This is a genomic window from Mesorhizobium sp. M1403 (assembly GCF_040317695.1).
Taxonomy (GTDB): domain Bacteria; phylum Pseudomonadota; class Alphaproteobacteria; order Rhizobiales; family Rhizobiaceae; genus Mesorhizobium.
This window is the reverse complement of record NZ_JAMYKY010000001.1, coordinates 223,478-673,933: the sequence shown is the minus strand read 5'-3', so window position 1 is coordinate 673,933 and position 450,456 is coordinate 223,478. Positions and strand designations below refer to the sequence as shown.

At 62.4% G+C, this 450,456-nt stretch carries 441 protein-coding genes, 5 tRNA genes, 6 pseudogenes and 1 riboswitch (1 of these 453 running past the window's edge); of the genes and pseudogenes, 219 read left to right on the top strand and 233 right to left on the bottom strand.

Annotated features, from left to right (window positions below; genetic code table 11):
* Positions 1 to 1,156: the 3' portion of an NCS1 family nucleobase:cation symporter-1 gene (locus NKH01_RS03385; RefSeq protein WP_352494608.1), read on the top strand. It extends 302 nt beyond the left edge of the window; the window shows 1,156 of its 1,458 coding nt (coding positions 303–1,458); its start codon lies off the left edge, out of view; it ends in the stop codon at positions 1,154 to 1,156.
* Between the two features lie 30 nt (positions 1,157 to 1,186).
* Here NKH01_RS03385 and NKH01_RS03380 read toward each other — a convergent pair whose 3' ends face one another.
* The 5 genes from NKH01_RS03380 to tpiA form a co-directional block, all read right to left on the bottom strand.
* Entirely contained in the window at positions 1,187 to 1,726 is a 540-nt protein-coding gene (locus tag NKH01_RS03380; RefSeq protein ID WP_023717705.1) for a DUF1697 domain-containing protein, read from the bottom strand.
* Between the two features lie 11 nt (positions 1,727 to 1,737).
* On the bottom strand, positions 1,738 to 3,366 hold the full coding sequence (gene pyrG, locus NKH01_RS03375; RefSeq protein WP_353018921.1) for a CTP synthase: 1,629 nt from the start codon (positions 3,364 to 3,366) through the stop codon (positions 1,738 to 1,740).
* A gap of 146 nt (positions 3,367 to 3,512) precedes the next feature.
* Entirely contained in the window at positions 3,513 to 4,634 is a 1,122-nt protein-coding gene (locus tag NKH01_RS03370) for a L,D-transpeptidase (RefSeq protein WP_352858353.1), read from the bottom strand.
* A 199-nt stretch (positions 4,635 to 4,833) separates the two neighbouring features.
* Positions 4,834 to 5,280 (bottom strand): preprotein translocase subunit SecG, encoded by a 447-nt coding sequence (secG, locus tag NKH01_RS03365; RefSeq protein WP_352494606.1) that lies wholly within the window; start codon positions 5,278 to 5,280, stop codon positions 4,834 to 4,836.
* 163 nt (positions 5,281 to 5,443) lie between these two features.
* The gene (gene tpiA, locus NKH01_RS03360; RefSeq protein WP_023717708.1) at positions 5,444 to 6,211 is read right to left on the bottom strand and encodes a triose-phosphate isomerase; all 768 of its coding nucleotides are present in this window, start codon (positions 6,209 to 6,211) and stop codon (positions 5,444 to 5,446) included.
* A 142-nt stretch (positions 6,212 to 6,353) separates the two neighbouring features.
* Between tpiA and NKH01_RS03355 the strand changes: the two genes are divergently transcribed.
* From NKH01_RS03355 to NKH01_RS03335, 5 genes are read left to right on the top strand one after another with little or no spacing between them, the layout of a single operon-like run.
* Positions 6,354 to 8,246, top strand: a complete 1,893-nt coding sequence (locus NKH01_RS03355; protein WP_353018918.1) for a SurA N-terminal domain-containing protein — start codon at positions 6,354 to 6,356, stop codon at positions 8,244 to 8,246.
* Complete coding sequence (trpD, locus tag NKH01_RS03350) at positions 8,243 to 9,253, top strand: anthranilate phosphoribosyltransferase (RefSeq protein WP_353018916.1); 1,011 nt, start codon at positions 8,243 to 8,245, stop codon at positions 9,251 to 9,253. The genes NKH01_RS03355 and trpD overlap by 4 nt, the downstream gene beginning before the upstream one ends.
* 4 nt (positions 9,254 to 9,257) lie before the next feature.
* Positions 9,258 to 10,070, top strand: a complete 813-nt coding sequence (gene trpC / locus NKH01_RS03345; RefSeq protein ID WP_352482658.1) for an indole-3-glycerol phosphate synthase TrpC — start codon at positions 9,258 to 9,260, stop codon at positions 10,068 to 10,070.
* 2 nt (positions 10,071 to 10,072) lie between these two features.
* Positions 10,073 to 10,579, top strand: coding sequence for a cyclic pyranopterin monophosphate synthase MoaC (gene moaC / locus NKH01_RS03340; RefSeq protein WP_023717712.1), 507 nt, complete (start codon positions 10,073 to 10,075; stop codon positions 10,577 to 10,579).
* Positions 10,579 to 11,784: a molybdopterin molybdotransferase MoeA gene (locus NKH01_RS03335; protein ID WP_352587164.1), complete on the top strand. Its 1,206-nt coding sequence runs from the start codon at positions 10,579 to 10,581 to the stop codon at positions 11,782 to 11,784. Before moaC ends, NKH01_RS03335 begins: the two co-directional genes overlap by 1 nt.
* 7 nt (positions 11,785 to 11,791) lie before the next feature.
* Here NKH01_RS03335 and NKH01_RS03330 read toward each other — a convergent pair whose 3' ends face one another.
* Both NKH01_RS03330 and kynU read right to left on the bottom strand, forming a co-directional pair.
* On the bottom strand, positions 11,792 to 12,622 hold the full coding sequence (locus NKH01_RS03330; protein WP_353018914.1) for a hormone-sensitive lipase: 831 nt from the start codon (positions 12,620 to 12,622) through the stop codon (positions 11,792 to 11,794).
* A gap of 98 nt (positions 12,623 to 12,720) precedes the next feature.
* A complete protein-coding gene (gene kynU, locus NKH01_RS03325; protein ID WP_353018912.1) occupies positions 12,721 to 13,968 on the bottom strand; it encodes a kynureninase in 1,248 nt (415 codons plus the stop codon).
* 471 nt (positions 13,969 to 14,439) lie between these two features.
* Between kynU and lexA the strand changes: the two genes are divergently transcribed.
* Complete coding sequence (lexA, locus tag NKH01_RS03320; RefSeq protein ID WP_084642503.1) at positions 14,440 to 15,171, top strand: transcriptional repressor LexA; 732 nt, start codon at positions 14,440 to 14,442, stop codon at positions 15,169 to 15,171.
* Here the strand turns inward: lexA and NKH01_RS03315 are convergent.
* Positions 15,165 to 17,630: a ComEC/Rec2 family competence protein gene (locus NKH01_RS03315; RefSeq protein ID WP_353018910.1), complete on the bottom strand. Its 2,466-nt coding sequence runs from the start codon at positions 17,628 to 17,630 to the stop codon at positions 15,165 to 15,167. The two genes, lexA and NKH01_RS03315, sit on opposite strands and share 7 nt — an antisense overlap.
* 95 nt (positions 17,631 to 17,725) lie before the next feature.
* Here NKH01_RS03315 and gltX (NKH01_RS03310) point away from each other — a divergent pair, with 95 nt between their 5' ends.
* Both gltX (NKH01_RS03310) and gltA read left to right on the top strand, forming a co-directional pair.
* Positions 17,726 to 19,147, top strand: coding sequence for a glutamate--tRNA ligase (gene gltX / locus NKH01_RS03310; protein ID WP_353018908.1), 1,422 nt, complete (start codon positions 17,726 to 17,728; stop codon positions 19,145 to 19,147).
* Between the two features lie 178 nt (positions 19,148 to 19,325).
* A complete protein-coding gene (gene gltA / locus NKH01_RS03305; RefSeq protein ID WP_023717718.1) occupies positions 19,326 to 20,654 on the top strand; it encodes a citrate synthase in 1,329 nt (442 codons plus the stop codon).
* A gap of 116 nt (positions 20,655 to 20,770) precedes the next feature.
* Here gltA and lpxB read toward each other — a convergent pair whose 3' ends face one another.
* From lpxB to NKH01_RS03240, 13 genes are all read right to left on the bottom strand, one after another.
* Complete coding sequence (gene lpxB / locus NKH01_RS03300; protein ID WP_352777657.1) at positions 20,771 to 21,940, bottom strand: lipid-A-disaccharide synthase; 1,170 nt, start codon at positions 21,938 to 21,940, stop codon at positions 20,771 to 20,773.
* A complete protein-coding gene (locus NKH01_RS03295; protein ID WP_352523583.1) occupies positions 21,930 to 22,832 on the bottom strand; it encodes an LpxI family protein in 903 nt (300 codons plus the stop codon). The genes lpxB and NKH01_RS03295 overlap by 11 nt, the downstream gene beginning before the upstream one ends.
* Before the next feature lie 6 nt (positions 22,833 to 22,838).
* Positions 22,839 to 23,672, bottom strand: coding sequence for an acyl-ACP--UDP-N-acetylglucosamine O-acyltransferase (gene lpxA, locus NKH01_RS03290; RefSeq protein WP_352523581.1), 834 nt, complete (start codon positions 23,670 to 23,672; stop codon positions 22,839 to 22,841).
* Between the two features lie 13 nt (positions 23,673 to 23,685).
* Positions 23,686 to 24,150 (bottom strand): 3-hydroxyacyl-ACP dehydratase FabZ, encoded by a 465-nt coding sequence (gene fabZ / locus NKH01_RS03285; RefSeq protein ID WP_023674942.1) that lies wholly within the window; start codon positions 24,148 to 24,150, stop codon positions 23,686 to 23,688.
* Positions 24,143 to 25,201, bottom strand: coding sequence for a UDP-3-O-(3-hydroxymyristoyl)glucosamine N-acyltransferase (gene lpxD / locus NKH01_RS03280; protein WP_352523580.1), 1,059 nt, complete (start codon positions 25,199 to 25,201; stop codon positions 24,143 to 24,145). The genes fabZ and lpxD overlap by 8 nt, the downstream gene beginning before the upstream one ends.
* Positions 25,202 to 25,381: 180 nt before the next feature.
* On the bottom strand, positions 25,382 to 27,745 hold the full coding sequence (gene bamA, locus NKH01_RS03275; protein WP_352523577.1) for an outer membrane protein assembly factor BamA: 2,364 nt from the start codon (positions 27,743 to 27,745) through the stop codon (positions 25,382 to 25,384).
* Positions 27,746 to 27,962: 217 nt separating this feature from the next.
* Positions 27,963 to 29,105: an RIP metalloprotease RseP gene (gene rseP, locus NKH01_RS03270; protein ID WP_352482672.1), complete on the bottom strand. Its 1,143-nt coding sequence runs from the start codon at positions 29,103 to 29,105 to the stop codon at positions 27,963 to 27,965.
* A 104-nt stretch (positions 29,106 to 29,209) separates the two neighbouring features.
* Positions 29,210 to 30,043, bottom strand: a complete 834-nt coding sequence (locus tag NKH01_RS03265) for a phosphatidate cytidylyltransferase (RefSeq protein ID WP_353018907.1) — start codon at positions 30,041 to 30,043, stop codon at positions 29,210 to 29,212.
* 3 nt (positions 30,044 to 30,046) lie between these two features.
* Positions 30,047 to 30,769, bottom strand: coding sequence for an isoprenyl transferase (locus NKH01_RS03260; protein ID WP_023717727.1), 723 nt, complete (start codon positions 30,767 to 30,769; stop codon positions 30,047 to 30,049).
* Between the two features lie 32 nt (positions 30,770 to 30,801).
* Entirely contained in the window at positions 30,802 to 31,356 is a 555-nt protein-coding gene (gene frr / locus NKH01_RS03255; RefSeq protein WP_084642476.1) for a ribosome recycling factor, read from the bottom strand.
* 105 nt (positions 31,357 to 31,461) lie between these two features.
* Positions 31,462 to 32,184, bottom strand: coding sequence for a UMP kinase (pyrH, locus tag NKH01_RS03250; RefSeq protein ID WP_023717729.1), 723 nt, complete (start codon positions 32,182 to 32,184; stop codon positions 31,462 to 31,464).
* Positions 32,185 to 32,317: 133 nt separating this feature from the next.
* The gene (locus NKH01_RS03245) at positions 32,318 to 33,424 is read right to left on the bottom strand and encodes an aldo/keto reductase (protein WP_353018905.1); all 1,107 of its coding nucleotides are present in this window, start codon (positions 33,422 to 33,424) and stop codon (positions 32,318 to 32,320) included.
* 55 nt (positions 33,425 to 33,479) lie between these two features.
* Positions 33,480 to 33,908 (bottom strand): nuclear transport factor 2 family protein, encoded by a 429-nt coding sequence (locus NKH01_RS03240; RefSeq protein ID WP_352482295.1) that lies wholly within the window; start codon positions 33,906 to 33,908, stop codon positions 33,480 to 33,482.
* 114 nt (positions 33,909 to 34,022) lie between these two features.
* Here NKH01_RS03240 and NKH01_RS03235 point away from each other — a divergent pair, with 114 nt between their 5' ends.
* A complete protein-coding gene (locus NKH01_RS03235; RefSeq protein WP_023717732.1) occupies positions 34,023 to 34,961 on the top strand; it encodes a LysR family transcriptional regulator in 939 nt (312 codons plus the stop codon).
* 1 nt (position 34,962) lies between these two features.
* Here the strand turns inward: NKH01_RS03235 and tsf are convergent, their stop codons facing one another.
* The 6 genes from tsf to NKH01_RS03205 form a co-directional block, all read right to left on the bottom strand.
* The gene (gene tsf, locus NKH01_RS03230) at positions 34,963 to 35,886 is read right to left on the bottom strand and encodes a translation elongation factor Ts (RefSeq protein ID WP_023717733.1); all 924 of its coding nucleotides are present in this window, start codon (positions 35,884 to 35,886) and stop codon (positions 34,963 to 34,965) included.
* A 119-nt stretch (positions 35,887 to 36,005) separates the two neighbouring features.
* Positions 36,006 to 36,803 (bottom strand): 30S ribosomal protein S2, encoded by a 798-nt coding sequence (rpsB, locus tag NKH01_RS03225; RefSeq protein ID WP_023717734.1) that lies wholly within the window; start codon positions 36,801 to 36,803, stop codon positions 36,006 to 36,008.
* 177 nt (positions 36,804 to 36,980) lie between these two features.
* Positions 36,981 to 37,592, bottom strand: a complete 612-nt coding sequence (locus tag NKH01_RS03220) for a LysE family translocator (RefSeq protein ID WP_352587146.1) — start codon at positions 37,590 to 37,592, stop codon at positions 36,981 to 36,983.
* Positions 37,589 to 37,867: a DUF4031 domain-containing protein gene (locus NKH01_RS03215; RefSeq protein WP_023717736.1), complete on the bottom strand. Its 279-nt coding sequence runs from the start codon at positions 37,865 to 37,867 to the stop codon at positions 37,589 to 37,591. Before NKH01_RS03215 ends, NKH01_RS03220 begins: the two co-directional genes overlap by 4 nt.
* Positions 37,868 to 37,910: 43 nt before the next feature.
* Complete coding sequence (locus NKH01_RS03210; RefSeq protein WP_353018903.1) at positions 37,911 to 39,209, bottom strand: lysophospholipid acyltransferase family protein; 1,299 nt, start codon at positions 39,207 to 39,209, stop codon at positions 37,911 to 37,913.
* Between the two features lie 138 nt (positions 39,210 to 39,347).
* Complete coding sequence (locus NKH01_RS03205; protein ID WP_023717738.1) at positions 39,348 to 40,175, bottom strand: cell envelope integrity EipB family protein; 828 nt, start codon at positions 40,173 to 40,175, stop codon at positions 39,348 to 39,350.
* Positions 40,176 to 40,313: 138 nt separating this feature from the next.
* Between NKH01_RS03205 and NKH01_RS03200 the strand changes: the two genes are divergently transcribed.
* From NKH01_RS03200 to NKH01_RS03185, 4 genes are all read left to right on the top strand, one after another.
* Positions 40,314 to 40,778: a RidA family protein gene (locus NKH01_RS03200; protein WP_352908365.1), complete on the top strand. Its 465-nt coding sequence runs from the start codon at positions 40,314 to 40,316 to the stop codon at positions 40,776 to 40,778.
* A gap of 14 nt (positions 40,779 to 40,792) precedes the next feature.
* Positions 40,793 to 41,521 carry a glycerophosphodiester phosphodiesterase gene (locus tag NKH01_RS03195; protein ID WP_352587137.1) on the top strand — a complete coding sequence of 243 codons (729 nt, stop codon included), beginning with the start codon at positions 40,793 to 40,795 and terminating at the stop codon, positions 41,519 to 41,521.
* A 40-nt stretch (positions 41,522 to 41,561) separates the two neighbouring features.
* Entirely contained in the window at positions 41,562 to 42,776 is a 1,215-nt protein-coding gene (locus NKH01_RS03190; RefSeq protein WP_352587134.1) for a GNAT family N-acetyltransferase, read from the top strand.
* Positions 42,777 to 42,897: 121 nt separating this feature from the next.
* The gene (locus tag NKH01_RS03185) at positions 42,898 to 43,329 is read left to right on the top strand and encodes an HIT family protein (protein ID WP_352482287.1); all 432 of its coding nucleotides are present in this window, start codon (positions 42,898 to 42,900) and stop codon (positions 43,327 to 43,329) included.
* An 86-nt stretch (positions 43,330 to 43,415) separates the two neighbouring features.
* Here NKH01_RS03185 and clpA read toward each other — a convergent pair whose 3' ends face one another.
* The 3 genes from clpA to NKH01_RS03170 all read right to left on the bottom strand — a co-directional run bounded on the left by clpA (position 43,416) and on the right by NKH01_RS03170 (position 46,822).
* The gene (gene clpA, locus NKH01_RS03180; protein WP_023717743.1) at positions 43,416 to 45,884 is read right to left on the bottom strand and encodes an ATP-dependent Clp protease ATP-binding subunit ClpA; all 2,469 of its coding nucleotides are present in this window, start codon (positions 45,882 to 45,884) and stop codon (positions 43,416 to 43,418) included.
* Between the two features lie 6 nt (positions 45,885 to 45,890).
* Positions 45,891 to 46,217 carry an ATP-dependent Clp protease adapter ClpS gene (gene clpS, locus NKH01_RS03175; RefSeq protein WP_023717744.1) on the bottom strand — a complete coding sequence of 109 codons (327 nt, stop codon included), beginning with the start codon at positions 46,215 to 46,217 and terminating at the stop codon, positions 45,891 to 45,893.
* A gap of 275 nt (positions 46,218 to 46,492) precedes the next feature.
* Positions 46,493 to 46,822 carry a phasin family protein gene (locus NKH01_RS03170; protein WP_023717745.1) on the bottom strand — a complete coding sequence of 110 codons (330 nt, stop codon included), beginning with the start codon at positions 46,820 to 46,822 and terminating at the stop codon, positions 46,493 to 46,495.
* Between the two features lie 300 nt (positions 46,823 to 47,122).
* Between NKH01_RS03170 and NKH01_RS03165 the strand changes: the two genes are divergently transcribed.
* Complete coding sequence (locus tag NKH01_RS03165) at positions 47,123 to 48,511, top strand: SPOR domain-containing protein (RefSeq protein ID WP_352494596.1); 1,389 nt, start codon at positions 47,123 to 47,125, stop codon at positions 48,509 to 48,511.
* 45 nt (positions 48,512 to 48,556) lie between these two features.
* Here the strand turns inward: NKH01_RS03165 and NKH01_RS03160 are convergent, their stop codons facing one another.
* The 4 genes from NKH01_RS03160 to NKH01_RS03145 form a co-directional block, all read right to left on the bottom strand.
* A complete protein-coding gene (locus tag NKH01_RS03160) occupies positions 48,557 to 49,255 on the bottom strand; it encodes a DnaJ domain-containing protein (protein ID WP_023717747.1) in 699 nt (232 codons plus the stop codon).
* Positions 49,255 to 49,986 carry a vWA domain-containing protein gene (locus tag NKH01_RS03155; protein WP_352482282.1) on the bottom strand — a complete coding sequence of 244 codons (732 nt, stop codon included), beginning with the start codon at positions 49,984 to 49,986 and terminating at the stop codon, positions 49,255 to 49,257. The genes NKH01_RS03160 and NKH01_RS03155 overlap by 1 nt, the downstream gene beginning before the upstream one ends.
* Positions 49,987 to 50,110: 124 nt before the next feature.
* Positions 50,111 to 50,548, bottom strand: coding sequence for a DUF1489 family protein (locus NKH01_RS03150; protein WP_023717749.1), 438 nt, complete (start codon positions 50,546 to 50,548; stop codon positions 50,111 to 50,113).
* An 85-nt stretch (positions 50,549 to 50,633) separates the two neighbouring features.
* Positions 50,634 to 52,037, bottom strand: coding sequence for an L-serine ammonia-lyase (locus tag NKH01_RS03145; RefSeq protein ID WP_352844092.1), 1,404 nt, complete (start codon positions 52,035 to 52,037; stop codon positions 50,634 to 50,636).
* Between the two features lie 170 nt (positions 52,038 to 52,207).
* Here NKH01_RS03145 and NKH01_RS03140 point away from each other — a divergent pair, with 170 nt between their 5' ends.
* On the top strand, positions 52,208 to 52,927 hold the full coding sequence (locus tag NKH01_RS03140; protein ID WP_352494594.1) for a DUF599 domain-containing protein: 720 nt from the start codon (positions 52,208 to 52,210) through the stop codon (positions 52,925 to 52,927).
* Here NKH01_RS03140 and NKH01_RS03135 read toward each other — a convergent pair.
* From NKH01_RS03135 to NKH01_RS03110, 6 genes are all read right to left on the bottom strand, one after another.
* Positions 52,900 to 53,697, bottom strand: a complete 798-nt coding sequence (locus NKH01_RS03135; RefSeq protein ID WP_023717753.1) for a YdcF family protein — start codon at positions 53,695 to 53,697, stop codon at positions 52,900 to 52,902. The two genes, NKH01_RS03140 and NKH01_RS03135, sit on opposite strands and share 28 nt — an antisense overlap.
* Before the next feature lie 28 nt (positions 53,698 to 53,725).
* A complete protein-coding gene (locus NKH01_RS03130; protein WP_352494592.1) occupies positions 53,726 to 55,291 on the bottom strand; it encodes an amidase in 1,566 nt (521 codons plus the stop codon).
* Positions 55,291 to 55,749 carry a GNAT family N-acetyltransferase gene (locus NKH01_RS03125; RefSeq protein ID WP_352855350.1) on the bottom strand — a complete coding sequence of 153 codons (459 nt, stop codon included), beginning with the start codon at positions 55,747 to 55,749 and terminating at the stop codon, positions 55,291 to 55,293. The genes NKH01_RS03130 and NKH01_RS03125 overlap by 1 nt, the downstream gene beginning before the upstream one ends.
* A gap of 7 nt (positions 55,750 to 55,756) precedes the next feature.
* Positions 55,757 to 56,044, bottom strand: coding sequence for an Asp-tRNA(Asn)/Glu-tRNA(Gln) amidotransferase subunit GatC (gene gatC / locus NKH01_RS03120; RefSeq protein ID WP_023717756.1), 288 nt, complete (start codon positions 56,042 to 56,044; stop codon positions 55,757 to 55,759).
* A 76-nt stretch (positions 56,045 to 56,120) separates the two neighbouring features.
* Positions 56,121 to 56,537, bottom strand: coding sequence for a hypothetical protein (locus tag NKH01_RS03115; RefSeq protein ID WP_353004235.1), 417 nt, complete (start codon positions 56,535 to 56,537; stop codon positions 56,121 to 56,123).
* A gap of 23 nt (positions 56,538 to 56,560) precedes the next feature.
* The gene (locus NKH01_RS03110) at positions 56,561 to 57,268 is read right to left on the bottom strand and encodes a metal-dependent hydrolase (protein ID WP_352858286.1); all 708 of its coding nucleotides are present in this window, start codon (positions 57,266 to 57,268) and stop codon (positions 56,561 to 56,563) included.
* 117 nt (positions 57,269 to 57,385) lie between these two features.
* Between NKH01_RS03110 and ruvX the strand changes: the two genes are divergently transcribed.
* Positions 57,386 to 57,871 (top strand): Holliday junction resolvase RuvX, encoded by a 486-nt coding sequence (gene ruvX, locus NKH01_RS03105; RefSeq protein ID WP_023717759.1) that lies wholly within the window; start codon positions 57,386 to 57,388, stop codon positions 57,869 to 57,871.
* Here the strand turns inward: ruvX and NKH01_RS03100 are convergent.
* The 3 genes from NKH01_RS03100 to NKH01_RS03090 form a co-directional block, all read right to left on the bottom strand.
* A complete protein-coding gene (locus NKH01_RS03100) occupies positions 57,838 to 58,149 on the bottom strand; it encodes a DUF6105 family protein (RefSeq protein WP_023717760.1) in 312 nt (103 codons plus the stop codon). The genes ruvX and NKH01_RS03100 overlap by 34 nt on opposite strands.
* Positions 58,149 to 58,703, bottom strand: coding sequence for a hypothetical protein (locus NKH01_RS03095; protein ID WP_352817432.1), 555 nt, complete (start codon positions 58,701 to 58,703; stop codon positions 58,149 to 58,151). The genes NKH01_RS03100 and NKH01_RS03095 overlap by 1 nt, the downstream gene beginning before the upstream one ends.
* A 163-nt stretch (positions 58,704 to 58,866) precedes the next feature.
* Positions 58,867 to 60,495, bottom strand: coding sequence for a DNA alkylation response protein (locus NKH01_RS03090; protein WP_353018893.1), 1,629 nt, complete (start codon positions 60,493 to 60,495; stop codon positions 58,867 to 58,869).
* A gap of 155 nt (positions 60,496 to 60,650) precedes the next feature.
* Here NKH01_RS03090 and NKH01_RS03085 point away from each other — a divergent pair, with 155 nt between their 5' ends.
* From NKH01_RS03085 to NKH01_RS03065, 5 genes are read left to right on the top strand one after another with little or no spacing between them, the layout of a single operon-like run.
* Entirely contained in the window at positions 60,651 to 61,616 is a 966-nt protein-coding gene (locus NKH01_RS03085; protein ID WP_352482274.1) for an aspartate carbamoyltransferase catalytic subunit, read from the top strand.
* Positions 61,613 to 62,899: a dihydroorotase gene (locus NKH01_RS03080; RefSeq protein WP_023717764.1), complete on the top strand. Its 1,287-nt coding sequence runs from the start codon at positions 61,613 to 61,615 to the stop codon at positions 62,897 to 62,899. The genes NKH01_RS03085 and NKH01_RS03080 overlap by 4 nt, the downstream gene beginning before the upstream one ends.
* 57 nt (positions 62,900 to 62,956) lie before the next feature.
* Positions 62,957 to 63,544 carry a glycerol-3-phosphate 1-O-acyltransferase PlsY gene (gene plsY, locus NKH01_RS03075; RefSeq protein WP_352482272.1) on the top strand — a complete coding sequence of 196 codons (588 nt, stop codon included), beginning with the start codon at positions 62,957 to 62,959 and terminating at the stop codon, positions 63,542 to 63,544.
* Complete coding sequence (gene dprA, locus NKH01_RS03070; protein ID WP_352817429.1) at positions 63,541 to 64,665, top strand: DNA-processing protein DprA; 1,125 nt, start codon at positions 63,541 to 63,543, stop codon at positions 64,663 to 64,665. Before plsY ends, dprA begins: the two co-directional genes overlap by 4 nt.
* 44 nt (positions 64,666 to 64,709) lie before the next feature.
* On the top strand, positions 64,710 to 65,105 hold the full coding sequence (locus NKH01_RS03065) for a hypothetical protein (protein WP_023717767.1): 396 nt from the start codon (positions 64,710 to 64,712) through the stop codon (positions 65,103 to 65,105).
* A gap of 87 nt (positions 65,106 to 65,192) precedes the next feature.
* Here NKH01_RS03065 and NKH01_RS03060 read toward each other — a convergent pair.
* Positions 65,193 to 65,268: transfer RNA gene (locus tag NKH01_RS03060), tRNA-Lys, on the bottom strand.
* A 308-nt stretch (positions 65,269 to 65,576) separates the two neighbouring features.
* On the opposite strand from NKH01_RS03060, the gene NKH01_RS03055 reads away from it, so the two are divergent.
* A complete protein-coding gene (locus NKH01_RS03055) occupies positions 65,577 to 66,056 on the top strand; it encodes a BA14K family protein (protein WP_353018889.1) in 480 nt (159 codons plus the stop codon).
* A 148-nt stretch (positions 66,057 to 66,204) separates the two neighbouring features.
* On the opposite strand, the gene glpK is transcribed toward NKH01_RS03055, so the two are convergent.
* The 16 genes from glpK to NKH01_RS02975 all read right to left on the bottom strand — a co-directional run bounded on the left by glpK (position 66,205) and on the right by NKH01_RS02975 (position 82,966).
* A complete protein-coding gene (gene glpK, locus NKH01_RS03050) occupies positions 66,205 to 67,698 on the bottom strand; it encodes a glycerol kinase GlpK (protein ID WP_353018887.1) in 1,494 nt (497 codons plus the stop codon).
* A 146-nt stretch (positions 67,699 to 67,844) separates the two neighbouring features.
* Positions 67,845 to 69,572, bottom strand: coding sequence for an ABC transporter substrate-binding protein (locus NKH01_RS03045; protein WP_023717770.1), 1,728 nt, complete (start codon positions 69,570 to 69,572; stop codon positions 67,845 to 67,847).
* A 77-nt stretch (positions 69,573 to 69,649) separates the two neighbouring features.
* Entirely contained in the window at positions 69,650 to 69,916 is a 267-nt protein-coding gene (locus tag NKH01_RS03040) for a DUF2160 domain-containing protein (RefSeq protein ID WP_031193610.1), read from the bottom strand.
* Between the two features lie 173 nt (positions 69,917 to 70,089).
* On the bottom strand, positions 70,090 to 71,004 hold the full coding sequence (locus tag NKH01_RS03035) for a carbohydrate ABC transporter permease (RefSeq protein WP_352642121.1): 915 nt from the start codon (positions 71,002 to 71,004) through the stop codon (positions 70,090 to 70,092).
* A 1-nt stretch (position 71,005) separates the two neighbouring features.
* Positions 71,006 to 71,872, bottom strand: coding sequence for a carbohydrate ABC transporter permease (locus tag NKH01_RS03030; RefSeq protein ID WP_352642119.1), 867 nt, complete (start codon positions 71,870 to 71,872; stop codon positions 71,006 to 71,008).
* A 1-nt stretch (position 71,873) separates the two neighbouring features.
* On the bottom strand, positions 71,874 to 72,941 hold the full coding sequence (locus tag NKH01_RS03025) for an ABC transporter ATP-binding protein (protein WP_353018886.1): 1,068 nt from the start codon (positions 72,939 to 72,941) through the stop codon (positions 71,874 to 71,876).
* 9 nt (positions 72,942 to 72,950) lie between these two features.
* Positions 72,951 to 74,030: an ABC transporter ATP-binding protein gene (locus NKH01_RS03020; RefSeq protein ID WP_353018885.1), complete on the bottom strand. Its 1,080-nt coding sequence runs from the start codon at positions 74,028 to 74,030 to the stop codon at positions 72,951 to 72,953.
* A 39-nt stretch (positions 74,031 to 74,069) separates the two neighbouring features.
* Entirely contained in the window at positions 74,070 to 75,596 is a 1,527-nt protein-coding gene (glpD, locus tag NKH01_RS03015; protein WP_353018882.1) for a glycerol-3-phosphate dehydrogenase, read from the bottom strand.
* A gap of 125 nt (positions 75,597 to 75,721) precedes the next feature.
* Positions 75,722 to 76,489, bottom strand: coding sequence for a DeoR/GlpR family DNA-binding transcription regulator (locus NKH01_RS03010; protein ID WP_023717776.1), 768 nt, complete (start codon positions 76,487 to 76,489; stop codon positions 75,722 to 75,724).
* 128 nt (positions 76,490 to 76,617) lie between these two features.
* The gene (locus NKH01_RS03005) at positions 76,618 to 78,030 is read right to left on the bottom strand and encodes a pyridoxal phosphate-dependent decarboxylase family protein (RefSeq protein ID WP_352642116.1); all 1,413 of its coding nucleotides are present in this window, start codon (positions 78,028 to 78,030) and stop codon (positions 76,618 to 76,620) included.
* A gap of 58 nt (positions 78,031 to 78,088) precedes the next feature.
* Entirely contained in the window at positions 78,089 to 78,820 is a 732-nt protein-coding gene (locus tag NKH01_RS03000; RefSeq protein ID WP_352482263.1) for a proteasome-type protease, read from the bottom strand.
* Positions 78,821 to 78,850: 30 nt separating this feature from the next.
* Positions 78,851 to 79,645, bottom strand: coding sequence for a transglutaminase family protein (locus NKH01_RS02995; protein ID WP_352844106.1), 795 nt, complete (start codon positions 79,643 to 79,645; stop codon positions 78,851 to 78,853).
* Between the two features lie 61 nt (positions 79,646 to 79,706).
* A complete protein-coding gene (locus NKH01_RS02990) occupies positions 79,707 to 80,648 on the bottom strand; it encodes an alpha-E domain-containing protein (RefSeq protein WP_023717779.1) in 942 nt (313 codons plus the stop codon).
* 63 nt (positions 80,649 to 80,711) lie between these two features.
* Positions 80,712 to 81,071 carry a four helix bundle protein gene (locus tag NKH01_RS02985; RefSeq protein ID WP_352482308.1) on the bottom strand — a complete coding sequence of 120 codons (360 nt, stop codon included), beginning with the start codon at positions 81,069 to 81,071 and terminating at the stop codon, positions 80,712 to 80,714.
* 73 nt (positions 81,072 to 81,144) lie between these two features.
* Positions 81,145 to 82,557: a circularly permuted type 2 ATP-grasp protein gene (locus NKH01_RS02980; protein ID WP_023717781.1), complete on the bottom strand. Its 1,413-nt coding sequence runs from the start codon at positions 82,555 to 82,557 to the stop codon at positions 81,145 to 81,147.
* A 172-nt stretch (positions 82,558 to 82,729) separates the two neighbouring features.
* Complete coding sequence (locus NKH01_RS02975) at positions 82,730 to 82,966, bottom strand: Lrp/AsnC ligand binding domain-containing protein (protein ID WP_023674883.1); 237 nt, start codon at positions 82,964 to 82,966, stop codon at positions 82,730 to 82,732.
* Between the two features lie 242 nt (positions 82,967 to 83,208).
* Here NKH01_RS02975 and NKH01_RS02970 point away from each other — a divergent pair, with 242 nt between their 5' ends.
* Entirely contained in the window at positions 83,209 to 83,628 is a 420-nt protein-coding gene (locus NKH01_RS02970) for a DUF4864 domain-containing protein (RefSeq protein WP_023717782.1), read from the top strand.
* A 26-nt stretch (positions 83,629 to 83,654) separates the two neighbouring features.
* Here NKH01_RS02970 and NKH01_RS02965 read toward each other — a convergent pair whose 3' ends face one another.
* From NKH01_RS02965 to coaD, 8 genes are all read right to left on the bottom strand, one after another.
* Entirely contained in the window at positions 83,655 to 85,034 is a 1,380-nt protein-coding gene (locus tag NKH01_RS02965; RefSeq protein ID WP_353018879.1) for a glycosyltransferase family protein, read from the bottom strand.
* A gap of 221 nt (positions 85,035 to 85,255) precedes the next feature.
* On the bottom strand, positions 85,256 to 86,386 hold the full coding sequence (gene tgt / locus NKH01_RS02960) for a tRNA guanosine(34) transglycosylase Tgt (protein WP_352482259.1): 1,131 nt from the start codon (positions 86,384 to 86,386) through the stop codon (positions 85,256 to 85,258).
* Positions 86,387 to 86,394: 8 nt separating this feature from the next.
* Positions 86,395 to 86,664, bottom strand: coding sequence for a hypothetical protein (locus NKH01_RS02955; protein WP_023717785.1), 270 nt, complete (start codon positions 86,662 to 86,664; stop codon positions 86,395 to 86,397).
* Positions 86,654 to 87,739 (bottom strand): tRNA preQ1(34) S-adenosylmethionine ribosyltransferase-isomerase QueA, encoded by a 1,086-nt coding sequence (gene queA, locus NKH01_RS02950; protein WP_023717786.1) that lies wholly within the window; start codon positions 87,737 to 87,739, stop codon positions 86,654 to 86,656. Before queA ends, NKH01_RS02955 begins: the two co-directional genes overlap by 11 nt.
* Before the next feature lie 12 nt (positions 87,740 to 87,751).
* A complete protein-coding gene (locus tag NKH01_RS02945) occupies positions 87,752 to 88,150 on the bottom strand; it encodes a hypothetical protein (RefSeq protein ID WP_023717787.1) in 399 nt (132 codons plus the stop codon).
* Complete coding sequence (locus NKH01_RS02940; RefSeq protein ID WP_023717788.1) at positions 88,147 to 88,659, bottom strand: peptidylprolyl isomerase; 513 nt, start codon at positions 88,657 to 88,659, stop codon at positions 88,147 to 88,149. Before NKH01_RS02940 ends, NKH01_RS02945 begins: the two co-directional genes overlap by 4 nt.
* A 27-nt stretch (positions 88,660 to 88,686) precedes the next feature.
* Positions 88,687 to 89,277: a peptidylprolyl isomerase gene (locus tag NKH01_RS02935; RefSeq protein WP_023717789.1), complete on the bottom strand. Its 591-nt coding sequence runs from the start codon at positions 89,275 to 89,277 to the stop codon at positions 88,687 to 88,689.
* 75 nt (positions 89,278 to 89,352) lie between these two features.
* Positions 89,353 to 89,853 carry a pantetheine-phosphate adenylyltransferase gene (gene coaD / locus NKH01_RS02930; protein ID WP_023717790.1) on the bottom strand — a complete coding sequence of 167 codons (501 nt, stop codon included), beginning with the start codon at positions 89,851 to 89,853 and terminating at the stop codon, positions 89,353 to 89,355.
* A gap of 196 nt (positions 89,854 to 90,049) precedes the next feature.
* On the opposite strand from coaD, the gene NKH01_RS02925 reads away from it, so the two are divergent.
* Positions 90,050 to 90,202 carry a hypothetical protein gene (locus NKH01_RS02925; protein ID WP_023717791.1) on the top strand — a complete coding sequence of 51 codons (153 nt, stop codon included), beginning with the start codon at positions 90,050 to 90,052 and terminating at the stop codon, positions 90,200 to 90,202.
* Between the two features lie 56 nt (positions 90,203 to 90,258).
* Here the strand turns inward: NKH01_RS02925 and gyrA are convergent, their stop codons facing one another.
* Positions 90,259 to 93,069, bottom strand: a complete 2,811-nt coding sequence (gene gyrA / locus NKH01_RS02920) for a DNA gyrase subunit A (RefSeq protein WP_023717792.1) — start codon at positions 93,067 to 93,069, stop codon at positions 90,259 to 90,261.
* 148 nt (positions 93,070 to 93,217) lie between these two features.
* Positions 93,218 to 94,042, bottom strand: coding sequence for a helix-turn-helix transcriptional regulator (locus NKH01_RS02915; protein WP_353018874.1), 825 nt, complete (start codon positions 94,040 to 94,042; stop codon positions 93,218 to 93,220).
* An 86-nt stretch (positions 94,043 to 94,128) separates the two neighbouring features.
* Here NKH01_RS02915 and NKH01_RS02910 point away from each other — a divergent pair, with 86 nt between their 5' ends.
* Positions 94,129 to 94,659, top strand: a complete 531-nt coding sequence (locus NKH01_RS02910; RefSeq protein ID WP_352855366.1) for a hypothetical protein — start codon at positions 94,129 to 94,131, stop codon at positions 94,657 to 94,659.
* 74 nt (positions 94,660 to 94,733) lie between these two features.
* Positions 94,734 to 95,363 carry a MarC family protein gene (locus tag NKH01_RS02905; protein ID WP_023717795.1) on the top strand — a complete coding sequence of 210 codons (630 nt, stop codon included), beginning with the start codon at positions 94,734 to 94,736 and terminating at the stop codon, positions 95,361 to 95,363.
* A gap of 8 nt (positions 95,364 to 95,371) precedes the next feature.
* On the opposite strand, the gene NKH01_RS02900 is transcribed toward NKH01_RS02905, so the two are convergent.
* Both NKH01_RS02900 and NKH01_RS02895 read right to left on the bottom strand, forming a co-directional pair.
* The gene (locus tag NKH01_RS02900; RefSeq protein WP_352482253.1) at positions 95,372 to 95,794 is read right to left on the bottom strand and encodes an OsmC family protein; all 423 of its coding nucleotides are present in this window, start codon (positions 95,792 to 95,794) and stop codon (positions 95,372 to 95,374) included.
* Between the two features lie 122 nt (positions 95,795 to 95,916).
* Complete coding sequence (locus NKH01_RS02895) at positions 95,917 to 96,429, bottom strand: single-stranded DNA-binding protein (protein ID WP_023717797.1); 513 nt, start codon at positions 96,427 to 96,429, stop codon at positions 95,917 to 95,919.
* Positions 96,430 to 96,637: 208 nt separating this feature from the next.
* On the opposite strand from NKH01_RS02895, the gene NKH01_RS02890 reads away from it, so the two are divergent.
* From NKH01_RS02890 to NKH01_RS02850, 9 genes are all read left to right on the top strand, one after another.
* Complete coding sequence (locus tag NKH01_RS02890; RefSeq protein ID WP_353018871.1) at positions 96,638 to 97,027, top strand: cupin domain-containing protein; 390 nt, start codon at positions 96,638 to 96,640, stop codon at positions 97,025 to 97,027.
* Positions 97,028 to 97,108: 81 nt separating this feature from the next.
* A complete protein-coding gene (locus NKH01_RS02885; protein ID WP_023717799.1) occupies positions 97,109 to 97,423 on the top strand; it encodes an ArsR/SmtB family transcription factor in 315 nt (104 codons plus the stop codon).
* Entirely contained in the window at positions 97,420 to 97,944 is a 525-nt protein-coding gene (locus NKH01_RS02880) for an SRPBCC family protein (RefSeq protein WP_023717800.1), read from the top strand. The genes NKH01_RS02885 and NKH01_RS02880 overlap by 4 nt, the downstream gene beginning before the upstream one ends.
* Positions 97,945 to 97,970: 26 nt before the next feature.
* The gene (locus tag NKH01_RS02875; protein ID WP_353018868.1) at positions 97,971 to 98,576 is read left to right on the top strand and encodes an ATP-dependent Clp protease proteolytic subunit; all 606 of its coding nucleotides are present in this window, start codon (positions 97,971 to 97,973) and stop codon (positions 98,574 to 98,576) included.
* A gap of 84 nt (positions 98,577 to 98,660) precedes the next feature.
* Positions 98,661 to 98,954: a hypothetical protein gene (locus NKH01_RS02870; protein ID WP_352789227.1), complete on the top strand. Its 294-nt coding sequence runs from the start codon at positions 98,661 to 98,663 to the stop codon at positions 98,952 to 98,954.
* A 697-nt stretch (positions 98,955 to 99,651) separates the two neighbouring features.
* Positions 99,652 to 102,573 (top strand): excinuclease ABC subunit UvrA, encoded by a 2,922-nt coding sequence (gene uvrA, locus NKH01_RS02865; RefSeq protein WP_352482249.1) that lies wholly within the window; start codon positions 99,652 to 99,654, stop codon positions 102,571 to 102,573.
* Positions 102,573 to 102,983: a DUF302 domain-containing protein gene (locus tag NKH01_RS02860; protein ID WP_023717804.1), complete on the top strand. Its 411-nt coding sequence runs from the start codon at positions 102,573 to 102,575 to the stop codon at positions 102,981 to 102,983. Before uvrA ends, NKH01_RS02860 begins: the two co-directional genes overlap by 1 nt.
* The gene (locus NKH01_RS02855) at positions 102,980 to 103,450 is read left to right on the top strand and encodes a GNAT family N-acetyltransferase (RefSeq protein ID WP_352482247.1); all 471 of its coding nucleotides are present in this window, start codon (positions 102,980 to 102,982) and stop codon (positions 103,448 to 103,450) included. Before NKH01_RS02860 ends, NKH01_RS02855 begins: the two co-directional genes overlap by 4 nt.
* A gap of 28 nt (positions 103,451 to 103,478) precedes the next feature.
* Positions 103,479 to 104,285: a DUF72 domain-containing protein gene (locus NKH01_RS02850; protein ID WP_352482246.1), complete on the top strand. Its 807-nt coding sequence runs from the start codon at positions 103,479 to 103,481 to the stop codon at positions 104,283 to 104,285.
* Between the two features lie 46 nt (positions 104,286 to 104,331).
* On the opposite strand, the gene NKH01_RS02845 is transcribed toward NKH01_RS02850, so the two are convergent.
* The 6 genes from NKH01_RS02845 to urtA all read right to left on the bottom strand — a co-directional run bounded on the left by NKH01_RS02845 (position 104,332) and on the right by urtA (position 110,516).
* The gene (locus NKH01_RS02845) at positions 104,332 to 104,532 is read right to left on the bottom strand and encodes a hypothetical protein (protein ID WP_023717807.1); all 201 of its coding nucleotides are present in this window, start codon (positions 104,530 to 104,532) and stop codon (positions 104,332 to 104,334) included.
* 206 nt (positions 104,533 to 104,738) lie between these two features.
* On the bottom strand, positions 104,739 to 105,434 hold the full coding sequence (gene urtE / locus NKH01_RS02840; protein ID WP_353018864.1) for an urea ABC transporter ATP-binding subunit UrtE: 696 nt from the start codon (positions 105,432 to 105,434) through the stop codon (positions 104,739 to 104,741).
* 70 nt (positions 105,435 to 105,504) lie between these two features.
* Positions 105,505 to 106,251 (bottom strand): urea ABC transporter ATP-binding protein UrtD, encoded by a 747-nt coding sequence (urtD, locus tag NKH01_RS02835; protein ID WP_352789221.1) that lies wholly within the window; start codon positions 106,249 to 106,251, stop codon positions 105,505 to 105,507.
* Between the two features lie 7 nt (positions 106,252 to 106,258).
* Positions 106,259 to 107,491 (bottom strand): urea ABC transporter permease subunit UrtC, encoded by a 1,233-nt coding sequence (gene urtC / locus NKH01_RS02830; protein WP_353018862.1) that lies wholly within the window; start codon positions 107,489 to 107,491, stop codon positions 106,259 to 106,261.
* Positions 107,488 to 109,104 (bottom strand): urea ABC transporter permease subunit UrtB, encoded by a 1,617-nt coding sequence (gene urtB, locus NKH01_RS02825; protein WP_352494573.1) that lies wholly within the window; start codon positions 109,102 to 109,104, stop codon positions 107,488 to 107,490. Before urtB ends, urtC begins: the two co-directional genes overlap by 4 nt.
* 101 nt (positions 109,105 to 109,205) lie before the next feature.
* Positions 109,206 to 110,516, bottom strand: a complete 1,311-nt coding sequence (gene urtA, locus NKH01_RS02820; RefSeq protein ID WP_353018860.1) for an urea ABC transporter substrate-binding protein — start codon at positions 110,514 to 110,516, stop codon at positions 109,206 to 109,208.
* 301 nt (positions 110,517 to 110,817) lie between these two features.
* Between urtA and NKH01_RS02815 the strand changes: the two genes are divergently transcribed.
* Entirely contained in the window at positions 110,818 to 111,213 is a 396-nt protein-coding gene (locus NKH01_RS02815) for a hypothetical protein (protein ID WP_352908355.1), read from the top strand.
* 50 nt (positions 111,214 to 111,263) lie between these two features.
* On the opposite strand, the gene NKH01_RS02810 is transcribed toward NKH01_RS02815, so the two are convergent.
* Entirely contained in the window at positions 111,264 to 111,974 is a 711-nt protein-coding gene (locus NKH01_RS02810) for a purine-nucleoside phosphorylase (RefSeq protein ID WP_353018856.1), read from the bottom strand.
* 83 nt (positions 111,975 to 112,057) lie between these two features.
* Positions 112,058 to 114,631 carry a cell cycle histidine kinase CckA gene (gene cckA / locus NKH01_RS02805; protein ID WP_353018854.1) on the bottom strand — a complete coding sequence of 858 codons (2,574 nt, stop codon included), beginning with the start codon at positions 114,629 to 114,631 and terminating at the stop codon, positions 112,058 to 112,060.
* Between the two features lie 202 nt (positions 114,632 to 114,833).
* On the opposite strand from cckA, the gene NKH01_RS02800 reads away from it, so the two are divergent.
* Positions 114,834 to 115,586, top strand: coding sequence for a hypothetical protein (locus tag NKH01_RS02800; protein WP_352482239.1), 753 nt, complete (start codon positions 114,834 to 114,836; stop codon positions 115,584 to 115,586).
* 85 nt (positions 115,587 to 115,671) lie between these two features.
* On the opposite strand, the gene dksA is transcribed toward NKH01_RS02800, so the two are convergent.
* The gene (gene dksA, locus NKH01_RS02795) at positions 115,672 to 116,088 is read right to left on the bottom strand and encodes an RNA polymerase-binding protein DksA (RefSeq protein WP_023717816.1); all 417 of its coding nucleotides are present in this window, start codon (positions 116,086 to 116,088) and stop codon (positions 115,672 to 115,674) included.
* Between the two features lie 259 nt (positions 116,089 to 116,347).
* On the opposite strand from dksA, the gene NKH01_RS02790 reads away from it, so the two are divergent.
* From NKH01_RS02790 to NKH01_RS02775, 4 genes are all read left to right on the top strand, one after another.
* Positions 116,348 to 116,851, top strand: a complete 504-nt coding sequence (locus tag NKH01_RS02790) for a SixA phosphatase family protein (protein WP_352844136.1) — start codon at positions 116,348 to 116,350, stop codon at positions 116,849 to 116,851.
* A gap of 64 nt (positions 116,852 to 116,915) precedes the next feature.
* Positions 116,916 to 118,394: a YcjX family GTP-binding protein gene (locus NKH01_RS02785; RefSeq protein ID WP_352844138.1), complete on the top strand. Its 1,479-nt coding sequence runs from the start codon at positions 116,916 to 116,918 to the stop codon at positions 118,392 to 118,394.
* Positions 118,391 to 119,485, top strand: a complete 1,095-nt coding sequence (locus NKH01_RS02780; RefSeq protein ID WP_352482235.1) for a YcjF family protein — start codon at positions 118,391 to 118,393, stop codon at positions 119,483 to 119,485. Before NKH01_RS02785 ends, NKH01_RS02780 begins: the two co-directional genes overlap by 4 nt.
* An 87-nt stretch (positions 119,486 to 119,572) precedes the next feature.
* Positions 119,573 to 120,127 carry a hypothetical protein gene (locus NKH01_RS02775; protein ID WP_353018851.1) on the top strand — a complete coding sequence of 185 codons (555 nt, stop codon included), beginning with the start codon at positions 119,573 to 119,575 and terminating at the stop codon, positions 120,125 to 120,127.
* Between the two features lie 62 nt (positions 120,128 to 120,189).
* Here NKH01_RS02775 and NKH01_RS02770 read toward each other — a convergent pair whose 3' ends face one another.
* Positions 120,190 to 120,456 carry a hypothetical protein gene (locus NKH01_RS02770; RefSeq protein WP_023717821.1) on the bottom strand — a complete coding sequence of 89 codons (267 nt, stop codon included), beginning with the start codon at positions 120,454 to 120,456 and terminating at the stop codon, positions 120,190 to 120,192.
* A 230-nt stretch (positions 120,457 to 120,686) separates the two neighbouring features.
* On the opposite strand from NKH01_RS02770, the gene NKH01_RS02765 reads away from it, so the two are divergent.
* Both NKH01_RS02765 and NKH01_RS02760 read left to right on the top strand, forming a co-directional pair.
* A complete protein-coding gene (locus NKH01_RS02765) occupies positions 120,687 to 122,522 on the top strand; it encodes a monovalent cation:proton antiporter-2 (CPA2) family protein (RefSeq protein WP_023717822.1) in 1,836 nt (611 codons plus the stop codon).
* 20 nt (positions 122,523 to 122,542) lie between these two features.
* Positions 122,543 to 123,091: a DUF924 family protein gene (locus NKH01_RS02760; protein WP_353019182.1), complete on the top strand. Its 549-nt coding sequence runs from the start codon at positions 122,543 to 122,545 to the stop codon at positions 123,089 to 123,091.
* 25 nt (positions 123,092 to 123,116) lie between these two features.
* Here the strand turns inward: NKH01_RS02760 and folK are convergent, their stop codons facing one another.
* The 3 genes from folK to folP are packed head-to-tail and all read right to left on the bottom strand — an operon-like array spanning position 123,117 to position 124,830.
* On the bottom strand, positions 123,117 to 123,638 hold the full coding sequence (gene folK, locus NKH01_RS02755) for a 2-amino-4-hydroxy-6-hydroxymethyldihydropteridine diphosphokinase (RefSeq protein ID WP_023717824.1): 522 nt from the start codon (positions 123,636 to 123,638) through the stop codon (positions 123,117 to 123,119).
* Positions 123,622 to 123,981, bottom strand: a complete 360-nt coding sequence (folB, locus tag NKH01_RS02750; protein WP_023717825.1) for a dihydroneopterin aldolase — start codon at positions 123,979 to 123,981, stop codon at positions 123,622 to 123,624. The genes folK and folB overlap by 17 nt, the downstream gene beginning before the upstream one ends.
* A gap of 3 nt (positions 123,982 to 123,984) precedes the next feature.
* Positions 123,985 to 124,830, bottom strand: coding sequence for a dihydropteroate synthase (folP, locus tag NKH01_RS02745; RefSeq protein WP_023717826.1), 846 nt, complete (start codon positions 124,828 to 124,830; stop codon positions 123,985 to 123,987).
* A gap of 96 nt (positions 124,831 to 124,926) precedes the next feature.
* Here folP and NKH01_RS02740 point away from each other — a divergent pair, with 96 nt between their 5' ends.
* Complete coding sequence (locus NKH01_RS02740) at positions 124,927 to 125,544, top strand: DUF922 domain-containing Zn-dependent protease (RefSeq protein WP_352642079.1); 618 nt, start codon at positions 124,927 to 124,929, stop codon at positions 125,542 to 125,544.
* Positions 125,545 to 125,758: 214 nt separating this feature from the next.
* The gene (locus NKH01_RS02735) at positions 125,759 to 127,240 is read left to right on the top strand and encodes an MDR family MFS transporter (protein WP_353018847.1); all 1,482 of its coding nucleotides are present in this window, start codon (positions 125,759 to 125,761) and stop codon (positions 127,238 to 127,240) included.
* 26 nt (positions 127,241 to 127,266) lie between these two features.
* On the opposite strand, the gene NKH01_RS02730 is transcribed toward NKH01_RS02735, so the two are convergent.
* From NKH01_RS02730 to NKH01_RS02720, 3 genes are all read right to left on the bottom strand, one after another.
* Positions 127,267 to 128,295 (bottom strand): NAD(P)/FAD-dependent oxidoreductase, encoded by a 1,029-nt coding sequence (locus tag NKH01_RS02730; protein WP_023717829.1) that lies wholly within the window; start codon positions 128,293 to 128,295, stop codon positions 127,267 to 127,269.
* 82 nt (positions 128,296 to 128,377) lie between these two features.
* The gene (locus tag NKH01_RS02725; RefSeq protein ID WP_006334837.1) at positions 128,378 to 128,698 is read right to left on the bottom strand and encodes a 2Fe-2S iron-sulfur cluster-binding protein; all 321 of its coding nucleotides are present in this window, start codon (positions 128,696 to 128,698) and stop codon (positions 128,378 to 128,380) included.
* Positions 128,699 to 128,795: 97 nt separating this feature from the next.
* Entirely contained in the window at positions 128,796 to 129,164 is a 369-nt protein-coding gene (locus NKH01_RS02720; protein WP_023717831.1) for an Hpt domain-containing protein, read from the bottom strand.
* A 285-nt stretch (positions 129,165 to 129,449) separates the two neighbouring features.
* On the opposite strand from NKH01_RS02720, the gene NKH01_RS02715 reads away from it, so the two are divergent.
* On the top strand, positions 129,450 to 135,836 hold the full coding sequence (locus tag NKH01_RS02715) for an apolipoprotein A-IV repeat region-like domain-containing protein (RefSeq protein WP_353018845.1): 6,387 nt from the start codon (positions 129,450 to 129,452) through the stop codon (positions 135,834 to 135,836).
* A 319-nt stretch (positions 135,837 to 136,155) separates the two neighbouring features.
* Here the strand turns inward: NKH01_RS02715 and NKH01_RS02710 are convergent, their stop codons facing one another.
* From NKH01_RS02710 to NKH01_RS02690, 5 genes are all read right to left on the bottom strand, one after another.
* Positions 136,156 to 136,683, bottom strand: a complete 528-nt coding sequence (locus tag NKH01_RS02710) for a c-type cytochrome (protein WP_502895844.1) — start codon at positions 136,681 to 136,683, stop codon at positions 136,156 to 136,158.
* 334 nt (positions 136,684 to 137,017) lie between these two features.
* Positions 137,018 to 137,638, bottom strand: a complete 621-nt coding sequence (locus NKH01_RS02705; protein ID WP_502912588.1) for an ABC-type transport auxiliary lipoprotein family protein — start codon at positions 137,636 to 137,638, stop codon at positions 137,018 to 137,020.
* A 73-nt stretch (positions 137,639 to 137,711) separates the two neighbouring features.
* The gene (locus tag NKH01_RS02700) at positions 137,712 to 139,085 is read right to left on the bottom strand and encodes an MlaD family protein (protein ID WP_353018842.1); all 1,374 of its coding nucleotides are present in this window, start codon (positions 139,083 to 139,085) and stop codon (positions 137,712 to 137,714) included.
* A 13-nt stretch (positions 139,086 to 139,098) separates the two neighbouring features.
* On the bottom strand, positions 139,099 to 139,917 hold the full coding sequence (locus NKH01_RS02695) for an ABC transporter ATP-binding protein (RefSeq protein WP_353018840.1): 819 nt from the start codon (positions 139,915 to 139,917) through the stop codon (positions 139,099 to 139,101).
* 1 nt (position 139,918) lies between these two features.
* Positions 139,919 to 141,103, bottom strand: a complete 1,185-nt coding sequence (locus NKH01_RS02690; protein ID WP_023720069.1) for an ABC transporter permease — start codon at positions 141,101 to 141,103, stop codon at positions 139,919 to 139,921.
* Positions 141,104 to 141,181: 78 nt separating this feature from the next.
* Between NKH01_RS02690 and dgcA the strand changes: the two genes are divergently transcribed.
* Entirely contained in the window at positions 141,182 to 142,165 is a 984-nt protein-coding gene (gene dgcA / locus NKH01_RS02685) for an N-acetyl-D-Glu racemase DgcA (RefSeq protein ID WP_352494569.1), read from the top strand.
* Here the strand turns inward: dgcA and NKH01_RS02680 are convergent.
* Positions 142,136 to 143,353: an MFS transporter gene (locus tag NKH01_RS02680; protein WP_353018837.1), complete on the bottom strand. Its 1,218-nt coding sequence runs from the start codon at positions 143,351 to 143,353 to the stop codon at positions 142,136 to 142,138. The two genes, dgcA and NKH01_RS02680, sit on opposite strands and share 30 nt — an antisense overlap.
* A gap of 127 nt (positions 143,354 to 143,480) precedes the next feature.
* The gene (locus NKH01_RS02675) at positions 143,481 to 144,269 is read right to left on the bottom strand and encodes a UDP-2,3-diacylglucosamine diphosphatase (protein WP_502912594.1); all 789 of its coding nucleotides are present in this window, start codon (positions 144,267 to 144,269) and stop codon (positions 143,481 to 143,483) included.
* 153 nt (positions 144,270 to 144,422) lie between these two features.
* Here NKH01_RS02675 and NKH01_RS02670 point away from each other — a divergent pair, with 153 nt between their 5' ends.
* Positions 144,423 to 145,202, top strand: coding sequence for an SDR family oxidoreductase (locus NKH01_RS02670; protein WP_353018833.1), 780 nt, complete (start codon positions 144,423 to 144,425; stop codon positions 145,200 to 145,202).
* Between the two features lie 174 nt (positions 145,203 to 145,376).
* Positions 145,377 to 147,701, top strand: a complete 2,325-nt coding sequence (locus NKH01_RS02665; protein ID WP_352895317.1) for an NADP-dependent malic enzyme — start codon at positions 145,377 to 145,379, stop codon at positions 147,699 to 147,701.
* A 12-nt stretch (positions 147,702 to 147,713) separates the two neighbouring features.
* On the opposite strand, the gene NKH01_RS02660 is transcribed toward NKH01_RS02665, so the two are convergent.
* Positions 147,714 to 148,334, bottom strand: coding sequence for a DUF1287 domain-containing protein (locus NKH01_RS02660; protein WP_353018831.1), 621 nt, complete (start codon positions 148,332 to 148,334; stop codon positions 147,714 to 147,716).
* A 264-nt stretch (positions 148,335 to 148,598) separates the two neighbouring features.
* Here NKH01_RS02660 and NKH01_RS02655 point away from each other — a divergent pair, with 264 nt between their 5' ends.
* The gene (locus tag NKH01_RS02655) at positions 148,599 to 149,813 is read left to right on the top strand and encodes a DUF2865 domain-containing protein (protein WP_353018829.1); all 1,215 of its coding nucleotides are present in this window, start codon (positions 148,599 to 148,601) and stop codon (positions 149,811 to 149,813) included.
* Here NKH01_RS02655 and gltX (NKH01_RS02650) read toward each other — a convergent pair.
* The 5 genes from gltX (NKH01_RS02650) to NKH01_RS02630 all read right to left on the bottom strand — a co-directional run bounded on the left by gltX (NKH01_RS02650) (position 149,731) and on the right by NKH01_RS02630 (position 156,334).
* The gene (gltX, locus tag NKH01_RS02650; protein WP_353018827.1) at positions 149,731 to 151,104 is read right to left on the bottom strand and encodes a glutamate--tRNA ligase; all 1,374 of its coding nucleotides are present in this window, start codon (positions 151,102 to 151,104) and stop codon (positions 149,731 to 149,733) included. The two genes, NKH01_RS02655 and gltX (NKH01_RS02650), sit on opposite strands and share 83 nt — an antisense overlap.
* A 133-nt stretch (positions 151,105 to 151,237) precedes the next feature.
* The gene (locus tag NKH01_RS02645) at positions 151,238 to 153,043 is read right to left on the bottom strand and encodes an ABC transporter ATP-binding protein (protein WP_352814525.1); all 1,806 of its coding nucleotides are present in this window, start codon (positions 153,041 to 153,043) and stop codon (positions 151,238 to 151,240) included.
* 389 nt (positions 153,044 to 153,432) lie between these two features.
* Positions 153,433 to 153,846, bottom strand: a complete 414-nt coding sequence (locus tag NKH01_RS02640) for a GNAT family N-acetyltransferase (protein ID WP_352482216.1) — start codon at positions 153,844 to 153,846, stop codon at positions 153,433 to 153,435.
* A 26-nt stretch (positions 153,847 to 153,872) separates the two neighbouring features.
* Positions 153,873 to 155,555, bottom strand: coding sequence for an NAD+ synthase (locus tag NKH01_RS02635; protein WP_353018825.1), 1,683 nt, complete (start codon positions 155,553 to 155,555; stop codon positions 153,873 to 153,875).
* Positions 155,556 to 155,620: 65 nt separating this feature from the next.
* Entirely contained in the window at positions 155,621 to 156,334 is a 714-nt protein-coding gene (locus NKH01_RS02630) for a DNA-3-methyladenine glycosylase I (protein WP_023720085.1), read from the bottom strand.
* A gap of 84 nt (positions 156,335 to 156,418) precedes the next feature.
* On the opposite strand from NKH01_RS02630, the gene NKH01_RS02625 reads away from it, so the two are divergent.
* Together NKH01_RS02625 and NKH01_RS02620 are read left to right on the top strand one after the other, a co-directional pair.
* A complete protein-coding gene (locus tag NKH01_RS02625; protein ID WP_353018823.1) occupies positions 156,419 to 156,982 on the top strand; it encodes a DUF1003 domain-containing protein in 564 nt (187 codons plus the stop codon).
* Positions 156,979 to 157,566, top strand: coding sequence for a DedA family protein (locus NKH01_RS02620; RefSeq protein WP_353018821.1), 588 nt, complete (start codon positions 156,979 to 156,981; stop codon positions 157,564 to 157,566). Before NKH01_RS02625 ends, NKH01_RS02620 begins: the two co-directional genes overlap by 4 nt.
* Positions 157,567 to 157,569: 3 nt before the next feature.
* Here NKH01_RS02620 and NKH01_RS02615 read toward each other — a convergent pair whose 3' ends face one another.
* The 6 genes from NKH01_RS02615 to NKH01_RS02590 form a co-directional block, all read right to left on the bottom strand.
* Positions 157,570 to 158,091, bottom strand: coding sequence for a hemerythrin domain-containing protein (locus tag NKH01_RS02615; protein ID WP_353018819.1), 522 nt, complete (start codon positions 158,089 to 158,091; stop codon positions 157,570 to 157,572).
* 105 nt (positions 158,092 to 158,196) lie between these two features.
* Entirely contained in the window at positions 158,197 to 158,556 is a 360-nt protein-coding gene (locus NKH01_RS02610; protein WP_023720089.1) for a diacylglycerol kinase, read from the bottom strand.
* Positions 158,557 to 158,633: 77 nt separating this feature from the next.
* Complete coding sequence (locus NKH01_RS02605; RefSeq protein WP_353018817.1) at positions 158,634 to 159,053, bottom strand: GFA family protein; 420 nt, start codon at positions 159,051 to 159,053, stop codon at positions 158,634 to 158,636.
* Positions 159,054 to 159,200: 147 nt separating this feature from the next.
* The gene (locus tag NKH01_RS02600) at positions 159,201 to 160,574 is read right to left on the bottom strand and encodes a class II 3-deoxy-7-phosphoheptulonate synthase (protein ID WP_353018815.1); all 1,374 of its coding nucleotides are present in this window, start codon (positions 160,572 to 160,574) and stop codon (positions 159,201 to 159,203) included.
* A gap of 179 nt (positions 160,575 to 160,753) precedes the next feature.
* Positions 160,754 to 164,254: a transcription-repair coupling factor gene (mfd, locus tag NKH01_RS02595; RefSeq protein WP_352855387.1), complete on the bottom strand. Its 3,501-nt coding sequence runs from the start codon at positions 164,252 to 164,254 to the stop codon at positions 160,754 to 160,756.
* A 13-nt stretch (positions 164,255 to 164,267) separates the two neighbouring features.
* The gene (locus tag NKH01_RS02590) at positions 164,268 to 164,555 is read right to left on the bottom strand and encodes a succinate dehydrogenase assembly factor 2 (protein ID WP_023720093.1); all 288 of its coding nucleotides are present in this window, start codon (positions 164,553 to 164,555) and stop codon (positions 164,268 to 164,270) included.
* A 91-nt stretch (positions 164,556 to 164,646) separates the two neighbouring features.
* On the opposite strand from NKH01_RS02590, the gene recG reads away from it, so the two are divergent.
* Positions 164,647 to 166,755, top strand: coding sequence for an ATP-dependent DNA helicase RecG (gene recG / locus NKH01_RS02585; protein ID WP_353018812.1), 2,109 nt, complete (start codon positions 164,647 to 164,649; stop codon positions 166,753 to 166,755).
* Here recG and NKH01_RS02580 read toward each other — a convergent pair.
* Both NKH01_RS02580 and glmS read right to left on the bottom strand, forming a co-directional pair.
* Positions 166,707 to 167,459: a DUF502 domain-containing protein gene (locus NKH01_RS02580; protein WP_353018810.1), complete on the bottom strand. Its 753-nt coding sequence runs from the start codon at positions 167,457 to 167,459 to the stop codon at positions 166,707 to 166,709. The genes recG and NKH01_RS02580 overlap by 49 nt on opposite strands.
* A gap of 80 nt (positions 167,460 to 167,539) precedes the next feature.
* On the bottom strand, positions 167,540 to 169,363 hold the full coding sequence (gene glmS, locus NKH01_RS02575; RefSeq protein WP_023720095.1) for a glutamine--fructose-6-phosphate transaminase (isomerizing): 1,824 nt from the start codon (positions 169,361 to 169,363) through the stop codon (positions 167,540 to 167,542).
* 226 nt (positions 169,364 to 169,589) lie between these two features.
* On the opposite strand from glmS, the gene NKH01_RS02570 reads away from it, so the two are divergent.
* Entirely contained in the window at positions 169,590 to 169,943 is a 354-nt protein-coding gene (locus NKH01_RS02570; RefSeq protein ID WP_031194321.1) for a hypothetical protein, read from the top strand.
* Between the two features lies 1 nt (position 169,944).
* Here NKH01_RS02570 and glmU read toward each other — a convergent pair whose 3' ends face one another.
* A complete protein-coding gene (gene glmU / locus NKH01_RS02565) occupies positions 169,945 to 171,306 on the bottom strand; it encodes a bifunctional UDP-N-acetylglucosamine diphosphorylase/glucosamine-1-phosphate N-acetyltransferase GlmU (protein WP_353018808.1) in 1,362 nt (453 codons plus the stop codon).
* Positions 171,307 to 171,436: 130 nt separating this feature from the next.
* A complete protein-coding gene (locus NKH01_RS02560) occupies positions 171,437 to 172,384 on the bottom strand; it encodes an AraC family transcriptional regulator (RefSeq protein WP_352482204.1) in 948 nt (315 codons plus the stop codon).
* A gap of 129 nt (positions 172,385 to 172,513) precedes the next feature.
* On the opposite strand from NKH01_RS02560, the gene NKH01_RS02555 reads away from it, so the two are divergent.
* On the top strand, positions 172,514 to 173,407 hold the full coding sequence (locus NKH01_RS02555) for an SDR family oxidoreductase (RefSeq protein ID WP_353018807.1): 894 nt from the start codon (positions 172,514 to 172,516) through the stop codon (positions 173,405 to 173,407).
* 66 nt (positions 173,408 to 173,473) lie between these two features.
* Here the strand turns inward: NKH01_RS02555 and NKH01_RS02550 are convergent, their stop codons facing one another.
* Positions 173,474 to 174,220: a cytochrome c biogenesis CcdA family protein gene (locus tag NKH01_RS02550; protein WP_023720100.1), complete on the bottom strand. Its 747-nt coding sequence runs from the start codon at positions 174,218 to 174,220 to the stop codon at positions 173,474 to 173,476.
* 197 nt (positions 174,221 to 174,417) lie between these two features.
* Between NKH01_RS02550 and NKH01_RS02545 the strand changes: the two genes are divergently transcribed.
* Positions 174,418 to 174,795 carry a COG4315 family predicted lipoprotein gene (locus tag NKH01_RS02545; RefSeq protein WP_353018805.1) on the top strand — a complete coding sequence of 126 codons (378 nt, stop codon included), beginning with the start codon at positions 174,418 to 174,420 and terminating at the stop codon, positions 174,793 to 174,795.
* Positions 174,796 to 174,937: 142 nt separating this feature from the next.
* Here the strand turns inward: NKH01_RS02545 and NKH01_RS02540 are convergent, their stop codons facing one another.
* A complete protein-coding gene (locus NKH01_RS02540) occupies positions 174,938 to 175,165 on the bottom strand; it encodes a hypothetical protein (RefSeq protein WP_023720101.1) in 228 nt (75 codons plus the stop codon).
* A gap of 76 nt (positions 175,166 to 175,241) precedes the next feature.
* Between NKH01_RS02540 and topA the strand changes: the two genes are divergently transcribed.
* The 8 genes from topA to rpmG all read left to right on the top strand — a co-directional run bounded on the left by topA (position 175,242) and on the right by rpmG (position 184,051).
* Positions 175,242 to 177,857 carry a type I DNA topoisomerase gene (gene topA, locus NKH01_RS02535; RefSeq protein WP_353018804.1) on the top strand — a complete coding sequence of 872 codons (2,616 nt, stop codon included), beginning with the start codon at positions 175,242 to 175,244 and terminating at the stop codon, positions 177,855 to 177,857.
* Positions 177,858 to 177,863: 6 nt separating this feature from the next.
* On the top strand, positions 177,864 to 180,170 hold the full coding sequence (gene rnr / locus NKH01_RS02530) for a ribonuclease R (protein WP_502912587.1): 2,307 nt from the start codon (positions 177,864 to 177,866) through the stop codon (positions 180,168 to 180,170).
* Positions 180,170 to 180,622 carry a DUF983 domain-containing protein gene (locus NKH01_RS02525; protein WP_353018802.1) on the top strand — a complete coding sequence of 151 codons (453 nt, stop codon included), beginning with the start codon at positions 180,170 to 180,172 and terminating at the stop codon, positions 180,620 to 180,622. Before rnr ends, NKH01_RS02525 begins: the two co-directional genes overlap by 1 nt.
* Positions 180,623 to 180,695: 73 nt before the next feature.
* Complete coding sequence (locus tag NKH01_RS02520) at positions 180,696 to 181,430, top strand: NUDIX hydrolase (protein ID WP_353018800.1); 735 nt, start codon at positions 180,696 to 180,698, stop codon at positions 181,428 to 181,430.
* Between the two features lie 16 nt (positions 181,431 to 181,446).
* Complete coding sequence (locus NKH01_RS02515) at positions 181,447 to 182,622, top strand: MFS transporter (RefSeq protein WP_353018798.1); 1,176 nt, start codon at positions 181,447 to 181,449, stop codon at positions 182,620 to 182,622.
* 110 nt (positions 182,623 to 182,732) lie between these two features.
* Positions 182,733 to 183,194, top strand: a complete 462-nt coding sequence (locus tag NKH01_RS02510) for a YqfO family protein (protein ID WP_352530866.1) — start codon at positions 182,733 to 182,735, stop codon at positions 183,192 to 183,194.
* Positions 183,195 to 183,245: 51 nt separating this feature from the next.
* On the top strand, positions 183,246 to 183,614 hold the full coding sequence (locus NKH01_RS02505; RefSeq protein WP_353018796.1) for a YybH family protein: 369 nt from the start codon (positions 183,246 to 183,248) through the stop codon (positions 183,612 to 183,614).
* 269 nt (positions 183,615 to 183,883) lie between these two features.
* Positions 183,884 to 184,051: a 50S ribosomal protein L33 gene (rpmG, locus tag NKH01_RS02500; protein WP_006201775.1), complete on the top strand. Its 168-nt coding sequence runs from the start codon at positions 183,884 to 183,886 to the stop codon at positions 184,049 to 184,051.
* A gap of 68 nt (positions 184,052 to 184,119) precedes the next feature.
* On the opposite strand, the gene NKH01_RS02495 is transcribed toward rpmG, so the two are convergent.
* The 8 genes from NKH01_RS02495 to NKH01_RS02460 form a co-directional block, all read right to left on the bottom strand.
* Positions 184,120 to 185,187 carry an ABC transporter ATP-binding protein gene (locus NKH01_RS02495; protein ID WP_353018794.1) on the bottom strand — a complete coding sequence of 356 codons (1,068 nt, stop codon included), beginning with the start codon at positions 185,185 to 185,187 and terminating at the stop codon, positions 184,120 to 184,122.
* Between the two features lie 4 nt (positions 185,188 to 185,191).
* Positions 185,192 to 186,040 (bottom strand): carbohydrate ABC transporter permease, encoded by an 849-nt coding sequence (locus NKH01_RS02490; RefSeq protein ID WP_352587001.1) that lies wholly within the window; start codon positions 186,038 to 186,040, stop codon positions 185,192 to 185,194.
* Positions 186,040 to 186,963 (bottom strand): carbohydrate ABC transporter permease, encoded by a 924-nt coding sequence (locus NKH01_RS02485; RefSeq protein WP_352789180.1) that lies wholly within the window; start codon positions 186,961 to 186,963, stop codon positions 186,040 to 186,042. The genes NKH01_RS02490 and NKH01_RS02485 overlap by 1 nt, the downstream gene beginning before the upstream one ends.
* A gap of 172 nt (positions 186,964 to 187,135) precedes the next feature.
* Positions 187,136 to 188,413, bottom strand: coding sequence for an ABC transporter substrate-binding protein (locus tag NKH01_RS02480; protein WP_023720111.1), 1,278 nt, complete (start codon positions 188,411 to 188,413; stop codon positions 187,136 to 187,138).
* A gap of 30 nt (positions 188,414 to 188,443) precedes the next feature.
* A complete protein-coding gene (locus NKH01_RS02475) occupies positions 188,444 to 189,631 on the bottom strand; it encodes a PLP-dependent transferase (protein WP_352586992.1) in 1,188 nt (395 codons plus the stop codon).
* Complete coding sequence (locus NKH01_RS02470) at positions 189,628 to 190,362, bottom strand: FadR/GntR family transcriptional regulator (RefSeq protein WP_353018791.1); 735 nt, start codon at positions 190,360 to 190,362, stop codon at positions 189,628 to 189,630. The genes NKH01_RS02475 and NKH01_RS02470 overlap by 4 nt, the downstream gene beginning before the upstream one ends.
* Positions 190,363 to 190,826: 464 nt before the next feature.
* A complete protein-coding gene (locus NKH01_RS02465) occupies positions 190,827 to 192,200 on the bottom strand; it encodes a PleD family two-component system response regulator (RefSeq protein WP_352586987.1) in 1,374 nt (457 codons plus the stop codon).
* Positions 192,201 to 192,233: 33 nt separating this feature from the next.
* Entirely contained in the window at positions 192,234 to 192,650 is a 417-nt protein-coding gene (locus NKH01_RS02460) for a response regulator (protein WP_348625950.1), read from the bottom strand.
* A gap of 173 nt (positions 192,651 to 192,823) precedes the next feature.
* On the opposite strand from NKH01_RS02460, the gene NKH01_RS02455 reads away from it, so the two are divergent.
* Positions 192,824 to 193,123: a DUF3572 domain-containing protein gene (locus NKH01_RS02455; protein ID WP_292657779.1), complete on the top strand. Its 300-nt coding sequence runs from the start codon at positions 192,824 to 192,826 to the stop codon at positions 193,121 to 193,123.
* 66 nt (positions 193,124 to 193,189) lie between these two features.
* On the opposite strand, the gene NKH01_RS02450 is transcribed toward NKH01_RS02455, so the two are convergent.
* Positions 193,190 to 194,674 (bottom strand): hypothetical protein, encoded by a 1,485-nt coding sequence (locus tag NKH01_RS02450; protein ID WP_353018790.1) that lies wholly within the window; start codon positions 194,672 to 194,674, stop codon positions 193,190 to 193,192.
* 108 nt (positions 194,675 to 194,782) lie between these two features.
* Entirely contained in the window at positions 194,783 to 195,358 is a 576-nt protein-coding gene (locus tag NKH01_RS02445; RefSeq protein WP_352855391.1) for a GNAT family N-acetyltransferase, read from the bottom strand.
* 68 nt (positions 195,359 to 195,426) lie between these two features.
* Between NKH01_RS02445 and NKH01_RS02440 the strand changes: the two genes are divergently transcribed.
* Positions 195,427 to 196,755 carry a DNA polymerase IV gene (locus NKH01_RS02440; protein ID WP_353018788.1) on the top strand — a complete coding sequence of 443 codons (1,329 nt, stop codon included), beginning with the start codon at positions 195,427 to 195,429 and terminating at the stop codon, positions 196,753 to 196,755.
* A gap of 5 nt (positions 196,756 to 196,760) precedes the next feature.
* Here the strand turns inward: NKH01_RS02440 and NKH01_RS02435 are convergent, their stop codons facing one another.
* Positions 196,761 to 197,267, bottom strand: coding sequence for a hypothetical protein (locus tag NKH01_RS02435; RefSeq protein WP_353018786.1), 507 nt, complete (start codon positions 197,265 to 197,267; stop codon positions 196,761 to 196,763).
* Between the two features lie 173 nt (positions 197,268 to 197,440).
* On the opposite strand from NKH01_RS02435, the gene NKH01_RS02430 reads away from it, so the two are divergent.
* Complete coding sequence (locus NKH01_RS02430) at positions 197,441 to 198,322, top strand: DMT family transporter (protein ID WP_352547349.1); 882 nt, start codon at positions 197,441 to 197,443, stop codon at positions 198,320 to 198,322.
* A 9-nt stretch (positions 198,323 to 198,331) separates the two neighbouring features.
* On the opposite strand, the gene NKH01_RS02425 is transcribed toward NKH01_RS02430, so the two are convergent.
* The 3 genes from NKH01_RS02425 to NKH01_RS02415 all read right to left on the bottom strand — a co-directional run bounded on the left by NKH01_RS02425 (position 198,332) and on the right by NKH01_RS02415 (position 205,211).
* A complete protein-coding gene (locus tag NKH01_RS02425; protein ID WP_353018784.1) occupies positions 198,332 to 199,135 on the bottom strand; it encodes an ion channel in 804 nt (267 codons plus the stop codon).
* A gap of 58 nt (positions 199,136 to 199,193) precedes the next feature.
* Positions 199,194 to 202,721, bottom strand: a complete 3,528-nt coding sequence (gene dnaE / locus NKH01_RS02420) for a DNA polymerase III subunit alpha (protein WP_353018782.1) — start codon at positions 202,719 to 202,721, stop codon at positions 199,194 to 199,196.
* Positions 202,722 to 203,198: 477 nt separating this feature from the next.
* Complete coding sequence (locus NKH01_RS02415) at positions 203,199 to 205,211, bottom strand: acetyl-CoA carboxylase biotin carboxylase subunit (RefSeq protein WP_353018780.1); 2,013 nt, start codon at positions 205,209 to 205,211, stop codon at positions 203,199 to 203,201.
* Between the two features lie 213 nt (positions 205,212 to 205,424).
* Here NKH01_RS02415 and NKH01_RS02410 point away from each other — a divergent pair, with 213 nt between their 5' ends.
* The 6 genes from NKH01_RS02410 (at position 205,425) to NKH01_RS02385 (ending at position 210,202) form a co-directional block, all read left to right on the top strand.
* Entirely contained in the window at positions 205,425 to 206,552 is a 1,128-nt protein-coding gene (locus NKH01_RS02410; protein ID WP_352547345.1) for an S-(hydroxymethyl)glutathione dehydrogenase/class III alcohol dehydrogenase, read from the top strand.
* A gap of 73 nt (positions 206,553 to 206,625) precedes the next feature.
* Complete coding sequence (gfa, locus tag NKH01_RS02405) at positions 206,626 to 207,195, top strand: S-(hydroxymethyl)glutathione synthase (protein ID WP_353018778.1); 570 nt, start codon at positions 206,626 to 206,628, stop codon at positions 207,193 to 207,195.
* 66 nt (positions 207,196 to 207,261) lie between these two features.
* Positions 207,262 to 207,729, top strand: coding sequence for a YaiI/YqxD family protein (locus NKH01_RS02400; protein WP_023720123.1), 468 nt, complete (start codon positions 207,262 to 207,264; stop codon positions 207,727 to 207,729).
* Positions 207,730 to 207,733: 4 nt separating this feature from the next.
* Entirely contained in the window at positions 207,734 to 208,411 is a 678-nt protein-coding gene (locus tag NKH01_RS02395) for a DUF1345 domain-containing protein (RefSeq protein WP_023720124.1), read from the top strand.
* A 101-nt stretch (positions 208,412 to 208,512) separates the two neighbouring features.
* The gene (locus NKH01_RS02390; protein ID WP_353018776.1) at positions 208,513 to 209,391 is read left to right on the top strand and encodes a cytochrome b/b6 domain-containing protein; all 879 of its coding nucleotides are present in this window, start codon (positions 208,513 to 208,515) and stop codon (positions 209,389 to 209,391) included.
* A gap of 1 nt (position 209,392) precedes the next feature.
* Positions 209,393 to 210,202, top strand: a complete 810-nt coding sequence (locus NKH01_RS02385; protein WP_352482180.1) for a molybdopterin-binding protein — start codon at positions 209,393 to 209,395, stop codon at positions 210,200 to 210,202.
* Between the two features lie 23 nt (positions 210,203 to 210,225).
* Here the strand turns inward: NKH01_RS02385 and NKH01_RS02380 are convergent.
* Together NKH01_RS02380 and NKH01_RS02375 are read right to left on the bottom strand one after the other, a co-directional pair.
* A pseudogene (locus tag NKH01_RS02380) lies at positions 210,226 to 210,690 on the bottom strand (DUF3011 domain-containing protein); the annotation flags it as partial.
* Positions 210,691 to 210,705: 15 nt separating this feature from the next.
* Positions 210,706 to 210,828: a hypothetical protein gene (locus NKH01_RS02375; RefSeq protein WP_353018774.1), complete on the bottom strand. Its 123-nt coding sequence runs from the start codon at positions 210,826 to 210,828 to the stop codon at positions 210,706 to 210,708.
* An 86-nt stretch (positions 210,829 to 210,914) separates the two neighbouring features.
* Here NKH01_RS02375 and NKH01_RS02370 point away from each other — a divergent pair, with 86 nt between their 5' ends.
* On the top strand, positions 210,915 to 211,745 hold the full coding sequence (locus NKH01_RS02370) for a transporter substrate-binding domain-containing protein (protein WP_353018772.1): 831 nt from the start codon (positions 210,915 to 210,917) through the stop codon (positions 211,743 to 211,745).
* Positions 211,746 to 211,757: 12 nt separating this feature from the next.
* Here the strand turns inward: NKH01_RS02370 and NKH01_RS02365 are convergent, their stop codons facing one another.
* Positions 211,758 to 212,756 carry a hypothetical protein gene (locus NKH01_RS02365; protein ID WP_353018769.1) on the bottom strand — a complete coding sequence of 333 codons (999 nt, stop codon included), beginning with the start codon at positions 212,754 to 212,756 and terminating at the stop codon, positions 211,758 to 211,760.
* Between the two features lie 203 nt (positions 212,757 to 212,959).
* Positions 212,960 to 213,046: riboswitch (glycine riboswitch) on the top strand.
* Positions 213,047 to 213,194: 148 nt separating this feature from the next.
* Here NKH01_RS02365 and gcvT point away from each other — a divergent pair.
* From gcvT to gcvP, 3 genes are read left to right on the top strand one after another with little or no spacing between them, the layout of a single operon-like run.
* Positions 213,195 to 214,295: a glycine cleavage system aminomethyltransferase GcvT gene (gene gcvT, locus NKH01_RS02360; RefSeq protein ID WP_353018767.1), complete on the top strand. Its 1,101-nt coding sequence runs from the start codon at positions 213,195 to 213,197 to the stop codon at positions 214,293 to 214,295.
* Positions 214,296 to 214,300: 5 nt separating this feature from the next.
* Entirely contained in the window at positions 214,301 to 214,669 is a 369-nt protein-coding gene (gcvH, locus tag NKH01_RS02355; protein WP_352482176.1) for a glycine cleavage system protein GcvH, read from the top strand.
* A gap of 16 nt (positions 214,670 to 214,685) precedes the next feature.
* On the top strand, positions 214,686 to 217,496 hold the full coding sequence (gene gcvP / locus NKH01_RS02350; protein WP_353018766.1) for an aminomethyl-transferring glycine dehydrogenase: 2,811 nt from the start codon (positions 214,686 to 214,688) through the stop codon (positions 217,494 to 217,496).
* A gap of 71 nt (positions 217,497 to 217,567) precedes the next feature.
* Here the strand turns inward: gcvP and NKH01_RS02345 are convergent, their stop codons facing one another.
* Positions 217,568 to 218,737, bottom strand: coding sequence for a GGDEF domain-containing protein (locus NKH01_RS02345; protein WP_023720133.1), 1,170 nt, complete (start codon positions 218,735 to 218,737; stop codon positions 217,568 to 217,570).
* Positions 218,738 to 219,010: 273 nt separating this feature from the next.
* On the opposite strand from NKH01_RS02345, the gene parE reads away from it, so the two are divergent.
* Positions 219,011 to 221,059 carry a DNA topoisomerase IV subunit B gene (gene parE, locus NKH01_RS02340; protein ID WP_352495369.1) on the top strand — a complete coding sequence of 683 codons (2,049 nt, stop codon included), beginning with the start codon at positions 219,011 to 219,013 and terminating at the stop codon, positions 221,057 to 221,059.
* Positions 221,060 to 221,235: 176 nt separating this feature from the next.
* On the opposite strand, the gene NKH01_RS02335 is transcribed toward parE, so the two are convergent.
* Positions 221,236 to 222,357 (bottom strand): DUF2336 domain-containing protein, encoded by a 1,122-nt coding sequence (locus NKH01_RS02335; RefSeq protein ID WP_353018765.1) that lies wholly within the window; start codon positions 222,355 to 222,357, stop codon positions 221,236 to 221,238.
* Positions 222,358 to 222,509: 152 nt separating this feature from the next.
* On the opposite strand from NKH01_RS02335, the gene NKH01_RS02330 reads away from it, so the two are divergent.
* Both NKH01_RS02330 and NKH01_RS02325 read left to right on the top strand, forming a co-directional pair.
* On the top strand, positions 222,510 to 222,959 hold the full coding sequence (locus NKH01_RS02330) for a MaoC family dehydratase (RefSeq protein WP_352482171.1): 450 nt from the start codon (positions 222,510 to 222,512) through the stop codon (positions 222,957 to 222,959).
* 3 nt (positions 222,960 to 222,962) lie between these two features.
* Entirely contained in the window at positions 222,963 to 223,844 is an 882-nt protein-coding gene (locus tag NKH01_RS02325) for an HpcH/HpaI aldolase/citrate lyase family protein (RefSeq protein ID WP_352855410.1), read from the top strand.
* Positions 223,845 to 223,865: 21 nt separating this feature from the next.
* On the opposite strand, the gene NKH01_RS02320 is transcribed toward NKH01_RS02325, so the two are convergent.
* Complete coding sequence (locus NKH01_RS02320) at positions 223,866 to 224,450, bottom strand: nitroreductase family protein (RefSeq protein WP_352495372.1); 585 nt, start codon at positions 224,448 to 224,450, stop codon at positions 223,866 to 223,868.
* Between the two features lie 156 nt (positions 224,451 to 224,606).
* Between NKH01_RS02320 and NKH01_RS02315 the strand changes: the two genes are divergently transcribed.
* Positions 224,607 to 225,572 carry an RgsD C-terminal domain-containing protein gene (locus NKH01_RS02315; protein ID WP_023720140.1) on the top strand — a complete coding sequence of 322 codons (966 nt, stop codon included), beginning with the start codon at positions 224,607 to 224,609 and terminating at the stop codon, positions 225,570 to 225,572.
* Positions 225,573 to 225,584: 12 nt separating this feature from the next.
* Here the strand turns inward: NKH01_RS02315 and NKH01_RS02310 are convergent, their stop codons facing one another.
* The 5 genes from NKH01_RS02310 to NKH01_RS02290 form a co-directional block, all read right to left on the bottom strand.
* Positions 225,585 to 226,523, bottom strand: coding sequence for a lysophospholipid acyltransferase family protein (locus tag NKH01_RS02310; protein WP_353018763.1), 939 nt, complete (start codon positions 226,521 to 226,523; stop codon positions 225,585 to 225,587).
* An 84-nt stretch (positions 226,524 to 226,607) separates the two neighbouring features.
* Positions 226,608 to 228,581: a threonine--tRNA ligase gene (thrS, locus tag NKH01_RS02305; protein ID WP_352938383.1), complete on the bottom strand. Its 1,974-nt coding sequence runs from the start codon at positions 228,579 to 228,581 to the stop codon at positions 226,608 to 226,610.
* Between the two features lie 168 nt (positions 228,582 to 228,749).
* Positions 228,750 to 229,565 carry a class D beta-lactamase gene (gene blaOXA / locus NKH01_RS02300; protein ID WP_353018762.1) on the bottom strand — a complete coding sequence of 272 codons (816 nt, stop codon included), beginning with the start codon at positions 229,563 to 229,565 and terminating at the stop codon, positions 228,750 to 228,752.
* A 146-nt stretch (positions 229,566 to 229,711) separates the two neighbouring features.
* On the bottom strand, positions 229,712 to 230,086 hold the full coding sequence (yidD, locus tag NKH01_RS02295) for a membrane protein insertion efficiency factor YidD (protein ID WP_353019175.1): 375 nt from the start codon (positions 230,084 to 230,086) through the stop codon (positions 229,712 to 229,714).
* Between the two features lie 79 nt (positions 230,087 to 230,165).
* Positions 230,166 to 230,333, bottom strand: coding sequence for a hypothetical protein (locus NKH01_RS02290; protein WP_198030511.1), 168 nt, complete (start codon positions 230,331 to 230,333; stop codon positions 230,166 to 230,168).
* 92 nt (positions 230,334 to 230,425) lie between these two features.
* Here NKH01_RS02290 and NKH01_RS02285 point away from each other — a divergent pair, with 92 nt between their 5' ends.
* Complete coding sequence (locus NKH01_RS02285; protein ID WP_353018761.1) at positions 230,426 to 231,340, top strand: LysR substrate-binding domain-containing protein; 915 nt, start codon at positions 230,426 to 230,428, stop codon at positions 231,338 to 231,340.
* Here the strand turns inward: NKH01_RS02285 and NKH01_RS02280 are convergent.
* A complete protein-coding gene (locus NKH01_RS02280; protein WP_353018760.1) occupies positions 231,337 to 231,783 on the bottom strand; it encodes an iron-sulfur cluster assembly scaffold protein in 447 nt (148 codons plus the stop codon). The genes NKH01_RS02285 and NKH01_RS02280 overlap by 4 nt on opposite strands.
* A gap of 240 nt (positions 231,784 to 232,023) precedes the next feature.
* Here NKH01_RS02280 and folE point away from each other — a divergent pair, with 240 nt between their 5' ends.
* From folE to NKH01_RS02265, 3 genes are all read left to right on the top strand, one after another.
* On the top strand, positions 232,024 to 232,686 hold the full coding sequence (folE, locus tag NKH01_RS02275; RefSeq protein WP_353018759.1) for a GTP cyclohydrolase I FolE: 663 nt from the start codon (positions 232,024 to 232,026) through the stop codon (positions 232,684 to 232,686).
* A 10-nt stretch (positions 232,687 to 232,696) separates the two neighbouring features.
* Positions 232,697 to 233,167: a phosphoribosyl-AMP cyclohydrolase gene (gene hisI / locus NKH01_RS02270; RefSeq protein WP_352640615.1), complete on the top strand. Its 471-nt coding sequence runs from the start codon at positions 232,697 to 232,699 to the stop codon at positions 233,165 to 233,167.
* Between the two features lie 84 nt (positions 233,168 to 233,251).
* On the top strand, positions 233,252 to 234,223 hold the full coding sequence (locus tag NKH01_RS02265) for a patatin family protein (RefSeq protein WP_352482159.1): 972 nt from the start codon (positions 233,252 to 233,254) through the stop codon (positions 234,221 to 234,223).
* A gap of 20 nt (positions 234,224 to 234,243) precedes the next feature.
* Here NKH01_RS02265 and recJ read toward each other — a convergent pair whose 3' ends face one another.
* From recJ to NKH01_RS02240, 5 genes are all read right to left on the bottom strand, one after another.
* The gene (gene recJ, locus NKH01_RS02260; protein ID WP_353018758.1) at positions 234,244 to 236,028 is read right to left on the bottom strand and encodes a single-stranded-DNA-specific exonuclease RecJ; all 1,785 of its coding nucleotides are present in this window, start codon (positions 236,026 to 236,028) and stop codon (positions 234,244 to 234,246) included.
* Positions 236,029 to 236,088: 60 nt separating this feature from the next.
* Positions 236,089 to 237,072 carry a class II fructose-bisphosphatase gene (gene glpX, locus NKH01_RS02255; RefSeq protein ID WP_353018756.1) on the bottom strand — a complete coding sequence of 328 codons (984 nt, stop codon included), beginning with the start codon at positions 237,070 to 237,072 and terminating at the stop codon, positions 236,089 to 236,091.
* 199 nt (positions 237,073 to 237,271) lie between these two features.
* Positions 237,272 to 238,585, bottom strand: a complete 1,314-nt coding sequence (locus NKH01_RS02250; protein WP_352586954.1) for a homoserine dehydrogenase — start codon at positions 238,583 to 238,585, stop codon at positions 237,272 to 237,274.
* A gap of 41 nt (positions 238,586 to 238,626) precedes the next feature.
* Positions 238,627 to 239,844: an LL-diaminopimelate aminotransferase gene (locus NKH01_RS02245; protein ID WP_352466981.1), complete on the bottom strand. Its 1,218-nt coding sequence runs from the start codon at positions 239,842 to 239,844 to the stop codon at positions 238,627 to 238,629.
* A gap of 40 nt (positions 239,845 to 239,884) precedes the next feature.
* Positions 239,885 to 240,217, bottom strand: a complete 333-nt coding sequence (locus NKH01_RS02240) for a hypothetical protein (RefSeq protein ID WP_352482154.1) — start codon at positions 240,215 to 240,217, stop codon at positions 239,885 to 239,887.
* Positions 240,218 to 240,368: 151 nt separating this feature from the next.
* Between NKH01_RS02240 and NKH01_RS02235 the strand changes: the two genes are divergently transcribed.
* From NKH01_RS02235 to NKH01_RS02225, 3 genes are all read left to right on the top strand, one after another.
* A complete protein-coding gene (locus tag NKH01_RS02235; protein ID WP_353018754.1) occupies positions 240,369 to 242,204 on the top strand; it encodes a PHA/PHB synthase family protein in 1,836 nt (611 codons plus the stop codon).
* Between the two features lie 327 nt (positions 242,205 to 242,531).
* Positions 242,532 to 243,662, top strand: coding sequence for a YcbK family protein (locus NKH01_RS02230; protein ID WP_353019173.1), 1,131 nt, complete (start codon positions 242,532 to 242,534; stop codon positions 243,660 to 243,662).
* Positions 243,663 to 243,834: 172 nt separating this feature from the next.
* Positions 243,835 to 243,909: transfer RNA gene (locus tag NKH01_RS02225), tRNA-Glu, on the top strand.
* A 117-nt stretch (positions 243,910 to 244,026) separates the two neighbouring features.
* Here the strand turns inward: NKH01_RS02225 and NKH01_RS02220 are convergent.
* Positions 244,027 to 244,323, bottom strand: a complete 297-nt coding sequence (locus tag NKH01_RS02220; RefSeq protein WP_023678889.1) for a DUF982 domain-containing protein — start codon at positions 244,321 to 244,323, stop codon at positions 244,027 to 244,029.
* 300 nt (positions 244,324 to 244,623) lie between these two features.
* Between NKH01_RS02220 and map the strand changes: the two genes are divergently transcribed.
* Together map and radC are read left to right on the top strand one after the other, a co-directional pair.
* Positions 244,624 to 245,451 carry a type I methionyl aminopeptidase gene (map, locus tag NKH01_RS02215; protein ID WP_023720154.1) on the top strand — a complete coding sequence of 276 codons (828 nt, stop codon included), beginning with the start codon at positions 244,624 to 244,626 and terminating at the stop codon, positions 245,449 to 245,451.
* A gap of 52 nt (positions 245,452 to 245,503) precedes the next feature.
* On the top strand, positions 245,504 to 246,250 hold the full coding sequence (radC, locus tag NKH01_RS02210) for a RadC family protein (RefSeq protein WP_023720155.1): 747 nt from the start codon (positions 245,504 to 245,506) through the stop codon (positions 246,248 to 246,250).
* A gap of 88 nt (positions 246,251 to 246,338) precedes the next feature.
* Here the strand turns inward: radC and NKH01_RS02205 are convergent, their stop codons facing one another.
* Positions 246,339 to 248,918 (bottom strand): bifunctional diguanylate cyclase/phosphodiesterase, encoded by a 2,580-nt coding sequence (locus NKH01_RS02205; RefSeq protein WP_353019171.1) that lies wholly within the window; start codon positions 248,916 to 248,918, stop codon positions 246,339 to 246,341.
* A gap of 348 nt (positions 248,919 to 249,266) precedes the next feature.
* Positions 249,267 to 250,133: a class I SAM-dependent methyltransferase gene (locus NKH01_RS02200; protein ID WP_353018752.1), complete on the bottom strand. Its 867-nt coding sequence runs from the start codon at positions 250,131 to 250,133 to the stop codon at positions 249,267 to 249,269.
* A 465-nt stretch (positions 250,134 to 250,598) separates the two neighbouring features.
* On the opposite strand from NKH01_RS02200, the gene NKH01_RS02195 reads away from it, so the two are divergent.
* From NKH01_RS02195 to NKH01_RS02155, 9 genes are all read left to right on the top strand, one after another.
* Positions 250,599 to 250,955 carry an SPW repeat protein gene (locus NKH01_RS02195; RefSeq protein ID WP_051409696.1) on the top strand — a complete coding sequence of 119 codons (357 nt, stop codon included), beginning with the start codon at positions 250,599 to 250,601 and terminating at the stop codon, positions 250,953 to 250,955.
* Positions 250,956 to 251,084: 129 nt separating this feature from the next.
* Positions 251,085 to 251,534 (top strand): DUF2231 domain-containing protein, encoded by a 450-nt coding sequence (locus tag NKH01_RS02190; protein ID WP_023720160.1) that lies wholly within the window; start codon positions 251,085 to 251,087, stop codon positions 251,532 to 251,534.
* Positions 251,534 to 252,880 carry a PQQ-dependent sugar dehydrogenase gene (locus NKH01_RS02185; protein ID WP_352790518.1) on the top strand — a complete coding sequence of 449 codons (1,347 nt, stop codon included), beginning with the start codon at positions 251,534 to 251,536 and terminating at the stop codon, positions 252,878 to 252,880. The genes NKH01_RS02190 and NKH01_RS02185 overlap by 1 nt, the downstream gene beginning before the upstream one ends.
* A 319-nt stretch (positions 252,881 to 253,199) precedes the next feature.
* A complete protein-coding gene (gene coxB, locus NKH01_RS02180; RefSeq protein WP_023720162.1) occupies positions 253,200 to 254,015 on the top strand; it encodes a cytochrome c oxidase subunit II in 816 nt (271 codons plus the stop codon).
* 91 nt (positions 254,016 to 254,106) lie between these two features.
* The gene (gene ctaD, locus NKH01_RS02175) at positions 254,107 to 255,876 is read left to right on the top strand and encodes a cytochrome c oxidase subunit I (protein WP_023720163.1); all 1,770 of its coding nucleotides are present in this window, start codon (positions 254,107 to 254,109) and stop codon (positions 255,874 to 255,876) included.
* A complete protein-coding gene (locus NKH01_RS02170; RefSeq protein WP_352482148.1) occupies positions 255,873 to 256,577 on the top strand; it encodes a cytochrome c oxidase subunit 3 in 705 nt (234 codons plus the stop codon). Before ctaD ends, NKH01_RS02170 begins: the two co-directional genes overlap by 4 nt.
* Before the next feature lie 13 nt (positions 256,578 to 256,590).
* Positions 256,591 to 257,313: a heme-copper oxidase subunit III family protein gene (locus NKH01_RS02165; protein WP_352482147.1), complete on the top strand. Its 723-nt coding sequence runs from the start codon at positions 256,591 to 256,593 to the stop codon at positions 257,311 to 257,313.
* 10 nt (positions 257,314 to 257,323) lie between these two features.
* Positions 257,324 to 257,728: a cytochrome C oxidase subunit IV family protein gene (locus NKH01_RS02160; protein ID WP_023720165.1), complete on the top strand. Its 405-nt coding sequence runs from the start codon at positions 257,324 to 257,326 to the stop codon at positions 257,726 to 257,728.
* A 144-nt stretch (positions 257,729 to 257,872) separates the two neighbouring features.
* A complete protein-coding gene (locus tag NKH01_RS02155) occupies positions 257,873 to 258,346 on the top strand; it encodes an aminoacyl-tRNA deacylase (RefSeq protein WP_023720166.1) in 474 nt (157 codons plus the stop codon).
* 57 nt (positions 258,347 to 258,403) lie between these two features.
* Here the strand turns inward: NKH01_RS02155 and NKH01_RS02150 are convergent, their stop codons facing one another.
* The 5 genes from NKH01_RS02150 to tig all read right to left on the bottom strand — a co-directional run bounded on the left by NKH01_RS02150 (position 258,404) and on the right by tig (position 263,341).
* Positions 258,404 to 259,216, bottom strand: a complete 813-nt coding sequence (locus NKH01_RS02150) for a DUF2189 domain-containing protein (RefSeq protein ID WP_352482145.1) — start codon at positions 259,214 to 259,216, stop codon at positions 258,404 to 258,406.
* A gap of 318 nt (positions 259,217 to 259,534) precedes the next feature.
* Complete coding sequence (locus NKH01_RS02145; protein ID WP_353018749.1) at positions 259,535 to 260,467, bottom strand: heme o synthase; 933 nt, start codon at positions 260,465 to 260,467, stop codon at positions 259,535 to 259,537.
* A 147-nt stretch (positions 260,468 to 260,614) separates the two neighbouring features.
* Complete coding sequence (locus NKH01_RS02140; protein WP_502896297.1) at positions 260,615 to 260,968, bottom strand: c-type cytochrome; 354 nt, start codon at positions 260,966 to 260,968, stop codon at positions 260,615 to 260,617.
* A 212-nt stretch (positions 260,969 to 261,180) separates the two neighbouring features.
* On the bottom strand, positions 261,181 to 261,705 hold the full coding sequence (locus NKH01_RS02135; RefSeq protein WP_352482143.1) for a hypothetical protein: 525 nt from the start codon (positions 261,703 to 261,705) through the stop codon (positions 261,181 to 261,183).
* Between the two features lie 160 nt (positions 261,706 to 261,865).
* The gene (tig, locus tag NKH01_RS02130; RefSeq protein ID WP_352482299.1) at positions 261,866 to 263,341 is read right to left on the bottom strand and encodes a trigger factor; all 1,476 of its coding nucleotides are present in this window, start codon (positions 263,339 to 263,341) and stop codon (positions 261,866 to 261,868) included.
* A gap of 558 nt (positions 263,342 to 263,899) precedes the next feature.
* Between tig and NKH01_RS02125 the strand changes: the two genes are divergently transcribed.
* The 43 genes from NKH01_RS02125 (at position 263,900) to terL (ending at position 299,665) form a co-directional block, all read left to right on the top strand.
* Positions 263,900 to 264,220: a hypothetical protein gene (locus NKH01_RS02125; protein ID WP_353018746.1), complete on the top strand. Its 321-nt coding sequence runs from the start codon at positions 263,900 to 263,902 to the stop codon at positions 264,218 to 264,220.
* Positions 264,221 to 264,373: 153 nt separating this feature from the next.
* Entirely contained in the window at positions 264,374 to 266,893 is a 2,520-nt protein-coding gene (locus NKH01_RS02120) for a DNA-directed RNA polymerase (RefSeq protein ID WP_353018745.1), read from the top strand.
* 136 nt (positions 266,894 to 267,029) lie between these two features.
* Positions 267,030 to 267,167 carry a hypothetical protein gene (locus tag NKH01_RS02115; RefSeq protein WP_353018743.1) on the top strand — a complete coding sequence of 46 codons (138 nt, stop codon included), beginning with the start codon at positions 267,030 to 267,032 and terminating at the stop codon, positions 267,165 to 267,167.
* 69 nt (positions 267,168 to 267,236) lie between these two features.
* Positions 267,237 to 267,503, top strand: a complete 267-nt coding sequence (locus tag NKH01_RS02110) for a hypothetical protein (RefSeq protein ID WP_352704324.1) — start codon at positions 267,237 to 267,239, stop codon at positions 267,501 to 267,503.
* Complete coding sequence (locus NKH01_RS02105; RefSeq protein ID WP_353018741.1) at positions 267,500 to 268,171, top strand: hypothetical protein; 672 nt, start codon at positions 267,500 to 267,502, stop codon at positions 268,169 to 268,171. The genes NKH01_RS02110 and NKH01_RS02105 overlap by 4 nt, the downstream gene beginning before the upstream one ends.
* Entirely contained in the window at positions 268,168 to 268,305 is a 138-nt protein-coding gene (locus tag NKH01_RS02100) for a hypothetical protein (protein WP_353018739.1), read from the top strand. The genes NKH01_RS02105 and NKH01_RS02100 overlap by 4 nt, the downstream gene beginning before the upstream one ends.
* A 29-nt stretch (positions 268,306 to 268,334) precedes the next feature.
* A complete protein-coding gene (locus tag NKH01_RS02095; RefSeq protein ID WP_353018737.1) occupies positions 268,335 to 269,150 on the top strand; it encodes a hypothetical protein in 816 nt (271 codons plus the stop codon).
* 30 nt (positions 269,151 to 269,180) lie between these two features.
* A complete protein-coding gene (locus tag NKH01_RS02090) occupies positions 269,181 to 269,642 on the top strand; it encodes a hypothetical protein (protein ID WP_353018735.1) in 462 nt (153 codons plus the stop codon).
* Positions 269,639 to 269,872 (top strand): hypothetical protein, encoded by a 234-nt coding sequence (locus NKH01_RS02085; protein ID WP_353018733.1) that lies wholly within the window; start codon positions 269,639 to 269,641, stop codon positions 269,870 to 269,872. Before NKH01_RS02090 ends, NKH01_RS02085 begins: the two co-directional genes overlap by 4 nt.
* Positions 269,873 to 269,874: 2 nt before the next feature.
* A complete protein-coding gene (locus NKH01_RS02080) occupies positions 269,875 to 270,054 on the top strand; it encodes a hypothetical protein (protein ID WP_353018732.1) in 180 nt (59 codons plus the stop codon).
* Positions 270,054 to 270,323, top strand: coding sequence for a hypothetical protein (locus NKH01_RS02075; RefSeq protein WP_352704335.1), 270 nt, complete (start codon positions 270,054 to 270,056; stop codon positions 270,321 to 270,323). The genes NKH01_RS02080 and NKH01_RS02075 overlap by 1 nt, the downstream gene beginning before the upstream one ends.
* Positions 270,324 to 270,379: 56 nt before the next feature.
* Entirely contained in the window at positions 270,380 to 270,577 is a 198-nt protein-coding gene (locus tag NKH01_RS02070; protein WP_353018731.1) for a hypothetical protein, read from the top strand.
* A complete protein-coding gene (locus NKH01_RS02065) occupies positions 270,574 to 270,843 on the top strand; it encodes a hypothetical protein (RefSeq protein ID WP_353018729.1) in 270 nt (89 codons plus the stop codon). Before NKH01_RS02070 ends, NKH01_RS02065 begins: the two co-directional genes overlap by 4 nt.
* Positions 270,843 to 271,088, top strand: coding sequence for a hypothetical protein (locus NKH01_RS02060; RefSeq protein WP_353018728.1), 246 nt, complete (start codon positions 270,843 to 270,845; stop codon positions 271,086 to 271,088). Before NKH01_RS02065 ends, NKH01_RS02060 begins: the two co-directional genes overlap by 1 nt.
* A 237-nt stretch (positions 271,089 to 271,325) precedes the next feature.
* Positions 271,326 to 272,828, top strand: coding sequence for a toprim domain-containing protein (locus NKH01_RS02055; RefSeq protein WP_353018726.1), 1,503 nt, complete (start codon positions 271,326 to 271,328; stop codon positions 272,826 to 272,828).
* 147 nt (positions 272,829 to 272,975) lie between these two features.
* Positions 272,976 to 273,200 (top strand): hypothetical protein, encoded by a 225-nt coding sequence (locus NKH01_RS02050; RefSeq protein ID WP_353018724.1) that lies wholly within the window; start codon positions 272,976 to 272,978, stop codon positions 273,198 to 273,200.
* On the top strand, positions 273,200 to 275,218 hold the full coding sequence (locus NKH01_RS02045) for a DNA polymerase (RefSeq protein WP_353018722.1): 2,019 nt from the start codon (positions 273,200 to 273,202) through the stop codon (positions 275,216 to 275,218). The genes NKH01_RS02050 and NKH01_RS02045 overlap by 1 nt, the downstream gene beginning before the upstream one ends.
* Complete coding sequence (locus NKH01_RS02040) at positions 275,145 to 275,552, top strand: GIY-YIG nuclease family protein (protein ID WP_353018720.1); 408 nt, start codon at positions 275,145 to 275,147, stop codon at positions 275,550 to 275,552. Before NKH01_RS02045 ends, NKH01_RS02040 begins: the two co-directional genes overlap by 74 nt.
* A gap of 57 nt (positions 275,553 to 275,609) precedes the next feature.
* The gene (locus tag NKH01_RS02035; RefSeq protein WP_353018719.1) at positions 275,610 to 275,834 is read left to right on the top strand and encodes a hypothetical protein; all 225 of its coding nucleotides are present in this window, start codon (positions 275,610 to 275,612) and stop codon (positions 275,832 to 275,834) included.
* Entirely contained in the window at positions 275,831 to 276,643 is an 813-nt protein-coding gene (locus NKH01_RS02030) for a hypothetical protein (RefSeq protein ID WP_353018717.1), read from the top strand. Before NKH01_RS02035 ends, NKH01_RS02030 begins: the two co-directional genes overlap by 4 nt.
* Positions 276,625 to 277,104 carry a hypothetical protein gene (locus NKH01_RS02025; RefSeq protein ID WP_353018715.1) on the top strand — a complete coding sequence of 160 codons (480 nt, stop codon included), beginning with the start codon at positions 276,625 to 276,627 and terminating at the stop codon, positions 277,102 to 277,104. The genes NKH01_RS02030 and NKH01_RS02025 overlap by 19 nt, the downstream gene beginning before the upstream one ends.
* Positions 277,104 to 277,694, top strand: coding sequence for a deoxynucleotide monophosphate kinase family protein (locus NKH01_RS02020; protein ID WP_353018713.1), 591 nt, complete (start codon positions 277,104 to 277,106; stop codon positions 277,692 to 277,694). Before NKH01_RS02025 ends, NKH01_RS02020 begins: the two co-directional genes overlap by 1 nt.
* Positions 277,695 to 278,110: 416 nt before the next feature.
* The gene (locus NKH01_RS02015; RefSeq protein ID WP_353018711.1) at positions 278,111 to 279,688 is read left to right on the top strand and encodes a portal protein; all 1,578 of its coding nucleotides are present in this window, start codon (positions 278,111 to 278,113) and stop codon (positions 279,686 to 279,688) included.
* A complete protein-coding gene (locus tag NKH01_RS02010) occupies positions 279,681 to 279,815 on the top strand; it encodes a hypothetical protein (RefSeq protein ID WP_353018709.1) in 135 nt (44 codons plus the stop codon). Before NKH01_RS02015 ends, NKH01_RS02010 begins: the two co-directional genes overlap by 8 nt.
* Positions 279,815 to 280,669 (top strand): capsid assembly protein, encoded by an 855-nt coding sequence (locus tag NKH01_RS02005; RefSeq protein WP_353018707.1) that lies wholly within the window; start codon positions 279,815 to 279,817, stop codon positions 280,667 to 280,669. Before NKH01_RS02010 ends, NKH01_RS02005 begins: the two co-directional genes overlap by 1 nt.
* A gap of 83 nt (positions 280,670 to 280,752) precedes the next feature.
* Positions 280,753 to 281,193, top strand: coding sequence for an N-acetylmuramoyl-L-alanine amidase (locus NKH01_RS02000; RefSeq protein ID WP_353018706.1), 441 nt, complete (start codon positions 280,753 to 280,755; stop codon positions 281,191 to 281,193).
* A 188-nt stretch (positions 281,194 to 281,381) separates the two neighbouring features.
* Positions 281,382 to 281,708: a hypothetical protein gene (locus NKH01_RS01995; protein ID WP_352782109.1), complete on the top strand. Its 327-nt coding sequence runs from the start codon at positions 281,382 to 281,384 to the stop codon at positions 281,706 to 281,708.
* 85 nt (positions 281,709 to 281,793) lie between these two features.
* A complete protein-coding gene (locus NKH01_RS01990; RefSeq protein ID WP_352704372.1) occupies positions 281,794 to 281,916 on the top strand; it encodes a hypothetical protein in 123 nt (40 codons plus the stop codon).
* Positions 281,916 to 282,413: a hypothetical protein gene (locus tag NKH01_RS01985; RefSeq protein WP_353018703.1), complete on the top strand. Its 498-nt coding sequence runs from the start codon at positions 281,916 to 281,918 to the stop codon at positions 282,411 to 282,413. The genes NKH01_RS01990 and NKH01_RS01985 overlap by 1 nt, the downstream gene beginning before the upstream one ends.
* Before the next feature lie 321 nt (positions 282,414 to 282,734).
* On the top strand, positions 282,735 to 283,667 hold the full coding sequence (locus tag NKH01_RS01980; protein WP_353018701.1) for a major capsid protein: 933 nt from the start codon (positions 282,735 to 282,737) through the stop codon (positions 283,665 to 283,667).
* A gap of 89 nt (positions 283,668 to 283,756) precedes the next feature.
* A complete protein-coding gene (locus NKH01_RS01975; RefSeq protein ID WP_353018700.1) occupies positions 283,757 to 284,341 on the top strand; it encodes a phage tail tubular protein A in 585 nt (194 codons plus the stop codon).
* Positions 284,342 to 286,825, top strand: coding sequence for a phage nozzle protein (locus NKH01_RS01970; RefSeq protein WP_353018699.1), 2,484 nt, complete (start codon positions 284,342 to 284,344; stop codon positions 286,823 to 286,825).
* Positions 286,825 to 287,283: a phage protein Gp13 family protein gene (locus NKH01_RS01965; protein WP_353018698.1), complete on the top strand. Its 459-nt coding sequence runs from the start codon at positions 286,825 to 286,827 to the stop codon at positions 287,281 to 287,283. Before NKH01_RS01970 ends, NKH01_RS01965 begins: the two co-directional genes overlap by 1 nt.
* Before the next feature lie 5 nt (positions 287,284 to 287,288).
* Positions 287,289 to 287,804, top strand: a complete 516-nt coding sequence (locus NKH01_RS01960) for a virion core protein, T7 gp14 family (RefSeq protein WP_352704384.1) — start codon at positions 287,289 to 287,291, stop codon at positions 287,802 to 287,804.
* 216 nt (positions 287,805 to 288,020) lie between these two features.
* Positions 288,021 to 289,967: a hypothetical protein gene (locus tag NKH01_RS01955; RefSeq protein WP_353018696.1), complete on the top strand. Its 1,947-nt coding sequence runs from the start codon at positions 288,021 to 288,023 to the stop codon at positions 289,965 to 289,967.
* A gap of 54 nt (positions 289,968 to 290,021) precedes the next feature.
* Positions 290,022 to 293,741 carry a hypothetical protein gene (locus tag NKH01_RS01950; RefSeq protein WP_353018694.1) on the top strand — a complete coding sequence of 1,240 codons (3,720 nt, stop codon included), beginning with the start codon at positions 290,022 to 290,024 and terminating at the stop codon, positions 293,739 to 293,741.
* A gap of 70 nt (positions 293,742 to 293,811) precedes the next feature.
* Positions 293,812 to 295,185, top strand: a complete 1,374-nt coding sequence (locus NKH01_RS01945) for a phage tail fiber domain-containing protein (protein ID WP_353018692.1) — start codon at positions 293,812 to 293,814, stop codon at positions 295,183 to 295,185.
* A complete protein-coding gene (locus tag NKH01_RS01940) occupies positions 295,185 to 295,610 on the top strand; it encodes a hypothetical protein (protein ID WP_353018691.1) in 426 nt (141 codons plus the stop codon). The genes NKH01_RS01945 and NKH01_RS01940 overlap by 1 nt, the downstream gene beginning before the upstream one ends.
* A gap of 32 nt (positions 295,611 to 295,642) precedes the next feature.
* Positions 295,643 to 295,819 carry a hypothetical protein gene (locus NKH01_RS01935; protein ID WP_352901397.1) on the top strand — a complete coding sequence of 59 codons (177 nt, stop codon included), beginning with the start codon at positions 295,643 to 295,645 and terminating at the stop codon, positions 295,817 to 295,819.
* The gene (locus NKH01_RS01930) at positions 295,816 to 296,082 is read left to right on the top strand and encodes a DNA packaging protein (protein ID WP_352901394.1); all 267 of its coding nucleotides are present in this window, start codon (positions 295,816 to 295,818) and stop codon (positions 296,080 to 296,082) included. Before NKH01_RS01935 ends, NKH01_RS01930 begins: the two co-directional genes overlap by 4 nt.
* Positions 296,083 to 296,340 carry a hypothetical protein gene (locus NKH01_RS01925; RefSeq protein ID WP_352704398.1) on the top strand — a complete coding sequence of 86 codons (258 nt, stop codon included), beginning with the start codon at positions 296,083 to 296,085 and terminating at the stop codon, positions 296,338 to 296,340.
* Between the two features lie 14 nt (positions 296,341 to 296,354).
* Positions 296,355 to 297,839, top strand: a complete 1,485-nt coding sequence (locus NKH01_RS01920; protein WP_353018688.1) for an SGNH/GDSL hydrolase family protein — start codon at positions 296,355 to 296,357, stop codon at positions 297,837 to 297,839.
* Positions 297,840 to 297,940: 101 nt separating this feature from the next.
* Positions 297,941 to 299,665 carry a phage terminase large subunit gene (gene terL / locus NKH01_RS01915; protein WP_353018686.1) on the top strand — a complete coding sequence of 575 codons (1,725 nt, stop codon included), beginning with the start codon at positions 297,941 to 297,943 and terminating at the stop codon, positions 299,663 to 299,665.
* A 217-nt stretch (positions 299,666 to 299,882) separates the two neighbouring features.
* On the opposite strand, the gene NKH01_RS01910 is transcribed toward terL, so the two are convergent.
* Positions 299,883 to 300,128: a DUF982 domain-containing protein gene (locus NKH01_RS01910; protein ID WP_353018685.1), complete on the bottom strand. Its 246-nt coding sequence runs from the start codon at positions 300,126 to 300,128 to the stop codon at positions 299,883 to 299,885.
* A gap of 6 nt (positions 300,129 to 300,134) precedes the next feature.
* Entirely contained in the window at positions 300,135 to 300,332 is a 198-nt protein-coding gene (locus NKH01_RS01905; protein ID WP_353018684.1) for a hypothetical protein, read from the bottom strand.
* Between the two features lie 1,103 nt (positions 300,333 to 301,435).
* Here NKH01_RS01905 and NKH01_RS01900 point away from each other — a divergent pair.
* From NKH01_RS01900 to NKH01_RS01870, 7 genes are all read left to right on the top strand, one after another.
* Positions 301,436 to 302,221, top strand: a complete 786-nt coding sequence (locus NKH01_RS01900; protein ID WP_353018682.1) for a GP88 family protein — start codon at positions 301,436 to 301,438, stop codon at positions 302,219 to 302,221.
* A 128-nt stretch (positions 302,222 to 302,349) separates the two neighbouring features.
* Entirely contained in the window at positions 302,350 to 302,550 is a 201-nt protein-coding gene (locus NKH01_RS01895; RefSeq protein ID WP_353018681.1) for a hypothetical protein, read from the top strand.
* The gene (locus tag NKH01_RS01890) at positions 302,547 to 302,711 is read left to right on the top strand and encodes a hypothetical protein (protein WP_353018679.1); all 165 of its coding nucleotides are present in this window, start codon (positions 302,547 to 302,549) and stop codon (positions 302,709 to 302,711) included. The genes NKH01_RS01895 and NKH01_RS01890 overlap by 4 nt, the downstream gene beginning before the upstream one ends.
* The gene (locus tag NKH01_RS01885; protein ID WP_353018677.1) at positions 302,708 to 303,037 is read left to right on the top strand and encodes a hypothetical protein; all 330 of its coding nucleotides are present in this window, start codon (positions 302,708 to 302,710) and stop codon (positions 303,035 to 303,037) included. Before NKH01_RS01890 ends, NKH01_RS01885 begins: the two co-directional genes overlap by 4 nt.
* A 78-nt stretch (positions 303,038 to 303,115) precedes the next feature.
* A complete protein-coding gene (locus tag NKH01_RS01880; RefSeq protein ID WP_352704414.1) occupies positions 303,116 to 303,352 on the top strand; it encodes a hypothetical protein in 237 nt (78 codons plus the stop codon).
* Positions 303,349 to 303,519, top strand: a complete 171-nt coding sequence (locus tag NKH01_RS01875) for a hypothetical protein (RefSeq protein WP_353018675.1) — start codon at positions 303,349 to 303,351, stop codon at positions 303,517 to 303,519. The genes NKH01_RS01880 and NKH01_RS01875 overlap by 4 nt, the downstream gene beginning before the upstream one ends.
* On the top strand, positions 303,516 to 303,677 hold the full coding sequence (locus NKH01_RS01870; protein WP_353018673.1) for a hypothetical protein: 162 nt from the start codon (positions 303,516 to 303,518) through the stop codon (positions 303,675 to 303,677). Before NKH01_RS01875 ends, NKH01_RS01870 begins: the two co-directional genes overlap by 4 nt.
* Before the next feature lie 6 nt (positions 303,678 to 303,683).
* On the opposite strand, the gene NKH01_RS01865 is transcribed toward NKH01_RS01870, so the two are convergent.
* A complete protein-coding gene (locus NKH01_RS01865) occupies positions 303,684 to 303,935 on the bottom strand; it encodes a hypothetical protein (RefSeq protein ID WP_353018671.1) in 252 nt (83 codons plus the stop codon).
* Positions 303,936 to 303,987: 52 nt separating this feature from the next.
* On the opposite strand from NKH01_RS01865, the gene NKH01_RS01860 reads away from it, so the two are divergent.
* The 7 genes from NKH01_RS01860 to NKH01_RS01830 all read left to right on the top strand — a co-directional run bounded on the left by NKH01_RS01860 (position 303,988) and on the right by NKH01_RS01830 (position 307,376).
* Positions 303,988 to 304,440 (top strand): helix-turn-helix domain-containing protein, encoded by a 453-nt coding sequence (locus NKH01_RS01860; RefSeq protein ID WP_353018669.1) that lies wholly within the window; start codon positions 303,988 to 303,990, stop codon positions 304,438 to 304,440.
* A 93-nt stretch (positions 304,441 to 304,533) separates the two neighbouring features.
* The gene (locus tag NKH01_RS01855; RefSeq protein WP_353018668.1) at positions 304,534 to 304,941 is read left to right on the top strand and encodes a helix-turn-helix domain-containing protein; all 408 of its coding nucleotides are present in this window, start codon (positions 304,534 to 304,536) and stop codon (positions 304,939 to 304,941) included.
* A 57-nt stretch (positions 304,942 to 304,998) separates the two neighbouring features.
* Positions 304,999 to 305,385 (top strand): hypothetical protein, encoded by a 387-nt coding sequence (locus NKH01_RS01850; RefSeq protein WP_352704424.1) that lies wholly within the window; start codon positions 304,999 to 305,001, stop codon positions 305,383 to 305,385.
* Between the two features lie 124 nt (positions 305,386 to 305,509).
* Positions 305,510 to 305,908 (top strand): winged helix DNA-binding protein, encoded by a 399-nt coding sequence (locus NKH01_RS01845; RefSeq protein WP_353018666.1) that lies wholly within the window; start codon positions 305,510 to 305,512, stop codon positions 305,906 to 305,908.
* 2 nt (positions 305,909 to 305,910) lie between these two features.
* Entirely contained in the window at positions 305,911 to 306,972 is a 1,062-nt protein-coding gene (locus tag NKH01_RS01840; protein WP_353018664.1) for a tyrosine-type recombinase/integrase, read from the top strand.
* A gap of 58 nt (positions 306,973 to 307,030) precedes the next feature.
* A complete protein-coding gene (locus NKH01_RS01835) occupies positions 307,031 to 307,243 on the top strand; it encodes a hypothetical protein (protein WP_353018663.1) in 213 nt (70 codons plus the stop codon).
* A gap of 48 nt (positions 307,244 to 307,291) precedes the next feature.
* Positions 307,292 to 307,376, top strand: a tRNA-Leu gene (locus NKH01_RS01830).
* A gap of 13 nt (positions 307,377 to 307,389) precedes the next feature.
* On the opposite strand, the gene NKH01_RS01825 is transcribed toward NKH01_RS01830, so the two are convergent.
* The 3 genes from NKH01_RS01825 to NKH01_RS01815 all read right to left on the bottom strand — a co-directional run bounded on the left by NKH01_RS01825 (position 307,390) and on the right by NKH01_RS01815 (position 310,038).
* A complete protein-coding gene (locus NKH01_RS01825; protein ID WP_353018660.1) occupies positions 307,390 to 307,959 on the bottom strand; it encodes a hypothetical protein in 570 nt (189 codons plus the stop codon).
* Positions 307,960 to 308,347: 388 nt separating this feature from the next.
* Complete coding sequence (locus tag NKH01_RS01820; protein WP_352482141.1) at positions 308,348 to 308,929, bottom strand: GDYXXLXY domain-containing protein; 582 nt, start codon at positions 308,927 to 308,929, stop codon at positions 308,348 to 308,350.
* A complete protein-coding gene (locus NKH01_RS01815) occupies positions 308,926 to 310,038 on the bottom strand; it encodes a DUF2157 domain-containing protein (RefSeq protein WP_352790524.1) in 1,113 nt (370 codons plus the stop codon). The genes NKH01_RS01820 and NKH01_RS01815 overlap by 4 nt, the downstream gene beginning before the upstream one ends.
* 222 nt (positions 310,039 to 310,260) lie before the next feature.
* Between NKH01_RS01815 and NKH01_RS01810 the strand changes: the two genes are divergently transcribed.
* Positions 310,261 to 310,401, top strand: coding sequence for a DUF1127 domain-containing protein (locus NKH01_RS01810; RefSeq protein WP_023720174.1), 141 nt, complete (start codon positions 310,261 to 310,263; stop codon positions 310,399 to 310,401).
* A gap of 48 nt (positions 310,402 to 310,449) precedes the next feature.
* Entirely contained in the window at positions 310,450 to 310,590 is a 141-nt protein-coding gene (locus tag NKH01_RS01805) for a DUF1127 domain-containing protein (RefSeq protein ID WP_023678914.1), read from the top strand.
* Between the two features lie 336 nt (positions 310,591 to 310,926).
* On the opposite strand, the gene NKH01_RS01800 is transcribed toward NKH01_RS01805, so the two are convergent.
* Positions 310,927 to 311,478 carry a hypothetical protein gene (locus tag NKH01_RS01800; protein WP_245278626.1) on the bottom strand — a complete coding sequence of 184 codons (552 nt, stop codon included), beginning with the start codon at positions 311,476 to 311,478 and terminating at the stop codon, positions 310,927 to 310,929.
* Positions 311,479 to 311,627: 149 nt separating this feature from the next.
* On the opposite strand from NKH01_RS01800, the gene trmFO reads away from it, so the two are divergent.
* Entirely contained in the window at positions 311,628 to 313,037 is a 1,410-nt protein-coding gene (gene trmFO, locus NKH01_RS01795) for a methylenetetrahydrofolate--tRNA-(uracil(54)-C(5))-methyltransferase (FADH(2)-oxidizing) TrmFO (RefSeq protein ID WP_023720176.1), read from the top strand.
* A gap of 26 nt (positions 313,038 to 313,063) precedes the next feature.
* Here the strand turns inward: trmFO and NKH01_RS01790 are convergent, their stop codons facing one another.
* From NKH01_RS01790 to yajC, 4 genes are read right to left on the bottom strand one after another with little or no spacing between them, the layout of a single operon-like run.
* Positions 313,064 to 313,891, bottom strand: a complete 828-nt coding sequence (locus tag NKH01_RS01790) for a phytoene/squalene synthase family protein (protein ID WP_023720177.1) — start codon at positions 313,889 to 313,891, stop codon at positions 313,064 to 313,066.
* A gap of 25 nt (positions 313,892 to 313,916) precedes the next feature.
* Positions 313,917 to 314,306 carry an Mth938-like domain-containing protein gene (locus tag NKH01_RS01785; RefSeq protein ID WP_023720178.1) on the bottom strand — a complete coding sequence of 130 codons (390 nt, stop codon included), beginning with the start codon at positions 314,304 to 314,306 and terminating at the stop codon, positions 313,917 to 313,919.
* A 15-nt stretch (positions 314,307 to 314,321) separates the two neighbouring features.
* The gene (gene secDF / locus NKH01_RS01780) at positions 314,322 to 316,874 is read right to left on the bottom strand and encodes a protein translocase subunit SecDF (protein ID WP_353018656.1); all 2,553 of its coding nucleotides are present in this window, start codon (positions 316,872 to 316,874) and stop codon (positions 314,322 to 314,324) included.
* 51 nt (positions 316,875 to 316,925) lie between these two features.
* A complete protein-coding gene (yajC, locus tag NKH01_RS01775) occupies positions 316,926 to 317,267 on the bottom strand; it encodes a preprotein translocase subunit YajC (RefSeq protein WP_023678921.1) in 342 nt (113 codons plus the stop codon).
* Between the two features lie 286 nt (positions 317,268 to 317,553).
* Between yajC and NKH01_RS01770 the strand changes: the two genes are divergently transcribed.
* Positions 317,554 to 318,429 (top strand): ATP-binding protein, encoded by an 876-nt coding sequence (locus NKH01_RS01770; RefSeq protein ID WP_353018655.1) that lies wholly within the window; start codon positions 317,554 to 317,556, stop codon positions 318,427 to 318,429.
* Positions 318,430 to 318,525: 96 nt separating this feature from the next.
* Here NKH01_RS01770 and NKH01_RS01765 read toward each other — a convergent pair whose 3' ends face one another.
* The 13 genes from NKH01_RS01765 to NKH01_RS01705 all read right to left on the bottom strand — a co-directional run bounded on the left by NKH01_RS01765 (position 318,526) and on the right by NKH01_RS01705 (position 335,124).
* Positions 318,526 to 320,058, bottom strand: coding sequence for a peptidoglycan DD-metalloendopeptidase family protein (locus NKH01_RS01765; RefSeq protein WP_352482134.1), 1,533 nt, complete (start codon positions 320,056 to 320,058; stop codon positions 318,526 to 318,528).
* 264 nt (positions 320,059 to 320,322) lie between these two features.
* Positions 320,323 to 320,988 carry a protein-L-isoaspartate(D-aspartate) O-methyltransferase gene (locus NKH01_RS01760; RefSeq protein ID WP_031194310.1) on the bottom strand — a complete coding sequence of 222 codons (666 nt, stop codon included), beginning with the start codon at positions 320,986 to 320,988 and terminating at the stop codon, positions 320,323 to 320,325.
* Positions 320,985 to 321,743, bottom strand: a complete 759-nt coding sequence (gene surE, locus NKH01_RS01755) for a 5'/3'-nucleotidase SurE (protein WP_023720063.1) — start codon at positions 321,741 to 321,743, stop codon at positions 320,985 to 320,987. Before surE ends, NKH01_RS01760 begins: the two co-directional genes overlap by 4 nt.
* Complete coding sequence (gene serS, locus NKH01_RS01750) at positions 321,743 to 323,047, bottom strand: serine--tRNA ligase (RefSeq protein ID WP_023720062.1); 1,305 nt, start codon at positions 323,045 to 323,047, stop codon at positions 321,743 to 321,745. The genes surE and serS overlap by 1 nt, the downstream gene beginning before the upstream one ends.
* A gap of 464 nt (positions 323,048 to 323,511) precedes the next feature.
* Positions 323,512 to 324,375 (bottom strand): twin-arginine translocase subunit TatC, encoded by an 864-nt coding sequence (tatC, locus tag NKH01_RS01745; RefSeq protein ID WP_023720061.1) that lies wholly within the window; start codon positions 324,373 to 324,375, stop codon positions 323,512 to 323,514.
* Positions 324,372 to 325,076, bottom strand: a complete 705-nt coding sequence (gene tatB, locus NKH01_RS01740; protein ID WP_023720060.1) for a Sec-independent protein translocase protein TatB — start codon at positions 325,074 to 325,076, stop codon at positions 324,372 to 324,374. The genes tatC and tatB overlap by 4 nt, the downstream gene beginning before the upstream one ends.
* A 62-nt stretch (positions 325,077 to 325,138) precedes the next feature.
* On the bottom strand, positions 325,139 to 325,360 hold the full coding sequence (locus tag NKH01_RS01735) for a twin-arginine translocase TatA/TatE family subunit (protein ID WP_023678929.1): 222 nt from the start codon (positions 325,358 to 325,360) through the stop codon (positions 325,139 to 325,141).
* A 178-nt stretch (positions 325,361 to 325,538) separates the two neighbouring features.
* Positions 325,539 to 326,318, bottom strand: a complete 780-nt coding sequence (gene scpB, locus NKH01_RS01730; protein WP_023720059.1) for an SMC-Scp complex subunit ScpB — start codon at positions 326,316 to 326,318, stop codon at positions 325,539 to 325,541.
* On the bottom strand, positions 326,315 to 327,115 hold the full coding sequence (locus NKH01_RS01725) for a segregation and condensation protein A (RefSeq protein ID WP_352640662.1): 801 nt from the start codon (positions 327,113 to 327,115) through the stop codon (positions 326,315 to 326,317). The genes scpB and NKH01_RS01725 overlap by 4 nt, the downstream gene beginning before the upstream one ends.
* Before the next feature lie 58 nt (positions 327,116 to 327,173).
* Entirely contained in the window at positions 327,174 to 328,193 is a 1,020-nt protein-coding gene (nagZ, locus tag NKH01_RS01720; RefSeq protein ID WP_254818318.1) for a beta-N-acetylhexosaminidase, read from the bottom strand.
* Positions 328,194 to 328,312: 119 nt separating this feature from the next.
* Positions 328,313 to 331,987: an SPOR domain-containing protein gene (locus tag NKH01_RS01715; protein ID WP_353018652.1), complete on the bottom strand. Its 3,675-nt coding sequence runs from the start codon at positions 331,985 to 331,987 to the stop codon at positions 328,313 to 328,315.
* A 103-nt stretch (positions 331,988 to 332,090) separates the two neighbouring features.
* Entirely contained in the window at positions 332,091 to 333,848 is a 1,758-nt protein-coding gene (gene argS / locus NKH01_RS01710) for an arginine--tRNA ligase (RefSeq protein WP_353018650.1), read from the bottom strand.
* Positions 333,849 to 333,909: 61 nt separating this feature from the next.
* Positions 333,910 to 335,124, bottom strand: coding sequence for a deoxyguanosinetriphosphate triphosphohydrolase (locus NKH01_RS01705; RefSeq protein ID WP_353018648.1), 1,215 nt, complete (start codon positions 335,122 to 335,124; stop codon positions 333,910 to 333,912).
* Positions 335,125 to 335,197: 73 nt separating this feature from the next.
* Here NKH01_RS01705 and erpA point away from each other — a divergent pair, with 73 nt between their 5' ends.
* From erpA to NKH01_RS01685, 4 genes are all read left to right on the top strand, one after another.
* Positions 335,198 to 335,545 carry an iron-sulfur cluster insertion protein ErpA gene (gene erpA, locus NKH01_RS01700; RefSeq protein WP_353018647.1) on the top strand — a complete coding sequence of 116 codons (348 nt, stop codon included), beginning with the start codon at positions 335,198 to 335,200 and terminating at the stop codon, positions 335,543 to 335,545.
* A 2-nt stretch (positions 335,546 to 335,547) separates the two neighbouring features.
* A complete protein-coding gene (locus NKH01_RS01695; protein WP_353018645.1) occupies positions 335,548 to 335,937 on the top strand; it encodes a VOC family protein in 390 nt (129 codons plus the stop codon).
* 30 nt (positions 335,938 to 335,967) lie between these two features.
* A complete protein-coding gene (xth, locus tag NKH01_RS01690) occupies positions 335,968 to 336,762 on the top strand; it encodes an exodeoxyribonuclease III (RefSeq protein ID WP_023720052.1) in 795 nt (264 codons plus the stop codon).
* 77 nt (positions 336,763 to 336,839) lie between these two features.
* Complete coding sequence (locus NKH01_RS01685) at positions 336,840 to 337,154, top strand: hypothetical protein (RefSeq protein WP_023720051.1); 315 nt, start codon at positions 336,840 to 336,842, stop codon at positions 337,152 to 337,154.
* Between the two features lie 24 nt (positions 337,155 to 337,178).
* On the opposite strand, the gene NKH01_RS01680 is transcribed toward NKH01_RS01685, so the two are convergent.
* From NKH01_RS01680 to NKH01_RS01640, 9 genes are all read right to left on the bottom strand, one after another.
* Positions 337,179 to 338,015: a tetratricopeptide repeat protein gene (locus NKH01_RS01680; protein ID WP_023678939.1), complete on the bottom strand. Its 837-nt coding sequence runs from the start codon at positions 338,013 to 338,015 to the stop codon at positions 337,179 to 337,181.
* The gene (gene ilvD, locus NKH01_RS01675; protein ID WP_023720050.1) at positions 338,002 to 339,726 is read right to left on the bottom strand and encodes a dihydroxy-acid dehydratase; all 1,725 of its coding nucleotides are present in this window, start codon (positions 339,724 to 339,726) and stop codon (positions 338,002 to 338,004) included. The genes NKH01_RS01680 and ilvD overlap by 14 nt, the downstream gene beginning before the upstream one ends.
* A gap of 278 nt (positions 339,727 to 340,004) precedes the next feature.
* Positions 340,005 to 341,225 (bottom strand): OmpP1/FadL family transporter, encoded by a 1,221-nt coding sequence (locus NKH01_RS01670; RefSeq protein ID WP_352860256.1) that lies wholly within the window; start codon positions 341,223 to 341,225, stop codon positions 340,005 to 340,007.
* 380 nt (positions 341,226 to 341,605) lie between these two features.
* Complete coding sequence (locus tag NKH01_RS01665) at positions 341,606 to 344,389, bottom strand: valine--tRNA ligase (protein WP_353018642.1); 2,784 nt, start codon at positions 344,387 to 344,389, stop codon at positions 341,606 to 341,608.
* A gap of 436 nt (positions 344,390 to 344,825) precedes the next feature.
* Complete coding sequence (locus NKH01_RS01660; RefSeq protein ID WP_353018640.1) at positions 344,826 to 345,689, bottom strand: DUF2497 domain-containing protein; 864 nt, start codon at positions 345,687 to 345,689, stop codon at positions 344,826 to 344,828.
* Positions 345,690 to 345,887: 198 nt separating this feature from the next.
* The gene (locus NKH01_RS01655) at positions 345,888 to 347,279 is read right to left on the bottom strand and encodes a TolC family outer membrane protein (RefSeq protein ID WP_023720047.1); all 1,392 of its coding nucleotides are present in this window, start codon (positions 347,277 to 347,279) and stop codon (positions 345,888 to 345,890) included.
* Positions 347,280 to 347,465: 186 nt separating this feature from the next.
* Entirely contained in the window at positions 347,466 to 348,134 is a 669-nt protein-coding gene (locus NKH01_RS01650; protein ID WP_352715230.1) for a protein-L-isoaspartate O-methyltransferase family protein, read from the bottom strand.
* A gap of 89 nt (positions 348,135 to 348,223) precedes the next feature.
* Positions 348,224 to 348,297: transfer RNA gene (locus NKH01_RS01645), tRNA-Cys, on the bottom strand.
* A 491-nt stretch (positions 348,298 to 348,788) separates the two neighbouring features.
* A complete protein-coding gene (locus NKH01_RS01640) occupies positions 348,789 to 349,049 on the bottom strand; it encodes a hypothetical protein (protein ID WP_023676401.1) in 261 nt (86 codons plus the stop codon).
* A gap of 220 nt (positions 349,050 to 349,269) precedes the next feature.
* Between NKH01_RS01640 and NKH01_RS01635 the strand changes: the two genes are divergently transcribed.
* Both NKH01_RS01635 and NKH01_RS01630 read left to right on the top strand, forming a co-directional pair.
* Positions 349,270 to 349,344 (top strand) — tRNA-Asn (locus NKH01_RS01635).
* A 200-nt stretch (positions 349,345 to 349,544) separates the two neighbouring features.
* On the top strand, positions 349,545 to 349,697 hold the full coding sequence (locus NKH01_RS01630; RefSeq protein WP_353018638.1) for a hypothetical protein: 153 nt from the start codon (positions 349,545 to 349,547) through the stop codon (positions 349,695 to 349,697).
* A 132-nt stretch (positions 349,698 to 349,829) separates the two neighbouring features.
* Here NKH01_RS01630 and NKH01_RS01625 read toward each other — a convergent pair.
* From NKH01_RS01625 to NKH01_RS01605, 5 genes and pseudogenes are all read right to left on the bottom strand, one after another.
* Positions 349,830 to 350,192, bottom strand: a pseudogene (locus NKH01_RS01625) (EutQ-related cupin domain-containing protein); the annotation flags it as partial.
* 228 nt (positions 350,193 to 350,420) lie between these two features.
* Complete coding sequence (locus NKH01_RS01620) at positions 350,421 to 351,161, bottom strand: SDR family NAD(P)-dependent oxidoreductase (protein ID WP_353019169.1); 741 nt, start codon at positions 351,159 to 351,161, stop codon at positions 350,421 to 350,423.
* Positions 351,162 to 351,640: 479 nt separating this feature from the next.
* Entirely contained in the window at positions 351,641 to 352,894 is a 1,254-nt protein-coding gene (locus NKH01_RS01615; protein WP_353018637.1) for a DUF5996 family protein, read from the bottom strand.
* A gap of 67 nt (positions 352,895 to 352,961) precedes the next feature.
* A pseudogene (locus NKH01_RS01610) lies at positions 352,962 to 353,898 on the bottom strand (pirin family protein).
* Between the two features lie 174 nt (positions 353,899 to 354,072).
* Positions 354,073 to 354,966: a LysR family transcriptional regulator gene (locus NKH01_RS01605; RefSeq protein WP_353018634.1), complete on the bottom strand. Its 894-nt coding sequence runs from the start codon at positions 354,964 to 354,966 to the stop codon at positions 354,073 to 354,075.
* Between the two features lie 154 nt (positions 354,967 to 355,120).
* Here NKH01_RS01605 and NKH01_RS01600 point away from each other — a divergent pair, with 154 nt between their 5' ends.
* The 4 genes from NKH01_RS01600 (at position 355,121) to NKH01_RS01585 (ending at position 357,909) form a co-directional block, all read left to right on the top strand.
* Complete coding sequence (locus NKH01_RS01600; protein ID WP_353018632.1) at positions 355,121 to 355,771, top strand: hydrolase; 651 nt, start codon at positions 355,121 to 355,123, stop codon at positions 355,769 to 355,771.
* Between the two features lie 48 nt (positions 355,772 to 355,819).
* A complete protein-coding gene (locus NKH01_RS01595) occupies positions 355,820 to 356,029 on the top strand; it encodes a hypothetical protein (RefSeq protein WP_353018630.1) in 210 nt (69 codons plus the stop codon).
* Positions 356,030 to 356,135: 106 nt separating this feature from the next.
* Positions 356,136 to 356,861 carry a nuclear transport factor 2 family protein gene (locus NKH01_RS01590; RefSeq protein ID WP_353018628.1) on the top strand — a complete coding sequence of 242 codons (726 nt, stop codon included), beginning with the start codon at positions 356,136 to 356,138 and terminating at the stop codon, positions 356,859 to 356,861.
* Positions 356,862 to 357,072: 211 nt separating this feature from the next.
* Positions 357,073 to 357,909, top strand: a complete 837-nt coding sequence (locus NKH01_RS01585; protein ID WP_353019168.1) for an alpha/beta fold hydrolase — start codon at positions 357,073 to 357,075, stop codon at positions 357,907 to 357,909.
* 157 nt (positions 357,910 to 358,066) lie between these two features.
* Here the strand turns inward: NKH01_RS01585 and NKH01_RS01580 are convergent, their stop codons facing one another.
* Complete coding sequence (locus NKH01_RS01580; RefSeq protein WP_353018627.1) at positions 358,067 to 358,309, bottom strand: type IV toxin-antitoxin system AbiEi family antitoxin domain-containing protein; 243 nt, start codon at positions 358,307 to 358,309, stop codon at positions 358,067 to 358,069.
* Between the two features lie 404 nt (positions 358,310 to 358,713).
* Here NKH01_RS01580 and NKH01_RS01575 point away from each other — a divergent pair, with 404 nt between their 5' ends.
* The gene (locus NKH01_RS01575; RefSeq protein WP_287212788.1) at positions 358,714 to 359,355 is read left to right on the top strand and encodes a peroxiredoxin-like family protein; all 642 of its coding nucleotides are present in this window, start codon (positions 358,714 to 358,716) and stop codon (positions 359,353 to 359,355) included.
* Positions 359,356 to 361,067: 1,712 nt separating this feature from the next.
* Here NKH01_RS01575 and NKH01_RS01570 read toward each other — a convergent pair.
* From NKH01_RS01570 to NKH01_RS01550, 5 genes and pseudogenes are all read right to left on the bottom strand, one after another.
* Entirely contained in the window at positions 361,068 to 361,316 is a 249-nt protein-coding gene (locus NKH01_RS01570) for a DUF982 domain-containing protein (protein WP_353018625.1), read from the bottom strand.
* 4 nt (positions 361,317 to 361,320) lie between these two features.
* Entirely contained in the window at positions 361,321 to 361,497 is a 177-nt protein-coding gene (locus tag NKH01_RS01565; RefSeq protein WP_353018624.1) for a hypothetical protein, read from the bottom strand.
* A 171-nt stretch (positions 361,498 to 361,668) separates the two neighbouring features.
* Positions 361,669 to 362,118 (bottom strand): hypothetical protein, encoded by a 450-nt coding sequence (locus tag NKH01_RS01560; RefSeq protein WP_353018621.1) that lies wholly within the window; start codon positions 362,116 to 362,118, stop codon positions 361,669 to 361,671.
* A gap of 135 nt (positions 362,119 to 362,253) precedes the next feature.
* Positions 362,254 to 362,331: pseudogene (locus NKH01_RS01555) on the bottom strand (DUF1857 domain-containing protein); the annotation flags it as partial.
* Positions 362,332 to 362,366: 35 nt separating this feature from the next.
* Positions 362,367 to 363,230: an SDR family oxidoreductase gene (locus NKH01_RS01550; RefSeq protein WP_352495398.1), complete on the bottom strand. Its 864-nt coding sequence runs from the start codon at positions 363,228 to 363,230 to the stop codon at positions 362,367 to 362,369.
* A gap of 103 nt (positions 363,231 to 363,333) precedes the next feature.
* On the opposite strand from NKH01_RS01550, the gene NKH01_RS01545 reads away from it, so the two are divergent.
* Complete coding sequence (locus NKH01_RS01545) at positions 363,334 to 364,224, top strand: LysR family transcriptional regulator (RefSeq protein ID WP_023720038.1); 891 nt, start codon at positions 363,334 to 363,336, stop codon at positions 364,222 to 364,224.
* 596 nt (positions 364,225 to 364,820) lie between these two features.
* On the opposite strand, the gene NKH01_RS01540 is transcribed toward NKH01_RS01545, so the two are convergent.
* Entirely contained in the window at positions 364,821 to 365,246 is a 426-nt protein-coding gene (locus NKH01_RS01540; protein WP_023720037.1) for a hypothetical protein, read from the bottom strand.
* 371 nt (positions 365,247 to 365,617) lie between these two features.
* Between NKH01_RS01540 and NKH01_RS01535 the strand changes: the two genes are divergently transcribed.
* The 4 genes from NKH01_RS01535 (at position 365,618) to NKH01_RS01520 (ending at position 369,829) form a co-directional block, all read left to right on the top strand.
* Entirely contained in the window at positions 365,618 to 365,872 is a 255-nt protein-coding gene (locus tag NKH01_RS01535) for a hypothetical protein (RefSeq protein WP_353018619.1), read from the top strand.
* A 266-nt stretch (positions 365,873 to 366,138) separates the two neighbouring features.
* A complete protein-coding gene (locus NKH01_RS01530) occupies positions 366,139 to 366,624 on the top strand; it encodes a (2Fe-2S)-binding protein (protein WP_353018618.1) in 486 nt (161 codons plus the stop codon).
* Positions 366,621 to 367,610, top strand: coding sequence for an FAD binding domain-containing protein (locus tag NKH01_RS01525; protein WP_353018617.1), 990 nt, complete (start codon positions 366,621 to 366,623; stop codon positions 367,608 to 367,610). Before NKH01_RS01530 ends, NKH01_RS01525 begins: the two co-directional genes overlap by 4 nt.
* Complete coding sequence (locus tag NKH01_RS01520) at positions 367,607 to 369,829, top strand: xanthine dehydrogenase family protein molybdopterin-binding subunit (RefSeq protein ID WP_353018616.1); 2,223 nt, start codon at positions 367,607 to 367,609, stop codon at positions 369,827 to 369,829. The genes NKH01_RS01525 and NKH01_RS01520 overlap by 4 nt, the downstream gene beginning before the upstream one ends.
* 113 nt (positions 369,830 to 369,942) lie before the next feature.
* Here NKH01_RS01520 and NKH01_RS01515 read toward each other — a convergent pair whose 3' ends face one another.
* Complete coding sequence (locus NKH01_RS01515; protein WP_353018614.1) at positions 369,943 to 371,130, bottom strand: amidohydrolase; 1,188 nt, start codon at positions 371,128 to 371,130, stop codon at positions 369,943 to 369,945.
* A 90-nt stretch (positions 371,131 to 371,220) separates the two neighbouring features.
* Between NKH01_RS01515 and NKH01_RS01510 the strand changes: the two genes are divergently transcribed.
* Entirely contained in the window at positions 371,221 to 372,051 is an 831-nt protein-coding gene (locus tag NKH01_RS01510) for an AraC family transcriptional regulator (RefSeq protein WP_353018613.1), read from the top strand.
* Positions 372,052 to 372,121: 70 nt separating this feature from the next.
* A complete protein-coding gene (locus NKH01_RS01505) occupies positions 372,122 to 372,553 on the top strand; it encodes a cupin domain-containing protein (RefSeq protein ID WP_353018611.1) in 432 nt (143 codons plus the stop codon).
* A gap of 55 nt (positions 372,554 to 372,608) precedes the next feature.
* Here NKH01_RS01505 and NKH01_RS01500 read toward each other — a convergent pair whose 3' ends face one another.
* From NKH01_RS01500 to NKH01_RS01485, 4 genes are all read right to left on the bottom strand, one after another.
* Positions 372,609 to 373,055: a nuclear transport factor 2 family protein gene (locus NKH01_RS01500; protein WP_352857572.1), complete on the bottom strand. Its 447-nt coding sequence runs from the start codon at positions 373,053 to 373,055 to the stop codon at positions 372,609 to 372,611.
* A 129-nt stretch (positions 373,056 to 373,184) separates the two neighbouring features.
* On the bottom strand, positions 373,185 to 373,739 hold the full coding sequence (locus NKH01_RS01495) for a nuclear transport factor 2 family protein (RefSeq protein ID WP_352857574.1): 555 nt from the start codon (positions 373,737 to 373,739) through the stop codon (positions 373,185 to 373,187).
* Entirely contained in the window at positions 373,736 to 374,719 is a 984-nt protein-coding gene (locus tag NKH01_RS01490; protein WP_353018609.1) for an alpha/beta hydrolase, read from the bottom strand. Before NKH01_RS01490 ends, NKH01_RS01495 begins: the two co-directional genes overlap by 4 nt.
* Before the next feature lie 59 nt (positions 374,720 to 374,778).
* On the bottom strand, positions 374,779 to 375,282 hold the full coding sequence (locus tag NKH01_RS01485; RefSeq protein ID WP_353018607.1) for a nuclear transport factor 2 family protein: 504 nt from the start codon (positions 375,280 to 375,282) through the stop codon (positions 374,779 to 374,781).
* 127 nt (positions 375,283 to 375,409) lie between these two features.
* Between NKH01_RS01485 and NKH01_RS01480 the strand changes: the two genes are divergently transcribed.
* Positions 375,410 to 376,318: a LysR family transcriptional regulator gene (locus NKH01_RS01480; RefSeq protein ID WP_353018605.1), complete on the top strand. Its 909-nt coding sequence runs from the start codon at positions 375,410 to 375,412 to the stop codon at positions 376,316 to 376,318.
* A 27-nt stretch (positions 376,319 to 376,345) separates the two neighbouring features.
* On the opposite strand, the gene NKH01_RS01475 is transcribed toward NKH01_RS01480, so the two are convergent.
* The gene (locus tag NKH01_RS01475) at positions 376,346 to 376,801 is read right to left on the bottom strand and encodes a carboxymuconolactone decarboxylase family protein (protein WP_023720025.1); all 456 of its coding nucleotides are present in this window, start codon (positions 376,799 to 376,801) and stop codon (positions 376,346 to 376,348) included.
* Positions 376,802 to 376,920: 119 nt separating this feature from the next.
* Positions 376,921 to 377,364, bottom strand: a complete 444-nt coding sequence (locus NKH01_RS01470) for an SRPBCC family protein (RefSeq protein WP_352844279.1) — start codon at positions 377,362 to 377,364, stop codon at positions 376,921 to 376,923.
* Between the two features lie 226 nt (positions 377,365 to 377,590).
* Here NKH01_RS01470 and NKH01_RS01465 point away from each other — a divergent pair, with 226 nt between their 5' ends.
* Both NKH01_RS01465 and NKH01_RS01460 read left to right on the top strand, forming a co-directional pair.
* Complete coding sequence (locus NKH01_RS01465; RefSeq protein WP_353018602.1) at positions 377,591 to 378,355, top strand: copper homeostasis protein CutC; 765 nt, start codon at positions 377,591 to 377,593, stop codon at positions 378,353 to 378,355.
* Between the two features lie 23 nt (positions 378,356 to 378,378).
* On the top strand, positions 378,379 to 378,876 hold the full coding sequence (locus tag NKH01_RS01460) for a GNAT family N-acetyltransferase (RefSeq protein ID WP_023720022.1): 498 nt from the start codon (positions 378,379 to 378,381) through the stop codon (positions 378,874 to 378,876).
* A gap of 17 nt (positions 378,877 to 378,893) precedes the next feature.
* Here NKH01_RS01460 and NKH01_RS01455 read toward each other — a convergent pair whose 3' ends face one another.
* Positions 378,894 to 379,916 carry an acyltransferase family protein gene (locus NKH01_RS01455; RefSeq protein ID WP_353018600.1) on the bottom strand — a complete coding sequence of 341 codons (1,023 nt, stop codon included), beginning with the start codon at positions 379,914 to 379,916 and terminating at the stop codon, positions 378,894 to 378,896.
* Between the two features lie 371 nt (positions 379,917 to 380,287).
* On the opposite strand from NKH01_RS01455, the gene NKH01_RS01450 reads away from it, so the two are divergent.
* The 3 genes from NKH01_RS01450 to NKH01_RS01440 are packed head-to-tail and all read left to right on the top strand — an operon-like array spanning position 380,288 to position 382,728.
* Positions 380,288 to 380,998, top strand: a complete 711-nt coding sequence (locus tag NKH01_RS01450) for a fumarylacetoacetate hydrolase family protein (RefSeq protein ID WP_353018598.1) — start codon at positions 380,288 to 380,290, stop codon at positions 380,996 to 380,998.
* A gap of 4 nt (positions 380,999 to 381,002) precedes the next feature.
* Positions 381,003 to 381,653 (top strand): maleylacetoacetate isomerase, encoded by a 651-nt coding sequence (maiA, locus tag NKH01_RS01445; protein WP_353018596.1) that lies wholly within the window; start codon positions 381,003 to 381,005, stop codon positions 381,651 to 381,653.
* A 34-nt stretch (positions 381,654 to 381,687) separates the two neighbouring features.
* On the top strand, positions 381,688 to 382,728 hold the full coding sequence (locus tag NKH01_RS01440; RefSeq protein ID WP_352844291.1) for a zinc-dependent alcohol dehydrogenase family protein: 1,041 nt from the start codon (positions 381,688 to 381,690) through the stop codon (positions 382,726 to 382,728).
* A gap of 20 nt (positions 382,729 to 382,748) precedes the next feature.
* Here NKH01_RS01440 and NKH01_RS01435 read toward each other — a convergent pair whose 3' ends face one another.
* Positions 382,749 to 383,642 carry a LysR family transcriptional regulator gene (locus tag NKH01_RS01435; RefSeq protein ID WP_352844293.1) on the bottom strand — a complete coding sequence of 298 codons (894 nt, stop codon included), beginning with the start codon at positions 383,640 to 383,642 and terminating at the stop codon, positions 382,749 to 382,751.
* A 193-nt stretch (positions 383,643 to 383,835) separates the two neighbouring features.
* On the opposite strand from NKH01_RS01435, the gene NKH01_RS01430 reads away from it, so the two are divergent.
* The gene (locus NKH01_RS01430; RefSeq protein ID WP_353019165.1) at positions 383,836 to 385,251 is read left to right on the top strand and encodes an MFS transporter; all 1,416 of its coding nucleotides are present in this window, start codon (positions 383,836 to 383,838) and stop codon (positions 385,249 to 385,251) included.
* Positions 385,252 to 385,278: 27 nt separating this feature from the next.
* Here NKH01_RS01430 and NKH01_RS01425 read toward each other — a convergent pair whose 3' ends face one another.
* Positions 385,279 to 386,076 (bottom strand): alpha/beta fold hydrolase, encoded by a 798-nt coding sequence (locus tag NKH01_RS01425; protein ID WP_353018593.1) that lies wholly within the window; start codon positions 386,074 to 386,076, stop codon positions 385,279 to 385,281.
* A 161-nt stretch (positions 386,077 to 386,237) separates the two neighbouring features.
* Positions 386,238 to 387,131, bottom strand: a complete 894-nt coding sequence (locus NKH01_RS01420; RefSeq protein WP_353018590.1) for a DMT family transporter — start codon at positions 387,129 to 387,131, stop codon at positions 386,238 to 386,240.
* 104 nt (positions 387,132 to 387,235) lie between these two features.
* Here NKH01_RS01420 and NKH01_RS01415 point away from each other — a divergent pair, with 104 nt between their 5' ends.
* Positions 387,236 to 388,639, top strand: coding sequence for an aminotransferase-like domain-containing protein (locus tag NKH01_RS01415; protein ID WP_353018588.1), 1,404 nt, complete (start codon positions 387,236 to 387,238; stop codon positions 388,637 to 388,639).
* A gap of 245 nt (positions 388,640 to 388,884) precedes the next feature.
* Here NKH01_RS01415 and NKH01_RS01410 read toward each other — a convergent pair whose 3' ends face one another.
* The 3 genes from NKH01_RS01410 to NKH01_RS01400 form a co-directional block, all read right to left on the bottom strand.
* Positions 388,885 to 389,382, bottom strand: a complete 498-nt coding sequence (locus NKH01_RS01410) for a MaoC family dehydratase (RefSeq protein WP_023720013.1) — start codon at positions 389,380 to 389,382, stop codon at positions 388,885 to 388,887.
* A 138-nt stretch (positions 389,383 to 389,520) separates the two neighbouring features.
* On the bottom strand, positions 389,521 to 389,949 hold the full coding sequence (locus tag NKH01_RS01405; protein WP_023720012.1) for a phasin family protein: 429 nt from the start codon (positions 389,947 to 389,949) through the stop codon (positions 389,521 to 389,523).
* A gap of 84 nt (positions 389,950 to 390,033) precedes the next feature.
* Entirely contained in the window at positions 390,034 to 391,338 is a 1,305-nt protein-coding gene (locus NKH01_RS01400; protein WP_023720011.1) for a DUF445 domain-containing protein, read from the bottom strand.
* Between the two features lie 191 nt (positions 391,339 to 391,529).
* Between NKH01_RS01400 and rirA the strand changes: the two genes are divergently transcribed.
* The gene (rirA, locus tag NKH01_RS01395; RefSeq protein WP_023720010.1) at positions 391,530 to 391,991 is read left to right on the top strand and encodes an iron-responsive transcriptional regulator RirA; all 462 of its coding nucleotides are present in this window, start codon (positions 391,530 to 391,532) and stop codon (positions 391,989 to 391,991) included.
* A gap of 13 nt (positions 391,992 to 392,004) precedes the next feature.
* Here rirA and NKH01_RS01390 read toward each other — a convergent pair whose 3' ends face one another.
* From NKH01_RS01390 to hemP, 5 genes are all read right to left on the bottom strand, one after another.
* The gene (locus tag NKH01_RS01390) at positions 392,005 to 392,793 is read right to left on the bottom strand and encodes a heme ABC transporter ATP-binding protein (RefSeq protein WP_353018586.1); all 789 of its coding nucleotides are present in this window, start codon (positions 392,791 to 392,793) and stop codon (positions 392,005 to 392,007) included.
* A gap of 155 nt (positions 392,794 to 392,948) precedes the next feature.
* The gene (locus NKH01_RS01385; RefSeq protein ID WP_353018585.1) at positions 392,949 to 394,052 is read right to left on the bottom strand and encodes a FecCD family ABC transporter permease; all 1,104 of its coding nucleotides are present in this window, start codon (positions 394,050 to 394,052) and stop codon (positions 392,949 to 392,951) included.
* A 5-nt stretch (positions 394,053 to 394,057) separates the two neighbouring features.
* On the bottom strand, positions 394,058 to 394,966 hold the full coding sequence (locus tag NKH01_RS01380; protein ID WP_353018584.1) for a heme/hemin ABC transporter substrate-binding protein: 909 nt from the start codon (positions 394,964 to 394,966) through the stop codon (positions 394,058 to 394,060).
* An 11-nt stretch (positions 394,967 to 394,977) separates the two neighbouring features.
* Positions 394,978 to 396,039 (bottom strand): hemin-degrading factor, encoded by a 1,062-nt coding sequence (locus NKH01_RS01375; RefSeq protein WP_353018583.1) that lies wholly within the window; start codon positions 396,037 to 396,039, stop codon positions 394,978 to 394,980.
* A 9-nt stretch (positions 396,040 to 396,048) separates the two neighbouring features.
* A complete protein-coding gene (gene hemP / locus NKH01_RS01370; RefSeq protein ID WP_023720005.1) occupies positions 396,049 to 396,255 on the bottom strand; it encodes a hemin uptake protein HemP in 207 nt (68 codons plus the stop codon).
* A 202-nt stretch (positions 396,256 to 396,457) separates the two neighbouring features.
* Here hemP and NKH01_RS01365 point away from each other — a divergent pair, with 202 nt between their 5' ends.
* The 3 genes from NKH01_RS01365 to NKH01_RS01355 are packed head-to-tail and all read left to right on the top strand — an operon-like array spanning position 396,458 to position 400,448.
* Positions 396,458 to 398,671 (top strand): TonB-dependent hemoglobin/transferrin/lactoferrin family receptor, encoded by a 2,214-nt coding sequence (locus tag NKH01_RS01365; protein WP_502912586.1) that lies wholly within the window; start codon positions 396,458 to 396,460, stop codon positions 398,669 to 398,671.
* 2 nt (positions 398,672 to 398,673) lie between these two features.
* Complete coding sequence (locus NKH01_RS01360; RefSeq protein WP_353018580.1) at positions 398,674 to 399,114, top strand: hypothetical protein; 441 nt, start codon at positions 398,674 to 398,676, stop codon at positions 399,112 to 399,114.
* 47 nt (positions 399,115 to 399,161) lie between these two features.
* Complete coding sequence (locus NKH01_RS01355; RefSeq protein ID WP_353018578.1) at positions 399,162 to 400,448, top strand: energy transducer TonB family protein; 1,287 nt, start codon at positions 399,162 to 399,164, stop codon at positions 400,446 to 400,448.
* A gap of 61 nt (positions 400,449 to 400,509) precedes the next feature.
* Here the strand turns inward: NKH01_RS01355 and putA are convergent, their stop codons facing one another.
* Positions 400,510 to 404,121, bottom strand: a complete 3,612-nt coding sequence (gene putA, locus NKH01_RS01350; protein WP_353018577.1) for a bifunctional proline dehydrogenase/L-glutamate gamma-semialdehyde dehydrogenase PutA — start codon at positions 404,119 to 404,121, stop codon at positions 400,510 to 400,512.
* 162 nt (positions 404,122 to 404,283) lie between these two features.
* On the opposite strand from putA, the gene NKH01_RS01345 reads away from it, so the two are divergent.
* On the top strand, positions 404,284 to 404,736 hold the full coding sequence (locus NKH01_RS01345; RefSeq protein WP_023720000.1) for an Lrp/AsnC family transcriptional regulator: 453 nt from the start codon (positions 404,284 to 404,286) through the stop codon (positions 404,734 to 404,736).
* A 23-nt stretch (positions 404,737 to 404,759) separates the two neighbouring features.
* Here NKH01_RS01345 and NKH01_RS01340 read toward each other — a convergent pair whose 3' ends face one another.
* From NKH01_RS01340 to NKH01_RS01330, 3 genes are all read right to left on the bottom strand, one after another.
* Positions 404,760 to 405,491 carry a cysteine hydrolase family protein gene (locus NKH01_RS01340; protein ID WP_353018574.1) on the bottom strand — a complete coding sequence of 244 codons (732 nt, stop codon included), beginning with the start codon at positions 405,489 to 405,491 and terminating at the stop codon, positions 404,760 to 404,762.
* 128 nt (positions 405,492 to 405,619) lie between these two features.
* The gene (locus NKH01_RS01335; RefSeq protein WP_352484207.1) at positions 405,620 to 406,819 is read right to left on the bottom strand and encodes a cytochrome-c peroxidase; all 1,200 of its coding nucleotides are present in this window, start codon (positions 406,817 to 406,819) and stop codon (positions 405,620 to 405,622) included.
* Between the two features lie 7 nt (positions 406,820 to 406,826).
* Positions 406,827 to 407,273, bottom strand: coding sequence for a FixH family protein (locus NKH01_RS01330; RefSeq protein ID WP_023719997.1), 447 nt, complete (start codon positions 407,271 to 407,273; stop codon positions 406,827 to 406,829).
* 158 nt (positions 407,274 to 407,431) lie between these two features.
* On the opposite strand from NKH01_RS01330, the gene NKH01_RS01325 reads away from it, so the two are divergent.
* Positions 407,432 to 408,361, top strand: a complete 930-nt coding sequence (locus NKH01_RS01325; RefSeq protein ID WP_023719996.1) for a sugar kinase — start codon at positions 407,432 to 407,434, stop codon at positions 408,359 to 408,361.
* On the opposite strand, the gene NKH01_RS01320 is transcribed toward NKH01_RS01325, so the two are convergent.
* From NKH01_RS01320 to NKH01_RS01310, 3 genes and pseudogenes are all read right to left on the bottom strand, one after another.
* Complete coding sequence (locus NKH01_RS01320; protein ID WP_353018573.1) at positions 408,354 to 409,355, bottom strand: NADP-dependent oxidoreductase; 1,002 nt, start codon at positions 409,353 to 409,355, stop codon at positions 408,354 to 408,356. The two genes, NKH01_RS01325 and NKH01_RS01320, sit on opposite strands and share 8 nt — an antisense overlap.
* 90 nt (positions 409,356 to 409,445) lie before the next feature.
* Positions 409,446 to 409,922: pseudogene (locus NKH01_RS01315) on the bottom strand (alpha/beta fold hydrolase); the annotation flags it as partial.
* A gap of 62 nt (positions 409,923 to 409,984) precedes the next feature.
* Positions 409,985 to 410,797 (bottom strand): oxidoreductase, encoded by an 813-nt coding sequence (locus NKH01_RS01310; protein ID WP_353018571.1) that lies wholly within the window; start codon positions 410,795 to 410,797, stop codon positions 409,985 to 409,987.
* 110 nt (positions 410,798 to 410,907) lie between these two features.
* Between NKH01_RS01310 and NKH01_RS01305 the strand changes: the two genes are divergently transcribed.
* Entirely contained in the window at positions 410,908 to 411,492 is a 585-nt protein-coding gene (locus NKH01_RS01305; protein WP_352998896.1) for a TetR/AcrR family transcriptional regulator, read from the top strand.
* Positions 411,493 to 411,504: 12 nt separating this feature from the next.
* Here NKH01_RS01305 and NKH01_RS01300 read toward each other — a convergent pair whose 3' ends face one another.
* Complete coding sequence (locus NKH01_RS01300) at positions 411,505 to 412,503, bottom strand: LacI family DNA-binding transcriptional regulator (protein ID WP_352998894.1); 999 nt, start codon at positions 412,501 to 412,503, stop codon at positions 411,505 to 411,507.
* 197 nt (positions 412,504 to 412,700) lie between these two features.
* On the opposite strand from NKH01_RS01300, the gene NKH01_RS01295 reads away from it, so the two are divergent.
* From NKH01_RS01295 to NKH01_RS01275, 5 genes are all read left to right on the top strand, one after another.
* Entirely contained in the window at positions 412,701 to 413,741 is a 1,041-nt protein-coding gene (locus NKH01_RS01295) for an ABC transporter substrate-binding protein (protein WP_353018569.1), read from the top strand.
* 131 nt (positions 413,742 to 413,872) lie between these two features.
* Positions 413,873 to 414,910, top strand: coding sequence for an ABC transporter ATP-binding protein (locus tag NKH01_RS01290; RefSeq protein WP_353018566.1), 1,038 nt, complete (start codon positions 413,873 to 413,875; stop codon positions 414,908 to 414,910).
* The gene (locus NKH01_RS01285) at positions 414,907 to 415,794 is read left to right on the top strand and encodes an ABC transporter permease (RefSeq protein WP_353018565.1); all 888 of its coding nucleotides are present in this window, start codon (positions 414,907 to 414,909) and stop codon (positions 415,792 to 415,794) included. The genes NKH01_RS01290 and NKH01_RS01285 overlap by 4 nt, the downstream gene beginning before the upstream one ends.
* A complete protein-coding gene (locus tag NKH01_RS01280; protein WP_023719987.1) occupies positions 415,787 to 416,578 on the top strand; it encodes an ABC transporter permease in 792 nt (263 codons plus the stop codon). Before NKH01_RS01285 ends, NKH01_RS01280 begins: the two co-directional genes overlap by 8 nt.
* Positions 416,579 to 416,658: 80 nt before the next feature.
* Positions 416,659 to 417,513 carry a phosphorylase family protein gene (locus NKH01_RS01275; RefSeq protein WP_352791369.1) on the top strand — a complete coding sequence of 285 codons (855 nt, stop codon included), beginning with the start codon at positions 416,659 to 416,661 and terminating at the stop codon, positions 417,511 to 417,513.
* Positions 417,514 to 417,631: 118 nt separating this feature from the next.
* Here NKH01_RS01275 and NKH01_RS01270 read toward each other — a convergent pair whose 3' ends face one another.
* The 3 genes from NKH01_RS01270 to NKH01_RS01260 form a co-directional block, all read right to left on the bottom strand.
* Positions 417,632 to 418,657 (bottom strand): aldose epimerase family protein, encoded by a 1,026-nt coding sequence (locus NKH01_RS01270; protein WP_353018562.1) that lies wholly within the window; start codon positions 418,655 to 418,657, stop codon positions 417,632 to 417,634.
* A gap of 81 nt (positions 418,658 to 418,738) precedes the next feature.
* Positions 418,739 to 420,196 carry an NAD-dependent succinate-semialdehyde dehydrogenase gene (locus NKH01_RS01265; RefSeq protein ID WP_352844326.1) on the bottom strand — a complete coding sequence of 486 codons (1,458 nt, stop codon included), beginning with the start codon at positions 420,194 to 420,196 and terminating at the stop codon, positions 418,739 to 418,741.
* Between the two features lie 170 nt (positions 420,197 to 420,366).
* Positions 420,367 to 421,317 (bottom strand): AEC family transporter, encoded by a 951-nt coding sequence (locus NKH01_RS01260; protein WP_353019163.1) that lies wholly within the window; start codon positions 421,315 to 421,317, stop codon positions 420,367 to 420,369.
* A gap of 149 nt (positions 421,318 to 421,466) precedes the next feature.
* Here NKH01_RS01260 and NKH01_RS01255 point away from each other — a divergent pair, with 149 nt between their 5' ends.
* From NKH01_RS01255 to NKH01_RS01225, 7 genes are all read left to right on the top strand, one after another.
* The gene (locus NKH01_RS01255; RefSeq protein ID WP_353018560.1) at positions 421,467 to 424,466 is read left to right on the top strand and encodes a caspase family protein; all 3,000 of its coding nucleotides are present in this window, start codon (positions 421,467 to 421,469) and stop codon (positions 424,464 to 424,466) included.
* A gap of 106 nt (positions 424,467 to 424,572) precedes the next feature.
* Positions 424,573 to 425,121 carry a histidine phosphatase family protein gene (locus NKH01_RS01250; protein ID WP_352640459.1) on the top strand — a complete coding sequence of 183 codons (549 nt, stop codon included), beginning with the start codon at positions 424,573 to 424,575 and terminating at the stop codon, positions 425,119 to 425,121.
* 213 nt (positions 425,122 to 425,334) lie between these two features.
* A complete protein-coding gene (locus NKH01_RS01245; protein ID WP_023719977.1) occupies positions 425,335 to 425,619 on the top strand; it encodes an acyl carrier protein in 285 nt (94 codons plus the stop codon).
* 38 nt (positions 425,620 to 425,657) lie between these two features.
* Positions 425,658 to 426,845, top strand: a complete 1,188-nt coding sequence (locus NKH01_RS01240; RefSeq protein WP_352844330.1) for a beta-ketoacyl-ACP synthase — start codon at positions 425,658 to 425,660, stop codon at positions 426,843 to 426,845.
* 75 nt (positions 426,846 to 426,920) lie between these two features.
* The gene (locus NKH01_RS01235; protein ID WP_023719975.1) at positions 426,921 to 428,192 is read left to right on the top strand and encodes a beta-ketoacyl-ACP synthase; all 1,272 of its coding nucleotides are present in this window, start codon (positions 426,921 to 426,923) and stop codon (positions 428,190 to 428,192) included.
* An 84-nt stretch (positions 428,193 to 428,276) separates the two neighbouring features.
* Positions 428,277 to 429,305 carry a zinc-binding dehydrogenase gene (locus NKH01_RS01230; RefSeq protein ID WP_353018557.1) on the top strand — a complete coding sequence of 343 codons (1,029 nt, stop codon included), beginning with the start codon at positions 428,277 to 428,279 and terminating at the stop codon, positions 429,303 to 429,305.
* A 2-nt stretch (positions 429,306 to 429,307) separates the two neighbouring features.
* The gene (locus NKH01_RS01225) at positions 429,308 to 430,300 is read left to right on the top strand and encodes a lipid A biosynthesis lauroyl acyltransferase (RefSeq protein ID WP_353018556.1); all 993 of its coding nucleotides are present in this window, start codon (positions 429,308 to 429,310) and stop codon (positions 430,298 to 430,300) included.
* Positions 430,301 to 430,450: 150 nt separating this feature from the next.
* Here NKH01_RS01225 and NKH01_RS01220 read toward each other — a convergent pair whose 3' ends face one another.
* Positions 430,451 to 430,879, bottom strand: coding sequence for a L,D-transpeptidase (locus NKH01_RS01220; protein ID WP_023719972.1), 429 nt, complete (start codon positions 430,877 to 430,879; stop codon positions 430,451 to 430,453).
* A gap of 222 nt (positions 430,880 to 431,101) precedes the next feature.
* Here NKH01_RS01220 and NKH01_RS01215 point away from each other — a divergent pair, with 222 nt between their 5' ends.
* From NKH01_RS01215 to NKH01_RS01190, 6 genes are all read left to right on the top strand, one after another.
* Complete coding sequence (locus tag NKH01_RS01215) at positions 431,102 to 432,391, top strand: acetylornithine deacetylase/succinyl-diaminopimelate desuccinylase family protein (RefSeq protein WP_352844338.1); 1,290 nt, start codon at positions 431,102 to 431,104, stop codon at positions 432,389 to 432,391.
* Between the two features lie 130 nt (positions 432,392 to 432,521).
* The gene (locus tag NKH01_RS01210) at positions 432,522 to 434,000 is read left to right on the top strand and encodes an ABC transporter substrate-binding protein (RefSeq protein WP_353018554.1); all 1,479 of its coding nucleotides are present in this window, start codon (positions 432,522 to 432,524) and stop codon (positions 433,998 to 434,000) included.
* A 255-nt stretch (positions 434,001 to 434,255) separates the two neighbouring features.
* A complete protein-coding gene (locus NKH01_RS01205) occupies positions 434,256 to 435,203 on the top strand; it encodes an ABC transporter permease (RefSeq protein WP_352495965.1) in 948 nt (315 codons plus the stop codon).
* Positions 435,200 to 436,069 carry an ABC transporter permease gene (locus NKH01_RS01200; protein WP_352844342.1) on the top strand — a complete coding sequence of 290 codons (870 nt, stop codon included), beginning with the start codon at positions 435,200 to 435,202 and terminating at the stop codon, positions 436,067 to 436,069. The genes NKH01_RS01205 and NKH01_RS01200 overlap by 4 nt, the downstream gene beginning before the upstream one ends.
* Positions 436,066 to 437,688: an ABC transporter ATP-binding protein gene (locus tag NKH01_RS01195; protein ID WP_353018551.1), complete on the top strand. Its 1,623-nt coding sequence runs from the start codon at positions 436,066 to 436,068 to the stop codon at positions 437,686 to 437,688. Before NKH01_RS01200 ends, NKH01_RS01195 begins: the two co-directional genes overlap by 4 nt.
* Before the next feature lie 254 nt (positions 437,689 to 437,942).
* Positions 437,943 to 438,251: an immunity 53 family protein gene (locus NKH01_RS01190; RefSeq protein WP_353018550.1), complete on the top strand. Its 309-nt coding sequence runs from the start codon at positions 437,943 to 437,945 to the stop codon at positions 438,249 to 438,251.
* Positions 438,252 to 438,429: 178 nt separating this feature from the next.
* Here the strand turns inward: NKH01_RS01190 and NKH01_RS01185 are convergent, their stop codons facing one another.
* Positions 438,430 to 438,861, bottom strand: coding sequence for a TerB family tellurite resistance protein (locus NKH01_RS01185; protein ID WP_353018549.1), 432 nt, complete (start codon positions 438,859 to 438,861; stop codon positions 438,430 to 438,432).
* A 509-nt stretch (positions 438,862 to 439,370) separates the two neighbouring features.
* Between NKH01_RS01185 and NKH01_RS01180 the strand changes: the two genes are divergently transcribed.
* The 3 genes from NKH01_RS01180 (at position 439,371) to NKH01_RS01170 (ending at position 440,974) form a co-directional block, all read left to right on the top strand.
* Positions 439,371 to 439,541 carry a hypothetical protein gene (locus NKH01_RS01180; RefSeq protein ID WP_023676480.1) on the top strand — a complete coding sequence of 57 codons (171 nt, stop codon included), beginning with the start codon at positions 439,371 to 439,373 and terminating at the stop codon, positions 439,539 to 439,541.
* Between the two features lie 109 nt (positions 439,542 to 439,650).
* Positions 439,651 to 440,478 carry a helix-turn-helix domain-containing protein gene (locus tag NKH01_RS01175; protein ID WP_031194284.1) on the top strand — a complete coding sequence of 276 codons (828 nt, stop codon included), beginning with the start codon at positions 439,651 to 439,653 and terminating at the stop codon, positions 440,476 to 440,478.
* A gap of 73 nt (positions 440,479 to 440,551) precedes the next feature.
* Entirely contained in the window at positions 440,552 to 440,974 is a 423-nt protein-coding gene (locus tag NKH01_RS01170) for a VOC family protein (RefSeq protein ID WP_023719962.1), read from the top strand.
* On the opposite strand, the gene NKH01_RS01165 is transcribed toward NKH01_RS01170, so the two are convergent.
* Positions 440,971 to 442,440 (bottom strand): cobyric acid synthase, encoded by a 1,470-nt coding sequence (locus NKH01_RS01165; protein ID WP_353018548.1) that lies wholly within the window; start codon positions 442,438 to 442,440, stop codon positions 440,971 to 440,973. The two genes, NKH01_RS01170 and NKH01_RS01165, sit on opposite strands and share 4 nt — an antisense overlap.
* Position 442,441: 1 nt before the next feature.
* The gene (locus NKH01_RS01160) at positions 442,442 to 443,056 is read right to left on the bottom strand and encodes a dimethylsulfonioproprionate lyase family protein (RefSeq protein WP_353018546.1); all 615 of its coding nucleotides are present in this window, start codon (positions 443,054 to 443,056) and stop codon (positions 442,442 to 442,444) included.
* A gap of 137 nt (positions 443,057 to 443,193) precedes the next feature.
* Here NKH01_RS01160 and NKH01_RS01155 point away from each other — a divergent pair, with 137 nt between their 5' ends.
* The 4 genes and pseudogenes from NKH01_RS01155 (at position 443,194) to NKH01_RS01140 (ending at position 446,640) form a co-directional block, all read left to right on the top strand.
* Positions 443,194 to 444,360 carry an isobutyryl-CoA dehydrogenase gene (locus NKH01_RS01155; protein WP_023719959.1) on the top strand — a complete coding sequence of 389 codons (1,167 nt, stop codon included), beginning with the start codon at positions 443,194 to 443,196 and terminating at the stop codon, positions 444,358 to 444,360.
* Between the two features lie 51 nt (positions 444,361 to 444,411).
* Positions 444,412 to 444,779, top strand: a pseudogene (locus NKH01_RS01150) (four helix bundle protein).
* Between the two features lie 76 nt (positions 444,780 to 444,855).
* Positions 444,856 to 445,740, top strand: a complete 885-nt coding sequence (gene mmsB / locus NKH01_RS01145; RefSeq protein ID WP_352484536.1) for a 3-hydroxyisobutyrate dehydrogenase — start codon at positions 444,856 to 444,858, stop codon at positions 445,738 to 445,740.
* A gap of 486 nt (positions 445,741 to 446,226) precedes the next feature.
* Positions 446,227 to 446,640, top strand: coding sequence for a VOC family protein (locus tag NKH01_RS01140; protein ID WP_156948098.1), 414 nt, complete (start codon positions 446,227 to 446,229; stop codon positions 446,638 to 446,640).
* Positions 446,641 to 446,751: 111 nt separating this feature from the next.
* Here NKH01_RS01140 and NKH01_RS01135 read toward each other — a convergent pair whose 3' ends face one another.
* Both NKH01_RS01135 and NKH01_RS01130 read right to left on the bottom strand, forming a co-directional pair.
* Complete coding sequence (locus NKH01_RS01135; RefSeq protein WP_352590181.1) at positions 446,752 to 448,131, bottom strand: aspartate aminotransferase family protein; 1,380 nt, start codon at positions 448,129 to 448,131, stop codon at positions 446,752 to 446,754.
* Positions 448,132 to 448,371: 240 nt separating this feature from the next.
* Positions 448,372 to 450,441 carry a prolyl oligopeptidase family serine peptidase gene (locus NKH01_RS01130; RefSeq protein ID WP_352484534.1) on the bottom strand — a complete coding sequence of 690 codons (2,070 nt, stop codon included), beginning with the start codon at positions 450,439 to 450,441 and terminating at the stop codon, positions 448,372 to 448,374.
* Positions 450,442 to 450,456 lie beyond the last annotated feature (15 nt).

The window sequence follows — 450,456 nt, the reverse complement described above, 5'->3', positions numbered from 1 at the left end:
CATACCGGCGCTGGTGCGTGCCATCGTCGCCTGCTTCTGGTACGGCGCGCAGACGGCGGCGGCCTCCGGCGCGATCGTAGCCCTGCTGATCCGCTCGCAATGGTTCGCCGACTTCAACCAGAGCACACATTTCCTCGGCCACTCCGGGCTCGAGGTGATCTGCTTCGCCGTCATCTGGGCGCTGCAGCTCCTGATCATCCAGAGGGGCATGGAAACGGTGCGCCGCTTCCAGGATTGGGCCGGACCGGCGGTGTGGGTGATGATGCTGATCCTGGCGATCTATCTTTGCATCAAGGCAGGCACCTTCGCCTTCACCAGCGACATCCCGATGGATGTGCTGCTGGAAAAGACCAAGGACGCGGGCGTGCCGGGCACGCCGGGCTCCTGGACCTCGCTGTTTGCTGTGGCGGCGATCTGGGTGACCTATTTCTCAGCGCTCTACCTCAACTTCTGCGATTTCGCCCGTTATGCGCCGGACAAGGCATCGCTGCGCAAGGGCAACATCTGGGGCCTGCCGGTCAATCTCATCCTGTTCTCGCTGGTCGCCGGCGTCACCACGATCGCCGCCTTCGACGTCTATGGCGAGGTGCTGCTGCATCCTGACCAGATCTCGGCGAAATTCGACAGCTGGTTCCTGGCGGCGCTCGCGGCCCTGACCTTTGCCGTAGCGACGCTTGGCATCAATGTGGTGGCAAACTTCGTGTCGCCGGCCTTCGACTTCTCCAACGTCTTTCCACGTCAGATCGACTTCAAGAAGGGCGGCTACATCGCGGCGCTGATCGCGCTGGTGCTCTATCCCTTCGCGCCCTGGGAAGGCAGTGCCGCCTCCTTCGTCAACATCATTGGCGCGACGATGGGGCCGATCTTCGGCGTGATGATGGTCGACTACTACCTGATCCGGAAGGGCGAGGTCGATGTCGAGGCGCTCTACAGGGAGAATGGCGAATTCCGCTTCCAGGGCGGCTGGCATGTCAATGCCTTCATCGCCGCCGGTATTGGCGCGGTCTTCTCGTCGATCCTGCCCAACTTCACCAGCCTGCTGCCGTCCTGGTGGGGTGTCTATGGCTGGTTTTTCGGCGTGGCAATTGCCGGCGTCATCTATTACGTGCTGCGTACGATGGCACTCGGCGCCTGGGCCAAGATGGCCAAGGCCTAAACGGATTCGGGGCGGCGCAAGCCGCCCCGTTCATTCTGCGACCATCTCGGCCAGGCGGCGCACGGTGTTCCAGTTGCGCGACGTGCCGATGCCGAGGCGTTTGTGGCTCACCGCCGCAAGCAGCCGCGAACTCGGCGTCTCGCGCGAAAAGACGATCCAGATGTCGCCGCCGACCGCCTGCAGCTTTTCATTCCTGCCGATATAGGCCTGCAGCGCAGAGACCGCATCGGGGGAAACAGGCGCCCGCATCACGCGCACCGCCACCTGGTCCGCGGCTTTAGCCGATTCGGCTGGGAACGGATTGCCGGCCGCCAGCCTCAGCCAGCCGTCGGCGCGGCGCACGATGATGTCGACATGGCGGCCAAAAGTCTTTGCGAACGCCGCCTCCAGCCGCTGCTCCAACGCCGCGAGTTCTGTCTCCTGCGCCTCGAAGACCAGATTGCCGGTCGCCACCAGTGTGCGCGGGTTGTTCAGGCCCAGGCCTTCGGCCATCGCCTTGAGATCGGACATGACGACCCGCCGCCCCTCGCCCAGGATGATGCTGTAGAGCAGCGCGACGTAAGTTCGCATCGGCGGCTAGTCTAGACCAGCCGCGACTGCTCTACCGCCGCCTCGATGAAGCTGGCAAACAGCGGGTGCGGATCGAGCGGCCGGCTTTTCAACTCGGGATGATACTGCACGCCGACGAACCAGGGATGGTCGGGATATTCGACCGTTTCCGGCAGCACGCCATCCGGCGACATGCCGGCAAACACCAGGCCGCAATCCTCGAGCCGCTCCTTGTAGTCGACATTGACCTCATAGCGGTGGCGATGGCGTTCGGAAATCTGCGTATCGCCATAGATCTCAGCGATCTTCGATCCCTTGGCGAGGTCGGCCTGGTAGGCACCGAGCCGCATGGTGCCGCCGAGGTCGCCGGTTTCCCTGCGCTTTTCCAGCATGTTGCCCTTCAGCCATTCGGTCATCAAGCCGACGACCGGCTCCTCGGTTGGACCGAACTCGGTCGATGATGCGTGCTCGACGCCGGCCAGCGAACGAGCCGCCTCGATGCAGGCCATCTGCATGCCGAAGCAGATGCCGAAATACGGCACCTTGCGCTCGCGCGCGAACTTCGCCGCCAGGATCTTGCCCTCCGAGCCGCGCTCGCCAAAACCGCCGGGGACGAGAATGCCATGGACCTTTTCCAGCCACGGCGCCGGGTCTTCCTTCTCGAATATCTCGCTTTCGATCCAGTCGAGCTTGACCTTGACCCGGTTGGCGAGGCCGCCATGCGACAGCGCCTCGATCAGCGATTTGTAGGCATCCTTGAGGCCGGTATATTTGCCGACGACGGCGATAGTCACCTCGCCTTCCGGATTGTGGATGCGGTTGGACACCGCTTGCCATCGTTCCATGCGCGGCTTCGGCGCCGGATCGATGCCGAAGGCGGCCAGCACTTCCGAATCCAGCCCTTCATTGTGATAGGCCATCGGCACGTCGTAGATATGCGGCACGTCGAGCGCCTGGATGACGGCGCTTTCTCGCACGTTGCAGAACAGCGACAGTTTTCTGCGCTCTTCCTTGGGGATCGGCCGGTCGGCGCGGACCAGCAGGATATCAGGCGCAATGCCGATGCCGCGCAACTCCTTGACCGAATGCTGTGTCGGCTTGGTCTTCAGTTCGCCCGCCGTCGGAATGTAAGGCATCAAGGTCAGGTGGACGTAGACGGCGTTGTTGCGCGGCAGGTCGTTACCGAGCTGGCGGATCGCCTCCAGGAACGGCATCGCCTCGATGTCGCCGACGGTGCCACCGATCTCGCACAGAACGAAATCGTAGTCGTCATTGCCGTTGAGGACGAAGTTCTTGATCTCGTCGGTGACGTGCGGAATGACCTGCACGGTGGCGCCGAGATAGTCGCCGCGCCGCTCACGCTCGATGATGTTCTTGTAGATGCGGCCGGTGGTGATGTTGTCCTGCTGGTTGGCCGAGCGGCCGGTGAAGCGTTCATAGTGGCCAAGATCGAGATCGGTCTCGGCCCCATCATCGGTCACGAAGACTTCGCCGTGCTGGTAGGGCGACATCGTGCCGGGATCGACATTGAGATAGGGATCGAGCTTTTTGATGCGTGCGCGATAGCCTCGCGCCTGCAAGAGAGCCCCAAGGGCCGCTGCAGCAATGCCTTTTCCAAGTGAGGAAACCACGCCGCCTGTGATGAATACATATCGCGCCATGGGAGTCATCGCTTAACGCGGCCGAATTGATTCCGCCAGAGAAAAAACCGCCGCGAAGGCTTTTTCCCAAGAAGGCGCTCTGGTCATGGACGTATCAAAACAAAAGGGCCGGCGAGGCCGGCCCTTTTGGCACGATCTGTAAAGCGTCAGATGATGACTACCTTGGTGCCTACTTTCACCCGGCGGTAGAGGTCCATGACGTGCTCGTTGATCATGCGGAAGCAGCCATTGGAGGCGCTGGTTCCGATCGACTGCGGCGCAATGGTGCCGTGGATGCGCAGATGGGTGTCCTTCTTGCCGTCGTAAAGATAGATGGCGCGCGCACCGAGCGGGTTGTCGCCGCCGCCGGGCATACCGTCCTTGTACTGCCCATAATGCTTGGGTTCACGCTTTTGCATATCCAGCGTCGGAATCCAGCGCGGCCATTCCTGCTTGTCGCCGACGGCAACCGTCCCCTTGAACTGCAGGCCTTCGCGGCCGACCGCAATGGCATAACGGCGGGCGGTTGACGATGATTCGACGAGGTAGAGACGGCGGGCGCTGGTATCGATGACGATGGTGCCGGGGTTGTAGCCGGTGAATTCGACCTCCTGCGGCACGAATTCCGGCTTGACCTTGAACTGGCGCTTGGCCTGCTTCCTTTCGAGCGCGGCGTCGAGCGCGCGCGTCTCAGGAAGCAGCGACATCGACGAAGAGGATGTGCCGCCGAACAGTCCCGCGAACAGCCCGACGCTCTGCGGCTTCTGCCCGACCGGTTCACTGCGCAACTCGCCATTGTTGCCGGTCAGTGCAACGTTCATGGCCTCGGCCGGGATCGGCTCGGCCGACTGGATCGGCGCAATGGGTGCGATCGGTTCGATGATGTTGACGGTCTTCTTCTTGGCCGGCTTGGCATCAGCCACCTTGACCGCCGCGACCGGCTGGCTCTTCTTGGCAAGGAATGCCTGCCGTTCCGCATCGGCCTTGGCTTTCGCCGCCTCGCGCATCGCCAGCTTCCTGGCTTCGAGTGCCTTGGCGCGAGCGGCTTCCTTGTCGGCTGCGATCTTGGCTTCGATCTTGCGGATCTGCGCAAGGTCGTCCGGCGTCGGATCTTTCTTCTTCTTGAGAAGCTTCAATTGCGCCGCATCGCTTTTGGCAGCGACGTTGACGACGTCAGTTGTTGTCGCGGCTTTATGAGCCGAATTTGCTGTCGGCATAGCCGCATAAGCGGGCGCACCTAGGCTGAGCACGGCACAAAGGCCGGCAAAAATGAAGCTGCGAAGCTGCATGGGGAAGATCCGATCGTTCAATGCTTGTTGCCCACGGCGTCGCCCGGCGCCCCCCAAGGACGCCGAAAATGCCGCGTGCAATGTATAATCGATTAGCCGGAAGCGCCTCAAGCGTAGGGCGCGGTCGAATCTTCGTGATCGTGCGGCATTTGCCGCGACTGTGTTCAAACGACAACAGATCGCGGCATCAGATGCCCGATTACTGGTTGGGGACTTGCGGCGTGGCCGGCGCGGTGGCGCCGTTTGTCGCTGGCGGCGTCGCCGGAGCTGTTGCCGGAGGCGTCGTTGCCGCGCCATTGCCGGACGGCGGGGTCGGCGCCGTGTTGCCTGAAGGCGGCGTCGTGGTGCCGGGCAATTGGTTGAGTACGCCCTTGCCTGCCCCGTCCGAGGTCGCCGGGACGCGATCGAGAATGTCGATCGGCTTCTCGCCATAGCGCGCGACGATCGACAGTGTCAGCGAAGTGACGAAGAAAGCCGCGGCCAGGATCGCTGTCGCCCGCGTCAGCGCATTGGCGGCGCCACGCGCGGTCATGAAGCCCGATCCGCCGCCGATGCCGAGACCGCCGCCTTCGGAGCGCTGCAGCAGCACCACGCCGACAAGCGCGAGCACGACCATGAGGTGGACGACGATCAGTACGGTTTCCATAATTTATCCTGGCAAGGCCTTGCGCGGCCGCTGATTTGGAGGCGGCTCAATACAATGCTTTGACGGCATTTCCAAGCCCGTGGCCGGAATATGGGAAGCAATGCGTGCTTTGCAACGATTCCGGCGCCGGCCGTCCGCTCAAATCCAGCAAGCAGTCCCGGTATCAAGCGATGTTTCGATAGGCTTCCGCGATGCCGAGGAAGTCCGCTGCCTTCAGGCTGGCGCCGCCGACCAGCGCGCCGTCGACATTCCTGACGCCGAGCAACTCGACGGCGTTGGACGGCTTGACCGAGCCGCCGTAGAGGATGCGCATCTTGGCCGCCGTATTGCCAAGCTTCCGCGCCAGTTCTTCACGGATATGCGCATGCGCCTCGGCGACGTCGGCGGCGGTCGGGGTCAAGCCGGTGCCGATCGCCCATACCGGCTCATAGGCAATGACGCTGTTGGACGCCGTGGCGTTTGGCGGCACCGAGCCCGCAACCTGGCGCGACAGCACGTCAAGCGTGGCTCCTGCTTCGCGTTCGGCTCTTGTCTCACCAATGCAGATGATAGCCACCAGCCCGGCGCGCCATGCGGCGGAGGCCTTGGCCTGCACTATGGCATCGTTCTCCTTGCGATCAGCACGGCATTCGGAATGGCCGACGATGACATGGCTGGCGCCTGCATCCTTCAGCATCTCCGCCGAAATACAGCCGGTATAGGCGCCGCTTTCCTCGGTGTGGCAATCCTCACCACCGGCCCGGACCGGCGTGCGCGACAGAATCTCGGCGGCGTGCGCAAGCAAGGTCGCCGGCACGCAGACCACCGCTTCGGTCTCGGCGTCGAGCCCGCTCATGAAGCCGTTGCCGATCATCCTGAGCTCGTTGAGCGAGGCGCTGGTCCCGTTCATTTTCCAGTTGCCGGCGACGAGCGGGCGGATTCCAGGCGTCATGGGATTTGTTTCTCCGGGCAATTTCCAGCTGGCTCTCACTATCAAAATCAGGCCACAAAGCAATCGACAGTGAGCAGGAAGGGCGCTATTGCGCTTGTTTCAGACTCGGCGCATGCGAAATGCGCAAAAATCGGAAGTACTCATGCTTGGTATGTTGAGAAGCGCGGCGGGGACCTGGGTCGCGAAACTGCTGCTGTCATTGTTGGTGTTGAGCTTCGCCGTCTGGGGCATCTCGGGGCGGCTGATGGGCGGTCTTGCCGGCCATGACGCCGTGATTACGGCCGGAGGCACCAAGGTCTCGATCAACGAATACCGCCTCGCCTACGATCGCCAGCTCAGCGTAATGTCGCAGCAATTCGGCCAGCGCATCAGCCGTGAGCAGGCGACGGCGCTCGGCATCGACAACCAGGTGCTGGCGCAACTCGTCTCGGGCGCCGTCCTCGACGAGCAGGCCCGCAAGCTCGGCCTTGGCCTGTCCAAGGACCGGCTGGCCGAACTGACCCGCGAAGACCCGGCGTTCAAAGGGCCTGGCGGAACCTTCGACAGGCGAACCTTCGAGTACCTGCTCCGGCAGATCGGCATGCGGCCGGAGGACTATCTGAAAAACCGCGCCCAGGTGGCGGTCCGCCAGCAGATCGTCGAGGCGGTTTCGGATGGCCTCAAAGCCCCGGATACATTCTTCAAGGCGGTCGCGCTCTATCGCGGCGAAGATCGCACAATCGACTACCTGACCTTGCCGAAATCGCTGGTCGAACCGATAGAAGCGCCGTCCGACAGCGTGCTTTCGGCCTATTTCGGGGAGAACAAGAAAACCTACGCCGCGCCCGAATACCGTAAGTTCTCCTATGTCAGGCTCGAACCGGAAGACATCATGGATTTGAGCGCAGTGACCGATCAACAGGTCAGCGACGACTACAACAAGAACAAGGCGCGCTACACCACGCCCGAGATGCGCACCATCGAGCAGCTTGTGTTCAAGACGCCTGATGCTGCCAAGGCGGCGCTCGATTCGCTCAGGACCGGCGCGACCTTCGACAAGATCGTCGCCGCCGAAGGCAAGACGCCGGCCGACACCCTGCTCGGCACGCTGGCCAAGGACAAGATCGCTGACAAGGCGGTTGCCGATGCTGCCTTCAAGCTCAACGCCAATGAAGTCAGCCCGGTCGTACAGGGCGCCTTTGGCCCCGTTCTGCTGCGCGTCACCGAGGTCAAGCCCGAAGTGGTGAAGCCGCTGGCCGAAGTGTCCGAGCAGATCCGCAAGGATCTGGCACTGGGCGAGGCAAGCCGCATCTTGCTGGACGTGCACGACAATTACGAGGATACGCGCGCCTCCGGCAGTTCGCTCGCTGAGGCAGCTGCCAAATTGAAGCTGAAGGTCGTTACCATCGACGCCATCGACCGCACCGGCCGAAGGCCGGATGAAAGCATCGTCAAAGACCTGCCGGAATCGCCGGCGCTCATCAAGGCGGTGTTCGAATCCGAACCCGGAACCGACAATGAAGGCCTCACCACCGCCGATAACGGCTTCGTCTTCTACGACGTAAGCGCGATCACGCCGGCCCGCGGCCGCACGCTGGACGAAGTCCGCCAGAAGGTCGTGGCCGACTGGACCGCGGCGGAGACCACCAAACGGCTTACCGCAAAGGCACAAGAGCTCGAGAAGCGTCTCAAGGCCGGCGCCACGCTCGAGGTGATCGCCGGTGAGCTCAAGCTCGAAAAGCAGACCAAGCGCGGTGTCAAGCGCGATGCTGACGACGTCGATTTCGGCAAGGAAGGGGCCGCCGCGATGTTCGGCGTCGGCGAAGGCGGCACCGGGCTAATCCCCTCGCCCACGGGCGACGGACAAATCCTGTTCAAGGTTGCCGAGGTATTCGAGCCCGCCGGGGCCGACGCCAACTCAGTACCCCAGGACGCGCAGAAATCCTTCACCTCCGGTATGTCCGACGACCTGCTCGACCAGTTGGTGGCGCAGTTGCAGACGCAATATGACGTCCGCATCGATCAGACGGCCGTAACCCAAGCCCTGGCCAGATGAGCGCGCTGAAGATCCACATCGCCAAGGTCGCCGCCGGTAGCGCTCTTTCCTTCGAGGAGGCGCGCGAGGCCTTCGACATCATCATGTCCGGTGACGCCACCCCCGGCCAGATCGGCGGCTTCCTGATGGCATTGCGGGTGCGCGGTGAGACCGTCAGCGAGATCACCGGCGCCGTCGCCACCATGCGCGCCAAGATGCTGCGCGTCGAAGCCCCCGAGGGCGCCATCGACATTGTCGGCACCGGCGGCGACAATTCGCACAGCGTCAACATTTCGACCGCATCCGCCTTCGTCATCGCCGGCAGCGGCGTGCCCGTCGCCAAGCACGGCAATCGCGGACTGTCCTCGCTGACCGGCGCCGCCGATGTTCTGATCGCGTTGGGCGTCAAGATCGACATCCCTCCGGAGACGATCGGCCGCTGCATCCACGAGGCCGGAGTTGGCTTCATGTTCGCGCCGGCGCACCACCCGGCGATGAAGCATGTCGGCCCGACCCGGGTCGAGCTCGGCACCCGCACCATCTTCAACCTGCTGGGTCCGCTTTCCAATCCGGCCAGTGTCAGACGGCAGATGGTCGGCGTGTTCCTGCCCGAATGGATCATGCCGGTGGCAGAAACCTTGAAGGAACTTGGTGCCGACCATGCCTGGGTCGTCCATGGCGACGGTTATGACGAGATCACCACCACCGGCGAGACGCAGGTCGCCGAATTGGCCGGCGGCGAGATCCGCAGCTTTGTGCTGACCCCGGAAGCGGTCGGGCTGAAGCGTCACACCAAGGACGAGTTGCGCGGCGGCGACGCCGCCCACAATGCCCAGGCACTGCGCGACATGCTGGGCGGCGCCGCCGGCGCCTTTCGCGACACGGTGCTGATGAATGCCGGCGCCGGGCTGGTGGTGGCCGGCAAGGCGACGACACTTGCCGACGGCATGGTGACGGCGGCGCAGGCCATCGACAGCGGCCGCGCGCTGAAAGTGCTCGACAGGCTGGTCGAGATTTCGAACGGTTAGAACTATGTCCGACATCCTGCGCAAGATCGAGGCTTACAAGCGCGACGAGATCGCGGCGGCCAAGGCGCAAGTGCCGTTTGCCGAGATCAAGGCACGGGCAACGGACGCCGAAGCGCCGCGCGGCTTTCTTTCCGCCCTTGAAGCAAAGCGCCAATCCGGCAGGTTCGCGCTGATTGCCGAAATCAAGAAGGCTAGCCCATCCAAAGGCCTGATCCGCGCCGATTTCGATCCGCCGGCGCTGGCCAGGGCCTATGCGGAAGGCGGTGCCGCCTGTCTTTCGGTGCTGACCGACGCACCCTCTTTCCAGGGGGCGCCCGCGTTCCTCAGCGATGCGCGCGCTGCCGTCGAGTTGCCTGCCTTGCGCAAGGATTTCCTGTTCGATCCCTATCAGGTCTACGAGGCCAGGGCATGGGGCGCCGATGCCATACTGATCATCATGGCCAGCGTCGACGACGCGTTGGCAAGAGAACTCGAAGCGACAGCTTTCGGGCTCGGCATGGACGCGCTGGTCGAAGTGCATGACGAGGCTGAGATGGAACGCGCGCTGCAGCTGTCGTCGCGGCTGATCGGTATCAACAACCGCAATCTCCGGACCTTCGAAACCAGCCTCGAGACCTCGGAACGGCTGGTCGCGATGGTGCCCGCCGACCGCCTTCTGGTCAGCGAGAGCGGTATCTTTTCGCATGACGATTGCCGCCGGCTGGAGCGGAGCGGCATCGCCACTTTTCTGGTCGGTGAGAGCCTGATGCGTCAACAGGACGTGGCCGCTGCAACGCGCCTGCTTTTGACGGGCAAGGCGCCGGCAGAGGCGATCTGAGGATGGCGGCCGCCCTCACCCATCTTGGCGCGCGCGGCGAAGCCAACATGGTCGATGTCGGCGACAAGGCTGAGACGGTGCGCACGGCAGTCGCGGAGGGCTTCGTGTCGATGCGGCCCGAGACGCTGGACATGATCCTCGCCGGCGATGCCAAGAAGGGCGACGTGCTCGGTACCGCGCGTATCGCCGGCATCATGGCGGCCAAGAAGACGCATGAACTGATCCCGCTCTGCCATCCACTGCTGCTGACCAGGATATCTGTCGATATCGAGCCGGACGCAGCTTTGCCCGGCCTGAAGGTCACAGCATTGACCCGCGTCACCGGCAAAACCGGCGTTGAGATGGAGGCCCTGAGCGCCGTCTCGGTCGCTTGCCTGACCATCTACGACATGGCCAAGGCGGTCGACCGCGCCATGGTCATCTCCGGCATCAGGCTGGTTGAAAAGACCGGCGGCAAATCCGGCGACTACAAGATCACCGAAGATGGGGTCACCGAGGCAGGCCGCTGATGGCGCTGGTCCCAGTTGCTGAGGCGCTCGAGCGCCTGTTGGACGGCGCAGCTGCACTGCAGGGCGAACGCGTCGCGCTGCTGGATGCCGCCGACCGCGTGCTGGCGGAGCCGGTTGTGGCGCTCCGCACCCAGCCGCCGTTCAACGCCTCCGCCATGGACGGCTATGCCGTGCGGGCGGCTGATATCGCGTCCTTACCAGCAAAGCTTTCGGTGGTCGGCATGGCGCCGGCCGGAAGCGGCTTTGCCGGGACGGTGCAGCAGGGGCAGGCCGTCCGTATCTTCACCGGCGCGCCGCTTCCCGAAGGCGCCGACACCATCGTCATCCAGGAGAACGTCCGCGATCTCGGCCGCGGTGTCGTCGAAGTGACGGAGCCGACGGTGCAGGGGCGAAACATCCGCCGCCTCGGGCTCGATTTCGCCAAAGGCGACGTCCTGCTGCACAAAGGCCGCCTGCTCGACCCGGCGGCCTTGTCGCTGGCGGCATCGGCCAACCACCCCGAGGTCGGCGTGGTCAAAAGGCCGTTGGTCGCCATCATCGCCACCGGCGACGAATTGCTGCCGCCGGGCAGCGAGCTTGGCCCCGACCAGATCATCTCCTCCAACGCCTATGGTGTCGCCGCCGCCGCACAGTCGGTCGGTGCGCGAGTGCTCGACCTTGGCATCGCGCCGGACCGCAGGGAGGCGATCGCTGCGCTGGTGGAAAAGGCCGTGAAGGCTGGCGCGAACGTCATCGTCACGCTGGGCGGTGCCTCGGTCGGTGACCACGATTTCGTCCATGACGTGCTGACCGGGCAAGGCATGACTCTCGATTTCTGGAAGATCGCCATGCGGCCGGGCAAGCCGCTGATGTTCGGGCGGCTGGGCGACATTCGCTGCATCGGCTTGCCCGGCAATCCGGTGGCGAGCCTGGTCTGCACCCAGCTCTTCCTGAAGCCGCTGCTGGCGCGGCTCGGCGGCCGCGCCTTTCAGCAGGATATGCGTGAGGCACGGCTCGGCGCTGCCATGCCGGCCAACGATCTCAGGCAAGATTATGTGCGGGCTGTTGTCACAGACGACGCCGGTACGCTCGTGGCGACGCCGTTCGGCATCCAGGACTCCTCGATGCTGAAAATGCTGGCCGATGCCAACGGGCTGATCGTCCGTGCGCCGTTCACGCCCGCCGCGGCGGCGGGCGCCGCCTGCGACGTGCTGATGCTACGCTGAACCTGCCTCACTCCGAGATCAAGGTCCGGGTCAGCGGATGGTCTGGATCGGCCAAACCGTCGATGATGTTGAAATGATGCCGGTCAGGCTCGACTACCGAGCTGGTCGCGGCACCCAGGCCGATCCAGATATTGGCCAGCAACGCGCTCTGGCGCAGGAATTCGGCGCGCTCGCTGCCGCCGGCCCAGCAGGTCAGGCGGGCCTTGTCCATCGGGCGCAGCAGCACCGGGCTTTCGATCTGCGCCTCCGCCTCATCGATCGCCAGCGTCTCGTTCATGCCGGTGCGCATGATCGGTCGCAAATCGTGCACACCCGAAATCGACACCACATGACGGACGCGCCGGACCACTTCGGGCGCCAGCGGCGTCGTCGCCGTTATCATCTGGCTAACAAGATGGCCGCCGGCCGAGTGTCCGGTCAACATCAGCGGCCCTGCGACCATCGCCGCCGCCTTGCCGATCGCCGCGCCGACTTCCTTGACGATGCCGCCAATGCGTATCTGCGGACAGAGCGTGTAGGACGGCATCGCCACAGCATAGCCGCGATCAACAGCGCCAGCGGCAAGATGCGACCAGAAACTCTTGTCGAATGCCATCCAGTAGCCGCCATGGACGAACACCACGAGCCCCTTGGGCTTGGTGGCCGGCAGGAAAAGATCGAGCCGGTTGCGTGGGTTTTCGCCATAGGCGATGTCGAGCCGCGCCCTGCCCTCGGTCGAAAGCACGTCGCGAAAAACCCCCGCGGGCTCGACCCAGGCCGCCGGCCAGCGATCGCTGCCGGCTATGTTGGCGCCATTGGCATAGGCGTTGTCCCAATCGGCAATGTGACGTTCGAACACCCTGCGCCCTCCCCTTGGCAATATGGCCTTGCCGCGTAGCCGTGAGCATCGCGCGGCGCGTCGTCGCCAGCCTCACGATGCCAGCTCTCGCATCAATCTCAAGTGACAGCCGCCTTGATGGCGAAGCGCGCATCCTTCCACGCACCGGTGCGCAGGATGTCCACAAGCACTTCGACGGCCTGCCAGACATCGGCATAGCCGACATAGAGCGGGGTGAAGCCGAAGCGCATGGTCGATGGCGCGCGAAAATCGCCGATCACGCCACGTTCGATCAGCGCGCGCATGATCTGGTAGCCATGCTCGTGCATGAATGAAATCTGGCTGCCGCGTTTTTCCCCGTCGCGCGTGCTTTCGAGCGTTAGCCCGTAAGTGCCGCACTTTGCCTCGACAAGCTCGATGAACAGATCGGCCAGCGCGATGCTCTTCTTGCGCACCGCCGTCATGTCGACATCGTTCCAGATGTCGAGCGCGCCCTTCAGCGTGCGCATCGACAGGACCGGCTGGGTGCCGCACAGAAACCGGCGGATGCCGGTGCCGGCCGCATAGCCTGGCTCGAAGGCGAAGGGCCGTGCATGGCCCCACCAGCCGGTGAGCGGCTGCTGGATGTCGGCAAGATGCCGCTCAGCCGCATAGATGAAGGCAGGCGCGCCCGGTCCGCCATTCAGATATTTGTAGGTGCAGCCAACGGCAAAATCGGCGTTTGCCTTGTCGAGCTCGACTGGCATCGCACCGGCGGTGTGGCAGAGATCCCAGACGATCATCGCCCCGGCTTCCTGGGCCCTGCGCGTCAGCGCCGGCATGTCGCGCAGTTCGCCCGACCTGTAGTTGACGTGGTTGACCAGCACCACGGCGGTGCCTTCGTCGATCAGCTCTTCGATGCTCGGCGCGTCGACCCCCGAGAGGCGAAGCAGCGTATCTTTTCGCGTCGAAACCACACCCTCAGCCATGTAGAGATCTGTCGGAAAACTGTCGCCCTCGGCGACGATGACCTGCCGCTCCGGCCGCATGGCCATGGCGGCGTGCAGCAGCTTGTAGATGTTGACCGATGTCGTGTCGCAGACCACCGTCTGGCCGGCCGCGGCACCGATCAGGCGCCCGAGCTGGTCGCCGAGTTCGAGCGGCATGTTGAACCAGCCGGCCGTGTTCCAGGCGCGGATGAGATCATGCGCCCATTCTTCGGTCGCTGCCTTGCTCAATTCATCGAAAGCTGCACGCGAAGCGGCCCCTAGCGAATTGCCGTCGAGATAGATCACTCCTTGCGGCAGCACAAAGCGGTCGCGCATCGCGCGCAGCGGATCTGCAGCATCCATCGCCCTTATGGCTACGAGATCGCGAATTCCTGTCATGATTTGTCTGCTCCCCCAAGATTCACCGCAACGCCGGACACGCATCGACGGCATCCATCGGTCACGAGCGGTTCTCCATTACCTGGTATCGCGCAGCAAGGCTCCACCGGCGACAAGTTGCCTGACCACGCGGTGGAAACCAGGAGCCAAGCCAACCCAAGGTTGGCGTTTTGACTTCGTTTCGTTCACGGCGCATTGACCAAACCGCACAGTCGATACGGCTTCAATTCCGTGCCCCTTTGCCGGCTGACGGCCGATACCAGTGCCGCCTTCTGGAAACCCAGAGGCCGCAAACGAAAGCAGAATCAAGGCGATGAGGCCCGCGGCGGTGAAAATGCAGCGTCCCGGTTGGCGAGTGGTATCGTTACCCGAGCCCTAACACATTCATTAAACTTTAAACAGTTGCGGAACACAACTGGAACAGATAGTGTTTGTTCTGGGTTTGTTTTTCTGATTCTGTTGGGGGTCGCTATGCTGACACGCAAACAACACGAACTGCTTATGTTCATCCACGAAAGGCTGAAGGAAAGCGGTATCCCGCCCTCCTTCGACGAGATGAAGGAAGCGCTCGACCTGGCTTCCAAATCGGGAATCCACCGGCTGATTACGGCGCTGGAGGAGCGCGGCTTCATTCGCCGTTTGCCCAACAGGGCCCGTGCGCTGGAGGTGCTGCGCCTGCCCGATTCGATCGCCCCCGGCCTCAATGCGGCACGCAAGTTCTCGCCGAGTGTCATCCAGGGCAGTCTTGGGCAAGGTCCTCGGCAAGGCAAGCCGACATCGTCGCGCGTCCCTGCAGCCGGCAATGACGACGATGTCGTCGCCGCCGTGTCTATCCCGGTGATGGGCCGCATCGCCGCTGGTGTGCCGATCGATGCCATCCAGCACCAGACGCATTCGATCTCGGTGCCGCCGGACATGATCATGGGCGGCGAGCATTATGCGCTCGAGGTCAAAGGCGATTCGATGATCGAGGCTGGCATTTTCGACGGCGACACGGTGATCATCCGCAATGCCGATACGGCGAGCCCTGGTGAGATCGTGGTGGCACTGGTCGACGAGGAGGAAGCGACGCTGAAGCGGTTCCGCCGCAAAGGCGCCTCGATCGCCCTGGAAGCGGCCAATCCGGCCTACGAGACGCGCATCTTCGGGCCAGACAGGGTCAAGGTACAAGGCAAGCTCGTCGGGTTGATCCGCCGCTACTGAGTAGCGCCCTTGGCGCTGGCTTTAGGCTTGTTGGCCTTGCGGTATGGCGGCAGGCCACGTGTCGCGCGTGAAAACTTCCGTTGCACGTGCCAGGGCCGGTATGATTTTTCGACGGCGAAGCGGATTTCGGCGCGTGTTGCCGCTTGTGGATCGAAATAGACGGCCGCACTTCCCGCGCGCGCCAGTTGCCGTTTGGTGACGACGAGGACCAGCCGGTCGTAGTAGCAGGGATTATGGGCGGTGGCGTCGTCGATGACGATCAAGCTGGCAAAGGCGCAGGCTGGCCGTGCAGTATCGCGGTCCTTGGCTTGCGCGATGATCGCGCCGGATGGATGCCTGGCAAGGCAGAGACCGTCCGTGCAAATGAACGGCATGCCCGGCGGTAGGGCGGCTGGATCGGCAATGTCGAATTGCGGATCGTTCTTTCCAGGTGTTTCCGGCGCGACGATAGCCTCTGATGTGAGCGCGCGTTTCCAGTTGTCGATGGTGAACTCATTCGGGCGTGCCCGGTTGACCGCGAGTTCACCGCTGCCGATCGGCAGCGCGACGAGCCGTGCGTCCTCCGAGATCAATACATCGGGTACGCGCGTCTGCGTTGTCGTTAGCAGGCCGGCGAGCGCAAAAGGAAGTGCCACGAGCCGCAACCAGGTCGTCGCCATGCTGGCAATGACGAGGGCGATCGTCACCAAAAGGACAGATCTCAGCGAAATCAGCCCGACCGCATCGATCGGCGAGCGCTCGGAGATCCACCCGGACAGGGCGATCATCGCCGTCAGCCCCTTGCCCATCACGTAGAGGAAAGGCCCATCCGCGCCGAACGGCATCGCCAGCGCACTGAGGACGGCGAAGGGCATGACGACCAGTGAGACGATCGGCATGATGGCCAGATTGGCGAACAGGCTGAGCGGCGCCACGCGCTGGAAATGCCATATGGCGAAAAGCGCCGTGGCGCTCCCTGCAATGATCGAGGTCATCGCCAGGCCGCCCATGCCCAGCAGGACCTTTCGAGCGGCAAAGCGTAGCGGCGACCGCCGGGGTGGCGGCGTGGTGGCCCTGCCGGCGCGGTAATCGGACCAGCCTGCATATGCGCCGACAAGGGCCGCCGTCGCGGCGAAGGACATCTGGAAGCTCGGACCGACCACCTCGTGCGGCGACACCAGAATGACCGCGATGGCCGAGATCGCCAGATTGCGCATGGTGAGCGCGGCCCGGTCGAAGAGCACGGCGATAAGCATCACCGCAAGCATGATGAAGCTGCGTTCGGCCGCCACCACAATGCCGGAAAAGACGAGGTAGGCCGCAATCGAAAAAAGCGCGGCGGCCGCGGCATATTTCTTGACCGGCCGTCGCGATGAGAAATCGGGAAACAGCGCAAAGGCGCCGCGTAGCAGCGCCATGATGGTGCCGGCGACCAACGCCATATGCAGCCCCGAGATGGAGATGATGTGGTAGATGCCGGTACGCCGCATCGCTTCGTTGACCTCGTCGGGAATGCCGGCGCGCACGCCGACGATCAGTGCAGCAGCAATCTCGCCCTCGGCGCCGCCGATGCGGCTGCGGATATGGTCGGCGATGGATTCGCGCGCGTCTTCGATCGCGGAAGAAAGCCGTGCGGCAAGCGGCATGCTGCCCGACGGCACGACTTTCGGATTGCCGAGAAAAAAGCCGCTGCCGCCGATACCGGCAAAATAGCTGTCGAAAGAGAAATCATAGCTGTCGGGTCGCACCGGGCCGGTCGGTGGCAGCAGCCGCACATAGCCGGCGATCTCGGAACCGGCGGTCAGCTCAGCCGGTATTTTCATCGCCGAAACGCGGACCCGTTCCGGCATGTAGCGCAGTGTCGGCCTGGCGGTTGAGATCACATCGATCGTCAGCCTGATGCGGCCGCTCGCCATGGGCTCGAACGATACGACGCGACCCGTGAGGCGCGTCGAGATTTCAGAACCGAGCATATGCGTTCCGACACGCCAGGTCTCGACCTTGGCGGCAAGCACGCCAAGCGCGCAGAGCAACGCCGCCATGAAGCACAGGCGGGTTCTGGGCCACGACCGCGAGGCGACGGCACAGAGGGCTGCCAAGGCGACGATTGCGATCGGCTGTGGAAAGGCCGGCTCCTCCGCCAGCGCAAAATATACGACCACCCCGCATGCGAGGAACACCGGCACCAGCAGGAAGGCGACCCCACGGTCGAGCTCCAGACCGGCCGCCGAGGTTACGCCGTTGCGGATACGGGACGGTGACGGGAGGCGGAAACGCCGGCGTAGGCGCACGATGGGCTCGGCCGCGGGCACGAGAACCGTTGCTGGGTCGCTCGCCGGCAGCGACGGGGCATCAAAGCGTGGAGCCGGCAGCAATGCCGGTGCCGGCAGGACAGGCACGGGCGCGGCAAACAGCAAGCGTTCGCTGACGCCGCTGCCAACGTCCTCGCCCTCGCCCGCACCACGGCCTCGCACAGCCATCGGGTCTGCCCCTTGCGCCCTCGACCTCCTATGCTACATGAACGCGCAACGCGCGAAAGTCCGCAACCCACTTCCTTCGCCTGCCTGAGAGTTCCATGCCCGACAAGGTCGTCACCCGTTTTGCCCCCTCGCCCACCGGCTATCTGCATATTGGCGGGGCGCGCACGGCGCTGTTCAACTGGCTGTATGCCAAGCACACAGCCGGCACGATGCTGCTGCGCATCGAGGACACCGACCGCGAGCGTTCCGCCGATGCGGCAACCGCGGCCATCCTCGACGGGCTTTCCTGGCTTGGCCTGACATGGGACGGTGAGCCGGTGTCGCAGTTCGAGCGTGCGCCGCGCCATCGCGAGGTGGCCGAGGAACTCGTTCGCATGGGCAAGGCCTATTATTGTTACGCGACGCCTGCCGAGTTGGAGGCAATGCGCGAGAGCGCACGAGCCAAGGGGCTGCCTCCCCGCTATGACGGCCGCTGGCGCGACCGCGACCCCTCCGAGGCGCCGGCCGGCGCCAAGGGGGCGATCCGCATCAAGGCGCCGACAGACGGCGAGACGGTTGTGCATGACCGCGTCCAGGGCGACGTGCGCTTTCCCAACAAGGATCTCGACGATTTCATTATTCTGCGCTCGGACGGCAACCCGACCTACATGCATGCCGTCGTCGTCGACGATCACGACATGGGCGTCACCCACATCATCCGCGGCGACGACCATTTGACCAACGCCGCCCGCCAGACGGTGATCTACCATGCCATGGGGTGGGAGGTGCCGTCGATGTCGCATATCCCGCTGATCCACGGTGCCGACGGCGCCAAGCTGTCGAAACGGCACGGTGCGCTCGGCGTCGAGGCCTATCGCGCCATGGGCTACCTGCCGGAGGCGCTGCTCAATTATCTGGCGAGGCTTGGCTGGAGCCACGGCGACGATGAGATCATGTCGATCGCCAACATGATCGCATGGTTCGACATTGGCGACGTCAACAAAGGCGCCGCCCGTTTCGACTTCGCCAAGCTCGAGGCGCTGAACGGCGTGCACATGCGCCGCATGAACGACGCGGCGCTGCTCGACATCTTCATCGCCACTCTGCCCTATCTCGACGGCGGTCCGGCGATCGCAGCTAGCCTCGACGACAGACGCAAGGCGCAATTGCTTGCCGCTTTGCCAGGCCTGAAGGAGCGCGCCAAGACGCTGGTCGAACTTGTTGAAGGGGCTGCATTCCTGTTCGTCGAGCGGCCGATGCCGGTCGACGAGAAGGCGGCGGCGCTGCTCAGCGGTGAGGCGCGCGCGATCCTGCGGGGCGCTCATGCGGCACTGGCCACGATTTCGGACTGGTCTGCCGCCTCGGCGGAAGCCGCGATCCGCGACTATGCGCAGGCCGGCGGCCACAAACTCGGCGCCGTGGCCCAACCTCTGCGCGCCGCGCTCACCGGCAAAAGCACCTCGCCCGGCGTCTTCGATGTGCTGGCCGTGCTTGGCCGCGAGGAAAGCCTGGCGCGGATTGCCGATCAAATCGATTAGGAAACTGGCCCAAGAAGATTGGCGTTGAAAGGTGTGTTTCGCAGTGCAACATTGGGTCTTGGCCTAATCTGGCGCGCAGATTCAATTGCGGGCGCAAATGTGCGTATTCCGATGCTTTTGACGTGTTGGGTTCAATGTTTTGCCGTTGCCGGCCTGAGGAAACAAAAAGGAGTTTGCTATGACCGAACCTGCGACAAAGATGGAATTTGGCGGCAAAACCCAGGCGTCGACGGCAAAACTGGAACTCGACGGCAAAACCCATGAATTCAAGATACGAAGTGGTTCGGTAGGACCTGATGTCATCGACATCGGTTCGCTCTACAGCACCACCGGCGTATTTACCTACGATCCCGGTTTTACGTCAACGGCGAGCTGCGAATCGGAAATCACCTTCATCGATGGCGATGCCGGTATTCTCTTGCACCGCGGCTACCCGATCGACCAGCTGGCCGAGCACGGCGACTTCCTCGAAGTCTGCTATCTCTTGCTCTACGGAGAACTACCGACCAAGGCGCAGAAGGACGATTTCGACTACCGGGTGACGCGCCACACCATGGTGCATGAGCAGATGTCGCGCTTCTTCACCGGCTTCCGCCGCGATGCGCATCCGATGGCGGTGATGTGTGGCGTGGTCGGCGCGCTGTCGGCCTTCTATCACGATTCCACCGACATCTCGGACCCCTATCAGCGCATGGTCGCCTCGATGCGGCTGATCGCCAAAATGCCGACGATCGCGGCGATGGCCTATAAATACCATATCGGCCAGCCGTTCATTTATCCGAAGAACGAGCTGAATTTCGCAGCCAACTTCCTGCATATGTGCTTCGCCGTGCCTTGCGAGGAATACAAGATCAACCCGGTGCTGGCGCGCGCGATGGAGCGTATCTTTATCCTGCACGCCGATCACGAACAGAACGCCTCGACCTCGACCGTCCGCCTGGCCGGCTCGTCGGGCGCCAATCCTTTTGCCTGTATCGCCGCCGGCATCGCGTGTCTGTGGGGCCCTGCACATGGCGGCGCCAATGAGGCAGCCCTGAACATGCTGGGCGAGATCGGCCATGTCGATCACATCCCGGAATTCATTGCGCGCGCCAAGGATAAGAACGATCCGTTCCGATTGATGGGCTTTGGCCACCGCGTTTACAAGAACTACGACCCGCGCGCTAAGATCATGCAGAAGACCGCGCATGAGGTCCTGGGCGAGCTCGGCATCAAGGACGATCCGCTGCTCGACATCGCCATGGAGCTGGAAAAGATCGCGCTGACCGATTCCTATTTCATCGAGAAGAAGCTCTATCCGAACGTCGATTTCTATTCCGGCATCACGCTGAAGGCGCTGGGCTTCCCCACCACCATGTTCACCGTGCTGTTCGCGGTCGCCCGCACCGTCGGCTGGATCGCGCAGTGGAAGGAGATGATCGAGGACCCGCACCAGAAGATCGGTCGCCCGCGCCAGCTCTATACCGGCGCGCCGGAACGGGACTACGTGCCGATCGCGAAGCGGTGAATGGTGAATGGTGAATGGTGAATGGTGAATGGTGAATGGTGAATGGTGAATGGTGAATGGTGAAGCGGAGCGCAACTCCCTGTCCATAGCAAATACTATTTACTATTCACCATTCACTACCTACTCCCCACCATCCCCATCACCACCCCCGCAGCAATCTCGCCTGACGGCTTGTCGGTCACCATGCGCCCGGCGATTTCGGCAAAACCGTCCTTCTGCCAAGCGCGGTAGGCGGTATCGGAGAACAGCGCCTCCAGCTGCCGCGCCAGATAATGCGGCCGCACATACTGGTTGTAGTGTTCCGGCACGACCGGCCGGTCGGCGATGAGGTTGGGCAAGGCTGCACTCCACACTTTGATGAGCCCCTGCGCCATGCGCATGACCGGATCGAGCCGGTAGCAGGAGATCATCGGCACACCCGCCAGCGCCAATTCCAGCGACACCGTTCCCGATGCGATCAGCGCCGCATCGGCCTTGCCGAAGGCCTGCCATTTGCGTTCGGCATCGAGGATGATCTCCGGCTTCTCGTCCCAGCTTGCCACCGAGGTCCTGACCAGGTCGGCGACGTGCGGCACCGTCGGCAGCAACAGGCGCAGGCGGTGCCCGCGCGCCCGCAGGATCGACACCGTCTTGCCGAACGGCCCGACCAAGCGTCGCACCTCGCCGCGACGCGAGCCGGGCAATACAAGCAACGTTTTCACGCGGTCGGCGGACAGGTCACGCGGCTGCGCCTGCGCCTTGGCGGCACTAACTATACCCGGATCATGTGCAAGGCGATGCCCGACATAGGTGCCGGGCGGCCCCCCTAAGCGAGCGAGTTCCTTCACCTCGAACGGCAGGATGCAAAGAATGTGGTCGACATACGGCTTCATCGCCGCCGCCCTGCCCGGCCGCCACGCCCACACGCTGGGGCAGACATAGTGAACGATCGGGATCGTCGGATCGACGGCACGCACCTTCTTGGCGACGCGCAACGAGAAATCCGGACTGTCGATGGTGATGAGGCAGTCGGGCTTTTCGCCGGAAATCGCGTTCGCCGTCTGGCCGATCCGCCGCATCAAGCGCGGCAGGTCGCGCAGAATGGCGCTAAGCCCCATCAGCGCGATCTCGCTGCCGTCGAACAATGGCGCCAAGCCGAGCGCCTGCAAATGGCGACCGCCGATGCCGACGAGCCGAACCTCGCGCCCGGTCAAGCGCTTGAGCGCCTGCACAAGGTCGGCGCCAAGCAGGTCGCCGGACTCCTCGCCGGCGACGACGGCTATCTTCAACGGCCGCTCATTCGCCATGCGCCGGCTCCGCAGCAGGCAGGCCGATCACGAACAGGCCGAGTGCATTGGCACGCCCGATGGTGGCGGGGCCTTCGAGCACCAGCGAGCGGCCGGCTTCGACGGCAATGCCGGCCAGTCCGGCGGCATGCGCCGCCTCGACGGTCAGCGGGCCTATGGAGGGCAGATCGGCACGCAGTTCCTGACCGGGCTTGGCGCATTTGACCAGAACACCGCGGCTCCGGCCCGCCAGCCTGCCGTGCCCGCGTAACTGTTTTGTTCGCTCGAGCAGCCCGTCTGTGCCTTCGACGCCTTCCAGCGCGATGGCGCGGCCGCCGACCGCAACGGCCGCCTGGCCGATATCCAGCGCGCCGATGGCTTTTGCCGCCGCATGCGCCGCCTCGATGTCGCGCCAGTCGGATTTGCGGGGCGCCGCCTTGGTCAGCAGGCCTTCGGCGGCTACCAGTTCCGGCACGATCTCGTGAGCGCCGACGACCTTGATGCCGCTGCGCTCGATCCTGCGCACGAACAGTTTCAGCACGGTGTCGTCGCCCCGGGTTACACCGACGAGAAGGCTGGGTAGCCAGGCGAGCAGGCCTAAATTGAGGCGCATGGCGCTCAGCCTGGGGCGGCGCGTGATATGACCCGCGGTTACCAGATGGGTAACGTGGTGCCGCTTGAGCATCGGCAGCAGCGAGCCGACGTCTTCCAGCCTCAAGGTTGCCTGCTCATAGGGCTCGAAATCAGCTATGCGGTCGACCTCGCCCGCCGCCATCACGACGAAGGGAGATTTGCCTTGCCGGGCGAGCGCTCGGGCAATTTCGACCGGGAGACTGCCGCCGCCAGCGATGATGCCGACCTTGGCATCTTGCGCGAGATCAAGGCCCTTTCCGGCAGCCTCAATCTTCGTCATCTGCCCTCAGTCTTGATCATCGGTATCGTCGCCGTCGCCACCCTTGAGCGACGGCACGGCATAGTGCCGCTTGCCGCGACCGGCGATGAAATCGACGATCTTCATGGCGGTCGGCGACGAGGCGAATTCCGCTTTGGCGAACTCGATGTTTTCGCCGACCGTCCGAGAGCGATCGAAGATCGTCTTGTAGGCTTTGCGCAGCAAGTGGATCTCGGAACGCGGCAGTCCGGCGCGCTTCAGGCCAATGATGTTGAGGCCGCGAAGGCTGGCGCGGTTGCCAACCGCGATGGCGTAGGGAATGACGTCGCCGACGATCGCCGAGCAACCGCCGAGAAAGGCGTTGTCGCCGATGCGGACAAACTGATGAACCGCGGTAAGGCCGCCGATGTAGACATTGTCGCCGACCTCGCAATGGCCACCTAACGTCGCCTGATTGGCGAAGGTGGCATTCTTGCCGACCACACAGTCATGGGCGATATGGGCATAGGCAAGGAAGTTGCCGTTGTCGCCGATCGTCGTCTCGCCGCGGCTGGAATCGGTCCCGAGATGCATGGTGACGCCTTCGCGGATCGTGCAGTTCTCGCCGATCACCAGCGTGGTACGGCCGCCCTTGTGCTTGGTGTTCTGCGGTGGCCCGCCCAGTATCGCCATCGGATAGACCTTTGTCGATGCACCGATGGTAGTCGCGCCCATCACCGAGACATGGCTGACCAGTTCGACGCGGTCGCCGATCACGGCGTCGGGGCCGACGTGGCAGAAGGGCCCGATGCGGGCGCCTTCGCCGATTTGGGCGCCTGCCTCGATGACCGACGATGGATGGATGACTGTCTGTATCTTCATTAGCATTCGTTTATCAGCCGCTTGCGACCATCATCGCCGAGATCTCGGCTTCCGCCGCCTTGGCGCCATCGACGAGGGCCTCGCAGGCGAATTTGAGAAGATTGCCGCGTTTCTTGATTTTCTTCACATGGATTTTCAACTGGTCGCCTGGAACGACCGGCTTGCGGAATTTGGCGTTGTCGATGGTCAGGAAATAAACCAGCGATGGCTTTTCCGTTCCAAGGCTGCGGATGCAGATGGCGCCGGCCGTCTGCGCCATCGCTTCGATGATCAGCACGCCGGGCATGACCGGCTGGTCCGGGAAATGACCCTGGAAATGCGGCTCGTTTATGGTGACGTTCTTGATGCCGATGGCGGATTCGTCGCCGTCTATGTCGACGATACGGTCGATCATTAAGAACGGATAGCGGTGCGGCAAGAGCTTCATCAGCCGCATTATGTCAACCGCTTCGAGCGTCGCCGCTGCGATGTCAGCCATTTCCCCCCTCACCCTGTTTGCGCGTCCGTGCAAGTCTGCGCAAGGCCGCTATCTCGCGCATGGCTTCCGCCATCGGCTGCGCCGGATATCCTCCCCAAATCTCACCTGCAGGCACATTGCTCATAAACCCGCTTCTTGCGGCAAGCTTGGCCCCGGACCCGATGGTCAAATGATCCGCAAGGCCGACGCCGCCGCCCATGGTGACGTTGTCGCCCACCGTCACGGACCCGGAAATACCCGAAAGCCCGGCCACTATGCAATTGCGGCCGATGCGAACGTTGTGCGCGATCTGCACCAGATTGTCGATCTTGGTGCCCTGGCCGATGATCGTGTCGGACATAGCGCCGCGATCGACAGTCGTATTCGACCCGATCTCGACGTCATCCTGGATAATAACGCGGCCGATCTGCGGAACCCGCTCCGGACCTTTGGCGCCGGCGACGAAGCCGAAGCCATCCTGGCCGATCCTGGCACCGCCATGGATGATGACGCGATTGCCGATCAACGCATATTGTACGCTGGCACCTGGACCGACATAGCCGTCGCGGCCGATCTGTGAGGAAGGACCGATAACCGCATGCGGGGCAATGACGGTTCCGCTGCCGATGGCGGCGCGCGGCCCGATGACCGCGCCTGCTTCGATGATCGCACCGGCCTCGACATGGGCGGTCGGATCGACATGGGCGTGCGGCGAGATACCGGTTTCGCCGGTCATCGGTCCAGGCGTCGCAGCCGCCGGGAAAAGCAGACGCCCGACCATTGCGAAAGCCTGCTGCGGGCGCGGATGCACCAGAACCGCAATGCCCGCCGGCGCCTTGCCGGCAAATTCGGCAGGGCAGAGAACCGCTGCCGCCCGCAGTGACTGCATCAGCGCGAAATTGCGCCTGCCATCGACGAAGACAAGTGCGTTCTCGCCGCCTTCATTGGCAGGCGCCAGAGCCTCGATCGATACATCGGAGAGACCGGAATCGACAAGCGTCGAACCGGTCAGATTCGCGACTTCGCCGGCCGTATACCGGCGTGAGGGCGCGAAGAACACCGGATCGGTCATTCCAGAAGCAATATCCAGCTAGCGCATGACCCCGAAAATCGGAAATCGATCCTCGGAAAGGATCATGCGCAAATCAAAGTGCTACAGCGTCCTTTGCTCGTCCGATAGGACGCGCCGCGCTGTAGTGTCGGATCACCGTCTTCCGGATTCAAACGACCCGGAAGCATCGTTACCCGCGCATCAGAAGCGGGTCGATATACCGAAGTTGAATTCCTGCACGTCGTCGGTCTTTTCCTTCTTGACCGGGATCGCATAGTCGATGCGGATCGGGCCGAAGGGCGACGCCCACATCAAACCGACGCCGACAGAGGCGCGCCATTCCATGCCGGTCGTCGACTGATTGACGAGATTGGAGGCAATCTTACTGCCGTAGAGCGTTGCCGCGTCAGCGAAGACCGCACCGCGCAAACCGAAGCTTTCCGGGATGACCGGCAGCGGGAACTGCGCTTCCGCCGAGGCATTGAAGTAGGTGGTGCCGCCGAGATGGTCATTGCTGTTGTCCAAAGCAACCGGACCGATCCCGCCGTATTCGAAACCGCGGATCATGCGCTCGCTGCTCTGGAAATGGTCGAAGACACGCAGATCGCCGCTGCCATATCCCTGGACATGGCCGGCGCCGCCCGAAATGAGACCCACCAGATCCAATTGTTCGGACAGCGTCTGATAAATGCTGCCGCGCGCCGTGACCTTGATGAACTTGGCATCGCCGCCGACGCCGGCCACTTCCGTGCCGACATTGGCATAAATACCGTCATGCGGGTTCTTCATGTCGTCGATGGTATTGTAGATCAGGCCGAGGCTGACCGAGGACTTGAGCCATGGGCTCTCTTCAACGCCGTTTACGATCGCCTGGGAGACGTCGCAGGTGCCACCATTGATAATGGGAACGCAGCCCTCGTCGAACTCGTACTTCTCTTGCGCAATGTTATACGCCAGCTGCGTCGTGATATTGTCGGTGATCGGCAGCCCGAAGCGAACGGTCGCGCCTGTCGTGTCGCTGTCGTAATGGTCGTAGTTTCGGCTCTGCTTGTAGATGTCGAAGCCGGCCGCGATGCGGCGCCCGAGGAAATAGGGTTCGGTGAAAGAGAAGCTGTAGTCGCGCGAGTTCTTGCCACCGCCCGCCGCCACCTTGATGAATTGGCCGCGACCGAGGAAGTTGCGCTCACTGACGGAGCCTTCGACGGACGGACCTGACGTTTCACCGCCGCTCGAATAACCGGCGCCGACCGTGAACTCACCGGTCGATTTCTCGACCACATCGACCACCAGCACAACCTGGTCCGGCTCAGAACCCGGAACGGTGGAAATTTCGACTTTTTCAAAATAATCGAGCGCTTCCAGCCGCCTCTTCGCGCGCTGGATGAGGACCTGATTGAAAGCGTCGCCTTCGCTGACATCGAACTCGCGGCGAATGACGTAGTCGCGCGTCCGATCGTTGCCGCGAATCTCGATGCGCTCGATATAGGCCTTGGTACCCTGGTCGACCGTATAAACGACCGAGATCGTGTGGTTCTCGAAGTTGCGGTCGCCGCGCGGTGTCACCTGGGCGAAGGCATAGCCGGATCCAGCGACCTTTTCGGTCAAGGCGATGATCGTGTCCTCGACGTTCTTGGCGTTGTAGACATCGCCCTTGTGGGTCTCGACCACCGATTCAAGCGACTTGCTGTCGACCTCGGGGATCGTGCTTTCGACGCTGACATCCCCGAACGTATAACGCTCGCCCTCCTGCACCGTGATGGTGACGGTGTATTTGTTGGTGGTGTCGTCGAGCTCGCCGACAGCCGAGACGACCTGGAAGTCGGCATAGCCGTGATTGTAATAGAAGCGGCGCAGCAGCTCCTGGTCGGCGCGCAACTTGTCCTCGTCATAGACGTCGTCGCGCAGCACGAACGAAAGGAAGGACGAGCGCTTGGTGGAGATGATGTCCGACAGCCGGCGGCTCGAATAGGCGCTGTTGCCGACGAAATTGATCGCCGCGATCTGGGTGCGGCCGCCTTCGTTGATGTTAAAGACCACGTTTATGCGGTTGTCGCCGAGATCCATGATCTGGGTGGTCACGGCGGCGTCGTCGCGGCCGATACGCCTGTAAGCGGCCTTGACCGCCTCGACATCGGCATCGAGCTGCTGTTGCGAAAAGGTGCCGCGAGGCTTCAATTGCACCGCGGCTTCAAGCGCGTTGTCCTTGAGCTTCTTGTTGCCCTGGAACAGCACCTGGTTGACGACCTGGTATTCGGAAACCTTGATGACCAGCGTCGAGCCGACCTGGTTGATCTGCACGTCCGAAAACAGCCCGGTGCCGAACAGCGCCTTGACCGCATCGTCGATGTCCGAGCTGGAAAACGCCTTGCCGGGCTTGATCGGCACATAATTGCGGATGGTGTCGGCGTCGACACGCTGATTGCCGGTGACTTCGACTCTGGAGACGACAGCCGCCTCGGCGGCCGATGTGGCAACGAACTGCACTGCGAGCGCGCCTGGTACAACCAGAGCGGCGGACATAGCCACCGCGGACGCGGCGCTCAGAAACTTGGATGCTGCCTTCATCGGGCTTTTGTACCTTTTCTCGAAGTCCCCACGGCGAGAAAACCGGACGTGCGGTAATTTCCCCTACCGTATTAACCGGATTTTCCCTACACGCAAGGCTTCTGGTTAATTTGTATTTACTTAACCCTGTGGCGTGGCTTTCGCGTCACGCATATCCCCACGCATGGTAAACGGCGTCTCAACATTGCTCGTGCCGAAGCCAAATTCCTTCATGATTTCAGCACCCAAACAGATCGTTCCAGAAAACAAAGCCCATGAAGCCGAGCACCAATATGAGGCCGCTTCGGTAAGCCATTTCCATCATCCGTTCGGACACCGGCCGCCGGATGACAGCCTCCACGCCGTAGAACAGAAGATGCCCTCCGTCGAGGGGGGGAATCGGCAAAAGGTTGAGAATCCCTATCCCGACTGACAGGAATGCAACAAGCTGCACGAGCCATTCAAAGCCGAGCTTTGCCGCTTGACCCGACATCTTGGCGATCTTGATGGGGCCGCCCAGCTGGCACTTGTCCTCGCGACCGACAACGAAACGTTGTAGGAACTGGCCGGTACGCTGGATGACGTGTCCGGTTTCCTGGACCGCTGCCCCGACCGCCCCAGCCGGACTGTAGGTGATCAGCCGTGGCTGGCCGAGTTCCTTGTTATTGACGACGCCGATCACGGCCACCTGGACCTTGTTGCCCAGTGCGTCCTGTTGTTCCATCAAGCGCGGCGTCGCCGTGACGGTGATTTCCTTGCCGCCGCGTAGCATGACGAAGGTGATGCTGTCGCCGGCACGGCCGGAGACCAGACGCTGGACGTCGGCAAAGGTCTCGACCTTGCTGCCGTCGACGCTGACGAATCGGTCGCCGGGCATGATGCCGGCCGCCGCCGCCGGACTGCCGACGGTAACCTCAGCCACCATCGGCTCCAGCACGGGACGGCCATGGACAGAAAAAAGTACGGAAAAGACAGCGATCGTCAGCAGGAAGTTGAACAGCGGCCCCGCCACCACTGTCGCCGCGCGCTTCCAGATCGGCTGCGTGTGGAAGGCGACCTTGCGTTCTTCGTCGCTCAGCGCCTCGATCTCCTCCGAGCTGGGTTGGCTCGACGTCGCGTTCATGTCGCCGACGAACTTGACGTAGCCGCCGAGCGGTATGGCGCAAAGCTTCCAGCGCGTGCCGCGGCTGTCGTTGAAGCCGATGATTTCAGGACCAAAACCGATCGAAAAGGCCTTTGCGCCGATACCGCACCAGCGGCCGACGAGGTAGTGGCCCATTTCGTGGACGAAAACGACCACGGTCAGCACGAACAGGAAAGGCACCAGCGTGCCGAGGACAAAGCCCTCTGTGCTGAAAACCGCGTGAAGAATCTCGTTCAATTCATGCCCTCAAATTCATCCACGGCGCAGGTCACGCCGCGACTGTGACATCAATCCAGGCGAATCCATGGCGCAACCCGCGCCAGCCCGCCGTCGGATGCCGCTCAAACCGGGAACAGTCCCTGTGCCGGATGGTCGGCGGTCGCGGAAATCCAGCCGATGACGTATAGGGCGAAAGCCGCCGCGACAAGCCCGTCGACCCGGTCCATGATGCCGCCATGGCCGGGTATCAGCGCGCCGGAGTCCTTACGGCCGTGGCGTCGCTTGATCCATGATTCGAACAGGTCGCCGGCTTGCGCGACAATCGAAAGCACCAGTGCGATCACGCCAAGCACGACAAGGTTGCCCGTTCCGGCTACAGCGGCCAGAAGCAGCCCGGCCACCACGCCGCCGATCGCCCCGCCGAGCGCCCCGCTCCGCGTCTTGCCCGGCGAGATCGACGGCGCCAGCCTTGGACCACCGACGGAGCGGCCGACGAAATATGCAAAAATATCGGTCGCCCAAACCACGGCGAACAGAAAGAGGATGGCCAGCAGCCCGGAACGGTCGCCGTCGCGCAAGAAGGCCAGCGACAGGCCGGAAACCGCCGCATAGGCAAGGCCGGATGCTTCCCACGGTCCTGCCTTGCGCATCGACGCCGCGATGGCACCGACAGCAACCAGAGCCGCGACGAGCGACAGCAGCAAAGACGCTGACAGGCCGGCGATGAGGGCACCGATAAAGACCACGATCAGCGCCTCGGGCAGAAAGCCAAGACCTGTCGCAGCATTAACACCTGTCGGGGCAGCTGGACGGCTCATCCGCGTCCACTCGTAGAAGATCACCGCCGCCATGGCAGCGCAAAGCAACCGGAAGGGCAGTCCGCCAAGCCAGGTCAGGCCGAGCGTGACGATGGCAAGCACGACGGCCGAAATGACGCGGAGCTGAAGGTTGCTCATCCCTCAGCCCGAGGCGACGTCTTGGGCGGCAAGTCCGCCGAAGCGGCGCTCGCGGCCGGCAAAATCGCGCAGTGCATCGGACAGGTGCTCGCGACTGAAGTCGGGCCAGTAGCAAGGCAGGAAAACAAGTTCGCTGTAGGCGGCCTGCCATAACAGGAAATTCGACAGCCGAAGCTCGCCGCTGGTGCGGATGACCAGTTCCGGATCCGGGATGCCCTCTGTGTCGAGCGAGTTGGCGAAGGACTCTGCCGTGATCGCTTCGCTGTCGATCTCGCCACGCGCCACCGCCGCGGCGAGCTTGCGCGCTGTGCGGACGATCTCGTCGCGCCCGCCATAATTGAAGGCGATGACCAGCGTCAGCGCCTCGTTGCGGAGAGTGAGCGTTTCGGCTTCCTCGAGCAGGCCTCTTATGTCGGGCTGCAGCCCTGCCCTGTCACCGATGACCCTGATTCGGACGCCGCTCTGGTGCAACTCGGCGAGATCGCGTCGGATGAAAAGCTTCAGCAGGCCCATGAGGTCGCTGACTTCGGATTTCGGCCGTGACCAGTTTTCCGACGAGAAAGCGTAGACGGTCAGGAAGGAGATGCCCAGGTTAGGGGCGGCGCGCACCGTCTTGCGCAGCGCTTCGACGCCGGCGCGGTGACCGGCGAGCCGCGGCAAGCCGCGCGCCTTGGCCCAGCGTCCGTTTCCGTCCATGATGATCGCGACATGCGCGGGCGTTGCCATGTTCTCGCTTCCGGGCCAGCCGTGGCCAGACCCTAGACCTGCATGATTTCCGCTTCCTTGTCGGAAAGCAGGTGGTCGATGGTGCTGATTGTCTCGTCGGTTAGTTTCTGAACCTGGTCGGCCCGTTTGCGGTGGTCGTCCTCGCTGATGTCGCCGTCCTTTTCCGCCTTTTTCAGAAAGTCCATGCCGTCCCGGCGAACGTGACGCACAGCGACGCGGGCATTCTCGGCATAGCCGTGCGAGATCTTGACCAGCTCCTTGCGGCGCTGCTCGTTGAGTTCAGGCAACGGGATCCTGAGATTGGTGCCGTCTACGATAGGATTGAAGCCGAGATTGGATTCACGGATGGCGCGGTCGACGGCACTGACCATCGACTTGTCCCAGACCGAAACCGAGATCATGCGCGGCTCCGGCACCGACACGGTTGCCACCTGGTTGATCGGCATGGCGGTGCCGTAGGCCTGCACCTGGATGGCGTCGAGCAGGCTGCTCGACGCGCGGCCGGTGCGCAGCGAAGCCAGATCATGCTTGAACGCGGCGATCGCCCCGTCCATGCGCCGTTTGAGATCGTCGTATTCGCCACTCATCATCGTCTCCTCGACCCGTTTAGCCCGGGTTCACTGCCTTGAGGGTAAAACCCTGTTCGAGCCTCAATCCGCGAACTGGTCCCTCTTTCGGGTTCACGGTCCGGATTAATCGTCGGCGACAACCGTGCAACGGCCGCCGCCACGCAGGATATCACCGAAACCACCCTTCTCGTGGATCGAATAGACGATTATCGGAATGTTGTTTTCGCGCGCAAGTGCAATCGCCGCGGTATCCATGATCGAAAGCCCGCGTTTTATGACGTCGCTATGGCTGATGCGCTCGAAGCGTGTCGCGTTCGGGTCCTTCTTGGGATCAGCCGAATAGACGCCATCGACCTGAGTGCCCTTGAACAAAGCATCGGCGCCGATCTCGGCGGCGCGAAGGGCTGCAGCCGAATCGGTAGTGAAAAACGGATTGCCGGTGCCACCGGCGAAGATGACGACCTTGCCCTGGTTCATGTAGGCGGTTGCCTGACGCTGCGAAAAACTTTCGCACAGCTCGGGCATGGCGATCGCCGACAACACCACGGCGTCGACGCCGATCTTGTTGAGCGAGGTGCGTAGCGCCAGCGAATTGATGACCGTGGCAAGCATGCCCATATGGTCGCCGGTGACGCGGTCTCCGCCTTTTGATGCAACCGCGACGCCGCGAAAGATGTTGCCGCCGCCGATGACGACACCGACCTCGATGCCCAGTGCGCGGGCCTCGGCAATGTCGGCGGCGATGCGGTCGACCACCGATACGTCGATGCCGAAATGCTGTTCGCCCATCAACGCTTCGCCCGACGCTTTCAGCAAGACACGTCGGTAGAGGGGCTTCACCGTCATCTGGTCCTCGTCATCATGCGTGTGACGCGCTTCGGTGGCGCCCCGAAACACTGGGCGTTCCGATACACGAAGGGGGCCGCGCTGTCACGCGGCGCCCGAGCCGGAAAGTTGAGATCGTGGACTGGGATAGCCGTCAGCTCACGCCGGCAAAAGTGCCTTGCATGAGCAGATCCGGCAGATAGCTTGCCGGCTTGTCGCCAACCGCCTGCCCACCGGTCAAGCCGCCTTGTATTTCAGGGCCGAAGAACGAATACGGAAAGGGCGTGACCGGCCGGCTCACCGCATCGAGCCGTGCCCGAAGGTCTTCGGGAATGTCGAAATCAAGCGCGCCGAGATTGTCCTTGAGCTGGTCAAGCCTGGTGGAGCCGACGATGACGGACGCAATGCCTGGCCTGTTTGCCGCCCAGTTCAGGGCGACCTGGGCCATGCTGCGGCCGAGCTGGCCGGCAACCCTCTCCAGTTCGGCGACGATTTGCCAGTTGCGGTCGGTGAATTTCTGGAAACCGGGATTGGTCGAACCACGCATTGTCTCCAGCCGGCCACCATCCTTGACGATTGTATCGAAACGGTATTTTCCGCTGAGCAGGCCGCTGGCCAACGGACTCCAGACCATGATTCCAGCGCCATAGCGCGTGCCGAACGGCACGAACTCGTGCTCGATGTTGCGCTCGGCCAGCGAATATTCGAGCTGAAGCGCCGAAACCGGTTCATAGCCGCGATGCTCGGCGATCGCCTGCGCCCGGCTTGCGTACCAGACCGGCACGTCGGACAGACCGACATGCCGGATCTTTCCGGCGCGCACCAGATCGTCCAGCGTCCGCATCACCTCCTCCGGTGGCGTCAGCCTGTCCCAGGTATGGAGGATGTAGAGGTCGATGTAATCGGTGCCGAGCCGCTTCAGCGAACCGTCTACCGCCCGCAGGATGTTCTTACGGCCGTTGCCGCCGGCATTTGGATTACCCGGTTCGGCGTTGTAGGTGAATTTGGTACTGATCACCGCCTTGTCGCGCAGCCCACGCTCGGCGATGAATTCGCCGAGCCAGGTTTCGGCCGTGCCACCGGTATAGAGATCGGCGGTATCGAAGAAATTGCCACCGGCTTCGACATAGGCCTCAACCAAGGCGCGCGCCGTTTCCTTCTCCGCGCCCCAGCCCCATTCCGTGCCGAACGTCATGGTGCCGAGCGCAAGACGAGTGACACGCAGCCCGCTGTTGCCGAGCGTGTAGTAGGACATGGTCATGGATTTTCTCCTGAAATTTGAAAACGGGATTGAGGTCCTTGCCTGGGATATGCAGTCAGGCCTTGGCCAGCGCATCGACCACCACCTGGAACCGACGCGGATCGAAATAGTCGTGGTAGGCGCTGATCAGACCGCTCTCGAAGCGGAAGATCGCGATATTGCTGTTGGTGTATTCAGAGCCGCCAATCAGCATCGCGCGGTTCTTGTACTCAACGACGATCGCGTCCGAATCCGCTGCCGGATAGACGGCTGTCAGCTGGGAGTCGAAGGATTCGAAATTGCCGAAGAGGCCTCGGAAGGCCGCCAGGATCGCGGCCTTACCATCGATGCTGCTTCCAAATCCTGCCGGCGGGTAGAAGACAAGGATTCGGCCATCTTCAGCCCAAAGGTTGCCCCATGCCTCAATGTCCTTGCGGTGCATCAGGTCAAAGAATTTACGCACTGTCTCGAGATTACGGGTTCGTTCGGACTTGAGGTCGGTCATTGGACGTCTCCTTGGCTGCTCGGCGATTGCCGTGTGATGCAGCCAAAGATGCGTTCTTCTTCCCTATCCGATAAGATTGCATTATCCGAATGGACTATGCGATACCATGCATGAATGGATCGCGATCTGCTTAGCCACCTACCTATAATCGTTGCCGTCGCGCGGCGTGGCGGCTTCGCCTCGGCGGCCGCCGAGCTCGGCATGAGCCCGTCAGCGGTCAGCCATGCGGTGCGGCTGGTGGAGGAGCGAATCGGCCAGCCGTTGTTTGCCCGCACCACACGCAGCGTCTCGCTGACCGAGGCTGGCACCGCCCTCGTCGCTGCGGCGGAGCCGGCGCTGGAAGACATTGCCGACCGGATCGAACGCATCCGCTCTGTCAAAGGCCGGGCAAGCGGACTGCTCAGGATCAACGCGCCGCGTTTGGCGCTGCCTCTGGCGCTGATGCCCATCCTGACGGCGATGGCGGAACGTTACCCTGACGTGACGGTGGAGATCGTCACCGACGAACGTCTGAGCGATATCGTCGGCGAGGGTTTCGACGCCGGCATCCGGCTGGGCGAGATGATCGCCGAGGATATGGTGACGGTGCGGCTGACTCAGCCGTTCCGGACGACCATTGTCGCCTCTCCGGCCTATATCGGCCGCCACGGAAAGCCGCGAACAATTGCTGATCTCTCCACCCGCAACTGCATCGGCTATCGGCTGTTGCGATCACGTGCGCTCTACCGTTGGGATCTGTCAGACCAGGGCAAGGATATCGGCGTCGAGACGCGCGGCAGCGTCGTCGTCAGCGAACCGCTGTCGGCAAAAGACATGGCCCTTGCCGGCATCGGCCTCGCATATCTGTTCGAGCCGCTTGTCAAGCCCGACATCGAGGCAGGCCGGCTGGTCGAAGTCCTTGGCGAGGCATCGATCGAGGAACCGGGACTGTTCCTCTATTTCCCGCGCCGCGCCGCGATGGCCCCGAAGCTCCGCGCCTTTATCGACACCGCGCAAGAAATCGGCCGGGCATCCTCGCGGACACCCGGCCGAAAAAGCCTTTCAAACGAATAGTTTACTTCTTGACCGCTGCCGCGACTTCCGCCGCGAAATCGGTCTCTTCCTTCTCGATGCCCTCACCGAGCGCGAAGCGCAGATAGGCGGCGATTTTGGCTGGCGCGCCGATCTCGCTTTCGGCATCCTTCAGCGCCTTCTCGACGGTGATGTCGGGATTGAGCACGAAAGCCTGCTTGAGCAGCACGACCTCTTCGTAGAACTTGCGCAAACGGCCCTCGACCATCTTCTCGATGATCGCTTCCGGCTTGCCGGACTGGCGCGCCTGGTCGGCGAAGATCGCCTTCTCGCGCTCGACCGCGGCCGGATCGAGCTCTTCGGTGGTCAAGGCCATCGGGTTGGTGGCGGCGACATGCATGGCGACTTGGCGGGCAAAGGCGTTGGCGGCCTGCGCGTTGCCTGTCGTCTCGATGGCGACCAGCACGCCGAGCTTGCCAAGGCCGTCGGCAACCGCATTGTGGACGTAGGTTGCGACAGCGCCGTGCTCGACGGTGAGCTTGGCCGAGCGGCGGAAGCCCAGATTCTCGCCGATGGTGCCGACTGCGTCCTTGATGGTCTCGGTGACCGACTTGCCCGAGCCCGGATAGGGAGCAGCGGCAACGGCCTCGGTCTTGCCGCCATAGGCAAGCGCGACCTTCGCGACATTGGCGACGATCTCCTGGAACGCAGCATTGCGCGCAACGAAATCCGTCTCGGAATTGACCTCGACGATCGCTGCCTCGCGGACGCCGGAATCGACGCCGATCAGGCCTTCGGCAGCAGTACGGCCAGCCTTCTTGTCGGCCTTGGAAATGCCCTTCTTGCGCAGCCAGTCGATGGCTTCTTCCATGTTGCCGTTGGTCTCGTTCAACGCCGCCTTGCAGTCCATCATGCCCGCGCCGGTCAAGTCGCGGAGTTCTTTGACCTGTGCAGCCGAAATGCTCATTGTCGCCTCTTTGTCTAAATGCACCGACGCACCATCGAGTTTCGATGATGCGCCTGGTGCCGGTAGCGCTTACCGCGCCAACATATTGGAAAGATGAAGGCCGCAGCCGGCCTTCGCTATTATGCTTCCGGGGTCTGGGTTGCCGGGCTCTCGGCGGCCGGGGTCGGTTCGAGCGCCGGCTCGACCGGAGCCTCGACCGATGCGCCGATGTCGACGCCGAGTGCGCCCTGCTGGCGGGCGATGCCGTCGATCGCAGCCTTGGCAATCAGATCGCAATAGAGCTGGATGGCGCGGGCCGCATCGTCATTGCCGGGGATCGGGAAGTCGATCTTGTCCGGGTCGCAGTTGGAATCGATGATGGCAACGACCGGGATGCCGAGACGCTTGGCCTCGAGGATGGCGATCGCTTCCTTGTTGGTATCGATCACGAACATCAAATCGGGCGTCGAACCCATATCCTTGATGCCGCCCAGCGCCTTGTCGAGCTTCTCACGCTCGCGGTCGAGGTTGAGGCGCTCCTTCTTGGTCAGGCCCTGAGCCTCGCCGGCCAGCATCTCGTCGAGCTTGCGCAGGCGCTGGATGGAATTCGAGATCGTCTTCCAGTTGGTCAGCATGCCGCCGAGCCAGCGCGAGTTAACATAGTACTGAGCCGAGCGCTGCGCGGCATCGGCGACGATGTCGGAGGCCTGGCGCTTGGTGCCGACGAACAGCACGCGGCCGCCCTTGGCAACAGTGTCGGAAACCTGCTTCAGCGCCTGGTGCAGCAAAGGCACCGTCTGCGAGAGGTCGATGATGTGGATGTTGTTGCGGGCGCCGTAGATATAGGGCGCCATTTTCGGGTTCCAGCGGTGGGTCTGGTGGCCGAAGTGAATGCCAGCTTCCAATAGCTGGCGCATGCTGAAATCAGGCAGAGCCATTCTTATTTCCTTTCCGGTTAGCCTCCACGGACACAGGCATTTTTTGGACTTGGTCCTCGAACGCCACCGGAGGTTTCCGCCGGATTTCTCCCGGGCAGACACCAAAGTCCGTGTGTGGAATGTGCGCGCATATAGAGGGGATGCGCGACAAACGCAAGCGCTGTGGCGTCTTGCGGCTCAGCGTGCGGCGATCAGCGCACCGGTGCCTATCATGGCGCCGCCGGCAAACCTGTTCATCAGCCGCATGCGCCTTGGCGTCTTGAACCAGCTCGAAGCCCGCCCGGAGAGCGCTGCGTAGAAGCCCATGGTGACGATGTTGACGCAGATCACGACCGCAACCACGAGCAGCCCATCGGCGAAGGTCATCGTATTGAGGTCAAGAATCAGCGGCATGATAGAGGCGTGGAACAGGATCGCCTTGGGATTGCCCAATGCGATGGAGATACCGAGGAAAAACGATCGAGACAGTCTTGCCTGGGTTGCGTGCTGTCCATGCGATCGCGCGGAGGCCGATCGCCACATCCGGATGCCGAGAAACACCAGATAGGCAGCACCCGCATACTTCAGGATTAAAAAAACCCATTCGAAGGCCTGTACCAGCGCCACCAGACCGAGCAGTGCCAAGGTGACCAGCACCGCGTCGCCTGCGGCGATGCCGAGACCAGCCAGGAAAGCGCGAACGAAGCCAAGCGAGACGCCATTGGCGATAACCGTGAACATCGCCGGACCAGGCGTGGCGGCGGCAAATGTGATCGCGGCGCAGTAAGCCAAAAATGCCGTCAATGTCATCGTCGCATCTTCCCCCTCGGCACGCGCACACGCCGGAAAACAGCGACGATCTCCTCGCGGCTGCACTCGATGGCGCCGAGCCGCACCGCGCGGTCGCGCTCGAACCCGGTTATGTCATAATGCGGCGCCGATGTCTTCGGCGGCCCTTGGTAGGACGAGCGCTTGATGCCGAGCTGCGCGGCGAAGCGATGCAGCTCGTCGGTGTCGTCTGCCAGCAGATGACACCAGCGGTGGCCGACCCATTTCCAGATCGCCGCATCGACATAGACCGCCATGGGGCTTGCCGCACTCCTTCATCTTGCGCCGACCAACACGCCGCTAACGATGATAGAAGGGATTAGCATAGAAAATGAAGCCGCCGCCGGCCTGGAGTTGCGCTATGGTGCTGGTGATGGTCTCCTGCATGCGGTCGTGCAGTTCGACGAGTGCCGCCTCGACGGAGCCTTTATAGGCGTGCAAGCCTAAAGGGTCCGGCACCCGGATATGGGCGCGGCGTGGGCCTGCCGGCTGCGGCACGAAACGGTCGATCGTATCGCGCAGTGTACCCTTGCAATAATCGTTGCGGATCCGCTTCAAGTGTTCGGCGATCTCCTCCTGCGTGATGCGCGGATTGGCTGAAGCCCAGGGCCCGACACGCCGCAAGCGCTGGATCGTATCCGCCAGCGTTCGGACCTGCTTCCGGCTTCCGGTATCATCCGTGTTTTCTCGCAGCCAGCGGCGCGACCGGCGCAAAAGCTCGGCACTGTCGAGCGTGCCGGCGCCGACCGAGACAAGTTCAGCAAGGCGACGGCCGAGTTCCACGAGCAGGTCCTTCTGACGTGCGTCATACGAAACCCGCTCATCGGATCGCAGGCCATATGCAGCCTCATCGCGCGACAGCAATGTCGCATAGATACGATGGACGCGCTCCGGCAGCGAATCGGCGGCATGGCGTTCGATCTTCAGGCTGCGCTCGACGTAGGCGCACTCCTTTGCCAGCGCTGCCTCGACATTCCCCGTGAAAGCGAGCTTCCAGATCACGGGCGCGATCCAAACTTTGAAATCCGGATCCGTCAGGCGGCCGCGCTTCAGCGCTTCGAGCCCCATCTCGACCGCGCCCGGCAGCAGCGGGGCAACGATGTTGGCATGCCAGCCGACGCCGCCTTCGGGATGCAGGAGAACGCCGTGCCCTTTCAGCGCCCAGGCCACCGAATGTTCCTTGGCGGCCCCGCTATTGCCCGGGATTTGGGCGATTAGATTGTTGGCCAGCCAGAATTTCTGCATCAGCCGGCCAAGCCCGTTGACGACGCCGTGCGTGGCCCAGGATGCCGCCAGCGGGCTTACCCGCGAGACGACCTCCTTGTCGATCATCCAGTCGGTAAAGAACTCCGGATGGTTGGGCGTGATGAACGTCGCCTTGCCCGCGCCGCAACAAGCCTTCAACCTTTGCCGGTCGTCCTCCGGAAAATCGATGTGGCGGACATTGGCGACGCCGCGCAGACCGGCCAGACGGTTGAACGGCAACAGGTCGCGAAGCCCCGGAATGCCGTGCAGCATGACAATGCGGTTGACGAATGTCATGGCCTTGATCAGCGTCGCATTGGGCCGCGGCGCCACAAAAACGTCGATCCTGCTCAACCTGCTCCCCCCGCGGCGCTTACCGTCGTAAGACGTTGATATGCAATTGCGGCATGCTCAAGTCGGTGCAACATGCCCGCAAGATCAAGCGCCACTATCGCGGAGAGCAGCCGGCAGCAGCTTGCCGTCGGTTCGAGCCTATTTCGACGGGCAGGTCTTTGGCTGATCGAACAGCGACAGATTGACCAGCTTGCCGGTCATCGAGAACTCGCCATAGTCCATTACGAGACCGCGCGTGATGCCGTTCTCGTGCAGCTTGAAGCTGATCCGGTATTCCGGCACTTCCTCGCCGCCTTTGTCGGTATCGTCGAAATAGGCGATGTCAACCGGCCAGTATTTGTCGCTGGCGAGCTTGGCCAGCGCCGGCACTTCCGGATCAGTCTTGTCGGCATTGGCTTGCTTGCCGACGACGACGGTGGTGGTCATCACCTTGTTGGCATCCTCCGAGCCGTCGAACAGGTTGGTTTCGTAAAAACGCTCGCCCTTTTCCGCCTTGCCGATCATTTCAACCATTTGCTGGGTCGGGAACTGGGTCGCGGCGAGTTCCAGGCTGTTCTTCTCGGGCTTGTCGATTTCGACCTTGAGACCATTGGCCTCCTTCGTTGCCGTCCCCTTGACCTCCTTGTCGAGGTTCTGGTCGACAAAGGACTTGTTGACGAAGGAGAAGGTCTTGCCTTCGGCATCCTCGAAGGTGGTCATCTGCTGGTCGGTCAGCCTGGTATTGTCGTTGGTGACGATCTGGGTGACCAGGCGGAACTTTACCGTGTAGCCCTCGCAAGGCGAGCCATTGAACTCGTAGACCATACGGCCCGATATGCCGGTGATCCCCGAGCGATCCGACGCCTTGTCCAGGGTGATGTCATAGACGGCACGGTGCGCCTGCAGCGCCGGCACCGCAAAAGCGGGAGCCGCCCAGGAAGCCGCTGTCAGAAGAACGGCGTTGAATGCGAGGCGCGTTGCGCGCATGGGGTGCTCCGATCATCGCGGCTAATGGCAGGCCGCATGGAAAGATGGTCCAGCTTAAAAAAAGTCGTGGCGGAAGCGAGGCAAAAATAGCAATTTCGGCCCGGCCTGCGCGGCACCTTCAAGCAATAGGGAAATAGCATGAGCGAAACAATCGAAAAGCGGCTAAGCGATCTCGGCGTGACGCTGCCGGCTGCCGCTGCGCCCGCCGCCAACTACGTTCCCTATTGCAGGACCGGCAATCTGCTGTTCACCGCCGGGCAGTTGCCGCTCAAGGAGGGCAAGCTCCAGGCGAGCGGGCTGCTTGGCCGCGATGTCGACACCGCGACCGGAAAGGAAGCCGCAAAATACTGTGCGATCAACATATTGGCGCAGGCCCAGGCGGCACTTGGCGATCTCGACAAGATCCGCCGCCTGGTGAAGATCACCGTCTTCGTCGCCTCGGCATCGGATTTTGTCGAACAGCATCTGGTCGCCAACGGCGCCTCGGATTTTCTCGTCGCCGTGCTCGGCGACCGCGGCAAGCACGCCCGCTCCGCCGTCGGCACCCCCTCCCTGCCGCTTAATGCCGCAGTGGAAATCGAAGCGATCTTCGAAGTCGAATGACCGGGACTGCGACCATGACCGACCTTTCCTGGCTGACTGCCCGGCCCGTCGCCCATCGCGGCCTCCACGACATGAACAAGGCGCGCTGGGAGAACACTCTTTCCGCCTTCGCCGCGGCAGCCGAGCGCGGCTATGCGATCGAGTGCGACGTGCACCTGTCATCCGACGGCGTCCCCGTCATCATCCACGATGGCGATCTGCGGCGGCTGACCGGCGAGGACGGCTTCGTCTGGCAGCGTACGGCTGCTGAGATCACGGCGCTGAAGGTCGGCGGCACCGCCGACCATTTGCCGACGCTGCAGCAGGCGCTTAATCTGGTCGACGAGCGTGTGCCGATGGTTGTCGAGCTGAAAGGCGCTGCCGGACACGACGAAGGCCTGGTCGAAGGCGTCGGCAAGATGCTCAAGCGCTATAAGGGCAAGACCGCGATCATGTCGTTCGACCATTGGCTGATCCGCGAGTTCCCGAAACATGCACCCGGCATACCCGGCGGGTTGACCGCCTACGGCAACGACAACCATCTGATCGAGGCGCATTTCGCCATGCTGGCGCATGACATCGCCTTTATCTCCTACGCCGCCGGCGACCTGCCGAACCGGTTCGTGTCGTTCGTACGTGAAAGGCTCGGCATGCCGGTGATCACCTGGACAGTGCATGACCAACCTGCCGTCGACCTGACCTTCAAATATGCCGACCAGATGACGTTCGAAGGATTCGAGCCCGATCTTGTGCGGCTTGCTTGAACGGGCTTGTACGGGTTCGCAGCGAGCTTAAGTAAGCCACATGGATCAAGGGGACGACTGCGACAGACAAACGGCGAATGCGGAGCTGTCGATCCGCATCGCCGCGGGCATCGGCGCCTTCACCAGCGCGGAATGGGACAGCCTTGGTGGCACTACGCGGGGCGAGGCAGAAAACGCCTACAACCCGCTTGTTTCATTCGCTTTTTTGAGCGCGCTAGAAGATTCCGGCTGCGCCGTTCGACGCACCGGCTGGCAGGGTCATCATCTCAGGCTGGAAACCGCGCAAGGCAAGCTGCTCGGTGCGGTCCCCTGCTATCTGAAGTCGCACAGCCAGGGCGAATATGTCTTCGACCATGGCTGGTCGGACGCATTCGAACGCGCCGGCGGGCGCTACTATCCGAAGCTGCAATGCGCGGTGCCGTTCACACCCGTCACCGGCCCTCGCCTGCTGGTCGGCAAGCGCGAGGACAGCCCCACCGTCAAGGCCGGCCTTGCGGCCGGCCTAAAGGCGGTGACGGATAAGCTCGGCGTGTCTTCCGCGCATGTCACCTTCGCGCCGGAGGATGATGTCCAGATCTTGGCGGCAGCCGGCTTCCTGCATCGCACCGACCAGCAGTTTCACTTCTTCAACGAAGGCTTTTCGAGCTACGACGATTTTCTCTCGACGTTGGCCTCGCGCAAGCGCAAGGCGATGAAAAAGGAGCGGCGTGAGGCGCTCGCCGACGGCATCTCGATCGACTGGCTGACCGGCAAGGATCTGACCGAAAAAGCCTGGGACGACTTTTACGCGTTCTACATGGATACCGGCAGCAGGAAATGGGGCCGGCCCTACCTCAACCGCGATTTCTTCTCCTTGATCGGCGAGCGCATGGCCGACGACATCCTGCTGGTGATGGCCAAACGCAACGGGCGCTACATAGCCGGCGCCATCAACTTCATCGGTTCAGACGCGCTCTACGGCCGCAATTGGGGCTGCATCGAGGACCACCCGTTCCTGCATTTCGAGGTCTGCTACCATCAGGCGATCGATTTCGCCATCTCGCGAAAGCTGAAGGTGGTTGAAGCCGGTGCGCAGGGCGAGCACAAGCTGGCGCGCGGCTACCGGCCGGTGACGATGCATTCGGCGCACTACATCGCCCATCCAGGTCTGCGCAATGCAGTGGCCGACTACCTCCAGCGCGAGCGGCGCGAAGTCGAGCGGATGAGCGAATATCTGGAAGAGCACACCCCGTTCCGCAAGGACATGGCGGAGTAGCAAAACCCGCCCGATCGCTCAACCACGTTCGAGCCTGCATGGCCGATGTCGACCGATCGTCTTGCCCGCCCGCAACAGCTTCGCTACACGAGACCGCGAGCCAAGAACCGGAGCGTGCGCCATGGCCGAAGCAACCTACGACAGCAGCAACATTTTCGCAAAAATCCTGCGCGGAGAAATCCCTTCGCACCGCGTCTACGAGGATGATGCGGTCATCGTCTTCATGGATGTGATGCCGCAAGGACCGGGTCACACGCTGGTCGTGCCGAAAGCGCCGTCGCGCAACCTGCTCGACGCGGATCCGGCGGTGCTTGGCCCCCTCTTCGCTCACGTGCAGAAAGTTGCGCGGGCAGTAAAGAAGGCCTTCGATGCCGATGGCGTCACGGTCATGCAGTTCAACGAACCAGCTTCGGGCCAGACCGTCTACCACCTCCATGTCCATGTCATTCCGCGCTTCGAAGGCATCCCCTTGAAGCCGCACAGCGGACAGATGGAACAGCCTGAAGTCCTGGCTGAGAACGCCGGCAAGATACGGACGGCGCTGGCAAACTGAATCGGGGCGAAGCCGCTCGGCCGATACTCGACCACAAGCTTCATGAAAAAAGCCCCGTTGCCGGGGCTTTTTTACTTGCAGGATTGTCAGTTCTTACGCGGCAGTTGCGGCACCAGGCTGCGCTTGCCGCCATCCTTGCCCTTCGGCTCCGACTTCTGCGCCACCGCCTTTTTCCCGGCGGGCTTTTTCGCCACCGCCTTCTTGGCTTTCGGCACGTCGTCCGGCTCTTCCTTCTTCGGCTTCACCGGCGCCTCGTCGGCGAGCGATTCGAGCTTCAGGCCGGTCTCGCCGGTTTCCTTCTTCTCGACGGTGACACGCACCGTGCCGCCCTTCTTGAGCTTGCCGAACAGCACCTCGTCGGCCAGCGGCTTCTTGATGTGCTCCTGAATGACACGGCCAAGTGGCCGCGCACCCATGCGCTCGTCATAGCCCTTGTCGGCCAGCCAGGCGATTGCATCCTGCGACAGGTCGAAGGTCACGCCGCGTTCGGAAAGCTGCGCTTCCAGCTGCATGACGAACTTCTGCACCACCTGATGGATGACCGGCACCGGCAGCGAGCCGAACGGAATGATCGCATCGAGACGGTTGCGGAACTCCGGCGTGAACAGCCGGTTGATCGCTTCGACATCGTCGCCTTCGCGTTTGGTCGAACCGAAACCGATCGCCGCGCGCTGCGCGTCGGATGCGCCCGCATTGGTGGTCATGATCAGGATGACATTGCGGAAGTCGATCTGCTTACCGTTATGGTCGGTCAGCTTGCCGTGATCCATGACCTGCAACAGGATGTTGAACAGGTCCGGATGCGCCTTTTCGACTTCGTCCAGCAACAGCACGCAATGCGGATGCTGGTCGACGCCGTCGGTCAGAAGGCCGCCCTGGTCGAAGCCGACATAGCCGGGAGGCGCGCCGATCAGCCGCGAAACGGTGTGGCGTTCCATATATTCCGACATGTCGAAGCGGATCAGCTCCACGCCGAGCGAGGCGGCGAGCTGCTTGGCCACTTCCGTCTTGCCGACACCGGTCGGACCGGAGAACAGGTACGAGCCGATCGGCTTTTCCGGTTCCCGCAGGCCGGCCCGCGCCAGCTTGATGGCCGAAGTCAGCGCGGTGATCGCGGTGTCCTGGCCATAGACGACGCGCTTCAACTCGATGTCGAGACCTTGCAGCACCTTCTCGTCGTCGGCGGAAACCGTCTTCGGCGGGATGCGCGCCATCGTGGCGATCGTCGCTTCGATCTCCTTGATGCCGATGGTCTTCTTGCGCTTGGCTTCGGGCACCAGCATCTGCGAGGCGCCGGTCTCGTCGATCACGTCGATCGCCTTGTCCGGCAGCTTGCGGTCGTTGATGTAACGCGCCGAGAGCTCGACCGAAGCCTTGATCGCTTCACTCGTGTAGCGAACCTTGTGGAACTCCTCGAAATAGGGCTTCAGTCCCTTCATGATCTCGATGGCGTCCTCGACGGTCGGCTCGTTGACGTCGATCTTCTGGAATCGCCGCACCAGCGCGCGGTCCTTCTCGAAGAACTGCCGGAACTCCTTGTAGGTGGTCGAGCCGATGCAGCGGATCGCGCCGGACGACAGCGCCGGCTTCAACAGGTTCGACGCATCCATGGCGCCGCCAGAGGTGGCTCCTGCCCCGATCACGGTGTGGATCTCATCGATGAACAGCACGGCGCCGGGATAGTCCTCGAGCTCCTTGACGACCTGCTTCAGCCGCTCCTCGAAATCGCCGCGATAACGGGTGCCGGCCAGCAGCGTGCCCATGTCGAGCGCGAAGATGGTGGCATTGTGCAGCACTTCGGGAACGTCGCCCTCGACGATGCGCTTGGCGAGGCCTTCGGCGATCGCCGTCTTGCCGACGCCGGGATCGCCGACATAGAGCGGGTTGTTCTTGGACCGGCGGCACAGCACCTGGATAGTCCGGTTGATCTCGCTCTCGCGACCGATCAGCGGATCGATCTTGCCAGCCTTGGCCTTGTTGTTCAGGTTGACGCAATAGGCAGTCAGCGCGTCCTGCTGCTGCTTCTTCTTGCCGCCTTCTTCTTGCGGCTCAGCTCCGCCCTGGCTGCCTTGCTCGTCGTCGGCGCCGCGCGGCGTCCGCGTCTCGGAAGCGCCTGGGCGCTTGGCAATGCCATGCGAGATGTAGTTGACCGCGTCGTAGCGGGTCATCTGCTGTTCCTGCAGGAAATAAGCGGCGTGGCTCTCGCGCTCGGCGAAGATGGCGACGAGCACGTTGGCGCCGGACACCTCCTCGCGGCCTGACGACTGCACATGGATCACCGCGCGCTGGATGACGCGCTGAAAACCGGCCGTCGGCTTGGAATCTTCATCGTAGCCGGTGACGAGATTGTCGAGCTCGGTGTCGATATAGGTGAGAACCGTATGCTTCAACTCGTCGAGATCGACGTTGCAGGCACGCATGACTGCGGCCGCCTCGGTGTCGTCGATCAGGGCGAGCAGCAAATGTTCAAGGGTTGCATATTCATGGTGCCGCTCATTGGCGAGCGTCAGCGCTTGGTGAAGCGCCTTTTCCAGGCCTTGGGAGAAAGCCGGCATGTTACCTCACTTCTTCTCCATCACGCATTGCAGCGGATGCTGATTCTGTCGGGCGAAATCCATGACCTGAGACACTTTGGTCTCGGCCACCTCGAATGTATAGACCCCGCACTCGCCCACCCCATGATTGTGAACATGAAGCATTATGCGTGTGGCGGCTTCGCGATCCTTCTGGAAAAAACGCTCCAGCACGTGAACCACGAACTCCATGGGTGTGTAGTCGTCGTTAAGGATGAGGACCCGATACAGACTGGGCTTCTTGGTCTTGGTTTTTGTGCGCGTGATGACGGCCGTGCCGCGACCGGCCTCATTGCCGTTGCTGCCGTTCTGCATTCGCACCACGTAGCTCGTGGCAGTCAAACCTGTAGTCACGTAGTCCTGCCTCTTTCGAATCCTCATGCATGCTCGACATGTAGGTGCTCGATGGACGATTTTAAGCCCTTCTGTTTAGCTGACAATATGGCTAGGTGGCCAAACTTGACCGATTTTTCAAATCGTGAAGACCGCAAGGACCCCGATTTCGAGCTGGCATGAAAAAACCCGGCCGCGCGTTCGCGACCGGGTCTGTCTTTTGAGGCCCAAGGGCCGGCTTGGAACGTTCGTCGAATTTACTTCGCCTTGGCGACAATCGATTCGAACGGCTTGTAGGCTTCCTTGGCGAGTTCGGCATAGAGATCGCCAAGCTTGGTGGCCTCGGTGACGAAGCTCTCATAGGACTGCTTGGCGTAGTCGGACTGGATTTCGATCGCCTTATCCAGCGACTTGGCGGAGAAGAGCTTCTCGACAACGGCGCTGCCGGCCTCAAAACTTTTCTTGGTGTACTCGCCCGCCTCGGTGGCGATGGCCTGCGCACCCTTGGACAGCGATGCAAAGCTCTTCAATCCGGTGTCGGCAAATTCCTTGCCGTATTTGCTGAAATCTTCATAGGTCTGGGTCATTTCACGCATTCCCTTGAACGGTTGCCTTTGGACGATGGACGCGCCTTGTCCGGGCCGCGTTGTGCAATGCGTGTAAATATATTGTGCAGTGCACAAAAAGTCAAGATTTTCGCGGCAATGCGCATCGTGAGCCGCCGGCAATCGCTAAGATTCGAATAAAGAGAGGCTCAATCCCGCAGAAAATGGTGAACGCGGCGGTTACCATAAACGGATTGGTAACGCTGCCCGCGTTAGCGTGGCCCGAGGTGAGGCAGGACCCTTTGCCGCCTCCAAGGCAACGGAAATTCAAAGGAACTATCAGTGCGTAAGGCGTTGTCGGGCTTCGTTTCCAAATCCGCGTCCCCCCTCAAAACGATCATGATTCTCGCTATGGCGATGAGCTTCGTCGTCGCGGACGCGGCTTCATCCATGGCGGCCAAGTCGGCGGCCATCGTCATCGATGCCAAGTCCGGCAAGGTGCTTTATTCGTCGGATGCCGATGGCCGGCGCTATCCGGCCTCGCTTACCAAGATGATGACGCTCTATCTGACGTTCGAGGCATTGGCGAAGGGCAGGATCAGCAGGAATTCTCCGGTCGTGTTCTCGGCCAATGCCGCTGCCGAACCGCCAACAAAGCTCGGCGTCAAGCGGGGCGGCTCGGTCACGGTCGAGACCGCCATCCTGTCGATGGTGACCAAATCGGCAAACGATTCCGCAACTGCGCTTGGCGAGATGCTCGGCGGCAATGAGGCCAATTTCGCCCGCATGATGACCGCCAAGGCGCGGGCGCTGGGCATGCGGGGAACCGTTTTCCGCAACGCCAACGGCTTGCCTGATCCCGGGCAGTTCACGACGGCGCGCGACATGGCGCTGCTCGGTATCGCCCTGAGAGAGCATTTTCCACAATATTACGGCTATTTCTCGCAGCGCTCCTTTCTTTACGGGCGACAGCGCATCAACGGCCATAACCGTCTGCTCGGACGCATCAAGGGCGTCGACGGCATCAAGACCGGTTATACCCGCGCCTCCGGCTATAACCTGGTCTCCTCGGTATCGGATGGCGACCGGCGCATCGTAGCGGTGGTCATGGGCGGCAGGTCCGGCGGCAGCCGCGACAGCCAGATGGCCGGGTTGATCAATGCCTACATGCCGAAGGCGTCGTCGCGCGGCGGCGGCATGCTGATTGCCAAAGCCGGTGGCGGCAATCCGATTTCAGCCCTGGCCAAGGTGCTTCTGCCGAAGCATGACGCGCCGACGCCGGATAGTAAGCCGGACGACGATGCCGTTGCCTCCCTCGTCGAGGAAAATGCTCCCGTCGTTGAAGAAACCACTCCGGTCGTTCAGACCAGAAAGGTCAAGACGGCGGCCGTGGCGACAGCGGACGATGTGGCGACGGCCCGGGTCGCCGCAGCCTATGCCGAACCGGCTGCAGAGGTCGATCCGGTCAGCACGGCGTCGGTGCCATCCGGCTGGGCAATACAGGTCGCCTCTTCGCCAAAGCAATCCGAAGCAAAGGCTTTCCTCGACAAGGCGACGAAGCAGGTGCCCTCCGTTCTGGCCGATGCCTCCGGTTTCACCGTCGCCTTCGACAAAGACGGCGTCACCTATTACCGCGCCCGGTTCGGTGGTTTTGGTTCGAAGACCGCCGCCTGGAAGGCTTGTAACGCTTTGAAAAAGAAGAAGATCGAGTGCTACGCCGTCCAGCAGTAAGGGCGCGAAACGATATCTTTCCCGAAAGTTCTGCGTCGAAGGAGACTAGTTGTGATTGGAGAGCAAGACGTCCTTGGCTTCGTTGATCCGCGCCGCCAGGAAAGACGTGCCACCGATATCGGGGTGCAGGCGCTGCATCAGGCGGCGGTGCGCCTTGCGGACATCCGCCGCGGCAGCCCCCGCTTCAAGACCAAGGATCTTGTAGGCCTCCTCCTTAGTCATGGCGCCCGAACCTGGCGCAACACCCAGCCCTTCGCCACCATTCGCATCAGCGTCTTTGCGCCAGATGGGAAATCTGCCGTCAAGATACGTCTCTAGCAATTGGCGGCTCTCCGGATCGCCGGAGAGTTCGCGATAAAGTTGCTGCAATTCGGCAAGCCCCATCGAGCCAAGCATCTTGCCTTCATGGCGCCCAGCCAGCACGAGGCCTTCGAGGCCGCCGGTGTCGTGATCGAGTTCCATCTCAAGCGCCGCGGTACGCACCGTCGAACGCTTGCCCGGTGCCAGTTTCGCGGCCGGCTGATTCATGCGCATGGAGCCATACCAGGCGAGCGCGGCCGACAGGATCAAGCCGCCGAGGCCCTCGCGCCCGACCAGCAGCACGGCAACGCCGACCAGCCCGAGCAGCACGGGTCCAAGGGTCCTCATGCCGCCTGCAAGCTTCCCCGGATCGGCGCGCAGGAAGATGGTGAGCATGCCGAGAAGCACCAGAAGCAATGCTACAAAAGCGATAATCGCGCCCATCAGTTTCCGCCGCCCCGTAGATGCTCGATCATCAGCCGGTCCTCCGGCCTGCCCCGGTCCTCCAGTGCTTTCAGACCGCCGGTCGCAAACACGGCGACGGACGAAAGCAGGCCGGCCAAGGTCGCGGCAGCCCGCCGATCAAACCGGAACCAGGCCCCTTTGGACAGCCGTGCAATTTCCTTGAACGCCTTTTCTGCACCGGCATCATGGCCTTCCTGAAAAACGAAGACAGGAACGCCGTGCAGACCTAGGCTACCGGCCTTTTCGGCCAGATCATCTATGTTTTCTTCCATCGCATCGCCGATATAGACCAGCGCGTTGACCTTGGCCGCCGCCGTCTGTTTCAGCGCATGGGCGAGCACCTTGCCGATCTGGGTGTGGCCGCTACGGCAGTCGATGCGCGTCATCAGCTGCTTCAGAGCTTCGGTATCGGTGACGAATGCGGAGGAACGGCACTCGCCAAGCCCGCGGAAATAGACCAGTTGAACCTTGAGCACCCCAGCCTTGCCGACGGCGTCGAACATCTCGGCCTGCAGCGCACAGGCGAGATCCCAGGTCGGCTGGCGGCTCATCGTAGCGTCGAGGGACAGGATCAGCCTGCCTGAACCGGTGGCGGATGCAGCGAGCGTCCTTGCCTGGCGGAGAAAGGCGTCGATCTCGCCGGTGCTCGATTGGGACTCGACCGGCGCAGGATTGGCCTTTGCAGGCACGGGCTGCTTCTTGTCGCTCATGACATTCAAGATGTGGCGTTGTTCCCCAGCTTGCAAGCCCAGATCAGGCGACCTGCAGGACCGGTGATGATGGCAACTGCGGACAAGCGTTCGGCCGGTGCCCTTGGCGTTACGGTTCTTGGCGTCAGAGTAGGCCGAGATCGGCAAGCTCACGCCTGAGCTTCGGCGGCATTTCGATCAGCCCGGCTTTGCCCTTGCCGAGATCGGCCGGCGCGTCCGCCGGCTTCAGGTAGCGCCACCCTTGGAATGCACGGCGCGGCTGCCAGTCGGTGCGCACGACCTCGGGATCGAGGATCAGATGGCAGCGGCCGATGCCATCGTCATCGGTGAAGGGCCGGATTTCGGTGATCAGCTGACGGCATTGGACATTGCCCTTGACCACCCAGTAGAGCGAGCCGCCGTCGGTGATCTCGGCGCCGCGCGTCGGCACCATGCGGGTGGTGTGGTAGTGTTCGGCCGGTTCGCCGGCGCGGCGCCGCTCGTCGAGGCGGAAGGCAATCCACTCTTCCAGATCCTCGACGCTGTCACAGCCGACGCAAAGCTTTATGAGATTGAGAGACATCGTTTAAGGTTTAGCCCAGCACGCGAACGCGTCAACGGCCTGATCGACTTCTCCACAGTGGTGGTCCAGGCCGCCAGACTGGCGCTCAGCACTCCACGACATTGACGGCCAATCCGCCAAGGCTGGTTTCCTTGTACTTTTCGTTCATGTCGAGGCCGGTCTGGCGCATCGTCTCGATTGCCGCATCGAGCGGCACGAAATGAACGCCATCGCCCTTGATGGCCAGCGAAGCGGCGGTCACCGCCTTGACAGCGCCAAGCGCGTTGCGCTCGATGCACGGCACCTGCACCAGGCCGCCGACCGGATCGCAGGTCATGCCGAGATGATGTTCCAGCGCGATTTCGGCAGCGTTCTCGACCTGCTCGGGCGTGCCGCCCATGACGGCGCACAATCCCGCCGCAGCCATCGCCGAAGCCGAACCGACCTCGCCCTGGCAGCCTACCTCGGCCCCCGAGATCGAAGCATTGGTCTTGATGATGCCGCCAACGGCCGCCGCCGTCAGCAGGAAATCGCGGATACTTGGCTGGTCGGCTTCGGGATGGAAATGCAGCCAATAGCGCAACACCGCGGGCAGAGTGCCGGCCGCCCCATTGGTTGGCGCGGTGACGACACGGCCGCCGGCGGCGTTCTCCTCGTTGACCGCCATTGCATAGATCGACAGCCAGTCATTGGCGAGCAGCGGGTTGGGCCGGTTCTGCTGCCATTGCTCCTGCAACTTGTCGTGCAGCATCCGGGCACGGCGGCGCACCTTCAGTCCGCCCGGCATGATGCCGTCTTGCGACAGGCCGCGCTCGATGCATCCCTTCATGGCGCTCCAGATGCCGTCGAGGCCAGCGTCGAGCTCCTCGCGCGACATCTGCGTCTCCTCGTTGACGCGCTTCATCTCGGCGATGGAAAGGCCACTTTTCGCTGCCATTGAGAGCATTTCGACGGCGTTCTTGAACGGATATGGAACCTTCTTGCCTTCGGTTGTCGCCGAGCCCCTCGCCTTCATCCGCTGCAATTCTTCCTCGGAAACGACAAAGCCGCCGCCGATCGAATAGTAGACGCGCCTCAGCAGCAACCGGTCTCCGGCATCATAGGCAGAAAACGCCATGCCATTGGCGTGACCCGGCAGCGGCGTCTTGCGATCCAGCACCAGATCCGTTGCCGGGTCGAAACGATAGGACGGATGGCCGGGCGGCGAAATCCGCTTCTCGGCGGCGATGCGAGCGGCGATGCCGTCGGCGTGGTCAGGATCCACCGTCTGCGGCGTCTGGCCGGCGAGGCCGAGCACCACGGCGCGATCGGAGCCATGGCCGATGCCGGTATAGGCGAGCGAGCCATGCAGGCTGGCCGCGATTCGGTCGACCCTGGCGCCGGCCGGACGCGGCCAGTCGTCTCCCGCAATCTCGTCGAGAAACCGCCGCGCAGCCGTCATCGGCCCCATCGTGTGCGAACTCGATGGGCCGATGCCGATCTTGAACAGGTCGAAAACCGAAAGGAACACGTGGGCGTTTTCTCCTGGGACCCTGTTGAGCTCTATATATAGGAATTCCCATGATGTTTTCCGCTGTTTTGAAGATTGCGGCGCTGCGCCTGCCGACCTTGTTTGCTCCGGCAGCGACATTCCGGCTTCGGCCATCGAAGCGTTGCCTCGGCTTGTGGTAAAAGCACCGCATGAGCGATTCCTTTCATCTATCGACGGCCGACCTTGCAGCGCTGGGGTTCTTCCTCGCCGCGTGGGTGCTGCATACGCTCGCCGCCGACGGAATGCTGGTCAGCCGCATGTCGCTGACGAGGGCGATGAACGCGCAGCGCGAGGCCTGGATGAGGACCATGGCCGAACGCGAGATCCGCATCGTCGACACCGCCATCATGAGCGGCCTGCAACAGGGGACCGCCTTCTTTGCCTCCAGTTCGCTGATTGCGATCGGCGGCTGTTTTGCCTTGCTCGGCGCTTCCGATCAGGTTCTCACTGTGCTGAGCGACCTGCCGTTTGGCGCCACATCCTCACGCGCCGCCTTCCAGACGAAGGTGTTCGGGCTGGTGCTGATCCTGGCCTTTTCCTTCTTCAAGTTCGGCTGGGCTTACCGGCTGTTCAACTATTGCTCGATCCTGATCGGCGCGGTGCCGATTCCGCATGGCGAGGCGTCGCGCAATCCGGTCACCGAAACGGCGGTGTGGCGCGCGGCCCGCATGAACATGCTGGCCGGGAAGCATTTCAATTCCGGGCTGCGCGGCGTGTTCTTCTCGATCGGTTATCTTGGCTGGTTCGTCGATCCCGCCGTTTTCGTGCTATCGACGCTGCTGCTTCTGGCGGTGCTGGTGCGCCGCCAATTTTTCTCGGCGGCGCGGCAGGCGGTGCTCGGTCAGCCGCCCGGCCCGGGAAAAGGCTGATCAATGCGGCCCGACAGCCAATAGGCGACGAGCCCGATCCATTCGCGAATCGCGATGGTCGTGGTCTGCAGCGCTTCGTTGGTAGATTTGCGGAACAGGCTGATACCTTCCTTACCGGAGGTGCGGTAGTCGACCGGCCATGGAACCGTCGGGAAGCCGGCTCTGTCGAACAGCGCCTTGGCGCGCGGCATGTGGAAGGCTGAGGTCACCAGCAGCCAGATCTCGCCGGGTTTCGGCGTAATCAGCCGCTTGGTGAAGACGGCATTCTCGTAGGTGTTGCGTGACTTGTCTTCCAGGATCAGACGATCGGCCGCCACGCCGAGCGCAGTGAGTACGCGTGGCGCCGTGGTTGAGTCGCCTTCGTCCTCACCGATTATTGCAACGGGGCCGCCTGAAATGACGACTCTCGCTGTCGGAAAACGCCGCGCCAGCACGGCTGCCTCGACAATTCGATCGCCACTGGCGTTGAGTTCATAACCGCCGCGAACGAAATTGATGGCGCCGTCCATACCGCCGCCGAGCACAACGATTCCGTCAACCCTTTCCGGCAGGGGTGGCTTAGGGAAACGCTCCTCGAGCGGATTGAGCATCACTGCGCCGAGCGAGGTCCATGCTGACAGTGCCAGGACAAGGAAGGCCAGCACGCTGCCGGTGGCAAATAGCCTTTTGCGCCCGACCAATGCCGCAAGCAATCCAGCCAGCAGCAGGATGATCGCGAGATTAAGCGGCTGGACGAAGAGCCACAGGACCTTGGAGACATAGAAGAACATCCCTCACCCCCTCAGATGAGAAACGATCCTACCACCATTTTTCCGGCTGAAATGTGCCGGCCGCCTGTTCGATGACATGGGCGGTCTGGAACAGCGTTTCCTCGTCGAAAGGCCGGCCGATCAGCTGCAGGCCGAGTGGCAGCCCCTTGGCGTCGAGCCCGGCCGGAACCGCGATGCCGGGCAAGCCGGCCATGTTCACCGTCACCGTAAAGATGTCGTTGAGATACATCTTGACCGGGTCGGCGGCCATGTCTTCGTCTGCGATGCCGAAGGCGGCGGACGGCGTTGCCGGCGTCAGGATGACGTCGACACCTGCGACAAACACATTTTCGAAATCGCGCTTGATCAGGTTACGAACCTTCTGCGCCTGCAGATAGTAGGCATCGTAGTAGCCAGCGGAAAGCACATAGGTGCCGATCATGATGCGGCGCTTGACCTCACGCCCGAAGCCGGCGGCGCGGGTCTTTTCATACATGTCGACAATGTCCTTGCCGGGCACGCGCAATCCATAGCGGACGCCGTCGTAACGGGCGAGGTTGGACGAGGCTTCGGCGGGCGCAACAATGTAATAGGCCGGCAGCGCGTATTTCGTGTGCGGCAGCGAGATGTCGACAATCTCGGCGCCGGCATCCCTCAGCCAGGCAATGCCCTTCTGCCACAACGCCTCGATCTCCTCGGGCATGCCGTCGACACGGTATTCCTTGGGGATGCCGACCTTCATCCCCTTGATCGAGCGGCCGATCGCCGCCTCGTAATCCGGCACCGGCAGGTCGACGGAGGTCGTGTCCTTCGGGTCGACCGAAGCCATCGACTTCAACAGGATCGCGGCATCGCGCACGTCGCGCGCGATCGGCCCGGCCTGGTCGAGCGACGAGGCGAAGGCGACGACGCCCCAACGCGAGCAGCGGCCATAGGTCGGCTTAATGCCGACCGTGCCGGTGAAGGCGGCGGGCTGGCGGATCGAGCCGCCGGTGTCGGTGGCGGTAGCGCCGGCGCACAGGAAGGCCGAGACGGCTGATGCCGAGCCACCGGACGAACCGCCCGGCACCAGCTGGGCATTGTCCAACGTGCGCGCGGTCCTGGTGCCGCCCGCCGAAACGAAGCCGCCCTCGCCCTGATGTGTCGTCGGCATTACCACCGTGTCGAGCCGCGAACGCCGCCACGGGTTGATGACAGGCCCGTAATACGAGGTCTCGTTGGACGAGCCCATGGCGAACTCGTCCATGTTGAGCTTGCCGAGCATGACGGCGCCATCCGCCCACAGATTGGCGGTGATAGTCGATTCGTAGCGCGGCTTGAACCCGTCAAGCACGTGGCTGCAGGCCTGGGTGTGGACGCCTTCGGTGCCGAACAGATCCTTGATGCCGAGCGGGATACCCTCGAGGGACCCGCCCTCGCCCTTGGCCAGTTTCGCGTCGGAGGCCTTGGCCATGTCGCGCGCTTTGTCGCCGGTGACCACGATATAGGCATTGAGCGCAGGATTGGCTCGCTCGATCGCCGACAGATAAGCCTCGGTGACTTCGGTGGCGGTGATCTCCCTGGAGCGCAATTTGGCGCGGGCCTGCGAAATCGTCAGTTGGGTCAGGTCGCTCATCAGGCAAGGCTCTTTTCGTAAAACACCGACCACTCGGAATTGGGGTAATTCAGCACCGGCCCGCAGCGCGAAAAACCGGCGCGTTCGTAGACGGTCCAGGCGGCGGGATGACGGTCGCCCGTCTCCAGCACCAGACGCTTCAGCCCTTCTTGGCGCGCCAAGCCCTCGATCCGCTCGACGATCATCGCACCGATCTTGCGGCCGCGATGCGAAGGCCGCGTATACATACGCTTGACCTCGCCGACGACAGCGTCGTGGCGCTTCAGCGCGCCGCAACCGATGGCAAGGCCGTCGTCGCGGGCGATGAAAACGGTCGTCTCGCGGTCCGCCATCTGCTCGACCGTCAAATGGTAGCAATGCTCCGGCGGCGTCAACTCCAGCAATGTGGCGTTGAGCTCCTCGACCAGCCCACGCACATCGTCCTGCAGCGGCGTCTCCGCGGCGATCTCGATTCCCATCGGCCAGCTACTCCACGACCTTTGGCACGAGAAAGAAGTTCTCTTCGGTTGCCGGCGCGTTGGCGACGATGTCGGCTGCCTTGCTGCCGTCGGTGACGACGTCCTGGCGCTTCTTCATTGCCATCGGCGTGACCGAGGTCATCGGCTCGACGCCGGAAACATCGACCTCGTTCAACTGCTCGACAAAGCCCAAAATGGCGTTCAATTCGCCGGTCATGCGCTCTGCATCCTCCTCGCTCACCGCAATGCGGGCAAGGTGCGCGACGCGCTTCACGGTTTTAATATCAACGGACATGTTTGTGCCTCGGGGAAAACCAGCGCTATAGCGGCGCAGCGCGTGCCGCGCAACATGCATCGTGCCGACAACTGCCCTACGGCATTGCCACGCCGTCGCAGAGGAAATAGCTGCCGCCGTTGCCGCTCTGCTCGCTTTCGTCCGCGGCAGGCCGAACCGAAACCAGGTCGATCTGCTTCGCGTTCATCTGAGTCAGTGAGAGAACATCCGGAAAGACGTAGCCCGGCTCCTGGCAGATGGCGGTCACCGCCCAGCTTGGCGAGCGTGCCGCCTTGGTGATCTGCAGGAACTCGCAGTTATATTCGATGCTTTCCAGTCCGTTTGCCGACAGTACGATATTGCCGCCCTCGATCACCGTCTGCAGCGTATCCTTTTTGGCCTGCGCGCAGAGATCCTCCGATTGCAGATAGATGCCCTCGATGAAATCCTCGGCGGCCAGCGCCGGCGATGCGGCAACCAGCATAGAAATGCAAAGAGAGTTTCTCAGACCCATGTCGTCATTCCGGTTCGGCGTTCCTACAGCGTAATCGTCTCGCCGATCTTCGGCAACGCCACTTTCACACCCGATCCGTCCAGCCCGGCCACAAACTTGTCGGCGGTCTGATCTATCATCGGAAATGTGCCGAAGTGAGCGGGAACGACCGTCTCGAACTTGAAGAAACGCTGGCAGGCAAGAGCTGCCACCGCACCACCCATGGTGAAGCGGTCGCCGATCGGCGCGATGCCGATCTTCGGCTCATGTAACTCGTTGATCAGCGCCATGTCGGAAAAGATGTCGGTGTCGCCCATATGATAGAGCGTCTTATCCTCGGGGAAGTGCAGGACGAGCCCGCCCGGATTGCCGAGATAGGTGTTCTGGCCGCCCTCGCCAGGAAAGGACGATGAATGCAGAGCCTGAACGAAAGTGGTGGTGAAGCCGCCGCAATCGACGGTACCGCCGATATTGCCGGGATTGATCTGCTTGTCACTGACGCCTTTGCCGACCAGGTACATGCAAATCTCGAAATTGGCGACCAGCATCGCGCCGCTTTTCTTGAGCACTTCGACGGCGCCGCTGATGTGGTCGCTGTGGCCATGGGTAAGCAACACGTGCGTGACCCCTTCGGCCGGCCCTTCCCAGCCGCCTGTCCATGATGGATTGCCGACCAGATACGGGTCGATGAGGATTTTCGCGCCTTCGATTTCGACGCGGAATGCCGAGTGTCCGTACCAGGTAAGTTTCATCAATGCCTTCCTCGATTTTTGCTTCGGTAGAGGCTAGAACGCCGACGGCGAAATTAAAGTGCCGCGGCATATGTTGCGCGTATAGGAAGTGCAGCGTCGCGGTCAAAGGAAAAGCCGTTGGGCATCATCACGATCGAGGAGTTGCCGGGCCGGCTCGGCGGCGGCAAGACCCTGGCTGGGCTCGACCTTGGCGACAAGACGATCGGTGTCGCGGTTTCGGACCGCGGCTTGTCCTTCGCGCACCCGCGCCCTGTCATCATGCGCAAGAAATTCTCGCTCGATGCCGCGGTGCTGCTCGCTCTGCTGCAGAAGGAAAATGCTGGCGCAGTGGTAATCGGCCTCCCCATCAATATGGACGGCTCGGAAGGCCCACGCGCCCAAAAATCCCGCGCTTTCGTCCGCAACATGGCTGGATTGACCGATCTGCCGTTCGTCTTTTGGGACGAAAGGCTGTCGACGGTGGCGGCCGAGCGGACACTGATCGAGATGGATTTTTCGCGCAAGAAACGCGCCGGCAAGATCGATTCAGCGGCGGCGGCCTTCATCCTGCAGGGCGTTCTCGACCGGCTTCAGGCGCTCGGCGTCGATGCCTGGTCGAAGTAGCGATTGCGCGTTGCCTTGATCCAGCTGCCGATCGCCTTGCGGCGGCGAAATGCCCAGAACGCCATCAGCAGCAGGCCGTCGAAGACGCAAGCCTTCGCCACCATGCCCGGGATGAGCGCCGGATCGACGCCGAGCATCTGCCCGTAGAGCTGGAAAACGAGATCGTGCAATTGGCGGCTCAGCATGACATAGCCGAAATTGATGTCGTTGAGCGACAGAAAGAACCAGCCCCAGAACAGGAGGAGCGGAGCCGCCCACAGCGCGAACAAGGTGCGCATCAGCGATCGTCCCTCGAATCCGGCCGGCCCGAAATGCGGGCAAGCGAGGAATTGTGCGCCGCTGCCTTGGCCATGATATGCGCGGCCGCGCGGATTTCGCCGGTCACTGGAACTGCCGCGGCAGCGGCTGAGCGCCGCTCGGCGAGCATCGCGACATATGACGCCAGAAGTGCCGCCAATTGCACGGCGACAACCATGAACAGCCCATTGATGCCTTGCGCAGCGCCGCCGATGACGATCAACGACAGCACGCCCGAGGCCGAGATGAAGGCGATCCGCACAACACTGTCGGCTGGGTCCGGGTTGGTGGCGTCGCTGGTCAATGCTTCAACAAATGCCCAGCAGAACAGCACCGCGACGACAAGCAATGCCACGGCGAGCGGCGCCACGACGACGGCGTTTTCAAGATCGGCAAAGCGAGTGTTCTGGACGGGAACGCCGAGCACGCCAAGGGCCGCCGCGACGCCACGATTCCCATCGATGCAGATGAACGCCAGCAGGGCGAAAACGGCCGCCCAATGCAATGCCAGAAAAGAGCTCAAAATATGCCGCATGACGCTCCTGCTTCGCAGGACAAAGACCGCTCAGCCGAACAGTCCTTGCCTTAACCATAACACTGGGCTTTGCCACCGGCCGCCGCAATGGAAACCATTTGTTAAGGTTAACGATCATCCACAGGGCGCGCGAAAAAAAGCGGCTACGACCCGGGCGACGGCACTAGTTGATCGGCGGGTAGAGCGTGTCGATGATCATCCGCGCATCGTGGCGCGAATCGAGCATTCCATAGGTGTTGCGCCACTGGCCGGCGAGGCGCGTCTCGACGAAGGCGTCGGCGATCCGCCCTGCCCCCAGCCTGCGCAGCTCTGCCGCCGCCGCCGACAATGCCAATTGCTCGGTCAACAGCCGCGCTGAGCCCTCGTCGGTTGCAGCGACCTGCATTGCTGCCTTGAGCACGCCGACGGTGCCGCGTCCGCCAGCGCCGAGATCGCGGTCGATGCCGGCCAGCACGTCATCGAACAGGCCTGGCGCGCGGCCGAGCACTCGCAACACGTCGAGCGCCATGACGTTGCCTGAACCCTCCCAGATCGCGTTGACCGGAGCTTCGCGATAGTAGCGGGCGAGCGGCCCCTCCTCGACATAGCCATTGCCGCCGAGGCATTCCATCGCCTCATAGAGCAGCGGCGGCGCAATCTTGCAGACCCAGTATTTGACGACCGGCGTCATGGCGCGGGCGAAGGCCGCCTCGCCGCGGTCGCCGGCCGCCTCGTCGAAGGAGCGCGCCAGCCGGAACGACAGCGCGGTAGCGGCGGCAACGTCGAGCGCCATGTCGGCCAGAACACGCTGCATCAGCGGCTGCTCGATCAGATTGGTTCCGAACACCTGGCGGTGGCGCGTATGGTGGATGGCCTCGGCCAGTCCGGCCCGCATGATCGCCGAGGAGGCGACGGCACAGTCGAGCCGCGTCAGGGTCACCATGTCCATGATCGTCTTCACGCCCCCGCCGGGCTCGCCAACCATCTCGCCGATGGCATTGACGAATTCCACCTCGGAGGACGCATTGGAGCGGTTGCCGAGCTTGTCCTTCAGCCGCTGAAAGCGGAAGCCGTTGCCGGATCCGTCGCCAAGCAAGCGGGGAACCAGAAAGCACGACAGTCCCTCCGGCGCCTGTCCGAGCACCAGGAAGGCATCCGACATCGGCGCCGACATGAACCATTTGTGGCCGGTCAGGCGATAAAAACCGCTGCCGGCGCGCTCGGCCTTGGTGACGTTGGCACGAACATCGGTACCGCCTTGCTTCTCGGTCATGCCCATGCCGAGCGTCAGCCCGGCTTTTTCGACCGGCGGCTTTTGGCCCTGATCGTATTTGCGCGTCGTCACCCGAGGCGCCCATTCGCGAAACAGTTTCGGGCTGGCCATCAGCGCTGCCAGCGAAGCGCTGGTCATGGTGATCGGGCAAAGATGCCCGGTTTCGAGCTCAGCCGTGAGGTAAAAGCGCGCGGCGCGCACCTGGTGGCGGCGGCCGATCTCGGCGTCGCCATTCTCCCAGACCGACGAATGCAGCCCGTTGGCGACCGAGCGGCGCATCAGTGCGTGATAGGCGGGGTGGAACTCGACCTGGTCGATGCGCCGGCCCTGGCGATCATGGGTCCTGAGCTTCGGCGTCTCGACATTGGCAAGACGGGCCAGCTCCTGCGCCTCATGCGTCAAAACGAAACGGCCAAGCCCGTCGAGGTCCTTACGCACCGGATCGGAAAAGCGCTCGGCAAGCTGGATCAGCAACGGATCGCCCCGCCAGGCGTTGCCGCCGGCCAGCGGCGGCGGCTGGTTGGTCACGTCGTCGGTCACGCTTCGTCCTTATCACCTTAAGTCTGCGAATCCAAAGTCATCGCGGTTTATAGCCTATGGCCGGCGGCGCGCGACGAAAATACCGGGGAGAACCGATCCAATCCCAAGCCGGTGCTTGCAGCCGCGGAGCCTCCCCCCTATAGCAGCGACTTGAGATGACTGACGCATCGTCCCTTCCACTTTATCCCCACCGCCATCTTCTAGGCATCCGCGATCTTTCCCCCGCCGACATCGAGCTTCTGCTCGACCGGGCGGACCGGGCCGTTGCCATCTCGCGGCAATCGGACAAGAAGACATCGACGCTGCGCGGCCGCACCCAGATCAATCTCTTCTACGAAGCCTCGACCCGTACGCAATCGTCGTTCGAGCTGGCCGGCAAACGGCTCGGCGCCGACGTCATGAACATGTCGGTGGCAAGCTCGTCGGTGAAGAAGGGCGAGACGCTGATCGATACCGCGATGACGCTGAACGCCATGCGCCCCGACATATTGATCATCCGCCACCAATCGGCGGGCGCGGCGGCACTTCTTGCTCAAAAGGTCGGCTGCTCGGTGGTCAATGCCGGCGACGGCGCTCATGAACATCCAACGCAGGCGCTGCTCGACGCGCTGACCATCCGCCGCGCCAAGGGTCCGTTATCGAAGCTGATCGTGGCGATCTGCGGTGACATCCTGCATTCGCGCGTGGCCCGCTCCAATATCATTCTGCTCAACGCACTCGGTGCCCAAGTACGGGTCGTCGCCCCTTCGACGCTTTTGCCCGCCGGCATCGAGAAGATGGGCGTCATCGTCACCCGCTCGATGGGCGAGGGTCTGAAGGACGCCGACGTGGTGATGATGTTGCGCCTGCAGCGCGAACGCATGGAAGGCGCTTTCGTACCCTCGGTGCGCGAATATTTCCGCTATTTCGGGCTCGACGCCGAGAAGCTGAAAGCGGCCAAGGACGGTGCGCTGGTCATGCATCCCGGCCCGATGAACCGCGGAGTCGAGATCGCCTCCGAGATCGCCGACGGCCCGCAAAGCGTTATCCAGGAACAGGTTGAGATGGGCGTCGCCGTGCGCATGGCGGTGATGGAAGCGCTGCTCGACCCCCGTCGAAACCACGAGGGCCGCGGCGCATGAGCATAACGGTCTTCAGCCGCGCCCGCATCGTCGACCCATCGCGCGGCATCGACGAGATAGGCACCGTCATCGTCGAAGGGCGCAAAATCGTTGCCGCCGGCAAGGCGGCCTTGAACCAGGGCGCGCCCGAAGACGCCACGATCATCGAGTGCGCTGGTAAGGCGATCATCCCCGGCCTGATCGATGCACGTGTCTTCATCGGCGAACCGGGCGGCGAACACCGCGAAACCATCGCATCGGCGAGCATTGCTGCGGCGGCGGGCGGCGTCACCTCAATCGTCATGATGCCCGATACCGACCCGGTGATCGACAATGTCGCACTGGTCGAGTTTGTGCTGCGCACCGCCAAGGACACGGCAATCGTCAACATCTTTCCGGCGGCAGCGATCACCAAGGGGCTGGAAGGCCGCGAGATGACCGAATTCGGCCTATTGCGCGAGGCTGGAGCGGTCGCCTTCACCGACGGCCGGCATTCTATCGCCAGCGCGCTGGTGATGCGTCGCGCGCTGACCTACGCGCGCGATTTCGACGGCGTCATCGCGCATGAAACCCAGGACGCCGATCTCGCCTCGGCCGGCGTGATGAACGAAGGCCTTTACGCAAGCTGGCTTGGCCTTGCCGGCATTCCTCGCGAGGCCGAATCAATCCCCCTGGAGCGCGATCTCGCGCTGGCTCGCCTGACCGGCGGCTCCTATCACGCTGCCAAGATCTCGACGGCTATGGCGGCAGACGCGGTAGCGCGCGCAAAAGCCGACGGCGCCAACGTCACAGCAGGCGTGTCGATCCACAATCTGTCGCTCAACGAGAATGATGTCGGCGAGTACCGCACCTTCTTCCGGCTGACGCCGCCGCTGCGCGCCGAGGAAGACCGGCTGGCGATGATCGAGGCGGTCAAGGACGGCACCATCGACCTCATCGTCTCCTCGCACGACCCGCAGGACGTCGACACCAAGCGCCTGCCCTTCGCCGATGCTGCGGCCGGCGCCATCGGGCTGGAAACGCTGCTGGGCGCGGCGCTGCGGCTCTATCACAATGGCGACGTGACGCTGCTCCGGCTGGTCGAGACCTTATCCACCGCGCCGGCAAGATTGTTCAGCCTGCCCGGCGGCACGCTGAAACCGGGGGCTTTGGCCGACCTTGCACTCGTCGATCTGGACGAGCCATGGATCGTCAGCGAGAGCGGCATCCGCTCGCGCTCGAAAAACACCTGTTTCGAAGGCGCGCGGCTGCAAGGCAAGGTCTTGCAAACGATGGTGGCGGGCCGCACAGTGTTTTCGGCCTAGGACGGAACAGGCGTCACGCCTTCAAATCCGTTCAGCCAAGGAAACTTCGGGGGAACAATGGCTTACAGTCCCGTCTTGGCATTGGTGTTCGGCTATCTTCTCGGCTCGATCCCCTTCGGGCTGCTGATCACCCGTGCCGCCGGCCTCGGCGACGTGCGCAACATCGGCTCCGGCAACATCGGCGCCACCAATGTGCTGCGCACCGGCAACAAGGGTCTGGCGGCGGCCACCCTGCTGCTCGACGCCCTTAAAGGCACCGCGGCTGTGCTGATCGCCGGCCGCTTTGCACCTGAGCTCGGACTCTGGGCCGGTTTCGGTGCGTTTCTAGGCCACCTCTTTCCGGTCTGGCTCGGCTTCAAGGGCGGCAAGGGTGTCGCCACCTACCTCGGCGTGCTGATCGGCCTTGCCTGGCAGGTGGCGGTGATCTTCGCCGTTGTCTGGCTCGCGGTGGCTTTCCTGTTCCGCTACTCCTCGCTGGCGGCATTGACGGCAGCGGTCGTCGTGCCAGTGGCCTTGTACTTCCTGAGCACGCCGCAGATTGCCGGGCTTTTCGCGGCGATGAGCCTGATCGTCATCATAAAGCACCGCGCCAACATTGCGCGGCTGCTTGCCGGCACCGAGGGTAAGATCGGGGCAAAGGAGTGAGCGAGCCCGCCGCCGGGCCGCGCCTCAGCGACCGGCAGCGGCTGAGCTGGCTTCGCCTGATCCGCACGCCGAATGTCGGCCCGGCTTCCTTTCGCGACCTGATCAACCGGTTCGGTTCGGCCGAAGCAGCGCTTGCGATGCTGCCGGAGCTGATGATTTCGGGTGGCGCCAAAAAAATCGTCCGCATTCCGTCCATTGCCGAGGCCGAGGCCGAGCTGGAGGCAGCCAGGCGGGCGGGCGCCCGCTTCGTCGGCATCGGCGAGGCGGATTATCCGCCGCTGATGAAGAGCATGGACCATCCGCCGCCGTTGCTCGCGGTCAGGGGCAGTAGTGCGGTTTTCCGCTTGCCCGCGGTCGCCATCGTCGGCGCTCGCAACGCCTCGCTGGCCGGCATCAAGATGGCGCGGATGCTGGCGGCGGATCTCGGCCGCGACGGCTATGGCATCGTCTCCGGCTTGGCGCGCGGCATCGATACGGCCGCGCACCAGGGCAGCCTTTCGACCGGCACGATCGGTGTGCTCGCCGGCGGCCTCGATTTGCCCTACCCGCCCGAAAATGCCGGGCTGTGCGACGAGATTGCCGAGCGCGGTGGCGCCATCGTCTCGGAAATGCCGTTTGGCTGGCAGCCGCGCGCGCAGGATTTTCCGCGCCGCAACCGGCTTGTTGCTGGCGCCGCATTGGGATTGGTGGTGGTCGAGGCCGCACAGCGCTCCGGCTCGCTGATCAGCGCCCGGCTTGCCGGTGAGATGGGCCGACTGGTCTTCGCCGTTCCCGGTTCGCCGCTCGATCCGCGCGCCGCCGGCACCAATGGCCTGCTCAAGGACGGCGCCACCCTTGTCACCGAGGCCGCCGATGTCACCAGTGCGATCGCGCCGCTGGTCGGCGCCTGGGCGCCAAGGACATCGCCGCTTGAAGAGCCGCCCGACTTTTCGGCAACGCCGCCGCCGCGCGAGGATGACCGCGACCGCGTCGTCGAGGCACTCGGCCCGACGCCGGTAGCAGTCGACGAGATCATCCGCCACACCGGCCTGCATCCCGCCCAAGTGTTCATGGTGCTGCTGGAGCTCGACCTCGCCGGCCGGCTCGAACGCCATGCCGGCGGTAGTGTCTCGCTGATTTGACCGGGAGCTTGCGCATGTCCCGGCGCGCATTCAGACGTGATTTCATGACCGATCTAAGCAACAAACCAAAGCGGACGCTGTTCACTCGTAAGACGGCCTTCGTTTGGGCGGCATTGAGCGTCGTGCTGGCGCTGCAATGGTCGATGGATCTCGGCACGCTGGGTTTTCCCGACAGCTATACAACGCCCTTCGCAAGAGGGACGAGCACGCTTCTGGGCATTCTGACGGCAGCCTGCATGGCCCAGGGTCTCTACTTTTTCCTGGCCGGCGTGTTCGGCAGAAAGGTAAGCGCCGTCGGTCTTTGCCCGCAAATCCTTGCCGCAGCGGTTCTCACGGTGGTGCCGGCGCTTATCGTGAAGGATTGTCCGCATTCGCAGCTGTGCAGCAGAGCCTATGAGGCGCTCACCGGCACGATGATGGACGATGGGGCGGGTGGTTAAGGCCACCGCATGCGTTCGGCACGAGGTTGTCACCCATTTCTTAGGTACAAACTGTTACCCATGTCTCCGGGCCGTACATTTGGATTTTGGTGAGCGCGATGGGATTCGAACCCATGACCTACTGATTAAAAGTCAGTTGCTCTACCGGCTGAGCTACGCGCTCCCGCGGGCTCAGAAAGGCCGCCCTCGAAATTGCGCGGAACATAGGGAGAGTGCCTCTGCCGGTCAACCGGAAAAAGACGGCTCGCACACCGGGCTTTCCAGCAGTGTCATCATGCCTTGCGGAGCGCTTCGGCGTTGACGGAACTGCCTCCCTCTCGCACAAGGCCGAAGCTCGCCCTCTATGGCGACAAAGGCAAGCAGCAAATCGGGAGAACCTTTGCGGATCAGCAACTTGGGATTTTTGGCGGAACAATTTGCGCAGCCTGCCCGTTTCCCGCGATAAGGGACATGCGTTTCAAGGAGAAGACCATGAATAGGATCATGTCGGGCCTGCTCGCGACCACTCTTTCGATCTCATTCGCTGCCGCGGAGATCGTGCCAGTCAACGCTCAGCCCAGCTATGCGCCCCCGGCCCAGGGGATCACCTCGAATGTCCGGACCGTCCAGTACGAGCCGTGGCGGAGGCACCGGAGTTTCAACCGCGATTTCTCGCGTCGCGATTTCTCCCGGCGCAATTTTGCGCGTGACGATGGCATGTATTGGCGTGGCCATCGCGGCTATCGCGAATATCGTCGCGGCTATCGCCGTCACGGTGACTACTGGTTCCCGCTGGCCGCCTTCGCCACCGGAGCGCTGATTACGGGCGCCATCGTCAACAGCCAGAATCGTGTCTATCGTGGCGATGCCCACGTGCAGTGGTGCTACGACCGTTATCGGAGCTATCGCGCTTCTGACAACACTTACCAGCCCAACTACGGTCCGCGCCGGCAGTGCCGGTCGCCTTACTGAGTCCTAAAGCGCGTCGCGTTCGATCGGCCTCATGCGACGCGCTATCGCAAAACCGCTGTTTGCGCGACATGCATTAGATTAGAGGCTGCAGGCCCGCGCCCGAAACGGCGCGAGTGTTTCATTAGTGCGTATCCGGTGGCATCCCTGCCTATTGAGTACTGAGCGTCCTGCGTACAGCGTGGCGCCAACCTGCCAGCTTGGCGGCACGTGTCGAAGCATCCATGTCCGGCTTGAACCGGCGCTCGAGCGCCCAACTCCTGGCGAATTCCGCGGCCTTCGGCCAGACACCCGCCTTCGAGCCGGCCAGCCAAGCCGCACCAAGCGCCGTCGTCTCGAGAATTGTCGGCCGGTCGACCGGCGCATCGAGAATGTCGGCCAGCCGCTGCATGGTCCAGTCCGACGCCACCATGCCGCCATCGACCCTGAGCACGGTCTTGGCCGAGGCGCCCTTCCAGTCCTTTCGCATGGCGTCAAGCAGGTCGCGGGTCTGGAAGGCAACGGATTCCAGTGCCGCGCGGGCAAATTCCGCCGGCCCCGAATTGCGGGTCAGCCCGAAGATGGCGCCGCGCGCCTCGGCATCCCAGTGCGGTGCGCCGAGCCCGACGAAAGCCGGCACCAGATAGACGTTCTGCGTTGGATCGGCTTCCGCCGCCAATTTGCCGCTCTGCTCGGCCTTGCCGATCACCTTGATGCCGTCGCGCAGCCATTGTACGGCGGCGCCGGCGATAAAGATCGAGCCCTCCAGTGCATAGGTGGTCTTGCCGTTCAGCCTATAGGCGATGGTGGTCAAAAGCCGGTTCTTCGAACGCACCAGATCGCTGCCGGTGTTGAGCAGCGCGAAGCAACCGGTGCCGTAGGTGGATTTCATCATGCCCGGATCGAAACAGGCCTGGCCGATCGCCGCCGCATGCTGGTCGCCGGCCACACCGAGGATTCTGATCTCTGCACCAAACAGGCTTTTGTCTGTGATTCCAAAATCATCGGCACAATCTTTCACCTGCGGCAGCATTCTTGCAGGTATGCCAAGAATGGCCAGCAGCTCGTCGTCCCAGGCATTTTGTTCGATGTTGTAGACCAGTGTGCGCGAGGCATTGGTGGCGTCAGTGGCGTGGACCTTGCCGCCAGTCAGGCGCCAAATCAGAAAACTGTCGATGGTGCCGGCCAGCAGTTCGCCCTTCTCGGCGCGTTTTCTGGCGCCCTTCACCTTGTCCAGCATCCAGGCGATCTTGGTGCCGGAGAAATAGGGATCGAGTAGCAGGCCGGTCTTTTTTGTGAATTTCTTCTCCAGCCCCAGCTTCTTCAGTTTCTGGCATAGCGGCGCGGTGCGGCGGTCCTGCCAGACAATCGCGTTGTGGATCGGCTTGCCGGTCTCTTTGTCCCAGATGACGACGGTTTCGCGCTGGTTGGCAATGCCGATCGCGGCGACTTCGGCTGCGTTGCGGCCAGCTGTCTTCAGCGCGGCCTTCACCGTTTCCACGACGCTTGCCCATATCTCCTCGGGATCGTGCTCGACCCAGCCGGAGGCCGGATAATATTGAGTGAATTCCTTTTGCCCGCTGCCGACGACCTTCATCTTGTCGGCGAACAGGATCGCCCGGCTCGATGTCGTCCCCTGGTCGATTGCAAGGATGTATCCGGTCATTCTCTCTCCCGTCGAAGCGAATTCAAAGGTGCTACGGTGTCTCGACGCCAGACGGCGCGGAGCCGTTCACGCAAACAGGGGAGACGGCAACATGCCGCCTCCCCTGAGCATGGCGATGCGGGCGCGGACGCCCGCATCAAACGGTCCTATTGCTGCCAGCTCTTCACCAGCTCGTCGTAGTTGATGGTGACCGGCTTTTCCTTCTCGTTCTCGATCTTGAGCTGAGGAGCGAGATTGCCCTTCTTGACCGCGTCGGCGTTCCAGTAGGCGAGGTCATGCTCTTCGGCCATCTTCGGGCCAATATCGCCCTGGACGCCCGACTTCTCGATGCGGCTCATCACCTTTTCCTGCTCGGCGCAGAGCGAGTCCATCGCTTCCTGCGGGCTCTTGGCGCCCGACGAAGCATCGCCGATCGCCTGCCACCAGAGCTGTGCCAGCTTCGGATAGTCCGGCACGTTGGTGCCGGTCGGCGACCACTGGACGCGCGCCGGCGAGCGGTAGAACTCGATCAAGCCGCCGAGCTTTGGCGCACGTTCGGTGAAGCTCTTGTCGTGGATCGTGCTCTCGCGGATGAAGGTCAGGCCGACATGGCTCTTCTTCACGTCGACCGTCTTCGAGGTGACGAACTGCGCGTAGAGCCAGGCGGCCTTGGCGCGGTCGGTCGGCGTCGACTTCATCAGCGTCCAGGAACCGACGTCCTGATAGCCGAGCTTCATGCCGTCCTTCCAGTAGACGCCATGCGGCGACGGCGCCATGCGCCACTTCGGCGTGCCGTCGTCGTTCAGCACGGCCTTGGCGCTGGCGTCGACCATGCTGGCGGTGAAGGCGGTGTACCAGAAGATCTGCTGGGCAACCGCGCCCTGCGCCGGAACTGGCCCCGATTCGGAGAAGGTCATGCCTTGGGCTTCCGCCGGTGCATAGGCCTTCAGCCAATCGAGATACTTCTGGATGGAGTAGACGGAAGCCGGACCATTGGTGTCGCCGCCGCGCGCCGTGCAGGAACCGACCGGACGCGAATTCTCGTCGACCTTGATGCCCCATTCGTCGACGGGCAGACCGTTCGGAATGCCCTTGTCGCCATTGCCGGCCATCGACAGCCAGGCGTCGGTGAACCGCCAGCCGAGCGACGGGTCCTTCTTGCCATAGTCCATATGGCCGTAGACCTTCTTGCCGTCGATCTCACGCCCGGTGAAGAACGCTGCAATGTCCTCATAGGCCGACCAATTCACCGGCACGCCGAGGTCGTAGCCGTATTTGGCCTTGAAGTCCGCCTTGTTCTTCTCGTCGTTGAACCAGTCGTAACGGAACCAGTAGAGGTTCGCGAACTGCTGGTCAGGAAGCTGGTAGAGTTTCTTGTCGGGCGCGGTGGTGAACGAGGTGCCGATGAAATCCTTCAGGTCGAGATTCGGGTTGGTGACATCCTTGCCGTCGCCTGCCATCCAGTCGGTCAGGTTGCGCACCTGCTGGTAGCGCCAGTGCGTGCCGATCAGATCGGAATCGTTGACCCAGCCGTCATAGAGGTTCTGGCCGGTCTGCATCTGGGTCTGGATCTTCTCGACAACGTCGCCTTCCTGGGTGACGTCGTGCGTAACCTTGATGCCGGTGATGGCTGTAAAGGCCGGCGCCAGCACCTGCGATTCATACTGATGCGTGGCGATGGTTTCGGAAACCACCTTGATATCCATGCCGGCGAAAGGTTTCGCGGCATCGATGAACCATTGCATTTCGGCTTCCTGGCCGGCGCGGTCGAGCGTCGACAGGTCGCCGATTTCCTTGTCCAGGAAGGCCTTGGCCTCGTCCATTCCGGCATAGGCGTTGCTTGCCCCGAGCAACAGGACAAGCGCAGTTGTTGATGTCAAGAATTGCCGTCGCATGTATTTCCTCCACTGTTAAGTTCAAAGTGCGATCTGGATCGGCGGCCGGCACGCCGCCGTTCCAACAGTTTCCCCCTCTATACGTAGCGGAACACGCCGACGGCGTAGACCACGGAGAGAGCGAGAGCCCACCACAGATTGGGTCCGACTAGACCCAGCCAAGCGAGATGGATAAAGGCACTGCCAAGCAGCGACAGGAACAAGCGGTCGCCGCGCGTCGTTTCGAAGCGCAGCACGCCGACGCGCGGATTGCCGCCCGGCGAGACGTATTCCCACACCGCCATGCCGCAAAGCAGCAGAAAGATGGTTCCAAAGAAGGCCGCGGTCGGCCACGTCCAGGCCATCCACGAAAAATCGAGGTTGGACGAGAGGTTAAATCCCCACAGGCGGATATTGGCCGGATCGCTGAAGCCTACCGTTATTGCCACGAAATCGATTTGAAGGGCCACCCAGGCCACGACGACCAGGGCGAGAAACAGCACGGCCCACCACCATGGGCTTCTGTCGACCTGCTCCATCATACCCTCCCCAGGGCAAAGCCCTTGGCGATGTAGTTGCGCACAAACCAGATGACGAGCGCGCCGGGAATCAGCGTCAGCACGCCGGCTGCGGCGAGCAGCCCCCAATCCATGCCGGCGGCCGAAACGGTGCGGGTCATGGTCGCGGCGATCGGCTTGGCGTCCGTGGTCGTCAGCGTGCGGGCGATCAGCAGCTCGACCCACGAGAACATGAAGCAGAAGAAGCACGCCACGCCGATGCCGCTCGCAATCAGCGGCATGAAGATCTTGATGAAGAAGCGCGGGAACGAATAGCCGTCGATATAGGCGGTCTCATCGATCTCCTTCGGCACCCCCGACATGAAGCCTTCGAGGATCCACACCGCCAGCGGCACGTTGAACAGGCAATGCGCCAGAGCCACGGCGATATGGGTGTCGATAAGGCCGAAGGCCGAATAAAGCTGGAAGAATGGCAGCGCGAACACCGCCGGCGGCGCCATGCGGTTGGTCAGCAGCCAGAAGAACAGATGCTTGTCGCCGAGGAAGCGATAGCGCGAAAAAGCATAGGCAGCAGGCAGTGCTGCGGCCACCGAAATCACCATGTTCATAACCACATAGGTGATCGAGTTGATGTAGCCCGAATACCACGACGCGTCGGTGAAAATGGTGCGGTAATTCGCCAATGTCGGCGCGTGCGGGTAGAGCGTCAGCGACGAGACGATCTCGCCATTGGTCTTGAAGCTCATATTGATGAGCCAGTAGATCGGCAAAAGCAGGACGATGATGTAGAGCGTCGGCACGATCCACCACCAGCGCGACTCCTCGCCGCGACGGCGCATCAGCCGTGCGATCTCGTCCTGCCGCAGTGTGCTGACGAGCCCTTCCGAAGCTGTCGTCTCGCTCACTCTGTCGGCTCTCTCTTCGGTGCGGCTCATTTCAGCGCTCCGCGTCGTAATTGGTCATCACGGTGTAGAATACCCATGACAACAACAGGACGATGAGGAAGTAGACCAGCGACATCGCCGCCGCCGGGCCGAGATCGAACTGGCCAAGCGCCGTCTTGACGAGGTCGATGGACAGGAACGTCGTCGAGTTGCCGGGTCCGCCGCCGGTCACCACGAACGGCTCGGTATAGATCATGAAGCTGTCCATGAAGCGCAACAGCACTGCAATCAGCAGCACCCGGTTCATCTTCGGCAACTGGATATAGCGGAACACCGCCCAGCGCGAGGCACCGTCGATCTTGGCAGCCTGGTAGAAGGCATCCGGGATCGAGACCAGGCCGGCATAGCAGAGCAGCACCACAAGGCTGGTCCAATGCCAGACGTCCATAATGATGACGGTGACCCAGGCGTCGTAGGGATCTTGCACATAGTTGTAGTCGATGCCGAGCGCATTGACGTAGTAGCCGAACAGGCCGATGTCGTTGCGCCCGAACACCTGCCAGATGGTGCCGACGACGTTCCACGGGATCAGCAGCGGCAACGCCATCAAAACAAGGCAAACAGGCACGCCCCAACCCTTCTTCGGCATATTGAGTGCAATGAAGATGCCGAGCGGCACTTCGATCGCCAGGATGATGAAGGAGAAGACAAGGTTGCGGATCATCGCTTGCCAGAAGCGGCTGGAGGAAAGCAGTTCCTCGAACCACTCGGTGCCGGCCCAGAAGAAGACGTTGTTGCCGAAAGTGTCCTGCACCGAATAATTGACAACCGTCATCAGCGGTATGACCGCCGAGAACGCCACCAGCAGCAGCACCGGCAGCACCAGGAACCAGGCTCTGTTGTTCCAGGTCTTTTCCACTTCAGGCTCCCATCTCGACGCGCCAGGAATCGGCATAGATGTTGATGCCGGCCGGGTCGAACCGCACCTTCGGATCGGCCGGAACTATCTCGTCCTCGCCGATGACGGCGGCGATCTCGCGCCCTTCGAGATTGGCACGGACCACCTTATGGCGGCCGACGTCCTCGATCTTGCTGACCCGGACGGCCATGCCCTGGCTGCCCAGGCGCACATATTCGGGACGGATGCCGAGCTCGATGGCGCCGCCGCCCGCCTTGGGCACGCCCGGCAGTTCGATCTGCTGCGAGCCCAGCTTCGCGGTCTTGCCGTCGATCGCCACCGGCATGACATTCATGCCGGGCGAGCCGATGAAATAGCCGACAAAGGTGTGGCGCGGGCGCTCGAACAGCTCCGCCGGTGTGCCGATCTGCACGATTTCGCCGTCATACATGACGACCACCCTGTCGGCGAAGGTCAACGCCTCGGTCTGGTCGTGCGTGACATAGACCATGGTGTAGCCGAAGCGGCGGTGAAGCTGCTTCAACTGCGAGCGCAGCACCCATTTCATATGCGGGTCGATGACGGTCAAAGGCTCGTCGAACAGGATGGCATTGACGTCGGAGCGCACCAGCCCGCGTCCGAGCGAGATTTTCTGCTTCTGATCGGCGGTCAGTCCGCGCGCCTTTCGTTTGGCCATATCGGCCAGCCCGGTCATCTCCAGCGTCTCGCGCACCTTGCGGTCGACGTCGGCCTCCGGCACGCCGCGATTGCGCAGCGGGAACGCCAGATTGTCGTAGACGGTCATCGTGTCGTAGATCACCGGGAACTGGAAGACCTGGGCAATGTTGCGCTCTTGGGTCGACAGATTGGTCACGTCCCTGCCGTTGAACAGCAACTGGCCGTGCGAGGGATGCAGCAATCCCGAAATGATGTTGAGCAGCGTAGTCTTGCCGCAGCCGGACGGGCCTAGCATCGCATAGGCGCCGCCATCCTCGAACGTGTGGTGCACTTCCTTCAGCGCGAAATCGGCATCCGTGCGGGGGTTCTGCAGATAAGAGTGGCGGATATGATTGACATCGATGCGCGCCATCGCTTCCTCCTAAGCCGCCAGCTTCGGCGCGGCCACGGCGCGGCCGTGCTCGTCGAAGACCATGATGTGGCGCGGGTCGATGAACACCTCGACCTCCTCGTCCGGCTCGAAGTCGCGAATGCCGTGGGTCAGCATGACCCAGCGCGCATCGGCAAAATCGAGATGGATGAAGCTTTCCGATCCCGTGATCTCGGTGATCGTCACCTTTGCGCGCACCGGCACCGCGGCGGCGTCGGGCCGATTGAGGGAAAGATGATGAGGCTGGAAGCCGATCGTATAGATCGCATCGGCAATGCCGAAGAGTTCGGCCGGCACCGGCAATTTCACGCCGCCCTCGAGCAGGAAATCCAGGCCCTTCTTGGCAAGCACGATGGTGTTGAGCGGCGGATCGGCGAAGGTTCTCGCCGTCACCAGATCGACCGGCTTGCGGAACACTTCGATGGTCGGCCCGAACTGGGTGATGCTGCCTTCGGAAAGCGTCGCCGTGTTGCCGCCGAGCAGCAAGGCCTCGTGCGGCTCGGTCGTGGCATAAACGAAGATTGTGCCGGCGGCCGCGAATATCTTCGGCAGTTCCGCGCGTAATTCTTCGCGCAGCTTGTAGTCTAGGTTGGCGAGCGGCTCGTCGAGCAGCACGAGGCTGGCATTCTTGACGATGGCGCGGGCCAGCGCGGTGCGCTGCTGCTGGCCGCCCGACAGACTGAGAGGCGTGCGATCGAGATAGGGCGTGAGTTTGAGAAGGGCGGCGGCATTGCGCACCTCCCTGTCGATCGTTGCCTGATCCGTGCCGGCCACCCGCAGCGGTGAGGCGATGTTTTCGTAGACCGTCATCGCCGGATAGTTGATGAATTGCTGGTAGACCATGGCGACGTTGCGCTTTTGCACAGGCGTGCCGGTGACATCCTTGCCATCGAACCAGACCGAGCCGGAGGTCGGCACGTCGAGGCCCGCCATCAGCCGCATCAGGCTGGTCTTGCCGGAGAGCGTCGGCCCGAGCAGGACGTTGAGCGAGCCGTGCTGAAGCGTCAGCGAGACGTCGCGGATATGTTCCGCCGCACCCACCGTCTTCGTCACGTTTCTCAGTTCAAGCATGATGCCTCCTCCCAGGCTTTCTGCATTAGTCGGCCGTCCCTATTCGGCAGCCGCTACGTGCTGCCGGCTTATTCCGCGCATGAACTCGTCGAGCACTGCCGCCTGCTCACGGCTGAGACGCAGGCCGCGCTTGGTCCGGCGCCACAATACATCCTCGGCGGTCATCGCCCATTCGTTTTCGACGAGGTAGCGCACCTCGGCTTCGTAGAGATCGGCGCCGAAGTTGCGGCCAAAATCGACGTTCGACTTGGCGAGGCCCAGCAGCTTCCTTGCGCGGGTGCCGTAGAGCCGAGTCAACCTGCGGGCCAGCCGCGCGTCGAGGAACGGGTACGCCGTTTTCAGTTTCGCCACCTCGGCATCGAAGCCGGTGACGGGAAAGTCACCGCCGGGCAGCGGCGCGTTTGCCGTCCATGGTTTGCCGCGCTTGCCGAGAAAACCCTCGATCTTCTCGAGCATCGATTCCGACAATCGGCGGTAGGTCGTGATCTTGCCGCCAAAGGCGTTGACGATCGGGGCGGCACCCTCGCCTCCATCGGCCTTCAGCACATAGTCGCGGGTGGCTTCCTGCGCCTTTGAGGCGCCATCGTCGTAGAGCGGGCGCACCGCGGAATAGGTCCAGACGATATCCGACGGATTGACCGGCTGCGCGAAATATTCGCTTGCCGCAGCGCAGAGATAGTCGATCTCGGCATCACTGATCCTGACGTCGTGCGGATCGCCGGGATAGTCCCGGTCGGTGGTGCCGATGAGCGTGAACTCGTCTTCGTATGGGATGGCGAAAATGATGCGCCCGTCCTTGTTCTGAAAGAAATAGGCGCGTGGGTCGTCGAATTTCTTGCCAACGACGATGTGGCTGCCTTGCACGAGGCGGACATTGTGCACGTCGTTCAAGCCGACGGTGGCTGAAAGCACCTGATCGACCCACGGGCCGGCGGCATTGACCAGCAGCCGCGCCTTGACCTCCTCGGTATCGCCGGTCCGCACGTTTTCAAGCCTGACCGTCCAGAGATTGCCTTCGCGGCGTGCGCTGACGACCCTTGTTCGGGTTCGAACGGTTGCACCGCGCTCGGCAGCGTCACGGGCGTTCAACACAACCAGCCGGGCATCGTTGACCCAACCGTCGGAATATTCGAACGCCTTTCGAAAAAGCGGCTTCAGCGGCTTGCCGGCCGGATCCTTGGCCATGTCCAGCGTTTTCGTCGGCGGCAGCAATTTGCGCCCGCCAATATGGTCGTAGAGAAAAAGCCCGAGCCGGATCAGCCAGGCCGGACGCAGCCCCTTGGCGTATGGCAGCACGAAGCGCATCGGCCAGATGATATGCGGCGCGTTCCTCCACAGGATCTCGCGTTCCATCAGCGCTTCGCGCACCAGGCGGAATTCGTAGAATTCGAGATAGCGCAAGCCGCCATGGATCAGTTTGGTCGAGCCGGAAGAGGTTCCGCTGGCCAGATCGTTCATCTCGGCAAGGAAGACCGAAAAGCCACGCCCAACGGCATCGCGGGCAATGCCGCAGCCATTGATGCCGCCACCGATGACGAAAATGTCATGGATCGGTGATGCGCCCAAAGAAGTCCTCCCTCGATTTCGCATTGCAGCATTTTTGAGTTTTGCGAAACCGTGGCGGGATTATTTCGAAATGATAACGAATGTCAAACGAAATATGATCGGCGGCAGATGCCGCAGCGGCATCTCTAGGAGAGCGACGTTTCGATCAGCTGAACCTCTGCCTCCTGGCAGATCTTGCGCACCGACGGGATGTCGCAACGATCGGTGATGAAGGTGTTGACCTGCGACAGATGGCCGATGCGGACGGGCGCGGTGCGCTCGAATTTGGTCTGGTCCGACACCAGGATCACATGCCGCGCGTTGGCGATGATCGCCTGAGCCACCTTCACCTCGCGAAAATCGAAGTCGAGCAGTGCGCCGTCATGGTCGATGGCCGAGGCGCCGATCACCGCAAAATCGACCTTGAACTGCCTGATGAAATCGACCGCTGCCTCGCCGACCACGCCGCCGTCGGAACCGCGCACGACACCGCCGGCGATCACCACCTCGATCGAAGGATATATGCGCATTCTGTTGGCAACATTGATGTTATTGGTGATGACCATCAGGCCAATATGATCGAGCAGCGACTTGCTGACCGCTTCCGTCGTGGTCCCGATATTGATGAACAGAGAGGCGTTGTCAGGGATCAGCCGGGCTGCCGCGCGGCCGATCGCCTCCTTCTCCTCGGCGGCGATCTTACGCCGGGCCTCATATTCCATGTTCTCGATGCCGGACGGGAACAATGCCCCGCCATGGATGCGGGACAAAAGCCGCTGGTCGCAGAGATCGTTGAGATCCTTGCGGATCGTCTGCGGCGTCACGTTGAAATGCGTCGCCAACTCCTCGACCAGTACGCGGCCATGATCTTTGGCCATCTGGATGATTTCGGAATGACGCGGCGACAGATACATCTAGCAACCTCTCATTTTCGTTTTTCTCGTCTATAGCTGAAAACGAAAGCCATGAACAGGTATGAGCCGGCTAATGAAAATCGGGCGACTGCAGAGAGAAAAGCTCCGGCGCAATCTCGACGAGGCTATCAACTCAGGCCCCGGGCGATCTCAGTGATGACCTCGAAAGCAGTATCGACGTCCGCCGCAGTCGTTTCGAACTGCCCGACCTGAAAGCGGATCGCCACCTGCCCGTCCACCCGAGTCTGCGTCAGGTAGATGCGGCCGTCATCGTTGATCGCGCTGACCAACCGCAAATTGTGCTCGTCAGAGTCGATGCCCGCAGCCGTAAGATGCCGGAACGAGAGCAGCGACAGCATCGGCTCCGTTACGATCTCGAAATCCGGTTCCCGAGCCAGCCGCGCGGCAAGGCTCTCGCTCCAGGCGACATGATTGCGGATCATGGTTCGCAGATTTTCCAAGCCATGTGCACGCAGCAGGAACCAAAGTTTCAGCGCGCGGAACCTCCGTCCGAGCGGCACCGACCATTCGGAATAATTGATGACCCCGTCGCGGCCATGTGTTCTCAGGAATTCGGGCTTGATCGCCAGCGTACGCACGAGGTCTTCCGGCTGGCGAACGAACTGCATCGAGCAATCGAACTGTGCGCCCAGCCATTTGTGCGGATTGAAGACGATCGAATCCGCATGTTCGGCGCCGGCCCAGAAATGCCGGAACTCGGGGCAGATCATGGCGGAGCCGGCCCATGCGGCATCGACATGCAGGTAGAGCCCGTGCCGCTTCGCCACCGCGCCAACAGCCGCGACATCGTCGGTGCCGCCGGTACTGGTGCCGCCGACGCTGGCGATGATGCCGGCCGGCAGCATGCCGTTTTCGCGGTCGGTGACGATCGCCGCTTCCAGAGCCGCCGTCTGCATGGCGCGAAAGCGTCCGGCGACCGGAATGCGCACGAGGTTCGCCTCGCCGATGCCCGACACCCAGATCGCCCGGTCTATGGAAGTATGGACTTGGTCGGAAGAATAGACCCGCACGATCGGCTGGCCTTGCAGGCCGCTCTTGTTGCCTTGCCAGTCGAGCGCGCGCTCGCGCATGGTCAGCACGGCGGCAAGCGTCGCCGATGAAGCCGAATCCTGCATGACGCCGGAAAATCCCTCCGGCAGACCAAGCGCCTGCCGCATCCAGTCGACGACCCGCATCTCGAGCTCGGTTGCTGCCGGCGAGGTCTGCCAGAGCATGCATTGCGCAGCCATCGCGGAAACCAGATACTCGGCCACGACGGAGGCCGGTGCCGCATTGGCCGGAAAATAGGCGAAGAAACGCGGATGCTGCCAGTGCGTCATGCCCGGCAGGATCTTTTGCTCGAAATCGGCAAAGATTGCCTGCATCGTTTCGCCGTCTTCCGGCGGCGCGACATCGATGCTTTTGAAGATTTCGCCCGGCTCGACAAGCGGCCGCACCGGTCTTTCGCGAAGGCTGTTTCTGTAGTCGGCGCCCCATTCAGCCGCTCGCAGCGACCATTCGCGGAATTCGTTGCTATTCATCTTCGCCTCCGTAGCGCCTCATCGAGCCGCGATCAAAGAGCACGAAAAACGAAGGTTTTCATTCGGGAAAATCAGGCAAGCTCGCAAAGGCGGTCTTCAGCGCGTTCGACCAGCTATCCGAGATCGTGCGATAATATTGATCGTCATGGTTTATTCGCTTTTTGAGGCCGACCTTGAAAGTGTCCTTTTCATAGAACAGCAGGTCGAGCGGCAGGCCGACCGACAGGTTCGACTTCAGCGTCGAATCGAACGACACCAGCAACAGCTTTACCGTCTCGGCGAAACTCATCGTCTTTTCGTAGGCCCGGATGATGATCGGCTTGCCGTATTTGGTCTCACCGATCTGGAAGAACGGCGTATCGTCGGTCGATTCGATGAAATTGCCTTCCGGATAGATCATGAACAGGCGCGGCGCGCTGCCCTTGATCTGACCGCCGAGGATAAAGGAGGCGTTGAAATAGGAATCCGCCTTTTCGCCGGCCGGCGACGAACTGGCGATGACCTCCTTGACGGTGTCTCCGACCAACCGGACTGTCTGGTACATGGAGGGCGTTTCGAGCAGCGTGGCATGGCGCTCCGCCACTGCCTTGGTGCGTTCGTCGAGCAGGCTGACTACGGCCTGGGTTGTCGCCAGATTGCCGGCCGACATCAAAACGATGACGCGCTCGCCCGGCTCCTCCCAGACATGCATCTTCCTGAAGGTCGAGATCGAATCCATGCCGGCATTGGTGCGCGTGTCCGACATGAACACGAGCCCGCGATCGATCTTCAGGCCGACGCAATAGGTCATCGAATCTCTTTGGCAACAATCTTGCCGGGATTACTGCTCCACGGTGACGGTGACCGCAAGCTGTTCTTCCGCCTGTCCCAGCCGAATTCCCGATACCGGCGTGGCGTCGCGATAATCGCGGCCGATCGCCACCTTTACATAGCGCTCGTCGGGAGAAATGCCGTTGGCGACATCGAAGGAGACCCAGCCCAGGCCCGAGACATGCGCCTCGGCCCAAGCGTGGCTTGCCGCCTGCTCGATCGCTGAATCCATCATCAGATAGCCGCTGACGTAGCGCGCCGGGAAATCCATGGCGCGAGCCGCGGCAACGAAGATATGGCTGTGGTCCTGGCAAACGCCGGTCTTGAGCGCAAGGGCCTCTTCGGCCGGCGTCGTCGCGTTGGTGGTGCCGGGTGTATAAGCGACACGCTCGCCGATCACGGCCATTAGCCGGTGCAGCCTTTCGATGTCGGTGCCCTTGCCCACCGAGGCAGCAAGCTCACGAATGCCGCTGCCGATCGTCGTCAGCGGCGTTTCATGGCCGAACAGCCAGAGCGGCGCGAAACCCTGATGCGGTCCGCAGACACCGGCGGTATCGCGCGTCACCACTTCGCCGGCTGCTTCGACTGTGATGAAGTCGCGCTCGCCCTCGACGCTCAACAGCCGGGTATCATTGCCGAAATGGTCGGTGAACCGCACTTCCTCGCGCGCGCCTTCGATCTTCAGCGCCCAGGACAGCACCGTCTGGGTGCGCCCGTTCACCGGGAGCAGCCGCAAACGCTGCAACAGATAATGCACCGGCGCATCGTAGCGGTATTCGGTCCGGTGGGTGATCTTCAGCCGCATCGCTCTCGTCCCTGGAGCATGAGCCTTACCGAAAACCGGTCTTCGTTTTTTGGGATCATGCTCAATAGAACCTGTAATCCTGCGCGATCTCATCGCCGAGCCTGGTGTTGTCGCGGATGAAATTGGCCAGGAATTCGTGCAGGCCGGCGTCGAAAATATCCTTGATCGAGCCGGCCGTCAGCATGGAATGGGTCTTGGCGGCCGTCGCATGACAGGCGTGGCGCTCACCATAGTCGTCACCCAGGAATTTGAGATGCTCCGTCAGGAAGCGGTAGCAAAAGGTCAGCGAGCGCGGCATGCGGACATTGAGGATCAGATAGTCGGCGATGTTGCTCGGCTTGTAGTCGGCGTCATAGACCCAGCGGTAGGAGCGGTGCGCCGACACCGAGCGCAGGATCGATTCCCACTGGTAGTTGTCGAGCGTCGAGCCGACCCAGGAGATCGACGGCAACAGAACATAGTACTTCACGTCCAGGATGCGCGCGGTGTTGTCGGCGCGTTCGACATAGGTGCCGAGCTGCGAGAAATCGAAGATCTCGTTGCGCAGCATGGTGCCGTAGAACGAGCCGCGGATCAGCGCCGTCTCGCGCTTGATTGCGTCGAGCGCGCTGGGCAGGTCGCGCTCGTCGATCGGCTTGGCCAACATCCGTTTCAGCGACATCCAGGCTTCGTTGATGCTTTCCCAGGTTTCACGCGTCAATGCTGTGCGCACCATGCGGGCATTGTTACGGGCCGTTTCGATAGACGACATCGTGCTCGACGGGTTCGACGTATCGCGCAGCAGGTAGTCGGCGACATTGGCGGCGGTGTAGTCCGAATATTTCTGCGTGAAGCTGGCGTCCGAGCCGGCGCTGAGCAGCACCGAATTCCACTCCTCCGAAGCATTCTGCGTGCGAGTGAGCGCCATGCGCAGGCCGGCATCCACCAACCGCGCCATGTTCTCCGCCCGCTCGATATAGCGGTTCATCCAATAGAGCCCGTTGGCGGTGCGGCCGAGAAGCATGTCAACGTGCCTCGATGCTGAGTGAGTAGCGAATAGCGAATAGCGAATAGGGGAAAATCGGCTTCATGATTTCTGTTGCAGACTCCTGATCATCGAACGCAGCATTCTCCCGATCTCATCGGCCTGGCCAAGCAAACGCAATACGTCCTGCTCAACCATCAGCGCTACCCTTCCAGACAAGATTAGGTGCGTTTCCAACTCTTTGAGAGAACCTTGCGCTATGCGAAGATATTGAACGAACGATCCCGTGTTTTCTCGCCCGTGCCCTTCGGCGACATTTGCCGCAATCGATACAGATGATCGCCGTATCTGAGACGTCATCCCGTAAACTTCGCTGCTCGGAAAGGCTTTCGTTGCCGAATAGCAATCTACAGCCAATTCAACGGCCGCCTTCCAAACAATCAAGTCCCTGTAAGAGTTAATAGTCGTGTTGGTGCCCTCTTCCCTATTCGCTACCCACTATTCGCTATTCGCTACTCACTATTCGCTATTCGCTCTAATCATCCAACACCCAAGTATCCTTCGTGCCGCCGCCTTGCGAGGAATTGACGACCAGCGAGCCTTCCTTGAGCGCTACTCGCGTCAGTCCACCGGGCACGATCTGGATACGGTCGGACACCAGCACATAGGGGCGCAGATCGACATGGCGCGGCGCCAGCCCCTTGTCCGTCAGGATCGGACAGGTCGACAGCGCCAGCGTCGGCTGGGCAATGTAGTTCGACGGTTTTGCCGCGAGCTTTTTGGAAAAATCCTCGCATTCCTTCTTGGTCGCCGCAGGTCCTACCAGCATGCCGTAACCGCCGGACCCGTGGACCTCCTTGATCACCAGTTCGTCGATGTGCTCCAGCACATATTTCAGGCTGTCCGGTTCCGAGCAGCGCCAGGTCGGGATGTTGCCGAGCATCGCCTTGCGGCCGGTGTAGAATTCGACGATTTCGGGCATGTAGGAATAGATCGCCTTGTCGTCGGCAATGCCGGTTCCGGGCGCATTGGCGATCGTGATATTGCCGGCGCGGTAGACGTCCATAATGCCCGGCACGCCAAGGGCTGAGTCCGGGCGGAAGGTCAGCGGATCGAGGAACGAGTCGTCGACGCGCCGGTAGAGCACGTCGATCTGCTTGTAGCCCTCGGTCGTGCGCATCGCGACATGGCCATCGACGACGCGCAGATCCTGCCCTTCGACGAGTTGCACCCCCATCTGGTCGGCAAGGAAAGCATGTTCGAAATAGGCCGAGTTGAAGCTGCCCGGCGTCAGCACGGCAATGGTCGGCGCGCCCTTGGTGCTTTGCGGCCGCACTGCGGCCAGCGACTGGCGCAAGAGCTGCGGATAATTCTCCACCGGCCGCACCTTGATCTGCTGGAACAACTCGGGAAAGAGCTGCATCATCGTCTCGCGGTTCTCCAGCATGTAGGAGACGCCGGACGGCGTGCGCGCATTGTCCTCCAGCACGTAGAACTCGTTCTCGCTGATGCGTACGATGTCGACGCCGATGATATGGGTATAGACGCCGGCCGGCGGCCGCACCCCGATCATTTCGGGCAGGAACGCCTCGTTCTTGGCGATCAACTCCTTCGGCACGCGGCCGGCACGCAAGATTTCCTGACGATGGTAGATGTCGTCGAGAAAGGCGTTCAGCGCCTGGACGCGCTGCTCGATGCCTTGCGTCAGCCGTCGCCATTCGTTGCCGGAAATGATGCGCGGAACGATGTCGAAGGGTATCAGCCGCTCCGATGCTTCCTGCTCGCCGTAAACGGCGAATGTGATGCCGGTCTTGCGAAAGACGCGTTCGGCGTCCTGCATCTTCTCGTTAAGCCTGGCCGGGTCCTGTTCCTTCAGCCAGCGATCGTAAGCCGAATACGGTTTTCTCAGCCCGGAAACTTCCGGAAGCATTTCATCGAACGCTGCCAATCGCATACTCCCCTGTGGCGCCATTTCACTGGCCTCGCTGGAGAAAATCAAGCGCAATCGGTGATTTGGTGGGCGCCGGCGATCAGTATATCGCTCTTGCCTAAAATTAAGGCAGTGCCGATCGGGCCGTAGTCAGGCTTTGCTTCGTGTCCGGGCAGATGCCGGATGCGGATCAAAACGCGCGAAAGGTGACGACCGTGAACGTGTCTTTGATGCCGGGAAGAATCTGCACTTTCTCGTTGACGAAGTGGCCGATGTCTTCCTCGTCGTCGACATAGAATTTGGCGAGCAGGTCGTAGTTTCCGGCTGTCGAGTAGATTTCGGAAGCGATCTCGGCATCGGCCAGGGCGCTGGCAACGTCATAGGCCTTGCCCAGATCGCACTTTATCTGCACGAAAAATGCTTTCATCGCCTGGTCCTGCCCAACATCGCACGCTCTAGGTAAAATCGAGCGGCCCTTGTGGCAGACTGCCGCCCGGCTTTCAAGCATCGGCCATCGCTCAGGCTGTTCTAGCCTCGACAATGCTTTCTCGGTCTGGACACAGCTCGCGGCGCCGAATGTTTGCGCTCGGCTGAAACCCTCGAGCACTGCAAAGCGTATAGTATCATGTACCTCGGACAGCGATTTCTCAGGGACAACGGAGACAGGCCATGCGCCGCGCGTTTTTCGCATTCGCAGTCGTTCCATTCATTTTCGCATCCCAGGCCTTTGCTGGCGACGCCGAAGTCAAGGCGGCGCAAACGGTCATCGATGGTCAATTGAAGGCCTTCATCGCCAACGACGGAGCGACGGCCTACAGCTTTGCCGCACCAAATGTGAAACGCATCTTTCCAACTGTCGATACCTTCATGAACATGGTGACCAACGGCTACCCGCCGGTGCGCCAACCGCAGACCTACTCCTTCGGCAAGGTTCGCGAGACGAGCCCGACCTCGATCATCCAGCAGGTGCTGATCGTCGGCCCGGATGGCAAGGACTATGAGGCGGTCTACACGCTCGAACTACAGCCTGACGGCAGCTTTCGGATCACCGGCTGCAGCCTGCGCGCGTCCACGTCGCTCAGCACCTGAGGGTGCTTGAGGAGGGCAAAGTTGTCTCAATCCTGTCGCCGGTAGAGCGTCCAGCTCAGGCCTGAAAACCCCCAGTGTCTCGACGCGTCGGCCCGTTCATACGCCAAAGCGCATGCGGCCGTCGGTTCAACATGTTCGGCTTGCTTGTCCACATCCCCCTCGAGGATCAGCCAAGCCGGCCGGTCGGCGCACATCCTGTTTTCCGGAACCAGCCAAGCCCGACGATCCGTCCGCGCCGCAAAATAATCGACGACCATGGCGGTGCGGAAATCACTGTTGCTCGCATAGGCGGCAGCGCCGTTCCTGGTCATTTCATCGACCATAGCAGCGTACGAGCCGCGTCCGTACTGATAGAATTGGAGCAGCGACGAAATGCTTCCACTCACCACGATCGCCAGTGCTCCCACCGCAAATAGCCTGGCAGTCCCGCGAGCAGCCAAGCCGCGACCGATCATCTCGCCGGCCCAGAGCAGCAGCAATGTTCCGCTGATGATGAAATAGCGCGGAAACTCGAGATTGGGCAGATGTGTCGCCGCCATGAGCAAAGGCAGTCCGATAATCCCGATGACATAGAGGCTGGCCCGGCGATCGCACCAGACACCAGCGGAGAGGCCAACAAGACCGCAGGCGGCAACGATATACGGCCAGTCGCCGAACCAGGGGGGCAGCCCGAACAGAGAGCGGATCATTCCGCCATAGCCCTGCGCGAAGGCGGCAATCGAGAACGGCGAAACACCACCGACACTGAAGCCGAACAGCCTGCCGCCGATAAACACGCAGGCAGCCAGCGGCAGCACGGCAAGCAAGGCCGGCAGGAAGATCGACGCCAGATCCGCAACGACACGGCTGACCCTCGCCGTACGCTGCCAGGCGAGCCACGCGGTCCAGATTGCGAGGACTGCCACCATTCCGATCATGGTGAGATGGCATAGGAACCCGAAAGGGATCGCCGCTGCCAAGGCCGTGCCAGACAACCGTTTGTTGTCGAGCCGGCGCTCCAGAAAAACCACCGAAAGCAGCGTAAAGAGCACAAGGCCGGCATAGCCACGCGCCTCCGAGCCGTAGTGCACCATCGGATAGCTCACGGCAAACAACAGGCTTGTGGCAATCATCGCCCGTCGTCCGTGCGGTGCGGCGGTCGCTGCCGCCGCAACTGTCGTGGCAACACCTAGTGCTATCGACAGGCCTCGCTGGATCAAAGGCGAAGCGTCGGGGCCGATGAGATAGAGATAGACCGAGTTGAGGAAATGATTGTTGTCGTGATTGACGCGCCAGAATATCTGGTCGATCGAGGTCAGCGGCTCAATCAGCGCAAAGCTCCAGATCTCGTCCAGCCAAAGGTCGCCGCGCGCGCCAAGCAAGCGCAAAACCAAGCCGGTCACGGCGATGACCAGAACGGCAAGCAACGACCCCGCCGTCCATTGCTGGACCGCCACGGAGGGCGAAGGCGAAGGCTCGGCGCTGCCATTCGTCCGCACCGTCGTGCCAGGAACTGAAACTTGCCCCGAAACGAACAGGTTCTTGATCCTCGCCCGATGTCGTCCGGCAATGCTTATTAGGCAGACGTTTCAAAACAGTTCATGGCAGGTGCGACTCCTCCCTGGAGCCGGATTCCTGGCGAGCACGCCTACCGGACGGGGAGGTCACCGTTTGCCCATTGCTGCGTGATGATCTCAGCTTGTCCGGCGAACCTGCCAGCCCCGATCGCTTCGCGAACGTCGCGCATCAGCTGCTGGTAGTAGGACAGATTGTTCCAGGTCAGGAGCATCGCCCCGAGCGCCTCTTGCGAGCGCACCAGGTGGTGCAGATAGGCGCGCGAATAGTCGCGTGCGGCCGGGCAGTCGCTTTCCTCATCGAGCGGGCGCGGATCGTCGGCATGGCGGGCGTTGCGCAGATTGACCTTGCCGCGCCGTGTATAGGCAAGGCCATGCCGCCCTGCCCGCGTCGGCATCACGCAGTCGAACATGTCGATGCCGCGCGCCACCGACTTCAAGATGTCGTCCGGCGTACCGACACCCATCAGGTACCGCGGCCGATCAGCCGGCAACTCCGGGCAAGTGATGTCGAGCATCTCCAGCATCACCGCTTGCGGCTCGCCGACGGCCAACCCGCCGACCGCGTAGCCCTTCAGCTCCATCGCCTTCAGCGCCTGCGCCGAGCGCAGCCGCAGGTCCGGTATATCGCCGCCTTGCACAATGCCGAACATCGCCTTGCCGGGCTGCTCGCCGAACGCCGTCTTGCAGCGCTCGGCCCAGCGCAACGACAACTCCATGGCACGCTCGATCTCTTTTTCCTTGGCCGGCAGCGCCGTGCACTCGTCGAGTTGCATCTGGATGTCTGAATCGAGCAGCCCCTGGATCTCGATGGAACGCTCCGGCGACATCTCGTAGGCGCCGCCGTCGATATGCGAACGAAAGGTCACGCCGTTCTCGGTCAGTTTCCTCAGCTTCGACAGCGACATCACCTGGAAGCCGCCGCTGTCGGTGAGGATCGGATAGGGCCAGCGGGCGAATTCATGCAGGCCGCCGAGCCGAGCCACGCGCTCGGCGCCGGGTCTCAGCATCAGGTGGTAGGTATTGCCAAGGATGATGTCCGAGCCGACACCGCGCACCTGATCCATATACATGGCTTTCACCGTGCCGCCGGTGCCGACCGGCATGAAAGCGGGCGTGCGGATTTCCCCGCGCGGCATGGTGATTGAGCCGCGCCGGGCTCTGCCTTCGGTCGCCAGCACCTTGAAGGCGAATGCGTTAGTCATTGAATTCCCTAGCCATCGAACTCCTTGTCGAACACCGGCGCGTCCGGAGCCTGTCGGTCGAGCGACTGCCGGTAGCGGATGCAGCCGCGCATGAATTTCGGCCAGGGCGGCACGGCAATCGCCGGCTCGGTCTTTTCGGGTAAAAGCGACCAGAGGTCGGGGTGATGCCAGCACAGATCATGGCCGGTGGCGTCGCGGTGTTGGCGGATGCCGGCGCGCAGTTTCCTGACCTCGGCGAGCAAGGCTTCGCGGCCGAAAGTTTCCAGGTCATCGTCCATCGTTATCCTCCCTGAACAGAAGACTTGCGTCTCCATAGGAATAGAACCTGTAGCGGTTCTCAATGGCATGCGCATAGGCCGCGTGCATCGTCTGCAAACCGCAGAAGGCCGAAACCAGCATGAACAGCGTCGAACGCGGCAGATGGAAATTGGTCATCAGCATGTCGGCGGTCTTGAAGCGATAGCCGGGCGTGATGAAGATGTCGGTCGGGCCTGACCATGCGGCCAGCCTGCCGTCCTTGCCAGCCGCGCTCTCCAACAAACGCAGCGATGTCGTGCCGACAGCGATAATGCGCCCTCCTTTTGCTCTCGCCGCATTCAGCGCCTCGGCGGTTTCCGGGCTGACCGAACCGGTTTCGGCGTGCATCTTGTGGTCGGCGGTGTCGTCCGCCTTCACCGGCAAAAACGTGCCGGCGCCGACATGCAGCGTGACGAAACGGCGCTCGATGCCATTGGCGTCGAGCGCGGCAAACAGCTCCGGCGTGAAATGCAGCCCCGCCGTCGGCGCGGCCACGGCGCCCTCCTCCCTGGCATAGATGGTCTGGTAATCGCTGCGGTCGCGCTCGTCGTCGTCACGCTTGGAGGCGATGTAGGGCGGCAGCGGGATGTGGCCGACGGCGTGCAGAGCCTCATCGAGGAACGGACCCGACAGGTCGAAGCCGAGCAGCACCTCGCCACCTTCACCCTTCTCGATCACGGTCGCGTCGAGCTGGCCGAGAAAGCAGGAATTGGCATCATGACCGAAATGGATGCGATCGCCGGCGGCGACGCGCTTGCCCGGCCGCATGAAGGCGAGCCACCGGTCGGGCGCCGTCCGCATGTGCAGCGTGGCTTCGACCTGCGCCGCTGCCTCGCCGCGCCGCCTGATGCCTTTCAGCTGCGCAGGAATGACCTTGGTGTCGTTGAAAACCAGCACATCACCAGCCTTGAGCAGGGACGGCAGGTCGCGCACGGTCATGTCCTCGAGCCCCGCGCCCGGCCTGACCACCAGCATTCTGGCACTGTCGCGCGGCTCGGCTGGGCGAAGCGCGATGCGCTCCTCCGGCAGATCGAAGTCAAAAAGGTCGACGCGCAAGAAATCCCCGCCTCAAGGTTCCGGGCAGGTCACCGCCCAGGCGCCGACACCGTCTATGCTCAATGTGCCGCCCATCGCGAAACTGGACTGCTCGCTGGCCTTGACCAGCCGCAATCTGGCGACGATCGAGCTGAGGCCCTCATCAGTGAGATCGATCAGCATACGCTCGTCGTCCTCGAATGCCTGTCCGACGATGACTTTCGTTGAACCCGGCTGGCCGTCCGTGGTCCATGTCTTGCCGCCGGCATCCAGCCACACGCGCGCCACTGCAATGACGGCTGTGTGTCCCATCAACACGTCGATCGATGCCGCGCCGCCGTCGGCGCTGCAAACGATCGATTCCGTCGCCACCGCCGGAGTGGCCGCCGCGACGAGCACAAATGCGATGGCCGCGACAGCCCGGCTGGTCATTTCACGTCGGCCGCGACCTTGAGCGACACGATCTTGTCGGGATCCTGCACCGGTTCGCCGCGCTTGATCTTGTCGACATTGTCCATGCCTTCGATGACCTGGCCCCACACCGTGTACTGGCGGTTGAGGAAGGCGGCATCGTCGAAGCAGATGAAGAACTGCGAATTGGCCGAGTTCGGGTTCTGCGAGCGCGCCATCGAGCAGGTGCCGCGGCCGTGGTTGGCGTTGGAGAACTCGGCCTTCAAGTCGGGCTTGTCGGAACCGCCCGTACCGGCGCGGGTCGGCGCGAAAGACGGCTTATTGGAATTGCCGAATTTCACGTCACCGGTCTGCGCCATGAAGCCGTCGATGACGCGGTGGAAGACTACGCCGTCATAGGCGCCTTCGCGCGCCAGCTCCTTGATGCGGCCGACATGGCCGGGCGCCAGGTCTGGGAACAATTCAATGACGACCTTGCCCTTGGTCGTGTCCATGATAAGCGCGTTCTCGCGGTCCTTGATCTCGGCCATGTCAGAATATCCTTTTGAAACTTGGGTTTACTTGCCGTCAGCGGCGATACGCACCTTGATCATGCGATCGGGGTCGGTCACCGTCCCGTTCTGCGCCGCTTCGCCTTTCTTGATGTGGTCCACCAGCTCCATGCCGCTGACGACATTGCCGACGATGGTGTACTGGCCGTCGAGCGGCGGTGCCGGCGCGAACATGATGAAGAATTGCGAATTGGCGGAATTCGGATCGTCTGAGCGGGCCATGCCGACCACGCCGCGCTGGTAGTGCTCGGTGCTGGAGAATTCGGCCGGCAGGTCGGGAAGATCGGAACCGCCGGTGCCGACGGCGTCGGCATTGAAGCCGCTCTTCATATTGCCGAACTTGACGTCGCCGGTCTGCGCCATGAAGCCGTCGATGACGCGGTGGAAGGCAACGTTGTCGTAGGCGCCCTGGCGCACCAGCTTTTTGATCTGCGCGACGTGCTTCGGCGCAAGGTCGGGCCTCAGCGCGACGGTCACGTCGCCGTCCTTCAGCGTTACGATCATGGTGTTTTCCGGATCGGCGGCAAAGGCCGACACGGATGCCGTCACAAGACCGGCAAGCACGGCAAGCAAGAAGGCAAGCTTTTTCAGCTGCATGGGATCTTTCTCCGAATATCTTCGTTCATGCATGTCGTTACCCAAAACCGGGCTCCACTTTTGAGCGACATGCATTTATTTCGCGAATTTGGCGGTGAGCGCGCCGGCCACGGCCGCCGGCACGAAGTGGCGGATGTCGCCTCCCATCGAAGCTATCTGGCGCACAAGTGTGGCGGTAATGGTGCGCACCGAGGGGCTGGCGGGCAGGAAAACCGTCTGCAGCTCAGGCGCCATGGTCTCGTTCATGCCGGCCATCTGCATCTCGTAGTCGAGATCGGTGCCGTCGCGCAGGCCGCGGATCATGATCGAGGCGCCATGCTTCCTGGCCGCGTCGATGACCAGACCGTCGAAGGCGACCACTTTGATGCGCGCACCGTCGCTGCCGAATTCCGCCTTCGTTGCCGTTTCGATCAGATCGACCCGTTCCTCGAAGGAAAACAATGGCTTCTTGCCGGGATGGATGCCGATCGCCGCATAGATGGTGTCCGCCACGGCCAGCGACGCCTTCAGCACGTCGAGATGGCCGTTGGTCAGCGGGTCGAAAGAGCCGGCATAAAGGGCGATGCGTTCGGTCATGGCAGGTGCTTCTAGCGAGCCTCTCCCCTAAAGGCAAATCCGATCGGCAGGCCCGCCCCATGAACCTTTTGGCCGACGTGAACGACAGATGAATGTGCCGCTCACAACGGCTTCACGCAGTGTTCACTAAGTTGCAGCTTCGAAAGATGAAACCAAACACCCATCTAACCGTTGTTAGGCGCAGGAGAACACGCACATGCTGATCTACATGCTCGCCACCGCAATGACCGTCGCCATGCTGATCGCTACCGTATTCGGGTTGCATCAGGAAGCACAGCGAGTCCGCGCCAAGGCCAATACCAAACGGTTCGAAGGCTTCGGCATCCGCAAGCCTTATCGCCACTTCTAGATTGCTGGGGTTTCTTGAGAACGCCGGCCCATAGGGCTGGCGCCGTCGCGGCAAACTCACTCGACGGTAGTGTCAGGCTCCCCACCTTCGGCATCGGTAGCAGCGCCACCTTCAGCATCGACACTCTCTTCGATCTCTTCGTCGGCTTGCGGCTCTGAAATCCGCTCCACCGAAACGACCTTCTCGCCCTCTGCGGTATTAAAGATCGTAACGCCCTTGGTGGCGCGGCTGGCAAAACGAATGCCGTTGACCGGGACGCGGATGACGGTGCCGCCATCCGAAACCAGCATGATCTGATCGTCATTGCCGACCGGGAAAGTCGCCACCAGGCGGCCGATTTCGGCCGTTTTCGACACGTCGGTGGCGCGGATACCCTTGCCGCCACGGCCGGTCAGACGGAAATCGTAGGACGACGAACGCTTGCCGTAGCCATATTCCGTAACCGTCAGCACGAACTGCTCATGTGCCTTGAGGAATTCGTAGCGCTCGTCGGAAAGCTCCGCCTCTTCGCCGACCTCCTCATTGGTAAGCTGGATTTCTTCCTCCTCACCGGCGGCAATGTCGACGACAAGCCGACGTTCAGCCACCACCCGCTTGAGGTAGGCGGCCCGCTCGGCCGGCGGCGCATCGACATGCTCGATCACCGCCATCGAGATCACCCGGTCGCCATCGGCCATGGCTATGCCGCGTACACCGACCGAATTGCGGCTCTGGAAGACGCGTACGTCGCTGACCGAAAAGCGAATGCACTGGCCGGAACTTGCCGTCAAAAGCACGTCGTCATTGTCGGTGCAGGTTTCGACGCCGAGGATCTCGTCGCCTTCCTCGTCCAGCTTCATGGCGATCTTGCCGTTGCGGTTGACCTGGACGAAGTCCGAAAGCTTGTTGCGACGCACCGTGCCGCGCGTGGTGGCGAACATCACGTCGAGCTCGCCCCAGCTCGTCTCATCCTCCGGCAGCGGCATGATGGTGGTGATGCGCTCGCCCTGTTCGAGCGGCAGCATGTTGATCAGCGCCTTGCCGCGCGATTGCGGGTTGCCGATCGGGAGGCGCCAGACCTTTTCCTTGTAGACGATACCGCGTGAGGAGAAGAACAGCACCGGCGTGTGCGTGTTGGCGACGAACAGCCGGGTGACGAAATCCTCGTCCTTGGTCGACATGCCGGAGCGGCCCTTGCCGCCGCGGCGCTGCGCCCGGTAGAGCGACAGCGGCACGCGCTTGATGTAGCCGGAATGGCTGACGGTGACGACCATGTCCTCGCGCTGGATGAGGTCCTCGTCTTCCATGTCGGCCCCGCCCTCGGCGAGCTCGGTGCGGCGCGGTGTGCCGAACTCGTCGCGCACGGCGATGAGTTCGTCCTTGACGATCTGCTGGATGCGGGCGCGGGACGACAGGATGTCCAGGTAATCCTTGATCTCGTCGCCGATCGTATTCAGCTCGTCCGCGATCTCGTCGCGGCCGAGCGCGGTCAGGCGCTGCAGGCGCAGTTCGAGGATGGCGCGGGCCTGCTCCTCGGAGAGATTGTAGGTTCCGTCCTCGTTGATGCGATGGCGCGGATCGTCGATCAACAGAATCAGCGATTCCACGTCGCCCGAAGGCCAGCGCCGCTCCATCAACTGCTCGCGCGCCGTCTGCGGGTCCGGCGCCGTGCGGATCAGCTTGATGACTTCATCGATGTTGGCAACAGCAATGGCAAGGCCGACCAGCACATGGGCGCGGTCGCGCGCCTTGCGCAGCAGGAATTTCGTGCGCCGGCTGATCACCTCCTCACGGAAGGCGACGAACGCCTTCAGCATGTCGGTCAGCGTCAGCAATTCCGGCTTGCCGCCGTTCAGCGCCACCATATTGGCGCCGAAGGACGTCTGCAGCGGGGTGAAGCGGTAAAGCTGGTTGAGGATGACATCGGCGACGGCGTCGCGCTTCAGTTCGATAACGACGCGGTAACCCTGGCGGTCGCTCTCGTCGCGAATGTCGGAAATGCCCTCGATGCGCTTATCGCGCACCAGCTCGGCCATCTTCTCGATCATCGACGCCTTGTTCACCTGGTAGGGAACCTCGGTGATGACAATCGATTCACGGTCGTTGCCGCGTGGCTCGACGTTGACGCGGCCGCGCATGACGATGGAACCGCGGCCTGTCGAATAGGCGCTGTAGATGCCGGAGCGGCCAAGCACGATGCCGCCGGTCGGGAAATCCGGTCCAGGAATGATCTCCATCAGCGCCGGCAGGTCGATCGCCGGATTGTCGATGAGGGCAATGGCGCCGTTGCAGACCTCGCCCAGATTGTGCGGCGGGATGTTGGTGGCCATGCCGACGGCGATACCGCCGGAGCCGTTGACCAACAGGTTCGGGAAGCGCGCCGGCAGGACTTTCGGTTCGCTGCCCGACGCATCGTAAGTGTCCTGGAAATCGACGGTGTCCTTGTCGATGTCTTCCAGCAACTCATGCGCGACCTTGGTCAGCCGCGATTCCGTGTAGCGCATCGCCGCCGGCGGATCGCCGTCGATCGAGCCGAAATTGCCCTGCCCGTCGATCAGCGGAACGCGCAGCGACCAATCCTGCGCCATGCGCACCAAAGCGTCATAGATCGAGGCGTCGCCATGCGGATGGTATTTACCCATCACGTCGGCGACCGGGCGTGCCGATTTCACATATTTGCGGTTCCAGTGATAGCCGCTCTCATAGGCGGCGTAGAGGATGCGGCGATGCACCGGCTTGAGGCCGTCGCGCACGTCCGGCAGCGCACGGCTGACGATTACGCTCATGGCGTAATCGAGATAGGAGCGCTGCATCTCCTCGATGATGGATATCGGCTCGATGCCGGTGGGGCCGCCGTCGGCGCCGCGCGGTGTCTTTTGGTCGGTCAAATCGGATCACAATCTAATCAGGAATCACTTGGTGCTTATATAGGAAGCCGGCCCGAAACTCCAATAATCGCGGCAGTTTTCCAGTGTCGTTTTTAGCGGCAAATTCAAAAGGATACACCAATTGCGACGATATGGCCGTGGCACCCTTTCACGAGCGTCGCCGGCGGGCGCGATAAGTTCCCGGCGTCTCGCCCATCAGCCGCCGGAAACGGCGGTTGAAGGTTGATAGATCGTTGAAACCCGCCGCAAAGGCGATCGCCGAGATCGCCTGATCTGACGTCCGCAGCCGCACGGCTGCCCTGTGCAGCCGCGCTCTCAGCAGGAACTGATAGGGCGTCATGCCGGCAACGTGCCGGAAGGTGCGCAGGAAATGGTAAGGGCTGGTGGCGGTCTCGTCGGCGAGTTCGGCAAGCGAGATCGGCCGGTCGGCATCGATTTCGATGCGGCGCACCGCTTCGGCGACACGCTTCTGGTCACGGCGGCTTGGCGCCCGTCCCCGATCCGTATCGCCGCAAGCCGCTGTCACGGCTGCGCCGGCAATGCGCAGGGCGAGTTCCTCGAACGCGCCGGTGTCGGCCATCTCGCGCGCCGCCTCCGCTTCGGCGAGCAGCGGCACCAGCGCCGACAAAGGCGGCAGGCGCGGCATGCTGAAATCAAGCTGCTTTGCGCCCGCGTCGGCGACGATCCGCTCCATATAGGCCAGTCCGAAATGGAAGGAGAGGCAGCGGTCGCCGGTGCCATGCTCATGCCCGCATTCGTAGCAGGTGCCGGGATTGCCGAGCAGGAGCGCGCCCGGCGCCAGCATCGCCGTGCCCTGGCGCGCACGATAGCGGAACGTGCCGCTGGTCACGGCGGCGACGCAGAAATCCCGATGCTCCTCCTCGAATGGCCTGTCGGCGGCACTAGCGCTGCAGACGACATCCAACACCTGCCAGCCTCGGCCCGACGCCAGCCTATGCGCGCTCGTCGTCATCGCCGAAACATAGCAATTTTTCCCAAGCGCAGAACCCCGGTCGGCCTCTATGCTTACCGGTCTCCTGACAAGATGAGAGCGAAGCCATGTCCAATTCCTTTGCCAAGGCCCTGCACAGCGATGGGCCCGTACCGGCCCTTGCCGAGAAACTGAACCTTTATGGCCGCTTCGTCGGCGCCTGGACGTTCGACGCCACGCGCCATCTCGAGGACGGCCAGGTGCTGACCGGGCGCGGCGAAGTGCATTTCGGCTGGGTGCTCGAGGGCCGCGCGATCCAGGACGTATGGATCCTGCCCGCTCGCGACGCCGGCCCCTCGCCGTCGCTCGGCAAATGGACCTTCTATGGCACGACGTTGCGCGTCTATGACTCAGGCGTCGACGCCTGGCACATCTTCTGGAGCGACCCGCGCAACCAGTATTACAGCCGCCAGCTGGGCCGCGTCGAAGGCGACACGATCGTCCAATTGGGCGCAGACGGCACCGGCGCTTCGGTACGCTGGAGCTTTTCCCGGATCACCGGAGATTCCTTCCGCTGGCTGGGCGAGCGCTCGTATGACGACGGCGCCACCTGGCGTGTCGAAGTCGAGTTTCTGGCGCGGCGCGCCGCCAGCCCCTGATCCGCACGGTTTCCACTGGCACCGCTTTGCTCTACCAATCCCGTTATCCGGCATTGCCGGCGGGGAGGGTCAGCATGCCGAGCTTCGACAGCCTGTTCAACGCCTTCGTCACCATACTGGTGACGATCGATCCGCCCGGCCTGGCGCCGCTCTTCCTCGCCGTGACCCGCGGCATGAACCGCGAGGAGCGCAACCAGGTCTCCGTGCGCGCCTCGGTCATCGCCTTCCTGGTGATGGCGTTGTTCGCAGTCGCCGGCGCGTCGATCCTGTCAGTCTTCGGCATCACCCTGCCGGCCTTCCGCGTCGCCGGCGGCTTTCTGCTGTTCTTCATCGCCTTCGAAATGGTGTTCGAGCGCCGGCAGGACCGCAAGGAGAAGATCGGCGATGTCGCCATCACCAGGGACATGATCCACAACATCGCCGCCTTTCCGCTGGCGATCCCGCTTATTGCGGGTCCCGGCGCGATTTCGGCGACCGTCCTGCTCTCAAGCTCGTTTCAGGGTTTTAGCGCGCAGACAGCACTTGTCGGCATCATCGCGATCTGCCTTGTCATCACCTACCTGGTGTTCGTGCTGTCAGAGCGCATCGACCGTATCCTCGGCCAGACCGGCCGTTCGATCCTCACGCGGCTGCTTGGCGTCATACTGGCGGCGCTCGCCGTGCAGTTCGTCGCCGACGGCATCAAGGCACTGATGGCGACGTAGGAACCGCCCTACTTCGCCGTCTCGATCACTTCGAAGTCATGGGTGATCACGGCGGTCTTGGCCATCATTGCCGAGGCCGAGCAGTATTTCTCGATCGAAAGCTCGATCGCGCGCTTTACCTTGTCGTGCGACAGCGCCCGGCCCTTGACGACGAAATGCATGTGGATGCGGGTGAACACCTTGGGATCGGCTTCTGCACGGTCGGCATCGAGTTCGACGACGCAATCTTCGACCGCCTCGCGCCCCTTTTCCAGGATATGGACCACGTCATAAGCCGAACAGCCGCCGGTGCCGATCAGCACCAGCTCCATTGGGCTCGGCCCCGGCGTCTTGCCCTCCGGCCCGAACGCAGTGCCTAGCACCAGCTTGTGCCCACTGGCGGACTCGCCGACGAAAGTGCGCTCCTCGACCCATTTGACCCTTGCTTTCACTGATCCGTCCTTTCACCGCTCAAACGCACAACGTCCCGAAAATCCAAGACAGATTTTCGGGACGCCATTTCGTGGCCAAGGTGCTGGCGCTTTTCGCCGCAAGGGCAGTCCGCCCCGAGAAATCAGAACGGGATTTCGTCGTCCAGTTCGCGCGACGAACCACCGCCGGTGCCCTTGTTGGCGCCACCGCGATTGAAACTTTCTCCCGGGCCGGACTGGCCGAAATCGGACCCGCGGCTGGCACCACCACCGGCATAGTTGCCGACCTGGCCGCCGCCCTCGCCCCGTGCATCGAGCATCTGCAGCTCGCCGCGGAATTTCTGCAGCACGATTTCGGTCGTATAGCGGTCATTGCCGGTCTGGTCCTGCCACTTGCGCGTCTGCAACTGGCCCTCGACGTAGACTTTCATGCCCTTCTTCAGATACTGCTCGGCCACCTTGGCGATCTGATCGTTGAAGATCACGACATTGTGCCACTCGGTCTTTTCCTTGCGCTCTCCGGAAGTCTTGTCGCGCCAGCTTTCCGACGTCGCGATGCGGATGTTGACAACCGGGTCACCCGAATTCAGGCGGCGGATTTCAGGGTCCGCCCCGAGGTTGCCCACCAGAATGACCTTGTTGACGCTACCCGCCATGATACTTCTCCGCGCTCATCCGAAACCAGATTTCTGTCGCTGCACCTTACAGGCTATGGATAAGCCCTGCCTGCCGTCGCTGCCTTTTCCCACAACGTTTTTGTTCTCTTTTCGTTCTATAGTACAGGCCCTGCACTGTCAATAGTTGTCAGCAAGAAGTAGTGTCTTGGCGTCGAATTTCCACAGACTATGGGATCGAGGCGAACGCATGAAGACGGTTGCGCATGACGATCAGCCGCAAGAAGAATGGCGGGCGGGGGTAAAGACCCGAATGCATGTCTCGGCTCACAACGGCGCAACTCAACTTTGCATATTCGAACAATGGGTCGAACCAGCGGTTGGCGCCCCGACACATTGGCACCCGGTCGAGGAAGTGCTTACCGTCATCGCTGGCAAGGCCGAGATGTGGATCGACGAAGAGCATGTCGTCTTGACTGCCGGACAGTCGCTTGTTGTTGCCGCGCGCAGGCGACATGGCTTCCGAAACGTCGGGTCCGAAATGCTTCATATCCATGCCGTGCTCGCGTCATCAGTTTTCGAGGCGACGTTCAACGGATCCCCTGACATGGTGAGACGCTGGCTTCCAGCGAGTTTGTAAAACCTCGCCCGTCTTAAAAAACACCGCCTGTCTTAAAAACACGGCTTGCCAAACCGATAAGTATCGACTTATGCTTTTGACATGATCGAAGCAGAGATTTTTCGGGCACTGGCCGATCCGACGCGTCGCGCCGTCTATGAGCGGCTCGCCGGCGGCGAGATGACGGTGTCGGAACTGCGCACTGGCATGCCGGTATCGCAGCCGGCGGTATCGCAACACCTCGCCGTGCTGCGCGGCGCCGGCCTCGTGGTCGAGCGCCGGGCCGGTCGCAACGCCTATTACCGCGCCGATCCGAAGGGGCTTGCGCCACTGCTCGGCTGGATCGAACGCTACCGCGCGTTCTGGCCAGAGCGCATCGAAAGGCTCAAGACGGTTTTGAAGGACATGGACCAATGACCAGCCGAGGCAAAGAACGCGCGGAAATGGCGGCAGACAAGATCGAGTTCGAGTGCGAGCTGCCGGAGCCGCCGGAAAAGGTGTGGCGGGCGCTGACGGTGCCGGACCTGCTCGCGGCCTGGATGATGCCGAACGACATTGAACCAAAGATCGGTAGCCGCTTTGCCTTTAAAGCGCCGGAGGCGCCGATCGAATGCGAAATCCTCGACGCCGATCCCGGACGGCTGCTGCGCTATTCCTGGCGAGAACGGCCGGCGCCCGGCGATACACAGGCGCCGCCCGGCAGCCCGGTGGACAGCCCAATGGACGACAGCCCGGTGGACAGCATCGTCACCTTTACGCTCGATCGCACCGTTTCCGGCGGCACGCATCTGCGCATCGTCCATGATGGTTTTGCTCGGGCAGCGATGCCGGAGATCGCGATGGCAGGCGCCGGTTGTCGGCTTTCGTTTGAAGCGCGCAATCCCAGGCACAAGCAGATCGCCGCCAACATCCCGCGCCTCTTCCTGCGCGCGGCCTGAACGACAATAGTCAACGGAGAGAAACGATGAGCGGCCTTGCCAATCTGGTGCCGATGGTGATCGAGCAGTCGAGCCGCGGCGAACGCGCCTTCGACATATTTTCGCGGCTGCTGCGCGAGCGCATCGTCTTCATCAACGGCCCGATCGACGACGGCACCTCGGCGCTGGTCTGCGCCCAGCTTCTGTCGCTGGAATCCGACAATCCCGACAAGGAGGTCTCGCTCTACATCAACTCGCCGGGCGGCGTGGTGACCAGCGGTTTCGCCATCTACGACACGATGCAGTACATCAGCTGCCCGGTCTCCACCGTTTGTATGGGCTTCGCCGCCTCGATGGCCTCGTTCCTCTTGATGGCGGGCACGCCGGGGCGGCGCATCGCATTGCCCAACGCCAGCATCGTGCTGCATCAGCCTCTCGGGGGTTTCCAGGGCCAGGCCTCCGACATCCAGCGCCATGCCGAGGGCATCCTTCGCACCAAGCGGCGCATGACCGATCTTTACGCCCAGCATTGCGACCGCACCTACGAAGAAGTGGAACGCACGCTCGACCGCGACTTTTTCATGACCGCGCAGGAGGCGAAGGATTGGGGCCTCGTCGACCATGTTTTCGACACTCGCAAACAGGCCGCGTGAAGCACCTTCGAAGCGATATAAGGGCCGGCAACTTTCAGCGCCGCCGGTCTGGCTTCGGCGCTATCGCCGCACTATAGTCAGGTGATGACCGCCAGCCGTTCACCCAGCCTATACCTTGCCATTGCCGCCATTGTGGGCACGAACATGCTGGTGGGCACGGCATTTGCCCAAGATAATTCGACGTCGGCGCAAAGGGGCGCCCTGCCCGGTGTGACCAGCGACTATCGCATCGCCGAGCCAGCGCTGCAGCCCGAGCCCGACGGGGCGGTTCCCAGCAGCGGCTACGGCACATTCAAGATCGGCGATACCGAAGTTCGGATTTCCGGTAGCATCACCATCGATGTCGCCACCGGCGGGATCAGGCCTCCCAGCCGCTAAGTTCGCCTGGTATGCACCACAAATGTGCGCTTCAAACGAACAGCCCCGCCATTGCTTGTGCAACTGACGGGGCTTCTTGGATCTAAAATCCAAATTGCCGGGAGTGTACTGCCGGCTTTTTATTTCGGATGCTTCGCGGCATTCAGCCGACGATCCGACTAGCAGTCTCTGATTGTTGTGGGGATCGGCAGGTCAACGTTGGCAGGTAGCGCTAAACGCCTGACCTGGCTACTTATACCTGCCGCGGCTCCAGCGACACGTGGAGCCTCAAGGAACTATCCGGTGGAGTCATGCCTCTGCTCTCCTTCTGTTCGTTGCGACTGTCGTCGTCGAAGCGCTCATCGCATAACCCGCGGCGTCTCGCAGGCTAGCCCCAGGCCGCGAGGCCATCGAAAGACGGCCGGCTTCGTTGACGTTTGGAGTCTGCCCCCGTGACCCATGGACGTCAACCTTGAATAGCCGATTACCGAAAAATGTGATCGCGAGACGCATTGTGAAGCCGGCTGTACGGGCAGCTTTTGTCAGGAGCGTGTTCGGCCTTTGTTCTTTCCGCTTGCCCGTTCGCGCGAAAGGCGGTTAAACGCATTGGTCGAGAGTTGTGGCGTCTCTCGAAAAGGCGGCGAAATTACCTACATAGGGGGTGGTCGGGAAAACCCGCCCATCCCACGAATTCCAGATTCTGAGGCGGCGACCGGCGATGGCCGACCATAAATATCTCTCCATTCGCGGGGCACGCGAACACAATCTGAAGAATGTCGATCTCGACCTGCCGCGTGACAGCCTGATTGTCATGACCGGCCTGTCGGGGTCCGGCAAGTCGTCGCTTGCCTTCGACACCATCTATGCCGAAGGCCAGCGCCGCTATGTCGAGAGCCTTTCGGCCTACGCACGGCAATTCCTCGAGATGATGCAGAAGCCGGACGTCGACCAGATCGACGGCCTGTCGCCGGCCATCTCCATCGAGCAGAAGACCACCTCGAAGAACCCGCGCTCGACGGTCGGCACCGTCACCGAGATCTACGATTATATGCGGCTTTTGTTCGCCCGCGTCGGCATCCCCTATTCGCCGGCCACCGGCCTGCCGATCGAGAGCCAGACGGTTTCGCAGATGGTCGACCGGGTGCTTGCGGTCGAAGAGGGCACCCGGCTGTTCATCCTGGCACCGATGGTGCGCGGCCGCAAAGGCGAGTACCGCAAGGAACTGCTCGAGCTGCAGAAAAAGGGTTTTCAGCGCGTCAAGGTCGACGGCGTCTTCTACGAGATCGCCGACGTGCCGGCGCTGGACAAGAAGTACAAGCACGACATCGACGTCGTCGTCGACCGCATCGTCGTGCGCGGCGATCTGGCGACGCGGCTCGCCGATTCCATCGAGACTGCGCTGAAGCTGGCCGACGGGCTGGCGGTGGCGGAATTTGCCGACAAGCCGCTCGACGCCAGCCAGACCGGCGAGGATTCGGTCAACAAGTCGAAGAACGAGACGCATGAGCGCATGCTGTTCTCGGAAAAATTCGCCTGCCCGGTGTCCGGCTTCACCATTCCCGAGATCGAGCCCAGGCTGTTCTCGTTCAACAATCCGTTCGGCGCCTGCCCGACCTGTGACGGGCTCGGCAGCCAGCGCGCCATTGACGCCAGCCTGGTCGTGCCCGACGAGAATGTCTCGCTGCGTGCCGGCGCCGTCAGCCCGTGGGCGAAGTCGACCTCACCCTATTATGCGCAGACGCTGGAAGCGCTGGGCGTTGCCTATGGCTTCAAGCTCGGCGACAAGTTCAAGGATTTGAGCGAAGAGGCAAAGCAAGCCATCCTGCACGGCACTGGCGAGCGCGAAATCGCCTTCCAGTATGATGACGGGCTGCGCTCCTACAAGACGACCAAGACCTTCGAGGGCGTCATCCCCAATCTCGAGCGCCGCTGGAAGGAAACCGAATCCGCCTGGATGCGCGAGGAGATCGAGCGCTTCATGTCGGCCACGCCCTGCCCGGCCTGCCGCGGCTACCGGCTGAAGCCCGAGGCGCTCGCAGTCAAGATCGCCGGCAAGCACATTGGCGAGGTCACCGAGCTGTCGATCCGCAAGGCTGACCAGTGGTTCACCGATTTGCCTGCTTCGCTTAACGACAAGCAGAACGAGATCGCAGTGCGCGTGCTCAAGGAAATCCGCGAGCGGCTGCGCTTCCTCAACGATGTCGGTCTCGACTATCTGACGCTGTCGCGCAACTCCGGCACGCTGTCGGGCGGCGAGAGCCAGCGCATCCGCCTCGCTTCGCAGATCGGCTCCGGCCTGACCGGCGTGCTCTACGTGCTCGACGAGCCGTCGATCGGCCTGCATCAGCGCGACAATGCCCGCCTGCTCGACACGCTGAAGCATCTGCGCGACATCGGCAACACGGTCATCGTCGTCGAACACGACGAGGATGCCATCCTGCATGCCGACTACGTCGTCGATATCGGCCCGGCCGCCGGCATCCATGGCGGTCACATCATCGCCCAGGGCACACCGCAGCAGATCATGGCGACTCCCGCCTCGATCACCGGCAAATATCTGTCGGGCGAGCTCGAAGTGGCGACGCCTGCGGTTCGGCGCGAGGCGAAAAAGAACCGCCGGCTGAAGGTCGTCGGCGCGCGCGGCAACAATCTGAAGAACGTCACCGCTGAAATCCCGCTCGGCACGTTTACCGCCGTCACCGGCGTGTCCGGCGGCGGCAAGTCGACCTTCCTGATCGAGACCTTGTTCAAGGCGGCGTCACGCCGCATCATGGGCTCGCGTGAGCATCCTGCCGATCACGACCGCATCGAAGGGCTGGAATTCCTCGACAAGGTCATCGATATCGACCAGTCGCCGATCGGGCGCACCCCGCGCTCCAACCCTGCAACCTATACCGGCGCCTTCACGCCGATCCGCGACTGGTTCGCCGGCCTGCCGGAGGCCAAGGCGCGCGGCTACCAGCCGGGCCGTTTCTCGTTCAACGTCAAGGGCGGCCGCTGCGAGGCCTGCCAGGGCGACGGCGTCATCAAGATCGAGATGCATTTTCTGCCCGACGTCTATGTCACCTGTGATGTCTGCCACGGCAAGCGCTACAACCGCGAGACGCTCGACGTGCTGTTCAAGGGCAAGTCCATCGCCGACGTGCTCGACATGACGGTCGAGGAAGGCGTCGATTTCTTCGCCGCCGTGCCCGGCGTGCGCGACAAGCTGGAGACGCTGAAACGGGTCGGCCTCGGCTACATCCATGTTGGCCAGCAGGCGACGACTTTATCGGGCGGCGAAGCGCAGCGCATCAAGCTCGCCAAGGAACTGTCGCGCAAGGCAACCGGCAAAACGCTCTACATCCTCGACGAACCGACCACCGGCCTGCATTTCCACGATGTCGCCAAGCTGCTTGAAGTGCTGCACGAGCTGGTCGACCAGGGCAACACGGTCGTCGTCATCGAGCACAATCTAGAGGTGATCAAGACCGCTGACTGGGTTCTCGATCTTGGCCCCGAAGGTGGTGACGGCGGCGGCGAGCTGGTGGCGTCCGGCACGCCGGAGGACATCGTTCGCGAAAAGCGCAGCTATACCGGGCAGTTCCTGAGGGAATTGCTGGAGCGGCGCCCCGGAGGCAAGCGCGAAGCGGCGGAGTGATGGCAAAGAACGGTCTCATCACGGTCCAAAGCAGCTTCGGCGTGGCCGAAACCATCGATCGCCTGGTCGAGACTGTGGAACGTGCAGGATTGCTGGTCTTCGCCCGCATTGACCACGCCGCCGGTGCGCGCAATGTCGAAACATCACTGCGTCCAACCCAGCTCCTGATTTTCGGCAATCCCAAAGGCGGTACGCCACTGATGCAGGACCGGCAGCTTGCCGGCATCGATCTGCCGGTCAAGGCGCTGGCTTGGGAGGACGAGCAAGGCAAGGTCTGGCTCTCCTACAATGACGCACACTGGCTGGCGGAACGCCACGGCTTGGGCGACGCTAGCCGCAATGCCGTCGCTGCGATCGCCGCCGGCATGGACAAGGTGATTGCGGCCGCTGCCGGCGCGGGCCAGTTTTGATCATGAGAGCCGCTCGGGCCGATGATCTCCCTACGGTGATCTCGCTCACCACCGACGCCTACGCGCCCTACACTGCCCTGTTCGGAGCGCCGCCGATCCCCGTCACCGAGGACTATGCGCCGCGCATAGAACGCGGCGAGGTCTGGCTTTCGGAGCAGGACGGACAGCCGGCCGGCCTGATCGTTCTCGAACGGCACGATGACCACACAATGATCTTCAGCGTCGCCGTTGCGCCCGCCTTTCAAGGCAAGGGTTTCGGCATCGGGCTGCTCGACTGGGCCGAGCAACAGACGCGCCTGTGGAGCTTGCCTGAAATCCGACTCTACACCAATTCCAGAATGGAACGGAACGTTTCGTTGTATAAGGCCTACGGCTTTCGCGAAACGGGTCGCCGGCCCAATCCATATCGGCCAGGATGGACGGTCGTCGACATGGCGAAAGCCGTCGAGACGACCGCCATCGCGTGATCCTTTTCTGCAAACCGGGAGGACTACCATGACTCAATCAGGAACAATCCGCGCTGGCATGGGCGGCTGGACCTTCGAGCCCTGGGACACGTCCTTCTACCCGGACAAATTGTCGAAGGCCAAGCAGCTGAATTACGCCAGCCGGCAGGTGCCGACCATCGAGGTCAACGGCACCTATTATTCGAGCTTCAAGGAACCGACCTTCGTCAAATGGGCCAACGAGGCGCCGGATGGTTTCGTCTATTCGCTGAAGGGCAACCGCTTCGTCACCAACCGCCGCGTGCTCGGCGAGGCCGGCGAATCGGTGACGCGCTTCCTCGGGTCGGGCGTCGCGGCACTTGGCGACAAGCTTGGGCCGATCTTGTGGCAGTTCGCGCCGACCAAGAAATTCGACCCGGACGACTTCGAGGCCTTCCTCAAGCTATTGCCTGAGAAGCAGGACGGCGTTGCGCTGCGCCACGCGGTCGAGGTGCGCAACGACAGCTTCGTCGTGCCCGAGTTCGCCGCCTTGGCTCGCAAGCACAAGGTGGCGATCGTTTTTGCTGATCATGCTAAATATCCAGCGATTGCCGACGTCACCGGCGATTTCATCTATGCGCGGCTGCAGACCGGCAGCGACGACAATCCCGATTGCTATACGCCCAAGGCGCTCGACGAATGGGCGGCCCGTGCCAAGACCTGGGCTGATGGAAAGGTTCCGGCCGACCTGCCCCACGCCGACCCTTCAACCGACGCGCCGGTCAAGCCACGCGACGTGTTCGTCTACTTCATCACCGAGGGCAAGGTCCGCGCTCCATTCGGCGCCATCGCGCTGATGAAGCGGGTCGCAGGCTGACGCCCCCGCTGTCGGCGGTCCGGCTGGCCGGCTCCTAGATTACCGGCTATGCGGCGCGCTCGTCCGGACGCCGATCAACCCTGACGATCTCGTTGAAAGCATCGAGATCGACATAGAAGACCTTGGTGATCTCCGCGATAAGTTCGTCGTGTTCATATCCCTGCGATTTCAGAATGTTGATGGCGGTTATGATGTCGACACGCTCCGTGAGCCGTCGTTTCTGGTAGTCCTCGACATAGCGCTCCATCGTCTGCCCCTGGCTCCCAAGCACACGAAATGTTGGACGACAACAGATCGCTGGAGGGAGCGGCTTGCGCGCAAGCGGCCCGCGCCTTCCCCTGATCTGCCAATTTGGAACTGGTACGGAAAGCGGCCGACTCACCAAGGCCAAGCAAAATCTAGCACGCAATCTTCGGCGCGCCAGAGTTGCAAAGTAATAGAAGCAATAAGAATTCAGACGGTCAGGAATTTCCGCACGTCCGCCCGGTCGAGATCCTCGGCGGGGCCGGTATGGACGATCTGGCCGCGGTCCATGATATTGACCTCGTCGGCCAATTCCCGGCAGAAATCGAGATACTGTTCGACCAAAAGCACGGCAATGCCGGCTTGGTCGCGCAGATAGCGGATGGCGCGGCCGATATCCTTGATGATCGACGGCTGGATGCCTTCGGTCGGCTCGTCGAGCACCAGTAGTTTCGGCCGCATCACCAGTGCCCTGCCGATGGCAAGCTGCTGCTGCTGGCCGCCGGACAGATCGCCGCCGCGGCGCGCGAGCATCTGCTTCAGCACCGGAAACAGCTCGAAAACGTGACCGGGAATGTTGCGGTCCGCGCGCTTCAACGGCGCAAAACCCGATTCGAGGTTTTCCCGCACCGTAAGCAGCGGAAATATCTCCCTGCCCTGCGGCACGAATGCGATGCCCGACCGGGCGCGATCATACGCCGCGCTCCGGTCGAGCGCCTTCCCCTCGAAGGCAACACATCCGCTCGTCAGCCGATGATGGCCGACGATCGATCTCATCAAACTGGTCTTGCCGACGCCGTTGCGGCCGAGCACGCAGGTGATCTTGCCGGCGCCGGCCTTCAGCGAGACGCCGCGCAGCGCCTGGGCGGCGCCGTAATGCAGCGTGGCATTGGAGACTTCGAGCATGGTCAGCGCTTTCTCCAACGCCTGAAAAACGAAAGGTCGAAATGATGGAACGGAACGCGCCAGACCATGCTCATCTCCCCAGGTAGACTTCGACGACGCGCTCGTCGGCCGAAACGAAGTCGAGCGAGCCCTCGGAAAGTACCGAGCCTTCGTGCAGGCAGGTAACCTTGACGCCGAGCTCGCGCACGAAATGCATGTCGTGCTCGACGACGATGATCGAATGGTCGCGCGCGATGTCTCTAAGCAGCCGCGCGGTTTCCTCAGTCTCGGCGTCTGTCATGCCGGCAACCGGTTCGTCGACCAGCAGCAGCTTCGGATCCTGCGCCAAAAGCATGCCGATCTCGAGCCATTGTTTTTGGCCATGGCTCAAATTGGCGGCGAGTTCGTCGCGCTTGTCGCCAAGCCGGATGATGCCGAGAATGTCGTCGATCTGCCGCGCTTCCGCGGCCGAGCGACGATGGAACAGTGCCGGGAAGATCGAGCGCGGGCCTTTCAGCGCCAGCATCAGATTGTCCTCGATCGTGTGGCTTTCGAAGACGGTCGGCTTCTGGAATTTACGGCCGATGCCCATCATGGCGATTTCGGCCTCGTCGTGTTTAGTCAGGTCGACCTCGCCGTCGAAGAAGACCTCGCCCGCGTCGGGCCGCGTCTTGCCGGTGACGATGTCCATCATCGTCGTCTTGCCGGCGCCGTTGGGGCCGATGATCGCCCGCATCTCGCCCTTGTCGAGCACCAGCGACAGGTTGTTGATGGCGCGAAAACCATCGAAGGAAACCGACACGCCGTCGAGATAGAGGATGGTGTTGCTCTTCGACATCAGGCCATCACTCCGCCGGCTGCGGTTCGGCACCGGAGGCCGACCAGTCGCCCGGCCTTCTCGCCGCCGAGCGATCGGTTTTCGGCGGCACCGGCGTGTCAGGATCGGTGCCGGCCTCCTCGGCCACCGAGGCCGCCCGCATCGCCTTGGCATTGCCGCGCCAGGAATCCCACATGCCGATAATGCCCTTGGGCAGGAACAGCGTGACGGCGACAAACAGGCCGCCCAGCGCAAACAGCCAGAATTCCGGCAGCACGCCGGTGAACCAGGATTTACCGGCATTGACCAGAAGCGCGCCAATGATCGGTCCGACGATGGTGCCGCGCCCGCCGACGGCGGCCCACACCACCACCTCGATCGAATTGGACGGCTCGAACTCGCCAGGGTTGATGATGCCGACCTGCGGCACGTAAAGCGCACCGGCGATGCCGGCCATCACCGCCGACACGGTGAAGGCGAACAGTTTGACGTTCTCTGCCCGCCAGCCGAGAAAGCGCGTGCGGCTTTCGGCGTCGCGCACCGCCATCAAAAGCTTGCCGTATTTGGAACCGACGATTGCCCAGGTGACGAAGACGGCAAACGCGAGCATGACGGCGCTGGCCGCGAACAGCGCCGAGCGTGTCATGTCGGCCTGCACGTTGAAGCCCAGAATGTCCTTGAAATCGGTCAGGCCGTTATTGCCGCCGAAACCCATGTCGTTGCGGAAAAAGGCAAGCAGCAGCGCATAGGTCATCGCCTGGGTGATGATCGACAGATAGACGCCGGTGACGCGGCTGCGGAAGGCAAACCAGCCGAAGACGAAGGCGAGCAGGCCGGGCACCGCAAGCACCATGACCGCCGCGAACCAGAAATGGTCGAAGCCATACCAGAACCACGGCAATTCCTTGTAGTTCAGGAACACCATGAAGTCGGGCAGCAGCGGATTGCCGTAAACGCCGCGCGAGCCGATCTGGCGCATCAGGTACATGCCCATCGCATAGCCGCCGAGCGCGAAGAAGGCGCCGTGGCCGAGCGAGAGGATGCCGCAATAGCCCCAGACGAGATCGAGCGCCAAGGCGAGCAGTGCGTAGCAGAGATATTTGCCGGTGAGCGCCACGATATAAGACGGCACGTAGAAGGAACTTGTCGGCGAGACCGCAAGGTTGAGCAGCGGCACGACGATGGCGGCCGCCAGCAGGACGAAGATGGTGATGGCGACGCGACGATCGGCGCCGGCGGCAAAGAAACGTCCCGTGATCATGCTTCCACCGACCTGCCCTTGAGCGCAAACAAGCCGCGCGGGCGTTTCTGGATGAACAGGATGATCAGCACCAGGACGACGATCTTGCCGAGCACCGCTCCGGCATAAGGTTCGAGGAACTTGTTGACGATACCGAGCGAGAAGGCGCCGACCAGCGTGCCCCAAAGATTGCCGACACCGCCGAAGACGACGACCATGAAGCTGTCGATGATGTAGCCGCGGCCGAGATTGGGCGAGACGTTGTCGATCTGGCTGAGCGCGACACCGGCTATGCCGGCAATGCCGGAGCCGAGTGCAAACGTCAGGGCGTCGACCCACGGCGTCCTGATGCCCATCGAGGCGGCCATGCGGCGGTTGGCGGTGACGGCACGCATCTGCAGCCCCCAAGGCGTGCGCTTCATCACGTAGAGCAGCACCGCGAACACGCCAAGCGCGAATACCAGGATCCAGAGCCGGTTCCATGTCACGGCAAGCTGGCCGATATTGAACGAGCCGGACATCCATGACGGGTTGCCTACCTCCTGGTTGGTCGGCCCGAAGATGGTGCGTACGGCCTGCTGCAGGATCAGCGACACACCCCATGTCGCCAGCAGCGTCTCCAGCGGCCGGCCGTAGAGGAAGCGGATCAGCCCGCGCTCGATGACAAGGCCGACGAGCGCCGCCACTAGGAAGGCCAGCGGCAAGGCGATGACCAGCGACCAGTCGAACAGACCGGGAAAGGAATTCCGGATCACCTCCTGCACGACGAAGGTCGTGTAGGCACCGAGCATGACCATCTCGCCATGCGCCATGTTGATGACGCCCATGACGCCGAAGGTGATGGCCAGGCCAATCGCCGCCAGCAGCAGCACCGATCCGAGCGATATGCCGTACCAGATATTCTGGCCGGCATCCCACAGCGCCAGCGTCGAATTGATATTGGCGATCGCAGCCGTCGCCGCGTCCTTCACCGCACCTTCGGAATTGGCCTCTACCGACGTGAGCAGCGACACCGCATCGCGGTCGCCGCGCGCGCCGATGAGAGCGATAGCCGCCAGTTTGTCGGCCTCCGGCCTGTCGGAAACGAGAACCGACGCGGCGCGGGCATGTTCGAGCAGCGCCTTGACGCTTGCCACGCTCTCATTGGCGATGGCGGTGTCGAGCGGCTCGATGTTTGCCGCGTCCGGCGTCTTGAACATGGTGTCGGCGGCGGCAATGCGCACGGCCGGGTCCTTGGAGCCAAGCGTCAGTGTGCCCAGCGCGTCGCGGATGACGCGGCGCAGCGTGTTGTTGACTTTGATCTTGGTGATGTCGGCCTTGGCAGCTTCGCCCGATTTTTCGCCGGTGAGCGCATCGAGCAGCTCAATACCGTCGCCGCTCTCCTTGCCGACAAAGACCAGTGAATCGGCCTTGCGGACATAAAGGCTGCCCTCCGCAAGCGCGGCAAGCGGCCGTTCGACGGCCGGATCGCCGGAAGCCGCAAGCTCGCGCACGACGGCTTCGATCGCCGGAAAATTGGCGGCAGTGGCGAATTTGGCGATGACGGCGCGCAGATCTGCTTCGCTGGCGTTCGACGGCAGCAGCGCCCCCAGGAGGAGCAGCAGCATCAGGCCAATCGCGCGGATCAGGATCATCGGTTTCTGGTGGCTCTTGGAGGTTGAATGTCGCCTCCGGGCAGGCTGGAGAAAGGAGCCCGCCCGGAGGCTTTGCGGTCTGGGAGGACAGACCGGGAGGATTAGTTGGTTCCCTTGCCGCCGCATTTGCCGGTGGCAACGTTGAAGTTGCCGCAGGATAGAGGCGCGCGCCAATCGGAGATCAGGTCCTTGGAGTCGGGCAGGTAGTCGGACCATTCGTCGCCCATCACCAGGCCCGGCGTCTGCGAGACGGTTTCGAACTGGCCGTCGGCCTGGATTTCGCCGATCAGCACCGGCTTGGTGATATGATGGTTCGGCATCATGGTCGAATAACCGCCGGTCAGGTTCGGCACCGAGACGCCGACCATGGCGTCGATGACCTTGTCCGGATCGGTGGTACCGGCCTTCTCGACCGCCTTCACCCACATGTTGAAGCCGATATAGTGGGCTTCCATTGGGTCGTTGGTGGTGCGCTTGTCGTTCTTGATGAATTTGTGCCAATCGGCGATGAACTTCTCGTTCTCGGGCGTGTCGACGCTCTCGAAATAATTCCAGGCGGCGAGATGGCCGACCAGCGGCGCGGTGTCGAGACCGGCAAGTTCTTCCTCACCAACCGAGAAGGCCATGACCGGAATATCCTCGGCCTTGATGCCCTGATTGCCGAGTTCCTTGTAGAACGGCACGTTGGCGTCGCCGTTGACGGTCGAGACGACAGCGGTCTTCTTGCCGGCCGAGCCGAACTTCTTGATTGCCGAGACTTCGGTCTGCCAGTCGGAGAAGCCGAACGGCGTATAGTTGACCATGATGTCTTCGGCAGCAATGCCCTTCGCCTTCAGATAGGCTTCGAGAATTTTGTTGGTGGTGCGCGGATAGACATAGTCGGTGCCTTCGAGCACCCAGCGCTTCACCGAACCGCCATCCTCGCTCATCAGATAGTCGACCGCGGGAATGGCTTGCTGGTTCGGCGCCGCACCGGTGTAGAACACGTTGCGCTCGCTCTCCTCGCCCTCATATTGGACCGGGTAGAACAGGATGTTGTCGAGCTCGCTGAACACCGGCAGCACCGATTTGCGCGACACCGAGGTCCAGCAGCCGAACACCGCCGCGACCTTGTCCTTCGAGATCAGCTCCCGCGCTTTTTCTGCGAACAGCGGCCAGTTGGAAGCCGGATCGACGACCACCGCCTCGAGCTTCTTGCCGAGCAGGCCACCCTTGGCATTCTGCTCTTCGATGAGCATCAGCATGGCGTCCTTCAGCGTCGTCTCCGAGATCGCCATGGTTCCCGACAGCGAATGGAGGATGCCGACCTTGATGGTGTCGTCGGCCGCCTTGGCGGGAATGCTCATCAGCAGGCCGGCGGTGACCACGCCGGCCGAAAACATTTTTGTTATTGTCGAGAAACTGCCCCTCATACTTTTAAACTCCCAAGCTGGTTAACTGCATCGGAACAGACCATGCAACGGCTGTGCCAATCACCGGAGCAAAATCGGAGGATCTGAGATTTCCCAGCTCTGTCAGTCGGTTAATGCATTAGCCGCAGGAGATGAACCTCGCCTGCCAGGTTCGAAATGAGAAAAGATCACCCGTATCAGCCTAAGTTTTACTCATATACAGGCCAATGCCCGAATTTTGAGCAGCATCATTTGAGCGCTGGCGAGGATTGCAGCGCCGCAGCGAAATGGGGCAAGTTCGAACCCTTAAACGAGCGACGCCATGGCCTTCCGAACGTCTTGCATTTTCATCACCATGCTTCTGCTGGCGACGACGACCGTAGCGCGCGCTGGCTTCAGCGACGGCAAGCTGCCGGACGGCCCCTATCATTGCGAAGTCTATCTGCTTGGCATGTTCCTCAGCCTCGGCGACATCACCATCAACGGAAACGTCTATAGCGGTCCGGTGAGCTTCGGCACCGCGACGCAGAGTTATAATTATCAGATGGATGCAGACGGCGTGATCACCTGGCTGGGTCCGCTCGGCGGCTACACCGCCGGCGGCAACTCGATCTCGCTTACGCAAGCGACGCTGGAAAGCGGAACCACCCCCTCCTTCGACATCATCATGAAGCAGCCGGACGGTGCCTTTACCGCCTCGACCTGCACCAAACGTTGAAAAAAATATGCGCAACCTCGTGAGAATTAGCACCGGAAGGCAGAAAGCCGCTAGCTCTCCGCCGCCACGTCGAGCGCCAGCCGGGTCATATTGGTGAAAAGCCCCTGGCGTTCGGCATAGTCGGTCTGCTCGCCGGTTGCCACATTGTCGACGACGGTCAGGATCGACAGTGCCCGAGCACCAAAATCGGCCGCGATGCGGTAGAGCGCGCTGGTTTCCATGTCCACGGCGAGCGCGCCCTGTGCCTGCGCTTCGGCAAAGCGCTCACGCCCCTGCGGATGATAAAAAATATCGCTGCAGATGGTCAGGCCGGCCCGCTGGTCGATGCCGAGTTCGGCGGCCCGGGTCAACGCCTGGGCCAACAATGCCGGATCGGGGCTGGCGTTGGCACGATAGAGCCCGAAACTCTGAACGTTTTCTGAGCTTTCACCGCGCACCGATTGCGCGATCACCAGACTGCGCAGCGCCAGCTCGGCGGTCAGCCCGCCGCAGGTGCCGGTGCGGATCAGTGTTTTCGCACCATAGAAATCCAGCAGCTCGTGCACGTAGACCAGGAATGACGGGACGCCGATGCCGGTGGACTGGATGCTGATAGGCTTGCCGCGAAACAGGCCGGTAAAACCAAGCGCGCCGCGGCGGCGGTTGACGCAGCGCGGCGCCTCCAGAAAAGTCTGCGCCATCCATTCTGCGCGCTGCGGATCGCCCGGCAGCAGCACCGTGCTTGCGTAGTCGCCCTTGCTGGCCTCGTTGTGTGGCGTCACGGCATGCTTTCCAAAACCCGTCGCCCGTTTCGCCTGCAATCATGGCAGTCTCACGGCATTGCGCAAGCGGAGCATTGGAAGGGTCAGGATTCCAGCATGTCCTTGACGATCGTGGCCAATTGCTTGAGCGAAAACGGCTTGGGCAAAAAGCCGAAATGTGCGTCGGCCGGCAAGTTCTTGGCGAATGCGTCTTCCGCATATCCGGACACGAAGATGAACTTGATGTCGGGCTGCCGCTTGCGCAATTCGCCAAGCAGCGTCGGGCCGTCCATTTCCGGCATCACCACGTCTGAGACCACGATGTCGACCTTGCCGCCGAGCGCTTCGTAGACTTCAAGCGCCTCGACGCCCGACGACGCCTCGTGGACGGTGTAGCCGCGCGACTTTAGTGCACGCATGCCGCCCATGCGTACGGCGTCCTCGTCCTCGACCAGCAGCACCGTGGCCGAGCCCGACAGATCCTTGGCTGAGTCGGCGATCTTGGCAGGTGCGGCCGGCACTTCTCCAGCCTCGCCCGCCTTCCTTGCCTCCGCAATGTGCCGCGGCAGGAAGATGCGGAACAGGGATCCCTTGCCGACTTCGGAATCGCAGAAGATGAAGCCGCCTGTCTGCTTGATGATGCCATAGACCATGGACAGGCCGAGGCCCGTTCCCTTGCCAACCTCCTTTGTCGTGAAGAAGGGCTCAAAGATCTTTTTCAGCACATCAGGCGCGATACCGCTGCCGCTGTCCTCGACCTCGACCAGCACATAGTCGGCCGGAGTAAGTTCGCGATAGGAAAAGGTCTTGCATTCCCCGGCGCTGACGTTGCGGGTGCGAACGGTGAGGTCGCCGCCGGCCGGCATCGCATCGCGCGCATTGACCGCCAGATTGACCACCACTTGCTCGAACTGCCCGATATCGACCCTGACCGGCCACAGGTCGCGGCCATGGTCGATCCTGAGCTTGATATCGTTGCCGACCAGACGGGCAAGCAGCATTCTTAGGTCGGCGAGCACGTCGGTCAGGTTGAGCACTTCCGGCCGCAACGTCTGCTTGCGCGAGAAGGCCAGCAACTGCCGCACCAGCGAGGCCGCCCGGTTGGCATTCTGCTTGATGTTCATGATATCCGGGAACGACGGATCGGACGGCCGGTGGTTGGTCAAAAGCAGGTCCGAAGCCATGATGATGGCGGTCAGCACATTGTTGAAATCATGCGCGATGCCGCCGGCGAGCTGGCCGACCGCCTGCATCTTCTGGCTTTGCGCCATCTGGCCCTCGAGGGCCTTTTGCTCGGTGGTCTCGACGGCATAGACGATGGCCGATTCCTCGGCGCCCTCGCCGCCGGTGCCGTCTGCGACCGCATTGACGTAGAAGCGTATGTGGCGCTCCTCATTGCCGGGCAGCACCGTATCGATCGGCTCGATATCAGCCTGTTGCTGGCGTGCCTTTTCGAACGCCGCGGCGAAAACCGGCCGGTCGCGCTCGTGGATCACCGTATCCAGCCGCACACGCCGATCGACCGCGTCGCGGTCGACGACCGAGGAAAATAGCGACAGGAACGGCGCATTGGTGCGCAGGATGCGACCGGCAAGGTCGACGCCGGCAATCGCCATCGGCGTCGAGTTGAAGAATCGCGTGAAGCGTATTTCCGAGGCGCGAAGGTCGGCCGAAGCGTCCTCGCCTTGCGTCCGGTTGAGCACGATGGTGCGAGTCGGGCCGTTGAGCCCCTCTCGGCTGGCCGAAACACGATGCATGAAGCGCACCGGCAACGCCTCCCCGGTCATCGTCGTCAGATCGAGATCGATAACGGCATTGCGCGTGGTACCCGCGTCGGCCTTGACCGAACGGACCAGCGCCATGCCGTCGCCGGCGACGATCTCCGGCAGCGTGATGGCGCCGGGGGTGAAGCTGGCCAGGTCGATGCCCAGCCACTCCGCAAGGGTCGCGTTGATATAGGTGACGCGGCCTTCCTGGTCGGCCGAAAAGAAACCGGCCGGCGCGTGGTCGAGGTGATCGATGGCCTTTTGCAGGTCGAGAAAGAACCGCTCCTGCTCGGCCCGTTCCCGCGAGATATCAGCAAGCTGCCAAGCAAGCATGGGCAGCCGCTGGCCTGGAACGCTGAACGCGCGGGCCCGGACGCGGTACCAGCGCGCGCCCGATTCGGCGCCTGGCCGAATGGACTGCGCGAGCCGAAACTCGCCGTCGCCCGCCTGGCCGTCGCGCAGGCCTGACGCCAGCCGGTATATGGTCACTGAGGCCTCGGGAACGTCTGAAAGCAAACCTTCGACCGTCTTGAGGTCGGCGGCCGACTCGGCACCCGTCATGTCGGCATAGGTCCGGTTGGCGTAGATGATCCGGCCTTTGGTATCGGTGACCAGGAGGCCTTGCGACATCGAATCGACGAAAGCTTTCGACAGTTCGTCGCTTGTCGAGCGCGGCGTGACGTGCACGAAGCCGATCGCAGTGGCGAACAGAAAGCCGACGCCGATCATCGCCAACACGCCAAGCATGCCGAGCAGGAATGGGTCGCCAAGTCGCTCGCGGAAAAGGCCGAAGACGATCGCTGCCCCCGTCAGGACGACGATGAAGACGATGAGCCGGGTGACCGCGCCCGGTCGCGTGTTCTGGTCGACGATAGGTACCGGATAGAAATCGCCGCGCGCTTCCTTGGCCATGTTCCCCCTGCTCGTGAATTCCGGTGTCGGTTGAATCATATTCTCAGGGTCGGGAAAAGGCCCGGCGGCAAATGTCCGCTAAAAAGACGCCGTTCCGCTCCCGGTGTTTCAAGCTGTTCACGAAGCGTGAAAGGCAACTTGCGGTGGCCTGCCGCAACAGTCTAGTGTCGCGTCTCTTCGAAAGCTGATTTTGGGGGAACCAATGCTGCAATGGCTGGATGGCGTGGCGGGTCCTGGTTATGCCGCGGCAATCCTGTGGACGTTTGCAGTACTTGTCCTTCTGCTTATCATTCTTCTCATCATCAGGCTGGTCCGCAGCCTGACCTTCGGAACATTCGTCGCCGGCGGCAGGAACCGCAAGACGCGGCTGGCGGTCATGGATGCCACAGCGGTCGACAGTCACCGGCGGCTGGTGCTGGTGCGCCGCGACGATATCGAGCACCTGCTCTTGATCGGTGGTCCGACCGACGTCGTCGTCGAGCGCGACATCAGGCTCTCGGCGCTGCGCCGCCCGGCATTGACCGGAGATAACAGCCACCAGCCGGCAGCAAGATCGGCTCAGACCACAGCCGCGCCGGTGAGGCAAGCGCCGCCGCAGGCGGCAAGCGTAGCCGCAACCCCTGTCCGAGCCCGCCAGACGGCGACAATGCCGGCAACAATGCCGGCACCGGCGCCGAAACCGGCATCGAACGTCACACCGTTGCCAAATTATGGATCCGTCAACGCCAATGCTTCACGGCATACGCCGCCGCCGGCAAGACAGGACTCCCCGGCAAGATACGAGCCGCCGGCACAGCACGAGTCGATCGACGATGCGCTGATGAAGGAGCTGGAGGTTTCCCTCGACGAGCCACGCTTCAGCCAAACGCCGAGCAAGCCAGTGGCGAAGGCATCGCCCTCTCTCGACGACGAGATGACGAAGCTCCTCGGCGAGTTGTCCAATCAGAAAAGATAGGCTGATAGCGAACGGCCAATGAAAATGGCCGGAAAACCGGCCATTTTGAACGCTTTACCGATGCCGCTCTGTTTTTCCCGCCGACTCAGTCGTCGCGGTACACCTTCTCGCGCCGCTCATGGCGCTCCTGTGCCTCGATCGACAAGGTCGCGATCGGGCGCGCGTCGAGCCGCTTCAGCGCGATCGGCTCGCCTGTTTCCTCGCAATAGCCGTAGGTGCCTTCGTCAAGGCGCTGGAGGGCGGAATCGATCTTCGAGATGAGTTTTCGCTGGCGATCGCGGGCGCGAAGTTCGATGGCGCGGTCGGTTTCTGAGGAAGCCCGATCGGCGAGATCGGGATGGTTGGCGTTTTCCTGCTGCAGGATTTCGAGAGTTTCGCGCGCTTCGCGCAAGATGTCGTTCTTCCAGGTGACGAGCTTCAGGCGAAAGTAGGATTTCTGCCGCTCGTTCATGAACGGCTCGTCTTCGGAGGGTACGTAATCGGCGGTAACGATGTCGTTCATTCGACTCACCCAACAAACCCCAAATTTGGCGCCTATATATTCGCGGACCGAAAACTGCACAAGGTCAATCGACGACTGTTTCACGCAATTGTTAGTCCCGGACAAACGGCATCCGCGATGCCCTTTTTGCGAAGAATACGACCGAATTCATACATGATTCGCTATGCTTGAAGGACGCTTGCCATTGCGCACGGAGCTCTTCTGATGGCAAATCCTGCGGCGTATTGACGGGTTCGGTGCCCGGCACAACGGGGATCCGGTGACCAGACTTTACCTGCTGAGGCATGCGAAGGCCGGCTGGGCGCTGCCCGGCGTCGCCGACTTCGACCGCCCGCTCGATACATCTGGCTTCGCCGATGCCGAAGCGATGGGCGTGCTGATGCGTTCTCGCAAATACGTACCGGGCCTCACCCTGTGCTCAAGCGCCAGGCGTGCCCGCCAGACGCTGGAAAGCTTAGCTGGCCATACGGACACGGGCCGGGTGCTGTTCTTTGACGCGCTCTACAACGACGATGCCGCCGCGTACCTCGCTGCCGTCCGGCAGAATGGCGGGCTGGACGCCCTGCTCGTCATTGGCCACAATCCGATGATTGAGGATCTCGCCATGGCGCTCTCAGGCGACGGCAACGAGACCGCGCGGGCCATGCTGAACCACGGCTTCCCGACCTCCGCACTTGCGGTGGTCCGGTTCAACGGCAGTCTTGCGGAGGCTGCGCCTGGCGCCGGCTATCTCGAAGCCTTCCTAACGCCTGCCGATATCTGAGGCCATTTCAAAGCCGCGCCTCAAAGCCTATATCGGTGGCTGACCGGCCCCGCGAGAACAGATTTTGGCATCATCGCTGACGACTTTCACCGACGAGGCGAAGATCGCCTTGGATACGTTGTCAGGCCGCGCTGCCGGGCTTTTCGCTCCGTCGCTGCGTCTTGGCGTGACCGGGCTGTCCCGCGCCGGCAAGACGGTGTTCATCTCGGCCCTTGTGCACAATCTGGTCCATGGCGGACGCTTGCCGCTGTTTGAGGCACAAAAATCGGGGCGCATCGCCAGGGCCTTTCTCGAAGAGCAGCCGGACGACGCCGTACCACGCTTCCAGTACGAGGATCACATCGCGGCTCTTGTCGACGACCGTGTCTGGCCGGACTCGACGCGTGCGATTTCCGAACTGAGGCTCACCATCGAATACGAATCGGCCTCCGGTTGGAGCCGCATGTTTTCCGCCGGCAAATTGTCCGTCGACGTCGTCGATTATCCCGGCGAATGGCTGCTCGACCTGCCGCTGCTCGGCAAGTCCTACGCCGATTTTTCGCGTGAGGCCTTCGAGATGGCCGTGTTGCCGGTGCGTGTCGATCTTTCGCGGGAATGGCAGGCGCTCTCTGCCTCCGTCGACCCCAACGCCGACGCCGACGAGATGACGGCGCGCCGTCTCGCCGAGAGCTTCGCCGCCTACCTCAAGGCCTGCAAGCTTGACGAGCGGGCGCTTTCGACCCTACCGCCCGGCCGCTTCCTGATGCCCGGCGATCTTGAAGGATCGCCGGCGCTGACCTTTGCGCCGCTGCCGAAACTCGGCCTCGGGCGCGCCCGCTACGGATCGCTGCAGGCGATGATGGAGCGGCGCTACGAGGCTTACAAGACGTATGTCGTCAAACCGTTCTTTCGCGAACACATCACGCGCCTCGACCGGCAGATCGTGCTCATCGACGCCTTACAGGCATTGAACGCCGGCCCCGGTGCGATGGCCGATCTGGAACGCGCGGTCACCGAAATCCTGTCCTGTTTCCGGCCCGGCCGGGGCAACTTCCTGACCGACCTGTTTTCAAGACGCATCGACCGCATATTGGTGGCCGCGACCAAGGCCGACCATCTGCACCACGAAAGCCACGACCGGCTGCAGGCGATCGTGCGGCGGCTTGCCGACCGCGCCGTGGCGCGGGCGAATTTCACTGGTGCCGACGTCGACGTCGTCGCCATGGCGGCCATGCGCGCGACTCGGGAAGGCACGGTCAAGCAGGGCCGTGAGACTTTGCCGGTCATTATCGGCACGCCATTGCGTGGCGAAAAAATCAATGGCGAAACCTTTGACGGAAAGACCGAAACAGCCATATTTCCCGGTGATTTGCCGGAGAAAGTTGATGCGGTGTTCGATGGTTTCGAATCGAAGCACCAGCAGAACGATGACGACCCGGCGATCCGCTTCGTGCGCTTTCGCCCGCCGAAACTCGAGCGCACGGCCGAGGGCGTGACGCTGTCGCTGCCGCATATCAGGCTCGACCGCGCGGTGCAGTTCCTGATCGGAGATCATCTCGCATGAGCGCGCCCCGCAGACCGGCGGCCTTTCGCATCGAGCCGGAGCCCCAGCCGAAGGTAGATCCGACGGCTCGCCATTCCGGGGCCGAGGCCGCGCCGGCGCGAAAGCCGCGTAACGTGAAGGCGGATCTTGCCGTGGTCACACCGGCGGAGATCGACGTCTTCGACGAGCCTGATGTCGTCGCTGCCGAACCGCCGCCGGCGATTGCGCCGCGAAAACGTTCGCTGCTTGGCAGCCTGTTCTTCGGCGCGCTGGGCGTTCTGGTTTCGCTCGCCCTTGGCCTCTGGACCGACCAGCTGATTCGCGACCTGTTCGAGCGCGCCGAGTGGCTGGGCTGGCTGGCGGCCGGAATGGCATTGATCGCCATCCTGGCGCTTGTGGTCATCCTTATCCGCGAATTCGTGGCGATTGCTCGCCTCGCCGAGGTCGAAAAGTTGCAGAAGCGGGCGCTCGATGCGATTGCCCGCGATGATCCGAAGGCCGCCCGCGCCGTGGTCGACGAGTTGTCGGCATTTGTCGCGGCCAAGCCCGAAACCGCGGCCGGCAGGCGCTCGCTGGCCGAATTGCGCGGCGAGATCATCGATGGCGGCAATCTGGTGCGGCTGGCCGAGACCGAGATCCTCGGCCCGCTCGATGCCCGCGCCAAGATGATGATCCTCGAAGCGGCGAAGCGCGTGTCCCTGGTGACCGCGGTCAGTCCGCGCGCGCTGGTCGACGTCGCTTATGTCGTGTTCGAAGCCGGCCGGCTGATTCGCCGTCTGTCGGAGCTCTATGGCGGCCGCCCCGGCACGCTTGGCTTTTTTCGCCTGGCGCGCAGCGTTCTCGCCCATCTCGCGGTCACTGGGTCGATCGCCGTCGGCGACAGTTTCGTCCAGCAGATCGTCGGCCATGGCCTTGCGGCTCGGCTCTCGGCCAAGCTCGGCGAAGGCGTCGTCAACGGCATGATGACGGCGCGCATCGGCATTGCAGCGATGGAAACGGCAAGGCCCCTGCCCTTTAACGCCGTCAGGCGTCCAGGATTGGGCGATTTCCTTTCCGCGCTGACCTCGTTTGCGGCAAAGAAAGAAAAAGAAACATCCGCTTCCGAGACGTGACTATCGCCTTGGGGTGACAAAGCATTAACCAATCTTGTTCATGGTCGGAAGCGTCCAAACCAGTCTCTTTGTTGCCGGGTGTCGTCGATGAAAAGCGTTATTTTGTCCAGCGTGCTGCCCGTGGCGCTCGCCCTTGTCGCAACCATCGGCATTGCCGGAAAGGCTTCGGCGGCGGAACCGGACAAGCAGTTCTTTCGATCGGTCGAGGGCAAATGGGTCGGCCCCGGAGAAATCGTTGCCGGCAAATACAAGGGCACGAAATTCACCTGCAGCTTCATTGGCTCGACGCCTGACGGCAAGGTCGGCATGTCGCTCGACGGCGGCTGCCGGGTCGGTATGTTCACCCAGCAGATGTCGGCAACGATCGAACACAAGGGCCGGCAGGGCTACAAGGGCAGCTTCATGGGCGGGGCCGCCGGCTCCGGCCTCGACGTTATCGGCGGCAATGTCGTCGATGCGCACAAGGTGGTTTTCACCATTAATCGCAATCAGTTGCGCGGCGTGATGCAGGCGCTTGTCCCCGACGACAATTCGATGACGGTGACCGTTGCCGTGCGGGTCGACCAGCAGCTGGTCCCGGTCATCGGTATGAAGTTGAAGCGGATCGATGCAGTCGAGGTCGGCTCCATAACTCCGAACTGAGCTTTCGGCGTGAAAAGGCGGCAACCAAACGCCGCCGCCGTCCTTGACATGCAGATGGGTGCTCAGCCCTTGATCGCTGCAATCAACTCGTCATAGGCCTTGCAGGCCTCGGCTGCTGTCGTGCCGCCCTGATACTTGGTTGTGACCGCCTGGACCTTGGCTGTGAGGTCGGCTGCCTTGGCCGGATCCTTGGTGATAGCAGCCTGAAGTGCCGCAGTCATGTCCTGAGCCTTCTTGGTCAGCATCTCGGTCGTGCACTCCGGCGCCTTCGAACAGGCAGAGCCGGCAAGTGCCGCGATGCCAACGGCAACCAGCAAAAACTTCTTCATGTCAGTCATCTCCTCAAAAAGGGCCGTGACTTGATCGTCGCTCACCCTCCACTGGCCGAAGCCGGGCGTCCTTAGCGCCGGATAGCGAAAACAAGCAACGCCCGGAGGCCCATTATCCTGTGCAGTGCGCCTGCAATATCGCCTGCACAATGCGCCGGATTCACACTGTTCGATCCGCTCCGAAGCCCCTATCTTGGCCGCTTGACTCCCAGGAGAGCGGAAGGGCAGGCATGGCGGCAGAGGCATCGAACAGCGATCTGATCCAGGTGGTGGCGCTGCTTGCCGCCGGCGTCGTTGCGGTGCCGATCTTCAGGCGCATGGGACTTGGCTCCATCCTCGGCTATTTGGCGGCCGGCGTCGTGATCGGCCCATTCGGGCTGCGCGTCTTTTCCGAATCGGAAGCCATTCTTCATGTCGCCGAACTCGGCGTCGTCATGTTCCTGTTCATCATCGGGCTGGAGATGCAGCCGTCACGCCTATGGGGCCTGCGCCGCGAGATTTTCGGGCTTGGTGCGCTGCAGGTCGGCGTCTGCGCGGTTCTGCTGACCGGCGTCGGCCTGGCGGGAGGTTTCCCGATCGCGCAGTCCTTCGTCGCTGGCGCCGGTTTCGTACTCACCTCGACGGCAATCGTCATGCAATTGCTGGAAGAACGCGGCGACTTGGCAACGCCCAAGGGCCAGCGCATCGTCTCGGTCCTGCTTTTGGAAGATCTGGCCATCGTGCCGCTGCTGGCGCTGATCGCCTTCCTCGCGCCGGGCGGCGCCGATATGAGCCTGTCGGATAGGTTGACGGAGGTCGGCATCGGCCTTGCCGCGATCGTCGGGCTGGTGGTTGCCGGGCGCTATCTGCTCAATCCGTTCTTCCGTATCCTGGCGGATGCGCGCGCCCGTGAGGTGATGACCGCAGCTGCCCTTCTGGTCGTTCTCGGGTCAGCGCTCGCCATGCAGCTTTCCGGCCTGTCGATGGCCATGGGCGCCTTCCTGGCCGGCGTGCTTTTGTCGGAATCGACCTTCCGCCACCAGCTGGAGGCCGACATCGAACCGTTCCGCGGCATTCTGCTCGGGCTGTTCTTCCTCGCCGTCGGCATGTCGCTCGACCTGCATGTCGTCGTCGTCAACTGGCAGCTCATTGCCATCTATGTCGTCGCCTACATGGTGATGAAGGCGATCGGCATCTATATCGTTGCCCGCGTCCTCAAAACCGACCATCGGGAAGCGCTCGAGCGCGCCGTCTTCATGGCGCAAGGCGGCGAATTCGCCTTCGTCCTCTATTCCGCGGCGGCTGCGGTGGGCATTATCGACGGCCAAGCCAATGCGATGCTGACCGCCATTGTCATCATTTCCATGGTGCTGACGCCGTTGGCGATCATTGCACTGCGGTATCTGACGCCGCGCGACGAGCAGTCGCTTGAAGGCGTCGATGTCGCCAACGGCCTGACCGGCAGCGTGCTGATCATAGGCTTTGGCCGGTTCGGCCAGATCGCCAGCCAGCCGCTTTTGTTGCGCGGCATCGACGTGTCGATCATCGACAACGAGGTCGAAATGATCCAAGCAGCGGCCGATTTCGGCTTCAAGGTCTATTACGGCGACGGCACGCGGCTGGACATCCTGCGAGCCGCGGGAGCCGGGCGGGCACGCGCCGTGCTGATCTGCGTTGACAAGCCCGATGCCGCCGTGCGCATCGCGGAACTGATCAAGGCGGAGTTTCCCTTGCTGACAGTGCTGGCACGGGCGTTCGACCGCGGCACCGCGTTGCAGCTCATCCGTGCCGGCGTTGACTATCAGCTCCGCGAGACGTTCGAATCGGCGCTTGTCTTCGGCGGCTCGACGCTGGAAGCCCTCGGCGTCGACCCGGAAGAGGTCGCCGAGGTAGTCGAGGACGTCCGCCGCCGCGACGCTGCCCGTTTCGAGCTTCAACAGGCCGAAGGCATCCGCGCCGGACGGCGCTTCCTCAAAGGCAATATTGGCACCCCCATCCCGACGCCGCTCAGCACACCACGCCGCGCGGGTCAGGCGCTCAATGAGGAAACCGCCGGCGTGCTGCAGAAATCCGAGCCGGCCGATTAATCCTTGGGAAGATGCGAATGATGGATGAACTGGACGAACGCGCGCTCTCCGTCACCAGATTCTGGCGCCACGCCGGGGAGGACGCATGGTTCGAGAAGAACGACGCTTTTGATGCCGACTTCCGCACCCGGTTTCTCGATCTGCACTTCGCCGCCGCCCGCCGCGAATGCGACGGCTGGTCCGAACACGCCGAAGGGTCGCTGGCACTGATAATCCTGCTCGACCAGTTTCCGCGAAACTGCTTTCGCGGCACTGGCCACATGTATGCCACGGACCCGCTGGCGCGGCATTTTGCCGGGAAGGCGATCGCTGCCGGCCATGACTTGGCGCTCGACGAAGAGCTCCGCGTCTTTCTTTATCTGCCCTATGAGCATTCGGAGGATCTCGCCGATCAGCTCAAATCGATGGAGCTTACCGCCGCCAAAGCCCCGTCCTATCTGAAATATGCCGTAGAACACCGCGACATCATCCAGCGCTTCGGCCGCTTTCCACACCGAAACAGGATGCTTGGCCGGGAGACGACACCGGACGAACAAATGTTCCTCGACGGTGGTGGGTTTTCCGGCTGATTTTCGGCCACCGATGGCGGCAGCGTCAGGTCTTCCACCATTTCCGGCCTGACGGCAGCCGTTCAATACCCGACGTGTCGACGGCGGCCAGTCGCTCCGACACGCTCTTGCCGTCGACCACAAGCTTCGGTGCAATTTCTGCCAGCGGTGCCAGCACGAAGGCGCGCTCCAGCATGCGCGGATGCGGCACCTCCAGTCCGGTCTCGTGGATGATGCGGTCACCGAACACCAGAATGTCGATGTCGATCAGGCGCGGACCCCAGCGCTCCTCCCGCACCCGCTTCAGTTTTCGCTCGGCGTCGAGGCAAAGGTCGAGCAAAGCCCGCGGCGCAAGCGCGGTCGAGATCTCGGCCGCCGCATTGAGGAAATCCGGCTGATCGAGCTTGCCCCAGGGCGGCGTTCGGTAGAGCGACGAAACGGCAACGACGCGCGTGCTCTCGTCGGCATCCAGAATGCCCAGTGCCGCAGCCATCGACTTCGCCGGATCACCGAGATTGCCGCCAAGGCTGAGATAGACGGTGTTGTTGTTACTATTCTGGCCAGACAACGGTCACCTCGACATGATCGAGCACACCCGGCACCGGGGCGTTCGGCTTGCGCACGGTGATCTCGGCCTTTTTGATCTGCGGAAACCGCGCCGTCAGCGCCCTCGCCACTTCGAGCGCCAGCGCTTCGATCAGAAAGCGCCGCTCGCCGGTAATGATCTTTTCGATGACCGCAAAGGCGATGCCGTAATTGACGGTGTCCTCGATAGAATCGTCGACCAGCGCCCGCCCGGGGTCTACCGTGAGCGCCGCATCGACATAAAAGCGCTGGCCGAGCGTCTCCTCTTCGTCCAGCACACCGTGCCGGGCGAAGAAGGCGCAGTTCTTCATGCGGATGACATACATGGCTCAGCTTTCCCCGATCTCACGTGCGAGCATAGCATCGGCAATAGCCAACGCATCCACGTTGATTGCGACATCGTGGACGCGAAAAAGATGCGCGCCTTTGAGCCTCAGGATGACGCTTGTGGCGGCGGTTCCGGCGCCCCTTGCCGCTGCGTCGCGGCCGGTGACGGTGCCGATAAAGCGCTTTCGCGATGTGCCGGCCATCAGCGGAAAGCCCAGCGCACGAAGCTCGGAAAACCGTGCCATCAGGTCAAGGTTTTCCGCGGCTGTCTCCTTGGCGAAGCCGAAGCCCGGATCGAGCACGATGTGGTCGTCGGCAACACCGCTCCGTTGCGCGATTTCCAGCGACTTCCTGAGGAAGAAGAGCTGATCGGCAATCACGTCGGGCAGTTTCTGCCGGTCCCGTCCCGTGTGCATGATGACAAGGCCGGCGCCGGTTTCGGCAGCGACGCTGGCAATGCCCGGCTCGCGCTGCAGGCCCCAGACGTCGTTGACGATATGTGCACCGGCTTGGACGGCAAGCCGCGCCGTATCCTGGCGATAGGTATCGACCGAGATCAGCGTTCCGCCAGACGTCGCGAGCGCCTCGATGATGGGCACTATGCGGGCCTGCTCTTCCTTTGCAGACACCGGAGAGGCACCGGGACGCGTCGATTCTCCGCCGATGTCGATGACGGAGGCTCCCTCCTCCACCATACGGCGCGCCTGGTCCACCGCTTTTTCCGGGGCATCGAACAGCCCGCCGTCGGAAAAACTGTCCGGCGTGACGTTGAGGATGCCGACGACGATGGCCTTGCCGCCAAGGTCAAGATGGCGCCCATGCGCCAGCTGCCATCGCCCTGTCATCATTGCCCATCAACCATGTTCGATCCCACGTCATGACCGGGGATCAATTCCGTTGCGCCGGAGACGGCGGTAAAGCAAGGTGGGCAAAGAGGCAACACGATGAAACGATCCCTCCTCTGCGCCCTGATGCTCGCTCTGACCGCATTCCCGGCCGGCGCTACGACTCTCGTCAAGACATATAGTTATTTCCCGATCGGCGGCAGGACGCTCGACGACATCGGGACCCAGCTGTCGAAACTCGGGCCTCAGGTGAAAAGCACCGGGTCGCGGCATCCCGGCGCCACCCAGATGGCGTTCACCACCCGCGTCAGTTATGCGCAAAAGCCGGGCTCGTGCTGGATTGCCGACGCTGCCGTTACCGTCAAGGTCAAGGTTATCCTTCCCGAGTGGCGCCGCCCGCGCAAAGCCGATGCAGGCGTCAAGCTGTTCTGGGAGACTTTGTCCTCCGACATCAAGCGCCATGAGGAACGCCACGTCGAGATTGCCAAGAACCATGGCCGCGAACTAGAAGACGCCTTGAAGGCGAGCTACCCTGAAAAGACCTGCGAATTGGCCAAGGCCAAGGCCGCGAAAATTACAGCGGCCATGCTTGCCAAGCACGACCAGGACCAGATGCGCTTCGATCGTGTGGAAAGCGTCAATTTCCAAAGCCGCATCCTGCGGCTTTTGCACTATCGCATCGAGCGCATTGAGAATGGACGGCTCGCTCCCGGCTGAACTCCGCGTCGGACAAAGCCAAATTTGGAACAAAGCCAATTTGGCGAAGCATAGTGCCAGCTTCGAAAAACTTTCGAGCCGCTGTCGAAATCGGCCTATAGCGAACGACATATGCCAGGTTCGCAGGGATCAGCCTCCGGCAAACGCCAATCGGCGTACTAGATGCTTCCCAGCCCGTCGCGGAAGTGCACGCAGGCATAATGGATGAACGGATATGGACCAGGCTATCGACAAGCAAGCGATGGTGGAAACCAGCACGCCGCTGACCGAAACCGAGAAAAACGCCATCATCGGCGGCGTGCTTTTGTCAATGCTGCTGGCGGCGCTCGACCAGACCATCGTCGCGCCGGCGATGCCGACGATGGCACGTCTGCTCGGGCATGCCGAATATCTGCCGTGGATCGTAACCGGCTATCTTCTGACCGCGACCGCAGTGGCGCCGCTCTACGGCAAGATCTCCGATATCTATGGCCGCCGGCCGACCGTCTATGCGGCAATCCTGATCTTTCTCGCCGGGTCGCTGGTCAGCGCCACGGCCCCCAACATGCTGGTCCTGGTTGTCGGCCGGGCGATCCAGGGCGCCGGCGGCGGCGGGCTGTTCGCCCTGACGCAGACCGTGATCGGCGACCTCGTGCCGCCGCGCGAGCGGGCTCGCTACGCCGCCTGGATTTCGGGCACCTGGGCCGTCGCCAGCATCGCCGGGCCGCTGCTCGGCGGCACCTTCGCCGAACATCTGCATTGGTCGCTGATCTTCGGGATCAACATTCCGCTCGGCCTGCTGGCGATGGCGATCATTAACAATCCGCTCAAGAAGCTGCCGATCGCTGCAAAACATCACCGCATCGACGGCCTCGGCGCGCTGCTTCTGGTCGCGGCCACCTCGCTGCTGCTGCTTGCCTTGAACTGGGGCGGCAGCGAGTATCCGTGGCTGTCGCGTGAAATCCTTGGACTGCTCGCCTGCTCAGCGGTGTTCTGGAGCGCGTTCGCGCTGCGGCTGATGCGCGCGGCCGAACCGCTGATCTCGCTGGAAGTGCTCGGCAATCCGATCGTTCTCGCCGGCACGTTGTCGATGTTCCTGCTGCAGGCCGCCAATGTCGGCTTGTCGGTCTATCTGCCGGTCTACCTGCAATCGGTCGTCGGCCTGTCAGTCAGCGAATCTGGCACCGCGTTGCTTGGGCTGATGCTCGGCACGGTGGCCGGTGCGACATTCAGCGCGCGAATGATCCCACGCTTTTTCCACTACAAGCGCATTGCCATGGTCGGAACTGTTTTCTCGATCCTGTGCCTCGGCGTGCTCAGCCTGGTCGCCGGGCATGCCTCGCTATTGCTTGTCGAGGTGTTGACGACCTGCATAGGCCTGGGCACAGGCACGACCTTTCCGGTTGCCACTGTCTCGGTCCAGAACGCCGTCGATCGCATGCACCTTGGCGTGGCGACCGGCGTTCTCACCTTCCTCCGCTCGCTGGGTAGTGCGCTTGGCGTCGCCATGCTTGGTGCCGTCGCCCTTGGTTACGGGCTGCCGCTGGCCAGCGAAGGCACGCAGACGGCCGGCCATATCGCCTCAGCCACGCCGTTCGTGATGATCTTTCTTGCCGCCGCCGCGACCTTGCTGCTGTCGTTCATCACGCTCTGGCTGATGCCGGAGAAAACGCTTCGCGGCCATGCCGAGGCTTCGGCCCCAGCCCTGGCGGAGTAGACCGGCCTGGTGAAATCCGGTGAGCTTCAGTCGACCACGCCGAGCTTCTTCTGCAGGCTGGTCGACGAAGTCGTATACTGGAACACGATGCGCTCGCCGGGGCTGATGATGCGCTTGGCTGCCTGTGCCATTAGAGCGACCTCATGGAAGCCCGACAGGATCAGCTTCAGCTTGCCGGGGTACCAGTTGATGTCGCCGACGGCGAAGATGCCGGGCACCGACGTCTGGAATTTTTCGGTGTCGACCGGGATCAGGTTTTCGTGGAGATTGAGGCCCCATTCGGCGATTGGGCCGAGCTTCATCGTCAGGCCGAAAAATGGCAGCATCCGCGTGCACGGCACTTCGACATCGCCCTCCGGCCCCTTGATCGTGGCGGAGGCTAGCTGGCCGTCGCTGCCGGTCAGGCCCGTCACCTGTCCGACTTGGAATTCCAGCTGCTTCATCTCTTGCATGGCATACATCTTGTTGACGCTGTCGGGCGCTGCCCGGAATTCGGGCCGCCGATGCACCAGCGTCACGCTCTTGGCCACCGGCTGCAGGTTCAGCGTCCAGTCGAGCGCCGAATCGCCGCCGCCGACGATGACGAGGTCATGGCCGCGAAAGTCCTCCATCCGGCGCACCGAGTAGAACACGCTCTTGCCTTCATAGGGTTCGATGCCTGGAATCGGCGGCCGTTTCGGCTGGAAAGAACCGCCGCCGGCGGCAATCACCACAATTTTGGCTTCGAACACCTCGTTTTCGTCGGTAGTGACGCGGAAGCTGCCGTCCTCCAGCCTTTCCAGGCTCGAAACCATGCGGTTATAGGTGAATTCGGGCTTGAACGGCGCGATCTGCTCAAGCAGCTTGTCGACCAGACCTTGCGCCGAGATCGAGGGCCAACCCGGAATGTCGTAGATCGGCTTTTCCGGGTAGAGTTCGGCGCACTGCCCGCCGGGCCGGTCGAGTATGTCGATCAGATGGCACTTCATGTCGAAGAGGCCGAGCTCGAATACGGCAAACAGGCCGACAGGCCCTGCCCCGACAATGAGTACGTCCGTCTTGGTGATAGCGGTCATGAAGCATGCGCCTTTATGGGAAAACGGCGCGACACTGCATGACCATTGGTCCGCTGCCAAGCGGCAGCGGCAAAAATCGGCTTCAGCCTTGGCGGGCCGGCACGCGCACGACCAGCCCATCGAGGGCGTCGCGCACCTTGATCTGGCATGACAGCCGCGAATTCGGCTGGACGTCGTAGGCGAAGTCCAGCATGTCTTCTTCCATGGCTTCCGGCTCGCCGACCTCCGCCGTCCAGGCTTCGTCGACATAGACATGGCAGGTCGCGCAGGCGCAGGCGCCGCCGCATTCCGCTTCTATTCCCGGCACCGCATTGCGGATCGCATTTTCCATGACGGTCGAGCCGTTTTCGGCATCCACGTCAAAATGCGTGCCGTCATGGGCGATGAAGGTCAGCTTGGTCATTTGTCACCTGAAGGGAGTCTGAGCCGACATAATCACTCTGCCAGACAAGTCAACTGCGGCGCGAAAGCGCCGCTGCGTGGCGTTTTGGGAATAAGTTCTATCGGCTGATGGCGGCGACGAAGTCGCGCACTTCTTCGATCAGTGAGCCAAGGCGCTTCAGCGTGCTGGCGTCGTCGGGCCGGCATTCGATCGCACTGGCGCAATCGGCAATGGCGAAGGCGCCGACCCCGCGCGCCGAGCCTTTGAGCCCGTGCGCCAGTAGCAGCCGCTGCCTGACATCCGCATCGACGATCTTGTCGCGCACCGATAGCGCCTGCTGCACGAACAGTGCCAGCACCTCTTGCTCGAGGCTCCGATCGCCCATCGTCTGGCGCGCAAGATGCGCCAGATCGATCGGCCGCGCCCCAGCTGTCCCTGACACGTCACCGCCGGGCATCGAGAAGGCAATGCCGTTTTCGCCACGTATCACTTTGAGACTCCGTTCTTCGACCGCCGCAAAAAATAGGCGTATCCGGTGGACAACGGGTTAATGATTGACCCGGAAAAATGTCGCGATAACGGCGCCGGAATCACGGCTGTGTTAACCTTATATTTAAAGTTTTACGTATCGGACGGAATGCATGTTTTCTTTACCCCGCTGTGTCATTACGATACGACAGGTCCATTTTCAGCCTCCTGCGCGGGACACGCTAGGCAGAATCAATAAGCACAACCATAAGTCCCACGGCAGCTTGTACAGGGTAGCGAAGGCATGGCGAAGAAACCAACGACGACAAAAACGCTCGACAGCGACGTAGCCAGGGAACTCGAAAAGGCACTTGATATCGATCTGAGCGGCGATGCCGGCGGCGACTTCGACATCGCGGCATCCATGGAAGATCTGGAAGCGCAGATATCGCAAGCCGCCGACGAACTGGCGCGCGAAGGCCGCAGCCAGAACGAGGCGCCTGCCCCCGACCAGGCCCAGAATGCAGCACCCGCCGCCAATCAAAGCCAGAACCTAAATCCCGCGCCAAAAGCCAAGCCGGCTGAGTTGCGTCCCGTCGCAACGCGCAATGGCTCGCAGCCGCCAGCTTTCTCGCCGGCCAACGACGATCGTCAAAAAGACTATAAGACGCTCCTGCACACCCTCAACCGGCGCGCCTCGAACACGATCTATTGGGTCGTGGCTTTTGTTTCGCTGGCCTGGATCGCCGGCGCCGGTGGCCTCGCGAACCTGTTGTTCGGACCTGGCATCTGGAACATCCGCACCTTCGATCAGTTTTTCGCCCGTCCCGAGCTGATCGGCCTGGCGGTCGCGGCAATCGTGCCCGTCATCCTGTTCTGGGCATTCGCAGTGATGATTCGCCGCGCTCAGGAGATGCGCCTTGCCGCGCAGTCGATGACCGAGGTGGCCTTCCGTCTGGCCGAGCCGGAAAATCTTGCCCAGGATCGCGTCATGATGATCGGCCAAGCGGTTCGCCGCGAGGTGGCGGCCATGGGCGAAGGCATCGAACGCACGCTTGCGCGCGCCGTCGAGCTCGAAACGCTGGTTCACAGCGAGGTGAACCAGATCGAGCGCTCCTATTCGGAGAACGAGTCCCGCATCCGCTCGCTGGTCGACGGGCTGGGCAGCGAGCGCGAAGCGGTCGTCACCCATGCCGAGCGTGTGCGCGCCTCGATCACCGGTGCCCACGAGACGCTGAAGGACGAGATCAACGCCGCCAGCGATATCATTCGCGACAGCATTCTCAACGCCTCGACCAAGCTGTCGATGACGATCAACGAATCCGGCGACACGCTGATCGACAGGATCAACGGGAGCTCGATGTCGATCTTCGATTCGGTGGAAGGCCGGCTCGAATCGATCACCGACCGGCTGTCGACGTCGGGCGAGGCCTTCGCCAGCCTGCTCGACACCCGCATCGCCAAGCTGACGGACACCACCGATGGCCTGACGCGGTCGCTGACCGACCTGCTCGACGACCGCACGACCGGCATGGTGTCGCTGCTCGGCGGTGCCGCGCGCACACTCAATTCCGAATTCGAAGCCAGCCTCAACGGCATCGAGCGGACGCTTGCCGAACGTGGCCAGGCGCTGATCAGCGAGTTCCAGACCCGCGCCGAGGCGCTCGACACCGGTACGCAGAAGCTCAACGCCGCGCTGGAGGCTCGCGCACGCCAGATCAACGAGACGCTGGTCGAGCGCGCGCGCGAAATCGCCCACACCTTCCAGGATAGCAAGGAGACGCTGTCGGCGATGATCGATCAGGGCAAGACCCAGATCGGCGCCGACATGGCCGACATCATCTCATCGACCTCGACCATGCTCGAAGCCCGCGCCGGCGATTTCGCCGGGCGCATGGAAGCGGCGCGCCATGTCGTATCGCGATCGTTCGATACGGACATCCAGCGACTTGCGGATGCTCGCGCCGGCATCGAGGAAGCCGTCGAAAACCACAGCCGCAAACTTTCCGAAAGCCGCGACCGGATGGCGGCGGCAATGCAGGCCGATCTGGCGAAGTTCGCCGAGGGCCGCGCCGAAATCGATGCGGCGGTGACCAACCAGGTGCAGAAGCTTGCCGAAGGCCGCGGCCTGATCTCGCGCGCCCTTGAAGAGGATCTGCGCAAGGTCAACGAATCGCGTGCAGCGATCGACGCTTCGCTGGGCAGCCATCTAGAAAGCCTTGAAGAGGGCCGCAACCGGCTCGCCCAGGCCTTGAACGAAGACTCTGGAAAACTCGTACAAGCCCGCACGATCATTGATGAAATGGTTGCCGGGCACGTCGGAAAGCTCGCCGAAGGCCGCAGCATTCTTTCGCGCGCGCTCGAGGCCGACCTCGGCAAGCTGGCAGACAGTCGCGCCAGCATCGACGGCCTTGTCGCCGGTCAAGTCGAAAAGATCGCCGAGGGTCGCGCCATACTCGCCAGTGCGCTGGAATCCGACATCGCCGGCATCAATGGCCTCATCGAGGCCCATTCGGCGAAATTGGCGCAAGACCGCAGCGGTCTTTCCCAGTCGCTCGAGAACGACCTGTCCGACATCAGAGGTCTGATCGCCGATCATTCGGGCAGGCTCGCCGATGATCGCAGCCTGCTTTCGAAGACGCTTGAAGACGATCTTGCCAAGCTGGCCGAAAGCCGGTCGAGCATCGACGGGCTGGTTGCCGGCCAGGTCGAGAAGCTTGCCGAAGGCCGCGATATCCTCAAGCGCGCGCTGGAATTGGACCTGAACGCGATCAAGGGCGTCATCGCTGGCCAGTCCGAAAAGCTGGCGGAAGACCGTGGCCAGCTGTCACGGGCACTGGAGAGCGACTTGGAGGCTGTGCGCGGCGTTGTCTCCGATCACATGAACAAGCTCGCGGAAGACCGTTCGACGCTGTCGAAGGCGCTCGAAGACGATCTCGCCAAGTTGGCCGAAAGCCGCTCGAGCATCGATGTGATGGTTGCCGGCCAGGTCGAAAAACTGGCAGAGGGCCGCGACATCCTCAAACGCGCTCTGGAAGCCGATCTGAGCACCGTCAAGGGCGTCATTGCCAGTCAATCCGAGAAGCTGGCGGAGGATCGCGGTCAGCTGTCGCGCGCACTGGAGACCGATCTCGAGACCGTGCGGGGCGTCGTCTCCGAACATATGAACAAGCTCGCCGAGGACCGTTCGGCCCTGTCGAAGGCACTCGAGGACGATCTCGCCAGGCTGGCAGAAAGCCGGTCGAGCATCGACGGGCTGGTTTCCGGTCAGGTCGAGAAGCTGGCCGAGGGCCGCGACATCCTCAAGCGCGCGCTGGAAGACGATCTCGCCAAGCTGGCCGAAAGCCGCTCGAGCATCGACGGGCTGGTTTCCGGCCAGGTCGAGAAACTGGCCGAAGGCCGCGACATCCTCAAACGCGCTTTGGAGGCCGATCTCAACACGATCAGGGGCGCCATCGCCGACCAGTCGCAGCTATTAACCGACAATCGCGCACAGTTTTCGCGCGCCCTAGAGGCCGATCTCGGCAACGTCAACAGCCTTGTCGCTACCCACGCGGAGAAGCTCGTCCAGGACCGCTCGACCCTGTCGAAGGCGCTCGAGGACGATCTCGCCAAGCTGGCCGAAAGCCGCTCGAGCATCGATGGGCTGGTTGCCGGCCAGGTCGAGAAGCTTGCCGAAGGCCGCGACATCCTCAGGCGCGCTCTGGAAGCCGATCTGGAGAGGCTTGCATTGAGCCGCAGCGAGGTCGACGAGATTGTCGCCGGTCATGTCGGCAAGCTGACCGAGGGCCGCGACATGCTGACCCGCGCATTGCAGGACGATCTCTCCAGGCTCACCGACACGCGCAAGGATGTCGACCGTTCGCTGTCCGGCCATATCGACCAGATCGCCGCCAGGAGCACCGACATCTCCGATGCCATCGCTGCCGACGTGGAAAAGATCGAGCAGGCGTTCAGCCGGCAGACAGGCATCATCGAGGAGCGCGCCAGCACCATGGAGCGGGCGCTGTCGACGGGTGTCGACAACGTTCGCAGTGTGCTCGAAAGAAGCGCGGTCTTCGTCGCCGGGGCGCTGCGCGAGAAGGTCATGGAAGTCACCAGCGCTCTGCATGAGCAGGCGGGCGCTGCATTCAGCGATGCCGACCGCAAGATCGCCGAGCGCGCCGAGCAGACCTCGGCCGCTCTGCTCGCCAGGGCGGAGGACATCGCCCGCACCTTCGAGGAGGCGGATCGTCGCCTCGCCGCCCGCGCCGAGGATACGTCGAGCGCACTGATTGCCCGCGCCGACGACACGTCGAACACCTTGCTCGCGCGCGCCCAGGAGACGGCCGATCAGCTGGCAACCCGAGCAAGTGAGATTGCCGGTACCTTCGACGCGGCGGACCACAGGCTGGTCTCTCGCGCCATCGAAACGGCCCAGTCGCTGGCTGCACGTGCCGGCGACATCTTGCGCAATTTCGAAACAGCTGACGAGCGGCTGGGCGTGCGCATCGGCGAATCCGCCGAAGCTCTCGCGGCACGTGCGTCGGATCTCGGCCGCATTTTCGATGCCGCCGACCAGCAACTTATTTCGCGCATTGCCGAAGGCTCCGAAGCACTTTCGGCACGTGCGTCCGAGATCGGCCGCATCTTCGAGGAGGCCGATCATCGCCTGGTGTCCCGTATCGCCGACAGCAGCACCGCAATCGGCGAACATGCCGACAACATTGTCGGTGCCTTCACCAGCACCGAGCAGCGGGTTGCCGAACGCGCCAGGCAGACTGGCCAGGAACTCGCCGTCCATGCCCGTGAAATCGAGCAGCTGCTTGCCGGTGCCGACGAACGCCTGGCATCGAGTGCTGCCGCCACAGCGGCCCGCGTCGAGGAGCAGGTCGCCAGCGTCGAGAACCGCCTCGCCTACACTGCCGAGACAATGGGCCAAAAGCTCAACGAACAGGTCTCGAACGCCGAGGCGCAGTTAGTCTCGCGTGCCAACACGATCGCCGAAACCTTCACCGCGGTCGGCCAGCATATCGGCCAGAGCACCAACGACGCTGCAAAGACCATCGGTGCCAATACTCGCGAGCTCAGTACGATGCTTGCGGCACGTTCGGCCGAAATATCGAAAATCCTGGACGAGACGGCACGGCCTCTGGTCGAGCGCTTCGCCCAGGGCGGCTCCGAGCTGCAAAAGAGCATGGAAGAGGTCACCGAACGTGCGACAGAGAAGCTGCGCACTCAAAACGCCGCCCTCGTCGACGCCCTCGCCAGCCGCACGGCCGAAACTCTGTCGGCCGTCGAAGGCGCGCGCTCGACGCTTGCCGACAGCGTTGCCGACCTCATCGGCCGCATGACCACCTCCAGCTCGCAGCTCGGTCAATTGATCGAGCAGGCGGCGACCAATCTCGGCCAGGTCGACGAACGCCTGACTGGGAGCACGCAAAGCTTCGCGGCGACCACGGAAAAGACCGCCCAGACTTTCGCCAGCTCGGCGCGCCTTGTCGATTCGAACACGACGCGGCTCACCGAGCTGTCGTCCTCGACCTTGCGCGAGGTTGCCTCTATCGCCACCAAGTTCGACGAGCACAGCCGGTTGCTGTCCAGCGCCTCGGATCTCCTGAGCTCGGCCCAGAGCAACCTCGAGCACACGCTCGAAAGGCAATCGTCGCTGGAGGACCTCGCCGTCGGCCTTGTTAAGAAGTCGGAAGATCTCGAAAGGGTCATGCGCTCGTTCGAGAATCTGGTCGGCCAGACGCTGCAGAACGCCGAAGGCAAGACGCTGGAATCCGCCGACAAGATCCGTGCCGCGATTTCCGAAGTGGTCGATTCGGCTACCAAGCGCTTTGCCGATGCGACCGAGGAAATGCGGCGCACCGCCGGCTCGATCAAGAGCGAGCTCGACCTCACCCGAGCCGAGCTCAAGAAAGGCGTCATCGAGATGCCGGAAGAGGCAAAGGAATCAACCACGGCTATCCGCCGTGCCGTTTCCGAGCAGATCAACGCGCTGAAGGAACTTTCTGAAATCGTTGCCAAATCTGGCCGCAGCGCCGACAGTTCGGAACAGCGCAACCTGCGTCCGGCGCCGCAAGCGCCTGCCGCACGCGCCGCCGAGCCGCCACGCCGCCCGGCTCCGGCTCCGGAACAGCGCCGTGCACCGCAGGCGCCTTCGGGCGAGACGGCGCTGCGCGGCACGCTCGACCTCGAACGTCCCGCAGACACAGCGCTGCGCCAGCGCGACCCCAACGGCCGCACGCCGCAAGGCGGCTGGGTGCGCGACCTCCTGACCGGTGCATCGCGCGAAGACGACGCCAAGCCGGCGGCGCCTGCCGAAGCGCCGCGCCCGGCTCCCGCTCCGCGTTCGCCGCTTCATGTCGTGGAATCGCTGAACTCGCTCTCCGTCGATATCGCCCGAGCCATCGATCACGATGCCTCGATCGAGCTGTGGAACCGATACCGGCGCGGCGAGCGCGACGTCTTCACGCGCCGTCTTTACACGCTGAAGGGCCAGCAGACGTTCGACGAGATCCGCCGCAAATATCAGTCGGAGGCGGAGTTCCGCGCTGCTGTCGATCGTTACTGCGACGATTTCGAAAAGCTGCTCAAAGACGTGTCGCGCAACGACCGCGACAACATCATGGCGCAGACCTACCTGACGTCGGATACCGGCAAGGTCTACACCATGCTGGCCCACGCCAGCGGCCGCTTGCATTGATCAGACGACAATGGAACATGAAAAAGGCGGGAAATTCCCGCCTTTTTCGCGCCGTGCTGATCTTGATCCTATCAACGCATGAAGCGACAGCCCAGGATGCGTTCAAATGACGAGGCATCCTGCTCTATCTGTTGTTTAGCCGCATTTCTGCGGTGCCAAGTAACACCATTGGGCAGAATGCTCTAGGGTCAAAAACCAAACACTCTGAACGACCGAATTCGACCCATTTTTGCCGTTCCGATATCGGGCCTCACCATCTCCAAGGCGGTACATTCACCCACTATTCGGCGAGAAAAATCTCGTTCCGATCAAAGCCGCCCTACTTCGTTGCAGCGGCTGCGGCTTCCCCCGGCGGCATAATCCGCATCATGAAAGCCGACACCGTTTCCCCGGGTTTGAACGGGCCGGGAACCTGATGGCTGACCGGCTTCACACTTTGGAGGAATGCCGCGATAGCCATGGCGTCATCCGCGGTGAGATGCGCAAAATCGCGCCAAGGCATGATCGGCGCCAGCATACGGCCGTCCGGCCGTTCGCCGGTCTGGATCGCGGTGACGATCTGCTCCGGGGTCCAGCTTCCGATACCGGTCTCCTTGTCAGGCGTGATATTGCGGGCGACAAAGACACCAAGACCAGGAATCTCGAAGCCCACATCTGAACCGCCAAGAAAGCGCGACATGTCGGGCTTCCCGAAGAAGTAACCGGGTGTGTGGCAGTCGCTGCAGCCGGCAATCGTAGCCAGATATTCGCCGCGCGCAATCTGTGTGTCGTCGGCCATGGCCGCGTAAGATGGCAGGGCAACAATTGACGCTGTCAAGAATGCAAGATGAATTAGTGTCCGAAACATTGCTTCCTCCCTGTGGTCTGTTCGTGGTTTGTCCGTCGACCTCCCGCGTCGTCAACTGGTCGCAATTCCCCGATTTGGCGACGTCGGGGACGTTAAATTTTAGCAAGGCCAGGACGGATTACCATCAGCGATCAATTGGACCGTCGGCACTTGTCGTGTCCGGTTGAGCAACTGTTACGAAGCTCGCTAGCCGACGCACAACGCCTTCGCCTTCTTTGGCGCAACGTGCTCGTCCTGGCAGATGAGCCGAACGGCAACCTACCACCCATCTCGGCCATTGGGGCAGTCAGATGATTGAGTTTGATCCTAGCTGCGCCCGGCAGTTCCGGCCGCGTCAGATCACAGTGTCCGTCCAGCGCACGATTTGCCCGGCCGCATCACCGAACGCCGCGTCGAGCGCGCCGACATAGGCCTGGTTGCCATTGCCCGAAACGGGCGCGATGGCGCTAAACGTCTTCGAAGCGCGCACTTCGCCGTTGCGGTCGTTCAACAGGCGCACGAACAGCTCGACCTCGGCATGTTGGCCGCCATCGACACGCACCTCGAACGAGCGGATCTCGACGATCACCTGATAGTCGATTGCCAGCCCCTCGCCCGGCTTACCGACGCCGGTGAAGCTGCCCGAGCGCTGGAACGTCTCTGCCAGCCGCGCTTGTACGATCATCGGCAGCCGGTCGGCCCATTGCGCGCCCTTGAGATACTGGATCGATCGCGGCGATGGCTTGATGACGATGTTCTGGCTGTCCAGCGCCTTGAGCGCCGACGGCTGGGCGATGAGGATCTGGCGACGGCTGTGGGCACGCGCTTCCAGCGACGGCGCCGAAAGCTCGAACGTGTCCAGCGGTGCCGGTCCGCCGCCAGGCAAGGCCGCGCAGCTTGCAAGCGCAAGCGCCAGCAGCACCGCCCCGCTCTTCAACCCACTCGATCTGATGCTGCCTGAACTGATCGACTTCAAACGCGATCCCCCCCGGATCGTGGAAACAACGCGTATCTGCAAGCTATGTTCTTGCTGTGGGCGGAGGCCGAAGTCAACGGCGCACCCTGCCGTCGAACTGCCGGACCTCGCCCTCGCCGCCGGACAGGATCCGCTGCGGGTTGCGGCTCAGATCGGTTACCGCCTCCTCGATGCGGGTGATCGAACGACGGCTGTCCTGGACCAGCGCTTCGACGTTTTGCAGCCCCTGTCCCGAGAATCGCGCCAGATTGTCGGTGATGGTACCGAGACGGGCGTTCAGCGTGTCGGCGACCTGCTTGAACGATTTCAGCGTCGCTCTCGCGTCGGCCATGACGCCGTCGGCCTGGCCGGAGCCGAGCAGTTTGTCGACCTTGGCAAGAATACCGTCGACTCGCACCGAGGCATCGTTGAGGCGTCCTGCGAGCTGGTGCGCGTCTTTGATGGTTTCATCGATGTCGTCGGCTCGGTTGGCGAACTTGTTGGTCACCTTGGCGATGTCGGCGGCAGCCTCGTTGGCGTTTTCGCTGGCCTTCTGGATGTTGGCCAGCGCGGTGCGAACCTCAGCCGGATCGATGCCGTCGAGAACGCCGTCGACCTTGGCCAGCGTGCCTTGCGTCTTCTGGGCGAAGTCGTTGATCGAGCCGACCGCAGTGTCGACGTTCTTGATGACCGTGTCGAACTGCTTGCTGGTTTCCTTGAGGTTGGAAGTGACCGTGTCGACATTGGCGACGATGCTCTTGATCTGGTCCTTGTCGACGGCGTTGAGTAGCCCTTCCGCCGCCTTCAGAGTGCCGTCGAGCTTGCCCGAAACACCCTTCAATTCGTCCGCCAGCGAGCTGACGCTGGCCAGGAACTTGTCGACCCCGTCCGAATTCCTGGCCAGTGCATCGGAGAAGGTCTGGACATTGTTGACCGTCTGCGTCAGCGGCCCGCGAACGTCCTTGGTGAAGCCTTCGAGCTCCGAAAGGACCTTGTCGGCGCGGGTGAAGATGTTCTGCGCCGTCTGCAGCAGATTGGTGACCGCCGACGGGTTGGCAACGATCTCAGCGACACGGCCTTCCTTTTCCGCCTCGTCGAGCAGGTTGGGTTCTTTGGGGTCGGCGCCCTTGAGCTCGATACTGGCCTGGCCGGCGAGGCTGACGATCCCGATATCGGCCTGCGTCGACTTGGTGAGTGGCGTATTCCGGCCGATCTCGGTGTCGGCGATGGCGGCCGTCGGATTGGCGAGGTCGATATAGACACGCTTGACCTCACCAACCTTGACGCCGTTGAACAGCACAAAACTGCCGCGGCCGAGACCGGATGCCGAGCCCGGGATGCGCACGCGCAGTTCCGCCGTCTCGCCCCTGTCGCCGATTGCCGCCGTCCAATAGACGAAAGCGAAAGCCGCGAGGATCGCGGCCAGCGTGAAAATGCCGACAATGACGTAGTTGGCCCTGGTTTCCATTGCTCACTTATGGCTATGCGCGCGCCGCAAGATCAAGTTGCCGGGCGCGTTTTCCGCGGAAATAGGATTTTACCCAGGGTTCCTCGCTCCTGAGCATGTCGTCGATCGTGCCCTCGACCAGCACTTTCTTGTTCCCAAGCACCGCCACGCGGTCGCACGCGGTAAACAGCGTGTCGAGATCATGCGTGACCATATACACGGTCAAATCCATCGTATCGCGCAGCTTGACGACCAATTCGTCGAATTCAGCCGCGCTGATCGGATCGAGCCCGGACGTCGGTTCGTCGAGGAAGACGATATCCGGATCGAGCGCCAGGGCGCGCGCCAAGGCGGCACGCTTGATCATGCCGCCGGAGAGCTCGGAAGGGAATTTCTGCGCCGCCTCCGGCGGCAGTCCGACCAGCTCGACCTTGAGCATGGCAAGTTCGTCCATCAGCTTCTTCGGCAAATCGAGATATTCGCGCATCGGCACCTGGACGTTTTCGAGGACGGTCAGCGCCGAAAAAAGCGCGCCGTGCTGGAACAGCACGCCAAGCCGCATGTCGATGCGAAGGCGCTCCCTTTCGCTTGCCTTCTCGACGTCGACGCCGAACAGTTTGATTGTTCCCGATTGCTTGCGCGTCAAGCCAAGGATGGTGCGCAAGAGAACAGATTTGCCGGCACCGGAGGCACCGACGAAGCCGAGAATCTCCCCGCGCCAGATGTCGAGCGACAATTTGTCGAGAACGACTTGGTCGGCGAACGACACCGTGACGTCGTGCGCCGACAGCACGATCTCGTCCTCTTTGGCTTTCTCCGCCACCTTGGTCGTGTTTGTGCCCGGCAGCGCCATGTCAGAACTCGATCGCTGCATAGAACATGGCGAAAAGCCCATCGAGGATAATGACCACGAAGATCGACTTCACCACTGAGGCGGTCACATGCTGGCCAAGCGATTCGGCGCTGCCGCCAACCTTCATGCCCTCGACCGAGGCAATTATGCCGATGATCATGGCCATGAAAGGCGCCTTGATCAGGCCGGCAAAGATGGTGCTGAGGTCGATTGCGACACGCAGCCGGTCAATGAACGCTGCCGGTGCAATATCGGAGTAGAGCCATGCAGCCAAAATGCCGCCGCCCAGCGCGGCAAAGTTGGCGATGATCGTCAGGCAAGGTAGCGCGACGACCAGCGCGACCAGCCGCGGAAACACCAGCACGCCGATTGGATTGAGGCCGATCACTTTCAGCGCATCGACCTCCTCGCGCATCTTCATCGAGCCGATCTCGGCGGTGATCGCGCTACCGGAGCGGCCGGCGATCATGATCGCCGTCATCAGCACGCCGAGCTCGCGCAGGATCAGCACGCCGACCAGGTCGACGACGAAGATATCGGCGCCGAAATAGCTGAGCTGATAGGCGCCTTGCTGGGCGACGATCGCACCGACAATGGCCGACATCAGCACAACCACCGGTATGGCGCCAACGCCCATGCGATCGATCTGGTTGAAGATCGCCGCCATGTTGACGGCATGGCCGCGGCCAAGCTTCATCTGCGAGCCGCGTATCGTGGCGCCGAGGATGTTCATTGCGGCCAGGAAATCGTCGCGCATCTCATAAACGCGCCGGCCAACCGCCTCGAGCCCGCGAATGATGAAGTTGGGCGGCTTTGCCGGACCTGATTCGGGCTCGCGTCGAACGGCGTCCCCGACGGCGCCAAGCAGGATCGAGGCGATCTCGCTCTGCCCCTGCATCGTGATCTCGACGCCCTTCTTTTCGAAGCTGCTGACCAGGCGGTCGATCAGCCATGCTCCGGCAGTGTCCATCTTCTCGATTTGTGAGAGGTCGAGCGCCAGCGTCTTGAAGCCGCTGCGCTGCTCGATCTTGCGCATCTCGGCATCGACCAGCGCCACGGTGCGTGTCGTCCAGCTTCCCGAGAAAGCGCAGCCGAGAACGCCGCCCTCCTCGCCGATCGCGATGCGCGGCTGGTGGTCGGGCTCCTTGGCAGGGCCGCTTGCGTCGCGTTTGCGGATGGTCAACATGGCGTCCTGTTTAGCCTGACGGGGCCGACCTGTCGATTTGCCGATATCCTCCTTGTTGCACAGCCGGAGCAGAAAAATATGGCGCGTGTCATTTCGGTCGAGGCCGAGCGCTTTCCTATTGCCGGGACCTTCACCATTTCGCGCGGCTCGAAGACCGAGGCTGAGGTGATTTCCTGCGCCATCAGCGAAGACGGCCATACCGGGCGCGGCGAATGTGTCCCTTACAAGCGCTATGGCGAGACCGTGGAGGGTGTGCGCGACGCGATCGAGGCGATGCGCGGTGAGATCGCGGGCGGCATCAGCCGCACCGCCCTGCTCGGTGCCATGCCTGCGGGTGCGGCACGCAATGCCATCGATTGCGCGCTCTGGGACCTGGAATCGAAGATCAGCGGAACACCGGTGGCGCATATGATACGAACCGTTCCGTTACGGGCGCTTGAGACGGCGTACACACTGTCGCTCGCCGAGCCCGAGGCGATGGCGGCGCAAGCCCGCGCCAACGCCCAGCGCCCGCTGCTCAAGGTCAAGATCGGCGGCGACAACGACATCGCCCGCATCCGTGCAGTGACGGCGGCGGCACCCGACAGCCGAATCATTCTCGACGCCAATGAGGGCTGGAATGACGACAATATCGTCGCAAACCTCGCCTTTGCCGCCGAGCACGGTATCGCCTTGATCGAACAGCCGCTGCGGGCGGGACATGACGGTATTCTTCGCCACATCGCGCATCCGGTGCCGATCTGCGCCGACGAAAGCGTGCACGAGGCGAAGGACCTCGACGCGCTTGTCGGCCTCTACGACGCCATCAACATCAAGCTCGACAAATCGGGTGGCCTGACCGCAGCACTCGTGCTTCGCGACCGCGCCCGCGAACTGGGTCTTGGCGTCATGGTCGGCTGCATGGTCGGCACATCGCTTGCGATGGCGCCGGCCGTGCTGTTGGCGCAGGATGCCGATTTCGTCGATCTCGACGGTCCGTTGCTGCTAGCCTGCGACCGCGTTCCAGGTCTCGTCTACCAAGGTTCGCTGGTGTCACCGCCCGAGCCAGCGCTGTGGGGCTGAACGCGCGGCAAGCCCGATCAGCGCCAGGCCCGTCAGGGCGATGGGGATCATCGCAAAGAAGCCATTCGCGCCGAAGCGATCGTAAAGAGGACCTGAAATCAGCGTTGCCATCGCCATGAAGAAGCCGTTGGAGAAATAGGCGATGCCTTGCGCCGCCCCGGTGCGTTCTTCCGCGATTGTCTCACCGATCATCTTTTGCAGGCCGATCAGCACCAGCGCCACCGAGACGGCGTGCAGTGTCTGGATCGCGAAAAACCCGCCAACGCCAAGCCCAAGCGGCCAGATCAGAGGGAAAGCGATCCAGCGCACGATCGCGCCTATCCCGGCAATCAGCATGATGGAGACGACCGAGAAGGACGCGAAAGCCCGCGTGAAAACGACGAACATGCAGATTTCAGCGACGACGCCCCAGCCCCACAGCAGTCCGACAACCGAATCGCTGATTCCGATCGACTTCCAGTAGATCGACACGAAGCCGTAGAGAAACGCGTGGCTGGCGGTGATGACGCCGACGCCGGTCGAAAAATAGAGGAAGTACCGGTTGAGGAGTTTCGGTGCCGATTGCTGGATATCGGCAGCCGAAAGCGGCGAGGCGCGGCGCGGACGGCCGAGGCGCGGCGCGATCAGTCCGGCGGCTAGCGCGGCGAATAACGACACGAAGATGATCACCGGGACAGCTTGGGCACCGCTCGCCGACAGGATGAAGCCGCCGGCGAGATTGGCGCAGAGATAAGAGATCGAGCCCCATTTGCGCATGCCGGCGTAGTTCGAGCCGAAGCGGCGAACACCTGAAAGGGCGAGCGAATCGGCAATCGGCGAATGCGGCGTCCAGACGACTGTCAGTGCCAACGATACGGCAAGTACCATTGCGTAGGTCGGCGGCAGGAAGTAACCGGCCGACAGGATCAGCGATGCGGCGACCAGCGCGACATAGACATTGGCGCGGTCGCTCGCTTTGTCTGCCACAGCGGTAAGAAAAGGCGTCGTCGCCACGCGCAGGAACATCGGCGCAGCGAGAATCACGGCTATCTGCTCAGCATGGAACCCCTTCGCCTGCAGCCACAGCGGGAAATAGGGCACATGCGTTCCGAGCGGAACGAAGAGCGTGAAGAAGATCAAGCTCATGCGCAGTTCGAAATGGCGTGGCTTGACGAGCTGTTCGGGCGAAAGCGGCGGCAGCGAGGACATTAACAGGCGATCCGTCGGCACGGCATTCAGCCGGGTCGGCCCACCACACCAGCCGCTGCATAACACGGCGAAAAAGTCGATGAAACCGCTGGACTAACCGATTAAAGCGAGATGAGGCCGGGTTTGGTCAAGCCGCCTGGACTTCCCTTCCCTTGATGTCGATCGGCACGAGCACCTCGCTGCCGACCGGAGTCTCCGGCAGGACATGCGCCCAATGCAGTATCTCCATCCGGCCGTCAAAATGCTCGACCACCGCCGTGCAGCTCTCCACCCAGTCGCCGGTGTTGATGTACTGCACGTCCTCGTAGCTTTCGATCGCGGCATGGTGGATATGCCCGCAGATCACGCCGTCGACATGCGAACGGCGCGCCTCCTCGGTCAGCACGGTCTGGAACGAACCGATGAAATTCACCGCCTTCTTGACCTTGACCTTGGCCCAGGACGAGAACGACCAGTAAGGCAGGCCGAGCACTTGGCGCAGGCGCGTGATGACGCGATTGACCAGCATCGCCGCGTCATAGGCATAGTCGCCTAGATAGGCCAGCCAGCGCGCATTGTGGACGACGGTGTCGAACTGGTCGCCATGGATGACAAGAAGGCGTTTGCCATCGGCGGTCTCGTGGATGGCGCGATCGGCGACGACAATGCCGCCGAAATGCACACCTTGGAACTGCCGCGCGAACTCGTCATGGTTGCCGGCGATGTAGGTGATGCTGGCGCCCTTGCGAGCCTTGCGCAGCAATTTCTGGACCACGTCATTGTGGCTCTGCGGCCAGTGCCAGCTCCGTCTCAAGCGCCAGCCGTCGACGATATCGCCGACGAGATAGATGATATCGGCATCGTGATGGCGCAGAAAATCTATCAGGAACTCGGCCTTCGCCGCCTTCGATCCGAGATGGACGTCGGAGATGAACATGCTGCGGAAAGTGCGGGGCTCTGCGCCGGACATCATTTGTCACCGTTGCTTTCGCGTGAGGCTATGCCCCGATTCATGCAACAACCGTATGACGGTTGCGATTGGTCCAGCCATACGGGTAGGTTGCCGCCGCAATCAGAGGAGAAAATCACCATGGACCTCGGCATTCGCGGCAAGAAGGCCATAGTCTGCGCCTCGAGCAAGGGGCTGGGACGCGCTTGCGCCATGGCGCTGGCCGAGGCAGGCTGCGATCTGGTCGTCAACGGCCGCAACGCCGACGTGCTGGCCAAAACCGCCGCTGAACTGCGCGAGAAATTCGGCGTCAGCGTGACCGAGATTGTCGGCGACGTATCCAAACCCGACGTCCAGAAGGCGCTGCTTGCCGCCTGCCCCGATCCCGACATCCTCGTCAACAACAATGGCGGTCCGCCGCTTCGCGATTTCCGTGCGCTCGATCGGGAAAAGATCCTCGAAGGCGTCACCCAGAACATGGTGACCCCTGTCGAGCTGGTTCAGGCCGTGATCGACGGCATGGCGGCGCGCGGCTTCGGCCGCATCGTCAACATCACCTCGCTGTCGGTCTATGTTCCTATCCCCGGCCTCGACCTGTCGTCCGGCGCCCGCGCTGGCCTCACTTCGTTCCTGGCCGGCGTCGCGCGCACGGTGATCGACCGCAATGTAACGATCAACAACATGCTGCCGGGAAAACTCGATACCGACCGGCTGCGCAGCCCGCATGAGGCCGGCACACCCGAAGATCCGGCCGCCGCCGCCGCGCGCAAGGCCAAGGCCGCGGCCAACGTTCCGGCCAAGCGACTCGGCACGCCGGAGGAATTCGGCCAGATCTGCGCCTTCCTGTGCTCGGTTCACGCCGGTTACCTGACCGGACAGAACATACCGGTCGACGGCGGCCTCTACGTCAGCGCGTTCTGAACAGCGGAGAGGAAAAGACCTGAATAGCGCGGCAGGATTTTAGCACAACTAACTGAAACAAATCGATTTTACTCGTTTCGCAAGGCAAAATGGCGGTTGCGTCATTTGGCATCGTGAAAAACCAATTCTGCATGTTAAAAGGCTTCAAGGCAGGATTGCAGGGAGGCGGCCGTCATGACAGGCGAAAGCAAGAAGGCGGCGCGATCCGACCTGGACGAAGCAGCGCTCTACTTCCACAAGCACCCCCGGCCCGGAAAGCTTGAAATCCAGGCGACGAAGCCGCTCGGCAATCAGCGCGACCTGGCGCTTGCCTATTCGCCGGGGGTCGCCGCCCCCTGCCTTGAAATCCGCGACGATCCGGCAACTGCCGCTGACTATACAGCCCGCGCCAATCTTGTTGGCGTCGTTACCAACGGTTCGGCGGTGCTGGGCCTCGGCAATATCGGTCCGCTCGCCTCTAAGCCGGTGATGGAAGGCAAGGCCGTACTGTTCAAGAAGTTCGCCGGCATCGACGTCTTCGACATCGAGATCGATGCACCGGGCATCGAGCGCATGGTCGAGACGATCTCGGCGCTGGAACCGACCTTCGGCGGAATCAACCTGGAAGACATCAAGGCGCCCGAATGCTTCGAGGTCGAGGAGCAGTTGAAAGCGCGCATGGGCATACCGGTCTTCCATGACGACCAGCACGGCACCGCCATCATCGTCGCCGCCGCCGTGCTCAATGGGCTGGAATTCGCCGGCAAGTCCATCTCCGACATCAAGATCGTCACGTCGGGCGCAGGTGCCGCGGCGCTTGCGTGCCTCAACCTTCTGGTCTCGCTCGGCGCGCGGGTCGAAAACATCTGGGTCACCGACCGGTTCGGCGTCGCCCATAAGGGCCGCGTCGAGGAGATGGACCGCTGGAAAGACCCCTATGTGAAGGATACCGAAGCGCGCACGCTGGCCGACGTTCTGCCCGGCGCCGACGTGTTTCTCGGCCTGTCTGCCGCCGGCGTGCTGAAGCCGGAATTGCTTCACCATATGGCGCCCAAGCCGCTGATCCTGGCGCTGGCCAACCCCAATCCCGAGATCATGCCGGAAGCGGCACGGGCAGCACGGCCCGACGCGATGATCTGCACGGGCCGCTCCGATTTCCCCAATCAAGTCAATAACGTACTCTGTTTTCCTTACATCTTCCGTGGCGCGCTGGATTGCGGCGCAAGCGCCATCAACGAAGAGATGAAGATGGCCGCCGTGCGAGCGATTGCAGCGCTCGCCCGCGAAGAGCCATCCGACGTTGCCGCGCGTGCCTATTCCGGCGAGACGCCGATCTTCGGTCCGGAGTTCCTGATCCCCTCGCCTTTCGACCCGCGACTGATCCTGCGCATCGCCCCTGCCGTCGCCAAGGCAGCCTGCGAGAGCGGCGTCGCGACCCGTCCGATCACCGATTTCGCCGCCTATATCGACAAGTTGAACCGCTTCGTCTTCCGCTCCGGCCTAGTCATGAAGCCGGTATTCTCGATGGCCAAGACGTCGAGCGCCAAGCGCGTCATTTATGCCGACGGCGAGGACGAGCGCGTGCTTCGCGCCGCGCAGGTCGTGCTCGAGGAAGGCATTGCCGAACCGATCCTGATCGGCCGCCCGCACGTCATCGAGGTGCGGTTGAAACGCTATGGGCTGCGCATCAAGCCCGGCGTCGATTTCGGCTTGATCAACCCGGAAGACGATCCGCGTTACCGCCATTATGTCGATCTCTTGATCGAGCTTGCCGGCCGCCGTGGCGTGACGACGGAAGCGGCGCGCACCATGGTGCGCACCGACAATACGGTGATCGCCGCCCTTGCCCTGAAGCGCGGCGACGCCGACGCCATGGTCTGCGGCCTCGAAGGCCGTTTCGAGCGCCATTTGCGCAACGTGACGCTGATCATCGGGCCGCGCGCCGGCATCAAGGATCGCGACCTGTCGACGCTTTCCATGCTGATTTCGCAGCGCGGCATCATTTTCCTCACCGACACCCATGTCTCCGTCGACCCGACCGCCGAAGAAATTGCGGAAATGACCGTTTTGGCGGCCGAGGAGATCCAGCGTTTCGGCATCGAGCCCAAGGCAGCGCTACTGTCGCATTCGGATTTTGGCTCCCGCGATTCGCCAAGCGCCATGAAGATGCGGCAGGCGGCGGCGATCTTGGCGCGCATCGCGCCCGACCTGCAATGCGACGGCGAGATGCATGCCGACTCGGCGCTATCGGAGCAGCTGCGCCAGCGCGTCTATCCGCATTCGCGGCTGAAGGGCGAAGCCAATCTGCTGGTGTTCCCCAATCTCGATTCGGCGAACATCACGCTGACCGCGCTGCGCACGATGATGGACGCGCTGCATGTCGGCCCGATCCTGCTCGGCACCGACAGCCCGGCGCACATATTGACGCCGTCGGTCACCTCGCGCGGCGTCGTCAATATGACGGCACTGGCCGTGGTCGAAGCCGCGCATAAGGCGCAAGCCATCGTCGATCTGGGCTAGCTGTGGGCTTTCTCAGATTGGCCCGAACCGGAAATGCCCTGTCTGCCTGAAGGCAAACAAAGTGTCCTCTTCCCTGGCGCCGCCACCGATATTGTGAATGACCAGCCCTCTTGTCGGCACCACGGTGGAGCGATTGGACGACACGATGGCAATATGCGACAGATTGCCGGGCAGCATCTGGGTAACCAGATCCCCCGGTCGATAGTCGGCAGGGTCTTGGCTGACTGGCAAGGCAGCACCTCGCCGCTTGAAATAGACCGCAAGGTTCGGCACACGGCGGTGGTCGATGTTGCGGTCGCGCGCTTTCAAGCCCCAATCCTTCGGATAGGCGGCAAAATTGGCCCGCATATCCTCATGGACCAATTCTTGCAGATCGAGATCGAAGGCGCGGCGATAAGCGCGGATCACGACATCCGTGCACACACCTCGCTCGGGCTCGACATCGCCGCCCGGATAGGCCAGGCGTGTATAGGTCGGATCGTAGAGAGTGGTGACGCCGATCTGCTCACGGGCGGCTTCCACCAATTTGGTGCCCCAATCCGGCGTGATGGGCTTTTCCTGCGCCACGGCAACCGGCATCGCCAGGCACAAAAGACCAAATTGCAGTGCGGCTCGACGGGTAATCGCGATCATGCCAAGCCTCCGGGCATTGCTGGATCCAGGCATTCTTCTGGGCGAATACGCCTTTTTCGTGCAACGCCAGGATGTCGCGGTCGCGGCTATGTCCGAATACGTCGTGGCGTCGCGAATATGACGACGCTGGCGGTGGTCGAAGCGGTGCACAAGATGCAAGCGATCGTTGATCTGGGCTGAAGCCGAAATCGGCGGTATGCTAAACAGACAGTTAACCGCAAGCGCGGTAGCTTCTGGACGATAGGCAAGCGGAGTTCTGGAGGGATGACGGGCGCGAGGTGGAAGCTGATGCAGGCCGCAGCGCTGCTCGGCGCCGTGGTGCTGTCGGGCATTGCCATCACTCAGGCGCAGGCCGGCTCGCGCCTCTGCCGCCAGCTTGAAGCCGATCTTGCCGCCGCTTCTCGTGGTGGCGGCGGCAAACCGGCCCTGCTCAGGAAATATGACGACGCGATCGTCCGGCAGCGCCAGCAGATCTCAAAGGCTGTCAGCCAATCGAGCAGCGCCGGCTGCGGCTTTTCGCTGTCTCGCCGTAACGTCAACGCTTGCGCGGCACTCGACGACACCATCGATCGCATGGCCGCCAATCTCGACAGCTTGCAGGCCAAGCGCGCCGAACTCGCCGGCGGCGGTTCGCGACGCGATCGCGCGCGCATATTGGCCTCGCTTGACGCCAATGGCTGCCACGATGATGCGGCGCCGCCGAAGCCCGCACCGGTCCGCGAAGCCAGCCGTGAACACGGCAACCGAAACCTGCTCGACGAGCTTTTGGGCAGTGACTTAAATGAACCCGGTGCGTCCGACCAGCTTGAAGAGCCCAACCAGGCTGAAGAGCTAAGTCAGCCGCGCGACATCCGCACCATGCTCAACAACGCCGACGACATCAGCCAGCCGCACGGCCAATTCCGCACCATGTGCGTGCGCACCTGCGACGGTTATTTCTTCCCGATGTCGAATGCCGCCTCGCTGGGCGATTTCGAGCGCGACCAGAAGAATTGCGAATCGAGCTGCCCCGGCACCGAAATGCAGGTCTTCTACACGCGCGGCATGAACGACGATTCGGCGTCCATGACGTCTTCGGTGACCGGCAGGCCCTATGGCGAATTGCCGACGGCCTACCTCTACAAGCAGTCTGACATGCCGCGGCCGCCGGCCTGCGGCTGCAACGCCGGGCAGAATTTCGAGATCATCGCCGGCAACCCGCCAACCCCGGAACAATCTGAGGCGAAGCTGGAGACCACCCCAATCATTCCGCTGCCGGTTGCCAGGCCTGATCCGGGCGCCGACCCGGAGACCTTGGCCAATGCGGAAGGCGGCCTCGACCGCGAGGCGGTCAGACGCCTTGCCGTCAAACCCGTGCCCTCGCCGACGTCCCTGCTGCCGCCGGAACAGCGCAAGGTCAGGGTCGTCGGGCCAACGTTCCTTCCCGACCCAGCAGCGGTAATAGATCTGCAAGCTCCGGACCCGAGGGCTGTCCAGTAAGCGCCAGCCTGAGCGGCATGAAGAGTGCCTTGCCCTTGCGGCCTGTCGCCTCTCGGATCTTGCCGGTCCAGTCCTTCCAGACGCTGCCGTTCCAAGGCTCTTGCGGCAACAGCTCGAACGCCTGGCGAAGAAAGTCGCGGTCGTCGTCAGAAAACTCCGATGGCTCCTGCGGGCCATCGCGAAGCGTGCGCCACCAGATCGCCGCATCGGCCAGCCTGTCGAGATTGCCGCGCACCGCCAGCCAGAAAGGCTCGGCCTGTTCGCCAGAGATGCCGAGCACGATCAGCCGGTCGCGCGCTTCGGAAAAGGGCATGTGGTGCAGCAGCGTGCGGTTGAGCACGAAGAGCTCGTCCGGGTCGAATTTGGCGGCGGACTTCGATGTTGCCGCCGGATCGAAGCGCTCTGCGAGTTCGGCCATCGCCGGCACCGCCACGACGTTTTCCGAGGTGCCGACGAGCACGGCCAGCGAAGCGACCGCCATTGGCTCGATGCCGCTCTCGCGCAGGCTCTGGATGGACAATGCGCCGCTGCGCTTCGACAACCCCTCACCCGATGACGTGGTCAGAAGATTGTGGTGGCCGAACACCGGCGGCTCGGCGCCGAGCGCCTGGAACAGAGCGATTTGTACGCCGGTATTGGTGACGTGGTCGTCGCCGCGAATGACATGGCTGACACTCATCTCGATGTCGTCGATCACCGAAGGCAGCGTGTAGAGATAGGTGCCGTCCTCGCGCCGCAGAACCGGGTCTGAAAGCGAGGCGAGGTCGACGGTTTCCTCGCCGCGCACTAGGTCGTTCCAGTGGATTTCGGTGCGCTCCGGCTGCAGCGGATCGCTGGTGAAATTGGGCAGCAGAAAGCGCCAGTGCGGCCGGCGGCCATCGGCCTCATATTCCGCGACCTGCTCGGGTGCCAGCGTCAGCGCCTCGCGGCCATAGACTGGCGGCAGGCCACGCGTGCGGCGCACCTTGCGCCTCAGGTCGAGCTCTTCAGGCGTCTCATAGCAGGCATAGACGAGGCGGGCTTCCTTCAGCCTTTCCAGTGCGGCATCATAGATTTCGACCCGCCGCGACTGATACTCCGTGGCATCGGGGAAGATGCCCAGCCAATGCAGGTCATAAAGGATGGCGTCGGAAAATTCCTGCGTCGAACGGGCAACGTCGGTATCGTCGAAGCGCTGGATGAAGCGGCCCTTGTTCTTGATGGCGAACAGCCAGTTGAACAAAGCGGTGCGCGCATTGCCGATATGGATGCGGCCGGTCGGTGACGGGGCGAAACGGACGGTAACTGTCATGAGCGGGGCGTACCGGATGGTTTTGCTGTTGACAAGACGCGCCCCCGCGCTCTGCGGCAGACATAGAACATGACGAAGACGAAGAAAAGACGGCAGCGCCGCGCGTCCATTAAGACGCGCCGCGCCGTAACCGTCAGATCACCAGGCCTTTGGTCAGCTCAAGCGCCTGGCGTTCGAACAGCCGGCGGTAGATGCCGCCTTGCAGCCGGATCAGTTGGTCATGCGATCCCTCCTCGACAATGCGGCCGCGATCGAACACCAGAAGCCTGTCCAGCGCGCGCACGGTCGACAGCCGGTGGGCGATGACCAGCGTCGTGCGGCCGACCATCAAGCGCTCCATCGCCTGCTGGATCAGCACCTCCGATTCCGAATCGAGGCTCGACGTTGCCTCGTCCAGGATGAGGATGCGCGCATCGGCGAGGAAGGCGCGTGCGATTGCAACACGCTGACGCTCGCCGCCCGACAGCTTTACGCCACGCTCGCCGACCAGCGTGCCATAGCCTTTCGGCAAATCGGCGATGAAGTCATGCGCGCTGGCCAAGCGCGCCGCGTGCTCGATCTCGGCCTGCGTGGCGCTCGGCCGGGCATAGGCGATGTTTTCAGCCAGCGACCGGTGGAACAGGATCGGCTCCTGCTGGACGATCGCGATCTGTGCGCGCAGCGACGCCTGCGCGACATTGGCAATATCCTGGCCGTCGATCAGGATATTGCCCGCAGTCACGTCATAGAGGCGCTGGATCAGCTTGACGAACGTGGTCTTGCCGGAGCCCGAATGGCCAACCAGCCCGACCCGCTCGCCCGGAGCGATATCCACCGAAAAGTCCCGATAAAGCGGCAAGCGGTGGCTACCGTAGTGGAACGTGACATTGTCGAAGGTGATACGGCCATCGGTGATCCGGATCGGCTTGGCTCCGGGCCGATCCTCGATGCCGAGTGGTTCGGACTGGAAGTCGACCAGTTCCTCCATGTCATTGATCGAGCGCTGCAGATTGCGGATATGCGTGCCGATGTCACGCAGATAGCCTTGCAGCACGAAGAATGAGGTCAGCACGAAGGCGACGTCGCCGGCGCTCGCCTGCCCCCACGACCACAAAAGCAGGGAAAAGCCGATGACCGCTGCCCTCAAAAGCAGCAGCATCGTGCCTTGCGTGGTGCCGTTGACGGTGCCGCGCACCCAGGTGCGCCGCGTGCGTGCGCGCCATTTGGCGACGACGTCGGCAAGCCGTGTCTCCTCGCGCTCCTCGGCGCCAAAACCCTTGACCACGGCGTTGCAGCTCACCGCATCGGCCAGCGAGCCGCCAAGCCGCGTATCCCACGCATTGGCAAGCCTTGCCGCGGGGGCGACATAGCCGAGCGACAGCATCGTCGTTACGCCGATGAACAGCACCGAGCCCGTCGCGACGACCGCGCCCATCAGCGGCCAGAACCAGCCGAGCAACAGCGTCGAGCCGACAAGCATGACGACCGACGGCAGCAGCGCGATCAGGATCGTGTCGTTGAGCAGGTCGAGCGCCCACATGCCGCGCGTTATCTTGCGCACCGTCGATCCGGCGAAGCTGTTTGCGTGCCAGTCGGTGGAGAAGCGCTGGACGCGGTGGAAGGCATCGGCGGCGATGTCGGCCATCATCTTCAGGGTCAGTTCGACGATGGCCATGAAGGCGAGATTGCGCAGCACGACACCGGTGAGCGCCAGGGCCACCAGCATCGAAAAGGCAGCCGTCGCGGCATTCCATGCGACATCGTCGGCAGTGGCACTGCTGGCAACGGCGTCGACCAGCCGGCCGGAATAGAGCGGCGTCAGCACGTCGGCCAGGGTCGACAGCAGGAATGTGGCCATGATCAGCGAAAGCCGCCACGGCTGGCGCCGCCAATGACTGAGCGTAAAACCAAGAACGCTGCGAAAGGCGCCCGCGCGCAAATCTATTCGAAAACGAGCCATGATGTCATTCGGGCGCAAACGAGCCCGATCCCGGAAAGGTCGAAATTGAAAAAACCGCGTCGGGCGAATTAGCACCCAAGGAAAGCGGAGGTTCGGCACATTTGGCGGCTCGCCCGAATACGGGCGGCGACCGGCATCGACGAACGCCTGTTCTCAGCTCGGCTTCGCCGCAAAGGTAAGAACCTTCGGGCTCACCGATTGGGACCTAGGCTTCGCGGCCTCGCATAACGATGTCAAATCCTGGCATTTCGGTCCTCCCCAAGGGGATCGCGGAAAGGCGTTTATAGAGACGCCTCAACGCCGCGCCAAGTCAGTAGATGGTCGAAAGCGCATCTGGTCCAACCAGTGAGACGATTTTGCAACAACGGTCGGTTGTGCGCTGCCTCTGTTCAGGCTGCCGGGACGCGGTCGAGGCGCATATAGCGGCCGTCGGTGGAAGGCCTGAAGCCGAGCTTCTCGTAGACCGCGTGGGCATCGTTGGTAGACAGGCTCCAGTGGGTGACAGTCTTGCAATCCGGGTGGTCGATAAGCGCCTGGACAAGCCGGGTCCCGATGCCTTGCCCGCGATACCCGGGCCAGACAATGATGTCGGCGAGATAGGCAAATACCGTGCGGTCGGTGATCGCCCGGCCAAAGCCGACCTGATTGCCGCCGACATAGGCGCCGACGCACAGTGAGTTGGCAAAGGCGCGGCGGTGCAGTTCATCGCTGCGGCCGCTGCCCCAATAGCTCTCCTTCAAAATGTCGGACGTCGCCCGGAAGTCGATCTGCGACAGGTCGAAGCTGATTTCAAAGTTGGCCATGGCTAAACCGTTATGCAGCCAATCGCCTACCCGCCATCCCTGAACCGGTTGGTAATAGGATAGCGGCGGTCGCGGCCAAAATTCTTCCTGGTGATCTTCACGCCGGGCGCTGCCTGCCGGCGCTTGTATTCGGCGACGTAAAGCAGGTGCTCGACGCGCGTCACCGTCGCCCGGTCATGGCCGCGCGCAACGATCTCGTCGACACCCATCTCGTTCTCGACCAGACACTCCAATATGTCGTCGAGCACTGGATAGGGCGGCAGCGAATCCTGGTCGGTCTGGTTCTCGCGCAGTTCCGCCGAGGGTGCCTTGTCGATGATATTGTTCGGGATCACCTCGCCGGACGGGCCTAGCGCGCCCGGCGGCACATGCGCGTTGCGCCAGCGCGACAACGCATAGACCTGCATCTTGTAGAGGTCCTTTATCGGGTTGAAGCCGCCATTCATGTCGCCATAGAGCGTGGCGTAGCCTACCGACATCTCGCTCTTGTTGCCGGTAGTGACCACCATCGAGCCGAACTTGTTGGAAATCGCCATCAGGATGGTGCCACGGGCCCGGCTCTGCAGGTTTTCCTCGGTGATGCCTTCCTTGGTGCCCTCGAAAAGCTGCGTCAGTGTGTGCAGGAAGCCCTCGACCGGCTCGAAGATCGGCACGATATCGTAGCGGCAGCCGAGCGCGCGGGCGCAGTCCTCGGCGTCCTTGAGCGAGTCCGTCGAAGTGTAGCGGTAAGGCATCATCACGGCGCGCAGCCGTTCCTCGCCGAGCGCATCGACGGCAAGTGCCGCGCAGATCGCCGAATCGATGCCGCCGGAAAGGCCGAGCACGACATTCTTGAAGCCGTTCTTGTTGACGTAGTCGCGCAGGCCCAACATGCAGGCGCGATAGTCGGCCTCCTCCTTCTCCGGGATTTTCGACATCGGTCCGTCAGAGCAGACCCAGACGTCATTCTTTCGCTTCCAGGTGGTGACGTTGACCGTCTCCTCGAACTGGCTCATCTGGAAGGCCAGCGTCTTGTCAGAGCCTATGGCAAACGACGCGCCGTCGAAGATCAGCTCGTCCTGGCCGCCAAGCTGGTTGGCATAGATAATCGGCAGTCCGCATTCGATGACCTGGCGGATGACGATCTGGTGGCGGACGTCGACCTTGCCGCGGTAATAGGGCGAGCCGTTCGGGACCAGCAGGATTTCCGCGCCGCTTTCGGCCAGCGTCTCGCAGACGGCAACCGCGCCCCAGATATCTTCGCAGATCGGTATCCCCACGCGCACGCCGCGGAAATTGACCGGCCCCTGGATCTCGGGTCCGGCCTGGAAGACGCGCTTCTCGTCGAACTCACCGTAATTCGGCAGGTCGAGCTTGTAGCGTTCGGCAAGGATCTTGCCGCCATCGGCAAAGATGATCGAATTGTGCGTGCCGGTCTTGCGCTTCAGCGGCGTGCCGATGATGACGCCCGGGCCGCCATCGGCGGTATCGCCGGCGAAGTCCTCGGCAGCCCGCTCGCAGGCCTTCAGGAAGGCGGGCTTCAGCACCAGATCCTCAGGCGGATAGCCGGCCAGGAAAAGCTCGGTGAACAGCACGAGATCGGCGCCCTGGCGGGCGGCATCCGCCCTCGCCTCGCGCGCCTTGGCAAGATTGCCGGCGACGTCGCCGACCGTCGGATTGAGCTGGGCGACGGCGATGCGCAATATGTCTGGAGCGGTCTTGTCGATCATGCCTGTGGGTTTAGCGCGGCAAAATTCGTCGGGCAATGGCGTTCGTTTGGACCAAACAATCGGTCCTATTCGCCCATATATTCGCGTAGCGCCTCCGGCGGATGGTTCTCGCCGATCGACATTGCCAGAATGCGCGAAATGTGTCGGCGCGGCAGCTCGGTCTCCGCCGCCCAGGCGTTGATCTGCACCTGGATCTTGTCTAGGTCCTTCTTCGATGTCGGGCTCTGCGCGATGTCGAGCCCGGCGTCGCGCAGCGCTGCCGCCATGTCGGCCGAGACGATGAAGGCGTCCCACTCCAGCCAGCGCAGAAAATACTGGCCGGTATTGCCGCCGAGCCGGCTCCCGTGCTTGCCGAGATAAGCCATCAGCCCGACCTGATCGCCGGCCGGCCAGTCGGCGAGGAACTTGCCGAAGCTGCCATGCTCCTTCGACACGCGCTCGACGAAGGCTGCGTTGTCGCGTACCGACTTGATCTTCTGCGGATTGCGCACGATGCGCTTGTCGGCGGTGAGATCGTGCCAGAAATCGTCAGGCTGGAACAGCAGCCGCTTCGGCTCGAAGCCAAGAAATGCTTCCTCGAAACCTGGCCATTTCTGCTCGATGACGCGCCAGACGAAGCCGGCGGCAAAGACCCGTTCGGCCATGGTCGACAGGATCCGGTCATCCGCAATCTTTGCCAGCGCGGCATTGTCGGGCGTAGGGCCCAGCAGCGACGTCAGCGCTGCCTCACCGCCTTTGCGTTTCGCCGCACGGGCGCGAATCTTCTGAAAATCCACCATTGTTTCCTGACCCCATCGCGTCAATCTACCACTTCCCGTATGAACCGGCAGCTTCTACCTCTATCGCTGACGACGGAGGCGACGATGAACAAAACGATCGAGGACCTGGCAAACCGCTGGCTGAAGCGAAAGCCGGACGGCCTCAGCGCGCTCGAAAGCCGGGTGCTGCAATCAACGCTCGAGCGCACCACGATCTCCAAGGACACCAACAAGGCCGTCGCCTTTCACCAGACGTTTGGCGACCGCCTGGCTGACACCATCGCCCGGATCGGCGGTTCGTGGTCCTTCATCCTGGCATTCATTGGCTTCCTGATCCTGTGGACGGCAGGCAATGTCTGGCTCTTGTCGCGCGCCGCCTTCGATCCCTATCCTTTCATCTTCCTCAATCTCGTGCTTTCCATGGTTGCTGCCCTGCAGGCGCCAGTGATCATGATGGCGCAGAACCGCCAGACCGAGCGCGATCGTATCGACGCCGCCCACGACTATGAGGTTAATCTCAAGGCCGAGATCGAGATCATGGCGTTGCATGAAAAGCTCGACGAACTGCGCCACAGCCAGATCATCGGCATGCGCGACGAGATCGCCCGGCTGGCCGAGCAGGTGAAGCGCATCGACGAGATTCTGTCGAAGCAGCGGACGTCTTCATGACGGAAGCCATTCATCGTCTCATTGAGCAATATGGGCTGGTCGCGGTTTTTCTGGGCTGCGTCGCCGAGGGCGAAAGCGCCGCCATCCTTGGCGGTTTCTTTGCGCATCAGCATGTCTTCGTCCCGTGGCAGGCCTTCCTCGCGGCGGCGCTCGGCGCCTTCGGTGGCGACACGTTCTTTTTCATCCTGGGACGGAGCTTCGCCGACCATAAATTCGTGATCAGACTCCGAGCCCGGCCGGGTTTCAGCCACGCCTACCGCCTTGTCACCTCTCATCCCAACATTTTCGTGCTGTCGAATCGCTACATCTATGGCCTGCGCCTGGTCGGTGGTATCGCGGCCGGGCTGTCGGGCATTGCGGCTGCGCGCTTCGTCATCCTCAACGCCATCTCGTCGGTAGTCTGGGCGGCACTGTTCTGCACTGTCGGTTATGTCTTCGGGCTGGGCGCGGAGCGCATCGTCGGTCAGGCGCTGGCCCGCCACGAGCGGTTGCTGATCGCCCTGGTCATCGGTCTCGTTGTGGCCATCTTCGGCTGGCTGGCGTCGCACGTCCTCGCCAAGAAGGAGCTTCGCAAGGGAAGCTGATCATCAATCAATGCCAAGCGCGCGGTCGCCCTTCTCGAGGATCAGCGGAATGATCAGGTCTTCCTCGTCGGCAAGATGCCGGGTCAACATGGCGATCAGCCGGCTGTTCTCGTCGGCATAGGCATCGGCGGCGAAGCGCTGTTTGTCCTCGCTCTCCTGAAGCGTGCCGATGAAGGCATTTGCCGCCTCGGCATTGCGCTCCAGTCCCTCATGGATTGTGTGGTGATCGGCATCCAGGATTTCGAAGCCGCGCTTCAGACGAGTCTCGGCCCTGGCGAAGACCGGGAAATAGTGATGGTCCTCGACATTGTGGTGGCCGTCGAGATTGCCGAGGAAATGATTGAGGCGCGGCGCGAACCAGCGTGCGAATTCCGGCGCGTTCAGCCTGCCCTCACGATAATCGCCAATGCCGTTGGTGAGCATGCCGCCAAGGTCGCGGAACATGTCGTGCCGCTGCAGCCACATATTGGCCATACCGTGGATGTTGGCATGCGCCTGCCAGTCCTCACGCGGATATTTTTCCACCAGCCAGTGCAGATCGTCCGGCAGGCCTCACGTTCAAGCAGCAGAAATCCGGCGGTATCGGCCATATCGGTCTCCTCGATTAACCGGCATGTGGTGCCTGAAACCTCAGATCGGTACCCCAACGATGCGCTCGATGACTGCGACGCCCCAGACGCCAGCGACGATCACCACCGAAATCAGCACCGCCAGCGAGCCGCAATCCTTGGCTAGCTGGATATCGATGTTGAATTCGCGGCTGAACGCGTCGCATGCCGCCTCTATGCCGGTGTTCAGCACTTCGATCATGATCATGAGCAGCACCGCACCGATCAGCAGTGCATAGCCGCGCCACGATTCCGAAAGGAACCAGCCCAGCGGCAGCGCAAGCACAAGCAGGACCAGTTCCAGCTGGAAGGCCTCCTCGCCGGCGGCCAGTTTGCGAAACGCCCGCACCGAATTGTAAAAAGCGTCGATCAGCCGCTGCATGCCAGAACCCTTCGGAATCACCGGCAGGGGATAGCGCAATGGCTGGATCAAGGGAATAAGGCGGCCTCTTCAAAAAATCAGCCGTCTGCCACCTTGATCGACGGCGTCGACTTCTCGAACTGCGGCAGCCCGTCGTCGATCGCGTAATAGTCGCCCTTGTCGCCGACAAAGATATGACATTCCCCTTGAAGTCCGGTTGGCGCGTCGAACAGGCCGGCCATGACCGAAACGTAGCCACCCTCCATCGGTTTCCAGAACAGCAGCGATCCGCATGTCTTGCAGAAACCGCGCCTGGCAAACGAAGATGCCTTGTACCAGGTGACGTTCTCTGCGCCGGCGATTGTGATGTCGCGATCGGCGACATTGGTCGCGGCATAAAAATGCCCGCTCTGCTTTCGGCATTGCGAGCAATGGCAGTAGATAACGCCGCGTAGCGGTCCTCGCGTCTGCAACCGCACTGCCCCGCACAAGCATGATCCGCTGTGACTGTCAGCCATCTCGGCCTCCCAATGCAATTGCCATCGCTTGGCAGGATTCCAGTTTTGCGCGCGTTACGCGCCAGCAAATGCGACACCCGCCGGATTGAATACAAAAAGCGCCGGATTTTTCCGGCGCTTTTTCAATACATCAAAGTTCAGATCGCATCAGCCGTTGACGGCCTGCTTGTGCTGGACCGGATGGCTCTTCTTGAGCAGATCGGATACCAGGAAGGCCAGCTCGATCGCCTGGTCGGCGTTGAGGCGCGGATCGCAATGGGTGTGGTAGCGATCCTGCAGTTCCTCGGCGGTGATGGCGCGGGCACCACCGGTGCATTCGGTGACGTTCTTGCCTGTCATCTCGATGTGGATGCCGCCGGGATGCGTGCCTTCGGCGCGATGCACCTCGAAGAATGTCTGCACCTCCTTCAGAATGCGGTCGAACGGCCGTGTCTTGTAGCCGGCGGCCTCGATGGTGTTGCCATGCATCGGATCAGAAGACCACACCACGCTGCGGCCTTCCTTCTGCACCGCTCGCACCAGCTTGGGCAGATGGTCGGCGACCTTGTCGGAGCCGAAGCGGGCGATCAGCGTCAGCCGGCCAGGCTCGTTCTCCGGATTGAGCAGGTCGATGAGCTGCAACAGGCCGTCCGGCGTCAGCGACGGGCCACATTTCAGGCCGAGCGGGTTCTTGATGCCGCGGCAATATTCGACATGCGCATGGTCGGGTTGGCGCGTGCGATCGCCGATCCAGATCATGTGGCCGGAGGTGGCGTACCAGTCGCCCGAAGTCGAATCGACGCGAGTCAGCGCCTCTTCATAACCGAGCAGCAGCGCCTCATGGCTGGTGTAGAAATCGGTCTCGCGTAGCGCGTAATTGGTCTCCGAGGTGATGCCGACGGCCTTCATGAAGTCCATCGTCTCGGTGATGCGGTTGGCGAGCGACTCGTATTTCTCGCCCTGCGGGCTGTCGGACACGAAGCCGAGCATCCATTGATGCACGTTCTCCAGGCTGGCGTAGCCGCCCTGGGCGAAGGCGCGCAACAGGTTGAGCGTCGCCGCCGACTGGCGGTACGCCATCTCCTGCCGCGCAGGATCGGGAATGCGCGACTTGGCATCGAACTCGATGCCATTGATGATGTCGCCGCGATAGCTGGGCAGCGTCACACCGCCCTTGGTCTCATTGTCGGACGAGCGCGGCTTGGCGAACTGGCCGGCGACACGGCCGACCTTCACCACCGGCTGCGCGCCGGCGAAGGTCAGTACCACCGACATCTGCAAAAAGACGCGGAAGAAGTCGCGGATATTGTCGGCGCCATGCTCGGCGAAGCTCTCGGCGCAATCGCCACCCTGCAGAAGGAATGCGTCCCCGGCAGCGACGGCTGCAAGCTGCTTCTTCAGCTTGCGCGCCTCACCTGCAAAAACCAACGGCGGAAAGGTGGCGAGCTGGGCTTCCGTGTTCCTCAGCGCGACAAGGTCCGGATAGGCAGGAACCTGCTGGATCGGCTTAGCTCTCCACGAATTCGGCGACCATTTCGTCATCGAAGCACCCAACGCTCTTTCGCACGGACGCCATCGCCCGCCAATCCGCCCAATATGGGGTCGCGGCTCCATACACGAAGCCGATTTCCTATTCTAGACCGGAATTGGCCGCGTGGCGAATGGGCACGGCACGGTGAAAGTGCCGGTGCGGCTGTGCCCAGAGCACCAGCGACACCCTGCTACGCCGCCGCCTTCTCCACCAGCCGTGCCAACTGCGTCATGACAACCGCCGAGCCTGCCAGCCGCTTTTCGGGGGTCGGCCAGTCGCGGCTGAAGACGACGCTCTGGTCGGGCCGGATCTTGGCCAGCGAGCCCTGTTCGCCGATGAGCTTGACCAGCCCGACCGGATTGGGGAATTCCCGCTTGCGGAAATGGATGACGACGCCTTTCGGCCCGGCGTCGAGCTTCTCGACGTTGGCCTTGCGGCAAAGCGCCTTGATGAAGACGATCTTCAACAGATGTTTTACCTCTTCCGGCAGCGTCCCGAACCGGTCGATCAGCTCGGCGCCGAAAGCATCGATCTCTTCCGTATTTTCGAGATCGCCAAGACGGCGATAGAGCGCCAGCCTGAGCTGCAGATCCGGGACATAGCTTTCCGGGATCATCACCGCTGTGCCGACGGCGATCTGCGGCGACCAGCCGCCGTCCTGCACCTCGCCGGAATCCTTCACTTCGGCCACCGCCTCTTCCAGCATCTGCTGGTAGAGTTCAAAACCAACCTCCTTGATGTGGCCCGACTGCTCTTCGCCGAGCAGATTGCCGGCGCCGCGAATATCCAGGTCGTGGCTGGCCAGCTGGAAACCGGCGCCCAGCGTATCGAGCGACTGCAGCACTTTCAGCCGACGCTCGGCGGTGTCAGTGAGCTTGCGGTTGGCGGGCAGCGTGAACAGCGCGTAGGCGCGCACCTTCGAACGGCCGACACGGCCGCGCAGCTGATAGAGCTGCGACAGTCCGAACATATCGGCGCGGTGCACGATCAGCGTGTTGGCGGTCGGGATATCGAGGCCGGATTCGACGATGGTGGTCGACAAAAGCACATCGTACTGACCATCATAAAAAGCATTCATGATGTCGTCGAGTTCACCGGGCGGCATCTGGCCATGCGCCACCGCCACTTTCAGCTCAGGCACGGATTCGCGCAGAAAATCACGGATTTCCGCCAGATCGCTGATGCGTGGCACGACATAGAAGGAATGGCCGCCACGGTAGCGCTCGCGCAGCAACGTTTCGCGGATGACCAGCGGATCGAAGGGCGAGATGAAGGTGCGCACTGCCATGCGGTCGACCGGCGGCGTAGCGATCAGCGACAGCTCGCGCACGCCGGTCAAGGCAAGCTGCAACGTTCGCGGGATCGGCGTCGCCGACAAAGTCAGGACGTGGACGTCGGTCTTCAGGTCTTTCAGCCGTTCCTTGTGCTTGACGCCGAAATGCTGCTCCTCGTCGATGATCAGCAGGCCGAGATTCTTGAACGAGATCGAGGAGCCGAGCAGCGCGTGCGTGCCGACGACAATGTCAACCTGACCTTCGGCGATGCCCTTCTTGGCCTCGGCCAGTTCCTTGGCGCCGACCAGCCGCGAGGCCTGGGCGACACGGATCGGCAGGCCCGAGAAGCGCTGCGAGAAGGTCTTGAAATGCTGGCGCGACAACAATGTCGTCGGCACCACCACCGCCACCTGAACGCCTTCCATCGCCGCGATGAAGGCGGCGCGAAGTGCAACTTCGGTCTTGCCGAAGCCGACATCGCCGCAGATCAGCCGGTCCATCGGCTTTCCGGCGCCTAGATCATCCATGACCGAATCGATCGCCGTCTGCTGGTCATCGGTCTCCTCATAGGGAAAACGCGCTGCAAACTCGCCATAGAGGCCTTCCGCCGGCACCAGCGCCGGTGCGGCCCGCATCTGCCGCTCGGCGGCGATGCGGATCAGCTGCCCGGCCATGTCGAGCAGGCGCTTCTTCAGCCGCGCCTTGCGCGATTGCCAGGCGCCGCCGCCAAGCTTGTCGAGCGTCGCCTCGGCCGAATCCGAGCCATAGCGCGACAGCAGCTCGATGTTTTCCACAGGCAGGAACAGCCGATCATCGCCGGCATAGTGGATTTCGAGGCAATCGTGAGGCGCACCAACCGCCTCGATGGTACGCAACCCGATGAAACGGCCAATGCCATGATCGGAATGGACGACAATATCGCCCGAGGACAACGCCGAAGCCTCGGCGATGAAGTCGGACGCGCGCTTCTTGCGCTTCGAGCGTCGGATCAGCCGGTCGCCGAGAATGTCCTGCTCGGCGACAACGACCAGTTTCTCCGTCTCGAAGCCGGATTCGAGCGGCAGCACGGCCAGTCCCGCCTGCCCCGGCTCAAGCCTTTCGGCTTCGGCAAGCGTCGCCACCGGCTTCAGATTGCCAAGATGATGCTCGGCCAGGATCTGACCAAGCCGGTCGAGCGAACCCTCGGTCCAGCCGGCGACGATGACGCGGCGGCGTGCAGCGCGCTCGTCGGAAATGTGTTTTACGACGACGTCGAAAACGTTGGCGCTAGGGTCGGCGCGTTCCTCGACGAAGCTGCGGCCGTGGCGCGAGCCGGCATGGAACACCTTTTTCGCACCGGCATCGGGCGCATCGAACGACGTGAAGTCTATTGCTTCGCGCGGGCCAAGCGAGGCAATCAGGTTCTCTGGCGACAGATAGAGCAGATCCGGCGGCACCGGCTTGTAGGGCACCGCGTCCTTCAAGGCGCCGTCGGCCTGCTTCTTGCGCGCTTCGTAGTGGTCGAGGATCAGAGTGTGGCGCTCGGCCAGTGCCTCATGCGCCAGATGGTCGAAAACCACAGGCGCGTCGGGTAGATAGTCGAAGACGGTTTCCAGCCGCTCATAGAAGAACGGCAGCCAGTGCTCCATGCCGGCAAACCGCCTGCCCTCGCTGACCGCCGCATAGAGCCCATCGTCGCGCGAGGGTGCGCCAAAGGCTTCGATATAGGCACGGCGGAAGCGGCTGATGGTTTCCGGCGTCAGCGCCACCTCGCTCATCGCCTGCAACGCCATCGACTTGCGCTGGCCGGTGGTTCTCTGTGTTGCGGTGTCGAAGACGCGGATCGATTCCAGCGTATCGCCGAAGAAATCGAGGCGCAGCGCCTCCGCCCATCCGGGCGCGAAGAGATCGAGGATGCCGCCCCGCACTGCAAATTCGCCGATGCCGCGCACCGTCGGTACCCGCTCGAAGCCGGAAGTCTCCAGCCGCGACACCAGTACGTTCATGTCGATCTGGTTACCGGGCTTGGCGTGAAAGGTCTGCGCCTCGACGAGTTCCGCCGGCGGAATGCGCTGAAGCAACGCATTCGCGGTGGTGAGAATGACGGCGCGGTGCGGCCTCTTCGCCAGCGCAATCATTGCTGCCAGCGCATCGAGCCGCCTTGCGGCGGCATCGGCGCCGGGCGAGACGCGGTCGTAAGGCAGGCAATCCCAGGCCGGCAGTTCCAGCACCGGCAGGCCCGGCGCGGCAAAGGCAAGCGCCTCGACGATCGCCGGCAGACGCTGGCCGTCGCGTGCCACGAAAAGCACCGGCTTGTCAGGGGCGATCTCGTGCGCAGCCTGCACCAGCGCAAAGGCTTCGTAGCCGTCGGCGACGCCATCGACAATGAACTGGCCGGCGCGGCCTTTCGGCAGACCGATCGTAGGGATAAGGCTCATGGCTACACGTTGTTCAGAAGGTCATGTCCCGGCGCGAAGCCAGGATTTTTTGCAGGACGGCACAATCTATATCCGTCGGAACCGGGCGCTCGCCGGTGACGATAGGCAGGAATTCGGTGTCGGGAATGTCGAGAAGCCTCTCATATTGGTCGATTTCGTCGCCGGTCAAGGCGCCGATCTCGGCATCGGCGAAGCTGCCGAGTATCAGGTCCATCTCGCGCATGCCGCGGTGCCACGAACGAAACAGAAGCTTGCGGCGGCGGGTATCGAGCCCCTCGCTTGATCGAGTCGTTCCGGTCATCGTGCAACATCCTTGCCCAGGCGGCGCATATAGCGTGGATAGAAGGCGGTGTCAGCCTTGCGCTACGGCCGGCGCAACATAAGCTGACATCATGCGTCCCTCCCTCCTCGATCCGCTGTTTGTCCCGATCACCTCGCTTGCCGGCGTCGGGTCGAAGGTTGGCGCATTGATCGAGAAAGTCGTGGCGGCGGATCTCGGCGACCGGGCAGCGCGCGCCGGCGACCTCTTGTTCGTGCTGCCGCATACTGTCATCGATCGCCGCAACCGGCCGGGCATCGCCGGTTCGGCCGAGGGCGCAATCGTCACGCTCGATGTGCGCATCGACCGCCACCAGCCGCCGCCGCGCGGCAACAGATCGGTACCCTACCGGGTCTACGCCCATGACGAGACTGGCGAGATCGCGCTGACCTTCTTCCATGCCCATGCCGCCTATCTCGAAAAAGCGATGCCCGTAGGCGAGCATGTCGTCGTCTCGGGCCGCATGGAATGGTTCAACGGCCGCCCGACCATGGTTCATCCCGACCATATCGCACTTGCCGGCGACGCAGAAAACCTCCCATTGGTCGAGCCGGTCTATCCGCTGACCGCCGGGCTCTCGGGCAAGGTGCTGCGCCGGGCGATTGGCCAAGCGCTGGCCCGCCTGCCGGTGCTGCCCGAATGGCAGGACGGCGAGTTCCGCCGCCGCCACGCCTTTCCTGCTTTCGGCGATGCGCTCACCCGCGTCCACAATCCTGCCGACCCGATCGACGTCTCAGTCGACGGCGCAGCGTGGCAGCGCCTTGCCTATGATGAGTTCTTGGCCGGCCAGGTATCGCTGGCGCTGGTCCGGGCCAAGGTCCGCCGATTATCGGGCCGGCCACTCGTCGGCGACGGCCGCATAGTCGAACAACTGCGCGCGGCACTCCCCTATTCGCTGACCATGTCGCAGGAAATGGCGCTTGCCGAAATCAACGCCGATCTTGGCGACCCCGAACGCATGCTGCGCCTTTTGCAGGGCGACGTCGGCTCCGGCAAGACGGTGGTCGCGCTGCTTGCCATGGCGCGTGCCGTCGAGGCAGGCGGCCAGGCGGCATTGATGGCGCCGACCGAAATCCTGGCGCGCCAGCATCTCGCAACGATTGCGCCGTTGGCGGAACGGTCCGGCTTGCGCGTCGCCATCCTCACCGGCCGCGAAAAGGGCCGCGAGCGCGCCGACACGCTGACCGGGCTGGCCAATGGCGACATCGACATCGTCGTCGGCACCCACGCGCTGTTCCAGCAAACGGTGACGTTCCATGACCTCGTGTTCGCCGTCGTCGACGAGCAGCACCGTTTCGGCGTCCACCAGCGCCTTGCAATCACCGCCAAGGGCGATGCGCCCGACATGCTGGTGATGACGGCAACGCCGATACCCCGGACGCTGGTGCTGACTGCCTTCGGCGACATGGACGTGTCGAAGCTGACGGAAAAGCCGGTCGGCCGCCAGCCGATCCGCACCGTCACCTTGCCGCTTGAACGGCTCGACGAACTGATCGGCCGCATGCTCGACGCTGTCGCCGATGGCCAGAAAATCTACTGGATCTGTCCGCTGGTCGAGGAGTCCGAGGAGATCAAGCTGATGTCGGCCGAGGACCGTTTTGCCTCGCTGAAGCCGCTGTTCGGTGATCGGATCGGCCTGGTGCATGGCCGCATGAAGGGCGCCGACAAGGACGAGGCGATGCGTGCCTTCAAGCAGGGTGATACGCGCATCCTGGTCGCCACCACGGTGATCGAGGTCGGCGTCGATGTGCCTGACGCGACAATCATGGTCATCGAGCATGCCGAGCGTTTTGGCCTTGCCCAGCTGCACCAATTGCGCGGCCGGGTCGGGCGCGGCGACAAGCCGTCGTCCTGCGTGCTGCTCTACAAGGATCCGCTTGGCGAGATGGCCAAACGCCGGCTGTCGGTGATGCGCGAGACCGAGGACGGCTTCCGCATCGCCGAAGAGGATCTGAAGCTGCGCGGCGAAGGCGAGTTGCTCGGCACCCGCCAATCCGGCACGCCGGGCTTCCAGGTGGCGCGTATCGAGGCGCATGCCGACCTGCTCGAGGCCGCCCGCGACGATGCGCGGCTGATCCTGTCGCGTGATCCGGAACTGCAGTCTGAACGCGGCACGGCGCTGCGCCTGCTGCTCTATCTGTTCGGCCGCGACGAGGCCGTGCGGCTCCTGCGCGCCGGCTGAGGCATCGCGTCGAGTGGCGGATTGGCGAGCGTGCCGTGGATCTGTTCGCCGTTCACCGTCACCATTTTGACGGCTGGCGCCACCAGGCCGGCCGACACGATCAGCTTGGCTCCGTCCTCGATCGTCATGTCGAGCAGCACGATGTCGGATTTCGGTACATACATCAGAAAGCCCGTAGTCGGGTTAGGCGTACACGGCATGAACACCGCAATCAGCGGATCGCCTTGCTGGTCGAGCTTCTGGTTGATCTCGGTTTCCTTCTCGCTGGCGACGAAGACCAGCGACCAGACCCCCTTGCGCGGATATTCGACCAACCCGACCTGGCGGAACATGTCGCCCTTGTTCGACAGCACGGTCTCGAAAATCTGCTTCAGCGAACCGTAGATGCCGCGCACCAGCGGCATGCGGCCAAGCAGGCGCTCGCCGAAGTTGACGATGGCGCGACCGACGATATTGGCTGTCAGGAAACCGATAAAGGTGATCAGGATCAGGGCAACGATCAGCCCAAAACCCGGCACTGGAAACGGCAGGTAGGTGTCCGGATTGTAGCGTACCGGGATGTAGGGTTTCACCCAGGAATCGACCCAGCCGATAAGCGACCAGGCAATGTAGGCGGTGATCGCCAATGGCGCGCAAACGACGAAGCCGGTCAGGAAATAGTTTCTCAGCCGGGTCATGCCTGAGGTCTTGAGAGCATCCGACATGGTTCACCGCAGCGTGTGTTTGCAACGCGACACTACTGAACCCGAAGGCGCTTTGGAATTGCGAAGTTTTTAAACGAGACCTATTCCACCGTTACCGATTTCGCCAGGTTGCGAGGCTGGTCGACGTCCGTGCCCATGAACACGGCGGTGAAATAGGCGAGCATCTGGATCGGCAGCGCGTAGATGATCGGCGAGATGATTTCCGGCACGTCCGGCAAAACGATCGTCTCCATCGTCTTCACCGTAGCGTGTGCAGCGCCCTTGCTGTCGGTGATCAGGATGATCTTGCCGCCGCGCGCCGCCACCTCTTGCATGTTCGACACCGTCTTTTCGAAGATGCGGTCGTGCGGGGCGATGACGATGACAGGCATGTTCTCATCGATCAGTGCGATCGGCCCGTGCTTCAGCTCGCCGGCGGCATAGCCTTCGGCGTGGATATAGGAAATTTCCTTGAGCTTCAGCGCGCCTTCCATGGCCAGCGGAAAATTGGTGTCGCGGCCGAGGTAAAGGACATTCTTGTAGTGCGAGAGGTCGCGAGCGATCTTTTCGATCTGCCCATCGAGCTTCAGCACCTGGTTGGCGTAACGCGGCGCTTCGGATAGCGCGCGCACGAGTGTCTTCTCCTGCTCGGGCGAAATGGTCCCACGCGCCATACCAGCTCGCACCGCCAGCGAAGCCAGCACGGAGAGCTGGCAGGTGAACGCCTTGGTCGAGGCGACGCCGATCTCCGGGCCGGCCAGTGTCGGCAGGATGACGTCGGATTCGCGCGCCATGGTCGATTCGCGCACATTGACCACAACACCGATCTTCATGCCGGCCTTGCGGCAGTAGCGCAGCGACGCCAGTGTGTCCGCCGTCTCGCCCGATTGCGAGATAAAGAAGGCGGCATCGGTCTTCGACAGCGGCATCTCGCGGTAGCGGAACTCCGAGGCGACATCGATGTCGACCGGCAGCCGCGCATAGCGCTCGAACCAGTATTTGCTGATCAACCCGGCGAGATAAGCGGTGCCACAGGCCGAAATCGCCAGCCGGTCGATCTTGGCGAAATCGAATGGCAGGTCGAGCGGCTTCGAGACGCCACCGACGAAATCCACATAATGTGCCAGCGTGTGCGAGATCACTTCCGGCTGTTCGTGGATTTCCTTTTCCATGAAATGGCGCCGGTTGCCCTTGTCGACCATGAAGCTCGTGCTGAGCGACTGCTGGCGTTTGCGGTCGACCTTGTTGCCGTCCATGTCGAAGATGGCAACGTCGTTGCGGCGCACTACCGCCCAGTCGCCGTCTTCCAGATAGGTGATCGAGTTGGTGAACGGGGCAAGCGCGATGGCGTCGGAGCCCAGGAACATCTCGCCATCGCCATGTCCGACGGCCAGCGGCGGGCCATTGCGGGCGCCGACGATCAGATCCTCGTCGCCCTTAAACATGATGGCCAGCGCAAAGGCGCCTTCCAGCCGCTTCAGCGCCTGATGCGCGGCCTCGACCGGCTTCAGGCCCCTGGCCAGTTCGCGCGCCACCAGATGGGCGACGACCTCGGTGTCGGTCTGCGAGGAAAACGTATAGCCGTCGCGGATCAACTCATCGCGCAATTCGGCGAAATTCTCGATAATGCCGTTATGGACGATGGCGAGCCCGTCGGAAAAATGCGGATGCGCATTGGTCTCGTTCGGCACGCCATGCGTTGCCCAGCGCGTGTGGCCGATGCCGATCGTGCCACCGAGCGGTTCGTCCTTCAGCCGGCGCTCGAGATTGATCAGCTTGCCTTCGGCACGGCGACGGGCGAGATGGCCATGATCGATGGTCGCGACGCCGGCCGAATCATAGCCGCGATATTCGAGCCTTTTCAGCGCATCGACGATAAGCGGCGCGACCGGCGAGTTACCGACTATTCCAACGATACCGCACATGGCGCTTCCCCCGACTCTGACTTCAAACCCGGCACTATTTAGAGACTGCCTGGCGACCGCGAAAAATCACATTCCATTTCGTCCGGTATCAGCCGGACTATCCTGCACAGATGCACCATCACAGAGCGCTCTTGCAATCCGGTTACTGCAATTGCTCAGTTTCTCCGCTCATATATCCTATCTCGCCTCAAAGGCTCCTGAAATCAGTCAAAGACATGATGCGGCCATGAACGAACGAATTGACACGGTGACACTTTGGCGTCCGGTTGGGCCACGCGAACTGGAGTTGATCCAGAGTTCAGGGATGCGCGCCTTTCCTCCTCGACTTGCCGATCAGCCGATCTTCTATCCGGTAACGAGCGAGGCCTATGCCACCCAGATCGCCCGAGACTGGAATGTGCCCGCGAGCGGATCAGGTTTCGTGACCCGTTTCGAGGTGCGCCGCAGCTTTCTGGACCGTTACAGCGTCCAGCATGCCGGCAGCCGGGCGCATCTGGAATACTGGATCCCGGCCGAAGACCTGTCCGCCTTCAACGATGCAATCGTTGGGGAAATCCAGCTTGTCGCTGAGTTCCGTTAGGCTATCCTTTTTTGTGGGCAGCCGCGGCCGAAGCGAACCGTTCGCGCAACTCCTTGCCCTTGCCGGGCAGAGTCCGCTGGCGGGCACGGCCGAAGGCCAGTGCATCGTCGGGCACGCTTTCGGTGATGACGCTGCCCGAGGCGATGTAGCCGCCCTTGCCGATCGACACCGGCGCCACCAGCGAGGAATTCGAGCCGATGAAGGCGCCCTCGCCGATATCGGTGAAGAATTTCGAATAACCGTCATAATTGCAGGTGATGGTGCCGGCGCCGATATTGGCGCCTGCGCCGATGCGGGCATCGCCGATATAGGTCAGGTGGTTGACCTTGGCGCCCTCCTCGACGATCGCTTGCTTTACCTCGCAGAAATTGCCGACCTTGGCTTTGTTTCTCAGATCGGCCCCGGGCCGCAGCCGCGCGAACGGCCCGACATCGCAATTCGACGCGATGGTTGCGCCTTCGATATGGCTGAAGGCATGGATCTTGGCGCCCGTGGCGATTTTCACGCCCGGCCCGAACCAGACATTGGGCTCGATGATCGTATCGGCGCCGATATCGGTGTCGTGCGAGAAGAACACGGTTTCTGGCGCAATCAGCGTCACGCCGGAAAGCATCGCTTCATGCCGCCGGCGCGCCTGCCAGATGCCTTCCGCCTGGGCAAGCTCGGCGCGGTTGTTGATGCCGAGGGCATTTTCGAAACTGGCTTCGATGGCGACGACATCAAGTCCTTGCGCAGCGGCGATCTCGACGATGTCGGTGAGATAATACTCGCCCTTGGCGTTCTTGCTGCCGACTTGATCGAGCAGCTTCAGCGCATGCCTGCCGGCGACCGCCATCAGCCCGCCATTGCAGAAGGTGATTTTCTTCTCCTCGTCCGAACAGTCCTTCTCCTCGCGGATGGCGACGAGCTTGCCGGCCTTTTCGATAAGCCGGCCGTAGCCCGAAGGATTTTCCGTACGGAAGCCGACCACGACGACAGCCGCACCTTCGGCCAGCTTCAGCCGCGCCGCCGCCAGTGCTTCCGGATCGATTAACGGCGTGTCGCCAAACATCACCAGGATGTCATCATAACCCCTTGATATCGCTGCCCGCGCGGCAAGCACGGCGTGCGCGGTGCCGAGGCGCTTTTCCTGAACAAAAGTCTCGACCTTCGGCGCGAACTTGAGTGCCGCCTTGCGCATCTCGTCGGCGCCACGGCCGATCACCAGCGCCAGATCACCGCTGCCGGCGGCTTCAGCCGCCTTGACGACGTGGGCAACCATCGGCAGGCCGGCGATTGTGTGCAGCACTTTCGGCACCGCACTCTTCATGCGCGTGCCTTCACCGGCAGCGAGGATGATGGACAGGCAGGATCTCTGGCTCATGGGGACAGCAACCGTTGAAAGGAGTCTGGAATCGAAGCGTTAGTAGCACCGGCGCCATGCTGCACCAATGCGGTTAAATTCCGGTGAGACGGTGGAACCTCCAACCCGCGAGACGCTCAAGCCGATCGGCTCAGGCGGCTTCCGCCTCGTTGCGTGATGCGAAGCCGGGGGCTCGGCCACGACCGTATTGCCGTGGCGAACAGTTCATGACCCGCTTGAAGGCTGTGCTGAAGGCGCTTTCGGATTCGTAACCGAGCGACAGCGCGATGACGGCGACGGGATCGCTGGAATTCGTCAGCCGGTCGCCGGCCAGCAGCATTCGCCAGCGCGTCAAATAGTCCATGGGCGATGCGCCGACCGTCTCCTTGAATCTAAGCGCAAAGGTCGATCGCGACATGCCGGCCCGTTCCGCCAGCTCCTGTAACGTCCAGCCATGCGCCGGATCGTCGTGCATGGCGCTGATCGCCGCGCCCATCTGTTTGTCCGCCAGGGCAAAGAGCCAGCCGATGCCACCTTTCAATCCTTCCGAAAGATGCAGCCGCAGCGCCTGAACCAGCATCATGTGGGCGAGGTGCCGGATCACCAGAAAGCCGCCCGGTTGTGGCTCGCGCAGCTCCTGCATCATCCGCTCCACCGACCAGCGCAGCGCAGACTGGTCCGACTCTTTGCGGATATGCACAATGGCTGGCAGCATCCGCAACAGGATGCCGGCATGATTGCCGCCAAGCGCGAAGCGGCTGCTGACCAAAAAGAAATCACCGCCGCCATTGTGGGTCACGACACCGCCGGCTCGCGCTGGCGGAAAAATCTTGACGGCTTCAACAGGCGCCAGGCCCATGTCGCTTGCAAGGCGGAAAGGCCGTCCGCTCGGCAGCAGGAAACAGTCCCCCGTCTCAAGGTGCACTGCGTCGGCAACGCCCTCCACCGACAGCCAGCACCGGCCCGAGACCACCGCTCCCGTCTTGATGCTTTGCTGCTGGTCGGGGAACTGGATCGACCATTCACCACCTGCATCGAAGCCGGCCGACATATAGTTTCGCGGCTTCAGCAGCGAGAGCACATCTGAAAGGGGATCCATGGGTCATTCCGGACGATTGCGAAGATAATACGGACTTTACCGCATAGATCGTATTTTCTCAAGCGCCTATCACGACGTCACCGGGCCGCGAACATGGTCGTGGTCAGAAATGAACAAGGAGAAGTCGTGATGCGTGTTTTCGTTACCGGAGCGACCGGATTCGTCGGTTCTGCCGTCGTTCAAGAACTCATCGGCGTCGGCCATCGGGTGCTCGGCCTCGCCCGCTCGAATGCGTCGGCCAAGTCGCTTGCCGCCACTGGGGCCGAGGTGCATCGAGGCGACCTCGAAGACCTGGAGAACCTGCGCAGGGGTGCGGCAGCCGCCGATGCGGTGATCCACACCGGGTTCAACCATGACTTTTCGAAGTTCGCGCAAAACTGCGAAATGGACCGGCGCGCCATCGAGGCGATGGGCGGTGCACTCAAAGGCTCCGAGCGCCCCCTGCTCGTCACCTCCGGAACCGCGCTCCAGGCGCGGGGCCGTATCGCGACGGAGGAAGATGCGCCTGTCCCCGCTTCCGCTTCGTATCCCCGCGCCTCCGAAGCGACAGCCGCCGCGCTGGCGGCACGCGGGGTGTGCGCGTCGGTTGTCCGCCTTCCGCCGTCGGTCCATGGCCAGGGCGACCACGCCTTTGTTCCGATCCTCATCGACCTTGCTCGCAAGAAGGGCGTGTCGGCCTATGTCGGCGAAGGGCTCAATCGCTGGCCCGCCGTGCATCGGTTCGATGCCGCCCGCATCTACCGGCTTGCGCTCGAGCATGGCGCCGGTGGCGGGCGCTATCACGCGATCGCCGAAGAAGGCGTGCCGTTCAAGGACATCGCCGGCGTGATCGGCCGGCGCCTGAACGTGCCGGTCGTCGCCAAGTCCGCCGAAGAGGCCGGCGATCATTTTGGCTGGTTCACGATGTTCGCGGCGATGGATGTCCCGACTTCAAGCGAGCGAACCCGCGCGCTGCTGGGCTGGGCGCCGAGCGGACCCGGGCTCATCGTCGATATCGACCAGCCAAGCTATTTCGGAGGCTGAACGGACCACCTAGCTGTGGTACCTTGTGCCGCAGTTACGGCCTCGCGCCTCGGCCGGGCGGCAAACCTATCCCAATTGCCCCAGCACCGGAAAATTCTCGAGCAACCAATAGGACGCCGCCTGCACGCCGCCGGTCAGGAAAAACACGCCGGCCACGACCAGCAGCGCGCCGATGGCTTTTTCGACGCGGCCGAGATGGACGCGGAATTTCCCGAGAAAGCGCATGAAGGCGCCGGAAAACAGCGCCGCGACCAGGAACGGTATGCCGAGGCCGAGCGAGTAGGCGGCAAGCAGCAGCGCGCCCTCGCCCACCGTCTCGCGGCCGCCGGCAAGCGTCAGGATCGGCCCCAGCACCGGGCCGATGCAGGGCGTCCAGCCAAAGGCAAAGGCCAAGCCCATGACGTAAGCGGCGATCAGGCTGGCCGGCTTGCCTTGTGACTGGAAGCGCGCCTCGCGTGAAAGCAAAGGGATGCGCAATACGCCGAGGAAATTCAGCCCCATCAGGATGATCAGCACTCCGGCCGCCATTGCCAGCGGCTCCTGCCAGACCCGTAGCAGATGGCCGATAGTGGAGGCGCCGGCGCCCAACGCGACGAAGACGGTCGAGAAGCCGAGCACGAAGGCGATGGAGGAATTAACCAGCGCGCCTCGCGCGCCAGCCTTTGCCGCAATGCCGGCTTCGCCGCGGAAATCGTCGACCGACACGCCGGCCATGTAGCACAGATAGGGCGGTACCAACGGCAGCACGCAAGGTGACAGGAACGAAATCGCTCCCGCCCCGATCGCGCTGACATAGCCGACGTCCAATGCCATTTCCGTCTCCCGATGACTGCGCAGCCATATAGCCGCGACAACGGCCATCCGCCAATCACCATCGCGTGGCCCCAGCAAGTCGTCGCCCTCGCCTGGATCTATGGAAAACAGCCCGGGAAGAAAGGGCCGCCAGGCAGCGTTGATCAAACGAAGCGCGTTGTTCCGCGCGCTTTTTCGAATCATCCAAGGAGAAGTCCATGAAAACGATCGCAATCGGCATGGCCGCGCTTTTGCTCGGCACCGTCGTGTCCTACGCCGCCGAGGCGTGGAAGGAAGCAGAAGTCGGCGGCACCAAGATCTACACCGACGCCAGCGGCATGACGCTCTACACCTATGACAAGGACGAGGCCGGCAAGTCGAATTGCTACGACAAATGCGCCGCCAATTGGCCGCCACTGAAAGCTGACGCCAACGCCAAGGCCGAGGGCGAATGGACGATCGTCGACCGCACCGACGGCAGCAGGATGTGGGCCTATGAAGGCAAGCCGCTCTACACGTTCATCAAGGACAAGAAGGCCGGCGATGTCACCGGCGAGGGCGTCGGCGGCGTCTGGCATATCGCCAAAGCCGACTGAGCCTTGAGCCTCTGATCCGCTGTAACAGGCGGTAATACGGCTGGTCGCCGGGACGTTGACCCAACCACCCCGGCGGCCAGCTTTTCAGCACAGCAATTCCGTGCGACTGTCCGAGCAAATGCCGGGCTGCATATTGCGCAGTTCACAGCGTCTGTTCAAGCAGGGCTGGCGCGTGCTCGATGTTTCTCTTATATCCGCGGGAGAGTTTGTCCCGTTCTCCAGGATCAATTGCCGGGTTTGTCCAGCGATAGGCTGCCCATTTCCCTTGTCCAGGATTGCGGAAATCGCAAGGCGCGCCGTTGGGTTGCGCATTCGGTGCAGGGCCGCATTTTGACTGCTTGGCCTTGACCGGATGCAAAAGCGCGGCCATGTGAGCGACACATTGAATGAGATTTCGTCGCGCGCAGCGGAATTCTTCTGCCGCATCACAACTGATATGAGACCGTATGGACGTCGTCGTCGTCGAATCGCCGGCCAAGGCGAAGACAATTAACAAGTACCTGGGCAAGAACTACAAGGTTCTGGCCTCGTTCGGCCATGTCCGCGATCTACCGGCCAAGGATGGCTCGGTGCGCCCGGATGAGGACTTTGCCATGTCCTGGGCCGTCGACACCGCGTCTGGAAAGCGTCTCGCCGATATCGCCAAGGCAGTCAAGGACGCCGACGGGCTGATCCTCGCCACCGATCCGGACCGTGAGGGCGAAGCGATCTCCTGGCATGTCCTGGAAGTGCTGAAACAGAAGCGCGCGTTGAAGGACAAGCCGGTCAGCCGCGTCGTCTTCAATGCCATCACCAAGGCGTCGGTGCTGGAGGCGATGGCCAATCCGCGCCAGATCGATGCGCCGCTGGTCGATGCCTATCTCGCCCGCCGCGCGCTCGACTATCTGGTCGGCTTCACGCTGTCGCCGGTGCTGTGGCGCAAGCTGCCCGGCGCCCGCTCGGCCGGCCGCGTCCAGTCGGTGGCACTGCGTCTGGTCTGCGACCGCGAATCCGAGATCGAGCGCTTCATTCGCGAGGAATACTGGCAGGTCGCCGCCATCCTCGGCACGCCGCGCAAGGAAAATATCGAGGCGCGGCTGACCGCCTTCGAGCGCAAGAAGCTGCAAAAGCTCGACATTTCCAACAAGGCGCAGGCCGACGACATCAAAGCGATGCTCGAAGGCGCCAGCTTCAAGGCAGTGTCGGTCGAAGCCAAGCCGACCAGGCGCAATCCCGGCCCGCCCTTCACCACCTCGACGCTGCAGCAGGCAGCCTCATCGGGTCTCGGCTTTTCGGCCAACCGCACCATGCAGGTGGCGCAGCGGCTTTATGAGGGCATGGAGATCGGCGGCGAGACCACCGGCCTGATCACCTACATGCGAACCGACGGCGTGCAGATGGCGCCGGAGGCGATCTCTGCCGCACGCGATGCGATTGCCAAGGAATTCGGCCCTAAATACCTGCCTGAAAAGCCGCGCGTCTATTCCGCCAAGGCCAAGAATGCCCAGGAGGCGCACGAAGCGATCCGTCCGACCGATTTCATGCGCACGCCGGCTTCCGTCAGGCAGTATCTCGACGCCGACCAGGCGCGGCTTTACGAGATGATCTGGAAACGCGCCATCGCCAGCCAGATGCAGCCGGCCGAGATCGAGCGCACCACGGTCGAGATCGAGGCGATCAACGGTTCGCGTACCGCCGAGCTTCGTGCTGTCGGCTCGGTTGTTCGCTTCGACGGCTTCCTTGCCGCTTACATCGAGCAGAAGGAAGAAGATTCGGAAGACGAAGAAAGCCGCCGCCTGCCCGAGATCCGTGCCGGCGAGCAGCTCACTCGCGAGGCGATCAACGCCACCCAGCACACCACCGAGCCGCCGCCGCGCTATTCCGAGGCGTCGCTGATCAAGAAGCTGGAAGAACTGGGCATTGGCCGCCCGTCGACCTATACGGCGATCCTCAAGACGCTCGAGGATCGCGATTACGTCACCATCGACAAGCGCAAGCTGGTGCCGCAGGCCAAGGGCCGGCTATTGTCGGCTTTCCTCGAAAGCTTCTTCGAGCGTTATGTCGAGTACGACTTCACCGCTTCGCTCGAGGAGAAACTCGACGAAATCTCCGACGGCAAGCTAGCCTGGAAGGATGTGCTGCGCGATTTCTGGAAGGATTTTTCCGGCGCCGTCGCCGACATCAAGGAGCTGCGCGTCACCGACGTGCTCGATGCGTTGAACGAGGAACTGGCGCCGCTGGTGTTTCCCGCGCGCGAGGATGGCTCCAACCCCCGCATATGCCCGAAATGCGGCACCGGCAACCTGTCGCTCAAGCTCGGCAAGTTCGGCGCCTTCGTCGGCTGCTCGAACTATCCCGAATGCTCCTTCACCCGCCAGCTCGGTGACGCCGCCAATCCCAATGGCGAGAACGGCAGCGGCGAAGACGGCACCAAGGTGCTCGGCAAGGACCCCTATACGGCCGAGGAGATCACGCTGCGCAATGGCCGGTTCGGCCCCTATATCCAGCGCGGCGACGGCAAGGATGCCAAGCGCTCCAGCCTACCCAAGGGCTGGACTGTCGATTCGATCGATCACGAAAAGGCGCTCGCCCTGCTGTCGCTGCCGCGCGACGTCGGCAAGCATCCGGAATCCGGCAAGATGATTTCGGCCGGGCTGGGGCGCTACGGGCCGTTCGTGCTGCATGACGGCACCTACGCCAATCTCGACAGCATCGAGGACGTGTTCTCGATCGGCCTCAATCGCGCCGTCTCGGTGATCGCCGAGAAGCAATTGAAAGGCAAGGGCGGCCGCAATGGCGGCACAGCCGCTGCTCTGAAGGAGCTTGGCGAGCATCCTGCCGGCGGCGGCAAGATCGTCGTGCGTGACGGCAAATACGGGCCTTATGTGAATTTCGGCAAGGTCAATGCGACCCTGCCGAAGGGCAAGGATCCGCAATCGGTGACGGTCGAGGATGCGGTGGCGCTGATTGCGGAAAAGGAAGCCAAGGGCGGCAATGGCGGCAGAAAGCCGTTCCGCAAAGCGGCCGCGCCTGCGAAGAAACCAGCAGCGGCCAAAAAACCGGCGGCCAGGAAAAAGGGATAGGACGGGTTGGCGCGCAAAGTCTCCGGAAGAAGCCACGGCGATCTGCGCACCGCCGATACCCGTGCCAAGGTCAGGGACAACTACCGGCCTTCGCGTGACGAGATACTGCGTTACATCGCAGAAAATCCGGACCGCGCCGGAAAACGCGACATCGCCAAGGCGTTCGCGCTGCGCGGCGAAGACCGTATCTGGCTGAAGGACATGTTGCGCGACTTGCAGGACGAAGGCCTGCTGACCAAGGAGCGCAAGCGGCTTGCCCGCGTCGGCGCCCTGCCCCACGTCGCGGTGTTCGACATCTTTGGCCGCGACGCCGACGGCGTGCTGCTGGCGCACCCGACCGAAGCGATCGGCAATGGCGAACCTCCGGTCATAGCGATCCGCGTGTCGCGCGGCGGCAATGGCCCGACGCCTGGCATCGGCGACCGGGTTTTGGCCAAGACCTTTCCAACCGACGATCCGGCAGGCCCGGCCTATACCGGCCGGGTGATGAAGATCTTCGAGAAGCGCACCGATGCGGTTCTCGGCGTTTTCCGTGTGCTGAAGGACGGCACGTTCCGCATCGAGCCGGTGGAAAGGCGCCAGCCGGAGCTGGTCGTCGACAAGGAATTCCAGAACGGCGCCAAGAATGGCGACCTGGTCGAGGTCGAGCCGGCGCGGGCCTCCCGTTACGGGCTGCCGAGAGCCAAGGTGCTGGCGGTATTGGGCTCCTTGACCAGCGAAAAGGCGGTCTCGATGATCGCCATCCACGCGCACGACATTCCGCATATTTTTCCCCCCGACGTCATCGCCGAGGCAGAGGCGGTCAAGCCGGCGACGCTTGCCGGCCGCGAGGATTGGCGCGAGCTGCCGCTGCTCACCATCGATCCGTCCGACGCCAAGGATCATGACGACGCGGTGTTCGCCATGCCCGACACCGACGAGACGAACGCCGGCGGCGTGATCGTCACCGTCGCCATTGCCGATGTCGCCGCCTATGTGCGCTATGGCACGGCGCTCGACCGCGAAGCGCTGAAGCGCGGCAATTCGGTCTATTTCCCCGATCGTGTCGTGCCGATGCTGCCGGAGCGCATCTCGAACGACCTCTGTTCGCTGCGCGAGGCCCAGGATCGTCCGGCGATAGCGGTGCGCATGACTTTCTCGGCTGATGGCCACAAACTCAGGCACTCCTTCCATCGCATCATGATGAAGTCGGCGGCGAAACTCGCGTATCAGCAGGCGCAAGCGGCGATCGACGGCGCACCGGACGACACGACTGGCCCGATCCTCGATGCGGTGCTGAGGCCGCTATGGGACGCTTACGCGATCCTGAAGCGCGGCCGCGACACGCGCCAGCCGCTCGAGCTCGATCTGCCGGAGCGCAAGATCCTGCTCAAGCAGGACGGCACCGTCGACAAGGTCGTCGTGCCGGAGCGGCTCGACGCGCACAAGCTGATCGAAGAGTTCATGATCCAGGCCAATGTCGCCGCCGCCGAGACGCTGGAGGCGAAGCGGCAGGCGCTGGTCTACCGCATCCACGATGCGCCTTCGCTCGCCAAGCAGGAATCGCTGCGCGAATTCCTGCAGACGCTCGGCCTGTCACTGGCGCGCGGTGCGCAGATGCGGCCGAACCAGTTCAACGGCATCCTCGCTCGCGTGCGCGGCGCCGACAATGAGGGACTGGTCAACGAAGTGGTGCTGCGCTCGCAGAGCCAGGCTGAATATTCGCCTGCCAATATCGGCCATTTCGGCCTCAACCTGAAGCGCTACGCGCATTTCACCTCGCCGATCCGCAGATATGCCGACCTGATTGTGCATCGTGGGCTGATTGCCGCACTCGGCCTTGGTCCGGGCGGCCTGACGCAGGACGAGGCGGAGCGGCTGGAGGAGGTCTCGGCGCTGATCTCGGCGACCGAGCGGCGCGCCATGGCCGCCGAGCGCGACACGGTCGACCGGCTGATCGCCGCCTATCTCGCCGAGCGCATCGACGACCGTTTCGACGCCCGCATCTCGGGCGTCACCAAATCGGGCCTGTTTGTCCAATTGCCGCAGTATGGGGCGGATGGCTTCATTCCGGTTTCAACCCTGGGCGGCGACTACTATATATACGACGAAACTGCTCGATCGCTTTTCGGAGAACGCACCGGCAAGGGCTATCAGCTTGCCGATCGCGTCGAGGTTCGCCTGATCGAGGTGGCGCCGATGGCCGGTGCGATGCGTTTCGAGATGCTGACCGAGCCAAAGCCGCTGCCCGGCTCCAAACGGTCGTTCCATAAGGCCAAAAGCCGCGCCCGGGCGTCGCAATCGCGTCCAGGCACACGCGGCAGGAGACGGTAATGCCAACAGAACTGCAGGTGGAAGAACGGGTCTTCGGCGGCGAACATCACTCGGGCCGGACCGCCCGGCCACTATTGCCGGCAATGAAGCGCGGCATGCTCGGCCGCTGCCCGCATTGCGGCGAGGGAAAGCTGTTTCGCGCCTTCGTCAAGACCGTCGACAAATGCGGTCACTGCGGCGAGGAACTTCACCACCATCGCGCCGACGACCTGCCGGCCTATCTTGTGGTGGTCATTGTCGGCCATATCGTGCTCGGCGCCTTCATGGGTGTCGAGGCGACCTCGACGCTGTCGACCTGGCAGCACATTGCCATCTGGGTGCCATTGACCATCATTCTCGCCGTCGTCCTGCTGCAACCGGTCAAGGGCGCTGTCATCGGCCTGCAATGGGCGTTTTATATGCACGGCTTTGGCGGTGAAGAAGATCTGATCGAGTCGCATCCCGAGGCTTGAGACCGAGGCTGGCGCAAATCGGCATGGCTGGACGCCACTTTCGCATCGGAGAAGATTCCGCTAGGTCGAGCGCATGGACGTTATGACCAAGGCGGAAGTCGGCAAGGTTGAGCGGATCGCGCTCGACGCCAAGCCTATACGCCCGCGCGACGCCGCGACGCTGATCCTGCTCGACCGCAAGGGCGACGAGTTCCTGGTGCTGATGGGCCGGCGCCACGCCCGTCATGCCTTCATGCCGGGTAAATTCGTGTTTCCCGGCGGCCGCACCGATCCGGCCGACAGCCGAATTCCCGTAGCCAGCGCACTTCATCCTGACGAAGAAGCGAGATTGACAGCCGGCATCGGCCGCACCAGCCCGGCCCGCGCCCGCGCCATTGCCTTGTCGGCAATCCGCGAGACCTATGAGGAGGCCGGCCTGCTGATCGGCCAAAAAGGCACCTTCGCGACCGCCATGCGCGACTGGCAAGGCTTTGTCGAACACGGCGTCATCCCATCACTGCAACCGCTGCGCTTCATTGCACGCGCCATCACCCCGCCCAACCGGGTGCGCCGCTTCGATACGCGCTTTCTCGCCGCATGGCGCGACGACGTCGCCGTGGAACTGCCCGGCGGCGGGCCGACCAACGAGTTGGAAGACGTCGTTTGGCTGCCGCTGGCCAAGGCCAGGCAAGTCGATATTCCAGACATCACGCGCACGGTCCTGGAGGAGCTGGAAACGCGGCTCGCCCAGGATCCGCTGCTGAGCCCCGGCGGTCCCGTGCCGTTCTACCGGCTTGTCCGCAATCGCTTCGTCCGCGAAATTCTCTAGAGCAGCCAGGCATTCCATGACAGTCGATACCCAGCCGCAGGGCAAGGAACGCGTACACTGGCTGCCGATGGTCGCGGCGATCTCGTCGATCAGCGTCGTCGGCATTGCCATCGGCCTTGGCATGCCGCTGCTCAGTGTGATCCTGGAAATGCGCGGCCATTCCGCGTCGATGATCGGTCTCAATACCGCGGTCGCAGGCCTCGCCTCGATTGCCGGCGCGCCGCTCGCCACCCCGCTTGCCATGCGATTCGGCGTCGCCTGGACGATGCTTGCCATGATTGCCGCCGGGGCGCTGGCTTTTGTCGGTTTCCATTTCGCGCCAGCTTTCTGGATGTGGTTTCCGCTGCGCGTCCTGCTGCATATCGCGCTGACGGTGCTGTTCATCCTGTCGGAATTCTGGATCAGCACCTCGGCGCCGCCGCACCGGCGCGGACTGGTGCTCGGCATCTATGCCACCGTGCTGTCACTCGGCTTTGCCGCCGGGCCATGGCTGTTCGCCCATCTCGGCAGCAGCGGTTTCCTCCCCTTCGGCGTCACCATCGCCTTGGTTACGCTCGCTGCCATACCGGTCCTGGCGGCGCGCAACGAAAGCCCAACGATCGTCTCCGACGGCGAAACCAGCAATTTCCTGCGTTATATCTGGCTGGTGCCGACGGCGACCGCCGCTGTGCTGGTGTTCGGCGCGGTTGAGACGGGCGGATTTGCACTGTTCCCGGTCTACGGCAACCGCATCGGCTATTCAGAGGCGGACGCCGCCCTGTTGCTCACCATGATCGGCCTCGGCAACGTGCTGTTGCAAATCCCGATCGGCATGATCAGCGACCGCGTCAGCGACCGCCGCTATCTGCTGATAGCCTGTGCCACCGTCGGGCTTGCCGGCACAATCTTCATGCCGTTCTTCGCGCAGAACTGGCATTTGATGGCAGCGCTTCTGTTTGTCTGGGGCGGTGTGGTCGCCGCCATGTACACAATCGGTCTGGCGCATCTCGGCTCGCAGCTTTCCGGCCACGAATTGGCCTCCGCCAACGCTGCCTTCGTGCTCTGCTACGGTGTCGGCATGGTGCTTGGCCCGCAGGCAATCGGCATTGGCATGGATGCTTTCGGGCCCTCGGGCTTCGGTTGGGCGCTCGGCCTGTTCTTCGCCTGCTATATCGTGCTGGTCGGCACCAGGCTGCTCCGCAAAATCCTCTGAGTCGGCGCCGCTGCCGACATCGCTCCCACTGCTGACTAACTACTGACACCACCATGTCAGGAGCGCTCGAGTATATGCTCCCCCAAAGTGCATGAGCAGGGAGACCTCGGATGATCGACAGTGGCTTTGAAACGAAATCGCTGCGGATGGAATTGCTGCTGCTGGTGACCTTTCAGGCGCCGGCCGCCGATGTCGACCGCATCATGGAGGCGGTGGTCGCAATCGCGCCGCTCAGAATGGGCAAGTATGACAGCAATGCCTTTCAGTCGGCAGACGGCATCGAGCGCTATCGGCCGCTTGAAGGTGCCGCCGCCGGCGCCGAGACGGAATTGCGCAGGCGGCCGGGGACTGTCGAGGTGTCGTTCGAACTGCCCGACGACCAGAAGCTCGCCGCTCGCGTCGTCGAAGCGATTTACCAGGTTCACAGCTATCAGGAGCCGGTGATCCGTATTCAGCCACTGCTTGCCAGCCGCTCCAAGGGTCTCGACGACCGCGCCAACCCGAACCGCTGGTGGAACACGACGGGAGACTGGAAGAAGGCGTTGCAGCCGGAAACCGTCGCGGCGGAGTGAGCGGAACCCGGTCGTATCTCGGTTTGAATTTGGCTGTCAGGAAGCCTGCCTATGAATGATGAAGCATATCGCAAACCAGCAAGCGATCCCCAGGATCTGGCGCGGCTATTGGTCTCTCGCGAGCAAGCGGGAGACGCCGAAGGAATGGCTGCTCTTTACGAACCCGGTGCCACCCTCGATATCGGCAACGGACAGTTGGCCTGCGGCAGAGACGCCATCCGCCGATTTTACGCTAAGTTGGTGGCAGCGGGACGAAAGTTTGATCTCGGAGATCAGCGTCCGGCTATCGTCAACGGGGATTTGGGGCTTACGTCCACGCGCCTTGCCGATGGCACCGTGACTGCGGAAATCGCTCGCCGGCAAAGTGACGGGAACTGGCTTTGGGTGATCGATCAGCCGTCCATCGCTCGATACTCATAGCCGGCATTCAAACTGAGACGCCACCCGGAGCCTGCTTACGACGGCCGAAGCCACACAGGAGCCTCATCCCCAGCCTCACTCGGCCGGCAATAAACCCGGACAACTCACGTGCTACCTAATCCGACAACTCGCCTGCTTACGACACAGAACCTGGACAAGGGTTGACTTTCCGGGCGCGTTCTTTATGTGTCGCGGCAAGTTTCCCGCGTCCGGGTGTTTCCCCGTGCTCCAGCGGCCAAAACTCCACGAACATTTAACGGACGAACATCATGGCCAAAGCCGCAAACATCAAGATCAAGCTTCTGTCGACCGCCGACACCGGTTTCTTCTACGTGACCAGCAAGAACAGCCGCACCAAGACGGACAAGCTGTCGTTCCGCAAATACGACCCGGTCGCCAAGAAGCACGTCGAGTTCAAGGAAACCAAGATCAAGTAATCCGGTTTTCTCTCGCAGTACCGAAACGCCGCCTTCCGGGCGGCGTTTTTCGTTTCGGGGATGCAGGACTAGCCGATGCGATCACCGCTTGCCGGATCGAACAGATGCAGCGACGCCGGGTCGGCCGACAGGCGCACGGCCTCACCCGGTTTCACACTGGCCCGACCCATGGCGAAGACGCACACCTGCTGGCCGGCAAGCTTGGTGTAGAATTGAGTCGACAGGCCGAGCGGCTCCACTACGCCCACCTCGCCTTTCAGCGCGCCATTGTCGGCAAGCCGGATATGCTCCGGCCGTAAGCCGACGGTGATCGCATCGCCATCCCTGAGCGGCAACCCGTCCGGCAGCCGCAGCTTCTGGCCGTCGGCCAGTACGGCATCCGACTTGGCGGTCTTTTCAACCACGGCAGGCAGGAAATTCATGCCGGGCGAGCCGATGAACCCGGCGACGAACATGTTGACCGGCCGGTCATACAGATCGAGCGGCGCACCGACTTGCTGGACGAGGCCGTCATGCATGACGACGATACGGTCGGCCATTGTCATTGCTTCGATCTGGTCATGGGTGACATAGACCGAAGAGGTCTTCAATTGCTGGTGCAGCGCCTTGATCTCGGCACGCATATGGACGCGCAGCTTGGCATCGAGGTTCGAAAGCGGCTCGTCGAAGAGAAAGACTTTCGGGTCGCGGACGATGGCCCGGCCCATGGCGACGCGCTGACGCTGGCCGCCGGACAATTGCCGCGGCAAGCGTTGCAGAAGCGCATCGAGCCCGAGCCGCTTGGCGGCACCGTCCACCCTTGCATCGATCGCCGGCTTGCCGGCCTTCCTCAGCATCAGGCTGAAACCCATGTTCTTCGACACGTCCATATGCGGATAGAGCGCGTAGGACTGGAATACCATGGCAATGTCGCGGTCCTTTGGCGCGATGTCGTTGACCAGGCGCTCGCCAATATGGATTTCGCCGTCGGAGACCTCCTCCAGCCCGGCGATCATGCGCAGCAGGGTCGATTTCCCGCAGCCGGATGGCCCAACCAGGACGACGAACTCGCCGTCGGCGATTTCGAGATCGACCGCGTGCAGGACGCGCACGGCTCCATAGTCTTTGCGGACTTTGTCGAGAGTGACGGAGGCCATCGATCTATCCCTTGACGGCACCAGCGGTAAGGCCGGTGACGAGGTAGCGTTGCAGGAAGGCAAAGAACATGCAGACCGGGATCAGCGCCAGGATGGAAGCGGCCATCATCTGCCCCCAGTCGACCGCGAATTTGCCGATATAGGTGAGCAGGCCGACCGCGAAGGTCTTCTGGTCGTCGCTGGAAATCAGCATCAGCGCAAACAGCAACTCACTCCAGGCGGCGGTAAAGACGAAGCCGAGCGTCGCGCCCATGCCGGGCAGCGTCAGCGGCACGATCACCTTGCGCATCGCCTGCAGACGCGTGCAGCCGTCGATCATCGCCGCCTCTTCCAGGTCCCGCGGGATGCCGTCGAAGAAGGATTGCATCAGGAAGGTCGCAAAGGCCGTATTGAAGGCGGTGTAGATGATGACGAGCCCGGTCAGGCTGTTGATGAGACCGATCTGCCCCATGATGCGGTAGATCGGCGGAATGACCATCACCAGAGGGAAGGTCTGGGTGAGCAGAAGCAGGATGGCCAGGGTCGCCTTGCCACGGAAGGAAAATCGCGACATGGCGTAGCCGGCCAGCGTGGCAATGACCGTTACGAAGGCTGCCGTCGACACCGAAACGATAACGCTGTTCAGGAAATAGCGCGGGAAATCGGTTGCTTCCAGCACGGTGACGAAGTTCTGCAGCGTCGTTTGCGACGGCCAGAAAGTGATGCCTTCGGAATAGAGCAGCCGCTCCGGCGTGACCGAGATCTTCAACGTCCAGAAGATCGGGAACAGCGCAAAGGCCATATAGGCGGCGATGGCGCCGTAAAGGCCGATGCCGCCGAGAACGCGCGAGGAGACGGAGCGTCCGGCAATCATCAGACGTGCCTCACCAGCGAGCGGCGGATGCCGATCAGTGCAATCGCATAGACGATGAGCAGCGCAAGCAGCAGCACCGCCACCGCGGAGGCATAGCCCTTGTCCAGCGACTTGAACGCGCTGACATAGATATAGACCGGCACTGTGGCGGTCGAACCGGCAGGCCCGCCTTCGGTCATGACGAAGATCAGGTCGGCGAAGGTGGCGATCCATATCGTGCGCAGCATGACGGTGATGACGATGGTCGGCGCCAGGAACGGCAGCGTCACCTTGGTGAAGCGCTGCCACGGCGAGGCGCCGTCGATCGCCGCCGCCTCATGCAATTCCGAGGGTATCGACTTCAACGCCGCCAAAAGCGTGATGGCAAAAAAGGGAATGCCGAACCAGACATTGGCGACGATCGGCCCCCACATGGCTGTCGAGGGATCGGAGAGCACGTTGGTCGGCTCGGCTTTCAGCCCCAATGCATAGAGCCAGTGGGGCAGCGGCCCGATGATCGGATTGAACAGCCAGGCCCAGGTCAGGCCCGAGAGGAAGGACGGCACCGCCCAGGGCAGGAAGACCACCGCCTGCACGATCTTTCTGCCCCGGAACGGCGTGTCGAGCAGCAGCGCCAGGCCAAGGCCGAGGAAGAATTGGAAGAACAGGCTGGCTGCCGTCCACCACAGCGTATTGACAAGCGCCTGCCCGAGCACGGGATCCGACAGCATCGCCTGATACTGCCCAAGCCCGACATATTCGGATTTGAATGCCGAGAACTTGCGGAACGAGTAGCCGATACCGATGACCAGCGGCACCAGGAGCACGACGACCAGCAGCACGATCGCCGGGCTGAGATAGAGCCAGGGTTCGATTGCGGCGTGAGACAGCCGCTTGCGTCGTGGCTTGCCGGCAGGTCGTATTTCGGACACGGCATAGGTCATTGGTGCTGGATTGTCTCCTGAGCAGCGTCGAGGACAGCGCCCTTCTCCCCGTTACGGTGAAAAGATGCCGGCAGGCAGATGAGAGGCAGCACGAGCCACGACGGGTTGGCGCCGCCCCTCATCCGTCACTTCGTGACACCTTCTCCCCGTGAACGGGGAGAAGGAAGAAAAGCTATTTCTTGTTCTTGGCCAGCCAGTCCTGCTGTTCTTTGGTCAGGAACTTGGCCCATTCGTCGGCCACGTCCTTGGCCGCTTTCTGGCCAAGCAGCACTTCCTGAAAATTCTTGATCGCCACCTGGTCGACGAAATTGCCGAGGTTTTCCAGATGCGTCGGCGGCGTCACCATCTCGTATTTGTCGCCGTTGTTCAGTTCTTCGAACCAGCCCTTGAACTGCTCGGTCCTGAAGTGAGCGTCCTGGTCGGCGCCGTTGTGGATCGGAATGACGCCGACTTCCTTTGCCCATTCCAGATTGTCCTTGGGCGACAACAGCGTCGCCATCAGCTTCCAGGCATCGTCCTTGTGCTGGGAATTGGCGAACATCGCCCAGCCGGCATAACCGAGCGTCGGATAGGATTTGCCGCTCGGCCCGACCGGCATCGGCGCCACGGCGAAGTCGTCGGCGCTCATCTTGTCGGCGATGCCGAGCAGCGCGTCGGGATCCTGGTTCAGCATGGCGCAGGTGCCGCTATAGAAGCCGGTGACGGTCTCGTTAAAACCCCAGCTCACCGCGTCCTTCGGCGCCAGGCCGTTCTTGTACATGTCGGCGAGCATCTGCAGGCCCTTGACCGAGCCTTCCTCGTTGATGGTCGAGGTGCCGTCCTCGTTGAAATAGCCACCCTTGCCGGCGGCGATGTTCATGAACATGTGCATGCCGTTGAAAGCGCCCGGGCCACCGCGCAGGCAGTAGCCGTATTTGCCCGGTATCGCCGAGATCTTCTTGGAGTCCTCGACGAATTCGTCGAGCGTCGACGGCGGACCGTCCAGGCCGGCCTCCTTGAACAGCTTCTTGTTCCAGAACAGCGCGTTCAGGTAATAGCCGTAAGGGATCATGTACTGCTTGTTGTCGACCGTCGAGCCGAACTGCTTGGCGCGCTCGCCCAGCGTTTTGGCATCGTCCCATTTGGCCATGTATGGCCCGAGGTCCTCGAGCTGGCCGTTGGTCGCGTAGAGGCCCATCCAGCGTTCCGGCATCTCGACGATGTCGGGCGTGTCGCCGGCCTGCACCATGGTGAGGAACTTCTCGAACGCCTGGCCCCAAGGCAGCGATACGAGCTCGACCTTGACGCCCGGATTGGCCGTCTCGAACTCGGCGATTTGCTTCTTGAGGAATTCGGTACGCGGCGGACTGGTAATGACCTCGACCATCTTGATGGTGGAATCGGCCAGCACGCTGCCGGCGGAAATCGCCAGACCCGCGACGGCACCAAGAAGGATGCTCAGTTTTTTCATGTTCAGCACTCCCATTTTGAACGGCTCCTTTTATCTTTTTGCTCTGTCGAAGGCTTGGGCGACATCCGCCCACAGGTCTTCGACACTTTCCAATCCGACACTGAAGCGGATGGTTCGCGGGCTGACGCCGAAGCGCGCCATCGAATTCAGGCCCGGCGTCTGCTCGAGCGAGGCCTTTGCCGGAACGACCAGGCTCTCATGGCCGCCCCAGCTGACGCCGATGCGAAAGAGTTTCAGCGCATCGACGAAAGCCGGAATGTCGACGTCTTCCGTCACTTCGAATGAGAACAGCCCGGCATAGCCGGCAAGCGTCGCCTTGCCTGGATGGTTGGAATAGGCCGGGTGGTTGACCCGCTCGACATGGCCATGCGCCTTCAGCCGCTCGGCGATGGTCAGCCCGCTCTTCATGTGGTGCGGCAACCGCAGCGGCAATGTGCGCAGCCCGCGCAGCAACAGCCACGCCTCGAAAGGCGAAAGCTTGCCGCCGAGATAGGAATAGGTCTGCTCGTTGATGTGTCGGATATGGGCAGCCGAACCGGCCACCACGCCGGCGACTGTGTCGCTGTGGCCGCCGAGATATTTCGAGGCGGAATGCAGCACCAGGTCGACACCGTGTGAAATCGGCTTCTGGAACACCGGCGTCGCCCAGGAATTGTCGATCGAGGTGATGATGCCCTGCTCTTTGGCCAGCCGCGCCAAATGCGTTACGTCCTGGAGCTCGAACATCATCGACGTCGGGCTTTCCAGGTAGAGCAGCTTGGCGCCGGGAAGTGCTGCGGCGACCGCGTCCGGATCGGAACCGTCGACGTAGTCGACCTTGATGTTGAGCCGAGGCAACAGCCGTTCGAACAGCCGGTAGGCATCGCCGTAGCAGTTGCGCACGACGACCATTCGCTCGCCGGCACTGACGAAAGCAAGCACCGTGGCGCTGATCGCTGCCATGCCGCTGGAAAAGCCGCGCGCGGCTTGCGCGCCTTCGAGGGCGGCGACACGCGCCTCGAACTCCATCACCGTCGGGTTGTCACCGCGCGAATAGATCGGCTGGCGTCGCCTGCCGGCGAATGTGTCGGCCATCTCGGCATAATTGGCGAAGGTGAAGAGCGAAGTCTGGTAGATCGGCGGGACCACCGCACCGCCGGGAAAAGGCTCATCATGGGCGAGAAGCGTCGCAGCCTCGGCGAGATAGTCGTTTTCGAAACCGGCGGGATGGTCGTTCATTTCTGGCCTGAGAGTTTGAGTTTGGCCGCACCGCGTTTCAGATCGTCCTCGACGGTGGCGATCAGCTTCAGCGCCTCGGCCCGGGCTCCCTCCGGATCGTGCGCGGCGATGCGTTCGAAGATGGTGCGGTGATAAGGGAAGCTGGCGTGGCCGAAGTCGCGCACGCCGAGCGGATGTTCCCAGAAACGGTGGAACAGTTCGTGCATGGCGGCGATGATCTGCTCGAACAGCGGATTGCCGGAAGCGCGGTAGATCGACTGGTGGAATTCCCAGTCCTCCTCCGCCGACATGCCGGCGCGCGTGTGGAAGGCCTGCTCCATAATGTCGAGCTTGCGCCCGATCTCGACGAGATCTGGCTGGCCGGCGCGAACGGCGCAAAGGGCGGCTGCTTCCGCCTCCAGCGCGCGGCGGATTTCCAGCGTCTGCATCAGGCTGGTGAAATCATTGCCGCCGGCCAGCGTCAGCGGCATGTGCAGCATGTCCAGCGACACCACTCCCTTGAGATAAGTGCCGCTGCCTTGCCGCCGCTCGACCAGGCCGAGCCCTTCCCAGCGCGTCAGCGCCTCGCGCACGGTGTTGCGGCTCACCTTGAGGCGCTCGGCAAGGATGCGTTCGGTCGGCAGTCTCTGGCCGGGCCCGAGGGCTTCCCGCATCACAAAGCCGGCCAGGGCCTTGAGCACCGCGTCGTCGCGAGCAGTTGCCTGTATGGGCGAAAGGCCGAATTCGGTCATGCCAACGGGTCACCAAAAAATGGCTCAATGGTCCAACCAATTTCTGCATAGAAGACAGACTCTGTCAATCGGCTGCAGGCACATGCGTACCGCCCCCAGCGTGCTGATCAAAAGGCGGCCTACCTGCCACGACAAAAAGCCAGCATTTTCTGGATGCTGACGCAGAGTCCTGATGTGTTTTGAAATTGGGGGCCGGCCGGCGTTTGGCAGCGGTACGAGGAGGCCACTATGTGCCAGCGCCGGCCGGCCGACCCCACGGACCCAGGAGATGCGGCGGACCTGAGCATCATGGGGTATTCTTCGGGTCGAACCGGCGATCTAGCCTCGTGCCGGTTACGTCTAAGGGCTGCACATTTGCGCACCAACTTAGGAAAATCAACAGTTTCTTAACCAAGCCTCGCAAATCGCTTGGATTAAGGTAAATTCGTAACCTTGTCGCGTTGACTGGCTAATTGGTGTCCGGGCTATGCCGCCTTGGCGACGACGCGATTGCGGCCGCCGCTCTTGGCCTCGTAGAGCGCGAGGTCGGCGCGTTTCATTAGCGCCGCGACCGTGTCCACCCCTTTCAGCACCGACGACACGCCGACACTGACGGTGACTTCGATGGCCTTTCCTTCTGCGCCGACGGCAAACGGCAGTTGGGCGATTTCGGCGCGAATGCGCTCGGCGACCTTTTCGGCTACCGCACCGTCCGTGTCCGGCATCACCACGACGAACTCCTCGCCACCGAAGCGGCAGGCAAGGTCGATGCCGCGCACATTCTTGCGCAACCGCCGGGCGAATTCGCGCAGCACGTCATCGCCGCCGTCATGGCCATGCGCATCGTTGATGGTCTTGAAGCGGTCCAGATCGGTGATCATCACCGACAGCGGCCGGCGCCGTGCCACGGCCCGGTCGAACAGCGTCTGCAGATGGCTGTCGAGATAGCGGCGGTTGTGCAGGCCGGTCAGGGCATCGGTCACCGCCATCTCGATGGTCTGGGTGACGCTGGCGCGAAGCTGGTCGTTGTAGCGCTTGCGGCGCACCTGCGTGCGCAGCCGCGCGGTCAGCTCCTGCTGGTCGATCGGCCGCATCAGATAGTCGTTGATGCCGAGTTCGAGGCCGCGGATGATGCGCCCCTCCTCGCCCTCGTCCGCCAGAAGGATGATTGGCAGGAAACGGGTGCGATCGAGCGAGCGCAATTGCGAGCAGAGCCTCAGCGGGTCGAAATCGGCGAAGGCCGTCGAAATCATCACGCATTCGTAGGGCAACTCGGCAGCCTGAAAGAAACCGGCATGCGGATCGGTGGCGACGTCGAGATCGGCACTGCCGCGCAGCATCTTCTGGATGCGCTCGAAGGAGGATTTGCGCTCATCGACCAGCAGCACCTTCGGCACCGCGTCGTCGGCCGCGAAGTTGCGGCTCAACAGCTCCTCGATGCCGATATTGCGCGTCGTCGAGGCGCGCAGCCGCAGCTCGTCGGTCAGCGACTTCAGCCTGACCAGGCTCTTGACGCGCGTCATCAGCTGCAGATCGTTGACTGGCTTGGTCAAAAAATCGTCGGCGCCGGCTTCGAGGCCGCGCACCCGGTCCGAAACCTGGTCGAGCGCGGTGATCATCACGACCGGGATGTGCGATGTCGCCGGGTCGCCCTTCAGCCGCCGGCAGACCTCGAACCCGTCCATGTCAGGCATCATCACGTCGAGCAGCACGACGTCGACCTTGCCGTTTTCGCAGATCTCGATCGCATCCGGCCCGTTGGTGGCGGTCAGAACCTCGAAATATTCGGCAAGCAGCCGAACCTCCAGCAGCCTGACATTTGCTGGGATGTCGTCGACGACGAGGATCCGCGCGGTCATTTCACAAAGCTCCGGCTCGGCTGGAAAGATACATCAGGCATCGCCCAGGTAGGATTTGATCGTTTCGATGAAACGCGGCACGGAGATCGGCTTGGAGATATATGCCTCGCAGCCGCCCTGGCGAATGCGCTCCTCGTCGCCCTTCATCGCGAAGGCGGTGACGGCGATGACCGGGATGACGTGGAGATCATCGTCCTCCTTCAACCATTTGGTCACCTCGAGGCCGGACACTTCGGGCAGCTGGATGTCCATCAGGATGAGGTCCGGCCTGTGCTGCCGCGCCAGATCCAGCGCTTCCAGGCCGTTGCGTGTACGCACCGTCTCGTAGCCGCTCGCTTCGATCAGGTCGCGAAAGAGCTTCATGTTGAGCTCGTTGTCCTCGACGATCATAACCTTTTTAGGCATCGATTTCCCGTCCCGGCTGGCCTTCCACTCGAAGGGTGCCGTCATGCGCCCCTTGTCGGCACGCACCAAACCTGTTCCCACTATACGGCAATATGATTGACGAAACGGAAACCGGCCGCCCGAAAAGTGTTCGGATTCCAGGTCGGCGAGCTTGCTGCCGATAACACTTGCCACTACTGCGAAAAACAAAACTATTTCGCCCACGAAGGAAGGTAGCGATGGCAAACGCAGCGTCAATGCGCGAGGAAGCCGAAACCATTGCCGTAAAGGCATTGGGCTTCGTCGCCGCCGATCCGGAACTCCTGCCCCGCTTCCTGGCGATCACCGGCATCGAGGCGCATTCCATCCGCCGGGCGGCCGGCGAGCCGGGATTCCTGGCCGGCGTGCTGCAGTTCATCCTCGCCCACGAGCCGACGCTGATGCGTTTTTCCGAGGAGACCGGAACGCCACCCGCCGCAGTGGGCAAGGCGTTGCGGGCGCTGCCGCTCGGCGACGACAATCATGAGCATTCGATATAGGCGACGATCCCGAGACTGCGGGCAGATCGAAGAACCTGCCGCCGACGATGGGCCGCTGCTGGTGCTTTATGGCGTTGCCTCTTCCCCACTGTTGTCCGTCCCAACGGGGTCGGCCGGCTTCAGCATGGCGCCGTTGACCGTCACCGAACCGTCGGCTTTGGTGTTGATCACCCATTCAAGCCGGCCGTCCGGCAGCGTCTTGCCGAACCCTTTGATCGCCAGCGCGCCGGTAAAATACTGCGCGGCCTGCGGGTCCGTCTTCGCCGCCGTCTGCAAGGTCTCCACGATCTTGTCGTAGCCGGTGATGTCGATTGTCACGTCTGCACGCGGCTTCTTGCCGGGGAGGGTCATCTCGCCTTCCATCGCAATCTCGATGTTGCCGTTCTTGATCGTGCTGTGTCCGAGAATGGCCTTTGGCGTCTTGGCCAGGAAATCGGCGGAGATCTGGTTGCCGAAATCTGCCGGCAGCGGTGGATCCTTGCTGAAATCAAGGGTTTCGATGGTTTTCTTCGCCATGCTGTCCAGATCGATGTTGGCGCCGCCGAAGTTGAGGTCGATATCCGTCGGCAGCAACGCAACGCTCCAGCTGGGCAGCACCTGCTGCGGTATTGTCAGGCCGGAAACCTTGAACGCGTAGTTGATCTTGCCTTCCTTGGCGATGCCGTCCATGCCGACAGCGGTATTCAGTTGCGTCGCACCGAACTTGCCGACCGGACTCTCCACCACAAGGTCCTTGAAGCCGTAGGTGCCGTCGATCCGCTCCCACAACGGCAGTGCTGCCGTCAGAAGCGATTTGAACTCCGCCCCATCCGCCTTGAATTTGGCTGCATCATCAGTCGCCACGATGAAAGCAAGCAGGTCGAGCAGCGGCTTTGTCCGCAAACCCTTGCCGGCCGCATCCACGGAAAGTTCAGGCGCTTTTACAGCAGCCGGAAAACTCAACCCACTTTTGGGATCGTTGACTTTGATCGTTTCGGCGAAGTTCGTTATTTTTTCCGTCACCGTGAAATCGACGCCGCCGTTTGCGGATTTGGTCGAAACTATTACGGCAGTGCCAGGACCGACCGTGACATCCGCCTGCTGCTTGGGCTCTCGGGTGGTCATCGTCATGCCAGCCATCGAACCGGTTGCGCTCGCGAAAGCGGCCAGGTCGGGGTCATAAACTCCGGTGAACTTGTTGTCCGACACGGAGAAGTCGATGTGCTGCGCCCCCTCAGGGCCAACGAAATCGATAGACCCCTTCGGGGACACGTCCGCCGAAACGTCCCAGTGTCCATCTTTGCGCGGCTTGACCAAGATGAAGTAAGGCGTGATGTCGAACTTGAAGGCTTGCTGCTTTGCCATCAAATCCGTGACTGGCTTGAAGTCGAATGCGAGCTTGTAGGCATCGCCGTCGACTGAAATTTTCACGAACCCGATATCGAACAGCTTCTTTCCGATATAGCGCGCCAGATCGTCGGAAAGCTGCTTCGCCCCTTGCCTGTCGATCGCTTGGCCGAAGGCCGGTCCGCTGCAGGCAAGCAGTAAAACAAGTGGCAAAACGCGCTTCATGTCGATCCTCACTTATTCGCGGCCGTCAAACCGTTTCTATCACTGGTAGGGAATTACCATCACAACCGCAAGGCGAGCCGGACGGATCGATGTCGCCCGCGGCATTGCCTAAAGCACCAGCCGCACCAGCGGCCGGCCCGGCTTGCGCTCGACCAATCGCTGGAACCCGGCCTTTTCGAAGACCCGCGACGAGCCGACGAACAGCCCGATCGAGCGCGAATCCTTCGATAGATCGATCGGGCAGGCCTCGATCAGCCGGGCACCATTTTCCCGTGCGAAGTCGATGCCGCCTGTCACCAGGCGGTGCGACAGGCCCCTGCCGCGTGCCTTGGCGCGGATGAAAAAGCAGGAGATCGCCCAGACGCCGGGATCGGTGGCATCGGCGGGGTCGAGCGGCGCCGACCCCCTGCCCTGGTTGTTCCATTCGGGCACGTCGGCGCGCGGGCCGATCTGCATCCAGCCGACTGCCCGGCCGTCCTCGAAGGCCAGCAGGCCGGGCGGCGGCCCGGCCTCGATCCGCGCCTTGATATGATCCTTGTTGCGCTCCCGGTCGCTCGCGCGGCGCGCTGCCGGCGACAGCCGGAAATGTGTGCACCAGCAGCCGTAGCAGGCGCCTTGCTTACCGAAAAGATCTTCGAAATCCGCCCAAAGCTCGGGCACTAGCGGCGCTATGGTCGTATTCATGAGCTCTCTCCCGGCCCACCGCCTTGTCGTGGCGTCCGTCCTGACGTACCATTGCATTTGTTCTCTTTATGTTCGCAGCGATGGCGGCCCCTGTCAACAATCCCGAACACGGTTTTTGCCGCGACTGCCTGAATTTTCAGCGCAGCGAGGCACGCCGTTGCGAGCGCTGCGGCAGTCCGCGGCTTGCGCGCCATCCCGAGCTTTACCGGCTGCGCCTTGCCCATATCGATTGCGACGCGTTCTACGCGGCGGTCGAAAAGCGCGACAACCCGGCATTGAAGGACCGGCCGTTGATCATCGGCGGCGGCAAGCGCGGCGTCGTCTCCACCGCCTGCTATATCGCCCGCATCCATGGCGTGCGCTCGGCAATGCCGATGTTTAAGGCGCTCGAAGCCTGCCCGGACGCGGTGGTCCTCCCGCCGGACATGGAAAAATACATCCGCGTCGGCCGCGAGGTGCGCGCCATGATGCAGGCGCTGACGCCGCTGGTCGAGCCGCTCTCGATCGATGAGGCCTTCCTCGACCTCGCCGGCACCGAGCGCCTGCATGGCCTGCCGCCTGCGGTGGTGCTGGCGCGCTTCGCTCTCAGCGTCGAAAAGGAGATCGGCATCACCGTTTCGGCAGGCCTGTCCTATTGCAAGTTCCTGGCCAAGGTGGCCTCGGACTTCCGCAAGCCGCGCGGCTTTTCGGTGATCGGCGAGGCTGAGGCTATCGGCTTCCTGGCCGAGCAGCCGGTGACGCTGATCTGGGGCGTCGGCAAGGCCTTTGCCGCCACGCTCGAGCGCGACGGCATCCGCACCATCGGCCAGCTGCAGCGCATGGAACGCGGCGACCTGATGCGCCGCTATGGCGTCATGGGCGACCGGCTCTACTGGCTTTCGCGCGGCGAGGACGACCGCCGCGTCGTTCCCGACCAGGACGCGAAAAGCGTCTCGGCGGAAACCACTTTCGACACCGACATCGCCTCCGTCGAGGAACTGGTTTCGGTGCTGAGGGCGCTGGCGGAGAAAGTCTCGGCCCGGCTGAAAAAATCCGGCATTGCCGGACGCACCGTCGTCCTCAAGCTGAAGACCCAGGATTTCAAGATCCGCACGCGCAATCGCCAGCTCGGCGATCCGACCCGGCTGGCCGACCGCATCTTTCAGACCGGGCTCGAGCTGCTACGCAAGGAAGCGGATGGCACGAAATACCGGCTGCTCGGCATTGGCGTCAGCGATCTCTCCGACGATGACCGGGCGGACCCGCCCGACCTGGTCGACGTCAAGTCACGCAAGCGCGCCATGGCCGAAGGCGCCATCGACACGCTGCGCGGCAAGTTCGGCCGCAGGGCGGTGGAAACCGGCTATACCTTCGGCAAGGGCCGTGATGCGCACCCGCCCGAACCGATCGAGGAGTGATAGTGCTAAGTGCGCCGCAGATCGATCCGGCTGGTAATCACGCGCTCGCCGGTTTTCGGGTCGACGTCGATAACGGTCAGCCGCATGCCGTCCTCGCCATTCTTCTCGACCGTCATTTGCGCCTTGCGATCGCCATTGACCTCCTTGGCCCAACGGATGCCGAGATTGATTGCGTTGCCGGAGCGGCTGCCGCTCAATTGCGCCGGCCCGGTGCGCGATCCGACATAGGTGCCGCTGTATTTCGTCCCGCTGGACCTGAGGTCCGCGCTGATGTCGCGCGTTACCAAAATAAGACCGCGGCAGCTGCCGTCGAGCGACAATGAGTTCGACGTCGCGTCGGAATTGAAGTGACAGGAGACATTCACCGTCGGCGCATCGGTGGTGACCTTGACGATGCCTTTGCCGGCGAAACTCCCCTGGAATGAGCGAAGAAAATCCGGATCGTCGGCATGCGCTGCGCCGGCCCCGGCCGCCAGGCAGCCGGCAAGTACAAATCGTGCGAGTGATTTCATCGGACCGCTCCTCGTTGGTATCCAAACACAGCACGCAAACACTGAGGGACCAACGCTTCCCTCAGCGGCGGGTTCCGGCTTCAACATCACTGTTTGCAACGCTTCACGGCTGGCCCAGTCAAATGCGTCGGCTAGCGGTTGCGATGAAAGCGCCGGCTTGCGACATAGCGCGCATGGTACCCGCACCCTCGATCCCCAAGGCCGCGTTCTGGATGGCGCTGTCGATCGCCTCGTTCCTGGCGATGTCGGTCGCCGGCCGGGCCACGACGGCAGAGCTCAACGTCTTCCAGGTGCTCGAGCTGCGCTCGGTGATCGGCTTTTTCATCCTGCTGCCGCTGGTCATGATGTCAGGCGGTTTTGCGGCGATGCGCACCGGGCGTCCGCTGGCCCATATCGCCCGCAACGTCGTCCACTATACCGGCCAGGCTGCCTGGCTTTACGCCCTGACGCTGATCCCGCTTGCGGTGCTGATCTCGATCGAATTCACCACGCCGATCTGGACCGCCCTGCTGGCGGTCGTTTTCCTCGGCGAAAGGCTCTCCCGGCCACGGCTTGCGGCAATCGTGCTGGGGCTGATCGGCGTGGTGATCATCGTGCGTCCGGGCGTCGGCGCGGTCAATCCGGGGCAGGTTATCGTGCTGGGAGCCGCGGTCTGCTTCGGCGTCTCGGTGGTCCTCGTCAAGTCGCTGACGCGGACGGACAGCGTCGTGCGCATCATCTTCTGGATGCTGATCATCCAGTCGGTGCTTGGCCTCGTCCCGGCGCTGTACGAATGGCGCAACCCGCCGCTCGAGCTCTGGCCGTGGATCCTGCTGATCGCGTTTACCGGCATGTCGTCGCATTTCTGCATGGCCCGCGCACTTGTCTATGCCGATGCGACGGTCATCTCGCCAATGGACTTTTTGCGCGTACCGCTGTCGGCGGTGATCGGATGGCTGCTTTATCACGAGCAGATCGACGCCTTCACCGCCGGCGGCGCCCTGCTGATCCTGCTCGGCAATCTGCTCAATCTGCAGAAAAAAGCCGCCAAACCGGCTGAGGTGGCAGCATCGTAGCCCTGCAATTCAATCGCCATCGTCGGGTATGTTCAGAACGTGCCCACAGGCCTTGCAATGGACGGCGTCGGGCTCGTGCCGCTGCAGCCCGCATTGCGGGCAAGGAAAGAACACCTTGGTGGGACGGAAGAGCGCCTGCGCAAGCCTGACGAACAGCGATATGCCGATGATCATGGTGGCGATCGCGGTGAGCTTGCCGGCCACGCCGGGCAGGACGATGTCACCGAAACCGGTCGTGGTAACTGTGGCGACGGTGAAATACAGCGCATCGACATAGCCTTCGAGACCGCCCACGGTGCGGAAGAAGAAGGTGTAGACGAAGCCGGTGATTACAAAGAGGAACGTCAGGAAATTGATGACCGCGCGGCTCGCCTCGCGCCATCGCCTGAAGCCGCGCATCTCGAGAAATCGCCACAGCGCGCCGCGACGCGACAGCGACCACAGCCGCAGGATGCGCAAAAAACCGAGATTGGCCAGCGCCGTAGGCATCAGCAGAGTCAGCAGGATGAAGGCATCGATCCACGACGCCGGCTGTCTCATCAGGCGCAGCATGTCGTTGGAGGCAAGCAGCCGGGCAATCATGTCGGCGGCGACGAGTGCTGCCACGGAGTAGTCCAGCCAGAGGAACGAGGACGACTTCTGGATCACCGGCGTGGCAATAAAAAAGGCAATGATGGCGAGGTCGATGACAACAGCCGCAAGCTGAAACCGGAACGCCGCCGCTGTGCGCCCGTGATATAGCTTGCGCAGCATGTCGCGGAGCCGCGCCAAGGCTGAAGAATCCTGCGCTCCACTCTTGTCTATTGCATTCATGGCGACTGCGATAACGTTTGGGCCACCAGCCGTCCAGTGTTGCCAGCCGGGCAGCCGGCTACACCAGCTCCACTTCCACCACGCCTGGCACAGCGCGCATCGCCGACGCGATCTGCGGCGAGACGCGGTAGCGGTTGGGCAACTCAATCTCGACCTCGCCCTCGCCGCCTTCCTTGATGACGATGATGCTCACCTGACTGTCGCCACGCTGCCCAAGTTGCGATTGGATTGTCGATGCCGGTGCGTCATTTCTGACGAAGATGCGCAGCGCTTTCTGGATGCGGCTTGCCTCGTCCTCCAGCGACTGCACGGTCTGGATGCGCAGATTGACGCCTTCCGGCCTGTCCTCGGCCGAAACGGTGATCACCACCGAGCGGCCGGGTTCGAGCAGGTCGCGGTATTGTGCCAGCCCTTCCGAGAACAGCACCGCTTCATACTGGCCCGACGTGTCGGAAAACTGCACGACGCCCATCTTGTTGCCGGTGCGCGTCTTGCGTTCCTGCTTTGTGGTCACAGTGCCGGCAAGCCGGCCGGCGGCAGCACCGCGTTTGACGGCGGCCGAAAACTCGCCCCAGGTCTGCACCCGCATTTTCTGCAGCGCCGCCTTGTATTCGTCGAGCGGATGCGCCGAGAGATAGAATCCAACCACCTGGAATTCGCGGTGCAGGCGGTCGGCGGCGAGCCAGGGGTCGGTCGCCGGCAGGTTGAGTGCCTGCGACTGTGCGCCAAGCGAGGCGCCAAAAATGTCATGCTGGCCGGTGACGGCATTCTGCTGCGCCAGCGATGCCAGCCCCATCATCCGCTCGACGCCGGCCATCATCGCCGCGCGGTCGAGGCCGAAGCAGTCGAGCGCGCCGGCCATAATCAGGCTTTCGAAGACGCGCTTGCCGACGATCTTCGGATCGACCCTTTCGCAGAAATTGGCGAGGCTCTTGAACGGTTTTTCGCCGCGCGTGGCGACGATGTGCTCGACCGCCGCGTCGCCGACGCCCTTGAGCGCGGCCAGCGAATAGAAGATGCGGTTCTCGCCGACCTCGAAATCCCGGAACGACGTCATCACCGATGGCGCCACCACTTCGATGCCGAGACGCAGCGCATCCTGGCGGAAATCGGCGAGCTTGTCCGTATTGCCCATGTCGAGCGTCATCGATGCCGCCAGGAATTCGACCGGGTCATGCGCCTTCAGATAAGCGGTCTGGTAGGAGACGACGGCATAAGCGGCCGCATGCGATTTGTTGAAACCGTAGTCGGCAAACTTTGCCAGCAGGTCGAAGATGAAGTCGGCTTGCGGCTTGCCGACGCCGCGCTCGACCGCACCGGAAACAAAGCGCTCGCGCTGCTTGTCCATCTCGGCGCGGATTTTCTTGCCCATGGCGCGGCGCAGCAGATCGGCTTCGCCTAGCGAATAGCCGGAAAGCTCCTGCGCGATCTGCATCACCTGTTCCTGGTAGACGATGACGCCTTGCGTCTCCTTGACGAGATGGTCGATCTTCGGGTGGATCGACGCCATCTCCTCCTCGCCGTGCTTTCTGGCGTTGTAGGTCGGGATGTTCTCCATCGGCCCCGGCCGGTAGAGCGCGACCAGCGCGATGATGTCCTCGATACAGTCGGGCCGCATGCCGATCAGCGCCTTGCGCATGCCGGCACTTTCCACCTGGAACACGCCGACCACCTCGCCGCGCGACAGCATGGCGTAGGTTTCCGGGTCGTCGAGCGGAATGTGGGCGAGATCGATCTCGATGCCGCGGCGGCGGATCAGCTTGACCGCCCTGTCCAGCACGGTCAGCGTCTTCAGCCCAAGGAAGTCGAATTTCACCAGCCCGGCCTGCTCGACATATTTCATGTTGAACTGGGTGACCGGCATGTCCGAGCGCGGATCGCGGTACATCGGCACCAGTTCCCACAGCGGCCGGTCGCCGATGACGATACCGGCGGCGTGCGTCGAGGCGTGGCGGTAGAGACCTTCCAGTTTCTGCGCCGTGTCGAGCAGCGTTTGCACGATCGGCTCCCGCTCGGCCTCTTCGGCAAAGCGCGGCTCGTTGGCGATGGCGTCGGCGAGCTTGACTGGATTGGCCGGGTTCGACGGCACCATCTTGCTCAGTTTATCGACCTGACCATAAGGCATCTGCAGCACACGGCCTACGTCGCGCAGCACCGCGCGCGCCTGCAGCGTGCCGAAGGTGATGATCTGGCCAACCTGGTCGCGGCCGTATTTCTGCTGGACGTAACGGATGACCTCCTCGCGCCGGTCCTGGCAGAAGTCGATGTCGAAGTCGGGCATCGACACGCGATCGGGATTGAGGAAGCGCTCGAACAGCAGCGAAAAGCGCAGCGGATCGATGTCGGTGATGGTCGTCGAATACGCAACCAGCGAGCCGGCGCCCGAACCGCGGCCCGGGCCGACCGGAATGCCTTGTGCCTTGGCCCATTTGATGAAGTCGGCAACGATCAGGAAATAGCCGGGATATTTCATCTTCTCGATGACCCCGAGCTCGAAATCCAGCCTCTCGCGATATTGCTCGGCCGTGTAGCCGGGTGTGAGCCCATGCGCCGCCAGCCGCGCCTCCAGCCCTTCATGCGCCTGCCGGGCAAGCTCCTGCGCCTCCGCTTTAACCGCCGCGTCGGCGTCGGCGACATCGCGGCCGGCAAAGCGCGGCAGGATCGGGTTGCGGGTCTTCGGATAGTAGGAGCAGCGCAGCGCGATCTCGACGGTGTTGTCGATTGCTTCCGGCAGGTCGGCGAACAGCCTCGCCATATCGGCCTGGCTTCTCAGGAAGTGGTCGGGCGAAAGGCGGCGGCGATTGTCGGCCGCAACCACGGAGCCTTCGGCGATGGCGATCAGCGCGTCATGCGCCTCATAGTCTTCACGAGAAAAGAAAAACGCCTCGTTGGTGGCAACCAGCGGCAGATCGTGGCGGTAGGCGAGGTCGACCGACGACTGCTCGATCGTGCGGTCATAGCCGGAGACGCGCTCAAGCTCGACATAGAGCCGGTCGCCGAACAGGCCCTTGAGCGCCAGGAGCCGGGTCTCGGCGAGTTCGCGGCGGTCCTCTTTCAAGGCATTGCCGATCGGGCCTCGCGGCCCGCCCGTAAGGCAGATCAGACCGTCGGAGTGGCCCTGCAGCATCTCGGTCGTCAGATGCACCGCTTCGCCGGGCGGTGTCTCGAGGTAGACGCGGCTGACCAGCCTGACCAGATTGCCGTAGCCGGCCTCGGTTGCGGCGATCAGGACGACCGGCCGCATCTCCGGTCCTTGCCGCCTGCGGTCGCGCTGGCTGTCGCTCGCCTCACCGGAAAAGGCGAGGTCGATCTGGCAGCCGATGATCGGCTGAATGCCGTCCTTTACCGCCTTCTGGGCGAATTCCAGCGCGCCGAACAGATTGTTGGTGTCGGTGACGGCGATTGCCGGGCACTCGTCCTGCACCGCATGGCCGACGATCTTGCCGAGCTGCAAGGCGCCTTCGAGCAGAGAATAGGCCGAATGCACGCGCAGATGAATGAACCGACGCGCCGCCTGCTCCGCCCGCGACGCCTTCGCATAGGCCTCGCGCAGCAAGGGATCGCGTGGAAGTCTCTCATCCGCCATGGTTTTTTCGCGCCGCCTCACAAGGACTCAGTCGATGAAGATGTATTGTCCGGCACCGGGTAACACGAGTCCAGCGGAAGCGATTGGAGCTTTGTGAGTTTAGAGCAACCGCCGAACCTGCCAATCTCCCCCCTCGTGGGGGAGATGTCCGGCAGGACAGAGAGGGGCGCTGTCCCGCCGACGTCAGGCCTGAAAACAAAAAACCCGCCACAGCGGGCGGGTCGTTGGAGCCATTTAGCACCATACCCAGATTAATAGCACAGCTGCCGGCACAAAGCAAGAACAAAATACGTTGCGGCGGCAAAAAAGCGAATTCCGCACGCCCGAGCCTCGTTGCCCAACGAATTGTCAGGTCGCGTTTCTTCGCGCCCCTCTCTGTCCTGCCGGACATCTCCCCCACGAGGGGGGAGATTGGCCGTCACCTCGGCTTTCGCTAATCTCCAACGTCCCAGGCCGGCGCCGAGGCGGATTTCAGCCTCACGCGAATTGCATGATCACCGCATCGACCGCAAGGCTGTCGCCGGGCTTGGCGTTGAGCTTCGATACGATGAGATCGCGCTCGGCGCGCAGCACGTTTTCCATCTTCATCGCCTCGACCACAGCCAGCGTCTCGCCGGCCTTGACCTCCTGCCCCTCGGCAACCGCGATCGACACGACGAGGCCAGGCATCGGGCAGAGCAGCATCTTCGACGTGTCCGGGGCCACTTTTTCCGGCATCAGCCTTTCGAGTTCGGCCGTGCGCGGCAGCATGGCGCGGGCTGTCACAGACATGCCTTTCCAGGCAAGGCGGAACCCGTTCAGCACCGGCCTGACCTGCGCCGCGACTTTGCGGCCGCCGGCCGTGCCGCGCCAGATGAGATCGCCCGGCCGCCAGTCGGAGGTCACCCTCAGTGCCTTGCCGCCGTCGATTGTGAGGTCGAGCTCCATCGGAATGGAAATCATGCCTTCGACGATGGCGACCGAAAGATAATCCCGGCCGATCTTCACCACCCAATCGCGTTTCAAGGCGCCAGAATGCGGCGCCAGCCGCCCGCCCAGCCGGTCGAGCCGGTCGCGGCGCAGCAGTTCGACTGCGGTAGCCATCGCGGCCAGCACCGCTTTCTCCTCGGCGTCTGGCACGATCGGCGCGAAGCCGTCGGGGTATTCCTCGACGATGAAAGCGGTCGATATCAGCCCTTCCCGCCAGCGCGGATGCTGCATCAGCGCCGCCAGGAACGGTATGTTGTGCTCGATGCCGTCGACGACGAAACTGTCCAGCGCTTCCGACATCGCATCTATTGCCGCAAGCCGTGTCGGCGCCCAGGTGCACAGCTTGGCGACCATCGGATCATAGAACATCGAGATTTCCGAGCCTTCGGTGACGCCAGTATCGTTGCGGATGACTATTTCGCCAAATTGCCCCTCGTCCGGCGGCCGGTATCTCGTCAACCGGCCAATCGACGGCAGAAAGTTGCGATATGGGTCTTCGGCATAGAGGCGGCTTTCCACCGCCCAGCCGTTCAGCTTGACGTCGCCCTGCTTGATGGCGAGCTTTTCGCCGGCTGCCACGCGGATCATCTGCTCGACCAGGTCGATCCCGGTGACCAGTTCCGTCACCGGATGCTCGACCTGCAAGCGCGTGTTCATTTCCAGGAAATAGAAGTTCTTGTCGCTATCGACGATGAATTCGACCGTGCCGGCGCTCTGGTAGTCGACCGCCTTGGCCAGCGCCACCGACTGCTCGCCCATGGCTTTGCGGGTCTTGGCATCGAGGAACGGCGACGGCGCCTCTTCTACGACCTTCTGGTTGCGGCGCTGGATCGAGCATTCGCGCTCGCCGAGATAGAGCGTGTTGCCATGCGCGTCGGCGAGCACCTGGATTTCGATATGGCGCGGATCGACAATGAACTTCTCGATGAAGACGCGGTCATCACCGAACGAGCTTTTGGCCTCCGACCGCGCCCGGTCGAAGCCGTCGCGCACCTCTGCCTTGCTCCAGGCGATGCGCATGCCCTTACCGCCGCCGCCGGCCGAGGCCTTGATCATCACGGGATAGCCAATTTCGCCGGCGATCTTTTCGGCATGGGCGGCGTTTTCGATGACGCCGAGCCAGCCGGGCACCGTCGAAACCTTGGCGGCGTTGGCGAACTTCTTCGATTCGATCTTGTCGCCCATTGCCTTGATGGCCTTGGGCTTCGGGCCGATGAAGACGATGCCTTCCTGCTCCAGCGCCTCGCAGAAGGATGCCCGCTCGGACAGGAAACCGTAGCCGGGATGCACGGCCTCGGCCCCTGTCGCCTTGCAGGCGGCGATGATCTTTTCCGGGGCCAGATAGCTTTGCGCGGCGGGAGAAGGGCCGATATGCACCGCCTCGTCAGCCATTTCGACATGCACCGCGTCGCGGTCGGCGTCGGAATAGACCGCGACGGTGGCGATGCCCATCTTGCGCGCCGTCTTGATCACGCGGCAGGCGATCTCGCCACGGTTGGCGATCAGGATCTTTGTGAACATGCAGGCCTCGTCCCTCGGCTGCCCTTCTTTTCTGGGCTTCCCGTTTTATGGGCTTCAGGGGGCCGGTCAAGGCAAAGTCGGAGCCTATCCCGGACGCAAATCGGCGAGCTCTGACGAAAATCCGGGATCAGAACGTCGCTTCGTGCATAGCGCAGAGCTGAGTGGTAAGTTAAATCTAACCTGGATTGCAGACTGCCATGGGAGGATTGCCTGATGAAAACGCGCGCCGCTGTCGCCGTCGCCGCCGGAAAGCCGCTGGAGATCATGGAGGTCGACCTCGAAGGTCCCCGTGATGGCGAGGTGCTGGTCGAGATCAAGGCAACCGGCATCTGCCACACCGACGAGTTCACACTGTCGGGCGCCGACCCGGAAGGCCTGTTTCCGGCGATCCTCGGCCATGAGGGCGCCGGCATCGTCGTCGACGTCGGCAAGGGCGTCACCTCGGTCAAGAAGGGCGACCATGTCATCCCGCTTTATACGCCGGAATGCCGGCAGTGCCCGTCCTGCCTGTCGCGCAAGACCAACCTCTGCACCGCCATCCGTGCCACGCAGGGTCAAGGCTTGATGCCTGACGGCACGTCGCGCTTCTCGATCGGCAAGGACAAGCTGTTCCACTACATGGGCTGCTCGACCTTCTCCAACTTCACCGTGCTGCCCGAGATCGCGGTGGCCAAGGTCAATGCCGACGCCCCCTTCGACAAGATCTGCTACATCGGCTGCGGCGTCACCACCGGCATCGGCGCGGTGATCAACACGGCCAAGGTCGAGCAAGGCGCGACCGCTGTCGTCTTCGGCCTTGGCGGCATCGGCCTCAACGTCATCCAGGGCCTGCGCCTTGCCGGCGCCGACATGATCATCGGCGTCGACCTGAACAACGACAAGAAGGCCTGGGGCGAGAAATTCGGCATGACGCATTTCGTCAATCCGAAGGAGATCGACGGCGATATCGTGGCTCATCTCGTCAACATGACCAAGCGCGGCGCCGACCAGATCGGCGGTGCCGACTACACGTTCGACTGCACCGGCAACACGAAAGTCATGCGGCAGGCGCTTGAATCGTCCCACCGTGGCTGGGGCAAGTCGGTCATCATCGGCGTTGCCGGCGCCGGACAGGAGATCTCGACGCGGCCGTTCCAACTGGTCACCGGCCGCACCTGGATGGGCACCGCTTTCGGCGGCGCGCGCGGCCGCACCGACGTGCCGAAGATCGTCGACTGGTACATGGACGGCAAGATCGAGATCGATCCGATGATCACCCACACGCTGAAGCTCGAGGACATCAACAAGGGGTTTGACCTTATGCATGAAGGCAAGTCGATCAGGAGCGTGGTAGTTTACTGAGGAGGAGGAGAAAGCCGCCGGCCAATCAGCCAGCGGCCGAAAATGCACATGTTCAACAAGGGAGGAGACAAAAATGCCGGAAAAACTGCATCCGAAAATCGACAATGGACTGCCCAGGGAAAAGGCCGACTTTGCCGGCGGGACGCTGGTCTGCGCCTGCACGAGCAATCCGGTCAAGGTGAAGGTCAAGGGCCAGATCGCCCACAACCATGCCTGCGGCTGCACCAAATGCTGGAAGCCGGAAGGCGCATTGTTCTCGGTCGTGGCGGTTGCCGGTACGGGCGACGTGACGGTGACCGAAAACGGCGACAAGCTGAAGGTGGTCGATCCGGGCGCGCTGATCCTGCGCCATGCCTGCACGGGCTGCGGCGTCCACATGCATGGCCCGGTCGAGCGCGATCACGCGTTCAAGGGGCTGTCCTTCATCCATCCGGAGCGCTTCCAGGAGGACGGCTGGTCGCCTCCGGGTTTCACCGCCTTCGTCTCGTCGATCATCGAATCCGGTGTCGATCCGAGCCGTATGGACGGCATAAGGTCACAGCTGAAGTCGATCGGGCTCGAACCCTATGACTGCCTCAATCCTGGCTTGATGGACTATATCGCCACCTGGACCGCAAAGAGATCCGGCGCGTTGCCGGCCTAGTAGCCGCTCGACTATCATCGATCGAGCCGGGCGACGTCGCCCGGCTCTTTCACATTTGGAACAACGATGCCCGCACCCGCTATTCTCGTCGATGCCGATGCCTGCCCAGTGAAGGCCGAGGTCGAAAAGGTTGCCGAGCGGCACGGCATCGTCGTCACCTTCGTCTCCAATGGCGGCTTGCGTCCATCGCGCGATCCGATGATCCGCAATGTCGTCGTCTCCAAGAGCGCCGACGCCGCCGACGACTGGATCGTCGAAAATGCCCGGCCCAACGACATCGTGGTGACCGCCGACATCCCGCTTGCCGCGCGCGCGGTGGCACTTGGCGCCCATGTACTCGGCCCGACCGGGCGCCCGTTTACGCCGGAGACGATCGGCATGGCGGTGGCGATGCGCGACCTCAAGCAGCACCTGCGCGAGACCGGCGAAAGCAAGGGCTACAATTCGAGCTTCGCGCCGCAGGATCGCTCGCGGTTTCTCGGCGAACTTGACCGCATCTTGCGGCGAGCGCTGAAATCCGCCTCAGCGGACTGAAACCATGACGACCGGTACCCCCACCAAGATGCCCATGCAACGCCACACGCCGTTCGCGCTGTCGGCCTGCATCGGCGTGGCAGCCTTTGGCGCAGCACTGATCTGGCGTGCGCCGCTTGCCTATTCGATCGGCGCCAACGTGTTCTTTGCCGCCTATCTCTGTCTTGTCGTCGCTCACATGCCGCGGCTTACCGGCAGCTATCTGCGCAAGAATGCAGGCGACACCGACCTGCCGGTGCTGGCCATCTTCGCGGTCACGCTGGTTGTGGTTGCCATTGCCATCATCTCCTTGTTTCAATTGATCAACAGGGAGAAGAGCGCGGATCCCGTCGAGCTTACGGTGGCGTTGTTGTCTATCCCGCTTGGCTGGTTGACCATCCATGCGATGGCGGCACTTCACTACGCGCATCTCTATTGGTTGGACGGCGATGCGATGGATGGCGACACCAAAAAGAAAATTCCGGTCGGCGGCCTCGACTTCCCGGGCGGCAAACGGCCGGAAGGCTCGGATTTCCTCTATTTTGCGACAGTGATCGGCATGACGGCGCAAACCGCCGACACCAACATCACGACCTCGCAAATGCGGCGTGTCGTGCTTGTGCATTCGATCCTGTCGTTCTTCTTCAACACGGTCATCGTGGCAGCCGCGGTCAACCTCGCAGTCAGCCTCGGCAGTCCGTAATAAATCCGTGATCGGGTGAAACATCGCTTAAGCTGGCGACGTATTGGGAGGAGAAGAGATCTGACAGGCCGCGGCGAACACGCGGCCGGAGGGAACAACAGATGGAATCGCTTGCCAGAAACCAAGCCGCCGGAGCAGATACCGCCGCGCCGAGCGATGCGACGCTGATCTATCGGCAGTCGCGCTGGACGCGGCTGACGCATTGGCTATGGGCGATCGCGCTGTTCTTCATGCTGCTTTCCGGTCTGCAAATATTTAACGCCCGCCCACAGCTCTACATCGGCAAGGAGTCGGGCTTTGGCTACAACAACACCATCTTCGCTATCGGCGCCGAGAACACGGTGACTGGCCCGCGCGGCTATACCGAGATCTTCGGCAAGCGCTTCGATACCACCGGCGTGCTCGGCTGGTCGGGTCCCGCCGGCCAGGAGACCTCCCGCGCCTTCCCGTCCTGGGCGACGATCCCTTCCTACTACGATCTCGGCACCGCGCGCGTCGTTCATTTCTTCTTCGCTTGGGTGCTGACCACCACGCTGCTGGTCTGGCTGGTCGCCAGTCTGATCAACGGCCATTTGCGGCGCGATCTTGCCCCGCGCCTCGATGATATCAGGCGGCTGCCGCGAGACATTGTCGACCACGCAAGGTTCAGGTTCCACCACACGCGCGAATACAACACCTTGCAGAAGATGGCCTATGGCGGCGTGCTGTTCGTGCTGCTGCCGCTGATGATCATCACCGGCCTGGCCATGTCGCCGAGCATGAACTCGGTGCTGCCATTCCTGAACGACCTGCTCGGCGGCCGGCAGACGGCGCGCACCATTCACTTCACGGTGATGCTGCTGCTCGTCGCCTTCTTCGTCATCCACATCCTGATGATCCTGGCCGCCGGCCCGATCAACGAGCTGCGTTCGATTATCACCGGCTGGTATCGAACCGACCCGCCGGCGAATGGCGACAAAGCACCCGAGAGGAGCGCCTGACATGGCGAAATTCGAGATCAGCCCCAAGCTACAGATAAGCCGAAGAAAGTTCCTGACCTCGGCCAGCCTCGGCCTTTCCGGCATCATGCTTTCGGGCTGCGACGCCTTCGACAGCCAGCTTGGCGTCGGCGACGGCCTGCGCAGCTTCCTCGAAAGCGCCAATGGGCTGACCTGGCGGGCGCAGCGGCTGCTTGCCGGCCGTGACGCGCTGGCGCCGGAGTTCACCGAGGCCGACATTCGCCAGCCGCAGCGGCCGAACGGCGTCACCGCGCCCGACGACGATTTCTACAAGGGCCTGCTCGCCAACGATTTCGCCGACTGGCGGCTGGAGGTTTCCGGCCTCGTCGAAAAACCGCTGTCGCTGAGCCGCGAGCAGCTGATGAACATGCCGAGCCGCACCCAGATCACCCGCCACGACTGCGTCGAGGGCTGGAGCTGCATTGCCAAATGGACCGGCACGCCACTGTCGCTGGTGCTCGACCAGGCGGTGGTCAAGCCGCAGGCGCGCTACGTCATGTTCCACTGCCTCGATACGATCGACCGCAGCCTTGCCGGCGATATCAAATATTACGGCTCGATCGACCTGATCGATGCCCGTCATCCGCAAACGATCCTTGCCTATGGGGTCAACGGCAAGCCGTTGCCGGTCGAGAACGGCGCGCCGCTACGCGTCCGCGTCGAGCGCCAGCTCGGCTACAAAATGCCGAAATATCTCACCAAGATCGAGCTGGTCGACGGCTTTGCCAATCTCGGCGGCGGCAGAGGCGGCTATTGGGAGGACAATGGCTACGACTGGTACGGCGGCATCTGACCGAAACCTGACCTAAGCCTCAGCTAACTGTCGTCGTCGCTGTCGTCGCCGTCGCTGCGCAGTGCCGGATTCAGGTCAGGATTGTCGTCAGGGGTAACAAGCTTCCCCAGCCCGTGCGGTCCTTGGTAGTTGCCGTGGGTATCGAAGTTGGGGTTGCCCTGATTGTCGAATTGCGGCGTCGGATCGATCGATTGGTCGTAACGGCGCGGGCGCGGCTTCGGATAGTAATTGTCGGAATGATGCCGATGCGAATTGCCGTTGTCGAGAATTGCGCCCACCACGCCGCCGACGATAATGGCTGCGGCGACGTCGCCAGCAGAGGGATTGCGGTTGGGGCCGGCGACTGCGAATTCGGCCGAGCAACCATTGTCGACCCAGATGCCGCCGCCGTCATAGCCCCAGCTTCTACCATATACGCAACGCGCCTTCGAAAGCCTCGAGGTCAACTGCACGCCACGTCGCGTATCGATCCCGCAATAGGAATAGCGGTAATCGGCGCTGGATCAGACCACGCGTTTTGCCCCCGCAGCCTGCGCTGCCGTCGGCAGCAACGAAAGCTTCGCCGGGTTGCCCAGGATGCAAACCAGGAACATCATCGAACTGCTAACCGCCATCCGCGCCGACATCGCAACTCTCCATCAGGGTCCGCTATCGACAGAATGGCACCTCTGTGTAAGTCTGACAACCGGACGGGCTCAGCGAGGTTATATTAATGCGCGCTAAGATGATCGCCCCAACTATACTTGCCCTTTCTGCCTGGTTGGCTTTGTCGCTGCTGCCAGCCCGGGCGGACGACAGCCTCAAACGCATCATCGACCAGAAGACACTGACGGTCGGCGTGGCGCTCAACCCGCCATGGATCCTCAAGAAGGCCGACGGGAAGTTCGCCGGCTATGATGTCGACCTTACCAGTGCGCTGGCGTCTGATCTCGGCGTCGACCTGAAGCTGGTCGAGGTGCCCTGGAACGACCTCAAGACACGACTGCTCAAGGGTGATTTCGACATGATCGCGGCGGGCTACGCCAGCACGCCGGAACGCGCACGCGAGGTGGTGTTCTCCAACCAGACCGGTACCGCCGATATCCGCATGGTTGCGACGATCGCCAGCCTTGGGAAAAGGCCGGGAAAGGCAGTAGCGGCGCCGGGATACAAGATCGCCGTGTTGTCCAATTCCACCGATGAAGCCGCCGCGAAGGAAGCTTTTCCCAAGGCGACCATCCTGTCTTTCGACAATACCTCAGATGTTTTCGCCGCGATCATCGGCGGCGACGCACAGGCGATGGTCGCCACATCGCCAACGCCGCAAATGGCCGCCAGGCTCTATGACGCGAAATTGAAAATGGTGGGCGGTCCGCTGTTGCGGACGCCGGAGGCGTTTGCCATGCGGCCGGACGATGTCCGCCTCATCCAATACGTCAACAACTGGATCGGCGCGCGTACCGCTGACGGCACCATAGGCGGCGTGCGCCGCTACTGGTTCGGCAGCTTCAAATGGATGTCGCGGTTCGACACCGGCGCCAAGCCGGAACCTGCCAAGCAATAGGTTGGCGACCTGTTATGCGACCTTGTCGATCAGCGGCTTGAGCGCCGGGTGGATTTCCGGCGAGGCGTGCTTGATCAGCGTCAGCAACGCACGCTCGTTCTCCTGCAGCGGCCGGTCGCCGATGTGTTCAGCTAGCCATTTCGCCTCGCCGGCATCGACCGTCTCGGCGCGGCGGGCCAGAGCCTCGGCTGCGTTGTTCCTCGATTCCCATTCGGCCTCGACGTCGCCCGGTGGACGATAGGCCTCCATAATGCCGGACAGGCCACCCGACACCATGCGGCTGAAGAAACCGCCGATCTCCGGATCGGCCTGCTCGAAAAAAGCATCCCGGCGCAGCGCCACATCGCGCACCGGCGCTTCGTAGCCGGCCGAACACATGACGAAATTGGCGATCGCCTTGACGAACAGATCGTTCCACGACGGATCATTGTCGCCCGCCACTGTCCGCTCGTTGATCTTGAACAGCACCTCGGCCTCGGCGCGGCTGATGGCGATGTTGCCATCGCCGCCATAGGCGTAAAGGATGCGGCGCAACAGCTCGACCTCAGCCTTGGCTATCGACCCAGGGATAAGCCTGCCGCCGGTCGTCAGCGGCCCCTTGCCATCCACGACCGCATGAGCGACCTGCTCCAGCGCATAGCCGGAAAGCGTGCTCGGCGATGATTTGGCAACTTCCAGCACGTGCACTAGCAGCTCGAGTTCGGTTCGGCTGTCAACCATGCCGTCGCGCGAAATCGCCCGGATCAGCCAGTCGGCATTGTCCTGGGAAACATAGCCGGCCGGCTGTTCCTGGTGGACGATGAAGTCGGTGACGGCCTCGACGAAAAACTCGAGCCATTCCGCGCATTTGTCCCTCGCCGTCGCGTCGAGCGCAAACAGCGCCTCGGCCTCGCCGTGCGTTACCACGCCGTCGCCGAACACTTCGCCGCGCAGCATGACCACGTCTTCCGCCGTGATCCGATTTTTCGAGGTCAGCCCGGCCACTGGCGCGCTCATGATCAATTCGCCCATTTTGTTCCCCGCCCGCCGCCGGCAATTGCCGGCCCTTATCCGGCATATCAGCAAGGTCTTGAGAAACCGGCAAGCGGCGTGGTTAGCGAAGGCTTGCCTGTAAAGAAGGCCCGCAGAAGACTGCCAGTAAAAATGTCGCTGGCAGGTGACAAGGTGTCGTCCACGGGCTATGGATGACGAGTCGAGGGCTCTTAACCGAGTCCTACCTGTTTGCGGGAGAGAGCAGCGAGAGCTGCCGCCGAAGGGGAAATCGCCCGAAATCTCTCAGGCAAAAGAACCGTAGACGGGAAAGACACTCTGGAAAGTCGGGGCTTGCCCCCGCGCCGAAGGTGTAAGCGCTGCCGACAGAGTTACGGGGCGCGAGTCTCTCAGGCTTCAGACAGAGGGGCACGGACTGGTCGCCATTCGCGACCGCTTGCGTGCGACTCTGGAGATGACATGACGGGCGACGACACCAAACACCTTCCCCTCGAAGATCTGCACATGGCAGCCGGTGCGCGCTTCGGCGCCTTCGCCGGCTGGTCGATGCCGCTGACCTATCCGGCCGGCGTGATGAAGGAGCATCTTCACAGCCGCGAGCATGCCGGCCTGTTCGACATCTCGCACATGAAGCTGTTCGAAATCAGCGGCCCGGGCGCAGCAGCGCTTCTGAACCGCGCCTGCCCGTTCGATGCCGGCGCGCTTCAGGTTTCCCAGTCCAAATACACGTTCTTCCTCAATGAGGCCGCCGGAATACTCGACGATCTGATCGTCACCAGGCTCGGCGTCGAGCGCTTCATGATGGTCGCCAATGCCGGCAACGCCGCCGCCGACGAAAAGCATCTGCGTGAACTTGCCGAGGATTTCGACGTGAAGGTGGACGCGCTCGACCGCGTCTTCCTGGCCATCCAGGGCCCCGAGGCATGGGCTGCCCTTTCCCGCGCCGGCATCGAGACCGGTTCGCTGGTGTTCATGCACGGCATCGAGCCGCGCGAAAACTGGTTCATGAGCCGGTCGGGCTATACCGGCGAAGACGGTTTCGAGATCGGCCTGCCGGAAGCGGACGCGCGAACCCTCGTCACCAGGTTGCTCGAGGACGAGCGAGTGATGTGGATCGGCCTTGCCGCCCGCGACAGCCTGCGGCTCGAAGCAGGACTGTGCCTGCACGGGCTGGACATCACGCCGGAGATCGATCCGGCCAGCGCCGGGCTGATGTGGGCCATCCCCAAGGAGGTTCGCGCCTCTGGCGCGTTCATCGGCGCCGATGCATTGCGCGCCATCCTGGAGCGCGGCCCGGCGCAAAAACGCGTCGGCCTGAAGCCGGACGGCCGCCAGCCGGTGCGCGCCGGTGCTGCCCTTTTCGACGCCGACGGCAACCCTGCCGGCCATGTCACCTCAGGCGGCTTCGGCCCCTCGGCCGGTCATCCGGTGGCAATGGGCTACGTCCGGACGCCGCTTGCCAGGCCCGGCACAAGACTGTTCGCCGATGTCCGCGGGACGAAAATCCCGGTCGACATCCACCCCTTGCCCTTCACGCCCCATCGCTACCGCAAAGGATGATTTCAATGGCAAAGACCTATTTCACCGAAGATCACGAATGGCTTCGCGTCGAGGGCGGCATCGCCACCGTCGGCATCACCGATTACGCGCAGCAGCAGCTCGGTGACCTCGTCTTCGTCGAACTGCCTGAGCCAGGGAAAAAGCTGGCCAAGGGCGATACGGCCGTGGTGGTCGAATCGGTCAAGGCGGCATCGGACGTCTACGCACCGGTCGACGGCGAGATCACCGAAGCCAACACCGCGCTGTCGGCCGATCCTTCGCTCGTCAATTCGGCGGCAACCGGCGACGGCTGGCTGTGGAAGATGAAGCTGGCCAATGAGAGCCAGCTCGACGGCCTCCTCGATGAAGCCGCTTACAAAGCCCATATTGGTTGATAGCAGGACCAGCAAGATGACCGCAGCACCCTACCCCTTCTCGGCTCGCCATATCGGCCCGGGCCTCCAAGACGTCAGAGCCATGCTGGCCACGATCGGCGTTCCCTCGGTCGAGACGCTGATCAGCCAGGCAGTGCCGAAGTCGATCCGGCTCGACCGTCCATTGGCCTTGCCCGCCGCTGCAAGCGAAGCGGAAGCGCTGACCGAGCTCGCGGCGACGATGGCAAAGAACACGGTGCTGAAGAGCTTCATCGGTACCGGCTATCATGGCGTCCACGTGCCGCCGGTGATCCAGCGCAACCTGTTCGAGAACCCGGCCTGGTATACGGCTTACACGCCTTACCAAGCCGAGATCAGCCAGGGCCGGCTGGAAATGCTGTTCAACTTCCAGACGCTGGTCACCGAGCTGACCGGCTTGCCGGTGGCGTCGGCCTCGCTGCTCGACGAGGCGACGGCGGTGGCCGAAGCGGTCGGCATTGCGCTGCGCCATCATCGCGACAAGCGCACCAAGGTGGCACTGGCCGGCACGCCGCACCCGCAGACGCTGGACGTCGTTCGCACCCGCGCCGAACCGCTCGGCATCGAGGTCGACGGCGAGGTGATCGACGACAACACCGCCGCCCTGCTGGTCTCCTGGCCCGATACATTCGGCGTCTATGGCAATCACAAGGCAGCGATCGACAAGGCCCGCGCTGCCGGCGCGCTGGTCGTCTTCATTGCCGATCCGTTGGGCCTGACGCTGACCGACGCGCCAGCCAGGCTTGGCGCCGACATCGCCGTCGGCCCGATGCAGCGTTTTGGCGTGCCGATGGGCTTTGGCGGGCCGCACGCCGCCTATTGCGCGGTGTCCGACAGGCTGACGCGGCTGATGCCCGGCCGGCTCGTTGGCCAGTCGACGGACAGCAAGGGCCGTCCCGGATATCGCCTGGCCTTGCAGACACGCGAGCAGCATATCCGCCGCGACAAGGCGACCTCCAACATCTGCACCGCACAGGCGCTGCTCGCCAACATGGCGACGGCCTATGCGATCTGGCATGGCCCTGCCGGGCTGCAGGCGATTGCCGGCCGCGTCCACACGCTGGCCAACCGCCTGGCTGCCGGCCTCAAGGCAGCAGGCGTTTCGGTGCTCGGCGGAAGCCGCTTCGACACGGTGACCGTGGAAGTGAAGGGCAGAGCCGCCGCACTTGCCGCCGCCGCCGAGAAGACCGGCCGGCTGCTGCGTGTCATCGACGCCGACCATGTCGGCATCAGCTTTGACGAGACCTCCACCGAGGCCGATCTGGAGGCGATCGCAGCACTTTTCGGCGCCAAGGCCGGCGTTGCCGCCGGCAGTTCCATGCCAGGAAAACCGCGCGGCAAGGAGTTCCTCACCCAGCCCGTCTTCCGCGAAAACCACTCGGAAACCGACATGATGCGCTTCTTGCGCCGGCTGTCCGACAAGGACCTGGCGCTCGACCGCGCCATGATCCCGCTCGGCTCCTGCACCATGAAGCTCAACGCCGCCGCCGAAATGATGCCGGTAAGCTGGCCCGATGTCGCCAACCTGCATCCCTTTGCCCCGGCGAGCCATTCGGTAGGCTATCGCGCCATGATCGACGAGCTGGAAGGCTGGCTGGCGGAGATCACCGGCTTCGACGCGGTGACCCTGCAGCCCAATGCCGGCAGCCAGGGCGAATATGCAGGGCTGCTCGCCATTCGCGGCTATCATTTGTCGCGTGGCGAAGGCCATCGCACCGTCTGCCTGATCCCGTCCTCGGCGCATGGCACCAATCCGGCAAGTGCGGCCATGGCCGGCATGAGTGTCGTCGTCGTGCGCTGCACCGAGGACGGCAATATCGACATGGAAGACTTGCAGGCCAAGGCGGCCGAGCATGCAAAAGACCTCGCGGCGCTGATGTTCACCTATCCTTCGACGCATGGTGTTTTCGAGGAAGGCGCGCGCGACCTCTGTGCGCTCGTCCACAGCCATGGCGGCCAGGTCTATTTCGACGGCGCCAATCTCAACGCTCTGGTCGGCCTCGCCCGTCCCGGCGATATCGGTGCCGATGTCTGCCACATGAACCTGCACAAGACCTTCTGCATTCCACATGGCGGCGGCGGCCCCGGCGTCGGCCCGATCGGCGTCAAGGCGCATCTGAAGCCATATCTGCCCGGCCACGTCACCGAAGGCTCGGCCCATGCCGTGGCGGCGGCACCGTTCGGCAGCGCCTCGATCCTGCCGATCACCTGGATGTATATCCGCATGATGGGCGCTTCCGGCCTGAAGCAGGCGACCGAGACGGCGATCATCTCCGCCAACTACGTGGCGACGCGGCTTGGCGAGCATTTCCCCCTGCTTTACAAGGGGCGCAACGGACGCGTTGCGCATGAATGCATCCTCGACACCCGCGTGCTCAAGGACAGCGCCGGCATCAGCGTCGACGATATCGCCAAGCGGCTGATCGACTATGGCTTCCACGCGCCGACCATGTCGTTCCCGGTGGCCGGCACGCTGATGGTCGAGCCGACCGAATCCGAGCCCAAGCGCGAGCTGGATCGTTTCTGCGAAGCCATGATCGCCATAGCCGGCGAGGCAGCCAAGGTGGCGAAGGGCGAATGGCCCTTGGCCGACAATCCTCTGGTCAATGCGCCACATACCGCCGCCGAGGCGTTGGCCGGCCAGTGGACCCATCCCTATTCGCGCCTGGAAGCGGCCTACCCCGCCGGCGATGCCGATACGGCGACAAAATACTGGCCACCGGTGTCACGCATCGACAACGTCGCTGGCGACCGCAACCTGGTCTGCTCCTGCCCGCCGCTGTCGGAATATCTGGGTGCGGCGGAGTAGACCATGATCCCGAAGAGTGGAATCCGGTTTTCGGACAAGATCATGGTCTAACAAGAAGATAGAAGCCTCAATCAGGCAGAACGCAAGGCCGGCCCGTCGGCCTTGCTCGCCCTGTCCCGGGCGATGACGCGATTTCGCCCGGCGCGCTTTGCCGCATAGAGCGCGGCGTCGGCTTCGGCCAGCACATCATCGAGACCGGTGCCGCTCGTCCCACCAAAGCCGATGCCGCCGCTGACTGTGCTTCGCAACGGACCAAGCTGGGTGGCCACGACTTCCGTACCGAAGGCGACGCTGATCTTGCTCGCAATGTCATAGGCTTTTTCTTCCGTCATCCGCGACATGACGAGCACGAATTCCTCGCCGCCCAGCCGGAAGGCGTCGACGCCGGTTCTGGCGTATTTCCTGATGACGGCGGCAAAGCGGCGCAGGACCTGGTCGCCGACCGGATGACCGAATACGTCGTTCGTCCTTTTGAAATGGTCGAGGTCGAACATGGCGACGGACATAAACGGACCGAAGACCCGCTCGCCGTAGAGTGCCGTTAACGCCCGCCGGTTCATCAGCCCGGTCAATGGATCGGTCATCGTCTCGGCCTTCAATTCGATCTGCGCCTGCAAATGGTGCAGGGAGAGCGTTAATGCGCCAAGCCCGGTCATGCAGGCGACGGCTACGACGGAATTCACCCGCTCGGCCCAATTGTCCGGTGCTACGCCGAGCACCCACTGGCCCTTGACCAGCAGGACCGCGCCGCAAAGTCCGAACGACAGCGCACAGACGCCGCTCAGGAACGATACGACCAGCAATATCCGGCGATCATGACCACCCTCAATCCAGAACATCGCCCCGATAAGCGAGAGTAGCGCCGTTACCGTCGCATAGGTGACAATGAAGCCGACACCATCAAACCCGAGATACGTCGCGCCCGCGCAAACAGCCATCGCAGCCAAGGTCGGCAAGATGGCGCGCCTATAGTCGCGCATGCTGAGATATTGCATGGCCGACAGGCAGATAATCAGGAAGCCGAGGCTGAGAAGAGCAAGCACGATCTGGCAAAGCCAGGGGCTTGGATCTCTTGTGTAATGCCAAAACAAGACCACATGTGCGACGAGCACGAGAATGCCGCACGCCACCGTCAGCACAAAGCGTGCCTGTGGCGCGGTGAACCAGATCGCAAACATGGTGATGCTGAGGCACGTGCCCGACAGCGCCGCTGCGAGCAGGAGCGAACTGTAATCCAACATGCTTAAGCGACAGCCTCTTGAGGGTTTCGCTGCATTCTAGGTCAGCGACAGTCCGCGGATATCGTTTTTCAGCCAACCTTGCGGCGTAACCTTCGGACAAGGTTTACAAAGCGTCGATGCTCCAAGCTTCGACCCCATTTCCGCCGCTTGGTTGTCGAATGGTTTTGCAGTAAGAGGCTCTATCCTCGAACGTAACAGGAACCTCCGTCGCCTGCCCGCAAAAAGCGTGGCAGTATCGGGTGGTGATTCGCAGCATCGGAATCCAGGACCGGCATGGACGACAATAACGATCTTTTCGGCAATTTGGGCAAGCAGCCGCAACCGGCTCGCGCCGCGCGCCCGGCCGACCCGCTGGTGCAGGCGGCGAAGCGGCCGGCGCCCCGCGATGCCAGCGAGAGCTATAGTGCCGCCGATATCGAGGTGCTGGAGGGGCTGGAGCCGGTGCGCCGCCGCCCGGGCATGTACATTGGCGGCACCGACGACAAGGCGATGCACCATCTGTTCGCCGAGGTCATCGACAATTCGATGGACGAGGCGGTCGCCGGCCATGCTACCTTCATCGATGTCGAGCTTTCCGCCGACGGATACCTGTCTGTAACCGACAACGGCCGCGGCATTCCGGTCGATCCGCACCCGAAATTCAAGAAGCCGGCGCTCGAACTCATCATGACCACGCTGCATTCAGGCGGCAAGTTCGACAGCAAGGTCTACGAGACCTCGGGAGGCCTGCACGGTGTCGGCGTTTCCGTGGTCAACGCGCTGTCCGACCATCTCGAGGTCGAGGTTGCGATTGGGCGCAAGCTCTATCGCCAGCGCTTCTCGCGAGGCGTTCCGGTGACCGGCCTGGAGCAGCTCGGCGAGGTGCACAACCGGCGCGGCACGAAGATCCGCTTCCATCCAGACGAGCAGATTTTCGGCAAGGGTGCTGCGTTCGAGCCGGCGCGGCTCTACCGCATGGCGCGGTCAAAAGCCTATCTGTTCGGCGGTGTCGAAATCCGCTGGACCTGCGATCCCTCGCTGATCAAGGAAAAGGACACGACGCCGGCCAAGGCAGAATTCCATTTTCCGGGCGGCCTCAAGGACTATCTGAAAGCCTCGCTCGGCGACGAATTCCAGGTGACCCGTGAAATGTTCGCCGGCAAGAGCGAGAAGCAGGGCGGTCACGGCTCGCTCGAATGGGCGGTGACCTGGTTCGGCGGCGACGGTTTTATAAATTCCTATTGCAACACCATTCCGACAGCCGAAGGCGGCACGCACGAGGCCGGCTTCCGCAACGTTCTGACGCGCGGCTTGCGCGCCTATGCCGACCTGGTCGGCAACAAGCGCGCTTCGATCGTCACATCCGAAGATGTGATGATCTCGGCGGCGGGCATGCTGTCGGTGTTCATCCGCGAGCCGGAATTCGTCGGCCAGACCAAGGACAGGCTGGCGACGATCGAGGCGATCCGCATCGTCGAAAGCGCCATCCGCGACCCGTTCGACCATTGGCTGGCCGACAATCCGCAGGAAGCTTCGAAACTGCTCGAATGGGTGATCGCGCGTGCCGACGAGCGGGTGCGCCGCCGCCAGGAAAAGGAAGTGTCGCGCAAGAGCGCGGTGCGCAAGCTGCGCCTGCCCGGCAAGCTCGCCGACTGCACGCAGAATGCCGCCGCCGGTGCCGAACTTTTCATCGTCGAGGGCGATTCGGCCGGTGGCTCGGCGAAGCAGGCGCGCGACCGCGCCAGCCAGGCGGTGCTGCCCCTGCGCGGCAAGATCCTCAACGTCGCCAGCGCCGGCAACGACAAGCTGGCCGGCAACCAGCAGATATCCGACCTGATCCAGGCCTTGGGCTGCGGCACGCGCTCGAGATACCGCGACGAGGACCTGCGTTACGACCGGGTCATCATCATGACCGACGCCGACGTCGATGGCGCCCATATCGCTTCGCTGCTGATCACCTTCTTCTACCAGGAGATGCCGAGCCTGGTCCGCGGCGGCCATCTCTATCTGGCGGTGCCGCCGCTCTACTCGATCCGGCAAGGCGGCAAGGTCGCCTATGCCCGCGACGATGCGCACAAGGACGAACTTCTGCGCACCGAATTCACCGGGCGCGGCAAAGTCGAAATCGGCCGCTTCAAGGGGCTGGGCGAAATGATGGCCGCCCAGCTCAAAGAAACCACCATGGACCCGAGAAAGCGCACGCTGCTCAGGGTGGACGTCATCGACGCCGAGGCGGCGACCAAGGATGCGGTCGACGCATTGATGGGCACCAAGCCCGAGGCCCGCTTCCGCTTCATCCAGGAACGCGCGGAATTCGCCGCGACGGAAGTGCTGGATATCTGAGCGTCTTCTGCTAGGCGAGCCGCGGACGGCGGCTGTCACTGTGCGCAAGACTTTTCCGGATTTTTCGCGAAGGATGAGGCCTGGAACGGTTCAGCGTTTCACGGAAACGCCGAACCGCTCAGTTTTTTATTTTGACGCAAGTCGGAAAACCGTTTCACGCTTTTCCTGGAATTGCTTTAAGCAGCCGCGATCGCCAGCGCGTGCCCGCGTGCGTTCTCGCGCAGCGCATCGAGATGGATCGATTTGACCAGCCTGGCGAGATCGCCTTCGGCGGACTGTCCGCCCAATTCCTTCAGCATCAGCCAGCTGACTTCCTGGACGCCGGCGAGGCGTTTGCCATTGGCGACCTCACGCCAGACCTTCAGCGCGCGCAGGATGATGGCGTGGGTGGCGGCGGCAAGCCCGGCGCTGCGGAACAGTGCCTGCAACGCTATGTCATGCCCGCTGGCCAGCAGCGCCCTCACCCGTTGCTCGGGCTGCTGGCTGAGCGCGACCAGCGCCGAACCAAAGAAGTCGACCTTGCCGTGCGCGATGGTGCGGATGACGAAGCTTGCGGTCAGGTCGCCGCGCAGGCGCAGATGTTCGACAAGTGCGGTATGTTCCTCCGCCCGCGTGCCTTCGATCAGTGTCACCGAAGCCTTGACGCAAGCATCGCGCGTGATGCGCTCGGCCCTGGCGACGCCCATCAGCGCCAGCACCAATGGCGACCCCTTGAGCATCTCCCCTAGCTTGACCAGCAGCATATGCCGGCAGTCGGCGGGCAGCCGGATGTCGGCGATCAGCGCCTCGCGCACCAGAGGCAGATGGCCGTGACGCTCGGCCATGCGGCGAAAGCTGACGGATGCGATGTCGGCGCCGCTATTGGCGAGCAGCGTGGTGCAGGCTTCCGGCTCACCGACCTCGGCGATCGCTGCCGCAACCGACATCGAGACGCGCGGCCGGTCGGCGATCACCTTCTGCGTCGCTTTCTGGCCGCCGGCAACCCGATCAATCAGGTCGGAATCGGTAAGCAGCGGCGAGCGCGCCAGTACCAAAGCGGCCACCTCGGGCTGGTCCGAAGCCAGCGCGCTGACGATCTGCGGCGGCGCATGATGGCTCATGGAAAGCGCGTCGGCGATCGCCAGCCGCACCTTCGACGATGCGTCATCGAGCAGCAACGTCAGCGCCGCCTCGGCAGCGCAGCGGTCCTCGAAAGGCAGGTCCGAGTCGACATAGGCGCGAGCCAGCGCGCTTGCCGCCGCAGCACGCTCCGACACCTTTGCCGTGTGGATCCATTTCAGGAAATGCGAAACGACCATGTCGCCTGCTTACGCCCTTTGCCAGAACGCTTCTGGCGCCTGTCGAGACCGTAGGCACAAATGGTTTACGAACGGTTCACCATGTTCGTTAACTGGCTTGCGAGCCCGGTATGCAACGCCTATCAACCCTTAAGCAGTGGAGGAGACAGACCATGGCCGGCCTTTACCTTGAGGAGTTCGTTGTCGGCCATGTGTTCAAGCACACGCTGCGCAAGACCGTGACCGAAAGCGACAACATGCTGTTTTCGGTGATGACGCTGAACCCGCAACCGCTGCACATCGATTTCGACTTCGCCGCCAAGAGCGAATGGGGCAAGCCCCTGGTCAATTCGCTGTTCACGCTTGGCCTGATGATCGGCATCTCGGTCAACGACATCACCGTCGGCACCACCATCGCTAATCTCGGCATGAAGGAGACGGTGTTTCCGCACCCCGTCTTCCATGGCGACACGATTCGCGTCGAGACCACGGTGGTTTCGGTGCGCGATTCCAGGTCGAAACAGGACCGCGGTATCGTCGAGTTCGAGCACCGCGCTTATAACCAGAACGACGTGCTGGTTGCCAGATGCACGAGGCAAGCCATGATGATGAAAAAGGCATAGCCGATGCGTTCCCTGCTCTTCGTTCCCGGCGATTCGGAAAAGAAGCTGGAGAAGGGCTTTGGCGCGGGCGCCGACATGGTCATCGTCGATCTCGAGGACTCGATTGCCTCGCAAAACAAGGGGCTGGCGCGCGACACAGCGGCGCGTTTCCTCGCCGGGCACAGGCACCGAACCAACTCCGCGATCTATGTGCGCGTCAATGACCTTTCGACCGGACTGACCGACGACGATCTGGCGGCGCTCGTGCCAGTGAAGCCCGACGGCATCATGCTGCCTAAGTCGAACAGCGGACTGGATGTCCAGCATCTCTCGGCCAAGCTCAGGGTGCACGAAGCTGAAAGCGGCCTGCCGGATGGCGCGATAAAGATCCTGCCGATCATCACAGAAACGGCCGCCGGCGTTCTGGCCGCCGTGACCTACGCCAAGGCAAGCGCGCGGCTTGTCGGCGTCACCTGGGGCGCGGAAGATTTGTCGGCGGCAATCGGCGCGCGCTCGACGCGCGACGCGAATGGCCGCTACACGGATGTATTCCGCTTCGCCCGCACCATGACCCTGCTTGCGGCGAATGCCGCGGAAGTCGCGGCGATCGACACCGTCTTTCCGGATTTTCGCGACATGGCCGGCTTCGAGGCCGAATGCGCCGAGGCCGAGAGCGACGGCTTCACCGGCAAGATGGCGATCCATCCGGCGCAGGTGCCGGTCATCAACGCCGCCTTCACGCCTTCGGCGCAAGCGGTGAAAAATTCGCTGGCGATCGTCGAGGCATTCAAGGCGGCGGGAAACCCCGGCGTCGTCGGCATCGACGGCAAGATGTACGACCGGCCGCATCTCAAGCTCGCCGAGCGGCTCCTGGCGCGAGCCAGGGCAGCGGGGCTTGACGCTTAGGGTCTGGTTCCGGGTCGAAAATTATCCCACCCACGGCCCCGAATAGTCGGCGTAGAGCTTTGCCGGATCGGGCCGTGGCCGCTCCGGCGCTGGCCCCTGATAGGAGCCGATATGGACAAAACCGACGACCCGCTCATGCGGCGCCAGACCGAGGATCGCCCTGCCCTCTGGCACGTCGGAATACCAGTTGCTGATCATGTTGGTACCGTAGCCCAGCGCATTGGCGGCAAGCAGCAGGTTCATCGCAGCCATGCCGCCGGACAAGAACATCTCCCATTGCGGGATCTTTGGATTTTCCCTAGGGATCGAGATCACGCCGATGACCAGAGGCGCCCGCGAAAAGCGTGCCAATTCCTGGTTGCGGCGGCCTTCCGGCAACGGCCCTTCGCGCTGTTCGGCAAGTGCTGCCAACTCCTTGCCGATCTCGACGCGAGCCTCGCCGCGATAGAGGATGAAACGCCAGGGCTCCAGCCGGCCATGATCCGGCACCCGCGAGGCGGCGGCGATCATGGTCGCGATCTCCGCATCGCCCGGTGCCGGCTCTTTCAAATCCGGGATCGGCGCGGAATTTCGGGTCAGCAGAAAATCGATGATCGGCGACGCCATGGGCGCAAGTCTCCTGGAATTTGAGCTGAAGCGCGCCATCGGGATATCGGGCGGCTCGGGCATTGGCGCGACGCGCCGGACAAAGAGCCCTCTAGCAGAAGCCGACCGGACTCTTAAGCCTTGAAATTGCCACCGCATTGGGCTTCAACGCAAGGCATGTTTGAGGGGACATTGCGTCTTTTCCTGATATGGCTCGCTGCCGCACTGTTGATGGTGCCGGTTTCGCTTGCCGCCGCCCAGAATGTAGACGGCCTCAGTGATCTGAAACTTCCCGGAATTTCGGGCTATGCGCCTCCGAAAAGCGAGACATCGCTGGCATTGGGCAGCAGCGGGGCGATCACGCTGTCGGCGCAATTGACCGACAAAGGTGCCGACATCACGCGCGGCATCGTCTGGCGCGTCTTCAAGCCCGAATCGGCCAGCGACGGCAAGCTGCCGATGGTCGCCTCCGCTCATGGCGGCACCGCCGTATTCCAGCTCGAGCCGGGTTCCTATCTGGTCCATGCCTCCTACGGGCGGGCCGGCGCCACCAAGCGCATCACCGTCGGCAAGGAAGCCAAGCGTGAGAGCCTCGTGCTCGATGCCGGCGGCCTCAAGCTTGATGCCGTGCTGTCGGGAGGGGTGCGCATACCGCCGAAGAAGCTGCGCTTCTCGATTTATGAGAGCCACGCCGCGGCCGATGGCGATCGCGCGCTGATCATACCCGATGTCGAGCCGAACAGCGTCGTGCGGCTCAATGCCGGCACCTACCACGTTGTTTCGACCTATGGCGCTGTGAACGCGGTCATCCGCTCCGACATCCGCGTCGAGGCCGGCAAGCTGACCGAAGCGACGGTCGAGCATCGTGCCGCCGAGATGACCATGAAGCTGGTGCGCGAGCCGGGCGGCGAGGCGATCGCCGACACCTCCTGGTCGCTGCTGAACGAGTCCGGCGACCCGATCAAGGAGACCGTCGGCGCCTTTGCCTCGATGGTGCTGGCCGAGGGCGACTACACCATCATCGCCAAAAACCGCGACCGCATCTACCAGAAGGATTTTACGGTGGTGGCCGGACACAATCAGGACATCGAAGTCCTGGCAACCGAAGCTTCGGCCATCGATTCCGAGGAAGGCGCCGACTAAGCCGCGCCCCCTCTAGGCTGCTTTGCGCATGCGTCGCGCCAGCAACGGCACGCGGCCAGTCGTCTCGGCCGGCGCCAGATCGAAGACGCCGCGCTGAAGGCGGTCGAGCAAGGCCTTGCGGTCTCGCAGCGGCTCCAGTTCGTCCCACCCCAGCACGTCGCCGACGCGCACGTCGATCGATTTGCCGGAGAGCCGCGCAAATTCACGGATGAGCAGCGATGTGCGCAGTGTCAGCGAGGCCTTGCCGACGAATTTCGCCACACGCCCGTCGCGTTCGGCCATGTTCATCGGTCCGCTGACCAGATGGAACAGCCGGCCGTTCTGGCCCGAAAAATGCAATGGGATGACCGACGCCTTTGCGTCCTGAACGAGACGGGCCGGAAACACCTTCCACGGCAGATCGCGTGCCCGGCCAAACCCCTTCGGCGCGGTGGCGACACCGCCCGCCGGAAAGACGACAATGGTGACGCCCTCCTTGAGCAGCCGCACCGCTTCATGGCGGACCGCCATGTTGTTCTTCAGCGCGTCCTTGGTCTCGGAAAAGTCGATCGGCAGCGAATAGGGCTCCATCTCGCGGATCTTGAGCAGATCCTTGTGGATCATGACGCGGAACGGCCGGCCGAGCTGCTCCGCCAGCGACAGCACGGCAATACCGTCGCCGATGCCGAACGGATGGTTGGCAACAATCACCAGCGGCGTGTCGGGCAGGTTTGCCGGCGGCCATTGACCGGCGGTCCGCACCCGGACGTCGATCAGCTCCAGCATGCGGCTGAACACGCGCTCTCCGTTCGGCACCACTTGCCGGCGCCAGAAATCATAGAGTGCGGCGAAGCGATCACGTCCCGACAGGCCTTCGACCGAGTGGATGAACCAGCGCGTCAGCGCCGGCTGATGCGGACCGGCATAGGAGAGCTCGGGAAACGGTCTTTCGCGCATCTTCAGCTTGAGCATGGGGCTCGCTACACAATTGGCGTGACAAGCATATGAAAATGGCGGTGGAGCGATCCACCGCCATTTCGTTGCTGATTGGCCGGCTCAGGCCGCGCGGCGCCTGCGGTCGGGTGTCACCGCCTCGTCGGAAAGCAGTTTCACGGCGGCCGCGAGGCCAAGCGATTCCTGGTCGCGCGACCCGAGACGGCGGACATTGACCGTTTCTTCCTCAGCCTCGCGCTTGCCGCAAACGACGATGACCGGCACCTTGGCAAGGCTGTGCTCGCGGACCTTGTAGTTGATCTTCTCGTTGCGCAGGTCGGTTTCGGCGATCAGCCCGGCCGCCTTCAGCTGCGCAACGACTTTTCGCGCGTAATCGTCGGCATCGGAAGTGATCGTCGCCACCACCACCTGCAGCGGCGCGAACCAGAGCGGGAAATGGCCGGAATAATTCTCGATCAGGATGCCGAGAAAACGCTCCATCGAACCGCAGATGGCGCGATGCACCATCACCGGCTGCTTCTTTTCCGAATCGGAGCCGATGTAGAAGGCGCCGAACCGTTCCGGCAGGTTGAAGTCGACCTGCGTGGTGCCGCATTGCCAGTCGCGGCCGATGGCGTCCTTCAGCACATATTCGAACTTCGGCCCGTAGAACGTGCCCTCGCCCGGATTTACGCCCGTCTTGATCCGGTTGCCCGACCGCGCCGCGATCTTGTCGAGCACGTCCTGCAGCACGCCCTCGGCGTGATCCCACATCGCGTCGGTGCCGACCCGTTTTTCGGGGCGGGTCGCCAGCTTGACCGTGATTTCGTCGAAGCCGAAATCGGCATAGGTCGACAGGATCAGGTCGTTGATCTTGATGCACTCGTCGGCGAGCTGTTCCTCGGTGCAGAAGATGTGGGCATCGTCCTGGGTAAAGCCGCGCACCCGCATCAGCCCGTGCAGTGCGCCGGACGGCTCATAGCGATGCACATTGCCGAATTCCGCAAGTTTTACCGGCAGATCGCGGTATGACTTCAGCCCGTGTTTGAAGATTTGGACGTGGCCGGGGCAGTTCATCGGCTTCAGCGCAAACACCCGGTCGTCGTCGGTGTCGTCGCCGGCGACCGTCACCTTGAACATGTTGTCCCGGTACCAGCCCCAGTGGCCTGAGGTCTCCCACAGGCTCTTGTCGAGCACCTGCGGCGCGTTGACCTCCTGGTAGCCCTGCTCGTCCAGGCGGCGGCGCATGTAATTGACCAGGTTCTGGAACATCCTCCAGCCCTTGGCGTGCCAGAACACGACCCCGGGGCCCTCCTCCTGGAAATGGAACAGGTCCATCTCACGGCCGAGCTTCCTGTGGTCGCGCTTCTCGGCTTCCTCCAGCATCGTCTGATAGGCTTCGAGCTGCGCCTGGTCGGCCCAGGCCGTGCCGTAGATGCGCGTCAGCATCGGGTTGTTGCTATCGCCGCGCCAATAGGCGCCGGCGACCTTCATCAGCTTGAAGGCGTTGCCGATCTGGCCGGTCGAGGCCATGTGCGGACCGCGGCAAAGGTCGAACCAGTCGCCCTGCGCATAGATCTTGAGATCCTGATCCTCGGCGATGGCGTCGATGAGCTCGAGCTTGTAGCGCTCGCCCTTGTCGGCAAAGATCCTTTTCGCCTTTTCACGCGACCACACCTCTTTGGTGAACGGCTTGTTGCGCGCAATGATCTCGCGCATCTTCTTCTCGATCACCGGGAAATCGTCGGGCGTGAACGGCTCGTTGCGGGCGAAGTCGTAGTAGAATCCGTTCTCGATCACCGGCCCGATGGTCACCTGCGTTCCCGGCCAAAGTTCCTGCACGGCTTCGGCCAGAACGTGCGCGGCATCATGGCGGATGAGCTCCAGCGCACGCGGATCCTCGCGGGTGATGATTTCGAGCTTGCCTGATTTGCCGATCGGGTCGGAAAGGTCGCGCAACGTGCCGTCGATGCTGTAGGCAACGGCCTTCTTGGCCAGCGACTTCGAGATCGATTCCGCCAGGCCGGCGCCGGTCATCGCCGCGTCGTAGTCGCGGACGGAGCCATCGGGAAATGTCAGGGAAACGGAATTCAGCATTAAATTCTCCTATCCAGTCCCGCAAACGAGCGCGGGTGGTAAAATGCACGTCGCCCAAAACTGCGTAGCGATTTTGGGGTTGCGACTTACATCAAGTAAGAGCCGGATGCGTCCGGCGGCGAGCGGTCTTTTATGGGCAGTTTTCGGCGCCGTAAAGCCGGATTTAGGTCACCCGAGGAGATTCGGCAGCTCTTTCAGGAACATCGCCCGCGTCTTGAGCCCCTTCGGCGTGTCGGAACGTTTCGTATCGACTACGAGGCGGGCAAAGACGATCTTGCGAGCATCCTTCTGCGCCCAGCCAACAAACCAGCCAAGCGAGCGCTTGTCGGCATCGTCGCCAAGCCTGGTCGTCCCGGTCTTGCCCTGCACCGTCCAGCCGCCCGCCCGGAAGGTCGGGACAATCGCATTGGTCATCGCATGGGCCTTGTCCGAGACCGGCAGATTCCGCGCCAGCAGCTTGCGCAGGAAATCGACCTGCTCGACCGGCGATATCTCGAGCGAAGAATTCACCCAGCAATGGGTGAGGCCGTCATTCTTGCCGGAATTGCCGGAGACGTCGGTGTTGCCATAGTCCAATCTGGACACATAGCCGGCAAACTGTTTGCTGCCGAGCCGGCGCGTGATCTCGCGTGAGAACCAAAGGACCGAATCCCTTTCCCAGATCGTCGGGTCGACGGTCTTGCGGTCCCGTTTCGGCGCGTTGAACTCCGCTTTGTACTCCCAATTCGGTGTATGCTCGTCGCTCAGGATTCCGGCGTCATAGCCGATCAGCGCCAGCGGAACCTTGAATGTCGAGGCGGGACTGACGCGCTGGTCGCAAACCCCTTGCCGGTACAGCGTCTCGCCGCTCGCGGCGTCGACGATCAGCGTGCATTCGACGTCCCCGAGCGGGGCCGATTGCGCACGGATCGGAAAACCCAACAGCCACGCCAGGACATAGAGAACCACGGCGAAAACGAAGGGAAGACGATCTATCCGGCGCATTTGGTAATCTCTCCTGAAGGGTGTCAGGAGCGGCTTAGCGAGGCGTCTTGTCTCGATTTTGTCTTAAATGCGCTATGTCCGCGCAAGCTACGGTTAACCCTACCAGATCGTAAACAGCGGTGCGGTTGTGTAACGAACAGTTGCGGTCAACTGTCTAGGTCGCCACGTTTTTTCCCGATCCGCCAGTACCGCCACGGCGCAAACCAGACATAGCACTCAGCCAGGGTTTCGGGCACGCGGTCGATGCCATGCGTCCCTAACGGCCCGCAGCGCAGCACGCGAAAGAACCCCATCCAGCCGCCGGCCCAAAGTCCATGCCGGGCGATCGCTTCGTGCGCGTATTCGGAACAGGTCGGCAGATGCCGGCAGGAATTGCCCACAAAGCCGGACAGCGTCAGCTGGTAGAGCCGGACGAGCGACGTGCCGAAGACGCGGCCCGGCGTCTTGCGCCACGGGCCGGGCCAGTTGCGTCCTTGTCGAATCGGCCTGGCGCCGTGCGCATGCCGATGTTGGCCGACCACCACAGTCTCCGCGTCGCGTTTCCCTTCAGGATAGATGTGCGCATCGGGCCGGGAACGCAATGCCGTTCCGGCAATCCCGTCACTGCCTCGAACGGCGAACCGGGTACCGGTCGGGCGTCGGCTTCCGACATGCGGCGACGCTGGTCGGCGGCCTCCCCTCGCACCAGTCGCCATGCGGTTTCTCGTCATGCCATTGAAATGTCGCGATCCGCACGACATCGCCCAGGATGTTGAGAAACTGGATCATGGCAGCACTCCTTTGAGCACCGATTAGAGCGCCGCTGGCCTTGCTCTTCAAACGAGTATAACGTCGACGTCAGATAACTCTGAGTTATGCGAATGAAGCGCGGACGCCTCCCCCTGACGGCTCTTAGAAGCTTCGAAGCCGCCGGTCGTCACCTGAGCTTCAGCCGTGCGGCCGAGGAGCTTTATGTTTCGCAGGCAGCGATCAGCCGCCAGATCCGCGAGCTCGAAACATTCCTGCGCCAACCTTTGTTCTTCCGCCATCATCGCCGCGTCGAATTGACCGACACCGGCCGGCGGCTGCTCGAGCAGTTGGTCAGAAGTTTCGGGGGCATCGACAGGCTGCTTTCGGAATTGACGGCGGCCCCGACGCAGTCCGTGGTCCGCGTCAGCGTCGAGCCGTCGCTTGCATCCGTATGGCTGGTGCCGCGGCTCAACCGATTTCGCGAGTTGCGACCCGATATCGACGTTTCCCTTGAGGTCGACCCGAGGTTGATAGAGTTCCGCAGCGATCAGCCTGAACTTGCTCTACGCTTCAGTGCACACGCCACTTCATGGCCACGCAGCGAAGCCGAACAGCTTGCCTCGGTCGTCGATTCACCGGTTCTGTCGCCGGCGCTTCTTGCGTCCGGGCCAGCTCTGGAAAAACCGATCGACCTTGGTCGCTATACATTGCTGCACGAAGAAAACCGTCAGGCTTGGACGCGCTGGTTCGAAGCGGCCGGCGTGACCCCTGAAGCCGTGCCTGCGCGTGGACCGATGCTGGCGGATGCCTCGCTTTCGAAACAGGCAGCCTTGCTTGGACATGGTGTCGCACTGGGCGATCTTTTGCAGATCGGCGAAGAACTTGCGTCCGGCACGCTGGTCAAGCCTTTCGACATCGACGTTGCGTCCGGCGCCTATTGGCTGGTGGCCAGAAGACTGAATGACCTTTCCGAGCCTGCCAGGGCTTTTGCCGACTGGGTCCGGGCGGAATTCGCCGAAAGCCGGCGTTTTCTTGCCGAGGTTTAGGCCGCCTGTTCCGCCCGCTTCTTCTCGATCTGGCCGATCGCATCGACCACCGCGTCGAAGGTCAGCATGGTCGAGGCGTGGCGCGCCTTGTAGTCGCGCACCGGTTCCAGGTATTTCAGGTCGGCGAAGCGGCCTTCGGGCGGCGGGCCATTTTCCTTCAGCATCTTCAGCATCGTCTCGCGCACGCTGCGCAGTTCTTCGGCGCTGGCGCCGACGACATGCTGCGCCATGATCGAAGACGACGCCTGGCCAAGCGCACAGGCCTTCACGTCATGCGCGAAATCGCTGACGACGCCGTCATCCATCTTCAGATCGACGGTCACCGTCGAGCCGCACAGCTTGGAATGCGCTCGTGCGGTTGCGTGGGGCCGGTCGAGCCGGCCGATCCGTGCGATGTTTCCGGCAAAACCCAGAATTTTCGCATTGTAGACATCGTCGATCATATTTTTCCAATCCGTCGCCGCCCAGCGAACAGCGATTGCCGCTCTGGCGTCTTCCTTTCGCTCGGCACGAACATATATAATAGTCGTAGTCGGGTATCGACAAGGCGACCGCAAGTCTCGTCCTGCCCAAATCTGTTCACGCCACTTACGGGCTGGAAACCGGGCGAGTTTCTAACACCCGAAAGGTCGTGGTCCGTTCAACTCGTTCCTCCTGAGAGAGGAACTACGGGAGACGCCTTTATGGACGCCGTTATCAAGAAACTCATGCCGCAGTCGGCCTATATGGAAAAGCCGGTCACCGACCGGCCGAGTGAGGCCGAAGTCGAAGCCGCGGTGCGCACCTTGTTGCGCTGGACCGGCGACAATCCTGACCGCGAGGGCCTGATCGACACGCCGAAGCGCGTCACCAAGGCGTTCCGCGAAATGTTCAACGGCTACGATATGTGCCCGGCCGAGGAGCTTGGCCGCACCTTCGAGGAAGTCGCCGGCTATGACGACCTCGTCATAGTCAAGGACATCACGTTCCACTCGCATTGCGAGCATCACATGGTGCCGATCATCGGCAAGGCGCATGTCGGCTATCTGCCTGACGGCAAGGTTGTCGGCCTGTCCAAGATCGCGCGCGTCGTCGACATCTTTGCCCACCGCCTGCAGACCCAGGAAGCGATGACTGCGCAGATTGCCGGCGTCATCCAGGACGTGCTCAATCCGCGCGGCGTCGCCGTCATGCTCGAGGCCGAGCATATGTGCATGGCCATGCGCGGCATCCGCAAACAGGGCTCCACCACGCTGACCTCGACCTTCACCGGCGTCTTCAAGGATACACCTGAAGAGCAGGTCCGCTTCGTCACCATGGTGCGCGGCGGCGGAACTGATCAGACCCACGCCGCCTTCGCTAAATAGGGACCGGCGAATGTCGGCATTGGAATTTCCGAAAGCTCCATCTGACAAGAAGGTACTCGAGGAAGGGATCGTCCTTTCACCGCGCTTCGATGCCGGCGGCCTCGTCACTGTCGTCGTCACCGATGCCGAAGACGGCATGCTGCTGATGGTCGCGCACATGAATGCCGAGGCGCTGGCGCTGACACTCGAGACCGGTATCGCGCACTACTGGTCGCGTTCGCGCGACGCGCTGTGGAAGAAGGGCGAAACCTCGGGCAATGTCCAGCAGGTCGTCGAGATGCTCACGGATTGTGACCAGGACGCGATATGGTTGCGCGTCAAAGTGCTGGGTCACGAAGCAACTTGTCACACCGGCCGACGTTCATGCTTTTATCGGACGGTGGGGCTGAGCGATGGCAAAGGGACGCTTGCCAGCGACGACAGCAAGCCGCTGTTCGATGCGGAAAAAACGTATCGAAAGCCCAAAACACCATCAGTATGAACCATTCGCAGCACTTCAGCCACGTATATTCATGATTTCGATACGGCCCGCCTGTAGGATGACCGTGGGACAAGGGAGATTGTGATGCTCGACTGGGCGTCATTGCGCAACAGACCTGACGTTCGGGAGGCCAATGGCCTCTCCTCGGCCGCAGGCGCATCCGAAACCAAATCTCCAGGTAAAACAGGGATCTCGCTGGCATTGGGCGGCGGCTGCGCGCGCGGCTGGGCGCATATCGGCGTTTTGCGCGCGCTTGACGAAGCCGGCATCGAAGTGTCGATGATCGCCGGCACCTCGATCGGCGCGCTGGTCGGCGGCTGCTATGTTGCCGGCAAACTTGACGAGCTGGAAGAATTCGCGCGCAGCCTGACCAGGCGGCGCATTTTTGGCCTTCTCGACCTCAATCTACGCGGCAGCGGCCTGTTCGGTGGCATGAAGCTCGACGCACGGCTGCGCGAGCACATAGCCGGCATCCGCTTCGAGGACCTGCCAAAACCGTTCGTCTGCGTCGCTGCCGAAATCCGCACCGGCCATGAAATCTGGCTGTCGAGCGGCTCGTTGAGTACCGCCATGCGCGCCTCCTACGCGCTGCCCGGCGTGTTCGAGCCGGTCGCCTGCAACGGGCGCGTGCTGGTCGACGGCGCACTGGTCAATCCGGTGCCGGTCTCGGTCTGCCGTGCCTACGAGCAGCCGCTCGTGGTTGCGGTGAACCTTCACTACGATCTGTTCGGCCGCGCCGCAGTGATCAAGCACAGCGCAGGCGAGCTGATCGTCGAGAGAGACGCGCCAAGGGGTGGCCACGCCGATCCCGAACGTCAGTCGCGCGAGACGCGGCTCGGCATCACCGGCGTCATGGTCGAAGCCTTCAACATCATCCAGGACCGCATTTCGCGCGCCAGGCTGGCCGGCGACCCGCCGGACATGTCGCTGCAGCCGAAGCTCAGCCATATCGGCCTGACCGAATTCCACCGCGCCGACGAAGCGATCCGTATCGGCTACCAGGCAACGATGGCGCAAATCGGCGAACTGACCCGGCTGCAGACCGTCCTCGCTTAGGCCGAGCGGTCAGCGAACTCTCAGGCAAGCGCCGCGTCGACGATACGAAACTGCACCGTGCGGTTGCCGTTCCAGTGATTGCCCGACAATGAGCCGGCGACGTGCACCGGTTTGCCCCTGTTCTTGAACAGGAATTCGCCAAGCGCAGTATCGACGGCGCGAAAGGCGATCGCCTGGATGCGGCCGCCGCTTTCCGACTGCAGGTCGGCGCGGATATGGTTGGTGCCGACCGCCCGCGCATCAACCAGCCGGTGACGCGGCAGCGCGAACACCGGCGCGACATGCCCGGCGCCGAACGGCCCTGCCCGCTCAAGCGCATCGAGCAGCGTAAGCGTCGCGCCCTCGGCGGCAAGCGCGCCGTCGATCGCCAGGCTCTCCTCGCCTTGCAGCCGGAACACATCCACCGCAGCGCGCTCTTCGAAAAAAGCCCGGAGCGCGCCGAGCTTCGCCCGCTCGACGGTGATGCCCGCCGCCATTCCGTGGCCGCCGCCCTTGACGATCAGCCCGGCATCGACAGCCTCGCGCACCAGCCGGCCGAGGTCGAAGCCCGACACCGAACGGCCTGACCCCGTACCGACGCCATTGGCGTTGAAGGCGATGGCAAAAGCCGGCCGTCTTGCATGGTCCTTGAGCCGCGAGGCAAGCAGGCCGACAATGCCCGGATGCCAGTTGCTGCTGGCTGTGACCACGATGGCCGGACCATTGCCGCCGGCAAGCTCGGCGTCGGCCTCTGAGCGCGCCGCGGCCAGCATCTCCTGCTCCATCGACTGCCGCTCCTGGTTGAGCCGGTCGAGCGTCTCGGCGATGGTGCGGGCCTCGACCGGGTCGTCGGTTGCAAGCAGGCGGCTGCCAAGTGCTGCGTCGCCGATGCGCCCGCCGGCGTTGATGCGCGGACCGATCAGAAAGGCCAGATGGAAAGTGCTGATCGGCTCGCCGATACGCGAGACCCGCGCCAGTGCCGCCAGCCCTTCGTTCCTCTGCTGCCGCGCCACCTGTAGCCCCTTGACCACGAAGGCCCGGTTGATGCCGGTGAGCGGCACCACGTCGCAGACGGTGCCCAGCGCCACCAGATCGAGCAGGCCAAGCAGATCCGGCGCTGCGGCGTCCGGCAGCCGGCTGCGCAGGATCTTCGCCGTCTGTACCAGGCACAGGAAGACGACGCCGGCGGCGCAAAGATGGCCTTGCCCGGAAAGATCGTCCTCGCGATTAGGATTGACGACCGCAGCCGCCGCCGGCAATGGCCCGCCGACCTGATGGTGATCGAGCACCACGATGTCGGCGCCGGCGGCCTTCGCCGCGTCGATGGAAGCGGCACTGTTGGTGCCGCAATCGACGGTGACGATCAGCGTCGCGCCGCGCGAGACGAGTTCGCGCATCGCTTCCGGATTGGGGCCGTAACCCTCGAAGATGCGGTCCGGTATGTAGATCTCCGACGGCACCGAGAAATGTGCGAGAAAGCGCTTGAGCAGCGCCGATGAGGCGGCGCCGTCGACATCGTAGTCGCCAAAGATCGCCACCTTTTCCCTGGCCATCACCGCCTGGGCGATGCGAGAGGCCGCCTTGTCCATGTCGGTCAGCGATGCCGGGTCGGGCAGCAGGTTGCGGATGGTCGGATCCAGGAACCGCTCGGTCTGCTCGGCGGTGACGCCGCGCCCGGCCAGCACGCGTGCCACGATGTCGGGCACGCCATAGCCTTGCGCGATGGCGAGCGCAGCCATGTCCTGACGCTCGGTCAGCCGGTGTTCCCAGGAAACGCCGGTGGCCGACTGCCTGACATCTAGGAAAAAGCGTCTTTCCCCCGTCACGTGACGCGCCGTCTGCAATTTGTCATTGCGCACAATATGCAACGGCTAACTGAGTCGAAATCAAAACTTTTCCAGATCCTGGTGCCTGGCCTTGATTTCGCGCACGGTTCGCGACGACGAGCGCAGCACGATCGTGTGCGTGGTGATGAAATTGCGGCCGAACTTGACGCCGGCCAGCATATTGCCGTCGGTGACGCCGGTCGCGGCAAACAGCACGTCGCCGCGTGCCATGTCTTGCGTGTGGTAGATCCGTTTCGGGTTGGAGATCCCCATCTTCGCCGCGCGCGCCAGCTTTTCCGGCGTGTCAAGGATCAGCCTGCCCTGCATCTGGCCGCCGGTGCAGCGCAAGGCCGCCGCCGCCAGCACGCCCTCCGGCGCATCGCCGGTGCCGAGATAGATGTCGATGCCGGTTTCGTCCGGGTCGGTGGTGTGGATGACGCCGGCGACATCACCGTCGCCGATCAGCCGGATCGCGGCGCCTGTCGCCCGCACGGCTTCGATCAAGGCGCCATGGCGCGGCCGGTCGAGGATACAGGCGGTGATCTCTGCCACCGGAACGCCCTTGGCCCTGGCCAGGCTGGCAATATTTTCGGCCGGCGAGGCATCGATGTCGATGATGCCATCGGCATAGCCCGGGCCGATGGCGATCTTGTCCATATAGACGTCCGGCGCGAACAGAAGGCTGCCTTTTTCGGCAATGGCGATGACGGCCAACGCATTGGGCAGGTTCTTGGCGCAGATCGTCGTGCCTTCGAGCGGATCGAGCGCGATGTCGACAGCCGGGCCTTTGCCTGTACCGACCTCCTCGCCGATATAGAGCATCGGCGCCTCGTCGCGCTCGCCCTCGCCGATCACCACCGTGCCGTTGATGGCGAGACGATTAAGCTCCTGGCGCATGGCGTCGACCGCGACCTGATCGGCGGCTTTCTCGTCGCCGCGTCCGCGCAATCTGGCGGCCGCGACCGCGGCGCGTTCGGTGACGCGCACCAATTCCATGGTCAGTATCCGGTCGAGGCCGGCGACAATGTTCTGGGCCACATTCATCGATGGATAATCCTCGTTGGCACTTTGTTTCTATGCATGTCGTTGTCCCAAAACCGCCGCACACTTTTGGGCGACATGCATTAGCCTCCCGCCAGAGACGCGCTTCTTGTGTCAAAGCCTCGTGACAACAGCAAGACCTGCGCTGGACCTTTTTGAAAGCGCAGCAATATCAATCGATTAAACGCAAAATGTGAGACTGCTATCCGGCCCGCTCGATGCGGATGACTTGCGGCTTGTCGGTCAGAAGGCTGTCCCTGGTGATGCCGTCGACGGCCTTGCGCACCGCCGCCTCGGTCGTCTCGTGGGTGACCAGGATGACTGTCTTCTGTGCCTCGGTTTCCGGCCCTGCGGCATGTTGCACGATCGATTCCAGCGATATGTCGTTGTCGGCCATGCGTTTGGCGATCGCGGCGAAAACGCCGAGACGGTCGTGCACGGTCAGCCGGATGAAATAACCGCCGGCATGGCTGCGCATCTGCGCCTTTTTGTAGGGCTTCAATTCCTTCGCCGGCCGGCCGAAGACCGGGCCATGCTGGAAGCCAGGCCGGCTCTTGGCAATGTCGGCAATGTCGCCGATCACCGCCGAAGCGGTGGCGTTGCCGCCGGCACCGGGGCCGGAAAGCAGCAATTCGCCGAGGATGTCGGTTTCGATCGCGACCGCATTGGTGACACCGTGCACCTGCGCGATGACCGAGGCCGTCGGCACCATGGTCGGGTGAACGCGCTGCTCGATACCGCTTTCGGTGCGTTGGGCGACGCCAAGCAGCTTGATCCGGTAGCCGAGATCGCCGGCCGCGCGGATATCGGCCTGGCTGATGTTGGAGATGCCCTCCATGTAGATGTCATTGGCCGCAATCCTCGTGCCGAAGGCAAGGCTGGTCAGGATCGACAGCTTGTGCGCGGTGTCGTGGCCCTCGATGTCGAAGGTCGGGTCGGCTTCGGCATAGCCCAGCCGCTGGGCGTCCTTCAGGCAGGCATCAAAGGACAGGCCCTCGGCTTCCATGCGCGTCAAAATATAATTGCAGGTGCCGTTGAGGATGCCGAAGACGCGGGTCACCGAATTGCCGGCCATCGCCTCGCGCATCGTCTTGATGACCGGAATGCCGCCGGCCACCGCCGCTTCGTAGTTGAGCAGCACGCCCCTCTTTTCCGCGATCTCGGCCAGTGACACGCCGTGCTTGGCAAGCAGTGCCTTGTTGGCGGTGACGACATGGCGGCCGGCCTCGAGCGCCGCCTTCACCGAGGATCGTGCCGCGCCCTCGTCGCCGCCGATCAGTTCGACGAATACATCGATCTCGGCGGTCTGGGCCATCTTGACGGCGTCGTCGAACCACTGTGCTGTGCCAAGATCAACGCCGCGGTCGCGTTTGGGATCGCGGGCCGAGACGGCTGACACGACGATGTCGCGGCCGCACTGCCGCGTCAGTTCCGCCGCCTTGTCGCGCAGCACGCGAGCCACCGACGCACCGACGGTGCCGAGGCCGGCAATTCCAACACGCAACGCTTCAGCCATGTCCGGCGACGCCCCATTCGGTCGATTGATGTGTAGAAAACTCAGCGATGCGCGGCGAGCGGTACGACGTTATTCGGCTGCTTGGCGCTGGATGCGAGGAAGCGCTTGATGTTGCGCGCTGCCTGACGGATCCGGTGCTCGTTTTCGACCAGCGCGATGCGCACGTGATCGTCGCCATGCTCGCCGAAGCCGACGCCCGGCGCCACCGCGACGTCGGCGTGCTCGATCAGGAGCTTGGAGAATTCAAGCGAGCCGAGGTGCTTGAACGGCTCGGGGATCGGCGCCCAGGCGAACATCGATGCCGCCGGTGCGGGAATGGTCCAGCCGGCACGGCTGAAGGCGTCGACCATGACGTCGCGGCGTTTGCGGTAGACGTCGCGCACTTCGGCGATATCGGCTCCGTCGCCGTTGAGTGCATGCGCGGCCGCCACCTGGATCGGCGTGAAGGCGCCGTAGTCGAGATAGGATTTCACCCGCGTCAGCGCCGAGATCAGCCTTTCATTGCCGACGGCAAAACCCATGCGCCAGCCCGGCATCGAAAAGGTCTTCGACATCGAGGTGAACTCGACTGCGACGTCGATGGCGCCCGGCACCTGCAGCACCGAAGGCGGCGGATTGCCGTCGAAATAGATCTCGGAATAGGCAAGGTCCGACAGGATGATGATGTCGTTCTTCCGGGCGAAAGCCACCACCTCCTTGTAGAAATCGAGCGAGGCGACCAGTGCCGTCGGGTTGGACGGATAATTGAGAATCAGCGCCAGCGGCTTCGGGATCGAATGGCGGATGCCGCGCTCCAGTGCCGGGATGAAACCGTCGTCCGGTTCGGCCTGCAGCGAGCGGATGACGCCGCCCGACATGATGAAGCCGAAGGCGTGGATCGGATAGGTCGGATTGGGGCACAGGATCACATCGCCGGGGGCGGTGATCGCCTGCGCCATATTGGCAAAACCCTCCTTCGAGCCGAGCGTCGCCACCACCTGGCTGTCCGGGTCGAGCTTCACGCCGAAACGGCGGGCATAATAATTGGCCTGGGCACGGCGCAGGCCCGGAATGCCGCGCGACGACGAATAGCGGTGCGTGCGCGGATCACGCACTACCTCGCAGAGTTTGTCGACGATGGCCTTGGGCGTCGGCAGGTCCGGATTGCCCATGCCAAGGTCGATGATGTCGGCGCCACGCGAGCGGGCACTGGCCTTCAGCCGGTTGACCTGTTCGAAGACATAGGGCGGAAGCCGGCGGACCTTGTGAAATTCTTCCATGGCAGTTCCAGACAGTGAGGTTGCGGTCGCGCGTATAAGCTTATTTGCAATTAGGGTCGAGAGCGGGGTCGCATTTGCCTTCGATCTGCTTCAGCGCCTCGGCGCCGTGTTTTTTTGCCAGCTGGTCCAGCGCAGCCTGGTCCGCGACCTTGACGCCGCCGCCCTTCGCGGCCTGGCCCTGCTCCTCGGCCTTCAGCTGGGCGAGCTTGGCGTTCTTTTCCTCGTCGGTGAATTGCTCGGCCGCCACCTGCGGCGGGATGTTCAGGTTCGGGTAGGAACCGGTGTCCTTCGCCCCGACAAGGCCGGTGGCGGGCGCTGCACCTTCTATGTTGCTGCTCGTGCAACCGGCCATCGCCAGCAGGACGAGCGCCATGCGGCAAAAACGACCAGTGCCGGAAAAAACGTTCTTGCCAATATTAATCGTCATATTGTTTTCCTGGCGGCCGGGTTAGAGCACGTTGGACCCTGTCAGATATCCCATGGTAATATGTCAACAAAACGCTTCGGGAGGAACCCCGCGAACCATGTCCAAAACACCCGATTCGGGCAAAGCGGAAGATGACCAACCTTCGACCGTCGAGCAATATCTGGTTAAGGACCCGGAACGCTTTGCTCTGAACATGGCCCGCATGATCGAGCAGGCCGGCAAGGCCGCCTCGGCATGGGCCGAGCCGCGGGAAAAGGGCGAGGTGCGCGATCATGTCGCCGAGCCGGTCGTCGACATGGTGAAGACGTTCTCCAAACTCACCGAATACTGGCTCTCCGACCCGCAGCGCGCGCTGGAGGCGCAGACACGATTGTTTTCCGGCTATATGACCGTCTGGGCCAATGCCGTTCAGCGCATCGGCGCCGGTGCCGAGGAGACCGAGGATGCGGTCAAGCCCGAGCGCGGCGACAAGCGTTTCCAGGACCCGGAATGGGGCCGCAACGCCTTTTTCGATTTCCTCAAACAGGCGTATCTCGTCACCTCGCGCTGGGCGGCCGAACTGGTCGAGCACGCCGACGGTCTGGACGAGCACACCCGCCACAAGGCCAGCTTTTATGTCAGGCAGGTGTCCAACGCCATCTCGCCGTCGAATTTCATCCTGACCAATCCGGAATTGTTTCGCGAGACCGTCGCCTCGAACGGCGAAAACCTGGTGCGCGGCATGAAAATGCTGGCCGAGGACATTGCCGCAGGCAAGGGTGACCTGAAGCTGCGGCAGGCGGATTATTCACCCTTCGAGATCGGCAAGAATCTCGCCACCACGCCCGGCAAGGTGGTCGGCCGCAGCGACGTCGCCGAAATCCTGCAATACGAGCCGGCGACCGAGACCGTGCTCAAGCGGCCGCTGCTGATCTGCCCGCCATGGATCAACAAATACTACATCCTCGACCTCAACCCGCAAAAATCCTTCATCCGCTGGGCGGTCGAGCAGGGCCACACGGTCTTCGTCATCTCCTGGATCAATCCGGACGAGCGGCACGGCGCCAAGAGCTGGGAGGCCTATATCAGGGAGGGCCTGCAATACGGCCTCGACACGATTGAAAAGGCCACCGGCGAAAAGGACGTCAATGCCATCGGATATTGCGTCGGCGGCACGCTGTTGGCGGCAGCGCTGGCCTTGATGGCGCAGGAAGGCGACCACCGCATCAAATCGGCGACCTTCTTCACCACGCAGGTCGATTTCACCTATGCCGGCGACTTGAAAGTGTTCGTCGACGAGGAGCAAGTCGCGGCCGTTGAAAAGGCAATGAGCGAAAAAGGCTATCTCGACGGCACCAAGATGGCGACTGCTTTCAACATGCTGCGCTCGGGCGACCTGATCTGGCCCTATGTCGTCAACAATTACATGCGCGGCAAGGATCCCCTGCCCTTCGACCTGCTCTACTGGAACGCCGATTCGACCCGCATGGGCGCTGCCAACCATTCCTTCTACCTGCGCAATTGCTATCTCGAGAACAGGCTTTCGCAAGGCATGATGGAGTTGGCGGGCCGCACGGTTTCGCTGAAGGATGTCACCATCCCGGTCTACAACCTCGCCTCGAAGGAGGATCACATCGCGCCGGCGCTGTCGGTGTTCCTCGGCTCGAAATATTTCGGCGGCGAGGTCGACTACGTCGTGGCCGGCTCCGGCCACATCGCCGGCGTCGTCAATCCGCCAGCGGCGCAGAAATACCACTACTGGACCGGCGGCAAGCCGGCTGGGGACTTCGACCAGTGGTTCGCCGGGGCCACTGACCATCCCGGCTCCTGGTGGCCGCACTGGCAGCGCTGGATCGAAGCCAGGGACAATACCCGCGTACCGGCCCGCAAACCGGGCGAGCATATGCAAGTTCTAGGCGAAGCCCCCGGCACCTATGTCAAGGTGCGTGTGTAACCATCTGTAATGTGTGGTGAGTTGACGCGCCGCCAAAAGCGGGCGAAATGGTGTCGTCAACCCTGAGCAGCCTTGATTCATCCTCTAGCCGCCAAATTACTTTGAGGCTTGCAGATTTGACACAGGTCTCGTTTCCGGTTCGGGGAACAAGGGTCATTTCGACGAGACGTTTCGACGCCGCGCCAATGACGAACCGGTCGGATATCGAGGGGGAATTTTGTTTTGAGATCAGCAGGATCGCGCCTCGCGAAGGGAGAAAGCCGCGCCATTGTGGCGGCGCTTTTCTCGGTGCTTCTGGCGTCCTGCACCTCTGCCGGCGACCCGACCATGTCGGTCGGCATGCCAGGCTATAATGCCTCGGCCACCGAAATCAGCACGGCCGCCGGTGCGCCCCAGGCCAGCACGGCCGCCTCATCGTCGCAGATGACAACCGCACAAATGACGATGAATGCAGAGGGCGACGCCAACCTTCCCGAGCAGGTCGCCTTTGTGCCAATGGCCAAGCCAGGGGCCAAGTCCGATGCCGGCTTCCCGATCGCCGTTCCCGCGGCGGCCGAGACGATCGCGGGACATTCGCCGCAACCGCTGCAACCAAACGCCGAGGCGGCTGAACAGGCCAGCGCTGTTGCGCAGAACAGTGCCGCCGCCGATGCCGGCGCATCGAAGCCCGATGCCAAGGCCGCCGCGCCGGCGATGAACAACCCGGTCTATGTGACCGCCGGCGAGATGCCGCAGCCACAGGCCTATGCACCGAAGAAAAACTTCCTGGCCTCGCTGTTCAGCGCTACGCCTGCTTCGGCGGCATCGCCGGCCAACAGCAGATCGGGCGGGCAGCCAGCGGTCTTGCAGGCCAAGGCGACGCCCGCGGCAAAGCCCACCGTCACCCTGGCCTCGGCCAACCCGGCTGAAAAGCCGGTGCAGTTGGCATCGGCCGGCGATACTAGCCACTTCACGGCCGATGCGCTGCCCGGCGTGCGCCAGACGGCACTGTTCGAGATCAAGCGCAAATCCGGCCTCGACGATGAGAGCGACGTCGACCTCAACGAGGACGAAGGTTCGGGTGGCGCCTACCAGGTCGCCTCCGCCGCCGGCCTCGCCCGGCTGGCACCCAACGGTCTCCTGAAACAGAACGAAAGCGTCGATGTCGCCTGCTTGAAGCCGCCGCTGGTTCGCGTGCTGAAGACGATCGAAGGCCACTACGGCCGCAAGATGACGGTTACCTCCGGCTATCGCGATCCGGCCCGCAACCGTCGCGCCAACGGTGCCAAGAACTCGCTGCACATGTACTGCGCCGCCGCCGACATCCAGGTTCCCGGCGTCTCAAAATGGGAACTGGCGAGCTATATCCGCACCATGCCGGGCCGCGGCGGCGTCGGCACCTACTGCCACACCGAATCCGTCCACGTCGATGTCGGACCGGAGCGCGACTGGAACTGGCGCTGCCGCAGGCGCGGCTAGGGCGAGGTTCTTCCGCCACTGAAGGCCCTTCGGCGGCGTTGCATCATGCCGCAAAAACCAGCTTGGCTGTCGGAAAGACGCGGTTTGGAGCCAAAGGAAAAAAGTTGTCGCAGCCGGCAGCAGACGGGTTGCCGGTTTGTCGCGACGCAACTATAAGCGCTCACATCTGAGCGCGCCCATCGTCTAGCGGTCAGGACACCGCCCTTTCACGGCGGTAACAGGGGTTCGATTCCCCTTGGGCGTACCAGAGACCTCAAGTACTTAGCACATGCCATCGCTAACGCGCTGCGTAACCTTGCCGGACCACCACTCTGATGAGGATGCAAAGGCTGCCAGACAAATTGAAGATTATGTCGACGGCTCCCTACGCCCGCAGTCCCCTCGCCTCGCCGCCGCGCTTGCGCGGAACCATCATGTCCCTGGCCAGCAGGCCGCTCACCCGGCAAAAAGCCATGAAGGCCCGCCATGCGTCCTCGGTCTCGACGATGTCCACCGTGGCACCAAAACAGGCGTTGAACGCGGCCTGGTAGGTTGGCCCCTTCCGGCGGACCGGCCACGTTTGCAGGAAATCGAGTGCCTGCTCGACACTGTAGATTTCCTCGACCGGCTGGCCGGGCACAGGCGCGATCCGCACCGGCACCTCGAATTGCAGTCTGTCCATTCGATCTCTCCCGAACCGACGCCCCCGCAGCGACGCCGTTCGTTGCAAAAAGTTGCCGTAGCGGCTTAGTGCTTGGGCCGACTTCTCGCCTAGAAATGTGTCGTCACTGCGGTAGCCAATGAACCCGGCGAAGCATGGGCCGCTCCAGGCAAGGAGAATGCCTCAGGCGTGAATATATCGCTGGTCTTCGGCCGTTCGCCGGCAGTTCGTCCTTGAACCTTGCGCTTTCCAGTGCCAAATCTGGGGAGATTTCTCTCGCCGAGGCTCATCCAGCCTCGCATCTCTGCAAGACGGATAAAAATGGTCACCTATCTCGACGCCGCCGCGGCACCGCTCAGAAACACCGGCCAGATCCGTCTTTACGACGAGGAAGGCTTTATCGGCATGCGCAAGGCTTGCGATCTCACCGCGCGCTGTCTCGACGAACTGGTGACGATGGTGGCGCCCGGCGTCACCACCGAGGCGATCGATCGTTTCGTTTTCGAATTTGGCATGGACCATGGCGCGCTTCCGGCGACGCTCAACTACCGCGGCTACACGAAATCATCCTGCACCTCGATCAACCACGTCGTCTGTCACGGCATACCCGATAACAAGCCGTTGAAGGACGGCGACATCGTCAACATCGACGTCACCTATATCCTCGACGGCTGGCATGGCGACTCCTCGCGCATGTATCCAGTGGGCACGATCAAGCGTGCCGCGGAGCGGCTGCTCGAAGTCACGTATGAGTGCCTGATGCGCGGCATCGCGGCAATCAAGCCGGGCGCCCGCACCGGCGCCATCGGCGCCGCCATCCAGACCTACGCCGAAGCCGAGCGTTGCTCGGTGGTGCGCGATTTCTGCGGCCATGGGGTCGGCCGGCTGTTTCACGACGCGCCGAATATCCTGCATTACGGCAGCGCCAGCGAAGGCGTCGAGATGCGGCCGGGCATGATCTTCACCGTCGAGCCGATGATCAATCTCGGCCGGCCGCATGTGAAAGTGCTGTCGGACGGCTGGACCGCGGTGACGCGCGATCGTTCGCTGTCGGCGCAGTACGAGCACACGATCGGCGTCACCGAAACCGGCTGCGAGATCTTCACGCTATCGCCAAAAAACCTCGACCGCCCCGGCCTGCGGGCCTAGTGTCTGGCAGATCGGGCGTTACCTTGCCCGGCAAATGCTGGGTGGGGCAGCCATGAACGGTGACGACGACGAGCGGGCCTTCTTTCCCGAAAGGCCGGTGCGATCGCCCGCGAAGGCGGTGGCCGCCGACAAGCCGCATTATCTCGGCCATCGCGACCGCCTGCGCGAACGCTTTGCTGCCGGCCCCAACACCCTCCCCGACTACGAACTGCTCGAGCTTCTATTGTTTCGGCTGATCCCGCGCGCCGACACCAAGCCGGTCGCCAAGGCATTGCTGGCACGCTTCGGTACATTGGCCGAGGTCCTCGGCGCGCCCGTCGAGCGCCTGCAGGAGGTGAAGGGCATCGGCCCGGCGGTGGCGCTCGACCTGAAGGTGGTTGCCGCAACGGCGCAGCGCATGGCGCGCGGCGAGATCGCCGGCCGCGAGCTTTTGTCGACCTGGACGCAGGTTCTCGAATACTGCCGGTCGGTGATGGCCTTCGAGGAGCGCGAGCAGTTCCGCATCCTGTTCCTCGACAAGAAGAACGCGCTGATCGCCGACGAAGTGCAGCAGGTCGGCACCGTCGACCACACGCCGGTTTATCCGCGCGAGGTGGTCAGGCGCGCGCTGGAGCTCTCCGCCACGGCGATCATCCTGGCGCATAACCATCCGTCGGGAGACCCGACGCCGTCGCGCGCAGACATCGAGATGACCAAGCTGATCATAGAGACGGCCAAACCGCTCGGCATTGCCGTTCACGACCACATCATCATCGGCAGGAAAGGCCACTCCAGCATGAAGGGCCTGCTGCTGATCTGAGGTTTGGCGTTGTTTTCAGCTTTGTCCGCTGTGCGCCTATGTACCGCAACGTCCAGGCGGTCGGCTCGATAAATTCTGGCGCCGAGGCTCAGCTGGCCGTGCGCAGGCGCCGCGATCGGACAAATGTCTTAAGTCCCTCGGAGTCGAACGGGTGGCCGAAGGCATAACCCTGCAATATGTCGCAGCCCAGGCCCTTGAGTAGCCGTGCGTGCTGCATCGTCTCGACGCCTTCCGCCACGACCTCGATACCCAGCGACTTGCCGATTTCAATGATCGACGAGACAACCTGCCTTCTCTGCGGCGATTTGACGATTGGGGTGACCAGCTGCCGATCTATCTTCAGCCGGCGCGGCTGCAACTTCAGCAAACTGACCATCGAAGCGTAACCGGTACCAAAATCGTCTATTTCGATGTCAATCCCCAGTTCTTTTATTTGCTCGATGTTCCACGTGACGAGATCGTCGTTCTCGTCCAGGAAAATCGACTCAACAAGCTCGAACGAAACTGTTCCTTTCTTGATATCTTGTTCTCGCAGGCTCTTGATAAGCTCCTCGTCTTGAAGGCGCCTCGCCGAGACATTGACAGACACCCGTGGAATGTTAAGTTTTGCAGCGGACCACTCCTCGAAATCCGAAAGTGATTGCTTCAATATGGCTTGGTCGATGATCGAGACGACGTTCAGTTCTTCTGCAATCCTCAGGAAGATGTCGGGTGCCAAAATACCCTTTACTGGATGTCGCCACCTCGCCAGGGCCTCAACCCCAACGATTTCGAGCGTCTTTGCGTCAAATTGGGGCTGGTAGAACGGGATGAACTCGTTGCGCTCGAGGCCGCCGAGAATTTCGTCGGCAATCCGTTTTGTATCGACGATTTCGCTTTGCATCGCGTCAGTGAAGAATTCGTATCGATTGCGCCCACGCCTCTTTGCTCGGTAAAGCGCGATATCGGCGTTCACCAGCAGGTGTTTGGCTTCGACATCTTTTCCGTTGTCGACAGCGATTCCCACGCTAACGCCAAAACGGCACCGATGGCCCTGATAATAGACGGGTTCGCGCATCTGGCTGATGACCCGATCGGCAAGCAGCGCCAGTTGCTTGGTATCGTCGCGTACCACGCACAGAACGATGAATTCGTCTCCTCCGATGCGGGCGACGAATCCTTCGTCGCCGACCTTCGATCTGAGGACTGTCGACGCGTGAACCAGCATCGCGTCACCGGCGGCGTGGCCCAGCGTATCGTTGATGTGCTTGAACCGATCCAGATCGATGTGAAGCAGTGCCGCACGCCCGCCTGAGCGCCTGGCGTTTGCCGCGTAGTCTTCCAGTACCTGGTCGAGGTAACGCCGGTTGGGCAAGCCGGTCAGCGAGTCATGAAGCGCAATGTGCTCTATGCGCGCCTTGGCCGACTCGAGTTCTGCATTTTTCGACTCGGACAGCTGTTTTGCGCGAACCAGATCCTTGTTCAGCAGGACGTCGGCAGTCACGTCCCATTCCGCGCCGATCATTTTTGGGGTGTCGTTTGCGACCCGGTAAAGGATCGCCTTGGACCGGACATGACGGATCTCGCCATCCTCACGCACAATCCGGTACTCCGACAAATATGGTCGTCCGCTGGCCACCGCCCTGTCGAAGTCCGCGTTGGCGCCAGCCAAATCATCTGGGTGGATTGCTCCCGCCCAGTCTGGGTAGCCCCGGTGCTCGCCGGTTGGTTTGCCATATATTTCGTTGACGCGATCATCCCACGTAAGCTCGTTGGTCGCGAGATCGTGCTCCCAAACCCCAATAGCCGAAGCTTCCAGAGCGAGTTCCAAGCGTCGTGACAATCGACGCAATTCCGCATAATTGCGCTGTCTTTCGCCAATCAGGCGGCCTGTGATCAGGAAAGGGAACACAACCAAGGCTCCGGCCGTGGCCATGATCGCGCGCAACAACCATGCGTTGCTTGGCGTCGAAGGCCAGCCATTTTTGGGAATGGCCGCGAGCTGCCACGAGCCGGAAGGAAGCAAAACGTCAGCCGTCACCGGATCGCTTTTGCTGATCTCCTCATTGCCGTAGAATTGACCACCTCGGTGACCGAGGGCGTCCCTGCCGATCAGCGCTACGTCGATCCCGAGATCGTCGTCAAGCAAGCCGCTCGCTCTGTAAAGGCGCTGCACGTCGACAACGGCGGAAATGATACCCCAGAACCTTTCCGTATTGCCAGCGCTCGGCACGAAGACCGGAAAGCGGCCGATGAAGCCTTGTCCTCCCTGCTTCAGCTCGACGGGACCGGCAAGCACCAGCTTGCGTTCGTCTCGCGCCCTTAGCGCAGCCGCACGCTGACGCTCGTTCTTGCGGTAGTCCAGGCCCATCGCCTGCTCGTTACCCTCCATCGGGTACATCAGGGAAACGACCAGATCGGGCGCGCCGGCAATATTGTTCAATTGCGAGTCGGCGCCAAACAGATTGCTCGCCAGCGAGGCGAAGCGTTGCTGTCCCATATAGGGCTCGGTCACGACCGCGGCGACCAATCCACGCACGAGTTGAAGGTTTCCGTTGATATTACCTTCGAGCTTGGCGCGGATGAGATTGACCTTGGTCAGCACGTCCGCACGGACGGCCTGGTCCGAGACGACTTTGTTCTGGTGCTCCGCGAACGCAGCGCTGATAAGTATGACGACAAGCGCGATCGCCGCCGGAATATTTGCCGACGAAAAGACGACCTCCTTGATGCCGCCGAACCTAGCGCGGAAAAAAGCCAATAGGCGATTCCTCAAGTGCCATTTCAGGTTCCCGGGTCGACCCGATGAGGAACATTAGCTTTCAATGTTTAATTTGACCTTCATACTCCTGAGAAAATTCATGTTCCGACGGCTGACGCCGGCTGCGATACCGACAGCGATGCTGAAGGCGGGCTGCACGATGCGGACCAACATGAAACGCCAGCTAGATCAGCCTTGCTCGGAAGATCGAGGCGCACGAGCGCCATTGCACATTTCGACGCTCCGACCCGAGTACGTCAGAGCATTGACCTTGGACTAGTGGCCCTCGATCGGCTTGGGAGACACAAGGTATGGTATCCTGCCGACGCTACGCTTCGTCGCGCCAATGGAATAGGCCATCGGTATCTTGGGGGAGTTTTCTGGCAGGCAGTACATATCCTTGCCGGCCCGCACTGCAAATGAAAAGTGCTGCCACGAAACCGTGTCATGCTCATTGAGAAAATCGAGCGTCAGACCAGCTGAAATCAGCGCGTTCACCACGTCACTGATCGGGTGTATCCACTCATAATAGCGAGGATGCTTCAAGATGCGGTCATCGCCGGTGTAGGTCAGTTCCTCGTTCCAGGCGAGCGGCCGAGCTATCGGCGTTCGCCAATCGTGCTTCAATTCCAGGGCTGCGGCCTTTCGATCGCACTGAAACATCAATGGATGGCCCTCGGCCATGTAGAGGCGGCCGCCGGGTCGCAGAAGATCGGCAACCACCCGCGCCCAACGGAACACGTCGTCCAGCCAGTTTACCGAGCCCCATGTAACGTAAGCGATGTCAAAGGTCCGGCCGAGCGCTTCCACCGCCTCGAACAGTGGCGCTTCCACGAAGCGCACGTCGGTGCCTGCCTTCGCAGCAAAATCCCGCGCCGCCACGATCGCCGTCGGTGAAAAGTCGAGCCCGGTCACGCTGCCTGCGCCGAGATTCTTCAGGCTGATCGTGTCAAGACCGATGTGACACTGCAGGTGGACGATATCCTTGCCGCCGATATCGCCGAGCTCGCGCGTTTCCAGCTCATAGAGATTGGATCCGCCGGCCAGCACATTCTCGATGTGGTAGCTGCCCGTTGTGTCGGTCGAGTGCAGTTCGGCCCGATCATCCCAATTAAGGCGGTTCGCGCCCAGAAACCGTTCCAAATTCCCCCCACCCCTGACTGACGCATGGTAAACAAGTCGTTAAAGCACCTTTGCAGCGAAAGTAGCGCGCGTCAATCCGGACCGGGCGCCTCTCAAACAAGCTTCGGCGGCAATCAAGACGAGCAAGAGCGTCTCAGAACTGCGATCCACGACCAATGTTTTCACCGGATCGAGAAAAGAATGAGCCTGTCCGCGCCGCTGGCACGTCGCCGCTGACCATGTCCACTGCGGCTTTGGATCGCTCGATCACCATCAAGTGATCCAGGCGTGCCGGTGCCGAATGGAACATAAAGCCCGGAATTCAGTTAGATAGCCGGATTTGGCTGGAGTACCGCCAGATGCGGAACTCCGGCCGGGCAAGGGCACTGCCGTAACACGGAGTGAGCGGCTTCGGGCGCATCTCGCCGGACTCAGGCACCACCTTGCCGAACTCGGGAGCCATAAACGCTCCCTATGGAGGATGCCATGAACCAGTGGACAAACGCCAGGCTCTGTGACGTAGCCAACCTGATCCTTGGGGCAATTCTGTTCTTCTCTCCCTGGATCTTCGCCTTTGCGGCAGGCCCGCAGACGCAGAACGCCCTCGGCAGCGGAATCTTGATTGTCGTGCTTTCGATTGCCGCTCTCGCGGCATTTGCCGTCTGGGAAGAGTGGGTGAACCTGGTCGTCGGACTGTGGGTTCTCGTATCGCCCTGGGTGCTTGGATTCCAGGCGACCACGGCGATGACCGTGCATGTCGTGATCGGCATTCTGGTTGCCGTCCTGGCCGCGATCGAGCTCTGGATGATGTACCAGAACCCGCCGACCCAGTCCGCCGCCTAACAGGCGCAGCCAGCCAGCGCCCTTTTTGGGCCTGACGGATCGATGGTTCGTCTGCCGGCCTCTCGGCAACAGCCGCCCAGAGGCCGGATGGCAGTTTGTTTGGACGAGATCTGAGAAGGATTGCGCATTATGGTCGGTGACAATCCGCGTTCGACGGCCAGGATTGCGGGACATCCCATTCATCCGATGCTCGTGCCGTTTCCGATCGCCTGCTTCGTCGGCACCTTGCTGACGGATCTGGCCTATTGGCGAACAGCGGAAATGATGTGGGCGGACTTCTCTGCTTGGCTAGTTACCGTCGGCGTGATCATGGGCTGCCTTGCAGCGATCGTGGGGTTGATCGATTTTCTGGCTAATCCGCTGATAAGGGCACAGCCCCCTGCCTGGCCGCACGTGCTCGGTAATCTGCTGGCGCTGGTGTTGTCCGTGATCAACATGCTCGTGCACACCCGCGATGCATGGACCTCCATCGTTCCCACCGGCTTGATCCTCTCGGCGGTTGTCGTGCTCATCCTCATCTTCACTGGTTGGCTGGGCTGGTCCATGGTGTACCGGCATCACGTCGGAGTGGCGGATTGATGCGCGTAGCAAGCTCCATCAGACAGGCCGGGCGCATCGCGGCGTCCATCCTTACTTGCACTGCGGCGATCACTCTTGCAGCGTGCAGCGGCAACGACCCGGATCCCGGCAGTCAGATAGGGCCGAATCCAAACCTGCCGGAGCCGATCCAATATTTCTTCCCGCCCATGCATCTCGCTTCCGTGGTAGGATGGAAGAACGACGAAAAGCCGACAGTCGCGCAGGGGCTGCAGATCCAGGCTTTTGCCAACGGCTTGCAGCATCCGCGCTCACTTTATGTGCTGCCCAATGGCGACGTCCTGGTGGTCGAGTCCAAGGCGCCGGGCGGCGAACCGATCAAACGGCCCAAGGATTTGGTGATGGGCTGGATCGAATCGTGGGTCACTTCGGGCGGCGACAGCGGCCCAAGCAACCGCATCACCTTGCTGCGCGACGCCGATGGCGATGGCAAGCCCGAGCTGACCAGCGTCTTCCTCGACCACCTGAGCTCGCCCTTCGGCGTGGCGCTGGTGGGAAGCGATCTCTACGTCGCCAACACTGATTCCATTGTTCGCTATCCCTACACCACCGGCGACACCAAGATCACCGCGCCCGGAACGCCGCTCACCGCCCTGCCCGGCGGCCCGATCGACCACCATTGGACGAAGAGCCTGGTGGCAAGCCCGGACGGCTCGCTGCTCTATGTCGGCATCGGCTCGAACAGCAACGTGGCCGAGAACGGCATCGAGGCGGAGAAGGACCGCGCCGCGATCTGGCAGGTGGACAGGGCTACCGGCAGGTCGCGCATTTTCGCCAGCGGTTTGCGCAATCCGAACGGCCTGAGCTGGGAGCCGCAGACCGGGGCGCTCTGGGCCGTGATCAATGAGCGCGACGAGCTCGGCCCCAATCTCGTGCCGGATTATCTGACGTCGGTAAAGGACGGCGGCTTCTACGGGTGGCCATACAGCTATTACGGCCAGCATCTCGATCCCCGAGTCATGCCCCAGCGTCCGGACCTGGTCGCTAAAGCGATCGTTCCGGATTATGCGCTGAGCTCCCACGTCGCCCCTCTGGGATTGGCCTTCTACACGGCAACCTCCCTTCCCGACGCATATCGCGGCGGCGCCTTCGTTGGCGAGCACGGGAGCTGGAACCGCACGCGCTTCAATGGCTACAAGGTGGTGTTCGTACCATTCAGCGGCGGCCATCCGAGTGGCGCCGCACAGGACGTGGTGACTGACTTCCTGGACAAGGACAACAAGGCGCGCGGCCGGCCTGTCGGCCTGGCCGTCGACAAAACCGGGGCCCTGCTCATCGCCGACGACGTCGGCAACACAGTTTGGCGGGTGACATCTGCCGGCCAATAAAGGGGCTCCACTCCCTTCGTCGAGCTGTCGGTCGAGCAGGGGATCGAACCCTGCGCGCGACGATCCCGACGATCGCCGTTCCGGTGATTCTGCCGGGCACATTCCGCATGCTCGCCATTGCCGTTTACTCGACGCTGACGATGTTTGCCGCGCGCTACCGCTGATCACCGCCGAACCGAAGGACCGCCAGCACCGAGAAATGGTATTTTTGCCCTTCCCACAGCCGGCTCTAGAATTTTCATCGCAAATCAAGTTATGATGCACTTGGTATTTCCCGGGACGGCTTTGCGCCGCTTGGAATACCGGGAGGAACCGGGACATGGCCGTTGCGCTTGTACTCGTTCTGATAGTCGTGGGCTCGGTGTTGTTCCACTTCCTGAGCCCATGGTGGTGGACGCCGATTGCCTCGAACTGGGACTATATCGACAACACCATCATCATAACTTTCTGGATCACCGGCGTCGTCTTCGCCGCCGTGGTTCTTTTCATGGCCTATTGCGTCTTCCGCTTCCGTCATCGGGAAGGCAATCAGGCGGCATATGAACCTGAGAACAGGCGGCTCGAATCCTGGCTGACGGTCGTCACTGCCGTCGGTGTCACGGCTTTGCTGGTTCCCGGCCTGTTCGTCTGGAGCCGCTTCGTCAATGTCCCAAGCGACGCAACCGAGGTCGAAGTCGTCGGCCAGCAATGGCAATGGAGTTTCCGCCTGCCCGGCAAGGACGGCAAGCTCGGCACATCCGACACTCGCGACGTCAACGCTGAAAATCCGCTCGGCGTCATCGCCGCTGATGCCAACGGCCAGGACGACGTCGTGGTCGAAGCGGCCGACCTGCATCTGCCGGTTGGCAAACCGGTCAAGATGCTGCTCCGCTCGATCGATGTGCTGCACGATTTCTACGTGCCGGAATTCCGCGCCAAGATGGACATGATCCCGGGCTCAGTCACCTATTTCTGGTTCACTCCGACCAAGACCGGAACCTTCCAGGTCCTGTGTGCCGAACTCTGCGGCCAAGGGCATCCGATGATGCATGGCGTGGTCATGGTCGATACGCAGGAAGATTATCTGGCGTGGCTTGGCCAGCAGCAGACTTTTGCGCAGCTGTCCGCGCCCCAACAGATGGGCTCGGCAGAGTAGACGCCGGAACGACGGCGCGCCGTCGGCATTGAAAAGATTGCGGCAGGCCCGAACTGTCGGGCATGGCCGAAAAGGGCACGGAGGTGTTCCTATGGTCGATATCACACCTGCAGATGCGGTACCGCCGGCCGAAGTCGCGGAAATGGAACTTTACCATCCGCACAGCTGGTGGACGAAATACGTTTTCTCGCAGGATGCCAAGGTCATCGCCATCCAGTATTCGGCGACGGCGACGGCGATCGGCATGGTGGCGCTGGTGTTGTCCTGGCTGATGCGGCTGCAGCTCGGCTTCCCCGGCACGTTCGACTTCATCACACCGGAAGCCTACTACCAGTTCATCACCATGCACGGCATGATCATGGTGATCTACCTGCTCACCGCACTCTTCCTGGGCGGCTTCGGCAACTATCTGATCCCGCTGATGGTTGGCGCTCGCGACATGGTCTTTCCCTATGTCAACATGCTGAGCTACTGGATCTATCTCCTGGCCGTGCTGGTCCTCGTGTCGAGCTTCTTTGCCCCCGGCGGACCGACAGGTGCCGGCTGGACGCTCTATCCGCCGCAGGCGATCATGACCGGTACGCCAGGCGGCCAAGACTGGGGCATCATCCTGATGCTCGTCTCGCTGATCCTGTTCATCATCGGCTTCACCATGGGCGGCCTGAACTATGTCGTGACGGTGCTACAGGGCCGCACGCGCGGCATGACACTGATGCGCCTTCCGCTCACCGTCTGGGGTATTTTCACCGCCACCGTCATGGCGCTGCTCGCCTTCCCGGCACTGTTCGTCGCCTGCGTGATGATGCTGCTCGACCGGGCGCTCGGCACCAGCTTCTTCATGCCGGCGATCGTCGAGATGGGCGAACAATTGCAGCATGGCGGCGGCAGCCCGATCCTGTTCCAGCATCTGTTCTGGTTCTTCGGCCACCCCGAGGTCTACATCGTGGCGCTTCCGGCCTTCGGCATCGTCTCCGACCTGATCAGCACCCATGCGCGCAAGAACATCTTCGGCTACCGCATGATGGTCTGGGCCATCGTCGGCATTGGCGCACTGAGCTTCGTGGTCTGGGCGCACCACATGTATGTCAGCGGCATGCATCCCTATTTCGGCTTTTTCTTCGCCACCACGACATTGATCATCGCGGTTCCGACAGCCATCAAGGTCTACAACTGGGTGCTGACGCTGTGGCGTGGCGACATCCACCTCACCATACCGATGCTTTTTGCCCTGGCCTTCATCGTCACCTTCGTCAATGGCGGGTTGACTGGGCTATTCCTCGGCAATGTCGTCGTCGACGTTCCGCTGTCGGACACGATGTTCGTCGTCGCCCATTTCCATATGGTCATGGGGGTCGCCCCGATCATCGTAATCTTCGGCGCGATCTATCACTGGTATCCGAAGGTCACCGGTCGGATGCTGAACGAGACGCTGGGCCGGTTCCATTTCTGGGTCACCTTCCTTGGCGCCTATCTGATCTTCTTTCCCATGCACTATCTCGGCTTGATGGGCGTGCCGCGGCGCTACAACGAATTGACCGATATGACGGTGATGACGGAATCGGCCCACCACCTCAACTCGTTTATCAGCATCATGGCTTTTATCGTCGGTTTTGCCCAGATCGTGTTTCTGTTCAATCTCATCTGGAGCATCCGCCATGGCCGTGAGGCTGGTGGCAATCCGTGGCGGGCAACGACGCTCGAGTGGCAGACGGCCGAAACACCGCCGGGCCATGGCAATTTCGGCAAGGATCTGCCGATCGTCTATCGCTGGGCCTATGACTACAGCGTACCGGGCGCCAAGGAGGACTTCATACCGCAAAACGTTCCGGGCTCCTTCGGACCTTCCAGGGAGCCGGCATGAGCGTCATTCTGGTTTTCCTGCTCGTGATCGCCGGCATTGCTGGGTGGTGGCTCTCGCATCAGCGGCTAATGACGAGGCCGTGGCTCGAGCAAGGTTTGGTCGGGGATTTTGTCGCCCTGGACCGATCGGCGCTGCCGACCGCAAAGATCGGTCTCGGCGTCTTCCTTGCCGTCGTCGGCTGCCTGTTCGCGCTGTTCACCAGTGCTTACTTCATGCGCATGGCGCTGTCGGATTGGCAGCCGCTGCCCATCCCGCCTCTGCTCTGGCTTAATACCGGCGTACTGGTCTTGAGCAGCATTGCCATGCAGTGCGCTTCGCTCGCGGCGCGCAAGGGTCAAGTGGACATGGTCAGGCTCGGCCTCGCCACCGCTGGACTCACGGCGCTCGCCTTCCTGGTTGGACAGCTTATGGCATGGCGGGAACTGAGCGCGGATGGCTATTTTCTGGCGTCCAATCCGGCCAACAGCTTCTTCTACCTGCTAACGGGAATGCATGGGCTGCATATACTGGGAGGGCTGGTCGGCCTGGGCAGAACGACCGTCGGTGCCTGGAACGGTGCGCGGCCGCAGCGGCTTCGCCTGAGCGTCGAGCTGTGCGCCATGTACTGGCATTTCCTGCTTTTCGTCTGGCTCGCCATCTTCGCTCTTCTGGCCGGCTGGGCTTCGACTTTAATCGACATTTGCCGAGGGTTGCTGACCTAGGAGAAACGGGCGGATGGCTGAGACGACACTGACCCACATCGGCCGAACGGGGCCGCGGCCCGCAGGCTGGCAAGGCATCGCCGCCGACTGGTCCTCGGATCAGCGGGCGTTCAAAAACGTGTCTTGGGGCAAGGCCATGATGTGGATCTTCCTGCTCAGCGACACGTTCATCTTCGGCTGCTTCCTGCTCTCCTACATGACCGACCGTATCTCCACACGCGTGCCGTGGCCCAATCCGAGCGAGGTCTTTGCCCTGCGCATCGGCGGCTCCGACATTCCATTGATCCTTATCGCCATCATGACCTTCGTCCTGATCTCGAGCAGCGGAACGATGGCCATGGCGGTGAATTTCGGCTACCGCCGCGACCGCCGCAAGACGGCAGTCCTGATGCTTTTGACCGCGGCACTCGGCGCGACCTTCGTCGGCATGCAAGCCTTCGAATGGACCAAGCTGATCACCGAGGGCGTGCGGCCTTGGGGCAATCCGTGGGGCGCTGCACAGTTCGGCGCATCCTTTTTCATGATCACCGGCTTCCACGGCACACATGTGTCGATCGGGGTGATTTTCCTGATCATCGTGGCGCGAAAGGTCTGGCGCGGGGACTACGACGTCGGACGGCCCGGCTTCTTCACCAGCCGGAGGGGCCGCTACGAAAACGTCGAAATCATGGGGCTCTACTGGCATTTCGTCGACCTGGTCTGGGTGTTCATTTTCGCATTTTTCTATCTTTGGTGAGAGGCAGGACATGGCTGAAGCAACCGCAAATGGCCTTGGACAACACACGCTCGACAGCGCCCGTACGCATGATGCGACGGCGACCAGCGTTACCCCTACGGAGGTTCATCAGGAGCACCCGATCAAGCTCTACCTGGTGGTCTGGGCGTGGCTGTTCATCCTCAGCACCTGCTCCTATCTGGTCGACTATTTCGGGCTCCACGGCTATCTCAGATGGTCGCTGATCCTGATCTTCATGATCCTCAAGGCAGGGCTGATCGTCGCCATCTTCATGCACATGGCCTGGGAACGGCTGGCGCTGACATATGCAATCATCCTGCCGCCGGTGCTGGTGCTGGTATTCGTGACGCTGATGGTCTTCGAAGCGGACTACACCCTTCTCACCCGAATGGCGTTTTTCGGGGCCGGGCCCTGACATGCAATCCGGATCCAGGCCGTCCTGTTCTGGAGCCTTCGCCTTGAAACAATCTACGGCTGGACCATTTCTGTTGGTATCGGAAACGACAGGCGATGCCGGCGTTTCCACATGCGTCGCGAACACCAGCAAGGGGCGCCCAAGATGACCATCGCAAACAGACTGAAGGACTTCATCGATAAGAAAGGCATTTCCTACGACACCGTCGAGCATCACCGCACGGCGACAAGCAGACAATCCGCCATTGCGGCACATGTGCCTGGCAGCATAATGGCCAAATCGGTGGTCGTTCACCACGACCGTGGCTACGCGCTGGCCGTGGTTCCAAGCACGCACAGGATAGAACTCGCGACATTGCAGGATGTTATGGACAAGCCTCTTGGACTTGCCTCCGAAGACGAGGTGGTCTCGTTGTTCGGCGATTGCGATGTCGGCGCTGTGCCGCCGATCGGCGCTGCCTATGATGTGCCGGTGGTCCTCGATGAAAGCCTCGGCGACGCTCCCGAAATCTATTTCGAGGGCGGTGACCATAGGACGCTGGTGCATGTGAGCGGCAAGGATTTCCGCGACCTGACAAAAGACGCGCGCCAGGCCCGTTTCAGCCACCCGGCCTATTGAAAGCTCTGCCCCACCCTCCCCGCACCGGCGCTCGGTGCGGAGGACAGGTTTTTCAGCTCACGGTCTGGTAGCCGGCGGCGATTCGACAACTTTCCGATAGACATGCCAGGTGGCATGACCAAGGATCGGCAGCACGACCGCCAACCCGGCGAACACTGGCAGCGAGCCGATGATCAAGGCGACGGCGACAATAAGGCCCCACACTGCCATCACGATCGGGTTGGCCAGGACAACGCGCACCGAGGTGTGGATGGCTTCGTAGGCGCCGACATCGCGGTCGAGCAACAACGGGAATGCGACGACCGTGGTGCACAACACAACCGCGGCGAACACAAAGCCGATGGCGTGACCCAGGATGATGAGTGTCCAGCCGCGTCCCGTGGCGAATATATCACTGATGAAGCTGGACAGCGATTGCGGCGGCGCCGGGCCGAACACGGTCTGGTAAAATATCTGGGCCGTCAAAAGCCAGGCGATGAATATCGCAAGCAGCATGATGCCGACCGCCGCAATAGCCGGCAGCGCCGGAGAACTTCTGACCTCAAAGGCGTGCCTCCACGAGGCATCGAGCCCGGCTTCCCGTCGCCGGCTGATCTCATAGAGGCCGATCGCCGCGAACGGACCAATTAGCGCAAAGCCGGACACAAGCGGAAACAACAATGGCAGCGTGTTGTTGCCTGATGTCCAGACGGCAAGCACGACCCCCGCAAGCGGGTAGATCAGGCAGAGAAAAACGATGTGCGACGGCTTGACCATGAAATCATCGACGCCACGCCTGAGCGCATCAAAAAGATCGGAGACACCGATTTTTCGAATTCTGGTGTGTTCCAGCGTCTCGTTGGCGCCTGCTATCACGTGAAAACTTGCCATGACCATTCCTCCAGACCGGGTCCGGTAAGGTCGCGTTTTACGGTGCTGCCGTTCTGCGTGATTGGCCACGCAAACCGCGACCTGCACCATGATCAATATACTCTCATGCGGGGGACTTGTCGCGCTTTGTACGAAGGCCCCCGGGGGGTAAGAGGTCCCGGGTAGCCCGACTAGCTCTGGACACCTTTCTTCGATATGCTCTTCTAGACGAAGGTGAAGGTCATGGATGGAAGGACAGTTCTCATACTCGGCCTTGGCATCGTTATTCTGCTGTTGCTGGGATTTTGTGCTCTGCCAACGTGATGTTTTTAGCCGGGCTCAATAGCCGGCTGACGCGACCACTCGCATTACAATGGTGTCGGCAAGCAGCGCCGCGAAGATCGCGAAAAGATAGACAATCGAATACGCAAACAACGCCTTTGCCGGCTTCATCTCGTTGTCGGCGACGAGGACCTTCCAGGCGTGCCAAATGAACCCTGCGCCCAACGCTGCTGAAGCAGTGCCGTAGTATCCGCTGGCGAAGCCGAAGGCCCAAGGAAGCACGCCGATTGGCGCCAAGACCAGCGAATAGGCGAAGATTTGTTTTCTGGTCGAGTGCTGGCCGGCCACATTCGGCATCATCGGGATGCCCGCCGCGGCATAGTCGCCGACCTTGAAAAGGGCCAGCGCCCAGAAATGAGGCGGCGTCCAGAGGAAAATGATCAGAAACAGAATGACACTTTCGATGCCGATTGCGCCGGTTGCAGCCGCCCACCCGATCACCGGAGGAAGGGCGCCTGCCGCGCCGCCTATGACGATATTCTGTGGCGTCGAGCGTTTCAGCCACATCGTGTAGATAACGACATAGAAAAAGATGGTGAACGCCAACAGCGATGCGGCAAGCCATCCCACCAGCACGCCGAGCGTCATGACCGACAGTGCGGAAAGCACCAAGCCGAAGCCGAGAGCTTCGCCAGGCGTGACGCGGCCTGACGGAATTGGTCGCTTGGACGTGCGAGACATCAAGGCGTCTATGTCTGCGTCGTACCACATATTGAGCGCGCCGGCCGCCCCTGCTCCAACCGCAATTGCGCCGATGGCGATTACGGCGATAACTGGATTCATCACGCCGGGCGCCATCATCAAGCCGACGAAGGCGGTAAAAACGGCGAGCGCCATGACCCGTGGCTTCAACAGCGCAAAGAAATCCCCGGCCGTCGCCTCCGAGAGGCGGATGCCGGTATCCTTGAGACGGCTTTCTTCAGTCGACATTCAGACGACCACCGATGGGAACGGCAGCCTAGCCGGCCAATGTCTTTTTTGCAACGAGCCGCCCTCCCCGCCGACACTGCCGGTGGATTGCGGTCGAGGCCATGCCTCGACCTGTTTGCGATACCAAGATCCGGCGGAAGAGCCGCGTTATTTGGAGAATTGCTTCAGATAGGCAATGACATTGACGATGTCCTCGTCTTTCTTGAGGCCGGGAAACGCCATCTTCGTTCCTTTGACCATCGCCTTGGGATCGCGAAGGTAGCTCGTCAGCGTGGCCTCATCCCATTTGACGCCGGACTTGCCGGCCTCGGTCATCGCCTTGGAATAGCTGAACCCCGGATGCGTGCCGGCCGTTCGGCCGATGACGCCGTTCAAGGACGGACCGACCTTGTTCTGATCCTTGTCCGCGACGTGGCAGACCTTGCATTTGGCGAAGACCTTCTCACCCGCCGCGGCATCCTGAGCCCACGAGGGGCCGGCGATGACGGTCGCGACCGACATGATGATAAAAAACACAATGGCACGCATGGCATTTCCTCCCTGATCGCCAATTTGCCCTGGCTGACCTGCACAGGCCGACATCTAGTCCGCTGGCATGCGCTCTTGAATGGCAGAACGGATATCCACTGCCTGGAGTTGCGGCACCTACATACCACGGAACCCGGCCGGCAGGTAGAGTTCGGCCATGCAAAGGTTTCATGCGGACAATCTGCTCAAGGCAATTTGGTGTTGCAGGTGGTGGCGATCCGGCCGACCGCCTCTTCAACTCCGGCGAGGTCAAACTCGGCTTTGCCGCGCCCCGACAGCAGCCCGAACCGCCAGGACAGCAGCAGCCGGTCCGCGGAAATCAGTCGCCTGATGCCGTCGGCACCGTCGCGCACCAGCATCCTGCTGCGCGGGCCGACCGACCAGCTTTCGTTGAGCTTGCCGGATTGGTCGACAGTCACCGACATGGCGATGGTTCGGCTGGCGGAAACAGTATCGCTCAGCTGCAGCCATTCGCTCCAACGCGGTTCGCCGGCGGTCCGGCAGGCAATCGTCAATACCGGGCTGTAGCTCAATGCGCCGCCGCCGGTGATGAGCTTGTTGGTAGCGTAAAGCGAGGCGGTGACAAGACCGTCGCTGGTCTTGTCGAACCGCCAGTTGTCGAGAACCGTGTCAGCCTGGGCGATGCCGTAGACCGACGCAAGCAGGAACGCCGCCGCGACCACGCTTCCGATACCGAAGAACTGTCTCAACGATGCCTCCAACAACCGCTGCGATCCGCAACCCAGCGCAGATAATCATCAAAGCTTCGTATCGCCACCTCGACCGCCAGATGCGTGAAATCCGTTGCGCCTGCGCCACAACGAAAAAGGCCGCCTCGAGAAGGCGGCCTTTTGGAATTCAGCAGGGACGTTATTCAGCGTCCTTGGCGGCCTTTTTCTTCGGCGCAGCCTTCTTCTTGGGCTCTTCAGCGTCGTCGTCGGCCTTCTTGGTGTCGGCTTTTTTCGCAGCCGCCTTCTTCGCCGGCTTGGCCTTGGTCGTCTCCGTATCCTCGTCGTCGGCCAGCAGCTCTTCCTTGCTGACCTTGACGTCGGTGACCGAGATCTGGCCAAGCAGATGGTCGACCACCTTCTCTTCGAACATCGGCGCGCGCAACGTATTCAGCGCTTCGGGATTGTTGCGATAGAATTCGAAGGCCTCCTGCTGCTGGTTGGCCGGATAGCGACGCACCTGCTCGAACAGGCCGCGCTGCAATTCCTCGTCCGTCACCGTGACGCCCGCCTTCTCGCCGATTTCGGCGAGAACCAGGCCGAGACGCACGCGGCGCTCGGCAAGCCGCATATATTCGGCACGCGCTTCCTCTTCCGTCGTCTCTTCGTCGGCAAAGGTGCGCCCGGCGGCTTCGAGATCGCGGTTGACCTGGTTCCAGATGTTGTTGAACTCGGCCTCGACGAGCTTGGACGGCGCCTCGAACGAGTAGGCGGCGTCGAGCTGGTCGAGCAACTGGCGCTTGACCTTCTGGCGCGTCATCGAGCCGAACTGATTTTCGATCTGACCGCGCACCACCTCGCGCAGGCGCTCCAGCGACTCCAGGCCGAGGTTTTTGGCCATCTCGTCGTTGATCTCAAGTTCGCCGGGCTTCGACACTTCCTTGACGGTCACGTCGAAAGTGGCTTCCTTGCCGGCCAGATGCGCCGCCTGGTAGTTTTCCGGGAAGGTAACCGTGACCTGCTTCTCGTCGCCGGCCTTGCTGCCGACCAGCTGGTCCTCGAAGCCAGGGATGAATTCCTTCGAGCCGAGCACCAGCGGCTGATCGGTGCCGGCGCCGCCGCCGAAGGCTTCGCCGTCGATCTTGCCGACATAATCGAGGGTCACGCGGTCGCCCTCGGCGGCCTTGCCGGTCTTCGGCTCATAAGTGCGCGCCGACTCGGCGACACGCTTGACCTGTTCATCGATCTCCTCATCAGGCACTTCGAATACCTGACGCGTCACCTTGATGTCGGAGAAATCCTTGATCTCGATCGGCGGAATGACCTCATAGTTCAGGCGGAACTCGAAATCTGCGCCACCAGCCAGGATCTTCTCGGCTTCCTTCTCGTCCTCGGTCATGATCACTTCTGGCTGCATGGCAGCCTTTTCGCCGCGCCCGGTGATGATCGAACGGGTCGAATCGTTGAGGATCTCGTTGACCACTTCGGCCATGAACGATTTACCATAGACTTTGCGCAGATGCTGCACCGGCACCTTGCCGGGGCGGAAGCCGTTGATGCGGACCTTGTTCCTGGCATCGGAGAGCCGCGCCATCAGCTTGGCTTCCATGTCACCGGCCGGCACGGTGATCTTGATCTCGCGCTTGAGACCGGAGTTGAGCGTTTCGGTGACCTGCATCATAAAACCTTTGTTTCCACCAATGAGGCCGTCAAACGGCCCCTGCCGTTCACAGCCTGCCGGTATGATCTTGCCGGGAATGGCTTTTGGTGCGGGACTTGGCGATTTGTCCGCCCAACGCGGCACAAATCCTCCAGAAATACGCTCCAAAATGTGAATAAGTCTTTGTTTTTCCTACTTCTTATCACATTCTGCAGAAGCGGATCGTCGCGTCCCGTCACATTCGACACGCCTTTTGTCACAGGCGACGCTGATTTTCAACCATCTTTGCATTCCGGCCAATGATGCCGATGTGGGCTCTGACATTGACAGAATGATGGCTACATGGGATTGGCCGGGCAATGCGGATGTGGCGGAATTGGTAGACGCCCTGGATTTAGGTTCCACCCCTAAGCAAATCCGCTACCGGAGCTACCCCCAAAAACCCTTGTAATTCATGCCGTTCAGCCCTGCTTTCGAGCCCTGAGCCGGTCGTCTCCGTTTGCGGAGTAGATCGTGTGACATAGCGCTCTTGTGGCACGGAAGTCGTGGCATCGTGACCTGACAGGAGAACAAACCGTGAGCAAAATCAAACACGCCCGTGAGGCAATCGACGTCCTGGCCCGTGACATGAGGGAGTATGGCCTTCACCCAGCATGGTCCCAGCGCCTGCGTGGCATCCTGGCTGACTTCCTGACGCCGAACCCAATGCTGCCTCGGGCACCACGCAGCGAGACCAACAACGTGAGGCTAACGCAGGAGCTGGCCACGATGATTAGGTCCTACAAGCAGGACAACCCTGAGGCCCGCCAGCGCGACATGAGCGCCATCTTCAGGATCGACCAAGCTCACGTCTCCCGCGTCCTGCGCGGCGTGGTGTTCCCTACGGTGGCTGCCTGATGGCTGAGAACCGGAAAGGCGTCCACGTCCTCGCAAAGATCAGCGGCCTACCCTACCGGGACGTGAAGCTGATCCTCTACCAACTCATGATGGATGCACCCGCCGCCGAGCGGGCTGCCCGAACGTTGGCCGCAGCCATATTAGGAGAAGCGATTGAACGCGCACTGCTCGACGAGCCATTTCCAAAGACAGGTCGAACTCGAAATCGAGATGACAGGCCTCGGAACAGCCCGCTATCACTCATACACCAACAAGGAAGTCGAAGCCGAACGGGGCTCTGACATCAGGACGGGTGGCCACCTTATCCAACAGGTGGTCGGCCCCATGTCCAAGGCAATCGCGGCGTTCGTAGCGGATGTCTACTCCGGTCGCCCTGGCCCCAAGGCTGTCGCTGCCCGCCTGATTAAGGACATGGACCCCCCGGTGGTTGCCTACCTCGCCGCTAAGGCCATCCTCAGCCGGCTCATGCACCGCACCCAGGCACCGCTCGTCGGGATTTCTCGGCTGGTCTCCAAGCATATCGAGTGCGAGGCCCGCTTCAGCCAGTTCGAGAAGATGAACCCCAAGCTGTTCGCCAAGATCAGCAAGGGCCTGTCCGATGACGGCGCGACCGAGCAGCACAAGGCTACCGTCCTAACCTATTCGATGGGCAAGTACGACATCCCTTGGGACCGGTGGTCGAAGCAGGAAATGGTCCTGCTAGGCTCCAAGCTGGTCGAGGTCTTCTGCGAGCATACCGGCCTCGCGAGCATCGAGCTGACCCAAATCTCGTTCTCGGGTCCAAGCAAGGATCAGTATCTGGTCGCCCTGACGCCCAAGGTCAGCGAGTGGATCGGCAACTCGATCATGAAGGGCGAGCTACTGCAGCCCTACTACATGCCCACCGTCATCCCGCCGAAGGATTGGGACAGCCTGACAGGCGGCGGCTACCACAGCAACGCCGTGCGGCCACTCCAACTCGTTCGCCGCGCCCGCCCAGGCCAGCTTGACAAACTCAAAGGGGCTCACCTCGGGGCTGTCTACGGTGGCCTGAACGCCATCCAGAAGACCGGCTGGGCGATCAATGACCGCATCCTCGACGTGATGAGGCAGTTCATCTCGGCCGGCTCAGACGTGGCTGGGCTCATCCCCAGGCGCGACATCGATATGCCTGAGCGGCCAGAGGGCATCGACACCGACCCAACCATCCTCCGCGAATGGAAGTGGGCGGCGCGGGACGTCTACAAGGCCAACCTCCAGCGCGCCCAGGACCGCCTCGCCCAGGAACAGCTCATCGAACTGGCCGAGAAGTTCCAGGGCGACCCTCTGTTCTTCCCGCACAACCTCGACTTCCGGGGCCGCGCCTATCCGGTGCCGCTCGGGCTGAACCCGCAAGGGCCAGACAACGTCAAGGGCCTGATCATGTTCGACGACGCCTTGCCCCTAGGTGAGGACGGCGAGCGCTGGCTGGCCATCCACGGTGCCAACGTCTTCGGCGTCGACAAGGTGGCCTTCAACGACCGGGTGAAGTGGGTCGAGGAGAACAGGTTCCTGATCTGGGCACAGGCGGTCGACCCCTTCGCCAACCTGTGGTGGACTGAGGCAGACAAGCCGTGGTCCTTCCTAGCGTTCTGCTTTGAATGGCTGGCGCTGGACCAAGAGGGTGACGCCTTCAAGTCCCGGCTACCCATCGCCCTGGATGGCACATGCAATGGCCTTCAGCACTTCTCGGCCATGCTCCTCGACAGCGTCGGTGGCGCTGCCGTCAACCTGATCCCCGCCGCAACGCCGCAGGACATCTATGGCGTGGTCGCCGAGCGGGCTATGGCACAACTGCGTCTTATTGCCTCCGCTGACGGAGACCTCCCCATTGAGGAGGCACCTGACCCGAAGGACAAGAAGAAGCGAGGACCCACGGAGGCTGAGCGCCGCCGCTGGGCACACGAATGGGTCCACTTCGGGATCGACAGAAGCACCACGAAGCGCCCGGTTATGGTCCTGCCCTACGGCGGCACCCCAAGATCGTGCGTCAAGTACGTCGAGCTGGAGATCAAGAAGCGGATTGCAGACGGCCAGGAACACAACCTCGGGGATGACCTCTCTCGGGCCATCGGGTTTCTGTCCAGTGTCATATGGTCGAGCATCGGTGACGTCGTCATCGCGGCTAAAGAGGCCATGGAGTGGCTGCAGAAGGTGGCGAGAATCATCGCCAAGAAGAACCTTCCGGTCCACTGGACGACGCCGTCTGGCTTCGTGGGATACCAGAGCTACATGGACACCCGGCACCGTTTGATCAAAACCAAGATCAGCGGCTCGGTTCTCCAGCTCCTCACCCACGACGAGACGGACGAAATCAACAGGGCGAAGCAGGCTACCTCCATCAGCCCCAACTTCGTCCACAGCCTGGATGCCTCGGCCATGATCCTTACTGTCGACGCCCTGGCCGGCGATGGCATCAAATCCTTCGCCATGATCCACGACAGCTATGGCACCCACGCCTGCAACACCACCAAGCTTGCGACGAAGCTCCGCGAGGTCTTCATCCGCATGTATGAGACCAGTCCGCTCACCCACTTCCGAGACGAGCTGGTCGAGAACCTCGGCCCGTCACTCCTCGACGAGCTTCCCGAACTTCCACCAACAGGAGACCTCAACCTCTGGCAGATCATGAACTCCGACTTCTTCTTCGCCTAATCGTCTCCGCTAACGGAGCGACTGATCAAACGGAGGTTAGGGTGACCAGTAGCCCTACGAAACCGAAAGGAACATTATGAGCAGGAATATAACCCTAAGGATGGGCGCAGCAGGCCACGACATAAGCGTTGGCTCTGTGACCATCGACCTTGCAGCTGCTTCCAAGACGGAGCGCTACGAGGTTCGCCGGACCCTGATCGAAAGCCTCAAGGCTGACGGCTACTTCGGCAAGAGGGAACAGCGCAAGGCCATCCACCGCGAGCGCCGCGCATGAGCATCACCTCAGCAGTGCTGCTCGCCATCGTCCTCATCCTCATCACCCGAGCCATGACAGGAGGCCCACATGCCCCGGCTTAACCGCGACGTTCTCAACATGGCCGGCCCACGCGAAGTGGCAATGGCCTCCCTCACGGTCCTCGACCGACTGCAGGACTTCCGCCCCGAAATCCAGATCATGGGCGCGGCGGCGGTCTTCCTCGAACTGGCAGCTCATCTCGGCATTCCTGCTCAGGAAGCCTTCGCTGCGACCAAGAACCTCATCAACGGCGACGACGGCAAACGGGCCGAGTTCCGCGCCATCACCGCATACCTCAAGGGAGAGATCGCATGAAGAAGTTCAACAAGGGTGACGTCGTTCGCCGCATCACCTACCCCAACCACGGCTACGATGGCCAGAAGATGCTCGTTGGCTCTGAATGGACCGTTGTCCGACAGGTCAATGACACGATCGAGGTCGAGGGTTTCGATAAAGGCCAAGCCTCCAGCCTCGTTCAATACTTCACGCTGGTCAAGCAAGCACCAGCCGCTCCCCAGGTCGGCGACAGCATCATGGTCACCGAGGTTCCGACCCACTGGTGGATCAAGCCAGGCATGGTCGGCGAAATCACCGGCTACAACTCTGGGACTTACGCCTACAACATCAAGATCGGCCTCCAGCGATGCTCCCTCAACCCTGACAACTTCGTCGTCGTCCCCAAGCAGTATCTGTTGGATCAGGCAGCGTTCAATAAGGCCAAGAAGAACGCGTTCGAGGCTCGCTTCGGCACCTTCTATCCCATCACTGGCCGGCGCGCTGACTTCATCATCATGGACGACATCGAACCCACCAAGAAGGTCAACAAGCAGGCTCCCATCAAGTCGGTCAAGGTCGCCCCGGAAGCGATCCTCAAGCTCCTCACCGACTACGTGAAGGGCACCCTCGGCATCGACGCCCAGGTCACCAAGATCACCTCCTCCTTCGAGAAGTCCTTCGATCTGGTCCTGAAGGCTGAGGCATGATCCGCCCGACACCAGCACTCAACGCCGCGATCCTCACATGGAAGCGCGGCTTCCCCATCCCAGTCGATCTCTGGGCCAAGCTCACCGATCAAGGGTTCGACGTCGCGTCCCTTGAACGCCGTCATCTCGTCTAATTACCTCCCATAAAGGACCTCCTCCGCACATGGCAAAAGAAGCACGTACTGAATACCAGAAGTTCACCACCCCGCGCGTCGTCTTCGTCTACCCGAAGCTCAGCGAACCGGACTACGGCAACGAGAAGTTCCCGAAGCCGGATGGCGAATACTCGACCAAGGTCATGATGTCCCTGGCTGACGCCGAGACGTTCTGTGACACCAAGTTCGGTGGCAAGCCGTCTCTCAACGAGCTGTTCGAGGCTGCCACCCGCAACGCCGAGAAGGCATTCGCCGAGCTGGACAAGGGCACCCGCGAGAAGTTCAAGAAGAAGGGCGTCACCGGCCCTGCGATGAACGCTCTGTTCGAGACGGTCTTCGACAAGGAAACCGAGGAAGACACCGGCAACGTCGCCTTCAAGATGGCCAAGAAGGCCTCGGGCGAAGTCAAGAATGGCCCGCGCGCTGGCAAGCTCTGGTCGTCGCGCCCCGATCTCTATGACGCCAAGGGCCAGAAGATCAAAGGCACCAAGGTCATGCAGAATGGCCATCAGGTGAAGGACAAGGCCGGCAACCCGGTCTTCAAGTTCCCGAACATCTGGGGTGGCACCGAAGGCAAGATTTCGTTCGCAGTCGGCGACGGCTACTTCATCCCCGGCACTGCAGCCGGTGGCCTGAAGCTGATGCTTGAAGGCGTCCAGCTCATCGACCTCGTCTCCAACGGCTCCCGCTCCGGCGCTTCCCACGGCTTCGGCGAGGAAGAAGGCGGCTTCGAGTACGACGAGAGCGAGAACGAAGAGACCTCGGACGACAGCGACGGCGGCACGGAGACCGGTGGTTCGTCGGCCGGCGAAAGCGACTTCTAAGCCTTGGCCAACCCACGCTGGAAGCCCTCGGTGCGGCAAGCCGCCATCGCCAAGGGTTTCCGATCTGGGCTCGAAGACAAGGTGTCGGGGGACCTCAACTCCCTCGGCATCACATACACCTACGAGGCCCACAAGATCACCTATGAGGTGCCCGCTCGGGAGGCGAAATACACACCCGACTTCCTCCTCGACAACGGCATCATCGTAGAGACCAAAGGCCAGTTCGTTACGGCCGACCGGCAGAAGCATCTGCACATCAAGAAGCAGCACCCTGGCCTCGACATCCGGCTCGTGTTCTCCCGATCTGCCACCCGCATCTCCAAGCAGTCGTCCACCACCTACGCCATGTGGTGCGACACCCACGGCTTCCAATACGCCGACAAGTCCATCCCCCAATGCTGGATCGACGAAGCCCCGACTCCTGGGCGCTCGGAAGCCAATTCAACCGTCCTCAAATCGGCCACTCCAAAGAAAGCGAAAGCCACCAAATGAAGAACCTTCTGAACCTCATCCTGGGCGCAGTGCGTCCCTCGACCGCCAAGGCCATTGCCGGCGTCACCAAGGCCATCGACCAGCTCAACGCCGTGGTCGCCTACGAGGACCGCAAGGCCCTTCTGATCGAAGCCCGCATCGAAGTTCTGGAACAGCTCCAGGGCGAAGCCTACGTGGCCCGTGACGAAGCCGCCAAGATCGCCAAGCGCTTCACCAAGTTGGTGGCATGATCATGAAGGGTGTCTTTCTCTTCCAGATCATGTGCGCCCTCGCCGTCATCGTCGGCTGGGTCATGAACCTCATCGCTGTCATCCACCTCGCCACGGCTGACGCGCCGCTGACCACCATGTTCATCGTCCGCATCATCGGCATCCCGGTTGGGCTCCTCGGCGCAATCTTGGGCTGGTTCTAATGTCGGGCCGCACCATCGACCAGTTCTTCACCCTGCTCGTCGGCATCGTCGTCGTCGTCGTGGCCATTGCCCTGTCGGCGGCTAACGGCTCGGCCTTCGGTGTCATCGCCGGCCTCATCGCCCTCTCGGTTGCCTACGTGGTCAACATGATGGGCGCTGCCGGTGTCATCCAGTCCGTCCGCACCTTCCGTGTCGCCACGTTCTTCGCGGTCGTCTCGTGGCTGGCCTCGGTCGCCTCGATCATCGCTGCCGGCATCAGCTCGCTCTGACGCCTCGGGGGCTCCTTCGGGGGTCCCCAACCTCCCCTCCCATTAAGGAATTGAGCATGCGCCAACTGCCCTCGCCGACCGTCGAAGACGGCTTCCGCGTCACCCCTGCCGAGAATGGTGGGTACATCCTAAGCGTCAACGATCCCCGTAAAGAGGGCCTCTACGCACAGCCCGATGCTGCCTTCACGACCTCCGAAGACCTGATCGAGTGGATCGCTCGGGAGCTGTCCGTGACCGTGAAGGTGACCCGATGAGCCGCGCCTCAATCTCCCTGAGCGATCTCCAGCGGTATGTCGAACGTCTACCCAGCACCAAGCGCAACCCGCGCGACGGGCCGGTCGTTCGCATGGCCATCCAACCTGACCTCGACTACCGCTACCGCTACTCACCTGACCACCCGATGAACTACGAGATGATGGCCGTCTCGACCATCGAGTTCCACTGCCGGCCCACCAAGGTCAACGGCGTGGAATGCACCGCTTGGTACTATCATGACATCCTCGTGAAGGTGTCCGTCTGATGGCCAAAGCGAAGTCCACCTTCGAGCTGGCTGACGAGGCGACTGACGGTCTGATGACCACGATCCGCGAGATGATGGACAAGTCTCTCGCTGACAACATCACTCAGTTCGCCGCCGTCGAGCCCAACGTCCTCAACATCTACGAGGTCGCCAACATGATGCGCTTCATCGGCCATCAGACCCTGCTCGCCAGCACCCGCCTCACCATGATCGCCAACAACATCAAGGTCGAGGAGGTCGGGTGACAGAACACCAGCGCCGCGCCCTCATCGTCTTGGGCCGGCAGTTGGGCAAGCCACTGCTGACTGCCCAGATGATCAAGTACCAGCTCCAGCAGTTCCAGAACGTTGCACGAGACTGAGAGCGAGTTCCTTCGCAAAGAGCCATGCCCAAAGTGTGGCTCGAAGGACAACCTAGCCCGATACACGGACGGCCACGCTTACTGCTTTGGCTGTCGGCACTACGAACCCGGAGAACATGAATTGGAAACACAGACCGAGGCTCCATCGGAGCAGCGGACGACGGACTTTGTTACTCTCGGGGAACCCTCAGATTGGCAGAGCCGTGGCATCAGCCTGGAGAGCGCGCAGAAGTGGGGCTTCACCCGCTCGACGCTCAACGGCGATCCTGTCCGTCTGTTCAACTACCGAAACGCCAGCCAGCAGCTCGTCGGCCAGAAGATCAGGTTCGCCGGCAAGGACTTCCGCTACCGTGGCGCGAAGGAAGACATCTGCCTCTATGGCATGTGGCTCTGGCGCGACGGTGGCAAGAAGGTCGTCGTCGTTGAGGGCGAGCTGGACGCGATCTCGCTCAGCCAGATGCAGGGTCACAAGTGGCCTGTCGTGTCGGTCCCCCTCGGGGCTCCCGCTGCGGCCAAGGCTTTGAGGAAGAACCTCGCTTGGCTCGAACAGTTCGAGGAAATCGTCCTCATGTTCGATCAGGACGAGGTGGGCCAGGAAGCGACGGCCGAGTGCTGCCAGATAGGGTTCACCCCAGGCAAGCTCAAGGTCGCCACACTGCCCCTCAAGGACGCCAATGAGATGCTCATGGCGGGCCGCATCAAGGAAACCATCGACGCCATCTGGGGTGCCAAGGTCTACAGACCGGACGGCATCGTAGGTGTCAGCGACATCATGGGCGACCTGATGAAGCCTGTCGACTGGGGCCTGCCCTGGTGCATTGAGGAGCTTACCCAGCACACCTATGGCCGGCGTGACGGTGACGTCTACGGCTTCGGCGCTGGCACAGGCATCGGAAAGACCGACTTCCTGATGCAGCAGATCGCCTTCGACATCAACGATCTGGGCATGAGCGTTGGTGCCATCTTCCTCGAACAGAAACCCGTCGAGACTGCTAAGCGCGTTGCTGGCAAGCTGGCTGGCCGAATGTTCCATGTCCCTGACGCGGGCTGGACGGTTGAGGAGCTGACCCGAGCTGCCGGCGAGTTGGATGGGAAACTATTCTTCTACGACAACTTTGGCCAGACAGACTGGGACATCGTCAAGGGTCACATCCGCTACATGGCGGTCACCCTCGGCCTCAAGCTGATCTACCTCGATCACCTGACTGCCCTGGCTGAGGACAACGAAACCCTCGGCAACATCATGAAGGAAATGGCCGGGCTCGCCAAAGAGCTGGGCATCATCATCCACTTCGTCTCCCACCTCACGACACCTGAAGGCAAGCCCCACGAAGAGGGAGGCCGCGTCATGGTCCGACACTTCAGAGGCTCCCGAGCGATCGGCTTCTGGTCCTACTTCATGTTCGGCCTCGAAAGAGACCAGCAGAACGAAGATCCGATTATCGCCACCACCACCGTCTTCCGCATCCTCAAGGACCGCTACACCGGCCGCGCCACAGGCAAGACCATCAACCTGGGCTTCGACCAAGAGACCGGTCGGCTGTTCGTGCGGGAGGACGATCCCTTCGCCGAGAAGACCGGCTTCAAGGACGAGACGGCCGGCGCAGACGACGCACCGTTTTGAACGACCACACCAACGACACCTATCCCTCGGACGTGACGATCTCGCGCCGGGGGAACCAACTCACCCTCAAGTTCAGAACTGCCACGGTCCACCTGTTCGCCGACAAGTGGAGGGAGATCGTGAGCGCAATTCAAGAGGTATGCCACGATGTCCAACCTATCCATCCAGAACCTGACGACCCTCCTGCTCGCTGAGAAGGAAGAGAAGCGCCAGCTCTACAATCGCTACAAGGACCTGGAGCGCAGCCGCGATCACTTCGCCTCCAGCGCCATGAACGCCGACAACCTCAGGGACCAGATCAGGGTCCTTCAGGACGAGAACAAGCAGCTCGACAAGGCCCTCGGCACAGCCGTCGCGGCTCTGACTGCCTGATGGGTCTTCAGACCCTCGTCTTCGATATCGAGACGAACGGACTGATCCCAGAGATGACCACGATCCACTCGTTGGTCATCAAAGAGTACGAGACCGGAACCATCTGGTCATGCAGCGACCAGGCAGGTGCAGACTTCAGCATCGAGTATGGCCTGCACCTCCTCATGGAAGCCGACACCATCGTCGGCCACAACATCCAAGAGTTCGACGTTCCGGCAATCCAGAAGCTGCACCCTTGGTTCATCCCTAAGGGCATCGTTCGGGACACCCTCATCCTGTCGCGCCTCATCTGGGCCGACCTGACAGATGCCGACTTCCGGCGTTCCGATATGCAGAAGCGGAAGGGCCTCAAGTGGATCGAGCCCTTCATGTTCGGCCGGCACTCGCTCGAAGCCTGGGGCCAACGCCTCGGCAAGTGGAAGGGCGACTACGGTGCGATCAAGAAGGCTGAAGGCAAGGCCCTCGGTCTCGAAGGTGAAGCCCTCGTCGCGCACGTCTGGGGCCGCTGGTCTCGGGACATGCAGGACTACTGCGTCCAAGACGTCGAGGTCACCGCGGAATTTTGGGCTCGCTGCCTGGGCAAAGGCTTCTCGGAAGAGAGTTGGAACCTTGAGCATGACGTTCGCAGGATCGTCAGCCGGCAGGAGAAGTACGGCTTCGCGTTCGACGAGGCCAAGGCCGCTGTCCTCTACGGCGTCCTGGCCCAGGCTAAGGCCGATCTTGAGCGTGAGTTAGCTCTGGTCTTCAAGCCTTGGTATCGCAACAAGGGCCAGCGCTCCTCGACCTTCGACCGCACGATGGTCCAGAAGCAGCACCCCATCCTAGGCTACGAGCGGGACAAGAAGGGCGACTTCAAGATCGTCAAGAAGACCGGCGAGAAGAAGCCGATCTACGTCCAGTGCCAGTGGGGAGCCGGCGACCTCTACACCGACGTCAAGCTCATGCCGTTCAACCCCGGCTCGAGAGACGACATCGCTGACCGACTGAAGCTGCTCTACGGGTGGAAGCCCACGGAGTTCACTAAGGACGGCAGCCCCAAGGTCGACGACGAGACCCTGCAGGCCCTGCCCTGGCCCGAGGCGAAGCTGCTCACCCGCTACCTGATGGTTCAGAAGCGGATCGGCCAGCTCTCGGACGGCAAGGAAGGCTGGCTTCGTCACGTCCGCAACGGTCGCATCCATGGTCGCATCAGCACCAATGGCGCGGTCACCGGGCGGATGACCCACAGCAAGCCGAACATCGGTCAGGTCCCAGGCATCCACGACAAGAAGACCGGCGAGCTAATGCCCTACGGTCGGGAATGTCGCGAGCTGTTCACCGTGTCCAAGGGCAAGGTGCTGGTCGGCTGTGACGCCGATGCATTGGAGCTGCGAGACCTCGCCGGCTACATGGCTGCCTACGATGGCGGCGCGTACATCAAGACCGTCCTCGAAGGCAACAAGGCCAACGGCACAGACATGCACACCCTCAACGCTGCGGCGCTTGGGTGTACGCGTGAGCAAGCCAAGACTTGGTTCTATGCCTTCATCTACGGTTCCGGTGACGCCAACCTGGGTGCCATCCTAGGTGCTGCTCCGTCCAAGCAAATGTCGGTCGGTAAGCTCTCGCGGGCCAAGTTCCTCGCGGCGCTGCCGGCGCTCAACAAGCTGATCTCAGCGGTCAAGGCCAAGTGCCTCGCCACCAAGCAGCTCAAGGGTCTCGACGGTCGCATCCTCTCCGTACGGTCACCTCACTCCTGCCTCAACACGCTCCTGCAGTCTGCCGGCGCGATCCAGATGAAGCGGGCCTTGGTGATCCTTGACAACAACCTACAGGCCCTCGGGCTTGTCCCCGGCGTCCACTACGAGTTCGTCGCAAATGTCCATGATGAATGGCAGATCGAGGTCGATGAAGATAAGGCCGAGCTGGTGGGGAAGACTGCTGCAGAAGCAATCCGCCTCGCTGGTGAATATTACAAATTCCGCTGCCATCTCGCCGGCAACTCTTCGTACGGCCAGAACTGGGCGGAAACACACTAAACAATCCCGCAACACCCCAGGTCACGTCTACGTCGTTGTTAATCCGGCGTGGCCTGGGCGCTGCAAGATTGGACTGGCTAGGCACCTCAAGGGCCGCCTTGCCCAGATGAACACCAGCGACCCGAACAGGGCGTACACCTTCCACGAAACGAGGACATTTGATGATCGGCAACAGGCTGAGACAATTCTTCACGAGCTGCTGGCTGGCTATCGCATACCCGGCACCGAGTGGTTCGAGCTACACCCAGACGATGCTGCCGGCATGCTACGGGGGCTCCATCGCAGGACGACTGCGGGAGATCGACCGGAAGGCGATGAGCAAGCTCCTGGCTGACAAGTACGGGATCAAGCCCGACCCGACCGATGAGCCTGTGGCGGAGTGGTTCGCCTGATGCTGTACGCACTCCGCAACAAAGCCACTGGCCGTCTCATGGCCGACAAGTACCGGCGTGAGACCGACGACCCTCATGAAGCCTGCCTCTACCTCTCGGAGCGCGGCGTGAAGATGTCGATCCAGACACGGCGCAGACACGCCAAGAAGAACGCCCATTGGGATGTCGTTCACCCCGTGGACTTCACCATCGTGCCACTCAAGCTCACCGAGGAGACCATTTGAGAACACTTCTGATCGACGGGGACATCCTCGTCGTGTCAACCGGAGCTGCCCTGGAGACCGAGACCGACTGGGGCGACGACGTCTGGACCCTCACCTGTGACGTGGGTGAAGTCAAAGCAACCATCATGGCGACTGTCGCCCGCATGGAGAAAGACCTGAAGGCCGATGCGTCGGTCATCACCCTGTCGAAGGGCTCGGTCTTCCGTCACGACATCTACCCTGCATACAAGCACGGCCGGTCACGCAAGCCGGTCGGAACCAACGAAGTCAAGCGCTGGCTGATCGAAGAGAAGGGCGCGAAGTTCAAGCCCGGGATCGAGGCCGACGATGTCATGGGCATCCTGGCCACCAACCCTCGGCTGATCAAGGGCGAGAAGATCATCTGCTCGGCCGACAAGGACATGAAGACCATCCCAGGTCTGCTCTACCAGAACGGCGAGATCACCAAGATCAGCCGCGAGGAGGCTGACAAGAACTGGCTCTTCCAGACCCTGACCGGCGACACCACGGACGGCTATCCAGGCTGCCCTGGCCTCGGCCCCGTCACCGCCCTGGCTGCCCTGAACGAGAACCTTGGGTGGGAGCAATACACCCATGAGTACACCACAGGGAAACGCAAAGGCGAGACCGAGCTGAAGTGGCGCACCGTCGAGATGGCAACCCAATGGGAAGCCGTGGTGAGCCAGTTCGTCAAAGCCGGCCTGACCTTCGATGACGCCCTGCTGCAAGCCCGCCTCGCCCGCATCCTCCGCAACGACGACTACGACCATGTCAAGAAGGAACCGATCTTATGGCAACCCTCTACTTAGACCTCGACGGCGTCCTCGCTGACTTCGATACGGCAGCCTACCGTGCGCTCGGCAGCGACCACTATCGCTACGAGTTCATCTACGGCCCAACCAAGCTCTGGGACCGCCTCAACTCGATCCCTGACTTCTTCGAGAACTTCCCCCTCATGCGTGACGGGGCCGAGCTGTGGAACGCGGTGTCGCACCTTCAACCGGTTATCCTGACCGCGCTGCCGAAGACCGGTGGCGAGGAAGTCGACAGGCAGAAGCGCGCCTGGGTGGCTCGTGAGCTTGGCTCGGCCGTTCAGGTCATCACATGCGCCACCAAGGACAAGCCCGACTTCTGTGAAGAGGGTGACGCCCTGGTCGACGACCGCTGGCTGAACAAGCTCCGATGGGCGAAGGCCGGTGGACATTTCGTGCATCACATCGAAGGTGCCAAGGGCTCGATTGCAGCTCTCAAGAGGCACGGCTTCATCTGATGGCATCGAAAGTCATCGCCTTGTCCGGCCCTGCGGGGTCGGGCAAGTCGGAAGCTGGCCGGTATCTCGTGGACGCCCACGGCTACCAGACAGTGAAGTTCTCAGGCCCGCTCAAGGCAATGCTGCGCGCCTTCTACGACAGCGTCGGCCTGAAGGACCCAAACGAGGTCGAGCGCCGGATCGAGGGTGACCTCAAGGAAGTCCCTGACCTGTACCTAAACGGTGCCACGCCGCGCCACGCAATGCAGACCCTGGGTTCCGAATGGGGCCGTGGGCTGATGAGCGACGACTTCTGGATCAGGAGCTGGGAGCGGAAGGTCGACAGCGTCATGGGTCCGGTGGTCACCGATGACTGCCGGTTCGAGAATGAGGCAGAGGCCGTCATGGCTGCCGGTGGTGAAGTCGTTCGGCTGCACCCAAAGGTCTACCGGAGGGGCACCTCCAGCCACGCCTCGGAGTCCGGCATCAGCAGCGACTGGGTCAACCATGTCGTCACCAATGATGGAAGCATCGCTGACCTGCAGGACAAGATGTTGGAAATCATCGAGCCCATCCACGTCGTCACCTTTGGGGACCTCGAAAGTGAATAGGGTGACCAGTAGCACTACGGAGGGGTTCATTCCACCTCCGGTAGTCTCTCGGGATGTTATCGATGCGCTGAAGCGTATCTTTCCCAACACCCTCCCGACGAACCTAGAGATTTCCGACCGTGAGCTTGGGGCTTTGATCGGAGAGCAGAGGGTCATTCAATTCCTTCAAGGCTCACTCCAAAATCAGGAAGACGAAGCAATCCCCAATGTGCTTAAGCAAACCTAAGATCGAGAAGCCGGATGTGGTTCAGCCGCCCCCGCCGCTGCTCGCCGTACCCAAGGCTCCAGTCCTGAACGAGACCGCCCGCTCGGCTAACAACAACGCAGGCAAGGCAGCTCGCGCACGGACAGGCCGCTCCTCCCTTACGATCCCCCTGGCTGCTGGTGCCACTGGCGTCAACATCCCGAGGTAATCTTTGCCCGATACGGAAGTCGTTTCCGCGAAGGCTCTATACGAAACACTGGCCACTGAACGAGACCCGTATATCAAGCGGGCTGTCAGGGCTGCCGAACTCACCGTCCCCTACCTGTTCCCTAAGGTCGGCACCACGGGTTCGACCACATTCGTAGAGCCCAACCAAAGTCTTGGCGCTCGTGGACTTAGGCATCTGGCTTCAAAGCTTCAGGTTGCCCTGTTCCCGGTCAACGCCCCATTCTTCAAATACGAGATCGACGACCTGGCACTCGCCAATTTGGCCAAGGCCGATAACAAGCGAGGCGAGATCGAGAAGGCGCTGAGCGCTCGTGAACGGGCAGTCCTGTCCGAGATGAACGGCTCGATGTTCCGCCCGGTGTCGTTCGAGGTATTCCGTCAGCTCCTGCTGGCCGGCAACTGCCTCCTGCACATTCCCAAGAAGGGGAAGCCAAGAGCCCACCGACTGTCATCCTATGTGGTGCAGCGTGACGCCTCAGGCACCATCCTCGACATCGTTCTCCTTGAGACCATCGCCCGCACTGCGCTCCCGGCCGACATCATGGCCAAGATCAATGCCGTCCCCACCGCCGCTGAGGCCAAGAGGGACGCCAAGGTCGACATCTACACGCACATCACCCTCGACGAGACTGGGCAGAAGTACAATGTCACCCAGGAGATCGAGGGCGTCCTGATCGAAGGTGAGGCCTCTGGCTTCTACCCCAAGGACAAGCTGCCCTGGATACCCCTGCGCTTCACCTACATCGAAGGCGAAGATTACGGCCGAGGCTTCATCGACGAGTACATCGGCGACCTCGCCAACCTTGACGCTCTCACCGCAGCTCTGCGTGACGGCACCATTCAAGGGGCCAAGGTCATCTGGCTGGTCGCTCCCAACTCCACGGTCAAGCCTAAGCAACTCGCAGATGCCGCTAATGGTGGCTTCGTGCAGGCTGAGGCCAACGCTGTAGTCCCGCTTCGGCTGGACAAGCAGTCCGACTTTGCCGTTGCCGAGCGCATGATTGGCTCGATCACCGAACGTCTCCAGCTCGCCTTCCTCCTGCACAGTCAGCGCGAAGGTGAACGGGTCACGGCCGAAGAGATCAAGTTCGTTGCTGGTGAACTGGACCAAGGACTGGGTGGCGTCTATTCGCTGCTCGCCGAAGAGTACCAGCAGCCCGTCGCGGTCCTCTACTCCGCTCGCATGGAGTTCGTCCGCAAGGTCCCGCCGCTGCCCAAGGAAATCACCAGCACGACCATCGTGACTGGCATTGACGCCCTCGGCCGTGGGTCTGACCTCCAGAAGCTCGACACGCTGATCGCTGGCTCCAACCAAGTCGTTGGTCCCGAACAGGTCGGTCGCTACCTCAACGTCGGGGAATACTTCAAGCGCCGTGGTGCCGCGATTGGCATCGACATGGGTGGCTTGATCAAGTCCGACGAAGAGATCGCTGAAGCCGACCAACAGGCCCAGATGATGGCCCTCGCACAGAACCTCGGTCCCCAGGCCATCACCCAGATGGGAGGCTTGGCGAAAGAGCAAATGAACCAAAACGCCACTGAAGGAGAACCCAATGGCTGAAGAAACAGTAGTGGCCGAAGTGGTCGCTGAGGCGAAAGCCGAACCCAAGGCCAAGGTGGCGAAAGCCCCGAAGCTGTCCGACAAGCAGACGCTGCTCGATAGCGGCTCGGTCTACACCGCTCACTAATGTCAGGTGTGATCCAGTCCGTAATCGTCCAGGCGCCTGAATCGACGGCAGAAGAAGACGCAGCGGCCCTGGCCCTCGCGGCCTCCACTGCACCGACGACCGAGGAAGAAGCTCGCGCCCAGATAGAGGCCAAGAAGGCGGCTGATGAAGCTGCCAAGAACGCGCCTCCGCCTGCAGAGCGCCCTGAGGGTGTCCCCGAGAAGTTCTGGGATGCCGCCAAGGGTGTCGTGAACCATGAAGCTCTGCTCGCATCCTATGCCGAGCTGGAGAAGAAGGTTGGAGCTCCCAAGGTCGACGACGATGCCGATCTCGATGACCTCGACCCTGCCCTGCAGGAGACCGAGGAAGCCGAAGACGCAGAACCGTTCAGCCTTGCCACGTTCGATGCTGAGTACGCTGAAGCCGGCGCTCTGTCGGAAGCCAGCTACGAGACGCTCGCCGCCAAGGGCTTCGACAAGGCAACTGTTGACGGCTACATCGCCGGCCAGGAAGCTCTTGGTCAGATCGCCACTCAGCGCATCACCGAAGCTGCCGGTGGCAAGGACGGTATGGACCGTATCTTCGCGTGGGCAACCACCGGAGTTTCGCCCGCTGAGATCGATGCCTTCAACGAGAAGTTCCAGCATGCAGACGTCAACGCTGGCGTCATCGCCATGGAACAGCTCAAAGCCAAGTACGAAGCCGCTAACGGCAAGGAACCGAAACTCCTTGGTGGCAAGCCTGCTGCCGGCGCTACCGACACGTTCGAGAGCTGGGCTCAGGTCACGCAGGCGATGTCGGACCCGAAGTACAAGACCGATCAGGCGTACCGCGACAAAGTCTCGGCCAAGCTCGGTCGTTCCAACAAGATCTGATCTATCGGGGTTCCAGGGGCCACGCCCTGGGTGATTGTGGGACTAAACGGGTTCCCACACCCTCATCAAATTCAAGGAACCCTATGCGTCCCATCGACACCCTAATCTGGCATTGCGCCGCGACACCCGAGGGGAAGTTCTTCGACATCTCCGACGTTGACCGCTGGCACCGGGAACGGGGCTTCTCAGGCGTTGGCTACCACAAGATCGTCCTGCTCGACGGAAAGGTCCAAGAGGGCCGCGCTGAGAGCGTCATCGGAGCGCATGTCGCCGGCCACAACACTGGCTCCATCGGCTACAGCTACATCGGCGGCGTCTCTGCTGATGGCAAGACCGCCAAGGATACCCGCACGGCTGCCCAGAAGGTGACCATGAAGCGGCTGACGGTCGAGGCTGTTCACAAGTACCCGATCAAGCGCATCGCCGGCCACAACGAATACGCATCCAAAGCCTGCCCGAGCTTCGACGTCCGCAAGGATGAACTCGGCAACATCGAAGGCTTCAAGGGTGGCCGGAAGGCGTAGCCGTAGGCTCACCTCCAAGGTCTGGCTGGCCGTATGCCTCGTACTCTCGTTCACGGCGTTGTTCGCGTCCATTGCGATGCGCCTAGAGACGGCTGCTGTGGGGATCACAGTGATGATTCCGGCAGTCTACGGGGCCTACGTTACCATCGGCCACATGGACCTCAGGCAGGCCATAACAGAGGCACCTCATGATCCCTAAGATATACGCATGGATCGCTGGTGCGGTCCTCCTCCTGCTCATCGTCGGCGGCATCTACGCCAAGGGCAGGATCGACAGCAATCACGCCCAGGAACTCGCACAGCTCACCGAGACATTAGAGCTGACTAAGTCGACCCTGGCCACCGAGAAAGTGGCTCGACAGGCAGACACGATCCTCGCCACCGAAGCTGCCAAACGGCAAAACGCACTCAAGCTCAAGATAGGCAACCTCAACGACTATGTGGAAACGCTCGAAGTCACTGGTGCTGTGTGCCTTGATGGCACTGACACTGAGCGGCTGCGCGACCTCTGGTAGGTTCGCCGCCCCTAACTACCCGGAACTCCCGGCCGATCTCCGCATCTGCTTCAACACCATTGTCGCCCCGCCTGCGGTTGGTCCCATGCCGAAGAAGCGCGTCATGCTTCTGATCGGGGCCTTCAAGGCCTCAGAGACCGAGAAGACCGACTGTGGCAAGCGCCTCATCGCCTTCTACGACAACCTCGCAACCCGATCAGGAACCTAATGCCCGCATTCAAATCCGCCTTCGCTGCCGCTCGCAAGTCAGGCAAGAAGGTCTTCACATGGGAAGGCAAGCGCTACACCACTAAGCTGGCCGCATCGACCCCGAAGACAGCCCCGAGGCCGACCCCGAAGCCGGCCCAGACTGCCCCTGCTGCTGCCGCTGTAAAGAAGCCCCGGCCTCTCGCCGCTGCTGCCTCCAGCGCCCCTGCCCCTGCCCGCGCCTCGAATATTGATCCGAAGGCTGGTGCCAAGGTTGGAACATCCAAAGTCGCAGCCTCGGCAGCCCCAGCGGCAGCCTCGGCAGCACCGGCCAAGAAGAGCCTCGGGATCGTCCCGACCGGCACCACAAGGTCAACCGGCTTGATCAAGAGCGTCCGCTCAGCCCTCGGCACTGACCGCAATGCTGGCATCAACGCCCAGCTCGACCGGATAGAGGCGAGCAAGAAGAAGAGCATTGGCGGCAATGCCCGCTCAGGTCTACGCATCACCGCCCGCTAAGGCGTAGAAGTGCGCCCGTTTCCGAGGCCAAAGTATCGGAACGTATGCCCCACGCACGGGGTTGGGGGGTGTCAGGTATTATGCCTGCCTTGAGGTTCAAGACCTCTGCCCCCGTCTAATCTCTCCCGTTCCAAGTTCTGTGAATGTCACACCGCTCTTTAGCCGGTGACAACAAGGAACCAAGGAAGTCTCACCAGACGATTACTTGGCGACCCTCCAACAGTGACTGAGGTCATTGAAGCAGGATAATCCCCAACAGTCATCCAGTGCTGCTCCGAGGCCCACACAAACCTCAGAACAAACACGGGAAATACCTATACTATGGCAAACGGCGTAGTCTCTAACCTCGGTCAGGCCAATGGCGCTGGCGCTCTTGACGCTAACTTCGTCAAGGTCGCAACCGGGGAAATCCTCACCGCCTTCACTCAGACGGTCGAGTTCGCGGACAAGCACATGGTCCGCAACATCTCCAACGGCAAGTCCGCTTCGTTCCCGGTCACGGGTCGCACGAGCGGCGCTCGCTATCACACCCCGGGCACGGAAGTCCTCGGCACGGTCGCCAAGTTCAACGAGCGCGTCATCACCATCGACGATCTGCTCCTGACCGACTACTTCACCGCCAACATCTACGAGGCGATGAACCACTTCGACACGCGTTCGGAGATGACCAAGCAGCTCGGCGAAGAGCTGGCCCAGGCCTATGACCGCAACGTGGCTCTCACTGCCATTCTGACCTCGCGCGGCGCTGCCGTTCTCGACGGTCTACCGGGCGGTGGCTCGATCACCAACGCGGCTCTCCTCACGGACAGCAACGTCATGGCTGCTTCGTTCTTCGACGCGGCTGCGATCCTCGACGGCAAGTACATCCCTGCCGGCGACCGCTACGGCTTCCTGAAGCCCGTCCAGTATTATGCCCTGGCTCAGAACACCAAGGTCATCAACAAGGACTGGGACGGCAAGGGCTCCTACTCGGACGGCAAGGTCATCAAGATCGCGGACATCCCGCTGATCAAGTCGATCAACCTCCCGAACGGCACGACCGTCGCGACCGGCCCGACCAAGTACCAGGGCGTGTTCACGAACACCGCTGGCCTGATCATGCACAAGGGCCTGATGGGCACCGTGAAGCTGCTCGATGTCGCAATCGAGAGCGAATACATGGTCTCCCGTCAGGGCACCCTGATCGTTGCCAAGTATGCAGTCGGGCACGGCGGCCTGCGTCCTGAGTGCGGCATCGAACTGAAGACGGCCTAATCAGCCCTCCGCACTACCAAAGCCGGGGTCCCTAACGGGGCTCCGGTTTTTTTCGTTTAGCAACTCCCACCCCGACCTCTGGAGACCTGATGGCCACTGGCCTAACCCCATTCACAGAGCTTGAGGCGATCAACGAAATCCTGGCGACCGGCAGCGAAAGCCCCGTGTCCACGCTGGATGAGAACACCGTGATCGACGCCTCGCTCGCCATGAACACCCTCCGAGCTACCTCAGTCGAGGTCCAGACGCGCGGGTGGAACTTCAACACCGAGAACAACCTCGTCATCGCCCCCGACCAAGACGGCACAGTCGTCCTCCCCAGGAACACCCTCGGGGTCGATACAGTCGGCGAAACGGCCAGCATCAACGCAGTCCAGCGCGGCCTTAGGCTCTACAACGAGACGGACAAAACCTATGTCTGGACGGCTGCCCCCACGGTGACCCTCGTGGTTGCCCTGGCGTTCGAAGAGCTGCCCTCCACGGCCCGCCTCTACATCACCATTCGGGCTGCTCGGAAGTACCAAGACCGCTACTTCGGCGACACCGCCTCTCACTCCTATTCCGCTGCCGACGAGTCCGAAGCCAAGTCCACGATGATGGACGAGGAGCTGCGCTCGACCAGCCCGAACATGCTCAACAGCCAGTTCGCTCGGGACCTTCAAAGCCGCGTCTAAATGGCTAAGATTTCCGGGACTATCCCCAACTTCGCGAATGGGGTCAGCCAGCAAGCTGTTGCCCTTCGCCTCGCCTCACAGGGCGATTTCCAGCTTAACGCCTACTCGACCGTTGTGGACGGCCTGAAGAAGCGCCCGCCGACGCAGCGACGTGCCTCTCTGGGTGGCGGCTTCGACGGCCCCATCCACACACACATGATCAACCGTGACGCCTCCGAGCGCTACGAGGTCATCATGTCTTCGGCCGGCATCCGGGTCTTCGGGCTGTCTGATGGCGGTGAGCGTATCGTCAACACGCCTGACGGCATCGGCTACCTCAGTTACGCCCCAGGTCCCCTCAAGCCGCCCTATAGGACGGTCACGAACGGCGACTTCACGTTCATCACGAACAGCACCAAGGTAACCGCCAAGGACGCAGCCATCATCGAGCCAGTCTCGCCCAGCGAGGCCCTGGTACACGTCATGGCCGGCAACTACGGCAAGAACTACAAGATCATGATCAATGGTGCTGTGGTCGCTTGGTATCGCACCCCTGATGGCACGAACTCCCACCAGTCCCCCGCTGTCGACACCGCCTTCGTAGCCCGCAGGCTCGCTACCGGCGAAACTGTGGCGCTGGAGAGGACTGACGCCGACCAAGAGAATGGCGGCTGGGAATGGAAGGCAACTGACACCAACCTCGCTGCTAACGGCATCAACGCCGCTGGCGGCTGGACCGTGAAGGTCACCCGAGGGACCCTCTACATCAAGAAGGACGACGGCACCGCGTTCTCCATCGGGATCGAGGACGGCTACAACGGCTTCGCCATGAAGGCTGTCCAGAACACCGTGCAGGACTTCACCGATCTGCCGGCCTTCTGCGAGAGCGGTATGGCGATCAACGTCACAGGCTCCGTGGGCACCCAGTATGACGACTACTTCGTCAGGTTCGGCAAGCAGTCTCCGAGTGACCCTGTAAGCACCCCAGGCGTCTGGCGCGAGATTGCCAAGCCGGGCATGTCGATTGCCTTCGACGCGTCAACCATGCCCCACGTCCTCGTGCGTGAGGAAGATGGCACCTTCACCTTCCGCAAGGCGGTGTGGGATCAGCGTAAGGCCGGCGACGAGAACACCTGCCCGTCCCCATCCTTCGTCGGCAAGACGATCAACGATGTCTTCTTCTTCAAGAACCGTCTTGGTTTCCTGTCGGAAGAGAACGTCATTCTGTCCCGCCACGGCAGCTACTACAACTACTGGCGCGCCACGGCCACGGCTCTGCTCGACGACGATCCGATTGACGTCGGTGCGGTTGAGAGCGGCGTGTCGATCCTGCGCTCGGCACTGAGCTACGCCGACATGCTCGTCATGTTCGCCGACCAGATGCAGTTCACGCTCAAGGGCAACGAGCTGCTGACCCCGAAGACAGCATCGATCCGCCCAGTCACCTCTTACTCGGCATCCTCCACAGCCCGACCGGTGCAAGCCGGCGATGTGGTGTTCTTCCCTGTCGACCGTGGCCAGTTCTCTATGGTCCGCGAGTTCAACGTCGATCAGAACACCGGAGCAGCCACCGCAGAGGACATTACGGGCCATGTGCCCCAATACCTCCCAGGTGCGGTGACCAAGCTCATAGCCTCGACCCACGAGGATATACTTGTGGCTCAGTGCGATGGGCAGCTGGATACTCTGTACGTCTACAAATACTACTGGAACGAGAACAAGAAGCTCCAGGCTTCGTGGTCTCAGTGGACATTCCCTGGCGTGGACAAGGTCCTCGACATGGGCTTCATCGGCTCCCAGCTCATCCTCGTCCTCCTTCGGGGCGAAGAGGCGTTCCTTGAGGTGATGGATGTTCAGCCCGGTGGGGTGGACGATTTCTCCACCTTCGTCTGTCACCTCGACCGACGCTTCAAGGTGGAAGCAGACCGGCTCTATGACTCCTTCGATGCGTACGCCAACACGACGACAGTGTTCGTGCCCTTCGACGTGGCCAACGACTACATCTGCGTGACTGCCGGCTCCTCGACCTCGGTCCTGAACCCCGGCCTGCAGATTGCCATCCTCGCCACCTCACCAACCTCAGTCACCCTAAGCGGCGATCTGAGGGGCATACCGCTGTACTTCGGCGTCCTCTACTCCATGCGCTACGACCTCTCGACGATCTACCTTCGTCAGCAGAGTGCGCAGGGTGGAACGAGCGTCATCACCGAGGGACGGCTACAGCTCCTCCAGCTCCTGATCCTGTTCTCCAAGACCGCCTACTTCAAGGTCGAGGTGACAACCATGTCTGGGGATGTCCGCACCTATGTCACCAACGGTCGCCTTATGGGTGACCCTGAGAACCGTGTCGACCGGGTCCACCTCAGCGACGGGAACATCCGCGTCCCGATCCTGAGCAAGAACGACCGGGTGAAGATCAGCGTCGTCAACGACAGCTATCTTCCCTGCTCCCTCCTCTCCGCTGAGTGGGTGGCCAACTACGTCCCGAAATCGAAGAGGATTTGATGATCACAATACGCAGGGCCAAGGTGTCCGACGCTATATCCTTGGCCCCGCGTTTGAGGTCAGCAGACAGAGACGAATGCAGGGCAGCCCTGGGCATGGAGCCTAGGATCGTTCTGCCACTCCTCGTTCAGGGCGACTGCGTATGGGCTGGGGTCGACCAGCACGGTGAGGTCTTTGGCCTCTTCGGGATCGACCCAGTCAAGGGCATGGACCATCTAGGCATCGTCTGGATGGTCACGAGCCCCGACATCTTCAAGCACCGCCGAGACCTCCTGAAGCTGGCCCCTGAGTGGCTCGATAGGCTTCACCATGTCCGGCCGCTGCTTGGCAACCACATAGACGCGCGAAACACCACGCACATCCGCTGGCTCAAACGAATGGGGTTCTCCTTCCTGAGGACCCATCCTGAGTACGGCGTGGAGAAGCGTCCCTTCCACGAATTTGCAAGACTGAGATAAAGCCCATGTGCCCAGCTATCCTGAGCGTGGCTGTCTCTGCGTTCGGATCGATCCTCGGATACGCCGGCCAGCAGCAGCAGTACGAAGCTCAGCAGGAAATGTACCACAACAACCGCGATGCCGCGAACAAGGCAGCCGCGAATAGCTTCGCCTCGATCCAGAACCGCCAGCTCCAAGATGATGCTGCCTCGGGCCAGGAGCTTCAGAACCTAAACATCGAAGCGATGAAGGGTCGGGCAACTGCCTCCGTCGCGGCTGGTGAAGCCGGCGTTATGGGTCTCTCCGTCGACGGCCTTATCGCTGACTACTACGGCCAGCAGGGTCGATACGAGCGAACCCTAGCCAACAACGCTCAGATGAACGCCAGTGCCCTAAGGGACCAGATGGACAGCACCAGGGCGACAGCCGAGGGGCGCATCAACTCCGTCGACCAGGGCCAGAGGCCGTCATTCGCCGACGCGGCAATCCGCATCCTCGGCTCGGGCGTAGACGCCTGGACCCAATTCAAATCCAAAGGATAACCAATGGCTCAAGGCCGCGTACAAGTTGACGAGCTGCGGTCTGACATCCGGCTCCAGCCTGCCCAGAATATAACCGACACATACGTCGCCCCACCTCGCCCACCGGAGGATCAGAACCTTGCCCGCCTAGTGGACGCTCTGGGTTCCTTCTCGGGCTCCCTCGGCCGCTACGCTGCGGTCACTCAGGACAAGTCAAAGTCCAATGAGCTGGAGCTGATGGCAGCCCAGAAGAAATTCTCGGGCATGACCATCGAGGAGCAGCGCAAGGCTGTTGAGGGTGGCCAGATGCCGGCCTACGCCAACGACTTCGTCCAGAAGGGCATGGGTTCCCTGTGGGGCTCGTCCTATGGCCAGAGCCGCGCGGCTGAGCTGCAGAATACCCTCAACACGACCCACGACTGGACTGGCGATCCCGACCAGCTGTACGCAGAGGCCATCAAGGCCGACATGGAGAAGTACGGCAACGATCCCAACTTCGTCGCACAGTACCTCCGTCAGATGGACCAGGGACGTCAGCAGGCTCAGGGCGTGGTCGAGAACCGCAAGGTCGACGCCTTCAACAAGGACCAGCTCGGTGCAGCCTTCGCAGGGTTCGACACCGTCATCAACGCTGGCATCCAGAACGGCCGAGACCCTGACGACATCGCCAAGGATGTCATGGGCAGCTATGCCTCACTCGGCAAGGATGGTGTCCTTGGTGTCGACTTCGACAAGCTCGATCAGGAACGCCTGAACGCAGCCGCACGTCGTGCCGAGACGCAGCCTGAGGTGGCCCTAGCGCTCATCTCTGCGACCCGTAAGGGCCGTGGCGGCGCAACTACCTCGCTCGCACAAGATCCAGCCCAGCGCGACCGCATCCTGCAAATCCAGGAAGTTGCCCGCAAGGCGATTGGCAAGAAGGCCGAGAGTGTCTTCCTCGACGGAGTGGCAGCTCAGAACGCTGAACTCATGGCCACGGGAAATCTCGATGGCATTGAGGAGCGGCGCTATACCTCACCGATCACTGGCGAGGAGAAGGTCATCACGGCCGACAGCCAGCGCGACGATGTCATCTACCGCTACATGAAGACCAGCGCCCAGATCGCCGAGAAGAACCGGGAGACCGGGACTGAACGGATGTCTCGTGAGCTTCGCGTCTTCCGAATGGGCAACAAGAACGACCCCGAGCTGGAGAAGCAAGTCTCTGGCATCTTCCAGATGGCGAACGCCGGCATCAGCCAGGACCCCGAAGCTGAGAAGAAGCTGGTCAGCAAGCTCGAAGCCTACAAGTGGCTCCGCAACGAAAGCACCCAGTCCCTCCTGTCCCACGCTAAGGACGAGAAGGACCGCGACTTCGCCGAGACCTATCTGGCCGGTCAGCAGTACCTCGGCATGGACAGCTCGGAAGCCATCAACTTCGCCACAAGGGCCACCAAGATCAGCTCTGAGGGACTGCCAGGCATATCGCCTAAGCAGCACGAACAGGTCCGCTCGGCGGTCAACAGCCTGGGCTCCAAGCCGGGTTGGTTCTGGGGCACCAACGACACCAAGCCTGCCAATTCCGCGGTGGCCGAGCAGCGGGTCACACAGCTCGCTCTGGGCATCATGAACGCCAATGGCGTCCCAATGGACAAGGCGATCACCATGGCCTCTGAGGCGGTCAAGGCGACCTCCACAACGTACAACGGTGTCCTGCTCGATCTGCAGGGCATGCATGTCCCGGACAACTTTTCTGAGGTCTTGGATGAGCAGCTCGGCGACTACGCCAAGAACCGTCCCCTCGTGATGCAGCGCAACGGCCTCTCCCCGAGCGACCTTGCAGTTCTTCCCGCAGGCGGCGGCACCAGTGGACCCTCAGGGGGCCGCTTCATCGTCGTCGAGAAGGACACTCTCAGCCCGGTCCTCGACGACCAGGGCAACATGTCGTTCGTCACCACAGGTCAGGTCCGCCAGCGCGGCGCGATCAAGGAGAACGAGCGTAAGACCAAGGTGCTGCGAGACAGCGCCGTGGAGAGTGGTGCGGCTTCCAAGGGCTACACCAGACTGCCAGCTGTATCCGGCGAGACCGGGTGGCTGAACAGCAAGACCGGCGAGATCATGAAGTTCGACTTCCCTGACGGGGCGTCAGCTCCAGTGTGGAAGCCTACCGGCAGACGCATCTCTTCCCCACTCTCCAATCGATAAACCCCAGACCCTCGGCTCATCACCGGGGGTCTTCCAATTCACCCATGAGGAATAATGAACGAAGAACTGAAGACCGCTATCGAAGCGACCGCCGCCAAGCGCGGCTGGGACCCGCTCGATCTGGCGACAGTCATGTCCTACGAGACAGGCGGTACATTCGACCCATGGAAGGCAGGCCCGACTACCCAGTACGGGCAGCATCGTGGTCTCATCCAGTGGGGTGAGCCGCAGGCCAAGCAATACGGCGTCAGCGCCACCACCTCCATCGCCGATCAGGTTGAAGCCGCAGGCCGATACCTTGAAGACCGTGGCGTCAAGTACGGCGACGGCATCCTCCCTATCTACGCGGCGATCAACGCCGGTAACGCCACCCACATCCACGCCTCGGACGCTAACAACGGCGGCGCTCCTGGCACCGTCCTCGACAAGGTCCGTGACCAGATGGACGGGCACCGCAAGAACGCTGCAGAACTCTTGGGCGGCAGCTTCAGGCCCATCTCGATTTCGGCCGATCTCCGGTCGTCGCAGATGGAGATTCCTGAGGGTCCCGCTAAGCAGGTCCAGTTGCCCGACCCGGTCGCTCCCTCGATATGGCAGACCACCAAGGACGCCGTGGCGACCAACGTCACCAACCCCTTCGCTGGCGGCACGGACACCAAGGAAGACCCAGGCTTCGTCCTGACACCCGACCGTATCAAGGCTGACTTCGAAGCTCGTGGCCTCCCGGTCGACGAGACCAATCAGGACTACATCAGCACCAGCCACTCCGAGGCCCACTATCAGGAGAACCTCAACGCAGCTTCAGTGAACAACGATAGGCTCGTCCGGCTGAGCCAAGCTGGCATGACCGGGGCTGCCCTGCAGATCACCGCTCAGATGCTCGATCCCATCGCCCTGGGCACGGACATCGTGGTTGGTTCAGTCCTTCCCGAGCTGGTCCTGGCCAAGCGTGGCTACCGCATTGGACGTGTCCTGGCGGGTGCCGTTGGTGGTGGCTTGGGTGCCGTGGCGTCGGAAGGCGTCAAGGAAGAGTTCAACCCGAACCACCACAAGGCTGACGTCTTCTATGGCGCAGTCATGGGCATTGGCGTCGGCGGTCTGGCCGGTGGCCTCATGCGCAACGCGGACACTATCGCTGAAGGTGCCATGATCCAGCGCGCCGCGCAGCGTCAGGTCGCCTCCTACGAGGACAGCGTGTCAGGCTCTGCAATCAACGCCGGCTCCGTCGGTGCAGCCAAGAACCCGCTCAACGACACCTTCCTCAAGGATGGAGCGTTCGAGTTCCTCGACATCAAGGACATGCAGGAGACTGCCTTCGGGAAAGCCCGAGTGTCCCTTTCGGCATACCTGAACACCTCCAAGAATGTCGTTACGCGTGGCCTAGCTGGTCTCGTGCAGGACGGCGTGGGCAAGAAGGGCGGCATGGTCAACGCCATCGCCGCGTCCGAGGACAAGGACCGTCTGGTCACCTACTTCTCGACCAACCTGGGCCGCGTGGCTCACCCCCAGCTCAAGGCTTGGATCAAGGAGAAGGGCATCGGAGCCAAGGCACGGCTGTCTGGCCGCGCTGAGCATGACTTTGGTGTCGAGATCAACAAGTACCTGTTTGACAAGGGCACCGACCGAGCGACCCGCTATCCCAAGTCTGTGGTCATCACAGCCAAGCGGATGCAGGAGCTGTATCACGAAACCCTCGGGCTCATGAAGAACCCCTTCGAGCGCGAAGGAATGGTCGGTCGTCCCGTGGCCGGCGCTCTCGACATCAAGGCTGACGCCAACTGGTCTGGCCCCCGATACTGGGACGATCAGCGCCTCATCCTGGCCCACAGCGACTACGCTGACGGGACCATCGAGCGGCTAATTGAGGGCTCAATCAAGTCGGCCCAGTCTGACATTGAACCGGGCCTAGCGACCCGCCTCGCTGCTGGCTTCACCAAGGCCATCATCGGCCGCGCCCACGGTCTCGAAGCAATGGCCCACGGCAACGTCGGTATCGAGGACATGGAGGAGCTGGTCCAGACCCTCATGAACCATGGCGGTCTCGCCCGTGAAGACGCCGACGCACTGCTCAAGTCCTTCAAGACACCCAAGAGCGATGCCGGCCGCGATGCACCTTTGAAGCGGCGCATGCTCCTCGACGAGACCTACAAGCTGGAAGGTGCCAACGCGCCGATGACCAAGCTGGGCACCGTCGACGAGAAGGGCCTGAGCGTCATGGACCTCCTATCGCAGGATGCAATCGGCAACTTCAACCGCTACATCCGTCCCACCTCGGGTCGCGTGGCGCTGTCCCGATACCGCTTCAAGGACCCTGTGTCTGGCGAGCTGCTGGTCAACGGCATCACCAGCGATGGTGAGTGGCGTCAGCTCATCGACAAGACGATCCAGAAGAACGCCGACCTCATCAAGGCTGGGCAGATCACCGAGGCCGAGGGTAAGGCGGACATCAAGCGCCTCAACTTCGCCTACAGCTCGATCATGGGCCGTCCGGTCAACGACGCCGAGAACACCGCCTTTGGGCACTGGGGCCGACTGATCCGCAAGTTCAACTTCGCGCGCATCATGAACCAAGTGGGCTTCGCTCAGGTCTCTGAAGTCGGAATGCCTATCGCTCACCTGGGCGTCAAGGCTTCCTTCTCCCAGATGCCGGCCTTCAGGCGCATCGTTAGCCAGGACGGCGAGACCATCCTACGGTCTGGCTTGGCTGATGACATTGAGGTCTGGTCTGGCTTCGGTGGCGAGCGTCTCACGGCAGCCGCTGAGTACCGCTTCGACGACCTAACGGGCATCCACGATGCACCCTCAGGCAACTGGAGAGACAAGGCTGAGCATGCCCTGAACGTGGCCGGAAGGTTGACCTCAGAGACCTCAGGCCTGACCACTGCCAACATCGCCCTCAACAGGTGGGCTGCGGCATCCATCGTCCAGCGCTTCGCCGACATGGCGCATGGTGGCAAGCTGTTCAGCGGGGCTCGGTTCGCCGACCTCGGGCTCGATCCGGCCATGACCAAGCGCGTCCTCGCGGCGTTCAAGGAACCAGGCAACTTCGAGTACACGACTGGCCTGCTCACCAAGAAGAAGGTCGCCCGCGCGCACTTCGCTAAGTGGAAGGACAAAGAGGCAGCCGAAGCCTTCCGTCAGGCAGCCTATCGCCTGGGCACAACGGTGATCCAGAAGAACGACATCGGCAACATGGCCATGTGGATGTCTCATCCCGCCGCCAAGCTGCTCATGCAGTTCCGCTCGTTCATGGTCGGTGCCTACGAGAAGAACACCCTCAAGTCGATGCACATGCGTGATCCGGTTGCCGCCAAGGCACTCGCCGCGTCCATGGGCTTCGCCGGCCTCTCCTACGTCATCCAGTCCAAGATCGCCTCAATCGGCCGTTCGGACAGGGATGCCTACCTTGAAGAGAGGCTGGGCTGGGACAAGATCGGCGAGGCCGCGTTCGCAAGGGCCGGCGCGTCGTCCATCATTCCTATGCTCATCGACACCGGAGCCTACTTCACCGGGCAGAACGCACTCTTCAGCCACACCCGCACCACCGGTCAGGCAAGCAACATGATGTTCGGCAACCCTACGACGGGTGGCTTGGACGACATAGCGCAGGCCTTCCGTGGCATCGCCGGTTTGGCCGAGGATCGAGCATGGTCACAGGAGGAAGCTCGGGCGCTCGCTCGGGTCCTTCCATTCGGCAACTCGCTGCCCGTCACCACTGCCGTCAGCGGCATGGTTGGGAACCTCCCACGGTTCGCTCCACGCGACAGCAAATAGCTCCACAAACGGTCACCTAAGCAGGCCCTCAGGCTAACCCCTGGGGGCCATTTTCTATTCAAGGATCACAATGACCTCACCAATCAAGTCCTTCGTTTTCTATGATGCCGATGGCGTCACGAGGGACTTCACCTTCAGCTTCCCGTACCTCTCCAGAGACCACGTCAAGGTCTATGTTGATGGTGTCGGCTACGGCGACTTCGCGTGGGTTGGGCCTTTCTCCATCCGTACCAACACCACCCTTCCGACGCTCGCTGGTAAGATCAAGATCGCCCGCGAGACACCCGGCGACAGCCCCCTGGTCACCATTGGCGACGGTACATCCCTCCGCTCGGTGGACCTCAATCGGCAGTCCCTCCAGGCCATGTATGTGGCGCAGGAAGCGGCCGACGCAGCTCTCCTTGTGAAGGCCAGCGCTCTCGTGCCTCCCGACAGTGACGCAGGCCGCGTGGCCCTGGAGTTCCCATCCATCGAAAGCCGCCGGAACAACGCACTTGGCTTCGACGCAGACGGCCAGTTCCGCGCCTACTCCCCGGCGGACATGCCCAAGGGTGAGACCGGTGACAAGGGCGATGTAGGTGCCCCAGGACCAGTGGGTCCTCAGGGTACGCAGGGCCTTCAAGGTCCACAAGGTCCAGCCGGCGACAACTACTCCCCGGATGGCAAAGGTCTGACCGCAGGCCGCTCTGCGTTCAACGCTCAGGCTCTTGGCTTCTCCTATCTCGATATCCAAACGGGCACTCTCTACTGGAAGCTCAGCGCAACCTCAGGAGATTGGTCCGCAGGGATCGCCTTTGGTGCCGGCGCTCAGGGCATCCAAGGCATTCAAGGCCCAGTTGGTGCGCAGGGCGCGGCTGGTGCAACCGGAGCCGCAGGCACCCCGGGGATGATCTGGCGTGGCGCTTACGCAGGCCCGACGGCCTACACCCCGAAGGATGTCGTCGCCTACAACGGCGCGGCCTACATCAACATCCTGGCCTCGACTGGTAACCTCCCGACCAATGCGACCTACTGGAACCTCGTGGCATCCAAGGGCGACCAAGGTATCCAGGGTGTGCAGGGTCCAGTTGGTCCGTCTGGACCGCAGGGCTCGCAGGGCATCCAGGGTATTCAGGGCGTGGCCGGCACAGACGCTACAATAACCTCAGCTGCAGTTGCCTCGGCCATCGCTGGCATCGCTTACGGTGCCGTTGGGTCGTCCGTGTTTGCCTTCATCTTCAACGGCGGGGTTTCTGACAACGGGACCTACGCAGGCTCGTCCCTACAGCCCGCTGGTATTTCGTCCGTCCTATCTGCAGCCGAGCCCAACGACACCAAAGACGACAATCCTCGGCTTAACAGAGGTGGAAGCGTTCTTGCAGGGACGTGGAGGGCACTCGGTCGCGTCCAGGCCGATACCGGCCTCAACCGCCCCCGCTTCACTCTCTTCGTGAGGATTGCCTAATGGAATACCGCTACCCGAAGTTCAACGCCTTGGGCTCCATCGACATGGAGATCAACCACTCGGTCCACGGATGGGTACCCTTCACCGCATCCCAGAGGGACACTGAGGCTCTCGGCAGGCAGCTCTACGCCTCCACCAGGGCAATCGCAGCTCCGTATGCTTCGCCCCCTGAGCCGACGATTGAGGAGCGCCGCGCGGCGATGCCCTCGATCACCCCAAGGCAGCTTAGGCTTACCCTCCAGTCCATCGGGATCACCGAGGATGCCATCGAAGCTGTCCTCGTCAACGACCCTGAGGGCAAGATCGAGTGGAAGTGGGCAACCACATTCTCCCGCAAGCACCCACTCATCAACACCATGGGAGCCGTCTTCTCGATCACCCCCGAGCAGATCGACGACCTCTGGGTGTTCGCTAAGGCCATCTAATGGCTCCCAATCTCATCGTAGGAAACACAATCTTGGACAACACCACAGCAGGCGTGGCGATCTCTGCTGTCGCGAGCCCTGTCTGGCTTCCCATGCTCCACTCCGTGTCTGACGGGGCCGCGATCATCGCCCCAATCCTGGGCACGATATGGCTCGTTGTTCAGATCATCGGAAGAACCAAAGACATCCTCCGTAAGGACAGCAAATGAAGACCGACAACAAGGCCCTGAGCGCCCTGTTCGATGCTTTCGCTGGTGAGCTGAGCAAGCTCATCACCGAGGGCAAGACTGTCATGGACAAGGAAGGCGAGATCGTTCGGCTAAGCCCCGACGCCGCCTCCCTGAACGTGATCCGACAGTTCCTCAAGGACACCAACACGACCGTCGCCCCGAACACCAACAAGGTGGTCAACGACATCGCCGCGAGCCTCCCGTTCGACGGCTCTGAACATGACGAGCAAGCGAGACACTAAGTGAACATCACCGCACAGAACACCTTCACCCCCGCCGTCCTGATCCAGTCCGGCAACATCTTTGACGTCTCGATCAGCGGCACATTCGTCGCAACAGTGACCGTCCAGCGGTCCAAGGACGCCGCTACATGGTTTGACATCGACAAGTTTACGGCTGCCGCTGAGAAGACGGGCGTGTCCGGCTCGGCTTGGTACTTCCGCGTTGGCGTGAAGACCGGAGAGTTCACCTCGGGCACCATCGTGGCTGCAATCTACTAATGGGCGTCCCTTACATGTTCTTCAGGGGCGTCCTAAGCGACGTCCTGTGGTCCTCTACCTCGGTCGCAGCGCCGGCCGAGCCACCTCCGGTCGTTGTCGATCCGACCTATCTGCCGGTCCTCTCGACAGCCCCAGCAGTCGTCTATGGAACGACGAGGCTTCTCGCCTCCTACTCAGGCCCAGCGATCCGGGTGCAGCGCGCCGTCGACGACGTTGAGCAGGACATCAGCTTCGGCTCGAAATACTTCGACACCGCCGCCGCCACATCGTTCCGTGGTGCCAGCGCTCTGGGGCTTCGCAAGTGGTACGATCAGACTGGAAATGGCTTCCATCAGGAGCAGGCCACCAAGGCCAACCAGCCGGGCGTCTTCCCTGAGGTCCTCTACAACGGCGCACCGTCGATCTCGTTCGACAGCTCCGCACTGGTCCAGAACCAAAGCTCGAAGTTCACGGCCTGCACCACCGGCCCGACCGTCGCCAAAGAGAACTTCACCGAGTTCTACCTGCTCTCGCCGAACTTCTCGCTCAACGACAACTACTTCGGCTCGATGCCGGCAGATGCGACGACCCTTTCGCTGTTCACCACGACGGCAAACGTCGGCCTGAGGGGCAACAACACCACGCCCTTCAACGACACTCGTACGGGTCCCCGGAAGGTGCCGCCTCTGAACCAGCATGTTCTCCGCTGGAGAGGTGGTCCGACCGGCAAACAGTTCGGCGTCAACGGTTCTCTGTTCCTCGTGGGCACGGCCCCTACGGCCGGCAACGTGACCGGCAAGGGCTTCGGCCGGTGGAATGCCACCACGCCGTCCAGCTACGATGGCGAGTTCGACATCATCGCCTATGTTGCCTATCCGGCAGCCCTGTCTGATGCCGAATGCCTGGCTGTCGAAGCCGCCCTCAAGGCCCAGTGCAACGTTGTCACCTCGTCCACTGTCAAGGTCGTCTTCGACGGCGACAGCAGGACCGAGGGCTCTGGCCACTCCAAGAACCAGACGTGGACGAAGAAGCTGATCCAGTCGCTGTCGACGCCAATCTACGCGGTCAACATGGCCGTTGGCGGTCAGTACCTCAGCAACATGGTGACGAATGTCGCCGGTCGCGTGACCAACCAGTACGATGCAGCGTTCACCAAGAACATCGTCTGCATGGGTGGCCCAGGCATCAACGACATCACCAACGGTAGGACGGACGCGCAGCTCATCGCTGACTTCCAGAGCTACGCGAACGGCATCCACGCCAGCCAGCTCCTCATCGCCGCAACGATCCCTTACCGGGACACCGCGACCACGCAGCAGGAGACCTATCGGACCTCGTACAACACTTGGCTCCGCGCCAACTACGCGACGTATGCGGAGCGCCTCGTGGAACTCGACATCCCGCAGTTCGCCTACTGGTCCGCGAACTACTACATCGACATCGTCCACTTCAACGATGCCGGCCAGCAGCTTTGGGCAGACGCCTTCAAGCCTGCAATCGAGTCGCTCATAGCGGCTTAACGGACGCCTCAGGACGAGCGCTAGGTCGCTCAGCAACCCCACAGCCCCCAAGCTCACAACGCTCGTCCTGAGCGCTCCCTACCCCCTTTCCGAAAGGTTTGATGACCAAGAAATCCCTTGGTTCCTCGACGCATTTGTCGACGGAACGAGATCCAATTCGCGACGACTTCCGGAACTTCCTGTTCCTCGTGTGGAAGCACGTCCTGCCCAACGCGAAGCCCACGAAGCTTCAATACGACATTGCCTCATTCCTTCAGCACGGCCCGAAGCGCCTCATCATTGAAGCCTTCCGTGGCGTCGGCAAATCCTGGGTCACCTCGGCCTTCGTCTGCTGGATACTTTACTGCGACCCCCAGGCCAAAGTCCTCGTGATCTCGGCCTCGAAGCAGCGCTCGGACGACTTCTCGACCTTCACCCTCCGTCTCATCTTCGAGATGGAATTGCTGGCCCACCTGAGGCCACAGGGCGACGATCGGATGTCCAAGGTGGCATTCGACGTCCACCCGGCTGCTGCCTCCCACGCCCCCTCTGTGAAGTCCCTGGGCATCACCTCCCAGATCGCCGGATCACGCGCAAACTACATCATCGCCGACGACATCGAAGTCCCGAACAATTCCGACACCCAGCTCAAGCGCGACAAGCTCGCCGAGCAGATCAAGGAGTTCGACGCGGTTCTGTCCCCAGGCGGGCGCATCATCTTCCTAGGCACCCCTCAGACCGAGCAGTCGATCTACAACAAGCTGCCCGAACGTGGCTATGTCGTCCGCATCTGGCCGGCCCGCTATCCCGACGAGGAGCGCCGCGCCAAGTACGGCTCGAGACTTGCCCCGATCATCGGCCGCGAGCTGGACCTCGACAGTGGCCGCGTGGGTGACCCCAGCGACCCTGAGCGGTTCAATGACGTCGACCTGAGTGAACGTGAGCTGTCCTATGGGCGCTCGGGCTTCTCCCTGCAGTTCATGCTGGATACCAGCCTCTCCGACGAGGACAAGTTCCCGCTGAAGCTGTCCGACCTGATCGTCATGGGGCTCAACCCCAAGAAGGCTCCCAGGTCGGTGGTCTGGGGCTCAGGCCCTGAACAGGTCCACGAGAAGCTCCCCAACGTGGGGCTGCCCGGTGACCGCTACAACCGCCCGATCTTCATTGAGAAGGACTACCTCGATTACGAGGGCTCAGCCATGTTCGTCGATCCCTCGGGACGCGGCAAGGACGAGACCGCCTGGGCCGTCGTCAAGATGCTCCACGGCACCCTCTACCTGACAGCCATGGGCGCTGTGCGCTCGGCCGGCTACGGCGATGACACCCTGACCAAGATACTGACCACGGCCCGCGACCAGGGCGTCAACATCATCAAGGTCGAGCCCAACTTCGGTGACGGCATGTTCGCCCAACTCCTGAGGGCCAAATCCGCGGTGTTCTACCCTGTCCTCATTGAGGATGCCGAGTGGTCGAAGACCCAGAAGGAGGCCAGGATCATCGACACCCTGGAGCCGATCATGAACCAGCACAGGCTCGTGGTGTGTGAGACGGTCATCGAGAAGGACTACCTCAGCACAGAGAACCTACCGGCTGACGAGGTCAACAAGACCCGGCTGTTCTACCAGATGACCCGGATCACCAGAGCCCGTGGTGCCCTGGCACACGATGACAGGCTCGATGCGCTGGCAGGCTGTGTCGCCTACTGGCTGGAATGGATGTCTCGGAACACGACCGTGGCTGCTGACACCCGTAAGCAGGAACTGCTGGACCTGGAGCTGGCTAGGTTCATGGAGAATGCCCTAGGAGGGTCTGCTAGGTCCGGTCCCAACTGGATGGGGACACGCTGACTGCTCGGCTAAAGCCTCGCTGTACCCCTCAGATACCCTTAGATCGAATAGGGTGATCAGTAGGCCTACCCCAAGGGTTCTCCCCCTTAAGGTTACCCTTAAGTGGAACCTGAGAGGGACCCTTAAGGTGACCCTTCAGTGCCACCTGATGCCGACCTGAGCCTGCCTTGGTGTTCTCCCCAGGGTGGGCTTAGGGGGCAGAGGGACCCAGGAGACCCTAGACATCAGGAAGGAACATCTTCTCCTCCTTGGCAGCAGCCAGGAATGCCTTACGGGCCTCCTCAGGGGGAACCTCATCGGCCAGTGCGGCTACACATACGCGCACCGCTAGGTTCCACTTCGGTCCCCTCTTGGTCCACTTGAGGAGATGCTCGGATGCACCCTCGACGTGAGTGATCCCGTACCTCACGCCGGCTCGATCACCCTTTACGCAGACCGGAGGGTAGAACCAATGGAGACCCATAGGCCTTCACACGCCAGTCTTCTTCGCTCCCACCAACCAGTTTCGGACTGCGGCAATCGCCACAAACAGCACCACACAGAAGATGGGCGTCGGCAACGCCCTCATTTCATCGAAGCCGTCGCGGGTCGCGTAGAACCAAGCAACGAAGATACCATAGATCAAGCCGTAGAGCGCAGACCGACCGAAACGCCAAGGAACCATCAAGAAGCCCTCCTTCCCCGCTGCGCAGATTACGTCGGCGAGCGGGCAAAGCATATAGGGCACCGGAATGTTTGGTGCAAAAGTCCGAGCGACCCATCAGATATGTGGCAGCGCGCGACTCCCCCCGTACCCCCTTCGGTTCCCCTCGATTTGGCCTTGTGTCGCACCCTAGGTCACAGCTTGTGCCACAGCATGCGCCTAACCTGTTGATTTCATAGGCATTCGGACTGGATCATAGGACCATAGCAAGGCACATGGGGCATCTAATCGGGCTCTAATGGGGCTCCAAATGGGCATGTGAAGGGCATAGGAACAAATGCCTAGGCGTTCCCTCGCCAATCGGTGCTTTTGCCTAACGTTCACCTAACGCAACCATCAGCACAACCTAAGCCCACCTTCACAACCCTGCAGTTGCACCAATGCCGGCCCATATACAGCACGCGCGGGCAGGCATGCGGTTTCCACCTAAGCCAAGCATGATCGGCAAGCATGGTCGGCAACCGGCGCACCAAATCAAGGCCTTAGCACCTCGGCTATGTGACTGATATCATTACACAATCAATGCGATTTGGGCTCATAAATAGGGCTCAAAACACCGGCATTTCGGGCAGCTGTGGCGGCATGCCAAGGGAATATCGAAGATTTCTTCAAACTTTCTTTTGTAGCATTATCAATGGCTTAGCCTGATATTGCGGGCTCATCTGTCGATTTCTCCGCATCTATCGTTTTCTCCGCTTGTGCAGATGTCTCCGCTATGGGAGAAAGAAACACCGGAGCGGATGGCGCTTCGGCCGGGGCCACGGGCCAGAAGGGAAACGCCGACACTGCCCACCAAGGGCTTACCTGAGGTTTGTCGCCTCGGACGCCGGGAAAGACCGGGGTTTACCGAATGGCACCTAAGACCATGAGGGATTGCATCTAGGCCTGTAAATGCTGGCCCGTGCGCTGAATAGGTCTTAGATGACCACAGCCGAAGCAATCGGAAAGCATATAGAGGCCACCACGTTAGGCCAGCAACAAACACCTAAGGGGAACGCAAGTTTCCCTAATGGTGTTTCTTGGCCTGTCTTATGGACATGCTTAGAAACATCTAAAGGATCAATCAAATGAAGCCTTTCCACAGTGCAACGGTTCGCTCCGGTGGCAACGCCAAGACTATCAAGGGCGATAAAGCTGGCGAGTTTGTAACCGCCATTATGTACTTGGCACCGGCCCGCATGGCTGGCGGCGCTAATCTCTGCAGCATGGCGACACTCGCCGGTTGCGACCCAAGCCACGGCGGCGGTTGTCTGGTCAAGGCTGGCCGCGCTTCCTACACGCCAAACATCAATCTGGCGCGCATTGCCAAGACGCAACGATACCTCGCCAGCCGCGAAGCCTTCTTAGCTGAATTGGTGCGGGATATCGGTCGCTTTGCCCGCAAGGCCGCCAAGCATGGTCTTAAGCCAGCCGTGCGCCTTAACGGCACGTCGGACATCCTTTGGGAAACCGCGCATCCTTGCTACCGCAACGGCCAGCGCTTCGCGTCCATCTTTGAGGCGTTCCCTGAGGTGCAATTCTACGATTACACCAAGGTCTACAAGCGCGTCTCTAAGGCGCTGCCGGCCAACTACTCGCTCACCTTGTCCTATAGCGAGGCAAGCCGCGCCTATGCCGACGCCGTCAAGATGGCCGCGACATGGTCTAAGGTGAACGTCGCCGTCGTGTTCCGCACCAAGGCAATCCGCGACAGCTACATGGCCGCTGCAGATGGCTTTGAGGGTGTCGAGGTGATTGACGGCGACGAAACCGACATGCGCTTCCTTGACCCTAAGGGCGCAACGCACGTCGTCGGCCTCTACGCCAAGGGCAATGACGCCAAGCGCGACAGCTCCGGCTTTGTTATCGACTAACGTCTCCGCTAAAGGACACTCTCCGATCAATAGAAAGGCTCCGCTATGGAATACGCAATCGCTGCCGGCCTCTGGTCCCTAATCGCTGGCTTCTGTGTCGCCGCGTTCATCGCTGAGGTGCGGTCATGATGAACCGTCACCTATTCCACAAGGATGGTCGCCCGGTCGCTATTGGCGACGAGGTCACGTCATTCCGCGACGAGAAGTACATCGTGACGGGCTGGGAGAAGACCGGCCGCAACAGGGTCTACGTCAAGGCCGTGGGCGACAAGTACGAGGCCGAGTTCTTCGTCAGCGTGTTCGATCTCTCGTGGGATCAGCCGGCATGAAGAACTGGCGCAACGGGGCGCAGGACGTCGCCCCACCACTCGCTCACCGCGACCTGAGGCCTTGCTACACCGTCCTGAGGTTCGGCCGGCAAGCCACCATCATCGGGCCGGACACGCTGGTCCACGTCACCCAGGCCATGGAAGAGGGACGAGGCAAATGATCGTCTACAACGTCGCCCGCGCTTGGTTCACCATGAAGGCCGACGCTGAGGCCCACCGCAAGTCCCTCGGTCGACCACCCACCGCCACCGCAACCATCCGCATCGACAGCCGCGAGGAACTGGCAGCGCTGCTCAACGGGCTCATGGGGCTCGGCGAGATCGAGGTCATGCAGGCCAACACGGTCGTCGCCGGTCCCGCTCTGGTGCCCACCGAAGTCGTCGAGCGCGCCCAGATCACCAACACCCCACCCGATTGCGTCCCCGCCTTCCTCGTCAGGGAGTGGGAGCGCCGCAACAAGCGCGAGCAGAAGGACAACGACGAATGACCACCGAACTCATCCTCGCCGGGATCGCGGCCTTCGCCATCCTGATCCCCCTCTACTTCATCATCAAGTGAGATCACCATGACAGGCATCCCACGTCCCACCTACGTCATCCAGAAGATGGCCGAGCGCTCCGAGCGGGGCAACAAATGGCACCTCTTCACGGAGTATCCGGGTGGTGGCCAAGTCACCCTCGGGTTCCACGCCAAGAAGGCAGCAGCCATCATCGTCGCCCGTGTCCTGGCCGGTCGCGGCGGCAAGATTGAAGTCCGCAAGATGAAGGTCGAGCGCATCACCGCATGGAAGGTGGCGGCATGACCCAGGCACCCGACGAGAGAATGATTGTCGGCGAGACCGGCCCTGATTGGGAGCCGACGCCAGCCATCAAATACTACGCGCAGATCGAAGGCATCTATGCGTTTGGCTCAACCCCTGAGGCAGCCATCGCGGCCCTCGAAGCGATCATGAACGGAGACCCGGAGTGACCCACATCAGCGAACAGTTCTTCAACGAGGGCAAGGCTCTCACCTTCCTCCGTGGCTACCTCGACGAGTTCCGGCCGGCCACCTACGGCACCAAGCTGACCAAGCGGCGCACCCGCTGCGGCCAATATTGGGAAGTCGTCGGCTCCCGCTTCAACTGATGGAGATCACTGGCGCGTGGTCAAAGGGCGTCTCTGGCTTCGCCGCCGCTCCTGCCACCAGAAAGCGGCCAGTGCTGGCGAGAGCAGGACGACTTCCATCACATAATTGATGATGTTGTACGGGCTGTAGGTGTCTTGAACATGCGTCAGCCCTCCCCAAAACCCGTTAGCCATGAACATTCCGGAGATGGCGACAACGTTCACCCCAAGCGCCAGAGCAATCCATATTCGGATGAACCATGTGAGCGTTTTGTCCATCGCTGAATATGGCACCAAACCAATCCCAAGATCAACCTCAAGGAACCATCACATGACCAAGATCAAGACCGCAGCCGACCGCACCAAGGGCTTCGCCTTCTCGGCCACGCACCTCCCGCAGATCGGCGACACCGTAAGCCTAAAGCAGGGCATCAACGTGGAAATCGCCACGGTCTCGAACATCTCGCTTTCGGGTATGCTGAGCTTCAGCGACCGCCGCAATGGTTGGCACCTCTGGTCGTCCGAAGCGATGTCGGCCTGCACCCTCGTCACCGCTGTCAAGGCTCCCGCGAAGGAACCCACCGCACCCATGCAGAAGGCCGTCCTCGACCTCCTGCGCCGCAAGGGTGCAATCACGTCGATGGAAGCCCAGGGTGTCCTGCGCTGCCGCCAGTTGCCGGCCCGCGTCCTCGAACTGAAGCGCCTCGGGCACAGCATCGTCACCGAGATGAAGCTGGACCACACCGGGCAGAAGTACGCTCGATACCACCTGCAGGTGGCATAGTCAGGAGAGGCGCGAGACCCTACGAAGGTAACCTCGCGCCTCCTACATCCTTGCATTATGTCCTTCTAAAGGACCAGTGCAGGGATCACGCCAATGCCGAACATAACAGCCAAGGAAAGATTGAGGCGGGTGGCCGTTATCGAGCTGGTTCTCGGCCTCGTCGCCGAACTTGATAAGCTCGGCACCAGCCGGGACATGCACATCGTTCTGATGGCAATCCGACTTGGGAACTACCAACGGCGACCTATGGATGTGACTGCTCTCGCTGTTGCAACCAGCCTGCCGCGTACCACCGTGATCCGCCACATTCATGCCCTTGAGGAGCTTGGCAGGGTGAAGGTGGTCACAAACGGCCGGCGAGCGATTCCACTCCTAATTGGAAGTGATCTGCCGCTTGTCAAAGGCTTCTATGGGAAGCTTGAGCAGCTCGTTATTCAAGCATCTTCTAACCTGTCCAAAGTGGACAGTTCACTCGTAGACACAAATGTTAACGATCGGTAATGAGCCGGCATGAGCCCCCGCTCTGGGTCGCTCGCACCCTCAGGAAAGCAGAACAGCATGATGACCGCAGTGCATGCAGTACAGATCATTCATCACCTCTCGCAGATCGCAGAGGCTCTTACGGTTATGAGCGGAGGTTCCTTCAAGCCCGCCGCACCTCCTGTTCAGGCTGAGATACCCGCTTCGCCGTGGGACAGCCCGAACGTTCCTAATGAGTATGATACGGTCCTCGGCTATTTCTCCAAGATGCTGCCGAGCGCCTTCGATATGATGTCTGAGCCCGTCGCGGACACCCAGCGCGATGGTTTCTGGCTCACCCATCAGGCAGCCCGACGCGGCATTAAGGTCGTCAAGGTTGCCGCTCCTGAGGCCCTGATCGACAGCGGCATCACCGAGCTGAACGCCTACCCTGTGAGCCTCCTGGCGGAACGGATCGCAGCGTAGTTTGATAGCCTAGTTAGGACGCAACAGCGGAGATTACGGGGGCTTATATCTCCGCTGTTGCAGAAGATGCGGTACTGGGATAAGCCTACATAAGCCATGACTATGGCAGGGAGAGGACAAGACCATGACCAAGACAATATCTACGCCTGTGGAGAACAAGACAGCTCGTAAGTTCATCGCGTTTATCGAAGAGTTCCGGAAGCTCAATAAGGAGATGCAGGCCAACCAGATTGCCCTGTTTCTCCACGTTGCGGCCCAGCCTGACCTCACCATCAGGGAATATAGCCAGCGCGCCGACCTTGGCGATGGTGGCACCATCACTCGCAACCTCGACGCACTTAGCCCGACCCGGAAGGTTCTCCAGAAGGACCCCCAAACGGGCAAGCAGGTGCCAGCTCTTGTCGACGGCTACGGCCTCATCGAGCTGTACGAAGATGCCATGGACAGACGCTTCAAGCGGGTCAAGCTGACCTCACGAGGCGTCCGCGTCTACAACACCCTCATCCAAATCCTAGGGAGCTGAGCATGTCAGTCAATCCACGCGGCAAAGGCTTCCAAGTCGACGTCAAGCTGTCCGGTGTCCGTCACCGGCCCTTCTTCGAGACCGAGGCCAAGGCCAAGGCGTGGGAGGCTGACGCTCGCCATGCGGACAAGATGGGTCGCCCGCTGCCTGAGGCCACCAACTCCACGGTGCAGGGCGGCGGGCGGATCGAGCCACTGGGCGATCTCTTCGACGAGGTCACAAAGACCCGGTGGTCGGCCAAGAACGCCAAGGCTTCGAGCTTCCTCGTGCGCAACGGGAAGCTGTTCACAGACTTCCTCGGCCGCGCCCGCCTGATCACCTCGATCAAGTCGGCTGACTTCTACAGCTACGTCGACCACTGCCGCTCGCTCGGCAACGAGAACGCAACCATCAACCGGAAGGTCTCGGCCGGCCGCACCATGATGCGTGTCGCCGTACAGCGCGAGATCATCCCCGGCGTCCCGTACTGCGAGAAGTTCAGGGAGAGCGCCGGCTCGGTCAACTACTTCGAGTTTGGCGAGGAGGACCCGATCCTCACCCACCTAAAGCACCGTGGTCTCGACCAGCTCTATGACCTCGTCATCTTCCTCGTCGACACCGGAGCGCGCATTGAGGAGGCCCTGACGGTCGACTGGAAGACCATCCACGGTGGTCGGCTGCGGCTGGAGAACAGGAAGAACGGATCGTTCGGCGTCATCCCGCTCACCAAGCGCGCCACCCTGGCCCTGGAGCGCCGCCGCATCCACAGCACGAACGTCGACCGGCCATTCGGCGACTTCAAATACAAGTGGGCCGTGGCCCAGCTCACCAAGGTCTACGAACACCTCGGCGGGCGCTACCTCGATGTGACCCAGCCACTCCACGTCTTCCGTCACTCCTGCGCCAGCCGCTTGGCCATCGCGGGGATCGACGCGAACCGCATCAAGGAATGGATGGATCACTCCAGCCTTCTGGTCACCCAGCGGTACGTCAAGCTGAGCCCGAAGAACCTTGAGGTCGGGGCCGATGCGCTCGACCGGATGACGACACCAGTAAAGCTCAAGGTCGTGAAGAAGCGGGCTTAGGGCGTGACAGGCGGGAGAGACCCGCACAATCGAAGGCAACACTCAGGGGCAACCAACTATGTTCAAGAAAGCAAACTTCGTCGGCCAGCGCATCCGCGTGACCAATCCCGATTGGGCGCACCATACCGATGGCTTCGCCACAGGGGACACGGTGACCATCACCGACCCTGACCATCACGAGATCGGGGTGGTGGAGGCGGTCAACGCCGCAGGCAAAACGAGCATCCTCTACGCCGACGAGTTCGAGGTGATCCCTCAAACAACGGCTTGAACTTGTGACATGGCTTGTGGCATGGACGTGGCACAGGTCACCAGATCGGCGGGTATGGCGGAATTGGTAGACGCACTTGGTTTAGGTCCAAGCGTTGAGAAACATGGGGGTTCGAGTCCCTCTACCCGCACCACAAAAACCGGGGCTCAGGCCACTTCCACTGGGTTGTCAGGCTTCTCCAACACCAGACGAAGCGCCCGGTCAGCGCTGTGTGGGCTATCCTGTAGTTCGTCCAAGATAATCAGAAGTAGACGGACGGTTAGAAGAAACCACTCTCGGTTTCCCAGCGTATGGGCCGAATCAGTCTTCTTTCTGATCGCAGCGCCCATGGCCATTGAAGTGACTTCTCGGCCGATGATTTCGTGATCAAACCCGAGGGGGACCTTTGAATGGGCGAATGCATTGCGGATCGCTTTGATCGAATGAAATTCTTCGGCCATGGAGGATGTTATCACCCCGAAAGCCTGCGCCACTAGGATTTTCGAGTGGAAGTCCATCAGCGGTCCACGGTTTAGAAAGAGCTGCCCAATGAGATTTGGGCTGCTGTGTTTGAACTTACCGATCAAAAGGTTTTCTAGGGCGGCTTCGGCCAATGCTGCTCCTGTAATTGCAGTGGCCAAATCGGGTTCTGAACTCAAGCCGTTCATGATTGCGTCGATCTCGGGCTTGGACGGAACCTTTCTGCTAAGTTTGCGCAGTGCCTCTCGGTTCGACATTGGATTACCCCCTCAAAACATGACCTTACCGCCGGCAACGAATTATGCCAAGGCGGCGTAAACTTGTGACACGGGTTGTGACATCAGCGTGTCATAAGCCACCATGACGAAGCTGATCGACGCACTTGGTGTAGGTCCAAGCGTTGAGAAACATGCCTTTTCCCCGCGCCAGACCACCCCCGACAGTGGATTTAGGTTCCAGTGCCGAAAGGCGTGGGGGTTCGAGTCCCTTCATCCGCACCACCCTTCGCTCTTCGAGCTTCGGGTGGCAGGCCACTCGAAGCTCGTGACGAAGGACTGTCCCCGAAGCCTTGGCGAAGGGGGACAGGCGCCACTATGGCCCACCATTTCGATCCCCAGAGCGCCGACACCTAGATTCTTCCACGCTTCAATAGAGCGGCTCCTCGAACAGCGTCTTGTCGCCGTCCACCAGCGCCTTGATCTGCGCCGTGCCGTTGGCCGCGATCGCGACGCGGATGCCGAACGGCCGCACCCGCATGTCATTCTGGATCGCCATGCCCTCGCCCTCCGGCAAATAGAAGCGCTCGATGCCGTAATCCGGCGCGATCGTCGTGGCTGCGCTGAGATCCGAGCCCTCGGAGACGTGTCCGACGATATCGGCTTCACCGGATGCTGCCGGCACCGGCGCTTGCCCGAACCAAGCCGCGGTCGGACCCCAATAGCCGTCGGCGCCCGGCTTCAGCCTGACCACGATCGGCGTGTCGTCACTCGCCAGCTTGCCGGGTGGAATGTTGCCGATCAGCTTCACCGGTATGCGCGAAATGTCGTAGCCGAGCAGAATGTAGTCACCACGCAAGAGATCGCGCGGATCGATCGGCTCAACCCTGAGCAGGACTTGCTTGCCGTCGCGCAGGATCGCCGCGCGTCCGGCGATGATCCAACTCAGAAAGCCGATCTGGACGAGCGCCAGGACCAGCGCCGAGATGATCAGTCTTTTGCCGGTCATCATGCTGCTGCACCTGTCATATCCGGAGCGTTCATGCGCTTTTCTATGCGGATGATAATGAAAGCAAGAACGGCGAGAAGCACCGCCGCCGCAAGGAAGAAGCCTGCCGTGTCGAGCATTGATTGCAGCATCACCACATAGATGATGGCGAGTTCGAAGGCGAAGCCCGCATAGGCAACCCAGCGCAGTCCCCGGCTCTCGCGGCCGCCCAGCACGATCGCCGCGACGATGCCGGCCAGCGCAACAGCCGAGGCAATGGCGAAGCCGCTGCTGTAGCTGCTTTCATCCGCCAGTTCGAACTGGATCATCGCCAGGCCGGTGAGAAAGCCGATCAGCGCGTGCAGGGGCAGCCTGCCACCCAGTTGCAAGATCCTGTCGACCGGCCCGGCAGCAAAGATCGCAGCGATAAAAAGCAGCACCGACGCGACAACGAGCGGGATAGCGACTTGCAGCGTGTCGTACCGCGTCACCAGGAGCACGAGATAGAACAGCACCGACAGGATGATCAGGTGGCGCGCCGCCTGGCTGCGCGTCCAGAACGAAACGGCAAACAGCACCAGCGCCATGACGACGAAGAGATGCGGGAATTCCGCGCGATACTCGAAGCCTTTCAGGAACAGCCAGGCATCGGCGATGCCGACGGCAGCGACGGTCAGCGGGTTCGAGCGCAGCGCCACCGCCGCCAGCGCCGTGCCGGCGCCCCAGGTGACCACGGCGGAGGCCTCGTCGCCAGACAAATGGTACATCTGGCCGATCAGCGCGATCGATCCGCCGAACGCTGCTGCCGCGACGATCCACAGCGCTTCGCCGATCGCCGCATGGTCACGCATTTTCAGCACCGCGCCGCCGACATAGCCGGCAAGGATAACGGCAAAGAGTGCTGCGACCCGTACCAGCCGCGGGATGACTTCCCAGTTGGCGGCGATGAAGATCAGGATGGCCGCGCCGAACAACAGTGCCGCCATCATCGCCAGGATCGAGCCGAAGCTCAGCGATTTGCGTTCGTTGGCCTCGACGTCGCGCGTCAGCACGTCGGCTGTCGGCGCGTCGATCAGGCCGGCCTGCTGCCATCGTGCGATATCCAACCTGACCCGTGACGAATAGCTCGCCATGCCCCTCCCCCTTTGTTTAGCCCTTTTAGCTCGTCCGCCCAAGCGTTTGACCTAACGGCATTTTCCGATCTGGGCAGAAAACTGGACGCGCGTTAATGCTGCAATGCACAATTTGCATTGCTGCCATGCACCAATAGCGCTTTTAAATCGATATGACCCCTCTTATCTTCACGGTGCACACAAAGACGGAATGATCCGAAAGAAAGACGAAACGAGAATACCATGAACCTGATCCGCAACTATCGCAACTGGCGCCGCTACCGGGACACCGTTTCTGAGCTGAGCCGCCTGAGCACCCGTGAACTGACCGACCTCGGCATCAGCCGCGGCGACATCCACTACGTCGCCCGCAAGGCGGTCTAATCCTTTCGGACCGCAAATGGTCCGAACCAGTTTTGAAAGAGAACGACAATGAACCTGATCCGCAACTATCGTAACTGGCGCGTCTACCGCGAGACGGTTACCGAGCTGGGTCGCCTGTCAAACCGCCAGCTCAATGATCTCGGCATCGTCCGCGACGAGATCAAGATGGTCGCTCGCAGGGCGATCTAACCAGCAGAATTTCGCCAGGGTCGACCTCCTCCCCGACCCTGACGGATACGGTCAGCCTTCACCTCCTCCCGAGGGTTGACCACAAAAACGGCGCCCGCCGGACCTCCTCCCCCGGCGGGCGTTGTTTCTAAGAAGGGTTTCGCGCCCTTTCAAATGGCGAAAGGAATTTCGTCAAAGCCGACCTCCTCCCCGGCGATGACGAATACGGTCGATCTTCACCTCCTCCCGAGGATCGGCCAACAAAACGACACCCGCCGGACCTCCTCCCCCGGCGGGTGTTGTTGTTTTCAGGCTCGAAACGCCCTGGGAGCCGTTTTTGGCGGGACGTCCCCGTCGTCAGTCCAGCGCGCCGCTCTTCAGCACGCCTCGCTTCTTCCACTGGCTCAGCGGAAAAATATCCGGCGCGCCGCCCATCGGCGCATACCAGGAATCCACCACCCATTCTGTACCGCCGCGGTCGCTGATCACCGCCGTCCAATGCGGATAGCGCCCGTCGACAAACAGGCCTCGCGAGGCCTTGTCCTCGACCTTATGAAACCTGAGCAGTTTTCGCTCGGCAAGATAGACCAGCAACGCATGCGTATTGGTCGATTCGTCGACACAATCCATCTGGCCTCTGACGCGCGATGCACCGAATTTCGACTGCGGCTGGTCGCGGACGCCGATGGCCTGGAAAATGCGCTGTTCGAAATAGCGGACGGCCTTCGAAATAGCGGAGCGCTCGGCCTGGGGCGAACCCGCGCCCGCACGCAGGATAGAGCGGAAACGCGCACCGTCACTGGGGCCAAGCGCCAGCGTCGTGCGATAGTTGCAACCGTAACCATGGCATATGGGGATCCGCTTGGAAGCCGTCGCGGCCGGTTCGCCGGCCGCTGCTGATCCGCCCACGGCGATCACGACTGTCAGAAATGTCGCTCTGGCAAAGACCCCGAGACTCCCACCCATTCGCAATAGTAGACGATTGCAGCGCGCGGCGGCAACAGCGCGGCTGATTCGTGTAATTGCAATCGCCGCGCCAAGGGATTATTTCGGCGCTCATGAACACAAATCCCATTCACGTCATCGGTGGCGGTCTCGCCGGCTCCGAAGCTGCTTGGCAGGCGGCCGAAGCCGGCATTCCGGTTATCCTGCATGAAATGCGTCCCGTCCGCGGCACCGATGCGCACAAGACCGACGGGCTGGCCGAGCTCGTCTGTTCCAATTCCTTCCGCTCCGACGATGCGCAAGCCAATGCCGTCGGCCTGCTGCATGCCGAAATGCGGCTCGCCGGTTCGCTGATCATGAGCGCCGGCGACGCGCACCAGGTGCCGGCCGGCGGTGCGCTGGCCGTCGACCGCGACGGATTTTCCGAAGCGGTCACCAGAAAGCTCGAAGCGCACCCACTCATCACCATCCGGCGCGAGGAAGTGCCTGGCCTGCCGCCGGCGGACTGGGACCAGGCGATCGTCGCCACCGGCCCGCTGACCGCCCCTTCGCTCGCCCAGTCGATCGCGGAAGCAACCGGCGCCGACGCGCTCGCCTTCTTCGACGCCATCGCGCCGATCGTCCATTTCGACACGATCGACATGGATATCTGCTGGTTCCAGTCGCGCTACGACAAGGTCGGCCCCGGCGGCACCGGCAAGGATTACATCAACTGCCCGATGGACAAGGAGCAGTACCTTGCCTTCGTGCAGGCGCTGGTCGACGGCCAGAAAACCGAATTCAAGCAATGGGAAGGCACGCCCTATTTCGACGGCTGCCTGCCGATCGAGGTGATGGCCGAGCGTGGCATCGAGACATTGCGTTACGGGCCGATGAAGCCGATGGGGCTGACCAATGCACACAATCCGTCTGTAAAGGCCTATGCCGTCGTCCAGCTTCGCCAGGACAACGCACTGGGCACGCTCTACAACATGGTCGGCTTCCAGACCAAGCTGAAGCACGCCGAGCAGGTGCGCATTTTCCGCACCATTCCCGGGCTGGAAAACGCCGAGTTCGCCCGCCTCGGCGGCCTGCACCGCAACACCTACATCAATTCGCCGACGCTGCTCGACGCTTCGCTGCAGTTGAAGTCGCGGCCCGGCTTGCGTTTTGCCGGCCAGATCACCGGCTGTGAGGGCTATGTCGAGAGTGCCGCCATCGGCCTGCTCGCCGGGCGTTTCGCCGCCGCCGAAAGGCTTGGCCATGCGCCGTCGCTGCCGCCGTTGACCACCGCTTTCGGCGCGCTGCTCAACCACATCACCGGCGGCCATATTGTCTCCGACGACGAGCCGGGAAAGCGCTCTTTCCAGCCGATGAACGTCAATTTCGGCCTGTTCCCGCCCGTGGACGCGCCAAAGATCGAAGGCAAGCGGCTGCGCGGCAAGGACAAGACGGTCGCCAAGCGGCACGCGGTGACATCGCGCGCGCTGGCCGATTGCCGCGAATGGCTCGGGCTGCCGGCGCAGGCGGAAGCTGCGGAATAACGGTCGGGTTGGCTACGCGGCAGCCTTTATGCGACCGGCCAGCCCCGCGTTGCGCGCCGGAACAAGAGCCAATGCCGGTGCAAGGCCGAAAGCCGCACCGCGCCATCAAGCGGTGAATGGCGGGAGCCGTCCATCTTGCCGAGATAGGCGCCCGTCAGCGCCAGCGGCAGAAACGCCGGACGCAGTGAAATCGGCAGGGCGGACGCCCCCTGCTCGAAAGCTGAGAGATGCTCGCGTGCCAGCGCGATCATCGCGGCAACGGCGCGTTCCGCGCCCGGCCCGCCGTCACCTGTAGCGAACTCTTGCGGCGACGATCCCGCCGCAGCCAGAATGTCGGCCGGAACGAAGCACTGTCCCCGCTTACGATGCAGCGGCAGCAGAAGCAGGAGACCGGTCATCGCCTGCGCACAACCTGCCCTGCCGGCAAGTTCGGCAAAGCGCGGTGCTTCGACCGGATCGAGCACCATCGCCGCAAGCTGGATGAGCGCGGCGGCAGTCTCGCCGCAATAGCCTTCGAGATCGGTGCGCGACGGCATCGGGTCGTCATAGAGATCGAAGACGCGCGCTTCGAGCATATTGTCGAAAGCGGCCTTGGGCAGGCGGTGAGCGGAAATAGTCGCCCTCAGCGCGTCCGCCACGGGATGGCCGACCTTAGCGCGATCCTCTTCGGCGGCGATGACGTCTCGCCACCATTGCAGCCGGACTTCACCCGGCAGCGCTTCGCGGATGCGATCGCGTATGCCGGCAATTTCGGCGTTGAAGGCATAGAGCGAAAACACCGCGTCCCGCTTGTCTTCGGGCGCGTAGAGCGCGGCGAGATAGCGGTCATGATCGGCGGCGCGCACCGTCTCCATGACGGCTTTGGTGTTTTCGGCCACGTCAGTCGACGGCGATGAGTGCTGCGGCCACGGCGCGGTCTTCAGCCAGCAGCACATTATAGGTCCGCACTGCCGCCCCGGTCGACATCGGATCGGCGGAAATGCCGGCATCCTTCAGCGCAGCACGCAACGCCGCCGGCAATGGCCTCAGATCCTTGCCGCTGCCGACCAGCAGGATCTCGACCTTGTCGGCCTCGTTGAACAGCTTGGTGAAATCCGCTGCCGTCAGCGCCAGCGGATCGGCCGGCTCCCAGCCATAGATGCCAGAAGGCAGGCACAGCAGCGAGCCGCGGTGCGACATGTCGGCAAAGCGGAAACCGCCATTGCCGTAAGCCTCGATCGGTGCGCGGCCGGGGAAATGCGCCTCGCGGATGACGATGCCCTTGGCCACTTTTGCGGCAAGCCGTCAGGTGGCTATGGCTTTGCCGCCGCCCACCGGCTTTTCCTCATCGGATGCTGTGGCCTGCGGCCGCAGCTTGAACAGGATAAGCAGTGGCGCGGCGATAAAGATCGACGAATAGGTGCCGAACACGACGCCGAACAGCATGGCCATGGTGAACGAGCGGATCACCTCGCCGCCGAACAGCACCAGCGCCAGCAGCGCCAGGATCGTCGTCACCGAGGTCAGCGTCGTCCTCGACAGCGTCTCGTTGATGGCGTTGTTCAGCAATTGCGGCAGCGGCATTCGCTTGTATTTTCGCAGATCCTCGCGAACACGGTCATAGACGACGATCGTATCGTTGAGCGAATAACCGATGATGGTGAGGATCGCCGCCAGCGACGACTGGTTGAATTCCAGGCCGGTGATGACGAAGAAGCCGATCGTCATGACCACGTCATGCACGGTCGCAACGATGGCGCCGACCGCGAACTGCCATTCGAAGCGGAACCAGACATAGATCAGGATGCCGAGCAGCGCGACAAGCATGGCGATGGTGCCTTGCTTGGCAAGCTCGCCCGAGACCGTCGGCCCGACCACTTCGACGCGGCGGAAATCATACTGGTCCTGCAGCTCGCCGCGCACCTTGTCGATGACGGTCTGCTCGGCATTCTCGCCGCCCTCCTGCGTACCCACGCGGATCAGCACGTCGTTCGGCTCGCCGAACTGCTGAACCTGCACCTCGCCGATATTGAGTTCCGTCAGCCTGCCGCGGATGTCGGCCAGATCGGCATTACCGGACTTGGACTGCACCTCGATCAGTGAGCCGCCCTTGAAATCGATGCCGTAATTGATGTCGATGGTCATGAATCCGACAACCGCGAGGACCGAAAGCACGCTGGACAGCGTGAATGTCCAGCGGCGGATGCCCATGAACGGAATTCTCGTTCCCGGCGGAATGAACGTCACCGGCGCGCGCGGCAACTCCTTCGGACGAGCACGGCGAAGCCAGATCGACACCAGCAGGCGGGTGAAGGTGAAGGCGGTGAAAACCGTGGTCAGGATGCCGATGGCATAGGTGACGGCAAAACCCTTCACCGGTCCCGTGCCCAGATAGAACAGCACCACGGTCGCTATCAGTGAAGTGACATTGGAATCGACGATGGTCGCCAGCGCCTTGCTGAATCCGGTATCGATTGCCTGGATGACCGAGCGGCCGGCACGTCGCTCCTCGCGAATGCGCTCATAGATCAGCACGTTGGAATCGACCGCCATGCCGATGGTCAGCACGATACCGGCAATACCGGGCAAGGTTAGCGTCGCTCCAAGCAGCGACAGCAGCCCGACGATCATCGCCACATGTACCGCCAGCGCGATGTTGGCGAGGAAGCCGAGGAACCCGTAGGCGACGAACATGAACGCCACCACCAATATCGAACCGATGATGCCGGCGACCTTGCCGGCATGGATGGAATCCTCGCCGAGCCCAGGGCCAACTGTGCGCTCTTCGATCACCGTCAGCGTCGCCGGCAGCGCGCCGGCACGCAACAGCACGGCGAGGTCGTTGGCGCTCTCGGCCGTGAAATTCCCCGATATCTGGCCTGTGCCGCCCGGGATCGGTTCACGGATCTGCGGCGCCGAAATCACCTGGTTGTCGAGGATGATGGCAAACAGCTTGCCGACGTTCTGCGCCGTCGCCTGACCGAACCGCTGCGCCCCTTTCGAATCGAAGCGGAACGAAACAACCGGCTCGCTCGTCTGGGAATTGAAGGTCGCCTGGGCATCGACGAGGTTTTCACCCGAAACGATGACGCGATTCTCGATCAGATACGGAACCGGCGGGTCGTCCTGCGAATACAGTACCGAGGATCCCGGCGGCGGACGGCCGTTCAGCGCATCCTGCACCGGCATCGACTGATCAACCATCTGAAAGGTCAGCTTGGCGGTCTGGCCAAGAATTTCCTTCAGCCTCTGCGGATCCTGGAGGCCCGGCACTTGGACCAGAATGCGGTCGTCACCTTGCCGCTGCACGATCGGCTCGGTGGTGCCGAGTTCGTTGACGCGACGCTCGACGACCTCAAGAGACTGCGCCAACGCCGTCGACGTGCGGTATTTGATGCCGGCATCGGTGACGGTGAATTTGAGCAGGCCGGGCTCGGAATCATCCAGCGCCATCTCCTGAACGGAGCCGCCGCTGAACAGGCCGGCGGCCACCGGGTCGGTCAATGGTTTCAAGGCTGCCTTGGCAGCGTCCACCTGTGCGGGATCGGTGATGCGGACCTGCACCGTGCGGCCTGTTCCAGAAAGACCGGTATAGCCAATCTTGGCATCGCGCAGCAGCGTCCTGATTTCGTCGCGCGTCGCCTCCAGCCGATCCTTGATCAGATCGTTCGGATCCATCCGGAGCAGGATATGCGAGCCGCCCTGTAGGTCGAGGCCAAGCGTCATCTGCCGCTTCGGCATCCAGTCGGGCAGCTTGGCCAGCGTGCTGGCGGAAAAAAGGTTGGGCGCAGCGAGGACCACTGTGGCGGCCACGGCCAGCCAGATCAGGATCATCTTGAAGCGCGAAAAATAAAGCATATGGCGTCGTCCGTCAGGGCGTACTGGCGGATCGTTCCGCCGACAATTCGGTTATTTCTTGGCGTTCTGGTTCGCCACCGGCTCACCCTTGACGCGCACGTCGGCAAGCGTCGAGCGCAGCGCCGTCACCTTGGTGCCGCCGCCAAGGTCGATCTCGAGCTCGTTATCATCGATCACCTTGGTCACCTTGCCGACCAAGCCGCCGCCGGTGACGACGGTGTCGCCGCGGCGAACCGCCGCCAGCATCTCGCCGCGCTTCTTCAGCTGCGTGCGCTGCGGCCGGATGATCAGAAAATACATGATCACGAAAATCAGAGCAAACGGCACGATCTGGATAAACATTGCGGACGAGTCCCCGCCGATGCCTTGGGCGTATGCCGGTGTCACGAACATCGAGGTACTCCTGAACTTTGAAAAACAGCCGCAAAGCGGCCCCGCCAAATTTGGCCGGAATATAGTCGGTAACGTTGCCAATGCAACTGCGCGGCCGGGCAAATCGGCTGCTTTTCCGGCCTGGTGAGCCGTGCTAGAGGGTGATCCCGAAAAGCGATGCTCGGTTTTCGCAAAAGATCATGCCCGAACAAATGCTTGGGACGAGTTTCGAAACCGCTGAAATCAGGTAGGTTACCCTCCCGCACCGTCCTGAACGCGAAACAAAACGCGAAACAAAAGACAAGAGATGACCGACAGCCCTATCGATATCCTGCACCAGAAGCTCGACCGCCTGATCGAGGCGGTGGCCCGCCTCGCCCCGCCGCCGGTGCCGCAAACCGACCTCGGCGAGGCCGATTGCTTCGTCTGGCAGGCCGATCCCGGCTATCTGGAACCGGTGCGCAAGGTCAACCGCGTCGACATCGGCCTGATCCGCGGCGTCGACCGCGTCCGCGACATATTGGTCGACAACACCGAGCGCTTCGCCTCCGGCTACGCTGCCAACAACGTGCTGTTATGGGGCGCGCGCGGCATGGGCAAATCGTCGCTGGTCAAGGCCGCGCACGCCTCGGTCAACGCTTCGGCCAAGCCCGACGTGCCGCTCAAGCTTATCGAGATCCACCGCGAAGACATCGACACGCTGCCGAAGCTGATGGGCCTGCTGAAGGCAGCGCCGTTTCGCTTCATCTTGTTTTGCGACGACCTGTCATTCGACCATGACGACACATCCTACAAATCGCTGAAGGCAGCACTTGAAGGCGGCGTCGAAGGCCGCCCGGCCAATGTCATTTTCTATGCCACCTCGAACCGGCGGCATCTGTTGCCGCGCGACATGATCGACAATGAGCGCTCGACCGCGATCAACCCGTCGGAAGCGGTCGAGGAGAAGGTTTCGCTGTCGGACCGCTTCGGCCTGTGGCTTGGCTTCCACAAATGTTCGCAGGACGAATATCTCGACATGATCGATGGCTATGTCCGCCATCATGATCTCGCCATCGATCCCGAGACGCTGCGCGCCGAGGCGCTGGAATGGGCGACGACGCGCGGCAGCCGTTCGGGCCGCGTCGCCTGGCAGTTCACCCAGGATCTGGCAGGCCGGCTCGGAAAATCGCTCAAGGACTAGCCGCTCAAGGACTGGCAACAGAAGAAGCCCGCACCTTGCGGAGCGGACTTCCTCGGCGGGCTGAAGGTCAGGCGGCCCGCAAAAACGGTTTTTTCTCTATTCGAGATAACCCGACGGATCGACCGGCGCCGAGTTCTTGCGCACTTCGAAATGCAGTTTCGGCGAGTCGGTGGTGCCGCTCATGCCGGATAGTGCGATTTCCTGGCCGCGCTTGACCTTCTGGCCGCGCTGCACCTCGATCGAGCTGGCGTGGCCGTAGACGGTGACCAGACCGTTTTCGTGCCGCACCAGCACCGTGTTGCCGAATTCCTTGAGGCCGTCGCCGGCATAGATGACGACGCCGTTTTCGGCTGCCTTGACCGGCGTCCCCTCAGGCACGGCGATGTCGACGCCGTCCTTGCCGCCGCCGAAGCTTGAGATCACGCGGCCGCGCACCGGCCAGCGCATCTTGCCGATGCCGGTTGCATCCGGCGCCACCGCATCGTCGTCCTCGGCCTGCTGGATGACTTTCGCGTCCTTCTTCGGCGGCGTGTAGGAGGCGAGCGTCTGCGTCGGCGTGCCCTTGGCCGGCGGCTGGGTGGTGGCCGTCGTCACCGGATCGACCTTTGCCGGCTTCGCACTGGCGACGACAGCGGTTCCGCCTGCCGGCACTTTCAGGGTCTGGCCGATCTTGAGCAGTCCATCCTGCATGCCGTTCGCCTGCTTCAGCGCAACGACGCCGACGCCGGTCTTCCTGGCGATGGCGGACAGCGTATCGCCTTGCTGAACCGTGTAGGTGCCGCCGGCTCCGGCCGGCTTGGCCGTCGCCGAAGCAGTTTTTGGCGCGGCCTTTCCATCCTTCGGCTGGCTTGCGGCAGCCGAGGCATCCACCTGCGCGGCGGACTTGCCTTCCCTGACCTTCGGCTGCTGCGGCAGCACGGCCACCTTCTCCGGCGCATCGGCCGGCTGGTCGTGCCTGGTGCCGTTCGCGGGCTTGGCATCGGCGACTTTCGGCGCGGCGCCGTTGCTCGAATACGCATAGGCCGGGATGACGAGCTTCTGGCCGGTCTTCAGCCCTTTGGTCGCGCTCAGCCCGTTGACTTTCATGATGGCGTCGGCCGGCACGCCGTAGCGCCGCGACAGGCCGGAAATGGTCTCACCGTCCTTGACGACGATCTCGGTTGCATGCGGTGCGCCGGCGGCCGTCGCCACGCGCGGCGCGTCGGGCTCGGCGTTCTTGAACGGCCTTGCCGCAGGAGCGACGGTGCCGGTTGCCGTCCTGTCGACACGAGGAGCGGCAGGCGCCAGGGCCGGCGCGGCAGCGGTACGCACCGGGCGAGCGGCGGGTGCCAGGGCGGGAGCCGGCGGCGGCAATTGCTGCGCCGTAACGGGTTCGAGGCTTGAGCGGCTGACCGACTGGGTGTGGCTGCCGTCGATCGGCGCGGCCGCAACATCGCCCGGATAGGGCTGGGCAGCATCCTGCTTGTCGATGATGGCGCGCTGGTTGTTGGTCGAGGCGGTGAACACGTCGTCGACGCTGTTGAACCGCGCCACCTGGGAACTACACCCCGTCGCAGCCCCTGCGATCATGAGGACGGCGCAGCCACGCGCCAGATTGCGTCCGTTTGCCTTCAAAACACTGAATTGCATCGCACTAACCCGCACAGACCCGGTACAACTGAGCCTGATTAAAGCGCGTTAATGTTACCGGTCGGTTAAACCTGTAGAATCAGACGCAAATTTTCTTAAAAATGTTTCGAGGATCGAGCGCCGGGTGTGTTGAGATTCAGGTCAGGCCGAGCCGAAAATGGTGGATTCCGAGAACCGGAGCGGAGCGTACATTTGGGTACGTGAGCACCGGAAGCGGAGGAAGCCGCAATTTGCAGGCCGGCCTCACCTGAATATCGACACACCCTAGATGACCGCCGCGACACTGCGCAGGATCGGCTGCAGACGCACCAGGCCGATATCCTCGCGTTCGAAGCGGCTGCCGACCTTGGTCAGCTTGGCCAGCACCTGCTCGCCCTCGTCGGGTCCGATGGGCGCAATGACGATGCCGCCGCTCGACAATTGGTCGAGCAGGAAACGCGGCAGGCTGTCGAAGGCCGCCCAGGCGACGATGCGGTCGAACGGCGCTTCGTTGGCCAGCCCGTTGGAACCGTCCGCCTGGCGCACGATGACGTTGCCGATGGCGAGTGCCTCGAGACGCTGCCGGGCCTGTTCGGCCAGCGTCTTGTAACGGTCGATGGTGACGATCCGCGCGGCAAGCCGCGACATCACCGCCGCCGTGTAGCCGGACCCGGTGCCGATCTCGAGCACGCGGTTGCCCGGTTCGATGGCAAGTGCCGCGATCACCGCCGCCTGCAGGTCGGCGCCTTCGATGGCCTCGCCGCATTCGATTGGCAGCATACGGTCGGACCAGGCAATCGAGTGGAAATGCGGAGACAGGAAGCCGCGCCGCGGCGTCGCCTCGAAGGCGGCGATCAGCGCCTTCGGCACCGTGCCCCTGCCGCGCAGGCGAAGCAGGAAGGCAGCGAAACCTTCGCGTTCGTCGAACGTTGCAGCGTGATTCAAGTTCATGCGAGCGCCTTGGCCAGTTGATCGCGGATTTCATGCGCGGTGAGATCGAGCTGCAGCGGCGTCACCGACACCAGCCGATTGCGCAAGGCATGGAGGTCGCTGCCTTGCTTGCCCTCGACCGGCTCGCGGCCGAAGCGCAGCCAGTAGTAAGGCAGGCCGCGCCCGTCGCGCCGCTCGTCGACCCACAGGCTGTGGACCAGCTTGCCCTGCGAAGTGACCACAGTTCCGGCGATCTCTTCCGGCGCACAATTCGGAAAATTGACGTTGAGCAGCACGCCGTCCGGCAACGGCATGGCGACGAGCTTTTGGAGCAGCGCCGGCGCCAGCGCCTCGGTTGTCTCATAGGGAACGACGCGATCCTCGCCGACATAGGAATAGGCCTGGCTGATGGCGATCGATCGCACGCCGAGCAGCGCGCCTTCCATGGCACCGGCGACCGTGCCCGAATAGGTGACGTCGTCGGCGATGTTGGCGCCGGAATTGACGCCGGACAGGATCAGGTCAGGCGCTTCGGGCAGGATCTTTTTCACGCCCATGATGACGCAGTCGGTCGGCGTGCCGCGCACCGCAAAGTGCTTTTCGCCGATTTTCCTGAGGCGAAGCGGCTCCGAGATCGACAGCGAATGCGCATAGCCGGACTGGTCCTGTTCCGGCGCCACCACCCAGACGTCGTCCGAGAGCGTGCGGGCGATGCGTTCGAGCGATGCAAGGCCCTCGGCATGGATGCCGTCGTCGTTGGTCAGAAGGACGCGCATTATTTCGATTCGATCTTTTCCAGACCGCCCATGTAAGGCCGAAGCGCTTCAGGAATGGTTACGCTGCCGTCTTCATTCTGGTAATTTTCGATGAGGGCAATGAGAGCGCGGCCGACGGCGGTGCCCGAACCGTTCAGCGTGTGGACGAAGCGATTGCCCTTGCCGTCCTTGTCCTTGTAGCGGGCGTCCATGCGCCGCGCCTGGAAATCGCCGCATACCGAGCACGACGAGATCTCGCGATAGGCATTCTGGCCGGGCAGCCAGACCTCGATATCGTAGGTCTTGCGCGCGCCAAAGCCCATGTCGCCGGTGCACAGCGTCATGGTGCGGAACGGCAGGCCGAGCCGCTTCAGCACCTCCTCGGCGCATTGCGTCATGCGCTCGTGCTCGGCGACTGACGAGTCCTGATCGGTTATCGACACCAGCTCGACCTTGTAGAACTGGTGCTGCCGCAGCATGCCGCGCGTGTCGCGCCCGGCCGAGCCCGCCTCCGAGCGGAAGCAAGGCGTCAGCGCGGTATAGCGCAGCGGAAGTTTTTCGTGCGGCGTGATCTCATCGCGAACGAGATTGGTGAGCGGCACTTCGGCGGTTGGGATTAGGCCAAGCCTGCCGTCCCCAGGCCGAACGAAGAATAAATCCTCCTCGAATTTCGGCAGCTGCCCAGTCCCGAAAAGCGCCTCGTCGCGCACCATCAGCGGCGGCTGGATCTCCACATAGCCGTGCTCGGTCGTATGCAGGTCGAGCATGAACTGGCCGAGTGCGCGCTCCATCCGCGCCAGTCCGCCTTTCAGCACCGTGAAGCGCGAGCCGGAAAGCTTGGCCGCACGCTCGAAATCCATCATGCCGAGCGCTTCGCCGATCTCGAAATGCTCCTTCACCCAGTTCGGCCGCGTCGGCACCTCACCGACGACGCGCTTGACGACATTGTCGCGCTCGTCCTTGCCGACCGGCACATCGTCGAACGGCACGTTGGGCAGCACCGCCAATGCGTCGTTCAGCGCCTTGTCGAGCTCGCGTTCGCGCGCCTCGCCGTTCTGGATGAAGGCCTTGATCTCGCCGACCTCAGCCTTCAGCCGTTCGGCAAGGGCGGCATCGCCCGAGCGCATGGCATTGCCGATCTCCTTCGATGCGGCGTTGCGGCGTTCCTGCCTGGTCTGCAGCTCGGTCAGATGCTCGCGCCGCGCCTCATCCGCGGCGATCAGATCGTCGACCGTGGACTGCGCCTCCCCGGCCGACCACGAGCGCTTCTGAAGCGCCTCGACAAGGGTCTTCGGGTTGTCGCGAATCCATTTGATGTCAAGCATGGTCTGTTCGTCCTCGGCGCAGCGGTTTCGGGACAACGAAATGCCCAAAACAAAGACCAGAGGGCGTAAACCGCATCCCTGATCGATGCAAGATGTGAAGCCTGGCGTTTCTTCACGCCCCCCTCTGTCCTGCCGGACATCTCCCCCACGAGTGGGGAGATTGGCCGTCATAGCGGCTTTCGCCAATCTCCGGCGCTGAAAAAGCAAGCCGTCGCCCAAGCTGCCGATCTCCCCCCAAGTGGGGGAGATGTCCGGCAGGACAGAGGGGGGGCGCTGTCCCGCCGACCTCAGGTAGGCAGCACTCGCAACATTTGGTCGAAAGGAACCTGAAACAAAAACCCGCCTCAGAGGGCGGGTCGTCGGCGCCGAATCAGCACCATACCCAGATTAGTAGCATAGCTGCCGGCACAAAGCAAGAACAAAGTTGCTGCGGCCGGAAGAAAGATGCCAGCCGGTAACCCCACCTACGTCGACGACGCGTCCGCCGGCTTTTCGGCCACCTCTTCCGTGGCGTCCTGCTTTTCGCGGGCGACACGGTCGCGCTCCTTGCTGCGCTCGATCAAGCGAGCCGACCAGATCGAGACCTCGTAGAGCAGGATCGTCGGAATTGCGAGGCCGATCTGGCTCATCGGGTCGGGCGGCGTCAGCACCGCCGCCACGACGAAGGCGATGACGATCGCCCATTTGCGCTTCTCGGCCAACCCTTGCGACGACAGCATGCCGACCCGCGTCATCAGGCTTGTCACCACCGGCAACTGGAACACCAGGCCGAAGGAGAAGATCAGCGTCATGATCAGGCTGAGATATTCGGACACTTTCGGCAGCAGCGAAATCTGCACCTGGTCGTTGGTGCCGGTCTGCTGCATGGCGAGGAAGAACCACATCACCATCGGCGTAAAGAAGAAATAGACCAGCGACGCGCCCATCAGAAACAGGATCGGCGAGGCGATCAGGAACGGCAGGAAGGCATTGCGCTCGTTCTTGTAGAGGCCGGGCGCGATGAATTTGTAGATCTGCGTGGCGATCAACGGAAAAGCGATGACCATACCGCCGAACATGGCGAGCTTGACCTGGGTAAAGAAGAACTCCTGCGGCGCCGTATAGATCAGCTCGACCTTGTGCGGATCGAGCCCGGCCCATTGGGTCGCCCATCTGAACGGGATCACCAACAGGTTGAACAGCTTCTTGGCGAAGAAGAAGCACACAAGAAAAGCAACGAAAAAACCGCCGATCGACCACATCAGCCGCCGGCGCAACTCGATCAGGTGCTCCATCAGCGGAGCCGACGATTTTTCGATCTCGTCCTTTTCCGTGTCCGAAGTGCTCACTTGGCGGCTCCCGCCGTTTTCGTGGCGGCCGGCTTCTTCGTTGCTGCCGCAGGCTTCTTCGCTGCTGCCGCCGGCTTCTTCGCTGCTGATGACTGCGCTTTCGGCTCAGCTTTTGTGGCGACCTTTGGCGCAGCGGCCTTTGCCGGCTTGGCCGGCACGGCAGCCGCGGCTTTCGCGGGCGCCGGCTTCTTCTTTGCCGCCGGCGCTTTTTGCGGCACGGCCGCTGCAGTCGTTTGCGCCTCTACTGCCGGCGCCACGACGGACTCGTCCGTCATCGCCGGAAAGATCGGCGTGGCCGGCGTCGGCTCCGGCGGGCTGACGCCCGGCATCGTCGTCGCGCCGTTCTTCAGCGGCTCGGCTGCCTGCTCTGTCGAGGCGGCCTCGACCGCCGGCTTGGGTTTCATCACGGCATCGACGCCGGAACGGACGTCGGCGGCGGCCTGCTCGAATGGATTGAGCTGCTTCCTAATCTCGGCTGCCGGATTGAGGCTTCTCAGCGAATCGACCGACTTCTTGACGTCGTCGAGTTCGGCTTCCTTCAGTGCGTCGTTGAACTGCCGCTGGAAATCCGACGCCATGGCGCGCAGCTTCGCCGTTGTGCGGCCGAAGGTGCGCAGCATGTTGGGCAAATCCTTGGGCCCGACGACCACGATCATGACGATCGCGATCACCAGCATCTCGGTCCAGCCGACTTCGAACATGGCTATACGTTCCGACTCAAGTTTCAGGCCGACTCAAGTTTTGGCCAACCAAAGTTTTGGGCTCAGCTTTTGCTGGCCTTTTCCTTCGGTACCGACACGGTCTCGTCGGAACGGTGTTCGACGGTGCGCTTGTCCTCGGCAGTCTCGTCGTCGGCCATGCCCTTCTTGAAGCTCTTGATGCCCTTGGCCATGTCGCCCATCAGCTCGGGGATCTTGCCGCGGCCGAAGACCAGCAGCACGATCACCAGAACGATCATCCAGTGCCAAATCGAAAATGAACCCATAGCAAATCTCTCTCGAACGGTTTCCCAGACGCTGATCTATGCGCTTTCGGGTTCGGATTCAAACAGAACTGCGACAGAGTTCATGAATGAGTGGCCGAAGTCACGCACTTTCGGCACGGCGGCCCGCTACCAATCGGCGCAGTTCCATCCTGGCTGTGGCTTAAAGATGGCGCTCGGCTCAATCGTCCGTGACGCGCGGCGTCAAAAGGCCGAGTTCCTCGAGGTCGATGTCGGTCAGCGGATCCTCGTCGTCGGTGAGCGCATCGGGGTCGGCCGGCGGCAGCGGCACCGAGAAATTCGACGGCATGCGGCCGGACAGCAATCCTGCACCCTTCAATTCCTCCATGCCGGGGAGATCGCGGATCTCCTCCAGTGCGAAATGGTCGAGAAAAATGTCCGTCGTGCCGTAGGTGACGGGACGGCCGGGCGTGCGGCGCCGGCCGCGCATTCTCACCCATTCCGTCTCCATCAGCGTGTCGAGCGTCCCCTTTGACGTCTCGACGCCGCGGATGTCCTCGATCTCGGCGCGCGTCACCGGCTGGTGGTAGGCGATGATCGCCAGCACTTCGAGGGCAGCGCGGGACAGCTTGCGCTGCTGCACCGTGTCGCGGCTCATCAGGAAGGCGAGGTCGCCGGCGGTGCGGAAGGCCCAGGCATCGCCGACGCGCACCAGATTGACGCCGCGCCGCGCATAGATCTGCTGCAGTTCGGCCATCGCCGCGGCAATGTTGATGCCGTCGGGCAGCCGCGAAGTGAGCTGTTTTTCGCTGACCGGCTCGGCGCTGGCGAATACGATCGCCTCGGCCATCCGTACGGCCTCCGCCATATGCAGCCGCTCGCCGGGATTCTGCGACAAATTCTGCCCCTGGTTTTGTGCCGGGTTCTCGGCAACCGCGCCTTGCTCGGCGTCGTCCTCGACCTTGAACGGAATGACCGAAGCGTTGGCGCGTTCGCTCATGGTGTCACCTCGACTATCTTGATGGCTTGAGCGCGGCCGCGCAGATAAAGCGGCGCGAACACCTGGTCCTGCCGCATCTCCATCTTGCCTTCGCGCACCAGTTCCAGCGTTGCGGCAAACGAGCTGGCGACAGCGGTGCGCCGCTCTTCCGGGCCGGCCAGATATTCGACCAGGAAACTGTCGAGCGCCGTCCAGTCGCGCAGCGACCCGATCAGCCTGATCAGCACGTCACGCGCATCCTTGAGCGACCACACGCCGCGCCTGGCGATCGTCACATTGGTGACCGCCTGCTTTTGGCGCTGCTGGGCATAGGCGGTCAACAAATCGTAGAGCGAGGCCGAATAGGCATTTCGCTTCTCGACGATGACCATTTCCGGCATGCCGCGCGCAAACACGTCGCGTCCGAGCCGGTTGCGGTTGACCAGCCGTGCCGCCGCGTCGCGCATCGCCTCCAGCCGCTTCAGCCGGAACTGCAGCACTGCCGCCAGTTCCTCGCCGCTTTCGCCTTCGTCGCCGGGCTGCTTGGGGATCAGGAGCTTCGACTTGAGGAAGGCCAGCCATGCCGCCATCACCAGATAGTCGGCGGCAAGCTCCAGCCGCAGCGCCCTCACCTTCTCGACGAAGGCCAGATATTGCTCGGCCAGCGCCAGGATCGAGATGCGCGACAGGTCGACCTTCTGGTTGCGGGCAAGATGCAGCAGAAGATCGAGCGGACCCTCGAAACCGGCCACGTCGACGACCAAAGCGGGATCGCCGGTCAGCCGGGAATCATCGTTCTCGGCCCACAGACGGTCCATCGGTGCGGCCTTGCCGGCCTTCAGGTCCAATGTTTCCGCCACTTCGCTTCCTTTGATGCTAGGCCACCGCGTCGAAATAACTGGCAAATTCGGCCCGAATCTCGGTCTCGTCCGCTACGTCACGGTTCCTGATATAGGTCAGCGCCCGCTCCGCGCGCTCAAACGACTTGCCTTCAAGTCCGGTCGTTCGCGATGCAATGCCGGCCATCTCCTCAAACACGCCGTTGCAGTGAAGGACCAGATCGCAGCCCGCCGCAAGGATAGCGGCCGCCTTTGACGGGAAATCCCCAGAAAGTGCCTTCATCGAGGTGTCGTCGCTCATCAACAGACCGTCGAAGCCGATTTCGCCGCGGATGATCTTTTCGATGACCTTGCCGGATGTCGTGGCCGGGTTCTTCGGGTCGATCGCGCTATAGACGACATGCGCCGTCATCGCCATCGGCAAATGGTTGAGCTCCCTGAACGGCGCAAAATCATGCCGCTGCAGGTCGCCGATCGAGGCGTCGACGGTCGGCAGTTCGAAATGCGTGTCGGCGAAGGCCCTTCCATGGCCGGGAATATGCTTCATCACCGGCAGCACGCCGCCCGCCATCAGGCCTTCCGCCGCGGCGCGACCCAATTCGATGACGGCGCGCGGCTCCTTGCCATAGGCGCGTGCGCCGATGACGTCGCTGGCGCCCTCGATCGGCACGTCGAGCACCGGCAGGCAATCCGCCGTGATGCCGTAGCGCAGCAGATCGAAGGCATGCAGCCGCGCCATCAGCCAGGCGGCACGGGTGCCGGCGTCATGGTCGTCGCGCCACAAGGCGCCGAGTGCGCCGGCAGCCGGATAGTTCGGCGCCAGCGGCGGCCGCAGGCGCTGCACCCGGCCGCCCTCCTGGTCAATGAATACCGGCGCATCCGCGCGCCCGACGCAGTCGCGCATGGCGGCGACCAGATCGCGGATCTGCTCGGTCTCGCCGATATTGCGCGCAAACAGGATGAAACCCCACGGGCATTCGTTGCGGTAGAAACGGATCTCGTCGCGGGTCAGTGATTTCCCGGCGCAGCCGAGGATCATGGATTTTGATTCGGTCATGCGGAACAGTTTAGAGCTTCGCGCCGACAAAGGGAATCGCCCGCAATTGCCTCCAGGGATTTCCGTTCACGCAAAAAAGCCGGCGCGAGCGCCGGCTTTTCGAGAGGTTTTTGGTGCCGCTAGTGGGACACGAAGCAATTGCCGCCAGCAGCCTTGTAGCTGGTGCACAGTTTGATCGCCTCGTTGCGCGACTGCGCTGGAACGCGGACGCGGTAGAAGGTGCCCTTGCCGGCAATTTCGGCCTTGACGATGTTGGCGGTGCGGCCGGAAAGCACGCTGCCGTAGCGGCGCTGCAGATCCTGATAAGTCGACTGGGCGCTTTCGACTGTCGGCTGCGAAGCGATCTGTATCGACCACGAACCAGCGCCGGCCGCGGCCGGATCGATGGAAGCAACCTGATCGGGCTTGACTTCGCCGACTACGTCGACCGGCTGGTCAGACGGACGCTGCGGCGCCACTGGGACCGTGGCCGGGGTGTTGGCGGACTGCTTGCTGGCTGAGGGCTGGGCCTTGGCTTCGGCCTTGGTGTCGGGCTTGGGCGCCGGCTGCAGCTTGGTGGTTTCGGCCTGATCGCCACTCGCCTGATCGCCACTCGGCTGGTCACCAATCTTCTGATCGCCAATCTTCGGATCACTTGTCATCTGCTCGATCAGGGGCACGGTGCCAGTCTGCGCGGCAGCGTCGGCCTGGGCCGACGGAGCCACGTGCTGCGGCGCCGGATCTGCCGGCTCGGCAGCAGCCATCTGCGGGGCGGCAGGCGCCGGATCCTCGCGCGCCACCAGCGAGCCGTCAGGTTTCACGACCATGGTCCGTACCTTGCGCGGCGCAACGGCGACGATCTCGGGGTTGGCACCCTTCTCGGCCTCCTGCAGAACCTGCGCGATGCGATCCTCGGACTTGGGCGCCGGTGCGGCGGCAGTTTCGGTACCGCCAGCGGCATTGGCGCCAAGCGCATCGGTGTCAGGCGCGTTGGTATCAGGCGCGTTGATACCAGAGGCGTTGGTGTCGGACGCCACTGTGCCGGGCGCGTCGAGATCGTCCGCGGCGTCGGGGTCATTGGGCGAAAGATCGACGACGCGGCTCTCCGGTTCGTTGGCTTTCAGGTCCACAGGCTCTTCGGTGTTGGTGACCAGCTTCTGCTGAACGGGCTCGGCGGGCTTGGCGCCCTTGACCACAGCGTCATAGACCTTGTTGTCCTGGTTCGGCACGACGGCGCCGCCTGGATTTTCCGGCTTGATCTTGATCGGCCTGTTGTCGGCCTTGACGATAACCGGCGCATCGCCGTCGCTCTTGCCGCCGAGGGTCAACGCAAAGGCGCCAAGGCCTCCGGCGATCGCCACCGCGCCGACTATCGCTCCTATCAGCAGCCCGCGCCTGCGCGGCCGCCTTTCGGCCTCGCGTTCGGCGAGGCCCGGGACCGACATCTCGTCGTCCAGTTCGGGATCGTAGTCGAGCTCATCGAAGGTGAAATCGTCGGCTTGCGAAACCGGCTGGCCACCGGGCAATGGGCCCAGATCGAAACCGTCCGCTGCATCGGCATAGGAAGCGGCCGCCGCGCTGACGGGGGCTTCCGCAGGCTTGGCGCCATAGGCGCGCGTCTCGCCACGATCTTGCTTATAACCAGACGCAAAGCCCGCATCGTATTCATCGTCATAGCCAGCACTGCGCACCGGGGCAGGCGCTATATCCGTGGCATTCATTTCGGTGAGAAGGCTGGCAAAATCGGCATCAAGATCGTCGTAGGCGGGCGCCACCGGCTCGTCATCGTCGAAGTTGAGCTCCGGAATGTCGAGATCGTCCGCCAGCGCCACGACGCGCTCGGGCACGTCGACCGTCTCGACATCGGGCATCTCGTCATACGCGGAAGGCTGTTGATGCGAGGTTGGTGCAGCTTCCGTGTAGGCGGGCCGATCTTCATAGGACGGCCTCTCTTCACGGGATGCCTGGCCTTCATAGGACGGCGCCTCTTCGACCGGTGCGGCCCGATAGGACGGCGTTGCAGCCGGCTGCGGCGGTGGTGCCGGACGCGCCGAAGCCACCGGCTGGCTTGCAAAAGCGGGCTGAGGCTGGGCGACCGGCGTCACGCGGCTCCACGAGCGGGCCGGCTCGGGCGGCGTGGCGCGTGTCGTCAGCCAGTTCAGCGCATCGAGCGGATCTTCTTCGGAAGCAGCTGCGGCACTCTTGTCGGCCGAGTCATGATCCAGGCCGATATTCCTGGCGAAGTCGGCATCGAGCGCATCGTTGTCCAAATCATCCGCAGGTCTGGCAGCGGCTTCAGCGCCGAAATCCTCGCCTTCAAGCTCATCCAAGAGGACACTGCCAAGATCGGCGTCATCGGCGGCACTGGACTGCTGCGGCTCAGCGGGCTCGTGCTCGTCGAGTTCCCAATCCAGCTCGTCGACAGGATGCACCGGTTCGTTGGTGACGTCTTCAGCCGCCGCCATGGGCTGTTCAGCGGCCACTGCTGGCTCCTGAATTGCGGGCGCCACGGGCTGCTGAGCAGCAGCCATCACAGGCTTCTGGGCAGGCTGCTGGCTTGTCTGAGGTTCGTTGGCCGCTTGTGCCGGCCGTGTGCTCATCGCCCCCAGCAGCGCGTTCAGCTCGTCTTCCAGGCTGCGTTCCTCAGCCACTGGGGCCGTCGGGGCGACAGCGGCGGCCGGCGGCACGGGTTCGGCCGCAACGACCTGCGCCACGGGCTCTTCGACGTCTTCGGCAAGCGCATCGTCGAAGTTCAGATCGAAATCGTCGTCGAACGCCGCTTCAGCAGCCGTGCCGGAAAGCTCGACGGCCTCTGGTTCTTCGATTTCGGCAGGCTCGTTCGGGCGAACGTCTAAGTCCATGTCGACGTCGGCCATGGCATCATCGAAATGGCCGGCAAAATTCTCATCGTCCGAAACCGCCTCAACCGGCGATGCCGGGGCGGCGACGGTTTCCGCCGGCTCATGCTCGTCGACCATCAGCTCGTCTTCGAGCGAGCTTGCAACGGCATCGTCGAACTCGTCATCGAACGCAGGCTCGGCGGCTTGCGCCGCGGTTTCAACGGCGACGGCCTGCTCCATCGGCTCATGCTCTTCGAGCATCAGCTCGTCTTCGAGCGAGTTGGCCACGGCGTTGTCGAACTCATTGTCGAAGGCAGGCTCGTCGTCGAAGGCGGGCTCGTCGACCGGCGCGTATGCATCGGCTGCGGCCCTGGGTCCGTCCTCGCCCGTCGCCCCGATCTTGCCCGTCACATCGTCGTCGTGCCGAAAATCCTGATCGAGCGAGGCGGCAAGTTCGTCGTCACTCGAAAGGTCGTCCTCGAACGGCGACACGTCTTCGAGCGAGCCGGCGACGGCGTTATCGAACTCCTCGTCGAACTCCGGCTCGACAGCGGGAGCGAACGCCCTTTCGGGGGCGAAGGCAATTTCGTCGGCGGCAACAGGAGCGGCCGCAACGGGAGCAACATCATCCACCGCACTGTCGTCGAACGCGAAATCCTGTTCGAACGAGGCGGCAAGCGCGTCCTCCATCTCATCCGTGGTAGCCGGTTCGGGTGTCGGCTCGCGAAGCTCGGCATGGGAAGCATTGTCATTGGCGTCGGCGCCGAATTCGCCCATCAACTCCTTCTCGAGATCGATGTCGAAATCGGCCTCGCCCACCGGCGGCTCGACGGCAGCGGTTTTCGGCTGGGCCGGGGTTTGCGGTTTGACCGGCTGGCGCGGGTCGAACCCCATGATCCTGGTCAGTTCCGCGAACGGATCATCGTTGGCGATGTCGTTGTGGTCGGCTGCTCTCAGCTGGGTTCTGTCTGCCATTATTGTTCCCGAACTCGCACTCATTCGGACGCCATGGACGTCGCGTAGGGTTGGCCCTTACCAGCGCAATGTGGGCAAAAGGTGACAGGTTTTTTACTCAAACCTAACGCATTTCGGTGGGCGCATTGGCTCCGATCAGCGTCAGGCCGGACGTCAAAACGTCCGAAACAGCCTGCACCAGCCCTAGTCTGGCATGCGTCAATTGTCGGTCGTTAACCTTAACAAAACGTAAGTCGGGATTATCGGTGCCCCGGTTCCAGTGTCCGTGGAAGCTGGAAGCAAGTTCGTAGAGGTAGAATGCCAGCCGGTGGGGCTCAAGCGCGAGCGCCGCGGCTTCGATCAGCCGCGGATATTCGGCGAGCTTCCTGATCAGGCCGATCTCACCCTCATCGGTCAGCAAAGCCACTTCGGCGGCCAGCTGGTTGCGGTCGAACATGGCCTCGCCCAACTGCTCGCTCGCCTGCCGGAACACCGAATGGCAGCGCGCCGAGGCATACTGCACGTAGAATACCGGATTGTCCTTCGACTGCTCGGTCACCTTGGCGAAGTCGAAGTCGAGCGGCGCGTCGTTCTTGCGGTAGAGCATCATGAAGCGGATCGGGTCGCGGCCGACCTCCTCGACCACTTCGCGCAGGGTCACGAACTCGCCCGACCGCTTCGACATGCGCACCGGCTCGCCGGCGCGAAACAGCCTCACCAGCTGGCAAAGCAGCACGGTAAGCTTGACCTCGTCGCCGGCAATCGCCCGGGCAAGCGCTTCCAGCCGTTTCACATAGCCGCCATGATCGGCGCCAAGCACATAGATCAGGTCGACGAAGCCGCGATCGACCTTGTCCTTGAGGTAAGCGACATCGGCAGCGAAATAGGTGAAGGTACCGTCCGACTTGACCAGCGCCCGGTCCATGTCGTCGCCGACCGCGGTCGAGCGGAACAGCGTCTGCTCGCGGTCCTCCCAGTCGTCCGGCTTCTCGCCCTTGGGCGGCGGCAGCTTGCCCTTGTAGATGTGGCCCTTCAGCGTCAGGTCGCTGATCGCCGAGCGGATCTTCTTCGCATTGTTGGCATGCAGCGTCCGCTCGGAAAAGAAGACGTCGTGATGCACGTTGAGCAGCGCCAGATCCTCGCGGATCATCGCCATCATCGCGTCGATCGTCCTGTCCTTGACGATGGCAAGTGCCTCCTCGTCCGGCATCTGCAGTAGGGAGCGGCCGAATTCGCTGGCCAACGCCTGACCAACGGGGATCAGATAGTCGCCTGGATAAAGCCCGGCCGGAATCTCGCCGATCTCATCGCCAAGCGCCTCGCGGTAGCGCAGGATGACCGAGCGTCCGAGCACGTCGATCTGCGAACCGGCATCGTTGATGACATATTCCTTGGTCACGTCGTAACCGGCGAAGGCCATCAGGTTGGCGAGCGCGTCGCCGACCACGGCACCCCGGCAATGGCCGACATGCATCGGCCCGGTCGGGTTGGCCGAGACATATTCGACATTGGTTTTCTTGCCGCCGCCGACAGTCGAGCGGCCGTAATTGCGGCCTTCGCCGAGCAGCGCCGTCAGATGCGCCTGCCAGAAGCCGTCCTTGAGCCTGAGATTGACGAAGCCCGGACCGGCGATCTCGGCGGCCGCGATATCCTCGTCGGCGCGCAGCGCCTCGGCCAGCCTTTCGGCCAGCGCGCGCGGGTTCTGGCCGGTCGGCTTGGCCAACACCATGGCAGCGTTGGTGGCGAGATCGCCATGGCTGGCATCGCGCGGCGGCTCGACGGCGATGCGCGACAGATCCGGCGGCACGCCATCCTTGTCTTTCAAATCAAGCGCTTCGACGGCCTTTATGATTCGCGCGTTGAAATCGGCGAAGATGTTCATTGCTATGGCTCTGACGGTTTTGCAGGGATCCGGCTCGTCGGCCGGCAAAATCGCGCCCGCCCTAGCTCAAATCCGGCGTATGGTCAAACAAACGCCTGTGTTCCTTGAGTGCATAAGTGTCCGTCATGCCAGCCAGGAAATCGGCAACACTGCGCGCCTTGACGCGATCCTCCGCCCGATCGAGCCCTTCGCGCCAGCCATCCGGCATGGCGCGCGGATCGGCGAAATAGACGTCGAACAGGTCCCTGACGATCTGGTCGGCGTCGGCGCGCACCCGCATGACCTCCGCGTGCCGATAGAGATGCTTGTAGAGAAAGGCCTTCAGCTCCTTTTCCGATACGGCCGTCTCGGCGGAGAAGCTCACCATCGTCTCGCCGGCCGCCCTTACCGCCTCGGCGCTGTCGGGCTTGATGCGCGCCAGATTGGCCGTCGTCGAGACGATCACGTCCTCGACCATGATAGTGATCTGCCGGCGCATCAGCTCGTGGCCGGTGCGTACGTCATCGAGCGCCGGATAGCGCTCACGCACCCCCTTGAGGATCGACCCCGGCAGCGAGAGGTCCTCCAGCATGTCCAGCGTCAGCAGCCCTGCCCTCAGCCCGTCGTCGATGTCATGGGTGTTGTAGGCGATGTCGTCGGCAATCGCCGCGCACTGCGCCTCGATACCGGCGAAGCGGTCGAGCTCGAGGTCGTGCAGTTCGGAATAGTCGCGGATCGCCTGCGGCACCGGCCCCTTCAGCCCTTTGCCCTTGGCATCGGTCAGTGGGCCATTGTGCTTGACCAGCCCCTCCAGCGTTTCCCAGGTGAGGTTCAGCCCATCGAACTCGGCATAGCGCCGCTCCAGCCGCGTCACCACGCGCAGCGATTGCGCATTGTGGTCGAAGCCGCCCCAGGCGGCCATCTTCTCGTTCAGCGCGTCCTCGCCGGTATGGCCGAAGGGCGTGTGGCCGAAGTCGTGCACCAGGGCCACCGCCTCGGCCAGGTCCTCGTCGCCGCGCAGTGCCCGCGCCAGAGCGCGTGCAATTTGCGCCACCTCGATCGAATGCGTCAGCCTTGTGCGGTAATGGTCGCCGTCGTGTGCGACGAACACTTGCGTCTTGTGCTTCAGCCGGCGGAACGCCGTCGAATGGATGATGCGGTCGCGGTCGCGCTGGAACGGCGTGCGCGTCGGGCTTTCCACCTCGTCGAACAGCCGCCCGCGCGACTTCGCCGGGTCGCTGGCATAGGCCGCGCGCGGCCGATAGCCGAATCCGATGTCGCCCAACTCGTTGGTCATAACGTATGCCGCAGTTGACTTGCCCCGTCGCGCTTCATACCTATCATACGAAACCGAAAGCAAGGTGACGCCCATGGGCGCTGATGCCAAGACCGCCATGAAAGTCGAGATGACCGACGCCGCTGCCAGGCGGATCGCCAAGATCGTGGCGAGCGAAGCCGGTAAGACCGCGCTGCGCGTCTCGGTCGAGGGCGGCGGCTGTTCCGGCTTCTCCTACAAGTTCGACCTGGTCGACAGGCGCAATGACGACGACGTCGCCATCGAGAAGGACGGCGCAACCGTGCTGATCGACGACCTGTCGCTGGTCTATATGGGCGGCTCGGTGATCGATTTCGTCGACGATCTGATGGGCCAGTCGTTCCAGATCAGGAACCCCAATGCGGTCGCCTCCTGCGGCTGCGGCACCAGCTTCTCGGTCTAGAAATGCCCGACATCGGCGCGGTCCGTCAGATCGCGCTTTCCGCCGGACGCGACCTCGACGCAACGCTGGCCTTCTGGCGCGAGGTGCTCGGCATGAGTCTGCATGCGCGTTTCGATCCTCCAGGCATCGCCTTCATCATGGCAGGTGACGTGCGCCTGCTTTTCACCGACGGCCTGCCTGCCGGCACCGTCTATCTCGACATATCGGGCCTCGAAGAGTTCCACGCTTCGGCAAGGGCCGCCGGTGTCCCCTTCACCGCGCCGCCGGCGCTCGTCCATCGCGACACCGAAGGCCTGTTCGGCCAGGCGGGGGAAAGCGAGTGGATGGCCTTCCTAAAGGACCCGGCAGGCAATACGATCGGCCTTGTCGAACGTCACCCGCCGGATCGCTAGTCTCCGGACCACCAGCCTATCGAGGACGTCATGAAAATCGTCACCTGGAACATCAACGGCGTCCGCGCCCGCATCGGCAATTTGACCCATTGGCTGACGGAAAGCGCGCCCGACATCGCCTGCCTGCAGGAGATCAAGACGGTCGACGAGCAATTTCCTCGCGCCGAGATCGAGGCGCTCGGCTACAATGTCGAGACCTACGGCCAAAAAGGCTTCAACGGCGTCGCCATCCTGTCGAAGCTGCGTTTCGACGAGGTCAATCGCGGCTTGCCGGGCGACGATGCCGACGAGCAGGCGCGTTTCATCGAAGGCGTGTTCTCGACCGACAAGGGCGCCTTGCGGGTTGCCTCTATCTATCTGCCGAACGGCAACCCAATCGACGACGAGAAGAAGTTCTCCTACAAGCTTTCCTGGATGACGCGGCTGGAGCGCTGGGCCGAGGAGCGGCTTGCACTGGAAGAGCCGCTGGTCCTGGCCGGCGACTACAATGTCATTCCTGAGCCGGCCGATGCGAAATATCCGGAAAACTGGCTAAGCGACGCGCTGTTCCAGCCCGCAACGCGGCAGGCGTTCCGGCGGCTGAAGAATCTCGGCTTCACCGAAGCCGTGCGTGCCGTCACCGACGCCCCCGACGTCTTTACGTTCTGGGACTATCAGGCCGGCGCCTGGCAGAAGAACAACGGCATCCGCATCGACCACCTGCTTCTGTCGCCCGAAGCCGCCAATTGGTTTTCCTCGGCTTCGATCGAAAAACAGGTGCGCGCCTGGGAAAAACCCTCCGACCATGTGCCGGTGGCGATCGATCTGGCGCTGCGGCCGGCCTGATCGGAGCTGCTGTCCGGCGGCACATTGAGAAGTTGACCTCTTATCGCCACAAATCGCGCGCTTGATGAGAAATCATCATGGTGGCTGGGGTTCCCATGACTATCCGACTTGCACTTTGCACGTGTGCCGCGGCGCTCGCTTTTGGCGCGATGCCGGCCGTTGCCGCTCCGCTATGCCTTGCCAATGGCAAATCGTTCCAGATCGGTCAAATGGCCTGCCTGACACTTGCCGGACAAAGCCACCTCGCCCGCTGCGAGATGGTGCTCAACAACACGTCCTGGACAAAGCAGCGGGACGGCTGCCCGGAGAACACACTGGCCCCGCATCTGCAAGGCACGCCGATATCAACACCGGCGCCCGGCGGCGTGCCGGCGAAACCGACCGAGAACTGATTTAAATCGACAAATCCCGCCGGACTACTGGTCGCCGCCACCCTTGGTCAGGATGTCGTCGGCCAGCGAGATCGCGGTGCGACGGTCGGCTTCGCCGGCGGCGGCAAACGCTTCTTCCTGCATGCCGCGGATCCATGGCTGGTCGGCGGGTGAGGCTCGTTCGAGTGCCGCGGTCATCATCGCCAGCCCGCGGACGATCTTGCCGCTTTGGAAAAGCAGGTTGCCGAGCGTCGCCTGCGCGCCCGCATGGCCCTTTTCGGCCGCCAGCTGGAACCAGCGTCCGGCCTGCTTGACGCTGGCCTTGACGCCGCCCTCGCCCTTGAGGAACATCTGGCCCATCTCGAACTGGGCGTTCGGATTGCGGTAGTTGGCGGCGGCACGCATGTAATATTCCTGGGCCGCCACCTCGTTCTCCTCGACGGGGCTGCCGGGAATGCCTTTCCTCAGATAGTCGCCAAGCGCCACCAGCGCGTCCGAAACATAGCTTTCCTCGGGCGAACCGGGCTCGACGTCCTGGTCGACGATCTCGCTGAAGAACTTGAACGCCGCGTAGTCGTCTCGCGCCACGCCATCGCCTTCGGCATACATGCGCGCAAGCTTCCAGGTGGCGCCGATCTGGCCGTTCTCGGCGGCATATTTGTAGGCTTCCGCGGCCTGCTCCTTATGGCCGTTCTTGTAAGCGGAAAAGCCGAACTGGAACACCGCCCACGGGCTCGACTGCGGCTTCACGCCGGTCTTGTCGTCGAACACCTTGTCGTCGAAGGCCATGGCCTGGCCGACGGCGCCTAAGGTCGCGCCAAACGTGGCGAGCGCAACCAGTGCCGAAAGGACAGACGACCTCAACAACTCAGATGTCCGCATAGCAGTGTGTTTCTTTGGCACCGCCCGGATGGGTGACCGCGCCGTCGCGGGCAGATCCGACCGTCTGTGCGTATTTCCAGATCGCGCCCGACTGATAGTCGGTCGTGCGCGCCTTCCATGCTTTTGCCCTCGCCGCCAGTTCGGCTTTGGACAATGCAACCTCGATCGTGCCGTTCACCGCATCGATCGAAATCAAGTCGCCGTCTTTCAGAAGCCCGATCGGGCCACCGACGGCCGCTTCCGGCCCGACATGGCCGATGCAGAAACCGCGCGTCGCGCCAGAAAAACGCCCGTCGGTGATGAGCGCCACCTTGCCGCCCATGCCCTGGCCGTAGAGAGCCGCCGTCGTCGACAGCATTTCGCGCATGCCCGGGCCGCCGCGCGGACCCTCGTAACGGATGACGAGAACCTCGCCTTCGCTATAGTTACGGCGCGTAACCGCCTCGAAACATTCCTCTTCCGAATCGAAGCAGCGCGCCGGACCCGAGAATTTGAGTTCCGCCATGCCTGCGACCTTCACGATCGCGCCTTCGGGGGCAAGGTTACCCTTCAAGCCCACGACCCCGCCGGTCTGGGTAATCGGCTTGTTGGCGGGACGGACCACATCCTGGCTGTCATTCCAGGAAACATGTTCCATATTTTCGGCCAAAGTGCGGCCGGTCACCGTCAGGCAATCGCCATGAAGATAGCCATGGTCGAGCAGCGTCTTCATCAAGAGCGGAATGCCGCCGGCCTCGAACATGTCCTTGGCGACGTATTTGCCGCCCGGCTTGAGGTCGGCGATGTAGGGTGTCTTTTCGAATATCCTGGCCACGTCGAAAAGGTCGAACTTTATCCCGGCTTCGTGCGCGATCGCCGGCAGATGCAGCGCCGCGTTGGTCGAGCCGCCGGTGGCCGAGACCACGGTCGCGGCATTTTCCAACGCTTTCATAGTAACGATGTCGCGAGGGCGGATGTTCCTTGCGATCAACTCCATGATCTTTTCGCCGGAAGCGAAATTGAAGCGGTCGCGCATCTCGTAGGGTGCCGGCGCGCCGCAGGAATAGGGCAGCGCCAGGCCGATCGCCTCAGCGACGGTGGCCATGGTGTTGGCGGTGAACTGGGCGCCGCAGGAGCCGGCCGACGGACACGCGGCTTGCTCGATTTCTAGCAGTTCGGCGTCGCCGATGGTGCCGACCGAATGCTGGCCGACCGCCTCGAATACGTCCTGCACGGTGATCTGCCGGCCACGGTAGCTGCCGGGCAGGATCGAGCCGCCATAGATGAAGATGGACGGCACGTTGAGGCGCACCATAGCCATCATCATGCCGGGCAGCGACTTGTCGCAACCGGCCAGGCCGACCAGCGCATCGTAGCAATGGCCGCGCATGGTAAGCTCGACTGAATCGGCGATGACCTCGCGTGACACCAGCGACGACTTCATGCCCTGGTGGCCCATGGCGATGCCGTCGGTGACGGTGATGGTGCAGAATTCGCGCGGCGTGCCTTTGGCGGCCGCCACGCCCTTCTTGACCACTTGCGCCTGGCGCATCAGTGAGATGTTGCAAGGTGCGGCCTCGTTCCAGCAGCTGGCGACACCAACCAGCGGCTGCGCGATCTCGGCCGCCGACAGCCCCATCGCATAGAGGTAGGAGCGATGCGGCGCCCGCTCGGGACCAACGGTCACGTGACGGCTTGGCAGCTTGGCCTTGGAGATCGCTCTGGCGTCCATACTCGTCCTCGCCGCGGGCGGTGCGGCCTGCCTCTTCGCCTAGCCTTTTGGCGCGTGTCCCGAGACAAGTTCGAGGTGCGCCGGGTTTATGGCGGGAAATGGGCAATGTTCCCGGGCGGCCGGGTGGCGCGAGGGTTGTTGAGAAACTGTTGCCGAAACGTCACAATTATCGGAGCGAACATCATGGGGGCAATTGTTGCGCTGGCCGAATGACGGATGACGCACCGAACGAAACGACCGGGCAGTGCCCGGCCGTTTTGTCGTTTAAAAATTTGTAGTTAGAACTTGATCTTGACGGAAGCCGAACCGGCGAGAAGCAGGTCGTTGCCGTAGGTATAGGTGACGGCATTTGCCACGTCGCCGACACCGCTGAAAGTCGATGACCCGCTCGTCAGCACACCGATCGAGCCGCCGAGCCTGACCTCGACCTGGTCGTTCGGCGAATAGGAGACGCCGCTGGCCACGGCCCAGGTATCCGACTGATAGCCGGAGGTCGTCGAGGTGCCGCGATCCCAGGTCAGCGAAACCACGCCCGACAATTGGTCGGTGAACTTGTGACCGATACCGCCCGTGATCGTCCAGCCGTCGCGATAAAGCAGGTCGAATGAAACGGGCGAGGGAGCACCGGTTACCGGACTGCGCACGCCATTGATGGCAATGACGCCAAGCTTGCTCCACTCCTGCCAGCGGATGGAACCAAAGGCCAGCCAGCCAGGAGCTATACCGCTCTGCAGCTTGAATTCCAGAGCCTGAGGTATCTCGGCCGACGCCGAGACTGGGTACACGCCGGTAGAGCCAGGAACCAGATCCGCTGGAAAGGCGCCCCTGAAGCCGGTCGTGTCGACCGTTCCCGACAGCCCGTCATATTTGTAGCTGGAAGAGTACATCAGGCTGGCGCGCAGAGCGATCTCGGGGATCTCATAGGCTGCGCCCGCACGCCAACCCCATGCCTCGTCGGACAGCTTGAAGACACCGAGGCCGGTATTGCCGAAGGCGAGCAGTGTCTGGCGGGACAGAAACGCGTCGACCTGCTGGTAGGAGACACCGCCAATGAATCGTATGGCGCCCTTGCCGACGTTCACCTTGTAGGAGCAGGTGAGGCCGAAATCGTCTGTGTCGACGGAGTATTTGACCGCTGTCGGCGAATAGGCGTTGTTCATGCCGAAATTTGCGTCCGCACCATACGGTCTGGTATAGGTGGCAAGACAGTCTACGGGCTCAAAGATGTTGGCCTTGATGCCGACATGCGGCACCGCATAGTCGCCACCAACATCCACCGCCGACGTCGACAATCCCGACCCATCCAGACGCTGCACATTCTTGAGTTTGCGCTGGGGCGAAACATAGGTGACGCCTGCGTCGAACGAATATGGCGCCGCGTCGAACAGCTGGTCGATGTTGACGCCGCCCCGGTCAAAGCCCCCGGCTTGCACCGTCCCAACGAAAGCCAGCGAAAAAGCCCCCGCGCCCAGCAGTGCTTTCAAACGCGAATAACACATGAATCTCCTCCCCGAATATCCTTGCATCAAGCTAGAACCAATTCAGGTTAACCGCGCAACAACGAATTCGCCGTGCGTACATGTACACCTTGGCTGAACGCATTTCCGACAAGGTTGCGGTCTTTTTCCCGAGGCGGGAAAATGGCCGCCTCAATACAAATCGACGAGAAAACTCGGGAAAACCGCCTAAATCCTTACAGAACGGGGCATTTTGCGTGCCCAGTCAGCCATTGTTACATTATGGCAACAATGGGGCAAAAACATTCAGTTTGCGTCAAGATTTACGCTGCGGAATGCCTGTTTTCGTGGCAGGCGGCCTGTCTTGAAGGCAGATTCGTGACCGGCGAATCTATTGCGGCCAGCCGGCCCAATTTGTTTGATCAGCCGGCATCGCGCACCCGCGTCAATGCCACCGAAAGCTTCTCTTGCGCCTCGCGATACTCGGCGAGTTTTTCGCGCTCGGCCTCCACCACCTCGTCCGGCGCGTTGGCAACGAATTTCTCGTTGGACAGCTTCTTGTAAAGCCGCGCAATTTCCTCGGTCACTTTGGCAAGCTCCTTCTGCAGGCGCGCTGCCTCGGCGGCAAGATCGATCAGGCTGCCGAGCGGCAGGCAGATGGTCGCTTCGTTAACGACGATCTGCGCGGAGCCCTTGGGTGCCGCATCGACCAGCGAGATGTCGCCGACCCGCGCCAGCCGCTTGATGGCCGACGCCTGGCGCTCGAGCCTTTCGTGTGTCGTGTCGTTGGCACCGATCACCATCAGGGGTGCTATCGCCGCCGGCGGCACGTTCATTTCCGAACGCACCGAGCGGATGCCGGAGACGAGATCGACCAGCCAGTTGATATCGGCGGCGGCCTCCTCGTCCTCGAAGTCGGGCGACGGCCAAGCCGCATGACAAAGCAGCGACGGCCGTTGCCTGCCCTCGCCGGCGGTTTCGGCCCACAGTTCCTCGGTCATGAACGGCATCATCGGATGCAGCAGCTTGTAGATCTCGTCCAGCACGAAGGCGACGCATGCCCTGCTCTCGGCCTTGGCGGCCTCGTCGGTGCCCATGAATACCGGCTTCAGCAGTTCCAGGTACCAGTCGCAGAACTGGTTCCAGACGAACCGGTAGGCAGCACCCGCCGCCTCGTTGAAGCGGTACGAGGTGATGCCGTCGGTTATGTCTTGCGCGGCTCGCGTCAGCTCCGTCAGGATCCAGCGGTTGACCGCCAGCTTGGCGTCCTGCAGCCAGAAATCGTCGTCGCGCGCCACTTCGTTCATCTCGGCGAAGCGCGTCGCGTTCCACAGCTTGGTGCCGAAATTGCGATAGCCGGCAATGCGGGCCGGATCGAGCTTAACGTCGCGCCCTTGCGCTGCCATCACCGTCAAGGTGAAGCGCAGCGCATCGGCGCCATATTCGTCGATGAGGTCGAGCGGATCGATGACGTTGCCTTTCGACTTCGACATCTTCTGTCCATTCTTGTCGCGAACCAGCGCATGCACATAAACGGTATGAAACGGCTCCTGGTCCATGAAATGCAGGCCCATCATCATCATGCGGGCGACCCAGAAGAAGATGATGTCGAAACCGGTGACCAGCACGTCGGTCGGGTAATAGGTCTTCAGCTCCGGCGTCTGGTCCGGCCAGCCGAGCGTCGAGAACGGCCACAGCGCCGACGAGAACCATGTGTCGAGCACGTCCTCGTCGCGGGTCAGGATCTCGCCAGGCTGGAAATTCTCGAGTTTGTCCTCGACCCAGGCCTTCCACGGCCCTTCCAGCGCCAGATAATATTCGACGGCGGCACCGAGCGCTTCTTCCTCGGTCTTTTCGACAAAGACATGCCCGTCCGGCCCGTACCAGGCAGGGATCTGGTGGCCCCACCAGAGCTGGCGCGAAATGCACCAGGGCTGGATGTTCTCCATCCAGTCGAAATAGGTCTTTTCCCAGTTTTTGGGCACGAAATTGGTACGGCTCTCGCGCACCGAGGCGATCGCCGGCTTGGCCAGTTCCGCCGCATTGACATACCATTGGTCGGTCAGAAACGGCTCGATAGGCACGCCGCCACGGTCGCCGTGCGGCACGGCGTGGCGATGCGGCTCGACCTTTTCAAGAAAGCCGCCCGCCTCCATCAGCTCGACGATCTTCTTGCGCGCATCGAAACGATCCAGGCCATCGAGGCCGTCCCAGACGGCCTGGCGCTCCGGCGTCACTTCCAGTCCCGCCAGAAAGTCCTCATTGTCCTTGAGGCTCACCGCCGCATTGACGGTGAGGATGTTGACCGCCGGCAGCCGGTGGCGCTTGCCGACCTCGAAGTCGTTGAAATCATGCGCCGGCGTGATCTTGACCGCACCGCTGCCTTTTTCGGGATCGGAATACTCGTCCGCCACCACCGGGATCTTGCGGCCGACGATCGGCAGGATGAGGTTCTTGCCGACGAGATGCCGGAAACGCTCGTCGTCGGGGTGGACTGCGACAGCCGTATCGCCCAGCATCGTCTCGGGGCGGGTCGTCGCAACGGTGATGAAGGTTTTCGGATTTTCCGGATCGAACGTCTTGCCTTCGACCGGATAGCGGAAGTGCCAGAGGTTGCCGTTGACTTCCTGCTGCTCGACCTCGAGATCCGAGATGGCGGTCAACAGCTTCGGGTCCCAGTTCACAAGGCGCTTGTCCTTGTAGATCAGCCCTTCCTTGTAGAGCGTCACGAACACTTCGAGCACTGCCTTCGACAGGCCCTCGTCCATGGTGAAGCGCTCGCGGCTCCAGTCGGCCGAGGCCCCGAGCCGCTTCAGCTGGTTGAGGATGGCGCCACCGGACCCGGCCTTCCACTCCCACACCTTGTCGATGAACTCATCGCGCGTCAGGTCGCGACGGTGGATCTGCTTTTCCATCAGCTGGCGCTCGACCACCATCTGGGTGGCGATGCCGGCATGATCCATGCCCGGCTGCCACAAGACGTTCTTGCCGCGCATGCGCTCGAAGCGCACCAGAATGTCCTGCAGCGTGTTGTTGAGCGCATGGCCCATATGCAGCGAGCCGGTGACGTTCGGCGGCGGGATGACGATGGTGAAGGCTTCAGCCCCCTCCTCGGCGCCGGCACCGGCCCGAAACGCGTCGGCCTCTTCCCAAATCCTGGCAATCTTCGGCTCGACGGCTTTGGCGTCGTAGGTCTTTTCGAGCATGGGAAAACGGTCCGCGCTGTCCGGAATTTGTGGTCCGGTGTAAATCGGAAGGTTGTTGCCAAGTCAACCGCAAGGGCGGCATGGCCGATAGATAGCGCCGGGATGGTTAGGTGCAACTCGCGGAAGTGACGTTGCAAGGCAATCGCTTCAGGTTTGCGCTGCCCCTCATTGCCGTGCCCGTCCTCCGCAGCAGCTGCGCTGAAGCTGCGGAGGGTGGACCGGGCATTTCTCGCCGTGTAGTGACGGGGAGAAAGACGCCTGCACTCCTGTACTGAAGCTTTCGCCAATCACGAACGTTGCGGAAAACGCGGCGGGGTTGCGGTCAGCCCCTTCTGCCCGTCACTATACGGGGAGGGTGCCGGCAGGCGGATGACGGGCAGCGCCGACTTCGACGATTTGCCGGTCGAGCGCCGCCCATCGGCGGCTCTCCGAATTGCTACTGCGCGCCGCGCGCGACGCGCTCGATTTCCTCGCGCACCAGCCGCTCGACCAGCGTCGGCAGGTTGTTGTCCAGCCAGTCCTGCAGCATCGGCCGCAGCATCTCCTCGGCCATCTCGTCGAAGGTCTTCTTGCTGCGGCTGGCAAATGCGTCTGAAAGCTCGCCGAAGGCGGCGGCAACCTGCCGCCCCGTATGTTCCGAAAGGATCGCCGGCCGAGAGTACGGCGCCTCGCTGGCCGCCGAACTCGCCAATCCCATTTTCGAAGGTCCCGGGCCGATTTTCGAAGGTTCCAGGCCGCTTTCCGAAGACTGCGACCCATTTTCAGAAGGCTCCGGCGCAGGTCCAGCAGTCGCCTCGTCTTCGAAAACCTCGGCTTTTGGCCCGGCGTCCGGCGTCCGGGGTGGCTCGGCCCGGTCCGGCTTGGCCATCGCGTCGCCGACCTCTGCGATCTCGCGCCGCCAATCGGCAATGATGGTGTCCGTCGTCTCGGCAGCCTTGGCCGTCGCAGGCCGATCCGGCTTTGCGGGCGGTTCGGGAGCGGTGTTCACTTCAGCCAGAGTGACCGGCGCTTTTGCCGGGCCGGGACGCACTTCCGTATACGCATTGACGGGCGCGGATGATGGCTGCACCTCGGCCCGCGTGGCCGGCTTGGCGATCTCCAGTCCGCCGCGCAGTTCGGAACGGAACGCATCGCCCTCCGCTGCCCGTCCGGCTGCCGGCGCCGGTTGCAGATCCTGGCGCAGCTCGTCCGCGTCGCCCGGCTGCTTGCGGCCGGTATCGCTGTCCTCGATGATCCTTCTGATGGAAGCCAGTATCTCTTCCATGGAAGGTTCGCGCTGTACGCTGCTTGCCGTCGCCATCGTCACATCCGCCGCCCTTGTGACTCGTTCTCAGATTTCCTGTCCGGCAATGCCGGATTCGAATCATGGCGACAGCGTAACCGACGGAACGCCCTGCGAGAATCCCCAATCTGGCGACATCTCGGATTTCAACAGATTAGGGTCGGGAGTGGAAGCCCGCGCGTCGTTCGAGCGCGGGCTGAAAACACGGCCTGGCGATCAGCGGCCGTCCGGCGTGCGCAGGCCGATCCACTTGTCTTTGACGGCGTTGTAATGCTCTTCCGGCCTGTACTTCGTCACATTGAGCGCAAGGCGGTCTGCCGACAAATGGCCAACCGCAGAGAGGATGGCATAGCTTGCCACCACCACGTCGCGTTCGGCACTGGCAAGATTGATCTTGGCAGTGATGACGGTCGCCTGCGCATTGAGAACGTCGAGCGTGGTACGCTGGCCGACATTGCGCTCCTCGATGACGCCGTTCAAGGCAAGCTGCGCGGCGGCGACCACCTGCCGGTTGGCCGTGACGCTTTGCTGCGCGGCGGTATATTGCGTCCATGCCGATGTCACGGCCTGGCGCACCTGGTCGCGACTCACGTCGACTTCGATCCGCGCCTGGCTGAGCGATTCCTTGTTCTGGCGCACGGTCGCCGAGGTCCGTCCGCCGGAATAGATCGGCACGGTCAGTGTCGCGCCGATGTTCGCCGACGTCCTTGTACCATCCTGCGATGCCCCAAGGACGCCCGGAACCGTGTTGCGATAGTCGCCGGAAACGCCGGCGCTAGCCGAAAGCTGCGGCAGCAGCGCGCCTTCGGCCGATTTAACCGAAAACGCCGCCGCGTCGACCAGATGCTCGGTGGCGAGGATGGCCGGATGTTCGGCCGATGCGATCGCAATCGCTGCATCGAGACTCGACGGCAACAGCTTTGACAGCGGCGAAGCCGGCCTGAGCCTGCCCGGCTCGTCGCCGACGATCTGGCGATAGGTCGCAGCACTTGCCAGCGCTGTCGCGCGGGCGGCGCTCAACTGCGCCACCGCGGAGGCGCGCGAAGCATCGGCTTGCGCGACGTCGGTGCGCGTGCCTTCGCCGACCTCGAAGCGCGAACGCGCCGCACGCGCCTGCTCGGTCAGGAATTGCAGATTCTGTTCGGTCAGCACCGCGATCTGGCGGTCGCGGATGACGTCCATATAGGCACTTGCCGCGTTGAACAGGGTGTTTTCTTCGGTGTTGCGCAGGCTCTCGACCGAGGCGCTGACCCGCGCTTCAGCGGCCGCGACATTGTTCCTGGTCTGAAAGCCGTCGAACAGGGTTTGATTGATCTGGACGCCAAAGTTGCCGGTAGTTATGCGTGCGGTTCGACTGGTACCATTGACGTGGGTGCTGGTGTAGTCGATGTCCGCGGAACCGGTGATGGTCGGGCGCCAGCCGGACTTGGCGATTGCAACGCCCTCGTCGGTGACGCGGACGCCGGCGCGTGTCGAATTGAGCGAGGAATTGTTTTGGTAGGCCTTTGAAAGGGCCCCGATGATCGTTTCGGCCGAGGCGACCATTGGAGAAAGCGCGGTCGCCGAAACGAGGACAGCGGTAAAAAGCAACTTGCGTACAGACGGCACGTTATATTCCCTCATTCGTTTTGCACGGGAACTGCGCCACGCTGGCTTCTCCTCTGATCAGCCGGCGCCGCGTTTTTTATCGTTCCCCCGCTGAAAGCCCCCAAGAAACACCCGGTTATGCAGATCAGCAACGATTGTTCAAACGCAAGCGATCATGACAACGCCTTCGCTGCAAGGCAAAATCACTCAGAATTCGAAGGCGGGAATGCGTTCAAATCCAGGTAGTGGCTTAATTGCCGCATTAAATGCGCGTCTTCCCGTTACAACCCCTCCAGTCTTAAAAAAAAGCCGGGCTACGCCCGAATTGCCCTGCCCCTCCACGGCGACGAGTCGGCCGCCTTCGGCAAGCTGGTCGAACAGCGCCGCCGGCACCTCCCCGCCGCTGCCGCCGAACAGGATCACGTCGTAAGGCGCCTTGGCAACATGGCCTTGCGGCAGCGGCCCCTGGACCACCGTGACATTGCCGCAACCCAGCGCGGCAAGCGTCGAAGTGGCGGTTTCGGCCAGCGCCGGATCGCTTTCCAGCGCGACCACGGACCTTGCCAGCCGCGACAGGATCGCCGCCGCGTAGCCGGTGCCGCAGCCAACATCGAGTGCCGAAGCGCTTGGGCCGATATCGGCCAGCTGCATCAGCTTGGCCAATGGCGACGGTTCCATCAGATAGCGCGGGCCATCGGCCGTATCGGCAATACGGATGTCCTCATCGATATAGGCGAGATCGCGCTGGCCGGCGCCGACAAAGGCCTCGCGCGGCACGACAAGCATCGCCTCGAGCAACGGCGCGCTGGTCACGTCGGTGGTGCGGATCTGGCCGTCGACCATCTTCACCCGGCGTTCGGCAAAATCAGCGCTCATGTTCCAACCATCCGCTTGCCGCGCAGAGGCCGCGGCTGTTTCGACCGGAACTGAAGCCCCCTGGCGCTGACGCGCGGGAGCTCGGGCATTGGAGGCCTCGCCCGGAATCGAACCGGGGTGCAAGGATTTGCAGTCCTCTGCGTAACCACTCCGCCACGAGGCCTCATTGCTCCCGGCGTTCCACCCGGCTCCAATAGGTTGCGGCGAAAATGCCGTCAAGCGGCCACCATGCATTCCCAACGGTTCTTCCGACATCGAGGCACTGCTTATCAACGCAATACCATGCTAGCAATAACATATTAGCTTATCGTTAAGCACGATTCTCGGCGAGAGGAACCCGATACCGGCGGCCACGTTGGGCAGATAGCAGGGTCCGCCATGCGTCGAGCAGCTACGGAAGACGGCACACCGCGCGGATTGTCGCAGTCTGCAGAGCTTGTGCGCTATGCCATCGACCGCCTCAGCATAGAAGGCGCAAACAGCCTGCCACCGCGCGACCGTGCGCGGCTGGCATCGGCCACCGCCGTCCTCAAGGAGCTTTGCGAACGCCTGGAAAGCTGCTTCGACCAACCTCGGTAATGCAGAAGCTAATGCATAGGCGGAGCACGCCGTCCTCCGGCATTTTCCGGCTAGCGGCGCGTCAGCAGGGCAATCTCAGTCCGGCCGCCGCCGCCGCTCCCACCAGACGACGAAACGGCGCCGGTGACGGCGCACCAATGCGAATTCGTAGGAGAGCACCAGCAATCCGATCGGCACCATCCAGAACCCAAGGATCGGCAGGAAGCCGAGAATGCCGCCGATGATCAGCACGACGCCGATCGCAATCCTGAGGCCGCGCGAGCGCGGCATGGTGAACTGGCGGCCGAAGACCGAGATTTTCCGGGCCGGTGGCTGTTCGTCGCTCATTGCCGTCATGTGAAATGTCGATCCGTTTGCATCAGTAGCACCATCAGCCGGAGAAAGCCGCAACGGCCTTTTCCGTTCCCCGACAGGCGAGAGACAGCTCATATGAGGGCGCTCGCCGGCCATTGCCAGAAAGCCCTGCGCCAAAAAGCACCGAAAAAATGCGAAATGCTTCTTTGCAAAGCCGAAACGGGTTTGCTATAGGCTGCCCCACTCACATGAGAGCCTCTGTTCCCCGGTAGCTCAGTGGTAGAGCAACCGGCTGTTAACCGGTTGGTCGCTGGTTCGAATCCGGCCCGGGGAGCCATCGCCTTTTCTACGCCAAGTCGCGATTTTGCACGCCGGCGTGCGATTTTTCCCTACGCTTCGATCTCAATAGCCCTGCTTCCAGAGTGTCAGAGCATCGAGGACCGACGAAATCAGGCGTAGAATAGCAGCCGTCGCCGCCCACGCCTATTCCTCGCAGGCCGCAATCGCAGGATCGGCGGCTACCGCGCGGAAATACTGATGATCGGCGGCTTCGCGCCCGAGTCCGCCATTCAGTTCGCCGCGGCGGCGTCCGAACGTTGCCGCCTGTTATCACTGCCGTCGCTGCCTCAACGACCGCAGCTTCCAGACGGGCGCGAGGTGTTCGTGGACGGCGGATTTGCACAGCTTTGAGCTTGCGCGCGCGGGGCGTCGCTGGGACAAAGCAGAGAGGCCTCGTGCCAGATTTGCCAGACAAGATCTCAACGCCTACTCAGTTGAGCGTGATCCGCGAGGACGTCGCGCCAGCGGCGTTGCCCAGAGGACTTACCCCCGTGCCTCCTGCCAGTGGGGATAGGTGACATAGGCGGTGACCGCGCCTTTCTCGTGCGAGCAGATCGTGACCTTCTGACCTTTGGGCATATGGACGATCTCGCCCGGCCCTGCGGTGACGCTGCCTGACTTTCCGGACACCGACAGCCGCCCCTTGAGGACGACCATCACATCATCGACGGCCATTGTCTCCTCGAGTGTCTGGTTCGGCCCATAGCGCCCGTACCCGATCGTGATCGGGGAGGCATGACGCTGGTCGACCAGATTGCCCACGAACACGTCTCCGTCCTGTCCTGGAGAACGCTCCAGCGTTGCGTCGGTGATGTTGAACTTGCTAACCTTCACGGGAATTGTTCCTTCTGGATGTTGAGTGGTTAGGTTGAACTCCTGCGTCTCAAGGCCGAGTCCTCAGAGCGGCCTCCTTCATGTCGTCCTCGTCCTCCGCGTAAATCGGATGCGCTTATTCATCAGCCCGGCCCTGTCAAAGCCGGGCCTTAGCGCGAAAGGCACTGTCGATCTCGGCTCGTGTGGCGCTCGATGCATTGCCGAGCACGCGATTCGCCTGCTCGCGAACATCAAGTCCGCTCAGGCGATTGCGCCCCCGTCGGCGGTCAGGATGGCGCCCGTAATCACGCTCGCGGCGGGACTTGCCAGAAAGACCACAGCGTTCGCGACTTCGCGCGGCTCGCCGTAGCGTCCCAAAGACGTCAGGCTTCGCTGGAAATCGGCAGCCTCGCCATCCGCCGGATTTGAATCCGTATCGGTCGCTCCGGGCTGCACAAGATTCACGGTGATGCCGTTCGGGCCGAGTTCGCGCGAAAGACCGCGGGTGAAGGAGGTAAGTGCCGCCTTGGACATCGCATAAGCCGTTATGCCGGGGAACGGGACCCGCTCTCCCAAGGCCGAACCGATCGTGATGATGCGTCCCCCTTCGGTGAGATGCGGGATAACTGCTTTCGCAAACAGCACTGGCGCTCGCACGTTGACGTCCATCACGGCCTGATAGTCATTCACCTCGATGTCGGCGATCGTTCCCGTGTGGCCAATAGCCGCGCTGTTGACGAGGATATCGAGTCCACCGAGCGCCGAGAAGGCTTTGCTCACAGAGCGCATGATGGCCTCCGGGGCAGCGCTGTCGGCTTGGATGGCGACTGCGCGACGCCCTGTGCTCTCGATAGATTTCGTCACCGCTTCAGCTTCTTTGGCCGAGCGCTTGTACGTGAACGCGACGTCAGCGCCGTTCTCTGCCAGCGCCAACGCGATCGCGGCTCCGATGCCCCGCGAAGCGCCAGTAACCAATGCGCGCTTCCCATTCAGATCGATCATATGTTTGTCCTTTTCTACCATTGTTGGTTCCAGCGCCCAGGTGATTCGCGTGAGACGCGGCAGGCGGTCAAAAACCTGATCCACGAACTTAGTGTTCGGGATCTGTCTCTTTCAGTGTCGAGAAATGCCAAGCTGTGTTGCGAAGGGGGGAACGCTGGCCGATGGCTTCTCAAGCCGAACAGGGCGACCACCTTCCGGAGCGATGGCCGGTCCGATGCCCTCGACCCGTTCAGGCCAGGCCTTTGCGAACGGCAATGCCGGTTTCGGCTTACGCTTTCCTCGGTCGCGCCGTGCCACGCACGGCTGCTTCAGAGGATGGTGCCCTCGGTTCGATTACGTCGGTGATCAAGGACGACTTTCTTCATCATCGCGTTGATGCGCTTGGGGACCTTCCTGCTGGTCGCGGCCACCAACCTCACCAACGCCGAGCACAGTCGTCGCCGCCGTGGCGTTGGGTATTCCGGCAGACAGCCACGCCCCTATGACTGACGAAGCACGTCCTGCCATTCCGGATGGCGGCCGATCTGCGCCTTTGCGAACGGGCAGAGCGGAATGATGGCAATCCCGTCGCGTCGGGCATCCTCGATCGCCTGGCGCACCAATCGCTCGCCGACCTTGCGGCCACGCAAGGCCGCTGGAACTTCGGTATGGTCGATGATGATCAACCCTTCGCCGGCCCGGCTATAGGTCATCTCGGCTTCGACCCCGTCGATCACCAGCCGGTACCGACCCTTCGTTGCCCCATCCTCCCGCTCGACCTTTTCGTCGCCGGCCGAAGGCGCATCCTTCGCCAGCGCCGCGTCCGGGCGGCGGACCTTACGTGGCTGTCCCGGCGCACATTCCAGAATATCGCGGTCCCATTCGCCCAGATCGGCGGCAGCCTCGTAGGTCGAGACGAGGAAAGCCATCAGAGCTTCGTCGGGATCGGCCGCTGACTGCACGGCATCGTAGGGTAGAATGAATTCAGACAGGCCGTCATGCCAGAACGCGGCATTGGGCCGGACCATTGCTGCCCGGTAACCGTTCGGCGCCGGATAGGCGTAGGCGTAGAAGGCAGGATAGTCGATGCCGCCGCCGCCCGGCCAGAAGCCCGCTGACGAGACCTCGCGGTCATAAGCCTCCTGCGCCACGTCGTCCGGCAAGGCGGGGATACCGCCGGGGTGGAGCGGCGCGCGCCGTCCCGAAAAGCGGGTAATCGCCAGGTCGAAGCTGCCCCAGAACAGATGAACGGGACTGGATTTGCCGAGAAAGGAGGTACGGAAACGATTGAAGACCTTGTCGACCGCCATCAACGCCTGATGGAAGTGTTGAACGGCGTCGCGGTCATAGGGCCGGTCGCGATGATCTTCGGCGAAGGGTACCGGGTTGGGGACCTCGTTCGGTTGTCCGTTGAACGTCGGCGTGCCGCCGAGCTCCGAAATCAACTGCACGAAGCTGGCGTGGAACGCCGCGACCGTCATCGGTTCGAGCGCGAACGACGCCCGGCGGCCTTCGCCGCAGGTGCCCACGACCCTGTGCTCCCAGAAATCGAACAGGATCTCGATGCCCGGGCCGTCGGGTATCGGCGAGGATGCCAGACCGTTCGGCGTGACGTAGAAGGTCGCGTTCCACGAATGGTTCAGCCACGGTGTATGAGCTAGCCGGTATTTGCCGGCGACCTGCAGGTAGAGATGCAGAGCTGAACAAGTCTCACGCCAGCTAAGGTAGTCAAGGTGGGGCCACCTGTTGTTCATTTCACTTTTCTCCATCCAGCATCTGCTCCGTACGGGTGACGGTCATTTAGTCTTGGGTCAGCACCGGTCAATCCGGAACGGGGATGTGCTCATCCCGGTCGTCGATTGGCAGATCGAAGCGGCCCTTGCCCCAGTTTCCGGCGCACCATTCGGCCTTGGCATCTTCGATGCGCTCCTTGGATGAGGCGACGAAATTCCACCAGATGTAACGGGGGCCCGGAAAGGTCGCGCCGCCGAGGATCATCAGCCGCGCGCCTCTACTGCCGGCGGCGACGGTGATCTTGTCGCCGGGCCGGAAGACCATCATCTGGGAGGCCTCGAATTCCTGGCCGGCGACCGAGATCGAGCCCTCGACGATGTAGATTCCCCGGTCCTCGTGATCGTCCGGCATCGGCAGTCGGCGCCCCGCTTCCAATGTCACGTCGGCGTAAAAGGTCTCGGAGAACATTGTCGCGGGCGCGGCCTTGCCGTAGGCGTTTCCAAGAATGAGCCGAACCGAGACGCCACTGTCCTCGATCGTCGGCAACGCCTCCTTGCCGTGATGTTCGAAGGTGGGCGCTATGTCCTCGTGGCTGTCGGGCAGCGCCAGCCAGGTCTGGATACCGAACAGGCTGTTCGGGCCACTGCGGGCTGTCGCGGAGGTGCGCTCGGAATGGGACACGCCACGTCCGGCGACCATCCAGTTCAATTTCGCCCGGGCGGATGATCTGGTCGGCACCGGTGCTGTCCCGATGATGGAAGTCACCGCGAAACAGGTAGGTGACGGTGCCCAAACCTGTATGCGGATGCGGCCGGACGTCAACGCCCTGTCCGGTCAGGAACTCGGCAGGCCCGGCCTGGTCGAAGAAGATGAATGGGCCCACCATCTGCCGCTTCGGCGCCGGCAAGGCGCGACGGACTTCGAAGTCACCCAGGTCGCGGGATCGCGGAATGATGAGCGTCTCGATCGCGTCGATGCCCACCTCAACGGGGGAGCCGGGTTCGATTGCCGGGTTCCAACTCATGCACGCCATCCTCTCCTGGCTTCCGGAATGTCGAGACTGGCGCGCGACCGTCCATCGAGCTAGCCCCGTGATACGTCAAGCTGTGTCGCAGCAAGTGGAACGTGCAGGCCATGTCGCCGAAGTAGTGCCACCGTCGAGCGAAGGTCCTAGACCAGGCTTCGTACCGTTCGTGTCCTAGTGGTCGAGCCCCCAAATATCCGGGTTCAGTTTGAAATGCTCAGTCAGCATCTCGGTGAGGACACGCACTTTCCGCGCGGGATGTTGACCCGGCGGACGGACCACATACGCGCCTGCTGCCGGTACCGGATAGCGTGTCATGATCGGAACGAGCGCGCCGGAGGCCACATAGTCATGCGTGATGCAATCGGGGAGCCAGGCGATGCCGAGGCCTGCCGCCGCCGCGGCCGCAAGTGCCATAGCGTTGTCGGCCTTGAACCTGCCCTGTGGCTGAACCGTGACAACCTTGCCACCATCCATGAATTGCCAGGTTTCCGTTCCCTGCATGAGGGCCTGATGGGTGACGAGGTTGTCTGGCGTCTCAGGTGAACCGTGCGCTTCGATATAGTCCGGGCTTGCGACAAGCTTGCCATGGAACGGCCCGATGCGCTTCGCGATCAGGTTGGAGTCCTGAAGGTAGCCAGCCCGGATCGCGCAATCGAAACCTTCGGCGATGAGATCGACGAAACGATCACTGTAGTAGGTATGGATGTGGAGCTTTGGGTGCTGGCGCGCCATTTCAGCAAGCACGGGGGCGAAGTGGGTGGGGCCGAATGTAAGCGGCATGGCAACCCTCAGGCGGCCGCGAAGATCACCGGTCGGAAGGATCGTTTCCCTTGCGGTGTCGATCTCGGCGCTGGCCCGGGCCGCATGGTCCCTGAACGTGATTCCCGCTTCCGTAAGCGCGGCGCCGCGGGTTGTTCGTGCAAGAAGCTGAACCCCGAGTTCCGCTTCAACCCGAAAGAGCCGCCGACTGACGATTGACTTGGAGACGCCGAGCCGGCGCGCGGCGGCCGATACGCCCCCCGCATCGGCCACTGCGACGAATGTCTGTAGATCTTTGATGTCCATTTCCGCGTTCCTCATTTCGCGACACAGCTTGCCTGACTATGGCACTACCGCATCACCAAAAGGAACAGCAAATTCCGTCCAGGCAACGTCACCCGCTGGCGCATGTCTCCCGTGAACCCATTGCCGTTCATAGCGGCAGAGAAAGGAAGTCTTGATGACCCCTCGTAACGGCCTAGATTCGCTTCTTCGTCCTGAAGACTCGGTCCTCGTTCTGATCGACCACCAGCCCTACCAGCTCGCGAACCTGAACAGCCACGATCCGCACATGGTGGTCAACAATTCGACGGCTCTGGCGAAGGCCGCCAAGGCCTTTGGCGTCCCCGCGATTGTGACGAGCGTGATCGCTGACCGGGGCGGTCTCATCTTCCCCCAGATCACGGATGTGTTTCCCGGCCAGGAGGTGATCGACCGGACGTTCATCAACACCTGGGAGGACCAGAAGGTGGTGGATGCGGTCAAGGCGACGGGCCGTAAGCAGCTGATCATCGCCGGCCTGTGGACCGAGATTTGCGTTGCGATGCCAGCGATCCAGGCGCTCGGCGAAGGCTGGGACGTGACGGTCGTCACCGATGCGTCCGGCGGCACTTCGGTCGAGGCCCATGAGGTCGCCATCCAGCGCATGATCGCGGCCGGCGCGAACATGATGACCTGGCTGGCGGTGGCGTCGGAATGGCAGCGCGACTGGGCCCGCACAGAGCATGCCGCCGAGCTTTCGGAGGTGCTTGTGCAGCATGCCGCCGGCAGCGGCATCGCGTTCCTCTGGGAGCAGCAGCTCCTCAACACGCCTGTGCCGAGCGAAGGCTGATCCGGGCCGGGATGGAGAGCACTTCGGTGGGGGTCGGGATCGATCCGTTTGCCGGCCCTCGCCATCCTCGCCCTTCTGGCTTCAACCTTCGTGGTCGTGAAGCTCGTGGTTCTCGGCGGCCATGCGCTCGGAGCCTGGCACGGCGTCCGACCGCTCCGTAAGCCACCAGAGCTTGCGAGGCGCGCGCGGATGCTGACCGGCATCATCTTCGTGGCCTTTGGGGCGCCGATGATCTGGTCTGCCCTGACTGCCACGTAGAGCCGCGGGATTTGGGAAGCGCGTCTTCTTCCCACCATAGCCCGCGATTGCGGCCAACTCAGCCGGGCTCTCTGTCACCTCAAAGGAGAAACTAGGGAATATGTCTATGGATCGTTTCCCGGCTGGATTGGAAATGGATGTCATCTATCCGAACTTCCAGGTCAGTCTGACGCTCATGTCAACTTCGCAATTGAAGTTCGAGATCAAGGAAGGACCGTTCGCCCGGACCGAGACCGTCGATATTCAGGTCGTGCCGCTCGGCAACAGTATCTTCGCGGTCAGCTGGCAGGAGAAGGACGGCGCGACTGTCACGAATGTTCAGGATTATGATCGCGGCGTGATCCATTCGTGGGCCACTCTGCCCGATGGTCAGTTTCTGCGAATGACCGGAACATTTGCAATCACGCGGCCAGCTGATCGCATTGCCGATGATCGCCCCCACCGCAACAGGGCGCTGGTCTTGGACGCGATGACGTCGCTGTTCCAGCGCCACGACGCCTCGGCGGTTGGACGACTCTACGCCGACGATTACATCCAGCACAATCCGAACATTCCTCAAGGCCGGGACGCGTTGCAGGGTCTCGTCGAGGCCCTGTCGCCTTCCGTCTACTACGAGCCGGGCCTGATCATCGCTGAGGGCGATCTCGTCGCCATCCATGGCCGCATCCGCGGCTGGGCGGACGAGCCTCAAATTGTGGTCGATATCTTCCGGGTCGAGGGTGGCAAACTCGTCGAACACTGGGACGTGTTGCAGAACGAGGTGTCGGTAACCGGAGGCGTTGCCGGCCTCTCGATGTTCGATCCCGAGGAAGGTGCCCGCCGCGCCAGATAAGATCGTAGCTATGGGCCGACAACGACTAGATGTTCTTTTCAATAACCCACTGAGCTCTTCTATGCCTCCTACATCCGCTCTTGGCCTGCCGCTCAGCCGCCGCGATGCCCTAATTTCGGCCTCGGCGCTTGCCGCAGGCTTCGCCTTTCCGCTGGGCACCGCGCATGCCGCGGGGCCTGCCACCCTCGACGTTCCAGAACGAGAACACACCATGGGCTTTGTCACGACCGACGACGACGTACAGATTTTCTACAAGGACTGGGGTCCCAAGGACGCTCGGCCAATCGTTTTTCACCATGGCTGGCCACTCAGTTCCGATGACTGGGACGCGCAGATGCTGTTCTTCCTGTCGAAGGGCTATCGCGTCGTCGCGCATGACCGGCGCGGCCACGGACGCTCGGAGCAGGTCGCCGAGGGTCACGACATTGGCCATTACGCGGCCGACGCGTTTGCCGTCGCCGAGGCGCTGGATCTGCGGAACGCGGTTCACATTGGCCATTCCACCGGTGGCGGCGAAGTCGCGCGGTACGTGGCGCGACATGGCGAACCTGCGGGCCGGGTGGCCAAGGCCGTCCTCGTCGCCGCCATTCCGCCGCTGATGCTGAAGACCGACGACAACCCCGAGGGAACACCCATGGAGGTCTTCGACGGCTTTCGGACGGCACTGGCCAGCAACCGCGCGCAGTTCTTCCGCGACGTCCCGTCGGGCCCGTTCTACGGCTTCAACCGCGAGGATGCGACGGTCCATGAGGGCGTGATCCAGAACTGGTGGCGGCAGGGCATGATGGGTAGCGCCAAGGCGCACTACGATGGCATCAAGGCCTTCTCGGAAACCGACCAGACCGATGACCTTAAGGCGATCACCGTGCCGACGCTGGTGCTGCACGGTGAGGACGACCAGGTCGTTCCGATCGCCGCCTCGGCTTTGAAGGCGGTCAAGCTGCTGCCGAATGGCTCGTTGAAGACCTATCCCGGTTTCTCGCACGGGATGCTGACCGTGAACGCCGATGTGTTGAACGCCGACCTTCTGGAGTTCGTCACCAACTGAAGTGGCTGCGGGCGCGGCTCCCGGCCCCGGCCCACAGTTCAAGTCGACGCTTGAAAAGGTGTGCGTTCGTCGGCGCCGCGTTCATCGCGGTCTCACTGGCTAGTCCTATTGCTGGGGCCGAACCAGACGGTCAGCAGCCGTCCCCAAACGCGACGGGTCAAGCGGCCTTCGGAAGGACGGCGCGATAGCGGCCGTAACCCACCTTCACGAGCAGTCCCTCGTCGCACATCCTGGATAGATAGCATCGGGGGATGCCGATGGCCGTGAGTTCAGCCGTGCGCACCTCGCCCCGCTCTCGCGCCAGAGCGACGGCCCGCTCCCTGAGCGTCGGTGTCGGGCCACCAGCGAGGCGTAGTCGTTCCGCGCGGTCCCGGTCGCGTTTGCGGAGTTTCGGTCCCACCGGCGCGTTCTTGCGAAGCGGAATCGCGAATTCATATTTCTCCGTTTCGTCGATCCCGGGGAGCCATCGCCTTTTCTACGCCAAGTCGCGATTTTGCACGCCGGCGTGCGATTTTTCCCTACGCTTCGATCTCGTGTCAGAGCATCGAGGACAGATGAAATCAAGCGCAGAATAGCGGCCTCGCCCGCCCCGCCTATTCTTCGCAAGCCGATCGCAGGACTGGCGACGCAGATGCTTTTTCGTGTTATGATGGGCTTGCAACGCGCGTAATCTCGACCTCGGCAATATGGCAGAGGTCGAAAGCTATTGCCTTGGCACAGGAAGCTTTCGCCCCCAGCACTTGATCGCCTCCGAAACGCTAGGTGTGCTGCTTCCCTGACTGACCCAGGGCGAGGAGGTTGTCCATGTCCACGAGTAGTGTTGACCGCCCGCTGCAGCCGGGCGACCGGGCACCGAATGTTGTGCTCAATGCGATCTCACGCGAAGGCAAGATCGCGCTCGATGATTTTCGAGGCCGTAGCCCGTTGTTGATCGGTTTGTTCCGAGGCCTGCACTGTCCGTTCTGCCGGCGCCATGTCGCGGCGATGGCGCAACTTAAGCCGGCCCTGCGTGAGAAAGGCGTCGAATGCCTGGCTGTGGTCAATACGCCGGTCGAGCGGGCGCGGCTCTATTTCCGTTACCACCCGGCACCCGATCTTCTCGCCGCATCCGACCCGGAGCGAGCCTCGCACCGTGCTTTCGGCTTGCGCGAGGTCGGGATGGACACGGTCATGGCGATACCGTTCCATCTCCCGGGCGAGTTGCCCGAGCCTATGGACGTCATGGCAATGAATGAATTTCTTAACAAGAAGGAAGGTTATGAGATTACGGAAGTCGATCAGCAGGCGATGGCTTCCAGCCAGGCGCAGCTTGTCGGTCAGTTCCTAATCGACCGGGCGGGCATCGTACGCTGGAACTTCACTGAAGTTCTGGAGGATGGCCTCAACACCTTCAGAGCGCCGAATCCCGAGGAATTGATGTCGGCAGCTTCCCAAGTTGCACATTAACAGGCTGCGGAAATGGGCTGCTAAAAACTCGCTCGACGGCCACCGTCCTGTGGTGATTCTTTGGATTTAACAATCGTCGAAATGCTCAGCGCGGGAGGCTAAGGTCTGCCCGTGGGCTTCGTAGCGATTTTTCGATTCAACGGTCTGCGGACCGCTCCGACGCTAGAGTGAGCAAGCCGCATAGGCGGGGCAACGTCCGCTCCTTGCCGCAATCACGTTGTTCCGACAGGCGCGCATAAGGTAATTATGCCGCCTCCCCGTCTGCTGCTCAGTAGACTCCATAGCGAACCTTGATTAGCGGCCCCTCCCTCGCACATCCGGGTTAGATAACAGCGGGGAACGCCGATGTCTGTGAGATCGTGTGTGCGCACAACGCCTCGTTCCTTCGCGAGTGCGACTGCCCGTTGCCTCAAAGATGGTTTTGGCCCACCGGTTGATCGGAGGCGCACGGCGCGCTCCCGGTCACGCTTGCGAGTCTTGATGGCGGGCTGCGGCGCAGTTTTGAGAGGAATCGGCAGCTCATAGTTCGCAGTTTCGTCCGGCCCGGGGAGCCAATATTTTTCAAAGGCGTAGAGGCTCCGGCGTTTTCATTGTTTTGGCTGACACCACGGTTTTGACAACGCCAAGACCATGGTCACTGCGTCTGGGATTCCCTATCGTGGAAGAATGTAATTGCTGAGCGACGATTCCGCTCGCCACTCCACGAACTGTGTCAGTCGTCACCACTGCTGACGGCCGGCTATGTAATGGGTAAGCGCCGCCGACCGCATTCCCTTCCCTCCTCGTTGACGAAAAGTGTTCGTTCGAATGATGCTTTTCCGTTGCCCTAAGCGCAAGGTTTTGACCAGCCAGCACAGGGCCTCCTCTTAAGCTCGCTGGTCGTCAAGGCCCAGCGGCCTCTAGCTGCCGTCCCCCCGCAACCAAGCCGCTGGGCCGCGTCGCCAACGGCGAAGCTTGCAGGCCGATGTATATTAGCAACATCTTGACTAGGCACCGTCCGCTCCAGACTCAAGCGTCTGGCGCGGGGCACTGGTTGCGATCACGGCCACGATACGTAGGCGGGGTCACTGAGGACCGGGCAAGCGTCTCGATTCCGAGCTACGGCTTCCCGCATTCCATCGTGGACAGCACGTCCAAGATCAAGAGAGGTCAGCAGATCGAGCTTGCCGGCGAGATCACGCGCATAGAGGAGGAAGGCGGCACTCACAATCGACATGGGACCGCTGTCAAGCCTGACGCCGAGGGGTATTAACCGACGTTCCTTTTAAATTTGAAATGCCTTACCCGAGGCCCGCCCTGGAACGGTAGGTCAGGGCGCTGATCTTCCTCGTCCGGCTCAGCCTGCATCGCGGGCCTTCATGAAAAGCTCCAGCAAGTCGGCGCCAATGCCGAGGGTTGCCATGAGGCTGAACTTAGAGCGGCTAGGGAGTTTCGTCGTCTCTGGCCTTACCAATCGCCTCAAGTAATGAAGCTAGGGTTGGGGTCAGCTCTGTTTCGACTGGCCCAAACAGCTTCTGTACATGACGACGATTGTCTTCGGTTCCGATCAACTCCCGAACGGCGTCTGCAAGGGACTTTATGCCCAGCTTTGTCGCGCTTTGTCATGTCGGCCGAGGTTCCCCGCCTGTCGCGCAACTCGGAGATCAGGGAATGGTTGCATTAGGGATCAGGAATGTTTGGGAACCGGGCTCGGGTAACTGGCACATTCGGCCCTAATCAGACGAGCATAGCACCAACCCCTCTTCCTTGGCAGCCGCCAAGAATGCCTTGCGGCACTCCTCAGGCTCCATCTCGTCGGCAATCACAGCGACGCATACGTGCACCGCGAGGTTCCACAGAAGGCCATGGCTGGTCCACTTCAGGAGTTCCTCAGCGGCTGCTTCAGCGTTGCTAACCTTCCGCGTCGAACCGCTACCCTCGGTCCCGACAGGGACCGGCGGGGAGAACCAATGGAGCGCCATGCAGTCACTCTTTGTCGGCCCGATCAAGTTCCTGCAGCAAATGCGTTTGCTCAGCCGGCAGCTCCCGTTCTACAGGCAGATTTAGCAGGTTGCGAAGGTAATTGCGGATTACCTCTGAAGTGATCCACCGCCGCACAACTTCGGCAATAACCTTCCGTTTGGCTGCGTCAATTTCGACCACGTTCGGGCCTACATGCTTAATAGGACCGAACTCCACCGCGAGCGGATTTGTTCCTTAGAAGGGGCCGGGAATGTTTGGTACAAAAATCCGAGCCGGTGATCGGATAATTGGCTCGCGCGAAGACCCCCGTACCCCTCCGTTTCCCTTACGGCGCCGGCGGGCACAGCCTTACTATGTACCCTTGGCAGCGTCCTCGATCAGTTCGGCTATTAAGGTGCGGACCCGTAGGTCGGACTTATCCCCTATGTTTCCCACATCTTTGGTCACCATCCCCGGCGAGGATACGGCCACCGCCCCGCTCACCTTAACGTTGACCGTAAAGGTTCTTCTAGGCGCCTTCTCCAATTCTCGCTTCCTGTAGATCTGGAAACGAATCGACGGGGCTAAAGCTTTGACCTGCCGGCGTGGCGCGGTGTCTATGTCGACAGCCACCTCGCCTGCCACGTCAGCCTTGGCCGCCTCCAGCGATGCAATCACGACGTCGTTTAGCCAAGCCTTTGCTTGCTCGCTGAAGTCCGCCATGGGGGCATCTCGCTTCCCCATCTCCGCGCCGCCGACGGGCTGCTCCTGCTGACGGCGAGCTTCCTTCCCGCGCTCAAGGGCTTCTTTAAACTTTGCCATCCCTGTTGCTCCGATTTGTCATCAGGCCACCCCCGTCAGATCGGCTATGGCGCCCTCCCATTCACTAGAACGCGCGTAGTCGGGGTACGTTGCGTTGGGAGCCTTTGGGTTCGCCGCTATTCAGCGTTTGTGTCAGCCCTGCCATATCTGCGCACGGGTCAGCCTGGTCTCGCCCTCGGGATTCACCGGAACGGTAACGGTCGAGTAAATCATGATGTGTCTCCTGGACAGAAGGTCGATGATGGGGCTCAGCCGGCAATTGCGGCCGCATAGTCGCGATAGGAGCGCAACGGCCGGCCCAGCAGCGCGGTCAGCCGATCGACATCGCCGGCATCGGGGACCATGCCGTCCGTGAGGAAGCGCTCCGCCATCAGGCGCATGTCGAGCGCCATCCAGCTCGGCATGAACTGCCGCAGGTTCTGCTCGAAGCCGGCGGTGTCGTCGCCCGGATACGTGATCTGGCGTCCGAGGACGTCCGTCCAGATGGCCGCGACATCCGCGCCGGTCAGCGTGTCGGGGCCGACCAGGTTGATGCGGTCGAACGGGAGCGGCGCGGCGGCCTGCTCGCGGCGGATGAGTTCGATCGCGGCGATCTCGCCGATGTCCCGCGCGTCGATCATGGCGACGCCCTTGGCTCCTATCGGCATAGGATAGATGCCGTAGCCGGTCACCACGTCCTTGATTGTGATGTCGTTGTTCATGAAGTAGGCGGGCCGCAGGATGGTGGCGTTGAGCCCCATCTGCTCGATCATCCGCTCGACGCCGAACTTGCCCGCAAAATGCGGCACGTTGACGTAGAGGTCGCTGTGGATCACCGACAGGTAGACGATCCGCTCGATGCCGGCCTCGCGGGCAACGGCCAGCGCTACCAGCGCCTGGGTGTATTCGTCGGCCACCACCGCGTTCAGCAGGAAAAGGGTGGAGACGCCGGAGAAGGCCTTGCGTAGGGAATCGACATCGAGCAGGTCGCCCTGCACGACATCTACGCCAGCGGCGAAATTGGCCTTGGAGGGATCGCGAACCAAAGCGCGCACATGGGCGCCACGCTTCACGAGCTGTTCGACTACGTTGCGGCCGACATTGCCGGTCGCGCCGGTAACGAGAATGGTCATGGGGTTACTCCTGAGTTGAGCCGGATGGCTGCTCAGAAATTAGTGATCCACATTTGTGTCGGTAGGCGTTATATTTGGACACGCCGTCTCATTGGTGGAACATATGGATCTACTTGCCCTTGCCGATTTCAATCTGGTCGCCCGCCACGGGGGCTTCGGTAAGGCCGCCCGCGCTGCCGGGCGCCCGAAGGCAACCTTGTCCCGACGCGTGGCGGAGCTGGAGGCCAGTCTGGATCTACGGCTGTTCGAGCGTGGCGCCCGCGCGTTGAAGCTGACGGAAGAAGGACGTGCGCTTTTCGAGCGCACGGGCCGGTTGCTTTCCGAGCTCGAAGAGACAGCGGCCGCGATCGCCTCAGGCGGCGAAAGGCCGCGAGGCAGGTTGCGGATCAGCGCCCCAGTGCTGTTCTCACAGACCGCGATGGGGAAGATCGCTGCCGGCTTCGCCCTGAAATACCCGGAGGTAAGGCTCGAGGTCACGACCGAAGACCGCGCCGTCGACATGATCGAAGAGGGATTTGACCTGGTGATCCGGGTCAATCCGGATCCGGATGAGAGCCTCGTTGGGCGAGCCTTTCTGCGTGATCGACTGGTGGTCGTGGCAAGTCCTCACCTCGCCCGGCCGGCGGACGGTCTGGCGACCCCGGCCGTCATGCGTTCGACAGCCGATCGAGGGGCTTGGGACGTGAAGACGCCCACTGGCCGGTCAACAATCGCGATCGAGCCGGTCCTTGCGCTGTCGTCACTCATCATGGTCCGGGATGCGGTACGAGCGGGCGTCGGCGCGGCGCGCCTACCTGTGTCGCTGGTGAGCCATGATCTGGCGGACGGAACACTGGTACATTGGGGGGATCTCGATCGACCCGACATCGCCCTGTGGACGCTCTATCCCTCTCGGCGGCTGCTGAGCGCCCGCGTCTCCGCATTCCTCGACCATCTGAAACAGGCCTTTCCCATGGGGACGCCTGACGAGCTGGCCGCCTATATCGGCAAATGACGCGCAGGGAGCTGGTTAACCCAGCTGAGGCCTTATGCGAGGCACAAGGAAAGCAGTTGCCGTGCTTTCTAGGTGGGTGCGTTATCCGAAATATCTTCCGCGAACGCGACATTTTTTAACGGCAACCGGCTCCGCGAACTGTGCCATCGTCACCACTGCTGACGGCCGGCTATGTGTAGGTATTGAGAGCGCCACCGACCGCATTCCCTTCCCTCCTCGTGGACGAAAAGTGTTCGTTCGAATGATGCTTGCGATATTGATAAGGTCAGGCTGGTCGAGAAGTACAGGCCGCCGAAGCGCAAGAAGCCGCTGCGTTGACATGCTGAATTAGCGGACAACAAACAGGTGAATTCAGAGATTCCCGGTGTTGATCTAGACTCCAGGAATGGAAAAGACGTTTGACGATCTTGCCAGCGCGATAAGGCCCCCGCGCAGACGTTTGGGGAGCCATCCGCGTCTTGGCCATCGATCTGGCCGGGAAGCTTCTAATGGGGCCTGCCATCGGCGTTGGCACTGGAATGGCGCTGGCCGGTTAGATCGCTAACCCGCAAGATTCCACCCGGGCGCGGATTGCGCCCACGATCGCCAACTTGGCTTTATTCAGCCTTGAGGTTAATCACCCGCATCACGGCGACCACTGTCCCGTTGTTCGTAGCAGCCTCCTTCGTGCTACCCTTGCCGCAGCTCCATACATCGCCTTCCTTGGCTGTGAACTGCATATCCCCGGCCGTGACCTGCAGCTCGCCTTCAGTGACCGTGCAGACCATGTCGTCGGCCATGACATCCCCCAGCGGGCTAGATCCCTTTGGCTGATACACGACGTCTTCCATCGCGATTTTCTTGTACCCCTTGATATGGGAGTCTCGTGTTCCCAGTTCGACGAGCCGAACGCCGGGAAAAATCTCTTTGCCATCAGTCGGACCGTAGGTCTTGGCCGCTGCCGGAGTCGGCAATGCAACCAATAGCGGGGTCGACAACGAGGTGGCACCAAGGGCGAGAGCATTACGTCGATTCATCTTCATAACATTATCCTCCCTGAGTTAGTCCGCCCACAACTGGGCGAACCGGATATTTTACGCGCCCGTGCAGCCAAATAGTCAAAACACAATTGAGCAGGCCCATGCTCCGCCCAGGAAGCTGGTTAACCCAGCTGAGGCCCGCAGCGGGCCAATGTAGCGAAAGCGCACTGTCACCGTAATTCTGCGTTCGAAGGGAAACCATCGCTCGATTTCACTCAAATGAAGGAAGACGCTTTACCTGAAAGAGGCTGATAACGCGCCAGAGCCAATCGGCTCGGTGATAATGCGCTTCGGCCAAGATGCCGACCTGAGCTTCGGCCCCAGCGTCGGTAGATCGACCGCGGCTTAGGCCGGCGCTTGGGGGAGGAAATTCGATGAGATTGGCTATCGTGTGCGCGGCAATTGTGATTGCCGGATCCACCGCCGCCGTTGCGCACGAGAAAAAGGTGGTAGCCAGAAAAGGGACAACGCAACTCTGTGCCGATTTGTCAGGCACGATCAAGAAAAAGAAGAAGACAGAGGTGGATTACCGTTCAACCGGAACTGTCTCCGGCGCAATCCCCAAAAACAAGTCTGAGCCGCGCCTAGGCTACGAAACGGTTAACCCTGGCATCATATCAATCTTTTAGCTCGTTGATTGCGTGTTTCACTAACTTGAATGCAGCACAGGTGGCCAGCAGGATACACAGGCGGCCACGAATTACGGTGACGGTGCACTTTTTGCGGCGCGGCATTCTCAGCCCATCCCGTGCGGGGTCCCAAACGTTTTTCGCCTTCCGTGACCGGCAGTGCCTTTCCCCCGAAATCGACCGCCCTATTTCGCCTCGACAGGTGGGCGGCTGATTGCTGGACGAGTCCCTGCGACTAGGACGGCATGTGCTTCGAGGTACCCCCAATGGACTTCCACGATCGGCACCTACTGCGATTGCGGGTGAACGGCGAGGACCACAGCCTTTCCGATCTCGATCCCCGCGTCACGCTGCTCGACCTGTTGCGCGAGCGGCTTCATCTGACCGGAACGAAAAAGGGATGCAATTTCGGCGAGTGCGGCGCCTGCACCGTGCATCTCGACGGACGGCGTGTGAATGCCTGCATGATACTGGCCGTGTCCGCCCAGGGACGCGAGGTCACGACGATCGAGGGCCTGGCGGACGGCGATGCGCTTCATCCCGTGCAGCAGGCGTTCATCGATCATGATGGTTTCCAGTGCGGATTCTGCACGCCCGGGCAGGTGATGTCGGCGGCGGCGCTGATCGAGGAGGGACATACCGGCTCCGACGCGGAGATCCGCGAATGGATGAGCGGCAATCTGTGCCGCTGCTCGGCCTATCCGCAAATCGTCGAGGCGGTGCGTGCAGCGGCCGGGAGGGCGAGCCAATGACCCCATTCGTCTATGCGCGTGCCGATAGCCTGGGCGAAACGATCGCGGCAGGTGCGGCGCCGGACAGCGCCTTTCTCGCCGGCGGCACCGAATTGCTCAACTGGCTGCGCCTTGGCATTGCCGAGCCGACGCGGATCATCGATATCTCCCGCCTCGACGGGCTGGATCAGGTCGAGGCACTGCCCGGCGGCGGCTTGAAGATCGGCGCGCTGACGCATCTCAACGATGTCGCACAGCATGCGCTGGTCATGCGCGATTATCCGGTGTTGAGCCAGGCGATCCTCAACGCGGCGTCGCCGCAACTGAGAAACCTCGCAACGATCGGCGGCAATCTGCTGCAGAAGACGCGCTGTGCCTATTTCCGTGCCGAAGAGCAGTTGCCGTGCAACAAACGTCAGCTCGGCTCCGGTTGCTCCGCATTGCATGGCATCAACGACAATCACGCGATATTCGGCTGGACCGAGGATTGCGTCGCCACCCAGCCATCCGACCCGGCGGTGGCGCTGGCAGCACTTGATGCGGTCATCGTCACCGCGCACCGCAGCGGCGGCCGGCGCATTCCGGCAGCCGAATTCCACCTGCTTCCCGACACGCGGCCCGAGGCAGACAATGTGTTGCAGCAAGGCGAACTGATCACGGCAATCGAGCTGCCGGCACCGGCGCCGCGATCGGCCTACCTCAAGGTGCGCGAGCGCGAATCCTACGAATATGCCATCGTCTCCGCCGCCGCGGTGCTGGAGATGGACGGCCGGACCATTCGTCGGGCTGCCGTGGCGCTGGGGTCCGTCGCGCTGCGGCCGTGGCGGCTGAGCGCCGCCGAGGACCAGCTCGCCGGTGCCGAAATCGGCGATCGCGAGGCATTGAGCACCGCTATCGAGCAATCCTTCGCCGAAGCGCGTCCCTTGTCGCAGAACGCCTACAAGATCGAACTGGCCAAGACCGCCGCTTTGCGGGCGATCGAAAGAGCAGCGAGGATGCCGTCATGATGATCACCCAGCCTGTTGCCCGCCCTGACGGCGGCGTCAAGGTTACCGGCCGCGCCCGCTATGCGGCCGACTACTTTGCCCCCGACCTGCTCTATGCAGTGCTGGTGACCGCGCCCGTTCCCGCCGGCCGCGTGACGTCGATCATGGTCGACGACGCGCTCGCCGAGGAAGGCGTCGTGCGCGTGCTCACGCATGAGGACATGCCCAAATTCGGCCGGTTCGCATCGCCAAGGGCCGAGCCGGATACGCAGACGCAGCACGCCGAAGGTCCGCCGGCGGCGCAGAGCTTCATGCCCATGCAGAGCGACGAGATACGTCACGAGGGCCAGCCGCTTGCAATTGTGCTGGGCGAGACACTGGAGGCGGCGGAAGCCGGCGCCCGCCGCGTCTCGTTGCGCTACGAGTTCGCCGAGCCGGAATTGCCGGCACCACCCGAATGGACCGCAATCGACAAGGCTGCGGTCGTGCCGAGGGAGAGCGGCTTTCTGTTCCTGGAGCCGACGTTTACGAAGGGCGAGGTCGACCGCGGGCTTAGCAACGCAGCCGCCATGGTCGAAGCCGTCTACCTGCAGCCGTCGCGCCATCACAACGCCATGGAGCCCTCGGCGACGCTCGCCGAGTGGAACGACGGAGAGCTGACGCTGCACGACGCCACGCAGCACGTCTACGGTGTCCGCCAGGTGGTTGCGGCCCGCATGAATGTCCCGGCCGAGAAGGTCCGCGTGATTTCCCGCCATACCGGCGGCGGCTTCGGCGGCAAGGGCTGGATCTGGCCGCATCAGGTGCTGGCCGCCGCCGCGGCGCGCATCATGCAGCGCCCGGTCAGGCTGGCGCTCAGCCGCGCCAATGCCTATTCCTGTCTCGGCTATCAGCCGCGCATGGCACAGAAGATCGTGCTGGCGGCGGACAAGTCGGGCAAGCTGACCGCCGTGCAACAGGACGTGGTCAACCTGACCACCGTCACCGACGATTTCGTCGAGTTCGCCACCGAAGCCTCGAAGGGTCTCTACGCCACGCCGGCCATGCGTCTCAGCCAGCGCGTCGAGCGCGCGAACGTCGCCATGCCGACGGCGCTGCGCGCGCCGGTCGAGGGTCCCGGCACCTGGGCCCTCGAAAGCGCGATGGACGAGCTCGCCCACCGCCTCGGCATCGATCCGCTCGACCTGCGTCTGATCAACCATGCGGACACGGATCCGGCCACCGGCCAGCCCTGGTCGTCGAAGAAGCTGCGCGAGGCCTATGAGGAAGGCGCCCGCCTGTTCGGCTGGCGCGAGCGCCCGCGCAAGCCGCAACGCGATGGCGATTGGCTGATCGGCTACGGCATGGCGACCTGCAGCATGGGCTGTTTCCGCAACCCGACGCCTGCAGCCGAGGTCAGGTTGCACAGGGACGGCACGGTGCTCATCCGCACCGGCACCCAGGATATAGGGACCGGAACACTCACTATCTTTCCGCAGATCGCAGCCGACGTGCTGGGCCTGCCGATGGAGAGGATCGAGTTGGAAATGGGCGATACGCAGCTGCCGGAGGCGGGTCCGACCTATGGCTCATCGTCGACCATGGGGGTGGGCGCGGCGGTGCTCGCAGCCGCCGAAGATGCACGTTCGCAGCTTGCCCGTCTTGCCAATCTGCTACCCGACGAGGTCGAGATGCAAAACGGCCATATTCGCCGCAAAGGCGCTGCCCGCGGTCAGACGATCGCCGACGTGATGAGTCATACCGACATCGGCGAGATCATCGGCTCCGGCTCGTTCAATCCGGCGCAGCATGGCAAAGGCCTCGCCATGCGCACTTTCGGCGCGATTTTCATGGAGGTCGGCGTCGATCCGGGGCTCGGCCTGCTCAGGCTTCGTCGCGCCGTCGGCAGCTACAGCGCCGGCCGCATCGTCAATCCCCGCACCGCACGCAGCCAGATGACGGGCGGCATCATCTGGGGCTGGGGCATGGCGGCGATGGAGCAGAGCAGGCACGAACCGGTGCTCGGGCGGTTCCTGTCGAAGAACCTTTCAGGGGTTGCCATTCCGGTCAACGCCGACATTCCCGGCGACATCATTATCCACTTCGTCGACGAAGTGGACGAGCATGCCAGCCCGATTGGCGGCAAGGGCATCGGCGAGCTCGGCGCCACCGGCGTTGCCGCAGCGGTTGCCAATGCCGTCTTCGACGCTACAGGCAAGCGGATCCGGGAGCTGCCGATCACGCCGGAAAAACTGCTGTAGAAGGACTAGGCCCGCTATTGCCCTGCGATAGCGGGTCTCTGACGTAGTCGATTATCTCCTCTGCAAAGCTTGCCGAGACTTGGGAAATACCTGCGGCCCCCAGGCCGACGTCTTCATTTCAGCTCAGATACTTTGCCGGCAAGCGTCTGCTCGACGAGGTTGACGTAGTAGCGCATCACCGTCGGCACGATCTCGTCGTTGAAGACGTAGCGGTCGCCGTGCAGGCCTTCGCCCGGGCCGACCTCGCCGGCGCCGATCCACGCGTAGCAGCCACCGGCGTCGCGGATCATGAATGCGAAATCCTCACAGCCGAGACTGGGGCTGAACTCTGTCAAGACATTCTCCCGGCCGACGACGGAGGCGGCAGCCTCGACGGCGTGGGTCGTCGCGTCCACGGTGTTGATCAGCGGCGGGTAGCCCTTCCTGTAGTCGACGCGTGCCTTGAGCGAATGCGCGGCGGCAATGCCTTGTGCGATCTCGCCGATCAGCCTCTCGCAATGGTCGGAAAGACCGGGCTCGAAGAAGCGGCAGGTGCCTTGCAGCCAGACCTTGCCCGGCACGATGTTGCCGACATTGCCGCCATGGATCTGCGTGATGCTGACGACAAGCGCGCTCTGCGGGTCGACCGTGCGGCTGACGATGCGCTGGACGGCTTGCACGAAGGCGCCCGCTGCCAGGATCGGGTCATCGCCGAGCTGCGGCATCGCGGCATGCGCGCCAAGACCCTCGAAAGTCAGCTCGAAATTGTCGACGGCCGCCATCTGCGCACCAGCACGGGCCGCGATCGTCCCCAGCCTGACGCCCGGCCAGTTGTGGACCGCATAGACCGCCTCGACCGGAAAGCGCCTGAACAGGCCGTCCTCGATCATGCGCATGCTGCCGCCTTCGTTTTCCTCGGCCGGCTGGAAGATGAAAGTGACGGTGCCGTCGAAGGTGCGCGACTCGCTGAGCAATTTGGCAGCGCCGAGCAGCATGGCGGTGTGGCCGTCATGGCCGCAGGCATGCATCACGCCCTCTCTCCTCGAAGCATAGAGCAAGCCGGTTTTCTCCAGCACCGGAAGCGCGTCGAGCTCGGCGCGAAGGCCGATGGCGCGTGTGCCGCCACCGCTGCGCAGGACACCGACGACCCCGGTGCCGCCGATCCCTTCATGCACCTCGTCGAGGCCGAAGGAGCGCAGTTTCTCTGCAACGAAACGCGCCGTTTCGTATTCATTGAATCCGAGCTCCGGATTGGCATGGATATGGTGCCGCCAGCCTATGACCTCTGGTGTCAGCGCGGCGATGGGGTCATTGTGCAACATGATGCCTCCTTTCACCCCGGCAAAGGCGGCGCGGTTTGGTCCTGCCAGCCATAGAAGGCCCGACGAAAAGCGTCTTGAACCGGATTGACTATGGCAAAGACAAACCAAGCGGCGGAGACCGGGAAATACTGGCGCCATCCGTGCTTCCCCGACCTTGGCCTGTTCGAAGCGCGCTTCACCCGGCACCGCTACGACTTGCACACGCACCCGACCTATGTGATCGCCCTGATTACCTCCGGCTGCGAGCGTATTCGCATCGGCCGTCAAAGCGTTCTTGCTCCGGCAGGCGCCATTGCCGTCGTCAATCCAGAGGAGTGGCATGACGGCGAACGCGGGGCGGACGAAGGCTGGGCATACCGGACGTTTTATCCCTCGGTGCCGCTGATGACCGCACTTGCCCGCGAACTCGGCTGGCACGGCGCTCCGGTGTTTTCGCGCGCGACTATCGAAGACAACAATCTCGCCGCAGCGTTGACGGCAGCACACCAGGGCTCGACATCCCCAGACATAATGACGGCCGAGACGTCCCTGCTCGTGGCGCTGCGACGGCTGATCGTTCGGCATGGCGACTCGAGCGGACAGGCCGAGGAGGTCGAAAGCTCCGGATCGCAGCGGAGGTTTTCGCTCTATCGCGACCTTGTCGAAAGCGAGCTCGGCTCGCAGCTCGACCTCAAGCGGCTTGCCGGTGCGGGTGGCGTGACCCGGTTCCAGGTCATCCGCGACTTCAACAAGGCGATCGGCCTGACGCCGGTGGCCTATATCCGCGACCGGCGATTGCGCCGGGCGAGCGCGCTGATCGAACAGGGATTTGGCCTCGCCGACGCCGCTATCGCGGCAGGTTTCGCCGACCAGAGCCATCTCTCCCGTACGTTCCGGGCCATGCATGGCATGACGCCGGGCATGTTTAGAAGAGCTGGATAAGGCGCTCCTCAACAGACAAGCTTGCGCGCCAATGCGTGCTGCGCAATGCTGACGCAGCTCGGGGGGAATCATGCGAATAATCTTGGCGCCGACGCTGCTGCTCGCGGCTGCACTGTTTGCAAACAACGCCCAGGCGCTGGACGCCAGCGGGACGCCGGTTGTCGTGACCCCGCTTGCCTCTCGCACCGAGACGGCGTCCGGCCAGCCGATCACGCTGCCGCAGAAGGACGTGCAGGTCCTGGTCTCGGCCTATCAGATCGCGCCGGGCGCCACCTTGCCGGTCCACAAGCATCCGTTTCCGCGTTACGCCTATGTCGAGGCCGGCACGCTTCAGGTCACCAATGTCGAGACCGGCAAGAGCAACACCTATCAAACGGGTGATTTCATCATCGAGATGATCGGGCAATGGCATCAGGCGACCAATGTCGGCGCCGAACCGGTCAAGCTGCTGGTTATCGACCAGGTCGAAGAAGGCACCAAGAACACGGTGTTGCGCCAGTAGCTGCCACGTCTGAAAACAGCGTCCGTGGCGAATCCAGCACAGCGCGTAACAGACGTCAGAACGTGAACCCCTCCGGCAAATTGTGATTCCAATAGCCCTCCTCGACAAGTTCACTTATGCGCCAGCCCTCGGACGTGCGTACGACGCGGTCGCGATACCAGAGCCCTTGGAAGAAGACCTGCCTTTTGCCTTCGCCGAGGTCGACCACCATCGGGCATGAACAATGCACGCGCGCGCTGGCCTCATCCCCTCGGAGATCAAGAAGGATTGTCGAAATGGCGTGCTGCGAGATCAATATCTTCGATAGGGCGCCTTTCATATAAGCAACATGCTCACCCACACCGCTCCTGATTCCACCTGTTACAGTGTCGTCAAGCGCGGCGTCGGGCGTGAATATTTTCCGATAGGCTTCCCAGTCGCGATCGTCCACCGCGTAGCAATAGCGGGCAAGCAGCTGTTCGATCTCAAGGCGATCCGAAACCTCCTGCAGTGAAAGGGTCATGTCCTGTCTCCGCGGTTGGCGGCACTAATGCCGCATGCGCCAAGCCTGCCCCGACATTCGATCAATATTCACGTTGCCGTTGCTCCGAGCAACCTCGCCGCGCGACCGGGCATGCGCAAATCCGAACACTCATTTGGCCTCCGCCTTCACCCGGTCGGCAGCGGCGGCCAGCACGGCGCGATCTCCCTCTTCGTACAAGCGGCGGATGGAGATTGCCTTGACGCGCCAACCTTCCGACGTCCGCACCAGCCGATGTAGATAGCTGCCGCCGACCGTCCAGAACCGGGAACCGATCCAGTGGGTCGCGCGGACATGGCTGCGTGCAACCGCATGCTTATCCGCGCCTTCGACAATGACGTTGGTGATGAGGTGCTGGGTGGCGTCGAAGCCCGGCAGCAGCGCTTGCCATTGGGCGATCAGGGAGTCGCGGCCGCTGGTCGTGACCTCGCCGCCGAAGAGGCTGGTATAGTCGGTCGTGACACGGGCCGCGAGATAGGATCTGACCCGGTTCCACTCACGCAGATCGGCATAGAGGCCGATCCCGGCAACTGCCTCGGCGATTGCGATCTTGTCTTCGACCGTCAGCGTATCTCCCGATGCGCTCGAGGCGGGCGCCGAGACGGCGGAAATCATCGCAACGGAAACCGCCGAGGCCAGGACATGCCGGCGAGTGACGAGGCTCATTGTCCCGCCTCCCCTGCACCGCCCAGCGTCGCGCGGAAGTGCGCGGCGACGGCATCACTCGCCGCCTTCACCGGCGCGGCACGATCGTAGAAATCGAACTGGGTGACATTGTCTAGCCACAGCTCCTGCCTGGAACTGGTCAGCCGCGTGTAGAACTTGTGCGCGCCCTGCGGAATGGCAGCCGCCTCGCTATGCACCATCAGAAAAGGCTGGTGCAGGCGCGGAGCAGCCTGGATTGCATCGAACCTCAACCAGCCGCGCCAGAAGGCGGGATCGGCCTCGTTGCGCCAGGCCGGGAGCATGCCGCGATCGGGTTCGGTGTAGTAGGGCACCTTGAACATGACCGCGCGCTCGTCGGTCAAGCTAGCAGCGGGCAGGAATGCCTGTTTGCCGGTGCGGCGATATTCCGCCTCGGCCGCATCGCTCGCGGCCTCGAGCCTGGCGACACCGTCCCCGCCGCCATAGGTCTGCTCGACCACTTCGGCATCCTGCAACCAGGGCGCAACGAGGGCGACCGACTTGATCGCGGCGTTTTCGGCCGCAGCGGTGACCATGTAGCCGGAGCTGGCGCAAATGCCGAGCCCGCCGATGCGGTCCTGATCGGTCTCGGGCCGGGTCGCGAGATAGGCGACCGCCGCTTCGATGTCGGCGATCTTGGCGTTAGGATCCTCGTACTGGCGGCGCTCGCCGCCGCTTTCGCCCCAGCCGCGAAAATCGAAGGTCAAGGCGATGAAACCGCGGTCGGCCATCTCGCGGGCATAGCGGGCCGGCATCTGTTCCTTTACCGTCATCCAGGCGCCGGTCACGACCAGCGCGGGCCGAGGTTGCGCCGCGTCGAGATCGTCGGGCAGAAAAAGTTCGCCGACGAGTTGCTCACCATGCGAGGAGAATGTGACGCGCTCGACGCGCGGTGCGGCGACGGCATTGGAGGCGGCGAGTGCCACGGCGGTTGCTGCAGCAAGTGTCAGGGTTTTAAGCATCGCAAGTCTCCTTTGGCTTGGAGTGAGAAGCGCGGCGCGTTGCAAGAAAGACCGCCGTCTCAGCGCTCGCCAGCCAGTCGGCCGGGCAATGGCTTCAGCGGGTAATGCGCCCAGTAAAAGGCGTCCGACTGATACATGTCGGTCAAAAAATTCTGTGCCTCGGCGATCTTGCCGCCCTTGATGCGGAACATCAGCGCATAGAGCTGGTCGATCTCGGGACCTGAGCCGACATTCGACCAGCCGCGATGGACATCGACGACGAGGTCGCCCTGCGCCTGGAAGAAGATCGGCTCGGCCTTGAATTTGCCGCCGGCCAGTCCGCGGAAGAAGGCGACCACCTGATCCGGCCCACGCTTGTCGCCGGCGAGCGGATGATGGCCGGGAATGCGCCACACGATGTCGGCCGCGAGGAAGGGCCGGACGGCCTCAGGATTGCCGGTCGCGTAAGCTGCGTAATAGTCCTTGATGAGCTGGATGTTCCTGTCTTCCAACGGGCCGCCGTTCGCTGGGGCGGCAGACACCGCCAGCAGAGCGCCGGCGGCGAGTGAAGCGAGCCTGGTCATCGGTCCTGTCTCCTTGCCCGTTCGGGCCATCGCAACAGCGAGGTCCGTTCTTCGGACCCAACATGACGGCTTTTGTTCGCCGGAAAAACCAGTAGAGTTCGACAGGGCTATTTGGAAAATCCTTACAATGCGTCTCGACCAATTCAGCGGCATCGTCGCCTTCGTAAAAGTTGCGGAGGCCAAAAGCTTCACCCACGCCGCCGCCGAGCTCGGCGTCGCTCCGGCCTCGTTGAGCGAGGCCGTCAAGGGGCTCGAGGAGCGCCTGGGGGTGCGGCTGCTCAACCGCACGACCCGCAGCGTCGGCTTGACCGAGGCAGGCGCCCAGTACCTCGACCATGTGCGCCCGGCAGCCGAAGACATCTGGGCGGCTGGTGCGGCGCTGCGCGAGACCCGCGATCGTCCTGCCGGCACGCTGCGCCTCAGCCTGCCCTGGATCGCCGCCCCGCTGCTGATCGAACCATTGATGCGGCCGTTCATGGATGCTTATCCAGAAGTGCGGCTCAATCTGATCTTCGACGACAGCTTCGTCGACATCGCCGCCGAGGGGTTCGATGCCGGCCTGCGCATCGGCGAGCTTCTCGAGAAAGATATGATCGGCGCGCGCCTGGGCGGGCCCCTGCAGATGGTCGTGGTGGGCAGCCCGGACTATCTGGCGCGCAACGGTACGCCGAAGCGGCCGGCCGACCTCGCCGCCCATCGCTGCATCGCATTCGCCCTCACCCGCACCCGCGCGATTTCGCCCTGGGAGTTCACCGTGGATGGACGCGAAGTCGCTTTCACACCGGGCGCATGTCTGGTCGTGAACACGCTTCCGCTGTGCATTACTGCTGCCGCGCAAGGGCTTGGCCTCGCCTTCGCGGTCGAGGGGCTCGCCGCGCCGCTTCTTGCCTCAGGCGCGCTGGTCAAGGTGCTGGAGCCTTTCTGTCCCGCTTACGAGCCGCTCCACCTCTATTATCCCAGCCGCCGCCTGGTACCGCCGAAGCTGCGGACCTTCATCGACTTCGTCCGCGCGAATTCTCACAAGCTGCTGATCTGATGTGGCTTTGCGAGAACCCGGCCCCGTTCAGCCCCAGGCGCCGACCATCTGTCTGGTAGTTGCGTTGAGACGGTTGAATGCATTGATCAGGGCAATCTGGACGACCAGTGCGGCAAGCGCCTTTTCGTCATAGTGCCGGGCGGCTTCATCCCAGACCGCATCCGGCACCGGATCCGGCCGGTCGGCCAACCGGGTTGCCGCCTCGGTCAGCGCCAGCGCGGCGCGCTCGGCGTCGGTGAAGTAAGGTGTTTCCCGCCAGGCCGACACGGTGAAGACGCGCTCGTCCTTTTCACCGGCCTTCTTCAATTCGCGTGCATGCATATCGATACAGACACTGCATCCGTTGATCTGGCTGGCGCGCAAATGGACGAGCTTGCGCGTCACATAGGACAGATCGGCCGTTTCCGTCGACTTGTCCAGCGCGAGCAGCGCCTGCAGGGCGCCAGGAATGAGCATCACCGGGTTTTTCAATCGTGCTTGCATAGTGGTCTCCTTCGGGCGTGTTTTCTCAAGCCCGGACGACGAACATCCGGGGTCTCGATATTTCTTGGTTCTGTCAGTTCGCCGGCCGCCGCGTTGCGGCAAGGCGAGCGCCGGGATATTCAGCTTTGCGAGGCAGTCACCCGCTCAAGCCGCTCGAGAATGCGCGGCCAACCGCTTCCCATGCCGATGTAGCCGCGCTCGTCCTCGGACCGGAACCCGGAATGCTCCATGCGCACCCGCGTCGCTTTACCTTCGGGCGTCAACGACCATGTCACCACGGTCTTCAGACCGCTGTCGGATTCGGTGCCGTCGCCCCAGCTGTAGGCGAGCAGGCGTGGCGGCTCGATCTTCAGCACCTCGCAGTTCGTCACGCCGGACCAGCCAGGCACCGGCGTCGCGCGAAAGGTAAAGCGATGGCCTTGCTCAGGCGCAAAGTCGTTCTCCATCAGCCATTCGGCAACCAGATGCCGCACCGTCAGTGCGCGCCATATCTTTTCAGCCGCATGCGGGATCAGACGCTCGACGACAATGGATTTGGTTTCGATTGTGGTTGCTTCAGTCATGACTTCGGACCCGTTGTTTGCGGTTTGGCTGGGCTATTCAACAACGCGCTCTCCATGAGAACCAATAACCCATCAGCTATGAGTTACGTATAACGCTTAAGTTATGAATGTGTCAAGCGGCGGAATGGCAGGCGCGCCCGCAAGCACATTGAGCCCACAGTTCCGGCTTTCATCGCACCATGCCCGATGCTACCGCTGGCCAGCTGAAATCATCAACGGAACTCTCATGACCGAGACCGAACGCCCTCGCCTGCCGCTGATCGAGATCTGCGTCGAAGGCATAGACGGCCTGCTGGCCGCGCAAGCCGCCGGTGCCGACCGCGTCGAGCTCTGTGCCAGCTTGGTCGAGGGCGGTATCACGCCGAGCTTCGGCACCGTGCGCACGGCGCTTGAATTAGCGACGATCCCGTTCCACGTTATCGTGCGGCCGCGTGGCGGCGATTTTCTCTATAGCGAGGCCGAATATCGTTCGATGCTCGCCGATGTCCGAGCGCTTGCCGAGCTCAGCGTGGCCGGTGTCGTTATCGGCTGCCTCGCTGCCGACGGCACGATCGATGAGCAGCGCATGAGCGAACTGGCGCAGGCAGCGGGGAGCTTGAACGTCACCTGCCACCGCGCCTTCGACATGACCCGCGACCCGACAGAGGCGCTGGAAGCGCTGATCCGCTGCAAAGTCGGTCGCGTGCTGACCAGCGGCCAGCGCGACACGGCGCTGGAGGGCGCGGACCTGCTCGCCGATCTGGTCAGGCAGGCTGGCGACCGCATCATCATCCTCGGCTGCGGCGGGCTCGACCCGCAGAACATTGCCGAGGTGCGGCGGAAAACCGGAGTGAGCGAAATGCACTTCGCCGCGCTCAAGGACGTGCCGAGCGCCATGCGCTATCGCAACCCGAAAGTCGGAATGGGCGGCACCGACCTCGACCGCGAATACCGCAACACCGTGACCGACGAGGTACTGGTGGCGGCGACCATCGCCGCTGCCCGGGCATGATCCTGGAAGACAGAAGAAAGAAAATGATTGAAACGCGATTGCCGATCGAGCTGGTTTTGCCGCGGGATGAGCCCGCAATCCTCGCGCTCAACAACGAGCACGCTGCGGAATTATCATGGCTCGAACCTGAGCGCCTTTCCTTCCTGCTCGGCGAAGCGTTTTACGCGCGCCGTATCGGTGCACTCGAAGCCTTCATCATGACCTTCGACCAGGACGCAAGCTACGACAGCCCGAATTTCCTGTGGTTTCGCGAGCGCTATCCGCGCTTCGTCTATGTCGATCGCGTCGTGGTCGGCGCCAATGCGCGCGGCCGGGGTCATGCCCGCCGGCTGTACGAGGATCTGTTCGAGCAGGCGTCACGCGCCGGCCAGGCGATCGTCACTTGCGAGGTCAATGCCGAGCCACCCAATCCGGCTTCGGACGCCTTCCACGCGGCACTCGGCTTCATGGAAGTGGGCGACGCGGTAATCCACGGCGGCAAGAAAGCCGTGCGGTATTATCTAAGACGGATCGCCGGCTGAACGGCAGCCGCCTCGCCCTACCAATTGCGGTTCAGCCAGGAGCGGGTCGGCTTTTCGACGATGTAGTAGCTGCACAGAGCGCAAGCGAACGCCGCCGCCAACATCAGCCACGGCGAACTGCCTTGTATGTCGACGAATTGATAAAAGGGCTGCTGCCAAAGATAGAGCGAATACGACCACAGCCCCAGCATCGTCATCGGCCGGGAGGATAGAAACCAGGTCAGATACCAGCTGCTGAAGTCGAGCGAGTTGACGGCGAGGGCCAACAGCGGCACCGCGACCAGATAGTGGATCGGGGTTGGCACGGCAGCCATGAACACTAGAACCGCCACGACAGCGGCCCCCAGGGCGGCATGCGGGCCCTTGAGCAGCGCCGGCAGCCTGTCATCGGCCTTGAGCAGGCATATCACCGCTGACAGCAGGATCGAGGCGATGTGCACGTCGGTGCGCCAATAGGTGGACTCGTAGCCTATTCCGAGCACCCAGTAGGAGATGGCGCCGTTTGCCATGGCCAGCACCGACAATGCGCCGAGCAGCACGATGACCCGGGACCGCCCCGAGACGACGACGCTGATCAGCGCCAGGATGATATAGGCATGCTCTTCGACGCAGAGCGACCAGATATGGTCGAGCGCGCCGGCGCGGGTGACGAGAATTCCGGCGTAGTTGTAAGTGAACGTCAGCGCCGTCAGCGCCGCCTTCCACTTGAAGGCGATGAATGTGCCGGACAAGGCAACCATCGCGGCGACGACGAAAACCATCAGTGCCGGGTAGATGCGGGAGAACCGGCGCTTGAAGAATTTCTTCAGCGGATAGTGTTCGACAAACAGGATCTCGGCCATCAGCCGGCCGCTGAGCACGAAGAAGAATTCGACGCCCAAGACGCCGAGATTGATGCCGGGACCGGGGAAGAAATGGCCGATCAGCACCAGCGCGATCGACAGGCCGCGCCAGCCGTCGAGATAGGCAAGCCTGGTTCTTGCCGAGCTGTCGGCAATAGGCCTGGACACGACAAGACGCGTCGCGGAGATATCCGTCATGCCGGTCCCTTCATTGAACCTGCGAAAGGCGGGCTGGAGGCCGCATTCCCTCCAGCTATATTGCAGCGCACCAGAACTTTGTGCAAGTGCGAGATAACGACACGCCCGAAGTACGGGGACGGACAGAAAGGGCCGTCAAGGCCCCTTCCCAAAACCGACGGTCGGTGGTCTCAGGCGTTGGTGGCAGGCGCTGCGAGCAGGGCCAGCTTATTGCCAAATAGTGTATCGCCATCTTGGCCGGCTAAAGCACAATTATAGCGATTTCCGCGGCGCCGCGCGGCGGGCGTGGCTCATCTGAGATGCAATGCCTTGCCCGGTGATCCAAATCGGCCGAATGTGCCAGGACAGATGCATTGAAACAGAGACACTGCATGACAGGCTTCGTCCTTCCCCTGCCCGCAACCCCGTCGGTGGCCGTCGCCGGCTCACTGGAGCGTTTTGCGGTGCGCCGGATCTTCTGCGTCGGCCGCAACTACGCCGCCCATGCCCGCGAGTTCGGCAATGACGAGCGCGACCCGCCCTTCTTCTTCACCAAGCCGGGTGATGCGGTGGTCGATGCAGCAATCGGATCTGGCACGACGATCCCCTACCCGCCACTGACCCAAAACCTGCATCACGAGATCGAATTGGTCGTCGCGATCGGCAGAGCCGGCTTCCGCATCCCCCGCGAGCGCGCGCTGGACCATGTCTGGGGTTACGGCGTCGGCGTCGACCTGACCCGCCGCGACCTTCAGGACGAAGCGAAGAAGGCGGCACGGCCGTGGGACTGGTCGAAAGCCTTCGACCGTTCCGCCCCTTGTGGCCCGCTGGTCCCGGCGCAAAAATCCGGTCATCCCGAAAAGGGCCGCATCTGGCTCGCCGTCGACGGCGAGATCAGGCAGGACGGCGACCTTGCCGAACTGATCTGGCCGGTTCCCGACATCGTCTCGATTTGCAGCGAGGCGGTAGAGCTTAAACCCGGCGACCTGATCTTCACCGGAACGCCGGCTGGCGTCGGCGCCGTTGGGCCGGGCGAAAAGATCACCGGCGGCGTCGACGGCATCGGCGAAATCGAATTGACCATCGGCCAACCGGACCCATGATCTGATGAGCGACATCGTCCTTCACAACTACTACCGGTCCTCGACGTCTTACCGGGTGCGGATCGCACTGGAGATGAAGGGCCTGACCTACAACTACGTGCCGCATCATTTGCGGCACGGCGAGCATCGGGAGCCCGCCTACCTCGCGGTCAATCCGCAAGGGCTGGTGCCGGCGCTGGTCCTGGGCGACGGCACGCTCCTGACGCAGTCGCTGGCGATCATCGAATTTCTCGACGAGACCACGCCAGAGCCGCCGTTGCTGCCCAAGGATGCACCGGGCCGGGCTCGCGTCAGGATGCTGGCCCAGATGATCGCGTGCGACATCCATCCGGTGAACAATCTGCGCGTGCTGACCTCATTGCGGACGCTGTTCGGCGCCGGCGACCAGGATGTCGCCAACTGGTTCCGGCATTGGGTGAACGAAGGTTTCCAGCCGCTTGAAAAGATTCTGGCTTCGTCCGCCGAGACAAAGACATTCAGCCATGGCGATAAGCCGGGACTGGCCGACATCTGCCTCGTCGCACAGATCACCAGCAATGCCCGTTTCGGCGTTGACATGACGCCCTACCCGACGATCTCGCGCATCAATGCCGCCTGCATGGCGCTGCCGGCGTTCCAGAAGGCCGCGCCGGAAAACCAGATCGATGCCGAGTAAACCGCAAATTGCATGACGTGATGAGGAACTGCCGATGAAAGCCGTCGTCTTCGAAAAATTCGGCGAGGCGCCGACGATCCAGACGGTGCCGGATCCGACGCCTTCGCCGGAAGGCGTCGTCATCAAGGTCGAGGCGACTGGCCTCTGCCGCAGCGACTGGCATGGCTGGATGGGCCACGACGACGGCATCCGCCTGCCGCATGTGCCGGGCCACGAACTGGCCGGCGTCGTGGTCTCCACAGGCAGCCAGGTGACCCGCTGGAAGACCGGCGAGCGCGTCACCGTGCCGTTCGCCGTCGGCTGCGGCCGCTGTTTTGAATGCACCTCGGGCAATCACCAGGTTTGCGAACACCAGTTCCAGCCCGGCTTCACTGCCTGGGGATCGTTCGCCGAATATGTCGCCATCGACCATGCCGACACCAATCTCGTGCGCTTGCCCGACGAGATGGAATTCGCCACCGCCGCCAGCCTCGGCTGCCGCTTCGTCACCTCGTTCCGCGCCATCGTCGACCAGGGCCGAGTGACGCCCGGCGAATGGGTGGCCGTGCATGGCTGCGGCGGCGTCGGCCTGTCGGCGATCATGATCGCCAGCGCCATGGGCGCCAATGTCGTTGCCATCGACCTGACCGACGAGAAGCTGGACTTCGCCAAAACGATCGGCGCGGTGGCGACGATCAACGCGGCAAAGACGCCGAACGTGGTCAAGGCGGTCAAGCAGATCACCAATGGCGGCGCGCATATGTCGATGGACGCGCTCGGCCATCCGACGACGTCGTTCAACTCGATCGCGAACCTGCGCCGGCGCGGCCGCCATGTGCAGGTCGGCCTGATGCTCGGCGAGCATGCCAGGCCGCAGATACCGATGGACAAGGTGATCGCCTTCGAGCTCGAGATCCGCGGCAGCCACGGCATGCAGGCGTTTCGCTACCAGGCGATGATGGAGATGATCCGCACCGGCAAGCTTAAGCCCGAACTGCTGGTCGGCAAGAAGATCAGCCTCGAGGAGGCGCCGGCCGCATTGATGGCGATGGGCGGCTTCGAAGGCATCGGCATCGGCGTGGTGACCCGATTCTAGATCAGCGACCCGAGTCTGGATTAGCGGAGAAAGGCGCAGACCTCCCGCACGCAGGCGCGTAACCAGCGTTGTGCCGGATCGGCATCGAGCCGCGGATGCCAGAGCATCGAGATCGTGACCTCGGCAACATCGACCGGCAACGGAAAGCTGAACATGCCCGTGCGCGCGCCTAGCGTGTGCCGCTCGGGGACGCTGGCGATCAAATCGGAGGCGCGCGCCATGGCGAGCGTGGCCGAGAAGCTGGAAACCATGCACACAACCGTCCGCTGGAGGCCCAGCAGTTTCAAGGCCTCGTCGATCGGGCCTTTTTCGCGACCACGCCGCGAAACGCTGATGTGGCGGCCGGCCGCATAGCGTTCCGGCGTCACCGGACCCTCGCTCAGCTCATGGCCCGTTCGCACCGCACCGATGAAGCGGTCGCGAAACAGCGCCTGAATACGCATTTCAGGGCTCGTTTCACCGGCAACCCCGATTTCGAGATCAATCCCTGCGTCGCGCAGCGACATGTCGTTCCTGTCGGATTTCGGCGCAAAACGCAGCCGCACGCCAGGCGCATTCGCTTCGATACGGGCGACGAGACGCGGCGCGAATTCCTCGACGAAGCTTTCATTGGCGCGCAGCGTAAAAACCCTGTCGAGACCTGAGAGGTCGAGGAGCCTGGCGGGAAGCAGGAGCGCTTCGGCTTCCTGGACGACTCGGCCTGCCTGCTGCTGCAATTCCTGCGCGCGCGGTGTCGCAACCAGGCCACGGCCGGCCCGGACCAGCAATGGATCGCCTGTCGCTTGGCGCAGCCGCGCCAGCGTCCGGCTCATCGCCGACGGACTGAGGTGCAGCCGCGCGGCAGCGCGGGCGACGCTGCCCTCGCTCAGCAGCACATCGAGGGCGACAAGCAGATTGAGATCGGGTGACGACATGGAAGGACCATAACACAGCTCAGCCGTGATGTAGCGTTTCATGCACGAATAAGATGCAAATGCTGCGCCTTTCGCCACATCAAGCAGGGGAATAGCTTCCGACAGCTCCGGTTTTGGGGGCTTGCCGGCAGAGGAGTTCACCGTGGCATCGACCGCTGAAAAGAGCTGGGCTGAAAAGGCCGGGGCTGAAAAGATCGGGAATGAAACGGCCCCGGTGAGCGTCCGCTCGGCCCGATGGGCGTTGGCCAGCCTGTCGCTTTCAACGCTGCTGTCGTCGCTCGCCACCAGCATCGCCAGCGTCGGGCTGCCATCGCTGATGCAGGCATTCGGCGCATCGTTCCAGCTCGTGCAATGGGTCGTTCTTGCCTATCTGCTCGCCATCACCACCTTGATCGTCAGCGCCGGGCGACTCGCCGATATATTCGGCCGCCGCCCGCTATTGCTCCGCGGCATTGGCCTGTTCACCTTCGCATCGGTGCTTTGCGGGCTCGCGCCGACGCTCTGGCTGCTGATTGCCGCAAGGGCGGCACAGGGGCTCGGCGCGGCCGTCATGATGGCTCTGACGCTGGCCTTGATCGCCGACACGGTCCCCCGGGAAAAAACCGGCAGCGCCATGGGCCTGCTCGGCGCCATGTCCGCGATCGGCACCACGCTTGGCCCCTCGCTTGGCGGACTGCTGATCGCCGGCCTCGGCTGGCGAGCGATCTTCCTCATCAATCTGCCGTTGGGGGCGCTGGCCTTCGCGCTCGCCTATCGCGTCCTGCCGGCTGGAAAAAAGTCAGCGGAACGAGATCGGCGCGATTTCGACGGCATCGGCACGGCCTTGCTCGCGCTGACGCTAGCCGCCTATGCGCTCGCCATGACCCTTGGGCGCGGCAGTTTTGGTTCTCTCAATGTCGGCTTGCTGGTTGCCGCCGCCGTGGGTGGCCTGCTGTTCGTCATTGCGCAGACAAGGGTCGAGAACCCTTTGATCCAGCCTGCCAGGTTCCGCGACCAGGCGTTGAACGCAAGCCTCGCCATGAGCCTGGTCGTCGCCACCGTGATGATGGCGACGCTGGTGGTCGCGCCATTCTATCTGTCGCGCGCGCTTGGGCTGGACGCAGCCATGGTCGGGCTGGTTCTGTCGGCCGGCCCTCTGGTTACGGCCTTGGCGGCGCTGCCGGCCGGGCGCCTGGTCGATCGTTTCGGGGCGCACCGGATGATGATCGTCGGCCTGCTCGATCTCGCCATTGGTATCTTCATTCTGTCGCAGGCGGAATTCGGTATTGCCGGCTATGTCGCGCCAATCATCATCGTCTGCACCGGCTACAGCCTGTTTCAGACCGCCAACAATTCAGCCGTGATGACCGGCGTCGCGTCCGACCAGCGCGGCGTCGTCTCCGGCCTGCTCAATCTGTCGCGCAATCTCGGCCTGATCACCGGTGCGTCGGTGATGGGCGCGGTGTTTGCCTTCGCATCGGCTGGCGGAGGCGAAGGCACCGGTCGGCAGGTATTGGCATCTGCGGCAGCCGCACGCGGCATGCAGGTCACTTTCCAGGTCGCGACGGCCCTGGTGGTGGCGGCTTTGATCATTGCGATTATTTCTGGTCGCCGCGGCCAGCGCGCTTAGCTGAGCCGCCAGCGACGAACTCCAGCATCAGTTCAGCAGCCCTGAGCGCATGCGTCTCCAGAAGGAAATGGCCTGCGTCGAAGACGTGGGCCTCCATCCGGGGAAGATCCATAAGCCACGATTGAACCTCTGCAATGTCGAAGAAGGCATCGTGGCGACCCCAAAGAAGCATCGCTCGGGGCTGATGTTTCGCCAGATAACCAGCCACCTCCCCGAACCGGTCGACATATCGGCCGTAGTCGGCAATGAGCGCCTTCTGCAGATCAAGTCGTCCCGGCAGGCACATGACCCGCCAGTCTTCAATCCAATTACCTGGATCGATCTGCGCCGCGATCTCGGCTGGCAAGCCGGCGACATACTGGTCGCGGGTTCCTCGAGGGTCAGATGGGCGGTGGCGGCCTGCTCATTCGCCGCATTCGGCTCAGCCCAGAAGTCCAATGTGTCTGCCCATTGCGGACCAAAGCCAGAGCGGTGGGCATTGGCATTCTGGATGATAAGGCCTTCGACGAGTTCCGGAACGCGTATGGCGAGATGAAGCGCGACCGGGGCTCCGAAATCATGCAAATAGAGGAACCTGCGGCCAACGTTGAGACGCGAGAGCAGCTCTTCAATCGCGCTGGCCAGCATGTCGAACGACGGCTCGGGCGGCAGATCGGACGCGCCGAAGCCCGGCAGGTCAGGCGCCACGACATAGACGCTGCCGCAAAGCGGCGCGATCACGTCGCGAAACGTCCGCGACGAGCTAGGAAAGCCGTGCAGCAGGACGAGCGCGGTTTTGGAAGCATCACCGGCCGTCCGGACGGCCACCTCGCCGCCCGAGGACAAGCGTATCTTCTGCACCCCAGGCACCAAATCGTCCCTTTTTCCTCCACGCCGATGCATCACGCTGGCCGATTCGGCGCCTCGGAGACATCGTTCCGCCAGGTCGGCAGCTCCTGGTATCAACTGGACGCGATTGTATCGAGTTCAAGAGTGCGCCGGCGCACCTATCTCGCATATCTCTTGGCGCCGACGACGCAAAGCACGACGGCGGCGGTGACGGCGATCATGGCGGGACTGACCTGCTCATGCAGCAGCGCTGCCGCCAGCCCAAGGCCGAAGAAAGGCTGCAGCAGTTGCAGCTGCCCGACCGCGGCGATGCCGCCTTGCGCCAGGCCGCGATACCAGAACACGAAACCGATCAGCATGCTGAACAGCGACACATACGCCAAACCTATCCACGCGCCCCTGCCGGCACTTTCGAGCGACGGCGGCATGGTGATGAACGTCAGCGCCAGCATGACCGGCAGCGACAGCACCAGCGCCCACGAGATCACCTGCCAGCCGCCGAGCTTGCGCGACAGCGCCGCTCCTTCGGCATAGCCCAATCCGCACACGATGATGGCGGCCAGCATCAAGATGTCGCCGAGCGGCGAGACCGAGAGGCCTTGCGTCACTGCAAAACCGGCAACAAGGGCGCTGCCGAGACACGAGAACAGCCAGAACGCCGGTTTCGGGCGATCACCGCCTCGAACCACGCCGAAGATCGCGGTCGCCAACGGCAACAGGCCGACGAAAATGATCGAGTGAGCCGAATTGATGTGCTTGAGCGCCAGCGCTGTCAGCAGGGGAAAGCCGACCACGACGCCAAGCGCGACGATCGCCAGCGAGAACAGATCTTGCCGCTCCGGTCGCTTCTGGCGAAAAACGAGCAGCAGCGCGAGGCCGAGAATGCCCGCCGAAGCCGCACGGGCGACCGTCACGAACACCGGATCGAAATCCATCACCGCCACGCGCGTCGCCGGAAGCGAACCGCTGAAGATCAGCACGCCTATGAACCCGTTGACCCAGCCGCTCGCCGCCCAGCTACTCGCCGCCCCACCACTCACCGCCTTGTCCATCGATGCCCCGCTCGTTTCGCCCTCTATCGGGCCGGGCGTATGGCTCCGCCAGAGACAATGAGGTACAGTTCGACAAAACCGTCATGGTAGGCTGAGCAGTACGGATGGACGAGCAGACGACAACAGATGAGGGCAGCCGGACGCTTGTCGAAATCGTCATGGCGACGATCAGGCACAGGATCGCCGCGCGCAGCCTGACACCGGGAATGCGGCTGCCTTCGATCCGGGCTTTCGCCAAGGCCATGCAGGTTTCCAAATCCACCGTGGTCGAAGCCTATGAGCGTCTTGCGGCGGAAGGCATGATCCGCTCGCGGCCAGGCTCGGGTTTCTATGCCGCCGGATCGCTGGCTCCGCTGTCACTGGCCGAGATCGGCCCCAGGCTTGACCGTGCTGTCGACCCGCTGTGGGTCTCGCGCCAATCGCTGGAAGCTGGCGACAATGTGCTCAAACCCGGTTGCGGCTGGTTGCCGGCCGCATGGATGCCCGAGGCCGGATTGCGCCGCGCACTGCGGACCATGGCCCGCGCCGACGATGCCGCGCTGACCGATTACGGCACGCCGCTCGGCTTGCCGGCGCTGCGCCATCTGCTGGCGCGGCGCATGGCCGAGCACGGTATCGAAGCCTCCCCGGACCAGATCATGCTGACGGAATCGGGCACCCAGGCGATCGACCTGCTGTGTAGGTTTCTGCTCGAACCGGGTGACACCGTGTTGGTCGACGATCCCTGCTATTTCAACTTCCATGCCCTGTTGCGCGCCCATCGGGCCAAGGTGATCAGCGTTCCCTACACACGCTCGGGGCCGAACATCGAGCTGTTCGCGCAAGCGCTGAACGAGCACCGGCCGCGCCTCTACATCACCAATTCCGCGCTCCACAATCCGACCGGCGCGATATTGTCGCCCGTCGCCGCCCATCGGCTGCTGAAGCTCGCCGACCAGTCGGGGCTGACGATTATCGAGGACGATATCTTCGCCGATTTCGAACATACGCCCGCGCCCCGGCTGGCGGCCTTCGACGGTCTCAGCCGGGTCATCCATATCGGAAGCTTCTCCAAGACGCTTTCGGCATCGGTGCGGTGCGGCTTCATTGCGGCTCCTCGCGACTGGATGGAAGGTTTGACCGATCTCAAGATCGCCACATCCTTTGGCAGCGGGCGGCTTGCATCCGAACTGGTGCTGACGCTGTTGAAGGACGGCCTCTATCGCAAGCACGTCGATCTGCTGCGCGCGCGGCTCTCGCGCGCCGTGGAAGAAACCAGCACCCGCCTGAAGGCCATTGGCGTCATGCCATGGATAGATCAGCCGGCCGGCATGTTTCTGTGGTGCAAGCTGCCGGAGGGGATAGATGCCGCGGATGTCGCCCGTCACGCTTTGTCGGCCAACGTCGTGCTTGCGCCCGGCAATGCGTTCAGCCTGTCTCGGTCGGCCAGCCGTTTCATGCGCTTCAACGTCGCCCAATCGGGAGACGACCGGATTTTCAGGGCGCTTGAACAGGCGATGTCGCGCTGATTTGCACCGCCGCACGCCTGTCTGAGCCCGTGTCCTCGGAGACTGTTTCGAAATTCGCTCTGGCGAGTCATATGGTGGTGGTTTCGAGAACCGGAGCGCAGCGGACATTTAGGTCCGTGAGCACCGGCCTACGCCGGCCGTAGCCTTAACTGCCACGACCGCTGATCAGTGCTTCGGCCGGCGAAGGCCGGAAGCGCAGAAAAGGCGATCAGATGGCCGCCAGAGTAGAGTTTCCAAACGGTCTCTCAGGTGCCGGCCCGCTTGCGGCGTGCGTAAAGCATGACGAGCGTCTCGGCGGTCAGCGCCGGCCTCTGCTCGCCTTCGATCTCGACCGTATTGGAAGCCTTCATCAGATATTGCCCCGGGCCTTTGTCTTCCATCGACAACAGCGTGGTGCGCAGCCTGATTCGCGAGCCGACCCTGACTGGCGCCACGAAACGCACTTTGTCGAAACCGTAGTTGAAAGCGGCCTGCGTGTTTTCGGGTACGATGCCCATCTCAAGCGCCAGCGCGCCGATGATCGACAGGGTCAGATAGCCATGCGCGATCGTGGTGCGAAACGGGCTTTGCCGCTTCGCCCGCTCGGGATCGACATGGATCCATTGATGATCGCCCGTGCATTCGGCAAACTGGTCGATGCGGTGCTGATCGACCAGCGTCCAGTCCGAGACGCCTAATTCCTGCCCGGCCATCGCCCTGAGTTGCTCGAAGGTCGGCGGCGTCGTGGGCCGTATCTGCGTCATTCCTGCTTTCCCGATCGCTTGCCTGTTCCGGACCACGACGGGCCGCCCCTGTCAATTCGCCAGTGCGATTCCAGCCCATAATCTTCGGCCGCGAACCGCCAGTCTTCGCCGCCGGCAAGCGTGCTGCTGGGGAACAGCTTATTTCTTGTCGTGGCCGGCGCGGATCTCCTCCATCGCCTCCTTGATGCGGCTGCGCAGGATTTCGATGGATTCGGTGCCGGACGCCCTCGCCAGTTCGGCCATCTCGCCGGCATTCTTCAGCGCGGTCTCGAAGGATCTCCTGGCGAACGCCGCCTGCTTCTGCATCATTTCCTGGGGATTGCCGGGCGCCCTGTAGTTTTGTGCCATGTCGGTGATTTCGCGCAGCGTGTCCTGTAGCATCTCGCGTTGCCTGGACAACAGCGCCGACGCTCCGGCGGCACTCGCCCTGGCCGACTTCTCCAGCGCTTCCAGGTTCTTGGCGTGGTGGGCGAGGATCGCCTCGACATCGACATTCGGCAGCTTCAGGTCGCGGCCGAACTTGCCGAACATGTCGATAAAGGACTCGGAATCCGGTCGTTTTGCCATGCTGGTGCTCTCCCCCTGTTGCCGTGAACGCCGCCACTGCACGGAAGATAGTGCAGCGAAGCTCAGCGGTCCATTCGGACGAGGTCAGCCGACGAGAAACAGCCGTTCGGCGGTGTAGAGCACGAGCCCGGCAAGGCCACCGATGATCATGCCGTTGAAGCGGATATATTGCAGGTCCTTGCCGATGTTCATCTCGATCAGCCTTGTCAGTTGCGCGAGGTCCCAGCGCTTGACCTGGTCGGCGATGAATTTGGACACGCCGCTCTTCTGGCTTTCGACGAAGGATGCCAGCGCCACGATGAACCCCTGGTTCATGTCGGCCCTGATCTGCGCGTCGTCGGCAAGATGGCGGCCGACCTCGACGAACATGGTGGCGAGATGGTCGCGGATCATCGAATTCGGCGCCTTGGCGTCCTGCTCGATGAACAGCCGCAGGCTCTCCCACATGTCGCCGGCCAGAGCGCTGAGTTCCGGCCGGGCGAGGAAATCTCGCTTCAGCTTTTCGGCGCGCCTGGCATATTGTTTGGATGTCCTCAGCCGCTCGACGAAAGTCGCGACGAAAAGGTCGAATTCGGCGCGCATTGGATGGTGCGGATCGGCGCGCACTTCATCGAGCAGCGAGCCGGCCGACGCAACGATCTTCTTCAGCAGATAGGCGTCGGCGCGAAACAGGTTGAACAGCGACGGCAGTTCCTCGCGGATCTTCTCGCGCATCGTCGCCAGCGCCTGCTCGTCGCTCAAGAAGCGGCCGACCACCTTGGTGAACTCGTCGAATAGTTTCTGGTGGCGGCGATCGTCAGTCAGCGCCGACAGCAACTCGGCGGCGAGCGGCGCCAGCGGCACCTTTTCGATCTGCTCCAGCATACGGCTGGTGACGAAGCCGCGCAGTCCGGATTGCTCGACCGCCGCCAGCGTCTGCGGCACCAGCCGGCCGACAAAACGCGACAGGTCGGCGGCGCGGTTCGGATCGGCCAGCCAGTCCGCGACCAGCGCGGAAAAATCGACTTCGGCGAGCTTTTCGCGCACCGGCTCCGGCGCCAGGAAATTGACCTCGATGAAGCGGCCGAGATTGTCGGCGATTCGGTTCTGGTTCTCCGGGATGATAGCCGTATGCGGGATCGGCAGGCCGAGTGGCCGCCGAAACAGCGCTACCACCGCATACCAGTCGGCCAGCCCGCCGATCGTCGCCGCCTCGGCGAAAGCGGCAACAAAGCCCAACCACGCATGCCGGCTCTCGAACGATTTCGCCGCCGCAAAGATCAGCACGCAAAACGCAAGTGCTGCGGTGGCAGCGAACTTGGTGCGCCTGAGCGCCGAAAGCTTGGCATCGGCGTCGGTGTCGAACCGGGCGAACGCGACGGATGCAAGAACCGGGGCTGGTCGTGACATGGTGGGCCGCTCCTGATCGATCATGCGAACTTATCTAATGTCGCTTCCCACAGAAAGCGCGCCGCTGATCCCGGTGCGCGCAATCGCGCATGCAAACTTGACGCCTGAATTCATCTATTATGCAGCGCCAGTCTGGAATTGTTCCAAACTATAGGCCATATTGACGCCAACCACTGCTATGTGAGGACACAATGCGGCTTACCCGTCAGACCAACTACGCCATGCGCATTCTGATGTATTGCGCCGCCAATACCGAACGGCTGAGCCGCATCCCCGAGATCGCCGCCGCCTATTCGGTATCGGAACTTTTCCTGTTCAAGATCCTGCAGCCACTGGTCGAAAACGGCTTGATCGAAACGGTGCGCGGCAGGAATGGCGGCGTCAGGCTCGGTCGCGCGGCCGAAACGATCAGCCTGTTTGATGTCGTGCGGGTGACGGAGGAAAGCTTTGCCATGGCCGAGTGCTTCGAGAACGACGCCGCCGAATGCCCGCTGGTCGACAGCTGCGCCTTGAATTCGGCATTGCGCGAAGCGCTCAACGCCTTCTTCGCCGTGCTGTCGCGCTACACGATCGCCGATCTGGTGGCGGCGCGCCCGAATGTGCGACACCTGCTCGGCATCGACATGCTGGTGCAACGGGCGCCGGCCGCCTGATTTTTCTGATTGCCTAAGCTGCCGATTGCGGCAAAACGAACGGCATGTTTCCTGCCGGCAACACACCGACCTTCAGCCGGCAATCGAAGACCTTTTCGATCAGCTCGTCGCTGAGTACCTGTTGCGGCGAACCTGTAGCGGCGAGCCTGCCGCGATGCATGACGAAAATCCGGTCGGCATACATCGCCGTCAAATTGAGGTCGTGCAGGATGGCGACCACGCCGCCGCCCCGTCTGGCGAAATCACGCGCGATGTCCATGATGATCAGCTGGTGTTTGATGTCGAGGCTGGACACCGGCTCATCGAGGAACAAATAGCGCGGCTTGCCGTCGAGCACCGGCGCCCAGACCTGGCAGAGTACGCGGGCAAGCTGCACGCGCTGCTGCTCGCCGCCGGACAATTCCTGGTAGAAGCGGCCGGCAAAACCGTCGAGGTCGACGCGCGCCAGCGCGCGTTCGGGCAGGCGCTGGTCCTCGCCGGGCAGCGCGCCGGAGCGCCCGCCGACCAGGCCCAGCCTGACGATCTCACGCACAGTGAACGGGAAGGACAGCGTCGTCGCCTGCGGCAGCACCGCGCGCACCGTCGCCGCCTCGACCGGCTTCATCGCCGATAGATTGCGGCCGTTGATGGTGACCTCTCCCGAATAGCCAAGATCGCCGGACAGTGCTCTGAGGAAGGTCGTCTTGCCCGAACCGTTGGGGCCAACAATGGCCGCGATTTCGCCGGGCCGCGCCTCGAAATCGACATTGGCGACAATGCGCTTGCTGCCGATCGCCACCGAGACATCGCGCGCTTCGATCATAAAACCCTCTTAGAGACTGTTTCGAAATTCGCTCTGGCGAGTCATATGGTGGTGGTTTCGAGAACCGGAGCGGAGCGGACATTTGGGTCCGTGAGCACCGGAAGCGCAGAAAACGCCATCAGATGGCCGCCAGAGTAGAGTTTCCAAACGGTCTCTCACAGGTCGATGACGCCGCGCTTACGCAGCAGGATCCACAGGAAGAACGGGGCACCGGCGACCGCGGTGACGATCCCAATCGGCAATTCGGCCGGGGCAACGATGGTGCGGGCAACGGCGTCGGCCAACAGCAGCAGCGCGGCGCCGAGCAGCGCCGATGCCGGCAGCAGGTAACGGTTGTTGGGGCCGATCAGCAGGCGCAGCAAATGCGGCACGACGATGCCGACAAAACCGATGCCGCCGCTGACGGCGACCGACGCGCCGACCGCTGCCGAGACGCCGACGATCGCGGTGTATTTCAGCCGCTGCACCGGAATGCCGAGATGGCCGGCCGTCGCCTCGCCAAGCGCCAGCGCGTTGAGGCCGCGCGCCAGGAACGGCATTGCCGCCAGCGCCAGCACGATGATCGGCCCGACGGAGCCGATTTTTTGCCAGGTTGCGCCGCCCAGCGAGCCGAGCTGCCAAAAGGTCAGGTCGCGCAATTGCCGGTCGTCGGCCATGAAGATCAGGATGCCGGTCAGCGCCATGGCAAGCGCCGCCAGCGCGATGCCGGCGAGCAGCATGGTGGCGACCGAGGTCCGGCCTTGCCGTGTCGCGACCTGATAGAGCAGCAATGTCGTCGCCAGCCCGCCGCAGAACGCAGCCAGCGGCAGAGCCAGCGTGCCGAGCGCCGAAGTCAGCGGCGCCAGCGTGGTCGAGCCAAGCACGATGACGGCGACCGCACCGAGGCTCGATCCGGCCGAAACGCCGATCAGGCCGGGGTCGGCCAGCGGATTGCGGAACAACCCCTGCATGACGGCACCGGACACGGCAAGCGATGCGCCGACCAGTACGCCCAGAATGACGCGCGGCAGACGGATGTCATGGATGATCAGATGGTCGCGGGCGCTCAATGCCGCGTCGCCGGGCAACGCGCCGAACAGCCAGTCGTGCATGACGCCGAGGGCCGAGGCATCGGATGCGCCGGAGGTCAGCGACAACAGCACGGCGATAGCCAGCCCGACGCAGAGCAGCACAATGACGAGGCGGGCGCGCCGCGAACGGTCACCCTCGGCCGCCGTCGCCATGATGCCCGCCGCATCAGCGATCGAATGATCGGCCATCGCGCTCAATCCGTGACCTGGCCGCCATAGAGCGAGACGGCGAGGTCGTGGATGGCGTCGGCCGTGCGCGGGCCGAAGCCGAGCAGATAGCCGCCGTCCATGCGGATCAGCTTGCGGGCGGCACCCGCCGGCGTCGAAGCCGCGACAGGATTCGAAAACAATTCGTCATCCGCCGTGGTCGGCCCGGCATTGTTCATCATCAGGATCACGTCGGGCCTGGCGGTGATGACTGCCTCGTCCGACAATTGCTTGTAGCCGGCAAAGCCGTCGATGGCGTTGACACCGCCCGCAAGCTTGATGATGCCGTCGGCGGCGGTGTCGCTGCCGGCGGCAAGCAGCTTGCCGCCCTGCATCGACAGCACGAACAGGATGCGCTTGCGCTCCTTGATCGAGGCGGTCTGCTTTTCGGCTGCCTTCAGCTTGGCGTCAATCTCGGCTGCCAGCGCATCGGCCTTGGCCTCGACGCCGAGCGCCTTGCCAACGATGTGGATCTTTTCGAGAATGCCTTGATTATCATAGCGCTCGGGCACCTCGATGAACGGGATTCTTGATTTCTTCAAGACGTCGACGGCTTCCTTCGGTCCGCTGCCGTGCAGGGCCAATATGCCCGACGGATTGACCGACAGCACACCCTCCGGCGACAGCTGGCGCATGTAGCCGACATCGGGCAGTTCCGCCGCCGCTTGCGGATAGCGGCTGGTCGAATCGCGCGCGACAAGGCGATCCTGTTCGCCGAGCGCGTAGACGATCTCGGTGATCGAGCCGCCGATGGCCACGATCCTCGAGCGGTCGGCGAAAGTCGCGATGCCCTCGGCGGCCTGAGCCGGCATCAGCGCGGCGAACGCCAGGAAAACAGCGGCCGCAGGACCAGGCGCCGACCTGGAGACCGATGGCAGCCTGGAGAAAAGAACCATCGTCGTTTTCCTCAGGCTGCGGTCGGGCTTGGGATGCGCGGCAGGTTCTCGGCCAGAAAGCGCCAGTCTTCGCGCTCGCTTTCGCCCTCATGCCGCTTGCCGAAGAACTGGATGATCATCTTGCCGTCGGCGCCATAGACTTCGAGCGATGTGATATGGCCGTCCTTGGTCGGCTTGCGCACGGCCCAGACCTCATCGATGTGATCGGTCCGCAGGTGCAGATGGAAGGTCTGGTCGAGCACATTGAGCCATGGTCCCATCGGCTTGATCGAGGCGACGGGGCCGGAATGGATCTGGATGCAGCCGCGATTGCCGACAAAGCACATGATCGGCATGGCGCCAGCGGCGGCGTGGTTGAACATGGCGCTCACCGCATCGTTATCGACCAGCCAGGCATAATCCTGGCCGACCAAGCGCACCGCCTGCCGGCGGCTGAGCTTCAGTGTCTTCAGCATGCCGAAGAACTGATGCACGTCGGTTAGTTGGCTCCAGCGGTCGCGCAGATCCTCGACGCTGGCCGAATTGTCCGCAGTCTCGATCTCGTCGTCAGCCGCGCCCGCTGAAATCGCCACCGTCGGTTCCTGGTTCGGTGATTCCAGCCCGGCCACCAGCTTCTGATAGGCATAGAGGTTGGATGCGGGTCTGAGATGCACCTTGTGCATCGCCTCGCCTGCGGCGTCGAAGAACTGCAGGCTGCGACGGATGTCGGCGCCGTCGCGCTTTTCCACCGCAAAGCCGTGCGCCCAGACTTTCGGGAAGATGCGCAGGTCGATGTTTTCGCCGAGCACCATGGCATTGTGATTGCCGGTGACGACCTTGTCGTAGACGCCGATCTTCTCGTGCACCGCGCTTTCGTTGCGGGTCAGCGCCATCACCTCACCGACAGCTTCGAGACCAGTCAAAAGGTCGTTGACACGCGGCTCGACCCGCACGACCCCGTCGCCGCAATGCGCGGCGACCAGTTCGGCCTCCGAAATACCGAGTTGGGCGGCGAGGTCGCGCTCGCGCATTTTCGGATTGTCTACCCGTGCCCGTCGGATCTCGTGCGGGGCGGGTTTTACGCGCTGGTCCATTTCCACCACCTACTTGTTGAGGATGAGCTTGCCCTGCCGGGTGATCTTCAGCCGATACAGCGCACCGTGATGTTCGATGCCGATCTCGTGCTCGCCCTGGAACAGCGTGTTGCTGGACAGCGTTCTCACGGCCGATTGGACCCGTTCGAAACGGACGGAATTTTCGTCGGAACGGCGGACGCGATAGCGAAAGTCGCTGGGATTGTGCGTGTTCATGGGTTCGCTCCCTGTTCTGTGCCGGGCATCTGGCTCGGCGCCTGCGTGAAATGCCGATTCAATTCTTGACTCGAATGGTCATGTTATCTAGCAGTGCAATACCGGAGTAAATGAGTCAACATTTAAGACGCCGGACGCGATGAAAAATGCCCAGCGAGCCCCAAGCCAGCCAGCATCGAACATGGATTCTTGGAGTTGCAGCATGGGGTTGGCGAATTGGGGACGGCCGGCGGGCAGCGGCCTGGCACACTGTTTTATGACAAGCAAAATGGCCGCGTTGCTGGCCGGCGCCGCGGCGATCCCGCTGCTCGCCGCACCGGCCGGCGCCCAGCAGGCTGCCCAACCGGCAGCCGACCAGCAGCAGACTGACCCGTCTCAACCGCCAGAACAGGCAAAGCCCGCCCCGGCGGGTGCCACGCTGCTCGACAAGATCCTGATCCTCAGCCGCACCGGCGAGACGGCGATCGAGTCGCTTGCTTCAGCCAGCCATGTCGACGAGGAACAGCTAGAGCGCCGCATGGCGACGACGCCCAACGACATGCTGTTCGGTGTGCCGGGTGTCGCCGTCCAGGCCGACGCAAGGCGTGTCAGCTCCAGCATCAACATCCGCGGCCTGCAGGACTTCGGCCGCGTCTCCGTCATCGTCGACGGTGCCCGCCAGAATTTCCAGCGCTCGGATCACGGCACGCAATCGACCTTCTACATCGATCCCGAATTGATCAAATCCGTCGACGTGATCCGCGGTCCGGTCGCCAATACCTACGGCTCCGGGGCGATCGGCGGCGTCGTCTTTTTCGATACCAAGGATGCTCAGGATTTCCTCAAGCCCGACGAGACCTGGGCGGCATCCGCGACCGGGCGTTACGAAACCAACGGTGAAGGCTGGACCACCAGCGCCACCGGCGCCTACCGGATAAACGAGAACTGGGACGTGCTCGGCAACATCGTCTACCGCGACTATGACGACTACAAGCATGGCGGCGGCGACACTGTAGCGGGCACTGGCTTCGACGTCTTGAGCGGCCTCCTCAAGACGACCATCCGCCCCAGCGAAAACAGCGAGCTGAAGCTCGGTTGGATCGGCTCGAACGACGGATGGACCGAGACCAGCGGCAGCGCGCCGGTGAACGACGCCGACCTGAAGGCGAATACCTTCACGGCCCGCTACAACATCACCGACGAAGACAAGAGCTGGCTCGATCTCCACATCAACGCCTCTTACAACAAGACCAAGCTCGATCTGACGACCCTTGTCGCGCAAAACCGGTTTGATCCGATCACCGGTCTGCCCGTGGTTTTGCCGGCGGGTTCGAAATCGATGTTCGACATCGGCACCTCCGGCATCGACATCTGGAACACGTCGAGATTCGAGACCGTTGGGATCGCGCATGAGCTGACCTATGGCGGCGACTGGGTTGGCGACGATGTCGAGACAGGCGGCACGGCGGGCGGCGACAGTTTCTACACGCCCTCGGGCGATAGAAACGTCTCCGGCGCATACGTCCAGGACAAGCTCACCTGGGACTGGCTCGAGGTCATCGCCGGGCTGCGTTACGACAGCTACAAGCTCGACAGCGATGTCGGCGAAACCTCTGGCGACCGCCTGTCGCCACGCATCACAGTGGGCATTTCGCCCTTCGAAAGCGCTAGCCTTTCCGGCCTGCAACTCTACGGTACCTACGCGGAAGGCTATCGTTCTCCGTCGCTGTCGGAGACCCTGATCAGCGGCAACCATCCGGCAGGCGTCAGCTTCCCGTTCCTCCCCAACCCCAATCTCAAGCCCGAAACCGGCAAGACCGTGGAGTTTGGCGTCAACTACAGCACCAACGGCGTCATCGAGACCGACGACGCGCTGCGGCTGAAGGCGGCCTATTTCAACAACAATGTCGACGATTACATCGACGGCGTGACGCTATCGGCGTTCGACCCGACCAGCGGCTGCCCGTTCGGTCCGGGCATCCCGATCTGCTTCCAGTATCAGAATTTCGCCAAGGCCAAGATCCACGGCTTCGAGATGGAGGGCGTCTATGACGCAGCGTGGGGCTTTGCCGGCCTTTCGGCGTCGTTCACCGATGGCCACACGATTTCCTATGAAGGCGAGCGGGCGGACCTTGTCACCGTCCCCTCCTCCCAGGTCACCGGGCAACTCGGCTTTCGCTTCCTCGAGGACAGGCTGACTGTCGGCGGCGAGGTGCAATACAACGGCAAGCCGCAGGGCAACGCGGTGGCCAAGGACTATACGCTGGTCAATGCCTTCGCCAGCTACCAGGCGACCGACAATTTCAAGGTCGATTTCCGCGCCGACAATCTGTTCGACGTCAAATACGCCAACCCACTGAACGCGTCGACCACGAGTGTCGTCTACGAGCCCGGCGTCACCCTGAAGCTGGCGGCGACCATGCGGTTTGGAGGCTGACGATGAGGCAAGGCGTCACAGCATCCCTTCGTCTGTTGGCCGCGGCGGTGGCTATGTCGCTTGCGGCGGCTCCGGCATGGACACAGCAGCAAGCGCCGGCGCTGATCCTCGAGCTGAACGGCGCGCAGCCATCCGACAAGGGCTGCCGCCTGACCTTCGTGGTCACCAACAATCTCGGCGCCGGTCTTTCCAAGGCGGCGTTCGAGATCGCGTTGTTCAACGAGGCCGGCGTCGTCGACCGGCTGACCGTGCTCGATTTCAAGGAGCTGCCTGCAGGCAAGACCAAGGTGACGCGTTTCGACCTTGCCGGCACCGATTGCGGCAAGGTCAGCCGCGTGTTGATCAACAGCGCCACGGAATGCGCCGGCGCCGGCGCCGAGCCGAATGCCTGCATGCGCGGGCTGAAGACGCAGACCAGGACCGGCATCGCCTTCGGGGTCTGAATTTGGGACTGGAACCGGCATTCGCGCGAAACACCCTGGCGTGGCCATTGGCCGGTTTCCTGCCGCCGGAACCGGACGATCCCGATTTCGCCATCCCTCGCGGGGTGCTGCATGTTTCGCCGCGCGACAGACCGGAAGACAGTTGCATCGCCGATGCCGACGGCGAATTGACTGCGGTGCCGGCGGAGCCATTGCGGCAGGCACGACAGATGCAGCGGCGCCACAACTGGACGGTGGCGATCGCCTGCTCTTGCGCATTTCACGCAGCGGTGGCGCTGGCCTTTCTCACCCTGCCGGACGACAGGCCAAGCATCGAAGGTGCCGACCAGCAAGGCGAAATGCTGCTCGGCGCCGATCCGCAGCAGGCGGCCGGCGATGTCGGAGACGACCCGGAAGTGACCAACGTAACGATGGTGACCATGCTCGACGCCAAGCCCGTCGAAACGGTCGAGGCGCAGGCAACCGCGGCAGAGGAGGCGCTCCAGCCGGTCACCGATGTGGCGGAAGCATCGGAAAAAGATGTGGTCGAGCCGGTTAGCGAGGCCGTCACGGAAACTGCTCCTCTTGTCGATCGCCCCGAGCCCGCGCCTGCCCAGCCTGTCGAGCCGGCGCGCCCGGATCCATCGCCCGACATTCTCGCGACCGACAGGCTGGTGCCCACTGACGACAATGCCGTGCCGCCGCCAGTCAGCACGGTCGAAAGGGCCGATCCTGCCGAGACGAGTGCTCCGGCACCAGCCGACCCGGCGCCGGCCGAAACGGTTCAGACGGTCGAGACCGTCGTCGCGGCGGAAGAACCGAAGCCGGAAAGGCCGAAGCCCAAGCAGCCGAAGAAGGCAACCGCAAAGAACAAGCCGGCCAGCAAAGCCGAACCAAACGAGCCTGAAAAGCCGGTCTCACGCAAGAAGGCGGGCAAGGCACTTGCCAAAGCCGATTCCAAGAAGAAAAAGACCGGCTCCGGCGGCCGTGACGAAATGGATGTCGCGCGCGGCACGGCCGACGGCAAGAAGGACGGCAAGATCCTGACTGCCAGCAGGGGCGGCAAGTCCGGCATCGGCAATGCAGCCGTCACAAACTACCCCGGCAAGATCCGATCAAAGCTGGTGCGGGCCTTCAATTCGACACGCACGCGCGCCACGGGCACAGCCACGGTTGCCTTTACCGTCGGTTCGAACGGCAGCGTCCGGTCGGCCAGGCTGACGGGCAGTTCAGGCGTTGCCGCGCTGGACAAGGCCGCTCTCGACGCGGTCCGCCGGGCTTCTCCGTTTCCCCCGATTCCAGACGGAGCCGGTCGCTCGGCCTGGCAGTTCGAGGTGCCGCTCGGTATCAGGTAGCGACCGTCCCCACGCAGAGTCGGCGCCGCCCTGCCCGCGATGAGCGAGCCCTGGCGAAACCCTATGCCGCGGCCAGCAGGCTGGCATTGCCGCCCGCCGCCGTGGTGTCGACGCAGACGGCGCGCTCGTGCGCATAGGCGGCCGGATAATACACTTCGCTGACCAGCGGTACGATCGGGCCGGCGCGGTCGGCGATGACCTTGCGCACGATGCGCGCGGCCTCGGGCGTACCGGAAAAGGCGACGACATCGACCCGCAGCGAGCGCGCTTCGACCGGGTCCGGACGGCCGTCGATCGCCGCCAGCGGCAGGCCCTTGCCGGTCAGCGCCGACAGTGCCGCAGGCGCGCCAGGTGCGACGGCGAGCACGGCATTGCCGGCGGCCAGCGCCTGGATCGTCTGCGCAAGCAGGGTATCCGCGTCGGGACCGAGGCACAGCACGCGCCCGCGCGGCGACAGCGACAGCGTGTTGGCCTCGCCGGTCGGCCCGGGCAGGTCGACCTGGCCGAAATCGATGCCGGCGGCGGCACCGATGGCCGCGGCACCCTTGCCGCGCAGATGTTTCCTCAGGATGGCGACGCGATCCGGCCGCGTCGACCAGCCGCCAAAGGCCGGGTCCGGCAGATTGTCGGCGAGCTCGGTCGCCATCACCTTGCGGCCTTCGGCAAGATGGGTGCCGGCCTCCGGCCCCTTGCGGAAGCGCCGGAGATAATGTGGCCCGCCCGCCTTCGGTCCGGTGCCGGAAAGCCCCTCGCCGCCGAAGGGCTGCGCCCCGACGACGGCGCCGATCTGGTTGCGGTTGACGTAGATGTTGCCAGCATGGATGCCGTCGACGAAATGCTGCGCGCGGCCTTCGATGCGGGTGTGCAGGCCGAAGGTCAGGCCGTAGCCCTTGCGGTTGATCGCGGCGATCACCGCATCGATCTCGTCGGCATCGAAGGTGGCGACGTGCAGCACCGGGCCGAACACCTCGCGTTCCAACTCCTCGATGCTCTTGACCCGAAAGACGTGCGGCGCGACGAAGCGGCCGTCCTTCGGCGCTTCGAGCTTGGCGATCAGCCGGCCCTGCAGGCCCATTTTCGTGCAATAGTCGCGGATTGACGCTTGTGCCTCGTCGTCGATGACCGGGCCGACATCGGTCGAGATCCGCCAGGGGTCGCCGAGGCTGAGCGCTTCCATAGCGCCTTTCAGCATCTCCAGCATCTTCTTCTCGACGTCCTTCTGCACGTAGAGAATGCGCAGTGCCGAGCAGCGCTGGCCGGCGCTCTGGAAGGCGGAGGCGAGGATGTCGCGCACCGCCTGTTCGGGCAGCGCCGTGGAATCGACGATCATGGCGTTGAGGCCGCCGGTCTCGGCAATCAGCATGGCGTCGGGCGCGGCGGTCTCGGCCAGCTGCTTTTCGATCAGCTTGGCGACCTCGGTCGAGCCGGTAAAGCAGACACCGGCAATGCGCGGATCGGCGGTCAGCGGGCCGCCGACCGAGGGACCGTCGCCGGGCAGAAGCTGGATGACGTCTTCCGGCACGCCGGCCTCGCGCAGCAGCTGGACGGCGCGGAAGGCGATCAGCGGCGTCTGCTCGGCCGGCTTGGCGATAACGGAATTGCCGGTGACCAGTGCCGCTGCAATCTGGCCGGTGAAGATGGCAAGCGGAAAGTTCCACGGCGAGATGCAGGCGATGGCGCCACGCGCCTCGGTGCCCGCCTCGGCATTGGCGGCCTCGGCCGCATAGTAGCGCAGGAAATCGACCGCCTCGCGCACCTCGGCAACGCCGTCGGCCAGCGACTTGCCGGCCTCGCGGGCGGCGAGCGCAAAGAACTCGACGGCGTTCGCCTCATAGAGATCGGCCGCGCGGTTGAGGATGGCGGCGCGCTCGGCGACCGGGCGTCTTGCCCATACCGGTTGTGCCTCGACGGCGATGCGCACGGCGGTCTCGACCTGCTTGGCGCCGGCCTCGCTGACCGTGCCGACCACTTCCGAAGGTTTTGCCGGATTGACCACCGGACGCTGCTTGCCGTAGCCGGCGGCGCGGCTGACCGGCTTGGCGTGCCAGCGCTCCGGCCCGGCGAACTCGGCCCTGGCCTTGTCGATCGCCGCCAGCGTCAGCGTGTCGGTGATATCGAAACCCTTGGAGTTGCGCCGGCCGGGGCCAAAGATCGCCGACGGCGGCACGATCGCCGGATTGGCGGCGGGGCCTTGTTTCTCCACCGTTTCGAGCGGGTCGCGGGCAATGTCCTCGGGCTCGACCTCCTCGTCAGTGAGCTGGTGGACAAAGGAGGAATTGGCGCCGTTCTCCAGCAGCCGGCGGACCAGGTAGGCGAGCAGGTCGGAATGCGCGCCGACCGGCGCATAGATGCGGCAGCGCGTGCCTTCGGCCCGCCGCACCGTCTCATGCAGCGCTTCGCCCATGCCGTGCAGGCGCTGGAACTCGAATGTATCGCGCTCCGTCGTCATCGACAGGATGGCGGCGACGGTGTGGGCATTGTGAGTGGCGAATTGCGGATAGATACGGTCGGTCATCGACAACAGCTTCTTCGCGCAGGCCAAGTAGGAGACGTCGGTGTTGGCCTTGCGGGTAAAGACCGGATAGCCGTCGAGCCCGAGCGTCTGCGCCCGCTTGATCTCGGTGTCCCAATAGGCGCCCTTGACCAGCCGCACCATGATGCTGCGGTCGTATTTCCTGGCCAGAGCGTAGAGCCAGTCGATGACGAAGGCGGCGCGCGGTCCATAGGCCTGGACGACGACGCCAAAACCGTTCCAGCCGGCAAGCTCCGGCTCGGCCAACACCCGCTCGATGACGTCGAGCGACAAATCGAGGCGGTCGGCTTCCTCGGCGTCGATGTTGAGCCCCATGCGCGAATGGCGCGCCGCCAGCGCCAGCGACAACAGCCGCTCGGCCATCACCGGCAGCATCTTTTCTTTCTGGGTCACTTCATAGCGCGGATGCAGCGCCGACAGCTTGACCGAAATACCGTGGTTCTGGCGGATGTCGGGGCCGTTGGCGCCGGCATCGAGCGAAGAGATGGCGTCGGCATAGGCCTTGAGATAGCGCAGCGCGTCGGCCTCGGTGCGGGCCGCTTCGCCCAGCATGTCGAAGGAATAGAGATAGCCCTTCTGCGTCATCGGCCGGCCGCGCCTGACGGCCTCGGCGATGGTGCGGCCGAGCACGAACTGCTCGCCCATCTCGCGCATCGCGGCGGCGACTGCCTTGCGGATGACCGGCTCGCCCAGCCGGCGCACCATGGCGCGTAGCGTGCCTTCGATGCCGCCCTCGCCTTCGTCGAGCACGCGGCCGGTCAGCATCAGCGCCCAGGTCGATGCATTGATGAAGATCGAGCTCGAACCGCCCGAATGCGCCGACCAATCGTGCGGCGCAATCTTGTCGGCGATGAGGTCGTCCATCGTCTCGGTGTCGGGCACCCGCAGCAGCGCTTCGGCCAGGCACATCAGCGCCACGCCCTCCTTGGTCGAGAGGCCGTAGGCGGACAGGAACACTTCCATCAGCCGCGGATCGGACGAGCCGCGCACCGCCCGCACCAGATCGGCGGCACGGGCCGAAATCGCCTTGCGATCGTGCACGGACAGCCCGGCCGCCTCGGCCAGCCGCTTCACCGCCTGGTCTTCGTCGGGCAAATAATTGGCACGGATTTGCTGGCGGATGGTGTCGAGCGCTGGCATGGCGGTCCTGTAGAGCGAGCATAAGGGAGCGGGCCGGCGGTCACCGGACCGAATGGCGCAAGCTAACATAAGTAGGGATTTCGTCCGGTCCAAAGAAATCGACAGGACAGGTCGATTGATCTATCATTATGGCCAATCACCTCCAATTCGACCAGGAATCCGATGGCAGAAGACCAATTGGACCGCATCGACAGAAACATCCTGTCGGCCCTGGGCAGCAACGGCCGGCTTTCCATGTCGGAACTGGCGGCAAAAGTCGGCCTGTCGAAGACGCCGGTGCAGGCGCGGGTGAAGCGGCTGGAGAAGGACGGCTTTATCAGGGGCTACCAGGCGATCGTCGACCGCGAGCGCATGGGCGAAGGCCATGTCGCCTTCGTCCAGGTGAAACTGTCCGACACCCGCTCGGCCGCGCTCGACGCCTTCAACCGCGCCGTGCAGACGGTGCCGGAGATCGAGCAGTGCCACATGATGGCATCGAGCTTCGACTATCTGCTGAAGGTCCGCACCACCGATATCGCCGCCTACCGCCGCGTGCTCGGCGAGCGCATCTCGGCCTTGCCGCACGTCGCCCAGACCTCGACCTTCGTGGCGATGGAGACGGTGAAGGATCGGTAGGCGCTCACTGATATCTCGTCAGCTCATCCGGCTCGTTCAAGACGCTCCTGAAATTGCTCCTCGATCGCCCTCAGGAAATGGTCGGACGTCGATGTCCATCCAAAGAGTATCTGCACGAGCGTAATCGAGGCGTCATGATTGCTCCGTGGGGCCTCCAACGCGATCGGTTCGCTCGTGCAATCCGTCAGCAGGATACAGTGATAGTCCCTGAAGAAGGCATCCCGAATTGTCGACTCCACACACACGCTGGTCGTGCACCCTGTCACGATCAGGTGTTTGACGCCTGCGGTCTTCAGGACCGCATCGAGTTCGGTCTCGTAGAAACCGCTGAACCGGGTTTTGTAGAGGACAACATCCCCCGCCTCCGGCCTTAGGTCGTTGACGATATCTGTTCCCCAGGTGTCGCGGATCAGAATCCGGCTCTCACTGCCATCCGGCGCTGTCATGTTCTCACCGACCCCAAAGATCTGGAGATGTCGGAGACGATTGGGGGCGTCCGACGTCCCAAGATCCGAAAGGTCGGGATGATATCCCATCTTCAGATAGATGACGGGCAGTCTCGATTTGCGGGCGGCCGCTATAACACTTGCGGTAGGGCGGACAGCCCGCTGAATCCCGGAGATATCGATGCCGGCTCTGTCGAACATCCCGCCTTTCGAGCCGAAGTCATTCTGCATGTCCACGACGAGAACTGCGGTCTTGGCGGGGTCAATTGAAACAGGTTGAGGCTTGGCGTCGATTTCAAGTGGCTGCATTTTATCCTCCCACAGCCTGAGGTATCGCACTTTGCGCCTTGGTTATCATGAGCAGCGACCCTGCATCGTGTCAACGTTATTTGGCGGCCCAAGACGGTGGTCCGCTCTTGTCGCACACAAACCCGGCCTCACTCCGCCAGCGTCTTCAAAAACGCCACCAGAGCCGCGCGTTCGCGGTCCGAAAGCTGCAGCGGGTGGATCTCGGATACACCTTCGACACTGGCCGGCGCCTTGGAATAATGCGCCACCACTTCGTCCAGCGAGGAAAACTGCCCGGCATGCATGTAGGGCGGCCGGGTGGCGGCACCGCGCAGCGACGGCGTCTTATACCCACGAATGAGTTCCGGCCCGGCCTTGACCATGAAGCGCAACTCGCGGCAGGCGCTGGCATCACCGTCGCGAAAGGTGCCGAAACAGTTGAACGGATCGGCCTCGACCTGCGCCACCGCGTCGACGCGGCCGCGATCCGGCGGCAGGCCCGCGACAGGCGGCACGCCGGTGTTGTGAAAACTGCCGTCGGTAAAACGCGGGCCGTTGTGGCAGGTCACGCAATTGGCCTTGCCGATGAACAGCTTCAGGCCGAGGATTTCCTCCGGCGAAAAGACGGCGTCGCCTTGCGGCTCGGCGCCCACCGCAAGATCGGTAGCAAAACGGTCGAAGCGTGTCTGCGGCGGCGCGATCGAGCGCTCGAAGGCGGCGATCGCCTTGCCGATATTGGCAAAGACGCGATTGACCTCCTCGGCTTGCGCCTCCGGCATGGCGTTCCAGGCCGCCCTCTCGGCATCGGTGCCGAGCGGGCTGGCATTGGCCGGCACACCCGAAAGGTCCGGCAGCGGCCCGAAGATGCGCTCGTAGCGCTCGCCGAAACGGGCCTTGATGTAATGCGCGAAGGCGGCGCGGTTGCCGGCCTGCTCCAGCGGATTTTCGAGCGGCGTCAGTGCTTGCGCCCACAGGCTGTCGCGCCGCCCGTCCCAGAAGAACCAGGGATCATGCGCGACGCCGGCCAGCGGCATGGTACGCCGGTTGGTGCGGCCGACGCCGACCGCTTGCGGCAGGTCGTCCTGGAACTGGCGGTCGATCTTGTGGCAGGTCGAGCAGGATACGGTGCCGCCGCCGCTCATCCCGGTGTCGAAGAACAGCGTCGAACCGAGTGCCGCGGCGGCCGGCACCTCGGCAAAGCGATTGGTCGTGTCGGGCTTCAGCGGCGGCAGCTTGGACAGCGCCAATGAGGCGACGGTTTGCTTCTCGGCGTCGGAAAACTCCGGCCTGCCGCAGCCGGCGAGCACGGCCACCATCACCAACGCGAGAAGACTGGAAAACCGGCTCATCTATGGCTCACAGCACCACGTTGAAGACGACAGTGTCCGAACCGGCCGCGGCGGAAATGGCAAAATGCAACTGCCACCACCCGCTCATCGTGAATTTCACGCCGTCGATGCGATAGCGTCCCTCGCCGAGGTAATCGGTCGCCTGCGGGCTGGTCGGCAGACCGTGCTTGTGCTGCGGCATGCCGCCGGAAATCGTTATCGCAGCACCTTCCACCGGCGCACCCTCGACGGTTTTCAATGTGAGCAGCCAGGACTCCAGTTCGCCCTGCCGGATGACGCCTTTCTCGGGCTCGAAAGTCGCCACGAACAGCTTGTTCGCCGTCGTCCTTGAACGGCCGACGTCCGAGCTTGGTTGCGGCGCATGCGGCGCCGTCAGATAGACGACGGCCAGCACACCGGCGAGCAAGGCAGCCAGGCCGAAGCCTCCAAGAAGATAACGCCATAACGATGCCAAACCCATTCCTGTTCTGCGGATAACGATTCGCTGGGCAGATCGCGTCCCACGCCCCTGTGGGAAATCGCGCCCAGCGCAAGAATCCGCCGTCGCCAAGCATGGCGCTGCCGGCCGCAAAAAGCTACAGCACCGCAATTGCACGGATGGAGGAGTACTTCATGGCAGGAAACGGCGTCGCCTCGATCGGCGAGTGCATGCTCGAGCTTTCGGGCCAGGCCGGGCCGAACTGGCGCATGGGCTTTGCCGGCGACACGTTCAACACTTTATGGGCGCTGCATGCCTTGAGCGGCGAGCGGCCGGCGACCTATGTCTCGGCCTTCGGCGACGACCCGTTCTCGGGCGACCAGATCAAATTCCTCGCCGAAAACGGCATCGGCGTCGGCGCCAGCCCGGTGATAGCGGGCGCCCGCCCCGGCCTCTATGCGATCACGCTGACCGGCGCCGAACGTTCGTTCACCTATTGGCGGGCCGATGCGGCCGCGAGGCAGTTGGCTTCGGACCCAGCCGCTTTACAGAAAAGCCTTGAAAACCAGGCGCTGGTCTATTTTTCCGGAATCACTTTGGCAATCCTCGACGAGGGTGCGCGCAAGGTACTGCTGACGGCCGTGGCCAAGGCGCGCGCGGCCGGCTCGCTGATCGCCTTCGATCCCAATTACCGGCCGCGGCTGTGGCGCCAAAGCGAGGAAGCGCAGGCCGCGATCCTCGAGGCGCTCGCCGTCGCCGACATCGCGCTACCCACCTTTCCCGACGAGCAGATGCTGTTTGGTGATACGACACCGCAGGAAACAGCCGAACGGCTGCGAAAGCTGGTCGGCGAGGTCGTCGTCAAGAACGGCGAGGAACCGGCGCTGATCGCGCAAAACGGAACCTTGCAAACCGTGCCGGCGGTACACGTCGCCACCCCGGTCGACACCACCGGCGCCGGCGACTCCTTCAATGGCGCCTATCTCGCCGCCCGCCTTGCCGGCCATGCGCCGACTGAGGCGGTGCAGCGCGCCCATCGCGTCGCCGCCGCCGTCGTACAGGTGCGCGGCGCCCTGGCGCCGTTCGAGACGCTCAGGGCTGCGTTCGAGGCAACTGCTATCTGACCTTGATGACGACCTTGCCCTTGGCGCGTCCTGTTTCGACATAGGCCAGAGCCTCATTGGTCGCTTCGAATGGAAAGACCCGATCCAGAACCGGGCGGATCGCGCCGGATTCGATTAGAGCGGCGATTTTGCTCAGCTGATCGCCCTGCGCCCACATGAAAAGGAACGAAAACTGCACGGCACGGCGCTTGGCTTTGGCCCGAATTCCGCGGCTCAGGAGGCGCAGCACCAGCCTCAGCATCAAATTCAGTCCCTTTTCCCTGGCAAACTCGGGATCCGGTGGATGCGAGATGGAGATGAGCTTCCCACCCGGTTTCAGCACGCTCAGGGATTTTTCGAGCGTCTTGGCATCCTGGCTGTTCAAGACGACATCGTAGCCCGACAGAACTTTCTCGAAGTCTTCTTGCCTGTAGTCGACGACGACATCGGCGCCGAGACTTTTCACCAGATCGGCACTCGCTGCGCTCGCTGTTGTCGCAACGGTCGCGCCGAGGTGCTTGGCCAACTGAATGGCGAATGTTCCCACGCCCCCGGAACCAGCCTGAACGAAGACCTTCTGTCCCTTCTTCAGGTTTGCCCTTTCTATGAGCGTCTGCCAGGCGGTGAGACCGACCAGGGGAATCGAGGCCGCCTCTTCCATGCTGAGATTCTCGGGCTTCAAGGCCACGTCGGCTTCATTCACGGCAATGAATTCGGCGAATGTCCCAATCCGGCCATCGCGCGGCCGCGCATAGACATCGTCGCCGGCTTTGAACTTGCGGACTTTCGATCCCACGCGAATAACCGTCCCGGCCACGTCGTGGCCCAGGATGAAGGGCTGGCGATAGGGCAGGATGAGCTTGAATTCTCCGGTTCTGACCTTGGAATCGAGCAGGTTCACCCCTGCGGCATGGACCTCGACCAGGACATCGCTGTCCTGGAGCTGCGGCTCCGGCATTTCGGCCAGCCGCAGAAGGCCCTTTTTATTATATTTATCGACAACGAATGCCTTCATGGCAGTTACTTTCTAAGAATGTCTGTTGGTGTTCCGCGACAAAACAAGCCGAACGTTTTCAGTTGCATGGCCGCCCTGCGGCAAGACCTCAGCCTCGAGGAAGGACAGGGCTTTCGGGACGAAATCGGCGTAGTTCTGAACTACCCCGCCATGCCCGGCATCCGGATAGATAACCAGATGCGCCCCTGGGATACGCCCGGCGAGATCGTAGGTATTGCTGCTCGGCACCATCCTGTCCTGGTCGCCATTCGCAACCAAAGTGGGAATGCGGATAGCGCTCAGGTCTTGCGGCGCCTGGAGTCCGTAGGCCTTGATCGCCTTGAGTTGCGCGCCGAAGGCGCTCAGCGATACCGCCTTGTCCCGGTTGGACCGGCGCTCTTTCAGCCGTTGCAGAAATGCGTTTGCGGCGCGGCGCCCATTCGGCGTCGTTGTGAAGAAGAGATAGTATTTCGGATCCCGCAAAGTCAGCGCGCCCTTGATCATGTCCACGATCGTCAGCGGCGTCACCTTGTCGATGCCTTCGCCACCGGCCGGCCCCGTGCCAGCCAGGATGAGTTTGCGCACAAGGGCCTGACCAAATGTGTTGTGGTTGCTAGTCGCATATGCGCGAAATCCCCTGGCTCTGTTGTTCAGACCGGCAAGCGGAACTGCTTGCGCAGGCTCTTGTCGAACATCCCCGCGGGGGCAAAGCGGCGCAGCAGGCTGACCTGGCGCGCTGCCTTGCCAGCGGTGTAACGCCGTCGCGGACGGGCATCGGTCGCCGCCTTGACGACCACATTCGCCACCACTTCCGGCCGATCGGCTATCGGCATCACATCGCCCAGCAACGCCTTGAGCCCGGCTCGAGCCCGATCGTATTCCTTCAACAGCGAATCCGGCTCGATGCCGTTCTGGTCGAAGACGGTGCGGACGAATGCCGGCTCGATGACGGAAACGCGGACGTTGAAGGCGCGCACCTCGTGGTCGAGCGATTCCGAATAGCCTTCGAGCGCGTGCTTGACTGCCGAATAATGCGCTGAGTATGGCGCGGGTACCAATCCCAGAATGGAGCCGATATTGATGATGCGCCCTTGGCCGCGCCGCCGCATCGACGGCAACACTGCGTTGGTCATCCGCATGACGCCGAACAGATTGACGTCGAACAGGGCTTGTACCTGTGCGACCGAGGATTCCTCGGCACCCCCTAGCAGGCCGACACCGGCATTGTTGACCAGGAGATCGATCCGGCCGGTCTGCGCGAGCACGGTGGCAACGAGCGCAGTGACGGCCGCATCATCGGTGACGTCGCATGCCAGCATGGTCACCCCTTCCGGGCCATTACTGGTCTTGCGGCGACTTGTGCCAAAGACAGTGAACCCCGCCCGCGCCAAGGCCTCGGCGCTGGCGCGGCCGATGCCCGAGGAGGCTCCGGTCACGATTGCGGTTTTTTTCAGAATTCCCATTCATTTTTGATGTTCCAGGTTCGAGAGGTCTAGCTTATTTCCACGAATTGAATTATGGTCATAATATCAGATTATGAGCATAATGCAATAGCAGGACAGGAAAGAAAGACATGCGCTACGAAAAGGGCCGAAAAGACGCGTCACGCAGCCGGATCATGGAGGTCGCCGCCGAACGTTTTCGATCTGACGGCATCGCGGCGTCCGGGCTGGCGACCATCATGAGCGACGCCGGGCTGACGAACGGGGCCTTCTATCCGCACTTTCAGTCCAAGGCGGAGCTCGTCCGTGAAAGCGTGGCGGCGGCCCTGGACGCGCAGTCGCAGCAAGTGCAGGAAGCGTTGGCCGCCGGCGGTCCGGAAATGGCCATAGAGGCATATCTATCGGCCGAGCACCGGGACAATCCTGGAAAGGGCTGCGCTTCGGCCGCGCTACTGCCGGAAATAGCGCGGCAGCCGCCTGAAACGCGGGCCCTCTATGCCGAACGCGCCCAATCCCTGGTGCGTCAGATAGCCGACGCTCTGCCGCCGACCAACGATCCAGAGGGCGTTGCGTTGGGTGTGTTTGCAACGCTCATCGGCGCGCTTCAACTGGCCCGCGCCCTGGAAGGGACGGAATTGTCGGATCGCATCCTTGCGGCGGGATCAGCTGCGGCAAAGGCGCTGATCCGGCCGGTTCAAGACGAGGTGGCCCCCTGAGGGCAGCCCGGACTATTCGGCCGGCTCGAATCTGCCTTGCACCAAGACAGTCTCCACCGGTCCAAGCGGATTGATGATCCGGCTCTCCAGGACTTCGATAAGTTTGCGTCCAACACTCGCCATATCCACGAAATGAACTCCGATCTTTGCCGGCAGGAAACGTGCCAGCCGCGTGCTGTCACGGGTGACGATGTGGACGTCGCGGCCCGGTGTAAGACCCCGCTTGCCGAGGGCGTGCAATGCTCCCAGAAGGCCCAGTTCGTTGGCGCACGCCAAGCCCGTCGGCGGATCTGACGACGCCAGCAAGCGATCGAACCAGCCTGCGCTCGATTCCATGGTGAACATGCCATGACCGATCAGCGATTGGTCGATCGGAATACCGGCCTCGGCCATTGCCCTTCCATACCCGGAAAGACGCATGGCACTCGCCTGGTCCTCCGGAACGAGAAGTTGCAGCGCAATGCGTCGACAGCCCTTATCCATGAGCCGCCGGGTCGCCTCGTAGGCAATCTGTTCATTGTCGACATCGACATAAGGATACGCGATATCCAGGTCAGTTCTTCCAAACGCGACGAATGGCATGCGTTTATCCAGAAGCAGCTTGACGCGCGGATCAGCCGACACCAGGCGTGTGATGATCAGGCCGTCTGCGCTGCGCGCCTGGAGCTGCCGCTCCACACTCTCGACGGGATCGTCGTCGGGAGTGGTGGAATAGATGGACAGACTATAACCGGCTTGCCGCGCCGCCAGCGTCATGCCTTCGATTAAAGGAAGCTTCAACAGATCGGACAGATGGTCCCGTGTCTCCATCGGGAGTACTGCCGTCAGCGTCTGCGTTCGACCGGTTTTGAGCGCGCGACCATGATGATTTGGTAAATAGCCGACCCGCTTAGCCGCCTCCTTGACGCGGGCTATGGTCGAGGGCTGCACTTCCGGCCCATCCTTCAGAGCGCGGGATACCGTGGTCACCGAGAGGGAAAGTTCCGCCGCGATCTGCTTTAGATTGGCCATTGTTCGCCCGACTTCGTTTGCGAAAGCGCCGGCTGATTTTGCTGACCGCCAACGTTACCGGATTCGACACCCCGGTCAATCCAAACTCCCGCAGGAAGCAGCTTGACTCCAGCGCATTCAGATGCAATCGTAACGTTACGATTACAAAATAATGGCACTTTTGAGCGACATTTGGATAAAGTTGGGGAGGAGAACCTATGTCCTGGCTACGCATTTCCTTAACAGCATTCGCAATCTCGGCTGCCTTGCCCGTCCATGCGCAAACAGTCACCATCACGACCGCAGGTGGCGATTATGGCAACGCCATGAAGGAAGCCATGTGGGGGCCTGCTGCAAAAGAGCTTGGCTATGATGTCCACGAGGAGACCCTAAGCGACGGCCTGGCCGCCTTGAAGATGCAGGTCACATCGGGTGCGGTCACGACCGACGTCATTCACCTGGGCTCACCGGAAGGTGCCCAGGCGGCCGCACAATCGCTGCTTGAGCCACTCGACTACAAGATCATCGATCCGAAATCCGTGCCGGAGGGTGCGAAGTCCGACTACTGCTATCCGTTCGACTCCTACGGCACCGTCATGTCGTGGAACACCAAGACCTATGGCCAGAACCCGCCGAAGACGTGGGCGGAATTCTGGGATGTTGCCAAATTTTCTGGCCGGCGCGCGTTGCGCGCCAATGCGCAAGACTCGATCGAGATCGCGCTTCTCTCCGATGGCGTGGCACCCGCGGACGTCTATTCCGTGCTCAGCACGCCGGAAGGGCTAGAGCGCGCCATCAACCGGCTTGAAGCGATCAAACCAAATGTCGCCGTGTGGTGGACCTCGGGAGCTCAGTCGGCGCAGTTGCTGAAAGATGGTGAGGCGGATTTGGTCATTACCTGGAACGGACGGGCTCAAACCGTGAAAGCAGATGGCGGCGCGGCTGACTACACGTTCAAGGGTTCGGTCATCGGCACGGACTGCCTTGGGGTGCCGAAGGGAGCGCCGAACAAGGAAGCCGCGATGAAGCTCATCGCAGCGATGACGCAGCCTGCGCGAGTTGCGAAGCTGACCGATTTCATTGCCTACGGCCCAGTCAATCCTGCGGCATATGAGGGTGGCCTTATTCCCGAGGACCGTCTGAAGACCCTTGCGACCGCGCCTGAAAATGCTGGCACTTCGGTGTTTTCGAATTCAGAATGGTGGGTCAAGAATGGCGAGGCTGCCCAAAGAGCCTTCGATGAAATGATGGCCCGCTGACTCTCAGCTCTAATGCATATCGCGCAAAAGTGTGCAGCGGTTTTGCGACAACAACATGCATGAAAACAAGAACCTAAAGCGTGTCGCGTGAGGCCGGTCGAACGCGACGCGCCTTAAGGCTGGAGCACATGATGAAGTCGCTCGCGATCACCATCGAAAGCGTGCACAAGGCTTATGGATCCTACGTCGCACTGGATGATGTTTCGCTCGACATTCAGGCTGGCGAATTCCTCACGCTGCTAGGGCCATCGGGATCGGGCAAGACCACGTTACTCATGGCTCTGGCCGGTTTTGTCCGCCCGGATTCCGGTAAACTTCTCTTGGGCGATCGAGACATCACCCGCCTGCCGCCCAACAAACGAGACATCGGCATAGTATTCCAGAATTACGCCTTGTTTCCGCACATGAATGTCCTGGCGAACGTCGCGTATCCGCTGGTGTTGCGCAAGGTACCGAGAGCGGAGGCGCGTCAGCGGGCGCTTGACACCTTGGCCCGCGTGAAGCTGGATGGCCTGGCGGAGCGCAATGTTGCCGCACTATCCGGCGGCCAACGTCAACGGGTGGCATTGGCGCGGGCTATCGTCTTCGAACCGCGCGTGATGTTGATGGACGAGCCGCTGTCGGCGCTCGACAAGAATCTGCGCGAGACCATGCAGTATGAGATCCGGCGCCTGCATGATCATCTAAGGATCACGACAATCTATGTGACGCATGACCAGCGCGAAGCGCTGATTATGTCTGACCGGATTGCGGTGATGAATTCTGGCCGCATCCAGCAGATAGATACGCCGCAGCGGATTTATGATCGTCCATCGACCCGCTTCGTCGCGGAGTTCATGGGCGAGGCTAACATTGTGGCGCCAGGCTCAGCACGCAGAATCGACGGCGCCGAACCATCACGCGAAACTCTGATGATCCGCGCCGAAAGCTTCCATCTTGATGCGAAGCTCGTCGGGGGAGACGGAGTGGCTCTCGAAGGAATACTGCGCGCCAAAGCGTTCCGCGGCGAGAATTGGCTTTTGACGCTGGCGCTTGACGGTGGGCAAGAGGTTCTTGTCTGCATTCCGGCAGCGCTGGCCGGCGGCTGCGCCGAGCTTGCCGCCGGTCAGCGGATGACTGCATATGCACCGGCAGCGAAGGTTCACGCGATACCGGGAGCGATGGCGTGATCGTCGTCCGGGATCCGGCGCTCGCGGCGGATGCACGGCGCGAGCGGCGGTTTTTTCTTTCGCTTTCGCTCCCGGCGCTGTTCATCGTTGGGCTGGCGGCGATACTGCCCATCCTTTGGATCATCCGGCAATCCTTCCTGACCACCGGGGGTGAGTACACGGTCGGCAATTACCAGAAGGTCCTTTCGAGCGGACTGACGTGGTCGGCGCTCGTCACGACCCTCGAACTGTCCTTGGGTACGCTGGCGGCCTGCATTCTTCTCGGCATCCCTCTGGCGCTGGCTCTGGCCAGCGTCAGACCAAGGGTGGCCAACGTGCTGATGGCGTTCGTCATGCTGCCGCTGTGGACCTCCATTCTGGTGCGTACCTATGGTTGGCTCGTGCTCTTGCGGCGCGATGGCCTGATCAACGCGGCGTTGACCGGTTCAGGCCTGACGGCGGAGCCATTGCCGCTGGTCTACAACTTCACCGGAACGCTCATCGGCATGGTGCACTACATGCTGCCACTCTTTCTGCTGCCTGTTTATGCTGCGATGCGCGATATCGACCCAAATCTCATTCGCGCGGCAGCGAGCATGGGAGCCACTCTCAGGCAGGTCATCCGCACAGTCATTTTGCCGCTATCGGCGGGCGGCATCTTCTCCGGTTCGATCATCGTCCTCATCTACGCCATAGGTTTTTTCATCACGCCGGCGGTGCTTGGCGGCGGCAAGGTAAATCCTCTCTCTACCCGGATCGAGCGTACACTATCGACCTTTCAGGACTGGGGGTCGGCGAGCGTCCTGGGCATTCTGCTCCTCGTTCTTATGGCGCTGATCGGTGTGATGTTGCTGGCGGCACGCCGCCTGGTGGCCCAGAACACAGTGGAAGCCCCCCATGCTTGAAGCCTATCCGCAAAACAGGCTCGCCCGCATTTTGCTCTGGAGCTTTGCCGCTCTTGTCATGGCATTTCTGATGCTGCCAACGCTCGTGGTGGTGCCGCTTTCCTTTTCGGCGTCGAATCTCCTCGAGTTTCCGCCGCACGCCTACTCGTTGCGTTGGTATGAGAACTTCTTCGGCTCGGCAACGTGGATGGCTGCGCTCAGAACGAGTTTGATCCTTGGGACATTGACGGCGTTGATCGCGGTGCCGTTTGCGCTGCTCGCCTGCATTTCAATGAATCGGCTGGGCGGAAAAACCGCTGCGATCATCCAGAGCGTCCTGCTAACCCCCTCGATCACCCCGGGTATCCTGCTTGCGATCGGTCTCTTCTTTGTCTTGGCTGCACAACATCTGATCGGAACGCTATTCGGTGTGCTGGTCGGACATGTGGTGCTGGCCGTTCCGGTCGCCTGCATTGTGTTGCTGCCGGCTCTCGCCCGCTTTGACTGGAACCAGGTCCAGGCGGCGCGCAGCCTCGGTGCAAACTGGGCCAGAGCCATTGGCGGAATAATCGTTCCGCAACTTCGGATCAGCTTGCTGTCGGCGACATTGATGGCGTTCCTGACTTCGCTCGACGAGTCTGTGATTTCGATCTTCATCGCAAGCGGTCGCAACAGCACGATGCCGAAGCTTATGTTCCTGTCGCTGCGCGATCAGATCGATCCGACCATTGCGGCGATCTCGACATTGTGGACCGTCATCGTGGTGGCCGTGGTCCTGATTGTGACCCTTCGCCAAAAATCCTGACCGAGACTGGAAACATGCCCACCAATCACCATGCAGCCGACGATCTGACGGATCATTCGACGGACATCCCTCAGGTAGGGTTGGCCATCATCACCGGGTCGGCAAACTGGGGGCTTGCCTTCCCGGAAGATGTCGAATTCGATGGTGTGCGCACGTTGCGGCGCGACATGAGTTTTGAAACGCCTTTCGGTCGCACCGACAACTGGAAGTTGCTCGAGTTCGATGCGTCGATCACAGCCGAAGGGAGAGCGAAGCGCGCGTTGTGCATGTATTCGCACGGCAATCCCCGCGACCGTATCGACCATTCCTGCCATCGCCGCGCGTTCTGGGTGTTGATGCGGGCGGGTGTACGGCAAGTTCTCGCCTGCTCGACTGTAGGCGCCGTCAACAAGGCGATCCAGCCGGGCGACATGGTGGTGACCGCCGACATCATTGAACTGACGCAGACCCCGTTTTCACTGCTTCCTGACCGCCAGAGCTTTGACTGTTCGGGCAAGCAAATCGTGTGTCCAAGATGTGCGGCGGTTCTGGTCGAAACGGCCCGCCGTCATTGGCCAGCCGAATGCCGCGTTTACGGCATCGAACAGCAGTTGGTGGCTGCCCATTGTTATGGGCCCCGACTGACAACGCCAGCCGAAGCCTTGGCGTATCGGGGCATGGGTGCGGATGTCCTCAACCATTCCATCGCCCCTGAGGCGACCTTGTCGCGCGAGATCGGCGCGTGTTTCGTGCCTTGCGCATTCGTGACGGCGGGCTTCAACGACTATATGGATCGCAATCGCCAGAAACTGCTGCAGGAGGACGTGCTGCCCAATCTCTCCATGACAGCCTCGCGGGTCGCGCTGGAGACCGCCGCGCGACTTCCCGCTGATCCGGAATGCTCCTGTCAGGGCTTGAAGTCGCCTCAGCCGAAAGAACGCTCCAGCCGGTTCTGAGACGACCCTGGTGCGCCGGATGGCTGAGGCTCTGCCGCAGACCAAGGATTCCGAGGGCGCTGCATTGGGGCGTGTTTGCAACGCTCGAGTCGTACGCTTCGGCAGGGGCACTCCAGCCCTAAGGCAGCCTGAACCGGTATTCCGTCACGTGATGGTAGATCTGGCCCGGCCACAGCGTGGCTTGCGGGAAATACGGCCGGTTGGGCGCATCCGGCCAGATTTGCGGTTCCAGGCAGAAGCCTGAAAAAGGCTTGTACTGGCGGCCGCCCAAACCAGGCGAAGACGGCGCCAGATACTGGCCGGTATAGAGCTGGACGCCCGGCTCGGTGGTCCAGAGCTCCATCTCGACGCCGGAATTCGCGCCTTGCGCCCATGATGCCTGCTTCAGCGGCCCGCGCGTCGAGGCGAGGCAGAAATTCTGGTCGTAGGGGAGCTGTTCGCCCTCGGTCTCCATGCGCAGCGGCCGCGCCTGGCGAAAGTCGAAAGGTGTGCCGTCGACCGGCTTGACCGTGCCTGTCGGAATCAAATCGGCGTCGACAGGAAGATAGGCGCCGGCATTCAGCATCAGCCGGTGGTCGAGAATGTCGCCGGCGCCGCCGTCATCCAGGTTGAAATAGGAATGCTGGGTGAGGTTGCAGAGCGTCGGCTCCTCGCAGGTGGCGGTCAGTTCGATGCTGAGCGTGCCGGGGATCTTCAGCCGGTAGGTGCAGGTCACGTCGAGCGCGCCGGGAAAGCCCATCGTGCCGTCGGGGTCATGCAGGGTCAGCGTGACAAAATCCCTGCCATGCAGCGAAACCGCCCAGGCTCGTCGCGAAAAACCTTGCGAACCGCCATGCAGCGTATGCTTTTCGAGGAAATTGCGCTCGGTCTGGTAGCGTTTGCCGGCAAGCGTGAAGCGGCCGTCGCGGATACGGTTGGCGTAGCGCCCGACGACAGTGCCGAAGAAGGCCTTATCCGTCTCATAGTACTGGAAACGATCATAGCCGAGCACCAATGGCGCCTCGTGCCCGGCCAGGTGCAGATCCTGGATGATCGCGCCCAGGCCGATAATGTTGGCGGTAAGGCCGCCGCCACGAATGGTGAAACGGCGGACTTCCTCGCCCGCCTGCGTCGTGCCGAAAACCTCGCCGTCCTTCATTGCCATGCTCGCAAGTTCGTTGCTCGACGCCAGCCTGGCCTTTCCAAAGCGGCCCAGGATCGTTTTCGGTATTACCGCATGAGGCTTCTAGAGACCAAGTCCGCCGATGCAGACATATTTGGTGTCGAGATAATCCTCAATGCCCTGATGGCCGCCTTCCTTGCCGAGGCCCGATTCCTTGACGCCGCCGAACGGCGCCTCAGGGGTGGTGATGAGCCCTTCATTGACGCCGACCATGCCGTATTTCAACCCTTCCATGACCCGGAAGGCGCGGCCGAGATCGCCGGTGTAGAAATAGGCGGCCAGCCCGAACTCGGTATCGTTGGCGAGTCCTACGGCCTCTTCCTCGGTCTCGAACTTGAACACCGGCGCCACCGGGCCAAAGATTTCTTCCTTCATGAAGCGCATCTTCGGCGTGGCATTGGCGATCACCGTCGGCTGGAAGAACGAGCCGCCGAGCGCGTGGCGCTTGCCGCCGGCGACGATCTTGCCGCCTTTGGCAGTAGCGTCGGCAATCAACTCCTCGACCTTCTCCACCGCCTTCTCATCGATCAGCGGTCCCTGCTGGACACCGTCTTCGAGGCCGGAACCGACCTTCAGCCCGTTGCTCGCAGTAGCCAGCTTTTCGACGAACCGGTCATAGATGCCGGCCTGCACCAGGAAGCGGTTGGTGCAGACGCAGGTCTGGCCGGAATTGCGGTATTTGGCGGTGATGGCGCCAGCGACGGCCCGATCGAGATCGGCGTCGTCGAAAACGATGAACGGCGCATTGCCGCCGAGTTCCATCGACACTTTCTTGACGGTCACCGACGACTTCTGGATCAGGATCTTGCCGACCTCGGTCGAGCCGGTGAAGGTGATCTTCTTGACCAGCGGATTGGCGCAGATCTCGTCGCCGATCTCGCCGGCGGCGCCGGTCAGGATGTTGATCACACCTTTGGGGAAGCCGACTTCCTCGGCAAGTGCGCCCCAGGCAAGCCCCGAATAAGGCGTCTGCGACGCCGGCTTGACCACGGCGGTACAGCCGGCGGCAAGCGCCGGACCAAGCTTGCGGGCCAGCATCGAGGATGGAAAATTCCATGGCGTGATGGCGGCGATGACGCCGACCGGCTCCTTGGTCACCAGAATGCGGCGGTCCGCCCAGGGTGACGGAACGACGTCGCCATAGGTGCGGCGGCCCTCTTCAGCGAACCACAATATGTAGGACGCGGCCGAGCCGATCTCGCCCTTCGATTCGAACAGCGACTTGCCCTGCTCGATGGTCAGCAGTTCGGCCAGCACGTCCTGATTGTCCATCATCGCGTCATGCAGCTTGCGCAGCAGCTTCGAGCGTTCGAGCGCGGTGGTCTTGCGCCATGTCTTGAAGGCAGCGTCGGCGGCTTCGATGGCGCGGCGGGTCTCGGCCTTGCCCGATTTTGGCACGGTGCCGATCTTGAGGCCGGTGGCAGGATTGTTGACGTCGACCGTCTGGCCTGAATCGGCCTGCACCCATTCGCCATTGATGAGATTGGCCTGCCGCATGAAATGGCTGGTTTTCTGAAGCATGATCTCGCCTCCGTTCGGCACCTGGCGGGCCGGTCGCTGATTTCGTGAATGGACGTGCGCGATAGCATCGCTAGAGCCACTGCTCTTAGCCCAGGGCAAGCCCCGCAAGCAATCACAAGATGGCATATAGGGTTTAGGCCAGCCAAAGCGAGAGCGATCCCGCCGGGCTCTTATCCAAAAATATGGACGACCACTGTCAGCCAAAACGCAGTGGTCACGACCGCACTGGCGGTGGCGATGGTCATCTGGTTCGATGCCAGCGCCTGGCCGGTGTTGAACTGCACGGCAATGAGATAGGAATTGATGCCGGACGGCAACGCCGCAACCATGACCGCCACTTTGGCGGTCAATGGCGGCAGGCCGATCAGCCAGACCAGGCAAAGAACCAGTGCTGGCATCAGGAACAGTTTCAGCGCCGACAGCGCCAGCGCCGGGCGGACATTGCCGGAAATGCCGAAACGGCGCAGGCTTAGCCCCATGGCGAACAGCGCCACCGGGGCGGCCGTGCCGGCCAGCGCGTCGGTCAGCCGCGTCGCAAGCACCGGCAGCGGCGCACCGGTGAAGCGCCACGCCAGCCCGGCCAGTATGCCGATGATCAGCGGGTTGATGAATACCCTCCTGAGAAAGCTCGTGATGACGCGAAGCGGATGCACAGGCTCGCTGCCGCCACGGCCGAACATTTCGAACAGGATGATCGAGGCCATCATCATCACTGGCAGGTGAATGGAAACGAGCAGCGACAGCACTTCGAACCCGGCTGGCCCGAACACGCCGATGATGAAGGGAGCGCCGAGCAGGACGACATTGGAGTAGGACGACGATACGCCGCCGACGACGCCGGCGCGGGCGTCCCGCCCGAAGATGCGCGTAATGACCAGATGGCCGGCGGCCCATGTGAGCGCGATCGCCGCGAAATAGGCGCCCCATAACGACCACGGCGCCACGCCGTGGAAATCCGCCTTTATCATGGTCTGGAACAGCAAAAGCGGCATTGCCACGTTGATGGCAAATTCGGATACGCCCTCGCCGCTCGCCGGCTTCAAATAGCCGGTAAGCCCGGCAAGATAGCCGAGCCCGACGAGACTGAAAACGAAGAGGACGGTTTCGGTAAGCGGAGACATTTTTGCCGTGATAGGCGAGCCCTGATCGCGGCGCAATCGCCCTTCCCTCGCGAATGTACCGGCCAACAATCCGGCCGCTCGGATCTTGCCCGAATTTGCTCATGGTTGGATGGCAGCGCTATACAGGGTTGTCGGGGGACACGCGGCGAATGGGCCTTGTCGGAAATCAGCAGGCGTGGCTGACGGCTTTCGTCGCCGCCCTGCTCTGTCTCGTGGTGACCTCGGCTCATGCCGCGGAGCCGGCGAGCCTCAAGGGCGTGGCGCTGATCGTCGGCCAGTCGAAATACCAGCACATAACGGCGCTTCCCAACCCCACCAACGACGCCCGCGACATCGCCAAGATGCTGACCGACCTCGGTTTCGACGCGCGCAGCGTCGCCGACCGCGATGCGGCAAAACTGAAGCGTGACCTCGAGCGTTTCGCCGAGGATGCCGAGGACGCCGACGTCGCCTTGATCTACTATTCCGGCCACGGCATCGAGGCGGGCGGCGAAAACTATCTGGTGCCGGTCGACGCCGACGTTTCTTCATTGAAGGACGCCGATCAGGCCCTGGTGCCGATCTCCGCCGTCATGGACGAATTGAAGAAGACCGTGCCGGTAACGATCATGCTGCTCGATGCCTGCCGCACCAACCCGTTTCCGGCGGACGCGGTGCTGCGCCGGGCGCCCACGGCCTCGGCCTCGCCGATCGGCGCCGGCGGACTGGAGCCGGTGCGCGGCGCCAAGGCACTCGCCGACGCACCCGCGAGCGAAAATCTGGGAACGGTGATCGGCTTTGCCGCCGAGCCGGGGCGGCCGGCACTCGATGGCATCGTCGGCGAAAACAGCCCCTATGCAGCGGCGTTGCTGCGCCATCTCGCGGCAATGAAGGGCACCGAGTTCGGCTCGGTCATGCGCATGGTGACCGAGGAGGTCTATCTCGACACCAAGGCCAAGCAGCGGCCATGGGTCAATGAAAGCCTGCGCCGGCTGCTCTATTTCGGCGTAGCACCGCAGGAACCGACCGGCGACGACGGGCTGATCACCGGCGAGCGGCGGCAATTGCTGCTGACGATCGCCGAGTTGCCGGACCCCAAGCGGGCACAGGTGGAACTGGCCTCGCTGCAGGACGGCGTGCCGCTCGACGCGCTTTATGGCGTGCTGAAGGCGCTCGGCACCGAAAAGATGCCGGAAGACCCCACCGACCTGCAAAAGCTGCTCGACGCCCAGGCCGAGCGCCTGAAGAAGATGATCTCCGAGCGCGACGCGCTGCGCACCGACGACCCCGAGATAAGCCGCCTCGTCGCCTCGGCCGACAAGGCCATAGGCCAGGGCGCCATCGTCACCGCGCGCAACTTCCTCGACCAAGCGGTGGGCCGGGTCGAGCAGGCCAGCGGCGCCGTCGACCAGGCGGAGGAATTGGTCAGGCAAAAGCGTCTTGCCGACGCGGCGATCTATACCAGGCGCGCCGACGCTTCGGCGCTGGTCTTCGACTATCTGTCGGCCGCCAACGATTACGGCAAGGCCTTCTCGCTGGTCGAGAAATGGGACGACAGACTGCGCTGGAACTACAAGAACCAGGAGGCGGAAGCGCTGAATGCCCATGGCAATGCCACCGGCGACAGGCAAGCGCTGCAGCGCGCCATCGACGCCTACCGCGTCATCCTGAATTTCATCCCCAATGGCGAGCAGAACCGCGACTGGGCGATCACCCGCAACAACATGGCGGTGGTGCTGCAGACGATCGGCGAGCGCGAGCGCGAAACCGACCGGCTGGAAGAGGCAGCGAAGATCTTTCGCGATTCGCTTGTCGTGTTCGAGAGCGAGAAGGACGACCTCAACTGGGCCGCCGCCCAGAACAACCTGGCCAATGTGCTGCTGAAGATCGGCGAGCGCGAGAGCGACCCGAAACGCCTAAACGAGGCGGTGGTGGCGATGCGCGCCACGCTGGAGAAGCGTCCGCGCGACAAAGTCCCGCTGGACTGGGCCGCCTCGCAAAACAATCTCGGCCTTGCGCTTTATGCGCTTTCGGAACGGGAACCGAATGGCGAGCGCCTGACCGAGGCCGAGACCGCCTACCGGCTGGCGCTTGAAGAGTACACGCGCGAAAAAGCACCCGTTCAGTGGGCGATGCTTCAGAACAATCTGGGCAACACGCTGGTGTCTCTCGGCACGCAACGCAACGACAAGGCGAAAATCGACGAAGCGGCCGACGCCTTTCGCGCTGCGCTCAAGATCCGCACCCGCGCCACCTTTCCGGTCTCCTGGGCGACCAGCCGCCTTAATCTCGGCAACGCGCTGAGCAGTGCTGCCCGTTTCGATCTCGGCACCGGCCTGCTCGAAGAGGCGGCTGCCGCCTACGGCGATGCGCTGACCATCTTCACCCGCCAGCGCTTTCCGATGGATTGGGCTTCCGCTGAGAACAATCTCGGCTCGATCTACCAGACGCTCGGCCAGCGCACCCGCGATGCTGCCAGGCTTGAGCAATCGGCCGCCGCATACCGGGCGGCACGGCGCGTCTATACCAAGAAGGGCTTTCCGCTCGACTGGGCGATGACCCACCACAATCTCGGCAACACGCTGCAACTGCTCGGCGGCGTGACCGACAATCCGATGCATTACGAAGACGCGATCGAGGCCTATCGCGATGCGCTGCGCGAATACAAGCGCGAGACGACGCCGCGGCAATGGGCGCTGGCGCAGGCAGGCCTCGGCTCGGCGCTGCAATGGCTGAGCATGAGCGAGGCCGATCCCGGCAAACTGGCCGCTTCTATCGCCGCGCGCCGGGCGGCGCTGGAGGTGCTGACCTTCGAGACCTCGCCCGTCGATTGGGCAAACGCGCAGAACGGCATCGGCATGAGCCTGATCAATCTCGGCAATCTCGAACGCACCGGCAAGTATCTGGACGAAGCCGAAGCCGCGTTCGAGGCAACGCTCAAGGTCTTCACCCGCGAAAGCCAGCCGATGCAATGGGCCTTCGAGCAGAACAATCTCGGCGACGTCCACTGGAACCGCGGCAGCTATGGCGGCGGCAATGCCGAATACCAAAAGGCGATCGAATTCTTCGAGAACGCCAAGCAGGGCTTTACCGAAGCCGGCTATACAATCCCCATCCCGCTGACCGACCGCAAGATCGATCTGGTGAAGAAGCAGATAGCGAAGAGATAGCCGTTTCGGCCGCAGGTTGCACTCGGCTTGTCTTTCAGCCGGCTTTGCCGTCCCTATATGCCGGTCACCGGGGACCTGCCTGCCGGTCACCCGAAAAGGATGTCTGATGCTTCGATTTGTGCTGGCGCTGCTGTTGCTTGCCGTTTCCGCCACAGCCCATGCGACGGAAGCCGGCTGGGCGCTGCTGCGCGACGGCGGGCATGTGGTGCTGCTGCGCCATGCCATGGTCACCGGCACCACCGATGCGGCCAATTTCGACCTCGGCAAATGTGCCACCCAGGTCAATCTCTCGGAGCGCGGCAAGCAGCAGGCACGCAAGATCGGCGCGCTGTTTGGCGCCCGCGCGGCACCGGTCGAGCGCGTGCTGTCCAGCCGCTATTGCCGCTGCCTCGAGACCGCCCGCATCGCTTTCGAAAGCGAGCCGGAGCCGTTCGAACCGCTTGACCTGCTGAAGACCGGCGAGAAGGAGAAGGCCACCCAGATCGCCGCGATCCTGGCCGAGATCCGCGGCTATTCCGGGTCAGACAATCTGGTCATGGTCACACATCTCGAAAACATCAAGGAATTGACCGGCATCTCGCCGCGTGAAGGCGAAGCCGTGGTCGTCGAGCCGCAAGGCGACGGCCTGCGCGTGCTCGGCCGCGTCACCTTCTGACCGGGCCGGTCGCTCCTCGCGTCGAGCGAGATAGGTGTTGCCGAAATGCCACTCCCACGAGAAGCCGTGGTTGGATTCCGATCTCATCTTGCTCTGCCTGGGCAGCAATCCCATCTGCGCCGGGCGTATCAGGCCTTTTCCTGCCCGGAAAAACCGATTAGACAGCCCAAAACACATGCGGACAGATTCCGCCCGCAATCGAAGGAAAAGCCCTTGTCCACCACGTTCGACAAAGTCGCCAAGATCATCGCCGACACCAGCGAGATCGACATCGAGACGATCACGCCCGAAAGCCACACCATCGACGATCTCGGCATCGACAGCCTCGACTTCCTCGACATCGTCTTTGCCATCGACAAGGAATTCGGCATCAAGGTGCCGCTGGAAAAGTGGACGCAGGAGGTCAATGACGGCAAGGCGTCGACCGACGACTATTTCGTCATGAAGAACCTGTGCGCCAAGATCGACGCGCTCGTCGCCGCCAAGAACGCCACGTAAGCACAGCGCTTGACGCGCCTTCACCCGAACAGCCGCCCATGAACCCCCACGACGTCGTCATATCAGGCATCGGCCTAGTCTCGTCGCTGGGCGAGGGTCCGGATGCGCATTGGCAAAAGCTCGTCCAGCCGCGCCTTGAGCCGGTTCTGGAGGCCTCGCGCTTCTCGCCCTATACAGTCCACCCGCTGCCGGAGGTCGACTGGAACCTGCAGATCTCCAAGCGTGGCGACCAGCGGCAGATGGAGACCTGGCAGAGGCTCGGCACCTATGCAGCCGGCCTTGCTCTCGACGATGCCGGCATCAAGGGCAATGACGAACTCTGCGCGACCATGGACATGGTGGTGGCCGCCGGCGGCGGCGAGCGCGACGAGGCGGTTGACGCGGCCATTCTTGCGGCATCGGAAAGCCGCAATGACCGCGACGTGCTGCTCAACGAGAAGCTGACCACGGAATTGCGCCCGACGCTGTTTCTGGCACAGCTTTCCAACCTGCTCGCCGGCAACATCTCGATTGTCCACAAGGTGACGGGGTCGTCGCGCACCTTCATGGGCGAGGAAGGTGCGGGCGTCGCCGCCGTCGAGACCGCGGCCGCGCGCATCCGTTCCGGTCAGTCGACGCATATACTGGTCGGCGGCGCTTTCCAGACCGAACATTCCGACATGCTGCTCGGCTATGAACTGGCCGGCTACCTGCATCGCGGTCCGTGGCGGCCCGTCTGGCAGAGGCAAGGTGCCGAGGGCGGCGGCGTGGTGACCGGATCGGGCGGCGCGTTCCTCGTCCTGGAGCAGCGCGAGCACGCGACAAGCCGTGGCCGGAAGATCTATGCGGAACTTGGCCCAGTCCTGTCCGGTCGCGCCAGGCGCCGGCGGGGCGAACTCGATGGTGAGATCGCCATGCTGCTGAAGCAGGCCGCATTGCCGGACGGCGAGTTGCTGGCGATCTCCGGCGCTTCGGGCGCCCATGACGCGACCGCCGCCGAGAAATCGGCGCTCGAGGCCAATCCGGCGATCGCCGCACGCGGCTTTTCGACGCTGACCGGCCACATGAAGGAAGCGCAGTTCCCCTTCGCCGTGGCGCTGGCGGCACTGGCTGTCGACCGCAAGGCCGCCTACCCTGTCTTCGACGCCACAGTCGAAAAACCGTTTGCCGGCGTCCCGAAGACCGTCCTTGCAACGGCGATCGGCTATCACCAATTCGAGGGCATGGCGCTGATCAAAGCCGCCTAGAGCATCGAACCGAAAAGCGTGACGCGGTTTTCGGGCGATCCGATGCTCCAAGAGAAACAGGTTTTTGGACAACAAATGGCCAATCTGAACGACCACATGGGCAGGCCGATCGTCGCCGTCACCGGCATCGGCGTGGTGACCTCGCTCGGTGTCGGCAAGGCCGATAATTGGGCGGCGCTGACATCCGGCAAGTCCGGCATCCATCCGATCACCCGCTTCCCGGTCGATCATCTCAACACCCGCATCTCCGGCATGGTCGATTTCCTGCCGTCGAGTTCCAAGGGCGCCAGTCTCCTCACCTATGAGCTTGCCGAAACCGCCGCCCAGGAAGCGATGTCGGAGGCGGGCCTCGATGCCGGCGATTTCGGCGGACCGCTTTTCCTCGCTTCGCCGCCGGTCGAACTCGACTGGAGCGAGCGCTTTTCGCTCTACAATTCCGACACGCACGATACCGGTGCAGAGAGGCTCCTGCGGGTGGCGCGCGGCCTGAGGGAACTCGACATTTTCGAGACCACCCAGTTCGGTTCGATCGCCGACCGGCTTGCCGATCGTTTCGGCACGCGCGGCCTGCCGATCACGCTGTCGACCGCCTGCGCCTCGGGCGCCACGGCGATCCAGCTCGGCGTCGAGGCGATCCGCCGCGGCGAATGCGACCGGGCGCTGTCGATCGGCGCCGACGGATCGGCAACCGCGGAGGCGCTGATCCGCTTCTCGCTTCTGTCGGCGCTCTCCACCCATAACGACATCCCCGAAAAGGCATCCAAGCCGTTCTCCAAGGATCGCGACGGCTTCGTGCTGGCCGAAGGCTCGGGCGCCCTTGTGCTGGAATCGCTGGAGGCAGCACTTGCCCGCGGCGCCACCATTCTCGGCATATTGCGCGGCTGCGGCGAAAAGGCCGACGACTTCCATCGCACCCGCTCCAAGCCGGACGGTTCGCCGGCGATCGCGGCGGTGCGCGCCGCCCTTGCCGATGCCGGCCTGAGCGAGGACGGGATCGATTATGTCAACGCCCATGGCACCTCGACGCCCGAAAACGACAAGATGGAGCATTTGTCGCTGTCGACGGTGTTCGGCGAGCGTATCTCGTCAATGCCGGTCTCGTCGAACAAGTCGATGATCGGCCATACCCTATCGGCAGCCGGTGCCGTCGAGGCTGCATTTTCGCTGATGACGATGCGCGAAAGCGTCATTCCGCCGACCATCAACTACGACAATCCCGACCCGGCGATCGTGCTCGACGTGGTGCCGAACACCAAGCGCAACGCCGAGGTCGGCACGGTCCTGTCGAACTCCTTCGGCTTCGGCGGCCAGAACACCTGCCTTGTCATGGCGCGGGAACCGGTCTAAGCGACCGTTCCGCTCTAGCACTGTTGTCGTGCGCATGGTCCTTTCCGAAACGGTTCTCGGGTCATGCGCAACCTGGGATCTGGCATGCGCGCATTGCAACTTATCGAGGATCGCCGGCTTGAAACGGTGGACCTGCCACCACCGCCGCCGCCTTCGCTCGGCGAGGTGACGCTGCGCATCAAGGCCGTGGCGCTGAACCACATCGACGTCTGGGGCTGGCGCGGCATGGCTTTTGCCAAGCGCAAGCTGCCGCTGGTCGTCGGCGCCGAGGCTTCCGGCGAGGTCGAGGCGGTCGGCCCCGGCGTTTCCAGCCTTGTGCCCGGGCAATTGGTGTCGATCTATGGAGCCCGCACCTGCGGTCTTTGCCGCGCCTGCCGCGAAGGCCGCGACAATCTCTGCGAGCATGTTTCGGGCGTGCACGGCTTCCATCTCGACGGCTTTGCGCAGGAAAAGATCAACCTGCCGGCGCGCCTTCTGGTCCCCGCGCCGCCCGGCGTGAGCGAAATCGGCGCGGCGGTGGCGCCGGTCACCTTCGGCACGGTCGAGCACATGCTGTTCGACAATGCCCGGCTGCAGCCCGGCGAGACGATACTCGTCCATGCCGGCGGCTCGGGCATCGGCTCAGCCGCCATTCAGCTGGCCAAGAAGATGGGCTGCACGGTCATCACCACCGTCGGCTCGAACGAAAAGATCGACAAGGCCAAGGCGCTCGGCGCCGACCACGTCGTCAATTACCGCGACGACCGCTTCGAAGGCGTCGTGCGCAAGCTGACGAAGAAGAGGGGCGTCGACGTGGTGTTCGAGCATGTCGGCGCCGACACCTTTGCCGCTTCGATGCTGTGCCTGAAACGCGGCGGACGGCTCGTCACCTGCGGCTCGACCTCCGGCGTGTCAACGCAGATCAATTTGATGCAATTGTTCCAGCAGCAGCTGAAGCTGCTCGGCTCGTTCGGCTGCCGCATGGAAAACATGGCCGACGCCATGCAGAAGATGGCAGCGGGTCTTGTCGCGCCGGTGATCGACACCGAGGTCGGTTTCGACGGCATCGATGCCGCACTGAAGCGCATGGAAGGCCGCGACGTGTTCGGCAAGATCATCCTGCGCGTCGGCTGAGAATGGTCGGCAAGACTTTCAGGAAGATCAGCCGGGACCTGGGATTCCGCCATGGCCGGCGGCTTCGACGGTTCAACTACTGGCTGGTCGCGCGGGTCGCGATGATCATCATCTCCGCGCTGCGCCTGCTGCCGCCCGACAGGGCGCTCAATTTCGCCGACCGCGCCGCCCGCCGCATCGGCCCTTGGGTGCAGCGCCACAAGGTTGCGATCGACAATCTGCGCAAGGCCTATCCGGAAAAGAGCGATACAGAGATCGAGGCGATCGCCTCCGACATGTGGGGCAACATGGCTCGCCTCGCCGCCGAATATATCTTCCTCGATGCTTTGTTCGACTACGATCCTGCTGCGACGAAGCCGGGCCGTGTCGAGGTCAAGGGCGTGGAGCATTTCGTGCGCATCGCCGGCGAGGACAAGCCGCATATCGTCTTCACCGGGCATCTCGGCAATTTCGAGCTGCTGCCGGTGGCTGCTGCCACCTTCGGCATGAACATCACGGCGCTGTTTCGCCCGCCCAACAACCCTTACCTCGCCGACTACATCCTCTCGACCCGCCGCTCGAGCATGGGATCGCTGCTGCCGTCTTCGACCGGCGCCTCGTTCGCGCTTGCGGCTATCCTGGAGAACGGCGGCAATATCGGCGTGCTGGTCGACCAGAAATTCACGGGCGGGCTCGAGACGACATTCTTCGGCCGCCCCTGCGAGAGCAACCGCGTACTAGGCACGCTGGCGAGGCACTACGATTGCGATGTCTACCCGGCGCGCTGCGTGCGCTTGCCGAACAATCGTTTCCGGCTCGAGATCGAGGACAAGCTCACCTTGCCGCGCACCGCAGGCGGCAATGTCGACGTCCCCGCCACCACCCAGCTTCTCAACGATGTGGTCGAGCGCTGGGTGCGCGAAGACCCTGGCCAGTGGATGTGGTTCCACAAGCGCTGGGAGATCAGCAAGCGCAAAAAGCGGCGGCCGTTGAAATTGCGCGACAAAGCCGCCTGAGCGGAAATCATAGCAAACATTTTCCGCTACTGACGTATTTTGTTCTTGCTTTGTGCCGGCAGCTATGCTACTAATTTCGGTATGGTGCTACTTGGCGCCGACGAACCTGCCGCTCCGGCGGGTTTTTTATTTTCGGGCCCAGTGACAGGCCTAATTCGTCACCAGGATCCGCGTGTTGCCGAAGCCGGCTTTGCGCACCATCGAATAGAAGGCCGCGGCGTTGCTGGGGTGGAGGCGCACACAGCCATGCGATGCCGGGCGCCCCAATTGCCGGACGGCACCGGTGCCGTGGATGGCATAGCCGCCGCGGAAGAACACCGAATAGGGCATCGGCGACATATCGTATTTGCGCGAATACCACATCCTGGCCGTCCGCTGCGGACGATAGCTGCCGCGCGGCGTGATGTAGCCTTTGCGGGCGGTGGAAACGCTCCACCGGTAATACGAAAGCCCGTATCTTACCGTCATCGTCTGTGAGGAAATATCAATGTTCGCGACCAGGCTGGCCGCCCGGCCCTCGAACGACGAACCGAACAGCATCGCTACCAATGCTGCTGCCATGAGAACAGTGTTTTTCATGCGATCAAACCCCTTTGATGCCCCTTGCCTGCCTGCCCTCACGCTGTTCTCCAGCATTTTGATGGCAAGCCAGCGAGCTAACACCTACTCCCTGACGATTTCACCAATCCAAAGCAGCGAATTTGAACGATTTCCCGCAATAGTTGCCGTAACGACACGCAATCGCCTCGCAATTCGCCATCGGGCTTGCAAAACCGCCTCATCCGCTGCTCAATTCGCCGAATGAACGAACCGAACGAACGGCTCCTCAAGGCGATCGATGACCGAGCCGATGATCTGGTTGCGCTGGCCGCGGATCTGATCCGCTTTCCGACCATCAACCCGCCCGGCGAAGCCTATCAGCCGTGTGCCGAATTTATCGGCGCGCGGCTGAAGAAGCGCGGTTTTGAGATCGAATTCATCCGTGCCGAAGGCACGCCCGGCGACACTGACCGTTATCCGCGCGTCAACGTCGTCGCCCGCTTCGATGGCCGCGCGCCGGGTGCTTGCGTGCACTTCAATTCGCATATCGACGTGGTCGAGCCCGGCGACGGCTGGAGCCTCGATCCGTTCGCCGGCATCGTCAGGGACGGCAAGGTCTATGGCCGCGGTGCTTGCGACATGAAAGGTGGGCTTGCCGCCTCGATCATCGCCGCTGAAGCCTTCATGGAGGTCTTTCCCGATTTTCCCGGCGCTATCGAGATTTCGGGCACGGTCGACGAGGAGTCCGGCGGCTTTGGCGGTGTCGCCCATCTGGCCAAGCTCGGCTATTTCTCCAGGCCGAAGGTCGACCACGTCATCATTCCCGAGCCGCTCAACAAGGACCGCATCTGCCTCGGCCATCGCGGCGTCTGGTGGGCGGAGATCGAGACCAAAGGCGAGATCGCGCACGGCTCGATGCCGTTCCTCGGCGACAACGCGGTGCGCCATATGGGCGCCGTGCTGCGGGCCTTCGAGGATGAGCTGTTTCCGGCGCTCGACCGCAAGATGACGCGCATGCCGGTCGTGCCCGAAGGCGCAAAACGCTCGACCATGAACATCAACTCGATCCATGGCGGCCAGACGGAGGATTTCCGGCCCGGCCTGCCCTCGCCCAACGTGCCCGATTCCTGCCGGCTGACCATCGATCGCCGTTTCCTGCTCGAAGAGGATCTCGGCACGGTCAAGAGCGAGGTGATCGATATCCTCGAGCGGCTTAAGCGCGAGCGCAAGAAATTCGATTACGAAATCCGCGATCTGATGGAAGTGCTGCCGCTGATGACCGAGCGCGACGCACCGGTGGTGAAGGCGGTCGCGCAAGGCATCATGGAGATATTCGACCGCGAGCCGGACTATGTGATTTCGCCGGGCACCTACGACCAGAAGCACATCGCCCGCATCGGCCACATCTATGACTGCATCGCTTATGGCCCGGGTATTCTCGACCTTGCCCACCGACCCGACGAATGGGTCGGCATTGCCGATATGCTGGACTCGGCAAAGGTGATGGCCATCGGCCTCGGCGTTCTGCTGAGGAGCGCCGGCCCGCGATGATCCGGCTATGGGCGGAAAAACATTCCTCCCGGCGGCGGCGGACGGTACGAAACGCAATTTACTCGGCGGCGAATTCACGCTTCTATCCGCCCGGGTTTGAGCACGTGTTTTAGATATGGGGAGTTGCACGATGAAATTGTGGAAAACCATTCTGGCCGCTGCGGCGCTGGCGTTGGCCGCCGGGACCTCGGCGATGGCCGCGCGCACCGACCTGGTCATCGGCATTACGCTTGAACCCCCGCATCTCGACCCGACCGCGGGTGCCGCCGCGGCAATCGACGAGGTGCTCTATGCCAACGTCTTCGAGGGCCTGACCCGCATCGGCCCGAATGGCGAAGTGCTGCCCGATCTCGCTGAAGGCTGGAGCATTTCCGACGACGGCAAGGTTTACACTTTCAAGCTGCACACAGGCGTGAAATTCCATGATGGCAGCGACTTCAACGCCGACGACGTGAAATTCTCGCTCGATCGTGCCCGCGCCGACAATTCCGTCAACGCGCAAAAGGGCCTGTTCGCCGCCATCGACAAGGTCGAGGTCGTCGATCCCGCGACGGTGACGGTCACGCTGAAGAACCCGCAAGGCTCGTTCCTCTACAATATGGGCTGGGGCGACGCGGTGATCGTCGCGCCTGAGACAGCCGACACCAACAAGGAAAAGCCGATCGGTACCGGCCCGTTCAAGTTCCAGAGCTGGGCCAAGGGCTCATCGATCACGCTGGTCAAGTCGGACAATTACTGGGGCGCCCCGGTATTTCTCGACAAGGCCGAGTTCCGCATCGTTCCGGATGCCGCCGCTGCTGTTCCGGCGCTGCTGTCCGGCGACATCCAGGCCTTTCCGTTCTTCGATCCTGACAGTGTCGCCCAGGTCAAGGACGACCCGCGCTTCAAGGTGGTGATCGGCTCGACCGAGGGCGAAACCATCCTGTCGATCAACAACAAGAAGCCGCCCTTCGACAAGCTGCAGGTCAGGCAGGCGATTTCCTTTGCGCTCGATCGCAAGGCGATCATCGACGGTGCCTCGGCCGGGCTCGGCGTGCCGATCGGCTCGCATATGTCGCCCGCCAGCAAGGCCTATGTCGACCTCACCGGCCTCTATCCGCACAATGTGGACAAGGCCAAGGAGTTGCTGAAGGAAGCCGGCCTGGAGAATGGCTTCAAGGCGACGCTGAAGCTGCCGCCGCCCTCCTATGCGCGGCTTGGTGGCGAGATCATCGCCTCCGAGCTTCGCGAAATCGGCATCGACCTCGAGATCATCCCTGTCGAATGGGCGCAGTGGCTTGATCAGGTCTTCACCAAGAAGGATTACGACCTGACCATCGTTTCCCACACCGAGCCCAACGACATCGATATCTATTCGCGCAAGGACTATTACTTCAACTACGACAATCCGGCCTTCGACAAGATCATCGACGAGCTGAACCTTACCTCCGACGAGGCCAAGCGCATGACGCTGCTCGGCGAGGCGCAGAAGGTTCTGGCCGATGACGCCGTGGTCGGCTTCCTCTACGAATTGCCGAAGGTCGGCGTCTGGGACGCCAAACTGCAGGGCCTATGGGAAAACGCCCCCATCCAGGCCAACGACCTGACCAAGGTGAAGTGGACGGATTGAGCCGCTGACAGAAGGGCGAAAGTTGCACTCCGTCACACCCCCCTCTGTCCTGCCGGACATCTCCCCCTCAAGGGGGGAGATCGAGCCCTCATCGCCGCTTTCGCTAACCACTAGCGTTGCAAGGACAGTGTCAGCGTGGAAACTGCCAATCTCCCCCCTTGAGGGGGAGATGTCCGGCAGGACAGAGGGGGGTGGGCGGGAACGCAAGCTTCGCCCGGTTTTTGCGTCCGGCAACACAGCGGTTCCTCAACGTCCATGACCGCCTACCTCCTCAAGCGCCTCGCCATCGCCGTCGTCACGCTGGTTCTGGCCTCGATGGTGGTCTTTGCCGTGCTGGAGATCATTCCCGGCGACCCGGCACGGCTGATGCTTGGCCTGAACGCCAGCGCCGACCAGATCGAATTGCTGCGCAACCAGATGGGCCTCAACGCTCCCGTCGTGCTGCGCTATCTGCATTGGGCCGGCGGGCTGCTGAGCCTCGATTTCGGCCGTTCCTATACCTATTCGGTGCCGGTCATCGATCTGGTCCGCGAGCGCCTCGTCGTGTCGCTGCCGCTAGCGTTGATGGCGCTGGCGCTGTCCACCGTCATTGCCATCCCGGTCGGGCTGTTTTCCGCCAGCCGTAGCGGCCGGGCCGGCGACACGATCGCTATGGGCGCCGCCCAGCTTGGCGTCGCCGTGCCCAATTTCTGGTTTGCGCTGATGCTGATCTATCTTTTCGCCGTCTGGCTGCGGCTGGTGCCTGGCGGCGGCTTTCCCGGCTGGAGCGCCGGCGTCTGGCCGGCGCTGAAATCGCTGCTCCTGCCGGCAATCGCACTCGCTCTGCCGCAGGCGGCGATCCTTGCCCGGGTCACCCGTTCAGCGCTGATCGAAGTGCTGAGCGAGGACTACATCCGCACCGCCCGCGCCAAGGGCCTGCCCTATCGTATTGTCTTGTGGCGGCATGCGCTACGCAACGCCATGCTCCCGGTGGTCACCATTCTAGGCCTGCAATTCGCCTTCCTGCTCGCTGGCACCGTCATCATCGAGAACGTCTTCTACTTACCCGGCCTCGGCCGGCTGGTGTTCCAGGCGATCAACCAGCGTGACTTGATCGTGGTCGAGAGCGTCGTCATGCTGCTGGTCGCCGCCGTCATCGTCGTCAATTTCGTTGTCGATCTCTCCTATGCGGTGGTCGATCCGCGCCTGAGAGGCCGGCAATGACGCTGCACATCGACATCCCCGACGAGAACCTTGCCGGCATCCTGGCCAAGGCGTTCAAAAACCGTTCGTTCCTCGCCGGCTTCGTCATCACCGCGCTGGTGGCTGCGGTCGCGATCCTCTCCTTCTTCTGGACGCCTTACGATGTCACCAGGCTGGTCATTTCCGACAAGACCCAGGCGCCATCGCTGGCGCACTGGTTCGGCACCGACCATTTCGGTCGCGACATCCTGTCGATGATCATGGTCGGCGCCCGCAACTCGATCGCCGTGGCGCTGGTGGCGGTCGGCATCGGCATGGGCATCGGCGTGCCGCTCGGCGCCTTTGCCGCGGCGCGCGGCGGCATCGCCGACGACGTGCTGATGCGGCTGAACGACCTGGTCTTCGCCTTTCCGGCGCTGCTTTCGGCAATCATGATCACCGCCATCTTCGGGCCGGGCGCGTTCAACGCCATCATCGCCATCGGCATCTTCAACGTCCCGGTGTTCGCGCGCGTCGCCCGGGCCGGCGCCCTGGCGATCTGGCCGCGCGAATTCATCCTCGCCGCCCGCGCCGCCGGCAAAAGCAGGACGCTGATCAGCATCGAACATGTGCTGCCCAACATCGCCACGCTGCTGCTGGTGCAAGGCACCATCCAGTTCGCGCTGGGCATATTGGCCGAAGCCGGGCTTTCCTATGTCGGGCTGGGCACCCAGCCGCCGATGCCGAGCTGGGGCCGCATGCTGTTCGACGCCCAGACCCGCATGGTGGTGGCGCCCTGGATGGCGATCTTTCCGGGCATGGCGATCGTCGTCACCGTGCTTGGCCTGAACCTGCTTGGCGACGGCATTGCCGACATTCTCGATCCGAAATCGCGGCGGCAGCGATGAGCCTGCTCGAAATCGACAAGCTGTCGCTGACCATCGGCAGCACCCGTATCCTCAGAGACATCGAACTTTCCGTCGCGCCGGGCGAAGTGATGGGGCTCGTTGGCGAATCCGGCTCCGGCAAGTCGATCACGGCGCTCACCGTCATGCAGCTTCTGCCCTGGGCGGCGCACACCAGCGGACGCATCACCTTCGACGGCATCGACATCCTTGCCGCCAGCGAGGACCAGATGTGCGCGCTGCGCGGCGACGATATCGGCATGGTGTTCCAGGAGCCGATGACGGCGCTCAATCCGGTCAAGACCATCGGCGAGCAGGTCGCCGAGGGTATTCGCTGGCACACCAGGGCAAGCCGCGCCGACGCCGAGGAACGGGCGCGAAAAATACTCGACCGGGTTGGTTTGCCGGCGGCGCAGTTCCCCTTGTCGCGCTATCCGCACGAACTCTCCGGCGGCCAGCGCCAACGCGTCGTCATTGCCATTGCCTGTGCACTGAAACCCAAGCTGCTGATTGCCGACGAGCCGACGACCGCGCTCGACGTGGTGCTGCAGGCGCAGATCCTCGACCTGCTGCGAGATCTCGTAGCGGAAAACCGCATGGGCCTGCTGCTGATCTCGCACGACCTCGCCGTGGTGACCGAGATGGCGGACCGCATCACCATCCTGCGCCATGGCGAGGTGATGGAGGCCGGCGACACGGCGCGCACGCTGTCCGAACAGCTTCATCCCTACACGCGACAGCTGGCGCAGGCCTCGATGCATGTGCCCGCGCGGGCCCGCACACATGACAGCGGATCGGCCAAACCGCTGCTTCAGGTGGAGAACGTAACGCGGGATTATCCGGGACGCCGTATATCGCTGTTGAAACGCGCGGCTGCCATCCGCGCCGTCGACGATGTCTCCTTCGCGATGTCGCCCGGCCAGTCGGTGGCGCTCGTCGGCCGTTCCGGCTGTGGCAAGTCGACGCTTGCCCGCATGGTTCTGGCACTGGACAAGCCGACCGCCGGGACGATCCGATTCCGTGGCGACACCCTCACCGGCAAGAGCGAGGCGGAGTTGAAGCCGGCGCGGCGCGACATGCAGGTCGTGTTCCAGGACCCGTATGGTTCGTTCGACCCACGCCAGAAGGTCGAGAGATTGGTGGCCGAGCCGCTGCATGTGCTGGAGAAGAAGCCGGCGCCCGCCGCGCGGCGCGAGATGGTGGCGCATGCGCTGCACGAGGTCGGCCTGTCGCCTAAAGACATGGACAAATATCCGCACGAGTTTTCGGGCGGCCAGCGTCAGCGCCTGTCGATCGCCCGCGCCATCATCACCCGGCCGAAGCTGATCATCGCCGACGAGCCGGTCTCGGCGCTCGACGTCTCGATCCGCGCGCAGATCCTCGATTTGTTCGCCGAACTCAACCAGAAGCTCGGCATTGCCTATCTGTTCATCACCCATGATCTGACCGTCGCCCGCGCCATCACCGACGAAGTGATGGTCATGCATGACGGCAAGATCGTCGAGCGCGGCAGGACGAGCGAAGTGCTCGACCACCCGCAATCCGAAGCGGCCAAAGCGCTGGTCGCCGCCGCTCCCGATTTGCATCGGGCGATCGCGAAACGGCTGCAGGAACAGGGGTGAGCAGCTTCGTGGCACGGCTTGATCCACAAAGCATACCTACCCCCTCACGTGAAAACTACACCGATCGCGGTCAATCAGGCGAGCGGAGTGTCGAGTCTAGCCACAAAGAAAGCAAGGATTCGACCGGCAACAATGGCGGACATTAGAATGGCTAAGGAGGCGGCGAAACGGGGCGTCGGGACCCTGTAAAGCCAAATCCCAACAAAGGAGGCGATAAACCTCCTTCTGTTCCAAACGACTAACAGGAGGGGCTAATGGTCGACCTATCAATGCTCGAGTGGTTAGAGGAGTGGTACCAAGGGCAGTGCAACGGCGATTGGGAACACCAATACGGGATAAAAATTGATACGATCGACAACCCTGGATGGGAAGTTTCAATAGATTTGCACGGGACGCAGCTCTATGGAAGAAAGTTTACAGACGTAAGCTTTCAGTATGGCGACGAAATAGATTGGTTTTTTGTAACAGTAAAGGATGGTACTTTCAAGGGATTTGGAGGGGCAAGGAACTTGTCGAAGATTATCGAACAGTTTAAAAAGTTTGCGATGGATACGCAAAGGTAAATAGAGCAATTAGATGCCTAAAGATTTTTTTCGCCAGATGTACAAAACGGGGAACTACGGTGACAGTGCTGGACTTCACCACATAAGTGAGACACGGCAATTTCTGTGACAGGTTATCCTGGAGGATGACCTATTACAGACAAAATGACGCTCAGAACGTCAGCAGTCAGCCGATGACTCAGTCTTGCGGCTTCACCACATCGGCCGGGCTGATGTCGAGCAGGTCGAGGGTGCGGCGCAACAGCTGCATCTCGCTTCCGGCAAGTTGCGAATCGGCCTTGGCGATCTCGGCCATGTGACGGGCGAGCAGCTTGCGCCGCTCGACATCGAGGTCGCGAAACTGAGCGACGGCTTGCGAGCCGTTGGTCTCGTAGCCGAATTCGTTGAGATACTCGATGACGCTGTCGATGCTGGTTTCGGGAATGCCGAAGGCGTCCCGGCAGATACGCCTGAAGGCGGTCATTTCGCTCTCGCTGACCGACCCGTCGGCCAGGATCATGCGGAACAGCATCAGCAATTCCGCCGACAGCACCGGATCGTCCGCCACCTTGCGCACGCCGGGGTCGCCGTCGAAGATCGAGCGTATCTGGTCCAGCAATCCCATCGCCATCTGCCCCTTCCGATTCGTCGGGAAGGTAGCGCGGAATCGGCTTTGCGCAAACGGGGTGCGAAGGGTGGAACTGGGCAATCGCTTCAGGTTTTGAATTCGTCTCCTCACCCCTTTAGGGCGTTGGCGCTGCCCCTCACCTGCCTGCCGGCATCCTCTCCCCGTTTAGTGACGGGGAGAGGGCGCTCTCGTCACCGGTTTCGCCAATCGCAGACGCTGCAAGAAAAGGCGCCGACGTTGCGACCAACCCTTTCTCCCCGTCACTATACGGGGAGAAATGCCCGGCAGGGCAATGAGGGGCGGCGGCGACATCGACAATTGGTGGTCTCCGCCACAATTTGGAAACTGTCATTCGTCTGAAGCGATTGCCCTTCGTGATCGAACTCGCGGCACCGTTCTGGCCACTCCCATAAAACTGCCGGCCAATCCGGCAAGCCCGCTGCGCTCATTGGTGTGTGACCGCGCGGCTGATACTATGCGGCTGTACGAATCATGTTGAGGAGGGACCGGACATGAATCTCAGTGCGCCTACCCAGCTTATTTTCATCATATCCCTTGTCATCGCCATCATCGGCGTTCTCGCCGCGCTTGGCGTTCTTGCGTTTATCCCTTTGAATGCCGCGTGGATTGTCGTCATCGCCTACATCGTGCTGGCCGCCGGCTGCCTGATGCGCGGCGCTTAAACACGTCCAGACAATTCAGAATCTCAGGCAACTCGGAGCGCCCGGCCAAAAGCCGGGCGCTTTTGATTCTGCAGGATGGTCTGTTAGAATTCCTGGACGAGGGAAGCACATGCCCGCCAGCGAAGACGGCAGCCGCCACGACGGCCCAGGGCTCGATCGGTTCGAGATGGTGCGGCGCGCGCCCAGTCATCGGCTTCAAGGCGCCGTCACCGACATGTGCGGCTTTCGCGAAACCATGCCAGGCCATTTCCGCGTCATCGAATATGCCTCGCTGACCGTGCCGCTGGTCATCAGCTTTGCCGAACCCTTTGCCATCGGGCTCGGCAGGGACCCCGGCGACAATGACCGCTTCGCCAGTTTTGCCGCCGGCCTCTACGCCGGGCCGGTGGTGATCGAATCCTTCGGCGGCGCCTGCTGTGTGCAGATCAATTTCACCCCGCTCGGCGCTCGTCGCTTCTTCGGCCGGCCGATGAGCGAACTGACCGACCGCATGGTCGGCCTGGATGACGTGCTCGGCGTTGGAGGCGTCGCGCTTCGCGAAAGGCTTGGCAATGCGCCGGATTGGAGCTCACGCTTTGCCATCGCCGAGGCCTTCGTCGCCGACCGGTTGGCAACCACAGACGGCACTCAAGCCGAAATTGTCTGGGCCTATGAGACGATCGTCTCGACGAGTGGTCGGACCCGCATCTCGACGCTGGCCGAAAAGCTTGGCTGGAGCCGCAAGCATCTCGCCGGAAAATTTTCGGACGCGGTCGGCGTTGGACCCAAGACGCTCTCGCGCATCGTCCGCTTCAACCACGCGCTTTGCCTGTCGAGAAAGGCCAACAGCGATTGGGCCGACATCGCCGCCGACTGCGGCTATGCCGACCAGGCGCATCTGGTGCGCGAGTTTCGCGACCTCGCAGGCGTCACGCCGACGACTGTCGCCGTGAGGTAACATTTCTTCAAGACGCTCGACCGGCCTTCGCCCAGACTGGGTTGATCGACCAACACAGCGAAGGAGATCAGCCATGCCGAACACCACCGAAGCACCGCGGCTTTACCCGGCGCTGCGCTACAGAAATGCCGGCAAAATGATCGACTGGTTGTGCGAGGCCTTCGGCTTCAGCGTCCGCACCCGCTATGGCGAAGGCGACGTGGTGCACCATGCCGAACTCGCATTCGGCTCCTCGATCATCATGCTCGGCACGGCCCGCGACGATGCCTATGGAAAGATGGTCGGCGCGCCCGGCTCGGGCGGCGGCAAGTCGATCTATGTCGCGGTCGCTGACGCCGACGCGGCATACGCTCGGGCAAAAACCGCCGGCGCCGAGATTCTGGAAGAACTCACCGACCGCGACTATGGCAGCCGCGAATTCATCTGCCGCGATCCGGAAGGCAATGTCTGGTCGTTCGGCACCTACTGGCCGAAGGCTGACGAAGCCGCCAGCTAACGCGCCAGCCCGAAAATCGCGTCGCAGTCGAGGTGGGTTTCCAGTTCGGCTGCGATCTCGTCCAGTGCCCGTTCGACCTCGGCGCGGTAGTCGATGCCGCCGCCCATGACGCCGAGGCTTTCGAGGAATTTCGCCCGGAAGGCGTCGGCGGAAAACAGCCCGTGCATGTAGGTGCCTGACACCTTGCCGTCGGCGGAGATGGCGCCGTCATCGACGCCGTTGATAACGGCGGATGGCCGCAGCGTGTCGGGACCGGTGGTGCGGCCGAGATGGATTTCGTAGCCCTCGAGCGGCAGATCGAACGGCACCGAGCGCGCGCTGACATTGCGCACCGTCTTTTCCGGCTCCATAACCGTTTCGACGTCGAGCAGGCCGAGGCCTTGCGTCTCGGTAACGCTGCCCTCGATGCCGTCGGGATCGCGCACGCTATGGCCGAGCATCTGGAAGCCGCCGCAAATACCGACGATATGGCCACCGCGTTTCCTGTGCGCGGCAAGGTCGCGGTCCCAGCCATTCTCGCGGAATTTCACGAGATCGCCGATCGTCGACTTCGAGCCGGGAATGACCACCAGCCCTGCATCCTGCGGCAGGCGTTGGCCAGGCGGCACGAACACCACCTCGACCTGCGGTTCGGCCTTGAGCGGGTCGAGGTCGTCGAAATTGGCGATGCGCGAGAGCACCGGCACGGCGATCTTCAGCGCGCGCCTCTGGCCGGACGCCAGCCGTTCGAGCACGACGGAATCCTCCGACGGCAGCCGCGCCGCCGCCTTCAGCCACGGCACGATGCCAAAACAGCGCCAGCCAGTGAATTTTTCGATCGCCTCGATGCCGTCATCGAACAGCGAGACATCGCCACGGAACTTGTTGATGAGGTAGCCGACGATCATACGCCGGTCCTCCTCCGGCAGGATCAGATGGGTGCCAGCGACCGAGGCGATGACACCGCCGCGATCGATATCGCCGACCAGGATCACCGGCACGCCGGCGCGCGTCGCAAAGCCCATATTGGCAATGTCTCGGCTCCTGAGATTGATCTCGGCCGGCGAGCCGGCGCCCTCGACAATGACCAGATCGGCGCCCTCGCCGACCTTCGCCCAGGAGTCCAGCACCGCATCCATCAACCGGCCCTTCAGCGCCTGGTAGTCGCGCGCCCGCGCCTCGCCGAACACCTTGCCCTGCACGACAACTTGAGCGCCGACATCGGTCTGCGGCTTGAGCAGCACCGGATTCATGTGGATGGTCGGCGGCACGCCGCAGGCGATCGCCTGCAGCCATTGCGCGCGGCCGATCTCACCGCCGCCTGAAACGCCTGGAATATCGGCTACAGCGGCGTTGTTCGACATGTTCTGCGGCTTGAACGGCCGCACTTTCAAGCCGCGGTTCTTCGCCGCGCGGCAAAGACCGGCGACGAGCACCGTCTTGCCGACATCCGAACCCGTGCCCTGCAGCATGATTGCCTTGGCCATATCAGCCCCTGCCCTGCGCAACGGTTCCGGTGATCGTCGACTTGGCTGCCAGCGGGCCGCCGCGCCAGAGATAGAGCGCCAGCAGCGGCTCCTTGCCGGTGCGCATGGCATGGCTGACGTCAGAGGCATGGTGTATCAACTCGCCCGCCGCTCGAAGGCGAAAACCGCCATCGCCCATGCGCCATTCGGCGCCGCCGGTCAGCGGGATATAGATCTCCTCCGCGACATGATGGTGATCGGGGTAGACAATGTCGGGCCCAAGGATCAGCAGGCCGGCCGCGACCTCTTCATTGACGAAATGACCGCGCGTGCCGAATACCTCCAGCCAGCCGTAATTGTTGATGAAAATCTTGCCGAAATCCGCTTCGCCATAGGTCTGGCCCCAGCGCAGATCGCCGCGACGCTGCGCAACCAGCCGCGCCAGCGGCTTGGCCGCAGCGGGAGCGAGTTCGACGATACGGTCGAGCAGGACGAGACAAGGCAGTGCATGCGGTTCGAGCGGCCGGCTTGGCATGTCCCAGCCGATTCGGGCCACGGCGTCGCGCACCAGCGCATCATCGAACGTCTGGAGATAGGCATGGAAGCGTCCAAGCAGTTCGTCGAAATTTGTCGTCACACTTTGCTCCAAAGCGCATTCGCACACAGCGGCTGCGCAGACGGTCGGGTTGCGCGGCGGCATCATTGGTCTAGATTGGACGGCGCGCAAAGCCAAAAACGACAGGCCAGCAGGCCGGAAACATCAGGGAGCACGCCATGGACGCCGCTGTCGATGCGGGCACCAGCCAGTTCGAACTCAACGAGGACCAGCGCGCCATCCAAGAGATGGCCGAGGCCTTCGCCGCCGATCGTGTGGCGCCGAACGCACTCGACTGGGATCGCAACAAATATTTCCCCGCCGACGTGATCCGCGAGACCGGCCCGCTCGGCCTTGGCGGCATCTATGTCCGCGACGATGTCGGCGGCTCGGGGCTCGGCCGGCTCGACGCCGTGCTGATCTTCGAGGCGCTTTCGCGTGCCGATCCGGCGTTTTCCGCCTTCATCTCGATCCACAACATGGCAGCATCGATGATCGACCGCTTCGGCAGCGACGAGCAGCGCCGGCGCTTCCTGCCCAAACTGACCTCGATGGAATGGCTGGCAAGCTACTGCCTGACCGAGCCGGGCTCGGGCTCGGATGCGGCGGCGCTGAAGACGCGCGCGGTCAAAAGCGGCAGTGACTATGTGCTGAACGGCGCCAAGCAGTTCATCTCCGGTGCCGGCGACAGCGACCTCTATGTCGTCATGGCGCGCACCGGCGCCGACGGGCCGAAAGGCATTTCCACCTTCGTCGTGTCGAACGATGCGCCCGGCCTTTCCTTCGGCGCCAACGAACACAAGATGGGCTGGCACATGCAGTCGACCCGCCAGGTCGTCTTCGAGGACTGCAAGGTGCCGGCGGAAAACCTTTTGTCGGCAGAAGGCGCCGGCTTCGGCATCGCCATGGCCGGGCTCGACGGCGGCCGCTTGAACATCGCCGCCTGTTCGCTCGGCGGCGCGCAATCGGCACTCGACAAGGCTCTCGCCTACACCGCCGAGCGCAAGGCCTTCGGCTCGAAGATCAACCAGTTCCAGGCGCTGCAGTTCAAGCTCGCCGACATGGAGACCGAATTGCAGGCAGCACGCATCTTCCTCTACACCGCCGCCTCGAAGCTCGACCGCAAGGCGCCGGATGCCGGAAAATGGTCGGCGATGGCCAAGCGCTTCGTCACCGACACCGGCTTCAACGTCGCCAATGACGCCCTGCAGCTGCATGGCGGCTATGGCTATCTGCACGATTACGGCATCGAGAAGCTGGTACGGGACCTGCGCGTCCACCAGATCCTCGAAGGCACCAACGAGATCATGCGCGTCATCATCGCTCGCGCGCTGATCGGACGGTAAGGCAGTAGGCAGTAGGCAGTAGGCAGTAGGCAGTAGGCAGTAGGCAGGAAGATGACCGGCAAGATCAATTCGTACAAGGATCTTATCGTATGGCAGCAGGCGATGGATCTGGCCGTCACCACCTACTCCTTGACCAAGGCATGGCCAAAAGAAGAATTGTATGGGTTGACCAGCCAAATTCGCCGCTCAGCAACCTCTATTCCTGCAACATCGCGGAAGGTTATGGTCGAGACAACAGAGGCTCCTATCAGCAATTTCTCAGGATAGCCCAAGGATCGTTGAAGGAGTTCGAGACACACCTTCAGATCGCTGAACGCATTGGCCTTGCCACGCATGACCAAGCTTATCACGTACTGTTAGCGACCGAGGGCATCGGAAAAATGCTTCGCCAACTTATTAGCAAACTTGCGCCCGAATAGGTCGCCTACTGCCTACTGCCTACTGCCTACTGCCTGCTGCCTACTGCCTGCCTTACCCAAACCGCGGAGTGCCATTATGACCACCATCGCCTTCATCGGCCTCGGCAATATGGGAAATCCGATGGCCGCCAACCTGGTCAAGGCCGGGTATGCCGTGCACGGCTTCGACCTGGTGCCGGAAAACCTCGTCATCGCCAGGGAGCACGGCGTCGTCATCATGGCCAATGCCGTTGCGGCGGTAAAGGATGCCGATGCGGTCATCACCATGCTGCCGGCCGGCAAGCATGTGCTGTCGGTTTACGCAGACATCGCGGCCAAGGCGAAAAAGGGCGCGTTGTTCATCGATTCCTCGACCATCGACGTCGAGTCGGCGCGAAAGGCCCATGCCACCGCGGCCAAGCACGGATTGCTGACGATCGACGCGCCGGTCTCCGGCGGGACGGGCGGTGCGGCTGCCGGCACGCTGACCTTCATGGCCGGCGGTTCGAAGGACGCCTTCGCCAAGGCCGAACCGATCCTCAAGCCAATGGCCGGCCGCATCGTTCATTGCGGCGACGACGGCGCCGGGCAGGCGGCGAAGATCTGCAACAACATGATTTTGGGCATTTCGATGATCGGCGTTGCCGAGGCCTTCGTGCTGGCGGAAAAGCTCGGCCTGTCGCACCAGGCGCTGTTCGACGTCGCCTCGACCTCGTCCGGCCAGTGCTGGTCGCTGACCACTTACTGCCCGGTGCCCGGCCCTGTGCCGACATCGCCCGCCAACAATGGCTATAAGCCCGGGTTTGCAGCGGCACTGATGCTGAAGGACCTGAAACTGTCGCAGGAGGCCGCACAGAGCGTCGGTGCGGCAACGCCGCTCGGCGCCGAGGCAGCCCAGCTTTATGCGCTGTTCAACGCACAAGGCAATGCCGGCGCGGATTTTTCCGGCATCATCAATTTCCTGCGCGGTGACCCTGCGTAAGGTCAAATTTCATAGTTTTCGATCTGCCCAAAGCGGAAAGTCGGCAAATTTAGGTTTGCTTAAGCTCTTGCTAACCCTGCAGTAACGATGTGCGTTTAAAACGGATTGCGAGGCGGACATCCGCCCGGCGCTCCGGATCAGGTCTCGCGTACCGGAGCCCGTAAGTTTCGCCGTAAGTTTCGCAAGTGTATTGTTGGCGAAGCACCATGCGTATCTGGCAAAGCCGCGTTCCGATGGAGCGCGGTTTTTGCGTTTTCGCCATGTCGTCGGAGCTATATTCCGATTGCCGCGTCGCTGATGCGGCCCTTCGGTGCTGTCTCAGTTTGAATTTCCGCTCACGACCCCCACATGAATTTCGGCTCGCTACCATTTCCACCGAGCGGGCTCGAAAGCTTGAAGGCAACCCAGTTGCAGACATAGTCGCGAAGACTATTTCATTAGAGGCTATACGGCCGCACGAATCTCTTCACATATTGAGGTCCCGCAATGGCGCACGAGCCTCGAAAAAGACCATTATTCCGCAAGCTCGATAATCATCTATTGCGCGTGAGCGACCTCGATGCAGCCGTATCGTTCTATGGGGATCGTCTCGGTCATGCGCTCGTTTGGCGGGACGATGAAGCCGCCGGCTTTGCGCTGCCTGAAACAGATGCGGAGCTGGTTGTCCATCTTCATATCGGTCCCGAGACCGACATCCTGGTCGATAACGTGGACGACGCGTTTGAGGAATTCTTGGCCGCCGGCGGTGAGGCTGTGCAACCGCCATTCGAGATCGCGGTCGGGCGGTGCGCCCGTGTCCGCGATCCTTTCGGCAACATTGTTGTGATCTTGGACCAATCGAAAGGGATGTTGGTCACTGACGCGAAGGGGCACGTCATCGGTGTCAAGGCGGGCCAGTGATCACGCGTGGTCGTCGATACTGCCAACAGCCTCGCCTGGCGAACTCTTCGCCATAAAGCGGCATTCAAACTCCGGGCGCCCGATTACCGGACGCCCGGCGATCGTTCCATCTTACCGCTTGCGCAAATCTGCTTCGGCCAGGTCGAGCGCCCTGGCGATGCGGTCGCAGGCCATGTCGATCGTCTCGCGCGTCCAGATCAGCGGCGGCGACAGGATCATCGTGTCGCCGGTGGCGCGCAGCATCATGCCTTGGGCAAGGGCGTGGTCGCGAACCATCACCGCCGCGCTGCCGGCCGGCAGGAAGCGCTCCTTGGTCACCTTGTCCTTGACGATCTCGATCGCCCCCATCAGCCCGAACGAGCGCACCTCGCCAACCAGATCATGCCCACCGAAACGTTCCTGCAGCGCCTTGGCGAAGTAAGGCCCGGTGTCGTTCCTGACGCGCTCGATCAGGCCCTCGCGCTCGATGATCTCGAGGTTCTTCAGCGCCACCGCGCAGGCCACCGGATGCCCGGCATAGGTGTAGCCGTGATAGAATTCGCCGCCCTTTTCGACCAGCGTCGCCGCGATGCGGTCGCCGACAAGCAGCGCCGACAGCGGCTGATAGCCGGAGGTCAGCGCCTTGGCCGTGGTGATGGTGTCGGGCTCGACGTCGAAGGCTTGTGCGGCGAACCATTCGCCGGTGCGGCCATAGCCGGTGATAACCTCGTCCAGCATCAGCAGTACATCGTATTTGCGGCAAATGCGCTGCACTTCCGGCCAATAGCTCATCGGCGGGATCTTCACCCCGCCTGCCCCCATCACCGGCTCGCCGATGAAGGCGGCGACCTTGTCGGCGCCAGCTTCGAGGATCGCGTCCTCGACCGCTTTTGCCGCGCGCAGGCCGAAATCATGGTCGCTTTCGCCAGGCAGTGCCAGCTCATAGGCATAGGGCATCATCACATGGACGATGTTGGGCACGGCGCCGCCGAGCTGCTTGTGCATCAAATCCATGCCGCCGAGCGAGGCGCCGGCTATGGTCGAGCCGTGGTAGCCCATCTTGCGCGAGATGATGCGGTTCTTCTCGGGCCTGCCTTCCAGCACCCAATAGTGGCGGACGAGGCGCAGCGCCGTGTCGTTGGCCTCCGAACCGGATGAGCCGTAGAACACCTGGTTGATGTGCCTTGGCGCGATCTCCGCCAGCTTTTTCGACAGCAGAACCGGCGTCGGCGTCGAGCATTTGAAGAAGGAGTTGTAGTAGGGCAATTCCTTCATCTGGGCGTAGGCGGCGTCGGCAAGCTCGTCGCGGCCGTAGCCGACATTGACGCACCATAGCCCGGCCATGCCGTCGAGGATTTCCGTCCCTTCGGCATCGTAGATGAACGGACCGTTGGCGTGAGTGATGATGCGCGAGCCGGTCTCGCGCATCTCCTTGTGGTCGGTGAACGGATGAAGGTGATGCGCGGCATCGATCTGCTGAAGCTGCTTCAGCGAATAATTCTGGTAGGTCATGTCTGGTCTTTCCTCTTGAACCAATCCGGCAGCTTTCGCGCCGGGGCGGATTCGTTAGAGGACAGCGGGCGGCGAATAGCCGATACGGGCGCACAGCCGCAACAGCTCGGCGCGAAGCGTGCGCGGCGACGGCGTCACCGCCACCCCAAATGCGCACCCCGATTTCGCCAGCCGAGCCATGCATGTACCTTAGGCTGCCTCCAGCCCTCAGTTCAAGCCGTACCGGTCAAGCGATGTCGGTCAATTGGTGCCAGTCAGGGCCCGCTGCAGGAAGACGTACTTCATCGCCGCCTGTGCGGCCTGCGGCCGCCGATCGCCGCGCCCGCCATGCCCGCCCTCGGTCTCTTCGAAGAACAGCGTCTTGCCATGGCCCGCCGCCTGCAGCCGCGCCGCCATCTTGCGGGCATGGCCGGGATGGACGCGGTCGTCGGCAGTCGAGGTCGTCAGCAGTACCGGCGGATAGGCTGCATCCGTGTCTACATGCTGGTAGGGCGAATAGGAGGCGAGCCAAGCTGCCTCTTCCGGCTTCGCCGGATCGCCATACTCGGCCATCCATGACGCACCGGGCGGCAGCTCGGTGTAACGCAGCATGTCGAGCAGCGGCACGTCGATGATCACCGCGCCGAACAATTCCGGGCGTTGCGTCAGCGAGACGCCAGTCAGCAAGCCCCCGTTCGAACCGCCCTGGATGCCCAGCGTGGCCGGTGTGGCGATGCCGCGTTTGACCAGATCTTGCGCCACCGCTGCGAAATCGTCGAATGCATTCTGGCGATTGGCCTTGAGCGCCGCCTGGTGCCAGTTCGGGCCGAACTCGCCGCCGCCGCGGATGTTGGCCTGCACATAGGCATTGCCCTTCTCCAGCCACAGCCTGCCGCGCACGCCGGCATAGCCGGGCAGCAGCGGCACTTCGAAGCCGCCATAGCCGTAAAGCAATGTCGGCACCGGCCCGTCCTGGTCGCGCCGCCTGACGACGAAGTACGGGATCATCGTGCCGTCCTTCGAGCGCGCCTCGAACTGTTCGGAGACCAGGGACGACGCATCGAAGCGCGCCGGCTGCGACTTCACCGTTGCCAGCGCCGCGGCATTATCGTCCGACCAGATGATCGAGCTCGGCGTCAGGAAATCGGTGAAGGAGAAGGAGACGCTGGAGCCGAAATGCTCGGCATGGCTGATGCCGACATTGCCGTTTTCGGGCAATGCAACGGGCTTGAACTCCCAGCCGCTGTCGCTGCGCTCGCCGGCGATGACCTTGCCGCGCACATTGTCCATCAAATTGATGAACAGCCGGGCCTGCGTGCGGGCGATGCCGGCGATCGAGACACGGTGCGCCGGCTCGAGCACGATATCGATGGATCCGAACAGACCGGTTTCGATCCAGCGCTCGAAATCGAGTGAATAGAGCCCGTCGGGCTTGCACAGCGTGCCGTCCGGCGCCGTCCACGGGGTACGCACGCCGAAGACAAGCTGGCCCTTGAACAGCGCCGTATCGGTGACGTCGTCCGGCAACGGGATGCGCCGGTTCTCGCCAGAAGGCAGCCGCAGGAAACTGTGCGAGGCGAAGAAGTCGAGCGTCCGGGCCAGGAAGACGTGGCGCCTGTCACCGTCGAATTCGACGGATCCGCCGGCGGCGAGATCCTGCTTCAGCGCCTCGAAGATCGGCATCGCCGCTTCCAGTGGCGTGCCGCGCCGCCAGAGCTTGACCACGCGCGGATAGCCGGACTGGGTCTTGTCGTCCTCCTCGAAGGCGGCGGAAACGATGACCGTGTCCTCGTCCAGCCAGCTGAAGTTCGATTTCGAGGCGGGAGCACGAAAGCCACCCTCGACGAAGGACCTGCTTTCGATATCGAATTCGCGCATCTCGCTGGCATCGCCGCCATCCGGCGACAGGCTGAGCAGGCAGCGGCTGAAATCGGGGTAAAGCCGGCTGGCGCCGCTGAACACCCATTTCACCCCCTCTTCCGCCGCCAGACTGTCGAAGTCAATGATCGTCTGCCAATCCGGCTTGTCGGTCTTGTAGGACGCGACGGTGGTGCGCCGCCAGAGGCCGAGTACGTTCGTGCGGTCCTGCCAGAAATTATAGACATGGCCGTTGATAGCGGCCCCGACGGCGATGTTATCCTCGGCCGTCATCAGGTCGAGCGCGGTCTGGAACGTTGCCTGGTAGGACGGGTCACCCTGCAATTCGGCGACAGTGATTTCATTCTGGCGATGAACCCAGTCGAGCGCTCGCTGGTCAGTCCTGCCCTCCAGCCAGAGGAAGGGATCTTCGGCCGCCGGATCCGGTTGGGCCTGGCTGTTCAATTTGGTCATGAGGTCTCCGGTTGA

Excerpts from the sequence above, each read along its gene's own strand:
- NKH01_RS03260 (WP_023717727.1), bottom strand. The coding sequence starts at position 30,769 with ATGGCAACGCCCGCGCATGTCGCGATCATCATGGACGGAAACGGACGC.
- NKH01_RS02235 (WP_353018754.1), top strand. The coding sequence starts at position 240,369 with ATGTCCAAAACACCCGATTCGGGCAAAGCGGAAGATGACCAACCTTCG.
- NKH01_RS02470 (WP_353018791.1), bottom strand. The coding sequence starts at position 190,362 with ATGACCGAATTCGGCCTTTCGCCCATACAGGCAACTGCTCGCGACGAC.
- NKH01_RS02070 (WP_353018731.1), top strand. The coding sequence starts at position 270,380 with ATGCGCCAACTGCCCTCGCCGACCGTCGAAGACGGCTTCCGCGTCACC.
- NKH01_RS01455 (WP_353018600.1), bottom strand. The coding sequence starts at position 379,916 with ATGACGGATATCTCCGCGACGCGTCTTGTCGTGTCCAGGCCTATTGCC.
- gatC (WP_023717756.1), bottom strand. The coding sequence starts at position 56,044 with ATGTCCGTTGATATTAAAACCGTGAAGCGCGTCGCGCACCTTGCCCGC.
- NKH01_RS01385 (WP_353018585.1), bottom strand. The coding sequence starts at position 394,052 with ATGGCCGATCATTCGATCGCTGATGCGGCGGGCATCATGGCGACGGCG.
- trpC (WP_352482658.1), top strand. The coding sequence starts at position 9,258 with ATGTCCGACATCCTGCGCAAGATCGAGGCTTACAAGCGCGACGAGATC.
- NKH01_RS02190 (WP_023720160.1), top strand. The coding sequence starts at position 251,085 with ATGGTCGGTGACAATCCGCGTTCGACGGCCAGGATTGCGGGACATCCC.
- tgt (WP_352482259.1), bottom strand. The coding sequence starts at position 86,386 with ATGACTAACGCATTCGCCTTCAAGGTGCTGGCGACCGAAGGCAGAGCC.
- NKH01_RS02725 (WP_006334837.1), bottom strand. The coding sequence starts at position 128,698 with ATGACCAAGCTGACCTTCATCGCCCATGACGGCACGCATTTTGACGTG.
- NKH01_RS01805 (WP_023678914.1), top strand. The coding sequence starts at position 310,450 with ATGAACCTGATCCGCAACTATCGTAACTGGCGCGTCTACCGCGAGACG.
- NKH01_RS01970 (WP_353018699.1), top strand. The coding sequence starts at position 284,342 with ATGGCTAAGATTTCCGGGACTATCCCCAACTTCGCGAATGGGGTCAGC.
- NKH01_RS02660 (WP_353018831.1), bottom strand. The coding sequence starts at position 148,334 with ATGATCGCGATTACCCGTCGAGCCGCACTGCAATTTGGTCTTTTGTGC.
- NKH01_RS02775 (WP_353018851.1), top strand. The coding sequence starts at position 119,573 with ATGAAAAGCGTTATTTTGTCCAGCGTGCTGCCCGTGGCGCTCGCCCTT.
- NKH01_RS01465 (WP_353018602.1), top strand. The coding sequence starts at position 377,591 with ATGACCGAGACCGAACGCCCTCGCCTGCCGCTGATCGAGATCTGCGTC.
- NKH01_RS01500 (WP_352857572.1), bottom strand. The coding sequence starts at position 373,055 with ATGACCCTTTCACTGCAGGAGGTTTCGGATCGCCTTGAGATCGAACAG.
- NKH01_RS02280 (WP_353018760.1), bottom strand. The coding sequence starts at position 231,783 with ATGATCGACGATGTCTACAATGCGAAAATTCTGGGTTTTGCCGGAAAC.
- NKH01_RS01920 (WP_353018688.1), top strand. The coding sequence starts at position 296,355 with ATGTTCTTCAGGGGCGTCCTAAGCGACGTCCTGTGGTCCTCTACCTCG.
- gltA (WP_023717718.1), top strand. The coding sequence starts at position 19,326 with ATGACCGAACCTGCGACAAAGATGGAATTTGGCGGCAAAACCCAGGCG.
- NKH01_RS02085 (WP_353018733.1), top strand. The coding sequence starts at position 269,639 with ATGAAGAACCTTCTGAACCTCATCCTGGGCGCAGTGCGTCCCTCGACC.
- NKH01_RS02195 (WP_051409696.1), top strand. The coding sequence starts at position 250,599 with ATGAACCAGTGGACAAACGCCAGGCTCTGTGACGTAGCCAACCTGATC.
- tig (WP_352482299.1), bottom strand. The coding sequence starts at position 263,341 with ATGCAGGTCACCGAAACGCTCAACTCCGGTCTCAAGCGCGAGATCAAG.
- NKH01_RS02800 (WP_352482239.1), top strand. The coding sequence starts at position 114,834 with ATGCTGCAATGGCTGGATGGCGTGGCGGGTCCTGGTTATGCCGCGGCA.
- NKH01_RS01190 (WP_353018550.1), top strand. The coding sequence starts at position 437,943 with ATGGTCGACCTATCAATGCTCGAGTGGTTAGAGGAGTGGTACCAAGGG.
- NKH01_RS03010 (WP_023717776.1), bottom strand. The coding sequence starts at position 76,489 with ATGTATCTGTCGCCGCGTCATTCCGAAATCATCCAGATGGCCAAAGAT.
- NKH01_RS02095 (WP_353018737.1), top strand. The coding sequence starts at position 268,335 with ATGGCAAAAGAAGCACGTACTGAATACCAGAAGTTCACCACCCCGCGC.
- NKH01_RS03005 (WP_352642116.1), bottom strand. The coding sequence starts at position 78,030 with ATGAATAGCAACGAATTCCGCGAATGGTCGCTGCGAGCGGCTGAATGG.
- NKH01_RS03080 (WP_023717764.1), top strand. The coding sequence starts at position 61,613 with ATGAGCATAACGGTCTTCAGCCGCGCCCGCATCGTCGACCCATCGCGC.
- secG (WP_352494606.1), bottom strand. The coding sequence starts at position 5,280 with ATGGAAACCGTACTGATCGTCGTCCACCTCATGGTCGTGCTCGCGCTT.
- bamA (WP_352523577.1), bottom strand. The coding sequence starts at position 27,745 with ATGAAGGCAGCATCCAAGTTTCTGAGCGCCGCGTCCGCGGTGGCTATG.
- NKH01_RS03160 (WP_023717747.1), bottom strand. The coding sequence starts at position 49,255 with ATGGGCGCGATTATCGCTTTTGTAGCATTGCTTCTGGTGCTTCTCGGC.
- fabZ (WP_023674942.1), bottom strand. The coding sequence starts at position 24,150 with ATGGCTGACATCGCAGCGGCGACGCTCGAAGCGGTTGACATAATGCGG.
- NKH01_RS02815 (WP_352908355.1), top strand. The coding sequence starts at position 110,818 with ATGGCCTTCCGAACGTCTTGCATTTTCATCACCATGCTTCTGCTGGCG.
- NKH01_RS01975 (WP_353018700.1), top strand. The coding sequence starts at position 283,757 with ATGGCCACTGGCCTAACCCCATTCACAGAGCTTGAGGCGATCAACGAA.
- ctaD (WP_023720163.1), top strand. The coding sequence starts at position 254,107 with ATGGTCGATATCACACCTGCAGATGCGGTACCGCCGGCCGAAGTCGCG.
- NKH01_RS01155 (WP_023719959.1), top strand. The coding sequence starts at position 443,194 with ATGGACGCCGCTGTCGATGCGGGCACCAGCCAGTTCGAACTCAACGAG.
- NKH01_RS03085 (WP_352482274.1), top strand. The coding sequence starts at position 60,651 with ATGACTGACGCATCGTCCCTTCCACTTTATCCCCACCGCCATCTTCTA.
- NKH01_RS02265 (WP_352482159.1), top strand. The coding sequence starts at position 233,252 with ATGCTCGACTGGGCGTCATTGCGCAACAGACCTGACGTTCGGGAGGCC.
- urtD (WP_352789221.1), bottom strand. The coding sequence starts at position 106,251 with ATGTCGAAGAGCAACACCATCCTCTATCTCGACGGCGTGTCGGTTTCC.
- NKH01_RS01475 (WP_023720025.1), bottom strand. The coding sequence starts at position 376,801 with ATGCAAGCACGATTGAAAAACCCGGTGATGCTCATTCCTGGCGCCCTG.
- NKH01_RS03355 (WP_353018918.1), top strand. The coding sequence starts at position 6,354 with ATGCTTGGTATGTTGAGAAGCGCGGCGGGGACCTGGGTCGCGAAACTG.
- NKH01_RS01280 (WP_023719987.1), top strand. The coding sequence starts at position 415,787 with ATGCTTGAAGCCTATCCGCAAAACAGGCTCGCCCGCATTTTGCTCTGG.
- NKH01_RS02325 (WP_352855410.1), top strand. The coding sequence starts at position 222,963 with ATGCGTTCCCTGCTCTTCGTTCCCGGCGATTCGGAAAAGAAGCTGGAG.
- folB (WP_023717825.1), bottom strand. The coding sequence starts at position 123,981 with ATGTATGTCATCCGCATGAAGAACTGCGCCTTCTTCGCCCGGCACGGT.
- lpxB (WP_352777657.1), bottom strand. The coding sequence starts at position 21,940 with ATGGCGAATGAGCGGCCGTTGAAGATAGCCGTCGTCGCCGGCGAGGAG.
- NKH01_RS02600 (WP_353018815.1), bottom strand. The coding sequence starts at position 160,574 with ATGACGAAATGGTCGCCGAATTCGTGGAGAGCTAAGCCGATCCAGCAG.
- tsf (WP_023717733.1), bottom strand. The coding sequence starts at position 35,886 with ATGAGCATTTCGGCTGCACAGGTCAAAGAACTCCGCGACTTGACCGGC.
- NKH01_RS01570 (WP_353018625.1), bottom strand. The coding sequence starts at position 361,316 with ATGGCGCTCCATTGGTTCTCCCCGCCGGTCCCTGTCGGGACCGAGGGT.
- NKH01_RS01660 (WP_353018640.1), bottom strand. The coding sequence starts at position 345,689 with ATGGCGACGGCAAGCAGCGTACAGCGCGAACCTTCCATGGAAGAGATA.
- NKH01_RS02435 (WP_353018786.1), bottom strand. The coding sequence starts at position 197,267 with ATGAAATCACTCGCACGATTTGTACTTGCCGGCTGCCTGGCGGCCGGG.
- NKH01_RS02545 (WP_353018805.1), top strand. The coding sequence starts at position 174,418 with ATGAAAACGATCGCAATCGGCATGGCCGCGCTTTTGCTCGGCACCGTC.
- trmFO (WP_023720176.1), top strand. The coding sequence starts at position 311,628 with ATGAACACAAATCCCATTCACGTCATCGGTGGCGGTCTCGCCGGCTCC.
- NKH01_RS02395 (WP_023720124.1), top strand. The coding sequence starts at position 207,734 with ATGACGACCGGTACCCCCACCAAGATGCCCATGCAACGCCACACGCCG.
- NKH01_RS01360 (WP_353018580.1), top strand. The coding sequence starts at position 398,674 with ATGAGGCAAGGCGTCACAGCATCCCTTCGTCTGTTGGCCGCGGCGGTG.
- NKH01_RS01420 (WP_353018590.1), bottom strand. The coding sequence starts at position 387,131 with ATGGACAAGGCGGTGAGTGGTGGGGCGGCGAGTAGCTGGGCGGCGAGC.
- NKH01_RS02320 (WP_352495372.1), bottom strand. The coding sequence starts at position 224,450 with ATGGCGTCGCCGATCATCGATTTTCTGCTGACCCGAAATTCCGCGCCG.
- NKH01_RS02540 (WP_023720101.1), bottom strand. The coding sequence starts at position 175,165 with ATGGCCGCGCTTTTGCATCCGGTCAAGGCCAAGCAGTCAAAATGCGGC.
- yajC (WP_023678921.1), bottom strand. The coding sequence starts at position 317,267 with ATGTTCGTGACACCGGCATACGCCCAAGGCATCGGCGGGGACTCGTCC.
- NKH01_RS02690 (WP_023720069.1), bottom strand. The coding sequence starts at position 141,103 with ATGTTGACCATCCGCAAACGCGACGCAAGCGGCCCTGCCAAGGAGCCC.
- NKH01_RS02730 (WP_023717829.1), bottom strand. The coding sequence starts at position 128,295 with ATGACCGCTATCACCAAGACGGACGTACTCATTGTCGGGGCAGGGCCT.
- NKH01_RS03095 (WP_352817432.1), bottom strand. The coding sequence starts at position 58,703 with ATGCGGCATATTTTGAGCTCTTTTCTGGCATTGCATTGGGCGGCCGTT.
- NKH01_RS01950 (WP_353018694.1), top strand. The coding sequence starts at position 290,022 with ATGAACGAAGAACTGAAGACCGCTATCGAAGCGACCGCCGCCAAGCGC.
- NKH01_RS01630 (WP_353018638.1), top strand. The coding sequence starts at position 349,545 with ATGATCGGCGGCTTCGCGCCCGAGTCCGCCATTCAGTTCGCCGCGGCG.
- gcvT (WP_353018767.1), top strand. The coding sequence starts at position 213,195 with ATGACGGGCGACGACACCAAACACCTTCCCCTCGAAGATCTGCACATG.
- dgcA (WP_352494569.1), top strand. The coding sequence starts at position 141,182 with ATGGCGCGTGTCATTTCGGTCGAGGCCGAGCGCTTTCCTATTGCCGGG.
- NKH01_RS01850 (WP_352704424.1), top strand. The coding sequence starts at position 304,999 with ATGATGACCGCAGTGCATGCAGTACAGATCATTCATCACCTCTCGCAG.
- NKH01_RS02845 (WP_023717807.1), bottom strand. The coding sequence starts at position 104,532 with ATGGAGCGCTATGTCGAGGACTACCAGAAACGACGGCTCACGGAGCGT.
- NKH01_RS02700 (WP_353018842.1), bottom strand. The coding sequence starts at position 139,085 with ATGGAAACCAGGGCCAACTACGTCATTGTCGGCATTTTCACGCTGGCC.
- hemP (WP_023720005.1), bottom strand. The coding sequence starts at position 396,255 with ATGAACACGCACAATCCCAGCGACTTTCGCTATCGCGTCCGCCGTTCC.
- NKH01_RS03035 (WP_352642121.1), bottom strand. The coding sequence starts at position 71,004 with ATGAGCCGCACCGAAGAGAGAGCCGACAGAGTGAGCGAGACGACAGCT.
- NKH01_RS02675 (WP_502912594.1), bottom strand. The coding sequence starts at position 144,269 with ATGTTCATCTCCGACGTCCATCTCGGATCGAAGGCGGCGAAGGCCGAG.
- NKH01_RS02220 (WP_023678889.1), bottom strand. The coding sequence starts at position 244,323 with ATGGACAGACTGCAATTCGAGGTGCCGGTGCGGATCGCGCCTGTGCCC.
- NKH01_RS03155 (WP_352482282.1), bottom strand. The coding sequence starts at position 49,986 with ATGAGCGACAAGAAGCAGCCCGTGCCTGCAAAGGCCAATCCTGCGCCG.
- NKH01_RS02940 (WP_023717788.1), bottom strand. The coding sequence starts at position 88,659 with ATGGCCGAGATCAAGGACCGCGAGAACGCGCTTATCATGGACACGACC.
- NKH01_RS02505 (WP_353018796.1), top strand. The coding sequence starts at position 183,246 with ATGAATGATGAAGCATATCGCAAACCAGCAAGCGATCCCCAGGATCTG.
- uvrA (WP_352482249.1), top strand. The coding sequence starts at position 99,652 with ATGGCCGACCATAAATATCTCTCCATTCGCGGGGCACGCGAACACAAT.
- NKH01_RS03020 (WP_353018885.1), bottom strand. The coding sequence starts at position 74,030 with ATGCTTGAACTGAGAAACGTGACGAAGACGGTGGGTGCGGCGGAACAT.
- urtE (WP_353018864.1), bottom strand. The coding sequence starts at position 105,434 with ATGCTCGAAGTCTCCAATGCCACGCTGCATTACGGCGCCGCCCAGGCG.
- NKH01_RS01265 (WP_352844326.1), bottom strand. The coding sequence starts at position 420,196 with ATGCTTCAGAAAACCAGCCATTTCATGCGGCAGGCCAATCTCATCAAT.
- NKH01_RS02065 (WP_353018729.1), top strand. The coding sequence starts at position 270,574 with ATGAGCCGCGCCTCAATCTCCCTGAGCGATCTCCAGCGGTATGTCGAA.
- NKH01_RS02695 (WP_353018840.1), bottom strand. The coding sequence starts at position 139,917 with ATGGCGCTGCCGGGCACAAACACGACCAAGGTGGCGGAGAAAGCCAAA.
- NKH01_RS02330 (WP_352482171.1), top strand. The coding sequence starts at position 222,510 with ATGGCCGGCCTTTACCTTGAGGAGTTCGTTGTCGGCCATGTGTTCAAG.
- NKH01_RS03045 (WP_023717770.1), bottom strand. The coding sequence starts at position 69,572 with ATGCGACGGCAATTCTTGACATCAACAACTGCGCTTGTCCTGTTGCTC.
- serS (WP_023720062.1), bottom strand. The coding sequence starts at position 323,047 with ATGCTTGACATCAAATGGATTCGCGACAACCCGAAGACCCTTGTCGAG.
- frr (WP_084642476.1), bottom strand. The coding sequence starts at position 31,356 with ATGAGTGGCGAATACGACGATCTCAAACGGCGCATGGACGGGGCGATC.
- NKH01_RS02310 (WP_353018763.1), bottom strand. The coding sequence starts at position 226,523 with ATGCTCAAGCTGAAGATGCGCGAAAGACCGTTTCCCGAGCTCTCCTAT.
- NKH01_RS01990 (WP_352704372.1), top strand. The coding sequence starts at position 281,794 with ATGCCGAAGAAGCGCGTCATGCTTCTGATCGGGGCCTTCAAGGCCTCA.
- NKH01_RS01965 (WP_353018698.1), top strand. The coding sequence starts at position 286,825 with ATGATCACAATACGCAGGGCCAAGGTGTCCGACGCTATATCCTTGGCC.
- NKH01_RS03220 (WP_352587146.1), bottom strand. The coding sequence starts at position 37,592 with ATGACATTGACGGCATTTTTGGCTTACTGCGCCGCGATCACATTTGCC.
- NKH01_RS01590 (WP_353018628.1), top strand. The coding sequence starts at position 356,136 with ATGGATCGTTTCCCGGCTGGATTGGAAATGGATGTCATCTATCCGAAC.
- NKH01_RS01290 (WP_353018566.1), top strand. The coding sequence starts at position 413,873 with ATGAAGTCGCTCGCGATCACCATCGAAAGCGTGCACAAGGCTTATGGA.
- NKH01_RS01205 (WP_352495965.1), top strand. The coding sequence starts at position 434,256 with ATGACCGCCTACCTCCTCAAGCGCCTCGCCATCGCCGTCGTCACGCTG.
- NKH01_RS01320 (WP_353018573.1), bottom strand. The coding sequence starts at position 409,355 with ATGAAGGCATTCGTTGTCGATAAATATAATAAAAAGGGCCTTCTGCGG.
- NKH01_RS02875 (WP_353018868.1), top strand. The coding sequence starts at position 97,971 with ATGAGCGGCCTTGCCAATCTGGTGCCGATGGTGATCGAGCAGTCGAGC.
- lpxA (WP_352523581.1), bottom strand. The coding sequence starts at position 23,672 with ATGAAGATACAGACAGTCATCCATCCATCGTCGGTCATCGAGGCAGGC.
- NKH01_RS02645 (WP_352814525.1), bottom strand. The coding sequence starts at position 153,043 with ATGGCTCGTTTTCGAATAGATTTGCGCGCGGGCGCCTTTCGCAGCGTT.
- NKH01_RS02465 (WP_352586987.1), bottom strand. The coding sequence starts at position 192,200 with ATGACCGCGCGGATCCTCGTCGTCGACGACATCCCAGCAAATGTCAGG.
- NKH01_RS02590 (WP_023720093.1), bottom strand. The coding sequence starts at position 164,555 with ATGACCGGAACGACTCGATCAAGCGAGGGGCTCGATACCCGCCGCCGC.
- NKH01_RS01140 (WP_156948098.1), top strand. The coding sequence starts at position 446,227 with ATGGCGCACGAGCCTCGAAAAAGACCATTATTCCGCAAGCTCGATAAT.
- NKH01_RS02710 (WP_502895844.1), bottom strand. The coding sequence starts at position 136,683 with ATGTTTCGGACACTAATTCATCTTGCATTCTTGACAGCGTCAATTGTT.
- NKH01_RS01685 (WP_023720051.1), top strand. The coding sequence starts at position 336,840 with ATGGTGGCTGGGGTTCCCATGACTATCCGACTTGCACTTTGCACGTGT.
- NKH01_RS02025 (WP_353018715.1), top strand. The coding sequence starts at position 276,625 with ATGGCAACCCTCTACTTAGACCTCGACGGCGTCCTCGCTGACTTCGAT.
- NKH01_RS02525 (WP_353018802.1), top strand. The coding sequence starts at position 180,170 with ATGCCAACAGAACTGCAGGTGGAAGAACGGGTCTTCGGCGGCGAACAT.
- ilvD (WP_023720050.1), bottom strand. The coding sequence starts at position 339,726 with ATGGACGCCAGAGCGATCTCCAAGGCCAAGCTGCCAAGCCGTCACGTG.
- NKH01_RS03335 (WP_352587164.1), top strand. The coding sequence starts at position 10,579 with ATGGCGCTGGTCCCAGTTGCTGAGGCGCTCGAGCGCCTGTTGGACGGC.
- NKH01_RS02995 (WP_352844106.1), bottom strand. The coding sequence starts at position 79,645 with ATGCGGCTGAAGATCACCCACCGGACCGAATACCGCTACGATGCGCCG.
- NKH01_RS01835 (WP_353018663.1), top strand. The coding sequence starts at position 307,031 with ATGTTCAAGAAAGCAAACTTCGTCGGCCAGCGCATCCGCGTGACCAAT.
- NKH01_RS03055 (WP_353018889.1), top strand. The coding sequence starts at position 65,577 with ATGAATAGGATCATGTCGGGCCTGCTCGCGACCACTCTTTCGATCTCA.
- NKH01_RS01195 (WP_353018551.1), top strand. The coding sequence starts at position 436,066 with ATGAGCCTGCTCGAAATCGACAAGCTGTCGCTGACCATCGGCAGCACC.
- NKH01_RS02620 (WP_353018821.1), top strand. The coding sequence starts at position 156,979 with ATGACGGAAGCCATTCATCGTCTCATTGAGCAATATGGGCTGGTCGCG.
- NKH01_RS02410 (WP_352547345.1), top strand. The coding sequence starts at position 205,425 with ATGAAAACGCGCGCCGCTGTCGCCGTCGCCGCCGGAAAGCCGCTGGAG.
- NKH01_RS03170 (WP_023717745.1), bottom strand. The coding sequence starts at position 46,822 with ATGACCCAGACCTATGAAGATTTCAGCAAATACGGCAAGGAATTTGCC.
- NKH01_RS02150 (WP_352482145.1), bottom strand. The coding sequence starts at position 259,216 with ATGGCAAGTTTTCACGTGATAGCAGGCGCCAACGAGACGCTGGAACAC.
- rpsB (WP_023717734.1), bottom strand. The coding sequence starts at position 36,803 with ATGGCTCTGCCTGATTTCAGCATGCGCCAGCTATTGGAAGCTGGCATT.
- NKH01_RS02665 (WP_352895317.1), top strand. The coding sequence starts at position 145,377 with ATGACAGGCGAAAGCAAGAAGGCGGCGCGATCCGACCTGGACGAAGCA.
- hisI (WP_352640615.1), top strand. The coding sequence starts at position 232,697 with ATGTCGGCATTGGAATTTCCGAAAGCTCCATCTGACAAGAAGGTACTC.
- NKH01_RS01605 (WP_353018634.1), bottom strand. The coding sequence starts at position 354,966 with ATGGACATCAAAGATCTACAGACATTCGTCGCAGTGGCCGATGCGGGG.
- folE (WP_353018759.1), top strand. The coding sequence starts at position 232,024 with ATGGACGCCGTTATCAAGAAACTCATGCCGCAGTCGGCCTATATGGAA.
- NKH01_RS01400 (WP_023720011.1), bottom strand. The coding sequence starts at position 391,338 with ATGTCACGACCAGCCCCGGTTCTTGCATCCGTCGCGTTCGCCCGGTTC.
- NKH01_RS01380 (WP_353018584.1), bottom strand. The coding sequence starts at position 394,966 with ATGGTTCTTTTCTCCAGGCTGCCATCGGTCTCCAGGTCGGCGCCTGGT.
- NKH01_RS02485 (WP_352789180.1), bottom strand. The coding sequence starts at position 186,963 with ATGACCTATGCCGTGTCCGAAATACGACCTGCCGGCAAGCCACGACGC.
- NKH01_RS01885 (WP_353018677.1), top strand. The coding sequence starts at position 302,708 with ATGATCGTCTACAACGTCGCCCGCGCTTGGTTCACCATGAAGGCCGAC.
- NKH01_RS02425 (WP_353018784.1), bottom strand. The coding sequence starts at position 199,135 with ATGAATGCAATAGACAAGAGTGGAGCGCAGGATTCTTCAGCCTTGGCG.
- NKH01_RS02610 (WP_023720089.1), bottom strand. The coding sequence starts at position 158,556 with ATGCAGCGGCTGATCGACGCTTTTTACAATTCGGTGCGGGCGTTTCGC.
- NKH01_RS02400 (WP_023720123.1), top strand. The coding sequence starts at position 207,262 with ATGCCCGCACCCGCTATTCTCGTCGATGCCGATGCCTGCCCAGTGAAG.
- topA (WP_353018804.1), top strand. The coding sequence starts at position 175,242 with ATGGACGTCGTCGTCGTCGAATCGCCGGCCAAGGCGAAGACAATTAAC.
- lexA (WP_084642503.1), top strand. The coding sequence starts at position 14,440 with ATGCTGACACGCAAACAACACGAACTGCTTATGTTCATCCACGAAAGG.
- glpK (WP_353018887.1), bottom strand. The coding sequence starts at position 67,698 with ATGACCGGATACATCCTTGCAATCGACCAGGGGACGACATCGAGCCGG.
- NKH01_RS01815 (WP_352790524.1), bottom strand. The coding sequence starts at position 310,038 with ATGGCGAGCTATTCGTCACGGGTCAGGTTGGATATCGCACGATGGCAG.
- NKH01_RS02460 (WP_348625950.1), bottom strand. The coding sequence starts at position 192,650 with ATGACGGCACCCTTCGAGTGGAAGGCCAGCCGGGACGGGAAATCGATG.
- gfa (WP_353018778.1), top strand. The coding sequence starts at position 206,626 with ATGCCGGAAAAACTGCATCCGAAAATCGACAATGGACTGCCCAGGGAA.
- NKH01_RS01880 (WP_352704414.1), top strand. The coding sequence starts at position 303,116 with ATGACAGGCATCCCACGTCCCACCTACGTCATCCAGAAGATGGCCGAG.
- gltX (WP_353018908.1), top strand. The coding sequence starts at position 17,726 with ATGCCCGACAAGGTCGTCACCCGTTTTGCCCCCTCGCCCACCGGCTAT.
- tatB (WP_023720060.1), bottom strand. The coding sequence starts at position 325,076 with ATGTTCGAAGTCGGCTGGACCGAGATGCTGGTGATCGCGATCGTCATG.
- NKH01_RS01845 (WP_353018666.1), top strand. The coding sequence starts at position 305,510 with ATGACCAAGACAATATCTACGCCTGTGGAGAACAAGACAGCTCGTAAG.
- NKH01_RS01130 (WP_352484534.1), bottom strand. The coding sequence starts at position 450,441 with ATGACCAAATTGAACAGCCAGGCCCAACCGGATCCGGCGGCCGAAGAT.
- clpS (WP_023717744.1), bottom strand. The coding sequence starts at position 46,217 with ATGCAGAACGGCAGCAACGGCAATGAGGCCGGTCGCGGCACGGCCGTC.
- NKH01_RS02080 (WP_353018732.1), top strand. The coding sequence starts at position 269,875 with ATGAAGGGTGTCTTTCTCTTCCAGATCATGTGCGCCCTCGCCGTCATC.
- glmU (WP_353018808.1), bottom strand. The coding sequence starts at position 171,306 with ATGAGCCAGAGATCCTGCCTGTCCATCATCCTCGCTGCCGGTGAAGGC.
- NKH01_RS01335 (WP_352484207.1), bottom strand. The coding sequence starts at position 406,819 with ATGAGCCGGTTTTCCAGTCTTCTCGCGTTGGTGATGGTGGCCGTGCTC.
- NKH01_RS02975 (WP_023674883.1), bottom strand. The coding sequence starts at position 82,966 with ATGAAAGCATTTTTCGTGCAGATAAAGTGCGATCTGGGCAAGGCCTAT.
- NKH01_RS02630 (WP_023720085.1), bottom strand. The coding sequence starts at position 156,334 with ATGGTGGATTTTCAGAAGATTCGCGCCCGTGCGGCGAAACGCAAAGGC.
- NKH01_RS02005 (WP_353018707.1), top strand. The coding sequence starts at position 279,815 with ATGTCAGGTGTGATCCAGTCCGTAATCGTCCAGGCGCCTGAATCGACG.
- NKH01_RS01175 (WP_031194284.1), top strand. The coding sequence starts at position 439,651 with ATGCCCGCCAGCGAAGACGGCAGCCGCCACGACGGCCCAGGGCTCGAT.
- NKH01_RS02165 (WP_352482147.1), top strand. The coding sequence starts at position 256,591 with ATGGCTGAGACGACACTGACCCACATCGGCCGAACGGGGCCGCGGCCC.
- NKH01_RS03000 (WP_352482263.1), bottom strand. The coding sequence starts at position 78,820 with ATGACCTATTGCGTCGGCCTGAAGATCGATCGCGGGCTCGTGTTCATG.
- NKH01_RS01405 (WP_023720012.1), bottom strand. The coding sequence starts at position 389,949 with ATGGCAAAACGACCGGATTCCGAGTCCTTTATCGACATGTTCGGCAAG.
- NKH01_RS02375 (WP_353018774.1), bottom strand. The coding sequence starts at position 210,828 with ATGTCGGCGCGGATGGCGGTTAGCAGTTCGATGATGTTCCTGGTTTGC.
- NKH01_RS01725 (WP_352640662.1), bottom strand. The coding sequence starts at position 327,115 with ATGGACCGTCTGTGGGCCGAGAACGATGATTCCCGGCTGACCGGCGAT.
- NKH01_RS03205 (WP_023717738.1), bottom strand. The coding sequence starts at position 40,175 with ATGCGCGCAACGCGCCTCGCATTCAACGCCGTTCTTCTGACAGCGGCT.
- NKH01_RS01490 (WP_353018609.1), bottom strand. The coding sequence starts at position 374,719 with ATGCTTAAAACCCTGACACTTGCTGCAGCAACCGCCGTGGCACTCGCC.
- NKH01_RS01530 (WP_353018618.1), top strand. The coding sequence starts at position 366,139 with ATGGACTTCCACGATCGGCACCTACTGCGATTGCGGGTGAACGGCGAG.
- NKH01_RS01375 (WP_353018583.1), bottom strand. The coding sequence starts at position 396,039 with ATGGACCAGCGCGTAAAACCCGCCCCGCACGAGATCCGACGGGCACGG.
- urtB (WP_352494573.1), bottom strand. The coding sequence starts at position 109,104 with ATGATCCTGATCCGCGCGATTGGCCTGATGCTGCTGCTCCTCCTGGGG.
- secDF (WP_353018656.1), bottom strand. The coding sequence starts at position 316,874 with ATGCTTTATTTTTCGCGCTTCAAGATGATCCTGATCTGGCTGGCCGTG.
- NKH01_RS02045 (WP_353018722.1), top strand. The coding sequence starts at position 273,200 with ATGGGTCTTCAGACCCTCGTCTTCGATATCGAGACGAACGGACTGATC.
- NKH01_RS03195 (WP_352587137.1), top strand. The coding sequence starts at position 40,793 with ATGACCGACCTTTCCTGGCTGACTGCCCGGCCCGTCGCCCATCGCGGC.
- NKH01_RS03150 (WP_023717749.1), bottom strand. The coding sequence starts at position 50,548 with ATGTCTCTCAATCTCATAAAGCTTTGCGTCGGCTGTGACAGCGTCGAG.
- xth (WP_023720052.1), top strand. The coding sequence starts at position 335,968 with ATGAAAATCGTCACCTGGAACATCAACGGCGTCCGCGCCCGCATCGGC.
- NKH01_RS02760 (WP_353019182.1), top strand. The coding sequence starts at position 122,543 with ATGGATGAACTGGACGAACGCGCGCTCTCCGTCACCAGATTCTGGCGC.
- NKH01_RS01820 (WP_352482141.1), bottom strand. The coding sequence starts at position 308,929 with ATGATGACCGGCAAAAGACTGATCATCTCGGCGCTGGTCCTGGCGCTC.
- NKH01_RS02555 (WP_353018807.1), top strand. The coding sequence starts at position 172,514 with ATGCGTGTTTTCGTTACCGGAGCGACCGGATTCGTCGGTTCTGCCGTC.
- NKH01_RS01620 (WP_353019169.1), bottom strand. The coding sequence starts at position 351,161 with ATGATCGATCTGAATGGGAAGCGCGCATTGGTTACTGGCGCTTCGCGG.
- argS (WP_353018650.1), bottom strand. The coding sequence starts at position 333,848 with ATGAACATCTTCGCCGATTTCAACGCGCGAATCATAAAGGCCGTCGAA.
- NKH01_RS01310 (WP_353018571.1), bottom strand. The coding sequence starts at position 410,797 with ATGGGAATTCTGAAAAAAACCGCAATCGTGACCGGAGCCTCCTCGGGC.
- gcvH (WP_352482176.1), top strand. The coding sequence starts at position 214,301 with ATGGCAAAGACCTATTTCACCGAAGATCACGAATGGCTTCGCGTCGAG.
- NKH01_RS02905 (WP_023717795.1), top strand. The coding sequence starts at position 94,734 with ATGCCGAGCTTCGACAGCCTGTTCAACGCCTTCGTCACCATACTGGTG.
- NKH01_RS02560 (WP_352482204.1), bottom strand. The coding sequence starts at position 172,384 with ATGGATCCCCTTTCAGATGTGCTCTCGCTGCTGAAGCCGCGAAACTAT.
- NKH01_RS01340 (WP_353018574.1), bottom strand. The coding sequence starts at position 405,491 with ATGCAGCCACTTGAAATCGACGCCAAGCCTCAACCTGTTTCAATTGAC.
- NKH01_RS01230 (WP_353018557.1), top strand. The coding sequence starts at position 428,277 with ATGCGCGCATTGCAACTTATCGAGGATCGCCGGCTTGAAACGGTGGAC.
- NKH01_RS01560 (WP_353018621.1), bottom strand. The coding sequence starts at position 362,118 with ATGGCAAAGTTTAAAGAAGCCCTTGAGCGCGGGAAGGAAGCTCGCCGT.
- dksA (WP_023717816.1), bottom strand. The coding sequence starts at position 116,088 with ATGAACGACATCGTTACCGCCGATTACGTACCCTCCGAAGACGAGCCG.
- NKH01_RS02370 (WP_353018772.1), top strand. The coding sequence starts at position 210,915 with ATGCGCGCTAAGATGATCGCCCCAACTATACTTGCCCTTTCTGCCTGG.
- NKH01_RS01550 (WP_352495398.1), bottom strand. The coding sequence starts at position 363,230 with ATGACCATTCTCGTTACCGGCGCGACCGGCAATGTCGGCCGCAACGTA.
- NKH01_RS01825 (WP_353018660.1), bottom strand. The coding sequence starts at position 307,959 with ATGTCGAACCGAGAGGCACTGCGCAAACTTAGCAGAAAGGTTCCGTCC.
- NKH01_RS01960 (WP_352704384.1), top strand. The coding sequence starts at position 287,289 with ATGTGCCCAGCTATCCTGAGCGTGGCTGTCTCTGCGTTCGGATCGATC.
- NKH01_RS01665 (WP_353018642.1), bottom strand. The coding sequence starts at position 344,389 with ATGCTCGAAAAGACCTACGACGCCAAAGCCGTCGAGCCGAAGATTGCC.
- NKH01_RS03025 (WP_353018886.1), bottom strand. The coding sequence starts at position 72,941 with ATGGCGCGCATCGATGTCAATCATATCCGCCACTCTTATCTGCAGAAC.
- NKH01_RS02890 (WP_353018871.1), top strand. The coding sequence starts at position 96,638 with ATGAAGACGGTTGCGCATGACGATCAGCCGCAAGAAGAATGGCGGGCG.
- NKH01_RS02580 (WP_353018810.1), bottom strand. The coding sequence starts at position 167,459 with ATGTCGGATGCTCTCAAGACCTCAGGCATGACCCGGCTGAGAAACTAT.
- NKH01_RS01135 (WP_352590181.1), bottom strand. The coding sequence starts at position 448,131 with ATGACCTACCAGAATTATTCGCTGAAGCAGCTTCAGCAGATCGATGCC.
- NKH01_RS02640 (WP_352482216.1), bottom strand. The coding sequence starts at position 153,846 with ATGGCCAACTTTGAAATCAGCTTCGACCTGTCGCAGATCGACTTCCGG.
- NKH01_RS01540 (WP_023720037.1), bottom strand. The coding sequence starts at position 365,246 with ATGAAGATGAATCGACGTAATGCTCTCGCCCTTGGTGCCACCTCGTTG.
- rirA (WP_023720010.1), top strand. The coding sequence starts at position 391,530 with ATGCGGCTTACCCGTCAGACCAACTACGCCATGCGCATTCTGATGTAT.
- NKH01_RS02910 (WP_352855366.1), top strand. The coding sequence starts at position 94,129 with ATGTCCAATTCCTTTGCCAAGGCCCTGCACAGCGATGGGCCCGTACCG.
- urtC (WP_353018862.1), bottom strand. The coding sequence starts at position 107,491 with ATGATCACGGGACGTTTCTTTGCCGCCGGCGCCGATCGTCGCGTCGCC.
- NKH01_RS02870 (WP_352789227.1), top strand. The coding sequence starts at position 98,661 with ATGACCGCCAGCCGTTCACCCAGCCTATACCTTGCCATTGCCGCCATT.
- NKH01_RS02100 (WP_353018739.1), top strand. The coding sequence starts at position 268,168 with ATGATCCGCCCGACACCAGCACTCAACGCCGCGATCCTCACATGGAAG.
- NKH01_RS02635 (WP_353018825.1), bottom strand. The coding sequence starts at position 155,555 with ATGATCGACAAGACCGCTCCAGACATATTGCGCATCGCCGTCGCCCAG.
- NKH01_RS02230 (WP_353019173.1), top strand. The coding sequence starts at position 242,532 with ATGTCGGTCGGCATGCCAGGCTATAATGCCTCGGCCACCGAAATCAGC.
- NKH01_RS01215 (WP_352844338.1), top strand. The coding sequence starts at position 431,102 with ATGAACGAACCGAACGAACGGCTCCTCAAGGCGATCGATGACCGAGCC.
- NKH01_RS01440 (WP_352844291.1), top strand. The coding sequence starts at position 381,688 with ATGAAAGCCGTCGTCTTCGAAAAATTCGGCGAGGCGCCGACGATCCAG.
- NKH01_RS01670 (WP_352860256.1), bottom strand. The coding sequence starts at position 341,225 with ATGTGTTATTCGCGTTTGAAAGCACTGCTGGGCGCGGGGGCTTTTTCG.
- NKH01_RS01910 (WP_353018685.1), bottom strand. The coding sequence starts at position 300,128 with ATGGGTCTCCATTGGTTCTACCCTCCGGTCTGCGTAAAGGGTGATCGA.
- NKH01_RS01260 (WP_353019163.1), bottom strand. The coding sequence starts at position 421,317 with ATGTCTCCGCTTACCGAAACCGTCCTCTTCGTTTTCAGTCTCGTCGGG.
- NKH01_RS02245 (WP_352466981.1), bottom strand. The coding sequence starts at position 239,844 with ATGGAAGAATTTCACAAGGTCCGCCGGCTTCCGCCCTATGTCTTCGAA.
- NKH01_RS02290 (WP_198030511.1), bottom strand. The coding sequence starts at position 230,333 with ATGATCCAGTTTCTCAACATCCTGGGCGATGTCGTGCGGATCGCGACA.
- NKH01_RS01305 (WP_352998896.1), top strand. The coding sequence starts at position 410,908 with ATGCGCTACGAAAAGGGCCGAAAAGACGCGTCACGCAGCCGGATCATG.
- NKH01_RS02480 (WP_023720111.1), bottom strand. The coding sequence starts at position 188,413 with ATGAAAAAACTGAGCATCCTTCTTGGTGCCGTCGCGGGTCTGGCGATT.
- NKH01_RS01495 (WP_352857574.1), bottom strand. The coding sequence starts at position 373,739 with ATGAGCCTCGTCACTCGCCGGCATGTCCTGGCCTCGGCGGTTTCCGTT.
- NKH01_RS02770 (WP_023717821.1), bottom strand. The coding sequence starts at position 120,456 with ATGAAGAAGTTTTTGCTGGTTGCCGTTGGCATCGCGGCACTTGCCGGC.
- NKH01_RS01585 (WP_353019168.1), top strand. The coding sequence starts at position 357,073 with ATGGGCTTTGTCACGACCGACGACGACGTACAGATTTTCTACAAGGAC.
- NKH01_RS01735 (WP_023678929.1), bottom strand. The coding sequence starts at position 325,360 with ATGGGTTCATTTTCGATTTGGCACTGGATGATCGTTCTGGTGATCGTG.
- NKH01_RS01840 (WP_353018664.1), top strand. The coding sequence starts at position 305,911 with ATGTCAGTCAATCCACGCGGCAAAGGCTTCCAAGTCGACGTCAAGCTG.
- NKH01_RS02445 (WP_352855391.1), bottom strand. The coding sequence starts at position 195,358 with ATGAATACGACCATAGCGCCGCTAGTGCCCGAGCTTTGGGCGGATTTC.
- NKH01_RS02430 (WP_352547349.1), top strand. The coding sequence starts at position 197,441 with ATGGTACCCGCACCCTCGATCCCCAAGGCCGCGTTCTGGATGGCGCTG.
- NKH01_RS03110 (WP_352858286.1), bottom strand. The coding sequence starts at position 57,268 with ATGAAACTTACCTGGTACGGACACTCGGCATTCCGCGTCGAAATCGAA.
- NKH01_RS01895 (WP_353018681.1), top strand. The coding sequence starts at position 302,350 with ATGAACCGTCACCTATTCCACAAGGATGGTCGCCCGGTCGCTATTGGC.
- NKH01_RS03245 (WP_353018905.1), bottom strand. The coding sequence starts at position 33,424 with ATGACCATGTCCTACTACACGCTCGGCAACAGCGGGCTGCGTGTCACT.
- kynU (WP_353018912.1), bottom strand. The coding sequence starts at position 13,968 with ATGACAGGAATTCGCGATCTCGTAGCCATAAGGGCGATGGATGCTGCA.
- NKH01_RS02475 (WP_352586992.1), bottom strand. The coding sequence starts at position 189,631 with ATGAACGACCATCCCGCCGGTTTCGAAAACGACTATCTCGCCGAGGCT.
- NKH01_RS02990 (WP_023717779.1), bottom strand. The coding sequence starts at position 80,648 with ATGCTTCTCGGCCGCACCGCCAACGGGCTCTATTGGATGAACCGCTAT.
- glmS (WP_023720095.1), bottom strand. The coding sequence starts at position 169,363 with ATGTGCGGTATCGTTGGAATAGTCGGTAACTCGCCGGTCGCGCCGCTT.
- NKH01_RS01545 (WP_023720038.1), top strand. The coding sequence starts at position 363,334 with ATGGATCTACTTGCCCTTGCCGATTTCAATCTGGTCGCCCGCCACGGG.
- NKH01_RS01680 (WP_023678939.1), bottom strand. The coding sequence starts at position 338,015 with ATGCGGACATCTGAGTTGTTGAGGTCGTCTGTCCTTTCGGCACTGGTT.
- NKH01_RS01890 (WP_353018679.1), top strand. The coding sequence starts at position 302,547 with ATGAAGAACTGGCGCAACGGGGCGCAGGACGTCGCCCCACCACTCGCT.
- NKH01_RS02075 (WP_352704335.1), top strand. The coding sequence starts at position 270,054 with ATGTCGGGCCGCACCATCGACCAGTTCTTCACCCTGCTCGTCGGCATC.
- NKH01_RS01995 (WP_352782109.1), top strand. The coding sequence starts at position 281,382 with ATGATCCCTAAGATATACGCATGGATCGCTGGTGCGGTCCTCCTCCTG.
- lpxD (WP_352523580.1), bottom strand. The coding sequence starts at position 25,201 with ATGACCGATCCGGTGTTCTTCGCGCCCTCACGCCGGTATACGGCCGGC.
- NKH01_RS03140 (WP_352494594.1), top strand. The coding sequence starts at position 52,208 with ATGAGCGATTCCTTTCATCTATCGACGGCCGACCTTGCAGCGCTGGGG.
- NKH01_RS02160 (WP_023720165.1), top strand. The coding sequence starts at position 257,324 with ATGGCTGAAGCAACCGCAAATGGCCTTGGACAACACACGCTCGACAGC.
- coxB (WP_023720162.1), top strand. The coding sequence starts at position 253,200 with ATGGCCGTTGCGCTTGTACTCGTTCTGATAGTCGTGGGCTCGGTGTTG.
- NKH01_RS01270 (WP_353018562.1), bottom strand. The coding sequence starts at position 418,657 with ATGGCAATGAAGGACGGCGAGGTTTTCGGCACGACGCAGGCGGGCGAG.
- nagZ (WP_254818318.1), bottom strand. The coding sequence starts at position 328,193 with ATGACCGAATCAAAATCCATGATCCTCGGCTGCGCCGGGAAATCACTG.
- NKH01_RS02765 (WP_023717822.1), top strand. The coding sequence starts at position 120,687 with ATGGCGGCAGAGGCATCGAACAGCGATCTGATCCAGGTGGTGGCGCTG.
- NKH01_RS01535 (WP_353018619.1), top strand. The coding sequence starts at position 365,618 with ATGAGATTGGCTATCGTGTGCGCGGCAATTGTGATTGCCGGATCCACC.
- NKH01_RS02670 (WP_353018833.1), top strand. The coding sequence starts at position 144,423 with ATGGACCTCGGCATTCGCGGCAAGAAGGCCATAGTCTGCGCCTCGAGC.
- folP (WP_023717826.1), bottom strand. The coding sequence starts at position 124,830 with ATGATGACAGGGCGATGGCAGCTGGCGCATGGGCGCCATCTTGACCTT.
- urtA (WP_353018860.1), bottom strand. The coding sequence starts at position 110,516 with ATGAGGGGCAGTTTCTCGACAATAACAAAAATGTTTTCGGCCGGCGTG.
- NKH01_RS02850 (WP_352482246.1), top strand. The coding sequence starts at position 103,479 with ATGACTCAATCAGGAACAATCCGCGCTGGCATGGGCGGCTGGACCTTC.
- NKH01_RS01485 (WP_353018607.1), bottom strand. The coding sequence starts at position 375,282 with ATGACCAGGCTCGCTTCACTCGCCGCCGGCGCTCTGCTGGCGGTGTCT.
- NKH01_RS01505 (WP_353018611.1), top strand. The coding sequence starts at position 372,122 with ATGCGAATAATCTTGGCGCCGACGCTGCTGCTCGCGGCTGCACTGTTT.
- NKH01_RS02365 (WP_353018769.1), bottom strand. The coding sequence starts at position 212,756 with ATGGGCGAATTGATCATGAGCGCGCCAGTGGCCGGGCTGACCTCGAAA.
- recG (WP_353018812.1), top strand. The coding sequence starts at position 164,647 with ATGCGTCCCTCCCTCCTCGATCCGCTGTTTGTCCCGATCACCTCGCTT.
- NKH01_RS01390 (WP_353018586.1), bottom strand. The coding sequence starts at position 392,793 with ATGATCGAAGCGCGCGATGTCTCGGTGGCGATCGGCAGCAAGCGCATT.
- NKH01_RS03190 (WP_352587134.1), top strand. The coding sequence starts at position 41,562 with ATGGATCAAGGGGACGACTGCGACAGACAAACGGCGAATGCGGAGCTG.
- thrS (WP_352938383.1), bottom strand. The coding sequence starts at position 228,581 with ATGCTGAATTCCGTTTCCCTGACATTTCCCGATGGCTCCGTCCGCGAC.
- NKH01_RS02625 (WP_353018823.1), top strand. The coding sequence starts at position 156,419 with ATGAACAAAACGATCGAGGACCTGGCAAACCGCTGGCTGAAGCGAAAG.
- gcvP (WP_353018766.1), top strand. The coding sequence starts at position 214,686 with ATGACCGCAGCACCCTACCCCTTCTCGGCTCGCCATATCGGCCCGGGC.
- rpmG (WP_006201775.1), top strand. The coding sequence starts at position 183,884 with ATGGCCAAAGCCGCAAACATCAAGATCAAGCTTCTGTCGACCGCCGAC.
- NKH01_RS02935 (WP_023717789.1), bottom strand. The coding sequence starts at position 89,277 with ATGCAGCTGAAAAAGCTTGCCTTCTTGCTTGCCGTGCTTGCCGGTCTT.
- radC (WP_023720155.1), top strand. The coding sequence starts at position 245,504 with ATGAACGGTGACGACGACGAGCGGGCCTTCTTTCCCGAAAGGCCGGTG.
- NKH01_RS01985 (WP_353018703.1), top strand. The coding sequence starts at position 281,916 with ATGCCCGCATTCAAATCCGCCTTCGCTGCCGCTCGCAAGTCAGGCAAG.
- NKH01_RS03235 (WP_023717732.1), top strand. The coding sequence starts at position 34,023 with ATGGATCGCGATCTGCTTAGCCACCTACCTATAATCGTTGCCGTCGCG.
- NKH01_RS01170 (WP_023719962.1), top strand. The coding sequence starts at position 440,552 with ATGCCGAACACCACCGAAGCACCGCGGCTTTACCCGGCGCTGCGCTAC.
- NKH01_RS02110 (WP_352704324.1), top strand. The coding sequence starts at position 267,237 with ATGCCCCGGCTTAACCGCGACGTTCTCAACATGGCCGGCCCACGCGAA.
- surE (WP_023720063.1), bottom strand. The coding sequence starts at position 321,743 with ATGCGCGTCCTTCTGACCAACGACGACGGCATCCATGCCGAGGGCCTT.
- NKH01_RS02520 (WP_353018800.1), top strand. The coding sequence starts at position 180,696 with ATGGACGTTATGACCAAGGCGGAAGTCGGCAAGGTTGAGCGGATCGCG.
- NKH01_RS02715 (WP_353018845.1), top strand. The coding sequence starts at position 129,450 with ATGGCGAAGAAACCAACGACGACAAAAACGCTCGACAGCGACGTAGCC.
- erpA (WP_353018647.1), top strand. The coding sequence starts at position 335,198 with ATGGGCGCTGATGCCAAGACCGCCATGAAAGTCGAGATGACCGACGCC.
- NKH01_RS01650 (WP_352715230.1), bottom strand. The coding sequence starts at position 348,134 with ATGAGCGCTGATTTTGCCGAACGCCGGGTGAAGATGGTCGACGGCCAG.
- putA (WP_353018577.1), bottom strand. The coding sequence starts at position 404,121 with ATGCCAGCGCTCGACACCATCCGCCAGCAAATCCGTGCCAATTATTTG.
- NKH01_RS01705 (WP_353018648.1), bottom strand. The coding sequence starts at position 335,124 with ATGACCAACGAGTTGGGCGACATCGGATTCGGCTATCGGCCGCGCGCG.
- NKH01_RS02510 (WP_352530866.1), top strand. The coding sequence starts at position 182,733 with ATGATCGACAGTGGCTTTGAAACGAAATCGCTGCGGATGGAATTGCTG.
- pyrH (WP_023717729.1), bottom strand. The coding sequence starts at position 32,184 with ATGACGGTGAAGCCCCTCTACCGACGTGTCTTGCTGAAAGCGTCGGGC.
- NKH01_RS02495 (WP_353018794.1), bottom strand. The coding sequence starts at position 185,187 with ATGGCCTCCGTCACTCTCGACAAAGTCCGCAAAGACTATGGAGCCGTG.
- NKH01_RS02455 (WP_292657779.1), top strand. The coding sequence starts at position 192,824 with ATGGCAAACGCAGCGTCAATGCGCGAGGAAGCCGAAACCATTGCCGTA.
- NKH01_RS01860 (WP_353018669.1), top strand. The coding sequence starts at position 303,988 with ATGACCAAGATCAAGACCGCAGCCGACCGCACCAAGGGCTTCGCCTTC.
- NKH01_RS02440 (WP_353018788.1), top strand. The coding sequence starts at position 195,427 with ATGTTCGCAGCGATGGCGGCCCCTGTCAACAATCCCGAACACGGTTTT.
- tpiA (WP_023717708.1), bottom strand. The coding sequence starts at position 6,211 with ATGACGCCTGGAATCCGCCCGCTCGTCGCCGGCAACTGGAAAATGAAC.
- NKH01_RS03315 (WP_353018910.1), bottom strand. The coding sequence starts at position 17,630 with ATGGCTGTGCGAGGCCGTGGTGCGGGCGAGGGCGAGGACGTTGGCAGC.
- NKH01_RS01220 (WP_023719972.1), bottom strand. The coding sequence starts at position 430,879 with ATGAAAAACACTGTTCTCATGGCAGCAGCATTGGTAGCGATGCTGTTC.
- NKH01_RS02605 (WP_353018817.1), bottom strand. The coding sequence starts at position 159,053 with ATGGCTGACAGTCACAGCGGATCATGCTTGTGCGGGGCAGTGCGGTTG.
- NKH01_RS02345 (WP_023720133.1), bottom strand. The coding sequence starts at position 218,737 with ATGTTGGATTACAGTTCGCTCCTGCTCGCAGCGGCGCTGTCGGGCACG.
- NKH01_RS02655 (WP_353018829.1), top strand. The coding sequence starts at position 148,599 with ATGACGGGCGCGAGGTGGAAGCTGATGCAGGCCGCAGCGCTGCTCGGC.
- NKH01_RS03380 (WP_023717705.1), bottom strand. The coding sequence starts at position 1,726 with ATGCGAACTTACGTCGCGCTGCTCTACAGCATCATCCTGGGCGAGGGG.
- NKH01_RS01450 (WP_353018598.1), top strand. The coding sequence starts at position 380,288 with ATGACAGGCTTCGTCCTTCCCCTGCCCGCAACCCCGTCGGTGGCCGTC.
- NKH01_RS01770 (WP_353018655.1), top strand. The coding sequence starts at position 317,554 with ATGACCGACAGCCCTATCGATATCCTGCACCAGAAGCTCGACCGCCTG.
- trpD (WP_353018916.1), top strand. The coding sequence starts at position 8,243 with ATGAGCGCGCTGAAGATCCACATCGCCAAGGTCGCCGCCGGTAGCGCT.
- NKH01_RS02000 (WP_353018706.1), top strand. The coding sequence starts at position 280,753 with ATGCGTCCCATCGACACCCTAATCTGGCATTGCGCCGCGACACCCGAG.
- dnaE (WP_353018782.1), bottom strand. The coding sequence starts at position 202,721 with ATGGCGGATGAGAGACTTCCACGCGATCCCTTGCTGCGCGAGGCCTAT.
- map (WP_023720154.1), top strand. The coding sequence starts at position 244,624 with ATGGTCACCTATCTCGACGCCGCCGCGGCACCGCTCAGAAACACCGGC.
- mmsB (WP_352484536.1), top strand. The coding sequence starts at position 444,856 with ATGACCACCATCGCCTTCATCGGCCTCGGCAATATGGGAAATCCGATG.
- NKH01_RS01460 (WP_023720022.1), top strand. The coding sequence starts at position 378,379 with ATGATTGAAACGCGATTGCCGATCGAGCTGGTTTTGCCGCGGGATGAG.
- NKH01_RS02240 (WP_352482154.1), bottom strand. The coding sequence starts at position 240,217 with ATGGCGCTCGTCCTGCTGGCGATGGCCGGTTGCACGAGCAGCAACATA.
- cckA (WP_353018854.1), bottom strand. The coding sequence starts at position 114,631 with ATGGCCAAGGAAGCGCGCGGCGATTTCTATCCGGTACCTATCGTCGAC.
- NKH01_RS01855 (WP_353018668.1), top strand. The coding sequence starts at position 304,534 with ATGCCGAACATAACAGCCAAGGAAAGATTGAGGCGGGTGGCCGTTATC.
- NKH01_RS01200 (WP_352844342.1), top strand. The coding sequence starts at position 435,200 with ATGACGCTGCACATCGACATCCCCGACGAGAACCTTGCCGGCATCCTG.
- NKH01_RS01615 (WP_353018637.1), bottom strand. The coding sequence starts at position 352,894 with ATGAACAACAGGTGGCCCCACCTTGACTACCTTAGCTGGCGTGAGACT.
- NKH01_RS02945 (WP_023717787.1), bottom strand. The coding sequence starts at position 88,150 with ATGACCAGCCGGGCTGTCGCGGCCATCGCATTTGTGCTCGTCGCGGCG.
- NKH01_RS01600 (WP_353018632.1), top strand. The coding sequence starts at position 355,121 with ATGACCCCTCGTAACGGCCTAGATTCGCTTCTTCGTCCTGAAGACTCG.
- NKH01_RS01180 (WP_023676480.1), top strand. The coding sequence starts at position 439,371 with ATGAATCTCAGTGCGCCTACCCAGCTTATTTTCATCATATCCCTTGTC.
- NKH01_RS02035 (WP_353018719.1), top strand. The coding sequence starts at position 275,610 with ATGCTGTACGCACTCCGCAACAAAGCCACTGGCCGTCTCATGGCCGAC.
- NKH01_RS02060 (WP_353018728.1), top strand. The coding sequence starts at position 270,843 with ATGGCCAAAGCGAAGTCCACCTTCGAGCTGGCTGACGAGGCGACTGAC.
- NKH01_RS01345 (WP_023720000.1), top strand. The coding sequence starts at position 404,284 with ATGGCAGAAGACCAATTGGACCGCATCGACAGAAACATCCTGTCGGCC.
- NKH01_RS02515 (WP_353018798.1), top strand. The coding sequence starts at position 181,447 with ATGACAGTCGATACCCAGCCGCAGGGCAAGGAACGCGTACACTGGCTG.
- NKH01_RS02735 (WP_353018847.1), top strand. The coding sequence starts at position 125,759 with ATGGACCAGGCTATCGACAAGCAAGCGATGGTGGAAACCAGCACGCCG.
- parE (WP_352495369.1), top strand. The coding sequence starts at position 219,011 with ATGGACGACAATAACGATCTTTTCGGCAATTTGGGCAAGCAGCCGCAA.
- NKH01_RS01515 (WP_353018614.1), bottom strand. The coding sequence starts at position 371,130 with ATGTTGCACAATGACCCCATCGCCGCGCTGACACCAGAGGTCATAGGC.
- NKH01_RS02170 (WP_352482148.1), top strand. The coding sequence starts at position 255,873 with ATGAGCGTCATTCTGGTTTTCCTGCTCGTGATCGCCGGCATTGCTGGG.
- NKH01_RS01875 (WP_353018675.1), top strand. The coding sequence starts at position 303,349 with ATGACCCAGGCACCCGACGAGAGAATGATTGTCGGCGAGACCGGCCCT.
- NKH01_RS02915 (WP_353018874.1), bottom strand. The coding sequence starts at position 94,042 with ATGACGACGAGCGCGCATAGGCTGGCGTCGGGCCGAGGCTGGCAGGTG.
- NKH01_RS02390 (WP_353018776.1), top strand. The coding sequence starts at position 208,513 with ATGGAATCGCTTGCCAGAAACCAAGCCGCCGGAGCAGATACCGCCGCG.
- NKH01_RS03185 (WP_352482287.1), top strand. The coding sequence starts at position 42,898 with ATGGCCGAAGCAACCTACGACAGCAGCAACATTTTCGCAAAAATCCTG.
- NKH01_RS01525 (WP_353018617.1), top strand. The coding sequence starts at position 366,621 with ATGACCCCATTCGTCTATGCGCGTGCCGATAGCCTGGGCGAAACGATC.
- NKH01_RS02490 (WP_352587001.1), bottom strand. The coding sequence starts at position 186,040 with ATGATTGCCGGACGCTCCGTCTCCTCGCGCGTTCTCGGCGGCATCGGC.
- terL (WP_353018686.1), top strand. The coding sequence starts at position 297,941 with ATGACCAAGAAATCCCTTGGTTCCTCGACGCATTTGTCGACGGAACGA.
- gltX (WP_353018827.1), bottom strand. The coding sequence starts at position 151,104 with ATGACAGTTACCGTCCGTTTCGCCCCGTCACCGACCGGCCGCATCCAT.
- NKH01_RS03240 (WP_352482295.1), bottom strand. The coding sequence starts at position 33,908 with ATGACCGACCTCAAGTCCGAACGAACCCGTAATCTCGAGACAGTGCGT.
- NKH01_RS02925 (WP_023717791.1), top strand. The coding sequence starts at position 90,050 with ATGCTGATCTACATGCTCGCCACCGCAATGACCGTCGCCATGCTGATC.
- NKH01_RS02895 (WP_023717797.1), bottom strand. The coding sequence starts at position 96,429 with ATGGCGGGTAGCGTCAACAAGGTCATTCTGGTGGGCAACCTCGGGGCG.
- NKH01_RS01240 (WP_352844330.1), top strand. The coding sequence starts at position 425,658 with ATGAACCCCCACGACGTCGTCATATCAGGCATCGGCCTAGTCTCGTCG.
- NKH01_RS01715 (WP_353018652.1), bottom strand. The coding sequence starts at position 331,987 with ATGGCAGACAGAACCCAGCTGAGAGCAGCCGACCACAACGACATCGCC.
- NKH01_RS01980 (WP_353018701.1), top strand. The coding sequence starts at position 282,735 with ATGGCAAACGGCGTAGTCTCTAACCTCGGTCAGGCCAATGGCGCTGGC.
- NKH01_RS01300 (WP_352998894.1), bottom strand. The coding sequence starts at position 412,503 with ATGGCCAATCTAAAGCAGATCGCGGCGGAACTTTCCCTCTCGGTGACC.
- NKH01_RS01210 (WP_353018554.1), top strand. The coding sequence starts at position 432,522 with ATGAAATTGTGGAAAACCATTCTGGCCGCTGCGGCGCTGGCGTTGGCC.
- NKH01_RS02155 (WP_023720166.1), top strand. The coding sequence starts at position 257,873 with ATGACCATCGCAAACAGACTGAAGGACTTCATCGATAAGAAAGGCATT.
- NKH01_RS02780 (WP_352482235.1), top strand. The coding sequence starts at position 118,391 with ATGAGCGCGCCCCGCAGACCGGCGGCCTTTCGCATCGAGCCGGAGCCC.
- NKH01_RS01930 (WP_352901394.1), top strand. The coding sequence starts at position 295,816 with ATGAAGACCGACAACAAGGCCCTGAGCGCCCTGTTCGATGCTTTCGCT.
- NKH01_RS02450 (WP_353018790.1), bottom strand. The coding sequence starts at position 194,674 with ATGAAGCGCGTTTTGCCACTTGTTTTACTGCTTGCCTGCAGCGGACCG.
- NKH01_RS02050 (WP_353018724.1), top strand. The coding sequence starts at position 272,976 with ATGTCCAACCTATCCATCCAGAACCTGACGACCCTCCTGCTCGCTGAG.
- NKH01_RS03265 (WP_353018907.1), bottom strand. The coding sequence starts at position 30,043 with ATGAGCAACCTTCAGCTCCGCGTCATTTCGGCCGTCGTGCTTGCCATC.
- NKH01_RS01225 (WP_353018556.1), top strand. The coding sequence starts at position 429,308 with ATGGTCGGCAAGACTTTCAGGAAGATCAGCCGGGACCTGGGATTCCGC.
- NKH01_RS02570 (WP_031194321.1), top strand. The coding sequence starts at position 169,590 with ATGAACGAACGAATTGACACGGTGACACTTTGGCGTCCGGTTGGGCCA.
- NKH01_RS03135 (WP_023717753.1), bottom strand. The coding sequence starts at position 53,697 with ATGTTCTTCTATGTCTCCAAGGTCCTGTGGCTCTTCGTCCAGCCGCTT.
- NKH01_RS01865 (WP_353018671.1), bottom strand. The coding sequence starts at position 303,935 with ATGGACAAAACGCTCACATGGTTCATCCGAATATGGATTGCTCTGGCG.
- NKH01_RS03115 (WP_353004235.1), bottom strand. The coding sequence starts at position 56,537 with ATGGGTCTGAGAAACTCTCTTTGCATTTCTATGCTGGTTGCCGCATCG.
- moaC (WP_023717712.1), top strand. The coding sequence starts at position 10,073 with ATGGCGGCCGCCCTCACCCATCTTGGCGCGCGCGGCGAAGCCAACATG.
- NKH01_RS03040 (WP_031193610.1), bottom strand. The coding sequence starts at position 69,916 with ATGGCCTGGACGTGGCCGACCGCGGCCTTCTTTGGAACCATCTTTCTG.
- NKH01_RS01955 (WP_353018696.1), top strand. The coding sequence starts at position 288,021 with ATGGCAGCCCAGAAGAAATTCTCGGGCATGACCATCGAGGAGCAGCGC.
- blaOXA (WP_353018762.1), bottom strand. The coding sequence starts at position 229,565 with ATGCGCCGGATAGATCGTCTTCCCTTCGTTTTCGCCGTGGTTCTCTAT.
- NKH01_RS01415 (WP_353018588.1), top strand. The coding sequence starts at position 387,236 with ATGGACGAGCAGACGACAACAGATGAGGGCAGCCGGACGCTTGTCGAA.
- NKH01_RS01765 (WP_352482134.1), bottom strand. The coding sequence starts at position 320,058 with ATGCAATTCAGTGTTTTGAAGGCAAACGGACGCAATCTGGCGCGTGGC.
- NKH01_RS02105 (WP_353018741.1), top strand. The coding sequence starts at position 267,500 with ATGAAGAAGTTCAACAAGGGTGACGTCGTTCGCCGCATCACCTACCCC.
- NKH01_RS01235 (WP_023719975.1), top strand. The coding sequence starts at position 426,921 with ATGGCCAATCTGAACGACCACATGGGCAGGCCGATCGTCGCCGTCACC.
- NKH01_RS01760 (WP_031194310.1), bottom strand. The coding sequence starts at position 320,988 with ATGAACTTGAATCACGCTGCAACGTTCGACGAACGCGAAGGTTTCGCT.
- NKH01_RS02680 (WP_353018837.1), bottom strand. The coding sequence starts at position 143,353 with ATGTCCTCGCTGCCGCCGCTTTCGCCCGAACAGCTCGTCAAGCCACGC.
- NKH01_RS02250 (WP_352586954.1), bottom strand. The coding sequence starts at position 238,585 with ATGGCTGAAGCGTTGCGTGTTGGAATTGCCGGCCTCGGCACCGTCGGT.
- NKH01_RS01470 (WP_352844279.1), bottom strand. The coding sequence starts at position 377,364 with ATGACTGAAGCAACCACAATCGAAACCAAATCCATTGTCGTCGAGCGT.
- glpX (WP_353018756.1), bottom strand. The coding sequence starts at position 237,072 with ATGAATGTGGCCCAGAACATTGTCGCCGGCCTCGACCGGATACTGACC.
- NKH01_RS03130 (WP_352494592.1), bottom strand. The coding sequence starts at position 55,291 with ATGAGCGACCTGACCCAACTGACGATTTCGCAGGCCCGCGCCAAATTG.
- NKH01_RS02740 (WP_352642079.1), top strand. The coding sequence starts at position 124,927 with ATGAAACGATCCCTCCTCTGCGCCCTGATGCTCGCTCTGACCGCATTC.
- NKH01_RS02880 (WP_023717800.1), top strand. The coding sequence starts at position 97,420 with ATGACCAGCCGAGGCAAAGAACGCGCGGAAATGGCGGCAGACAAGATC.
- NKH01_RS01940 (WP_353018691.1), top strand. The coding sequence starts at position 295,185 with ATGGAATACCGCTACCCGAAGTTCAACGCCTTGGGCTCCATCGACATG.
- NKH01_RS02140 (WP_502896297.1), bottom strand. The coding sequence starts at position 260,968 with ATGTCGGTCGCGACCGTCATCGCCGGCCCCTCGTGGGCTCAGGATGCC.
- NKH01_RS01790 (WP_023720177.1), bottom strand. The coding sequence starts at position 313,891 with ATGGAGACGGTGCGCGCCGCCGATCATGACCGCTATCTCGCCGCGCTC.
- NKH01_RS02860 (WP_023717804.1), top strand. The coding sequence starts at position 102,573 with ATGGCAAAGAACGGTCTCATCACGGTCCAAAGCAGCTTCGGCGTGGCC.
- NKH01_RS03100 (WP_023717760.1), bottom strand. The coding sequence starts at position 58,149 with ATGCGCACCTTGTTCGCGCTGTGGGCGGCTCCGCTCCTCCTGTTCTGG.
- NKH01_RS01520 (WP_353018616.1), top strand. The coding sequence starts at position 367,607 with ATGATGATCACCCAGCCTGTTGCCCGCCCTGACGGCGGCGTCAAGGTT.
- NKH01_RS02010 (WP_353018709.1), top strand. The coding sequence starts at position 279,681 with ATGGCTGAAGAAACAGTAGTGGCCGAAGTGGTCGCTGAGGCGAAAGCC.
- NKH01_RS03215 (WP_023717736.1), bottom strand. The coding sequence starts at position 37,867 with ATGGCGGTCTATGTCGATGCGGCGATCTGGAAATGGGTCGGCCACCGC.
- NKH01_RS03295 (WP_352523583.1), bottom strand. The coding sequence starts at position 22,832 with ATGACGAAGATTGAGGCTGCCGGAAAGGGCCTTGATCTCGCGCAAGAT.
- NKH01_RS02415 (WP_353018780.1), bottom strand. The coding sequence starts at position 205,211 with ATGTTCACAAAGATCCTGATCGCCAACCGTGGCGAGATCGCCTGCCGC.
- NKH01_RS01575 (WP_287212788.1), top strand. The coding sequence starts at position 358,714 with ATGTCCACGAGTAGTGTTGACCGCCCGCTGCAGCCGGGCGACCGGGCA.
- NKH01_RS01510 (WP_353018613.1), top strand. The coding sequence starts at position 371,221 with ATGGCAAAGACAAACCAAGCGGCGGAGACCGGGAAATACTGGCGCCAT.
- NKH01_RS02315 (WP_023720140.1), top strand. The coding sequence starts at position 224,607 with ATGTTTGAGGGGACATTGCGTCTTTTCCTGATATGGCTCGCTGCCGCA.
- NKH01_RS01480 (WP_353018605.1), top strand. The coding sequence starts at position 375,410 with ATGCGTCTCGACCAATTCAGCGGCATCGTCGCCTTCGTAAAAGTTGCG.
- NKH01_RS01640 (WP_023676401.1), bottom strand. The coding sequence starts at position 349,049 with ATGACGGCAATGAGCGACGAACAGCCACCGGCCCGGAAAATCTCGGTC.
- NKH01_RS02185 (WP_352790518.1), top strand. The coding sequence starts at position 251,534 with ATGCGCGTAGCAAGCTCCATCAGACAGGCCGGGCGCATCGCGGCGTCC.
- scpB (WP_023720059.1), bottom strand. The coding sequence starts at position 326,318 with ATGAGCGAACGCGCCAACGCTTCGGTCATTCCGTTCAAGGTCGAGGAC.
- NKH01_RS01295 (WP_353018569.1), top strand. The coding sequence starts at position 412,701 with ATGTCCTGGCTACGCATTTCCTTAACAGCATTCGCAATCTCGGCTGCC.
- NKH01_RS01325 (WP_023719996.1), top strand. The coding sequence starts at position 407,432 with ATGGCAGGAAACGGCGTCGCCTCGATCGGCGAGTGCATGCTCGAGCTT.
- NKH01_RS01250 (WP_352640459.1), top strand. The coding sequence starts at position 424,573 with ATGCTTCGATTTGTGCTGGCGCTGCTGTTGCTTGCCGTTTCCGCCACA.
- NKH01_RS03065 (WP_023717767.1), top strand. The coding sequence starts at position 64,710 with ATGACCGATCTAAGCAACAAACCAAAGCGGACGCTGTTCACTCGTAAG.
- plsY (WP_352482272.1), top strand. The coding sequence starts at position 62,957 with ATGGCTTACAGTCCCGTCTTGGCATTGGTGTTCGGCTATCTTCTCGGC.
- NKH01_RS01410 (WP_023720013.1), bottom strand. The coding sequence starts at position 389,382 with ATGACGCAGATACGGCCCACGACGCCGCCGACCTTCGAGCAACTCAGG.
- NKH01_RS01185 (WP_353018549.1), bottom strand. The coding sequence starts at position 438,861 with ATGGCGATGGGATTGCTGGACCAGATACGCTCGATCTTCGACGGCGAC.
- NKH01_RS03370 (WP_352858353.1), bottom strand. The coding sequence starts at position 4,634 with ATGCAGCTTCGCAGCTTCATTTTTGCCGGCCTTTGTGCCGTGCTCAGC.
- NKH01_RS03125 (WP_352855350.1), bottom strand. The coding sequence starts at position 55,749 with ATGGGAATCGAGATCGCCGCGGAGACGCCGCTGCAGGACGATGTGCGT.
- NKH01_RS01695 (WP_353018645.1), top strand. The coding sequence starts at position 335,548 with ATGCCCGACATCGGCGCGGTCCGTCAGATCGCGCTTTCCGCCGGACGC.
- NKH01_RS01900 (WP_353018682.1), top strand. The coding sequence starts at position 301,436 with ATGAAGCCTTTCCACAGTGCAACGGTTCGCTCCGGTGGCAACGCCAAG.
- NKH01_RS01365 (WP_502912586.1), top strand. The coding sequence starts at position 396,458 with ATGGGGTTGGCGAATTGGGGACGGCCGGCGGGCAGCGGCCTGGCACAC.
- mfd (WP_352855387.1), bottom strand. The coding sequence starts at position 164,254 with ATGAGCCTTATCCCTACGATCGGTCTGCCGAAAGGCCGCGCCGGCCAG.
- maiA (WP_353018596.1), top strand. The coding sequence starts at position 381,003 with ATGAGCGACATCGTCCTTCACAACTACTACCGGTCCTCGACGTCTTAC.
- NKH01_RS01435 (WP_352844293.1), bottom strand. The coding sequence starts at position 383,642 with ATGTCGTCACCCGATCTCAATCTGCTTGTCGCCCTCGATGTGCTGCTG.
- NKH01_RS02955 (WP_023717785.1), bottom strand. The coding sequence starts at position 86,664 with ATGGACGATGACCTGGAAACTTTCGGCCGCGAAGCCTTGCTCGCCGAG.
- NKH01_RS02020 (WP_353018713.1), top strand. The coding sequence starts at position 277,104 with ATGGCATCGAAAGTCATCGCCTTGTCCGGCCCTGCGGGGTCGGGCAAG.
- NKH01_RS01810 (WP_023720174.1), top strand. The coding sequence starts at position 310,261 with ATGAACCTGATCCGCAACTATCGCAACTGGCGCCGCTACCGGGACACC.
- NKH01_RS03200 (WP_352908365.1), top strand. The coding sequence starts at position 40,314 with ATGAGCGAAACAATCGAAAAGCGGCTAAGCGATCTCGGCGTGACGCTG.
- coaD (WP_023717790.1), bottom strand. The coding sequence starts at position 89,853 with ATGACCGAACGCATCGCCCTTTATGCCGGCTCTTTCGACCCGCTGACC.
- NKH01_RS02970 (WP_023717782.1), top strand. The coding sequence starts at position 83,209 with ATGCGCCGCGCGTTTTTCGCATTCGCAGTCGTTCCATTCATTTTCGCA.
- NKH01_RS01165 (WP_353018548.1), bottom strand. The coding sequence starts at position 442,440 with ATGGCCAAGGCAATCATGCTGCAGGGCACGGGTTCGGATGTCGGCAAG.
- NKH01_RS02885 (WP_023717799.1), top strand. The coding sequence starts at position 97,109 with ATGATCGAAGCAGAGATTTTTCGGGCACTGGCCGATCCGACGCGTCGC.
- NKH01_RS02285 (WP_353018761.1), top strand. The coding sequence starts at position 230,426 with ATGAAGCGCGGACGCCTCCCCCTGACGGCTCTTAGAAGCTTCGAAGCC.
- NKH01_RS02145 (WP_353018749.1), bottom strand. The coding sequence starts at position 260,467 with ATGTCGACTGAAGAAAGCCGTCTCAAGGATACCGGCATCCGCCTCTCG.
- clpA (WP_023717743.1), bottom strand. The coding sequence starts at position 45,884 with ATGCCGGCTTTCTCCCAAGGCCTGGAAAAGGCGCTTCACCAAGCGCTG.
- NKH01_RS02550 (WP_023720100.1), bottom strand. The coding sequence starts at position 174,220 with ATGGCATTGGACGTCGGCTATGTCAGCGCGATCGGGGCGGGAGCGATT.
- NKH01_RS02335 (WP_353018765.1), bottom strand. The coding sequence starts at position 222,357 with ATGGTCGTTTCGCATTTCCTGAAATGGATCCACACGGCAAAGGTGTCG.
- NKH01_RS01255 (WP_353018560.1), top strand. The coding sequence starts at position 421,467 with ATGGGCCTTGTCGGAAATCAGCAGGCGTGGCTGACGGCTTTCGTCGCC.
- NKH01_RS02385 (WP_352482180.1), top strand. The coding sequence starts at position 209,393 with ATGGCGAAATTCGAGATCAGCCCCAAGCTACAGATAAGCCGAAGAAAG.
- NKH01_RS01945 (WP_353018692.1), top strand. The coding sequence starts at position 293,812 with ATGACCTCACCAATCAAGTCCTTCGTTTTCTATGATGCCGATGGCGTC.
- pyrG (WP_353018921.1), bottom strand. The coding sequence starts at position 3,366 with ATGGCGCGATATGTATTCATCACAGGCGGCGTGGTTTCCTCACTTGGA.